The organism is Pseudodesulfovibrio sediminis, from assembly GCF_020886695.1.
In the GTDB taxonomy this organism is placed as follows: Bacteria; Desulfobacterota; Desulfovibrionia; order Desulfovibrionales; family Desulfovibrionaceae; genus Pseudodesulfovibrio; species Pseudodesulfovibrio sediminis.
The window spans coordinates 2,152,194-2,613,566 of the sequence record NZ_AP024485.1; the positions used below are offsets into that span (position 1 = coordinate 2,152,194).

423 protein-coding genes, 3 tRNA genes and 1 pseudogene (2 of these 427 running past the window's edge) are annotated in these 461,373 nt (G+C 55.1%); 218 read left to right on the forward strand and 209 right to left on the reverse strand.

All coding sequences use genetic code 11. The features are described 5' to 3' along the window. The 4 genes from hpt to SRBAKS_RS10365 all read right to left on the reverse strand — a co-directional run. Positions 1-109: the 5' end (the start) of a hypoxanthine phosphoribosyltransferase gene (gene hpt / locus SRBAKS_RS10350; RefSeq protein WP_229590801.1), read on the reverse strand. The gene continues 419 nt to the left of window position 1, outside the view; only the first 109 of its 528 coding nucleotides appear in the window; its start codon is at positions 107-109; its stop codon lies beyond the left edge, outside the window. A gap of 13 nt (positions 110-122) precedes the next feature. Continuing rightward, positions 123-581, reverse strand: a complete 459-nt coding sequence (locus tag SRBAKS_RS10355; RefSeq protein ID WP_229590802.1) for an N-acetyltransferase — start codon at positions 579-581, stop codon at positions 123-125. Positions 582-584: 3 nt separating this feature from the next. Next, the gene (locus SRBAKS_RS10360) at positions 585-1,115 is read right to left on the reverse strand and encodes a TlpA family protein disulfide reductase (protein WP_229590803.1); all 531 of its coding nucleotides are present in this window, start codon (positions 1,113-1,115) and stop codon (positions 585-587) included. A 354-nt stretch (positions 1,116-1,469) separates the two neighbouring features. After that, positions 1,470-3,878: a homocysteine S-methyltransferase family protein gene (locus tag SRBAKS_RS10365; protein ID WP_229590804.1), complete on the reverse strand. Its 2,409-nt coding sequence runs from the start codon at positions 3,876-3,878 to the stop codon at positions 1,470-1,472. 283 nt (positions 3,879-4,161) lie between these two features. Here SRBAKS_RS10365 and SRBAKS_RS10370 point away from each other — a divergent pair, with 283 nt between their 5' ends. The 8 genes from SRBAKS_RS10370 (at position 4,162) to SRBAKS_RS10405 (ending at position 12,286) form a co-directional block, all read left to right on the forward strand. Next, entirely contained in the window at positions 4,162-5,193 is a 1,032-nt protein-coding gene (locus SRBAKS_RS10370; RefSeq protein WP_229590805.1) for a sigma-70 family RNA polymerase sigma factor, read from the forward strand. Between the two features lie 29 nt (positions 5,194-5,222). Continuing rightward, complete coding sequence (locus SRBAKS_RS10375) at positions 5,223-6,998, forward strand: tetratricopeptide repeat protein (protein ID WP_229590806.1); 1,776 nt, start codon at positions 5,223-5,225, stop codon at positions 6,996-6,998. Next, on the forward strand, positions 6,995-7,873 hold the full coding sequence (locus tag SRBAKS_RS10380; protein WP_229590807.1) for a hypothetical protein: 879 nt from the start codon (positions 6,995-6,997) through the stop codon (positions 7,871-7,873). The genes SRBAKS_RS10375 and SRBAKS_RS10380 overlap by 4 nt, the downstream gene beginning before the upstream one ends. Beyond that, positions 7,873-8,178, forward strand: a complete 306-nt coding sequence (locus tag SRBAKS_RS10385) for a hypothetical protein (protein ID WP_229590808.1) — start codon at positions 7,873-7,875, stop codon at positions 8,176-8,178. The genes SRBAKS_RS10380 and SRBAKS_RS10385 overlap by 1 nt, the downstream gene beginning before the upstream one ends. Before the next feature lie 23 nt (positions 8,179-8,201). Next, positions 8,202-8,642 (forward strand): ribose 5-phosphate isomerase B, encoded by a 441-nt coding sequence (gene rpiB / locus SRBAKS_RS10390; protein ID WP_229590809.1) that lies wholly within the window; start codon positions 8,202-8,204, stop codon positions 8,640-8,642. A 26-nt stretch (positions 8,643-8,668) separates the two neighbouring features. Beyond that, positions 8,669-10,630, forward strand: a complete 1,962-nt coding sequence (gene tkt / locus SRBAKS_RS10395; RefSeq protein ID WP_229590810.1) for a transketolase — start codon at positions 8,669-8,671, stop codon at positions 10,628-10,630. Between the two features lie 9 nt (positions 10,631-10,639). Further along, on the forward strand, positions 10,640-11,623 hold the full coding sequence (gene glpX / locus SRBAKS_RS10400; protein ID WP_229590811.1) for a class II fructose-bisphosphatase: 984 nt from the start codon (positions 10,640-10,642) through the stop codon (positions 11,621-11,623). A 309-nt stretch (positions 11,624-11,932) separates the two neighbouring features. Further along, positions 11,933-12,286 (forward strand): PilZ domain-containing protein, encoded by a 354-nt coding sequence (locus tag SRBAKS_RS10405; RefSeq protein ID WP_229590812.1) that lies wholly within the window; start codon positions 11,933-11,935, stop codon positions 12,284-12,286. A 9-nt stretch (positions 12,287-12,295) separates the two neighbouring features. On the opposite strand, the gene SRBAKS_RS10410 is transcribed toward SRBAKS_RS10405, so the two are convergent. The 4 genes from SRBAKS_RS10410 to SRBAKS_RS10425 all read right to left on the reverse strand — a co-directional run bounded on the left by SRBAKS_RS10410 (position 12,296) and on the right by SRBAKS_RS10425 (position 15,737). Further along, positions 12,296-13,186: a DMT family transporter gene (locus tag SRBAKS_RS10410; RefSeq protein ID WP_229590814.1), complete on the reverse strand. Its 891-nt coding sequence runs from the start codon at positions 13,184-13,186 to the stop codon at positions 12,296-12,298. Between the two features lie 121 nt (positions 13,187-13,307). After that, positions 13,308-14,126 (reverse strand): TatD family hydrolase, encoded by an 819-nt coding sequence (locus SRBAKS_RS10415; protein ID WP_229590815.1) that lies wholly within the window; start codon positions 14,124-14,126, stop codon positions 13,308-13,310. 10 nt (positions 14,127-14,136) lie between these two features. After that, complete coding sequence (locus SRBAKS_RS10420) at positions 14,137-15,123, reverse strand: glycosyltransferase family protein (RefSeq protein ID WP_229590816.1); 987 nt, start codon at positions 15,121-15,123, stop codon at positions 14,137-14,139. 284 nt (positions 15,124-15,407) lie between these two features. Next, complete coding sequence (locus SRBAKS_RS10425; protein ID WP_229590818.1) at positions 15,408-15,737, reverse strand: hypothetical protein; 330 nt, start codon at positions 15,735-15,737, stop codon at positions 15,408-15,410. 109 nt (positions 15,738-15,846) lie between these two features. Between SRBAKS_RS10425 and SRBAKS_RS10430 the strand changes: the two genes are divergently transcribed. Together SRBAKS_RS10430 and SRBAKS_RS10435 are read left to right on the forward strand one after the other, a co-directional pair. Further along, positions 15,847-16,089: a hypothetical protein gene (locus SRBAKS_RS10430; protein WP_229590820.1), complete on the forward strand. Its 243-nt coding sequence runs from the start codon at positions 15,847-15,849 to the stop codon at positions 16,087-16,089. A 1-nt stretch (position 16,090) separates the two neighbouring features. Beyond that, a complete protein-coding gene (locus tag SRBAKS_RS10435) occupies positions 16,091-16,594 on the forward strand; it encodes an acyl-CoA thioesterase (RefSeq protein ID WP_229590821.1) in 504 nt (167 codons plus the stop codon). 35 nt (positions 16,595-16,629) lie between these two features. Here the strand turns inward: SRBAKS_RS10435 and SRBAKS_RS10440 are convergent, their stop codons facing one another. The 3 genes from SRBAKS_RS10440 to SRBAKS_RS10450 all read right to left on the reverse strand — a co-directional run bounded on the left by SRBAKS_RS10440 (position 16,630) and on the right by SRBAKS_RS10450 (position 18,918). Continuing rightward, positions 16,630-17,481, reverse strand: a complete 852-nt coding sequence (locus tag SRBAKS_RS10440) for a DMT family transporter (protein ID WP_229590822.1) — start codon at positions 17,479-17,481, stop codon at positions 16,630-16,632. Next, positions 17,478-18,206: a DNA/RNA nuclease SfsA gene (gene sfsA, locus SRBAKS_RS10445; protein ID WP_229590823.1), complete on the reverse strand. Its 729-nt coding sequence runs from the start codon at positions 18,204-18,206 to the stop codon at positions 17,478-17,480. The genes SRBAKS_RS10440 and sfsA overlap by 4 nt, the downstream gene beginning before the upstream one ends. Positions 18,207-18,324: 118 nt before the next feature. Continuing rightward, positions 18,325-18,918 carry a VOC family protein gene (locus tag SRBAKS_RS10450; RefSeq protein ID WP_229590824.1) on the reverse strand — a complete coding sequence of 198 codons (594 nt, stop codon included), beginning with the start codon at positions 18,916-18,918 and terminating at the stop codon, positions 18,325-18,327. 166 nt (positions 18,919-19,084) lie between these two features. Between SRBAKS_RS10450 and SRBAKS_RS10455 the strand changes: the two genes are divergently transcribed. The 6 genes from SRBAKS_RS10455 (at position 19,085) to galE (ending at position 25,165) form a co-directional block, all read left to right on the forward strand. Next, entirely contained in the window at positions 19,085-19,627 is a 543-nt protein-coding gene (locus SRBAKS_RS10455) for an epoxyqueuosine reductase QueH (RefSeq protein ID WP_229590825.1), read from the forward strand. Then, a complete protein-coding gene (locus tag SRBAKS_RS10460) occupies positions 19,627-19,983 on the forward strand; it encodes a hypothetical protein (RefSeq protein WP_229590826.1) in 357 nt (118 codons plus the stop codon). Before SRBAKS_RS10455 ends, SRBAKS_RS10460 begins: the two co-directional genes overlap by 1 nt. Positions 19,984-19,985: 2 nt before the next feature. Further along, positions 19,986-21,218, forward strand: coding sequence for a radical SAM family heme chaperone HemW (hemW, locus tag SRBAKS_RS10465; protein ID WP_229590827.1), 1,233 nt, complete (start codon positions 19,986-19,988; stop codon positions 21,216-21,218). Next, positions 21,219-22,367, forward strand: a complete 1,149-nt coding sequence (chrA, locus tag SRBAKS_RS10470) for a chromate efflux transporter (RefSeq protein WP_229590828.1) — start codon at positions 21,219-21,221, stop codon at positions 22,365-22,367. It abuts the gene before it with no gap. 125 nt (positions 22,368-22,492) lie between these two features. Beyond that, positions 22,493-24,127, forward strand: a complete 1,635-nt coding sequence (locus tag SRBAKS_RS10475; RefSeq protein WP_229590840.1) for a methyl-accepting chemotaxis protein — start codon at positions 22,493-22,495, stop codon at positions 24,125-24,127. A gap of 60 nt (positions 24,128-24,187) precedes the next feature. Continuing rightward, entirely contained in the window at positions 24,188-25,165 is a 978-nt protein-coding gene (gene galE / locus SRBAKS_RS10480) for a UDP-glucose 4-epimerase GalE (protein WP_229590841.1), read from the forward strand. 3 nt (positions 25,166-25,168) lie between these two features. On the opposite strand, the gene SRBAKS_RS10485 is transcribed toward galE, so the two are convergent. Continuing rightward, positions 25,169-25,912 carry an SIR2 family NAD-dependent protein deacylase gene (locus SRBAKS_RS10485; RefSeq protein ID WP_229590842.1) on the reverse strand — a complete coding sequence of 248 codons (744 nt, stop codon included), beginning with the start codon at positions 25,910-25,912 and terminating at the stop codon, positions 25,169-25,171. Between the two features lie 3 nt (positions 25,913-25,915). After that, complete coding sequence (locus SRBAKS_RS10490; protein WP_229590843.1) at positions 25,916-26,368, reverse strand: hypothetical protein; 453 nt, start codon at positions 26,366-26,368, stop codon at positions 25,916-25,918. Between the two features lie 291 nt (positions 26,369-26,659). Here SRBAKS_RS10490 and SRBAKS_RS10495 point away from each other — a divergent pair, with 291 nt between their 5' ends. The 5 genes and pseudogenes from SRBAKS_RS10495 (at position 26,660) to SRBAKS_RS10515 (ending at position 32,760) form a co-directional block, all read left to right on the forward strand. Next, positions 26,660-27,862, forward strand: coding sequence for an ammonium transporter (locus SRBAKS_RS10495; protein ID WP_283816562.1), 1,203 nt, complete (start codon positions 26,660-26,662; stop codon positions 27,860-27,862). A gap of 21 nt (positions 27,863-27,883) precedes the next feature. Continuing rightward, entirely contained in the window at positions 27,884-28,222 is a 339-nt protein-coding gene (locus tag SRBAKS_RS10500) for a P-II family nitrogen regulator (protein ID WP_229590845.1), read from the forward strand. 221 nt (positions 28,223-28,443) lie between these two features. Continuing rightward, positions 28,444-31,053 (forward strand): [protein-PII] uridylyltransferase, encoded by a 2,610-nt coding sequence (gene glnD, locus SRBAKS_RS10505; protein ID WP_229590846.1) that lies wholly within the window; start codon positions 28,444-28,446, stop codon positions 31,051-31,053. 109 nt (positions 31,054-31,162) lie between these two features. Further along, positions 31,163-31,726, forward strand: a pseudogene (locus SRBAKS_RS10510) (DsbA family oxidoreductase); the annotation flags it as partial. Positions 31,727-31,764: 38 nt separating this feature from the next. Beyond that, on the forward strand, positions 31,765-32,760 hold the full coding sequence (locus SRBAKS_RS10515; protein WP_229590847.1) for an asparaginase: 996 nt from the start codon (positions 31,765-31,767) through the stop codon (positions 32,758-32,760). Positions 32,761-32,970: 210 nt separating this feature from the next. On the opposite strand, the gene SRBAKS_RS10520 is transcribed toward SRBAKS_RS10515, so the two are convergent. Further along, positions 32,971-34,257, reverse strand: coding sequence for an HD domain-containing phosphohydrolase (locus SRBAKS_RS10520; protein ID WP_229590848.1), 1,287 nt, complete (start codon positions 34,255-34,257; stop codon positions 32,971-32,973). A gap of 354 nt (positions 34,258-34,611) precedes the next feature. On the opposite strand from SRBAKS_RS10520, the gene SRBAKS_RS10525 reads away from it, so the two are divergent. Further along, positions 34,612-35,196, forward strand: coding sequence for a phage connector family protein (locus SRBAKS_RS10525; RefSeq protein WP_229590849.1), 585 nt, complete (start codon positions 34,612-34,614; stop codon positions 35,194-35,196). A gap of 160 nt (positions 35,197-35,356) precedes the next feature. On the opposite strand, the gene SRBAKS_RS10530 is transcribed toward SRBAKS_RS10525, so the two are convergent. The 3 genes from SRBAKS_RS10530 to SRBAKS_RS10540 all read right to left on the reverse strand — a co-directional run bounded on the left by SRBAKS_RS10530 (position 35,357) and on the right by SRBAKS_RS10540 (position 38,955). Then, entirely contained in the window at positions 35,357-36,628 is a 1,272-nt protein-coding gene (locus tag SRBAKS_RS10530; RefSeq protein ID WP_229590850.1) for a transcription antitermination factor NusB, read from the reverse strand. 110 nt (positions 36,629-36,738) lie between these two features. Further along, entirely contained in the window at positions 36,739-36,900 is a 162-nt protein-coding gene (locus SRBAKS_RS10535; RefSeq protein WP_229590851.1) for a hypothetical protein, read from the reverse strand. Positions 36,901-37,056: 156 nt separating this feature from the next. Further along, on the reverse strand, positions 37,057-38,955 hold the full coding sequence (locus tag SRBAKS_RS10540) for a molybdopterin-dependent oxidoreductase (RefSeq protein ID WP_229590852.1): 1,899 nt from the start codon (positions 38,953-38,955) through the stop codon (positions 37,057-37,059). A 203-nt stretch (positions 38,956-39,158) separates the two neighbouring features. Between SRBAKS_RS10540 and hisS the strand changes: the two genes are divergently transcribed. The 8 genes from hisS (at position 39,159) to SRBAKS_RS10580 (ending at position 46,518) form a co-directional block, all read left to right on the forward strand. Further along, the gene (hisS, locus tag SRBAKS_RS10545; RefSeq protein ID WP_229590853.1) at positions 39,159-40,400 is read left to right on the forward strand and encodes a histidine--tRNA ligase; all 1,242 of its coding nucleotides are present in this window, start codon (positions 39,159-39,161) and stop codon (positions 40,398-40,400) included. A gap of 52 nt (positions 40,401-40,452) precedes the next feature. Then, positions 40,453-42,276, forward strand: a complete 1,824-nt coding sequence (aspS, locus tag SRBAKS_RS10550) for an aspartate--tRNA ligase (protein WP_229590854.1) — start codon at positions 40,453-40,455, stop codon at positions 42,274-42,276. Between the two features lie 196 nt (positions 42,277-42,472). Continuing rightward, on the forward strand, positions 42,473-42,970 hold the full coding sequence (gene def, locus SRBAKS_RS10555) for a peptide deformylase (RefSeq protein WP_229590855.1): 498 nt from the start codon (positions 42,473-42,475) through the stop codon (positions 42,968-42,970). 95 nt (positions 42,971-43,065) lie between these two features. After that, entirely contained in the window at positions 43,066-43,989 is a 924-nt protein-coding gene (gene fmt / locus SRBAKS_RS10560; RefSeq protein ID WP_229596955.1) for a methionyl-tRNA formyltransferase, read from the forward strand. Positions 43,990-43,999: 10 nt separating this feature from the next. Continuing rightward, on the forward strand, positions 44,000-44,821 hold the full coding sequence (locus SRBAKS_RS10565) for a DUF116 domain-containing protein (protein WP_229590856.1): 822 nt from the start codon (positions 44,000-44,002) through the stop codon (positions 44,819-44,821). A 23-nt stretch (positions 44,822-44,844) separates the two neighbouring features. Continuing rightward, positions 44,845-45,729, forward strand: coding sequence for a DMT family transporter (locus SRBAKS_RS10570; protein WP_229590857.1), 885 nt, complete (start codon positions 44,845-44,847; stop codon positions 45,727-45,729). A 57-nt stretch (positions 45,730-45,786) separates the two neighbouring features. Beyond that, a complete protein-coding gene (locus tag SRBAKS_RS10575; RefSeq protein WP_229590858.1) occupies positions 45,787-45,996 on the forward strand; it encodes a SlyX family protein in 210 nt (69 codons plus the stop codon). A 9-nt stretch (positions 45,997-46,005) separates the two neighbouring features. Continuing rightward, entirely contained in the window at positions 46,006-46,518 is a 513-nt protein-coding gene (locus SRBAKS_RS10580; protein ID WP_229590859.1) for a cupin domain-containing protein, read from the forward strand. 81 nt (positions 46,519-46,599) lie between these two features. Here SRBAKS_RS10580 and SRBAKS_RS10585 read toward each other — a convergent pair whose 3' ends face one another. From SRBAKS_RS10585 to mobB, 7 genes are all read right to left on the reverse strand, one after another. Next, positions 46,600-47,034: a tail fiber assembly protein gene (locus SRBAKS_RS10585; RefSeq protein ID WP_229590860.1), complete on the reverse strand. Its 435-nt coding sequence runs from the start codon at positions 47,032-47,034 to the stop codon at positions 46,600-46,602. An 8-nt stretch (positions 47,035-47,042) separates the two neighbouring features. Beyond that, positions 47,043-48,449 (reverse strand): SPRY domain-containing protein, encoded by a 1,407-nt coding sequence (locus SRBAKS_RS10590; RefSeq protein ID WP_229590861.1) that lies wholly within the window; start codon positions 48,447-48,449, stop codon positions 47,043-47,045. Beyond that, on the reverse strand, positions 48,446-49,414 hold the full coding sequence (locus SRBAKS_RS10595; protein ID WP_229590862.1) for a hypothetical protein: 969 nt from the start codon (positions 49,412-49,414) through the stop codon (positions 48,446-48,448). Before SRBAKS_RS10595 ends, SRBAKS_RS10590 begins: the two co-directional genes overlap by 4 nt. Positions 49,415-49,417: 3 nt before the next feature. After that, on the reverse strand, positions 49,418-49,882 hold the full coding sequence (locus SRBAKS_RS10600) for a hypothetical protein (protein ID WP_229590863.1): 465 nt from the start codon (positions 49,880-49,882) through the stop codon (positions 49,418-49,420). 28 nt (positions 49,883-49,910) lie between these two features. Next, positions 49,911-52,007 (reverse strand): phage tail protein, encoded by a 2,097-nt coding sequence (locus SRBAKS_RS10605; protein ID WP_229590864.1) that lies wholly within the window; start codon positions 52,005-52,007, stop codon positions 49,911-49,913. Positions 52,008-52,412: 405 nt separating this feature from the next. After that, positions 52,413-52,670: a hypothetical protein gene (locus SRBAKS_RS10610; protein WP_229590865.1), complete on the reverse strand. Its 258-nt coding sequence runs from the start codon at positions 52,668-52,670 to the stop codon at positions 52,413-52,415. Between the two features lie 79 nt (positions 52,671-52,749). Beyond that, positions 52,750-53,280 (reverse strand): molybdopterin-guanine dinucleotide biosynthesis protein B, encoded by a 531-nt coding sequence (gene mobB / locus SRBAKS_RS10615; RefSeq protein WP_229590866.1) that lies wholly within the window; start codon positions 53,278-53,280, stop codon positions 52,750-52,752. 172 nt (positions 53,281-53,452) lie between these two features. Between mobB and SRBAKS_RS10620 the strand changes: the two genes are divergently transcribed. From SRBAKS_RS10620 to pstA, 4 genes are all read left to right on the forward strand, one after another. Then, the gene (locus SRBAKS_RS10620; protein ID WP_229590867.1) at positions 53,453-54,658 is read left to right on the forward strand and encodes a molybdopterin molybdotransferase MoeA; all 1,206 of its coding nucleotides are present in this window, start codon (positions 53,453-53,455) and stop codon (positions 54,656-54,658) included. 214 nt (positions 54,659-54,872) lie between these two features. Then, complete coding sequence (locus tag SRBAKS_RS10625; RefSeq protein ID WP_229590868.1) at positions 54,873-55,682, forward strand: PstS family phosphate ABC transporter substrate-binding protein; 810 nt, start codon at positions 54,873-54,875, stop codon at positions 55,680-55,682. A gap of 87 nt (positions 55,683-55,769) precedes the next feature. After that, positions 55,770-56,696: a phosphate ABC transporter permease subunit PstC gene (pstC, locus tag SRBAKS_RS10630; protein WP_229596957.1), complete on the forward strand. Its 927-nt coding sequence runs from the start codon at positions 55,770-55,772 to the stop codon at positions 56,694-56,696. Positions 56,697-56,729: 33 nt separating this feature from the next. Further along, positions 56,730-57,641, forward strand: coding sequence for a phosphate ABC transporter permease PstA (gene pstA / locus SRBAKS_RS10635; RefSeq protein ID WP_430709128.1), 912 nt, complete (start codon positions 56,730-56,732; stop codon positions 57,639-57,641). 81 nt (positions 57,642-57,722) lie between these two features. On the opposite strand, the gene SRBAKS_RS10640 is transcribed toward pstA, so the two are convergent. Next, complete coding sequence (locus tag SRBAKS_RS10640) at positions 57,723-58,814, reverse strand: glycosyltransferase (protein ID WP_229590870.1); 1,092 nt, start codon at positions 58,812-58,814, stop codon at positions 57,723-57,725. Positions 58,815-58,817: 3 nt separating this feature from the next. Beyond that, positions 58,818-61,523 carry a bifunctional acetate--CoA ligase family protein/GNAT family N-acetyltransferase gene (locus SRBAKS_RS10645; protein ID WP_229590871.1) on the reverse strand — a complete coding sequence of 902 codons (2,706 nt, stop codon included), beginning with the start codon at positions 61,521-61,523 and terminating at the stop codon, positions 58,818-58,820. Between the two features lie 236 nt (positions 61,524-61,759). On the opposite strand from SRBAKS_RS10645, the gene SRBAKS_RS10650 reads away from it, so the two are divergent. Further along, positions 61,760-62,221, forward strand: a complete 462-nt coding sequence (locus SRBAKS_RS10650) for a FlxA-like family protein (RefSeq protein ID WP_229590872.1) — start codon at positions 61,760-61,762, stop codon at positions 62,219-62,221. 120 nt (positions 62,222-62,341) lie between these two features. On the opposite strand, the gene SRBAKS_RS10655 is transcribed toward SRBAKS_RS10650, so the two are convergent. After that, positions 62,342-63,562, reverse strand: a complete 1,221-nt coding sequence (locus tag SRBAKS_RS10655) for an RHS repeat domain-containing protein (protein ID WP_229590873.1) — start codon at positions 63,560-63,562, stop codon at positions 62,342-62,344. Positions 63,563-64,071: 509 nt separating this feature from the next. Between SRBAKS_RS10655 and SRBAKS_RS10660 the strand changes: the two genes are divergently transcribed. Both SRBAKS_RS10660 and SRBAKS_RS10665 read left to right on the forward strand, forming a co-directional pair. After that, positions 64,072-64,488 carry a hypothetical protein gene (locus SRBAKS_RS10660; RefSeq protein WP_229590874.1) on the forward strand — a complete coding sequence of 139 codons (417 nt, stop codon included), beginning with the start codon at positions 64,072-64,074 and terminating at the stop codon, positions 64,486-64,488. After that, positions 64,475-64,687 carry a hypothetical protein gene (locus SRBAKS_RS10665; protein WP_229590875.1) on the forward strand — a complete coding sequence of 71 codons (213 nt, stop codon included), beginning with the start codon at positions 64,475-64,477 and terminating at the stop codon, positions 64,685-64,687. Before SRBAKS_RS10660 ends, SRBAKS_RS10665 begins: the two co-directional genes overlap by 14 nt. A gap of 5 nt (positions 64,688-64,692) precedes the next feature. Here the strand turns inward: SRBAKS_RS10665 and SRBAKS_RS10670 are convergent, their stop codons facing one another. After that, positions 64,693-65,613, reverse strand: coding sequence for a tetratricopeptide repeat protein (locus SRBAKS_RS10670; RefSeq protein WP_229590876.1), 921 nt, complete (start codon positions 65,611-65,613; stop codon positions 64,693-64,695). Positions 65,614-65,662: 49 nt separating this feature from the next. Between SRBAKS_RS10670 and SRBAKS_RS10675 the strand changes: the two genes are divergently transcribed. Both SRBAKS_RS10675 and SRBAKS_RS10680 read left to right on the forward strand, forming a co-directional pair. Beyond that, positions 65,663-66,949, forward strand: coding sequence for a terminase large subunit domain-containing protein (locus SRBAKS_RS10675; protein ID WP_229590877.1), 1,287 nt, complete (start codon positions 65,663-65,665; stop codon positions 66,947-66,949). Further along, entirely contained in the window at positions 66,936-67,298 is a 363-nt protein-coding gene (locus SRBAKS_RS10680) for a hypothetical protein (RefSeq protein ID WP_229590878.1), read from the forward strand. Before SRBAKS_RS10675 ends, SRBAKS_RS10680 begins: the two co-directional genes overlap by 14 nt. Positions 67,299-67,391: 93 nt before the next feature. Here SRBAKS_RS10680 and SRBAKS_RS10685 read toward each other — a convergent pair whose 3' ends face one another. After that, positions 67,392-69,512: a hypothetical protein gene (locus SRBAKS_RS10685; RefSeq protein ID WP_229590879.1), complete on the reverse strand. Its 2,121-nt coding sequence runs from the start codon at positions 69,510-69,512 to the stop codon at positions 67,392-67,394. A 275-nt stretch (positions 69,513-69,787) separates the two neighbouring features. On the opposite strand from SRBAKS_RS10685, the gene SRBAKS_RS10690 reads away from it, so the two are divergent. The 8 genes from SRBAKS_RS10690 (at position 69,788) to SRBAKS_RS10725 (ending at position 76,200) form a co-directional block, all read left to right on the forward strand. After that, a complete protein-coding gene (locus SRBAKS_RS10690; RefSeq protein ID WP_229590880.1) occupies positions 69,788-70,462 on the forward strand; it encodes a CBS and ACT domain-containing protein in 675 nt (224 codons plus the stop codon). Positions 70,463-70,762: 300 nt separating this feature from the next. Further along, a complete protein-coding gene (locus SRBAKS_RS10695; protein WP_229590881.1) occupies positions 70,763-71,149 on the forward strand; it encodes a hypothetical protein in 387 nt (128 codons plus the stop codon). A gap of 277 nt (positions 71,150-71,426) precedes the next feature. Continuing rightward, entirely contained in the window at positions 71,427-72,266 is an 840-nt protein-coding gene (locus tag SRBAKS_RS10700; protein WP_229590882.1) for a sugar phosphate isomerase/epimerase family protein, read from the forward strand. Further along, complete coding sequence (locus tag SRBAKS_RS10705) at positions 72,247-72,669, forward strand: PaaI family thioesterase (RefSeq protein ID WP_229590883.1); 423 nt, start codon at positions 72,247-72,249, stop codon at positions 72,667-72,669. The genes SRBAKS_RS10700 and SRBAKS_RS10705 overlap by 20 nt, the downstream gene beginning before the upstream one ends. A 38-nt stretch (positions 72,670-72,707) precedes the next feature. Next, a complete protein-coding gene (locus SRBAKS_RS10710; protein WP_229590884.1) occupies positions 72,708-73,145 on the forward strand; it encodes a thioredoxin family protein in 438 nt (145 codons plus the stop codon). 43 nt (positions 73,146-73,188) lie between these two features. Then, on the forward strand, positions 73,189-74,244 hold the full coding sequence (locus SRBAKS_RS10715) for a hypothetical protein (protein WP_229590885.1): 1,056 nt from the start codon (positions 73,189-73,191) through the stop codon (positions 74,242-74,244). Between the two features lie 72 nt (positions 74,245-74,316). Then, a complete protein-coding gene (locus tag SRBAKS_RS10720) occupies positions 74,317-74,889 on the forward strand; it encodes a flavin reductase family protein (RefSeq protein WP_229590886.1) in 573 nt (190 codons plus the stop codon). Positions 74,890-74,898: 9 nt separating this feature from the next. Beyond that, entirely contained in the window at positions 74,899-76,200 is a 1,302-nt protein-coding gene (locus SRBAKS_RS10725) for an SH3 domain-containing protein (RefSeq protein ID WP_229590887.1), read from the forward strand. A 13-nt stretch (positions 76,201-76,213) separates the two neighbouring features. Here the strand turns inward: SRBAKS_RS10725 and SRBAKS_RS10730 are convergent, their stop codons facing one another. After that, a complete protein-coding gene (locus SRBAKS_RS10730) occupies positions 76,214-76,441 on the reverse strand; it encodes a helix-turn-helix domain-containing protein (protein WP_229590888.1) in 228 nt (75 codons plus the stop codon). Next, the gene (locus SRBAKS_RS10735; RefSeq protein WP_229590889.1) at positions 76,441-76,851 is read right to left on the reverse strand and encodes a DUF5675 family protein; all 411 of its coding nucleotides are present in this window, start codon (positions 76,849-76,851) and stop codon (positions 76,441-76,443) included. The genes SRBAKS_RS10730 and SRBAKS_RS10735 overlap by 1 nt, the downstream gene beginning before the upstream one ends. Before the next feature lie 151 nt (positions 76,852-77,002). Here SRBAKS_RS10735 and SRBAKS_RS10740 point away from each other — a divergent pair, with 151 nt between their 5' ends. Genes SRBAKS_RS10740 through SRBAKS_RS10750 form a run of 3 tightly spaced genes read left to right on the forward strand, consistent with a single transcriptional unit; the run spans position 77,003 to position 79,176 of the window. Then, on the forward strand, positions 77,003-77,749 hold the full coding sequence (locus tag SRBAKS_RS10740) for a S24 family peptidase (RefSeq protein ID WP_229590890.1): 747 nt from the start codon (positions 77,003-77,005) through the stop codon (positions 77,747-77,749). A gap of 22 nt (positions 77,750-77,771) precedes the next feature. After that, positions 77,772-78,761 carry a HEAT repeat domain-containing protein gene (locus SRBAKS_RS10745; RefSeq protein WP_229590891.1) on the forward strand — a complete coding sequence of 330 codons (990 nt, stop codon included), beginning with the start codon at positions 77,772-77,774 and terminating at the stop codon, positions 78,759-78,761. Positions 78,762-78,774: 13 nt separating this feature from the next. Continuing rightward, on the forward strand, positions 78,775-79,176 hold the full coding sequence (locus SRBAKS_RS10750) for a hypothetical protein (RefSeq protein ID WP_229590892.1): 402 nt from the start codon (positions 78,775-78,777) through the stop codon (positions 79,174-79,176). Between the two features lie 599 nt (positions 79,177-79,775). On the opposite strand, the gene SRBAKS_RS10755 is transcribed toward SRBAKS_RS10750, so the two are convergent. Next, positions 79,776-80,579, reverse strand: a complete 804-nt coding sequence (locus SRBAKS_RS10755; protein ID WP_229590893.1) for a 2-amino-3,7-dideoxy-D-threo-hept-6-ulosonate synthase — start codon at positions 80,577-80,579, stop codon at positions 79,776-79,778. Positions 80,580-80,835: 256 nt separating this feature from the next. Between SRBAKS_RS10755 and SRBAKS_RS10760 the strand changes: the two genes are divergently transcribed. Both SRBAKS_RS10760 and SRBAKS_RS10765 read left to right on the forward strand, forming a co-directional pair. After that, positions 80,836-82,080: an EAL and HDOD domain-containing protein gene (locus SRBAKS_RS10760; RefSeq protein ID WP_229590894.1), complete on the forward strand. Its 1,245-nt coding sequence runs from the start codon at positions 80,836-80,838 to the stop codon at positions 82,078-82,080. 10 nt (positions 82,081-82,090) lie between these two features. Further along, on the forward strand, positions 82,091-83,296 hold the full coding sequence (locus tag SRBAKS_RS10765) for an amidohydrolase family protein (RefSeq protein WP_229590895.1): 1,206 nt from the start codon (positions 82,091-82,093) through the stop codon (positions 83,294-83,296). 90 nt (positions 83,297-83,386) lie between these two features. Here SRBAKS_RS10765 and SRBAKS_RS10770 read toward each other — a convergent pair whose 3' ends face one another. Then, a complete protein-coding gene (locus tag SRBAKS_RS10770) occupies positions 83,387-84,241 on the reverse strand; it encodes a radical SAM protein (RefSeq protein WP_229590896.1) in 855 nt (284 codons plus the stop codon). A 216-nt stretch (positions 84,242-84,457) separates the two neighbouring features. Here SRBAKS_RS10770 and SRBAKS_RS10775 point away from each other — a divergent pair, with 216 nt between their 5' ends. Both SRBAKS_RS10775 and SRBAKS_RS10780 read left to right on the forward strand, forming a co-directional pair. Continuing rightward, entirely contained in the window at positions 84,458-86,896 is a 2,439-nt protein-coding gene (locus SRBAKS_RS10775) for a PAS domain-containing hybrid sensor histidine kinase/response regulator (protein ID WP_229590897.1), read from the forward strand. Next, complete coding sequence (locus tag SRBAKS_RS10780; protein ID WP_229590898.1) at positions 86,893-87,264, forward strand: response regulator; 372 nt, start codon at positions 86,893-86,895, stop codon at positions 87,262-87,264. The genes SRBAKS_RS10775 and SRBAKS_RS10780 overlap by 4 nt, the downstream gene beginning before the upstream one ends. Positions 87,265-87,321: 57 nt before the next feature. Here SRBAKS_RS10780 and SRBAKS_RS10785 read toward each other — a convergent pair whose 3' ends face one another. Then, positions 87,322-87,981 carry a CBS domain-containing protein gene (locus SRBAKS_RS10785; RefSeq protein ID WP_229590899.1) on the reverse strand — a complete coding sequence of 220 codons (660 nt, stop codon included), beginning with the start codon at positions 87,979-87,981 and terminating at the stop codon, positions 87,322-87,324. Between the two features lie 95 nt (positions 87,982-88,076). Next, positions 88,077-90,950, reverse strand: a complete 2,874-nt coding sequence (locus tag SRBAKS_RS10790) for an ATP-binding protein (protein WP_229590900.1) — start codon at positions 90,948-90,950, stop codon at positions 88,077-88,079. A 268-nt stretch (positions 90,951-91,218) separates the two neighbouring features. Between SRBAKS_RS10790 and SRBAKS_RS10795 the strand changes: the two genes are divergently transcribed. The 5 genes from SRBAKS_RS10795 to SRBAKS_RS10815 all read left to right on the forward strand — a co-directional run bounded on the left by SRBAKS_RS10795 (position 91,219) and on the right by SRBAKS_RS10815 (position 97,413). Continuing rightward, complete coding sequence (locus tag SRBAKS_RS10795) at positions 91,219-91,920, forward strand: MotA/TolQ/ExbB proton channel family protein (RefSeq protein ID WP_229590901.1); 702 nt, start codon at positions 91,219-91,221, stop codon at positions 91,918-91,920. Between the two features lie 9 nt (positions 91,921-91,929). Then, positions 91,930-92,346: a protein TolR gene (tolR, locus tag SRBAKS_RS10800; RefSeq protein ID WP_229590902.1), complete on the forward strand. Its 417-nt coding sequence runs from the start codon at positions 91,930-91,932 to the stop codon at positions 92,344-92,346. A 6-nt stretch (positions 92,347-92,352) separates the two neighbouring features. Continuing rightward, positions 92,353-93,801 carry a dienelactone hydrolase family protein gene (locus SRBAKS_RS10805; protein ID WP_229590903.1) on the forward strand — a complete coding sequence of 483 codons (1,449 nt, stop codon included), beginning with the start codon at positions 92,353-92,355 and terminating at the stop codon, positions 93,799-93,801. A gap of 152 nt (positions 93,802-93,953) precedes the next feature. Beyond that, complete coding sequence (locus tag SRBAKS_RS10810) at positions 93,954-96,746, forward strand: PAS domain-containing sensor histidine kinase (protein WP_229590904.1); 2,793 nt, start codon at positions 93,954-93,956, stop codon at positions 96,744-96,746. Continuing rightward, on the forward strand, positions 96,739-97,413 hold the full coding sequence (locus SRBAKS_RS10815) for a response regulator (RefSeq protein ID WP_229590905.1): 675 nt from the start codon (positions 96,739-96,741) through the stop codon (positions 97,411-97,413). Before SRBAKS_RS10810 ends, SRBAKS_RS10815 begins: the two co-directional genes overlap by 8 nt. A gap of 92 nt (positions 97,414-97,505) precedes the next feature. On the opposite strand, the gene SRBAKS_RS10820 is transcribed toward SRBAKS_RS10815, so the two are convergent. The 3 genes from SRBAKS_RS10820 to SRBAKS_RS10830 all read right to left on the reverse strand — a co-directional run bounded on the left by SRBAKS_RS10820 (position 97,506) and on the right by SRBAKS_RS10830 (position 98,623). After that, positions 97,506-97,871, reverse strand: a complete 366-nt coding sequence (locus tag SRBAKS_RS10820) for an Hsp20/alpha crystallin family protein (RefSeq protein WP_229590906.1) — start codon at positions 97,869-97,871, stop codon at positions 97,506-97,508. A gap of 13 nt (positions 97,872-97,884) precedes the next feature. After that, complete coding sequence (locus SRBAKS_RS10825) at positions 97,885-98,298, reverse strand: Hsp20/alpha crystallin family protein (protein ID WP_229590907.1); 414 nt, start codon at positions 98,296-98,298, stop codon at positions 97,885-97,887. Between the two features lie 136 nt (positions 98,299-98,434). Continuing rightward, a complete protein-coding gene (locus SRBAKS_RS10830; protein WP_229590908.1) occupies positions 98,435-98,623 on the reverse strand; it encodes a Trm112 family protein in 189 nt (62 codons plus the stop codon). Positions 98,624-98,763: 140 nt separating this feature from the next. Between SRBAKS_RS10830 and SRBAKS_RS10835 the strand changes: the two genes are divergently transcribed. Further along, positions 98,764-99,624, forward strand: a complete 861-nt coding sequence (locus SRBAKS_RS10835) for a PHP domain-containing protein (protein ID WP_229590909.1) — start codon at positions 98,764-98,766, stop codon at positions 99,622-99,624. Between the two features lie 89 nt (positions 99,625-99,713). Beyond that, positions 99,714-101,090, forward strand: a complete 1,377-nt coding sequence (locus SRBAKS_RS10840; RefSeq protein ID WP_229590910.1) for a peptidase U32 family protein — start codon at positions 99,714-99,716, stop codon at positions 101,088-101,090. 312 nt (positions 101,091-101,402) lie between these two features. Here SRBAKS_RS10840 and SRBAKS_RS10845 read toward each other — a convergent pair whose 3' ends face one another. The 16 genes from SRBAKS_RS10845 to SRBAKS_RS10920 all read right to left on the reverse strand — a co-directional run bounded on the left by SRBAKS_RS10845 (position 101,403) and on the right by SRBAKS_RS10920 (position 118,148). After that, positions 101,403-104,633 (reverse strand): efflux RND transporter permease subunit, encoded by a 3,231-nt coding sequence (locus tag SRBAKS_RS10845; protein ID WP_229590911.1) that lies wholly within the window; start codon positions 104,631-104,633, stop codon positions 101,403-101,405. Beyond that, positions 104,630-105,763: an efflux RND transporter periplasmic adaptor subunit gene (locus tag SRBAKS_RS10850; protein WP_229590912.1), complete on the reverse strand. Its 1,134-nt coding sequence runs from the start codon at positions 105,761-105,763 to the stop codon at positions 104,630-104,632. The genes SRBAKS_RS10845 and SRBAKS_RS10850 overlap by 4 nt, the downstream gene beginning before the upstream one ends. A gap of 380 nt (positions 105,764-106,143) precedes the next feature. Next, positions 106,144-106,797, reverse strand: coding sequence for a hypothetical protein (locus tag SRBAKS_RS10855; RefSeq protein WP_229590913.1), 654 nt, complete (start codon positions 106,795-106,797; stop codon positions 106,144-106,146). Between the two features lie 3 nt (positions 106,798-106,800). Further along, complete coding sequence (locus SRBAKS_RS10860; RefSeq protein WP_229590914.1) at positions 106,801-107,124, reverse strand: hypothetical protein; 324 nt, start codon at positions 107,122-107,124, stop codon at positions 106,801-106,803. Continuing rightward, on the reverse strand, positions 107,114-108,073 hold the full coding sequence (locus SRBAKS_RS10865; RefSeq protein WP_229590915.1) for a metallophosphoesterase family protein: 960 nt from the start codon (positions 108,071-108,073) through the stop codon (positions 107,114-107,116). The genes SRBAKS_RS10860 and SRBAKS_RS10865 overlap by 11 nt, the downstream gene beginning before the upstream one ends. Then, positions 108,063-109,406, reverse strand: a complete 1,344-nt coding sequence (locus SRBAKS_RS10870; protein ID WP_283816462.1) for an AAA family ATPase — start codon at positions 109,404-109,406, stop codon at positions 108,063-108,065. The genes SRBAKS_RS10865 and SRBAKS_RS10870 overlap by 11 nt, the downstream gene beginning before the upstream one ends. Before the next feature lie 3 nt (positions 109,407-109,409). Beyond that, positions 109,410-110,315 (reverse strand): C-GCAxxG-C-C family (seleno)protein, encoded by a 906-nt coding sequence (locus tag SRBAKS_RS10875; RefSeq protein WP_229590917.1) that lies wholly within the window; start codon positions 110,313-110,315, stop codon positions 109,410-109,412. Then, a complete protein-coding gene (locus SRBAKS_RS10880) occupies positions 110,316-111,077 on the reverse strand; it encodes a tRNA1(Val) (adenine(37)-N6)-methyltransferase (protein ID WP_229590918.1) in 762 nt (253 codons plus the stop codon). Next, positions 111,077-112,618 (reverse strand): murein biosynthesis integral membrane protein MurJ, encoded by a 1,542-nt coding sequence (gene murJ, locus SRBAKS_RS10885; protein WP_283816463.1) that lies wholly within the window; start codon positions 112,616-112,618, stop codon positions 111,077-111,079. The genes SRBAKS_RS10880 and murJ overlap by 1 nt, the downstream gene beginning before the upstream one ends. Before the next feature lie 204 nt (positions 112,619-112,822). Beyond that, positions 112,823-113,641, reverse strand: a complete 819-nt coding sequence (gene mutM, locus SRBAKS_RS10890; RefSeq protein ID WP_229590919.1) for a bifunctional DNA-formamidopyrimidine glycosylase/DNA-(apurinic or apyrimidinic site) lyase — start codon at positions 113,639-113,641, stop codon at positions 112,823-112,825. A gap of 336 nt (positions 113,642-113,977) precedes the next feature. Beyond that, positions 113,978-114,298, reverse strand: coding sequence for an ArsR/SmtB family transcription factor (locus SRBAKS_RS10895; RefSeq protein WP_229590920.1), 321 nt, complete (start codon positions 114,296-114,298; stop codon positions 113,978-113,980). An 83-nt stretch (positions 114,299-114,381) separates the two neighbouring features. Then, on the reverse strand, positions 114,382-115,095 hold the full coding sequence (locus tag SRBAKS_RS10900; RefSeq protein WP_229590921.1) for a DUF6125 family protein: 714 nt from the start codon (positions 115,093-115,095) through the stop codon (positions 114,382-114,384). Between the two features lie 18 nt (positions 115,096-115,113). Next, positions 115,114-115,647, reverse strand: a complete 534-nt coding sequence (locus SRBAKS_RS10905) for an acyloxyacyl hydrolase (RefSeq protein ID WP_229590922.1) — start codon at positions 115,645-115,647, stop codon at positions 115,114-115,116. A 64-nt stretch (positions 115,648-115,711) separates the two neighbouring features. After that, the gene (locus tag SRBAKS_RS10910; protein ID WP_229590923.1) at positions 115,712-116,191 is read right to left on the reverse strand and encodes a hypothetical protein; all 480 of its coding nucleotides are present in this window, start codon (positions 116,189-116,191) and stop codon (positions 115,712-115,714) included. After that, positions 116,192-117,421 (reverse strand): ChaN family lipoprotein, encoded by a 1,230-nt coding sequence (locus tag SRBAKS_RS10915; protein ID WP_229590924.1) that lies wholly within the window; start codon positions 117,419-117,421, stop codon positions 116,192-116,194. A gap of 16 nt (positions 117,422-117,437) precedes the next feature. Further along, complete coding sequence (locus SRBAKS_RS10920; protein WP_229590925.1) at positions 117,438-118,148, reverse strand: DUF429 domain-containing protein; 711 nt, start codon at positions 118,146-118,148, stop codon at positions 117,438-117,440. A gap of 459 nt (positions 118,149-118,607) precedes the next feature. Between SRBAKS_RS10920 and SRBAKS_RS10925 the strand changes: the two genes are divergently transcribed. Next, positions 118,608-119,438: a phage capsid protein gene (locus SRBAKS_RS10925; RefSeq protein WP_229590926.1), complete on the forward strand. Its 831-nt coding sequence runs from the start codon at positions 118,608-118,610 to the stop codon at positions 119,436-119,438. A 28-nt stretch (positions 119,439-119,466) separates the two neighbouring features. After that, positions 119,467-119,715 (forward strand): hypothetical protein, encoded by a 249-nt coding sequence (locus SRBAKS_RS10930; protein ID WP_229590927.1) that lies wholly within the window; start codon positions 119,467-119,469, stop codon positions 119,713-119,715. A 59-nt stretch (positions 119,716-119,774) separates the two neighbouring features. Here SRBAKS_RS10930 and SRBAKS_RS10935 read toward each other — a convergent pair whose 3' ends face one another. Beyond that, positions 119,775-120,611: an MBL fold metallo-hydrolase gene (locus SRBAKS_RS10935; RefSeq protein ID WP_229590928.1), complete on the reverse strand. Its 837-nt coding sequence runs from the start codon at positions 120,609-120,611 to the stop codon at positions 119,775-119,777. On the opposite strand from SRBAKS_RS10935, the gene SRBAKS_RS10940 reads away from it, so the two are divergent. Further along, positions 120,610-121,170 (forward strand): thermonuclease family protein, encoded by a 561-nt coding sequence (locus SRBAKS_RS10940; protein WP_229590929.1) that lies wholly within the window; start codon positions 120,610-120,612, stop codon positions 121,168-121,170. The genes SRBAKS_RS10935 and SRBAKS_RS10940 overlap by 2 nt on opposite strands. 158 nt (positions 121,171-121,328) lie before the next feature. Here SRBAKS_RS10940 and SRBAKS_RS10945 read toward each other — a convergent pair whose 3' ends face one another. Continuing rightward, positions 121,329-122,090, reverse strand: a complete 762-nt coding sequence (locus SRBAKS_RS10945) for a TrmH family RNA methyltransferase (RefSeq protein ID WP_229590930.1) — start codon at positions 122,088-122,090, stop codon at positions 121,329-121,331. Positions 122,091-122,294: 204 nt separating this feature from the next. Between SRBAKS_RS10945 and SRBAKS_RS10950 the strand changes: the two genes are divergently transcribed. Continuing rightward, positions 122,295-123,944: a LysM peptidoglycan-binding domain-containing protein gene (locus SRBAKS_RS10950; protein WP_229590931.1), complete on the forward strand. Its 1,650-nt coding sequence runs from the start codon at positions 122,295-122,297 to the stop codon at positions 123,942-123,944. Positions 123,945-124,860: 916 nt separating this feature from the next. On the opposite strand, the gene SRBAKS_RS10955 is transcribed toward SRBAKS_RS10950, so the two are convergent. Together SRBAKS_RS10955 and SRBAKS_RS10960 are read right to left on the reverse strand one after the other, a co-directional pair. Next, positions 124,861-125,724, reverse strand: a complete 864-nt coding sequence (locus SRBAKS_RS10955) for an HD-GYP domain-containing protein (RefSeq protein WP_229590932.1) — start codon at positions 125,722-125,724, stop codon at positions 124,861-124,863. Between the two features lie 253 nt (positions 125,725-125,977). Then, positions 125,978-129,226, reverse strand: a complete 3,249-nt coding sequence (locus SRBAKS_RS10960; protein WP_229590933.1) for a response regulator — start codon at positions 129,224-129,226, stop codon at positions 125,978-125,980. Positions 129,227-129,367: 141 nt separating this feature from the next. Here SRBAKS_RS10960 and SRBAKS_RS10965 point away from each other — a divergent pair, with 141 nt between their 5' ends. After that, positions 129,368-130,135, forward strand: a complete 768-nt coding sequence (locus tag SRBAKS_RS10965; protein ID WP_229590934.1) for a substrate-binding periplasmic protein — start codon at positions 129,368-129,370, stop codon at positions 130,133-130,135. A 12-nt stretch (positions 130,136-130,147) separates the two neighbouring features. Here SRBAKS_RS10965 and SRBAKS_RS10970 read toward each other — a convergent pair whose 3' ends face one another. The 3 genes from SRBAKS_RS10970 to SRBAKS_RS10980 all read right to left on the reverse strand — a co-directional run bounded on the left by SRBAKS_RS10970 (position 130,148) and on the right by SRBAKS_RS10980 (position 134,817). After that, on the reverse strand, positions 130,148-133,681 hold the full coding sequence (locus SRBAKS_RS10970; RefSeq protein WP_229590935.1) for a PAS domain S-box protein: 3,534 nt from the start codon (positions 133,679-133,681) through the stop codon (positions 130,148-130,150). A gap of 72 nt (positions 133,682-133,753) precedes the next feature. After that, a complete protein-coding gene (locus SRBAKS_RS10975) occupies positions 133,754-134,413 on the reverse strand; it encodes a VOC family protein (protein WP_229590936.1) in 660 nt (219 codons plus the stop codon). A 17-nt stretch (positions 134,414-134,430) separates the two neighbouring features. Continuing rightward, positions 134,431-134,817: a hypothetical protein gene (locus SRBAKS_RS10980; protein ID WP_229590937.1), complete on the reverse strand. Its 387-nt coding sequence runs from the start codon at positions 134,815-134,817 to the stop codon at positions 134,431-134,433. A gap of 187 nt (positions 134,818-135,004) precedes the next feature. On the opposite strand from SRBAKS_RS10980, the gene hcp reads away from it, so the two are divergent. From hcp to murI, 5 genes are all read left to right on the forward strand, one after another. Beyond that, positions 135,005-136,612, forward strand: a complete 1,608-nt coding sequence (gene hcp / locus SRBAKS_RS10985) for a hydroxylamine reductase (protein WP_229590938.1) — start codon at positions 135,005-135,007, stop codon at positions 136,610-136,612. 232 nt (positions 136,613-136,844) lie between these two features. Then, positions 136,845-138,083 (forward strand): HD domain-containing phosphohydrolase, encoded by a 1,239-nt coding sequence (locus SRBAKS_RS10990; RefSeq protein ID WP_229590939.1) that lies wholly within the window; start codon positions 136,845-136,847, stop codon positions 138,081-138,083. Between the two features lie 9 nt (positions 138,084-138,092). After that, complete coding sequence (locus tag SRBAKS_RS10995) at positions 138,093-139,004, forward strand: hypothetical protein (RefSeq protein WP_229590940.1); 912 nt, start codon at positions 138,093-138,095, stop codon at positions 139,002-139,004. Positions 139,005-139,059: 55 nt separating this feature from the next. Continuing rightward, complete coding sequence (locus SRBAKS_RS11000) at positions 139,060-140,310, forward strand: EAL and HDOD domain-containing protein (RefSeq protein WP_229590941.1); 1,251 nt, start codon at positions 139,060-139,062, stop codon at positions 140,308-140,310. A gap of 146 nt (positions 140,311-140,456) precedes the next feature. Beyond that, positions 140,457-141,296: a glutamate racemase gene (gene murI / locus SRBAKS_RS11005; protein WP_229590942.1), complete on the forward strand. Its 840-nt coding sequence runs from the start codon at positions 140,457-140,459 to the stop codon at positions 141,294-141,296. 18 nt (positions 141,297-141,314) lie between these two features. Here the strand turns inward: murI and SRBAKS_RS11010 are convergent, their stop codons facing one another. Further along, on the reverse strand, positions 141,315-142,250 hold the full coding sequence (locus SRBAKS_RS11010) for a universal stress protein (protein ID WP_229590943.1): 936 nt from the start codon (positions 142,248-142,250) through the stop codon (positions 141,315-141,317). A gap of 11 nt (positions 142,251-142,261) precedes the next feature. Next, positions 142,262-143,686, reverse strand: coding sequence for an SLC13 family permease (locus SRBAKS_RS11015; RefSeq protein ID WP_229590944.1), 1,425 nt, complete (start codon positions 143,684-143,686; stop codon positions 142,262-142,264). Positions 143,687-143,841: 155 nt separating this feature from the next. Here SRBAKS_RS11015 and ilvN point away from each other — a divergent pair, with 155 nt between their 5' ends. From ilvN to SRBAKS_RS11040, 5 genes are all read left to right on the forward strand, one after another. Next, positions 143,842-144,321 carry an acetolactate synthase small subunit gene (gene ilvN, locus SRBAKS_RS11020; RefSeq protein ID WP_229590945.1) on the forward strand — a complete coding sequence of 160 codons (480 nt, stop codon included), beginning with the start codon at positions 143,842-143,844 and terminating at the stop codon, positions 144,319-144,321. 3 nt (positions 144,322-144,324) lie between these two features. Beyond that, a complete protein-coding gene (locus tag SRBAKS_RS11025) occupies positions 144,325-145,269 on the forward strand; it encodes a phosphate acyltransferase (protein WP_229590946.1) in 945 nt (314 codons plus the stop codon). Continuing rightward, positions 145,266-146,342: a butyrate kinase gene (gene buk, locus SRBAKS_RS11030; protein WP_229590947.1), complete on the forward strand. Its 1,077-nt coding sequence runs from the start codon at positions 145,266-145,268 to the stop codon at positions 146,340-146,342. Before SRBAKS_RS11025 ends, buk begins: the two co-directional genes overlap by 4 nt. Before the next feature lie 123 nt (positions 146,343-146,465). Then, positions 146,466-147,344, forward strand: a complete 879-nt coding sequence (locus tag SRBAKS_RS11035) for a CheR family methyltransferase (protein ID WP_229590948.1) — start codon at positions 146,466-146,468, stop codon at positions 147,342-147,344. 31 nt (positions 147,345-147,375) lie between these two features. Next, on the forward strand, positions 147,376-148,596 hold the full coding sequence (locus SRBAKS_RS11040) for an HDOD domain-containing protein (RefSeq protein ID WP_229590949.1): 1,221 nt from the start codon (positions 147,376-147,378) through the stop codon (positions 148,594-148,596). 248 nt (positions 148,597-148,844) lie between these two features. Here SRBAKS_RS11040 and SRBAKS_RS11045 read toward each other — a convergent pair whose 3' ends face one another. From SRBAKS_RS11045 to SRBAKS_RS11080, 8 genes are all read right to left on the reverse strand, one after another. Continuing rightward, the gene (locus tag SRBAKS_RS11045; RefSeq protein WP_229590950.1) at positions 148,845-149,183 is read right to left on the reverse strand and encodes a P-II family nitrogen regulator; all 339 of its coding nucleotides are present in this window, start codon (positions 149,181-149,183) and stop codon (positions 148,845-148,847) included. A gap of 15 nt (positions 149,184-149,198) precedes the next feature. Then, positions 149,199-150,419, reverse strand: a complete 1,221-nt coding sequence (locus SRBAKS_RS11050) for an ammonium transporter (protein ID WP_283816464.1) — start codon at positions 150,417-150,419, stop codon at positions 149,199-149,201. A gap of 394 nt (positions 150,420-150,813) precedes the next feature. After that, the gene (locus SRBAKS_RS11055; RefSeq protein ID WP_229590951.1) at positions 150,814-151,020 is read right to left on the reverse strand and encodes a hypothetical protein; all 207 of its coding nucleotides are present in this window, start codon (positions 151,018-151,020) and stop codon (positions 150,814-150,816) included. Positions 151,021-151,103: 83 nt separating this feature from the next. Then, on the reverse strand, positions 151,104-151,739 hold the full coding sequence (locus SRBAKS_RS11060) for a TPM domain-containing protein (protein WP_229590952.1): 636 nt from the start codon (positions 151,737-151,739) through the stop codon (positions 151,104-151,106). Between the two features lie 11 nt (positions 151,740-151,750). Further along, positions 151,751-152,542, reverse strand: a complete 792-nt coding sequence (locus SRBAKS_RS11065) for a TPM domain-containing protein (protein ID WP_229590953.1) — start codon at positions 152,540-152,542, stop codon at positions 151,751-151,753. Between the two features lie 12 nt (positions 152,543-152,554). Further along, positions 152,555-153,154, reverse strand: coding sequence for a LemA family protein (locus tag SRBAKS_RS11070; RefSeq protein ID WP_229590954.1), 600 nt, complete (start codon positions 153,152-153,154; stop codon positions 152,555-152,557). A gap of 93 nt (positions 153,155-153,247) precedes the next feature. Continuing rightward, complete coding sequence (locus SRBAKS_RS11075; protein ID WP_229590955.1) at positions 153,248-153,691, reverse strand: hypothetical protein; 444 nt, start codon at positions 153,689-153,691, stop codon at positions 153,248-153,250. A 93-nt stretch (positions 153,692-153,784) separates the two neighbouring features. After that, a complete protein-coding gene (locus SRBAKS_RS11080; RefSeq protein ID WP_229590956.1) occupies positions 153,785-154,396 on the reverse strand; it encodes a YigZ family protein in 612 nt (203 codons plus the stop codon). A 128-nt stretch (positions 154,397-154,524) separates the two neighbouring features. Between SRBAKS_RS11080 and SRBAKS_RS11085 the strand changes: the two genes are divergently transcribed. Next, positions 154,525-155,667, forward strand: coding sequence for a hypothetical protein (locus SRBAKS_RS11085; RefSeq protein WP_229590957.1), 1,143 nt, complete (start codon positions 154,525-154,527; stop codon positions 155,665-155,667). Positions 155,668-155,676: 9 nt separating this feature from the next. Here SRBAKS_RS11085 and SRBAKS_RS11090 read toward each other — a convergent pair whose 3' ends face one another. Then, complete coding sequence (locus tag SRBAKS_RS11090) at positions 155,677-156,120, reverse strand: cereblon family protein (protein WP_229590958.1); 444 nt, start codon at positions 156,118-156,120, stop codon at positions 155,677-155,679. A gap of 87 nt (positions 156,121-156,207) precedes the next feature. On the opposite strand from SRBAKS_RS11090, the gene SRBAKS_RS11095 reads away from it, so the two are divergent. After that, positions 156,208-156,498, forward strand: coding sequence for a hypothetical protein (locus SRBAKS_RS11095; RefSeq protein ID WP_229590959.1), 291 nt, complete (start codon positions 156,208-156,210; stop codon positions 156,496-156,498). 85 nt (positions 156,499-156,583) lie between these two features. Here SRBAKS_RS11095 and SRBAKS_RS11100 read toward each other — a convergent pair whose 3' ends face one another. After that, on the reverse strand, positions 156,584-157,192 hold the full coding sequence (locus SRBAKS_RS11100) for a LysE/ArgO family amino acid transporter (RefSeq protein ID WP_229590960.1): 609 nt from the start codon (positions 157,190-157,192) through the stop codon (positions 156,584-156,586). 152 nt (positions 157,193-157,344) lie between these two features. Between SRBAKS_RS11100 and SRBAKS_RS11105 the strand changes: the two genes are divergently transcribed. Further along, a complete protein-coding gene (locus SRBAKS_RS11105; RefSeq protein ID WP_229590961.1) occupies positions 157,345-158,238 on the forward strand; it encodes a LysR family transcriptional regulator ArgP in 894 nt (297 codons plus the stop codon). A gap of 67 nt (positions 158,239-158,305) precedes the next feature. Continuing rightward, a complete protein-coding gene (locus SRBAKS_RS11110; protein WP_229590962.1) occupies positions 158,306-158,947 on the forward strand; it encodes a DUF2959 domain-containing protein in 642 nt (213 codons plus the stop codon). An 81-nt stretch (positions 158,948-159,028) separates the two neighbouring features. Here SRBAKS_RS11110 and SRBAKS_RS11115 read toward each other — a convergent pair whose 3' ends face one another. Then, positions 159,029-160,396 (reverse strand): aminotransferase-like domain-containing protein, encoded by a 1,368-nt coding sequence (locus tag SRBAKS_RS11115; protein WP_229590963.1) that lies wholly within the window; start codon positions 160,394-160,396, stop codon positions 159,029-159,031. Positions 160,397-160,480: 84 nt separating this feature from the next. On the opposite strand from SRBAKS_RS11115, the gene SRBAKS_RS11120 reads away from it, so the two are divergent. Continuing rightward, on the forward strand, positions 160,481-161,083 hold the full coding sequence (locus tag SRBAKS_RS11120; protein ID WP_229590964.1) for a LysE family translocator: 603 nt from the start codon (positions 160,481-160,483) through the stop codon (positions 161,081-161,083). On the opposite strand, the gene SRBAKS_RS11125 is transcribed toward SRBAKS_RS11120, so the two are convergent. The 5 genes from SRBAKS_RS11125 to SRBAKS_RS11145 form a co-directional block, all read right to left on the reverse strand. Further along, positions 161,080-162,474, reverse strand: coding sequence for a class II fumarate hydratase (locus tag SRBAKS_RS11125; protein ID WP_229590965.1), 1,395 nt, complete (start codon positions 162,472-162,474; stop codon positions 161,080-161,082). The two genes, SRBAKS_RS11120 and SRBAKS_RS11125, sit on opposite strands and share 4 nt — an antisense overlap. 289 nt (positions 162,475-162,763) lie before the next feature. Next, positions 162,764-163,375 carry an FmdE family protein gene (locus SRBAKS_RS11130; RefSeq protein ID WP_229590966.1) on the reverse strand — a complete coding sequence of 204 codons (612 nt, stop codon included), beginning with the start codon at positions 163,373-163,375 and terminating at the stop codon, positions 162,764-162,766. A 23-nt stretch (positions 163,376-163,398) separates the two neighbouring features. Further along, positions 163,399-164,154, reverse strand: a complete 756-nt coding sequence (locus tag SRBAKS_RS11135) for an ABC transporter ATP-binding protein (RefSeq protein ID WP_229590967.1) — start codon at positions 164,152-164,154, stop codon at positions 163,399-163,401. After that, positions 164,151-165,221: a FecCD family ABC transporter permease gene (locus tag SRBAKS_RS11140; protein WP_229590968.1), complete on the reverse strand. Its 1,071-nt coding sequence runs from the start codon at positions 165,219-165,221 to the stop codon at positions 164,151-164,153. The genes SRBAKS_RS11135 and SRBAKS_RS11140 overlap by 4 nt, the downstream gene beginning before the upstream one ends. A gap of 1 nt (position 165,222) precedes the next feature. After that, complete coding sequence (locus SRBAKS_RS11145; protein WP_229590969.1) at positions 165,223-166,332, reverse strand: iron ABC transporter substrate-binding protein; 1,110 nt, start codon at positions 166,330-166,332, stop codon at positions 165,223-165,225. Positions 166,333-166,731: 399 nt separating this feature from the next. On the opposite strand from SRBAKS_RS11145, the gene SRBAKS_RS11150 reads away from it, so the two are divergent. Genes SRBAKS_RS11150 through SRBAKS_RS11170 form a run of 5 tightly spaced genes read left to right on the forward strand, consistent with a single transcriptional unit; the run spans position 166,732 to position 172,216 of the window. Further along, the gene (locus SRBAKS_RS11150) at positions 166,732-167,787 is read left to right on the forward strand and encodes an ABC transporter substrate-binding protein (RefSeq protein WP_229590970.1); all 1,056 of its coding nucleotides are present in this window, start codon (positions 166,732-166,734) and stop codon (positions 167,785-167,787) included. Then, on the forward strand, positions 167,784-168,851 hold the full coding sequence (locus SRBAKS_RS11155; RefSeq protein ID WP_229590971.1) for a FecCD family ABC transporter permease: 1,068 nt from the start codon (positions 167,784-167,786) through the stop codon (positions 168,849-168,851). Before SRBAKS_RS11150 ends, SRBAKS_RS11155 begins: the two co-directional genes overlap by 4 nt. Further along, positions 168,851-169,696 (forward strand): ABC transporter ATP-binding protein, encoded by an 846-nt coding sequence (locus SRBAKS_RS11160; RefSeq protein ID WP_229590972.1) that lies wholly within the window; start codon positions 168,851-168,853, stop codon positions 169,694-169,696. Before SRBAKS_RS11155 ends, SRBAKS_RS11160 begins: the two co-directional genes overlap by 1 nt. 52 nt (positions 169,697-169,748) lie before the next feature. Continuing rightward, positions 169,749-170,381: a class I SAM-dependent methyltransferase gene (locus tag SRBAKS_RS11165; RefSeq protein ID WP_229590973.1), complete on the forward strand. Its 633-nt coding sequence runs from the start codon at positions 169,749-169,751 to the stop codon at positions 170,379-170,381. Further along, on the forward strand, positions 170,381-172,216 hold the full coding sequence (locus tag SRBAKS_RS11170; RefSeq protein ID WP_229590974.1) for a radical SAM protein: 1,836 nt from the start codon (positions 170,381-170,383) through the stop codon (positions 172,214-172,216). The genes SRBAKS_RS11165 and SRBAKS_RS11170 overlap by 1 nt, the downstream gene beginning before the upstream one ends. Positions 172,217-172,345: 129 nt before the next feature. Here the strand turns inward: SRBAKS_RS11170 and SRBAKS_RS11175 are convergent, their stop codons facing one another. Then, on the reverse strand, positions 172,346-173,629 hold the full coding sequence (locus tag SRBAKS_RS11175; protein ID WP_229590975.1) for an ATP-binding protein: 1,284 nt from the start codon (positions 173,627-173,629) through the stop codon (positions 172,346-172,348). 472 nt (positions 173,630-174,101) lie between these two features. On the opposite strand from SRBAKS_RS11175, the gene SRBAKS_RS11180 reads away from it, so the two are divergent. Beyond that, the gene (locus SRBAKS_RS11180) at positions 174,102-175,160 is read left to right on the forward strand and encodes a GlxA family transcriptional regulator (protein ID WP_229590976.1); all 1,059 of its coding nucleotides are present in this window, start codon (positions 174,102-174,104) and stop codon (positions 175,158-175,160) included. Then, positions 175,123-175,725 (forward strand): DJ-1/PfpI family protein, encoded by a 603-nt coding sequence (locus tag SRBAKS_RS11185; protein WP_229590977.1) that lies wholly within the window; start codon positions 175,123-175,125, stop codon positions 175,723-175,725. The genes SRBAKS_RS11180 and SRBAKS_RS11185 overlap by 38 nt, the downstream gene beginning before the upstream one ends. A gap of 432 nt (positions 175,726-176,157) precedes the next feature. Here SRBAKS_RS11185 and SRBAKS_RS11190 read toward each other — a convergent pair whose 3' ends face one another. From SRBAKS_RS11190 to SRBAKS_RS11200, 3 genes are all read right to left on the reverse strand, one after another. Beyond that, on the reverse strand, positions 176,158-177,591 hold the full coding sequence (locus SRBAKS_RS11190) for an RtcB family protein (protein ID WP_229590978.1): 1,434 nt from the start codon (positions 177,589-177,591) through the stop codon (positions 176,158-176,160). A 3-nt stretch (positions 177,592-177,594) separates the two neighbouring features. Next, positions 177,595-178,629: an RNA 3'-terminal phosphate cyclase gene (gene rtcA, locus SRBAKS_RS11195; RefSeq protein ID WP_229590979.1), complete on the reverse strand. Its 1,035-nt coding sequence runs from the start codon at positions 178,627-178,629 to the stop codon at positions 177,595-177,597. 461 nt (positions 178,630-179,090) lie between these two features. Continuing rightward, on the reverse strand, positions 179,091-180,644 hold the full coding sequence (locus SRBAKS_RS11200; protein WP_229590980.1) for a TROVE domain-containing protein: 1,554 nt from the start codon (positions 180,642-180,644) through the stop codon (positions 179,091-179,093). 200 nt (positions 180,645-180,844) lie between these two features. Here SRBAKS_RS11200 and rtcR point away from each other — a divergent pair, with 200 nt between their 5' ends. Next, positions 180,845-182,452, forward strand: a complete 1,608-nt coding sequence (rtcR, locus tag SRBAKS_RS11205; RefSeq protein WP_229590981.1) for an RNA repair transcriptional activator RtcR — start codon at positions 180,845-180,847, stop codon at positions 182,450-182,452. Positions 182,453-183,012: 560 nt separating this feature from the next. Here the strand turns inward: rtcR and SRBAKS_RS11210 are convergent. Together SRBAKS_RS11210 and SRBAKS_RS11215 are read right to left on the reverse strand one after the other, a co-directional pair. Continuing rightward, positions 183,013-183,088, reverse strand: a tRNA-Glu gene (locus SRBAKS_RS11210). Positions 183,089-183,092: 4 nt separating this feature from the next. Beyond that, positions 183,093-183,168: transfer RNA gene (locus SRBAKS_RS11215), tRNA-Lys, on the reverse strand. A 197-nt stretch (positions 183,169-183,365) separates the two neighbouring features. On the opposite strand from SRBAKS_RS11215, the gene SRBAKS_RS11220 reads away from it, so the two are divergent. Continuing rightward, complete coding sequence (locus tag SRBAKS_RS11220; protein ID WP_229590982.1) at positions 183,366-184,631, forward strand: phenylacetate--CoA ligase family protein; 1,266 nt, start codon at positions 183,366-183,368, stop codon at positions 184,629-184,631. 83 nt (positions 184,632-184,714) lie between these two features. Here the strand turns inward: SRBAKS_RS11220 and SRBAKS_RS11225 are convergent, their stop codons facing one another. The 3 genes from SRBAKS_RS11225 to mobA are packed head-to-tail and all read right to left on the reverse strand — an operon-like array spanning position 184,715 to position 187,116. Next, complete coding sequence (locus tag SRBAKS_RS11225) at positions 184,715-185,350, reverse strand: cyclase family protein (RefSeq protein ID WP_229590983.1); 636 nt, start codon at positions 185,348-185,350, stop codon at positions 184,715-184,717. Positions 185,351-185,360: 10 nt separating this feature from the next. Beyond that, complete coding sequence (locus SRBAKS_RS11230; protein ID WP_229590984.1) at positions 185,361-186,392, reverse strand: tRNA dihydrouridine synthase; 1,032 nt, start codon at positions 186,390-186,392, stop codon at positions 185,361-185,363. Positions 186,393-186,414: 22 nt separating this feature from the next. Further along, the gene (gene mobA / locus SRBAKS_RS11235) at positions 186,415-187,116 is read right to left on the reverse strand and encodes a molybdenum cofactor guanylyltransferase (RefSeq protein ID WP_229590985.1); all 702 of its coding nucleotides are present in this window, start codon (positions 187,114-187,116) and stop codon (positions 186,415-186,417) included. On the opposite strand from mobA, the gene SRBAKS_RS11240 reads away from it, so the two are divergent. The 4 genes from SRBAKS_RS11240 to SRBAKS_RS11255 all read left to right on the forward strand — a co-directional run bounded on the left by SRBAKS_RS11240 (position 187,094) and on the right by SRBAKS_RS11255 (position 191,215). Next, positions 187,094-187,927, forward strand: a complete 834-nt coding sequence (locus SRBAKS_RS11240; protein WP_229590986.1) for an alpha/beta hydrolase — start codon at positions 187,094-187,096, stop codon at positions 187,925-187,927. The genes mobA and SRBAKS_RS11240 overlap by 23 nt on opposite strands. A 174-nt stretch (positions 187,928-188,101) precedes the next feature. After that, entirely contained in the window at positions 188,102-188,365 is a 264-nt protein-coding gene (locus tag SRBAKS_RS11245; protein ID WP_229590987.1) for a hypothetical protein, read from the forward strand. A gap of 643 nt (positions 188,366-189,008) precedes the next feature. Continuing rightward, positions 189,009-190,067 (forward strand): GGDEF domain-containing protein, encoded by a 1,059-nt coding sequence (locus tag SRBAKS_RS11250; RefSeq protein WP_229590988.1) that lies wholly within the window; start codon positions 189,009-189,011, stop codon positions 190,065-190,067. Between the two features lie 38 nt (positions 190,068-190,105). Next, positions 190,106-191,215 carry a hypothetical protein gene (locus SRBAKS_RS11255; protein WP_229590989.1) on the forward strand — a complete coding sequence of 370 codons (1,110 nt, stop codon included), beginning with the start codon at positions 190,106-190,108 and terminating at the stop codon, positions 191,213-191,215. Here the strand turns inward: SRBAKS_RS11255 and SRBAKS_RS11260 are convergent. The 16 genes from SRBAKS_RS11260 to SRBAKS_RS11335 all read right to left on the reverse strand — a co-directional run bounded on the left by SRBAKS_RS11260 (position 191,203) and on the right by SRBAKS_RS11335 (position 209,318). Then, positions 191,203-191,367: a hypothetical protein gene (locus SRBAKS_RS11260; protein ID WP_229590990.1), complete on the reverse strand. Its 165-nt coding sequence runs from the start codon at positions 191,365-191,367 to the stop codon at positions 191,203-191,205. The two genes, SRBAKS_RS11255 and SRBAKS_RS11260, sit on opposite strands and share 13 nt — an antisense overlap. 85 nt (positions 191,368-191,452) lie before the next feature. After that, positions 191,453-194,020 carry a methyl-accepting chemotaxis protein gene (locus SRBAKS_RS11265; protein ID WP_229590991.1) on the reverse strand — a complete coding sequence of 856 codons (2,568 nt, stop codon included), beginning with the start codon at positions 194,018-194,020 and terminating at the stop codon, positions 191,453-191,455. 187 nt (positions 194,021-194,207) lie between these two features. After that, on the reverse strand, positions 194,208-194,429 hold the full coding sequence (locus SRBAKS_RS11270) for a competence protein ComEC (protein WP_229590992.1): 222 nt from the start codon (positions 194,427-194,429) through the stop codon (positions 194,208-194,210). A 3-nt stretch (positions 194,430-194,432) separates the two neighbouring features. Then, positions 194,433-195,857 (reverse strand): DNA integrity scanning protein DisA nucleotide-binding domain protein, encoded by a 1,425-nt coding sequence (locus tag SRBAKS_RS11275; protein WP_229590993.1) that lies wholly within the window; start codon positions 195,855-195,857, stop codon positions 194,433-194,435. Between the two features lie 90 nt (positions 195,858-195,947). Beyond that, complete coding sequence (locus SRBAKS_RS11280) at positions 195,948-196,739, reverse strand: HAD hydrolase family protein (RefSeq protein WP_229590994.1); 792 nt, start codon at positions 196,737-196,739, stop codon at positions 195,948-195,950. A gap of 285 nt (positions 196,740-197,024) precedes the next feature. Next, the gene (locus tag SRBAKS_RS11285) at positions 197,025-200,237 is read right to left on the reverse strand and encodes an efflux RND transporter permease subunit (protein ID WP_229590995.1); all 3,213 of its coding nucleotides are present in this window, start codon (positions 200,235-200,237) and stop codon (positions 197,025-197,027) included. A gap of 218 nt (positions 200,238-200,455) precedes the next feature. Continuing rightward, complete coding sequence (locus tag SRBAKS_RS11290) at positions 200,456-201,583, reverse strand: efflux RND transporter periplasmic adaptor subunit (protein WP_229590996.1); 1,128 nt, start codon at positions 201,581-201,583, stop codon at positions 200,456-200,458. 32 nt (positions 201,584-201,615) lie between these two features. Continuing rightward, a complete protein-coding gene (locus tag SRBAKS_RS11295; protein WP_229590997.1) occupies positions 201,616-202,188 on the reverse strand; it encodes a TetR/AcrR family transcriptional regulator in 573 nt (190 codons plus the stop codon). Between the two features lie 149 nt (positions 202,189-202,337). Then, complete coding sequence (locus SRBAKS_RS11300; RefSeq protein WP_229590998.1) at positions 202,338-202,859, reverse strand: DUF2867 domain-containing protein; 522 nt, start codon at positions 202,857-202,859, stop codon at positions 202,338-202,340. A gap of 7 nt (positions 202,860-202,866) precedes the next feature. Further along, positions 202,867-203,475 carry a TetR/AcrR family transcriptional regulator gene (locus SRBAKS_RS11305; protein ID WP_229590999.1) on the reverse strand — a complete coding sequence of 203 codons (609 nt, stop codon included), beginning with the start codon at positions 203,473-203,475 and terminating at the stop codon, positions 202,867-202,869. Positions 203,476-203,684: 209 nt separating this feature from the next. Beyond that, on the reverse strand, positions 203,685-204,908 hold the full coding sequence (locus tag SRBAKS_RS11310; RefSeq protein ID WP_229591000.1) for an ABC transporter permease: 1,224 nt from the start codon (positions 204,906-204,908) through the stop codon (positions 203,685-203,687). Between the two features lie 39 nt (positions 204,909-204,947). Further along, entirely contained in the window at positions 204,948-205,613 is a 666-nt protein-coding gene (locus SRBAKS_RS11315) for a DUF3431 domain-containing protein (RefSeq protein WP_229591001.1), read from the reverse strand. Positions 205,614-205,616: 3 nt separating this feature from the next. Next, on the reverse strand, positions 205,617-206,375 hold the full coding sequence (larC, locus tag SRBAKS_RS11320; RefSeq protein ID WP_229591002.1) for a nickel pincer cofactor biosynthesis protein LarC: 759 nt from the start codon (positions 206,373-206,375) through the stop codon (positions 205,617-205,619). A gap of 10 nt (positions 206,376-206,385) precedes the next feature. Next, on the reverse strand, positions 206,386-207,135 hold the full coding sequence (larB, locus tag SRBAKS_RS11325; RefSeq protein ID WP_229591003.1) for a nickel pincer cofactor biosynthesis protein LarB: 750 nt from the start codon (positions 207,133-207,135) through the stop codon (positions 206,386-206,388). Continuing rightward, the gene (larE, locus tag SRBAKS_RS11330; RefSeq protein ID WP_229591004.1) at positions 207,132-207,887 is read right to left on the reverse strand and encodes an ATP-dependent sacrificial sulfur transferase LarE; all 756 of its coding nucleotides are present in this window, start codon (positions 207,885-207,887) and stop codon (positions 207,132-207,134) included. The genes larB and larE overlap by 4 nt, the downstream gene beginning before the upstream one ends. 36 nt (positions 207,888-207,923) lie before the next feature. After that, positions 207,924-209,318, reverse strand: coding sequence for an MATE family efflux transporter (locus SRBAKS_RS11335; RefSeq protein WP_229591005.1), 1,395 nt, complete (start codon positions 209,316-209,318; stop codon positions 207,924-207,926). Positions 209,319-209,575: 257 nt separating this feature from the next. Between SRBAKS_RS11335 and SRBAKS_RS11340 the strand changes: the two genes are divergently transcribed. The 3 genes from SRBAKS_RS11340 (at position 209,576) to SRBAKS_RS11350 (ending at position 211,138) form a co-directional block, all read left to right on the forward strand. Further along, positions 209,576-209,980, forward strand: coding sequence for a MarR family winged helix-turn-helix transcriptional regulator (locus tag SRBAKS_RS11340; RefSeq protein ID WP_229591006.1), 405 nt, complete (start codon positions 209,576-209,578; stop codon positions 209,978-209,980). Positions 209,981-210,471: 491 nt separating this feature from the next. Then, entirely contained in the window at positions 210,472-210,723 is a 252-nt protein-coding gene (locus tag SRBAKS_RS11345) for a helix-turn-helix domain-containing protein (RefSeq protein WP_229591007.1), read from the forward strand. A gap of 10 nt (positions 210,724-210,733) precedes the next feature. Further along, positions 210,734-211,138, forward strand: a complete 405-nt coding sequence (locus tag SRBAKS_RS11350; RefSeq protein WP_229591008.1) for a hypothetical protein — start codon at positions 210,734-210,736, stop codon at positions 211,136-211,138. Positions 211,139-211,330: 192 nt separating this feature from the next. Here the strand turns inward: SRBAKS_RS11350 and SRBAKS_RS11355 are convergent, their stop codons facing one another. The 3 genes from SRBAKS_RS11355 to SRBAKS_RS11365 form a co-directional block, all read right to left on the reverse strand. After that, positions 211,331-212,632 (reverse strand): ATP-dependent 6-phosphofructokinase, encoded by a 1,302-nt coding sequence (locus SRBAKS_RS11355; RefSeq protein ID WP_229591009.1) that lies wholly within the window; start codon positions 212,630-212,632, stop codon positions 211,331-211,333. 40 nt (positions 212,633-212,672) lie between these two features. Further along, positions 212,673-213,689: a D-glycero-beta-D-manno-heptose-7-phosphate kinase gene (gene rfaE1 / locus SRBAKS_RS11360; RefSeq protein ID WP_229591010.1), complete on the reverse strand. Its 1,017-nt coding sequence runs from the start codon at positions 213,687-213,689 to the stop codon at positions 212,673-212,675. Between the two features lie 158 nt (positions 213,690-213,847). Continuing rightward, positions 213,848-214,768: a ParB/RepB/Spo0J family partition protein gene (locus SRBAKS_RS11365; RefSeq protein ID WP_229591011.1), complete on the reverse strand. Its 921-nt coding sequence runs from the start codon at positions 214,766-214,768 to the stop codon at positions 213,848-213,850. Positions 214,769-214,862: 94 nt separating this feature from the next. Between SRBAKS_RS11365 and SRBAKS_RS11370 the strand changes: the two genes are divergently transcribed. Next, positions 214,863-215,294, forward strand: coding sequence for a hypothetical protein (locus tag SRBAKS_RS11370; protein WP_229591012.1), 432 nt, complete (start codon positions 214,863-214,865; stop codon positions 215,292-215,294). Positions 215,295-215,352: 58 nt separating this feature from the next. Here SRBAKS_RS11370 and SRBAKS_RS11375 read toward each other — a convergent pair whose 3' ends face one another. From SRBAKS_RS11375 to SRBAKS_RS11400, 6 genes are all read right to left on the reverse strand, one after another. Continuing rightward, on the reverse strand, positions 215,353-216,126 hold the full coding sequence (locus tag SRBAKS_RS11375; protein WP_229596963.1) for a ParA family protein: 774 nt from the start codon (positions 216,124-216,126) through the stop codon (positions 215,353-215,355). Positions 216,127-216,356: 230 nt separating this feature from the next. After that, positions 216,357-217,364, reverse strand: a complete 1,008-nt coding sequence (locus SRBAKS_RS11380) for an NAD-dependent epimerase (protein WP_229591013.1) — start codon at positions 217,362-217,364, stop codon at positions 216,357-216,359. A 424-nt stretch (positions 217,365-217,788) separates the two neighbouring features. After that, complete coding sequence (locus tag SRBAKS_RS11385; protein ID WP_229591014.1) at positions 217,789-218,505, reverse strand: hypothetical protein; 717 nt, start codon at positions 218,503-218,505, stop codon at positions 217,789-217,791. Then, the gene (gene coaBC, locus SRBAKS_RS11390; protein ID WP_229591015.1) at positions 218,481-219,707 is read right to left on the reverse strand and encodes a bifunctional phosphopantothenoylcysteine decarboxylase/phosphopantothenate--cysteine ligase CoaBC; all 1,227 of its coding nucleotides are present in this window, start codon (positions 219,705-219,707) and stop codon (positions 218,481-218,483) included. The genes SRBAKS_RS11385 and coaBC overlap by 25 nt, the downstream gene beginning before the upstream one ends. A 1-nt stretch (position 219,708) precedes the next feature. After that, complete coding sequence (locus tag SRBAKS_RS11395; protein ID WP_229591016.1) at positions 219,709-220,176, reverse strand: hypothetical protein; 468 nt, start codon at positions 220,174-220,176, stop codon at positions 219,709-219,711. A 23-nt stretch (positions 220,177-220,199) separates the two neighbouring features. Further along, on the reverse strand, positions 220,200-220,883 hold the full coding sequence (locus SRBAKS_RS11400; RefSeq protein WP_229591017.1) for a hypothetical protein: 684 nt from the start codon (positions 220,881-220,883) through the stop codon (positions 220,200-220,202). A gap of 157 nt (positions 220,884-221,040) precedes the next feature. Between SRBAKS_RS11400 and queA the strand changes: the two genes are divergently transcribed. Genes queA through SRBAKS_RS11425 form a run of 5 tightly spaced genes read left to right on the forward strand, consistent with a single transcriptional unit; the run spans position 221,041 to position 224,786 of the window. Next, a complete protein-coding gene (queA, locus tag SRBAKS_RS11405) occupies positions 221,041-222,123 on the forward strand; it encodes a tRNA preQ1(34) S-adenosylmethionine ribosyltransferase-isomerase QueA (RefSeq protein WP_229591018.1) in 1,083 nt (360 codons plus the stop codon). 44 nt (positions 222,124-222,167) lie between these two features. Beyond that, on the forward strand, positions 222,168-222,401 hold the full coding sequence (locus tag SRBAKS_RS11410; RefSeq protein WP_229591019.1) for a 4Fe-4S binding protein: 234 nt from the start codon (positions 222,168-222,170) through the stop codon (positions 222,399-222,401). 1 nt (position 222,402) lies between these two features. After that, positions 222,403-223,473: a 3-methyl-2-oxobutanoate dehydrogenase subunit VorB gene (locus SRBAKS_RS11415; RefSeq protein WP_229591020.1), complete on the forward strand. Its 1,071-nt coding sequence runs from the start codon at positions 222,403-222,405 to the stop codon at positions 223,471-223,473. Continuing rightward, positions 223,474-224,244, forward strand: coding sequence for a thiamine pyrophosphate-dependent enzyme (locus SRBAKS_RS11420; RefSeq protein WP_229591021.1), 771 nt, complete (start codon positions 223,474-223,476; stop codon positions 224,242-224,244). Beyond that, complete coding sequence (locus SRBAKS_RS11425) at positions 224,244-224,786, forward strand: 2-oxoacid:ferredoxin oxidoreductase subunit gamma family protein (protein WP_229591022.1); 543 nt, start codon at positions 224,244-224,246, stop codon at positions 224,784-224,786. Before SRBAKS_RS11420 ends, SRBAKS_RS11425 begins: the two co-directional genes overlap by 1 nt. Positions 224,787-225,051: 265 nt before the next feature. Here the strand turns inward: SRBAKS_RS11425 and SRBAKS_RS11430 are convergent, their stop codons facing one another. Next, positions 225,052-226,221, reverse strand: coding sequence for a homocysteine biosynthesis protein (locus SRBAKS_RS11430; protein ID WP_229591023.1), 1,170 nt, complete (start codon positions 226,219-226,221; stop codon positions 225,052-225,054). A gap of 493 nt (positions 226,222-226,714) precedes the next feature. Here SRBAKS_RS11430 and SRBAKS_RS11435 point away from each other — a divergent pair, with 493 nt between their 5' ends. From SRBAKS_RS11435 to SRBAKS_RS11480, 10 genes are all read left to right on the forward strand, one after another. Further along, on the forward strand, positions 226,715-228,013 hold the full coding sequence (locus SRBAKS_RS11435) for a DnaA ATPase domain-containing protein (protein WP_229591024.1): 1,299 nt from the start codon (positions 226,715-226,717) through the stop codon (positions 228,011-228,013). A gap of 147 nt (positions 228,014-228,160) precedes the next feature. Next, positions 228,161-229,330, forward strand: a complete 1,170-nt coding sequence (dnaN, locus tag SRBAKS_RS11440; RefSeq protein ID WP_229591025.1) for a DNA polymerase III subunit beta — start codon at positions 228,161-228,163, stop codon at positions 229,328-229,330. Further along, a complete protein-coding gene (gene gyrB, locus SRBAKS_RS11445; protein WP_229591026.1) occupies positions 229,331-231,730 on the forward strand; it encodes a DNA topoisomerase (ATP-hydrolyzing) subunit B in 2,400 nt (799 codons plus the stop codon). A gap of 15 nt (positions 231,731-231,745) precedes the next feature. Then, positions 231,746-234,190 carry a DNA gyrase subunit A gene (gene gyrA / locus SRBAKS_RS11450; protein ID WP_229591027.1) on the forward strand — a complete coding sequence of 815 codons (2,445 nt, stop codon included), beginning with the start codon at positions 231,746-231,748 and terminating at the stop codon, positions 234,188-234,190. Between the two features lie 285 nt (positions 234,191-234,475). Further along, the gene (locus SRBAKS_RS11455; RefSeq protein ID WP_229591028.1) at positions 234,476-235,300 is read left to right on the forward strand and encodes a tetratricopeptide repeat protein; all 825 of its coding nucleotides are present in this window, start codon (positions 234,476-234,478) and stop codon (positions 235,298-235,300) included. Positions 235,301-235,375: 75 nt separating this feature from the next. Further along, positions 235,376-236,491 carry a glycosyltransferase family 4 protein gene (locus tag SRBAKS_RS11460; protein ID WP_229591029.1) on the forward strand — a complete coding sequence of 372 codons (1,116 nt, stop codon included), beginning with the start codon at positions 235,376-235,378 and terminating at the stop codon, positions 236,489-236,491. Continuing rightward, complete coding sequence (locus SRBAKS_RS11465; protein ID WP_229591030.1) at positions 236,488-237,081, forward strand: histidine phosphatase family protein; 594 nt, start codon at positions 236,488-236,490, stop codon at positions 237,079-237,081. The genes SRBAKS_RS11460 and SRBAKS_RS11465 overlap by 4 nt, the downstream gene beginning before the upstream one ends. Then, positions 237,081-238,241 carry a glycosyltransferase family protein gene (locus tag SRBAKS_RS11470; RefSeq protein WP_229591031.1) on the forward strand — a complete coding sequence of 387 codons (1,161 nt, stop codon included), beginning with the start codon at positions 237,081-237,083 and terminating at the stop codon, positions 238,239-238,241. The genes SRBAKS_RS11465 and SRBAKS_RS11470 overlap by 1 nt, the downstream gene beginning before the upstream one ends. Before the next feature lie 49 nt (positions 238,242-238,290). Then, positions 238,291-239,055: an enoyl-ACP reductase FabI gene (locus SRBAKS_RS11475; protein ID WP_229591032.1), complete on the forward strand. Its 765-nt coding sequence runs from the start codon at positions 238,291-238,293 to the stop codon at positions 239,053-239,055. A gap of 8 nt (positions 239,056-239,063) precedes the next feature. Beyond that, a complete protein-coding gene (locus SRBAKS_RS11480; protein ID WP_229591033.1) occupies positions 239,064-240,332 on the forward strand; it encodes a GGDEF domain-containing response regulator in 1,269 nt (422 codons plus the stop codon). Positions 240,333-240,338: 6 nt separating this feature from the next. Here SRBAKS_RS11480 and SRBAKS_RS11485 read toward each other — a convergent pair whose 3' ends face one another. Beyond that, positions 240,339-240,503, reverse strand: a complete 165-nt coding sequence (locus tag SRBAKS_RS11485) for a hypothetical protein (RefSeq protein WP_229591034.1) — start codon at positions 240,501-240,503, stop codon at positions 240,339-240,341. 143 nt (positions 240,504-240,646) lie between these two features. Between SRBAKS_RS11485 and SRBAKS_RS11490 the strand changes: the two genes are divergently transcribed. Then, positions 240,647-241,528 (forward strand): LysR family transcriptional regulator, encoded by an 882-nt coding sequence (locus SRBAKS_RS11490; protein WP_229591035.1) that lies wholly within the window; start codon positions 240,647-240,649, stop codon positions 241,526-241,528. A gap of 9 nt (positions 241,529-241,537) precedes the next feature. Here the strand turns inward: SRBAKS_RS11490 and SRBAKS_RS11495 are convergent, their stop codons facing one another. Then, positions 241,538-242,419, reverse strand: coding sequence for a LysR family transcriptional regulator (locus tag SRBAKS_RS11495; RefSeq protein WP_229591036.1), 882 nt, complete (start codon positions 242,417-242,419; stop codon positions 241,538-241,540). Between the two features lie 175 nt (positions 242,420-242,594). Between SRBAKS_RS11495 and SRBAKS_RS11500 the strand changes: the two genes are divergently transcribed. The 10 genes from SRBAKS_RS11500 to SRBAKS_RS11545 all read left to right on the forward strand — a co-directional run bounded on the left by SRBAKS_RS11500 (position 242,595) and on the right by SRBAKS_RS11545 (position 250,012). After that, complete coding sequence (locus tag SRBAKS_RS11500; RefSeq protein ID WP_229591037.1) at positions 242,595-242,759, forward strand: hypothetical protein; 165 nt, start codon at positions 242,595-242,597, stop codon at positions 242,757-242,759. Between the two features lie 426 nt (positions 242,760-243,185). Beyond that, entirely contained in the window at positions 243,186-243,683 is a 498-nt protein-coding gene (locus SRBAKS_RS11505; protein ID WP_229591038.1) for a rubrerythrin family protein, read from the forward strand. Between the two features lie 295 nt (positions 243,684-243,978). Continuing rightward, entirely contained in the window at positions 243,979-244,191 is a 213-nt protein-coding gene (locus tag SRBAKS_RS11510; protein ID WP_229591039.1) for a hypothetical protein, read from the forward strand. Positions 244,192-244,258: 67 nt separating this feature from the next. Beyond that, positions 244,259-245,536: a phosphoribosylamine--glycine ligase gene (gene purD / locus SRBAKS_RS11515; RefSeq protein WP_229591040.1), complete on the forward strand. Its 1,278-nt coding sequence runs from the start codon at positions 244,259-244,261 to the stop codon at positions 245,534-245,536. Between the two features lie 162 nt (positions 245,537-245,698). Further along, positions 245,699-246,181 (forward strand): 5-(carboxyamino)imidazole ribonucleotide mutase, encoded by a 483-nt coding sequence (gene purE, locus SRBAKS_RS11520; RefSeq protein WP_229591041.1) that lies wholly within the window; start codon positions 245,699-245,701, stop codon positions 246,179-246,181. Between the two features lie 249 nt (positions 246,182-246,430). Further along, positions 246,431-246,946 carry a hypothetical protein gene (locus SRBAKS_RS11525; protein WP_229591042.1) on the forward strand — a complete coding sequence of 172 codons (516 nt, stop codon included), beginning with the start codon at positions 246,431-246,433 and terminating at the stop codon, positions 246,944-246,946. 1 nt (position 246,947) lies between these two features. Next, the gene (locus SRBAKS_RS11530; RefSeq protein ID WP_229591043.1) at positions 246,948-247,445 is read left to right on the forward strand and encodes a hypothetical protein; all 498 of its coding nucleotides are present in this window, start codon (positions 246,948-246,950) and stop codon (positions 247,443-247,445) included. A gap of 4 nt (positions 247,446-247,449) precedes the next feature. Then, entirely contained in the window at positions 247,450-248,196 is a 747-nt protein-coding gene (locus SRBAKS_RS11535; protein ID WP_229591044.1) for a hypothetical protein, read from the forward strand. A 179-nt stretch (positions 248,197-248,375) separates the two neighbouring features. Further along, complete coding sequence (gene ftsE, locus SRBAKS_RS11540) at positions 248,376-249,137, forward strand: cell division ATP-binding protein FtsE (protein WP_229596965.1); 762 nt, start codon at positions 248,376-248,378, stop codon at positions 249,135-249,137. After that, positions 249,134-250,012, forward strand: a complete 879-nt coding sequence (locus SRBAKS_RS11545) for a cell division protein FtsX (RefSeq protein ID WP_229591045.1) — start codon at positions 249,134-249,136, stop codon at positions 250,010-250,012. Before ftsE ends, SRBAKS_RS11545 begins: the two co-directional genes overlap by 4 nt. A 174-nt stretch (positions 250,013-250,186) precedes the next feature. On the opposite strand, the gene SRBAKS_RS11550 is transcribed toward SRBAKS_RS11545, so the two are convergent. The 5 genes from SRBAKS_RS11550 to SRBAKS_RS11570 form a co-directional block, all read right to left on the reverse strand. Beyond that, positions 250,187-250,951 carry an aminotransferase class IV gene (locus tag SRBAKS_RS11550; protein ID WP_229591046.1) on the reverse strand — a complete coding sequence of 255 codons (765 nt, stop codon included), beginning with the start codon at positions 250,949-250,951 and terminating at the stop codon, positions 250,187-250,189. Continuing rightward, complete coding sequence (locus SRBAKS_RS11555; protein WP_229591047.1) at positions 250,948-252,222, reverse strand: chorismate-binding protein; 1,275 nt, start codon at positions 252,220-252,222, stop codon at positions 250,948-250,950. The genes SRBAKS_RS11550 and SRBAKS_RS11555 overlap by 4 nt, the downstream gene beginning before the upstream one ends. Next, positions 252,188-252,727, reverse strand: a complete 540-nt coding sequence (locus SRBAKS_RS11560) for an aminodeoxychorismate/anthranilate synthase component II (RefSeq protein WP_229591048.1) — start codon at positions 252,725-252,727, stop codon at positions 252,188-252,190. Before SRBAKS_RS11560 ends, SRBAKS_RS11555 begins: the two co-directional genes overlap by 35 nt. Before the next feature lie 33 nt (positions 252,728-252,760). Then, positions 252,761-253,831, reverse strand: a complete 1,071-nt coding sequence (locus SRBAKS_RS11565; RefSeq protein WP_229591049.1) for a helix-turn-helix domain-containing protein — start codon at positions 253,829-253,831, stop codon at positions 252,761-252,763. Between the two features lie 434 nt (positions 253,832-254,265). Next, the gene (locus SRBAKS_RS11570; RefSeq protein ID WP_229591050.1) at positions 254,266-254,808 is read right to left on the reverse strand and encodes a hypothetical protein; all 543 of its coding nucleotides are present in this window, start codon (positions 254,806-254,808) and stop codon (positions 254,266-254,268) included. A 154-nt stretch (positions 254,809-254,962) separates the two neighbouring features. On the opposite strand from SRBAKS_RS11570, the gene SRBAKS_RS11575 reads away from it, so the two are divergent. Beyond that, positions 254,963-255,766, forward strand: coding sequence for a glycosyltransferase (locus SRBAKS_RS11575; protein WP_229591051.1), 804 nt, complete (start codon positions 254,963-254,965; stop codon positions 255,764-255,766). A gap of 75 nt (positions 255,767-255,841) precedes the next feature. On the opposite strand, the gene SRBAKS_RS11580 is transcribed toward SRBAKS_RS11575, so the two are convergent. Continuing rightward, positions 255,842-257,809 carry a methyl-accepting chemotaxis protein gene (locus tag SRBAKS_RS11580; RefSeq protein ID WP_229591052.1) on the reverse strand — a complete coding sequence of 656 codons (1,968 nt, stop codon included), beginning with the start codon at positions 257,807-257,809 and terminating at the stop codon, positions 255,842-255,844. Positions 257,810-258,065: 256 nt separating this feature from the next. Between SRBAKS_RS11580 and SRBAKS_RS11585 the strand changes: the two genes are divergently transcribed. Next, on the forward strand, positions 258,066-259,037 hold the full coding sequence (locus SRBAKS_RS11585; RefSeq protein WP_229591053.1) for a sensor histidine kinase: 972 nt from the start codon (positions 258,066-258,068) through the stop codon (positions 259,035-259,037). A 20-nt stretch (positions 259,038-259,057) separates the two neighbouring features. Here SRBAKS_RS11585 and SRBAKS_RS11590 read toward each other — a convergent pair whose 3' ends face one another. After that, the gene (locus SRBAKS_RS11590; protein ID WP_229591054.1) at positions 259,058-260,569 is read right to left on the reverse strand and encodes an ATP-binding protein; all 1,512 of its coding nucleotides are present in this window, start codon (positions 260,567-260,569) and stop codon (positions 259,058-259,060) included. A gap of 216 nt (positions 260,570-260,785) precedes the next feature. Further along, positions 260,786-260,944: a diguanylate cyclase domain-containing protein gene (locus SRBAKS_RS11595; RefSeq protein WP_430708939.1), complete on the reverse strand. Its 159-nt coding sequence runs from the start codon at positions 260,942-260,944 to the stop codon at positions 260,786-260,788. Positions 260,945-261,287: 343 nt separating this feature from the next. On the opposite strand from SRBAKS_RS11595, the gene SRBAKS_RS11600 reads away from it, so the two are divergent. Then, positions 261,288-262,823, forward strand: coding sequence for a YifB family Mg chelatase-like AAA ATPase (locus tag SRBAKS_RS11600; protein ID WP_229591056.1), 1,536 nt, complete (start codon positions 261,288-261,290; stop codon positions 262,821-262,823). Here the strand turns inward: SRBAKS_RS11600 and SRBAKS_RS11605 are convergent. From SRBAKS_RS11605 to SRBAKS_RS11635, 7 genes are all read right to left on the reverse strand, one after another. Further along, entirely contained in the window at positions 262,820-263,035 is a 216-nt protein-coding gene (locus SRBAKS_RS11605; RefSeq protein WP_229591057.1) for a helix-turn-helix domain-containing protein, read from the reverse strand. The two genes, SRBAKS_RS11600 and SRBAKS_RS11605, sit on opposite strands and share 4 nt — an antisense overlap. Positions 263,036-263,043: 8 nt before the next feature. Continuing rightward, entirely contained in the window at positions 263,044-263,583 is a 540-nt protein-coding gene (locus tag SRBAKS_RS11610; RefSeq protein ID WP_229591058.1) for a DUF2975 domain-containing protein, read from the reverse strand. Positions 263,584-263,812: 229 nt separating this feature from the next. Continuing rightward, a complete protein-coding gene (locus SRBAKS_RS11615; RefSeq protein ID WP_229591059.1) occupies positions 263,813-264,172 on the reverse strand; it encodes a hypothetical protein in 360 nt (119 codons plus the stop codon). Continuing rightward, positions 264,172-264,546, reverse strand: a complete 375-nt coding sequence (locus SRBAKS_RS11620) for a NifB/NifX family molybdenum-iron cluster-binding protein (RefSeq protein WP_229591060.1) — start codon at positions 264,544-264,546, stop codon at positions 264,172-264,174. The genes SRBAKS_RS11615 and SRBAKS_RS11620 overlap by 1 nt, the downstream gene beginning before the upstream one ends. A 20-nt stretch (positions 264,547-264,566) precedes the next feature. After that, the gene (locus SRBAKS_RS11625; RefSeq protein WP_229591061.1) at positions 264,567-265,442 is read right to left on the reverse strand and encodes an ATP-binding protein; all 876 of its coding nucleotides are present in this window, start codon (positions 265,440-265,442) and stop codon (positions 264,567-264,569) included. Further along, the gene (locus tag SRBAKS_RS11630) at positions 265,435-266,304 is read right to left on the reverse strand and encodes a 4Fe-4S binding protein (protein WP_229591062.1); all 870 of its coding nucleotides are present in this window, start codon (positions 266,302-266,304) and stop codon (positions 265,435-265,437) included. The genes SRBAKS_RS11625 and SRBAKS_RS11630 overlap by 8 nt, the downstream gene beginning before the upstream one ends. After that, positions 266,301-267,215 (reverse strand): NifB/NifX family molybdenum-iron cluster-binding protein, encoded by a 915-nt coding sequence (locus SRBAKS_RS11635; RefSeq protein ID WP_229591063.1) that lies wholly within the window; start codon positions 267,213-267,215, stop codon positions 266,301-266,303. The genes SRBAKS_RS11630 and SRBAKS_RS11635 overlap by 4 nt, the downstream gene beginning before the upstream one ends. 172 nt (positions 267,216-267,387) lie before the next feature. Here SRBAKS_RS11635 and SRBAKS_RS11640 point away from each other — a divergent pair, with 172 nt between their 5' ends. From SRBAKS_RS11640 to SRBAKS_RS11650, 3 genes are all read left to right on the forward strand, one after another. After that, positions 267,388-268,134, forward strand: a complete 747-nt coding sequence (locus tag SRBAKS_RS11640; protein ID WP_229591064.1) for a substrate-binding periplasmic protein — start codon at positions 267,388-267,390, stop codon at positions 268,132-268,134. 80 nt (positions 268,135-268,214) lie between these two features. Beyond that, entirely contained in the window at positions 268,215-268,655 is a 441-nt protein-coding gene (locus tag SRBAKS_RS11645; RefSeq protein ID WP_229591065.1) for a PACE efflux transporter, read from the forward strand. 12 nt (positions 268,656-268,667) lie between these two features. Continuing rightward, on the forward strand, positions 268,668-269,306 hold the full coding sequence (locus tag SRBAKS_RS11650) for a LysE family translocator (RefSeq protein WP_229591066.1): 639 nt from the start codon (positions 268,668-268,670) through the stop codon (positions 269,304-269,306). Between the two features lie 23 nt (positions 269,307-269,329). Here the strand turns inward: SRBAKS_RS11650 and SRBAKS_RS11655 are convergent, their stop codons facing one another. Together SRBAKS_RS11655 and SRBAKS_RS11660 are read right to left on the reverse strand one after the other, a co-directional pair. Further along, positions 269,330-269,680 (reverse strand): MarR family winged helix-turn-helix transcriptional regulator, encoded by a 351-nt coding sequence (locus tag SRBAKS_RS11655; RefSeq protein WP_229591067.1) that lies wholly within the window; start codon positions 269,678-269,680, stop codon positions 269,330-269,332. Between the two features lie 383 nt (positions 269,681-270,063). Further along, on the reverse strand, positions 270,064-270,234 hold the full coding sequence (locus SRBAKS_RS11660; RefSeq protein ID WP_229591068.1) for an HTH domain-containing protein: 171 nt from the start codon (positions 270,232-270,234) through the stop codon (positions 270,064-270,066). Positions 270,235-270,396: 162 nt separating this feature from the next. On the opposite strand from SRBAKS_RS11660, the gene SRBAKS_RS11665 reads away from it, so the two are divergent. Beyond that, positions 270,397-272,016 (forward strand): SpoIIE family protein phosphatase, encoded by a 1,620-nt coding sequence (locus SRBAKS_RS11665; protein ID WP_229591069.1) that lies wholly within the window; start codon positions 270,397-270,399, stop codon positions 272,014-272,016. A 2-nt stretch (positions 272,017-272,018) separates the two neighbouring features. Then, positions 272,019-273,434 (forward strand): MltF family protein, encoded by a 1,416-nt coding sequence (locus SRBAKS_RS11670; RefSeq protein ID WP_229591070.1) that lies wholly within the window; start codon positions 272,019-272,021, stop codon positions 273,432-273,434. A gap of 79 nt (positions 273,435-273,513) precedes the next feature. Here the strand turns inward: SRBAKS_RS11670 and SRBAKS_RS11675 are convergent, their stop codons facing one another. The 5 genes from SRBAKS_RS11675 to SRBAKS_RS11695 form a co-directional block, all read right to left on the reverse strand. Beyond that, a complete protein-coding gene (locus SRBAKS_RS11675) occupies positions 273,514-274,626 on the reverse strand; it encodes a DUF362 domain-containing protein (RefSeq protein ID WP_229591071.1) in 1,113 nt (370 codons plus the stop codon). Between the two features lie 187 nt (positions 274,627-274,813). Then, on the reverse strand, positions 274,814-275,854 hold the full coding sequence (locus SRBAKS_RS11680; protein ID WP_229591072.1) for an HD-GYP domain-containing protein: 1,041 nt from the start codon (positions 275,852-275,854) through the stop codon (positions 274,814-274,816). A gap of 68 nt (positions 275,855-275,922) precedes the next feature. Further along, the gene (locus tag SRBAKS_RS11685) at positions 275,923-276,591 is read right to left on the reverse strand and encodes an HAD family hydrolase (protein WP_229591073.1); all 669 of its coding nucleotides are present in this window, start codon (positions 276,589-276,591) and stop codon (positions 275,923-275,925) included. Between the two features lie 57 nt (positions 276,592-276,648). Beyond that, on the reverse strand, positions 276,649-277,494 hold the full coding sequence (locus tag SRBAKS_RS11690) for a deoxyribonuclease IV (RefSeq protein WP_229591074.1): 846 nt from the start codon (positions 277,492-277,494) through the stop codon (positions 276,649-276,651). A gap of 8 nt (positions 277,495-277,502) precedes the next feature. Further along, the gene (locus SRBAKS_RS11695; protein ID WP_229591075.1) at positions 277,503-277,784 is read right to left on the reverse strand and encodes a hypothetical protein; all 282 of its coding nucleotides are present in this window, start codon (positions 277,782-277,784) and stop codon (positions 277,503-277,505) included. Positions 277,785-278,157: 373 nt separating this feature from the next. On the opposite strand from SRBAKS_RS11695, the gene SRBAKS_RS11700 reads away from it, so the two are divergent. After that, on the forward strand, positions 278,158-279,273 hold the full coding sequence (locus SRBAKS_RS11700) for an ABC transporter substrate-binding protein (RefSeq protein WP_229591076.1): 1,116 nt from the start codon (positions 278,158-278,160) through the stop codon (positions 279,271-279,273). A 14-nt stretch (positions 279,274-279,287) separates the two neighbouring features. Here the strand turns inward: SRBAKS_RS11700 and rlmN are convergent, their stop codons facing one another. The 8 genes from rlmN to SRBAKS_RS11740 form a co-directional block, all read right to left on the reverse strand. After that, positions 279,288-280,322, reverse strand: a complete 1,035-nt coding sequence (rlmN, locus tag SRBAKS_RS11705) for a dual-specificity RNA methyltransferase RlmN (RefSeq protein ID WP_229591077.1) — start codon at positions 280,320-280,322, stop codon at positions 279,288-279,290. A gap of 47 nt (positions 280,323-280,369) precedes the next feature. Continuing rightward, entirely contained in the window at positions 280,370-281,422 is a 1,053-nt protein-coding gene (locus SRBAKS_RS11710) for a hypothetical protein (protein ID WP_229591078.1), read from the reverse strand. Next, the gene (locus tag SRBAKS_RS11715) at positions 281,422-282,909 is read right to left on the reverse strand and encodes an MBOAT family O-acyltransferase (protein WP_229591079.1); all 1,488 of its coding nucleotides are present in this window, start codon (positions 282,907-282,909) and stop codon (positions 281,422-281,424) included. The genes SRBAKS_RS11710 and SRBAKS_RS11715 overlap by 1 nt, the downstream gene beginning before the upstream one ends. 290 nt (positions 282,910-283,199) lie before the next feature. Beyond that, entirely contained in the window at positions 283,200-284,036 is an 837-nt protein-coding gene (locus SRBAKS_RS11720) for a hypothetical protein (RefSeq protein ID WP_229591080.1), read from the reverse strand. Continuing rightward, positions 284,036-284,263, reverse strand: a complete 228-nt coding sequence (locus SRBAKS_RS11725; protein WP_229591081.1) for a Bbp19 family protein — start codon at positions 284,261-284,263, stop codon at positions 284,036-284,038. Before SRBAKS_RS11725 ends, SRBAKS_RS11720 begins: the two co-directional genes overlap by 1 nt. Positions 284,264-284,266: 3 nt before the next feature. Continuing rightward, on the reverse strand, positions 284,267-286,042 hold the full coding sequence (locus SRBAKS_RS11730; RefSeq protein ID WP_229591082.1) for a portal protein: 1,776 nt from the start codon (positions 286,040-286,042) through the stop codon (positions 284,267-284,269). A gap of 1 nt (position 286,043) precedes the next feature. Next, positions 286,044-286,346: a hypothetical protein gene (locus SRBAKS_RS11735; protein ID WP_229591083.1), complete on the reverse strand. Its 303-nt coding sequence runs from the start codon at positions 286,344-286,346 to the stop codon at positions 286,044-286,046. Between the two features lie 398 nt (positions 286,347-286,744). Beyond that, positions 286,745-288,088 carry a glutamine synthetase family protein gene (locus SRBAKS_RS11740; protein ID WP_229591084.1) on the reverse strand — a complete coding sequence of 448 codons (1,344 nt, stop codon included), beginning with the start codon at positions 288,086-288,088 and terminating at the stop codon, positions 286,745-286,747. Between the two features lie 355 nt (positions 288,089-288,443). Between SRBAKS_RS11740 and SRBAKS_RS11745 the strand changes: the two genes are divergently transcribed. Continuing rightward, the gene (locus SRBAKS_RS11745; protein WP_229591085.1) at positions 288,444-290,459 is read left to right on the forward strand and encodes a methyl-accepting chemotaxis protein; all 2,016 of its coding nucleotides are present in this window, start codon (positions 288,444-288,446) and stop codon (positions 290,457-290,459) included. A 93-nt stretch (positions 290,460-290,552) separates the two neighbouring features. On the opposite strand, the gene SRBAKS_RS11750 is transcribed toward SRBAKS_RS11745, so the two are convergent. From SRBAKS_RS11750 to SRBAKS_RS11765, 4 genes are all read right to left on the reverse strand, one after another. Next, a complete protein-coding gene (locus SRBAKS_RS11750) occupies positions 290,553-291,299 on the reverse strand; it encodes a substrate-binding periplasmic protein (RefSeq protein WP_229591086.1) in 747 nt (248 codons plus the stop codon). A gap of 141 nt (positions 291,300-291,440) precedes the next feature. Further along, positions 291,441-291,863 carry a universal stress protein gene (locus tag SRBAKS_RS11755; protein WP_229591087.1) on the reverse strand — a complete coding sequence of 141 codons (423 nt, stop codon included), beginning with the start codon at positions 291,861-291,863 and terminating at the stop codon, positions 291,441-291,443. Positions 291,864-291,969: 106 nt separating this feature from the next. Then, a complete protein-coding gene (locus SRBAKS_RS11760) occupies positions 291,970-292,596 on the reverse strand; it encodes a glycosyltransferase (protein ID WP_229591088.1) in 627 nt (208 codons plus the stop codon). A 107-nt stretch (positions 292,597-292,703) separates the two neighbouring features. Then, positions 292,704-294,197 carry a sensor domain-containing diguanylate cyclase gene (locus tag SRBAKS_RS11765; RefSeq protein WP_229591089.1) on the reverse strand — a complete coding sequence of 498 codons (1,494 nt, stop codon included), beginning with the start codon at positions 294,195-294,197 and terminating at the stop codon, positions 292,704-292,706. 256 nt (positions 294,198-294,453) lie between these two features. Here SRBAKS_RS11765 and SRBAKS_RS11770 point away from each other — a divergent pair, with 256 nt between their 5' ends. Together SRBAKS_RS11770 and SRBAKS_RS11775 are read left to right on the forward strand one after the other, a co-directional pair. Further along, entirely contained in the window at positions 294,454-296,076 is a 1,623-nt protein-coding gene (locus SRBAKS_RS11770) for a glycosyltransferase family 4 protein (RefSeq protein ID WP_229591090.1), read from the forward strand. Positions 296,077-296,367: 291 nt separating this feature from the next. Further along, a tRNA-Phe gene (locus SRBAKS_RS11775) sits at positions 296,368-296,443 on the forward strand. A gap of 173 nt (positions 296,444-296,616) precedes the next feature. Here SRBAKS_RS11775 and SRBAKS_RS11780 read toward each other — a convergent pair. The 3 genes from SRBAKS_RS11780 to SRBAKS_RS11790 form a co-directional block, all read right to left on the reverse strand. After that, positions 296,617-296,832: a hypothetical protein gene (locus SRBAKS_RS11780; protein ID WP_229591091.1), complete on the reverse strand. Its 216-nt coding sequence runs from the start codon at positions 296,830-296,832 to the stop codon at positions 296,617-296,619. 59 nt (positions 296,833-296,891) lie between these two features. Further along, on the reverse strand, positions 296,892-297,353 hold the full coding sequence (locus SRBAKS_RS11785) for a toll/interleukin-1 receptor domain-containing protein (protein WP_229591092.1): 462 nt from the start codon (positions 297,351-297,353) through the stop codon (positions 296,892-296,894). 179 nt (positions 297,354-297,532) lie between these two features. Continuing rightward, a complete protein-coding gene (locus SRBAKS_RS11790) occupies positions 297,533-299,260 on the reverse strand; it encodes a restriction endonuclease (protein ID WP_229591093.1) in 1,728 nt (575 codons plus the stop codon). A gap of 396 nt (positions 299,261-299,656) precedes the next feature. Between SRBAKS_RS11790 and SRBAKS_RS11795 the strand changes: the two genes are divergently transcribed. After that, positions 299,657-300,007 carry a DsrE family protein gene (locus SRBAKS_RS11795; RefSeq protein ID WP_229591094.1) on the forward strand — a complete coding sequence of 117 codons (351 nt, stop codon included), beginning with the start codon at positions 299,657-299,659 and terminating at the stop codon, positions 300,005-300,007. A 215-nt stretch (positions 300,008-300,222) separates the two neighbouring features. On the opposite strand, the gene SRBAKS_RS11800 is transcribed toward SRBAKS_RS11795, so the two are convergent. Further along, positions 300,223-300,561 (reverse strand): hypothetical protein, encoded by a 339-nt coding sequence (locus SRBAKS_RS11800; protein WP_229591095.1) that lies wholly within the window; start codon positions 300,559-300,561, stop codon positions 300,223-300,225. Between the two features lie 251 nt (positions 300,562-300,812). Here SRBAKS_RS11800 and SRBAKS_RS11805 point away from each other — a divergent pair, with 251 nt between their 5' ends. The 10 genes from SRBAKS_RS11805 to SRBAKS_RS11850 all read left to right on the forward strand — a co-directional run bounded on the left by SRBAKS_RS11805 (position 300,813) and on the right by SRBAKS_RS11850 (position 311,948). Beyond that, complete coding sequence (locus tag SRBAKS_RS11805) at positions 300,813-302,132, forward strand: UDP-N-acetylglucosamine 1-carboxyvinyltransferase (protein ID WP_229591096.1); 1,320 nt, start codon at positions 300,813-300,815, stop codon at positions 302,130-302,132. Continuing rightward, positions 302,132-303,115, forward strand: a complete 984-nt coding sequence (murB, locus tag SRBAKS_RS11810; protein WP_229596967.1) for a UDP-N-acetylmuramate dehydrogenase — start codon at positions 302,132-302,134, stop codon at positions 303,113-303,115. Before SRBAKS_RS11805 ends, murB begins: the two co-directional genes overlap by 1 nt. Beyond that, a complete protein-coding gene (locus SRBAKS_RS11815) occupies positions 303,108-304,415 on the forward strand; it encodes a lipopolysaccharide biosynthesis protein (RefSeq protein WP_229591097.1) in 1,308 nt (435 codons plus the stop codon). The genes murB and SRBAKS_RS11815 overlap by 8 nt, the downstream gene beginning before the upstream one ends. Position 304,416: 1 nt before the next feature. Continuing rightward, the gene (locus tag SRBAKS_RS11820) at positions 304,417-305,271 is read left to right on the forward strand and encodes an ATP-grasp fold amidoligase family protein (RefSeq protein WP_229591098.1); all 855 of its coding nucleotides are present in this window, start codon (positions 304,417-304,419) and stop codon (positions 305,269-305,271) included. Beyond that, positions 305,256-306,272 carry a glycosyltransferase family 2 protein gene (locus tag SRBAKS_RS11825; RefSeq protein WP_229591099.1) on the forward strand — a complete coding sequence of 339 codons (1,017 nt, stop codon included), beginning with the start codon at positions 305,256-305,258 and terminating at the stop codon, positions 306,270-306,272. The genes SRBAKS_RS11820 and SRBAKS_RS11825 overlap by 16 nt, the downstream gene beginning before the upstream one ends. 1 nt (position 306,273) lies before the next feature. Further along, the gene (locus SRBAKS_RS11830) at positions 306,274-307,113 is read left to right on the forward strand and encodes a glycoside hydrolase family 16 protein (protein WP_229591100.1); all 840 of its coding nucleotides are present in this window, start codon (positions 306,274-306,276) and stop codon (positions 307,111-307,113) included. Positions 307,114-307,134: 21 nt separating this feature from the next. Then, positions 307,135-308,721 carry a VPLPA-CTERM-specific exosortase XrtD gene (gene xrtD / locus SRBAKS_RS11835; RefSeq protein ID WP_229591101.1) on the forward strand — a complete coding sequence of 529 codons (1,587 nt, stop codon included), beginning with the start codon at positions 307,135-307,137 and terminating at the stop codon, positions 308,719-308,721. Between the two features lie 65 nt (positions 308,722-308,786). Continuing rightward, positions 308,787-310,001, forward strand: coding sequence for an O-antigen ligase family protein (locus SRBAKS_RS11840; RefSeq protein WP_229591102.1), 1,215 nt, complete (start codon positions 308,787-308,789; stop codon positions 309,999-310,001). Between the two features lie 6 nt (positions 310,002-310,007). After that, a complete protein-coding gene (locus tag SRBAKS_RS11845) occupies positions 310,008-311,018 on the forward strand; it encodes an acyltransferase family protein (protein ID WP_229591103.1) in 1,011 nt (336 codons plus the stop codon). Between the two features lie 204 nt (positions 311,019-311,222). Beyond that, entirely contained in the window at positions 311,223-311,948 is a 726-nt protein-coding gene (locus SRBAKS_RS11850) for a WecB/TagA/CpsF family glycosyltransferase (protein ID WP_229591104.1), read from the forward strand. Between the two features lie 144 nt (positions 311,949-312,092). Here SRBAKS_RS11850 and SRBAKS_RS11855 read toward each other — a convergent pair whose 3' ends face one another. The 3 genes from SRBAKS_RS11855 to SRBAKS_RS11865 form a co-directional block, all read right to left on the reverse strand. Further along, positions 312,093-313,442 (reverse strand): UDP-glucose dehydrogenase family protein, encoded by a 1,350-nt coding sequence (locus SRBAKS_RS11855; RefSeq protein WP_229591105.1) that lies wholly within the window; start codon positions 313,440-313,442, stop codon positions 312,093-312,095. Between the two features lie 342 nt (positions 313,443-313,784). Then, positions 313,785-314,576: an undecaprenyl-diphosphate phosphatase gene (locus SRBAKS_RS11860; RefSeq protein ID WP_229591106.1), complete on the reverse strand. Its 792-nt coding sequence runs from the start codon at positions 314,574-314,576 to the stop codon at positions 313,785-313,787. Positions 314,577-314,583: 7 nt separating this feature from the next. Then, complete coding sequence (locus tag SRBAKS_RS11865) at positions 314,584-314,937, reverse strand: VanZ family protein (protein WP_229591107.1); 354 nt, start codon at positions 314,935-314,937, stop codon at positions 314,584-314,586. An 837-nt stretch (positions 314,938-315,774) separates the two neighbouring features. Here SRBAKS_RS11865 and SRBAKS_RS11870 point away from each other — a divergent pair. Next, positions 315,775-317,205, forward strand: a complete 1,431-nt coding sequence (locus SRBAKS_RS11870; RefSeq protein ID WP_229591108.1) for a UTP--glucose-1-phosphate uridylyltransferase — start codon at positions 315,775-315,777, stop codon at positions 317,203-317,205. A gap of 134 nt (positions 317,206-317,339) precedes the next feature. Here SRBAKS_RS11870 and SRBAKS_RS11875 read toward each other — a convergent pair whose 3' ends face one another. After that, the gene (locus SRBAKS_RS11875; protein ID WP_283816466.1) at positions 317,340-318,791 is read right to left on the reverse strand and encodes a sigma-54-dependent transcriptional regulator; all 1,452 of its coding nucleotides are present in this window, start codon (positions 318,789-318,791) and stop codon (positions 317,340-317,342) included. A gap of 376 nt (positions 318,792-319,167) precedes the next feature. Between SRBAKS_RS11875 and SRBAKS_RS11880 the strand changes: the two genes are divergently transcribed. The 8 genes from SRBAKS_RS11880 (at position 319,168) to SRBAKS_RS11915 (ending at position 329,344) form a co-directional block, all read left to right on the forward strand. Continuing rightward, positions 319,168-319,629: a PilZ domain-containing protein gene (locus SRBAKS_RS11880; RefSeq protein WP_229591110.1), complete on the forward strand. Its 462-nt coding sequence runs from the start codon at positions 319,168-319,170 to the stop codon at positions 319,627-319,629. 105 nt (positions 319,630-319,734) lie between these two features. Continuing rightward, the gene (locus SRBAKS_RS11885; RefSeq protein WP_229591111.1) at positions 319,735-320,307 is read left to right on the forward strand and encodes a polysaccharide biosynthesis/export family protein; all 573 of its coding nucleotides are present in this window, start codon (positions 319,735-319,737) and stop codon (positions 320,305-320,307) included. A gap of 51 nt (positions 320,308-320,358) precedes the next feature. Further along, a complete protein-coding gene (locus SRBAKS_RS11890; RefSeq protein ID WP_229591112.1) occupies positions 320,359-321,528 on the forward strand; it encodes a porin family protein in 1,170 nt (389 codons plus the stop codon). An 18-nt stretch (positions 321,529-321,546) separates the two neighbouring features. After that, on the forward strand, positions 321,547-323,307 hold the full coding sequence (locus SRBAKS_RS11895; RefSeq protein WP_283816467.1) for a Wzz/FepE/Etk N-terminal domain-containing protein: 1,761 nt from the start codon (positions 321,547-321,549) through the stop codon (positions 323,305-323,307). Between the two features lie 24 nt (positions 323,308-323,331). Continuing rightward, entirely contained in the window at positions 323,332-324,129 is a 798-nt protein-coding gene (locus SRBAKS_RS11900; protein ID WP_229591114.1) for a P-loop NTPase family protein, read from the forward strand. A 132-nt stretch (positions 324,130-324,261) separates the two neighbouring features. Further along, positions 324,262-325,380, forward strand: a complete 1,119-nt coding sequence (locus SRBAKS_RS11905) for an ExeA family protein (RefSeq protein ID WP_229591115.1) — start codon at positions 324,262-324,264, stop codon at positions 325,378-325,380. Between the two features lie 157 nt (positions 325,381-325,537). Further along, entirely contained in the window at positions 325,538-326,947 is a 1,410-nt protein-coding gene (locus tag SRBAKS_RS11910; RefSeq protein WP_229591116.1) for a sugar transferase, read from the forward strand. A 123-nt stretch (positions 326,948-327,070) separates the two neighbouring features. Next, positions 327,071-329,344: a tetratricopeptide repeat protein gene (locus tag SRBAKS_RS11915; protein WP_229591117.1), complete on the forward strand. Its 2,274-nt coding sequence runs from the start codon at positions 327,071-327,073 to the stop codon at positions 329,342-329,344. Between the two features lie 90 nt (positions 329,345-329,434). Here the strand turns inward: SRBAKS_RS11915 and SRBAKS_RS11920 are convergent, their stop codons facing one another. The 4 genes from SRBAKS_RS11920 to SRBAKS_RS11935 all read right to left on the reverse strand — a co-directional run bounded on the left by SRBAKS_RS11920 (position 329,435) and on the right by SRBAKS_RS11935 (position 333,303). Then, on the reverse strand, positions 329,435-329,914 hold the full coding sequence (locus tag SRBAKS_RS11920; RefSeq protein ID WP_229591118.1) for a hypothetical protein: 480 nt from the start codon (positions 329,912-329,914) through the stop codon (positions 329,435-329,437). Between the two features lie 449 nt (positions 329,915-330,363). Beyond that, positions 330,364-331,110: a LutC/YkgG family protein gene (locus SRBAKS_RS11925; RefSeq protein WP_229591119.1), complete on the reverse strand. Its 747-nt coding sequence runs from the start codon at positions 331,108-331,110 to the stop codon at positions 330,364-330,366. After that, entirely contained in the window at positions 331,103-332,554 is a 1,452-nt protein-coding gene (locus tag SRBAKS_RS11930) for a LutB/LldF family L-lactate oxidation iron-sulfur protein (protein WP_229591120.1), read from the reverse strand. Before SRBAKS_RS11930 ends, SRBAKS_RS11925 begins: the two co-directional genes overlap by 8 nt. Positions 332,555-332,556: 2 nt before the next feature. Continuing rightward, complete coding sequence (locus tag SRBAKS_RS11935) at positions 332,557-333,303, reverse strand: (Fe-S)-binding protein (protein WP_229591121.1); 747 nt, start codon at positions 333,301-333,303, stop codon at positions 332,557-332,559. A gap of 158 nt (positions 333,304-333,461) precedes the next feature. Between SRBAKS_RS11935 and SRBAKS_RS11940 the strand changes: the two genes are divergently transcribed. Together SRBAKS_RS11940 and SRBAKS_RS11945 are read left to right on the forward strand one after the other, a co-directional pair. Continuing rightward, on the forward strand, positions 333,462-334,427 hold the full coding sequence (locus SRBAKS_RS11940) for an ABC transporter substrate-binding protein (protein ID WP_229591122.1): 966 nt from the start codon (positions 333,462-333,464) through the stop codon (positions 334,425-334,427). Positions 334,428-334,588: 161 nt separating this feature from the next. Beyond that, positions 334,589-335,173 carry a hypothetical protein gene (locus SRBAKS_RS11945; protein WP_229591123.1) on the forward strand — a complete coding sequence of 195 codons (585 nt, stop codon included), beginning with the start codon at positions 334,589-334,591 and terminating at the stop codon, positions 335,171-335,173. Positions 335,174-335,211: 38 nt separating this feature from the next. Here SRBAKS_RS11945 and SRBAKS_RS11950 read toward each other — a convergent pair whose 3' ends face one another. After that, entirely contained in the window at positions 335,212-336,210 is a 999-nt protein-coding gene (locus SRBAKS_RS11950) for an ABC transporter substrate-binding protein (RefSeq protein WP_229591124.1), read from the reverse strand. A 218-nt stretch (positions 336,211-336,428) separates the two neighbouring features. Next, the gene (locus SRBAKS_RS11955; RefSeq protein ID WP_229591125.1) at positions 336,429-337,610 is read right to left on the reverse strand and encodes a cystathionine gamma-synthase family protein; all 1,182 of its coding nucleotides are present in this window, start codon (positions 337,608-337,610) and stop codon (positions 336,429-336,431) included. Positions 337,611-337,872: 262 nt separating this feature from the next. On the opposite strand from SRBAKS_RS11955, the gene SRBAKS_RS11960 reads away from it, so the two are divergent. After that, the gene (locus tag SRBAKS_RS11960) at positions 337,873-339,888 is read left to right on the forward strand and encodes a methyl-accepting chemotaxis protein (RefSeq protein ID WP_229591126.1); all 2,016 of its coding nucleotides are present in this window, start codon (positions 337,873-337,875) and stop codon (positions 339,886-339,888) included. A 143-nt stretch (positions 339,889-340,031) separates the two neighbouring features. Here the strand turns inward: SRBAKS_RS11960 and SRBAKS_RS11965 are convergent, their stop codons facing one another. After that, positions 340,032-340,241: a hypothetical protein gene (locus SRBAKS_RS11965; RefSeq protein WP_229591127.1), complete on the reverse strand. Its 210-nt coding sequence runs from the start codon at positions 340,239-340,241 to the stop codon at positions 340,032-340,034. Positions 340,242-340,658: 417 nt separating this feature from the next. Between SRBAKS_RS11965 and SRBAKS_RS11970 the strand changes: the two genes are divergently transcribed. The 9 genes from SRBAKS_RS11970 to SRBAKS_RS12010 all read left to right on the forward strand — a co-directional run bounded on the left by SRBAKS_RS11970 (position 340,659) and on the right by SRBAKS_RS12010 (position 350,117). Next, the gene (locus SRBAKS_RS11970) at positions 340,659-341,444 is read left to right on the forward strand and encodes a hypothetical protein (RefSeq protein ID WP_229591128.1); all 786 of its coding nucleotides are present in this window, start codon (positions 340,659-340,661) and stop codon (positions 341,442-341,444) included. A 217-nt stretch (positions 341,445-341,661) separates the two neighbouring features. Further along, complete coding sequence (locus SRBAKS_RS11975; RefSeq protein WP_229591129.1) at positions 341,662-342,654, forward strand: BMP family lipoprotein; 993 nt, start codon at positions 341,662-341,664, stop codon at positions 342,652-342,654. Position 342,655: 1 nt separating this feature from the next. Continuing rightward, positions 342,656-344,254: an ABC transporter ATP-binding protein gene (locus SRBAKS_RS11980; RefSeq protein ID WP_229591130.1), complete on the forward strand. Its 1,599-nt coding sequence runs from the start codon at positions 342,656-342,658 to the stop codon at positions 344,252-344,254. Further along, a complete protein-coding gene (locus SRBAKS_RS11985; protein ID WP_229591131.1) occupies positions 344,255-345,355 on the forward strand; it encodes an ABC transporter permease in 1,101 nt (366 codons plus the stop codon). Then, the gene (locus SRBAKS_RS11990) at positions 345,352-346,326 is read left to right on the forward strand and encodes an ABC transporter permease (RefSeq protein ID WP_229591132.1); all 975 of its coding nucleotides are present in this window, start codon (positions 345,352-345,354) and stop codon (positions 346,324-346,326) included. Before SRBAKS_RS11985 ends, SRBAKS_RS11990 begins: the two co-directional genes overlap by 4 nt. After that, positions 346,327-346,731 carry a cytidine deaminase gene (locus SRBAKS_RS11995; RefSeq protein WP_229591133.1) on the forward strand — a complete coding sequence of 135 codons (405 nt, stop codon included), beginning with the start codon at positions 346,327-346,329 and terminating at the stop codon, positions 346,729-346,731. It abuts the gene before it with no gap. A 2-nt stretch (positions 346,732-346,733) separates the two neighbouring features. After that, positions 346,734-347,552: a deoxyribose-phosphate aldolase gene (gene deoC / locus SRBAKS_RS12000; protein ID WP_229591134.1), complete on the forward strand. Its 819-nt coding sequence runs from the start codon at positions 346,734-346,736 to the stop codon at positions 347,550-347,552. 9 nt (positions 347,553-347,561) lie between these two features. Further along, the gene (deoA, locus tag SRBAKS_RS12005) at positions 347,562-348,896 is read left to right on the forward strand and encodes a thymidine phosphorylase (RefSeq protein WP_229591135.1); all 1,335 of its coding nucleotides are present in this window, start codon (positions 347,562-347,564) and stop codon (positions 348,894-348,896) included. Beyond that, on the forward strand, positions 348,897-350,117 hold the full coding sequence (locus SRBAKS_RS12010) for a phosphopentomutase (protein WP_229591136.1): 1,221 nt from the start codon (positions 348,897-348,899) through the stop codon (positions 350,115-350,117). 1 nt (position 350,118) lies between these two features. On the opposite strand, the gene SRBAKS_RS12015 is transcribed toward SRBAKS_RS12010, so the two are convergent. Beyond that, positions 350,119-350,748, reverse strand: coding sequence for a chloramphenicol acetyltransferase (locus tag SRBAKS_RS12015; protein ID WP_229591137.1), 630 nt, complete (start codon positions 350,746-350,748; stop codon positions 350,119-350,121). A gap of 512 nt (positions 350,749-351,260) precedes the next feature. Here SRBAKS_RS12015 and SRBAKS_RS12020 point away from each other — a divergent pair. Further along, positions 351,261-352,985, forward strand: a complete 1,725-nt coding sequence (locus SRBAKS_RS12020; protein ID WP_229591138.1) for a calcium-binding protein — start codon at positions 351,261-351,263, stop codon at positions 352,983-352,985. Between the two features lie 120 nt (positions 352,986-353,105). Here SRBAKS_RS12020 and SRBAKS_RS12025 read toward each other — a convergent pair whose 3' ends face one another. Together SRBAKS_RS12025 and SRBAKS_RS12030 are read right to left on the reverse strand one after the other, a co-directional pair. Continuing rightward, positions 353,106-354,131, reverse strand: a complete 1,026-nt coding sequence (locus SRBAKS_RS12025; RefSeq protein ID WP_229591139.1) for an SPFH domain-containing protein — start codon at positions 354,129-354,131, stop codon at positions 353,106-353,108. Between the two features lies 1 nt (position 354,132). Next, a complete protein-coding gene (locus SRBAKS_RS12030; RefSeq protein WP_229591140.1) occupies positions 354,133-354,597 on the reverse strand; it encodes an NfeD family protein in 465 nt (154 codons plus the stop codon). Between the two features lie 182 nt (positions 354,598-354,779). On the opposite strand from SRBAKS_RS12030, the gene SRBAKS_RS12035 reads away from it, so the two are divergent. The 4 genes from SRBAKS_RS12035 to SRBAKS_RS12050 all read left to right on the forward strand — a co-directional run bounded on the left by SRBAKS_RS12035 (position 354,780) and on the right by SRBAKS_RS12050 (position 357,046). Further along, the gene (locus SRBAKS_RS12035; protein ID WP_229591141.1) at positions 354,780-355,232 is read left to right on the forward strand and encodes a hypothetical protein; all 453 of its coding nucleotides are present in this window, start codon (positions 354,780-354,782) and stop codon (positions 355,230-355,232) included. A gap of 102 nt (positions 355,233-355,334) precedes the next feature. Continuing rightward, positions 355,335-355,640 (forward strand): ArsR/SmtB family transcription factor, encoded by a 306-nt coding sequence (locus SRBAKS_RS12040; RefSeq protein ID WP_229591142.1) that lies wholly within the window; start codon positions 355,335-355,337, stop codon positions 355,638-355,640. A 57-nt stretch (positions 355,641-355,697) separates the two neighbouring features. Next, positions 355,698-356,795: a permease gene (locus SRBAKS_RS12045; RefSeq protein ID WP_229591143.1), complete on the forward strand. Its 1,098-nt coding sequence runs from the start codon at positions 355,698-355,700 to the stop codon at positions 356,793-356,795. A 20-nt stretch (positions 356,796-356,815) separates the two neighbouring features. Further along, entirely contained in the window at positions 356,816-357,046 is a 231-nt protein-coding gene (locus SRBAKS_RS12050) for a thioredoxin family protein (protein ID WP_229591144.1), read from the forward strand. A 79-nt stretch (positions 357,047-357,125) separates the two neighbouring features. Here SRBAKS_RS12050 and SRBAKS_RS12055 read toward each other — a convergent pair whose 3' ends face one another. Continuing rightward, positions 357,126-359,069 (reverse strand): cache domain-containing protein, encoded by a 1,944-nt coding sequence (locus SRBAKS_RS12055; RefSeq protein ID WP_229591145.1) that lies wholly within the window; start codon positions 359,067-359,069, stop codon positions 357,126-357,128. Positions 359,070-359,072: 3 nt separating this feature from the next. After that, positions 359,073-360,239 (reverse strand): TMAO reductase system periplasmic protein TorT, encoded by a 1,167-nt coding sequence (gene torT, locus SRBAKS_RS12060; RefSeq protein ID WP_229591146.1) that lies wholly within the window; start codon positions 360,237-360,239, stop codon positions 359,073-359,075. Between the two features lie 261 nt (positions 360,240-360,500). On the opposite strand from torT, the gene SRBAKS_RS12065 reads away from it, so the two are divergent. From SRBAKS_RS12065 to SRBAKS_RS12080, 4 genes are all read left to right on the forward strand, one after another. Then, entirely contained in the window at positions 360,501-361,073 is a 573-nt protein-coding gene (locus tag SRBAKS_RS12065) for a DUF4390 domain-containing protein (RefSeq protein WP_229591147.1), read from the forward strand. A gap of 9 nt (positions 361,074-361,082) precedes the next feature. Continuing rightward, entirely contained in the window at positions 361,083-363,272 is a 2,190-nt protein-coding gene (locus SRBAKS_RS12070; RefSeq protein ID WP_229591148.1) for a sensor histidine kinase, read from the forward strand. An 89-nt stretch (positions 363,273-363,361) separates the two neighbouring features. Continuing rightward, a complete protein-coding gene (locus tag SRBAKS_RS12075) occupies positions 363,362-364,372 on the forward strand; it encodes an ABC transporter substrate-binding protein (RefSeq protein ID WP_229591149.1) in 1,011 nt (336 codons plus the stop codon). A 143-nt stretch (positions 364,373-364,515) separates the two neighbouring features. Beyond that, a complete protein-coding gene (locus SRBAKS_RS12080) occupies positions 364,516-365,415 on the forward strand; it encodes a TIGR01777 family oxidoreductase (RefSeq protein WP_229591150.1) in 900 nt (299 codons plus the stop codon). Positions 365,416-366,006: 591 nt separating this feature from the next. Here the strand turns inward: SRBAKS_RS12080 and SRBAKS_RS12085 are convergent. Next, positions 366,007-366,639: a peroxiredoxin gene (locus tag SRBAKS_RS12085; RefSeq protein ID WP_229591151.1), complete on the reverse strand. Its 633-nt coding sequence runs from the start codon at positions 366,637-366,639 to the stop codon at positions 366,007-366,009. A gap of 193 nt (positions 366,640-366,832) precedes the next feature. Here SRBAKS_RS12085 and SRBAKS_RS12090 point away from each other — a divergent pair, with 193 nt between their 5' ends. Further along, positions 366,833-369,739, forward strand: a complete 2,907-nt coding sequence (locus tag SRBAKS_RS12090) for an insulinase family protein (protein ID WP_229591152.1) — start codon at positions 366,833-366,835, stop codon at positions 369,737-369,739. Positions 369,740-369,884: 145 nt separating this feature from the next. On the opposite strand, the gene SRBAKS_RS12095 is transcribed toward SRBAKS_RS12090, so the two are convergent. From SRBAKS_RS12095 to SRBAKS_RS12110, 4 genes are all read right to left on the reverse strand, one after another. Then, positions 369,885-370,604: a class I SAM-dependent methyltransferase gene (locus SRBAKS_RS12095; RefSeq protein ID WP_229591153.1), complete on the reverse strand. Its 720-nt coding sequence runs from the start codon at positions 370,602-370,604 to the stop codon at positions 369,885-369,887. A gap of 167 nt (positions 370,605-370,771) precedes the next feature. Next, positions 370,772-372,175 carry a sigma-54-dependent transcriptional regulator gene (locus SRBAKS_RS12100; RefSeq protein WP_229591154.1) on the reverse strand — a complete coding sequence of 468 codons (1,404 nt, stop codon included), beginning with the start codon at positions 372,173-372,175 and terminating at the stop codon, positions 370,772-370,774. Positions 372,176-372,265: 90 nt separating this feature from the next. After that, a complete protein-coding gene (locus SRBAKS_RS12105; protein WP_229591155.1) occupies positions 372,266-373,414 on the reverse strand; it encodes an NAD(P)/FAD-dependent oxidoreductase in 1,149 nt (382 codons plus the stop codon). 217 nt (positions 373,415-373,631) lie between these two features. Continuing rightward, complete coding sequence (locus SRBAKS_RS12110; RefSeq protein ID WP_229591156.1) at positions 373,632-374,114, reverse strand: hypothetical protein; 483 nt, start codon at positions 374,112-374,114, stop codon at positions 373,632-373,634. Positions 374,115-374,308: 194 nt separating this feature from the next. On the opposite strand from SRBAKS_RS12110, the gene SRBAKS_RS12115 reads away from it, so the two are divergent. Continuing rightward, entirely contained in the window at positions 374,309-376,087 is a 1,779-nt protein-coding gene (locus SRBAKS_RS12115) for a 6-hydroxymethylpterin diphosphokinase MptE-like protein (protein ID WP_229591157.1), read from the forward strand. A gap of 11 nt (positions 376,088-376,098) precedes the next feature. Here SRBAKS_RS12115 and SRBAKS_RS12120 read toward each other — a convergent pair whose 3' ends face one another. After that, positions 376,099-377,757 carry an NAD+ synthase gene (locus tag SRBAKS_RS12120; protein ID WP_229591158.1) on the reverse strand — a complete coding sequence of 553 codons (1,659 nt, stop codon included), beginning with the start codon at positions 377,755-377,757 and terminating at the stop codon, positions 376,099-376,101. Between the two features lie 178 nt (positions 377,758-377,935). Here SRBAKS_RS12120 and SRBAKS_RS17865 point away from each other — a divergent pair, with 178 nt between their 5' ends. Beyond that, entirely contained in the window at positions 377,936-379,486 is a 1,551-nt protein-coding gene (locus SRBAKS_RS17865) for a Gfo/Idh/MocA family oxidoreductase (protein ID WP_283816470.1), read from the forward strand. An 18-nt stretch (positions 379,487-379,504) separates the two neighbouring features. Next, on the forward strand, positions 379,505-380,584 hold the full coding sequence (locus SRBAKS_RS12135) for a hypothetical protein (protein ID WP_229591159.1): 1,080 nt from the start codon (positions 379,505-379,507) through the stop codon (positions 380,582-380,584). 3 nt (positions 380,585-380,587) lie between these two features. On the opposite strand, the gene wecB (SRBAKS_RS12140) is transcribed toward SRBAKS_RS12135, so the two are convergent. The 6 genes from wecB (SRBAKS_RS12140) to SRBAKS_RS12165 form a co-directional block, all read right to left on the reverse strand. Beyond that, on the reverse strand, positions 380,588-381,706 hold the full coding sequence (wecB, locus tag SRBAKS_RS12140) for a non-hydrolyzing UDP-N-acetylglucosamine 2-epimerase (protein ID WP_229591160.1): 1,119 nt from the start codon (positions 381,704-381,706) through the stop codon (positions 380,588-380,590). A 2-nt stretch (positions 381,707-381,708) separates the two neighbouring features. After that, positions 381,709-382,794, reverse strand: a complete 1,086-nt coding sequence (locus tag SRBAKS_RS12145) for a radical SAM protein (RefSeq protein WP_229591161.1) — start codon at positions 382,792-382,794, stop codon at positions 381,709-381,711. Beyond that, on the reverse strand, positions 382,791-383,744 hold the full coding sequence (locus SRBAKS_RS12150; RefSeq protein ID WP_229591162.1) for a glycosyltransferase family 2 protein: 954 nt from the start codon (positions 383,742-383,744) through the stop codon (positions 382,791-382,793). Before SRBAKS_RS12150 ends, SRBAKS_RS12145 begins: the two co-directional genes overlap by 4 nt. Beyond that, positions 383,741-384,886, reverse strand: coding sequence for an FkbM family methyltransferase (locus tag SRBAKS_RS12155; RefSeq protein WP_229591163.1), 1,146 nt, complete (start codon positions 384,884-384,886; stop codon positions 383,741-383,743). The genes SRBAKS_RS12150 and SRBAKS_RS12155 overlap by 4 nt, the downstream gene beginning before the upstream one ends. Positions 384,887-384,953: 67 nt before the next feature. Next, positions 384,954-386,243 (reverse strand): glycosyltransferase family 9 protein, encoded by a 1,290-nt coding sequence (locus SRBAKS_RS12160; protein ID WP_229591164.1) that lies wholly within the window; start codon positions 386,241-386,243, stop codon positions 384,954-384,956. Next, positions 386,243-387,058 carry a radical SAM family protein gene (locus SRBAKS_RS12165; RefSeq protein ID WP_283816471.1) on the reverse strand — a complete coding sequence of 272 codons (816 nt, stop codon included), beginning with the start codon at positions 387,056-387,058 and terminating at the stop codon, positions 386,243-386,245. Before SRBAKS_RS12165 ends, SRBAKS_RS12160 begins: the two co-directional genes overlap by 1 nt. Positions 387,059-387,361: 303 nt before the next feature. On the opposite strand from SRBAKS_RS12165, the gene SRBAKS_RS12170 reads away from it, so the two are divergent. The 10 genes from SRBAKS_RS12170 to SRBAKS_RS12215 all read left to right on the forward strand — a co-directional run bounded on the left by SRBAKS_RS12170 (position 387,362) and on the right by SRBAKS_RS12215 (position 397,924). After that, positions 387,362-388,258 (forward strand): NAD-dependent epimerase/dehydratase family protein, encoded by an 897-nt coding sequence (locus SRBAKS_RS12170; RefSeq protein WP_229591166.1) that lies wholly within the window; start codon positions 387,362-387,364, stop codon positions 388,256-388,258. Beyond that, a complete protein-coding gene (locus SRBAKS_RS12175) occupies positions 388,218-388,838 on the forward strand; it encodes a pseudaminic acid biosynthesis-associated methylase (RefSeq protein WP_229591167.1) in 621 nt (206 codons plus the stop codon). The genes SRBAKS_RS12170 and SRBAKS_RS12175 overlap by 41 nt, the downstream gene beginning before the upstream one ends. A gap of 15 nt (positions 388,839-388,853) precedes the next feature. Further along, a complete protein-coding gene (locus tag SRBAKS_RS12180) occupies positions 388,854-389,882 on the forward strand; it encodes a radical SAM/SPASM domain-containing protein (protein WP_229591168.1) in 1,029 nt (342 codons plus the stop codon). 12 nt (positions 389,883-389,894) lie between these two features. Beyond that, positions 389,895-391,142, forward strand: a complete 1,248-nt coding sequence (locus SRBAKS_RS12185; protein ID WP_229591169.1) for a radical SAM protein — start codon at positions 389,895-389,897, stop codon at positions 391,140-391,142. Continuing rightward, positions 391,139-392,164 (forward strand): class I SAM-dependent methyltransferase, encoded by a 1,026-nt coding sequence (locus SRBAKS_RS12190; RefSeq protein ID WP_229591170.1) that lies wholly within the window; start codon positions 391,139-391,141, stop codon positions 392,162-392,164. The genes SRBAKS_RS12185 and SRBAKS_RS12190 overlap by 4 nt, the downstream gene beginning before the upstream one ends. Positions 392,165-392,172: 8 nt before the next feature. Further along, positions 392,173-393,396, forward strand: a complete 1,224-nt coding sequence (locus tag SRBAKS_RS12195) for a hypothetical protein (RefSeq protein WP_229591171.1) — start codon at positions 392,173-392,175, stop codon at positions 393,394-393,396. Further along, entirely contained in the window at positions 393,393-394,643 is a 1,251-nt protein-coding gene (locus SRBAKS_RS12200) for a hypothetical protein (protein WP_229591172.1), read from the forward strand. The genes SRBAKS_RS12195 and SRBAKS_RS12200 overlap by 4 nt, the downstream gene beginning before the upstream one ends. 1 nt (position 394,644) lies before the next feature. Further along, positions 394,645-395,247, forward strand: a complete 603-nt coding sequence (locus SRBAKS_RS12205; RefSeq protein ID WP_229591173.1) for a hypothetical protein — start codon at positions 394,645-394,647, stop codon at positions 395,245-395,247. Beyond that, positions 395,235-397,076, forward strand: a complete 1,842-nt coding sequence (asnB, locus tag SRBAKS_RS12210) for an asparagine synthase (glutamine-hydrolyzing) (protein WP_229591174.1) — start codon at positions 395,235-395,237, stop codon at positions 397,074-397,076. The genes SRBAKS_RS12205 and asnB overlap by 13 nt, the downstream gene beginning before the upstream one ends. A 158-nt stretch (positions 397,077-397,234) precedes the next feature. Next, on the forward strand, positions 397,235-397,924 hold the full coding sequence (locus tag SRBAKS_RS12215) for a cytidylyltransferase domain-containing protein (RefSeq protein WP_229591175.1): 690 nt from the start codon (positions 397,235-397,237) through the stop codon (positions 397,922-397,924). An 8-nt stretch (positions 397,925-397,932) separates the two neighbouring features. Here the strand turns inward: SRBAKS_RS12215 and SRBAKS_RS12220 are convergent, their stop codons facing one another. Genes SRBAKS_RS12220 through SRBAKS_RS12235 form a run of 4 tightly spaced genes read right to left on the reverse strand, consistent with a single transcriptional unit; the run spans position 397,933 to position 401,587 of the window. Then, positions 397,933-398,787, reverse strand: coding sequence for a phosphotransferase enzyme family protein (locus SRBAKS_RS12220; protein WP_229591176.1), 855 nt, complete (start codon positions 398,785-398,787; stop codon positions 397,933-397,935). Continuing rightward, positions 398,784-399,827, reverse strand: coding sequence for an N-acetylneuraminate synthase family protein (locus SRBAKS_RS12225; protein WP_229591177.1), 1,044 nt, complete (start codon positions 399,825-399,827; stop codon positions 398,784-398,786). Before SRBAKS_RS12225 ends, SRBAKS_RS12220 begins: the two co-directional genes overlap by 4 nt. Further along, positions 399,824-400,873: a radical SAM/SPASM domain-containing protein gene (locus tag SRBAKS_RS12230; RefSeq protein ID WP_229591178.1), complete on the reverse strand. Its 1,050-nt coding sequence runs from the start codon at positions 400,871-400,873 to the stop codon at positions 399,824-399,826. The genes SRBAKS_RS12225 and SRBAKS_RS12230 overlap by 4 nt, the downstream gene beginning before the upstream one ends. 27 nt (positions 400,874-400,900) lie before the next feature. Beyond that, positions 400,901-401,587, reverse strand: coding sequence for an acylneuraminate cytidylyltransferase family protein (locus SRBAKS_RS12235; protein WP_229591179.1), 687 nt, complete (start codon positions 401,585-401,587; stop codon positions 400,901-400,903). 338 nt (positions 401,588-401,925) lie between these two features. On the opposite strand from SRBAKS_RS12235, the gene SRBAKS_RS12240 reads away from it, so the two are divergent. The 7 genes from SRBAKS_RS12240 to SRBAKS_RS12270 all read left to right on the forward strand — a co-directional run bounded on the left by SRBAKS_RS12240 (position 401,926) and on the right by SRBAKS_RS12270 (position 408,943). Beyond that, positions 401,926-402,552: a PIG-L deacetylase family protein gene (locus SRBAKS_RS12240; RefSeq protein ID WP_229591180.1), complete on the forward strand. Its 627-nt coding sequence runs from the start codon at positions 401,926-401,928 to the stop codon at positions 402,550-402,552. 20 nt (positions 402,553-402,572) lie between these two features. Beyond that, positions 402,573-403,634 (forward strand): N-acetylneuraminate synthase family protein, encoded by a 1,062-nt coding sequence (locus tag SRBAKS_RS12245; protein ID WP_229591181.1) that lies wholly within the window; start codon positions 402,573-402,575, stop codon positions 403,632-403,634. 8 nt (positions 403,635-403,642) lie between these two features. Continuing rightward, positions 403,643-404,731 (forward strand): PseG/SpsG family protein, encoded by a 1,089-nt coding sequence (locus SRBAKS_RS12250; protein ID WP_229591182.1) that lies wholly within the window; start codon positions 403,643-403,645, stop codon positions 404,729-404,731. Positions 404,732-404,797: 66 nt separating this feature from the next. After that, positions 404,798-405,631 carry a thiamine pyrophosphate-dependent dehydrogenase E1 component subunit alpha gene (locus SRBAKS_RS12255; protein ID WP_283816563.1) on the forward strand — a complete coding sequence of 278 codons (834 nt, stop codon included), beginning with the start codon at positions 404,798-404,800 and terminating at the stop codon, positions 405,629-405,631. Beyond that, positions 405,628-406,638, forward strand: coding sequence for an alpha-ketoacid dehydrogenase subunit beta (locus tag SRBAKS_RS12260; RefSeq protein ID WP_229591183.1), 1,011 nt, complete (start codon positions 405,628-405,630; stop codon positions 406,636-406,638). Before SRBAKS_RS12255 ends, SRBAKS_RS12260 begins: the two co-directional genes overlap by 4 nt. A 25-nt stretch (positions 406,639-406,663) precedes the next feature. Beyond that, positions 406,664-408,124, forward strand: coding sequence for a biotin/lipoyl-containing protein (locus SRBAKS_RS12265; RefSeq protein WP_229591184.1), 1,461 nt, complete (start codon positions 406,664-406,666; stop codon positions 408,122-408,124). Positions 408,125-408,136: 12 nt separating this feature from the next. After that, positions 408,137-408,943 carry a hypothetical protein gene (locus SRBAKS_RS12270; protein WP_229591185.1) on the forward strand — a complete coding sequence of 269 codons (807 nt, stop codon included), beginning with the start codon at positions 408,137-408,139 and terminating at the stop codon, positions 408,941-408,943. Here the strand turns inward: SRBAKS_RS12270 and SRBAKS_RS12275 are convergent. The 5 genes from SRBAKS_RS12275 to SRBAKS_RS12295 are packed head-to-tail and all read right to left on the reverse strand — an operon-like array spanning position 408,935 to position 413,878. Beyond that, entirely contained in the window at positions 408,935-409,918 is a 984-nt protein-coding gene (locus SRBAKS_RS12275; protein WP_229591186.1) for a hypothetical protein, read from the reverse strand. The genes SRBAKS_RS12270 and SRBAKS_RS12275 overlap by 9 nt on opposite strands. Then, on the reverse strand, positions 409,911-410,849 hold the full coding sequence (locus SRBAKS_RS12280; protein WP_229591187.1) for a glycosyltransferase family protein: 939 nt from the start codon (positions 410,847-410,849) through the stop codon (positions 409,911-409,913). Before SRBAKS_RS12280 ends, SRBAKS_RS12275 begins: the two co-directional genes overlap by 8 nt. 11 nt (positions 410,850-410,860) lie before the next feature. After that, the gene (locus SRBAKS_RS12285; protein WP_229591188.1) at positions 410,861-411,547 is read right to left on the reverse strand and encodes an acylneuraminate cytidylyltransferase family protein; all 687 of its coding nucleotides are present in this window, start codon (positions 411,545-411,547) and stop codon (positions 410,861-410,863) included. After that, complete coding sequence (gene wecB / locus SRBAKS_RS12290; protein ID WP_229591189.1) at positions 411,540-412,652, reverse strand: non-hydrolyzing UDP-N-acetylglucosamine 2-epimerase; 1,113 nt, start codon at positions 412,650-412,652, stop codon at positions 411,540-411,542. The genes SRBAKS_RS12285 and wecB (SRBAKS_RS12290) overlap by 8 nt, the downstream gene beginning before the upstream one ends. Further along, entirely contained in the window at positions 412,649-413,878 is a 1,230-nt protein-coding gene (locus SRBAKS_RS12295) for a glycosyltransferase family 4 protein (protein WP_229591190.1), read from the reverse strand. Before SRBAKS_RS12295 ends, wecB (SRBAKS_RS12290) begins: the two co-directional genes overlap by 4 nt. A gap of 305 nt (positions 413,879-414,183) precedes the next feature. On the opposite strand from SRBAKS_RS12295, the gene SRBAKS_RS12300 reads away from it, so the two are divergent. The 6 genes from SRBAKS_RS12300 (at position 414,184) to SRBAKS_RS12325 (ending at position 421,292) form a co-directional block, all read left to right on the forward strand. Next, entirely contained in the window at positions 414,184-415,209 is a 1,026-nt protein-coding gene (locus SRBAKS_RS12300; protein WP_229591191.1) for an elongator complex protein 3, read from the forward strand. A 111-nt stretch (positions 415,210-415,320) separates the two neighbouring features. Further along, complete coding sequence (locus SRBAKS_RS12305) at positions 415,321-416,451, forward strand: amidohydrolase family protein (RefSeq protein WP_229591192.1); 1,131 nt, start codon at positions 415,321-415,323, stop codon at positions 416,449-416,451. 22 nt (positions 416,452-416,473) lie between these two features. Further along, positions 416,474-417,403, forward strand: a complete 930-nt coding sequence (locus SRBAKS_RS12310) for an aspartate carbamoyltransferase catalytic subunit (RefSeq protein WP_229591193.1) — start codon at positions 416,474-416,476, stop codon at positions 417,401-417,403. Between the two features lie 246 nt (positions 417,404-417,649). Continuing rightward, a complete protein-coding gene (locus SRBAKS_RS12315) occupies positions 417,650-418,933 on the forward strand; it encodes a dihydroorotase (protein ID WP_229591194.1) in 1,284 nt (427 codons plus the stop codon). Positions 418,934-418,990: 57 nt separating this feature from the next. After that, positions 418,991-420,325: an HD domain-containing protein gene (locus SRBAKS_RS12320; RefSeq protein ID WP_229591195.1), complete on the forward strand. Its 1,335-nt coding sequence runs from the start codon at positions 418,991-418,993 to the stop codon at positions 420,323-420,325. A 193-nt stretch (positions 420,326-420,518) separates the two neighbouring features. Then, on the forward strand, positions 420,519-421,292 hold the full coding sequence (locus SRBAKS_RS12325) for a substrate-binding periplasmic protein (protein WP_229591196.1): 774 nt from the start codon (positions 420,519-420,521) through the stop codon (positions 421,290-421,292). A gap of 145 nt (positions 421,293-421,437) precedes the next feature. Here SRBAKS_RS12325 and SRBAKS_RS12330 read toward each other — a convergent pair whose 3' ends face one another. The 4 genes from SRBAKS_RS12330 to SRBAKS_RS12345 form a co-directional block, all read right to left on the reverse strand. After that, a complete protein-coding gene (locus SRBAKS_RS12330) occupies positions 421,438-422,292 on the reverse strand; it encodes a hypothetical protein (RefSeq protein ID WP_229591197.1) in 855 nt (284 codons plus the stop codon). Positions 422,293-422,461: 169 nt separating this feature from the next. After that, positions 422,462-423,319: a bifunctional methylenetetrahydrofolate dehydrogenase/methenyltetrahydrofolate cyclohydrolase FolD gene (gene folD / locus SRBAKS_RS12335; RefSeq protein WP_229591198.1), complete on the reverse strand. Its 858-nt coding sequence runs from the start codon at positions 423,317-423,319 to the stop codon at positions 422,462-422,464. A gap of 358 nt (positions 423,320-423,677) precedes the next feature. Beyond that, entirely contained in the window at positions 423,678-426,188 is a 2,511-nt protein-coding gene (locus SRBAKS_RS12340; RefSeq protein WP_229591199.1) for a multiheme c-type cytochrome, read from the reverse strand. Between the two features lie 3 nt (positions 426,189-426,191). Then, entirely contained in the window at positions 426,192-427,235 is a 1,044-nt protein-coding gene (locus tag SRBAKS_RS12345) for a hypothetical protein (RefSeq protein WP_229591200.1), read from the reverse strand. 206 nt (positions 427,236-427,441) lie between these two features. Here SRBAKS_RS12345 and SRBAKS_RS12350 point away from each other — a divergent pair, with 206 nt between their 5' ends. Further along, positions 427,442-429,592 carry a methyl-accepting chemotaxis protein gene (locus SRBAKS_RS12350; RefSeq protein ID WP_229591201.1) on the forward strand — a complete coding sequence of 717 codons (2,151 nt, stop codon included), beginning with the start codon at positions 427,442-427,444 and terminating at the stop codon, positions 429,590-429,592. A gap of 99 nt (positions 429,593-429,691) precedes the next feature. Further along, a complete protein-coding gene (locus SRBAKS_RS12355) occupies positions 429,692-430,462 on the forward strand; it encodes a type III pantothenate kinase (RefSeq protein WP_229591202.1) in 771 nt (256 codons plus the stop codon). Positions 430,463-430,540: 78 nt separating this feature from the next. Here SRBAKS_RS12355 and SRBAKS_RS12360 read toward each other — a convergent pair whose 3' ends face one another. Then, positions 430,541-432,487 (reverse strand): methyl-accepting chemotaxis protein, encoded by a 1,947-nt coding sequence (locus tag SRBAKS_RS12360; RefSeq protein ID WP_229591203.1) that lies wholly within the window; start codon positions 432,485-432,487, stop codon positions 430,541-430,543. 328 nt (positions 432,488-432,815) lie between these two features. On the opposite strand from SRBAKS_RS12360, the gene eno reads away from it, so the two are divergent. Both eno and SRBAKS_RS12370 read left to right on the forward strand, forming a co-directional pair. Further along, a complete protein-coding gene (gene eno / locus SRBAKS_RS12365; protein WP_229591204.1) occupies positions 432,816-434,105 on the forward strand; it encodes a phosphopyruvate hydratase in 1,290 nt (429 codons plus the stop codon). A gap of 67 nt (positions 434,106-434,172) precedes the next feature. Then, entirely contained in the window at positions 434,173-434,583 is a 411-nt protein-coding gene (locus tag SRBAKS_RS12370; RefSeq protein ID WP_229591205.1) for a hypothetical protein, read from the forward strand. A gap of 85 nt (positions 434,584-434,668) precedes the next feature. Here SRBAKS_RS12370 and rocD read toward each other — a convergent pair whose 3' ends face one another. Then, positions 434,669-435,868 carry an ornithine--oxo-acid transaminase gene (rocD, locus tag SRBAKS_RS12375; protein ID WP_229591206.1) on the reverse strand — a complete coding sequence of 400 codons (1,200 nt, stop codon included), beginning with the start codon at positions 435,866-435,868 and terminating at the stop codon, positions 434,669-434,671. 326 nt (positions 435,869-436,194) lie between these two features. Here rocD and SRBAKS_RS12380 point away from each other — a divergent pair, with 326 nt between their 5' ends. Then, positions 436,195-439,221: a PAS domain-containing hybrid sensor histidine kinase/response regulator gene (locus SRBAKS_RS12380; RefSeq protein ID WP_229591207.1), complete on the forward strand. Its 3,027-nt coding sequence runs from the start codon at positions 436,195-436,197 to the stop codon at positions 439,219-439,221. Between the two features lie 7 nt (positions 439,222-439,228). Here SRBAKS_RS12380 and selD read toward each other — a convergent pair whose 3' ends face one another. Beyond that, a complete protein-coding gene (gene selD / locus SRBAKS_RS12385; RefSeq protein WP_229591208.1) occupies positions 439,229-440,278 on the reverse strand; it encodes a selenide, water dikinase SelD in 1,050 nt (349 codons plus the stop codon). 223 nt (positions 440,279-440,501) lie between these two features. Here selD and SRBAKS_RS12390 point away from each other — a divergent pair, with 223 nt between their 5' ends. Then, a complete protein-coding gene (locus SRBAKS_RS12390) occupies positions 440,502-441,230 on the forward strand; it encodes a TerC family protein (RefSeq protein ID WP_229591209.1) in 729 nt (242 codons plus the stop codon). Positions 441,231-441,286: 56 nt separating this feature from the next. Here SRBAKS_RS12390 and SRBAKS_RS12395 read toward each other — a convergent pair whose 3' ends face one another. Together SRBAKS_RS12395 and SRBAKS_RS12400 are read right to left on the reverse strand one after the other, a co-directional pair. Beyond that, entirely contained in the window at positions 441,287-441,895 is a 609-nt protein-coding gene (locus SRBAKS_RS12395; protein ID WP_229591210.1) for a class I SAM-dependent methyltransferase, read from the reverse strand. Next, a complete protein-coding gene (locus SRBAKS_RS12400) occupies positions 441,888-442,685 on the reverse strand; it encodes a substrate-binding periplasmic protein (RefSeq protein WP_229591211.1) in 798 nt (265 codons plus the stop codon). The genes SRBAKS_RS12395 and SRBAKS_RS12400 overlap by 8 nt, the downstream gene beginning before the upstream one ends. Positions 442,686-442,788: 103 nt before the next feature. Between SRBAKS_RS12400 and SRBAKS_RS12405 the strand changes: the two genes are divergently transcribed. After that, complete coding sequence (locus SRBAKS_RS12405) at positions 442,789-443,445, forward strand: Crp/Fnr family transcriptional regulator (RefSeq protein ID WP_229591212.1); 657 nt, start codon at positions 442,789-442,791, stop codon at positions 443,443-443,445. Between the two features lie 3 nt (positions 443,446-443,448). On the opposite strand, the gene SRBAKS_RS12410 is transcribed toward SRBAKS_RS12405, so the two are convergent. Continuing rightward, a complete protein-coding gene (locus SRBAKS_RS12410) occupies positions 443,449-443,847 on the reverse strand; it encodes a hypothetical protein (protein ID WP_229591213.1) in 399 nt (132 codons plus the stop codon). Between the two features lie 139 nt (positions 443,848-443,986). On the opposite strand from SRBAKS_RS12410, the gene cooS reads away from it, so the two are divergent. Together cooS and SRBAKS_RS12420 are read left to right on the forward strand one after the other, a co-directional pair. Beyond that, positions 443,987-445,864, forward strand: a complete 1,878-nt coding sequence (cooS, locus tag SRBAKS_RS12415) for an anaerobic carbon-monoxide dehydrogenase catalytic subunit (RefSeq protein ID WP_229591214.1) — start codon at positions 443,987-443,989, stop codon at positions 445,862-445,864. A 252-nt stretch (positions 445,865-446,116) separates the two neighbouring features. After that, complete coding sequence (locus SRBAKS_RS12420; RefSeq protein ID WP_229591215.1) at positions 446,117-446,893, forward strand: ATP-binding protein; 777 nt, start codon at positions 446,117-446,119, stop codon at positions 446,891-446,893. Between the two features lie 126 nt (positions 446,894-447,019). Here SRBAKS_RS12420 and SRBAKS_RS12425 read toward each other — a convergent pair whose 3' ends face one another. The 5 genes from SRBAKS_RS12425 to SRBAKS_RS12445 form a co-directional block, all read right to left on the reverse strand. Further along, positions 447,020-447,505, reverse strand: a complete 486-nt coding sequence (locus SRBAKS_RS12425) for an LA_2272 family surface repeat-containing protein (protein ID WP_229591216.1) — start codon at positions 447,503-447,505, stop codon at positions 447,020-447,022. Between the two features lie 162 nt (positions 447,506-447,667). Then, on the reverse strand, positions 447,668-448,330 hold the full coding sequence (locus SRBAKS_RS12430) for an HAD family hydrolase (protein WP_229591217.1): 663 nt from the start codon (positions 448,328-448,330) through the stop codon (positions 447,668-447,670). 9 nt (positions 448,331-448,339) lie between these two features. Next, positions 448,340-449,431: an ABC transporter ATP-binding protein gene (locus SRBAKS_RS12435; RefSeq protein ID WP_229591218.1), complete on the reverse strand. Its 1,092-nt coding sequence runs from the start codon at positions 449,429-449,431 to the stop codon at positions 448,340-448,342. A 1-nt stretch (position 449,432) separates the two neighbouring features. Beyond that, on the reverse strand, positions 449,433-451,535 hold the full coding sequence (locus tag SRBAKS_RS12440; RefSeq protein WP_229591219.1) for an ABC transporter permease: 2,103 nt from the start codon (positions 451,533-451,535) through the stop codon (positions 449,433-449,435). Positions 451,536-451,538: 3 nt separating this feature from the next. Further along, complete coding sequence (locus tag SRBAKS_RS12445) at positions 451,539-452,561, reverse strand: ABC transporter substrate-binding protein (RefSeq protein WP_229591220.1); 1,023 nt, start codon at positions 452,559-452,561, stop codon at positions 451,539-451,541. Positions 452,562-452,999: 438 nt separating this feature from the next. Between SRBAKS_RS12445 and SRBAKS_RS12450 the strand changes: the two genes are divergently transcribed. Together SRBAKS_RS12450 and SRBAKS_RS12455 are read left to right on the forward strand one after the other, a co-directional pair. After that, positions 453,000-454,607: a SulP family inorganic anion transporter gene (locus tag SRBAKS_RS12450; RefSeq protein WP_229591221.1), complete on the forward strand. Its 1,608-nt coding sequence runs from the start codon at positions 453,000-453,002 to the stop codon at positions 454,605-454,607. Positions 454,608-455,001: 394 nt separating this feature from the next. After that, on the forward strand, positions 455,002-455,499 hold the full coding sequence (locus tag SRBAKS_RS12455) for a GlcG/HbpS family heme-binding protein (RefSeq protein ID WP_229591222.1): 498 nt from the start codon (positions 455,002-455,004) through the stop codon (positions 455,497-455,499). A gap of 114 nt (positions 455,500-455,613) precedes the next feature. Here SRBAKS_RS12455 and SRBAKS_RS12460 read toward each other — a convergent pair whose 3' ends face one another. Continuing rightward, positions 455,614-456,693, reverse strand: coding sequence for a mechanosensitive ion channel domain-containing protein (locus SRBAKS_RS12460; RefSeq protein WP_229591223.1), 1,080 nt, complete (start codon positions 456,691-456,693; stop codon positions 455,614-455,616). Between the two features lie 56 nt (positions 456,694-456,749). On the opposite strand from SRBAKS_RS12460, the gene SRBAKS_RS12465 reads away from it, so the two are divergent. The 3 genes from SRBAKS_RS12465 (at position 456,750) to SRBAKS_RS12475 (ending at position 458,785) form a co-directional block, all read left to right on the forward strand. Then, positions 456,750-457,442, forward strand: coding sequence for a Crp/Fnr family transcriptional regulator (locus SRBAKS_RS12465; protein ID WP_229591224.1), 693 nt, complete (start codon positions 456,750-456,752; stop codon positions 457,440-457,442). 215 nt (positions 457,443-457,657) lie between these two features. Beyond that, positions 457,658-457,978, forward strand: coding sequence for a DUF190 domain-containing protein (locus SRBAKS_RS12470; RefSeq protein WP_229591225.1), 321 nt, complete (start codon positions 457,658-457,660; stop codon positions 457,976-457,978). A gap of 93 nt (positions 457,979-458,071) precedes the next feature. Beyond that, the gene (locus tag SRBAKS_RS12475; RefSeq protein WP_229591226.1) at positions 458,072-458,785 is read left to right on the forward strand and encodes a DUF554 domain-containing protein; all 714 of its coding nucleotides are present in this window, start codon (positions 458,072-458,074) and stop codon (positions 458,783-458,785) included. A 449-nt stretch (positions 458,786-459,234) separates the two neighbouring features. On the opposite strand, the gene SRBAKS_RS12480 is transcribed toward SRBAKS_RS12475, so the two are convergent. Both SRBAKS_RS12480 and SRBAKS_RS12485 read right to left on the reverse strand, forming a co-directional pair. Next, entirely contained in the window at positions 459,235-460,416 is a 1,182-nt protein-coding gene (locus SRBAKS_RS12480) for an iron-containing alcohol dehydrogenase (protein ID WP_229591227.1), read from the reverse strand. A gap of 453 nt (positions 460,417-460,869) precedes the next feature. Next, positions 460,870-461,373, reverse strand: partial view of a sigma-54-dependent Fis family transcriptional regulator gene (locus SRBAKS_RS12485; protein ID WP_229591228.1) — the end only. It continues 1,458 nt past the right edge of the window; only the last 504 of its 1,962 coding nucleotides appear in the window; its start codon lies off the right edge, out of view — the gene reads right to left on this strand; the stop codon is at positions 460,870-460,872.

Below are 461,373 nucleotides of genomic sequence, written 5' to 3' on the forward strand. Positions count from 1 at the left end.
AGACCAGCTGGGTGCCGCCATCATAGCTGGCAGCTATCTCACGCCCCAGGCTCTGGTTGCGCTCGGCAATCTGCTCTGCGGTAATGAACGGTTTTAATTTATGTGCCATTTTATGTATTCGGTTAAAGATTCATGATCATGGCCACTTCATTGCAATGGTCCGGGAACCGGGCGCAATTGAGGCAGTCCAGAAATATTTTCTGGTTCAATTTTTCCATATCTTCTTCGACAAATCCGAGGTGCGCAAAAAAATCCGGCGCTTCCGTCAAGGTATATACCTTGTATATACCGAGTGTCACGGCTTCGGACAGGCAGGTTTCCACCAGCTTGCGCCCCAGTTTCCTGCCGCGCTGGGACGGGACCACGACCAGCGAACGAATCTCCGCCAGGTTGTCCCAGATAATGTTCAAAGCACAGCACCCCACCACGTCGTCATTGTCGTCCACGGCAACCACGAAATCCCGCAGATGGGAATAGAGCTGGCTGAACGAACGGGGGAGTACAAGGGCCTCATGTTCCTCGGTATGCATGAGCAGACCGTGGATCTTCTTTACATCATCAATACGCGCTTTACGAATCATCGGTTACTCGTTCACCATTTTGTCAACGACCACGGTGAGCATGGAGTGGGGATACACGCCCGCCTCCTGAAAAACCAGCTCTCCGTCCTTGTTGAAAATGAGCAGGGTAGGGATCGCCTCGATGCCGAACTCGGCAGCAAGGGCTTCATCACTCCAGTATGTCGGCAGTTTCAACGCCCCCTTCTTCTCGAAGAACGTCTCCACCACGTCTTTGGACTTATCCAGAGACACGGCCAGTATGTTGGCCTTGTCACCATGCGTTGCATAGAGCTGTTCAAGCTCGGGCAATTGTTGTTTGCAGGAGGGGCACCATGTGGTCCACACCACGATAAACGTGGGTTTATCACCATTATCAGCCAGAAAGGTCTTCAACTCGGACAGCTTCATGCTGCCGATCTCACTTTCCGGGGCAACGGCCACAGTCATTGCCTCAGGGGCCTCCGCGGATTCGGCCTGGGCACCGGGCTCTTCAGAGCAGGCAACCAGCCCCACCATCAGAAGCAGAACAACGGCTATGCGCTGTAATATATTCATATTTCACCTCATTTTGGTGTAAAAAAGAAGCATAGCAGAGAAGTCCACCAAATAAAAGCGGATAAAGCCTTCCCAACCCTCGATTCCACAGCACTTTCCTGCCAGTCTCACCCCTATCTTCAGAGCCTGAAACCGGCAATGGCCAACGGGATCGTCACATCAGTTCTGTTGGGCTGATAGTTGAACAAATCAAGAGAGGCAAGCACTATGAACAAAGCTGCACATCCCCCTGCCGGGCCATCCCATTCACATCAGCCCAAAAAAGACGCCCCCTGTTTGAAGCAGGGTGCGCCTTCATTAGCTTGATCGCTTCATGCATGGCCTCCGAAAACAGAAGCCACTGATGTCGAGGTTTTATCGGGTCAACTGTTGCGCCAGCTTGACTGCGGCCACGGCATCCGTGGACCAGCCGTCAGCGCCGATGGCGTTGCAGAACTTTTCGGTGACTACGGCCCCGCCAATGATGACCTTGGCCTTCAGGCCGCGTTCATTGACCAGCCTCACCGTGTCTTCCATGCGCACCATGGTGGTGGTCATGAGGGCGGACAGGCCGATCAGGGCTGCCTTGGATTCTTCAGCCGCGTCAACAATCTTTTCGGCCGGCACGTCCTTGCCGAGATCGACCACGTCAAATCCGTAGTTCTTGAGCATCAGACAGACAATATTCTTGCCGATATCATGAATATCGCCTTCGACCGTGGCCATGATGACGACCGGTTTGTCCTCGGCAGCTCCGCCCTCTTCAAGGAGCGGCTTGAGTCGGGCAAAGGCGGTCTGCATGGTCTCGGCGCTCTGCAGGAGCTGCGGAAGGAAGTACTCCTTCTTCTCATACTTTTCGCCCACCACGAGGATACCCGGAATGAGCAGCGAGTTGACGATCTCCATGGCCGACATGCCGCCTTCAAGCTCAGCTTCGACCAGAGAGACGATACCGTCCTTGTTTCCCTTGATGACAGCGACCTGAACCACGGGCAGGTCCTCTGCCACATCGCCTTTGGTCGAGCCCTTTGACTGGGTCGGCTCGGCCTGGGTCCAGTCGGTGAATCTATCAATGTACCGCTCTGCCTGTTTGTCCCGATTGAGCAGGACCTCAGTCGTATGCAGGCTCTCCTGAATGCGCGACGAGTTGGGGTTGGAAATGAACGAACACAGCCCTGCGCTCATGGACAGCGCCAGGAAGGTGGAGTTCAGCAACTCGCGGGCAGGCAGGCCGAAAGAGATATTGGACAACCCGATGGTGGTGGGCAACTGCCACTTTTCACGGCAGTGGCGCATCACTTCCAGGGAATGCAGTGCGGCCTCGGGCTTGGAGGACACGGTCAGGGCCAGGGCATCCACCATGATCAGTCGGCGCGGGATGCCGAACGCATCGGCCTGCGCCAGCAGGTCGGCGATGACATTGAGCCGTTCCTTGGCCGTGACAGGCAGCTTGTTGCCCACGATGGGCAACAGAATGAACGGAGCGCCAAAGAGTTTGCACAGGGGACCGAGTGTTTCCATCTTGCCGGGTTCACCGGAAATGGAGTTGACCAGCGGCGACCCCGGATAGGCCCAGAGCGCGGCCTCAACAGCCTTCATGTCATTTGAATCAATGGACAAGGGAGTTGTAAACCGGCCGACCAGAGAGGTCACCAGTTCGGGCAGCAGCGCAACCTCGTCCACCATGGGCGCTCCCACGTTGACGTCCAGCACGGGCGCTCCCAGCTCGATCTGCTCCGTGGCGAATCGCTGGGCTTCGGTGAACACGCCTTCCTGCAACTCGGCGATGAGCTGCTTCTTACCCGTGGGATTGATGCGCTCGCCGATGATCACGCCGGGGTGATCGAAACCGATGGGCACGGAAACCGCTCTGGAAGTCAGGACCATCTGGGCGTTGTCGGTCTTCTGAGGCCGCACCCAGCTGGCGTTGCCCACCTTGGCGCGCAGCGCACGGATATGATCCGGCGTGGTGCCGCAGCAGCCGCCGATGAACTTGGCGCCCAGAGCCACAAATCCGCTGGCCTGCTCGGCAAAGGCGTCGGGCGACAGACGAAAGGCGGTATTACCCTCATCGTCCAGCTCGGGCAGACCGGCGTTGGCCTCGGCAAAAGTCGGGGTCTCCAGACGGGGAGCCCATGCCTTGAGCGTGTTGTGCATCTGCTCGGGACCGGCAGAGCAGTTGGTGCCGATAAGCTCGACGCCCATGTTCTGCATGGTGTCCACAAAGGTCTGCGGCGAGGTGCCGGTCAGGGACGCCTCACCCTCGAAGGTCATGGACATGGCCACGGGCAGGTCACACACCATGCGGGCCGCGATAACCACGGCCTTGGCCTCGGCCAGATCGAAATGCGTCTCTCCAAGGATGAGGTCAGCGCCGCCGTCCACGCAGCCCTGGATCTGCTCCTTGAAAATATCCACCAACTCACGGAAAGTCAGGTCGCCAAGCGGCTCGACAAAATGCCCGGTAGGTCCGATGGATGCGGCCACGAACGCGGAATCTCCGGCAACCTTGCGGGCGATTCGGGTCATGGCCTTGTTCAATTCATAGGGGTCGGCGTCCAGCCCCAGCTTGGGCCTGGAACCGCCAAAGGTGTTGGTGGTCAGGATGTTGGCTCCGGCATCGAGATAGTCCTGATGCACAGCCTGGATGACCTCGGGAGCCCTGAGCCCCCACAGCTCGGGCGAAAGGCCTGCGGGCAGTCCGCGACCTTGCAGCAAGGTGCCGTAACCACCATCAAAATAATAGATTTTGTCGTCGTCAAGCAGTGATCTGAAGTCGGGCATTATATCCTCCATATGCCTCCCGAACACGGAAAACAGCGGGTCTTCCGGGTCGAGCTGACGTATTCTTATATCAAGATATCTCAATATAGACGTGAATACACCAAATATCAAGCGCTTTTTACTAGCCTTGAAGCTGTATTCCTGTATGGTTAGGCTCGATTTTGCACAAAGTGGTCAAAAGTGAAAAACGTTGCTTCACTCGAATAAAAACTATAGTGTCCTTTTTTTGCTCTCTATATTAAGTAATGAACAGGGCGCACGTTGCGCCACCCATATATATCGAATGACAACAGAGAATACGACGACTGTGGTTGAGCCCGAGATTGTTGATCCCGATGAGATCGACGTTGAAATCCCGGAGCCGACCGCCGTCCCCATAAATGCCCCGGCAAAGACCGAAGGGCTGGAGAAAAGGCTCCCGGCAATGAACTTTGCACCGTCCTCGAAGGAAGTGCGTGTTCGTGATCCGTTGCAGCTGTATCTCAAGGAAATCGCACGGTTTCCCATGCTGGAGCCGGAAGAGGAATATGCGCTGGCCAAGCGCGTGCAGGACGAGAACGATCAGGATGCCGCTTTCAAGTTGGTCTCATCCCACCTGCGTCTGGTGGTCAAGATCGCCATGGATTTCCAGCGACGCTGGATGCAGAACGGGCTGGACCTGATTCAGGAAGGCAATGTCGGCCTGCTCAAGGCCGTGACCAAATTCGACCCGGAAAAAGGCATCAAGTTTTCCTATTATGCCGCCTTCTGGATCAAGGCCTATATCCTGAAGTACATCATGGATAACTGGCGCATGGTCAAGATCGGCACCACGCAGACCCAGCGCAAGCTCTTTTACAATCTGAACAAGGAAAGGCAACGCCTCCAGACCATGGGATTTGATCCGACCACAGAAGTACTGAGTGAACGGCTCGGGGTCTCTGAATCGGAAATCGACGAAATGGATCAGCGCCTGTCCAAGAACGACATGTCGTTGAACGCACCCCTTGGCGACGACTCCGATGCCACCAAGATGGACTTTCTGCCATCGCTGGGACCGGGAGTGGAAGAATCCATCGCCAATGACCAGATCGTGGGGCTGCTGCTGGAGAACATCAAAGCCATCCGCCCGTTGCTGAACGAAAAGGAGATGGCCATCCTTGATCAGAGGCTGCTGTCCGAAGACCCCGTCACCCTGCGGGAGATTGGCGAGACCTTCGGCGTGACCAGAGAACGTGTCCGCCAGATCGAAGCCAGATTGTTGAGCAAGATCAAGGAACACATGACTGAGAGAATTCAGGATTTTTCAAAAGACTGGGTGTTGGAACACGATTAACCGACTTTTTGCCCCATTGGGATGAACTGATGACACAATTGAACCGGTTTGAATTACGCACGGCCCTATTTGCCCTGACACTGACAGTCTCACTGCTGGCCGTGGCTGGTTGCGTAGGCAAACAGACGACCTCCACCATGGACACAGGACAGCCGCAGGTGGTTGTCAGACCCATGTCTCCATCGGCACAGGCCAACTACGACTACCTTGTCTACATGGACAAGCTCCAGCAACTGCGGCAGGACGCCCAGAAAAGAGGCGTCAGGGCCATGTCCAGAGAGGAAGCGGCCAAGACACATGCCGAAGCCGTGGCCGCTCTGGATCGTATCCTGGCCATTGATCCCTCCCCGCAACTCTATGTGGAAAAGGCCGGACTGTTCTGGAACCATCCTGAAGGCACGGCCCTGTCCCGCAAGGCCCTCAACGAAGGACTGGCCCGCTATCCCGACAACCGGATGCTGACCGTCTATCTGGCCAACGCCTATATCGCGGACGAAAGACTGGACGACGCCATCAAGGTGATGGACGGCTTCATCTCCCGCCACCCGGATGACATCGACGTGCTGGAGCAGCTCGGTCAGATTCTCATGGAAGCGGGCAAGGACGCCGAAGCTCTGGACGCGCTCAACAAGATACCGGAGGCCAAACGCGGTCCGGAGACTCTCTACACCATGGGGCGGGTCCAGGGAAACCTGGGCATGCGCAAGGCAGCCATCGCCAACCTGAAGAAAACCCTTAAGCTGGACCCCGGTTTTACCGAAGCGCTGGTCGAGCTGGCCTACCAGTATGAGATGTCCAAGGATTACGTGGCGGCTGAAAAGATCTACTCTTCCATCCTTGAAGAGAACGAAGCCTTCTACGAAGCCAGGTCAAGACTCATCAGCCTCAACCTCAAGCTGAACAATCCCGACCGCGCTCTTGAGCTCGCCATGGATGGCCCGCCCACCAAGGAGTTCGTCATCGACGCCGCCCTCATGTTCATCGACAACGGGTTTTATGCCCAGGGGTCGACAACCCTTGACAGGTTGGCCACGGACACTGACATCCCGGCAGAATACTTTTTCTACAAGGCGGTCATCGCCGATCAGGGTGAAAACGACCAGCAAAAAGCCTTGAGCTACCTCAATCAGGTCGATCCGCATGACAGGCTGTACCCTCACGCTTTGCGATTCCAGGCGCAGATTCTTGCCAGCATGGGCAGGGTCGATGACGCCCTCAGCATCGCCGTGACCGGCAAGGAGCGGTACCCCAACGCTTCCATCTTCTACATACTGGAAGCCTCTCTGCTGAGACTCGAAAAGAACTATACCGGCGCCGAGGAAGCCCTGAAACAAGGGCTGCTGCACCGCAGGAATGACCCGGAACTGACCTATGAGCTGGCCATGATCTATGAAGCCCTGAACCGCAGGGCCGAGGGACTGGAACTCATGGAGCAGGTCGTTCGCGCCCACCCGGACAATGCCAATGCCCTCAACTATGTCGGCTACACCCTGGCAGAAGAAGGCCGGGAACTCGACCGCGCCCTTGTGCTGGTCACCAAGGCCTCCAACCTCGACCCGGAGAACGGCTACATTCTCGACTCCGTGGCCTGGGTGCATTTCAAGCGAGGGGAATTTGAAAAGGCGTGGAAATACATCCAGTACGCCGTGGACGTGGTCCAGAAAGATCCCACGATCTGGGAACACTATGGCGACATCGCCACCAGAACCGGCAATACCAAGGCGGCACGCAAGGGGTACAAGCTCTCCCTGAAGCACAAAACCTCCAATGCCGATACCGTGAAGGAAAAGCTGAAGAACTTATGATGTCACGGCCCTGGCTGACCTCCACCTTGGCGGCAACCGCGGCCGCCCTGCTCCTGCTCGTCCTCGCGGCCTGTGCGCCCAGAGTGTCTCCCGGCACGGCCATGGACACGCCGGACGCAGCCTGGAAATCGTTCAGGCGTCACTACTGTTCACCGTCCAAGGACCCGGCCATGAAGGTCAAGGCGTCCCTGTACTACTCCCGCATCAAGCCGAGGAAGCGTACCAACCGGACCCTGGTGACCCTGTGGGGAGACTTTGACGGTCCCATGCGACTGGATGTCTCCGCTTCCGTGGGCACGCTGCTGGCGCATATCCGCGAAGACGCCTCCGGTCTGCTCGCCTTCTACCCGCAGGAAGACAAGGCGTACGCTCACACCGACCCGGTACTCGGGGCCACCCGCCTGGGCATGCCCTTCCCCTTTTCGCTCAACGAACTGGCCCGGGTCTCCACGGGCGACTTTTCCGGTCTGGCACCCCGGACCTACACCACGGCCAAGCGCGTGGGCGAGACGTACGTCTACGAGGTCAAAGGCAAGTTGGTGACCCGCATCATACTTGATACGCTGGGACGGCCCATCCTCATGCATGGTCCCACCACCATCACGCAGAACGGAGCGCACAGCTGGCAACTGGAAATTAACCGCTTTGAAGACGCGGCCGCCAACGTCACCCCGCTGCCGGGCAAGCTGACCCTGGCCCTTGATAATGGAGAGAAAGGCATCTTGCACATCAAGTCCAGGGAGCTTATGGTGGCATCCTGGCCTGCCGCGTCAACAAATCTGACGTTGCCCGATTCGGTCGAACCCATTCGGCTTGATAAGGGAATATATACCGGTGAGACCGGGGAACTCCCCGTCATATATGAGGATAAATAATGAGTGACACCACCCAGAATGAAACGGTCATGGAAATTTTTCTGCTCGGCCTCAAAACATGGCTGGCCGAAATCAAATGGCTGGTCCGTTCCCTGTTCGGGAAATTCGAAGTCAGCAGGCTTGAAAAAGAACTTAAACGGGAATATGGCATCCTCGGACATATCGCTGAAGCGCCGAGAGGCAAGAAAGCGGAAAAGGAACTCTGTCTGAAGCAGATCGAGTTTCTAAAAGAGGAAATAGCCACGCTCAAGAGCGAACTGGCAGGCGACAGAGAAAAGCGCATGAACGACCTGCGCACCAAGTAATCGGTTGAATCGGGGGATTAGCTGTGAACAAGACCATCGTCATCGGCTCCGACCACGGGGGCTTCAATCTCAAGGCTGTATACATCAAGGCGCTTGAAGAGTGGGGATATACCGTAGAGGACCAGGGGCCGGACTGCCTGGACTCCTGCGACTATCCGCTTTTTGCGGCCAAGGTATGCAACAGCATCAAGCAGGACGACGCCAAGCTCGGTGTCCTCATCTGCGGAACAGGCCAGGGTATGACCATGACCGCCAATCGCATGGGCGTGCGCGCGGCATTGTGTACCAACGAATTTCTGGCTCGCATGGCCCGCGAGCACAACGACGCGCGCATCCTCTGCATGGGCGAACGCGTCACGGGACAGGGGTTGGCCCTGGAAATCCTGAAAGCATTTCTCGAAACCGAGTTCGGGGGCGATCGACATCAGCGGCGTATCGACCTCATTGACACTGTTTCCAAATAGCAACTTTTAAGAAGGGTACTCATACAATGACTCAGATGGACAAGACCATTGCTGTCGTTAAAGGTCTCATCATGGACGGCATTGCCAAAGCCAATTCCGGACATCCTGGCGGCGCAATGTCTTCTGCCGACTTTGCCACCATCCTGTTTTCCGAATTCCTGAACACCAACCCGGATGACACCAAGTGGTTCAATCGCGACCGCTTCGTGCTGGCCGCCGGGCACGAATCCATGCTGCTGTACAGCCTGCTTCACCTGCAGGGCCTGCTCTCCATGGATGATCTCAAACAGTTCCGCCAGCTCGGCTCTCGCACCCCGGGCCACCCGGAAGTGAACGAGACCCCGGGCGTCGAAGCCACCTCCGGTCCTCTGGGCCAGGGCTTTGCCGTCTCCGTGGGCTTTGCCGCAGCAGAAGCGTTCCTGCGCGAGAAGCTCGGCGCCGATGTCATGGACCATTACACCTACGCCCTGTCCTGCGACGGTGACATTCAGGAGCCTGTTGCCCTGGGCGCTGCCTCTCTGGCCGGCCTGTGGGGGCTTGGCAACCTCATCGTCTACTATGACTCCAACAAGATTCAGCTTGCCGGGCCCACCTGCAAAGCCGACTGCACCGACCACCGCAAAGTCTTTGAAGGCTTCTGCTGGCAGGTTCTGGAAGTGGACGGCCACAATCACGATGAAATCCGCGCCGCCATCAAGAACGCCCAGCTGGAGAAATCCAAACCCACGCTGATCATCGGCCACACCACCATGGCCAAGGGATGCGCGTCCCTGGAAGGCAGCCACAAGACCCACGGCTCCCCTCTGTCCGCAGAGGAAATCGCCGCCACCAAAGAAAAACTCGGCATGCCCGTGGAAGACTTCTATGTCCCCGAGGACGTGGTCGAGTCCTTCCGCTCCCGCCAGGACGGCCTGCGTCAGAACGCCGCCGATTGGCAGGCCATGCTCGAAACCAAGCTCAAGGATGCCGACTTTGCCGAGATGTGGGGACACGTCACCAAGCCGCGCACCGAGCTGACCATTGACTGGCCCGAATTCACCCCCGGTGAAAAAATGGCCACCCGCAAGGCATGGGGAACCTGCCTGAACTCGGTCATGGACTCCCTGCCCACCCTTGTCGGCGGCTCGGCAGACCTCGACCCCTCAAACCAGACCCAACACTTCCGCGATACCTACGGCGACTTCGGTGTGGACGGCTACGGCTCCCGCAACCTCGCCTTCGGTGTCCGCGAGTTCCCCATGGCGGCCATCATGAACGGCATGCAGCTGCACGGCGGCCTGATGCCGTTTGGCGCGACCTTCCTGACCTTTGCCGACTACTGCCGCAACGCCATCCGCATGTCCGCACTGCAAAAACTGCCGGTGCTGTATGTCTTCACCCACGACTCCTTCTGGGTCGGCGAAGACGGTCCCACCCATCAGCCCATCGAGCACGTCAGCTCCCTGCGCCTGATCCCGGACCTCATTGACCTGCGTCCGGCCGACGCCATGGAAACGGCAACCTGCCTGGACATCGCGCTCAAGCAGAAGGATATGCCGTCCACCCTGTTCCTGACCCGTCAGGGACTGCCCATCCTCGATCCCGCAGAATACCCCAACGTGACCGACGGTCCACGCAAGGGCGGCTACGTGATCAAGGACTGCGACGGTACCCCTGATCTCATCCTGATCGGTTCCGGTTCCGAGGTCTCCCTCTGTCTGGAAACAGCCAAGCTGTTCAAACGCAACGTGCGTGTGGTTTCCATGCCGTCCACGAAACTGTTTGACGATCAGCCTGAATCATATAAAAATGAAGTACTGCCCCCGGAAGTTACCAACCGCGCCGCCGCCGAAGCCGGTCGCACGCAGTTGTGGCACAAATATGTCGGCCTGACCGGCGTTGTGCTTGGTGTGGATCACTTCGGAGCCTCCGCTCCGGGCCAGATCCTGTCTGACAAGTACGGATTCACGCCTGAAAACTTTGCCCGGATGATCCGAGAGAAATACTAGGAGTAAATTATGGAAGCACCACAAAAAAACCTCGCTCTGGACCTGGTCCGCGTCACTGAGGCCGCTGCACTGTCCTGCGCCCGCTGGCTCGGAAAAGGCGACAAGATATCCGCTGACCAGGCCGCTGTAGACGCCATGCGCCTCTGCTTCAACACCCTGGAAATCGAAGGCCGCATCATGATCGGCGAAGGCGAAAAAGACGACGCTCCCATGCTTTACGCTGGTGAGAAGCTCGGTCTTGGCACCGGTCCCAAAGTCGATATCGCCGTGGACCCTCTGGAGGGCACCAACCTGCTTGCCAATGGTCGCCCCAACGCCATCGCCGTTGTCGGCGTGGCCCCGGCCGGCGCCATGTTCGATCCGGGCCCGAGCTATTACATGCAGAAACTCGTGGTTCCGTCCCAGGCCAAGGATGTGGTGGACATCGAAGCGCCCACCGGTCACAACCTGAAACTCATCGCCCGCGCCCTGGACAAGGACGTGGACGATCTGGTTGTCTTTGTGCTGGACAAACCCCGTCACAAAAAATTGATCTCCGAGATCCGCGAAGCGGGCGCACGCATCCAGCTGCACACCGACGGTGACATCACCGGCTCGCTCATGGCCATCGACCCCCGCTGCGAGGTGGATGTCATGATGGGCACCGGCGGCACCCCCGAGGGCGTGCTCTCGGCCATCGCCATCCGCATCATGGGCGGCGAAATGTTCGCCAAGCTTGATCCGCAGAAGCAGAAAGAAAAGAACTCCCTGTCCGAATTCGGCATGGATATCCGTCGCGTGCTGACCGTCAGCGATCTGGTCAAGAGCGACGACCTCTTCTTTGCGGCCACCGGTATCTCCGGCGGCACCTTCCTCAAAGGCGTCAAGTACCATGGACACGGCGCAGAGACGTCCTCCCTCGTCATGCGCGGCAAGACCGGGACCATCCGCTACGTGGAAGCCATCCACAACTGGGATACCCTCATGCAGTTCTCTGCCGTGGAATACGACTAGACCCTCATTGCTCTCAAACGAGGCCGGGACGCATATGCGTCCCGGCCTTTTTTTTCGCGGATTGACCAGAGCCCCGGCATGAACCAACAGAGCTGCCCCCGTCTGACGCAGAGGGCGTCCGGGATATATCAACTCCGAAAAGAAAACTGTTTGCCCAGCGAAGTCCTGTCAGGGCAGGCTGAAGCGGCTGCCGATAGCCGGGACTCAAGGCTGTTCTTACAAAATGAAGCGTATGCGTAATTCTCTGTGCGCACCTCTTTTAGCCCCACCTCAATTGTGCTACACTGACCCCATAAGGAGGTATGAGTCATGACCAATGAAAAACGACACCGTACACGCGTAAACGCCGGGTTCGAGGCCTACGTCTCCATGGGCGACGTCATCATTCCCGTTGCCACCAAAAATCTGAGCCTCAAGGGCGCGTTGCTGACCGGCTGTGAAGACTGCATTGAGGGGACCAAGTGCGAACTGCATCTCCCGCTTTCGCCCGGTATCCGTATCGTGGTGGATGGTGAAATAGTACGCCACGGCAATGGCGATGCGGCCATGCGTTTTACGGAAATGGATGAGATGAGTTTCACCTCACTTCACAGGCTGGTGACCCTCAACGCCCAAGACCCGGATGCCGTTGATGAAGAAATGCTGGAAATATTCCAGAAGTAACTTCGCCACCTACTCCGTCGTAGAGAGCCTGCTCAACTCTTTCACTCCACTGCGACCAAGCGCCAGGGTGCCGAAAATGATAAGCGAGCCACCCAGGGCAGTCCAGATATCAGGTATCTCACCCAAAAACAGCATGCCCCACGTCGCCGCAAACACAATCTCCAGACAGGAAACCCCGGATATTCTGGCCGCCGACTCAATGGCATACCCCTTGGTCATATAATACTGTCCCACGTTCATGAAGATGGCCACGCCGATGAGCATGGGCAGCTCGATCATGCTCGGCCTGACCCACCCCTGCGCAAACAGCGGTCCCAGAAAAACAATGACCAGCGGTGGATAGAGCATGACCACGGCCGGGTGCTCGGTTTTGGCCAGCGAGCGCACCGAGATGATGGCCCCGGCAATAAGGAAGATCCCTACAAAGCCCACGATCAGGGCCACAGGGTCCAACCCGGGCCCGGCGCTCAATCCAAACAATGCAGAGGGCTTGCAGACCAGGGCCACACCGGCAACCGTCGTAACAATAGAGATGGCACCGCCCAACGATATTTTTTCACCCATGATAAACCAGGCAAAGACCGCCACCACCACGGGATGCGAAAAGAGCAGAACCAGCGCGTCCGCCAGCGGCAGATGGACAATGGCATAGAACTCCGCAAACAGTCCGGCGAATCCGAGCAGCCCACGCAAAAGCAGCATAACCTTGCGCTGCCCGAACATGCCCGCTCCGGCTCGACGCAGAATAATCCAGCAGAGGCCGACTCCCACCACACCACGCACCCAGAGGATTTCCATGGTCGGTATGGAAGAGCCTGCCATCTTGATCAACAATGACCCAATGGAAAAGAGAAAGGTGCCGAGCAGCATGAAGCGCATGCCTGGGGTCAGAAAATTCATGCTCGGAGGGTATGCGTTTCCACCATCATGTCAAGCGGTAACGGCAGGACAGGCGCCACATGCAATCCAGACTCTGCACACTTGCCTGCCTCCTTGATCGAAGGCAATACGGCATGAAATCCTAGAGGCTGAAAAAGCGTCGGGCATTATCGCCGGTTATCTGCCAGATATCTTCCAAAGACCGCCCCTTGATTTCAGCTATCCGTTTGGCGGTAAACCCGACCAGCGCCGGGTGGTTGCGCTTGCCGCGCCATGGTTCGGGCGCAAGATAGGGACAGTCTGTCTCGATCATGAGCAGCTCAAGGGGGATACGCGCCACGGCAGCCTGCACCTCTTCGGATTTCTTGCGGAACGTGACCGGTCCGGGAATGGAGATGTGCCACCCGGAAGAAACGATCGTCTCGGCCAGCTCCATATCGGCACCAAAGCAGTGCCAGAGGAGCGGATGATCCTTGAAGCCCTGTTCCAGCAGGATGGCCACGGTGTCGTCATTGGCATCACGGGAGTGAATGATGATAGGCTTGTCCAGTTCGCGGGCCAGCTCCAGCTGTCTGATGAACGCCGCCTTTTGAACATCGTGCGGCACACGATCCCAGTAGTAGTCCAGACCGATCTCGCCCACTCCCTTGAGACGCGGATCGGCCAGAAAATGCGCACGCATGCGGGAGAGCGTCTCATCAGTGAGTTGCTCCGCATTATTGGGATGCACGCCCAAAAGAAACGACACCTGCGGATGGGCATCAAACAACCCTTTCCGCTGCTCATAGGCATCGGGTCCAAGAAAGACATTCACGATCTGGCTGAGGCCGGAATCGGCTGCACGCCTGAGAAGGATTTCCCGATCCTCATCAAAATCTTCAAGATCAAGGTGAGCGTGGGAGTCCACTCCCACCTGCGCAAGCTCCAGGGATTCGGGTTCGGCTCGTTTGGTTTTTCCCATCAGAATCGGCTCACAACTGGTCCCAGAGGTTCAGGATGGCACGCTTCTGCTCGGCCAGGGAGTAGGCGTTCGCGGTCTCCTGACCAGCCTCAAAAGCGGCCAGCAGGTACAGGTCCTCATTCTTGATTAAAGAGACCGCCTCTTCCAGACAGAGGGCCGCATCCAGGGCATCTCCGTCCGCACACCAGAATCCGTTTCCGGCCCAGTTGACCTCGCGGAGGTGCACCCACGGCGTATAGCGCGGCTCTTCCTGAATCTGGCGCATGTAATCCCAACCGCCGAATCCGGTGAAGCCCACGGGAAGACACCCACAGGCCAGGGCTTCCAACGGCGGCAGCGGGCATCCCTCGGGAAAGCCAGTGGCCAGAAAAATATGACAGGCCCTGAGCGCGTCAGCCACGCCATGGGCGTCCAGCCCTTCCAGCGGCACCCAGGTGACCGCACCCAATCCGGCGCGGTGCTCGAAAATAGCCATGATCTGCTCGGCCATGGCCTTGTTCTTGCGGGGCATGTAGGCGACCTTGATGGTCCCGTTGTCCCGTTTTTGGGGCGGATAAAAAATGGTCCGATCAATGCCGGGCCTCAGGATTGGCGCATCCTTGAACGTGGACTCCTTGATAAACCGGGAGACAGGGTCGGACACCGCCAGGAATTCCACCGGCAGATGATGCCAGTCCACGCCCTCGGGCAGAGATGAGAAAAGATATGCCCAGTTCTGCACATAGCTGAAACACAATGCGCCCGCTTCCATGCCCGGGACCAACGCGTTGACCCACCCCTCCGGGACCAGCCAGAGATCGGAGGAAGTCATTTGCAGGGCGTTCCATTCGACGATCGGCGCGGCATCGGCCAATCCCTCAGGCCGCCATCCTCCGGCTTCACGGGGGACAAGAAAGGCCTCATGCCCATTTTGGTGCAGGATATCGGCAAGTTGCCGCAGGACGGTGATGCCCCCGGTCGGCTTCTTGACCGGAGGGAGAAATATGTATGTCTTCATGGTGTTCCCTTTGGAAACCATAAACCAGCGTTTTTAGCAAGGCACTGATATATTTGAGGGGGAACATTTCTTGGACGGATCAGGGATAATGTCATTGAGACCTAGGGGGCAGCTCAATCCGGAGAGGTGCGGGGCGGGTGACTGATGGGGAAGCCCGCCCCGCACAGAGAGGAGTTCCATACATTGAATGAAGCAAACCTACCCCTTCACGGAGGACGGTTCGCTTCATTCGTGTTGAAAACCAGCAACAATATCGTCACGATCCATCATGACGACACGTTTTTTTACAGGGCGAAAATCTTGATCAGGAGGGCGATGCCAAGCCATATCCCGGACACGGTTATTCCTATCCAGGCGAACCGGGCCATGTTGGCCGACAGCCACCGCTTTTGCACGATCAACCCTATGAACGTCACGTGCAGAGGAATTGGCAAGGCCAATAACAGCCCGTAAACATGATGTTTATCAGTATGCAGGCTCTCCGGAAAATACTTGGGGGCAAGCCCGCCGTCATAGTATTTCAGCAGGACAACACCCACCAGACACAGGCCGATGATGGTCACGGTGTTACAGATGTTCTGTATGATACCTTTGGTTGCGGGGGAAATGCTCATGGGTTCTCTATAGACGCAAATCCCTCAGCCATGCAATACAGGGGTTGACGACTGTTCCACGCTTTGTCATCATTTTGAATGACAAAATGAATACATCGGGGGGTGTCTCATGAGCAGGAAAGTACGCAGTGTTCGCGTGCCCAAGGAACTGGAGACTCTGGATCTGTCGGGGATGATCAGGGAGTGTGAAAAACATTTACGCGATCTCGAATCCGCCACGCTGCTCAAGCAGCAGGGCAGTACCGAGGCCGCAGATGCACTGGTTAAAACGCGCCAGGCCGACCTGGGGCGCAAGATCGGCAAGCTGGTCTGGGAAGCGCGCGTTCAGTTCGGGAAGCACAAGGGAGACTGAAATGGAACCGAAATCATCGCGTGAGTCGGACGTGATCATGACTCACCTCGTGTTGCCGCAGGACGCCAACCCCGCAGGTAATCTGCACGGCGGCGTGATCCTCAAGCATATTGACACAGCCGGTGGCGTGGTGGCCAAGAAACACTCTCGAACCAACGTGGTCACGGTCTCCATTGACCGCATGGCCTTCAAGCAACCCGCGTACATGGGCGAACTGCTGACCTTCAAGGCAAGCCTCAACCATGTGGGCCGGTCCAGCATGGAGATCGGCGTGCGCGTGGAAGCCGAAAACCTCAAGACGGGCGAGGTGCGCCACACCAACTCGGCCTACCTGACCTATGTGGCCCTGGACGAAAACGCCAGGCCCACGCAGGTACCGCCGCTCAAGCTGGAGACCGCAACCGACAGGCGGCGCTTTCAGGAAGCCGAACTACGCAGGGAGCTGCGCAAGAAAGAGCGGGAACTGGAAGAGGGGAAAACCGTCTGTCTGGGAAAAAACACCTGATACTGTTTATGCAAAGGTCACCGATGGCGGCCTTGCTATTTTTCTGCCTTGAGCGATCCTATGTAGATACCGACCAGAGCCAGTCCCACACCGGCCAGTTCGATGACGTTGATCGGTTTGTCGAACAAGAGAATATCCCAGAGAAAGGACAGCGGCGGCTGCAACAGCAGGAGCAGCCCGACCAGCGCCCCCTTCACGGCCTGAATGGACCGGGTGATGAGATACCACCCTGTGGCGTGACACAACAGGGCCAGCGTGATCAGGGCCATGATCGGCTGTACGCCGGTCACCACGAAGGACTCGTCACCAGCAACCCCCATCCCGCCCAGCAGCACACCGGAAAGCAACGCGGCCACGGCGGCCATGGCCAATGGGTCAGCCCCTGTTTTGGCCAGGGAATACTTGAGGCTGAGCAGATAGAGCGCGTAGAAGCAGGCGGTCAGCAAACCGTAGGCCACTCCCAGCCGATAATCGGCGGTAAAGGCGTCCCAGCCCACTCCCACCATGAGATAGAGACCGACCAGCACCAGCACGATGGCCAGTCCCATGCGCACGGTCATCCGTTCCTTGAAGAACAGGGCGGACACAATGGCCAGAGGGATAACCTGAAAATTGGCCAGCATGGTGGACAATCCCGGACCGACATAGGCTATGGAGCGATGCCAGAACACGATGTCTCCGGCAAAAAAAATGGCTGCCAACACGCCCCACTTCCAGACATGAGGGGTGAGTTGTTGCATCTTCCCCTGTCTGGCAAGGATGAAGAGCAACCCCAGCCCACCGCCGAACAGGCGATAAAATCCGGCCACTTCAGGGGCCGCTCCACTGAGAACGACCATGACCGAAGAGAGGCTGATGGCCACGACACCGATAAGCAGGCCGGTCACGGTGCAACCACTCCCAAGCGATCTCCCAACCGGATACCGGTTGCATCCACCTCGGCCACATAGGGCCACGCTTCCACTCCGGCATTGAGCGCTTCATAAAAAAGCGCACCATAGACTGCGTCCACAAAATCAGCCGGGCCGAAACACTGCCCGTCACCGCGCTGGATCAGGAAAAACAGGGCCACGCGCACCCCGGTGGCGGCCAGACTCATGAGCTCGCGCAGATGTTTCTGTCCCCGCTCGGTAACCGCATCCGGGAAGCAAGCCACGTCATCTTCAACCAGCGTGACGTTCTTGCACTCCACCCAGAGATCGCCCTTGTCGCCGGACAGGAACGCATCCAGACGACTCTGGCCCACCTTGGCCTCTTTCTTGAAATGGGTATACCCGGCCACCTCGGGCATGGCCCCGGCTTCCCAGGCCGCGTACAGCATGCGGTTGGGCGTCAATGTATTCACGCCGACCATGTTTCCGGCCAGCTCAAGGCCTTCAAGCGTATATTTGAGTTTGCGATTAGGATTGGCGGCCGGAGAAAGGAGCGCTCTGCTGCCGGGCCGCAACAGACCGAGCATGGAGCCGGTGTTGTTGGTGTGCGCCTTGAGGATGGTGCCCGCATCAGGGCCGTTGAGGGCCTCGGCCTCCACCGTGAACCGCTTGATGCGACGGATGAAAGACGCCTCCCGGCAGGGGGCGTGAAAAGGAAGAAACGCGGTTGGTCTGGGCATGAACATCTCCTTGGACCCATCTTCAACTAGGCGATTTACCTTCTCATTGCCAGTGAAAACAGCCCGTATTGCCATTTATGTCCTGGCTGCCCCGTGATCCATGCCGGTAATGGAAAGCTCACCCTTTCTTTTTTTCCAGCGCTTCCACCACCTGCCGCCCTTCACCATCATAACTGACCCACTCCGCTTCCGGGGTGGGGGTGATCACGGACGGCCAGACACCGGCCTGCGGTTCGGCCCCTTTCCGGGCCTCGACGCTGGGGTCGCTGTCGGCCATGATCGGTGTCCTGCGCAGGTCCACACCCTCTACATTCGCGCTGAATTCAATGGGGAGATTGTTGGGGTCAAAGGCATAGATCGAATGGATGAAGCCATGATCCACCACCTCGGAACACCAGAAGTCAGCGGCTTCGAGCTTGTCCTTGATCTCCCAGAGGTCGGCCTGGGAGGACACTCCGAACGAGATATGATCGAACCCGATCTTGCCCTTGACCGGAAAGCCGTGATCCCGCTCATCCAGCGGCTCAACATCCGGCCACTCGAAAAAGGCGATCATGTCATGCTCGGAGATTTCCAGAAAATAGTGGCGGTAGCCCGGATGGCCGAGCCCGACCACCAGCCGCATGCCCAGCAGGTCACGCCAGAACCGGATGGTGGCGTCCATATCCCCCGTAACCATGGCCAGATGATTGATACCCGTATATGTCGCCAATTTCGCCTCCTGTGTCTGTGCTTTCAAGTTCTTTTCAAGAGAGGTGGATTGACGAATCGTGTCAAGGGGAAATCGAATATCCGTGGCCACGTGGATGCCACACGTTCAGCTGGTCGCACACACCGCCCCTTTACAAACATCGGCAATACGATCAAACTGGCAGCCTATGAAAAGAGTCCTGCTCCATATCTGTTGCGGTCCCTGTTCCATCACCACCTTGAAGCACCTGCTTGACGAGGGGTATGCGGTCACCGGGCTGTTCTTCAATCCGAATATTCATCCGCTCATGGAATACGTGAAGCGGCGTGATGGCTGTATCGAAGTGGCCGAACAACTCGGCATCCGCGTTATCGTGAAGGACAATGAATACAAGCCGCAGGAATGGTTTCGGGCCGTGGCCCACCGCGAAAACAACCGCTGCTTCCATTGCTATGCCATGCGCATGGAGCGCACCGCCCAGATCGCCAGAAAAGGAGGCTTTGACTTCTTCACGACCACGCTGCTCTATTCGAAATACCAGAAGCATGACGAGATCGCGGCTCTGGGTCGCGACCTGGAGTCGGCCAAAACAAAATTTCTGTACCACGACTTCCGGGAAGGATGGCAGGAGGGCATAGAGACCTCCAAGGAGTGGGGCATCTATCGCCAGCAATACTGCGGCTGCCTCTACAGTGAGAACGAACGGTACAAGAAGGAGCTGGATACCTGATGCGGCCCCTGCTCGGTTTCCTGTTCAAACGCGAAGTGGTGCTCGTGGCCTTTCTGCTCATCAAGGGCGTGGCCGCCATGCTGAACGGGCTTCAGAACAACACAACAGAGGCATGGGGCATGGGCATCCTCATGCTCCTGACCTATTCCGTCATTGTCTGGTTCGCGTACAAACGACAGCGCATCTCCATCTGGGCCATCTCCATTCTCATGATCTATGACGCCGCCGGAGCGGTCATCGGCGGCTGGCAGCATTTTAACACGGCCCCGGCCGTTGGCGTCATCGGACTGATAGTGGGTCTGTATATCACTTTCGGCGCGATGGTCATCTTCTCCGGCCGTCATCAGAGCGTGTAGTTATGGGCAGAATCTACGGTGAAAATATTCCGGTCAAACCCGCCTTTCCCGATGCGGTGCCCAAGACCAAAAGAGCGGCCAACCCAGATGAAAAAGGGCTGCTGCTCTATATTCACGTTCCCTTCTGCCACTCGCGCTGTCACTACTGCTCCTTCCACTCTCAATCCTTCAACCAAGTCACTTTCACATGGTATTTCAAGCTCCTGCTTCAGGAAATAGCACTCTGGGGCGGTCGGCTGAAAAAACCGAAACTGCGGACCATCTACTTTGGCGGCGGCACCCCGAGCCTTCTCCCACTCAGTCACCTGAATCAGATCATGAAGGCGCTCGATACGCATTTCACCTTCACGCAGGGCATGGAAACCACCATCGAGGCCAACCCGGATTCGGCTCAGGACGTCAGTTATTTCAGAGGGCTGCTCTCCATGGGGTTCAACCGGTTGTCCCTGGGCATGCAGTCCCTCAACGACCTCGACCTCCAGATCATGGGACGCCCGCACTCAGTGGGCATGACGCACGCATCCTATGATGCGGCACGACGCGCAGGATTCGGCAACATCGGGCTGGACCTCATCTGGGGACTGCCCAACCAGCGCCTCAAGACGTGGATCGACCAGCTCAAGAATGTCGCCGAGATGCGACCTGAACACATCTCCGCCTACAACCTGACCCTGGAACCGGGAACGGTCATGGCCCGCAACTGCACTCCTGACGGCGAATTTCCCCTGCCCTCTGAAAAGGAACAGGGGCGCATGTTCATCTACGGCGCGGAATATCTCGAATCCATGGGCTACATGCACTACGAGGTCTCCAACTTCGCCCGCATGGGGTTCATGTCCACGCACAACTCCGGGTACTGGGACGGCTCCGACTACCTCGGCCTCGGCCCGTCAGCCGTGTCCACCCTCGGTCGTCGTCGCTTCACCACTCCCCGGTACATGGACGAATACGACGCCTATGTCCGAGGCGCTTTGGTAGGCAACGATTTCGAAGACCTGACCGACGAGGATCTGCTCACCGAGAGGATCATGCTTTCCCTGCGCACGAGCCGGGGCCTCGACCTCAAGGACTTCCGCAAGCTGGCGGGATACGACCTGGTCAAACGCCATGAAAAACTCATAGCGGCCCTGCACCGCGAGAATCTGGTCCGCATCAGTCAGGGACGGCTCCGCCTGACGAAAAACGGCATGCTGGTGTCCAACGTCATCATTCAGCGACTCGCTTACGAGGACTAAATGCGCCCCGCACTGCTCCTGATATTCATCCGGTTCCTCAAGCTCGGGCTGACCGCCTTTGGCGGCCCGGCCATGGTCCCCTATATCCGCGCCATGGCAGTGGATCGCGAAAAATGGCTGGATGGCCAAAACTTCAGGCTCGGCATGTCCGTGACCCAGATCATCCCCGGCGCCACGGCCATGCAGGTGGCCGCCTACGTGGGATTGCGGGCGCGCGGCGGTCCCGGCGCACTGGCCGCCTATGTCGGCTTCAGCATGCCCGCATTCCTGCTCATGGTGGGCTTGACCGTCCTCTATTTTTCTGCCCAGGAACTGGCCCCGGTCATGGCCGCCTTCCGAGGGTTGCAGCTCGTCATCGTGGCACTCATTTCCCATGCGGCCTTCAACTTTGCCCAGCGCTATCTAGACTCCCTGCCCGCCCGATTGCTGGCCTGCCTGGCCGGAGTCTGGCTCGGCCTTCGCGGGAACCCCATCCTCGCGCTGGTGGTGGTCTGCACCCTGGCCGTCTTCGTGTTCCGCGAAGAGCAGGGCGACGGCCCCCGCACCACAGCCCCCATCGACACCCGCCCCATCCGCTTTGCCGGGCTGCTGCTGGCCTGTCTGATCGCATTCGTGGCCGTACTCCATTTCATTGATCCCACTCTGTCCAGCCTCGGCCTGCTCATGATCAAGATCGACTGCTTCGCCTTTGGCGGCGGGTATGTATCCGTCCCGCTCATGTTCCACGAGGTCGTGGAGGTGCATGGCTGGATGAGCGAAGCCCGCCTCATGGACGGCATCGCCCTCGGTCAGGTCACGCCCGGCCCCATCGTCATGACCGGCGCGTTCGTGGGCTACGCCCTGGCCGGATTCATGGGCGCACTGGTGGCGGCAGTCACCGTGTTCTCGCCTTCCCTCATCATCCTGTGCGCAGCCACCCCTTTTGCCGATCGGTTGACACACTCCCCCATCGCCCGCCGCGTGCTCAAGGGCAGCCTCGTCTCGCTGGTAGGGCTCATGGCAGCCATTGCCGTCCGTTTTGCCATAAGCGTGGAATGGGGCATGCTGGAAATCCTCATCGCCCTGGCCGCGTTCATAGCCCTGCGAAAGAAAGTCGACATCATCTGGGTGGTGCTGGCAGGCGCGGTTGTCAGCGCGGTTGTTCTGTAGATATTTGCCACCCTGTATTGACAGACTGGCCTCGTCATCGTAGAGATTCTAAACTATCTCTAGTGTTTTGATCGTGCCGGAAGCCGGACGATAGCACGCGCATATTTCAGCAAGGGTGGAGAAGCATGTTTGATCCCAGGACGGTTCCCTTTCGCTTCAAACTCGTCATTGGCGTTGTCAGCATGGTGACCCTCACGGCCATCGCACTGGCAGCAGGCATTATCTTTCAACTGAATATCGAACTCACGGCATTACAGCTGGACCCGGCTGTCATGGCGGGAATCAAACAGCACACCCTCCTGGTCGTCCTTCTCGTCATGGCTGTAGGTATTACTGTCTCAGCCATCGGCAGCCTCGTGCTGGTCAAAGTCATGATCAGGCCCCTGCGTGAGCTGTCGGATTTCACCCACGCGGTCGCCAACGGGAACTACGATATCACCATCGACTATCCTGCCAAGGACACCATTTCCGAGGCAATCGATTCTGTGCGGGCCATGACGGGAGAACTCAAGGCCAAACTCGGCATGGCCCAGGGGCTGCTGACCAGCCTGACGCAGCCCTGCGTCGTGGTGAACACCGACGAGATCATCACCTTCCTCAACCAACCCGAACTCGATTTGCTCCAGATTGACGAACCGCCGGAGACCTTTATCGGCATGCACATGGCCGAATTCGTCTACGGCGACAAATCCAGGCCGACCATGCTTGGCAAATGCATGCGCGAGAACACGGTCATAACAGCCCAGCCCACCGAGGGCACCGGCCGCAAAGGCCGCCCATACCATCTGCTCGTGGACATCTCTCCCATCAAGGATCTGGACGGACAGATCGTCGGCGCCTTCACCATCCTGACCGAGACCACGCAGATCAAGGAGAGCGAGGCCGAAGCACGGGAACAGCACACGCTGATCCTCGAAGCCGCCAGGGAAGCCGAAGGCATCGCCAATGAAATGGATTCGGCAGCGACCCTGCTTGCGAATCAGGTAAACGAAGCGAGCAAGGGGTCTGACAACCAGCGCGACCGTGCATCGGAGACCGCCACGGCCATGGAACAGATGAACGCCACGGTCATGGAAGTGGCGCGCAACGCCTCTGACGCCTCGGCCAATGCCAACACCATGCGCACGCAGGCCGAAGAAGGCGACGAACTCGTCCGCAAGGTCGTGGACGCCATCAATACCGTTGGACAGCAATCAGAAGGGCTCAAGGAGTCTATGGCCGGTCTGGGGCGCAAGACACAGGATATCGGCGCCATCATGCAGGTCATTGACGACATCGCGGACCAGACCAACCTGCTGGCTCTGAACGCGGCCATCGAGGCTGCCCGTGCCGGTGAGGCAGGACGGGGTTTTGCCGTTGTTGCAGACGAAGTCCGCAAGCTGGCCGAAAAGACCATGGAAGCGACCAAGGAGGTCGATCAGGCCATTGCGTCCATCCGCTCCGACACCCAGAAAAATGTCACCGCCACCGAAGAAGCGGTGGTCGCCGTGCACAACTCCACCAAACTGGCCTCACAGGCCGGTGAAGCCATCAAGAACATCAGCGAAAGCGTGAACATGGCCGCAGATCAGGTCCGCTCCATTGCCACGGCAGCGGAGCAGCAATCCTCAACCAGCGAACAGGTCACCAGAGCCACCGAGGAGATCAACGCCATCTCCAGCGAAACCGCCCACGCCATGAACGAATCAAGGCAGGCGATCAGCTCGCTTTCCAATCTGGCTGGTTCGCTCAAGGAGCTCATCGAGAAAATGCAGGGATAAATCGCTCTGCCGACTCCCTGAGTACTTCTCATCTACCGTCACCTGGAGTATGTTGCTTCCATGCAAAAGACACTCATCACCGGCGGCGCCGGATACATCGGTTCCCATGCGGCCAAGGCCTTGAGCCAGCTTGGCCGCGAAGTCGTGGTTCTGGACTCCCTGGTGGCAGGCCACCGTGACTTTCTCAAATGGGGTGAGTTCGAAAACGGCGATCTGGCTGATCCCGCCTTTCTCAAAAGCGTTTTTTCCAAGCATGATATCGGCGAGGTGCTGCACTTTGCCGCCTTCATCGCCGTGGGCGAATCCGTTGAAAAGCCGGAACTCTACTACGGCAACAATGTTCGCAACACTCTGAACCTGCTGGACGCCATGATGGCTGCCGATGTCAAACGGCTTGTCTTCTCGTCCACAGCCGCCGTGTACGGCGAGCCTGTCACCGACGTCATCGCCGAAGATCACCCCCTCTCCCCGTTGTCGCCCTACGCATGGTCCAAGCGGATGATCGAGCAGATTCTGGCCGATTTCGACCACGCATACGGCCTCAAGCACGTCTGCCTGCGCTACTTCAACGCCGCAGGGGCAGACCTAGACGGCGAGATTGGCGAACGCCACCAGCCAGAGACACACCTCATTCCGCTCATCCTGCACGCCGCTCTCGGCCTGCGCGACAATATCACCATCTTCGGTACGGACTACCCCACCCCGGACGGCACCTGCCTACGCGACTACATTCATGTCACCGACTTGGCGGATGCGCATGTCAAAGCCCTTGAATACCTGATAAAGGGCGGTGATTCACGGGCTTTCAACCTGGGGAACGGCAACGGCTTTTCCGTGCGCGAAATCATCGACGTGGCCCGAGAAGTGTCCGGCAGGGAGATCCCTGTAACCGAATCCACACGCCGCCCCGGAGACTCCCCGGCGCTGGTCAGCTCTGCCGCGGCAGCCCGCGATATTCTTGGATGGAAACCCCAATTCGGCGACGTCCGCGATATCGTCCGCACGGCCTGGAATTGGCATCAGAAAGATCTGGCTTAGCGATCAGCCCAGCACACAGCGCACGAGCTTCGAGACCATGGCCCCGGCCTTGCCTTCAAGGAAATAATCACTGGTTGTGTAGGTGTACCCGGTGTCCGACAGATTGATCTCGATAATCACCCCGCCCCGGTTCTTCACGATATACGGGATGCGCCCGGCAGGCACGACCTGTCCCCCGGTGCCGATGACCAGACAGACATCCGACTGCTTAGCGAGATCCGTTGCCGCATAATGGACGTCAGACGCAACGCCCTCGCCAAAAAAGACGAAGTCCGGTTTGAGCAGGCCCCCGCAAGACGGACAGCGCGGAGGGAGCGTGTCCAGCGATATGGCGTCGGCGTCAAAGTACGTCCGGCACTGCATGCACTGCATACGCCTGGTGCTGCCGTGGTATTCATGGACCACTTGGCTCCCGGCCGCCTGGTGCAGCGAATCGATATTCTGTGTGACGATGCCGGCCAGCTTGTCCGCCTGCTCCAGCTCAGCCAGAGCCAGATGCGCCGCGTTGGGCTTGGCCCTGCCAAACGAATCGTAAAATATTTTCTTGAGCAGCGGCCAGACTTCTTCTGGATGACGCTTGAAGTATCCTTTCTCGAATTTCTCGGGATCATAGATACTCCAGATACCGCCCGGCCCCCTGAAGGGCGGAATGCCTGACTCCACGGAAATGCCCGCACCGGTAAAGGCCATGGCACACCGAGCCTCCCTCAGAGCGTGGGCTGCATTTTCAAGAGCGTGATTGGACATGGATCAATGCCCGGTCACAAAGAGATACCGGTGCCCGTTTTCATCTATATTGACACCGAAAATAGCTGACCAGCGAGCCATGCAAGGGTCTTCAAAATCCTTTGGAGCACCAAGAAATGCCTGCTCTATCTGGATTTCTGTTTCAACATGTTTTCCCTTGAGAAACACCAGACTCCATGTTGAATCGGTACTCACCTTGTGCTTGTACTCCATCCCCAGACGGGTTTTGAAGGCGTGCTCAGTCTCAGGCAGAACCAGACACACCGAGTCCCAGTCATAATACCCGATCAACCCGTCAAGCGAGAAGGTTTCCTCCGCTGACGGACGGCGGCTCTCGATAGCCCCTTCAAATCGATCCCCGACATAGTTGTCGGTATAATCAAAGAGATAGAGTGCGATAAACGCTACGGCCATAACCAAAAAAGCGGCCAGCGCGGATTTTGTCTTGCTATGCATGGCTCATTCTCCGGCTTCAATCCACATGTTCTGCTTTCTATATAGGTATTGGAACCACAAGGTCAAACAATGCCTGCCAACCTCCAAGCACCCATTTGGTAGGCGAATGGGAAAACGCGGATAAGTGCCTACATTTTTATACCATCCTTTTACAAATTTGTTATTCTTTTCATTTTTTTGCCAGAATTGTAATCTTGAAAACCTACAAAAATGATGAAAACAAGGAAATACAGAGGGTTTTCTATTGGCCCCACTTTTGCATATTGAGCGATCGGAGGTATAACAATGGAAATAAGTTTGGTAGACAACGCATTTATCTTGATTTGTGCGGCTCTGGTCATGTTCATGACACCCGGGCTTGCACTGTTTTACGGTGGTCTGGTCCGCTCGAAAAACGTCCTCGCCACCATCATGCAGTCGTTCATCATGCTCGGGCTCGTGTCCGTGCTGTGGGCGGTTGTAGGCTATTCTCTCTCTTTCGGCTCCGATATCGGCGGCGTCATCGGCGGCCTGGATTTCGCCTTTCTGGAAGGCGTCGGCATGGACGCCACCAATTCCCCGGCAAGTAATCTGCCCCACCTGACATTCATGATCTTTCAGTGCATGTTCGCGGTCATTACGCCCGCGCTCATCTCAGGCGCCTTTGCCGAGCGCATGAAGTTCGCAGGATTCATGGTTTTTTCCGCGCTCTGGCTTATCCTCGTGTACGCCCCCATGTGCCATTGGGTCTGGGGCGGCGGCTGGATGGGCGAAATGGGCGCTCTCGACTTCGCCGGCGGCGCGGTCGTTCACATGAGCTCCGGCGCTGCCGCGCTATGCTGTGCCATCCTCATCGGCAAGCGCAAGGGACACGGTTCCACGGCGTTCATCCCCCACAACCTGCCCATGACCATTCTCGGCGCAGGCATCCTCTGGTTCGGCTGGTTCGGCTTCAATGCCGGCTCTGCCCTGGCCGCTGACGGTCTGGCCGCCAACGCCTTCGTGACCACGCACATGGCCACGGCCGCGGCTGCATTGTCCTGGATCATCGCTGAATGGGTGCATGGCGGAAAAGCCACCACCCTGGGTGCGGCATCCGGTGCCGTTGCGGGCCTGGTCGCCATCACCCCGGCAGCCGGTTTCGTCACCCCCATGTGGGCCATCGTGCTCGGCCTGGGCGCTGGCGTGCTCTGCTACGGCGGCATCATGATCAAGAACAAGCTGGGCTATGACGACGCACTCGATGTCGTCGGTATCCACGGCCTGGGCGGCACCTACGGCGCGCTGATGACCGGCGTGCTGGCGACTGTCGGCGAGGAAGGCCTCATCGCAGGCAACGCTCACCAGTTGTGGGTCCAGTTCGTCTCCGTGGTCGCCACCTGGGCATTCTGTTTTGCCATGACCTTCATCATCTTCAAGGTTGTTGACGCCACCATCGGCCTCAAGGCCAGCGGAGAGGATCAGGACAAGGGCATGGATATCGCCGAACACAGCGAAACCGGGTACCAGTGGTAGGCCACTCAAGGAGATACGCATATGAAAAAAATTGAAATCATAACCCGCACCTTCAAGCTCGACGAAGTCAAAACCGCTCTGGCCGGTATCGGCGTCAAGGGCATGACTGTCAGCGAAGTCAAAGGCTTCGGCCGACAGGGCGGTCACAAGGAAGTGTATCGCGGTGCTGAATATCAGGTGGACTTTGTCCCCAAAATCAAGATTGATGTCGTGGTGGAAGAAGACTTTGCCGCAGACGTGGTCGAAGCGGCCCGCACGGCAGCCATGACCGGACAGGTCGGCGACGGCAAGATATTCGTCTCCACTGTCGACGAAGTCATTCGCATTCGTACCGGGGAGACCGGCGAAGAGGCCATTTAACGGCTTCGCTCCGCCTGACGGGCGAGACACCTTAGAAATAATCCGGCCCGGACTTCTGTCCGGGCCGGTTATACCGGGCCTGCGAGGTTTGAGAGTCCCTGTACCGCCCGGTACACACCAGTTGCCCCCATGACTGGTACAACGGCCGGGAGAGTGGAAAGGCTTCCGGCCGTTTCTTCATCCATCTTGATCAATACACACGGACCGACTAAAGTGACGCCATGCAGCCAGACAGCCATCTCCCGAAATCCGCCAAGAGCCTGAAACAAGCCAAGCTGGGGCTGTGGGAACGCGCCAAGGCCGGGTCGGTAGGCGGGTTCGCCTGGGAATACACCCACCTGGTCGATCACTACTTCGAAGACCGTATTCGGGAAGCCGGACCCCAAAAATTCGCGTTCACTTTGGTGGCCGTGGGAGGCTACGGACGCGGACGGCTCTGTCCCGGCTCTGACGTGGACATCCTCGTGCTCTTCAAACGGCGCATCCCGTCCGGGGCTGACGCCTTCATCAAGACCCTGCTCTTCCCGCTCTGGGACCTTGGTCTGGACATCGGCCACGGTGTGCGCACGGTCGCGGACTGCGTCTCCCTCGCAAAGAAGGATTTTCAGGTCCTGGCTTCGCTCCTCGATGCCCGCCCGCTTGCCGGTGACGCCGAGGTCTTTGACGCGTTTCGCGCCGCGTATGACAAGAAAGTCCTCAAAAAAACCGGCGACATCTTTGCCACCAGTCTGCGCGAACACAACGAGACCCGGCTGGTCCAATATGGCGACGCCACCGGCATGCTCGAACCGGAGATCAAGAACGGACTGGGCGGACTGCGCGACGGACAACAGGTCTTCTGGCTGACCCGCGTACTTGAAGCGAGCGGCCGCACAGGAATTTTTCTGCCCGAAGAGCTGTCCAGACTCCGTGACGACCTGGCGTTTCTCAATCGGGTCCGCACCGCCCTGCATCTGGCGGCAGGCCGCAAGAACGACCGCCTCTTTTTCGATCTGCAACCGCCCACGGCACGGCTCATGGGGTTCGCTTCCAAGGACGCGACCCCGGAAGCCATGGGTCGGGGCGTCGAGTTTTTCCTCTCCCGCCTGCATCAGGCCATGACCCGCATCAAGACTATGCGCGAGGCGCTCTTTCAGGAACGGTTTGCCTTACGGCGGCACGCTCCGGTACCGGAGATGTCCATCCGCAACATCAACGCCGGGCCTGAAGGCATCTTTTTCCAAAGCCAATCCGCGGTTACGCCGGGCAACGCCCTGGGCGCGTTTCTGGAGTCAGCCCGCAGCGGCCTCCCCCTGACCTGGGGCGCGCGCCGCATCATCCGGCAGAACCCGGGCAGGTTCGCAAGCAGACTCATCGACCATCCCGAGACCCTGTCCATGCTGGTCGAAATATTCATGGCCCCTCACAGCGAGGTGGCCTGCGAAGGGTTGCTTGAGACCCGCCTGCTCCCGGCGATTTTCCCTGAATTCGGCGATGTGGAGCATCTCATTCAGTTCAATGACTACCACGTGCATCCCGTTGGTCGGCACACCCTGACCACTATTGCCCTGCTCGCCGGATTTCTGGCCGGAAACAACTCCTGGACTGGCAGAATCGGCTCCAACATCGGCCACAGGGACCGGATCATACTCATCCTCGCCGGATTCTTCCACGACCTCGGCAAGGGAGAACAACACCATTCAAGAGCCGGGGCGGACATCACCCGCGAGGTGCTGGAGCGCTATGGCCGGGAGACCACCCTCATAGAGGAAGTCGCTTTTCTGGTGGAGCACCATCTGCTCATCCCCAAGATCGCCACCCGCCGCGACCTCTCCGATGAACGGGCGGCATCCGAAGTGGCCGCCACCGTAGGCAAGATGGACCGTCTGGACACGCTCTACCTGCTCTCGGTAGCCGACTCCATGGCCACCGGTCCGCGCGCCTGGAACAGCTGGACCCAGTCCCTGTTCGGCGAACTCTATTTCAAGGTCAGGAATCAGCTTGAGCACGGCCCGCTCTCCGAACCGGAAAACGCCAAGCGCATGCTGGATGTGAAGGCCGGAGTGCTGGCAGCGGCCTCGGATCTGGACGCGGACTTCGTCAAGGCCGCGACCGAGGCCATGCCGCCCCGCACTTTTCTCGCCCTTGAACCACAGACCATTGCCGAACAGATCAAGCTGGTAGAACAGCTCTGGAAAGACGTGGCCCAAGACCGTATGCGCAAGCCTTCCTCCATCGGCGGCAAAGGGGTGAACATCATCAACGCCGCCCCAGGCAAGGCCAAAGGCACCTACGAGCTGACCATCGTCGCCCTGGACCAGCCCAGATTGTTCGTCAACGTGGCCGGGGCCATCTCCCTGCACGGACTGAATATTCTGGCCGCCGAGATCTTCACGTGGAAGGACGGCACCGCCATTGACGTCTTCACGGTCACCGAGCCGCCGGAGAATCTCTATGCCGATGAAGTATGGGCGCGCATCAGCCGATCCATCAGCTATGCCATGGTGGACAAGCTCGATCTGGCCGCCCGGCTGGAGGAACGCCGCAATTCCCCGCTCACCAAGGGACGCTCGGGACCGAAGCTGAACCCCATCGTGACCATAGACAACACCATCAGCGACTACCACACCGTCATCGAGGTTGCGGCCACGGACCGCACCGGGTTCCTCTTTGATCTGGCCAGCACGCTGGCAGACCACGCGCTCGCCATCCACATGGCCAAGATCACCACCATCAAGGGCCGCGCCGCCGACATTTTCCATGTGCGCGAGCTGGATGGACAGCGCGTGCAGGATGAAGAACGCATAACGTCCCTACGCAAAGCCCTGCTCACAGCGGCCACGGCCACATAATCCCTTTACTTTCAAGACGCCGTCCTTACACTGGTGAAAACCGCAACAAGGAACTCCCATGGCGCTCAAACTCACCATATTTTCCGATTTTATCTGACCGTTCTGTTTTGTCGGCAAGGGAATTGTCGACCACTTCACAGAGGAATTCGACATCGAAGCGACGTGGGTCCCTCATGAAATCCACCCTGAGACCCCACCTGAAGGACGGGACATGGCCGACCTTTTCGACCGAAGAGACATCGATCAGGTGACCCAGACCTGCAACGAGCGGGGCAAACCGTACGGCATCAAGTTCGGCGAGATACGCCGACTGAGCAATTCGCATCGTGCCCTGGAAGCCGCTGAATTTGCCCGGGTGAAAGGACGATATGACGCCCTGCACTCAGCGTTGTTCACGGCCTATTTTACCCATGGCCGCGACATCGGGAACATGCCGGTGCTCAGAGAACTCGCCGCCGAGAACGGGCTTGACCCGGATGCGATGGAGACCGCCATCGTGGAGGGCCGGTTCAGCGAACAGGTGGCCCTCGGCTCCGAGCAGGCCGGACAGGTCGGGGTGACAGCTATCCCCACTTTCCTTATAGAGGGGGCTGCACCAATTACCGGTGCGGTCAATGAATCCCTGTTCCGCGAAGCCCTGCAAGCTGCGGCTGCACGGCAGGCAGAGAGCTGAACAGCAAACAACCACAACGAACTACAAGAATAGATTATATGCCTGAAAACAATGAAATAGTTGTATTTTTCACTGGCGGCACCATTGGGATGGCTCCGACTGAAGGGGTGACCGGCGTTGCCCCTGGCGGCAACTTTGAAAAGCTGCTCAACCAGTTCAAACCGCAGGACTGTGCCGTGGGCCTGCGGCCCGTGCTCTGGTCCGACAAACCCAGCCCCCACATGACCCCGGAGGACATGTTCAGGCTGGCCCGTAATGTGGAGACGGTGCTCGAAGAGCCCTCTGTTCTCGGCGCCATCATTCTGCACGGCACGGACACGTTGGCCGAAACCGCGTATATGTGTGATCTGGTCATCGAGTCGGACAAGCCGGTGATCCTGACCGGCTCCATGCGCTACTACTCGGAGTCGGGGTATGACGGCATCCGCAACCTGACTAACGCGGTCCGCGCCTGCCTGCTGCCTCTGCCGACCTCGCTGGGAGCCTGCATCATGATGACCGACCGCATCTTCGCGGCTCGCGAAGCGGTCAAGGTGAACTCCCTGAACGTCGACGCCTTCGAATCCCGCGAAGCTGGCATCATCGGGTATGTGGCCGGTGACTCCGTCATCCTGGCCAGACCCCGTTCCACCCCCACGCCCCGACACAAGATCAGCCCGAAGACGCTCGTCACCGACGTCACCTTGCTGGCCGCATACACGGGGATGGATCGCTCCCTCATCGACCATGCAAAGGCTACCGGGACACGCGGCATTGTCATCGAAGGATTCGGCGCCGGCAACATCCCGCCCGAGGCAGTCTCCGGTCTTGAGGCGTGCATGGACGCAGGCATTCCGGTTGTCCTATCCACCCGCTGCATCGAAGGAGGCGTCTGGCCCATCTACGGATACCCCGGAGGAGGGGCCGACCTCAAAAACAAGGGCGTGATAATGTGCGGACGACTGGGCGGTCCAAAGGCCCGCATCCGCCTCATGTGCGCCCTGGGCATGACCACCGACATGGAAGAGATTCGCGCCTTGTTCGACGAAATTTGAACCGGACACACGTGCCCGACAGCACAAGTTGCACCACGCAGAACCGCCGCCTTCCTCATACCGGAAGGCGGCGGTTCTGCGTGGTGCCGGAGACACGGCTCCCCCTTGGCTGACACACCTCAATCGGACCACGATATTGCAGCCATAGGATTCAACAGAGAACCGTTTCACCCACATTATATCGGAAAGCTATCGATAATTGGCCTACCGCTAACCCTCGAACATATTAAGATTTACCATCGACGATGACCACTGGTCCGGTTGCTCGGCAAAAAGCTTGAAGGCTGCGGCGGCGCGGTTCTGCGCCAGGCGGCGCACCGCGTTGATCTGTATGTGATTGTCAATGGCAAGGTCCACGATATCCGCGTCCAGAAAACCGTTATCGGCCATGGACCGGAGCACCTTGCACGTCTTTTCCGTGGACATGCCCTTGCGATAGGGACGGTCTTCCGTGATGGCTGTATGCACGTCCGCCACCTGCATGATCCGACTCCCCAACGAAAGCTCGTCCGCGCTCAGGCCATGCGGATACCCTTTGCCGTTGAGCCGTTCATGATGCTGGCAGGCCCAGTCCGTCACGTCTGACAATCCGGGCACGGAGCGCAGCAGGATTTCTCCGACAGTCGCATGTGCCTTGATGGCCTCATATTCACTGACATCCAAACCGGAGGGCTTGTCCAACAACCAAGAAGAGACCGCCAGCTTGCCGATGTCGTGCAGGTTCCCGGCCAGACGCATCTTCTTCTGCTCTTCTTCATCCATGCCCGCCAGTATGGCCAACTGGACGGCGGTCTCGGCCACGCCCTGTGAATGAGTGGCCGTGTGACTGCTTCGGAAATCAATAATATGGGCGAAAAACACGGAAAAACCGAGGAGCTGATCCTTGGGAATCAGCCGGTCCTGCGTCCAGTCTTTGAACAGGGATCGAAGGTCGCTATCCTTGTCCTCCACCAGCTTCCAGAAATCCGCGTCTTCTGAAAAAGAAGCGAAGGCTTCTGTCACCTCTGAGGTGTAATAATCCTCGGAATAGTCGGCGACCATATTGCGGATGGTCTGTCGATCATGGCCCGATTCCCCTCGCCACCGGAGGATATCCACCCGATCAGCAAGGTTGACCACATTGCACAGAATCGCCTCTTTTCGGTCTTCTGCGCCCGCAAGATGCTTCCATTGCGTATGGTGATGCTTCACGAAATATGCGGCCCGCTCCAGCAACGGATGGCCGCCCAGCAACCGACTGCCCACCGTAGCATGGGCGGTGAGATGCACATCAAAATCAAGACCATCGATAGACATGTCACGGGTGAAAGCGCCGATGTCGTGCATCAGCCCTGCCATGAACAGATCCGTGACATCGGCTCTATCAAACCCCATATGCCTGCCCATGGCGGCAGCGACAATACCAACCCGCCTATGGTGACCGTTGATTGCAGGCGAAACATAGTCGAGAGCGGCTGAAATAGCGTAGACCAGATTGAGCAAATAAACATCTTTCATATATAATTCCAGGTAGATAAAACATCTGAAGTCGCTGCATCCTGCAAATGATAGCGCGTGAAATCACAAAGTACAGGGCAACAGGCCAGGCATTTCTCCAGTCAAAGCCGTACTCACTCTATTTTTTTTCATATCAAGTCAATCCTTTGATATCACGGATTGTCGAATCTGTGAAAACGACACAGACAGACCCTGTCAAGCTGTTTCCAGCTACCTCTGACCTGATTTTACCTGCATTTCTCTGCATATTCACGGTTTCACCCAAAACCCGTGTTATGCTTTTCACGCTCGTGGCCATGGCTCCGGGTGACACGGGATGCACCCATCAACTTTTGACAACACGAGGTAACTGAAATGGCAACAAGCGTTATCGAAATCTGTAACAACGCCCTGCTTGATCTGGGTGAGGATGCGATCATGTCATTGGGCGACGAGACCAAAGCTGCCGGGCTGTGCAACCACCGCTGGCCGGCCATCCGCGATGCCGTGCTCCGTGCGCATCCCTGGAACTGTGCCATGGCTCAGGCCGAACTGGCCGCCGCATCCGCTGCCCCGCTCTGGAAATGGGAGTACAAATACATCCTGCCCACCGATTTCCTGCGGATCATCCAGATAGTCAGCACGGGCGGCGACACGATCGAGGACTGGGAAATCCAGAGCGGCACCATCTTCTGCAACGAGGAAGCCCCCATCTTTATTTCCTATGTCCGGTGCGAAAAAGACTCCAAGAAATATGATGCCCTGCTCACCGAAGCGTTCTCGGCCAGACTGGCCGCAGCTCTGGCGTATCCGCTCTCCGGCTCAACCGCGCTGGCGCAATCCTACTGGAAGACATATCAGGAGAAACTGACCGAAGCTCGCGGCGTGGATGCACGCGAAGGCGTCCCGGAATCCGTCACCCCCACCAATTGGCTCGGCGCAAAAATGGGCGTGTTGTAGATACGGCCATGTCCCAACACTGCATCCGCTCTCCTTTCCAAAACGCTCTGCACCGCCACGAGGAGAGGGCTATGGAGGGTTCTGAACCGCGGTAAAACGGGAAAAACAAAAGGCGCACTTTGTTACACAAAGTGCGCCTTGGTTAATATCGCCAGCAGTATTATGTGGTCAGCAGTGCAGCGTAGAAGAACTCTCCCAGGGGCGAGTCCTCCGGGGTGGTCCATTCCGTCTTGAGCGCGACCTTGGGGTTGTGCTCGATAAACTGCTCGATGAGCTTTTCGTTTTCCTCGGGATTGAGCGTGCAGGTAATGACGGCAATCCGCCCTCCGGGTTGCAGCGAATCAAGAGCATTCTGCAGGATTTCCATTTGAAGCTTTGTCAGGTCAACCAGATCGGATGGCTTGCGCTTCCACTTGGTATCCGGACGACGGGAGAGCACGCCAAGGCCGGAGCAGGGCAGATCCAGCAGGATACTGCCGGGTTGACGCGGCGGACTGTCTGTGGCCGCATTGGCAACAAACGTCTCCACCTCGGACAATTCGCGGGTGAGCGCTGCCAGCCGCCCCTTGTGAGGATCTGAGGCAAAGACGTCCAGCCCTTTTTCGAGCAGGATACGGGTCTTGCCGCCACGCCCGGCGCAGGCATCCCAAACCGGTGTGGGCCAGGATTCAGGAGAAAGGGCTTCGATGGCCTGACGGGCCGCAAAGGATTGGCGCGCCATGGGCTGGTCCGGCTCGTCCTCGAAAGCTGTACCCGCGGGCAGGGCAAAGCTGTACCCTTCGATATCAAGTATCTCCGGCCAGCCTGCGATTTCAGGATAGATTTCATCCGCTTCGGGGTGGCCAAAGAGATTGAATCCCAGTGCCGGAGGGTGCAGTTGCGCTTCAAGATAGTGGATGGCGGCTTCTTCGCCATACTCCCTCCACCACATGTCCACCAGCCATTGTGGACAGGAATACCAACGCTTGAAAAATTCAGGCAGGGAAGCGTCCTTGCGATAATAATCGGGGTCGTGGGCGGCCTCGCCCAGCTCGGACACCCGTCTGAGCACGGCGTTGAACAACCCCGCCAGACGCGCCCCCGGTTTGGACTTGGAAAATTCAACGGCCCAGTCCACGGACGCATACGCCGGAACCTTGTCCAGAAACAAGATCTCGTAGGCGGCCACTCCCATGGCCAGACGCATTTTCGGATTGAGTTTGCCCGGGTCCTTGAGAAACCGGGACAGAACATACTCGATACGTCCCTTGAGCCGCATGTAGCCATAGGTCAGCTCCGTGGCCAACCCCGCATCGCGGGGGTCGATCTGACCGGAGGAGAGCGCCACGTCAAGTGCAGCCTGGATATCCTGCTTGTCCATTAGGCAGCGGAAAAGTGCTTCGAGGGCCACCCGTCTCGCCGGAGGCAGGGGCTTAATGTAAGGTGCTTTCATGGGTATATCAGTTACGCCTACCGAAACGGCATTGCAAGCGACAACTTGCGAACAGAAAACACCCCCTGTGACAATTCAGTGAAATTCACAGGGGGTGCGGATTTTCCAGGCTAGTCAAGCATCTTCTTGGCAGCGTCACCGGCATCGTCAGCAGCCTTGTCCAACTGCTTGCCGGCTTTCTCCATGGGACCTTCTTCACTGCATCCGCTGAATGCCGGAACCATGAAGGCAAGAATACACGCCACAACAACAATCTTCTTCCAAACTTTCATATTAATCTCCTCTTAGTGTTTTCAGTATCTTCCCCATACCACAGCTTGTGAGAGTGGGACAGGTATGTTTTTTTTCGGGCAGCCCGACCGGAGGCGGAGTTCCTCTACGGCGAGGATGAGATCTGTCCGAGAAATGTCCAGATGCCAAATCAAAGACTATCTGTTCTCCAGTCGACAACTCTGGCTGTAATACGCCGTGCCGTTGCCCATATCGGTTGTCATCGGCTTGATGATCACATTGGCACAATGGCCGAACTTCATCCACCCCCCACGACGCATGACCACGGCCCGGTTGTGCAGCTCCTTGACGGTCTCCATCTGGACCTGCATGGCCCCCTGCTCCGTGACCAGATAGACGTCCTCAGCCGGGTTCAGAGCAGCCCAGGCCGGGTTCTGCTTGGAAACATAGATCACGGGCACGCCCCGTTGGTCTTCTTCGCGTATCTGTGAATGCAGGAACTTGCCACTCACCAATGTGAGCAGTTGCAGGGGGTAATCGGAGTCACGGGCAGGCTCCGGGTGCAGTGTTTCCGGGAATCGGTACAGCCCGTCAGGATGCCCGAATTCCATATTCCTGAAGGCGATAAACGGATGCTTCACCTTGACGAACCCGTTATCCATCAGCTCGTCATAGGAAATATCGGCTTTTTTCAAGCCCTCTCGGATACAGGTCTCACTGTCGGGAAAGAGCAATGGCTCACGTAGCCGAGCGGCCAGATCAGCGATGATTTCAAGATCGGACCGACATTCTCCACGCGGCTCCACGGCCTTGGCGCAATGGTTCACGCAGTTATGAACAAAGGAACCGAGGACGTCCTCGCGCTCGAACATGAACGCTGGAGGCAGGATCACGTCCGCCTGCATGGCCGTGTCATTCATGAACCCTTCCACCACGACCACAAAGGGCTTGCGGAAGGCGTCGACCACGGACAGGCAGTCCGGCACCTGATTGACCACATTGTGACCATCCACCCAGATGAAATCAATGGGCGGGTCTGCTTTTTTTATTTCTGCCCCCATGTTCTGGATCAACAACTCGCGGCGGCTGCCGGAAGAGGCTCCGCCCTTGACCAGATGTGCCCAGGTGCCGAGGTTGCGACCTGATGAGATGTTGAAATACGCCCCGCCGCCACGGACACCGATATTGCCTGAGATCATGGCCAGGGCATTGATGAAGCGGACGTTCTCGCCGCCGAACAGATGACGCTGCAATCCCCAGCCGATGAGCGTGGCCACGTTGCCTGTGTCCGCGTACCAGTCATAGAGCATCTCCACGTCATCAGAAGACACCTCGCAGGCCATGCAGAGTTCCGCAAAATTCAGGCCGTCGACAAGACCGCGCAGGGTCGGCCAGTTGGCAGTGCGGTTGAGCACCCAGGGGTTGAGATCTCCGGCTTCCAGATAGAGCTTGAGCACGGCAGCGGCCAGAAAACGGTCCGTGCCTGGACGAATGACGATGTTGACGTCGGAAAATTCGGCTGTCTCGTCCCCGCCGGGGGAAATGGTCAGCACCTCGGTGCCGTTTTTGCGGGCCTTGGCAATGAGCGCATGCTGGTGGATGGAGCAGCGGGTCACGTCCCGGCCCCAGTTGATGATCCGGCTGGCGTTCAGGAGGTCCTCGGGATCATTGTGATTCAACACCCCGAAATCGCGCTGGCTGGCGACGATACCGGTATCATCGCACACGCTGCCGTAACTGGTGCTGGACCCCAGCCGCTCGAACAGAACGGAACTCGCCGTGCCCACGATGCCTCGATATCCATGCCCGTGAATATGCAGGATGGACTCCGGGACTGCGCGCGCCGCGTCGAGCTTCTCCGCGATCACCCCCATGGCCTCATCCCAGCTCGCCTGCCGGAACGCGCCATTTTCCTTGACCAACGGCGTGACAAGCCGCTCCTCAGCGTCTATACGCTCAAAATAACGGGTGCCTTTCTTGCAGATAAAACCCTTGGTAAACGGATGCCTGGGGTTGCCCTTGATGGACTTCTTTTCTCCGTCCACAATGAGCGAACAGGCATCGCCACAATCCATGGTGCAGGCGGTAATGGTCATGATTCTCGTCCTCCGGCCCTGAGAGTGGAGGAGTTTGCCAAGCAGGTCAAATGCTAAAGTGGAGAAAATACCCCTTTACCCATCTCGGCAGATAACGCGAAAAACAAGGGCATCAGCCACTCTTTTTTTGACAATCACACGCGTATGGTCTAACCAGATTCGGTTCCAGCCATCTGATAATTAGTAAGGATTATATATACACCATGGCCAAAGTACAAAAAATCAAAGGATTCGTGGACCTCTTTCCGGAAGAGGCCAGCAAATTCACGTTCATGGAAACCAGTGCCCGTGAAGTGTTCTCTCGCTACGGATTCGGCGAGCTGCGCACGCCCGTCCTCGAAAAGACCGAGCTCTTCCAGAAGTCCATCGGTGAAGACACCGACGTGGTGGGCAAGGAAATGTTCACCTTCCCGGACCGCAAGAATCGCCTGCTGACCATGCGTCCTGAGGCCACCGCCGGCGTTGTCCGTGCGTTCATCGACTCCAAGACCCACCAGCCGGGCAAGATTTCCAAATTTTTCACGTTCGGCCCCATGTTCCGCTACGAACGCCCGCAAAAAGGACGCCAGCGTCAATTCTATCAGCTCGACGCCGAGATTTTCGGCGCTCCCGAAGCGCAGGCCGACGCCGAACTGATCCTGATGCTCATGACTTTCCTGAACGGGATCGGGCTGAACAAGTTGACCGTTGAGCTGAACTCCCTCGGCTGCCACGAATGCCGCCCCACGTACAAGCAGGCTCTGGTGGACTACTACAAGGCCAAGGACAAGGACAGTTTCTGCGAAGACTGCCAGCGCCGCATGGAGACCAACCCGCTGCGCGTGCTCGATTGCAAGGTCCCGACCTGCAAAGAGCTGGTGGCAGACGCCCCGAACATCACGGATCACCTGTGCGAGGAGTGCGAGACCCATTTCATGGACGTCAAGACCATCCTCGACGGTGCGGGTATCGAGTATGTGCTCAACCCCCGACTGGTGCGCGGCCTGGATTACTATGTACGCACCTGTTTCGAAGTGGCCTCCTTCGACATCGGCTCCCAGACCGCGGTGGCGGGTGGCGGCCGGTATGACGGCCTGGTCAAGAACCTCGGCGGCCCCGACTGCTCGGCCACGGGTTTTGCCTGTGGTATGGAGCGGCTGGCCATGCTGCTCGACCAGTTGGAAGCCGAGCAACCGGATTTCTATCTTGCCGTGGTGGACAACGACGCAGCCAATGCGGCCATGCTCTTTGCCCAGGAACTGCGCGACAAGGGCTTGAAGGGCGAAGTCAGTTTTTCCGGCGGGTCCATGAAGTCCCGCATGCGCGCAGCCAACAAGACCGGCGCAAAGGTCTGCCTGATCATGGGCGGCGACGAGCTGGCAAACAAGACTATCACCGTCAAGGACATGGTGGGCGATCGCGAACAGGAAACACTGGATCGCGCCCTGTACCTGGCGAGTTTGTAACGAATATCACGGCCGGTCTGTACCAGCCGACATCATTTGAGACGGAGAGAGAATGTCTGAACAAGAAAGAGATTACGACGAGTTTCGCGTCATTGAAGACCTTGGTGGCTGGAGACGGACCCACCATAACAACGAGCTGACCGCAGCCAACATGGATGAGGAAGTCTGCCTCATGGGCTGGGTTCAGTTCAGACGCGACCACGGCGGGCTGATTTTCCTGGACCTGCGTGACCGCGAAGGCCTGACCCAGGTTGTGTTCAACCCTGAAGACAACACCGAGGTGCACGAACGCGCCCACGCCATCCGTCCCGAATACGTCATTGCCATCAAGGGCAAGGTCCGCCCCCGTCCCGAGGGCATGGCCAACCCGAACATGGTCACCGGCGAAGTGGAGATCGAGGTCACCGAGTACAAGCTGCTCAACACCTCCGAGACTCCGCCGTTCTCCATCGAGGATCGCGTCGAGGTCGGTGAGAACCTGCGCCTCAAGTACCGCTTCCTGGACCTGCGCCGCCCCTCCCTTGCCCGGAATTTCATCATCCGCAACAAGGCTGCCCAGTCGGTCCGCCGCTATCTGGACGGCCTCGGTTTCCTTGAAATCGAAACGCCCATGCTGACCAAGTCCACGCCCGAAGGCGCCCGTGACTTCCTGGTCCCCAGCCGCGTCAATCTGGGCGAGTTCTACGCCCTGCCGCAGTCCCCGCAGCTGTTCAAGCAGATGCTCATGGTCTCCGGCATGGACCGCTACTTCCAGATCGTCAAATGTTTCCGCGACGAAGACCTGCGCGCCGACCGCCAGCCCGAGTTCACACAGATCGATATCGAGATGAGCTTCCCGGACGAGGCCCTCATTCAGGACATGGCCGAAGGCATGATCAAGAAGCTCTTCAAGGAGACTATTGATGTGGACCTGCCTGCCGAGTTCCCGCGCATGACCTTCAACGACGCCATGCGCGACTACGGCGTGGACAAGCCCGACCTCCGCTTCGAGCTCAAGCACATCGACATCACCGATGTGTTCAAGGAATCCGGGTTCAAGGTCTTTGCCTCTTCGGAGCTGGTCAAGGTCATGGTTGTCCCCGGCGGCGCCAAGCTGTCCCGCAAGGAAATCGACCAGTACACCAAATACGTTGAAATTTACGGTTCCAAGGGCCTTGCCTGGATCAAGGTCAAGGAAGACGGCGAATGGCAGTCGCCCATCGTCAAGTTCTTCTCCGAAGAAGAGATCGCCACTCTGCGCGAGCGTTCCGGCTGCCAGCCCGGCGACATCCTCTTCTTCCAGGCCGGTCCCGCCGATATCGCCAACGCCGCGCTGGGCAACCTGCGCTGCGAGATCGCCAAGGACACCGGACTCATCGACGACTCCGTGTTCAAGCCGGTCTGGATCACCGACTTCCCCCTGCTCGAGTACGACGCCGAGGAGAAACGCTACGTTGCCCGTCACCATCCCTTTACTTCGGCCCGGCCGGAGCAGATGGAAGTGCTCAAGAACGATCCGGGCAGCGCCATTGCCCGCGCCTATGACCTGGTCATGAACGGCTACGAGGTTGGCGGCGGTTCCATCCGCATCCACACCCCGGAACAGCAGGAGAGCATGTTTGCCGCACTCGGCATCGGAGAAGAGGAAGCCCGCGAAAAGTTCGGTTTCCTTATGGACGCCCTCAAGTTCGGCGCACCGCCCCACGGCGGCATCGCCTTTGGTCTGGATCGACTGATCATGATCCTTACCGGCTCCAAGTCCATCCGCGACGTCATCGCCTTCCCCAAGACGCAGAAGGCGACCTGCCTGATGACTGAGGCACCGTCCGAAGTTCCCAACAAACAACTTCGGGAACTCGGCGTGCGGCTACGGGAAAAGAAAAAAACCGAAGAATAATCAAGCCGCGAGGGGAAAACGAAAGTTTTCCCCTCGCTTTTTGAAAAAGAAATCTTAATACTAGAACGTATCCACCTATCCGTCGCCTATGGGTCTCATGCATGATTCACCCTCAGCACGGCGCGATATAAAGTTTTGGAAGATTCTCAAGCGCCCCTTTTTTCAGCAAAGGGCTTGAGCCGCCGGAGGCAAAAAAATGAAATTGGAAATATGCACATGGCCCGATGACGTGCTGGCTGCCAAGGCCGAGCCCATCACCGAGGTCACTCCTGAGCTCAAAGAGCTCATCGAAGATATGATCGAAACCATGTACGAGTCCGATGGTGTTGGCCTGGCCGCACCGCAGGTGGGTAAGCCCATTCGTTTGATCTGTGTGGACCAGACCGGTCCCAAAATCAGAGGCGACCTGCGCATACTGATCAATCCGGAGATCACCGCATGCGACGGCGCAGTCGACTCCGAAGAAGGATGTTTGAGCTGCCCGGAACTGAACCTGAAGGTCAAACGCAAAGAGCGTGTCTCGGTCAAGGCACTGGACCAAAACGGTAAGGAAGTCTGCATCGACGCAGATGGATTCCTGGCCATTGTCCTGCAACATGAGATCGACCATCTTGAGGGTGTCACTCTGGCTGACCGCGCTGGTCGGCTGAAGCAGACCCTGTATCGAAAAAAAGCCCTGAAGTGGAAAGCGTAGCGGGAAGGAACAACGTGGAAGATAGCAATCAAAAGCAGCTCAGCTCCCCGGAATCCTGGGGCGCAGTGGATTTGAAGTCCCTGCGCACCGTATTCATGGGCACCCCGGATTTCGCGGCCGAAGCCCTCAGCATACTGCTTCAATTCGATGCAGCCGAAGTGGTGGGCGTGTACACACAGCCCGACCGCCCGTGCGGCCGTGGTCGTCAGTGCAAGCCTTCCGCGGTCAAAGAGGTGGCCCTGAAAAACGACATCCCCGTTTTTCAGCCAGTGAATTTCAAGGAGCAGGCCGACATTGACGAACTGGCCGCGCTCAAGCCTGACGTGCTCGTGGTGGCCGCCTACGGATTGATCCTGCCCCAGGCCGTGCTCGACATCCCCACCATCCACCCGCTCAACATCCACGCCTCGCTCCTGCCCCAGTGGCGCGGAGCAGCCCCTATCCAACGGGCCATCGAGAACGGCGATGTGGTCACCGGCATCTCCATCATGAAAATGGAGGCAGGGCTGGACACCGGACCCGTCATGGTCCAGCGGGCGCTCCGCATCGGTCACAACGACCACGCGGGCACCATCCACGACGAGCTGGCCAAGCTCGGCGGTATCTGCATCTGCGAGGCCATGGCCCGCCTGCAGACCGGAGCCTATGATTTCAAGGAACAGGATCACGACATCGCCACCTACGCCAAAAAACTGGAAAAGAAGGAAGGCGAAATCGACTGGAACCGACCCGCCAAGGCCATCCACAACCAGATTCGCGCCATGTACCCGTGGCCCGGTGCCTTCTTTGACTGGACCAACCCGGACGGCAAGACCATCCGCCTGAACGTCACACCCGGCGAAGTGTCCGAAGAGGCCGCACCCAAGGTCGACCCCGGCACCATTCTCGGCGAAATGGACGGCAAGCTCGGCATTGTCACCGCAGACACGATCTACCTGACCCCCGAAGTGAAGCCGCAGGGCAAGAAAGCCATGGACGCCACCGCTTTTTCCTGCGGATACATGAGGGAATGCAAATAAAGGGCACAGCGTGAAACAGCCGCACGCCATAAGCAAGGCGCGCAAGCGCCTCTTCATCGGACTCATTTCCGGATCTTGTCTGGTGGTCTGCCTCTTTCTAATGGCCCTGTGGCTGGTCCCGTTCATCGGGCTGGACGCCATTCACCCCTATGCCAAATGGGCGCTGGGCGGCGTGGTGCTCCTCGGCATCGGGTTTGTCTGCGTTGGCTATTGGGGCCTGTTCCTCAACATCATCACCAAAAAGCAGATCCTCGGCTCCAAACGATTCCGCGGACTGACCATAAAGCTCTTCCTGCCGCTCATGGTCCTGCTGGGCAGGCTCATCGGCTTTGAAAAGCAACACATCATGCTCTCGTTCATCTCCGTGAACAACGAGCTGGTGCTGGCCGAAGCAGGCCGCTACGCCCCCAAGGACATACTGCTGCTCATGCCGCACTGCCTCCAAAATTCCCGGTGCGACAAACGCCTGACCTATGACATCAACAACTGCGACCGGTGCGGCAAGTGTCCTATCGCCGGGCTGCTCGAACTGCACGACACCTATGGCGTAAATCTGGCCGTGGCCACGGGCGGCACTGTTGCCCGACGCATCGTGGTCCAGCTCAGGCCGAAGCTGATCATTGCCGTTGCCTGCTACCGCGACCTTTCCAGCGGCATTCAGGATACCTACCCCCTGCCGGTCTACGGCGTGCTCAACGAACGGCCTCACGGTCCCTGTCTCGACACCACGGTGGCCCTCGATCAGGTGGAGGAAATGCTCCACAGATTCATTGACCCGAACACGGCCAAGTCCGGCAAGACCATCTCCACCGGCCAGGCAGCCCAAAGCTGATTCGGGCAAGGCTCTCCACCCCCATGCACAAATCGCTCTCCTACACCTATTTCCTGCTCATCCTCAGCATGATCCTCTGGGGCGGCACCTGGATCGCCGGACGCATTCTGGCTCAAGCCATCAACCCCATGACCGCGGCTTTCCTCCGTTTCACCCTTGCTTCCGCCACCCTCGCCTTCATATCCTGGCGCAAGGACGGGGGCATGCCCCGGCTGCAAAAACGCGATATCCTGCCCGTGGCCTTTCTCGGGGCCACCGGCGTGTTCATGTACAGCTATTTCTTCTTCACCGGGCTGCAAACCACCTCGGCCGGTCGCGCCGCCCTTATCGTGGCCTGTATTCCGGTCTGCATCTCGGTGCTTTCCGCACTGTTTTACAAGGAGAAATTCGGCCCGGTACGCATAATGGGTGCGGTGACCTCCCTGATTGGCGTGTCGGTGGTCATTGCGGACGGCAGCCCGCTGACGCTCATCTCCGAAGGCATGAGCCGAGGCGACCTGATGATTCTCGGCTGCGTTGCCAGTTGGACCGCCTACACCCTTGGCGGACGCTCGGTCATGAAGACCCTGCCTCCGCTGACCGCCGTGACATGGTCCTGCATCTTCGGCGCGGTCATGCTCCTGCCTGCGGCCCTGGCCGACGGCTTCATGACCGACATGCTGCGTGTCGACCTGCTGGATTGGGCCTGCATCATCTACCTCGGCATCCTGGCCACCGGGTTCGCATACCTCTGGTATTATCAGGCCATCGCCATTATCGGCGCATCCCGCGCAGGCATCTTCATCAATACGGTGCCGGTTTTCGCCGTGCTCATGGGCTTCCTCTTTCTGGGTGAACCCATCCACCTCTCCCTGGCTGTGGGCGGTCTCATGGTCATCACCGGCGTTTACCTGACCAACAAACAATAGTACGATTCATACGCCCGCACCGTTGACGCGGACGATTCTCTCCCAAAGGAGGAAGCCATGGAAGAACGTTTGGAACGATTGGAAAGCCTTGTCGCCCTTCAGGACAGGACAATGGAAAAGTTGAACGACCAGTTGATCGAACAGCAGCAACAGATTTCGGACCTCGAACAACTCGTGATCCGTCTGGCCGGAAAAATCCGCGAACTGGACGCGGACATGGAGCAGTCCGGTGCCGTGGATGTTCCCCCACCCCATTACAACGGATAAGGAAGACACATGACCACCCCCTCTGCTCAGGAGATCATCGAGCATCTCGGCCTCATTCCCCACCCGGAAGAAGGTGGCTGGTTCAGGGAAACCCACCGCTCCAGCGAACAGTTTGCCAAGGCCATACTGCCTGGACGGTATACCGGCGACCGCTGTCACTCCACGGCCATCTACTATCTGCTCACCCCGGAGACTTACTCCCACATGCACCTGTTGCAGACAGACGAGATATTTCATTTCTATGCAGGCGATCCGTGTGAGATGCTCCAGCTTCACCCGGACGGCTCCGGTGCAGTGCTGACCTTCGGCAGCGACCTGCTGGCCGGTAACACCCCGCAGATCGTCGTGCCGTGCGGCTCCTGGCAGGGCATGGCCCTCAAACCAGGAGGCTCCTTTGCCCTCATGGGCTGCACTGTGGCACCGGGATTCGAATTCGCGGACTATGCCCACGGCACCAGAGACGCCCTCGTCAATCAATACCCTGATTTCGCCGATCGCATCACCACGCTGACTGCCGGATAGCACAACGGGCGTCCTCCGCAGAGAACGCCCGTAAATGGAAGGCATGGACACGCCGCGCCCGCCCATGCCTGTGAACGATAGTCAGGCAACAGGGCTGTCCGGCCACTGGATGGCGTCCGGGAATGCCGCCTGTTGCGGGATATTTCTGAGTTCCCCACGATAGTCGGCCCACGCCAGCCGCGCTGTCTCATCAAGCGGAGAATCTGCCATCTGTGTCCAATCGGATTCGGCCAGCAATCGGTCGCGTTCAGCCCGCACCTGCGTGGCGTCGTGTTCCGCCCTGGCATCTTCATCCACCACAGCAGACACAACCTCCTCGCGGTAGATCAAATCATCACCCTTGACCCACGCCGTGGTGTACTCGGTAAAGGCATCACGCTTCAAGGGCACCGCCTCATTGTACCCAGCCTCATCCAACTCCTCGGGGGTCAGCTCCGCGAAAGAGCGGAGAAAACCGTTGATCTCCACGGTTGTCGGCGGCATACGTTTGATGCTTCCATCTTTGTATCTGTACATCATATCTCCTAGTTTGGTTGTGCGTTGGAGGTATTGGCCGGATACAGCAATGTCCCGGTCCAGTCATATACTGTGTTACTAACGTTGCTAATGGCACTGACAAGCTTAAAACCATTGCTCAAGAATTTGACGACGGCACTATCAGTCCCATCATTGGTATAGGTGATGCCGTTGATAGTCAGTGTATCCAAGGCGCATCTAGTGCAGATGCACATACCATTAGCACTGCCGTTGCCCTTGTACGAACCGGAGAGGTCATATACCCCATCCTCAATGTTAGAGGGAGCTAAAGCGACGAATCCATCAGGCGCTGGATATTCAAGGTCGGCCTCAGAGAAATGACCGGTTATCCTGGTCCCACTTGTATACACGCTGGCAACATGGATAAAATCCTTGAGCGTTGGGACGGTATACACAGGGTCAGTTCCAGTTGCAGGGGCAGGAGAGCCTGTGCCTAACCACGTCTCATTTTGACGTACCCACGCTTTCCCTGTGTCTGTGTCGTATGCAATACCGATTGTATGTCCGGCACTAAGAGTAGTAGCTGAACACAAAACCACCGCGCTGCTACCATTGGCAATTAACTGCAACTGGTTTGAAGTGAGCATAAAGGCATAGGAACCTGTTCCACCAGCCACCGGACCGGGCCATAAGAAATGATCTTCAAACCCAAACCGCACACCAACTGACTGGGAGAGAGTATCAACATGAAACTCCATATACCATTTGCCGGTACTGAGCAGGGTACTCCGTGAGGCTCCCCACCCGCCCGGACCTTGGATAGATACATTACCATCATGATACACAGGCGAAGTCGTAGCAGTCAGCACATTATAAGTCGTTCCGTTGTTCGTCGGCGTGTCCACGGATTGATCAGCAGACACGAAAGTCCAGTCATTACCATTGCCAGAGGTGTCTGCCCCTAAGTCTACTGCGTTGCCAAATTCAAGCCGCGTGTGCAACGTCAGGCCGGAAATACCTCTTGGTACCCACAGGCCTGGAACCGCCGTCGAAGCCCGCCAGAAGCTCGTGTAATCCAGCGCACTCTCAACAATGGCCAGCCGCGAATAATACCCTTTGTCGCTCCCGCAATACTCGGTCAGGACATTGCTCACGAACTCAGCGTAAGTGGTACCGACTGCCCCACCAAAAGACGAGAGCTGGACGTCCTGCGCCCACACAGTCACAGCAGTGCCCACCTTGCGGATGGTCATCAGGTAGTGGTTGGTGACGTCCACAAGCGCATGTTCGGTGTCAACGATCGGATCAGTGGGCTTAAATCCAAAGGCAATGGTGCAGTCCGTGGCCACGGCTCCGGTGGAGGAAAAGCCTGACTCGAGCAGGGCCGAGTAAGGCAACGGAACCGGATACAGCCCCCTGTCAACATTTTTCAACATACCAGCAGGCTGCATCATGCCGACACTCCGTTGACAATGGTCAGGAAATGATTGGTCCCGTCGCTGACGATCTCACCTTGCGCCAGCCCGATGACAGTATCGTACTCACCGTCTATGGAGCCATAGCTGGCCGAGGGATTGAGCGCGTTGTCGCCTGAAGCGACAAAACGGATCACACCGGCAGCCACAGGCACACCAAGGTCAACCGCCCCGCCGGACGTGTCAATGGTCTGGAGTGCGCCAGTGGCCGGGGAAGGCGTAGCCGTGGTCATGGCGGTGGCCGTGGCCGTAAAGCCCACCTCCAGTTCCTTGGAGACATCCGCGCGGAGCAGCGTGTCTTCGCCATCTATAATGTTCAGGATATCATCGATCAGCTCGCACCCGGCAACAGCCTTCCCGACAGCACCGAATCCAAGATTGGTCAACGCACTGACCGGTGTTATCGCGCCGGTTCCGCCCTGGGAAACGGAAACCGGCAGTATGAGGGCGTCCATTGCGGCCACATCCCTGTTCACGAGGTTGTCTCCGTCCCCATTCCAGGCCAGGAATCGGTCAGAACTCGGTTCCGGCAGCGCCACGCCCGAGACAGCGGACGACACCCGAAAGGAGATGGTCCGGTCCAGACGCTCTGACAAGGCCTGACAGATCATGGTCAGCTTATCCAGAGCGGCCTCGTGGGTGGCGGCGGGAAAGGCGTCATTCTCCACATAATCAACCTCCTGCACCATGTTCGGTGAGCGTCGGATAACCAAAATCTGCCCGCCTTCGGGGGGCACGGTCAAGGTGCAGGTGCCGCCGTTCTGTTCCCCGGCACCGGAGAGCTGGTAGTCCGTTCCCGGCACCTGCGTGTATTCAATCCCTTCGGCATCCGTGAGCACGACTTCGATATCGTCGTCACACAGGAACATGAAGGGGATGGCAAAGGTTCCGGTGGCCCCGTTGCCGCCATAGATGGTCTTTGTCTCAGTGGATGAAATGGTCACTGTCTAGCTCCTTGCGCCATAGATTTTCGACCCAAGGGACAGGATGGATCGTTCCGGTGCCCCCCCGGAATTGATACGCAGGGCGTTGGCGCGCTGCTGGCCCTGTTCCAAAAGGGTCTCCGCTTCAAGATCACCGTCAAAGAGCGCATCCTCTTCAGCCTGCCTGTCCTTGATGCGACGGGCATCCCGGATGAGTTTCTTGGACCCGGACATGGTCAGGTTCGCGCCTCCCCACGAGGTATTCTCCTTGCCTCGCTCCTGCTCGCGCGCCTCACGGATCTCCTGCGCCTTTCCGGCCGCATCCTGCTGACTGTCCCAGGCATCGCTCCGGGCCTGCACTTCCACAAGCCCGGCCTGCGCGGACGCCTTGGCCTTATCCGTTGTCATTCCTCCAGACATTTCCTGCAGATCCTGTACAAAACCGAGACCTTGCTGAAACATCTGTGCTGTCTGTTGATTCATTCCCATACTCTTTCTCCCTATTTTCAGCGTTATGTTAGTTGTTGACGATAAGGTGCGGCACGATCATCAAAACGGTCATGGGGAGCGGCTGATCCTGAACAATGGTCAGCACGCCGTCCCGATTCCATCCCTTGGGAAAATTGACGATCTTGTCTCCGCAGAAAATACCGGGGGCCTGCCCCATGGGCATGGCCGAAGTCCTGAAATAGACCGGCTCAAGATGACTCTCGTCCGGGCCTATCTTGCCGCCCAGAGTGTTGTGGAACCGGGCCGCGACCTTGGTGATCCGTTTGATTTTCGTCTGCGCCGTGCCGCGCTGGCTTCCGGCCTCGATACGCATGGGTTGCAGGGTGGAGACATACGGCAGCCCCACCTGTACCTTTGACGCCGGACGATCCAGAAGCAAACTGCCGTCCTGTCCCACGACCTTGTCGGACAACACGGCTCCGTCAGCCAGGACCGAAACGGTTTTCCCGACCAGATGGTCCAGCCCCAGCACGGAGACTGTCGGCTCTCCGTCGTAGGTCAACCCGCTGTCCACAAAGAATCCGTCCTCGATGCTCCCATCGAAGTGGCCTTCCAAAAACTCGATATAGCGTTTCTCCCGACCATCCACCGTGCGGCGGACAACGGCCCATAACTCATCGCGTTTGTCGGTGTCGTTATAGATCGAGGTCACACTCTCCACGCTGCCGTCAGTGATGATCCTCGCCCAGGCAGCCACCTCCTGATCCGGCACATAGGTCAAGGCCACAAGGGCACCGTCCGCACGCACGGCGTAGAGAATGGAATCCGGCTCCTGCACATAGGCGAGTCCGGTCAGTCCTCCTTCGGAGATATGTTCGGAGAGGATTGTCAGATCCTTGGAGACATAGGCGTCGGCTTCAAAGCGATATGACATTTCCCGTATCTTCTTGCCTGCCCGCTGAATATACAGCGTGGCGAACCCAACCGCTTCCGGGCGGGTGGAGGACGCGCCGCAGGAGCCTTCATGATTGGCCTTGACGGTCGCCGGAGATATCGGGTCGCTGGAGGAACCGGACACGGTCCACTCTCCCCCGGCCGTGCCGATCCACAACCGACTGCGCGACACGATGAATTCAATGCCGTTGGCCTGTCTGCCAGCCAGGGTGACCTCTATGCCGTCATCATCCAGAGGCAGCTCTCCAGCCGGAGCCTCGGTACGGTCGCCCGGCTCGAAACACTCCCAGAACGCAGCATTGAGCTCCCCTTCCGCATCCCAGATGGATTCGATCTGCGTGCTCGTGGGCTCATCGGCAAAATACACCGCCACGTCCGCTGTGGCGGCGATGAAATTCCGGGTGCCCTTGTACCGATAGTAGCGGGTCGTTCCGTCGGCATGCTGCCCTTTGAGACCGTCCAGCTTCTCGAAACCACCACCCATGAGCAGCAGAAACCGATCTCCTGCTTTTCCGTCTCTGACAGCATCGCCGTTCTTGTCTTCGATTTCCATATCCCGCCAGCCATCAAGCGGGACTTCGCGCGTCTTGAGCCGGAAATCCGTGGTTTCGCCTGTCCGGGACATCCAGATGGTGCCGGGCTTGTCCGGTGTACTGGCCAGCACGAGCCGCTGTTCGTAAAACCCTACGCAGGAAGGATAATTACCCGTGTCCCAACTCTCCGGCCGCCCGGTGAAGTCCATCTCTTCGATGATCCATTCATCATGATCGACCCGCGCCAGTGTACGCGGAGGATGATCCGGATGAACCAGTATGAGTTCTCCGGCAGACTGGGCGTAACGCAGTTGATCGAATTCATTCACGGTGTACGGGATCTCACGCCTGTACTCGCTCTCACCGGACAGAACAACGCCGTGATCGGAAAAGACTCGCATGCGTCCCTGCCCGGACTCGTCTTCGCCAAACTCCAGCACATAGGTCTGGGACGAGTTGAATTCGAATGGAATAAGCAAAACCCGCTTATCGGAATTCATGGCCTCGGTCACGAACCGGAAACCGGACCGCCGGGAAGTGCCGCCATGGGGATGCACCTGGAAGTTCTCCAGGGTCCGACAGCCGTTGAAGTACTTTGAAATGTCAGTCCGGCCTTCAAGCCGGGGACTGATCTCCCCGGCTGTGAAACTGGTGACCGCTGGTGTTGCAATGCTCATCGCTTTCTGGCTCCTTTTTTCGGGGGCGTGCCCCGGACATGCGACACAGCATACCCCCGGTTCTGCGCCGTGGAGGGCACAGGCTACTGAACGGATTCAGGAAGTATGCAGAAACAGCTTGACGGGGTACAAAAAGAGAGGCGGCCGCAACACGGCGCGCAACAAAGAAATTTATTCAATTAATATAAGCATATCCGCTGTATCATTTCCCGAAACTGCTTCTCGGGAAAGCGCACCTGGAGGCTGGAGGAGGGCCATGGGACAACAAATGACATACAAATGCCACCCGCTGGAAACAGCCGATTCAGGCAGTGCCGTATCATTCGATCAGAAGACGCAAAAAAGCCCTTATTTCGATATGTTATGCGAAACAAGGGCTTTTGATTTGTCAGCAGGCTACCGGGCTTAATTGGCCACGGCAGACATGGGTGGAGCGTCTTCCTTTTCACTGTTCAGGCGGACGACCTGGGTCGTGAAGGACGTTTCCCCCGGGATACAGGTAGGACATCCTTCGGACAGGATGACACACCGCTCATCCAACGTGGATGGGTCGATGTTGGCCAGTTTCAACAATTTCGTTGTCATCCCATACCGCCAGAGAACCGGCTGGCCACACCGGTGACATTCGACATACAGCATTTCAGGATCAAATTTTCTCGTCATATCTAGAGAATAATCCTCAAGAGAATGCTTGGCAAGGCGCTATCCGGTTATAACTGTTATTATCTCCGCTTCAACGGGGTTACTCCCACATGCGATTCTGGACCCATCCGAGACTGGATCGTGCGATCCATGCCGCCACATCTCTGGCGTCATCCAGGTCAAAACGGGGGACATCCGCCTCCACTCCCCAGTCCGAAACCATGGCCAGAAGCTTCTTCTCTGCCTGGTTCTGGTTGGTACACAGAGGCCGATCATGCACTTCCCGCCGATGCACTTCGATTTTGGGCTGATCGGAATTGAAATAGCCCTCAGCCAGAACAATCTGCTTGTCACGAAACAGGGAATCCACCAGTTCAGGCAATGTCTGTTCCTGATTCACGGTCCTGATCATGGCCACGCGATTGGGTGAAGAGATGACCACGGTTTCGGCTCCGGCCTGCTTCAGCCGCCAGGAATCCTTGCCCTCATGATCCATCTCAAAGGCGTGCGCGTCATGCTTGATCGCGCCCACAGAGACTCCGAGCTTCAACAGTTCGGGAATGAGTTTCTCCATGAATGTGGTCTTGCCCGATTTTTTCTTGCCAATAATACAAATGATGTGTGGTGCCATTCATTCCTCATATACTCATTGGATTTCACCTGACCTACAGGTGGTCAGCAACCATACGACAAGCACGGTATAATTGTCACCACTCCTTCATTATAAATATAGGTGCCAATTCTTTACAATGATTCGACCGGGTGCCACTATGGCACATTGAGGACTACCACCAAGGATGAACATGACCACACCACAGACGCGCACACAGGCGATCCAGGAAATACTGAAACACCTCACACCGCTCACCGGCACAGCCACCCCGCCCGAAGAAGCCGAGGGCCGGGTTGCCGCAGAAAATGTGACAGCGGCGTGCAATGTGCCGGAACACGCGTGTTCTGTCCGGGATGGGTATGCCCTCAAGGTCTCGGACATTGAAAAGGCGCGTTCCATGAAGCCGGTTCGCCTCAAGGTCAATCAATGCATCCGGGCCGAATCCCGGGACCCTGAGCCCATACAAGCCGGAGAAGCCGCCCGCGTGCTCACCGGCGGGCCGGTGCCTCCCGGCGCAGATGCCGTGCTGGCAGAAGAGGATATCGAACAGGACGGAGACACCATTCTTGTCACCACCCCTGTCCGGTCGGGGTGGTTTGTCCGGGCCGCCGGAGGCGAGATCGCACACGGCACGACCATCACCCCAAAGGGAACGGTAATTTCTCCCCAGGCCGCAGCGGTCATGACCCGCACGCGCCTGACGACCATCATGACCCACCCGCGCCCCGCGGTCAGCATACTGGCCCTGGGGTCCGAGCTCGCAGTACCGGGCACCACGGATCCGGACCGCTTTCCGGCTGACAACCTTGTGCTCTCAAGAGGGTTGCTGGAACACAGCGGGGCCGCTGTCATCCGCACCGACGTGCTCCCGGATAAAGAGTCCACGCTCATCGAAACCCTGTCGGCCGATGACCTCCCGGACGTGGTCATCACCTCCGGCGGCACAGGCAGAAGCGAACGGGATTTCGCCCGCATGGGTGCGGGGGAGAGCGGCTTCACCATTCTGGTTGACCGGGTGAACATGCGTCCGGGCCGAAACATGTTCGTGGCCCAGCGCGACCAGACCCTGCTCTTTGGCCTGCCAGGCCCACCGGCAGCCGTGTTCACCTGCTTTCACGCCATCATCCTGCCTGTCATTCGCCACTTGCGCGGGCTGCCCGCAGCGCCCCCGGTCATGGCCAGATTCACCAAGCCTCTCAATGCCAAACCCGGCTCGGAATGGCTGGTCCAGTGCGAGCTGGCCCTTGCAGGCTCACAGCTCACGGCCACCCCGTTGGCCGGAAAAGATGTCCCGCCCATGCTCGGAATGGCCAAAGCGCTGGGCATGGCCCTCTTGCACGGCGGTGACACCATTGATGCCGGCGATGAAGTGGAGATACTGACCACGGCGTACTAGCCCTCACTCCAACAGCCCGATTCCTCTCTGTTTTCCCGGTAAGGGAACGCACTCTTCCGCCATGGCCTTTTTTTCATAACAGGTGACACCAGTTCAAACTGTCACCCAGCTTTCTATTGTCCGTCACGAAACCGTAACATGCCGGGCATATCACTAGCACTCAAGTCAACGAGGACTGCATTTCAATTTCGCATAATTCAAGGAAGGTAACACAATGAAAAAAAGTCTGATCGCTCTCGTCGCCCTGGCAATTCTGAGTATTTCTGTCGTGGCCAACGCCGCTGACATCCGCGTCAAAGGTTCCACCACTGTTGATCCGGCCATGAAAAAACTGGTCGCAGCATACCAGGCCGCTCACCCCGGCGTGAATTTCTCCATCTCCGCCACCGGTTCCGGTGACGGCGCCAAGGCTGTTATCAACAAGACCGCCGACATCGGCATGATGTCCCGTGACATGAAGCCCGCTGAAATCAAAAAGTGCAAGGCCAACGGCATCGAGCCCGTCCAGTTCATCATCGCTCTGGACTGCCTGGTTCCCATCGTTAACCCCTCCAACCCTGTTTCCGCAATCACCACCGCACAGCTGAAAGACATGTACCAGGACAAGATCCGCAACTGGTCTGAAGTCGGCGGCGAAAAGGGCATGATCGCCCTGTTCTCCCGTGAGACCAACTCCGGCACCTACGAAGTGTGGCACAAGAAAGTCATGAAGAAGGAAGATGAGTTCGACCTCGTTTCCCGCATGCCTTCCAACGCTGCCATGGCTGCCAAAATCTCCGGCAACAAGAAGGGCATCGGCTATGTCGGTCTCGGTTTCCTGAACCCCAAGATCAAGGCACTGACCGTGAACGGCGTGGTCGCTTCCGTTGCCACCGGCAAGGACGGTTCCTACCCTCTGTCCCGCGGCCTGAACCTGTACACAGGTGGTCAGCCCACTGGCGAAACCAAGACCTTCATCGACTTCGTCATGTCCCCCGCCGGTCAGAAGATCATCGCTGAAGTCGGCTTCGTTCCTGTAAAGTAAGTGAATTGAACCGACACACCGAACAAGTCATCAACTCCCGTCGGGGTGCCATCACCCCGACGGGATAATGCGTGTAAAGAGGCGAACATAATGCTCTCACGTTCCAATAAGGAAAAGGTCATCAAATCAGGGTTCCTGATTGCGGCCAGCGCTTCCATCATCGCTCTTGGCCTGATCATGTACTTCCTGGTGAGCGAAGCCCTGCCCACATTCACCGGATTCGACGCCATGGGCGAACATATCCAGGGTCTGGGCATCTTCGAATTCATCTTCGGCCAACAGTGGAAGCCTGTTTCCGAACTGCCTCAGTGGGGCATACTCCCCCTGATCATGGGGTCGGTCTGGGTCACACTCCTTTCCTCGCTTCTGGCCATTCCGCTGGGCATCATGACCGCAGTATACCTGGCTGAAATCGCCCCCAACAAGGTGCGCGAGATCATCAAGCCCATGGTCGAGCTGCTCGCGTCCCTGCCCTCCGTGGTCATCGGCTTCTTCGGCCTGGCCGTGGTTGCCCCCATTCTCCTGGAATGTTTTGATATCCGCTTTGGCGTCAACATGCTCAACGCATCCATCATGCTCGCCTTCATGGCCGTTCCGACCATCACGTCCATTGCGGAAGACGCCATTCATTCGGTTCCCTCGGAGCTGCGCGAAGGCTCCCTGGCGCTGGGCGCCACCCGATTCGAAACAATCTGGCGCGTGGTCATCCCCGCCTCCCTGTCAGGGCTGTCCACCGCGGTTATCCTCGGCATGTCCCGCTCCATCGGCGAAACCATGGTCGTACTCATGGTGGCTGGCGGTGCGGCCCGCATCCCGACCTCCCTGTTCGATCCGGTCCGCCCCATGCCCGCATCCATCGCCGCAGAAATGGGCGAGACCAGCTTTGGCCTCGAAATGCACTACTTCTCCCTGTTCGCCATTGCCATGGTCCTGTTCCTCATCACGTTTCTTTTCAACCTTCTGGCCGACCACATAGCCCACAAATACAAGCAAGTCGGCTCTGCAAGTCTCTAAGGAAAGGATATGTCTGAAATGGTAAGCAATGAAATGGTCTTCAGCGGCTCCAATATACCTGACTCCCCGGCAACGCGCTTTCGCCGCAAACTGACACAGGAGCTGTGGTTCACCCTGTTCAGAATCGCTGTGGCCATCAACGCCCTCGCGCTCATTATCATCGTGGGGTACATGGTCTATTACGGACTCCCGGCCATATCCTGGGATTTCCTTACCGGGCAGCCCACTGAGGGCGGCCTGGCCGGCGGCATTTTCCCGTGCATCGTCGGCACGTTCTATCTCTCCATCGGGTCCATGGCCCTGGCTCTGCCGCTGGGCGTATCCGCCGCCATCTACCTGCATGAATATGCGCAACCCGGTCTGTTCATGCGCATTGTCCGCCTGTGCATCAACAACCTGGCCGGTGTACCTTCCGTGGTCTTCGGCCTGTTCGGCATGGCCTTTTTCGTGGCCGCACGCGATCTGGGCGGACTCGGCATGGGCGTCTCCATCGCCGCCGGTTGCATGACGCTGGCCGTGCTCATCCTGCCGGTCATCATCGGCACCAGCGAAGAAGCCCTGCGCAGTGTCCCGGACACCTACCGCGAGGCCTCCCTCGGCCTGGGCGCCACCAAATGGCAGACCATCTTCAAGGTTGTCCTGCCCTCGGCCATGCCCGGTATCCTGACCGGCTGTATCCTGTCCATCTCCCGCGCGGCAGGCGAAACCGCGGCCATCATGTTCACCGCAGCGGCCAGCTACAACCCGACCCTGCCTTCTTCCATCTTCGATGAAGTCATGGCCCTGCCCTACCAGATATACTCGCTGTCCGTTTCCTCCACCGACCCGGAAGCAACGCTTCCGCTCCAGTACGGCACCTCGCTTGTTCTAGTCGCCCTTGTCCTGGGCATGAACCTGGTTGCGATCCTGCTCCGCTCCCACCTCCGCAAGAAACTCAGCAAATAGACAACACCACACACTTCCCAAACAGACAGGCCCTGCACCGAGTATCGGTGCAGGGCCTGTCTGTTTGGCTCAGAGGGCGAACTACTCGCCGATCAAAGACTTGTAGACGGACATATACCCCTCGACCATCCGTTCGGAATCGAACCGCTTGCGGCCCGAGTCAAAGGCATCCACTCCCATCTGACGGATCATCGCGGGATCGGAGAGCAACAGCTCCGCTGCGTCTATGAACACCTTGTTCCTGCCGGATGGCACCAGCAATCCCGTGTACTGGTCGGTCACCTGCTCCGGGATGCCGCCCACACTGTAGGCGACCACGGGCAGGGAGCAGGACATGGCCTCCAGCACGACCAGTGAATGATTGTCCGCTCTGGTGGGATAGAGCAAGACGTCCGCGGCGTTCATGAGCAGGGAGAGCCGGGCCCGATCCACATAGGGCCACAGTATGAGGTCTCCCTGCTGCTCTTCCCTGTCCCCTCCCACGGCAAAACAGACCAGCCGGGGCATACGGGCCTTGAGTGCGGTCCAGATATCTTTCCAGGCGTCTCCTGATTTGTAGGCAGCGTTCATCCCTCCATGGGCCGCGAACACGGCCACACGGGCTGCGTTATGCAACCCGAGTTTCCGCCTGGCCACGCGCTTTGAGACAGGCTGTTCCGGCCATGGGATACCATTGGGGACAACGGTAACCGACCGGTACAAATGTGTTTTTGCCAACCGGGCCATCCAGCGTGACGGCGCCACCAGGGCTGGCTCAAGACGCTGCACCTGATGCAACTTCTGCTTTTTCAGGCTCTCGGCTTCAGGAAAATTGCGGGAACAGGGATCAGCGCATTTTTCGTCCAGATCAGCACAGTCCAGCGGGTAGGGACAGCCTCCGGTAAAGAGTTCGCAATCATGCATGGTGATGACAACTCTGGCGCGTGCCGAAATGGATGTCAGCAAATCGGGCCAGTTACCCGTAGAGTGCAGGTGTCCGATGGCATTACCCGGCAGATATCGTCCGAAATCATTGGGGAGGATGGCTGTCCCATCCTGCTTTTCGGCCAACTCGAAACTGTGATTGGTCTCCACATTACGACGGCGCAACCCGTCGACGACAAGTTGGGCCACCCGCGTGGCGCCACCGCTCGTCTCCAACCCCGTATGATGATAAATGGGTGGGAAAACCATGGATCAGCCTTCCACCTTCTCCATATCAAGCACCATCTCCACCAGATCCTCGTCATAGGGATCAGGCTTGATCACGAAACCGAATTTCTTGGAAAGCCCCTGCATGGCCTTGTTCTCGGCCATAGTCTGTCCGGTCAAGCGGGACGTGCCGCGCAGCTTGGTATATTGGATACCCTTGTGAAAGAGCATGGACCCCAGCCCTTCGCCCTTCTGGTCGGAGCGGACCACGATGGCGAATTCGGCTTCGGTATTATCCGGCTTGGTGTTGGTGCGCATGACTCCGAGAGTCTCCGGCTCGCCCCTTTCATCCAGTGCGGTGGCGATGAAGGCCATCTCACGGTCATAATCGATCTGGGTGAACCCGGCGATATCCTTGTGGTCAAAATCACGCTGCACCACGCCGAAGAACCGCAGGCGCAGATCTTCGTCCGACAGATTTGCCAGGAAGACCCGATGGGTCTCTTCGTCTTCGGGACGAATGGGACGCAAGGTGACATTGCGTCCGGTCTTGAGCGTGACACACTCTTCCAGCTCCCTCGGATAGGGCCTGATGGCCAGCCGGGCCTCGCCATGTCCGTCAAAGGGGGCAATGTCGATCTTACCGCTCAGGGCCAGCACGCCTTCGGCGTCGGCATAAAGCGGGTTGATGTCGATATAGGTGATCTGCGGGACATCAACGATCAACTGGGAAAGCTGAATGAGGGTCAGACAGATGTCATCAATGTCAACAGGCGGTTGCGAAGGCGTTCCCTTGAGCAGCGTCGAGATGCGAGTGCGTTCCACCAGCTCCTTGGCCAGACTCATGGAGAGCGGCGGCAGGGTAAGGGCCTGATCCTGAATGACTTCACGGGCCATGCCGCCATGTCCGAAGTGGATCACCGGACCAAAGACCGAGTCCACGGTCGCGCTCACGGAAAGTTCATGTGCGCCGGGTCTGCGACCCATTTTCTGGACCGTGAACCCCTCGATATAGGCGTCGGGCCGCTCACGAGTGCAGCGGGCCAGTATTGACGCCCCGCCTTCCCAGACGCGCTCCGGCGTTTCCAGATCAAGCAGCACGCCGCCCACGTCAAAGGGTTGGGGAATCTGGGGACTCCTGAGCTTCAGCGCCACGGGGTAGCCGATCTCGTCAGCGGCTATGACGGCTTCCTTGGCCGACACCGCGATGCGGGTCTCGACAACGGGGATGCCGTATGCCGCCAGAATGGCCTTGGCCTCCGGTTCGGTCAGGGACGTGCGCTCTTCCTGCAACGCCTTGTCCACGATGGCGCGTGCGCCCGAGGTATCCGGGAAAAAGTCGGAAGGCAGGGAATCCGGGGTCTCGATGAGCATGTCCTGATTTCGCAGATACTCGGCCATGTACAGAAAGGCCCGCACCGCATGGGTGGGCGAATCATATGTAGGAATGCCCGCATCACGAAAGACCTCGCGGGAGTGCTCTGCCGCGCCGATACCGAGCCAGGCGGTCAGCACCATGCGCTTGACCCGTTTGAGGGAATCACGCAGGGCCTCGGCCACCTCCACGTCAGGCTGTGCCGTCCACGGCACATGCATGACCAGGATGCCGTTTGAAGTCTTGTCCTTGATCAAAAGTTTGAGGACTTCCGAGTACTGTTTGCCATCCGCGTTGAACGGGATATCCACGGGATTGGCCCGAGACCAGTTCTCTTCGCCGAGTACGCCGTCAATGGCCTTGATGGTGTCCTCGGACAGGGGAGCCAGCTTGCCGCCGCCAGAGAGCAGTCTGTCCGCCGCCAGAATACCGGCGGAGGTGCCGTTGGTCAGGATGGCGAGATTCTTGCCATAGACCTGCCTCGGCGTACCCAGTGTCTGGGCCGCGTCAAAAAGGCCGTCGATGTTCTCCACCCGGAGCATGCCCGCACGCCGGAAGGCCACGTCATAGACCGCGTCCATGAGGTGATGGTCGCCGGTTTCACGCAGTTTCAGGTCGCCCAGCACCGTATCCAGGGCCTGCCCGGGCCGGATGACCAGCACGGGTTTGTTGCGCGAGGCGGCTCGGGCCGCGGACATGAACTCGCGGGCGTCCTTGATGGACTCCACATAGAGCATGATCGACCGTGTCAGCGGGTCCGAGCCGAGATAGTCCAGAATATCGGAAAAAGAGACATCAATACGACTGCCAAGGGCGATCATGTGGGAAAAGCCCACGCCCTTGGCTATGGCCCAGTCAAGGACCGTGGCGAACAGGGAGTCTGACTGCGAAATGAAAGCGACCTTGCCCGGCTCCACCGCCGCGTGGGCCAGGGAAGCGTTGAGATTCAACGAAGGGACCATGAACCCCAATGATTTCGGGCCGATAATACGAATATCCGGTGGTTTGGCAATGCCGAGAATAGTGGCTTTGATGTCATCCCGTTCCTCTTTGCTCATGGAAGCGAAGCCCGCGCCCATGAGCACGGCGCCGCGTGTGCCGCGCTCCTTGAGCGAGTGAATGATCTCCGGCACTTCGTCCAGAGGAGAACAGACCACTGCCAGATCCGGGGTCTTTGGCAGATGCTTGACCGACGGATGGGTAAGCACGCCGGAAATGGCCTCGGCTTCGTTTGAGACGGGCATGACCGGTCCGAGAAAACCGCTTGCCATAATGTTGCGCATGACAATATTGCCCGCGTTCTTGGGGTCATTGGTGGCGCCGATGACCGCCACGGACCTGGGCTTGAAGAGATATTGAAGATTGGTGACGCTCATGAGGCTCCTTGGGCGTAGCATGGGGTACGGGGTCGTGAGGAGACGGTAACGTTTTTTACACAGGTCAGGCAATAGAATGATTCTATCATCTCAAGCTTTACGCCGAATTTTCATCACGCGAAACTCCAATCGAAAAAAAAATGATAAAAAACGTTTATGACCCTAAAGTTTTCTTTCCAAATACCGATAGACCCCTGTGAGGGGTAATTTTATCCTGTAAAAAGGAGCGTTTTGTCATGGCAATAGAATCATTGGCACAACAAACATCGGTATTTGTGGATTCCTTGGGAATCAAACCCACCGCTACGGAAAAAAAAGCGGATGACGCAAGTCAGGAAGCCAAGACTCCTGAACAGGGGGATACCATCACCATCTCCGAAGAAGCCCGCGCTCTGGCGGCCATGGAAAAGCCCGACGAATCCAGCAGCAACTCTTCTGAAGAAGGCAACACCATGGATTCCACCATCCAGATGCTCAAGAAGCAGATCGAAGAGCTGGAGGAGGATATCAAGGAGCTGGAGGATGGCGACCTGCCTGAAAAGGAGAAGTTGACCCAACTCCAGGACAAGCAGGTCCAGCTCATGCAGCTCAAGGACCAGCTCCTCAAGGCCCAGCAGGAACAACTCGGAATTGAAGGCATGGCCGATGGCGGCGGCACCCGCGCCAACGGAGCCGGCAACAGCGCGGCGTCCTTCTAGCCCACCGAAATATATACACGCAAAAGACGCGTCAGGCTGAACCTGACGCGTCTCTTTTTGCCGTTCTCTCACTGTGAACGCATGCCGCAAAAACCATGCCTCCTGATCTCAGAGGGTACGTCAGTCCGCACCACAAAGACTTCGTAACAGGCAAGACCGGGCCGCCAGGTTGACGGGATCATCCAGACAACACCCAAGCCGATCTGCACGCCCGCTGCGCTCTCCACATGATGCAGGACCGATCCATCGACCCGTGTCCGGATCATAGTCGTGATGCCCGAACCGGACAAACCCGGTATCAGGGTCATACAATCCACCGGCAAAACCGAGCGGCATGCGCAGGCCCGGATTGGAATCCCACAGGATGTCACCAAACGGCCCGTATTGCGTCATTTTGACCATGTCGCCATTTTCAGCGACAACCGCTTTCAGTGAACCGACCTGATCATAACCGAGTTGAAACAAGGCTGAACCGATGGTCACGGCCTGCGGCAGCCGCGCCTCTCCTTCATACAGGAAAACGTATTCTGTTTCGCCGTCAAAAAAACGGCCCAGACGATCCCGATCAAGCCAGTCGTATGCTTCCAAAGGCGAACCATTCACCAGCTTCTGCGCGCGCAGATTGTCTTCGTCATGCTGGTAGGCAATCACATGCCCAGACGGCATATGCACGGCCTGAAGGCACAACTCTGGCCCATAGTGATACTCGGTTCTGGTGTTTCCTTCGATCCTGGCTGATCGAAAGCCCCGGTCATCATGCGCATACTGCACCTGCTCCACGGACAACAGACGGTCGTCATCCGTGTAGGAGAACACGCGCATGAACGGAGTCCGTCCCATACGATAATCGGCTTTGCGGCGACCTCTTCCATCGTACTCGAAATCCTCGCACCACCCCGTGTCGGCAATGACCGACGTCAGACGCCCCGCATGATCATACACAAAACGCCATTGCTCACGCCGGCCATCAAGCCGTTCGGTGCGGGACTCCACGCGCCTATCCGCCGCTTTTTTCAGCTCGATGAAGTAGGGCGCGTCACCGGCGGCCAGCTCTGCCTTGCTCTTGTCGCCCCATGTCGCGGGTTTGCCCTGTTCACCCAGGGAATGATTCCACGAAAAGCCGAACCCTTCATGCCAGGGACGCCACTCCACCGGTTTGCGAACCGCCCACCAGTTGGCATTTGCCCGCTCAGTCTTCCATTTCTTTGACAATGCGCCGACACGGCGCACAGGCTCAAACGTACCGTCCGCATAGTGAATCCACTCCCGCTCATAGCAGTCGCAATCAGGGTTGTAGGTGAATGCGCAATACCGATCGTGCATATGATCGTCATACAACATGAAATATATCCTTGGTTGCCGGTGTTCAGGAGAGGGGCGGACCACTCCGCCCCAAACCTGGGATGCATGTTCCGGGGCCGTTCCCCGAAATCACCACCACCATACCCCCGGTTTTGACCGACTCAGCCAATCGGAGCCCACAGGCTACTCAAAGGATAATAAAAGCATACGATCAGCGCTTGACACCTTTTCCGGTTCCCCGACACGCCCCGCCATTTTTGCCACCAAAAGGACGGTCAAATTTCAACATAAGCATACTTCAACAATCCGGAAAAACTGGAAATAAACAGGAACAACAACAGACTACAAACCATCCTTCCCGCATATGCTCCTCAAGCGTCCCATGGTCCGGGGCCACCCCCCGATTCCTGTCAAGGACTCATCCCATACCTCTCAACTCCTCTCGGTATCCCCTGCCCTCCATTTGCGCGTCGCGACCAAAACAGGGTGTATGGTGTGCCGAACCTGGGTGCGCTCTGTGTGACCCTCAAATATTTGGAGAAATGGACATGGCGATACCTCTCATCAGCGCACTGGTCGGCTTGATTTCCACGGTGGTGGACGGCGTAACAGGCCACGTGAAGCAGAAACAGGAATTGAAAAAGGCGGTCATGGAAAACCGCATGCGGCTGGCCAAGAGCGACCAGCAGTTCAACCACGAATGGGAAATGAAACAGTTGGAGAATGCGGGCTGGAAGGATGATGTGCTGTTCTTTGCCTGGATCGGGTTCTTCATCTGGTCCGGCGTGGACCCGACCCGCGCCGCTGAAGTTATCCGGTCATGGGAGGCGCTGCCTGACTGGTTTTTACAGGTGACCTTCTGGATCGTGGCCGCGGTGCTCGGCGTCAAGAAGATCGGCGATTACCTGCCCGGCGCAGTGCGCGGTCTCAAGGATGCGTTGGGAGGCGGAAATGACCGCGCTTGAACGAATGGATTTGCAGGACCTGCTGGTCCGCATCGATGAACGGGTCAAAGCGATTCAGGAGGATATTCGGGAAATCAACGAAGTGCGGCGCTGCTCCGGCAATCTGGTGAAGATCCAGACATTGGAAAAAGTGGTCTGGGGCTGCATGGCGGGTGTGGCTGCCATGGCGGTACGACTGATTGTCGAGGCCATGCGATGACCCGGTTATTTATAGACCCAGGCCCGAAAGATGGTGAGCTGCTCGTCGTAGATGGCGATCATGCGTGCATCCCCGTAGGCACGGGCAAGCCGCAGTGCCTGCTCTACGGCCGTGATCGCGTTGGCCTTGTCTCCAGAGGCCAGCAGGACGTCTCCCAGGCTGGAATAGTACCGCGCAACACCGGGGCTGAGCACGATGGCGCGCCTGTAGTCGGCGGCCGCCAGATCATACTCCTTGAGCTTGCGTGCCACCTGCGCCCGCCCCTCGATGATACGGACATTGTGAGAGGCAAGGACAAAGGCCTCGGTCAGATCATGAAGCGCCCCCTCCAGATTGCCGGTGTCCTCCAGCGCTTTTCCTCGAAAATAATGGGCGTCGACATGGGCCGGATTCAAGGCCAGGGCGCTGGTAAAGTCGGCGACGGCCTCGGTCTTCCTATTCAACTCCGAGTAGCAGATCCCCCTCCGGGCATAGGCTTCGGCAATATTGGGGTCGATTTCAATGACCTTGGTGTAGTCCTTGATAGCCTGCTCGAACTCCGAGTTCTGCAGCATCAGCCCACCCCGGATGAAATGGGCTTCCTTGAAGTCCGGCCTGGCTTTGATGACCGTATCCACATCGGCCAACCCCTCGGCGCCCCGTCCCTTCTGCACCAGCAGCGTTGCCCGATAATAATGCGCGTTGACCAATGTCGGATCCAGCTCAAGCGCATGATTGAGCAGCTCAAGCGCGGCGTCCGGCTCCAGAAATTCCCCACCATGCATGAGCAGCATGGCCTGATCATAGATCTCGGCCGCTTCTGCATGACGCGCATGGTCGCTCTGTTCTTCCTTGGAAAACGATCTGACGTGGGGACTGGTCTGCCCCAGGCAACCTGAGCACATCAGTGCCGCGGACAGAAACAGTATTAAGGGGAAACAACGCATTGGACAGAGATACTCCGGGCGATCACGCCCGTCAACATAAGGGAAATCAATGACAAATGAACTCTATACACCTCGAAAACACCAAGCGGAAATAGAAGGGAGTCTGGCCCGATTTTCGGTGCTTGTCTGCCACCGACGGTTCGGCAAGACCGTGCTCTCGGTTAACCGACTCATCAAGGCCGCTCGTTCAACCAAGCGTTCTGATTGGCGCGGGGCCTATATCGCACCCCTCTACCGGCAGGCAAAAACCGTGGTCTGGGATGAACTAAAACGGTACTGCGGTCAGGGCAGCGACGAGTGTACCGTGAAATTCAACGAGACCGAACTGCGGGCCGACTTCGAGAACGGGGCACGCATCCGTCTGTTCGGGGCCAACAACCCGGACTCCCTGCGCGGCATGTATCTGGATGGCGTGGTCTTTGACGAGGTGGCGCAGATGCCGCACCGCGTCTGGACGGAAGTCATCCGGCCCGCCCTGTCGGACCGCAACGGATGGGCCATGTTCATCGGCACTCCGCGCGGCAAGAACGCCCTGTACGAGATATGGGAGAAAGCCAAGGCGGACCCGGACTGGTTCACGGCCCTGTACCGGGCTTCGGAAACCGGTATCATCCACCCGGACGAGTTGGCCGCCAGTGGCCGGGAGATGTCTCCCGAAGAATATGAACAGGAGTTCGAGTGTTCGTTCACTGCGGCCATCAGGGGCGCGTATTTCGGCCAGCTCCTGGCAGACGCGGACCGGGACGGACGGGTAACGACCATACGGCACGACCCGACCATGCCGGTGCATACGGCCTGGGACCTCGGCATGTCGGACTCCACCTCCATCTGGTTCGCCCAAGCCAAGCCAGGCGGCACCTACGCCATCATCGACTACTACGAAGCCAGCGGAGAAGGGCTGGATCATTATGCCCGCGTTCTTGATCAGAAGGGGTATAAATACGGCACGCACATCGCGCCTCACGACATCCGGGTGCGGGAGCTCGGCACCGGCAAATCACGGCTGGAAGTGGCCCGTTCGCTGGGCATCCGCTTTGACATCGCGCCGAACATCCCCATACAGGACGGCATCAATGCCGTGCGCACCATCCTGTCCCAGTGCTGGTTCGACCAGAAACGATGCGCACCGGGGATCGAAGCGTTGCGGCACTATCGCCGCTCCTTCAACGACCGTACAGCCAACTTCTCGACACGGCCGATCCACGACTGGACCAGCCACGCGGCTGACGGATTCCGCTACTTTGCCGTGGGATTCCGGCAGCCGGATACCGGCAGACGCCCGAGCAAGACCAGCAATGATTACAATCCTTTCGGGAGGAAACATGGCCGTCCATGAGCTTGCCGTTCGCCCTGAAACCTACGCGCATTTCAGTGCCCGAGACCGCTACCGATGGCTGGAGTTGCGCGTTGGCGACACGGTCTATGGCCATGCGGCCATTGCCGAACGAGGAACGGTGCTTGAGCTCCACCTCACCCTGCATTGCTGGGGGGGCACGACCCTTCGAAGAATTCGGGAGGATCTGAAATGGCTCAAGGATGAAGCCCGGCGGCTTGGCAAGACCAGCATCATGGGCATCCGCGCCAACGGGGAGGAGGAGTTTGACCCCAGACTCTTCAAGTTCGCCCGTCTGTGCGGGTTCACGGAAACCTGTATCTTCCAGACAGCGACCATGCCGATCGCATAAGACAGCCCCGCACCACGGTCATGGGAAAATATACAAGGCCAGGCGCACACTCATCAGAAAAGAGTGTGCGCCTTGTCAATACATCAAAGTGAGTTACGCATTACCGATTACGATGTTGCCACCGGCCCGTTCCGGGGCCTGGAAGCTCATGTTCACGCTGGTGGACGAATCGAAGATATACGTGGGGTCATCAATGGAAATCAGGTGAACCTCACTCTCATCCACGAAGTTGGTGACCGAGTTGTCCTGCGTGATCGAATTGAAATTGGAGATCTGGTCTATATTCGACGACTGGTCGAACGTGTTTTGCGATGAGACCGTGTTTTCAAAGGACAGGTTGGTGTTCTCAACTATGTTTGTCTGATTGGTATCAACGAAGTTCTGCACCGAGTTGTCCTGATCAATGAAGTGGAACGAACTGGATTGATCGATGATCCGCGACTGGTCGAAGTTGTTCTCCAGGTTGTTGTTGTAGACAACGGACATCTCGTTGCTGTCGTTGATGTTCGTCTCGTTGTTATTCACGAAGTTCTCGACCGAATTATCCACCTGAGCAGTGGAATACGAGGTGTTGCTTTCCACGGTACTGGAGTTGTCGTTTTGACTGATGCGGGTCTCGTTGTAGGCCAGCTCGGACGTATACTCGTTGGCGATGGTCGTGTGGGTGTTATCCACCTGCTCGTGCACGGAGTTGTCAACGGTATCGTAGTTGGCCTCGCTCACATGCTGCGTGGATGTGGAGTGATCCTCGGTCCTGTGTACGGAGTTGTCGTTTTGCAACGTCATGTCCTGCTGCGTGACGTTATTGACCGTGGTGGACCGCTCTTCGGTGTTGTCTACCGAACTGTTTTCATTGGTGGTCTGTCGCGCGTCAATATTACGCACATCCACGTTTTCGGTGGAATTGGACACCTGCGTATTCTGCGGATTGTTGAATTCCCGCGAGTTGTCCTGTTGCGTGACCACCTGGGTCTCGGAATTGGTGACGTTTTCCTGATTGGTCACCTGATTGACGGTCTGCGCATTTTCCGTGGTCTGCTGTGTGCTCAAGTCCAGATTGCGCGTGATGGAATTATCCAGACTGTTCTGGGCAATATAGTCGTCGCTGCGATGAATGGTGGAATTCATGGATTGGTCAAGGGACCGGTCCACGGACTCGTTGTTCGTGATCAGATGGGAATTCTGGATATCCTGGGCCTGATCCACGTTCATGGTGTAGCTGGTGCTGAAATCGAGTTCCGCGCCCTTGCCGCTGCTGCCTTCGAATTCGCTCTTGGGCGACTCAAAGGGTTCCGCATAGCCGTCTGCCGTGGGAATCCACGGAGCCATATTCACTTTGGCCGGGGAATAGGGAGCGGAATGTCTGGTATGATTGATGACATCATTGGGCCAGCCCTGCGTATGCCCGAGGGCCATGCCGCGAGGACGGGTCTGCCTGAATGCCTGAATTGATCCGGCTGGCGAGATGGGTACAAACCCGGTCAAAGAGGGCATGGAGAAGCCCACCTTGGGCGTCATGGGCACCGACCCGGCCGGAGAAATGGGCTGCACTCCCAGCGCAGGGGCTATGGGCACCTTGCCGGTTGTATCGGCCGGGACATGCATGGAGGGCGGCGTGATGTATCCTCCACCGCCACCACCCGAGCTGCCGCCCGTGGAGGCGGAAACAGGCGGCTTGCCGCTTTCCGTGGATATGGGAACATTGGCCCCACCGGATGTGCCGCCGGAACCGGTGTTGTTGCTGATGGGATTGCCGCTGCCGGTCTGCCCGGAGCTGCCGCCACCCGTGGTCTGCCCCACTCCGGGATTGCCGCCGGTGTTGTTGACGGGACCGGCACCACCACCGGGCGTACCGCCGATGGGAGCCTGTGTTCCGCTGCCGCCAGCCGAACTGCCGCCTCCGCCTCCGCCACCTATGTGAGCAGCACTGGAGCCGCCACCCAGAGAGCCGCCTCCGAACGAACTTCCGGTACTGCTCGTCCCGGCTCCGCCCAAGCCTCCGGCACCACCGGCACCACCCGACCCGCCAAGGGCCGAATAGGGTATCCGGGCCATGGACGTGTCAATGTCCACACGCGCAGGCGTGGTATCAATGGGCACATGGCCCGCTTCCCCAGTGATGAGATGTCCGGCCGGTCCGGCCTGAAAAGAGCCTGCAGGACCAGCTGTCACCTGACCGGCTGGTCCGGCCACGATGAAGTCGGTTAAGCTCATGGGTGTCTCCCCGCCAAAAGCCGACCCTCCCTGGTCCGCATGATCCCGCAAAACGGGCACTCTGGCATATATAATATATACGCCCTCACGAAATGACGTCAACCCTCATATTCGTTCACTCACCCGAACGAACAAAAAGGGGCAATCAATTGCTCGGACTCCGCATGAAATTCACTCTTCGGGGGTAGCCAAAGCCTCACTGAGTCGCTATGGTTTATCCTGCTATCTCGTATACAACTGGCCGAGCCGGGCTGGACAAAGAGGAGGAATACCCCATGTTGATAGAAAACTGGATGACCAAAGACGTCATCACCATCACACCCGACCGTTCCATGATGAAGGCCTCCAAGGTCATGAAGGACAAAAATATCAGCCGTATCCCTGTCGTGGACGATAACGGCAAGCTGATTGGCATCGTTTCTGACCGCGATATCAAGGACGCCTCGCCGTCCAAAGCCACGACGCTGGATATGCACGAACTGTATTACCTGCTCTCGGAGATCAAAATTCAGGACATCATGACCAAGAAGGTCAAGTCCATCAAGGAAACCGAAACCGTTGAAAAAGCAGCCGTACTCATGCTCGAAGGGAACTTCGGCGGACTGCCCGTCCTTGATGAAGAGGAAAAAGTTGTCGGCATAATCACCGACACCGACATCTTCAAGGTGCTGGTGGAAATCTCCGGCGTCTACGAGGGCGGCACACAGGTTTGTCTGAGCATCAAGACCGCCTCGGGCAGCCTCTCGCCTGTCATTGAATTTCTCAAGAATCACAACGCTCGCGTCATGTCCATCATGACCCAGAACGTGCCTGCGGAAGCACCGATAAAGGACATCTATATCCGTCTCCGCGACATGGAAAAGCCGGAATTCAAACGTCTCCAGGAAGCCATGGCCAAGGAATTCGACGTCAAATACTGGACCATTGATTCAGTCCATACCGTGCTGTAACGGCACCGCGCATCACGACATACATCAGGACCAAAGCCTTGGCTTTGGTCCTTTTTCTTGGCTTGGCCAGAGAGAAAGCCAGCCACGAACTGACACTTATCGACAAGCAAATGAATTTATAACATACTGAAATACAGCTTCTTCCAAGTGCCGATACAGCAATATCACGTCTGTCATGACAAGACATGCTTCCTTGCCGCAGGACGCTGACCGCCCGCGAGTAAAAACATCAAGACATATAAAGCTATTCCTGAAACCTGCCGAAGAGAGTGATGAGAGAACACGAGATAAGGAGTAGGCATGGGAAGTGTTGTTGCACTGGAAGAATTCAGACAGACCATTGAAAAAAAGGCACTGGTTCCGCCAGTTCAAAAACGACCTGAGATCCGTGGCGGAGAAATCTGGGGTCGGAACTACACGGACATCGAAGCCATCGTTTTCGGCCTGCTCAAGATCCGGGACATAGTGGCCTACCATGTTGGACAACAGGACCAGGCATTTGACCAGTTGTGCATGGACGGCCTTGAAGCGGCCTACCTGATCAACGAACGCGGCCCGGCCCGACTCAAGGAGAGCCTCAAGCCTATCAAGGAATGGATTCTGGACGAAATGACTGAAGACAACAAGCGGGACATGTCCTGGGCGCTGGTCATCACAGACCTTATCGAAAAATCGCCGACAAAATAACCGTCGATAGCTGACGATTATGTATTCTCTTCATTAAATCGGATAGATATACTCCAAATGATAAGTTGACGGTCATGCTCACAGGCATGACCTTTTTTTCGCAATACCCCCTCGCATTTCCGCTCTGCCGTGACGCCACAGACTGAGCTGCTCTTGACTCCGAACGCCTGTGCGATGACAGAAACGCCTTCAGCGCCAACACCGTTTACCCGTTCGTTTACACCCTTCCCCGATTAATACGTGGCTCCCGGGTTCAACTCCCTTTATAGTTCCTGACATGGATGCTCCATCGCCTGACCATGTAGGTCCCCGTATTCTGCTTTCGGCAGGCTGTCTTTTCCACCTCCCCCTGAAGCTCATTGCGCGCATCGGGCGGGACGCAGGATTCTTTGGTATGGAGCTGATCATGAACTCGCCCACGCTCACCCCTGAATCCGAGCTGGAAAAAGTCAATGAAGTCCTGCCTATACGCAGTATTCATGCCCCATTCCGCGACTGGGCCGCCTGGGGCGGACACCTGAACTCATGGAAGGCCACCACCGCGCTGGCCAACTCCCTGCCCCATGCTGACCACATCACCATGCACCCCCCGGGCACCAGGCTGGCCAACATGATCCAGAACCGCTGGTTCGAAAAAGCCTGCGACCTTCCCCTGCTGCTCGACGCCAAGGGGCGCATCCGGTTTTCCCTGGAAAACATGCCCTGGGCCGAGGGCTCTCCCTTTGGCAGAGACCCGCTGGACAAACTCATCGGCCAGTGCAGGGACAAAAACGTGGGACTGACCTTTGATGTCTGCCACATGGGTGTCTCCGGCAGGAATGTTCTCGAGTCGTTAGACAGAGTGCCATACGAATTGTTATACAATGTGCATTACTCAGATGCTGTCGGGTATACAGAACACCTGACTCCCGGCAAGGGATCCCTTCCACTGAAACAGTTTCTCAAACGGCTTGGCAAACGCGGCTATGACCGGTACATAACCCTGGAACTTGAACCGGCCGCCTTTCCCGACGATCTGGATGAGACCATCACGACGCTGGTGAATATCCGGGAATCCATGGAAGCGCAGCTTGTGGCCGAACAGGGAGGATCAACGCATGCCGCAGACATATCTTGAAGCGGTTCGCAAGCCGAACCAGTCCGTCAATCCGCTGCTCGCCTTTCTGGGCATGATTGTGAACGAAGTCGACAAAGACCGGGCCATGCTGACCCTGCCCACCAGGCCGGAGCTCATTCAGGGTGTTGGCGTGGTCGGCGGCGGCATACTGGCCACGCTCATTGACGAGACCATGGCGCACGCCATTCTGGGCGGCAACAAGTCCGGCGAACGCACCACCACGATAGACATGAACATCAGCTACCTGCGGGCCGTGAAGGCTGGCGAACAACTCTCCTGCGAAGCCCGTGTCGCCAAAAGAGGGAGCCGGGTCATCTTTGTCGAGGCCATCGCCCGAACCGGCGACCGGGAAGTCGCCCGAGGGACGGGGACGTTTCTTGCCATCTCCCCTTGCTCCCGATAATCGAGTTATTATCCTATACAATCACGGAGGATATTCACATGACCAATGATTCCCGACTCATCGTCTGCCCTGATTGCCGAGCCATCAATCGCGTCCAGCAAGGCCGCGAATCCGAAGCCGTGTGCGGCAAGTGCAAGGCCACGGTCTTTCCCCCCAGCCCCGTAGAACTGGTCGGAACCACTTTTGATCGACACATAGCCAAGAACAAACTGCCCGTTCTGGTCGACTTCTATTCCCCGACCTGCGGCCCGTGCCTGATGATGGGACCACAATTCGACGAAGCCGCAAAGACCCTGCATCCCCAGGCCCGACTGGCCAAGATCGACACCTCTGCGGAGCAGGCCATCGCCTCCCGGTTCAATGTCATGGCCGTTCCCACCCTGATCCTTTTCAGCAATGGCCGGGAGATCGCCCGACAGCCCGGAGCCATGAGCAGCGGCGACATTGTCAACTGGGTACGCAGCAAGATCACCTAACCATTATCACTGACGTTCAGTCCTCTTCTGGAGAAAAAAGATCATGCTTACATTGGACGTTCCGTTTCTCCCGGATGGAGAATACCCCGATTTTCTGTCACGCCATGCCGACCGGATACACTCAGTCCACTTTCCCCTTTTCAATCCGAACCTAGCTGACTCCCGCCACCGCACCACGAGCCATTCCATCAACGAGGTCATCAACGGCCTGAACACGCTGGACGGCGTGGATAAATACGTGCTCATGAACGCACGGTTTCATACCCCCACCAAATACTTTGACTCCGACAGTCTCTCCAAGACAGCCACCATCCTGGAGCACCTGCTCAACAAGACCGATCTCTCCGGGCTCATTTTCGCCGACCCCTATTTCCTGCAATCGCTATCCGACAACCACCCGCAAACGACAAAAAAGCTCGAAGCCATCCCCAGCATCAACGCGGCCCTCGGTTCGACTGAGGCTGTCTACGCCATGCTGTCCATGATCGAAAAGACCACTTTCAAGCCCCCGTCCAAGCTGGTACTGGATCGCACCCTGAACCGGAACCTTGCCCGGCTCGAAAGCGTGAGCAAGGCCCTCCGCAAAACCCACCCCGAGATACACCTCAACCTCATCGCCAATGAGGGATGTCTGTTGTGCTGTCCATACAAACCCGCCCATGACGCCCACATTTCCCTTGGCGTCGAGGGACTGTGCCGGGAGCGCACCTTTGCCATGAACCGCGACTTAGGGTGCGTTCGCCGCATGTTCGATGAACCCGGCGCCATACTCTCCTCGCCGTTCATCAGGCCGGAAGACATGAGCAGGTACGAAGGACTGGTGGACGGCATCAAGATATGCGGTCGCACCAAGGGCACCACGTTCCTTTCACAGACGATCACCGCCTATTTCAACGGCTCCTACACGGGCAACCTGCTGGACCTCATGGATGCCATGGGCGACCTCGGCGACAGGATACACATCCCGAACCAGGCATTGCCCGACACCTTTTTCGATCAGGTCGCCCACTGCGACAAACTCTGCGCGGCCTGCGGGCTGTGCGCCTCCATCATGGATGTGGCCGCCACGCGCATAGCTCCGGGCCTGCCGCGTCTGTAAATGTAAATTGGCCATTCCCATTCATGCTGGATTTGGGTAGATTGGATCGATCAACCAATCGAGGAGACTCCCATGAAAAAATCACTTGGGGCCATAACGCTGGCCCAACCCACCCCTGTCTGGGCCGTGGGCGCATATGACGAAGACGGCAAACCCAACGCCATGATCGCTGCCTGGGGCGGCATTGCCAGCTCAGACCCCGCATCCATGGTCGTTTCCCTGCGCCCATCTCGGCACACGTATGCCGGAATCCTCAAACACAAGGCGTTCACCATCTCCGTGTGTCCGGCCAACCTGGCTGCTGAGTCCGACTATCTGGGCATGGTCTCGGGGAAAAATGTGGACAAGTTCACGGAAGCCGGCCTCACCCCGGTGAGAAGCAACTGCGTCGACGCACCGTATATCGACGAATGCCCGCTCGTCATCGAGTGCGAGTTGTCCGAAATCGTGGAACTGGGCGTCCACAACATGGTCATCGGTGCAATCATCGACGTAAAATGCGATGACGACAAACTCGTCAATGGCAAGCATCCGGACATAACCAAAGTCGCCCCCATGATCTTCGCCCCCGGCTCCCGCGCCTACCACACCATAGGCGAGCATGTGGGACAGGCCTTCAATATCGGTAAAAAATTCATGAAATAGCCTGAAAGAATGTCACGTTACGCTGTCATATTTATCCTTGTCCTGATCCTGGCCGGATGTTCGGCCAGGACACAGGACGGCCCGGTTCTCGACCTGACCACGCTGGCGCAGGATACGAGCCTCTATCACGGGTTGCCCCCGGAGATCCCCCTGCTCGACGACAAGGCGCAAACGACAGCGTATGCCTATTTCCTCAGCCAACATTTCGGCCCATGGCACAGAAAAACGGCCAAACACACAGCCGAAGAAGTGTTCTGGGGACTGACATCCTACAAGGACACCCCTCTTTTCGGCGAGAACACCCTGCAACGCGATCCATCCTGGCTTGAAGCCATGGCGACCAACTCACGGGTTGACGCTTACCCCTCCATGGGGCGACGGGCCATTGTCGTGGCCAACACCAGCCTGCGCACCCTGCCCACCAACCAGCCCGCCTTTTTAGATTTCAAACGAGCTGGCGAGGGTTTTCCCTTCGACTACATGCAGAACTCGCTCGTCCTGGCAGGGACACCACTGTTTGCCACCCACTCCAGCGCAGATGGAGAGTGGACGCTGGTTGAATCCCGGCACGCCTTCGGCTGGGTGGAAACCCGCGACATCGGATGGGTGGACGACACGACGGCCAGAGCGTTCGAGACCGGCACCTACGGGGCTGTTGTTGCGGACAATGTTCCCATCACCGACCAGGATGGCCGGTTCTGCTTCATGGGCCAAGTCGGCATGCTGCTGCCTTTCAAGGGCAAGGAAATCCTGATCCCGACACGGGATGCAACAGGCAATGCCCTCCTTGCAAGCGGAAAGCTCCCCGAAACAGCCATCAATCCGGCACCCATCCCGACCACGCCTGCCAACTTCAGCCGCGTCGCCAACACAATGCTGGGCCGCCCCTATGGATGGGGAGGCCTGTACGGACACCGCGACTGCTCGGCAACCACCATGGACCTCATGGCCGCCTTCGGTATTTACCTGCCCCGCAACTCAAGCCAGCAGATAAAAAGAGGAACATTCGTGAACCTGACCGGCCTGTCCCGCGAGACAAAAAAACAGCGCACCCTTGAGCAGGGCACGCCGTTTTTGACCCTGGTGCGCAAGCCGGGCCATATCATGCTGTATATTGGCAGCTATAAAGGACAGCCCCTTGTCATGCACTCGGCATGGGGCCTCAAGACCAAGGTGGACGGCGTCTATGGACGCAAAATCATGGGGTCCACCATCATCACGACCCTGGAGCCGGGCATAGAGCTGAAGACGCTGGCCCGGCCCGGTGGAGACTACCTGGAAAGTGTCCAGGCCATCTCCACCCTGCCATAAGCACGACCTTCACTCATTTATTGAAGACATAGTTGCTGATATACCTATCCCGCTGCTCGCGTATCCAACGATGCAGATCCTCGGGAAGGGCGAGCCATGACCCCTTGTCTCTCTTTTTCCAGGCCGGCAGCCCATTATCCCTGACAAGCTCATTGATCTTGCGAGGGTTCTCCCCCACGGCCTCGCAAATGGCCTGCGCTCCCTTCAGACAAATATCGAAGGTTGATTCTCCCCGTTCCATTACCCCTCCTGACAGTGTTCATTAATGACAAATCCAAACCCTTCCGCGTCGCCACACCGGCTCAGGAACGCATGGAATGCATTCCGGGACTGCAAAACGCCCCGCTCCTTTCCCAGTGTACCGAAACGGGTTCCCAGCAACACGCATCCGTGCGTGTCGCTCACAACGTTTCCCTGATGAAACAAGATATGTGATCGATTCGGGACATCGGTCACCTCGAACGTGGTCCCGAACGTGGGCGACTCCACACGCCTGCAGACATATTCACCCGCTGGAATACAGGAAACGTCCCGCTTGTTTCCCTTGTCCGGCGGCTCCAACGTGACGCACAGCACCCGCCCGTCCAGTCGCAACACGCCGAACGTGCCGTCCTGCCCCTTTTCCAACCGTATCACTTCTACTCGCTTCATTGACTCTCTCCGTCTTCTTGTGAAACCGTGTGCGCAAGAGATATAGCCAAATGTCTACTTTATTGTCAAGATGCTTTGTCAATCAGCTTTAGACATTTGCCAATTTTTATGTATAATCGCCGTTAACCTTCAGCCATGAAAAGAGGCACTCATGGGATTTACAGACGACGTACGTCAGGCACTCACTGACCGCATCGGGCCAGGAAAACGGTACCCGAACAACAAACGAATGGCGGATGAACTTGACGTAGACCCTTCACAACTCAATCGATTTCTGAAGAAGGAGCGTGGCCTGAACACGGATTCTCTCGGACACATCCTCGACCGCATAGGCGCGAGCATCGTGTTTGCCGACGATCCTGCGGACGCATCCAGAGAAGTCTGCTTTCAGCTCCCCACAAAGTCCGAAGCCGAACCCAATGCACCAGAGCCCCAACCCGATGATTACCTCGCGGTCCCGTTGACGGCCTCGTCCGTGGCTGCCGGCCCCGGCCTTGTGCCCGAAGACAGGGTCGAGGGATGGGTTCTGGTCTGGCGACATCAGGAATCGATCCGCTTCCGCTCCAACATCGTGGCCGTGGAGGTGGGCAAGAACGAACTCTCAATGGCGCCGACGCTCCATCCCGGAGACATCCTTCTTGTAGATAGAAACGATCGTGATCCCAGCCCTGTAGGAAAAATCATGCTTGTCTCCGAACCGGGTGAAGGCGGTGAAACCCTGGTCAGGCGGGTCAACACAAGACGACTTGAAGATGATGTCGAACTCATCTTCTACTCGGACAACAGCCGCGATTATCCCCCAACCACATACAGGCTCAACCGCGATTATGGCGGAGATATTTCTCGCGCCATCGGTGGCAATGTTGTCTGGGCCTGGAATGACATGTCCCGAAAGTAGACTTTTTACAAAAGTAGTTATCATGAAATTAGATAGTAAACTAAAATTGTCTATGGACAAACTCCTTCCCATCCTGCTTACCCTGTGTGTGCTGATCGGCCCTTGCCCTGCGCTGGCCGGGACAACCACTACCACTGAAACGGCATCCATCGCCCACCTGCTCGGAAGCAAGGAGCGAACCGACCGCGACAAAGGGGGCGAACTGCTCAAGGCAGTGGGACAATCGGCCATGCCCGATCTCCTTCAGGCCCTGAAGTCGCCGGAGAATCAACAGCGACGCGGCGCCGTCTTTGGCCTCGCGCTCCTGCCCATTCCCGCGCTGACCACAGACGGCCTCATCTCTGCCCTGTCGGATAAAGACCCGGTCATTCGCCGCGTTGCCGCACTCGCACTGGCAAAGATCAGTCGGTACTCGGCAAAACCCGTGGCCCGACTTCTCGCTGATCCCAACAACGATGTCAGAGTGAGCGCCGCCTTGAGCCTCAGCAAAATGGGGGCAGACGCCGTGCTGCCGCTGGCGGACATGCTCTCAAATACTGATCCTGTCGTTGTTGCCAAAGCCGCATGGCTGCTCGGTATACTCAATGAACAGGCCCTTCCGGCGACCCCGGCCTTGGTCCGCGCTCTGGAAATAGACGACATGCGCGTTGTCCATGTCCTGGCGGAAACCATCGACCAGATCGGCCCTGATCCGGCCATGCTGCACGACCTGCTGCTGCTCCTGGGGAGCGAGCGCATGACCTGTCCCGGATCACCCATCGGCGCTGCAGCCGCCCCCACCGTGGCCAAACTCCTTGCCCGCCCCGGTACACTGACAGCTCAGGTCGCCCTGTACACCCTGGCCCGCATGGGAAAACTGGCCATGCCGGCCTTGACTCAAATCGCGAAAACAGGCACCCCGAGCCAACAAACTGCAGCCGCACTCCTCCTCTCCGGCCTGGACCCCAAGTCGGCAAAGAAACTTCCCGACACAGTGCGCCGCTCCCTGACCGGAGCCTTTGCAACAGAATAACAACGGAGGCATCATGCCCAAACTTATCTATGCCCTTATCTGCTCCGACCTGATCATCGACAAGGATTCGAGCAGCACCTCTTTCATCCGCACCATCGAGCACGCAGTCGTGCCCGATCTGCCCGCCACCCTGCCTCCTGTCTTTTTCGCCAGCCTGTGGGACCTTGAAGACAACGCCGAAGCGCCGTTTTCCGTTTCCCTAGCCATGACCACACCCACAGGAGAAACCCTGACCATTGGCGCACAGGAGATCAAACCCGCCGGCACCGTGCTCCACAAGATGAACTTTCAGGTTCCCGGCCTGCGCGTGGAAGACGAGGGCAAGCATATTCTGTCCGTCTCGCTCAAGGATGGCGACTCATGGGAAACCAAAGCAGAGCTCCCGCTTTTTGTCTTTAAAAACGTGACTCAATAACAATATTTACTGCAACTCGACTGCATTTAAATGCAAAAGGCCATGGAATACGCGTTCATATCGCGGCATTCCATGGCCTTTTGCATTGAATATACATATACATGCAAAGCATACCATTCATTTGGCATTGTATTCACTCAATATTACACAACGAGCCAATACAGAGCCCAACCTTTAAAAATAATTTACATTTTTTTCAAAGTAAAACAGGCTATTAGATACAAAAAAAGCCAATTTTAACTGGACGTTTTACACCGGTTCTCATACTCTCAAATCGCCCACTCTATATTTATAGAGCTTACGTTTATACGCGCCGTCGGCGGTGCTTCATGATCAAGAGGAATATACATGCGCCAGATAATACTCATACTCTCTGACAGGGAGAAGCGAATACCCTCAAGCAGCGAGTTGCGGTCGCTGGGGTTTCTCGTTTCTACTGCCGTTGCCGACCCTGGTCGAAACCCATCGCGGAGAACGGAAAGAAAAGCCACCGAGTCTCCCCCTGAACAATCGGAGAGAAAGCAGACAAAAGGGCTGGGGCCTGAAACGCCCCCGGTGCAAAAACACCGAGGGCTGCTTTGTGATCAGGATCGTGCCTGCTAGAGGATGTCCTCGTAACCGACAAGCGCGTCATCAACGGACGCATCTTCATGAACGATTCGATTGAGCACTTCCACCAATCGGGTGGAATCCGGGTGCTGAAACACGTTGCGTCCCACGGACAGTCCCGCACCGCCGGCGTCAATGGATGTCCGCACGATTTCGAGAAATTCACGAGTGGAGTCCATCTTGGCTCCACCGGCAATGACCACAGGCACACAGGCACATTCCACCACATGGGCAAAGCTCTCTGCACTGCCAGGATAGTTGACCTTGACCACATCCGCGCCAAGCTCGGCTCCAACGCGCGCGCAGTGGGCCACGATGTCGGGATCGTACTCATCAGCCACTTTCGGACCTCGCGCATAGACCATGGCCAAGAGGGGAATTCCCCAATCAGCGGCACTGGCAGCCACCTGTCCCAGGTCTGTGAGCATCTGTCCTTCTGTCTCATCCCCAAGGTTTACATGCACGCTGACTCCGTCAGCACCCAGGCGAATCGCTTCTTCGACCGTGGTCACCAACCGTTTCAGATTGGGAAAAGGCGAAAGGCAGGTGCCTGCCGACAGATGAACGATACATCCGAAGTCGCGTCCCTGCATGCGGTGGCCCAATTTGACCTGTCCCTTGTGAACCAGACCGGCGTTTGCCCCGCCGGCGACAAGATTGGTGACGGTATCGCGCATCTTTTCCAGACCGGCAATGGGCCCTACGGTCACACCGTGGTCCATGGGCACGATTATGGTCCGTCCGGTATTACGATTGAATATTCTTTCCAAACGAATGGCTTTACCTATATGCATCCTGTACCTCGCTCCTGGCGGTTTTCTTCTTTTAAGGCTAGATCGCGTTCTCATAATACAGTCGGACAAAAGATGAAAGTGGAAACAGAATTCAATACAGCGCGATAATGGTTCCTAATTATCTGGTGTTTGTTCCAAAGAACAGTAATTGTCATTGACTACTGTTGACGAAGTCTCATTTTCAAGATTAATATTATTCATTATCACAAAAGCCACGTTTCAGCCTTTGTGTTATCATATATAAAAGGGGCAGTTGATGAGCGAGAGCACATACGAATCCGTATTCATGGCCAGACAGCCGATTCTAGATACCCAAAACGAAACATGGGGCTACATGACGCTCTTCAGGGACAGTGAAAACGCTGATCACGCCATCCTCAACAACACCTCCGAAGCGACCATGAGCCTGGTCGCGAACCTCCCTCTCTGCGGCGGGGTTGGCGGCAATCAGGCCCGTCTTCTGGTCCACTTCACCCCCGAGTCAATCATCCGGGGCGTACCGCATGCCATCCCCTGGGACAACACAGTCATCATTCTAGAAGAAATACAGACCACCGAGGAGGCCCTTATCGTCGCTCTCGGCGACCTCCTGATCGACGGCTTTGAGCTGGCCATCAACAACTTCGAGGGCAAGCCCGGATGCGAGCGACTGGCTGAGCTGGCCGACACCTTCATTGTGGATATACAGGGCAAGGATGAAGCCGACATTGAGGCCATCGTCACCAAGGGAAAGAAATTCGGCAACGCAAAAATGATCGCCAAATGCGTGGAAACCAGTGAAGAGCTGGCAAAGGCCCAAAAGGCCGGTTTCACCCTGTTCCACGGTTTCTTCTTCAAGAAACCCAAAAACGAAACAGGGCGAAAAATCAACTCGTCCAAAATAACCCGACTCAAGCTTTTCGAGATCATCGAAAAGGAAGAGCCTGATTTTGACGCACTGGCATTGGCCATCGAGGCTGACGTGGCCATCAGCTATCGCCTGCTCAACTTTCTCAATTCAGCAAATTTCAGCTTTGCCACCAAAGTGACGTCCATAAAGCAAGCCGTTGTCCTGACAGGGTGGAAACCGCTGCGCAACTGGCTCCGGCTCATCATCCTCACGGACCTCACCCCGTCGGACAAGACGCAGGAACTGACCTATCTCTCGGCCCATCGGGCCAAACTCTTCGAAACCGCAGCCCTTGGCAGCGGATACGAAGAGGAGTCAGACAAGCTCTTCATGGTCGGCCTGTTCTCTCTGCTGGACGCCATGCTCGACACGGACATGGAAGAAATCCTCAATCACCTGCCCGTGGACAACGACATCAAAGCGGCCCTGTGCGGAAAGAAAAACCGGTACACCCCGTGGCTGGACCTGGCGAAAGCCCTGGAAGAGTCCGACTGGGACGAAGTCAGCGTCTGCTCCCAGACTCTCAACATCCTCCCAGGCACGGTGGCTGTCAGCTATCAGCACGCCTTCACCTGGGCTGACACCTTCTTCACCACAAGTCCGGGAGAATAGCCCGAGCTCCATGCCCCTGTCACGCCGTGACTTTCTCGCATCCATGGTCGGACTCGGCACACTGCTTTGCCCTTGCACCGGCACAACCGGCCCTTTGCCCAAAGGGACATTCGCTCTTACGGGCACGGTCATCACCGGCACCGGACAGCATCCCCTGAAAAACGGCACAGTGCTCGTGAACAAGGGAATCATCGAAGCCGTGCTCCCCGAAGCGCACATCACGGATCGGCCAGTGATCGCCCTGCCTGACGCGGCCATTCTGCCCGGCATAATCAACGCCCACTGCCACCGCATCCACACCCGGGAAGAAAGAAGGGACCGCTGGCTCGCAAAGGGAGTCACCAGCATCGGCGACGTGGGATCAACTCTGGACGACATGCGCCTGCTGGCACAGTCGCCAACAGGGACAACAGCAACCGCGGCATTCTGCGGCCCCATGATAGCTCCATCCGGCGGCTACCCCACCCCCATACACAAGCCGGTATACGCCCTGGTCGCAGACACCCCAAAACAAGGCAGGGAAACGGTCAGGCAGTTGGAGGGTCAGGGCGCGACCATGATCAAGATTTCCTTTGAGCCGGGCATCATGCCCAGACCATGGCCCATGTTCGACGCGGACACGGCAGAGGCTATCTGTACCGAGGCACGCCGACTCGGGCTGATCATACGCTGCCATGTGGAAGATTTCGCAGGGCTGAAACCGGCGCTGGACGCGGGAGTCAACACCGTGGAACATGTGCCGTATCGCTGGCACGAGAAGGGTGTCATCCGCCAGATCTTCAACGACAACGGGGAACTCATCCCTTCCTATATCGCCATGCTGGAGCGCATGGTCCGCGAGAACATCATTCTCACACCGACGTTGGACGTGCTCAACAGAACCCCCTGGAAAGGACCGGCGCTGTTCGAGCCGGTCAGAACGTTCAACGCCATGGGAGGCCGCATGGCCCTGGGTAACGACTTCCCGTATCGCCGCACGGATGCGGGCATGCCGCTTGAAGAAATGCGCCTCCTGGCCTGTGCGGGGTTGTCTTCGTCTCAAATCATACAGGCAGCCACGCGGACCTCGGCAGCGGCCTGCAATCTTTCGACCAGAGGCACCCTCGCCCCAGGCATGGCCGCCGACATCCTGGTCACTGCCGCGAACCCAGACACGACCATGACCACCCTCGAGGCACCACGGCACATCATCAAGGATGGCATTTTCATCAACTGATTCAAGGGGGATACACCAAGGCTCACCGCCTGGCCGTGCACACAATGCACGCCGAGCCGTTGCAGACGGCACCCGCGAGGAACGACTGGACTACAGGCGACGGGCGGCTTCGGAGCGCAACGCCGTCTCACCGACCAGGGCCTGATCAATAAGGGCCAGCGCCTTTTCCCTGCCGGACGGCAGGCGGACCTTGAGGGGCAGATAATTTGAAGCATGATTGGCCAGAAAGAGTCCCCGCGACAGCGTCAATCCGGCCACCAGCTCACGTATTTCCGTCAAAATGGTGAAGGCGTCGGGCAGGACGAACTCCCCGCGTTCAAAGCGATCGTGCAGCGGCGTGCCCGGCACCAGCATGAGACTGAGTGCGCCGATCTGATCAGGGTCCATCGCACTCAGCGCCCGGGCGGTCTCCCGTGCATGGACCAGAGATCGCTCCACACCACCAAGACCGTTGATCACAGTGACGTTGAGTTTCAGACCAGCGGCCTTCACTCGCCGCCCCTGCGCCACAATGAACGCACTGTCGCCATTCTTGTTCATGGCCTTGAGAATCTCGTCATCGCCGGACTCCAGTCCCATATAGACAATCCCCAAGCCCAGTTCCCGGAGGTGCCTCAACTCTGCATCGGACTTCCTGTCCAGACTCTTTGCATTGGCATAGGTGCCCACACGGGTCACCCAGGGCAGCCGCTCGCGGATGACGGTCAGAATATCCACCAACTGCGACTGCGGCAGAATCATGGCGTCGCCGTCACACAAAAAAACCCGGCGCTGTCTTCGGCAGTTGCGCGCAGCGAACTCGATATCGGCCAGCCACGTCTCGCGCGCCTTGATGTCGAACCGCTTCTCCAGATACGCACCGCAAAACCCGCATTTGCCATGCGAACACCCCAGGGTCACCTGCAACAGAATAGACCCGGCTTCGCTGGGCGGACGTATAATCATACCCTGATGATCCATAATTCCCTGTACTCCTTCCACCGCACGATACGGAAACCCGACAAAATGGCAAGCAGGACGAGTGGAATCCAACAGTCAATACAGGTTATCATTGACCTGTTTACGCCTTTTTCCTACAGTCTCCATCATCAAGAAACTCTCTTTGGCCGACCTCGAATTCGCACCTTGTCTTGATCGGTGCAGCGTAAAGACAAAACAAGCATGACGATACAAAAAAAACCGGCACGCCCCACATCCTATGTGGCCTTGGATGAGACATCCCAGGCCCTTCTGGACTCTTCGGTGGAATCCGCGCTTGTCATGGATGTTTCCGGGTATGTCCTCGCTGCCAATGCAGCTGCGGCCAAGCTCTTCGATCTCAAATCCGGCGAAAATCTGCACCAATCCAATTTTTTCGCTCTCCTGCCGGAGGAAGCGGCCAACTCCCGCAGGGCCAAGATAGACGAAGCCATTCGCGATGTCCGCTCCGTGCGCTTCGAGGAGGAGGCCAATGGACGTTCACTCGTCCACTCCATCGTTCCGGTCGCCAACCCGTGGGGCGAAGTCGCCCGACTGGCAGTTCACACGCTTGACCTGACCAAACTGCGACGCACGGATGAGGACCTCCGCCGTGAACAGCAACGCCAGATTTTCTTTATGGAGTCCCTGCCCGGTATAGTCTATCACCTGTACCCGGATCAGACCATCCGCTACGCCAACCGCTACTTCAGGCGCTATTTCGGCAGTCCCAAGGACAAAATCTGTAGCGAGGCGCTCAATTGTACAAAGGAATCCGGTGGCTGCCCGCCCATGGTGGCCATGAACTCCGACAAGGCCGTGGAGTGGGACTGGACCGATGCCAAGGGACGCACCTTTCACCTCCAATGCTCCCCCATGACCGACTCGGCGGGCGAACGCATGATCATGGTCCTCGGCATCGATATCACAGCCAGACAGCGGGCCGAAGACGCCTTGAAAAAGGCGCGCGACAAGCTGGAAGAACGCGTGCGGCAACGCACGGAAGCCCTGGAACGGGCCAACGCCGAGTTGACACAAAAATCCACCCGTCTTGTCACCGCCATGAAAAAGGCGGACGCGGCGGCGCGGGCAAAGTCATCATTTCTGGCCAACATGAGCCATGAAATCCGCACCCCGCTCAATGCTGTGCTCGGCATGTCCGAACTCGCATTGACCGTGAACGACAAGGACAGAAAAGACGAATATCTGAAACGCGTCATGGAAGCCGGCAATTCACTGCTGTCCATCATCAATGACATCCTCGATTTCTCCAAGATCGAAGCGCAAAAGATGTCCCTGGAAGCCATCGACTTCGACATTCGTAAAATCATCGAGGCCACGCTGGACATGCATATGCTCTCGGCCAGCGACAAAGGGCTTCGGGTTTCGGCACAGGTGGACAAGGCCGTGCCCGCGGCACTGGTCGGCGATCCTTCCCGACTGCGCCAGGTCATCATCAACCTGCTCTCCAATGCCATAAAATTCACGGAAAACGGCAGCGTGACCATCACCGTCTCCCTTAAAGACGCAGCCGAGACCATTACTCCGGGGGATCCCGTCACACTCGTCGTCAAGGTCATCGACACGGGGGTGGGCATCCCGGCAAACAAACAGCGGGCCATATTCAAATCATTTCTGCAAGCCGATGATTCCGTTACCCGCAAATACGGCGGGACAGGGCTCGGCCTGGCTATCTGCAAGCTCCTTGTAGAGCTCATGAACGGCGAAATATCCATTGAAAGCCAAGAGCATAAGGGAAGCACGTTCTCCTTTTCAGTCAAACTCACAGTCGGCGACCCCAAGGTACTCAGGGAAATCAGCCCCGCTCCCGACTGTGTTGAAAAGCCGGACATCACGCCACTCCGCATCCTGCTGGCCGATGACAACCCCCTCAACAAGGAACTGGCCATGACGCTGCTCATTGAGCAGAATCATTCGGTCCTTGCCGTGGAGAACGGGTTTCAGGCGCTCGAAGCTGTCAAGGCAGAGGAATTCGATATCGTGCTCATGGACATTCAGATGCCCATCATGGACGGCGTCTCTGCCACCAGGGCCATCCGCGACCCCAACTCCGGCGCCCTTGATCCGACCATCCCCATCATCGCCCTGACAGCACACGCCCTGAAGGGCGACAGGGAGCGTTTCCTGGCGGTGGGCATGAATGACTACATCTCAAAGCCCATTACCATCGCTGATTTTTATGCCACCATCGCCCGTGCGGCAAACAAGGCCGAAAAAACAACCTGCACCGCCGAGGAGCAGAAGAAGTCCGGCAATTCAGGCACTCCCTTTGACCGCCAGACAGCACTGGACATGCTCGGCGGTCGCACGTACCTGCTCTCTCGCATGGATGATATTTTCATCCGGGACGTGCCCAATGAAATGCAGGAGTTGTTCGCGTTCTTCGAACAGGGTGAGATGGACGAGGCCAAAAGAATGGCCCATTCGATCAAAGGGTCTGCCCGAACAGTCGGCGCCCAGCGTCTAGGAGCCATCGCAGAGCAACTGGAGTATCTGTGCAAACAGAAAGACACGGATTCTGCCAAACAGGAACTCAAAATCCTTGAGTCCGAAGTCGAATTTGCGCTAGAGTATATCTCGAAAGAGGGCAGCAGTAGCCTCGCCAACGAGAAGGAGAAATGATGAAAACCATTCTGGTCGTAGACGATGCTCCCATGATTCGGGAGTTGCTCAAATCGGTACTTGAAGCCGAAGGCTTCAAGGTGCTTGAAGCCGCAGATGGTGAAGAAGCTATCCGCATCTGTCAGAACGCCACGATCGACCTGTCAATCATTGATATTTTTCTGCCCAAGAAAGGTGGCCTTCAGGTCATGGGTGAACTGATAAAAGCCGATAGCTCGCATAAGTTCATCGCCATCTCCGGCGGTGAGGCGTTCAACCCCGAATCAATTGTTGAACTGGCCAAGGTCTATGATGTCGTGGACACCTTCACCAAACCCATCGACACCAGAAAGCTGTTGCAATCCGTCAACAACGCCTTGAAGGACTAAGAACACAAAAAAGGCCGCCCAAACTGATCCGGGCGGCCTTTTTTGTGTTCTTTTTCGTCACATCAAATCCACTGTGACGCCTTCGGCCACATAAAACAGCAGAAGATATTTTTTCTGCAGGATGTCCACGACCTCATCCACCGACATGTCCCCCATGTCTTCTATGGACACATAGGCATTCGAGAACCCGGAGTTCACGGCATCATGCGCCGTGAACACACTGGAAAAAAACACACCCAGTTCGCGCAGATCACACAACAGCTCGGCCAACAGATTGGCCCGGCCATCCATCCGCACGGCAAACTGCGCCCCTCCCCGGAGAGAACCGGAGGCGGTACACAGATAGCGCAAAACATCCTGCTGGGTGATGATCCCCATGAGCTGACCGGAATCCACGACCGGCAGCCCGCCGATCTTGTGTTTGACCTGGAGTTCGGCCACTTCGGTCATGGCCGCATCAGACGGCACCGAGATAGGGTCCATGGTCATGATGTCTTCAGCCGTCAGCGTATACAATCCGCCGCCCTGCTCTGAAATGGGATCACCGGGAATGAACTTGGAAGGCATGGCGTCACGGATATCACGATCAGACACGATCCCGACAAGCAAACCTGCGCTGTCGATAACGGGAAACTGACGAATGTTCTTCTCGCGCAGGATTTCTGCGGCATCAAGTACCGACGAATTCACACCAAGAGAAATGACGTTGATTGTCATCCAATCTCTGACCAGCATCCTCTACCCCCCGCCTAGATTTCACTGTGAAAAAGGTCAGTAACGATACGCATTCACAAAACCAAACGCAATGGAATTCATAACTTCTCGACTTCCTTCTTCACCAGGGTAACCAGAGCGGCAAATTGCGGCCTCATCTCTTCAATTCCTTCAATAACCTGCTCCAACTTTCCAAGATAGCAGAGCTTCTCAAGACTCCGTGACTGCGCCATGATGTCCATGGCCAACACATGACTGGCAATGTTGGTGATCGAGTGCAGTGCCACCCCCACTTTTTTGAGGGCCTGCTCCTTGATTCCAGCATCCAGCTTCTCCAGCTTTTCCTCTGCTTCAATAACGAAAAGTTCTAGGATATCCTTGAGTAATTCCATGTTGCCTTCGAACCTGTCGGTCAATGAATCCATATCCAGGCTGACGGGCACAGGAACGCTTTCCACCCGTTTGCGCAGAGGGGATTTTCCCAGCAGGTGCGGCGGAACGCCTACGGATTCCCGACCAGCCATGCAGCGGACAATGGCATCGGACAGGGCGTGCATATCCACCGGCTTGCTGACGTAATCATCCATGCCCGCATCAATCATGCGCTCCCTGTCGCCCTTCATGGCATAGGCCGTAAGGGCAATGATGGGAATCGTCCGGTCGTAGCGTTTGCCGTTGGACTCGCGGATGGCCCGAGTGGCTTCGATGCCGCTCATCTCCGGCATCTGGACATCCATGAGTATCAGATCGATTTCCTTGCCTTTGGACTCAAGGGCCGAGAGCACTTCAAGCCCGTTCTCCACCGAGGTTACGGTGTGGCCGAACATGGTCAGAAAATGGTTGAGATACTTACGATTAAGCGGGTTATCCTCGGCAAGCAGAAGGTTCAGGTGCAACCCCTTGGCCAGCTTCGGCCTGGCCTCTTCCTCAACCAAGGTCTGATTTGCGACCACGCCGAACCAGGCGGTAAAGAAGAAGGTGCTGCCACGCCCGACCTCGCTTTCCACCCCGATCTCGCCGCCCATCATGTTGACGAGCTTTCGGGAAATGGCCAGCCCAAGGCCGGTGCCCTGATGCTTCTTGCGCAGGGAGCTGTCCGCCTGCGTAAAGTTGTCGAAAATCGTTTCCAGTTTGTCCTGGGCAATACCCACACCTGTGTCGCGGACCTTGAAGAGCAGACAAGTACGCCCGGCTTCCTGCTTGGAGACGCTCACGGTCAGTTCAACCAGCCCGCGCTCCGTGAACTTGATGGAGTTGCCGATCAGATTCCATAACACCTGCCCCAACCGGTCTGCATCGCCATTGACTCTGGCCGGTACGTCATCATCGACGGAATATTGAAAGACAATGTTGTTCAGCTCGGCCTGCGGGCCGAAAGAGCGGACCGACGTGGACAATACGGGACGGAAGGAAAAATCGATGGGCTTCAGCTCCATCTTGCCCGCCTCGATCTTGGACAGATCGAGTATGTCGTTGACGATATGCAGCAGGGACCCGGCCGCATCTCGGATCATGTTCATATGCTCGCGCTGTTCATCTGTCAGTCCCGTGGTGACCATCATTTCCGCCATGCCGAGGATACCGCTGATAGGCGTCCTGATCTCGTGACTCATGTTGGCCAGGAACATGGATTTGGCCAGACTTGCTTCCAGTGCCGCGGCAGAGGCTTCCTCGGCGCTCTGATTGGCGGCAATGAGTTTTTCACCCATGAGCCCATGATGGATGGCGGACCCGAACAGGTTGGCTGCCATGGTCAGCGATTCTATTTCGGCAGGCAGCCAGTCCCGCTCCATTCGATGCTCCGACAGCCCCATGAATCCCCACAGGGTGTTCCCGGCAAAAACCGGAACGATAATGATCGACTTGGCCCCACCGGTCTCGAAAAACAACTGCTCTCTCTGGTGAAAATCCTTCACATGTCCAGCCACCACCCGCCTTCTGAGCAACGCCTTGCGCCAGGAGCTATACTCCTCAAAAGACTGGTTCTTGAAAACAGGATTGTCGATGATGGGCTCCACGCCATCCACGACCCATTCATGTCGGATGGACAGGGTTTCGGAGTCACTGTCGCCGTGGGCCTTGCTGAACACGAAGACGCGGGTCACATCGGCGGCCTTGCCCAATGCTTCCATGGTCTTGTCTATGCCGCCTTCCCAGTCCACCTCGCGCAGGAATCGATCGGCGAACCCGGCCAGCACCTGCAGGACCGCGTCTCGACGAAAAAGGATATCTTCAAATTCCTTGTGCAGGGAAATGTCCCTGACCATACCGAAGGCCCCGGTTATTGTTCCATCGCCCCCGGTCTCAACATGACGGACGACATGCAAATGATGCGTCGTGCCCTTGTCATCCAGAATCCGGTACTCAAAATCCAGGGACCATCCCTCGTCAAAGGTGGCGGCGTTGGCCCTGTCATAGACTTCCAGATCTTCCGGGTGCACAAACTTCCTGCCGCTGGTAAACGATTTGGTCAATTTGCGCCCGCCGGATTCGACGATACGGCGTATGCCATCTGACCAGTGGATGTTACCCTGATTATCCATTCGCCAACTGCCGATCTTATCGACTTTCTCCATCCAGTCGAGCAACCCCTGCTTTCGGATGAATCGGGATTCCAGAGTGCTGTATTGTTCCAGATGAAACAGGCTCCGCCCCAGCCGCTCCTCGGCAGCGGAATCCAGCTTGAAGCAATCATACGCGCCCAGTTCTATGGCCTTATTTTCCGACAGGCTTTCTTCATACAAAACAATGACATTGGTATCATATTCACGACGAACACGAATAATGGCCCGCTCCCAGGAGGAATCACTGCCGTCAGGAATCAACAGGACAAGGTCAGCCCCCTCCTTTTCCAGAGGATGCACCCCCCTGGACACAGTCGACAAACGCGACAGGGTGTACTCTCTCCCCTTGAGCAGAGATAGGAGGACCGTGTTGTCCACCGTCTTTCCAGCCAGGACCAATAACTTCACTTCTTCCTCCATGAACAGATGAGCGGGCAGTATTTTGAGCCTTCCTCTGACATACGTATAACCGCAGACAGGACAAGTCCATTAGAGACTTTTCATGGCTTGTTCCACCGTATGATCCTCCTTGACATCTTCAGAAAAACCAACTCCAACCGTCTGAAAAGACAGTTCTTCCAATTATGGCCCACTCTTGCTTTCTCTTCTGTCGAAGTTTACATATATGGCAAGGCCCAAAACGGATCAACCCGACAACCACGACAAAGGTGCCACCATGAATGTTATACCTGAGAGCGACATGATTTCCTTGCTGATGGGCGCGACCCTGGCTGTGAAATGCGTGATGCTGTTTCTCGCCCTCATGTCCCTGTGGAGCTGGACCATCATTTTTTTCAAATTCTTCACCATCGGCACGGCCCGCAAACGGGTTATTGAAGGCTATGACGCATTCATGGCCTCCGACGATCTGTCCAGCGGGCTCAAGGCAGTGGGTGACGAAACGTCACCCCTTACCCGCATTTCCACTTTGGCCGTGAAGGAGTTCCGGCTGCTGGAGAGAGCGGATATCAACCGTGACAGGAAACGTCTGCTGGTCAAGGATACGCTCAGGCGCGTACTCAAGCAGGGCGTGACCAAGGAGATGCGAACCCTGACCCGCAATCTGCCTTTCCTCGCTACGTGTGCCAACGCGGCGCCGTTCATCGGCCTGTTTGGTACGGTCTGGGGCATCATGCACTCCTTTCACTCCATCGGTCTGGCCCAGTCCGCTGCCCTGGCAACGGTCGCTCCCGGTATTTCCGAAGCATTGATTGCCACGGCAATCGGCCTGCTGGTCGCTATCCCGGCAACTATTTTCTACAACTATTTCCTGGGCAAACTCAATGAAGTCGAGTCCGGTATGGTGGACTTCGCCGGAGCCTTTCTGAACCGGGCAGAGCGTGAAATCACCTGGTCCAACAAGTCTGAACAGCGCTAGGAGCGACCTATGGCCATCAAGACCGGCGGCGGCTTTCTCAACGAGATCAACGTGACGCCTTTCGTGGACGTGATGCTGGTGCTTCTGATCATCTTCATGGTCACGGCACCGCTCATGACACAAGGCGTGGAAGTAGACCTGCCCACAACCAAGACAGTGAAGAATCTGCCCAAGGATTCCGACCACCTGGTGTTGTCCGTGAAACAGGACGGCACACTGTTTCTGGATGAGTATCAGGTGGGCATGGACGAGTTGGAAGATCACTTGAAGCGTTTGGTGGCATCCCAGAAAAAGCAGCTTTTCCTGCGTGCGGACAAGGAAGTACCGTATGGCACCGTGGTCCAGGTCATGGGCGAGATCAAATCCGCCGGTATAGACCGCCTTGGTATCGTTGCTGAACAGAAACGCGAAGAGAAAAAGAAGTAATCGGTCATGAAGCATGCCCTGAGTTGGTTTCTCTCCATCCTTTTCCACACCGTCCTTATGGTGGTGTTGCTCCACACTGTGGACCTCGCCCCAATGGACCTGGAAGAAATCATGAAGGTGGAGCTGACCCAGGAGCAGACGCCGGAACCCATCGCCCAGCTCCCCGTGGTTGAAAAAAGGCCTGAAAGCCAACCGGAACCACCGGATGAACCGGAAGCCCCCATGGTGCAAGCGCCCCTCCCCATGGACAAGACCGTGGTTCTAGCTGATCCGCCCCCGACGCCGGAACCTGTAGTCGAACCGGAAGCCGCGCCCGAACCGGAACCGGACGTGGTGGAAATAAGTCCGGTCAAGACCCTGCCCACAGAGGAACCGGTAAAAGACGACGCCCCCAAAACAATTCAGGTTCGCAAGGACTTCACGGTATCCCGCGGTCATGAGGCCCGCTTTGGACGCGCCCTGATGGGAGACTATTTTTCCTATTCCACCCGAGAATTTTCCGGCCAGTTCAAGACGCATGACGACCGCGTCATCTCCATTATCGACGCCCGCAACACCAAGTACGGACGGTTCCTGATCTATGACTCGAAAAACAAGACCCTGCGCCGTCTCAAGCAGGCTTTCGGGAAGTATGTCTATACCATCGGTCCTTCCCTGTTCGCGGATGAGCCCGTGGTGGGGTCGGTGACTTTCATGGCAAAGGATGATCACATCGAACGGTTCATCCTGACCACGAATGACGACCGCATCGCCCACTACCCGCGCAAGGTCCATGTGCGCGAAGAAGAGGTGACCTTTGCCGGGAAGACCTCGGAAATCTCAGGAAACCTCTCACTGCCTCCCTATGGAGACGGGCACCCCGGGGTGGTGATCATCCACGGTCCGGAATGCATTGACCCCGCATTGATACAGGGATTCACCCGCGCCTTGTCCATGAACAATCTGGGGGCCATGACCTTTATTCCCCGGGGCTGCATGGAAGACGAGCCAAACCCGGCCGGAATGGCTGAGCTGACCACCGATACCGTGGCCGCCGTGGCTTACCTACGCACACACGCACGGATGCAGAATGGGGCCGTGGGGTTGTGGGGAAACGGTGCGGGTGTCGCCCCAGCCATTGCTGCGGCCAATCAGGCGCATCCCCCATTCCTGGTCTGCCTGCTTTCGGACAACACCCCCATGAAGAGTGTGCCCAAACGCACGACACTGGCACAACTCGATATGCCTGTCCTGTGGCTGATCACCGGGCGGGAGACCGCAAAGTGGCACTCGCTGGTGCGCACCCTTGAGTCCCTGCGTGACAGAAGCAAAAAGCCCTTCTCCATTGTCATAGCGCCACTCAAGGCAAGCCAGGAAGTTCTGAACGCCGAAAGCACGCTTTCCGCCTGGGTTGAGCAGGTGGCCGAGGACCACGCCCGCCTTGCCGTATCCTGGATACAAAACCATGTGAAATAAACCCTTACATTCTTCCAATTTATAAGAGACTCTTCCTTCCATTTAATCAGTAAAAAAGCTATGGTTTGTCATACTGATCATTATGAAAACCGTGTTTACAAACCAGGCTTACAGTGAAGAAAACAGCATCCTCCGGCCCAGGCTTTCCGGACATGACATCAGCTCCACACCTGTTCGAACAGATCATCAACGCTTCTGGCGTGGCCATGGCTGTGCGTCTGCCGGATCTCTGCCCGATACTCACCAACCAGGCATTTCTGGACTATTACGGATACGGCAAGAATGAGATCGGTATTCTGCCGCCGGAGGCCGTTCTGCCGGATACCACACTCGCCCTCTACGAGACGGATATCCTCCCCACGCTCCAATCAGGTAAAAGCTGGGATGGGGAATTCGCCATCCGCACCAAATTGGGTGAACACCTGACGGTCTGGGGCCGCTTCGACCCCGTTTTCGACGGCTCGGGACAATTGAGCCACATAGTCTCCGTCATGCACGACGCAGTGAACTCCGAAGACCTGAATGCCTGCAACGCAAGCCTGAAATTCATCTCGGACGCCACCAGCGACATCTTTTTCCGACTGCGTCTTCCTGACGGAAAGTTCGACTACCTGAGCTCTTCGGTAGAACGATTTTTCGGGTACACGCTCAAGGAGCACAAGCTGGAACCTCTACTCTTCAAGAGGATTGTCCACCCTGACTGGCGCGAGTATTTCGATGAAATGTGGGAAGAACTGAACAACGGCATCATCAGGCCGGACTACGAACTGCAGTATGTTCACAAATCCGGTGATGTTCGATGGGTCAATCAGCGGCTTGTGTTGCATCGGGACGCGATGGGCACCCCTGTCGCCGTCGAGGGCATTGCCACTGATATCACGGCCCGCAAAATAGCCGAACAGGCCCTCCGCGCCAATGAAGAGAAGTTCCGTTTTCTCACAGAGAATATCACCGACGTCATCTGGACACTGGATTTGGACCTCAATTTCACCTACACCACGCCTTCGGTGAAGGAGGTCTGGGGCTATGACTCGGAAGAAGTAACCAAGATACACCTGTTTGATTTCATCGTTCCCGAATCCATTCCGATCTTTGAAGATGCGGTCAAAAAACGCGCCCAGGTTGAAAGCGAAGGTAATTTTGATTTCGTCAACCGCATGGAACTGGAACATTTTCGTGGAGACGGAAGCCGATTCTGGATGGAAACCGTGGTCAAAAGAATCTTTGATCGTGACGGCAAGCCATGCGGCTATCAGGGGCTTTCCCGCGACATAACTAAAAGCAAGCAGGCACAGGCCGAGCTGGCCAAACGAGAAACCCGCTACAGGACCCTGTTCGAGGATTCGCCAATCTCTCTCTGGGAAGAAGACCTTTCCGATCTCAAACAATATTTCGAGGAACTGAAAGCACAGGGGATCACCGACTTCAGGGAATATTTCTACAACCACCCGGAGTCCCTGAACACATGCGCCTCATTGATCAAAGTCGTCGATGTCAACAAGGCCACGCTGGATCTCCTTGCGGCCCGGTCCAAGGAGCAACTCTTCGGCAACCTGGATAAAATCCTGACCGAAAGCTCCATGGCCGCCTTTACCGAAGAAATAATCATGCTGGCATCGGGAGGATACGAGTATTGCGGCGAGATCACCAACCGCACCTTGAACGGCGAAACCATCTGGGTCATGGTCCACTTCTTTGTTCCGGACGAATACAAGAAATGCCTTTCCCGCGTCATTGTCTCCCTGCTGGACGTCACCCCGAGAAAACGGGCAGAGCAGGCGTTGATGGATTCAGAAGAACGGTATCGCGTTCTTGCGGAAAATTCTCAAGAAGGTGTGGCTGTCACCCAGCACGGACTGACAAAATACATCAACGAATCCATGTCCAGCATTCTGGGCTATACCACCGACGAATTGAAGCAGATTCACCCCATAGAACTCGCCCATCCTGAAGACAAGGCCATGGCCCTGGGCCAAATGGGAACGTATGTAACGGGCAAACGCAAGGATGCCTTCGCCTCATTCAGGGTTATTACGAAAAACAAAGAAATCAAATGGCTGACATTGAATGTCAAACCAATCTCATGGGGCGGCAAGGATGCCCAGATCGAAATATTGACCGATGTCACACGGCACAAGAAGCTTGAAGCCGAGTTGCTGGCCGCTCACGCACAGATGGAAGACCGCATCAACAAGCGAACAGCGGAACTATCCAAAGCCAACGCCCAGCTCAAGGCGGAAGCCGATGAACGCAGCAAGGCTCAGGAGCGCATCACTTCGCTCACCAAGCAGCTCATTCTCGTTCAGGAAGATGAACGGCAACGCATCTCTCGCGACCTGCACGACAACGTGGCCCAGGACCTCTCTTCCATCATGCTCAAGATGGAGACCCTCTTTGACGACGTTGACAACGTGGACCCCAGGCTGGAGGAGCGCGGCGAATCCATGGCCCAGGTCCTGCGCAAAGCCATCGCTTCAGTCCGGGACATCGCCTACGGACTCAGACCGCCTGCGCTGGACCAGCTCGGACTGGTCAAAGCGCTCGACAACCTCTGCCAGGACTCAGGGAGCAAATATGGTTTCTCCGTTGACTTTTTCTCCATAGGAATCGAGACTGTAACTCTGGATTTTGATACGGAAATCAATATCTATCGCATGGTTCAGGAAGCGGTACGCAATATTGGCAAGCATGCTGAAGCCAATAAAATAACGGTACGATTGGTGAAGAGTCATCCCGATATCCTCATTCGCATCGAGGACAACGGAAAAGGCTTTATACCCAAAGAGCGAATGACTGAAGCTGATGCGGAAAAACGAATGGGCATGCGGAGCATGGAAGAGCGGGCCCGCCTTATCGGCGGAACCATGGAAATCCAGTCCAGGATAGGGACCGGCACCAGAATCCTCTTCAAAGTACCCATTGAAAACGCAAGGAGACATGATTGATATGGACATCATGATCGTCGACGACCACCCCCTGTTCAGAGAAGGGCTCAAGACCATCATCAGCCGCGACAAAAAATATGCTGTCTGTGCTGAGTCGGGCAATGGCAAGGAAGGCCTCAAACTCGCCAAGAAATACGAACCGGACATCATGCTGGTCGATATATCCATGGCTGAAATGAGCGGCATCCAGATGATTCGTGAACTCAGGGTGCCCCTGCCCGACACTCGCTTCGTCATCATCTCCATGCACGCCGAGGCCGACTATATCGTGGAGGCCTTCAGAGCCGGAGCCACAGGGTACATGATCAAGGAATCCGCCGCCGCCCAGCTTATCCAGGGACTGGATACCGTGGCGTCGGGCGAAATATTTCTGGACAATGCCCTGTCCCATGAAGTGATCATGAAGCTCATGGAAGCGGACAACAAATCCCAGACGGATCAGAACGACCCGTATTCAACGCTGACGCCCCGAGAACAAGAGGTCATGCGCATGCTCGCCGAAGGACTATCCGTAAAAGCAGTGGCCAACGAGCTGTATATTTCCCCAAAGACAGTGGAGAACCACCGCACCAACCTCATGAAAAAGCTCGACCTGAAAAACACTGTTGAACTGATTCGGTACTCGGCCCGCCTCGGACTGATCGATCTGGAGACCTGGGCGATCTAGACGCGACCATTCACCGCAAAAAAGCCCCTGAGACCCTCGAATACGAGAGTCACCAGGGGCCCTTTATTGGGAATGGCTCAAAAAAATTGCCGCTATCCGGCCGTGATGGAAATCCGCTTGGGCTGTTCCTTCTCCACCTTGGGCAGGTGCAGTTCCAGCACGCCTCCGTCAAGATTGGCCTTGATGCGTTCACGGTCCACCATGTCCGTGATGGAAATGGTACGAACATATTCACAGTCGCCAAACTGCATTTCCACAAAATGTTCGTTCTCACCCAGATTCAGACTGGTCCTGCCGGTGATGGTCAGTTCGTCCTCTTCCAGGTCGATAATCAAATCCTCACGCCTGACGCCGGGCAGGTCCATGTAGACATAGAACCCGTTCTCACGTTCCAGAATATCCGTGGCCGGACGGTAACGAGTCACGCCAGCCTCATCTCTTTTTGCAATGTTACTCATTTTCGCCCCTCCTTTATCCCACTTCGATACTGATATTTCTCGGCTTGACATCTTCGGACTTCGGTAACGTCACCGTCAGAATGCCGTTAACCATGGAGGCAGAGACCTTGTCTCTTTGCACGGGGATACCAATGTTGACAACCCTGTGGAAAACACCGCACTGACGTTCCTGCCTGAAGAATTTTTCATCGGTTGTTTTTCGTTCACCCCTGAGCACCAGCGTCTTGTCGGTCAACGTCAGATCCACATCCTCGATGGAAACCCCAGGCACTTCTGCGCGAACATAAATATTTTCTTCATCATTGCTCAAATTGAGCGGAGGGTATGCCATGCGCCGACTCTCACCTGCCGGAGACCGCAAAAAGTCTTCAAAGACCCGATCAAAGCGTGAAGGGAAATTGTAGAGTGTGTTGAAATCAATTACCATGATATAAAACCTCCTTTTTCTCTCGTTGCAAAAAAGGTAGACACGTTTTTTTATCCGTCAAGAGGGGTGTGGAAAAAAAATGCTCCGTCCCAATTTTCAGGGGCGAAGCATGTGCGGATTCATGGCTGATCGGTCGTTATTTGGAGCCGGTCCATTCCTTTTCGGGCACGGCCTGGTCCACCAGCATGATCGGGATGTCATCCTTCACCGGGTAGACAACCTTGCAGCTGTCGCAGGCCAATCCGTCTCCGGCGGGTTTCAGGGCGACATCACCCTTGCATTTTGGACAGACCAAAATATCCAGCAGTTCAGTATTCATTGTCATTGCAGCCTCCTTGTGCTCACCAACTCTATCCATCCCATTTGAAACTGGCAACCGGCTTTGTTTACTTTACCTCGCACAATATGCGAAGTATTTCATGAAAACAGCATACATCCTCGAATAGCACACACCAAAGAGCACCAATGAGCATTGATCTCCATACGCATACCACTGCTTCAGACGGCACCCTCTCCCCCAGAGAGCTGGTCAAACTGGCAAAGGAGTCCGGCCTGAGCGCAATCGCCATCACGGACCACGACACGCTTCAGGGGATCCCCGAAGCCCTTGAAGCAGGCGAGGAGTACGGCGTCGAAGTCATACCGGGGGCCGAGCTGAGCCTGGAATCCCCAGAGGGAGCGGGCTGGCTGCATGTCGTGGCCCTGTGGGTCCCGCCCAACCCGGTCGAACTCCAGACCGCCTTTGACTGGATCATCGAAGGGCGCGCCATCCGCAACCATGAAATCGTGGCCAAGCTTCGCTCGCTGGGCATCACCATCACCTACGAAGATGTCGCTGCCCGCGCCCGCGGAACCGTGGGGCGTCCCCACTTTGCCCAGGAACTCATCAGGCTGGGAGTAGTCTCCTCCATGAACGAGGCCTTCAAGGTCTGGCTCGGCGACGCTGGCCGTGCGTTTGTACCCAAGCGCAACTTCACGTCTGAACAGGCCTTTTCCATCCTCAACACGCTTGGTGTCACATCCATCCTGGCGCACCCCTTTGCGCTCGGCCTCAATCTTCAGGAAACCGAGGCGTTGACCGCCGACCTCATGCAGCTCGGTCTGGACGGCATCGAGGTCTACTACTCCGAACACTCGGACGCCGAGACCAAAGCCTATGAAGAAATGGCCGATCGTCTTGGACTGCTCGCCAGCGGCGGGTCCGACTTTCATGGTTCCGTCAAACCCAGCATCAGGCTCGGCAAAGGCAAGGGCGGGCTGCATGTCCCTGCCGAGCTGCTCCTCAAGATGAAAGAAGCAAGGAAAGCCAATGGGTTACCAATTTAATCATCCCGCAACCCTGTCGCTCTCCCTGCACCAAAACACGGTCAGCGAGAAGGGTGACGAAACACCCCTCTTTGTTGTAGCCTGCTTCCATGCCTGATATTCATTCGTACATACCTGAATTGCTGGCCCCTGCCGGGGATATGGAAAAGCTTGAAACCGCTATTCTGTATGGTGCCGACGCCGTGTATCTCGGCGGAGAAGGGTTGAACCTTCGAGCCGGCGCCGGTGGTTTTGACAAGACAAGCCTGACGAAAGGCATTGCTTTGGCAAGGGCGGCCGGCGTGCAGGTCTACTACACCCTGAATGTCTATCCGCGTGAATCACACATGGCACAGGTGCGGGAACAGATCGAAACCCTGGGAGAACTCAAGCCGGATGCGGTCATCGCTGCCGACCCCGGCGTGATCCGTCTCATGCGTCGAGAGCTGCCGGAGATCCCGGTCCATGTCTCCACGCAGGCCAACACCTCCAACTCCGAGTCCGTCCGTTTCTGGCGCGAAAACGGTGCCCGCCGCGTAAACGTGGCCCGTGAACTGCGTGCGGCCGAGCTGAACGAGATGCTGTCCGTAACCCGCAAACAGATGCCCAACATGGAGCTTGAAGTGTTCGTACACGGCGCCATGTGCATGGCCATCTCAGGCCGCTGCTACATGTCCGCGCTGCTCAATGACCGCCCCGGCAATCTCGGCGAATGTTCCCATCCCTGCCGCTATGAGTACAAGCCGTCATCCGTGACCTTTGAAGAACGCACCCGGCCGGGTCAGGAGATGTGGGAAATACGTGAATACGGCAATGAAACCGATGCCGAGTTCACCTTTGAGAGCGACGATGAATTTGCCTTTGAAGCCCCCCAGCCAGAGACCGACGCCCCTGCGGACGAGGCACTCTCCGAGGCCCTCGACACGGACGGCTGGACCAAATTTTTTGCCGCGGAAGATCTCTGCCTGCTCCACTACCTGGAGTGGTTCTCGCGCATGAAGGTCGCGTCCGTGAAGCTCGAAGGACGGACCAAAAGCTCCGCCTATCTCGCGCAGGTGGTCGACGCCCATCGCACAGCCCTCAACGACATCGCCACAGGAAAATTTCAGGCCGAAAAATATCTGCCCGAGCTGGTCAATGCCGCCACCCGGCCACTGACCACCGGCTTTTTCGATCCCGACAAACGAGGCATCATTGCCGCGCCACCCGAACCGGGAGAGAAAAAACCCGTGCTCGCACGGATTCTCGAACCGGCAGGCGACAGCAAATGGCTCATCCAGACCAAGGCACGCTGGACAACCTCCGAAAACATGCAGTTGCTCATTCCCGGCATGATCCGCCCAACCATCACACCGCAGGACTATGGCGTGGAAAACGACCAGGGCCTCAAACTCGATGTCTCCCACCCAGGCCAAAAAGGTGTGCTCATCTGCGACCACCCGGAAATCAAACCCGGCATGTTCATCAGGACGCCCGGTATCGGGTGATGCCGCTGGCAGCTGGGGGGAAGGGAGAGAAGGCCTTTTGAAAAAGACCTTCTCTCCCTTCCCCCCAGACCCCCATCCCTCTTTTTCCAAAACATTTTATCGCGCTTTGCGAAGTTGGTGGAAGTGATAAGGACCCTCGCTGTTTCTTATATTCCACATCGCCTCAAGATGCGCCCGTGTATACACACCAGCCCACACAGCACCTTCAATCACTTTTTCCGCCCACTCCGAGCGCAGCGAGCGACAAAAAGTTTTGGAAAGTCCAGAGAACCTTTTAAAGAGGTTCTCTGGCAGGCATCGCCTGAAGCGGCCCTACTTGTCTCCGTAGAGGGCGTAATAGCCGCTTGGGACGACAACCAGGGTGAACAGGGTTGAGGCCACGAGGCCGAAGATGAGCGCCCAGGCAAGTCCGGAGAAGATCGGGTCCAACGTGATAGGCCAGGCCCCGAGCGCCGTGGTCAGTGCAGTGAGCACGATGGGCCGCATACGAACCGCGCCGGACAACACGATGGCTTGCTTGAGCGACTTGCCGCCGCGCACTTCCGACTGGATGAACTCGATAAGCACCAGTGAGTTGCGAATAACGATACCGCCGAGAGCGATCATGCCGATCATGGAGGTGGCGGTGAAGAACACGGGATCGCCGAACCCGCCGATTTCACCGCCTGCAATGACATTGAGCAGCCAGAATCCGGGCAGGATACCAAGCAACGTCAGCGGAATGGCGGACATGATGAGCAACGGCATGACAAACGAACCGGTCTCCGCCACCAGCAGGATGAAGATGCCGAGCAACGCGGCCGCGTTTGCCAGACCGAGATCGCGGAACACATCCAGTGTGATTTTCCATTCGCCTTCCCCCGCCCACTCTGCGGTAGTGCCCGGAGGCATGGGGTTGTCCTTGAGCTTGGATTGCAGATCGAGCACAGCCTCGCCCGGCGGGATACCCGCTGTTTCGGCAAAAACATAGGCTACACGTTTGAGATTCTTGTGATAAACAGGCTGCTCCGCCGACACTTCACGGAAGTATCCCAATTCGGCCAGCGGCACCATGCTCCCTATCCCGCTCTTCATGCGCAACTCACCCAGCGTATCAAGACCGGTGCGCAGATGTATGGGCAGGACCATGCGCACGGGCAACGACTGGCGTTCATGCTCCATATGCACGCTGGCAGGCGTGGCACCGGACAACGCCAAACGCAGGGTCTCCACCACATCCGCGGCGGTCACGCCATGCAGAGCGGCCTTTTCCTTGTCCAGAACAAAATCCACCATCATGCGATCGGTCTCGGAGGAATCATCGATATCAACCAACCCCTGATGCCCCTCCATCAGACCGGAAACATGCTTGGCCCCTTCGATGAGCCCGGCGTAGGGCATCCCCGGCCTGCCATAGATCTCGGTGGTCAGGGTGGAAATCACGGGCGGACCGGGCGGCGTCTCGATAACCTTGATATGCGCACCATGCCGTTTGGCAATGGCGTCCAGCTCACTGCGCAACCTCAGGCCGATGCCGTGGGACTGCATCGAGCGCTCCGACTTATCCAGCAGATTCACACGGATATCAGCCATATTGGACTGCTCGCGCCAGTAGTAATGGCGCACCATCCCATTGAAATCCATGGGAGAAGGCTGACCGGCAAAGGTCACGAAATTGGTCACCTCAGGCACGGTCCGCAGGAAAGACTCGAAATCGCGCACGGCCCTGTCAGTACGTTCCAGCGTGCTGCCTTCCGGCAAATCCAGAAGAATCTGAAATTCATTCTTGTTGTCAAAAGGCAACATCTTGAGAGGCACGAGTCGCATGAGCACCAAGCCCGCGCAAAGAGCCAGTCCTCCGACAATCCCCAAAAGCAGAAACCGACGATTCCGGGGTGTCCCCAGAAACGGCGTGATGATTTTTTCATAGACGGCAAACAGACGGGTGTTGCCTGACGGCTTGCTCTCTTCCTTTGCGGCCATGGACGGGGCACGGTTCCTGAGCAGCAGATACGCCATCCACGGCACCACGGTCAGTGCGGCAACAGTGGAAAAGGTCACGGTCAGCGGCACGTTGGCGGCCATGGGAGCCATGTATGGTCCCATCATGCCGGAGATGAAAAAGAGCGGGGTAAAGGAAATGATAATGGCCAGTGTGGACATGATGACCGGCGGCAACACCTCGTTCACGGCATCAAGGGTGGCACCTAGCGGACCTTTGATCCCCATGCGGATGTGACGTTGGATATTGTCCACGTTGGTGATGGGATCATCCACCACCAGCCCGAGGGACAGGATGAGCGCAAACAGGGTCACCCGGTTGATGGTGTACCCAAAGAGATAGTTCACGAAAAGGGCCAGGGCAAAACTCATGGGCACGGCCAGAGCCACCACCAATGCCTCACGCCAGCCGAGCGCAAAGGCAAGCAGAGCCACGACAGTAATGATGGCAAAGAGCAGGGAAGAGAGCAGCTCGTTGACTTTACCCTGTGCTGTTTCACCGTAGTTGCGGGTCACGGTGACGGTCACGCCCTGGGGTAGAATGTTCCGCTCAAGTTCGTGAATTCTGGCGACGACCGCGTCGGCCACGGCCACGGCATTGACCCCTTTCTTCTTGGCAATGGCGAGCGTTACGGCAGGCCGGGAAACGGATTCGGTCGGTTGATCGACCCGGGCCAGATACACGTCGGAAAAACCGATGCGCGAATAACTGGTCGGCTCCTGCGGCCCGTCTATGATGTCGGCCACGTCACGCAGATAAACCGGCTTGTCGTCGAACACGCCCACCACCAGCGAGGCGGCGTCATCAGCGGACAACAGGAACGACTGGCTGACCACCTGGGTCTCGGTGTCACGCCGCACGAAATTGCCTGCGGACAGGGACCGGTCAGCACCTTTGAGGGCACGATAGACTTCCAGAGGCGACACGTTGAATCCGGCCAAACGGTTTGGGTGAATCTCCACGCGCACTTCTCGACTGCGCCCGGAATGCAGGGAAATACGGGACACGTCCTCAACCTCGGCCAGACGGTGGAAAAGCTCCTCCCCCATGCGCCTGAGATCAAAATCGGAATACCGGGACTCAAAGCCGAAATCCGCATGCAGGGTCAGGTTCACGATGGGGACATCGTCGATCTCCACCGGCTTGACCACCCACCCGGACACGATATTCGGAGCCAGATCGGAATTTTTCAGGATGGTGTTGTGCAACTTGATGAGCGAATCCTCGCGGTCTTCACCCACGAAAAACCGGACCGTCACCGAGGTCATGTCCTTTTTGGAAACGGAATAGACATACTCCACGCCGTCGATCTGCCAGAGCAGCCGCTCCAGAGGGGTGGTCACCAGCTTCTCCACCTCTTCGGCGGTAGCGCCCGGCACCTGAACCAGCACATCGGCCATGGGAACCACAATCTGCGGCTCTTCTTCACGCGGGGTAACCATGATGGCCGCGACCCCGAGCACGATGGCGGCCATGGCCAGAATAACGGACATCTGCGAGGTCAGAAAAAAATGGACGAAAGACGACAGAAAGCCTTTGACCTGGGGCGTTTCCTCGCTCATTGCTGGCCTCCCTCAACCGGCCCTGCAAGCCCCACGACTTCGCCGCCGGACAGACCGGACAGCACTTCCACACGGTCGCCGTACACCTTGCCTGTCCGCACATGCACAGGCTGCCACTCCTGCTCCGTCTGCACCATGACGGTCTCAAGCTGCCCCACGCGCATGACGGCGGCCTCGAGCACCAGAACACTCTCCACCTCACCCAGCGGCACCATAAGCCGCCCGAACATGCCGGGATACAGGCCCGGGACTTCGGGCAGACGAACCTTGACCATAAAGGAACGGGTCACGGGATCGGCCAACGGCTCGATCTCCTCCACCGTGCCGGAGAGAGGGTCGTTGCCCAGTGCGGTGACCTGAACAATCATGGAGTCACCGAGTTTGACCTTACCGATGAGAGATTCACGGACCATGGCCTCCAGATGCAGAGAGCCTCCGGTATGCAGGGTGAGCAACTCCTTGCCCGGAAACGCCAGATCTCCGGGGTCGACCAGTCGCTTGGCCACCTCGCCCGAATCCTGCGCCATGATGGTGGTGTATCCAAGCCCGATTTCGGCTTCCTGAACCACTTCCCCTGCCTCGCGAGTGCGGGCCTGAGCAGCGGCCACGCCCTGTTTGGCCTGGCTGAGATGCGCCTTGGCCTGCAGAAATGCGGACTCGGCTTTTTCGACTTCTTCTGCGGTGACCACTTTCTGATCGTGCAGTGTGCTCATGCGTTGGTAGGTGGTGTCGGCCTTGGCGTAGGCGGCCTGGGCGGCAGCAAGCACGCTTTCGGCCTGGCTGACCATGCTCGCCGCCGAGGATTTGGCCTGACGCGAGCGTTCAAGCCGAGACTTGGATGCCCGGCTGTCGAGCACCACGAGATCATCACCGGCCGCGACCTTGTCTCCGGGCCTGACCAGCACCTTGAGCACCCGACCCGTGACCATCGCTTCCACGCGAACATCGGTCTTGGCCTGCACCGTACCCACGGCGTCATAGAGACGCGGCAGGATGGCCCGCTCTGCCACAACAGTGGACGAGGGCGTAAAGGTGGAGTGCTTTGTACCTGTTGATACGGGGTCTGACCCACAGGCTGACAGAGAGAGAACCCACACCAGAAGCAGTATCATCAATGCTTTTTTCATCATGACTGCAGGTGTATCATAAAACCGATCTCGTCCGCCACATACAACACGGGCTGTAACCCTATCGGCAACCAAACCCGACTGTATCGGACAGCCGTACCATGCCGTACCCCCTGTACACTGGACGCAAAAAAAGTGCGCTGGCCGGTTTGCCCGGCAATCCCTCTGCTGCTTTCCCCTCAGCGTGAAGGCTTCATGCGCACACTAATCTTGTGTTGGTCGCGACTCGTTTCGCTGATATATGGTAAACTGGTGTTTAACGGACATCACCCTCCGTTGCAGTCACTCCGTATATGTTATGGGACTACCCCTTAACAGCGATCCTTGGTAGTCAATATATAAGCACTCAAATCGGTTTGTCCAGATGTGACAGGCGCGAAAAATCACTTTACCTGACGAATAATCGCCCCGGCCTTGCGATCGGGAACCAGCTCGAAAACACGGTCAGCGGAACCGGCAAAGAGATCAAGGGGATGGTGACTGATAACCAGAAGCTGAAGCTCCAGACGACTGGCAATCTCGTTGATGAGGCTCATGAATTTCGGAATAAGCGCGGGGCGCAACCAGCAATCCTGTTCATCCAGCACGAGGAACGGGCGGTGCTTCTCTTTCGGAAGCTGGGAAAGCGCGATGAGCCGCAGGCCCACGGACAGGATGTTGCAAACCGAGCCGCCCTGGCCGGTCATGATATCCTCGATCTCCTCTTCCCTGCCCTGATTGCGGATCTGGAAATGGACCTGAAGCCGGTTGTTCTTGACCTCGCGCAGGGTGGTGACAACCCGGTCCTGACCGAGGATTTCCCGAATGGCGTGGGTCAGATTGGCTTCCACCTCGTCGAGAATTTTGCCGAACAGGGCCGTGGACAGCTCCTCCAGGGTGTCACGCGCCTTGGGCGCGAGCACCAGAAAATCCTGAACTCCGGAGAGCTTATCGCGCACGCGGCCATGCTCGCCGTGCAGGGTCTCTGCCAGAGCCAAAAGGCGATCCATGCTGCGCTCCAGATCGCGCAATGCGTCCATGTCCTGCTGAGAAGGCATGGGCTACTCGTTCTCCGAGGGGTTTTCCACCTTGGCAAGGTCCACTTGTATCTGTTGGATATGTTCGCGGTACTCAGCCACAACCTTTTCATTTTGCAATCGTTTTTCTTCAAGGAGCGCTTGCAGTTCCTTGATGTCGCTGGTGCCGTACTGCGCCAACGCCTGTTCTTTCAGGGTCTCAAGCTGGGAGGACAGATTGGTCACGTCCTGCTCGGTGCGCACCTTGCGATCACGCAGGAGCTCATATTGGCCACGAAGCGCGTTAAGTTCCTGTTCTACCTTGGTATCTCTGGTTGTCCCAGTTTGATTGTGGTTGCTATTCACCATGTATGACCTCCTCATAGAGTCCCCAGATGAGTTGTCCCTCCGGGGTTTCCGTGCTCAGATTTTCTTCCAGAAATTGTTTCAACCCGGTGCCTTCATGGGTTCGCTGCCACGCCAGCCTTTCCAACCCCTTGATAAAATTGGACTCGCCCTCGGTCTCCTGCTCCTCGGTGGGCAGCTCCTGATCAGGGAATACCCTGTCAAAGGTTTCAAACGGCACCACCCACTTTTCCAGCTCCTCACACCCAGGCGTCCAGATGGCGACGGCCGGTTCCCGCTCCATGGAGCGGTGGGTGAAGGTCAGCCGGGTGATGTTGCCCGGATTCGCCCAGGTGGTCTGCCCCTTTGTGATGGTGGCTTGCGGACGATGGATGTGCCCGTTGATGAGCCAGTCGATGCCGGGCAGCTCCTTGATGGCATACGCCCGATCAATGAACTCCGGGAACTGGATATTATGATGGGTGAGCCAGAGGACCGTGTCGGGATCATCCGACTGACGGACATATTTCTTGGGCAGCGGCGTGCCGTCCGGGCTGGCGCAGACAAGCGCCGGCCCTGTTTCGGTCTCAAGGATGAACTGCGGCCCACTCTCCTTCATGACATTGACCACGCCAGCGGCATCCAGCACGGCAAGGGAGACGTCTTCCGTGAACCTCGACTGGTATTTATCATGGTTGCCCACCAGCACCCAGACCTTGGAATCGCCTGTCCGCGCACCAAAAATTCGGATCAGCTCCACAAGCATCTTGTTGGAGTTGTCGCGCGGCCAGTGAAACAAGTCGCCGAGAAAGACCACAACCATCCCCAGTTCATCGGCATGGGCCAGTGCCGCCTCTATCTTGCTCATGATCTGATCAAGATAGCCATCCAACCGCTGCCCCGGCGGATGGTCTGCCAGATGGGGATCTCCGAGCATAAGCAGCCCGTTGCCGTGTACGTGTTCAACTGTCATGACGGCACCCTTGATCAATAAAGGATTCGGTTGTCAGGTCGCCGCCACAGGTGGGGCAGCATCCCAGTTCAGTGACCCGTGCGTCCATGGCCTCTACAACACTCTGCAACTGTATCTCCAGATCGTCCAACGCCTTTTGCCGCCCGATACGACGGTTCTCCAGCTCCTCCAGCTCAGCCACCAGCGCAAGCAACCCGTCGCCCGGCTCAATGGACGGGGGCGGCTCCATGGCCTGAAGCGCGTCATCGTATCTGGCAAGCCGATTCCGGCGATAGGAAAGAGTGATCATCGCATCTATACATCCGGCGAGTGGCTCCGTCTGATCCGGTTCAGGAAAATCCTTGAGCGTGTGCAGAGTCGCCTTTTTTGCAACGGCACGCTCAAGCGCGGCACCGCCCGAACAAAGCTGTTCGGCCACCTGGGCCAGTGAACGGGTGTCCTCAACCTCGGGAGGCGGGGAGAGCGGCGCCAAAGACGCCACAACGGCATCAGTGAATCGCGCCTTACGGTCAACTGAACGGAGTGTGGAAATATGTCCATTCAACTTCTCGACATCCTGAGGAACAGGCGGCGCATTCAAGTCATTGAGGAGCGTTACCGTCATCCGTTTACTCTGTATCGCCGCTGTCAGGGTCTGCTGGGCTTCGAGTATGGATTCAAGCCCTGGAATCGCCTGTTCGAGCCGGGTGGATTCCAATTCCAAAGTCTGGGCGTTTTCCAGTTGAAGACCGACATCCGGGAGTGCGGCGAGCTGGTCGATCTCCCCTTCGATCCGCCTGACGTCATCCAGCAGCTCCCGTTCCCGACGCTTGGCGTCCTGCGTCTGCCGCTTGAGCAGGTTCTGCATGGCCAGCAGATGGGCGCTTTCCGTGGATGCGGCAAAAAATGCGGCCGCATTGGAGGGCGGTTGGTTGAGGAGAAAAACCGGCTCCCGCTGATTGCCCACATGGATGTCCACCTCATTCCCGGTCTCCAGCTCCACCATGTCGAGCTTGAGGACCTCGCGGATATCTTCCGGGGGCCTGCGACCGAACTTCCAATACGCCTGCGGCTCCGCGTCACCGGGTCGCCACAGCTCGTATCCGGAAGATCGTTTTTTGCGTATCCAGGCAACCGTGGAGCCGTCATCCAGCTCGACCGTGACCCGCGCCTCCTTGGCCCCATGGCGAATGTAATGCTTGGGAGTGGGGTTGGTCGCCAGACAACGCAGGGCCTCCACAACAGCGGATTTTCCCGTGTTGTTCGGCCCGGTGAGGATGGTCACGCCAGCTCCGAGTTCAAACTCGGTATGTTCGTGAGCCATAAAGTTATCGATTACGATTTTATTAATCATTATCTAGGGATATCTTGGCTTATCTTTACAGAATCGGAAGCACTCATTCACGCCCTTGTCACGCATGTTCTCATTGTTTTTCTGCCAGATGACAGCCAGCCTTTCCGGGAATCCATGGTGGTCGCAGGGGAACTCCTCGCACTGAAAACAAAAGTCCGCGTCCTTGTCCCGAATACATTCCGTAACCTGACAAGCCTGAAAAAGGCACCCTTTTTCCCGACACCCGGAGCACGACCCATGCGCGAAAAAATCGAGCAATTCGGCAAAAGGCGCATACTGCTTGAAGACCGGATTCATACCTTCAAACCGCTTGGCGTATTCGCCGAAATTGTCACCCAGTTCAGCCTGCAAGGCCGCGCTCAACGTCTGCACCGGACCACCCGCATAGGCCCCGCACTTCCCGCACAGCAGGCCGCAAGGGGCCATCTGGGATGTAATCAGGTCGTCGTATTCGGGAAGATAACCATGCTCACGGAGAATAGCGAGTACGGTCTCCACCGCAAAAAGCGAGTATCCCAGACAATCATTCCGCTTGTTCTCTTCCTTGAATTTCGTCTGCCCCTCAGCTGTGCTGAAATCGCACTCAGTAAGATCAAAACAGTTGGTTTTCTTATATGTATCTTTGAAGGCTTCGATAAAATCCTGAATCATGGCATAGGTGTGATCAATCTCGCCACCGGGCTCACTGCGCCCGGCAAACATTCCGATACCCATGATGGCTCCGCTCACTGCGCCACATTGTCCGCAGGTGCGCGCCACGCCGCTGCAAAATCCAGTGGCCATACGGATGGCGTCCTCAGACTGTCTGCCCCCGGCCTCGGCAATGACCTGAACAACGGATTCCGCACACAAATAGTTGTCACCATTGAATAAGGCATCCAGGCGAGTTTGCAGATATTCTCTCTCCATCTATTCTTCCTCTCCAGTGTTGCATGCCAAAAACGGACAAAATTCCAGAGCCTGCTCAGTAAGCCGCGTACTCTTCCCCTTACCACTGTGCATGATGAGCGGCGGCTCAACCTTGAGCCCGGCGCCGCCCGCCTTCATAGTCTCCATAAGCACCATCTTGGCCGTCTCATCCGCCCGGCCATGGACCAGACACATGCGTTTCGGCATCAAGCCAACCTCGGCCAGATCAGCCATCAATTCCGGCAACCGTTCCGGCAGGTGGACAAAGAAAAATTTTCCGCGCGTCTTGAGCGCCACGGCTGCACATCGGGCAAAAGTGGCAAAGTCGGCCTGCGCTTCAAACCGGGCTGTTTCCCGCCCTTCTCCCTGGCTTGATTTGCCCTTGCCAAGCGCTCGATACGGTGGGTTGGCCAGCACAAAATCCACCACCTGCTCCGGTCGCCAATCAGCGACATCGCCTTGGACAATCGTCAACTTATCGATAAAGTGCAAATTGACTCGATTTTCCTCGGCAGACCATACTGCATCTGGGTTAAGCTCCACACCGGTGATATGCAAATCAGGCTGACGAAGGAGAAGACCAAGGGCGATCGGACCACACCCACACCCCAGATCGACCCCGACCTGCCGCCTCCCCACATGCGCAAAGGAGGCCAGAAGCAGGGAGTCCAGAGAAAAGCGGTAGCCCCCTTCCGGCTGCACCAGTCCGCGAGGAAAAAAATCGCGCCGTTTGAGAATCGCCTCAGTATCAATGCCGCCCATCACCGTGTCCTTTTTTTACGCTGAATCCGGGACTTGATCATACCCCAGAAGAGTCGGGCCTCGACCATCTGCAGTGCGAACGCCATGAGCACGTACACGACCACCCAGACCGGAATGAGCACCAGCCACCACGGGTGCAGGGAGGCGGTCGCGTAGGCCCCCCACCCGATGAGGATGGAGAGCAATCCTGTCTTGAAGGTGGACCCCGGAGGCAGCAGCCGTGCGCCGCGTTTTCGGGTAAGCAGCACATAGAGCAGGACAAAATTCAGAAACGACGAGAGGCTGACAGCCAGCGCAAGGCCGATATGGGACAGGAACTGCATGAGCCACACGCCAAGCCCTATATTGGCCATCAGACAGACCACCGCGATCTTCACGGGTGTCTTGGTGTCTTCCAGGGCATAGAAGCCTGCGACCAGAGGGCGGGACAGCGCAATGAACGGCAACCCGATGGAGTAGGCGATCAGCGCCTGCGCCGTTGCCACCACAGCTTCGGGCGTAAAGGCTCCCCGTTGAAACAGGATCCCGATAATCGGTTCGGCCAGGCCGACAAGTCCGGCAGCGGCAGGCAGGGCGATAAAGAGAGTCAGGCCTAGCGCTGAAGTCAGGGCTGAATCGAACTCCTCAAGCTCACCTCTTGCAGCCAGCTTGGCCAGGCTCGGCAGGGCGGCAGTGGATATGGCCACCCCGAACACGCCGAGGGGAAACTGCACCAGCCGGTCGGCGTAATAGAGATAGGAAACCGACCCCACCGGCAGATAGGAGGCGAGCAGGGTGCTGAGCACGATATTGAGCTGATACACCGCGGCCCCGAATACCGTGGGCAGCATGAGCAGCCCCATGCGGGCCACACCCTTGTTTTTCCAGGCCCACGGGCCACGCCAGGAGAACCCGCTCCTCACCAGAAAAGGCTGTTGCAGCAACCATTGGGCCGCGCCGCCTATCAGCACGCCATATGCCATTGAATACGCGACATTATACCCCATGTAATAGCCGAACAGCGCAGAGCCGATCAGTGCCACGTTCAAGGCCACCGGAGCCAGGGCCGGAGCCAGAAAATGATCCCGGCTGTTGAGTATGCCCATACACAGGGCCACGCCGCAGATGAAAATGACGTAAGGGAAGCAAATACGAACAAGATCTACGGTAGCCCGAAACTGCTCGCTGTTATCCAGGAACCCAGGGGCGATAACAATGGTCAGGGGACGCGCCAGAATCTCCACGAGCACCGTGATGAAAACAAGGATCATGGCCAGCCAGATCATGGCTGACCGGGCCATGGCCTGCGCAGCCTCTTCGCCCTCTTCTTCCCTGACCCTGGAATAAACCGGCACAAAGGCCATGGTCAGCGACCCTTCGCCAAAAAGTCTGCGGAGCAGATTCGGGATGCGAAAGGCCACAAAAAAAGCGTCGGCAAAAAGCCCCGCTCCGAGGGCGAAAGCCACGATAATATCCCGCACAAACCCCAATCCGCGTGAGATCAACGTTGCGCCCGCCATGATGGCGGCGTTCTTCGCTATGGTTCTTCCGTGTACGTTCACTTTGTGCCTTTGCAGTCTCTATTCGTGTCAAATTCGATGCGGTATTTCGACGTCACACAGTCTAAACTTTTTCTAGAAAAATTCGCATTCAACTGAATGCACTCTCTATTTCGAGCATGAATTGTCCATCCTGCCACATATCAGACTTCACAGGTCTGCAATGACACAATCCGGGTTCAACAACTCGTTTCGGTGTCCAATAACTTATCGCTTGCGCTGACATTGGGGACAAAACGTCGATGTGCGCCCGGCCACTGTGGTCGACTTGAGCACTGTGCCGCACTGAACGCATTGCTGCCCTTTTTTGCCATACACATTGAAGCTGTTCTGAAACGCCCCGGCATCGCCGCTGGCATTCACATAATCTGAAATGGAGCTGCCGTTCTCCTTGATAGCGAGCTTGAGGACGGCCTGCAACTCGGTGAACAGAGTCTCGGCCCTGGCCCGTCCGATGCGGCTCCCCTTGGTTTCGGGATGAATGCCCGCCCGAAACAGGGATTCATCGGCATAGATGTTCCCCACCCCGGCCACCACGGTCTGGTTGAGGAGCAATCCCTTGATGGCCGATTTTCGATGCAGGACACGCTCGGCCATGAGTGCGGCCTCGGTTTCAAGCGGCTCCGGCCCGACCTTGCGCAGAAATTCCCAGTTCCCAAGCTCTCCGGGCGTAAACGAGCGTACATAGCCGAACTTGCGCATATCCGAAAAAACGAGCTGACTCCCATCGTCCAGATTGAAAGCGATACGATCATGCTTGTTCATCGGCCGCGTCTGTCCATGCACCACCCGGCCCGTCATCTTGAGATGAAAAACAAGGGTGGAGCGGTCATCCATTTCAACCAGTAGCACCTTGGCTCGACGGTAGGCGCGTACAATGGTTCGCCCGACAACCCTGGGCACCAACGACTCGGCTGGATCGCTGAGCCTGGTCAGGCCCGGGACCTCGGCGCTGAGGATGGTGCGTCCTTTCAGGGTGTGGTCAAGACCGCGTGCAATGACTTCGACTTCAGGCAGTTCCGGCATGCCAAGGTACGTACCTGAATTTGGCTGTACTGAAAAGAACTCCCGGCCACAGCAGCGACCGGGAGCTCTCAAGGGAGGAGGGAGGTAATCGGTATTATTTACGACAAGAGCGGCTCTTGTTCGGTTCCAACAGATAGAGCGTCTTCCACTGCACAAAAGCAAGTACAGCACACCAGAAAGACAATATCATGATAAAATCCATGGTCATTACAACTCCTTTATATTGCTTGCTCAGCCAACTCTGAGCAAAGACGCCTGCCTTGAACGGCGCTGCCCGTTCCAGATTTATTGACAATTTGACAAGAATCGAATTGTCTTCGCAAAAAAAGGGACGGACTACGTCGAAACGCCCATGGGCTTGAGCAGTTCACGTATCTCTTCCACCACCGAAGTATTGATGCGAGCTACCAGAAACTTGCCCTGACGCTCCGTTTCAATAAGTCCGGCGTTGGTCAATTCCTTCAGATGATGCGATACCGTGGGCGCTCCGATCTTCATGCGCTTGATGATATCGCAGACAAAGCAGTCGCCGCATCCGTCCTTGTAGCGCTGCTCGTCCGCAGAGCTGGCGATTTCCAAGAACAGCGCAAGCCTGTTCGGGTTGGAAAGGGCCTTCATTATGGCGGCCATGCGTTTGGTATTCACTGGGATGTTCATTGATTCTCTCGTTGACAATTTGATAACTGTCGAAATGTCTTCTGTCAACGGACAAAAATCCACCCCGCTGCCTGCCGCACGGACTATTCGGATTCAGCCAGGCTAAAACGCCAGGCGCACACCCATTTTTCAGGGTGCCTGTCCGGGGGGCAGGCCACACATTCACAGGAAAAACGCGGGTCGATCTCATATGAAAAGCCTGTGTACTCGACCACTCCACCCGATTTGCAGGGATAATCGGCAAGCCCCTTCCGCTTGCGGGCGGTCTGCACCCGACAGTCGGTCATGCGGAACACCACACTATTGGCGGTCTCCTCGGCAAACTCCCATGTATTGAGCTTCCCGTACATGCGCGTGGCCAGCGCGGCCTTCAGGGCCTCGATACCGCCATTGTCAGGCAGACCGAGAATATCCTTGGCCCGGCGAGCCTCAAGCGGCGCGAAACGGGTCCAGCAGGTGTCGTTGATCTTCTTTGCCGTGACCATGCCCGCCTGTCCTTCCACGGCCTGAAACCAGACGCCGTCCGCGGCCAGCCACGAGGTCCGCAGAGCCTGGGTGACGTTCCCGATCAGCACAGGGTCTACATCGGCCAACAAACCATCAGCGTCCTTTCCCAGCGCCCTGCCGAGCTTGCCCTGTATGACCTGCACCAGACGATCGCCAGCCTCTTTCTCCGCATCAAGGGCCGCTTCCAGCCCCAGCTCGGCAACGCTCTCTGCCAACCACAACCCGTAATGCGCCGTCAGTTGGCGGATAACCTCCGCCAACTCGGCGATCTCCTTACCCTTTTGCGTCATGTATGATTCCTTGAACCGTTAGAAGCGATAGCCCAACCGGAGACCGATGTTATCCATCCCCTCGTTGGGTTCAGCAAGATAGGCGTTGGACATATGTTCGTACTGAAGGGAGACATTGACATGCTCGGTTATGTTGTACCCGAGCGCTGCCCCCAACCGGAAGAGGATGCGGGAGCCCAGCGACTTCCGATCATCGTCATTGGTGTCGAGCTTGCCATTATGCACGGACGCTCCCAGGTTGCCGTCCACGAAAAAATTCTCGGGCAGATCATATTCCCATGTCAACCCTCCATAGAGGTGAGACGTGTCGCCATCGGTGTTGATCGTGGCGCCCAGGTGAGGCCTCGGCGCCCAGAGCGCTTCAAGAAATGACGGCGAGTTGAAGAGCACCTCAACGTTGACGTCCGGACCATCCTCACGATCAAAACTCCACAGATCAACATCGTGGGCGTACAACCCACCGCGTATTTCCGAGACACCACCCTCGGCCATGGCCGGGGTCAAGGCAAACAATGTAATAACCAGAGTCAAAAAAAGCGCTGAAACTTTCATGGTATTCACCTTCTTTGAATAGATAAACTGCTCAACCTGATACTACTGCCGGTTTGACATCAAATCATCTGCAAAAAACGTCCACCATATCATCGACCCCATCCGGTGCGACGCTGATCCAATAGACAAGATCGCCCTTGGACCAGATGAGGTGCTCCTGGCCCATACCGGTAAATCGGTACACGGACAGTCCGTTCGCCTCTATGCGCCTGGGATGCTTGAAAGGCGATTGGGGATTTTCAAACATCTTGTGGACCATGAGCCCGGTCTGGCGGCGCGCCTCGGCTTCCGATCGCACACGCGAAATCCAGACCTCGGCAGGCTGCTTGGAGATTCCAGGCCGCGCATACCGACCGATAACACTGGCCTCGGCGGGCAGGGCCTTGCCATGCAGCGTATCCACTTCGGCCTGCGCCTCGGCACCGACCACAAGCTGCATACGGACCATTCTCCCGGCCTTCTCAGGTATCAACCCTGACAGATCGTCACTGTAAGCCAGAGCAGGGAGGAAAAGTATTACTAAAAGTAGTACAGAACGTCTCATCTATTGTTCCTTTGTTTCTGGATCAGCCACAGGAACCGGGGGCTTCACTGCAGCGGTCTTTGCCTTGGGAACACCCAGTTTGCCTACATTGGCCACAAATGTCCGGGTACCGCGCCTGACCGTAAAGACCAGCTCCTCACCGACTTCATGCACCTTGGTTCCGGCCACATGGAGACTGTACAGATGGTCGAGCGGCATACCGGAAGCCTCCACAAGCACATCCCCGGGACGGAGTCCGGCCTTGGCAGCCCGCGAACCACGCTTGACGCCCTCCACCAGAATGCCGCCCTCGCCCAATCCGGTCAGGGTCGCCCCCATTTTTGATTCATAGGTGTCGGGAGAATAGAAAAAGACATCCCCTGCACTGGCATCGAACTCGCCGCCGCGCCACGGCATGATGGAAAGCACCCGCGCTCCGGGGTCAAACTGTCTGAGACGCATGGCAATGCCCCATTCCTGTTCAACATGACCGGCCCCGGCGATAATCAGCACGGGCCAGTCAAACTCTCTTCTCAACCGCACAGCCTCTTCAGCCATCTTGGAATCCCAGAGAGACTGAACCAGATAAAACCGCTCCCGCTGGACCGGATCATCCATATCCTTTGTCTCATGCAGGGCAAACACGGCATCCAGCGTCTCCCGCTGCTCCGAGGATGGGGGTACGATGGTGGCAGGAAGCAGGGCAGCCTCCTCCTCAGTCAGGGACTCCCGCCCCTCTCTGGATATCTTGCGCGTTACGGCAGAAGGCATATTCAATCCGGCAATGGGGACACTGTTTCGACGGGCTATGACAAAAAGATCCTTGAACATAGAAAAGCTGTATCCCCACCGCTCTGGCCACTCCAGCTCCTCGGACAGGGCTTCCGGCTCCACCAGCCCCTTGGCAAAATCATTGAGCACCGGCTGCATATCCACGGCGACCATCTCAAGACCAAGCGCCACTCCCTTGCCATCACTGGAAAGACCGGACAACAGCTGTTGCTGAATCTTGTGGTCCCAGACATTCCGGTGCCCTTCGCCAATCAGAACATAGTCATAGCTCGCGGCCATATCCACGACGTCCTGCGCCGCCAGGCGATTCCCATACTGTGAGACGAAATCGCCCCGCTGAGGCAGGAACGTCACATCCAGGGGCGGATGCATAACCACTTCAGGTGCCTTTTTCACACACGCTCCAACGGTCAGTAGTGCCATCAGGAGGAAAAAAATCAATCCGCGATTGTGACCCATTATGCATTCCTTCGGGTTACGACGTAATATCATAGTACCAGATCGCCATGGGCAACCCGTTTTCATCTCTTTCAGGCGGATCGGGTATGGACGCCAACCTGCCTCGACTTTTCCACGCCATGACACACAGGATACAGGCATCCAGAATATCATCACCGGCCACCTGCGTCATGACATGACGCTCCCGCACCGAGGCAACAAGGGCGCGCAGCCCCGGCACATGCAATTCCAACAACTCGAACCGTTCGATCACCCCAAGCACGTCCCGCTTAGCGTACCGCATGTCCGTGCCTGCGACCAGAGAAAAGGCCAGTTCCGGGTGCGATTCACGAAAAACGGCCCTGGCTTCGGGCACAGCCGTCAGGAACATATCAACCTCTTGCATCTTATTTATAAGACACAATGATTGTTCACTTAACGACTTACCGGTAGCTAATCGGTTGATTTCCCGTGCTTCCGCTTTTGACCCGGCGTAGACAGCGCCTCGGACCGGTGCGTTGAAAAGGGAGCTCTTCCGCGCTCCAAGCCGCTTCCGGGTCTCGATATCCGCCTTTCTGTCGCCACTTCGAGCCAGCCCGATAGGCATATCCAGAAGGAGTACCCCGGCATCCAAATGCGCCTTCCAGAGGTCGCGTATAGTCGGATACACGGTACAGCCCCATTGCCCTTCGGCGGTCCAGACAGCGACCCAGCCGCCCTTGCATCCGTCAATGCCCACATGTTTCATTTCACAGACATACGCCCCCCATCAACTCCCCGCAACACATTGCACAAGCTCCCCGTTTTCACCCCCCCAAAGACATCTCTCGTCCTGTTAACGAGCGCACTGTCATTCAAAACAGGCAGGAGGAGGGCCATGGGATGAAAATGGAAATCAACGCGACATGCATGGTCTGGCCTGATCTCTCTATCATACTGATATTCTGCTACTTCGTCATACAAGTCTGCGGCCTCAAAAATCGGTCAAGCGCAAAGTTCATGTTTCTCGGCTCCCCTGAGGTACCTGCGCCCTCCGGTTGACCGTTTCAAGAAAAAGCCGTGGTAGGCTTCTCCCGGCCCGGAGGTTTTGGAAACGGCCCGTGAGGATGAAAATGGAATGGTCCTTTTCCCCCTTGTGGACACCCGTTGAACAGCCGCATTTCGGACACCCGATCTGTTTCATACTTCAACGGACAAAGGAGAAAGCATGTCCACAACTGTCAGCAATGGTTTTGTAACCCAATATGTTGAGATGGTGCACCAGGCGTATCAGGCCCATGGCTCCAAAATGCGTCAGACCGTCCGGCTCCAGACCGAAGTCGAAGGCTCCAAGTGCGTCTTCCAGAAGGTCGGCAAGGGCGCGGCAGGCAAAAAGACCCGTCACGGTAATGTGCCGCTCATGAACCTCAACCACTCGAATGTCTCCTGTACTCTCTCTGACTGGTACGCCGCCGAGTACATCGACAAACTCGACGAACTCAAGGACAAGAGCGACGAAAAACAGGTGGCCGCCGATGCTGGAGCCTGGGCGCTCGGACGCAAGATCGACGAACTCATCATCACCAAGCTCGACGGAGCCACCAACGTGGTCGCCGAAGCCGCCACCGGCCTGACCAAGGACAAGATCCTCCAGGCATTCGGTACCCTCAACGCCAACGACGTACCTGATGACGGCAATCGCTTTGCCGTGGTCGGCCCCCACCAATGGAATGAGCTGCTCAACATCCAGGAGTTCAAATCCAGCGACTACGCAGGCGACCAGTATGCCTGGCTCAAAGGCACCGAATCCCGCACCTGGTTGGGCATCACCTGGATGTTCCACACCGGACTGCCTGTCGAGGACGGCATCCGCAAGTGTTTTGTTTACCACCGCAACGCCGCGGGTCTGGCCGAAGGCCAGAAAATCCAGGCGTTCGTCGACTGGGTGCCGGAAAAGGCCGCCCACTTGGTGGACCACATGCTCAGCGCAGGGGCCTGCCTCATCGACGGCGACGGCATTGTTGAAATCCAGTGCGACGACGATGCAGTCATCCTCTAATCGGACATTGAAATAAGGAGAAAAGACAATGGCATATACCAGTGAAGACATGCGGCTCATGGGTGGCGTACCCGGCCAGCAGCTGTTCCTCTACCGCTCCGAAGACGCCATCAGCACTGTGACCGCAGGCGGTTACTTTGACGAGGCTGTCGACGACTACACGCTGGACACCGGCGACATCATCATCGCCTGCACCGGCATCAACAGGGCAGAGGCCGTCGACATGGTGGTCGCCACCAACACCGACGGCAGCGTGAGCGTGGTCAGCAGCACGTAGCGCCGCCCTTTATAATAAGGAATATGTGGCAGGGGTCTCCGAAGGAGACCCCTTTGTCGTCAAAATTCCAATGTCAGCCCTGATCCTGCTTCCAAAACCGGACATTTCCGGGCCAGGGCGATCTTGGCAGCCAGATCCGTACAATGACAGGCGTACAGCTTCTCGAGATTGAGCGCGGCCAGATAATCCGTGGTCGGATCGAGGCGTTCAGGTTTGGCCTCCTGCAGGTGGAAACCGCCGAGCACAGTGTTGACCTCATCAATGCCCGTAACCTTTTTGGCTTTCTCAATGGTGTTGCAGATGCCCACATGCGCGCACCCGGCAATGACCACAAGCCCCTTGTCCGAGACATAGGCCAGCCCCGTATCATCAGGGATGTTATCCGGAACCGGTCCTCCCGGCTCCATGCGTTCACCGATGGAGGCCACAGGCTCAAAGTCCACTACACGCTCAACCTCACCCAGAAAGACCAGTTTCTCTGTCAGCCAATAAGGCTCTGAGCTGATGGTCATGGCGAACTGACTGGCCAGCTTGTCCTCGGCAAGGAGCATACCGGTCTGCAAGGCATCCTTGCGATTTCTGGAGGCAAACACCTTGGGGTGCGCCAGCATCTTGGGCCAGGAGTGCGGCATTTTGTGCGTAGCGGCCTCATAATAATAACGAATGAGTACGTCCAGCCCCCAGGTATGATCAAAGTGACCATGGGAAAGCGCGACCCAATTCAGATGGAGCAGGTCAATTCCCTTGCGTTGGGCGTTCTTCAGAAAAGCATCCGAGTACCCCGCGTCAAAGAGAATATCCTTACCCTCGTCCTGAATGAACATGGACAAGGCCGGTTCGGCCAGAAACATCGTGCCGGTGCGAGATGAGTTATCAACCAGAAAAGTAAGTTCCATGGAGCCTCCTGAGTTGCCACTGGAATGGGTAGACAAAATACCCTATGCTCTTGCCATGACACTCCGCAAGATCCTATTCCTTTTTACCCTCGTGGCGATACTGGCTTTCCTGCCAATGCAGGTCAAGGCCCAGAACGTCAATTTCATCAAGATCATAGATGGCGACTCCCTGCTCGTCGAAGCCGGGGGCCGATCTCTCGAAGTCCGGCTCATCGGGGTGGACGCACCGGAATTCCGACAGGAATACGGACGCGAAGCCAAGGAGTTCTCCCTGCGATTCTGCTTTGGACAGAAGCTGCGCCTTGAATTCGACAAGGACCTGCTCGATCGATACGGTCGCGTGCTTGCCTACGTCTACAAGGGTGACGAAATGCTCAACCAGGCAATCATCAAGGCCGGCCTCGCCATTGCGGTCAATGTCAAGCCCAACTCCAGGTATTACTCTCGGTTCAAGGCGACCGAAAAACAGGCCAGAAAGAACAAACACGGTTTCTGGCTCAAAGGGGGCCTCGACATGACCCCGGCCCAGTGGCGCAGGAAGAACAAAAAGAGGAAATGACCTCTCGCGTCACACAAGGATCTCCTGGAAGCGGCTCCATGTGCCATCAGTAAGAAAAAAGGCGCACCCTGCTTGAAACAGGATGCGCCGATCAGGCTGTTTTTCTGTACTCAATCACCAACCGGTCGGCAGATGCCCCCTGTCCAAACAGGGCTTCCCTACCCAAGCGCCTTGGCGAATTCGGCCATGATGATGGCTCCGGCCTGAGCCACGTTGAGCGAGTCAAACTCCCGCAAAAACGGAATATGCAGGGATTCATGGCAGAGCTTTGCCACGCCGGGACGGATCCCTTTTTCTTCATTGCCGAGAATAAGCACGGCGGGTGCTTGCAGTTTGGCTTTGTAGATATCCTGTGAATCCGAGCTCATGCGAGCGGCATACAGAGTATAATCGTAATTGATGGCGTCTTTCATGGCCGTGGCGAGGTTACCGGCCTTGGCCACGGGCAGCTTGGTGAGCGCACCGGCCGAGGAGCGGACAGCGCCGGCACCGAGGTAGGCTCCGTGATGCTGACAGACAATGAGTCCTGCCCCGCCAAGCGCATACACGGTCCGGGCGAGCACGCCCACATTGCCGGTATCCTGAACCTGATCGAGTGCCACAATAAGGGGCACCGGAGCCTCGGCCGCGTCCTCAAGCAATTGGGTCAGCGGCGTGTACTCAAGGGCAGCGCAACGGGCGGCAATGCCTTGATGGTTTCCACGATACATATAGTCGAGATCCTGAGGCGTCACGGATTTATGCGGCACTTTCTGTACCCGACACAATTCGATTATTTCTTCCATGGCCGCATCACGGCGTCCCTTGCGGAAGGCGACAAAGTCGACTTTCTGTGGGCTTTCCAACAACAGTTCTTTGACCGGCTTGTTCCCAACTACGTAAATTTTCCCGTCTTTTTTATTCCGGTCATTGTTTTGCATCTGTTCTTTTCCTGTTAGACGTTGGCACAAGTTGCACATGTTTGCGTTTGCCGAGGCGACTATGTAGGGCTTTTACTCTGCTATTGCAATCCAAGGCAAGGTGGGATAGCAGATAATCACACGCCCCTACTTGAGTCCAGATTTTTTCTAGACTTCCCGTCTTCAAAATAATCTGATAATGGAGTGTGGAATTTGGAGGGAAATTTGAAAGTATTCAAATATGTATATTTATTCGCTTTGACCATTTTGGTTGCGAGTTTCGCGGTCGGTTGTACAACCACGTCAAAAAACACGCCGGTTGCATCAGCCCCGCCTGTAGTGGTGGAGGAAGAAGTCCCGATTGTGGCTGAGAGTCAGGTCCCGGAGGATGGCGAAGCGCTTGATCCCGAGATCGAGGCCACCCCGGAGGTGACCCCGGAAGAGGATCTGACTCAGGCGGAACAAGCGGTTTTGAATGCGCGCTTTGGTCTGCTTTTCGACCTGCCGCCGCATGAAACCAAGGATGTCGAACTCTTCTTTACCTACTACAACCACAAAGCTCGCAAAACAATGGTGCGTTGGTTGGAACGGTCACAACCTTTTCTCCCCTATGTACGCCGCGTGTTCACGCAGTACGGCCTGCCGCAGGACCTGGTCCTGCTGCCTTTTGTCGAGTCCGGCTACAATGTCCAGGCCTACTCCTGGGCCGGCGCCGGTGGCATGTGGCAGTTCATGAAAGGCACGGGACGGCTCTACGGCCTCAAATCAGACTGGTGGATCGACGAACGGCGCGACCCCTTCAAGTCCACAGACGCAGCCGCCCGCCATCTGCGTGATCTGTACGAGCAGTTCGGCGACTGGTATCTCGCCCTGGCCGCGTACAATGCCGGCTCAGGCAAGATTTCCCGCGCGTTGAAATCCGCCAAGTGCGATGATTTCTTTGAACTGACCGAGCGCAACCGCAAACTTTCCCGACGCATTCGTCTCAAGACAGAGACCAAGCACTACGTCCCCAAATTCATCGCCATCTCCAAGATTTTCCAGAACCTTGATACGCTGGGCTTTGAACCGGTGTCCTGGGATATGGAAGAGGAAGTGATTCCGGTCAAGGTGCCGGGTGGTACGGACCTCCTTGCCCTGGCCCGTGCCGGTGGCTTGAGCTGGAGCGAATTCCACAAGTACAACCCGGCGTTCCGTCGTCAGGTCAGCCCGCCGCACATGGAAGCGGCAGCCTATCTGCCAGTGGAAAAAGCCGACAAAATGATCGCCTATCTGGCCAATCCCGGCTCCAGGCCGTATGCCGGATACACTCGCTACCGGATTCGCTCTGGCGACTCCTGGTGGCGTATCTCACGGCGTTACAACGTGCCAACCTCCGTACTGAAAAAAGTAAACAACACACGATCCAATACGCTGCGCCCCGGTCATTACGTGATGATCCCCGGCAATTCTTCCGGCCGTTCCGTGGCAGCCGGGTCCTCGACCCGCTCCTCTTCCACTGCCAAGACCCGCGCCATTGCCGTTCAACGCGGTAATTACAAGGTCCGGTCCGGTGACACGCTGTGGTCCATCTCCCAGCGGTTCGGCACCACCGTCAATACGCTGAAACGAGCCAACGGACTGCATTCCAACCGCCTCAAACTCGGCCAGAAGCTCTACATTCCCAACAGCTCCAGCAAGGCCACCAAGGCGGCTGCCAAAAAGGCCGGACAGGTCAAGGCCCAGCTCGTACACTACAAGGTGCGGCGCGGTGACAATCTAATCTCCATCTCCCGCAAGTTCGGCGTCAAGGTCTCCGACCTGCAACGCTGGAACTCCCTCAACTCCCGAGGAACCATCTACGCAGGCCAGAAACTCAAGGTCTACGTCCAGTAATAGTACTGACAACACAAATTAAAACCACCCTGTAAGCCAAGCTTACAGGGTGATTTTTTGTTGCCTCCGGCGGCTGGGGAGAAGGGAGAGAAAACCTTTTGAAAAAGGCTTTCTCTCCCTTCTCCCCAGACCCCTCATCCCTCTCTTTCCAAAACTTTATGGTACCGCTTCGCGGGAGCAGGCCCAAGGCATGCCATCAATTTCCATGAAGGAGACTGAAGAGCACAAACTCAGTAAGAATTTGGAGAAGAGAACCAGATAAAGCCAAGGATAGAGGCATGGGAGAGTGATACAGGTGCAAAGCGCAAGGCTGGAAGAGAACCACAGCGTATCCCAATACGCGAGGACGCTCTTCAGCCGCAGCGACGAAATAGATACGCCGCTATCCCAAACTGAACTCTATGAAAACGAATACCTCCCCCCTCTTTATTCTTCAGGGTGGAAGCGAGGCTTGGGAGAGTGGTGCAGATACAAAGCGCAAGGCTGAAAGAGAACCGCAGCGTATCCCAATACGCGAGGACGCTCTTCAGCCGCAGCGACGAAGTAGATACGCCGCTATCCCAAACTGAACTCTATGAAAACGAATACCTCCCCCCTCTTTATTCTTCAGGGTGGAAGCGAGGCTTGGGAGAGTGGTGCAGATACAAAGCGCAAGGCTGAAAGAGAACCGCAGCGTATCCCAATACGCGAGGACGCTCTTCAGCCGCAGCGACGAAGTAGATACGCCGCTATCCCAAACTGAACTCTATGAAAACGAATACCTCCCCCCTCTTTATTCTTCAGGGTGGAAGCGAGGCTTGGGAGAGTGGTGCAGATACAAGGCGCAAGGCTGAAAGAGAACCGCAGCGTATCCCAATACGCGAGGACGCTCTTCAGCCGCAGCAACGCAGTATATGCGCCGCTATCGCAAGTCTCGCTAGAGCATGTCTGCGCCGCTGAGCACCGCTACAAATCGCTTGAAAACGTTCATGTCGACATTGTCGCGCATATCGTCGCGGATAAGAGAAAGCGCCTCATAAGGCTCCATGGCTTCAGCATAGGGACGCTGGGAAGTCAAAGCGTCATAGATATCGGCCAGGGAAACGATACGAACCGGACTGGGAAGGCTGTCGTTCCTGAGTCCGGACGGATAGCCGGAGCCATCAATCTTTTCGTGGTGGAAGAGAATGCAGTTGACGGTATTCTGGGTCATGGGCAGGTGTGCGCACATGGAAACACCGTGAACAGGGTGTTCCTTGATTATCTCCCGTTCGGCCTGCGTCAGCGGTCCCCGCTTATTCAGAATCCGTTTGGGAATTTTGGCTTTGCCGACATCGTGCAGCAGAGCGCCCAGCCCGTACTCGAATATTTCCTGATCCCCCATGTCGTAGGTATGGAACACCGCCACGGAATACACGAAGACATGCATGCAGTGGGTATAGGTCTTATAGTCATGGGAGATGAACGGCCCCAGGGCGGACAGGCTGTTATCCACTGACAGAAAATTTATGGAATTCTTGACGATATCAGTGATGCGATCAAAATGACGAGCGCGCATTCCGCTGGGGAGCTTCTTGTCGAACACATCCTGCATGACCATGGTGGAGGCCTCGTAAAACGCCTTGGTGCGGCTTTCCAGAGGCATGGACTCATCCATGAGAATCTTGCCGAGGTTCTGCTCAACGTATCGCTGGTACTGCTGTTTTTCAGAACCCTGGATATAAATATCCTTGATGCCGTTCTTTTCGAGGAAGTGGAGATGCTGGGAGGTGAACTTCTGGCCCGAAGCGGTATAGAGCACGAAGTCCCCTCTGTGCCAGAGGTAGACTGAAAAGTCTCCCAAAGCCTCCGGAAAAAGCATTATCGGAGGAACGGAGAAATAGGATACCGGCCGAGCGGCACTAATGTTTGTACCCATCGACGCAATACATATAATAATCAAATGAGGAATGCTAGCAAAAATCTTGAATTACTCTAGAAAAGCTAACAATGGAGGGGTATTCCAGATTTTCGAATATGGTATAATAGGTAAAATCAACGGATTACATATCAGGCTATCCCGGAAAAAGACGCGCCAGGGCTTCTTCGATTTTCTCCATCTCAACCGGCTTGGCTATGTAGTCGGTCATTCCGCTGCCCAAAAAGGCATCCCTGTCACCGACCATGGCATGGGCGGTCATGGCAATGATGGGGATATAGGGGTTCAGGGTTGATTCAGGATCAGAGGCCCGGATGATTTCCGTGGCTTCAACCCCGTTCATGCCGGGCATCTGAATATCCATGAACACCGCATCAAAGACATGATTCTGCAACAGCTCGATCGCTTCCTGTCCGTTGCAGGCGGTTTTGGTTACATGCCCCAGTTTGCCGAGCATGCTTACCGCCATATGCCGGTTAATCCGGTTGTCTTCCACCACCAGCAGCTTGAGCCCACTCTGAGCCGATTTGGTGGTAGCCGCATGATTTTCGATTGCCCGGTGAACGCCTCCCACAAGCAACACCATGGACAAAAACACGGTGGTGCCTTTTCCCATCTCGCTTTCAATGGTCAGCGAGCCGCCAAGGAGTTCGGTCAGCCGCTTGACGATACCAAGCCCAAGCCCTGTACCCTGATGCCGCCGAATGGAAGAGCCATCCACCTGGGTAAAAGGCTCAAACACATGGTCGACCATATCGTCAGGTATCCCGATCCCTGTGTCTTCAATGGCAAACAGAATACGCATCCTTCCCTGCTCCATGTCCAGATTCAGCGGATGAATATGGACACAGACACGCCCTGTGTCGGTAAACTTGAGTCCATTTCCCACCAGATTGAACAGAATCTGCTTGATCCGGCTTTTACCGCCAATGAGAATGGAAGGCACTTCCGGGCTGACAGAGCAGAGCAGTTCGACGCCCTTATCCGAGGCAGGGCTCTTGAAGGCGTCAAGGATATCGTGAACAAGGGCTGCCGGACTGAAGGGTTCTTTTATGATTTCAATCCGGCCCGCCTCGATCTTGGAAAAATCAAGGATATCGTTGATGATGGAAAGCAGCGTCTGGCCGGAAGCAAGGGCGGTCTCGACATAGTCGATCTGCTCTTCCGTGAGATCGGTCCGCCGGATCAGTTGCAACATGCCCAGCACACCGTTCAGGGGGGTCCTGACCTCGTGGCTCATGTTGGCAAGAAATTCGTTCTTCGACTGGTTGGCGGTCTCTGCCAGCTCCTTGGCCTTTCTCAGATGCAGCTCAAACTCCTTGCGTTCGATGGCCAGGGCGATCTGCTCAGACAGGGCGACCAGCATGGTGACGTCACGCCCGCTGAACGCCAGGAAATCTGAATAGGATTGAACCGCCATGATGCCAACCACATCGCCTCGTATCTTCAGGGGGACACCTATCCAGATGATTGAACTTGAGCCAACCGGACACGTGACTTTTACGCCCTTCATGCGCATGAAGTCCGACTGGGTCATGAATCGTATGCCTTGATCGGTAAAATCCTTCTCATGCACATTCTTGTCGCCAACGACGAGCGGCTGACCGGACCGTATGACTTCCACGGATTTACTGGCCGTGTCTGCATCGTAGATATTGATCACTTTGCCCTTGAAATCATCCCTCTCGTCCTCGAAATACGTGAACTCCAGATTGACCCGGTCCTTATCGAGCAGACCGATAAAGAAATTTCGGGTCTTGATGTGATCATTGAGGATGGCGTGAATACGTCCGTACAGCTCATCAAGATCAGAGGTGAAGCTGATGGCGTTTGAAATTTCGTACAGCAGGTTTATCACGGACTGATTGTGTCGCCGCTGGGTGATATCGGAGATCGTCCAGATTATCCCCTGGCCGAGGTCATCGGGGTTCATGGCCTTGGCAAAGACCCTGACCCTGACCGTGGAGCCGTCCGGTCGTTTGATCAGGAATTCGGTCTGATGTTCGCCTTTGGTTGAGAGGGCGAACAAGCTTCTGCGTCGCATGCTCTGATACTTCTGGAGAGACGGGAAAAGCATGGAACCATCCGCGCCCACGAGTTCTTCCTGCGTATACCCCAGGATCGCGGCTCCACGTTTGTTGATGCGCTGAATGACATTGTCGACGATAAGCCCTGTGCCCACACGGGTGTTGCGTTCGATGACCTGGATTTTATCCAGGGATTGCTTGAGATCGTTTTCAGACCGTATCCTTTCCGTGATATCGAGCATGGAAACAATGGACTGCGTGCTATCAGGCAGCACATCCAACTGAAAATGAACGTGCCGCTTCTGTCCCGCCTTTGTAATGAAACGAAACTCGCACGCGACACGACTTTTGTCCTTGCTGAGCCGGCGTTTCTGATAATATTCAAGGACCCGCGGCAAATCCTCTTCCGCCACAAACTCCGTCCAGGAGATGATGCCTTCGATATATTTGAGGTTGGCACCATACAGATTGGCAAATTGCCTGTTGGCCTTGGAAATAATGGAATTTTCTTCAATGATTATGGTGGCCGCTCCAGTGGACTCGAACACCCTGCTGTACCGTCTTTCGCTCTTGATAAGCGCCTTCTTCGTCTCCAGACTGTCGGTTATATCTGTGACCACACCCACAATGCCTGCGGTTTTCCCCTCCAGGTCGTTGTAGAGGCTCTTCTTGATCAGGACATTGCGCTTCTTTCCCCCCAGATGGGTAACCGTTGAATATTCCTGCACCCCCCCCTGCTTCAGGAGCTTCTGGTCCATGCGCTCATACAGGACACTCTCCTCCTCGGGCAGGCATTCTTTGGCCCGCTTACCGATAAACGCTTCTTTGGGGATGTTGATGAATTTTTCAAAGGCCTTGTTGCAGCCGAGGTATCGACCCTGAACATCCTTGTAAAAGACCTGATTGGGAGCGGAGTCGATAATGGTCTGGATAAGGTCCAACTGTGTCTTGAGAAACGTCTTTGCCTGGGCACACTTCTCCTTCTCCTGTTTCGCGATCCTCCGGGCTACCCTCTCAAGGGACTCATCCAGTCCAGAGAGCACCTCCTGATCCTTCACAAGGAAATCCCAGGCTCCATGACTCATGGCCCAGACCACGTCCTTGATCGCGCTGTTTCCGGCAGTGATGACAATCGGTACGTCCCCAATCCGGGCGACCAGTTCCGGCAACAGGGCAGAGCCGTCCGTACCGGATATCTGAAGATCCAACAGGACGATATCAGGATGTTTCGAAAGGAAAGAATCCATGCCTGAAGGGCCGTCTCCCGCATTGAGCACAGTATGCCCGCACCCGGTCAGGTGGATGGTCATCAACTCATTTACAGCCGGGTCATCGTCGATGATGAGTACACGCGACACAGTTCAATCCTTCTGAATACATTTCCTACAGACAAAAGAATGCATACATTATCACGGCATTCAATCTCTGTCCACGATGCCTTGTGTGAAAGCAATGAACGCGCTAGGGTTCCCTAAGACCCAATCCAATCAGGAGATACAATGAAAACGACGATAGCTGCCGCTCTCTTTATTTTGATACTGCTCACATCCCAAGCGCAGGCACAGGAGCCACTGGTTTTTGCTGCCGACCGGGACTACGCCCCCTACTCGATGATCATTGACGGCCGTCAGGCAGGTATTGATATGGAGGTCCTCATGGAAGCGGCCCACCGTGCACAGTTGCAGATCAAATTCCAATTCACATCCTGGGAAGAGTTGCTGGACATGGTGAAAGAAGGTGAAATTGATGGTGCCGTGTCCCTCTTTGCAAGCACGGAACGGGAAAAGACCGCTATCTACATGGACGCCATACCGCTACACTACAGCAGTTACGCCCTGTTCACCAAGGTGGGGCAGACCTTCACCTTCAAGACCTACAGCGACCTCAAGGGCAAGATCATCGGCAAGGTTGCCGGGATCGACCTCGGCGATGAATTCAGTGCCGCACGGACAGCCGGGACCATGGATGTCAAGGAATACCCGGATATCGCCAGCGTGATCGAAGGAGTGCTGTCCGGGGAGCTGGACGCCTTTGCAGGCAACCTCGACGTCACATTCTGGCGCTTGAAAGAAATGGGAATGACCAGCTCCATCGTCTCCCTGCCGAAACAAATCCTATCCGACAAACCGGCCTATGCGGTCCTTTCGCGTACAGGTGCCGTTGAAGACAAAAGCCTGGTCATCCAGAAACTGGAACGGGCCATGCAGGAAATGCGCAGGGATGGCACCTACAACAAGATAGCCAGACGGTACCTGTTCCGTTTTTAACCCCGGAAACGATCACCGCTCTTCCATGAGCGTAAACAACGTCTTGAGTGCTTCTTCGAGACGGGTCTGCGGTTCTGTGGAATCTTTGCCGTCCCGGCAGGAGGCTTCAACTGCGGCGGCACAACTGGCTGCCTGACCGGCTCCAATGGAGGCGCATACGGATTTGATCGTATGCGCCACCTGCTGGGCGGCCGCATCATCGCCCTCTTCAAAAGCCAGGACTATTTCATCGGCCAGCGAGGTCAGCTCCATACGCGCCGCCATCACGAAAGCGTTGAACGTATCCTGATCAACATCGAGATATTCCATCGCGTTCTCAGGCTCCCACGGCAACTCGGGGTTCACCTGTATCGCCTCTTCAGGCGTGGGGTCCGACGAGGACTCGGTTCCCTCCACAAAGGATGCGGGGGCGGGATTGGCGTCTGATCCTATGAGGTGATTGATGCTGAGCGCCAGCTCGTGGAAATCCACAGGTTTGGAGATATAATCATCCATGCCTGCGCCCAGGCTTTTCTCACGGAACTCCTTGAGCGCGTGCGCCGTAACGCCGATAATGGGTATGTTCGGGTCCGGGATGCCGCCACCTGGAATGGCCGAACGGATCGCCTTGGTGGTGGAGATGCCATCCAGCACAGGCATTTCAATATCCATGAGGATGAGATCAAACGGTTCCCGTTTGAGCAGCTCCAACACTTCCAGTCCGGTGCCTGCCACCGAATACGAATAGCCCAGATCATCGAGCTTGAGCGTGGTGACCATGACGTTCACGTCGTTGTCTTCGGCCACGAGTATATGCACCGGTCTTGTGGGAGCATCGGGCAACTTCCTTCGTTCAGCCACGGGAATCGGGCAGGAGACCCCTGGCTCGAACCAGATGTTGAAGGAGAAGGTGGACCCCACTCCCACAGCGGATTCCACCATGATCTCGCCACCCATGAGGGAGATGAGTTCCTTGCAGATGGCCAGGCCGAGGCCGGTTCCGCCGAACGCCCGCGTGGTCTGGGAAAAACTCTGGAAGACCGTATCCAAAAACTCACGGGGAATACCTATACCGGTATCCTCGACCTCGAAGGTCACCCCGATCGTCCGATTCGGATCACTGGGGCCGGTCTCAGGAGGGGCCGGGAGAACCCGGATTTCAATGGTTCCGCGATGGGTGAACTTAATGGCATTGCCCACCAGATTGACCAGTATCTGTCGCAGGGAGAGCGGATCACCGTTGACACAGGCGGGCAGCGATTCATCAATGGAGAGGCGCATCTCCAGTCCCTTCTCCCGGGCCTGCATCTTGAGTCCCTTGATAGTGGCCTGAACATGGAAAGGAAGATTGAAATCAGTGTGGTCCAATTCCAATTTCTGTGCCTCGATCTTGGACAGGTCGAGGATGTCATTGATGATGGAGAGCAGGTGCTGGGCCGAATCCTTGACCGTGCCGAGATAATCGCGCTGATCATCAGTGAGGTCGGTCTGCAGGGTGATGTCCGTCATGCCCACAATGGCATTCATGGGGGTCCTGATCTCATGGCTCATGGCAGCCAGGAATTCCGACTTGGCCCGGCTTGCCGCTTCGGCGTCTTCACGAGTGCGCACCAGGTCTTCCTGCACTCGCCGACTCTCCGTAATGTCATCCCACGCCCAGATGGCACCCTTGGTCAGGTTGGTGGGATCGACGGTCTTGACGTACAGGCGGCACCAGATGGTGGAGCCGTCCTTATGCTTGAAGGCCTGTTCCGTGTTGAACTCGCCATTGACCAACAGCGCTTTTTGCGTGGTGGAAATAAATGCCTTCTGCTCTTCCTCATTACCGATAAGAATGGTCAGATCGTCCCCGATAAGTTCGCCGGGGGTATACCCGAAAATAGCCGCCCCACGAAGGTTGATGGTCGACAGGTGCTTGTTTCTCGTCATGGCGATACCCATGAGCGTATTTTCGAGGATGGCCTCAAGCTTGGTCAGGGTCTGCCGCATGCGATTTTCCGACTCCTTGCGAACGGAGATATCACGGACGTTGGCCAAAATGGCGTCCTGTCCCTTGTACGTGATGCGGTTGAGATAGACCTCAACAATAAATTCGAACCCGTCGCCCGGGCGTTTGGCCCGCCATTCGAAGCAATGCGGAGTCCCGTTGAGGACATCGCGCCACACTGCGGACAGCCTGTATATGGAGTTATCCCGGCTTGACAGATCTTCGGCGATGGAGAGTTGTCCCAGATTCTGATCCGATTCCAGACCATACATCTTGAGCATGCGTTTGTTCCCTTCCATTATCCGACCATGCACGGTGTGAATGAAAATGGCGTCGTGCGAGGAGTCGAACACGGCCCGCAACGCCTGTTCCGAATCTTTCATCTTGCTGGTTCGATCACGGACCCGTTGCTCAAGGAATTTATGGGCACCGCGCAGACTCTTCTCTGCCATGCGCCTGCGTGAAATATTAAAGACAAGCAGCAGGATAATCACAGTCTGAAAGACTGCCAGGCCGACCCCCAGCCAGATGAACGGTCCGTGTTCCGTGTAAAAGGAACCGGGACGGTTGATAATGATACTCTCATCAGGCAGGTCCACCAGGCTGATGGAGTACTGCTTCAAGAGAGTGTAATCAAACATGGGCGTGGTCGCGCCTTCCTGCAAAACCGGAATGTCACGGGGACGGCGTCCGGCCAGAACATGGAGCGCGAGTTGAGCCATGGACTGTCCTTGACTGTAACCATTGGTGAGCAGGCCGCCGACTATGCCTTGCCCGAGATCAAAATCCACCAAGGCGTATACCGGAACCTTGGCGCGAAGCGTGACAGCGTTGGCTGCTTCGGCAATATCATAAAATCTGCCCTGTTGATCACGATTATATATTCCATAAATTATCAGTGCGTTCCTCGGCAGGGATCCGACGTCCTTCAACAACTCCGCCAGTGGCTTGTTCTCCGAATACCGGATATTGACAACCGGCTCAAAATCCTGAAGCTGCCTCTTGATCGTCTCGGCAACCGCCCGTCCGGTGGAAGTCCAGTCATTGATGATGAAGACCGTTTTCGTCTCCGGGTGAAACCGGAGCGCCCAGGCCAGGGTTCCCTTGGCGTTCTCATTTTCAGCCACCCCGGTAAACAGGGGATGCCCCTCAATGAGTTCTGGCTGAAAGTTGTTTATACCGCAGAAGACCACAGGCACCTTCGGAAACAAATCCTCATGATATCGACGCATGAATTCCAGGGCGTTGTTGTCAGTGACCATGATCAATTCTAGTTCGGTGGAACGGTATTTATGCTCGAAAACGGCCTTGAGCTGCTGCATATAGTGTTCGTTGAAATCCACCCGTTTCGTGTCCATATTTTCCACGTGCAGGACAATGCCGGTCTCGCGAGGCCTGAGCACGTCGTTCAGGCCTCGGAATATTTCTTCATTCCAGGGAAAATTCTGATGATAGGAGTTGAGCAGCAGAATTTGCTTCTTCTCGGCCGACTGTGCAGCAGAAGGCACCGCATATCCTGCCAGCACGAGAGCGGCGAGCAGCAGAATCAAAATCTTTCGTAAGCACATAAAACGTTTCATTGTGATGCCTGGTTCGGTGAGAATTACCTTTATGTATCAAATGGACAGAAAATAATAAAGCAGTGCGTCAACTTACCGGCGTCTGCTTGTAAGCTCTCTCACACCAAAGGGTGTCGTAATACGCGCGGTCATATACGGGACCTCGTTGGCCCCCACTCCGTGGACCTCGACCAGCTCTGCGGCGCCCATGGAATCCAGAACAGAGACAAGCCATTCCGGGTACGGATGGTACAGCGCCATTCCCGCCAGTCGGCATCCGAGATCAGCCATACGCCCGGCTGGATGTTCTTCAGCCTCCCATTCAATGGCATAGGGAATCAGCCCTCCGGCCAAAAGACGCCCGTCGCACGGCAGGCTGAACTGCCAACGCAGGTTTCCACGACTGAGGGTCTCTGCCCGGCCCATGGAAAGGGCGGCGCGTTGCATGAGCGCATCAATGTCATCCGTATTGACCACCCAGGCCAGAAAGCCCGATTCACGATCCAGCCGTGCGCGAACCGAAGGATCATCCAATCCGTACCAGCGGGGCGTTTCGGGAGCCGCTCCGTCAGGATTGATGGCCATGACTTCCAGAAACAACGCTTCACCCAGACGCATCAGATGGTTGTGCGTTCCCATTTTCGGGTGCACACCCCCTGGAGGCAGATCCACCCCCAGAGTCTGTTTGGCGTAAGCCAGTCCCCGGTCAATATCCGTAGCCGCTATGACAAGGTGATCAATTCGTGTGTACATGACGTCCCTGAAAAGCGTTATTTGAGCAGGCCGATTGATCCGGCGTATTCCAACCCGGCGGTGTTCTCACTGTCCCCGTACGTGTTCAGCAAATACATGGCCATGCCTCGCCACGGTGTTTCCTTATGTATGGAGGCATTCATCTCGACATAGTCCAGATACTCGAAACGAAGATGACGCATGGACTTGCTGGACGGCACGTCCACCAGCTCCAGTGCGTCCAGCGCATGGATGGATCCGAGCAGATAGGTGGTCGCCAGATTTCGCTGCAACTCTGTCCCGCCTTTCATGCAATTGTAGAAGGCCACGGTATCCTCCAGACAGGCGGGGCGGGTGTTCTCCTGAGCCAGGGCTGGCACGACCAGGATCACGAAAACAAAAGCGATTGCCAAAAGTATTCTCATATCAGACTCCCTGTTTGACGTTTGTCCGTTTCTATCACTCTTGACCTTTTCTGCAAACACCGACGCTCTTTTTTTAAAATAATACTCTTTTCCCTGTTTTTTGACTCAAGTCATACAAGTAAAGTGACGTTTGTCATAAACCTCAACTCAACGAATCAAAAAATTACCAAAACAGAAGGAGCCAACCATGTTTTGTTATCAATGTGAACAGACTGCCAAAGGCGGTTGCACCAAAATCGGCGTTTGCGGTAAAACCGACAGCACTGCTGCTCTGCAGGACCTTCTTCTCTACCTGACCAAAGGGCTGTCCCAGGTTGCCATCGCTGCACGCGAAGCCGGTATTGAAGACCCGAAAGTCAATCTTTTTACTGTCAAAGCAGTCTTCTCAACCCTGACCAACGTCAACTTTGACGACGCTCGCTTCGTCGACCTGATCACCCAATGTGTGGCCATGCGCGACGAGCTCAAGGCCAAGATTCCGAGCATGAGATTTGATGGCCCTGCCACCTTGCTGCCTGCCGGAGATATCGCCGGTATGGTCTTCCAGGGCAAAGAACACGGCGTTGACAACGACCCGGAACCCAACGAAGACCTCAAATCGCTCAAGCAGACCCTGACCTATGGCCTCAAGGGTGTGGCCGCCTATGCGGATCACGCCGCCATTCTGGGCAAGGAAGACAATGAACTCTACGCAAAAATCCAGCTTCTCCTGGCCGCCACCCTGTCCACGGACCTGACCCTTGAGCAGTGTGTTGAAGCAGGCCTCGAATGCGGTCGCATCAACATCCGCGCCATGGAGCTCCTGGACGACGCCAACACCTCCACCTACGGCCACCCGGAACCCACTGAAGTCAAACTCGGCGCCACCGCAGGCAAGGCCATTCTGGTTTCCGGTCACGACCTCAAGGACCTTGAGACCCTGCTCAAGCAGACCGAAGGCAAAGGCATCAACATTTACACCCATGGCGAGATGCTGCCCTGCCACGGCTACCCCGAACTGAAAAAACATCCCCACCTGGCTGGTCACTACGGCACTGCCTGGCAGAACCAGAAAAAGGAATTCGCCGAGTTCCCGGGCGCCATCCTGATGACCACCAACTGCATTCAGGACCCCAAAAACTATATTGACGCCATCTTCACCACCGGCCTGGTCGGCTGGCCCGGTGCAGTCCATGTGGGCAATGACGACTTCACGCCTGTCATTGAAAAGGCCCTGTCCATGGATGGCTTTGCCGCCGGCACAGACAAAGGATCTGTCCTGACCGGCTTTGCCCGCAATGCCGTCATGTCTGTGGCAGGCACCGTCATTGATGCCGTCAAGGCCGGAAACATCAAGCACTTCTTCCTGGTCGGCGGTTGCGACGGCGCCAAGCCCGGCCGCAACTACTACACCGAGTTTGTGGAAAAAGCCCCGGAAGACACTGTCATCCTGACCCTGGCCTGCGGCAAATTCCGTTTCTTTGACAAGCAGCTCGGCGACATCGGCGGCATCCCCCGCCTGCTCGACATCGGTCAGTGCAACGATGCGTACTCCGCCGTCCAGATCGCGCTGGCCCTGGCAGACGCATTTGACTGCGAAGTAAATGACCTGCCCCTGTCCCTGATCCTTTCCTGGTACGAACAGAAAGCGGTTGCCATCCTGCTCTCCCTGCTTGCACTCGGCATAAAGAACATCAAACTCGGACCGTCCCTCCCGGCGTTCATTACCCCCAACGTATTGAACTTCCTGGTGGACACCTACAACATCGCGCCCATCTCGACGCCTGACGAAGACCTCAAGGAAATCCTCGGCTAGTCAGCGCAGACAACAACGCATGCCCCCCCGCCCGGTCAGGTTGACTCCTGACCGGGCGGTCTTGTTGTGCCACCTTCCATCACTCCTTCCCGACAAAAGTACGGACGTATACAGATTGCGCGCCTGTATCCCGAATATGGTTGACCGATTTTAATTGCCGATCCTGCTGAGGAATCTTGATTTTTCAGAGGGATTAAGCAATATGATAGGAAGAACAATACGAGGAGTACGTATGGCAGACGATCGATTTTCCAGCCGAGATGAAGCGGTTCTAACTATTCTCAAGACCAGTGAAGAGGTCAACCAGCTCAAAGATGTTGACTCCATTCTGGACAAGATTCTCTTTGAATCAAGAAAATTTTCCGGAGCGGACGCCGGCTCCATCTTTCTGGTCGAAAATGACCGCCTTGTCTTCAGCTATGTCCAGAATGACACTTTGTTCAAAAAAGAAACCGCCAACGCGGCCCTGTATCAGAATTTTGGCATCCCCATCAGCGAGCAATCCATTGTTGGCTATGTTGCCAAGACCAGACAGAGCCTGGCCATTGACGACGCCTATGAATTGGACGCAACCCTCCCCTTTTCATTCAACAAGTCATTTGATGAAAAATCAGGCTACCGAACCACCAGTATGCTGACCATCCCGCTCATCGCACAGGAGAGTCGCCTGGTGGGCGTCATGCAGCTCCTCAACGCCAAGAATGAAATGGGCAAGGTGGGACCGTTCTCCACAGACGATCGTACTTACATTCCACTGTTCTGCAACAACGCCTCGGTCGCCATTGAACGCGGTCTCATGAACCGCGAGCTCATCCTCCGCATGATGCAGATGGCCGAGTTGCGAGACCCCTCTGAAACCGGCGCACATGTCCAGCGCGTGGGCGCGTATTGCGCAGAAATTTACGGAACATGGGCTGCCCGCCGAAAACACAGCGCCAAGGATATCAAACGGGCACGAGATGATCTGCGCCTTGCAGCCATGCTCCACGATGTGGGTAAAGTCGGTATCTCAGACAACATATTGAAAAAACCGGGCAAGCTGAATGACGAAGAATATGACACCATGAAGTGGCATACCATCTTCGGTGCCCGCCTGTTCAAAAACAGGACCTCGGAACTCGATCAGATGTCCATGGAGATCGCCCTGTGTCACCACGAAAAATGGGAAGGACGGGGATACCCCTCGATTCCCGACACGGATGTTTGGGCCGGGGACGACATTCTCATGGGGAATTTCCCCAGGAACGGCAAGGAGATACCACTCTCTGCCCGTATCTGTGCCGTGGCGGATGTTTTTGACGCGCTCTCCTCACCCCGCTCCTACAAGGACCCCTTCCCGGATGAAAAATGCCTGGGGATCCTCGAAAGCGATGCCGGGACCCATTTTGATCCTGAAGTTGTTGAAATATTCATTGAAATATTCGACGTCATCAAAGCCATCCGTGACAAGTGGACGGAGACGGCGAAATAGCGAGGCAGAATGGTAGAATCAAGTGTTAAGTTATATGATTTTGTAGATCCTGCTGACGGCGAATGTGTTCGACGAGAATGCGAAGATGGACTCCTCGAGTTTTTCCCTGATTATGACGTACGCCCGTTCCAACGGGCGTTTGCCGACGTACAAAAACTCTTCTTCGGCCAATATCCGGGCTTCAGGGCCAGCAACACCAAATATCATGACTTTGAACACACCTGTGGTGTGGTTCTGGCGACCTTCAGACTCATCTACGGCGCCATGGCCGAGGGCGTGGTCTTTACGGAAAATGAATGCCGCATGGGGTTGCTCTCCGCCTTGTTCCACGACGTCGGGCTGATCCAGAACAGCGAGGATACCCAGGGAACAGGCGCCAAGCATACCGTGGGGCACGAGGAGCGGTCGATCCAGTTCATGCGATGCGAAATGGACGGGCAGCTTACCGCGCAGGACATGGACGACATCGCGGACTGCATCCGCTGCACCATTCTGGCCATGGCCCCCTCCAAAATAGCCTTCCGCACCGAGAACATGCGTCTTATGGGCTTTTTTCTGGGCAGCGCTGATTTGTTGGCCCAGATCGCGGACCGCTATTACCTTGAAAAGCTGCTGCACCTCTTTGAGGAATTCAAGGAAGCCAAGCTGCCTGGCTATGACAACGCGTTTGACCTGCTGACAAAGACACGGTCCTTTTATCAGGATGTGGCCAGACAGCGACTGGATGACGGGTTCCAGAAAGTGGACCGCTACATGCGCCCGTATTTCCACAGACGATGGAACGTGAACGAGGATCTCTATCTCGAAGCCATTGAACGGAATCTCGATTATCTTGATAAGATATTATCCGGGCGCAAGGACGATCTGGACGGATTTTTGGCAAACCTGCGACGCGGAGGCCTTTCCACAAAGATCCTGTAGCCAGCCTAACAAATAATAATTCCCACTTTTGTCAGAAGTCGGCATAGATGAATATATGGCAAAAAAGACATCGTCCTGTGAAACCATATTTGTTGCCCGACAACCTGTATTCCACCCAGACGAAAACGTATGGGGATATGAGCTGTTGTTCCGCTCAAGCGATGATAATTTCGCCCTGATCAACGATGAATCCCAAGCCACATCTTCTGTTATCGCGGATGGCCTTGCCATGGCCATGACGGGAATGGACCTGGACACAAAAATCCTGATCAACTTTCCGGAGCAGATGCTCATTGACAACGCCGGCTTTGCCCTGCCCAGAGAAAACTGTGTCGTGGAAATCCTGGAAAACGTGACGCCGAACAAAAAGACCCTGCGCGCCACACAAAAACTCAAGGATGCAGGCTACACCATCGCCGTTGACGATTACTTCGGTCAATCGCAACTCAAGCCGTTCATCGAACTCGCCGACATAGTCAAGGTGGACATTCTCGAACTGGCCACTGATTTCGAAAAAATTGAAAAAACCATCCAAGGGCTGCCCCAAGGCGTCAAGCTCCTGGCTGAAAAAGTGGAAGATCAAGGCACGTTCGAAGCCCTCGCCGAAATGGGGTTCGATCTGTTCCAGGGATTCTTTTTCAGCCGCCCGGAGATCATCCCCGGAAAGAAACTGACCTCCAACGAGTTGACGAAACTGCAACTGCTCGGCGAACTTTCCAATGTGGACTTCGAACCCGTCCGGTTGTCGGAGATACTGCAGTCCGACCCGCATCTCTCGTTTCGCCTGCTTCGGTACATCAACTCGGTGGGGTTCGGTCTGCAACAGTCGGTAACATCGCTGAAGCGGGCCATAGACATGCTGGGTATGGTTCAGGCCAAACAGTGGCTCAGGAGCACGATTCTCGCGGACCTCAATCCTTCTCCAAAGGCAGGCGAGCTGGCCTATCTCTCCGTCCACCGGGCCAAATTCCTGGAATCCGTCTGTACCATTACACGACTGGAAGGGTGCGATTCGGACATCTTGTTCATCGCCGGGTTGTTTTCTCTGCTCGACACCATGCTCGGACTTTCCATGGAAGACATCCTCAACATGCTGCCTCTTGACGACCGCATAGTAAACGGTTTGCAGGGACATGGAGAAATCAGCCAACTGCTGCAACTGGCCACCAGTTATGAACGAGGAAAATGGGACGAAACCGCCGATCAACTCTCACGGTTGGGCGTGGACTCCTTTGAAGCGGAACTCATCTATGTCCGCGCACGCAGTTGGACCCAGGAAATACTCGGCTTTTCCAAGCCGTGTTAACCTCCACCATTTTCACAACCCCTTTCCCGCACCGTGTTCGTTTCGCTCTCCCGAGTCATGAGTATTTTAGTTTAGACTTTTTCAAGAAATTGTGTTGGTTTTGCCGTGCAAGGAAACGCACCGTTTTCTCAAAAGGATGCTAACCAATGATGATAAAAGAGCAATTACCTATCGGCATGTTCGACTCAGGGGTCGGCGGCCTGACCGTGCTCAAGGCGCTTCGCCAGCACATGCCGTGCGAAGATGTCATCTATCTGGGAGATACCGCCCGGTTGCCCTATGGGACCAAATCAGCGCAGACCGTTTCCCGATATGGCGTGCAATGCGGTGCCGAACTGGTGAAACGGTCCGTCAAACTGTTGGTCGTGGCCTGCAACACCGCCTCTGCCGTGGCCCTCTCTGCCCTGCGCAAGGGAAATCCCGATGTGCCCGTTCTCGGTGTGATCGAACCGGGCGCCAAAGCTGCCTGCAAGGCCACACGAAATAACGCCATTGCCGTCATTGCCACAGAGTCGACCATTGCCGGAGGTGCCTATCAGCGCGCCATCCACGCCATTAATCCTTCGGCGCGGATCATCGGCCACCCCTGCCCCTTGTTCGTGGCTCTGGCCGAAGAGGGGTGGACGGATGGCGATATCCCGGAAAGCATCGCGGCCCGGTATCTCGATCCGATTTTCGATCCGGCCTCAGGCACTCAAACTCCTGTCATACCGGACACTCTGGTCCTCGGCTGTACCCATTTTCCCCTGCTCGCTTCCGCCATCAAACGGGTTGTGCCTTCGTCCACCACCATCGTCGATTCCGCCGCGACAACCGCTGACGAAGTCTATGCAACACTGGCCGCAACCAACCTGAACAAAGCCGCTGAAGAGTGCGGCCGGACACGGTATCTGACCACGGACGATGCCGCACGATTCGCCCGTACAGGCACCCGGTTTCTGGGAACGCCCATCAGCGAAGAGGAAGTTGAACTGGTGGATTTGTAGCCAGAAACGCCGACTGTCCTACTTGACAATCATCACTGAATTACGTGCTTTTTCAACGACTTCGTGGACCACGCTGAAGCCTTTGGCGAACCAGGGTTTTTCCGATTCCGCCATGACGATAAGCGAGTAATCATACCCGACCGTGATGATGGATTCCACGGGGTCACCCGTTTCAACAAAGGACTCCACCGGCGTGATGCCGTCCGCCTTGAACTGCGCCACGGCAAAATCAGCGGCCTGTTGAGCGCTCTGTACCTGGGAAGCGTCTTCGGCCACGGACAGAATGGAGACATCACATCCGCAGGCGTGGGCGTAGTGGATTGCCTTGTGCAGCATGGTGGTGGAGCGCTCGGAACCATCCACACACACCAGATGGCCACGCCCAGGTTCGAGATGTCGTGCCACCAGCACGGATTGCTTTGAGTGAGCAGCGATCTTCAGGGCCAGAGGCTTTGGCGAGATGAGTTTCTTCAGCCCCCCCATGGGTTCCGGAGACGCACCGACAATAATCATATGGGCCTCACACCGGTCCGCCTCGTCGATGACCACCGAAGTCACATCCGTTGCCGTGCGCAGACGCAGAGAGATGGATCCGCCGCAGGGATTTTCATATTCGCGGATATATTCCCCGACCGGATCACCGGATATTTGCAGATGCTTCCAATCCCGATTGGTTTCCGGCGTTATTTCACCAAGCTCCACAAGTATATCGCGCGCTTTTTTAAGGTGCATCATGCCGGGCAGCTCAAGGCCCCAGTCAAGGACATTCTCGCGGGCAACACGCACGTCCATGCCACCGGAGGTCAGCCCCCGATCTTCGGGACGAACGTACAACAGACCGATATCGGCACAGTTCTTATGACTGAGACGGGCGGCATAGCGAAGACCGGCGTAGGCCTCGGGTCCACCGCCGATGCAAATGAGTATGCGTAATCTTTCGTCGTCCTGTTTCATGGGGCGACTCCTTAAAAGCCCACAAGGGGCCAGTAGAATTTTGATGCAAGCAACAAAATGATAAACGACATCAGGGCCATACGCCAGCCGACTTTCATGAAGTCGGTTGAACGCAAGTAGCCGGAAGAATACACGATGGTCGAGGCCGGAGTGCCGATAACCGTGAAATAGGCGAACGCACTGGAAATGGCAGTGACCATCCCCACGGCCAGCGGGTTGGTTTCCGTGCCCACGGCAATGGAAAGCACAATGGGACCGAGTACGGCCACGGCCGCACCGTTGCTCATGGTATTGGTGATGAATGTGGTCAGTATCATGACGCCTGCAAGGAGACCGGTCCCCTGATCAATGCCAAAGGGCGACATGGTGTCCATGAACAAACCGGCCACCCATGCGGCAGCGCCGGTATCGCGCATCTGCACTCCCAGAGAGATGGCGGCAGCGTAGAGCAGCACCACACCCCAGTTCACGCCGGAGTTGATGTCCTGCCATCGCACCAGACCGGTCACCATGAACAGGACCGCGCCGAGGATGGCGATGGTGCCCATGCCCACATTGGAAGAAAACCCGACCCACCCTATGAGGATAACGACAAACAGCGTGATGGCCACATAGTGCTGGCCGGTCAGCGCGCCTTCGTTACCCACCTGTTCCTTGAGCTTCCGGACTGCCGGACCGAGATCCTTGATATCCGTCTTGAAAGTCCACCGCAGGATGACATGCATCAGCGGCAACTGGATGAGGAAAATGGGGTATGCATAGATCATCCAATCAAGATAACTGACCGTATAGTCATAGGTTGCCGGATCATCCGCGGCGTAGAAAAAGTCGCGCAGATAGTCGATCATGATGGCATTCCTCGCCCCACCTGAAGGCGTACCTATACCAGCCATGGCGCAGGCATACGAGATGGAAAACAGGAAGAGGACGGCCAACGCGCGCCGCTGGTCAGAATCGTCCGTGGCCAACTGCAACAGGGAGAGTGCCACAGGCAGCATCATGGCCGCCACCGTATGCTCACCGATGAACGAAGCAAGGATGCCGGAGAAAATCGAAATACCGAACGCAATACTGTATGTGTTCGATCCTGTAACCTTGATAATGAGCAACGCCAGTCGCTTGTCCAGCTTCTGCTTGACCAGGGCCACGGCCAGCATGAGCGACCCCATGATAAAGAGCACCGAATCCTTCATAAGGGACTTGGCCACCAGTGAGGAATCCAGACCGAGCAGGAAGACCTGGCCCAGAACAATAAGCAGGGCCACGGCCGGGAGGGGAATCGGTTCCGTGATAAAGAGAATGGTGGCACCGACAGTCATGACCAGCACGCGCCATCCCTCGGGCGTCACCCCCTGGGGGGCCGGAGAGAGGAGCATGGCGGCCTGAATGATCAAGGTGATGAAAAACCACCGTTTTTCACGAAGATAGCTTATCATGATGGGCGCACTATACCCTTTCTAGCCAAGAGTTACTAGATGAAAGGCCATTCATTCGTTTCAGGTGAACACGACTTTTCAAGGCAGATTGGATGGGGTATGCTGCTTGAGCAACGAACATTCGTTGAATTCAGCACGAACCCAAGGAGTCTCCCTTGAAACGCACCCTATCCGCTCTCTGTAAAAACGAACCCGGCGTCCTGGCCAAGATGGCGCTGGAATGCGAAAAATACGACGCCAATATCCTGTCGTTGGCTGCCGGAGAGACTGAAAATCCCAAGGTCTCGCGTATTGTCCTCTGTGTGGACGGCAATGACGAAGCCATCGACGAGGTGGAACGGTATCTCGACTCCCTGGATGTGGTCATCCAGATTGACGATCTCTCCCGCAAAGATTTCGTGGATCGTGAACTGGTGATGATCAAAGTGGGCATGGACCGCGAACAGACCGGCCAACTCATGCAGATTTTCGAAGTATTTCGAGCGAATGTCGTAGGCATGGGACAGAAAACCATCACCGTGGAATTGTCAGGGGACCAGGAGCGCGTGGACGGACTCATCAAGATGCTCATCCCTTACGGCATCAAGTCCATGTGTCGGTCCGGCATGATCGCTCTCAAGCGCGGAGATGAATAGGCTGTGGCGGATCATGCACCCATAACCAGCCTGAAAGGCCTTGTCCGGGCCGCTCTGGAGATCAATGTGGGCGGCTCCATGCCCAAGGTCGCCATTGCCCGCTCTGCCGAAGGGTTCGTGCTTCGTGCAGGGGTGGAAGCCTTTGAACGCGGCGTGGCCGAACCCATTCTCATTGGCGATATCGAGGAGACCCGACGGATCGCCGAGGCTCGGGGGTTGGATATCTCCCCTTTCCGCACTATCCACATCGCCGAAGATGAACAGGCGGTGTACGAGGCGGTGCGCCTTTTCCGGGAGGGAGAGGCCCAACTCATCATGAAAGGGCTGGTCCCTACGGTCACGCTGCTCAAGGCAGTGCTGAACAAGGAGACCGGCGTCCCGCACCCCTCACGCATCCTTTCCCATGTCTCAGCTTTCGAATCCCCGCTGGACGGACGACTGATGCTCATGACCGACCCCGGGGTGAACATCAACCCCAGCCTGCAACGCAAGGTGGATATACTCAAAAACGCGCTAATCGTGGCCCGGATGCTCGGCATGCGCGCGCCCAGAGCCGCGGTGCTGGCCGCCACCGAAAAGATCAACTATCCGGCCATGCCCGCCACCCTGGACGGCGACATCCTGACCAAGATGGCCCGACAGGGCGAATTCGGCGATGCCCTGGTCCTTGGACCGCTCTCGCTGGATCTGGCCGTGTCCAGGGAGGCCGCGGCCACCAAGCATTTCGATCATCCCGTGGCAGGCAATGCAGACATCCTGCTGACCCCCAATATCGAGGCGGGCAACATTCTCTACAAATCACTGACCACACTGTCCCGCTGCACCATGGCAGCAGTTGTCGTCGGCAGCAGGGTGCCTGTCGTCGTTCCTTCTCGCGGGGACTCCGATGCGAGTAAGTTTCACTCCATTGCCCTTGCGTCTGTTCTGGCCCACAGGAGCGATTCATGATTTTCGTCATCAACCCCGGTTCCACATCCACCAAGCTGACCGTGATGGAAAAAGGCAAACTGCATGCGGCAGAGGAAATCCAACATGCCAAGAGTGAAGTCGCCCAATTCGAGCGCGTGGCAGACCAATTCGATTTTCGCATGCAGGCCATTGGTGCCTTCATTGAAAAAGCAAGCATTGACGCGGGTCGGTTAACTGCCGTGGCAGGACGTGGCGGTCTGCTCCACCCGCTTGAGGGCGGTGTTTACGAAGTGTCCGACGATATGATCGCGGATCTGCAACAGGCCAGATATGGCGAGCATCCCTGCAACTTGGGAGCCATACTGGCCCGAAAACTGGGGTTGACCTGGAACATCCCCGCCTATGTGGTCGACCCGGCGGTCACGGATGAAATGATGGAGAAGGCGCGGTTGACCGGCCTGCCGGAGATAGAACGACGCAGCCTGTTCCACGCCTTGAATCAGCGCGGAGTCGCTCATATCATTGCCGACAAGCTGGATATCGCCTACGAATCCTCGAATTTCATCGTCTGTCATCTGGGGGGCGGCATTTCCATCGGCGCACACCGCAAGGGGCGCGTGGTCGACGTGGTCAACGGCCTGGACGGTGAAGGGCCGTTCACACCGGAACGGTCCGGCGGACTGCCCATCCTGTCTGTCCTGAACAGGCTGGCACGGCATGAAGGGAGTCTTGACGACATCCGCGAAGGCGTGCTCCGGCAGGGAGGCCTGTTCGCCCACATGGGGACCAATGATCCCCGCCAGATTGTGGCACGCATGGAAGCGGGCGATGCACAGGCCCGGCTGGTCTTCGAGGCCATGGCGTACAATATCGCCAAGAACATTTCCGCGCTGGCTCCCGCACTGGTCGAGGAAGACGGGTTGTCCATCGACGCGATCATCCTGACAGGAGGGCTGGCACGGAGTGTACCGCTCGTCACGGCGGTGTCCCACGACGTGGCCCACCTCGGAAGGGTGGAGGTCGTCCCGGGAGAGGTGGAAATGGCTTCACTGGCAGCCGGAGTGGAGCGTGTGCTGAGCGGAGAGGCCTCTGCACGCCAATACTATGCGTGACTGGACATAAAGCTAATTTTATTATTTATTGTTATTAACCGCAAAATAGCTAACAATATATGTCAGCAGGTGCATCTTCTAGCCTGCAGAAAGCGACTCGGAATTCTAGAAGGATTGAATTGAATGGGATCTCTTTTTTCCAAATCCACTTCTTTACGAAAAAGCATCAGAATCACGGACGACGAGTTCGTGAAGCTGCGTGACTTCATATATGAAAAGAGCGGTATATTCGTTGACGTCAAACGGAAATATCTCTTTGAAAACAGGTTTTCCAGACGACTGGGCGAGTTGGGACTGACCGGATTCTCCGACTATATCAAGTACCTCAACTACGATGTCAAAAAGGATGAGGAACTCAAACACCTCTTCGAGCTGGTGACCACCAATGAAACCAGCCTCTGCCGCGACATGCGGCAACTCACGGCATTCAAGGACCATGTGCTCAAGGAAAAAATCGAGGAACAGCGCAAGGCCGGCAAGCTGGAACTGAACATCTGGTCGGCTGGCTGCTCATCGGGCGAGGAACCCTATACCCTGGCCATCCTGCTGCTTGAGTCCCTCCGCCTCGAAATCGCCAAATGGCGCATCAACATCACCGCGGTCGATCTGTCGGCAGACATGATCCGCCGGGCAACCAAGGGGGTGTACGGCGAGTACGCATTCAAGACCACCCCCGACGAAATCAAAGACAAATATTTCACCGAAGTGCCCGGTGGCTGGAAGATCAAGCCCGCCGTGCAGAAGCTGGTCCGCTTCAAGCAGATGAACCTGAACGACTCGGGAAGTCTGAAGACCGTCCCACGCTCGCATATCGTCTTTTGTCGGAACGTCATCATCTACTTTGACGACGCCATGAAAAAGAAGGTCATTGGCGCATATTACGACAACCTGCTGCCCGGAGGATACCTCATGGTCGGTCATTCGGAGTCTTTGCATAAAATTTCCCAGAGCTTCAAGCCGGTCTACCATCCGGGGGCCATCGCATACAGAAAGGAAGAATAGTGGGTGGCTCCCACTATTGGAGGAAGATGCCATGGGCATGGTACATTTTGACGATTTGAAGGCAGGGATGATCCTGGCCTCAGACCTGAAAGCCTCGGACGGAAGGCTGCTCTTTACTGCGGGCACCGAGTTGCAGGACCGACATCTGACACTCCTTGAACGCGTTGGTATCAAGCAGGCCGATGTGGAAGCCGAGCAGTTGGAGCTGGATGAAAAGACCCTGCAGGAAATCGAAGATTATGTCCGGGACTTCTACCTCTATGTCAACCCGGATTTCGAGCCAGCCATCAAGATGTTCAGGATATCCTTGGAACTGACGGCAAAACGGGTGGCTGGCGGCTGGGAGCTTCCCGACATCAACCAGCGCCGTGCAACCAATGTCGAACATATGGAGGACCTCTTCTCCACGGGCATGGGCACCCCCGAGACCATCGTCAAACATGAAACCGAACTGACCAGTTTCCCGGATATCTTTTTCCGCATCAAGGAAGTGCTGGAGGATGACAGCGCCTCCGCCGACACCATCGCCCAGGTGGTCAGCACCGACATGAGCCTGTCCGCAAAGCTCCTCAAGCTCGTGAACTCGCCCCTGTACGGCTTCACGCAAACCATTGATTCCATCAGCCGCTCCGTTGCGCTGGTGGGCGCAAAGGAACTTTCCACGCTGGCACTCGGCATCTCTGCCATCAATTATTTCAAGGACATTCCGTCCGAACTGGTCGACATGAAGACCTTCTGGCGTCACTCCATCACCTGCGGCATCTTTGCCAAGATACTCGCCGGCACACAGACCGGGCTATCTCCCGAACGTTTTTTCATCGCCGGGCTGCTGCACGATGTGGGACGGCTGATCATGTTCAAAAAGCTGCCCTACGCCTCCACCGAGGCCATGCTCTTTGCCCGCGAGAATTCCATACCGCTGGTTGAAGCCGAACACTCCATCATGGGATTCAACCACACGGATATCAGCGCCCCGCTGCTCCAATCCTGGAAATTCCCGGAAGGGCTGTCCTGCATGATCAATTACCACCACATGCCCATGGAATATCCCAACCCGCTGGAACCCGCGATCATCCATATCGCCGACAACCTGACCAATGCCGTGGATATCGCCATGGGCGGCATGTACGTCGTGCCCGGTGTGGACGAAGAGGCCTGGAGTCTGCTCGGCATCAAGGCCGACACGACCCTTGGCGAGGCTGTTGAAGAATACCACAAGCAGGTCGACGTCATCATGGAAGCGTTCTTCTAGCCCCATGGCGAAGGCCATTCAATGGCCACAGCTCACGACTTTCCCTCATCGCTCCGAAGCAAAAAAAAAACGCACCATGTATCACCACGGTGCGTCTTTCTTTGTCCTCAACCCAAAACGACCCTTTCCGCACAGTAGTGTGAAATGTTTGGGATAAGCGCTGACTAGGAGAGCTGGGGGGAAAAAGTGATTGCCTTTGGAAAACCGTTTCCTCTCCCTTCCCCCCAGCACGCAGGAGGCAGCCCCGACTATACGGCGTCCGAGCCGGATTCTCCTGTTCGTATTCTGACCACGTCATCAATGGGCGAGATGAAGATCTTGCCATCACCGACCTCTCCGGTCCGTGCAGCGTTCGAGATGGCCTGCACCACATCGGCAACAAGTTCGTCATCAATGACGATATCGATTTTGATTTTGGGAACGAAATCAACCTGATATTCCGCACCGCGATAGACTTCCTTGTGTCCACCCTGCCGGCCGAACCCTTTGACCTCGGCCACGGTCATTCCCTTGATACCCAGAGACGTGAGTCCCTCCTTGATATCATCCAGCTTGTAGTTGCGTGTGATAACTTCAATTTTTTTCATATATTCTCCAATTGATTAAGCCTGATACGCACTCTCGGAGTGTTCCGAAGTGTCCATGCCGATTTCCTCGGCATTGTCTTCCATGCGCAAGGGGGAAACCGCGTTGACTCCCTTGATGATAATCCAGGAAATCACCAGTGTATAGACTCCAATGATACCGATACCGATAAACTGCGTGACCAGGAAGCCGGGATTGCCGAAGAAGAGACCGTCGGCTCCGCCGGGGTTGATGGCCGTAGACGCGAACAGCCCGAGCGCGATGGTGCCGACCAGACCGCCGACTCCATGGATGCCGACCACATCGAGTGAGTCGTCATACCCAAAACGGTTTTTTGCCATGACCGCGAGATAGCAGATAAGCCCGCCCAGCAGACCGATGGCCACAGCTGAGTTGGGACCGACGAATCCGGCGGCAGGGGTGATTGTGGCCAGACCGGCGATGGCACCTGAAGCCGCCCCCAGGGTGGTGGGCTTGCCTGCGTGGTACCATTCGACCACGGTCCATGTGAGCATCCCGGTCATGCCGGCGATATGGGTTGCTACGAATGCGGTGGCCGCGATTTCATCGGCTGCCAAGGCGCTGCCGCCGTTAAACCCGAACCAGCCGAACCAGAGCAGGCCGGTCCCGATGAGTGTCATGGGGAGGTTGTGAGGAATGAATTGGCGTTTGCGAAACCCCTTGCGAGGGCCGATAGCGATACAGGCCACCAAGGCGGCCACACCGCAGGTCAGGTGGACAACCAGCCCGCCTGCAAAATCGAGCACGCCCATGTCGCCCAGGAACCCGCCGCCCCAGACCCAGTGGCAGACAGGGTTGTAGACGAAAACGGCCCACAGGACGCTGAAGGCGCAAAACGGAGCGAACCGCACACGCTCTGCAAACGCGCCGGTGATCAACGCCGGGGTGATGACCGCGAACATGCACTGATAGATCATGAACACGATATGCGGGATGGTGGTGGCATATGTGTCGCTTGGCGCGGCTGTGACGCCACTGAGGGCGAAATGCGACATATCTCCGATGACGCCGGCCACGTCAGGACCGAAGCTCATGGAATAGCCTATGTAAATCCACTCGAGGCTGACGAGCGAAATCATGATAATGGACTGCATGATGGTACCGAGCACGTTCTTGCTACGTACCATGCCCCCGTAAAACAGGGCCAGCCCCGGTGTCATGAGCAGTACCAGGGCCGCACAAACAAGAATGAAGGCGGTGTCGCCGCTCTGAATCATTCGAACCCTCCTATGGTTATGAACGGTCAATCACAAGCTTGCACGCAAAGACAACCGCCCCGTGCGGTTCATCCTTGTAATGTCTTCAAGTTCCCGGCCCAAAGGCAAATCACAATTTTGGTATAAATTGACCAGATAAAGTGCGGTATTAAAGCAATAACGGTGCCAAGAGGTAAACCCACGTATTACTTGATGAGAGAGGGCGGTGTTCTGTGTTTGAAACACACATTGCACAATATTGTCTTAATATCAGCGAGCAAGCATAACAATATTGTTACAGATCACAAACACCGCAAAAAAAGCAGCACCCGGACCATGTGAACAGCAAAGGGTTCACGAAATGCGTACTCCATCCCGGTTCAAAACCACACATGAACCAGCATGCGGGGTAATATCAAATGCAGTGGAGCGTGACAGCCGGGTGGTCATCTACCTGATCCCCCTGAGCGCCATGGCACGCCTTACCCGCGTAAGAGAAAGCGGCATGGGCCTGGGCGATCATATCGGCATTGGGGGAGGATCGAACGAAAATGACCCTGACCAGGGTGAGCCCTGCCAGAAGTAGCACGAGCAGTACGCTGACAATGATTGTGGGTACCATGGGGGATCTCCTTGAGCATAGGAGACCACACCCACGTTACGGAAGTATGGAGAAAGGGTTACCCTTGCGTGAAATCAGGGATGTTATTCCCCGTTGATAATCAGGTTGGGCAACTCATCGGTGTCATCATGCTTGATCGGAAAATGCTCAACCACCAGCTCGGCGCACCGGGTTACCCCCTGGCAGATGGCATCAGCCGGTTTTCCCGCCTTGATGCCTGCCGTGACCATGGCAACGACCTCTTCCCACACCTTGGGGTCGACCTTGTCGTTGATGCCCTTGTCGGCCAGCACCTGTACGCTGCGCTCATAAACCGAGATATAGATAAGGATACCGGTCAAGTCCCGGGTGTGATGCAGGCCGTGTTGATAAAAGGCCGTGAACGCGGCCTCTTCCACCTCTTCGCGCATCTCATGCTTGGAGATGAACGGCCGTTTCAGCACCGGGATCGCCTCAAACAGATAGGAGAAGAGGAAGTAACAGCCAAGGAACAGGGGGATGAACACCCACATGTCCTCACGTTCCAGCAGCATGCTGCCGCCAATGGCAGTGACCAGGCCGAAGAGCATACCGCCCACCATGCTGGCGCGGGGGTATTCGTAACTCGAGGATGCGATCATGGGCACGATCTCGCCGGAGGTCCGGCTTTCCGCCTCCTGAACACATGCGACGATGGCGTCCTGTTCTTCCTGAGTGAGAAAAGTCTGTGCAGTTTTCATTCTATCCTTCCTTACCAGCCGCCGCTTGCGCCGCCACCACCGAATCCACCACCGCCGAATCCGCCAAAACCACCGCCGCCGAACCCACTGCCCCCTCCACCGCCACGGCCACCGCCGAGCATGGACAGGAAAAACAAGGTTGAGGCCGTTGATCCGACAGATGAACGACGGGTGCCGTCCTCTATCGTGCCGCCGGATGTCAATGGACGCCGCTTTCTGCCGAATTTCTCGGTAAGGAAGATGACGCTGAACATGATCATGATGATTACGGGGAGGAACGATGTCCCTCTGCTGCGCTTCTTCTTTTGCAGGGCCTGAAATTCGCCTCTGACCGCTGCGGTTATGGCGGTTACGCCGTCCACAAACCCTCTGTCAAAATGCCCCGCCTTGAACTGGGGAGTAATGACGTCGTCAATGATCTGGCCGGACAACACGTCGGTGAGCACGCCTTCAAGGCCATAGCCGACTTCGATGCGGATTTTACGGTCCTCCTTGCTGACCAGAAGGAGCACGCCATTATCCGAGCCTTTCATGCCCGGCTTCCAGGCCTCGGCCACGCGCATGGAGAACTCCTCCAGCGAGTCACCTTCAAGGGAAGGAATCGTCAGGATGGCCACCTGGGTGGAGTCGGTCTTTTCAAGCTCGATGAGCGCGATGTCCAACTCGTTTTCCGTGGTGGAAGCCATCATGTTGGCCATGTCGTTGACCCGCCCCGTATAGGGCGGTACGTCCAGAGCCATGGCAGCGGTAGCCATGGCCAGAACGAGTATGAAGCCGAGTACGGCTATACGGTGAATTCGCATGGTATTCCCGGATTAGGATTCTTTGCCGAAGTTGACCTTGGGCGCGGCCTTGGCACCAGGATCAGCCTGGAAGAACTCCTTGCGTTCCAGATGGAGCAACATGGAGTTCGTCAGGGAATTCGGGAAGCTTCTGATGGCAAAATTGAATTTCTTGACCGCGTCATTGTACCGCTGGCGAGCAACGGTAATACGATTCTCCGTGCCCTCAAGCTGGTGCTGCAGGCCCAGAAAGTTCTGGTTGGCCTTGAGGTCGGGGTACCGCTCCACTACTACCATCAGACGGGACAGGGCAGAGGAAAGCTGCCCCTGAGCGGCCTGAAAATTGGCCAGCGCCTGCTTGTCTCCCAGCATATCCGGGGTCAGGACTGTCTGCGTTGCCTTGGCACGGGCCTCGACAACAGCGGCAAGGGTGGATTTTTCATGCGCTGCTGCTCCCTGGACGGTTGCCACCAGATTGGGGATGAGATCGGAACGGCGCTGCAGTACGGCTTCGAGATTGGCCCATGCGCCGAACACTTCCTCTTCCTGCTGCTGCATGGAGTTGTAGCCGCAACCGGCAAGGGACATGGCCATAAAGACCGTCATGACGATCAAAACAAGACGTTTGAGCATGGTATTAGTTCCATAAGGTTGGAGTTGATTTCGTTACCCAATAATGGGGCCTACCGCGAAAGAGTCAAGGCAGACCACGGTTATTCGATGAAACTATTTCTTTTTTCTGATTTTTTTCAGTCGCTTGCCCGAGGCCAGGAGCTTGCGCAATTTGACCGCAGCCTTGACCGGGTCATCGGCGTGGAGCAGAAAGCGCTCCTTGGAAGTCTGGAAATGCCAGCCTGCGGGACGGCTCAGGAGCTTGGCTCCCCGTGATTCGAGGTACTCTTCGGCTTCAATGGCGGCGGCCACATCCTGCATCTCGGCCAGGACCTCTTCCCGCTTTTGCATGTCACGTAAATATTGAGCAATCTCGTATGCGGACCGCAAAAAATCTTCTGGCTGAAGGGTGGTTTCTTTCTTACGACCGGAAAGATATCGTTGGAGTTCGTTGAGGTCGGCTTTTAACTCCTTGACCTCAAAAAGGGCAGCTTCTTTTGAATTTCCAATTTTATCATCGAGTTGTTTATAAATAGCGCGCAAACGTAATGTGGACATGGACCCTGCTTTCGACCTTGTAGTTACCCCGAAATTGCTTATTTAAAGACCAAACTAGCTCATTTTGGTGGGGAAGTGCAACCGGTGCAAGTGTCATTTTTTACACAATATAGCCTGCCCGTCCGTCAACTCGGTGACCCGTTCGTCAAATTCGGCCAGATGTTCAGCTGGCAACTCCAACGTAAATCCCGCCACATCGCTAAAGGATTCCTCTCTGACTTCAGCTTCAAACTCCGGCAACAACCGCTTGAACAGGGTGATCGCCGGATACGGCATGGTCACGTCCAGCATGATGGTCTCCACCATTTCCTTGACGGGGAGGGACTCCAGACCGAGCTTGACCATGCCGGAGTAGGCTCGAACCAACCCACCCGTGCCGAGTTTGGTGCCCCCATAGTACCGGGTGACCACCACGGCGATCTCACCGACACCACCGTGCAGCAGCATGTTCAGCATGGGTTTCCCGGCTGTTCCGCCCGGTTCGCCGTCATCGGACAACCCCACCTTGGCCGTGTCGCCGGGGGGACCGGCTGCATACGCCCAACAGTTGTGCGTGGCATCAGGAAATTCCTCCTTGATACGGGCGACAAACTCTCGGGCCGAATCGAGGTCCGGCGCATGGTCCATGGAGGTGATGAAGCGGCTTTTCTTGATGGAGTCTTCCACACGATGAAAGCAACTGGGGATGGGATATCTGTCCGACATGTGCCGAATGTATCCCGGTTACTCGAACAGGGTCAAGAGAACGAACGCCCTGCCTGCAATTGACAGGCAACGCCAACTATGATGCATTATTGTAGAATTGGTAAAGGTAACCAGAGGACCACATCGAAGTGTTGTCAGTTTCGGACACAGGGCGCATTGCGGCGCTGCTCATCGCACTCTTGGTGCTGCCTGTTGTCACGTCTGCCGAAGAACCGGGCGGCGAACCGGTTCCCGTTGATATACTTGACCTTGAAGCCCCTGAACCCGGTACCCTCGACCAGACACAGCAGGACTTTTCCGAAATGGTGGTGTCTACCGCCACCTGGATGGACGCCTTCTTTGATGACGATCTGTACAGGACCACTTCCAACAAGACCTATCTCCGGCTCAAGGTTTCCCCCAATGTGGACTCGGACGGGTTCCGGCTGAACAATTCCGTGGACCTGCGCCTTCAGCTGCCCAACACCGAGCGGTGGCTCTTCACCCTTGGCGGCGACCCGGACGAAGGCGGAGAAAGCGAGGGCAGCTCGCTTGAGGAGGCTGAACAGGAAAACGCCGGAGATGACACGAAAAACGTGTATATGGGGGTTTCCACTTTTTTCAAGCGGACCCGGACCAGAAACGTAAACACCGGGGCCGGCGTCAAGTGGAAATTCGACGGAAGTGCTGTCTATGGTTCATTCAACTGGGTGGAATTATGGGAGTTCGACAAATGGGACCTACGCGCCGCCCAGCGGTTTCGGCTCTACTCGGATGAAGGGCTTGAGTACAAATCAACATTAAGCGCAGACTGGCCCATGCTCCATAAATGGCTATACCGAACCAGTGCGTCAGGCCTGTTCAAACTGAACAACCCCACCCAATACTATGATCTGAAATTATCCCTGTACCACTTTCTCACAACCCGTCAGGCCCTGCACTTCTCGGTACGCAACGGCTACCGCTCCTCCCCACACCGTTCAATGTATCTAAACAGAATCATTACAGAAGTTGAATATCGCAAACAGTGGAAGGAGTGGTTCTACACAAGCCTGATCCCTTTCGTACAATTCAACGACTCAAATGACTGGGAAAAGAATCCGGGGCTCCGCCTCGACTTCAGCCTACGCTTCGGCCATGTACCCAAAACGGAATTCCAATCCGCCTTTGATCGCAAACAACGGGCCAATACAATCCGATATCGAGAAGAAAGAGACAAGGCCCTCAGGGAGAGTCGGGAAAAATTCCAACAAAATCTCCAGAAAGCAAGAAAAGCCACTCCTGACGAATAGGCACTGCGCTTACGAGGAGCGATCCTCATCCTCTTCCATGAGCATATTCAACAGCAGCCCGTAAAACCCATCATCCTTCCCGGTAAACTTCCAGCCGAGCTGACTGCCGCAGGTGCTACAGACCACGACCTGCCAGGCATAGCCGGGAAACCAGGTGAACTCCTCGGTTCTGACGCCGTGGACCGAGAGATGTCTAGCCGACGCGAAGCACCCCAGCTCGAACAGGTGGCCCATGGGATTGAAATACACGTGACGGTGAGACCCGTTCACGGTCATGGCCAGGTCTTTGCGGGTAATCTTGTTGCGGCACTGACGACAGACAAGTGCGCGCCCTCCATCCCCGGCCTCAAGTTCGGGCGTGGATTTCGACTCGGATGCGTCCTTCAACACCACCCCCATGTCCGGGGGTGCATCACGAAGCAGGTGTGTGGGTTGCCAGTTACCATTGATCATGATCGGCCTCCGTTCTCCATCATACTCCACCGCAGCAATAAAATGAAGAGGGTTGACCGGTTTCATCACGGATCGTACAGCTTGACCATGACCGAAATACACGACCCCGGATATCTCCGACTCTGCGACACCTGTTGCGATAACTCCGGCACCCTCAAGGAAATGATCAAGACCGGTGGGTGTACCTGCGATATCTGCGGATGGGCCTGCAAATGTTGCGGCGACAGCAGCAAGCAGTTCGTGAACAGGATCCTGGTCCGCACCATCCCGGAAGAGGGCTGGGCATATCTGCAATGGAAGAACCGGCAGAACCTCATGCCCCTCAATTGGGAGCGTCTTTTCATGCACGGAAGAGCTGGCGAGAACGGGCAAGATTGATTTGGTTTTTATGCTATATTATCAACATAATAGGTATATAGATAGCATGCTATTTATAACGCATAATTAGAAACATAGCCAACTATCAACCAAGCGTCGAGCGCAGGAGCGAAAAGGCGATCCCCCACATGGTCAGACAGACCAGTGAATCGAGAATCCGCCAGGTGATATCACGGGTGAACAGCGGGGCGAGCAACTGCCCGCCGAGGCTCAGACACAGGAACCAGCAGCAGGATGCCGTGGCCGCTCCCATGCCGAAGACATATCGCTCCGAGGTGGGATATTGACCGCTGATGGAACCCATGAGCACGATGGTGTCGAGATAGACATGGGGGTTGAGCAGGGTCACGGCCAACGTCAGCATGAGGGTATGTTTCAACCCTTTGGTCGATTCACTCTGCGCATCAAGAGAACCGCCCTGCACCGCAGACCTCAGGGCCGCAAAACCATACCAGCCAAGAAAACACGCCCCACCCCAGGCGGCCACCTGCCCCAGCGTGGGATTGGACGCGATCACCGTCCCCACGCCGGTGACGCCCAGGGAAATAAGAACGACATCACACAGGATACACAGGGCCGCCACAGCCAGATGATGGTTGCGGCGCACTCCCTGTGTCAGCACAAAGGCGTTCTGGGCTCCAATGGCGACGATCAGACCGCCTCCCATGCCAAAACCCTGAATAAATGATGTCATATGTACGCCTCCGTCCCTCTCGTTCCAACTGATCATGGTTCTATTTCACTGCGTGAGCGGTGTTCTTTCTGTTGGTGAGGATATAGCGCCAAGCGGGAATCGGTGTAAAACTAATTGTTTTCATGTTGAATTAGTAATGCTAATACTCAGCCATGATGGACTACAAACTGGTGGAAGCATTTGCCGCAGTGGTCAGTGAGGGCGGGTTTGAAAAGGCCGCTCAATCCTTACATTTGACGCAAGGGGCTGTCTCCCAGCGGGTGAAACTGCTTGAGGAGCAGACCGGGTGCGTGCTGCTGGTGCGCTCTTCTCCCCCGGCTCCGACGGCTGCCGGACGCGAAATGCTCAAACATTTCAGAAAAGTAAAACAGCTTGAGGAAGATCTAGGCCCCGGTCTGGGACAGGAGCGCGAAGGGTTCACGACCCTGCCCGTGGGAATCAATGCCGACTCCCTGGCAACATGGTTCTTCCCGGCCCTCAACGGATATCTGGATACTGAACCGGTGTTGCTTGACCTCCGGGTCGATGATCAGGCGGCAACCCTTGAACTGCTCCGTGACGGCGACGTGCTCGGCTGTATCAGCGACAGGGCACAACCTCTCCAGGGGTGCCGCGTGGAATATCTCGGTGATATGGACTATCGCCTGTACTGCACTCCGTCATACAAAACGAAATGGTTCAAGAATATCATAACAATAGAAGGTATGGAGCAAGCGCCCATTCTGATCTTCAACCGCAAGGACCGCATGCATGGGATCTTGCTGGAGCAGAAACTGGGGCAGAAACCACACCATCAGGCCGCCTTCTACCTTCCCTCAAGCGAACAGTTCGCCCCGGCCATTGCCTCGGGACGGGTGAGCGGCATGTTACCGGACCAGCAGGCAGAAGCATATGTGGAACGCGGCGAACTCGTCGATCTTCTACCCGGTCACGTCTTCACGGTTCGTCTGCACTGGCAGTGCTGGAATCTGGAATCAAACCGATTGGCCGAATTCACCGAAGCGCTGGTGACCGGTGCCAGCCAGGAACTTGTTCAGCGTCCATGACGTTTGCCAGCCAGTGCTGATTGATGTATCTCCAAACAAATTCCGCTATCTTTTCAAGGAGTCATATATGAAACGTGCCGCGCTTGCCCTGACCCTGTTCACCCTGTTTTTCAGCTACGGCTGTCAAAAGGCGTACTATTCCACCATGGAATCCATGGGCTATGACAAACGCGAAATACTGACGGATCGGGTAGGTGACGCGCGTGAATCCCAGGAAGACGCCAAGCAGCAGTTCGCCTCCGCTCTGGAGCAGTTCAAGGCTGCCGTGGCCTTTGATGGCGGCAATCTGGAAGCGACATACGAAAAGCTCAACGATCAATACGAAGACTGCGAGGACCGGGCCGAAGACGTGGGCAAGCGTATCGACAAGGTGGAAGATGTGGCTGACGCCCTGTTCACCGAGTGGGGCGAGGAAATCAAACAGTACACCAGCGATAGCCTGCGCACCTCCAGCCGAAACAAACTCAACGCCACCAAACGCAAATATTCCGGGCTGATCAAGGCCATGCGCAAAGCCGAGTCCAAGATGACCCCGGTATTGAACGCCTTCAAGGATCAGGTCCTCTATCTCAAGCACAACCTCAATGCCAAGGCCATCGCGTCCCTCGAAGGCGAGCTTTCCTCCATCCGCACGGATGTTGATACGCTCATCAAGGAGATGGACAAGTCCATTGCAGAGGCTGACGAATTCATCAAGACACTGGAATAACACCAATTCCATAGAATAATAAAAGGTGCGTACTCAACAGTACGCGCCTTTTTTCGTCACTATATAACGACACCGGCCCTGTCAGACTGGCGGATTTCCCAACAGGATATCCCGGAGTATAACCAAACCGCGTTCCAAATCATCCAGATCATCCGTCCCTGTCAGTGAGACACGGGCGGCAGCCGGAGCGATCGTTCCCACAGCAAACTTCTCCGCCCCAAAGACATTGACCCCCTTTGCTGCGGCAGCCTGCTCCAGCGCCTGTCCTGTCCACCCCTCCGGGAGATCGAGCCAAATGAAGAAGCCGGTTGGCTTGCCTCTGAAACGGAACCCTTCCAACACGTCACAGGCGAGCATATAGCGACGAGCCGCAGCCCGCCGTTTGTTTTCCACCACCTGATCTGCCGTGCCGTCATTGATCCACATGGCGGCCAGTTCCGCGTTCAGGGGCGGGGCCATCCAGATGGTATTGAGGACAGCCTGGGCAATGGGTTTGAGAAACTGCTTCGGCGTGACGATGAAGGAAATACGCAACCCTGCGGCCAGTGATTTGGACATGCCAGCCACATACACACTCCGATGCCGCGCCCGATTACCCACCGGCGTATACTCCCCAGGATCAGTCAGATCATAGGCATCGTCTTCGATGATGATGAGGTCATGCCGGTCCGCAATATGGGCAATCTCGGTTCGCCGTCCTTCGCTCAGGGTGGCGGTGGTGGGATTATGCACTCCGGGCATGAGATAGATCGCCTTGATTTCATCGCGGCGGCAGGCCGTGTCCAGGCTCTCCGGGATCATGCCGTGTTCATCCATTTCTATGGACACCAACCGCATGCCGAGCATATTGGTCAATGTTTTCATGCCGGGATAGGTCAACGCCTCCGTGGCGATACGATCTCCGGCCTGAAGCAACCCGCTCAGACAGCAGGTCAGGGCGTGCTGTGCGCCTGCGCAGACAATGACATCCTCGGGCTCGGCGTCCACGCCGTATCGACTGGCCCAGTCCGCACCCGCCCGACGGTGTTCAGGCAGCCCGAGCGGGTCTGTATATCGCATGAAATATGTGGGATTTTTCCGGCGGGCAATACGCTTGAACCCTTCGGAAATATCCGGGTCCATGTGATGAAGCGGCGCCACGAGCCCCAGCTCCAGCATGCCGGGACAGGACGGTTCGAAAGAGACCAGAGACGTGGATGTAGCCGCATCAGACGCCACAAACGTCCCGCGCCCCACAGTGCCGGTGACCAAACCCCGCTTCTCGGCTTCACGATAGCCGCGCGTGACCGTGGAGACATTGATGCCCAATTCGTCGGCAAGATCCCGGTGCGTGGGCAGCTTTGCCCCCGGGACCAGAACTCCGGCCACAATATCACGTTGTATGGTATCGGCCAGCCGACTATACAGCGGCCCCTCTGCCTCAACCAGGAAAGGTGAATATATTGTCATGCAGACAATATATTCATTGACGCCACACAATGTCAATCGTAGGTGTCTCACATGAAAAATCACTAAAAATTTCGGAGCTGAACCATGAATATGGAAACCTACACCGCCTTTTTGCTGTTCGCCATTGTCATGACCGCAACGCCCGGTGCGGGCAATCTGACCATGATGGGCATCGGGCAGAACACGGGATTCAAGTCCTCGCTACCCTTTCTGGCCGGAGCCGTGATCGGTGCGCTGGGCCTGAACACCATGGTCAGCCTCGGCCTTGGCGGGCTGTTCATGGCGTCGCCCCGACTTGCATGGGTCATGAAGATCGGCGGCATGGGGTATATCTGTTATCTCGGCTGGAAGCTGCTCTCCATGCGCCTGACAACCGGAGCGGCTGTAAAACGCTTCACCTTCATGGAAGGCGTCATCCTGCATCCGCTCAACCCGAAAAGCTGGGCCATGTCCGTGGTAGGATTCAGCCAGATCGCCAATAATTCCAGGCCATTCATACAACAATTAATCATATTTGTTCTGACCTTCATGGCCTGTCAGATCACCTTCCATTCCAGCTGGGGGCTGGCCGGGGTCGCCATCATGCGCACGCTCAAATCCAACTCCGTGCTCATGGGCGTCAACACCGTGCTGGTGGCCGTCATGATCGGCGCGACCGCCTACGCCCTCTTCCTGAGCCCCACCTAGTCGTGGGGTCGGGTCATCTTCTCCGGCACCATGATCTGATCAAATTCCTTTTCGGTTACGAGACCGAGTTCCAGGGCGGACTCCTTGAGAGTCTGGCCTGTTTCATGAGCGTGGTGCGCGATGCTCGCCGCGCTCTCGTACCCGATAGCCGGAGCCAGGGCGGTCACCAGCATGAGGGATCGGTTGAGGTGGTCGCTGATCCGCTCCCGGTTGGGTTCCAGGCCATCCACCAGATTGATGCGGAAAGAGTCCATGGCATCCACCAGAAGACCGATGGAATGCAGGAGATTGCGGATCATGAGCGGTTTGTACGCATTCATCTCCAGTGCGCCGGACGTGCCGCCCAGGCTGACCGCCTGGTCGTTGACGATGACCTGCAGGGAAACCATGGTCAGGGCCTCCACCTGCGTGGGGTTGACCTTGCCGGGCATGATGGATGAACCCGGTTCGTTGGCGGGCAGGATGAGTTCGCCAATACCTGCACGCGGCCCGCAGGCCAGCAACCGGATATCGGACGCGATCTTGTTCAGGGACACGGCCAGCGTCTTGAGCAGACCGGAAAAATGGACCAGCGCGTCATGACTGCCCTGGGCGGCGAAGATGTTGCGCACCGGGACAAAAGGCAGACCGGTCAACTCGGCGATGTTCGCTATGGCGTCCTCGCCAAATCCGGGGGAGGTGTTTATGCCGGTGCCCACAGCCGTCCCGCCCAGGGGCAGGGCATAGACTTCTCCCAGCCCCGCATCCAGTCGATACAGCGACTCCTCAAGCATGGCGGCATACCCGGAGAACTCCTGCCCAAGCGTCAACGGCGTGGCGTCCTGCATGTGCGTGCGACCGATCTTGACAATATCCATCCACGCCTTTGCCTTGGTGGAAAGATGGTCTTTCAGCATGCGTAGAGAGGGCAGAAGCCTTCTGAAAGTTTCAATTACGACAGACATATGCATGACTGACGGAAAGTTATCGTTAGTTGACTGACTCTTGTTGACATGGTCATTGGGATGCACCGGCTTCTTGGAGCCGAGCGACTCTCCGGCAAGCTGGGAACACCGGTTGGCAATGACCTCGTTGACGTTCATGTTGAACTGGGTGCCGGACCCTGAAATCCAGACCGGCAGGGGAAACATGTCGCGGTGCCGACCATCGATGATTTCATCACAGACGCGGACAATGAGCTCCATGATCTCGGTCGGGAGTGTGCCTGCCGCATGGTTGGCCTGGGCGCATCCTTTCTTGAGAATGGCATAGGGGGTGATCATCTCCCGGGGCATGCGCTCATGCCCGATGGTAAACAGATTCAATGCCCGCTGGGTCTGGGCACCCCACAGCATATCGGACGGCACCCTTACAACGCCGAGGCTGTCTGATTCATTTCTGAACTCCGTCATCTCCCGCTCCTTTCTTTATCACCGACAGTAGCCCATGTTCGGGTTTGCCTCAACCGGAATGAAAAGCCTGAAGAAGGTAGCGACTATGCCTGCAAGCCTTGTAAACCAAGCGTTATGACAAAAAGTAATTCAAGAAGTAATACAGCTATCCCCTGCTGGCAGCCGGTACGATCCTGAATCTGAACAAACCAGGAGACCTATCCGGGTGGAAATCCAGTACGACGAGGACCGCATCGGTCTGCGGTCCTCGTCTGAACGGAAGGGATGGACGAAAAGAGGTGAAACGAAATTAGATTTTTTGTTCCATGGTGGCAAAACAGGGGATACACACGGTCTTCCCTCCAAAGCGCCGGGTGCGCGATTCCATGACTGACTCGCCACAGCAATCACAAGTCAGGCTTTCCAGTATCTTCGCTCCCCTGGGCGGATCGGTCGTAAGCGGGGTGACATGAAACATCTCTTCAAGTCCAATCGTCATGAAACGATCCTGCAGCAAGGCCCGCAACTCCTTGACCCTGGACTTGTCCTCTTGCGTGGCAGAGCCATCTGACTGTTTCCCCATGAGGGCGGCGAGCTCTTCGTCCATGCCTGCCCGGACTGCCGGATTAAGCAGAGCCCGGAATCCTTTGCCGGATTTTCTGTCGTAAAAGGAAAAGGCTATCTTCCCGTAATCGCGGTGCAGGAAATTCCCTTTGCCATACGTACACCCTGTAAGAAATTGAATGGCGTCGACGCCGCACATGTCGGTCTCGGATACAGCCACCATTTCAATGGCCTCAGGCGACCCCAGTTCATTGATGGCCAGCTCCGACGCACGGATGCCGATGGCCAGCCCCGGGCAGCTGTGGCCATGGAACGCAATGGTATCTTCGATGGTCTCAGCGGAAAACGTACAGGTCATTGCTCTCTCCTTTCTCTGTATACTCATTGGGCGGGGACTATCATCGGATAGCCCTGCACGGTATGAATGTGTACCGGCAAACCATACACCTCTTCGACAATATCCGTTGTCACTTCACAGGTAGGGCCGGTTGAATGGATGTGTCCGTTCTTGAGAAACAGGACCTTGTCCGCATAGCGCAAGGCGGTGTTCAGGTCGTGCATGGTCATGACTGCGGCAATTACGTGCTCGTCAACAACGCGCCTGAGCATGGTCATGATATCGACCTGACTCTTGAGGTCCAGCGAGCTGGTCGGCTCGTCCAGCAGCATGAGCCGTGGCTCCTGAACCATGGCGCGGGCAATGGAGACCTTTTGCAACTCGCCGCCACTCAGTTGATCGATATACCGCAACGACAGTGCCTCCAGATGGAGCCGTTTTATGGCTGAATCAACAATCTTGAGATCCTCGTCGCCGACCTTCCACCGGATATGCGGCTTGCGTCCCATGAGTATGGCGTCAAAAACAGTCATGCGGGCGGTGCCGTTCTTTTGCGCCACATAGCCGATACCCAGCGCGATTTCGTTGGGCTTCATCCTGAGTACGTCACGGCCCTCGACCATGACAATGCCCGCCGAGGGGCGATGAATGGCGTTGATACATTTGAGCAACGTTGTCTTGCCCACCCCGTTAGGGCCAAGAATCGCTAACAGTTCTCCGCCCTTGAGGTTGAAATCAACCCCGGAGAGCACAGGCTGACCACCATAGGTGAAATCAATGTCGGCAACGGAAAGGATCATCTTCGCTGTCCCCTTATGATGAGGTAAATGAAAATCGGCGCGCCCATGAAGGCCGTGAGCACGGAAACCGGCAAAACATGAGGAGCCAAAACCAGACGGGCCGCCGTGTCCGATACGATCAGCAGCAAGCCGCCGCCCAGGATCGAGGCGGGCAACAGGAACCGGTGGTCAGAGCCGATAACCCGGCGGGCCATGTGCGGCACCACCAGACCGACAAAGCCGATGATACCCAGAAAGGCGATGATCACGGCTGTTACCAGCGTGGCCAGCAGCATACCGACCATGCGCACACGCTCCACGCGAACGCCCAGCCCTCTGGCTGTTTCGTCCCCCGCGTCAATGGCGTTGTAGTTCCAACTGTTGCCAAGGAAAAAGACCGATGCGCCGACCGTGACCGCAGTAATAACGCCCAGTTCGGACCATGACGCGCGGGCCGTGTCGCCAAAGCTCCAAAAGACGATGGCGGCAAGCTGCACGTCATCGGCAAAGTATTGCAGAAACATGGTTCCGGCCGTGAAAAGCGCACCCAGGGCCACACCGGTGAGCACCATGACTTCAGGAGTCGCCCCGCGCAGCCGGGACACCCCGATAATTACGCCCGCCGCAGCCAGACTGAAGGAAAAGGCCACAACCGTGGTGATGAACGGCGAGGTAATGTTGATCGTGTCCGCGTTGGCGGAGGTCATGATCCCACCACCCAGAATCATGACGGAAAAAGCCGCGCCAAAGGCCGCCGCATGGGAGATGCCCAACGTGAACGGAGACCCCAGAGGGTTGCGCAGAATCGATTGCATGGCGGTGCCTGCCACGGCCAGCCCCGCGCCGCCGACAATGGCCGTCAACGCCTGGGGCAGCCGAATGTTCCAGATGATGACGTCATGCCGTCTGGACACCGCCCCTCCAAGCAGACTTTTGGCGACCTCATCAAGAGGAATGCCCGCAGCTCCAAGGGAAACAGCCACCACCAGAGACGTAACAAGCAGCCCGGCCAAAAGAACGACAAGCCCGACCTTCCAGCTTATATACCGCTTGTACTCAACAGGGATTGTACCGTCAGAAAAATGCACGCTAATTCACCGGTACCGGCTTGTATGCCATGCCGCGAAAGATGCCGTTCATGTCTGAATACACCGGCTTGCCCACCAGAAACGTATATATCTCGTCAGCCTTGGCAGCCGGGTCCACATCGGTAAAGCGTTCGGGATAGAGCTGCTTGCCGATGAAGAAGGCGTTGGCAAGAATGGAGCCGTAGTTCTGCGTATACCAGTTGTAGGGAAGCAACCCGTAGACCCTGCCTTCCCTGACCGCGGTCAACGTGCGGTATGCCGGGTCTGTGCGCAGCTCGAAAAGCCCCCCGGCCTTATCTCCCAATTGCAGGGTAGACAGATCGAGGAACAGGTAATCGGGGTTCCACTCAACGATCTTTTCCTTTGATACGTCGGAATGGCTGAGTTCCTTTTTCGTGATTCCCTTGGTGTAGGCGAGATTGTGCGCATTGACGAAAGAGAACGGCGGGTAACCGGGTTCCGTTGACTGATACCCGTGTGGCCCCTTGAAGGCGACGCCCCCCACGAAAACCGAAGGACGTTGCTGTTCCGGTATGTCTGCCGTGCGCTGAACAAGATCGTCGATCTGTTTTTCCATGAAGGCGATGACCGCTTCGGCGCGCTGCTGTTTGCCGATCACCTCGCCCATGGTCCGCAGGGATTGATACAGCTGGGGCCGCAGCGCACCCAGATTGCCGTAGTTGAGCACCACAACGGGGATGCCGGTCTTGTCCTGCAGCTCCACAGGGTCGTAGCCCATGCTCGAAGCGTATGTCTTGAAGATGACCTGGGGCTGTGGCTCCAGCGTCAAAATGAGTTCCGGATTATCATGTCCCCGAAATTCGCCGAAGATGGGCAGCGATTTGAACTGCGGATTGGCCAACGCATACGGGCGTGCATCAAACGTCTTTTTCCGGCTCTCGATGTCGTCGACCGCCACTGCCGTGGACTGGGCCTGAAGATATGTCAGCAGCCGAAGACAACCCGAGCCTGAACAAATGGAACGCTCAACACGCTCGGGCACATTCACCGTTCGCTTTGAAGCATCAACGATGGCTCGGGTTCCGGCAAAGGCCGGTAAAGCCAAAAGCATGGCCAGGATCAAAAGACACGACTGAATTGAACGAGACATACGACTTTACTCCACGGGATAAGTACGGGGTTGCGAGTGCCACCAAGTTTATATTTGTAATACTGAACGAGTATGAAAAAACAAATCATGAGTCAAGGTTCACATAAATTTATGGTTTGTAATTAAGCCCCCGAAAAAGGAATGCCGGACGGGAAGTCAGCCATTGAGCCGAGTGCCAGAGGAGCGTGTCCCTCATTCGCGAAAACGGCCCTCTACAAACAGAGGCCGGATTCATTCGGTCAACCCGCTGAACAGGCGCATCTTCCCCTTGTGATCATTCGTGTCACGGATACATGAAAAGGCGTGACGCAATTGGCAGGGTAGAAAATGTAGATTAAGTGGTCAGTATCAATGAATGCCCCATATACCAATTTAAGTACAAAACTAAATGATCACATCATGAGCAAAAAGACACAACAAATATCAAAATGGAAAAGAAGCATTGCAGTCATTGTGTGCGTATTGTCCATCACTATTACAGGACATGCATTCGCCAAAGACATGAAAGACATGACTGGTCGCGTTGTTGCAGTCCCGGACAGGGTGCAGACCGTGTACGCGGTCTCACCGCCCGAGACCATGCTTGTCTATGCCCTTGACCCAACGCTGCTTGCCGGATTGAACTTCCCGCTACGGGGCTGTGAAAAATACATTGATACGCATACGCTGAACCTTCCCGTAATCGGGGGGTATTTCGGACAGGGGAAAACACCCAACAAGGAAAAACTTGTCAAACTGAACCCGGATCTGGTGATCGGAAGAAAATCCAATCCCATGAGCGAGAAATTCGAACAGTTTCTCGCCAAGTTCAACATCCCCATCGCCACAATCATTATTGATCGGCTGGACCAATACCCCGAGGCCTTTGAACTCACCGGAGCCATCCTCAACCGGGAGGCTCGGGCAAGGAAACTGGCCGACTATACCCGGGCGACCTTCTCACAGGTCAGCGAAAAGACGGTTTCGATACCAACAGCCAAACGGGTGAGGGTCTATTACGCCGAAGGCAATGACGGCCTGTATACGGAGTCCAACGGCTCGATTCATGCCGAACTCATTCCCCTTGCCGGGGGAGTCAATGTTCACGATCAGGGGACAGTGACCCGGTACGGCAGGGACAAGGTGACCATGGAGACGATCATCGCCTATCAGCCTGAGGTCATCTTTGTCGAACAGCCTGTCTTTTATGACAAAATATATTCCTCGCCCGGCTGGAAGAGTATTCCGGCGGTCAAGAACAAGCGGGTCTATCTCATACCGAAAAAACCATTCAACTGGTTTGATCGTCCCCCGTCGTTCATGCGCATACTGGGGTTAAAATGGGTTGCACAGACGCTCTATCCCGATCTGTTCGGTTTGGACATGCAACAGGAATGTCGCGATTTCTTCCACCTGTTCCTGCAAAAGGACATTTCTCCCGAAGACGCGGCCCAACTCATGAGCAGTGCACAATGAGCACGGTCAGCACTCTTGTCCGGACACAGGCGTCTCTTGTCGCGGACAGGGGCGGCTCGTCCGTGCTGCTGCTGGGCCTGACCACACTCCTGATCGTGAGCCTGGTCGTCTCGTTGACCCTGGGCAATTACCCCTTGTCCCTCCAGGACATAGCAAGCGTCCTGCAACACTCGTTGTTCTCGACCGGGGAGATGCAGCCGGACAGATACCAGTTGGTAAAGAACATCCTGTTTGACATTCGCGCCCCGCGCCTCATCGCCGCGGCCCTCATCGGGGCTGCGCTGTCCACATCCGGGGCGGCCTTTCAGTCGATGTTCGTCAATCCGCTGGTCGCACCCGGCATCCTCGGCGTCCTGCCCGGGGCCTCCTTTGGGGCGGCCCTCGGCATGCTGGTCTGCGACTCCTGGATCGAAGTGCAATTCCTGAGTTTTGCCGGGGGCATGCTGGCTGTGGGCTTCGCCGTCTTTCTGGCCAAGATATACAAAGGCGACCGGCTGATGATGCTCATCCTCGGCGGTATCATCAGCGGGGCCTTCTTCACCTCGCTGCTGTCGGTGGTCAAATACACGGCAGATCCGACAGATCAACTCCCTGCCATTGTATACTGGCTCATGGGCGGCCTTTCCATGGTTGATACGGAGACCGTCGCCTATACCTCCATCCCCATCCTCATCGGTATCACCTGCATTCTGGGGATGTCCCGCTATCTGAACGCGCTCAGCATGGGCGACGAAGAAGCCAAGTCCCTTGGTATCAATGTAAAAGTAGTTCGCACCTGCCTGATCATCTTTGCCACGGTGATCAGTGCGCTGACCGTTGCCATCGGCGGATTGATCGGCTGGGTCGGGCTTGTCATCCCGCACATAGGGCGCATGCTCGTTGGCCCCAACAACGCCATCCTGCTCCCCACAACAGCCCTTATCGGAGCAACCTATCTCGTGTTTGTGGACGATGTTTCCCGGCTTCTGCTGGACGTGGAAATCCCGCTGGGCATCATCACCTCTCTGGTGGGAATCCCGTTCTTTTCCATAATCATGAAAAACGCAAAACAGGGGTGGAAGTGATGTCCTTGCTCCGTGCGAACGCGCTCTCTTTTTCGTATGCGGATACGCCCATACTCAACGATATTTCCTTCTCCGTTGCCACCGGGGAACTGGTCTCGGTGCTCGGCCCCAACGGATGCGGCAAGACAACGCTGCTGAAAGTACTGCTCGGCATACTGCTGCCGGAGAAGGGTCAGGTTCTCCTCAATGAAGTCGACATTCACTCCATCGGCAGGAAAGCTCTCGCCAAGAAGATCGCCTATGTTCCTCAGGTGCACACGGCCTCTTTTGCCTACCCGGTCATGGACGTGGTCATGATGGGACGCATGCCGCACAAGGGATTCTTCAGCCTCTTTTCCAACAAGGATGCAGCGCTGGCTCTCAGGGCCATGGAAAAGACCGGCATCCTGCATCTGAAAGACAAATCATACACCCAGATCAGCGGTGGCGAGCGACAACTGACACTCATAGCCCGAGCACTGGCGCAGGGGGCACGGACATTCATTCTGGATGAACCCCTCAACGGCCTGGACTATGGCAACCAACTCAAGTTGTTGGAACAACTGCACGAGCTGTGCGGCGAAGGGTACACCTTCATCAAGTCCACTCATTTCCCGGACCACGCACTGTGGGTTTCAGACCATGTGGTCATGCTCAAGAACGGCGTCGTGCATACCGACGGACATCCCCGGGATGTCATTACACAGGAAAGCCTGTTCGCGCTCTATGGCGCCCAGGTCAAAGTCCTGCCGTATGCGGAAAATTTCAGGATTTGTATTCCAGGGAAGATATACTCCCGACTATGCCCCACCCTGCCCAAGGTGGCCGACCTTCGGAAGCACCCATCCCGCTCCTTCATGTACTGACGTAATCCGGCCACCTTGGGCAATCTATAGTTACCATTAAAGGAGAACGAAAATGACTATAGCGGAAGATAACAAGCCTTTTTTCAAATACACCAAAGACCATCGCTTTGCCCCGATGTATCCGCTTCTGGCAAAGGAGATTGTTGATAAATACGGCATCACCGAAGGCGTCTGTCTCGATATAGGCGCAGGCAGCGGCGCCCTGTCCATTGAGCTGTCAAAGATCACTTCCCTCTCGCTGATCGCACTGGATATAGAACCGGAAGCAATCGAAATGGCTGAAGAAAACTGTGTAATACACAATGTCCCCCATAAACGGATTCGATTCGTATTTGGTGCCGTTGAAAAGATGCCGCTGCCTGACGCCAGCGTCGATCTGATCCTCAGCCGCGGCTCCATACCCTTCTGGACGGATCATGTGTCTGCCTTTGAAGATATATTTCGGGTACTCGCCCCACAGGGAAAAGCCATGATCGGCTGCGGATTCAGCCGCTACCAGAGCCTGAAAGAGGTCGAAAAGATGCGTCCGGTCTGGACGCCGGAGGTACTGAAAAAACGGACCCGTTGGAAAAAAGGCAGTTTCCTGGCGGATACCCTGCGTGAAGCCGGCATCAATGAATACACGATCACGGATGACAGCTTCGGAACATGGATCGAACTCTATAAATCCCCGGAGACACGGTAATGTCCGATACTCAACAGGTCCGGTCCTGTCATATCTGCGAAAACGCCTGCCCGGTCGCTCCGGGCAGCGTGGGACTGTGCGGACGCTACGGGAACAGGGACGGCGTCATCACGGAGCTGTATCCAAACACTTACATCATGGCCTGCCCCATCCGTATCGAAACCATGCCCATGCTCCATTTTCATCCCGGGGCACGGTTCCTTCAGGTGAGCACCGTGGGCTGCAATTTCGACTGCCCCGGCTGCATCTCTGCGGTGATCGTTCGTGAAATGCACCCGCAAAGCAAAGCGCTACAGGAGTATTCGCCCGAGCAGATCGTTGAAAAGGCGATTCTGAGCGGATGCAGGGGAATCACCTTTCTGATGAACGACCCGCTGGCCGCTTTTGAGACCTTTTTGGCTGTCGCCACATTGGCCAAGGCGCGGGGGCTGCACGTGGGCTGCTCCTCAAACGGATATTTCTCCAAAGAGTCCATACAGCGGATTCTGCCTGTGCTGGATTTCATCAACATCGGGGTAAAAGGCCTCTCCGATGAAGCCTACCATGTCTGCTCCGGCCTCAAGGGGTTCGCGCCCGTGCTGCGCAACATCAAACTGCTGCACGAGGGTGGGGTACACATCGAAATCGCCTGCATCCACAGGAAAGGGCATGAAGACGAACTGCTGAGGCTGTGTTCCATCATCAAGGACATATCTCCCGTGATCCCCTTGCAGATGATGCGTTTCATCCCGCTGGAAGGCGCAGACCCGGAACAGGAACCGCTGATCAGGGAAAGCGAAACCCTCAGCAAGCAGATGCGGACCATTCTGGACAATGTGTATGTGTTCAACTCTCCGGGCACCGAGGAATTGAATACCGTATGCCCACACTGCGGCGACACGACCATTGTCAGGGACTTTTACGGCCCCATGGGCGCACGGATGAAAGGCAGCGCGGTCAGGGAGGCTGAACAGCCGCTCTGCCTTGCCTGCGACAGCCCTGTCCAGATTCAGGGGCGGGTCTTTGATATCGATTTTCGGGAAAAGGACTTCCAGGGAGGCTATCCCTTTACCCGCGCCCTGGAAATCGTCGAATCCATCCTGATCGCCATCGGCGTTTCTAGCAAGGCGGAAGTCGTGCATGTCTGGGAGTACCTGCTGTGCAACAACAAGATGCAGGACCTGCACCACGACATACAACGGGTGGAAAGCTATATCCACATGATCCGTTTCTTCGGCTCACTGGTGCACCGCGAGGAGTCCGCCGATGTGCTGGCCAATTATCTGGAAGACAAGGTGTCGCTGGTCCGATCAACTTGTCGACAGGACGGCAAACGCCCCAGGGTCTATTACGCCATGGGCAAACCACAGTTCTGCATCAAGGGAGAGCGGTTCGAAAACCACCTGGTGGAGCTGTGCAACGGAGTGAGCGTCAACCGGGAGATTGAAATCTGCGGTCGGCCCGGCATGAGCATCGCACTGGACACCCTGCAACAGTTGAACCCCGAAATCATCTTCATCTCGGCGTTCATATCCAACTCTCCCATAGACTTCTACAACGAGTGTGTGGACAAAGGGCTGGGCATTGATGCGGTACACAACAAGCGCATCCATACCGCTCCTATCCCCAGCAGTGACTTTGGCGGCCCCAAATGGATCCTCGGTCTCATGAACATCGCCAACGAAATGCACAGAGGGGTTTGTGCATTCGATATCCCTGGCGAGGCTTCCAAGTTCTACGAGCGCTTTTATGGCACATCGTTCAACGCACAGGACGTGAACCGATCCTTTGGCAAGCCTGACACCTCCTGGACGTGGGAAGCAGAGGGCGGACAGCCCTCTCCCACTCTGGCGTGATCCACCTCCTAAAAGGCAAAGCAATGCGCGCAAGGAAGACGCTTCCTTGCGCGCATTGCTGTAATCACCAGAGAATATCCCTCTCAGGAATCAGAGCGGTCTTCCTGTCACACCAACAGGACGGGCAAGTTATCCCGCCCCTTTCCTTATGACATTCATGAACCGTGACCGGAACACATCCGACATCAACCCCTTTTTCACGGGGGAAAGCTTGAGAAAGCCTCCCAGAACCGCTCGGAAAAAATTCTCGGCAGTGGAGTTGGGATTGTCGAACAGCAGATTCTGAAGCGTGCCACGCTCCAGTGATTGCAGAATCACCCGCTCAAAGCTGTCTTCCGGGTGAAAGACCTTCTGTGCCCGCTTGCGCAGCTCCAGCGAGTCAAACGAGCACTTGAGCGCGCACACACCGCACCCAAGACACAGTTCCCTGTCGATCTCGGCCCACCTGTGCGGCTTGCCGTCAGCGGTCTTCTCACTATGAATGGTGATGGCGTCGATGGGGCAGGCCCGGGCGCAGGAGCCGCACCCGTTGCAGGTGTCGGTGTTGACCTCGGCAATATACGAGGACGAGACAAGCAGGCCGGGATAGCCGGAGTACTTGATGCCATGCATCAGGTTACAACAGCAACCGCAGCAATGGCAGACGAACCCCGCACCCTGTTTGACGTTGTCCGTGGACAGGGTGAACCCCAGATCCCTGGAGCGATCAAAGATGTCGATCATCTCGTCCCGGGACACTTCACGGGCAAAGCCGTTTCGAATCAGAAAGGCCGCGGCCGACCCCATGGAGGTGCAGGTCTCCAGCGGCACATCGCACTGTCTGGTGCCCAGATGATGCTGCTCATGACGGCACGCGCACAGGCCCACGGCAAACGTGGAGGCCTCCTTGATCATGACAGAAGCGCGCTCATAGTCCAGAATCTCCACATGGTCCCGGTCACCGACGGTCTCCTCATGGGGCAGAGCGCGCATGACAGAGATTATCTGATCATCGCCAAAGTTGGCATCCCAGAAATCCGTGTTGCCGAACATGTAAGACTGAAAGAGCTCAGCCCATTTCTTCGGCTCCAGATCGCCCTTGGTACGCATCATGGTAAACTCGAAAAACCCTATGACAAAGGGAGAGATCATGTAGAGATAGTGATCGCCTTCCCAAATGTCGCACACAAGTCCCTTGTTGCACAGGGAATCCAGCATCGCAGAAAGCTGCGGCTCGGCCATGCCCACCATGGGGCCGATGCGTTCGGCCGTAGAAGGCCGGTACGGCATCCGCACGATGAACTCCGCTTCCGCAGGCGTATACAGCGCCGTCAGCATACGCCGCATATTCCCCGACCACGGCATACGGACCGGGGTCCCGTCCACTTTGTCGCCCAGCTGGCGGTAAATATCTTTTGCAACAATATGTCCCATGCGGCGAACATACCGCGGGGCCAACCGAAGTGCAAATCGAAATGGACGTATTGCAAAATGCCACGGGCATGTATTGTGCACCATAAGGCATACTTGAGACACAGAGTCCTTTTGGTAGCGTATGGCTACACTGAAACACGCAGATTCCACAAACCCGCTCCCAGATCAAAGAGCTCCTCGATCAGCACCAAACGCCAATCGAGTAGCAAACCCGGGGAAACATGCCCTTTGCCATGACTTCCCTGCGCTAAAAATCAAAAGGCGCTGTCCTGTTTCCCGGCTTCATTGCACGCGCCAACGAAACGCACTCAAAAAAGAAGAAGGCCATGTACGGCCACAAAGGCAAGATGTTCCCATTGAGAGCCGAAGGGTACTGAAGAGGGAATAGAGCCGATCAAGTAAGATTTTCCAGACCGGATCGCCTTTGTTGTAGTATCTTGTAGTTTGCTCTTGCTACGTTGGCAGAAAATGCGTGTTTTTTGTCATTGCCGCCAAAAAGTATCCCCTCTATCCTGTCTCCATGAAGAAGCGCATGGAGTTCTATTTCTATCAGGGTATGGTGGCACTTGATGTCACCGGTCCTCTCGACGTCTTTAACGCTGCCGATGAGATACTCTCGCGCAATGGAAAAGAACAGGAGGGGTATGAGCTGACTTTTTCTGCCAACACTCCCGGCCCTATCCCCACTTCTTCCGGCTTGTGTTTTCACGCGGACGTCTGTCCCGGATTGGAAAAGGCCGACACCCTCTTGGTACCAGGTGGCATGATCGCAGAAACGGCTTCCACAGACTCAGACAATATTAAGGCCATACAAATGGCAGCCCGAAAAGCGAAACGGATCGTTTCGGTTTGCAGCGGGGCTTTTCTCTTGGCTTCCGCAGGCATCCTCGATGATCGAAGGGCTACCACCCATTGGATGGTAGCTGACCGGCTGGCCGCACTCTATCCCAATGTCCACATGGAGCCAGATTCAATATATGTACAGGACGGCACCATCTCTACCAGCGCGGGAGTGACTGCAGGGATTGATCTGGCGCTTGCGCTAGTAGAAGAGGACTACGGCCCTTCATTGGCTATTGAAGTGGCGAGACTGCTGCTGCTTTACCGTAGGCGGCCAGGAAATCAGAGCCAGTTCAGTACCACGCTTGCCATGCAGACCAAAGTGGGAGAACGTTTCAAGCCCCTTGTCGATTGGATCGAAACCCATCTTGATCAAAAACTCACAGTGGACCTGTTGGCTGAGAAGGCACACATGAGTTCACGTACTTTTGCACGCATTTTTCCGTCGGAAACAGGCATGAGCCCAGGCCGGTTTATTGAGCAGTTGCGAATCGATCGCGCGCGCGAATTGCTCGAATCCGGTGCCGAAGGGCTTGAACAAGTAGCGCGCGAATCCGGCTTTGGCCGAGAGGAGCGGTTGCGCCGCGCCTTCCAAAGAAGGCTCGGCATCAGTCCGACTCAATATCGAGCCCATTTTATACAAGGAGAACACCATGACCACAGGTCTTACCTACGGGATACTCATTTATGAACAGGTCGCGGAACTCGACTTCGTCGGCCCGCTCCAGGTTTTTGGCATATCAAACCACCTGCTGAACAGTGGGAGAGTCGTGACTATCGGCCAGGCCAACAATCCCCTGCGTGGGACTGGGGGACTGCAGATGATACCTGACTACAGCTTTGATGTTGCGCCGAAACTTGATGTCCTGCTTCTGCCCGGTACAGCCGAGATCAGCGAATACGCCCTTGGCAACGACACGATCATCGACTGGGTGCGAGGACAGTATGACAAAGTTGATTGGATGACGAGCGTTTGTACGGGAGGCCTTATCCTACAAAAGGCGGGCCTGCTCAAGGGACGCAAGGCAACAACCCACTGGATGCTGATGGATTCACTGGCCAAAGACCCTGAAGTGACGGCATTGTCGGATCTTCGCTATGTCCGCGATGGCAACATCGTGACCGCTCAAGGCGTTTCCGCGGGCATTGACATGGCCCTGTGGCTGGTGGGTGAAATTCACTCTCCTGACCACGCCCGAATGGTCAGAAAGATTCTTCAATACGATCCGGCTCCGCCCTACACGGCGGAAGTCTGATTGGGCAGCCCTCTTCAACTATACCAACGCCGACAAACGGCCTTACGCTGAAGCTCATTTCTCGAACCAGAAACAGGCCCCTCAAACCAAACAGGCGATCCACAAACAGACTTCTCTCCATGCTTAGCACATCTCGCTAACTGTAGTACGCCCCCCCATAGACAAAACTGAGGAGAGCACAAACTATTTGCAGGGATGAAGCTCATGCTTTTGAATTTGAAAAGAGGGTGGCGACAATAGATGCTTTTGGGGTTGCTTGGTTTGCGACAAGCGCAAGAATGTGCCACCCGGCTGGGGAAGGAAGTTGAATGGACATTAATTTTGATACAGTTGATTGGGCTTTTGCCCAATGTACAGCCGTCTTCCTTTATGCCCTTTGGTATGACTATCGCCATAAAGGCAGCAAGGGAGGCTGAGCCTCCCCCGCATAGATTATTTCCTTTTCCTTTGTTGACGTTCTTTTCTGCGCCGACTGGAGACTTTGCCAGAAGGTGCCATTTTGACCAGTCGGGGTTCAAAGCGGGCGACCTGTTCCACCAAGTCTTCCTGGGCAGCCATGACCGCTTCAATGTCCTTGTAAGCCATGGGCACCTCATCCAAGCCTCCGGAAACAAGGTGCACCTTTTTCTTTTTCAGAAACTCATTAGCTTCTGCCCAGGTAAACCGTCGCTCGGCTTCTACCCGGCTCATGGCTCTGCCTGCCCCATGTGAAGCAGAATTGAGCCCCTCTTCGTTCCCTTTGCCTCGGACCACAAAGCCGCTTGTGGCCATAGACCCCGGGATGACACCCAAGACGCCATTTGTGGCAGGGGTCGCGCCTTTGCGGTGCACGACCACTTCGCGCCCCTTGTGGGCTTCCTTCCAGGCGAAGTTGTGGTGGTTCTCCACTCCGGCCAGCACTTCGCAGCCAAGATGATCCACCACGTGCTTGTGAATCAGTTCATGATTGGCAGCGGAATATCGACCCATGAGCTCCATAGCCTGCCAGTATTCGCGTCCTTCAGGGCTGTCCATGTCGAGCCAGGCCAAGTGGGACAGTTCCTCTGGAAGTTCAGGGTGAAGCTGTCTGGCAAGTGCGCTATAGTGTTTTGCGACTTTTTCTCCAGTTCCCCTACTGCCGCTGTGGCTCAGCATAGCAACGTACTTGCCGCGACCGATTCCCAAATCCTCCGAAAGGACCTCCAGCACGCCGAATTCAACGAAATGGTTTCCGCCACCGCTGGTGCCTAATTGTTTCGCGGCTTTGTTGTGGTGTTTACGCAGAATAGGAATTTCTTCCCAAGCAGGATCGTCCATCACCTCATGCTGACGTCCGGGTTTGAAGGTACAGCCGGTACCAAAGCGGGTTTCCTTTTCCAACGCTTCGATGAGGTCCTCCTGATAAGCGACGATGTCAGGGACGAGCAGGTCCAGCACAGAAAGCTTCATGCGGCAGGCTATATCCACACCAACAGCATACGGAATGACAGCATTGTCGGTCGCCAGCACTCCGCCGATGGGCAGGCCATACCCAACGTGAGCATCAGGCATGAGTGCTCCGGCCACGGAGATGGGCAGTTTGCAGGCCTGTGCCATTTGGTCGATGGCGGCAGGCTCGAAGTTGTCACCCCATTGTTGCCAGGGGGCTGCCTCATCACGTCCGGAAAACCGGGCACGGGCCTCAGTGACCCTAACGATGGTGCGAGCCAGGTTGCCCCATACTTCATCCTCGGTGAGGAGCTTCGGTGCGTCGACGACGGCCAGTATGGCCTGCTCGACATCTTCGACTGTCTGTCCAGATTTCATGGCTTGCTTTACTCCACCCAGGGCGGCATCCACGCCGATGCCGGCAGGGACACCCAATTCTTTCAATCGTGCTGCTTTCATTTTTTACTCCTTACCGAGGTCGATGCGCCAGACGCCTTCGCTCTCTTGCTTTATTTCGATGGGCAGGTCGATGAACTGCCTGATAACTTCAATATTGGTTAATGTGTGCATAGACGGTTTGGTGGTCCGGAAGCTGCCGCCACCTGCCAATACCATGGGCAGAAGCAGTTGATCCGCCAGTTGTCGTTCTACCACCGCCCCGCTGTCCAAGAACATTTTGACATCTTTCACAGCTTTTGCCGCTACCTGTTCGGCGGTGACGCCCTTGCGGCCAAAAGCGGTAAAGCAGGCGGGCAGGGCGTTCTCTGAGTGCACCTCCACAAAGAGGTAGTTGCCGGGGCCAGGTGAGGGCAGGTCGAACTCCACAGAACAGTCATTTTCAGCCAGCCCCAAGCCTTCCTTGACGATTTCGAGCTCTCGCTTACAGATGTCCTTGGAAATCCGTGCCACACAGGACCGGGCCAAAATACGCTTGCAATCTGCGGATTCCAGAAACTCCACTCGACGCAGTTGCTCCACAGGAGTCACGTTCACGGTAAAACGCCCCCCGCCGACAGGGTAAAAACCGTATTGCTTGAGATGCACCTTTAATGAAGGCCCCATGGCCTCCACTGCAGGCAGGTAACACCGCTCAAGAAAATCAAAAGGCGGTGAGGCCATATTGTGAGTCCCGCCTTCCACGGTGATGGTGGAGGTGTTTTCCGCCAACAAAAGGGCCGGGAGCACGGTCTGGAGCACCAATCCGGCGCTGCCGGCAGTGCCTACGGCGAAATCGTAGTGACCGCCTTGAATCGGGCCGGGGGAGAACCGTATTTCTGTTGAACCTACGACATGTCCCTGGACTTCGGCTCCACAGACTTCGGCTGCGGCTTTCAATGCTGTGAGGTGTTGACGCATGAGTCCCGGTTTTGCGCGGCCGTTACGTATGTTGATGACGTGAACGGGCTTGCCTGTGACCATGGAAAGCGTCAGGGACGAGCGTAAAACTTGACCGCCCCCTTCACCAAAGCTTCCGTCTATTTTCAAAGAATCAATCATTCAAATCTCCTGCATGCAGAATCTTTACGCATGGAACAGAGCGGCGGCAAGAGGGGGGAGAAAAGGCCCGGGATAGAGGCATAGCCGACCTATCTGTCGGGTGTAGGATGTATTTTCTCCGGCATCCGCCGCATGTTCAATTTCCACTTTTTATCCTTTGGACGGCAAGGGATGTCCGATGTTCCACTCCCGGACTCGGGAGATCGGCCGGAATTGAACCGGCAGTCCAGATGCAGTCGAGCAGACATTCACCGTTTGAATTTCAAGTCGGGTGGCAAAAGGTGTTCGAAGGACCCACTCCTGCCGTGGAGGCTTCCCGGTTGCCGACCGGGCACCGGAATCGAACCGGCTAGACATGTACTCGAACAGGCATCCACCCGAAAAACTCATTCAGCAGGAACGACAAGGGGTGATACGAGGGGATAACATGTACTCGTATCAGCATTCGTTCCAATCATTTTTTACAATTCAACTCCCTCGATGACTCCGACCCAATGCTCCTCATTCAGGAGCCCACGGGCATAAATGTCGATGAGGTTGAACACCGTATCTGAGAATCCGCCGACGTTCATGATGTCATCGCGCTCCGTGGCCTGCGTGGTGTTGTACGGAGCAATGTCCATACAGACCAGTCGGGCCTGTGGGTTGCGTCTCTTGAACAATGACCATTGGCGCATCAATTCAGTGCCATGGGCGCTGTCAGCGTCAACCCATGATTCGTTGTCCGACACCAGGATGACCATGTCGCCTTTAGCCCTACGACTGTTAAGACTCTCAAGCGGTGCGCTGATGTTGGTTCCGCCCCCCCAGACAGCTCCGAACTTGCCCGCATTGGTCAACACGCTGTCACGCGCATTAATCTGCAAGGGGACCACGTCATAATCGAATGCCAGGATTTCAGCCTCTGGATTCTTACGGAGCACGGCAGCCGCAACAAGTCCGGCCACGTCAACACAAGTAACCGCCGAGGTGGCCCCTGCCCGGTACCCAGTCACAGGCATGCCCATTGAACCAGAAACGTCGGGGCAGACATAGACTTTACCGCCCAAAGCCGGGACCGCTTCCAGAGAGTACTCCAGAGCATCCTGTAGAGCCTCTCGGATTTCACCCGGAAGCTCATCTCCGCAGGCCACGCAGGCCGACAAAACCTGATACGGGAAAACACGTGCTTTGCGTAACTCGTCCTGGTCGGCCAGTCGTTTGGCTACCATTGCAACCATTTCCGGATTCTCGAATACGCCATGCCGGGCAAAGGTGTTCAGGTTCATACGGGTCATGGTCCAACCAGCATTGCGGGCAATTTCAGTCCACTCTTCTTTGCCAATATCCAACGAAGCCAGCATCTGAAAAGACACTGCAGGCGGTCTTCCCTGTCCTGTTTCTTTATAATCCTCATAGTCTCTAACAAGGGCGGGCAGTTTGTCGCGATCCACATCGCGGCCTATAAGCCAGCCGTAAAATGCATCCCTGACCTCGTCTTCAGGTTTCGGATGCACCATCTTGATGATGTCCGCCAATGAGGGCGAATTGCCCACCGAAGCCCGCAACAGCGTGTCCTCCGAGTGGTCTGCCAGCCAGTTTCTTACCAGTCGTTTCGGGCGGGAGCCCAGAGACTTCCTTCCGACTACGCCAGAACGCATGATCTGAACGAAATTACGCAGCATCCTGCCGTTATCAATGACACGCTCGAAGACCACAGGCAGCAATCCAGGTGCGGTCACAGACAGCCATGCGCACAACAAGGCGGGCATATCCTTCATGAACCCCTTTTCCCGGCTGTAGATCGCTGCCTTTGCAACGAACTCCGGCTCAACCTCTTTCACCAGTTCAAGCACGGAGTCGAGCTCGTCCCGGGCAGAAGCGTAAAACGTGCCGCCAAGAGTGCCGGTAGCCACATACTGGGCCAGGGTGTGCTTGGGGTCAAAGGTATAAGCAGCGGCACCAGCGTTGTTGGTGCCGGTGGTCGGGGGAACAAACTTTCCAGCAATAGTCTTGAACAGTTCAGTATTTGCCATATCTTTTTCTCCTTGCGCATTTTCGTTTCGCGATTTGCATGGCTAAAGCACCAGCCGTGCCAGACTTGGAATAAAATCTAAAGAATGTATCCATGCCTTCGAATTTGTTTAGGAAATTTTTTCAACTGACATTTGCTAAACCGTTAAAAGGCAGATATAAAACGGGCAATTGCTATACAAATGTATAAGGATTTATAATAATGAAGAGTAAGAGGACGGTAGCATTCAGTTTGCTCGGAACCACCCTGGATGCGGGCAAAGGAGCCGGACGCTGGAGTCACTGGCGGCCAACAGTCTCAATATGCCAGCATGAAGATCTGCTCATTGACCGGCTAATACTGCTGCACGGTCGTAGCCACAGCAAGTTAGCCAAGTGCATAAGTGATGATATTCGGCTGGTCTCGCCTGAAACAGAAGTGGTCCCGCAGATTCTGGACTTTACAGATCCGTGGGACTTCGAAGAAGTCTTCTCGACCCTGTTGGACTTCAGCGAGCAGTTTCCCTTCAATCAAGAAGAGGAGGACTACCTCGTCAACATCACAACAGGCACACATGTCGCCCAGATATGCCTTTTCCTGCTTACCGAAGCGCGCCAAATGCCTGGACGTCTGCTTCAGACGGGGCCACCCAAGGGCAAGAAAGGAGGTGTGGGCAGCTACTACATAGTCGATTTGGACCTGTCCAAGTACGACTCCATTGCAATGCGCTTTGAAAAGCGCTCCAAGGACGATATTTCATTCCTCAAAGCGGGCATCGAGACGCGCAATGCGGAATTCAACTCTTTCATTGAACGTTTGGAAAAAGTGGCTAGCCGCTCTGCCGAACCGATTATGCTCACAGGACCGACAGGCGCGGGGAAGTCAACACTGGCAAAACGCATATACGAGTTGAAAAGAAACAGGCGCGTCATCTCTGGCAATTTTGTCGAGGTCAACTGTGCCACCATACGTGGCGACGCGGCCATGTCTGCCCTGTTTGGCCATAAAAAAGGGGCATTCACCGGAGCCGTCACCGACCGAAAGGGCCTGCTCCGTGCTGCAGACGGGGGGCTTCTGTTTCTTGACGAGGTGGGAGAACTTGGCCTGGATGAACAGGCCATGCTCTTGAGAGCCATCGAAGAAAAGACATTCCTCCCAGTTGGCGCAGACAGGGAAGAACAAAGTGCATTCCAGCTTATTTGCGGTACCAACAGGGACCTGCAATACGAAGTGTCTAAGGGAAATTTTAGAGAGGACCTGCTGTCCAGGATCAACTTGTGGACATTCAGAATGCCCGGACTCAAGGATCGACCGGAAGACATCGAGCCAAACGTTCAATACGAGCTGGACAGGTACGCCCGTGATACCGGTAAGCGAATCACCTTCAACAAGGAGGCCCGTGAGCGGTTTCTTTCTTTCGCAATGTCTCCTGAGGCTGCATGGAAGGCCAATTTTCGCGACCTCGGCGGTGCGTTGACCCGCATGTCCACCCTATCAAAGGGAGGGAGGATCACCGTTGATGTCTTGATGGAGGAAGTCGAACGCCTGAGGCAGCTCTGGGGGCAGGATTCACGGCTTAATCGAAGCGACACAGCACATATAGTTGAAGAGGTCCTTGGAAGCGAGAGAACCAGCCAGCTTGATCTGTTCGACAAGGCTCAACTTGGCGAGGTTTTACGTGTTTGCAAGGAAAGCAAAAGTCTTTCACAGGCAGGCCGCACTCTTTTCGCTGTTTCCAGGTCAAAAAAGAAAAGCGCCAACGATGCTGATCGGCTCACCAAATACCTGAAGAAATACGGCCTTTCTTGGGCGGATAGCCAAATTGGCTAAAACAGGTCGGGGAGGGGCTGTGGCTATTTCCACCCAAGATAATTCAAAAATCTTTGGTATTCTGTCTTTGCCCTATTATCAAACATCCTGATGTATTTGATAGGCTCATCAGCGTCTCTAAACTTCAGAGTGACCATGAAATCTGATTTGCGTCGCCTCCAGTTCCTTGCTTTTAGAGAGGAGAAGCATTTCCCCATTCACCACCAGTAAAATCTTGTTCTCGGTTCGCGATAAGGTAATCATTGCAAAGAACACGAGGCTTAAAATAGAAGTCAGGAGCTATCTTGCCCAAAATTAAGGCCCCTTTAAGGAGCATCCAGAAATGGCTTAGGCACGATAACCCTCAACAACTGAGCGCTACTTGAGAAAATTCGGGTTGGATCTCGACAACCTGCTTGAGGTTGCAGAGGCATCCACTAGGAGCAAGATTGTGAATATTGGTGAAAGGCAATAAATGAACAATCCCCCCAGAAGTACGAGTTCTGGGGGGATTATATCCACCTAGTATATCCAGGCTAACTATATCAAAGGTCACTGAAGCGTAACCAGTTGAAATTTCATGGCGTCCCCAAGGGGGTTTGAACCCCTGTTGCCGGCGTGAGAGGCCGGAGTCCTAGGCCACTAGACGATGGGGACAGGATGGTGGGTCGTACTGGGCTCGAACCAGTGACTCTCTGCTTAAAAGGCAGATACTCTACCAACTGAGTTAACGACCCGTGTTCCAAGGATGGTATCTCTATCTATTTGACCTTTGGGTGTCAAGCATAAATTCGGAATTAGTTTTTTGGGCTATTGGGTCAATAACCACTTGAGATACCAGAAGAATTAATTTTTTTCTTGCAAAATTATTCTGCTATGTTATAGTCCCGCTCCCTAATAAAAATGCGAAAAAAGCAGTTTAAGGAGAATACATATGACAAGAAAAGACCGTACTGAGGGAATTTACTCCCGCCGCGAGGTTCTCGACGAGTCAGAACGCAGGCAATATTATCAGCTTCAACTCAAAGAGCTGCTCGCCTACGCCTACCGTTATTCCGAGGACGTCAAGAAGCGGTTCGACCGCGCACAGTTCAATGTGGACAAGTTCCGCATGCTGAACGATCTGAAGCATATCCCCATCATCAAGAAAAAGGAACTCATATTCCTGCAGTCCATGGGCCCCCGTCTCGGCGGCCTGCTGACCAAGGATCTTGGCGAATTGCAGCGCGTGTTCCTCTCTCCCGGCCCGATTTTCGACCCCGAAGATCGCAGCGAGGATTACTGGGGATGGACCGAAGGCTTCTATGCCGCTGGTTTCCGTTCCGGCGATCTGTCGCAGATCACCTTCAACTATCACCTGGCCCCGGCCGGTCTGATGTTCGAAGAACCCCTGCGCAACCTGGCCTGTGCCGTTGTGCCTGCCGGACCCGGCAACACCAACTCCCAGATCGAGATCATGCAGAAGCTGCGTGTCACCGGCTATGTCGGTACGCCGAGCTACCTCATGCACCTGGCCCAGAAAGCCGAGGAAATGGGTCTCTCGCTGCGCAAGGACCTCTTCCTTGAGGTCGCCTTCGTTACCGGCGAAAAATTCTCCGAGAAGATGCGCTCCACCCTGGAGAAGAAGTTCGACTGCATCATGCGTCAGGGCTACGGCACCGCAGACGTCGGTTGCATCGGCTACGAATGCTTCCACAAAAACGGCCTGCACCTTTCCAACCGCGCCTATGTCGAAATCTGCCACCCTGACACCGGCATCACGCTCAAGGACGGCGAGGTCGGCGAAATCGTTGTTACCGCCTTCAACCGCACCTACCCGCTCATTCGTCTGGCAACCGGCGATCTGGGCTATCTGGACCGCTCACCCTGCGCCTGCGGCCGTACCAGCCCCCGTCTGGGCGGCATCGTCGGTCGTGTGGACACCACAGCCCGTATCAAGGGCATGTTTGTCTACCCCCATCAGGTCGAGCAGGTCATGGCCCGCTTCGAAGAGGTCAAGCGCTGGCAGATCGAAGTCACCAACCCCGGTGGCATCGACGAAATGATCCTGTCCATCGAGGCCGGTCAGTTCCATCAGGAAGATGAACTGCTCCACCTCTTCCGCGAGAAGATCAAACTGCGTCCGATCCTCAAGGTGCTGGCACCCGGAACCCTGCCCCCGCAGATCCGCCCCATCGAAGACAAGCGCACCTGGGACTAACCTCTCAGCAAGCCCGCAATACAACAACACCCGCACCGGTCTGACCGATGCGGGTGTTTCTTGTTGGCAACAACAGACACTTTTTACAATGTCAGGCCCACTGCGCGGACAGGAGACCCTTCACCGTCCATTATCCTGAGCGGCAGACAGCTGAAGATAAACCCTTCAGCAGGCAGTTCTGCCAGATTGGTGAGGTTCTCGACGATGACCATGCCATGGTTGAACAACGCGTTGTGCGCAGGCAGATCACGAGAATCCACCGGATCCGGCGACGGCGTGTCCAGCCCGATGCCCTTGAGGCCGAGACCTCCCAGAAAGCGGCAGGCAGTGGGGGAAAGGACGGGAAAGTCACCATAATAGCGGTCAGTTTTCCAGTATTCGTCCCATCCGGTACGGATCAGGACGAAATCGAGCACGTCGATATCAGCAAGCGCGGTAAAATCCGACTGATCCATGGTCTTTTTGCCGAGGCCCGAAAGGTCCACAACCGCACCCCAGCCCGTAAAATTGTCCGGTCCGAGCCAATCCAGTCCCGGCGCATCCACCATGAGATGCCCGGACGTATCCACATGCGTGCCCGCATGGGTACTCATGGTCAGGACAGTCTGGGCGAAGCCGTGTTTCTTCACGAAATGCGTCCGCCGCACATTGGGTTCGTCGTCACCGGGGAAGACCGGCATACCGGTGTGGATCACATGGCTCAGGTCAATGGCGTGCATGAAAACCTCGCTAAATGCTGTACATATTCATGTTGGGACGCCTGGTGAGCGGCATGCCCGGCTTGATATGCTCATCTGCCACGGCACGGATATCGGCCATGGATTTGGCCCCGAGAAATCGGGTCTGCAGACTGTGACCGTATTTGAAATTGGCCGCAAAATAAATGGTGAAGAGCCGATACCGCTTCAAGGCGCGAATGGGGTCATAGTAATGATCAAGCAGATCGGCCAGCCGCAGGGCGTAGTCACGAAAGGCGCTTGCAGACGGCTCGAAGCCGGCGGTCCACTCGGCAAACAGCCAGGGCCGGGCCATGGCCATGCGGCCAATGGACACGCCGTCACACCCGGTCTTGTCGAGCATGGACAGACACTCTTCAGGGAGGACCACATCGCCATTGCCGAAGACCGGAATGGACACGGCTTCCTTGATAACGCGGATATGGTCGATGGCCGGTGGTCGGGTCCGCTTGTCCGGTGCCACACGGGGATGAAAGACAAGGCAGTCCACACCAGCGGCCTCGAATTGCTGCGCCAGCGCCACGGCAGGCCCGACATCCGGGGTCCAGCCCGTACGGAACTTGACGAACAGCGGGATGGATACCTCTTTGCGCACCGCCTCGACAGCGGCCAGCGCCGCGACCGGATCCTTGAGCAGGGCTGCCCCGGAGTTGCGCTTCACAACCCCGGATGCCGAACACCCCATGTTGATATCTATGCCGAAGAATCCCTCGTCCTCCACACGCCGAGCCGCCGGTATCAGTTCCTCAGGGGTGGCGCCCACTATCTGGCAGACCAGCCGCGGCAACTCTTCATCGCGCCAACGAAAGACCGGAGAAACGGTTCTGTTCTCCGTGGGCACGGCCTTGGCACTGCACATCTCCGTGAACATGAGACCGCATCCGCCATATTCATCGAGCAACCGGCGATAGGCGATATGCCCCAGCCCGGCCATGGGCGCGAGCCACAGCCGGTTTGCCACGGGCTTGCCGCCAATGGAAAGAGGACGGTTCAGGCGTTCGTCCAAAGAGGGACGTTCAGACATGTGCGAGGCAGTCATGGTATGCTTACAGGCCGAGGTCCCGGGCCAGTGTCTCGGCCTGCACCAGATCGTCAGGCCCGTTGACATTGAAAAACGAAACATGATGCGGATCACCTGCGGCCAAACGATCGAGCGGAACCGTCTTGACCTGCACCTGATCAAAAAAGCGGATGATCTTGTAGTCCTCGCGCTTGAGCTGGTCCTCGATAAACGGGAGACACCGCTTGGAGTACACCGCGCTAAGCGGCTCCATGTACCCGTCTTCCTTGATGGGGATGATTACGTCCATGTCCGGGGTCGCTTCCGCAAGCAGCAGCGCTATCAGCCCACCCTGCACGAACGGGGCATCGCACGCCGAAATGAATCCGTGGGAGGCGGTCATGGCGTCCAACCCCGCATGGATGCCTGTCAGGGAACTGCGGGCTGCAAAGCGATCCTCGGCAACCACATGCCCGTAACCGGCAAAGTCCGCCCTGTCCCGGGCCGAGATGACGATTTCAGAAAACAACGGTACATACACGGCCAGCAGCCTGTCCAGCACGGTCCGACCGCCAATTTCCATGAACGCCTTTTTCACGTACCCCATACGGGAGCCGAGCCCTCCGGCCAAGATGATACCTGCGATGTCCATGACCGCACGGTAGATCAAGCCGTGACAAATTGAAAGGGTCCACAAACGGGATGCAAGCGTGTATGCTCCCTCCATGTGGACGACGCTCAAACTCATCGGCCTCCTGGCGCTCTGTTATGGCGCCATCATTGTCTGGATGTATTTTTCCCAGCGGGGGATGATCTATTTGCCCCGGCAGGCGCTGGTGGCCACGCCGGACGAAATTGGACTGCCCTTTGAAGACGTTCGTCTGACCAACCGGCTGGGCACGGAAATACACGGCTGGTGGCTCCCCGTAGAGCATCCCCGCTTCACCCTGCTTTTTTCCCATGGTAACGGCGGCAACATCTCCCATAGGCTGGAGTCGCTCCGCATTTTTCACGACCTCGGGCTCAACGTGCTCATCTATGACTATTCGGGGTATGGCCAGAGCCATGGTGAACCGGGTGAGACCGCCACACAGGCTGATGCGCGGGCCGCCTGGGACTGGCTCGTCGAGAACCGGAAAGTCTCCCCCGACTCCATCATCCTGTTCGGACGAAGTCTGGGAGGGGCAGTCGCGACAGCACTGACCGCAGAGCTGGCAGAGACCCACGCGACGCTCCCGGCGGGCTTGATCCTTGAATCCACGTTCACCTCGGTGCCGGACATGGGCGCTTCTCTCTATCCGTGGCTTCCCGTGCGATACCTGGCCCGGTATCAGTATGACAGCGAGACCGCGCTGAGCGCACTCGACGTCCCCGCCCTATTCCTGCACAGCCGTGACGATGACGTGGTGCCATACACGTTGGGGCACAGGCTCTTTACAAGGTACAAGGGCCGAAAATCCTTTGCCGAACTGCAGGGCGACCACAATACCGGGTTTCTTGAAACAGGGCAGTCCTATGCCGGGGCACTGGACAGCTTCCTGGCGACCTTGGCCCAATAAGCGGATGTCCACGACACACACCCGACGATCAAAACCCTGCCCATTTCCCCGAAAGTAGGAAAAAGATGCCGGACCATTCACCGTGTCGAAAATTCAACACCCTGAATTAACATCCTATTTTAATTAGCGCATGGCTTTTGCTGTATGTCCTCCAGCCAGCAAGGAGGAACACATATGACTGCTATTGAACAGACACAGATGGTGCAGACCAATACGGTCTCCCGCAAACGCATACAGGAACTGAAGGCGCGTGCCGCAGAAGGACTGGACGATGCCATGGACGCAGTGGCCAGAAACCTTGGCCGCGAAGAGGCCCGTGAAGCGGAAAACAGCCTTTCCGGCCTGAGTGCCCAATTGGCCACCCAGGAAGGTGCCATACACCTGTTGGACGCCGCCAAGGTCGCCGACCTTATCAGCGACCCTTTTGAAGACGATTAATCACTGCCGAAACCGTGAATTTTCATTGGTCGGACATGCCTGAGACAGGCATGTCCGACTTTGTGCTTGCCTTTTGTATGGGCAGGTAATAGATTGGCATAATTACATCTTCTCTTTTTCCTGTGTCCCTGCGCGGTGACGTGACGCCCTCTGAAAAGTATCTTCAGTTTTATCTTCAATAGAGACTGTATGTTGCATGCCCCCGGCCCTTTTTCGGGCCGGAAACGCTTGCGCGCACTTTCTGCAAAGGGTATAAATGAATCAAAGGCTGGGTACCCGAAAACGGGGTTGGATTGAACTAATAACGGAGGGTGGGAGGAAATAGAAACCGATTTCTTCGAAAATACATATGGCGAATTGAGTCGCCACACTCCAAGAAAGAGCAACGTGCGCCACAAATAAACGCATCAGGCCGTCATAAAGTGTATAATTTGAAATGTCAGGCCCTGATACAAAGCCGGAGAATCCGGCCCGGCGCACATTTCTTGTGCGTATCTCTCCTCCCATTCTTCACGATATTTTCATTTACCTTGACACTATTTAAGCAAACAGTGTTAACAATCCCCCACGGGGATTCTCTTTGCGTACGCAATGACTTGGAGAAAAGACACGCAATTTACAACTTGTTCGGATGGACTATATCATGACGGAAAACGGCGCATGCATTGATGTTGAACAGATAACGAATATAATAAAAACCAATGGTGTCCAGAACGACGCCGATTGGATGGCCATCATACTTTTCGTCCGCAACCTACTGACAAAACTAACAGTATATACGGAAGAGAAAAAGGCCGAAATCCAACGCGAAATATGCACGCAGCTCGCTCAGAAGGATTTTTCCGACACGCACCTTGAAACCATTATCGCGATGCTCGACATGTATATCATGCAGAACATCGGCTCGCTGGAGCTGGAAGAAGCCCTTGCCCAGGAAAAACGGTCCGCCGCCCTGCTGCTCAACGAGATGAACGATATCGTCGCCTCAATGCAGGGATCCCACGAACGCCACCAGAGCAAGCTCGACAGTTTCAAGGATGAGACCGTCAGCGTCATCGAAGAGTGCAACAAAAAATCACTGATCATCTCCAAGGTCCGCGAAATGTTTCAGGGACTCATTGTCGAGTTCCAGGAAGAAGCCCGCGCGCTCAATGAAAAAGCGCAGCAGTTCGAACAGACCGCCAACTTCGACCCGCTGCTGACCGACCTGCACAACCGCCGCGCTCTGGAGATATTCCTCCAGGCCGCAGCCATGGAGTACGAAAATACCGGCGAACCGTTGTCCATGATGATGATCGACGTGGACCACTTCAAGACGGTCAATGACACCTGTGGTCATCAGGCGGGCGACGATGTCCTGCGCGCCCTGGCGCACATCATCACGGCTCATGCCATCCAGTACAGCGGCTTTGCCGCCCGATACGGCGGCGAGGAGCTCGTCATCATCATGAAAGGCCTTACCCAGGAGATGGCGAGCATCAAGGCCGAAGCCATCCGAGCCGATGTGGAAAACTATGATTTCCGCATTCGCACCGACGGACAGCTTGCCGAGCACTCCCTGCGATTCACCGTGTCCATCGGTGTCGCCGAGATGCACAAGGGATGGAACGCGGGTTCACTGGTCGGCGCGGCCGACAAGGCCATGTACCAGGCCAAGAACACCGGACGCAATCAGGTCCGCAGAGCCCCTGAAATCAGCTGAGACCACAACAGATTTAAGACAGTTATCGAAAACTGACGATGGAATATCCGCAATATAAAAAGCTGGTTAAATGGTGCCGATTATCCATTCTCTGTTTAGGAATCGGGCTGATACTCCCTGCGGTCTGCCATGCCGCGAAACAGGAATTGGTGATCCTGCACAGTGAAGCGTTGCCCACGCAATGGACGCACAATATCGAATCCGGCCTGTCTAACACCCTGGGCAATGAGACCTCCATCCGACAGGAATTTCTGGGTGGCGACACGCTGGATGAAGACCACTTCGAAGAGGTCTTTGAGCAGTTGGCCCAAAAGCCCCCCTCCTCTCCTCTGGCCGTGGTTGCCAACGGTGAAACCGCTTTTGCCTTTGCCCGCAAATTCGGCGAAGACCTTTTCCCCGGCGTGCCTGTCATCTTCTGCTCCATGGACTGGCCCGACCCCACTGTCCTCAACCAGTGCGGCCCCTGCACCGGTGTGCCGCTTAAACAGGACATCGCCGCCAACCTCGAACTCATCTTCACGCTCAAGCCCGACACCAGACTCGTTGTGGTCATCAGTGATGACCAGAGACGGACATTGCGGGCAACCACGGATTCAGCCATGAAACCCTACATGGACAGGGCACAGATCCTGTTCCCCGGATATGAACCGGGTGACAATGCGGGCCTGAGCCTCGCCATCATGGGCGACGTCCTTGCCAGTGTGCCGGAAGCCGGCGTGGTGCTGTTTCTCGGATACACCGAAGACGGGCAGGGGAATATGGTGGAAAATCAACAGATCGTATCACTGATTGAAAGACGATCCGTATCACCTGTCTTCCTGATAACGGATACGTTGCTGGGTTCGGGCGCAGTGGGCGGCGTCGTGGTGTCAGGCACGGCTGTCGGTCGCAAGGTCGCCGATATCATCCTGGATATCCGATCAGGCCAGGCAGTGAATGAGATGCTGCCGGAACCTGTCCCAACAGAGGTTGTCCTCGACGGGACAGCCCTGGCCCGGTTTGGCATGACAGCCATCCCCGGTGCGTGTGTTGTCAACGCGCCAGAACAGGCGCCTGACGAACAGGGGCTTTCGGCGTCATGGATTGCCCTTGCAGCCCTGGCCTTTCTGGGGTGTCTTCTTCTCGCGGGTCGTCGCTACATGAAATAGATGCTGGAAGCATCGGCCATGATCAGCATCAGGACCGAGATTCCGGCCACCAGAACCATGTTCCATGTGGACTGCTGCACGTTGCGTCTGATTTCAGCTATCTTTGCTGCGTAATGATTGTCCGAATACCGTTTTCTTCCTATCCAGATCATGACACGCACCCCCTTTCTAGCATTCAAAGGTACGCGCCCTTAATGGGGCATTCTCACGCCAACTCCATGACAGTCGAGAAAAGGATCAGGCCTCTTCTGTGTCGCCATGCCGCACATCCACGGCCAGTACTCCCACGACACGAGCGGTCTTGTCCTTTATGGGTGCTGCAACAGTCAGACAATAGTCCTGAATGACGTCTGAATGATAAATATTCGAGATGAATGTCTCCCCGGTACGCATGGGTTCGGTGAACCAGTCGCTTTGAGACCAGTCCGCCCCTTTGCCGCAATTCGCAGACAGGCAGGCACCATGCGCCAGGGCGGAATCGCTGACCTGCACACCTCGAACATCCATGGCCCGGGCCATTTCAAGACTCGGGTTGAGCTGGACGGTCCTGTCCAGCACCTTCTTGATCTTGCTCGGATTCATGGTCACCAGATCCGGGGCCTTGGCCAGAGACGCGACCTTGTCCTGCATGGTGCCGTCACCCAGCAGCATGAACAACCCATACAGCTTGGAGAGGGTCTGAATCTGCTCGGTCAGCTCGCCGATGGCCACACCTGTCTCGGCAACGGCTTCAGCGGTCTGCGTGGACACCTCGTCCACTTCACTCACGGCGACATTGATTTCCTCGCCAGCCAGAGACTGCTGGGTGGAGGCAGCCGCGATGGACTGAACCTGCTGTGAGGTCGAATCAAAGAACTCCATGATCTCGTTCAGGGCATCCCCGGACTCGCCCGCCAGACTGTTGGCGGTTTCCACCCGCTCGGCAGCCAAATCCATTCTCTTGATATTCTCGCGCACATCCGACTGGATGGCGGCAATGGCCCCGCCGACCTCACGCGTGGCGTCCATGGTCTTCTCAGCCAGCTTGCGGACCTCGTCTGCCACCACGGCGAATCCCCGCCCGGCTTCTCCTGCCCGAGCCGCCTCAATGGCCGCATTAAGAGCCAGCAGGTTGGTCTGATCGGCAATGTCCGAGATGACATTCATGATCTTTCCGATGGAATCCGCCTTGGTACCGAGACTGGCCACCTGCTCCTTGAGCCGTTCGGTAATGGTGTGGACGTCGCCGATGGAATGCACGGTCCGGCGGACCACTTCCGACCCTTCGAGAGCGCGCTGGTGGGCGGCTTCCGTGTCTGCGGAAGCGACCTCGGCATTGCGGGCCACCTCACGAATGGAACAGGCCAACTGCTCCATGGAAGCGGCCGTACGCTCGACTCGACCGCTGAGACTGTCGGCGCCGTCCCTGATACGTCCGGACTCGCTGTTCACGATGGCGGAGGCTTCCTTCATACCCGAGACCACGACTTCCAGCATGCCTGCGGCCTGGAGCATGCCCTCCCGCTGGGCCCTGGCCGCATCTGTGCGGGCCTTGCGTTCACTCTCGGCCTTGGCAAGCGCACTTTCGGCCTCTGCCGCCTGTGTCCTGGCCATCTCCGAGGCTGCTTCCGCCTCCTGCATCTTTTCCGCCAGCGTGCGGACCATCTGCTCAATGGCCCCGGTGACCTGTTGCAGTTCACCGGAGAACGCGCCTTCAGGCGTGGCCTCCAGATCGCCCTCGGCCACCCGGCCCGCATAGCCGCGCAACCGGTTGAGCGGGCTGAGCAGGGCAAAACGAATAAATATGAATGTCACAAGTACAATAAGCGCGCATGAGGCCGCACCAGCCACATAAGCCGCGTTCTCAAGCTGACGTACCGGCTCCATGGCCTCGGACGCGTCCACCTTGGCCACAAGGGCCCAGACGGTATCCCCCACAGAAACTGGTGCATACGCCGCCAGGACGTCTTTTCCGCGATAATCCGATGTCTCCATGCTGCCGCTCTTCCCGGACAGGGCCAGGCGGACGGATTCGGACTGCATGTCACCCTGCCCCGGATCGGCAAAGGAGCTGATCACGGAGTGGTGAACCGGGTCTGAAAAAAGATCGGACCGCATGCGTGCATCCGCGCCCACCAGATAGGCCTCTCCAGTCTCCCCCATACCGGCACGGGTACTCATGACGGCGTCCACGGACTCAATGGGGATACGGAGCATGGCGACTCCCTCAATCTCTTTGCCATACCGCCTGATCGGTGCGGCGATAAACGCGCAGGGAACGCCTTCCAGTGGTGAGTAGGGGTGAAAATCGACAATGACGGTCTCTCCGTTGAGAGCCCGCTTCCAGATACTGGCGAGCAGACTGTGCTTGAGCGAACCGCCGACAATGTCCTCACCCAGTTCGTTCCCTTTTGCTGCGGTAAAGACGATCCGGCCGGTATCATCCAGAACCAGGACGTCCGCATACCCCCGAACCTTGACCCAGGGGCTGAAATCACTGGCCACCCGATTCATGGCATGCGCGTAATCCTCATTGTTCACATCCATGCGCTGACCAGGCTTGGCTTCATAAAAAACGATATCTCGCAACCGAACCAATGCGCTGTAGACATACTTGGCCTCGGAAAACATGCGAATATCCTTCTTCCATGTTTCCGTCAGCTCCTCCATGTCATGGAGCTTGGCCTCCCTGAGCATGGCGAGCTTGCCGTAGGCCTGAACTTCAAGACTCCTGGATGCGGTATGCAGACTGTAGCTGGCCATGCCCGCAAGGGGCACGATCCCGATCAACAGACAGAATATGAGTATTTTGATGCTGAGTTTCATGGGTGTTCTCCTCCACCGTGACCCGGTGTAAACCGCACGAATTTACGGCTGACGGAGAAGAACCCTACTGTCGCAGGGGATTTAAACGACCCGATTTGTTACAGGAAGGTCACACCTGTGTGAAGATACGCAGTTCTTTGTGTGACAATAAAAGTAGTAACTATTACGGGGTCTTGTTTTTAATTTTTCACAAAAAAACCGAGAGGACCGCAAACAACCACAACAAACCGCAGAGAACGGCGGTGGCGGGTATCATCCACCACTTGAGCTGTATGGCCTTGCCTTGGATCTTGAAGGCGCCACAACAGCGGAACAGGGACATGATCATCTGGGCAAGCAGGCCGGAAACCGCCAGGGCGGGCATGGCGATACACCAGAAAACAGGGTCGGCAATCCAGTTGGCAGTCATGGCCTAGGACATGACCCACTCTTGCAGAAGCGGGGGCCTTTTGAAACCGCCGATCTGGCTAAAATGGCACAGGGCGGTCAATTCGACGCCATTCTTAATGATGGACACGGGCCTGTCTGCGGAAACGACCACCACCACAATGTCTTCGTGCTCGGCCGTAAAGCGCAGGGCCGAGTTGAACCGGGCACCGCGCGCCCGGTTTTCGCCGGGAACACTCCGTCCGTCCATGAGGCAGCCGAACCCGTGCAGCTTGAGATCATGGCAGATATGCAATGCGCCATCCAGCTTGGCCAGCGAGCAGGCGAGCTTGAGCTGGCTGGAGTCCTGCAAGTCCAGCGGTTCCTCAAAATGCTGACCGGACATGACAAAGGAGTCCTCGCTGGTATCCACCACCAGAGTACACCCATGCTTGCGGTCACGCACCCGGTTCACCATGAGGGAAACGATCTGCAGCAGGGTGTGCTGCGTTTCCATACTCATGTCGGTTTCCAGAAGCTGTTCTTCAAGCTGGACCAGATTGGCCTTGAGGTTGGATGAATGAAACCGTCCGTCCGAAAAGGTGCATACGAGTTCGTTTTTGATCCACAGAAATCCATGGGTACCGGAGAACTGGGCCGCCAGATACGCCCCCGGCATGGGGCCGATGGCGATGCCGAGCATGGTGGAACCATCCGACACGAGCACGCGCCCGGAATCCTCCACGGCCTGCAGCAGCTTGCGCACATGCTTGGTGTCCGCCAGCCGTGGCTGCTCATGGATAGGGAACCGGCAGACAAAGCGCACCTGATCAAGCTGGCTCGGCTCTACCACCACGATACGTCCACGCGGCCACGCGCCCTCCTCCTTGGTACCGGACACCCCGATAATGGCGTCCAGGAAGGGATAGACACGGATCTGCGTGTCCAGCCAGCCATATCTGGACCGCTCGTCCACGATATAGTCCCTGATGGCGTGATTGGCGCAATGCTGGAGCATGAACCCGGCTGTGTCCAGGCTCATGACGTTGCGTGTCTCGAAATTCTGGGAGATAAGCCCGGCGGCATATTCAAGCCAACTCTTGGTCGGTCCCAGCGAGCACATGTTGGGATGCTGTTCCGTAAACCACATCTGGTACTGCATGGACCTCGAACGGGTGCCCAGCGTAATCAGCCCCGACAAATCAAGCGCTGCTTCGTCCTCATCGATGAGCGGCATGGCGGAACCGGTCACTTCCTGACCACGCCATTTGGAGGAGTATAGATAATAGTCGCGCAATTTGGGCTCATGCCCATCCAGCAATCCCTGCGGGTCACATATTCGCGGAGGTGAATCCTGTGTTTCGGCGTACACGACCGCAGCGCGACTTTGCTGGGAAAAATGCGACAACCCGACACGAAGCCCATCCAAAATATGAAATATGCAAATGCTCTCAAACGATGCTTCAGACATTCCCCGCTCCAGAATGTTGCAGTCAGCCCTGTTCCGGGCACTCTCCCGAACCTAGGCCAAAAGTCTTAACAATGTCCAGAGGGAGGGTGGTTACTTGCGGGCGGAAATGAGCACGTCAGCCAGTTCCCGAATGACTCCATGACCGCCGGAGGCAGTGGTTACAAAGTCGGCCAACGCCAGAATAGCTGAGTGGGCGTCATGGGGAGCGACCGTGAATCCTGCCAGGTTCATGGCCTCTAAATCATTGGTATCATTGCCCACATAAAGGACATCGCCAATGGCAATATCCCGCCGAGCGGCCAGCTCCTGCAGCGCAGCCCCCTTGTCGCTCACACCATGGAAGGCCTCAAGGCCAATTTTTTCAGCACGGGCACGGACCACGGGGTTGGTCTCTGTGGAGAGAATGACCTGCTCCACCCCAAGGGTGCGGATCAGGCCCACGCCCAGCCCGTCACTGCGATTGGCCCGCACGGCCTCATGTCCATCCTGATCCACGGTCACCGTATTGTCGGTCATGACCCCGTCAAAGTCGTAGACGATGAGCTTGACCCGCTCTGCGCCGGGGATGCCTCGCTCCCTGAGCGCGATGACCTCGCCGTCCAGCCCCAGATACAGCGGCTCGTGGCCTATGAGCTTTTCGGCTCGCCCACCACCATGGGAGAGGATTTTATCAACAATTTTAAGCACATTCGACACCTCGAAGGTCAAGATGACACAGCCTCCCGCCACGGTATCGCGGCCCTCCATCAGGCGCAGGCTCTGGCCGAACGCCCCCAGGAGCAGGCCATCGTTGACATGGGTAAAACCCAAGGCGTTTTCATAAAAAAGGGCGGATGTTTTGACATCGCGAACCAACAGGGTCACGGACGGGTAGACGGCCATGGCAATTCCTCTTCTGTTCAGGGTTTGAAGGGCAGACTACCCTGACAGGCACAACGGTGCAACCGATTGCATGCGCGCAATGCCGATTACGGCAAAGGCGTCACAAGCCCTCTACGGTCATCTATCGCTCCATGCAACACAGGCCGGGCACAACCCCAGACCTCTGGATCACCCCTTAAGGGGAATGATAATTAAGTGCGTTATTTCAAGGCAGTTCAGATTTTCTAAATTTTCTCTAAAAAAAGTCTAGTGCACAGACAGCCGTAATTCTAACGAGTTCAGATATTACACGCCCCCATCCTGCTCAAGCACACCGAGCTTTTCCTGTCGCCTGCGCTCTTTGCGTTCCTTGCGCCGCATGAGCAGGTCCCACTCAAGGGGCATGACGATCAGCGTCAGGGTCGTGGCCACACACAGACCAGTGACAAAGGTGGTGGCCATGGTCCCCCAGACCAAAGAGTAGTAGGGGATGCCGAGCGCCATGGGCAACAGCCCCAGCGTGGTGGTCAGTGTGGTCATGAGAATGGGTCTGAGGCGAATACGCACACCTTCACGGATAGCCTCTGCCCGGCTGTAGCCCTGGGCATACAGTCGATTGATGAAGTCGAGCAGCACCAATGAATCGTTGACCACGACACCGGCTACGCCCACGGTCGCGATAAAACTGTTTACCGTGAACAGGGAGCGGGTGAAAAACGTCCCGAAAACCACGCCGATAAGGGCAAACGCCACGGCAGACAGAATGACCGCCGGCTGCAAATAGGACTGAAACTGGCAGGCCAGAATCGTATACATGATCATGAGTGCGATGAGAAAGGCATACATGAGCGAGGTGAATGACCGGCCCGTTGACTCGAATTCACCAGCAAAGCTGATGGTCGCCCCCGGATACTTGCTCTGGATGGACGCGTAATAGGCCTTCACGTCATGGGCGACACTGGTGGCACTAACCGGTCCACCGGCATGGATATTGGCCGTCAGGGCGATGGCTCGCTGGCCCTGAAACCGGTTCAACTGCCCGGGCTCCCGATAACTTTCCACCTTTACCAGATCACCCACGCGCACCGGCCCCTGGGCGTTCTCCAGAATAGGTATGTCCAACGCATCTTCCGGCTGCATCAGAAACCGCTTGTCGATCTTCATGCGCAGGTCGATATCTTCATCCGCAGCCCGGAATTTACCCACGAACCGCCCGTCCAGAATACCACCGGCCAGAGAGACGACCTGAGCAGGGGTCAGCCCGAACTCCGACACCAGATTCGGCATCGGACTGAAACGGAATATCCGGTTATCCGACCCGGTGTCCGTATTGAAATCAACAAGATAGGGAGCGATCTCCTTGTTGTTCTTGATCCAGTTGAACACATCGTCCGACAATCCCTTGACCGCTTCATGGTCCGGCCCGAGCACGCGAATATTCACATCCTTGCCAGCAGGGGGGCCGCCTTTCTCCGCCCAGAGATGCATGCTCCATCCACCCGCGGTATACGGTTCGAGCTTCTTGCGCACGATATCCAGCAGCAGCAACGGGTCGTTATCCGGGTTATCGATATACTCCTGCTCACCCTGAGCGGGCAGCTCCACCGTGACCAATGCGCGGTTGGAACCGAAGACGGACTCATAGTCCTCATTGATATCCATGCCACCCAACCCGGAACACGATTTTGTCGTCCCCGGACCAAACCCTTTGATAACCTCTGAAATCTGCTTTGCCTTTTCAGAAGCCGTGTACACGTCCGTACCCACAGGTCCCTGCAAAGAGACATAGTAGAGGTGATATTCATCAGGGAAAAACTTGATTCGAATCAAGGGCATGATGCCGGCCACAGACACCCCGAGCATGACAATGGCCATGATAAAAGCCAAGAACACGAGTGACACCGATTTCCACTTGTGCCGCAGGGTAACCTGAAGGATGGCATCCGTGAATCGCTTCAGCCACTCCATGAACCGGGGATCTTTGGTATGCAAATGCTCTGTGGCCTGTGCCCTGAGTTTTTTGGCACCCGGCCAATCCATAAAGTGGGACGGGAGAATGAACAGGCACTCGATCAGCGAGGCGGCGATGGCGAACGATACCGCCTTGGGTACCAAGGCGAAGAATTCACCCGTTGATCCGGTCATGATGAGCATGGGCAGAAATGCGGCAACCGTAGTGGATGTAGCTGCAAGAACTGGCAAAAAGACTTCGCTTGTACCGACCACAACCGCCTCTTTCAGCTCCTTGCCGTCCTGTACATGCCGATAGATGTTTTCCAGCACGACAATGGCGTCATCAACGATGATACCGGACACCAGAACAAAGGAAAACAGAGTGATTTCATTGATGGAGTTGTTGGTCAACCACATGATGATCATGGTCACGAGGAACGAGAAGGGCACACCCACGGTGGTCAGCATGGCGTTACGGAAGCCCATGACCAGCCAGATGCAGCCGCAGACCATCACGATACCCACCAGCAGGTTGGAACCAAGCGTACTGATGTTCTCGTTGATGTTTATCCGCTGATCCTGGGTCAGGACCGCTTCAACCCCCTCTTTCTTCAATATGGGGTCGAAGTCGGCAACCACTCGCTCCACGGCAGCCCCGATATCAAGCGCGTTGCCGTCAGGGGTCTTGATGACCTTGATGGACACCGAGTCCTTGCCGTTCACGCTGGAAATAACAAAGGGATCTCGATACGCCATGCCCGCATGGCTGAGCACATCGCCCACCGTAACGAACGAACCATCCAGATCACGCCGGACAACCGTGGCGGCGATGGCGTCACGGGAACGGAACTTCTCGTCGACGACAATGACATACTCACCGGATTCACTGATGAAATCTCCAGCCGGAACCGAGACATTGGCCCCTTCGAGTGCCTTGGCTACCTCATCAAAGGTCACGCCCAGCCGCATCATCTTGCCCGGATCAAGGGAGACATGAAATTCCCGTGTAAATTCGCCGTTGATATCGACTTCTTTTACCCCGGGGATACGCTGCAACGGCAGCTTCATTTCTTCGGCCATGAGGGTCAGGGCGCGGTTGGAGCGGGCCCCCACAAGATTGACCGAAATGACCGGCAGCCACTCCGAAACCCTGATAACCTCGAAACTCGGTGGGTCCATATCGTCAGGCAGGTCCTGTTGTATGGACAGGACCTTAAACCGCAACTCGTCATAGAGTTTGTCGTAGTCGGTATCATCCAGGAATTTCACCAGTATGGAGGCACGCTGACGGAACGAACGTGACCGGATGAATTCCACGTTCTCGAGATCTTCCAGTGAATCCTCGATCTTGCGGGTGACCAGGGTCTCCACCTCGTCAGCGCTGGCACCAGGCAGAAAACCCGAGATGATGACCTTGCCCATGCGTACGTCAGGATACCGTTCAACCGGCAGGTCAAAGGTGCAGAACACACCCACAACCATGAGTATGACAAAGAGCAGGTTGACGAAAACCTTCTGCCCCAGGGTCATCCGAATGAGACTCTGAACCGGTGTATCCTTATGCATTATTCGTCTCCATTCAGTCCCACAATATCCTGTTTTATCGTACAATCACAAACAGTTGTGCAGCTCGGAAGCCCAGGTCACCGGTGCTTGAGCACATCATGCCTGACAACTCGAAGGGTGGTCATACTGGTACACACTTCGCTATCAAAGCAGATTTTTCGCCAGCTCCATTGCGGTATCCCTCGGACACACATGGCATTTACCAGCTCTAAAGGATATCACGGATGCGCGAGAAAAATGTCTCCGGGTCGAACATCCGGGCTGGAAACACGACGCATGTCGTCATCAGCCGTGCCGAGCAGGACCACACGCACCCGTTCATTGTCCGGCGTCATCAGGAAATATTCCTCATACGCCTTGATGAGTGCTGTTTTCGGGACAACGACCGCACCGCCCGGATCCGGGAGATCAATGACAAGTTCGGTGCGCAGTCCGCCACGAAACTCGATATCTCCTTCGGTAATTTCGAGATCAACGTTGATTTTGCGCGTCTTGGAATCAAACCCGGGCGACACGCGCAACACATGCGCCTGAATGGTTTTACCCAGATCGGTGAGACTGAGCTCGACCGTTTCCCCCATATCCATGAGGGCGCGGTACTCCGAACTGGTCAGGGCAAACGGCACCAGCAGGACCTTGTAGAGGCCGAGCTCGGCCACGGCTTCCCCCTTGGTTATCCATTCTCCCGGCTCAACGTACCGCGTGACCACCTTCCAGCCAGCAGGACCCTTGAGCGAGAAACGCTTCGACCGCTCGATGAGCACCAGTTCTTCGACCTGCTTTGAGCGGAGCTGCTGGAGGGCGGATTGATGTTCCCGTATATTGGAATCCAGTGTGGACTGGGGCGCATTATTGCTCTTAACCAGAGCCTGATATCGCTCCATTTCCTTCTTGTTGTATTCCAGATCAGACTTCAACCGTTCCTGATCCGTCCGGTTGGAACGGATATCCAGATTGATGAAGGTCGTATCAAGCTGGGCGAACACCCCGGACGCATCCAGTGTATCACCCACATCGGCCACGACTTTTTGCACCCGCCCCGACTCCTCGGTCACCAGTGTCATGGAATTCCTGGCACGAGTGAAACCGGTCAGGGAAGCACGCCGTGCAGCCGATTGAGCGACAAAGGTCTCACCGGGTTGAGCTGGTGGCTCCGGTGGAAGCTCTGCCGAAGGAGCAGGGGGAATAATCGATTCAACATCATCGCCCGAAACAGACTCAACGCGTACCTGCGCCTCTTCCACCAAAACGCTGCCTGGCAGCGGCTCCTCAGAAACCTGGTCACTGCCGCACCCGACAAGGAACAGCAGCACCACAACAAAAAACACTCTCAGACCATATTTCATCCTAATCACCGCCTTTACAACCATCGAAAACATCACGAACTACCAGGGCGCATCCAAAACGCGATCATGGCGTCCAATAACGTGTCGAAATTCAAACCTCCACTGAGCATATTCGCCTGTCCGGTAGCTATGAGATGCGCCATACCGTGTACGCCGGACCACAGGGAAAACACCGCTGTATCAAGATCGGCACTACCGAAATGGCCTTTGGCAATGCACTCTTCCACTGTTGAACGAAATATCGTGTACGTAATGCGCGAACTGACAGCCCACTCGCCATCCAGGTCAACCTGCGTACAGTCCGTGCTGAACATGAGCTGATAATAATCCGGTTCCTGATGCGAAAATTCAATGTAGCGCTTACCGCCAATACGCAATCGTTCCACAGGGTCAGGGTACGCTTTCATCCCACGCTCCTGACGCGCGACATACCGGGCGAAGCCTTCTTCACGGAGCACAGAGAGAATCTCTCGCTTGTTTTTGAAATACCTGTAAATCGCTGCGGGGCTGTATTGAATTTTCCCCGCGATCCTTCGCAAAGAAACATTCTCGAACCCTTCTTTTACAAAGAGTTGTTTGGCTGCATCCAGAATTCGCTGACGCATCAGCTCCTTATCCTGCTCACATCTATTTTTTGTACGCATGAATCCGCACTAGCAACACATTTTGGCTTTGTAAACAGTGTTTAGCACTTGTTGCGACACTCATTTGCTTCGTTTGTATCTATCAGCATGCCAACGCACAGTATATGTCTCTATTGTGCATTTTTTGTGAATAATACTGATTTCATTACACAATATACAACAATATGATGAAATGGTTTGATCAAAGTAAAATAGACCGGCCCAGCCCAATTTTTATATTTCACCAATGTTACCAAAGAATATCGACGCAACACACTTTCTCCTTCAATTGGTTCGACGACGACCCCGATTGTTGCATCCAGGTGGCGATCCTTTCCGGTTGCTATCCAATAGGTCTCCCCATCCGAGTCATCAACAGTGAAAAATGTTGCACTTTCGCCAGGGTGGATAGGAATTCTCTCCGGTGAAAACTGTACTTTTTCAGAAATTCCCTGCCTGCCTTGGCCCAAGAGTCTAAGCAGCCAGGTCCGAATTCGATACAGCATCTGCATCCAGCCGGGCTGATACGACAACACCCCGGCAACAAACTCGCGCAAGGAAATGGAGCCGACATCGGATTTGACCTCAACATAGTCGACACCATCATTGAAACCAGCCATTTTTTCCATCCAACCAAGATTCTCGGTATTCATACGAACCTCACACTAAAACGCCGTGCAAAACCACATCCAGCAGGGGGCTCACCTGGGCAACCATGGCTTCAACATCAAACTCCTCGCTGGAAAGCCCGCCGATAAGCGTATTGAGATACAACGCCCAACAGACATGGCCCAGCTCATACGGATTCACGTCCTGCCGAACCTCGCCCCGTTCCTTTGCCGCCTCGATGAGTGCCGCCACCAGACCGATCATGGCCTCGATCTGCACCCCGAACTTTTCACGCCACTGCCCTTTGGCGAACAATGCTTCCTTTACGACTGACCGCAGAAATATGGTGTGTTCCCCATAATAGGAATAGATCGCGCGGAGCAGATGGAGGAACTGTTGCCTGAGGTTCCCGTTTTCCGGAACCGACTCCAACGCCTTGATCGCCACGCCCCCGATCTCGTCGTAGAACGTGGAGAACAACAACGACTTCTTGTCATTGAAATGCAACCCGATGGTCCCCAACCCTACGCCAGCCTCTTCGGCCAGGGCGCGCATGGTGGTTTTCTTGTACCCGCACCGCGTGATCAGAGACCGCGCCGCCTCCTGAATCTGTCGCCGGGTCTCCTGCTTCTGTCTGTCTCTTTTGCCTATCTTCTCCACACGGTATCTCCTCAATGAACACGTTCACTGAACATGTTCATTAAGTAGATACCAGCCTCCATGTCAAGTGGATCGATCAACGGGAGTGCTCCTATTCACAAAACAATCAGGCAGTCTTACGCCAAGCAAAGGCAAAGACATAGCATGCTATAAACTACACATATAGCCCGCTATTGAAATAGCAACAAACTGAAATTGATGGAAATATATTATGACCGGAGAACATCGAGAATCTCGATGTTTGCGGCTTGCCAGGCAGGGTATGCCCCTGCCGCCACGCCAAGCACACAGGAACCGAACAGGGTGAAGACCAGACTTGAGGGGTCGATAATCAACGGCAATCCCGCCGCAGCGCACCCTATGGCGACAAGAATAACCGTGACCAACACGCCCAGTCCGCCACCAACCGCAGCCATGAGACCAGACTCGAACAGGAATTGACGGACAATGTCCCGTCGACGGCCACCCACGGCACGGCGCACCCCGATCTCGACTCGTCGAGCACGGACAACCAGAATCATTATTGAGAGAATACCCAGCCCTCCGACACCGAACGAAATGGACGAGGTTATGGCCCCCAGCGTGGTCATGAGGTCCAGGGCCTGCCGCTGGAGCTTGATGGCATCCTTTGGCGACAGGGCGCTGAAATCATCATCCTGGCCTGCGTCGATGCGATGTCGGTAGCGCATGATGCTTTCTACCGACTCCTCGATCTGTGAAAGGTCGCCTCCCTCACTCAGTTGAAGGAATACACCGCTGATCCAATCCTGATTACTGGCCCTGCGCATATAGGTAGTCACAGGCAAAAAGACGATCTCATCCTGATTGGCCCCGGACAGATCAACGCCTTTCTCTTCCATGACGCCAAGGATACGAAAACTGGCCCGGAACACATAGACTTTCTGACCGATGGCCTGCTCGGCAGTCCCGAACAAAGCTTCGGCTATGGTTTTACCCAGGACACAGACCATGGCCCGGTCATCCACTTCCTGCCAATTGAAGAAGCGTCCCCTTGCCGGATGAAAACTCCTGATCTCCTGATAATTCGGCCAGGTGGCGATAATCTGCGCCGTGACCGTATTTCCTTGGCCGCGCACCGGAAGGGCGGTTGAAACAAACGGCGCCCCTGCCAGGACAGACGGAGCACCGTCAATCAAGGCCTGCGCGTCTCCAAGGGTGAAGTTTCTGGTTACGCCTGACAATCTGACATTGCCACCTCGGGTAAAACGCACCTGTCCGGCCATGACGGCGTAGAGATTGGGGCCGAGCTTCTCGGTCTCCATTTCAGCCTGTCTGACCATAATTTTCGAGACATGCTGGACACCGGTAAATGCCAATGCACCGAGAAAGACCCCCAGCATTGCCAGAACCGCACGCAGCTTGTGCGCTGACAGGGAAGAAAGGGCTATGCGAAGGTTAAGGGGCAATAACATTGGGTCAAACTCGTTCTCCGCTGATCGCGGTCGATTCAGTTACAGGTACGACTCTCTGTTCCAGGCCGTATTGCCATTGAAAATATGCTGCCATAACCGCTCAAAGGCATGCCCGGTGTTCATTTCATCGTCCGGGTCGGCCAGAATCAACCGCAGGCAGTACTCATAAAACGCGCGTGGGCGCGTTCTGATGCGTTCGCCGGTCACACAGAAATTGCCAGTGGGAGCGCGGGACACAATCTGTTCCGGCATGGGTTGGCCAAAGAGTTTTTCAAACAGCGCACCGACCGGTATGTCGCCCCCCCAGCCTGACCACCGCCCCTTGTTCTCGGGCTTGCGCAGATCATGGGGATTGCCCAACCGATCACATTTAAGCTTGAACCAGGCCAGACCCTTGAACGGGACCATTCTCTCCACAACGTCACGGAGCATGTTTTGCAAGATGTCGACAGACGCCCGACCCTGATCATCGATGTGATCAAAAGGGTCTCCCTGCAAAAACACATTCATATCCGCCAGGCGGTCATAATTGTCGATTATATGGGTAAAATAGGTGTGCGCTTCTCGCCCGATATTTTCTAATTGCACTGCGTTGGAAAGGGGTGTGTCGCATTTGTCATACACAAGGTAATCATACCCCAGGGCATCGGCCCAGGAGACGTCCTCACGGTATTTGGCTATGATCACAGCGACACGCTTTTCCATATCTCAACCCTGTTCGGGCGTCGTGATAGCAGGCTCCTGCACTACGAAAGCGCGGACATACGTGGGTTGTTCATCCGAGGACCTGCCACCAGAGCCATAGCCAACGGATTTGACCGACCCCAAGGGCAGTACTCCGTAGTCATCCACAATGGTCTTCAAGATAGCGAGTCCGGTCGGGGTGGCCCGCTCCATGGCGCAGTCTGAACCAAAGGTGGTCATACCCCGGGCAAGTTCGGCGCAAGCCGGTGCCGGTACAGGCAATCTTCCGTGGGCGCAGTCGACGAAACCAGATCCCAGATCCACCGGTGAACTGAGCACTTTTTCAACACCCAACGCTTCCAGCAGAACCATGCTTCCACAAATATCAACAATGGTATCCACAGCCCCGATTTCATGGAAATGCACGCCTTCGAGATCAACGCCGTGCACTTTGGCTTCTGCTTCACCCAACAACCGGAGTGCCGTTGCGGAGCGTTCCTTGGCTCGCCCGGCAATGGAGCTTCCTTCGATGATCTTGATCAGGTCGGTATAATGCCTGAGAGGTTGATCTTCAGTCTGCACGACATCAACATGCCAGGTCCCTATTCCCGAGACCTGCTTTTTCGACCATTGCAACTCAAACCCTTTCAAACCCAACGAGTTCAATTCATTGGTCAAATATGCAAAAGCATCATTGCCATGCCATTCTTCCATTGCATGACTCATGGAAGCCAGCAACATATCGCCACTCACACCGGTCGAACAATCAAGAAACAAGGTCATTTGCATTATCCTATTTTGAGTTTAATACGGCCATTTTATTTATTTTATGAGCCAGATATCCTGCCCCGAACCCGTTGTCGATATTCACGACCCCGATCCCTGGAGCGCAGGAGTTCATCATGGTGAGCAGGGCGGCCAACCCCTGGAAATTGGCACCATATCCAACGCTGGTGGGCAACGCGATGACCGGGGGGACGGCTATCCCGCCCACCACAGACGGCAGTGCCCCTTCCATACCGGCAACCGCAATGATCGCCGACGCGGAATTTAATTCATCCATTACTGAAAAAAGTCGATGAATGCCAGCGACTCCGCAATCATAATGGCGCTCCACATGGCTGCCCAGGAATTCGGCGGTACCAGCGGCCTCTTCGGCAACAGGCTGATCTGAAGTCCCAGCCGAAACCACAACGATTTTGCCTAGGGCAGGAACAGCAGGGCTGCCAATGGTGAGCAACAAGGACTTCGGGTCATAGGTGACATCCAGCACCTGAGCCACTGCCTCGGCATGCTCAGGGGCGGCACGTGTACCCAGCACTCGCCCGTTGTGGGCATGCATGCTTTGAAAAATGGTTGCCACCTGATCCGGGGTCTTGCCCGCACAGTAGACAACTTCCGGCCCGCCTGTCCTGGCTTCCCGGTTGTGATCGATCTTGGCGCACCCAATATCAACAAACGTCTGCTTTCGCAGCACGCTTTTCATTTCATCACGGGTAATGTTACCCGCCTCAAAATCATCCAACAGGATATCAAGATTCATGGGGACCACTCCTTGAATTCACATGATCGCAAGCCGATCCTCTTGATCAACGCCACGAATTTATCACGATTTTTTATCATTATTTCAGCATACTGAGGCATGAACTCAACGCTTGCCATCAGGTTATCATGGGAGGCGCGAAGCGTGTCCACGCCACGCTCATGAAAGAACGTTTCCATGACCTCAACACGATTGAGACCGGTTTCAGTCAGCTCCATACCCAGGGGTAGACGGGTGGCCAGACAACTCTCTGACGGAGTGTTCCAATTCGGCAACCCGGCATCACAAGCCAGCCTTCTGACCTCGACTTTTGTCAGTCCGACAGCAAGAAGGGGAGAAAACACGGAAAATTCCTTTACGGCACGGAGACCTGGGCGCTTGGGATCATCATCCGCATTGGTCCCGTCAATGAGCAGGGCCTTGGAATCAAAACCACCCCGCATGACGGAGAAGAGGGTCCGTTTGCAATGGTAACAGCGGTCGGCTTCATTCGCGCAGACAGCCCTGTCCTGCAGGACATCCACAGGCAGCACGCCATGCCTGATCCCGATATGTTCAGCCACGGCCACAGCCCGTTGCAGATCCCGTTCGGGCGTCAACGCACTGCGCACTGTGACCGCAATGCACGTATCACCCAGGGCTTTGCGCACGGCATACGCCACCAGACCGCTGTCAACACCGCCAGACATCGCTATTACCGCCTGCGAATGACCGTCGAATTTCTCTTTAATGCAAGAGATCAATGTATCCATGAACAAAGCCTAGCCCAGCAAAGAGCCCGGTTCAACTCATTTCATCGACGGTGAAAATTCGATGACTTCAATCCTGCGCCAGGGACCTTTCCTGAAACGCCACATGAAAGAAACCGCCAGAACACTCACATAGAGCATCAGACACATCCAGGGGCCCTGAACGCCCTTCACCCCCACGATATTCAGGATGAGAAGGGGAATAACCATACAGAAGAGCGCAGCGGAACCCATGATGAGCATGGTAAAACGGGTATCACCAGCTCCTTTTAATCCACCGACATAAATAATCGCCACAGCGTCAATCAACGTGAAGATGGCTGCATATCGCATTAAAAGTATGCCCATGACGACCACATCATCGAATAGATGCCCGGTTTCTCCTCTTGCCCGAAATAAATTCAAAAGGAATTCAGGAAACACAACGAACAGAAGGGCCATTACCGTCATATAGGCGAGAGCTATATGCAGCACAGACTTTGTGGCATACGCCGCTCCATCAGGATTTTTATCACCCATGGCCTGTCCGACCATGATGCTGGTCGAGATATGCAGCCCAATTGTCGGCAAAAAGGCCAGTGTATAGATGGAAAAGACCGCATTGGTCGAAGCCAGTTCAATCGGACCAAGACGGCCCACCATGAATACAAAGAATGTTATCGCGAAGATATCAAGAAAGAACTGGACTCCACCTGGCAGGCCGAACCGAAGAAACCGTTTCATGAGTGATCCATCGAACCGCCATGCAGAGCGCACGCAATATTCCTCTTCATTGGCGGAAGTGAATATGAGCCATGCATAACAGATGACAGGCACGGTGAAACTGAACAATGTGGCTAATCCGGCCCCGACTATTCCCAACTCGGGGAAAGGTCCGATACCGTTGATCAGACAATAATCAAGCGGAATATTGATCAATGTTGAGGCGATGCTCACGATCATAATCGGCTTGGTGATACCCCGACCGGAAAAGAAACAGGACAGACAGATTCCCAATAGAAAGGGCGCGCTTCCTATGGTCAGAATCCGAAAATAGACTATTTCCAGTTCCTGAATGGCAGCGGGGTGCCCACCCAAGGCAAACAACGGCTCTGCAATGAACCAGAGGCTAGCAAGAAACAACCCAGAGGGGATACTGAACCAGATACCCTGCCACATGGACCGTCCCACCTTCTCAGGCTGCAATGCTCCCGTGTACTGTGCAACAAAGACCCCGAGATACTCCGCGACACCCATGAAAAATGAAAGGAATAGAAAGGCTGCAATACTTGCAGGCAAAGATGCCCCCAGCGTATCCATGGAATAGTTACCCAAAAAAATGCGATCAGTGAATGTCATCACCGTGTTTGAAAGCATACTGACAACCAGTGGTAGTCCTATATCCAACGCTTCTTTGTATCCGCCTTTTGCGCTCCATCGTTTTACTATGCTCATTATCTTTCACTTTTCTTACTATTAATTATCATTGGATACACTTCCGTCCATTGCTACAATGGATTCTCAATCGTTCACCCATGGCACCCTATACGCAGGTCAACAGATGGTAAAGCTTCAACCGCCTTGATACCTAACTCATAGCGTGCTACTCCGTTTCACATACCACACTGTAATACTAGGAAATTATGACTGCGCCTCACGATCAATTATTCTTCACTCGACTCGCCAGGATACATCGTCTTTATGCTAAAGCCTTGTCCAAACGTCTCGCTCCCCATGGTGTCAATCCAGGGTATCTCGAAATTCTTCACAGTCTTTGGACACGGGACAACGTTACGCAAAAACAACTCCATTCCACACTGGATATCGAGCAGGCAACTCTTTCCAACACCCTGACACGTATGGAACGCGACGAATTACTGGAACGCACCCGCAACTCCAAGGACCGCCGGGTAACCCAAATACTCCTCACGCATAAGGGGCATTCTTTGCAGAATGTGGTCAATTCCGCCATTGAAAACCTGCAGTCGATTGTCAACACGGGGTTGACTATTAATGATCGACGCTATTTCAATCGCATTCTTACGCAAATGACCGAACATATAGAAGACGATCTGGACGACACTACACTGCTTCTCATAGACGAAATTCAAGATTGATCACATATGAGCTGCTTTCTGCTATCTACAATGAACCACAAAATATATTTCTTCACAATATCCCCAATTATTCCCACCTGATTAATCCAATCTTATTCCCATCTTTCTTACCACCATCAATGGACCACGAATTTTGTCTACAGCAAGTCCATTCCGGGTATACACAGATTTTATAATAGTCATAATCATACGATTTATCGGTATTTTTACTCTTATGCCTCAAGCGGTGGTCACATTCTTTACCTGATACAGTTTTGAGAAACTGACCCAGCACATTTCGAGAAAAACGGCAAATTTTACATTTTTTTCCATTATTTTTTTTCTATAAAATCTGCTATACCGTTCCCTAACGGACAACAACTCCCTGTAATTCCATTCCATACTGAAATATCTAGACTTTTTCTAGATCAAGTTGGACAACGTTGTACTTTGTTGACAATCTTTGACAGCTTATGTCAATGAATGAACATCATAGGTCAGATTGTGACATTATGAATACATCAAATGCGCCAAAACCACCGACACTCTTCACTGTGCGGGAAGTTGCGGACTTTTTACGGGTCCACCAGCGCACAGCCTACAGGCTGATTACTGGTGGAAGTATCAAGGCTATCAAGATAGGAAGCCAGTGGCGTGTCCCAGAGGCAGCGCTGATGGAATTTATAGAGAGTGGATGGAAGGCATCGGTTTCCGAAGGCAAAAAGGAAACCAAGCCCGATCAGTTCAAACTCCCCTTTGATTAAGGAGAAAGGCATGTCGAAAAGAACGGTTGGCGGTCATGACGGTGACAACACGATCCTGAATGTGAATCTGCCCAATGATTTTGGTCAGGATATGGAGGTCGCTGGTCATCTCATCGGTGAAGAGATGTATTTTGACGACAGCACCGGCATGTTGACCATGGAAAAGCTGTATCGCGACGAGGACAACAAACTCGCTTACGGCATCATTTCCGCCATCGGGCATGCCCGTGAACGTCGTGCGTACCGTGTGGAAGAACGAGAGGATTCATGCATTGTCACCAACGGTAGCCTGAGCCTTGAATTTTCCTATGATGAGTTGTTCGAACTCCTGGCCGTAGCCATTGAATCCGAAAAGGAAAGCTCAAGCCGTCAGGTAAGTGAGCAGGTTCGCCGCAGGTTGGCAGCCAACGAATAGTTTTTTATATTTCAAGAATAAAAAGGGGACCTCATGGTCCCCTTTTTTTTGATTACATCATGTTTTTCAACAGGTTAATCCGACTTTCTTTCGACTCGCCGAGAACCCTACAAACGAGTTACGCAAACAACACAAAGTACAGTGATCGCTCACCAGTTCTCGTTGGATCGGAGCGAAAGCAGGACGACAGGGTTAATCCATATATTGCCGCTGCCCCGTGGCCTCCATGACCGAACTCCAATAATCAGAATGAATATTGATATTGCGCCTCTTCACGGTCACGAGATCAAGCGGGAGGTGCACCATACTTGATTTGAGTTGCGTGACAACCATCCCGGTCTTGCCAGCCATGGCTGCATGCACGGCATTCTGTCCCAGAAATCCGCAGTACACGCGATCGCCAGCATTGGCCGGCACAGAGCGGATTATATAACTGGGATCAATGAATTTTATGTTCATTTCCAAATTCTGAACCTTACAATGCTCCTTCAACCTGTTGACGATCAGACCGCAAATATCACCCAGTTTCGGGTTGCCTGACGAATCGCGCAACAGATCGCCACCGGTGAGATCCTGTCCGGCGCCTTCGGCACAGACGATGATGGCGTGATTGCGTGCCCGCAACCGCTTCTCAACAGCCTGGAGCAAACCGCCTTCGCCATCGATGGTAAATTTGTGTTCCGGCACCAGCACAAAATTGACTTCCTGAAGGGCCAAAGAAGCGTGCGCCGCGATAAATCCTGCTTCACGCCCCATGAGTTTGACAATACCGATACCGTTGTCCACGCCGGTTGCTTCCACATGCGCGCATTGAATGGCTTCCGTGGCTTTCTCCACCGCGGTGTCGAACCCAAAGGAGCGGGTGATGAAATTGATATCATTATCAATGGTTTTGGGGATGCCGATGACTGCGATCTTTCTCTTTCGCCTGGACACCTCGTCCACAATGGATTTGGCAGCACGCATGGAGCCATCGCCACCTATCACAAAAAGGATGTTGATATTCATCCGTTCCAACGAGTCCACGATTGCCTCGGAATCCTGTCTTCCACGCGACGAAGCGAGGATGGTACCTCCGAACTGGTGGATATGACTTACATTATCAGGATTTAGTTCCCTGACCTCATAGCCGTACTCCGGGATGAACCCGCGCAATCCATTGGTGATGCCCAGCACGGTCCGTATCCCGTAATGATAGTGGGCCTCCATGACAATGGAACGAATCACATCATTCAGTCCGGGGCAGAGCCCACCACAGGTGACGATGGCGCACTTGGTCTTGGATGGGTCAAAATACAGTTTTTCCCGAGGACCTGCTTTTTCGAATTTTTTCTTGAGGATATCCGTATCCAACTCAGTCAATTCTTCTGACGTGAGGATCAAGGGCATGGGAACGGACTCATCGACATAGCGCGGATTCCGCAACGGGGTCTGCACATTCGGCCTACCCAGAACAGGGATCGTGACATCGAAATCGAATTTTTTCTTCACCATGGCGTACGCTCCATAAGCACCGTGCTCGAAATCAAAAAAGTTACTTTCCCAACCAACGCGACACTTCCGGCTCTGGCAGCTCATCCACGGTTTCATGAAGATCATCCGGACTGGCTGTGGCTGCACCGACCTGTCCGACCACAACCCCGGCGGCATAGTTGGCCAGAGTACAGGCCGTAAGCAGATCCATGCCAGCGGCAAGCGCCAAAGCCGTTGTGGCGATCACTGTGTCACCGGCGCCAGTCACATCGAAAACTTTGCGTGCGAATGTCGGAATATGCTGAATTGAATCCGTTCCCTCAAAGAGGGCCATGCCGCCAGGTCCCATGGTAATTAATAGATTCTTGCACTGCAATCGGTCAAAGAGGGCGAACCCGGCCTTCATGACCGAGTCCTTGTCGGACACGGGGAATCCGGCCCCCTCGCTGGCTTCTTTGGTGTTCGGCGTCAACAGGTCCACGCCCTGATACCGGTCATAGTGTACTGTCTTCGGGTCCACCAACACCATGGGGCGAGGCTCACAGGTCGCAACCAGCGCCATGAACCGTTCCATGAATTCTTCTGAAATCAGGCCCTTGCCATAATCGGAAAGGATGATCACCCGATAATCGGGCACGTTCTTTTCAATCGTCTCTAAAAGGGCGGCCAGAGCGACCGCATCCAACGGATCAGCCTGCTCATGATCAACTCGCACAACCTGTTGATTGCTGGCGATAATGCGCGTTTTCTTTGTGGTCGGACGATCAACAGTCCGTACCAGGCTCGTAGTCAGATTCGCCTCCAGGCACATCCTGTCCACCTCGGTACCGTCCAGATCATCACCAATAGTGCTGATGAGAAGGGGGGCTCCTCCGATAGAAGCAATATTTCGCGCCACGTTTCCGGCACCACCGAGCAGGAAGGACTCGGATTCAACCTTGACCACTGGCACCGGAGCTTCGGGAGAAATCCGCTCAACACCGCCCATGAGGTAATGGTCAAGCATAAGGTCACCAATGATCATGACTTTATGCCCTTCAAGACCCGTAATTGCCGCATGTATCGATTCGATTGACATAGTGTAAACAACCAATGTTTTTCAGATTTTATATGTTCTTTTCACGACGTTATTCAGAGATTCAGCATCGTGTGCTTTCGACTACGACAATATCCATGATCACGACGCTATCTCAATAGATCATGATCACTACCAGGGGATCATATCGTCCTTTTCAGCTATGATGAAAAGTCAGTTCCACATTTTTCCGCAAAAGACTGCAATGCATCTCTATTTCCATAACTTACTGTAACTTTGCCTTTTTCCGGCGAACCAGATATTTTAACTTTAAGACCCAACATATCAGACAGGGAAGTCTGAAGGGCCGCAAGTTCTGGATCAAGCGGTTTGGGCGGTGTTTTACTCTCTTTGCCGCTTGGAGCAGCGTTGATTTCCTCAGCTCCCGGAAGCCTGCCATTTTGCTTGAAGAAGGTTGCCTGCGCCTCTGCCTGCCGCACGGTCAACCCGTTTTCCGCGATACGCTTATGGAGCTGCTCCTGCATAGCAGCGTCAGCAATAGCCATTATGGCACGGCCATGACCTGCTGAAATGGTACTTTGCTGAATATCGGCTTGGATTGTTTCGGGCAAATTGAGCAGACGGAGGGCATTGGCCACCGCAGACCGGCTTTTCCCGACCTGTCGAGCCAATTCATCCTGACTCAAACCGAATTCCTGCTGAAGTTGCTGATACCCAAGGGCTTCTTCAACCGCATTCAAATCTTCGCGTTGCAGATTTTCTATAAGCGCAATGGCCAGGCTCTCCTGGTCGGTCATTTCCCGAACCAGCGTCGGTATTTCGGTCAACCCCGCCTTTTTCGAAGCACGGAGCCGACGTTCACCAGCAACCAGTTCAAAAGAACTGCCGCCAAGAGGGCGGATCAGCACTGGCTGAAGCACGCCACGTGTCTTTATGGACGAAGCAAGGTCGTTCAACGCATCCTCGGAGAACTCTCTACGGGGCTGGTGCGGGTTTGGCGTAATGGCATCGAGTGGAATCATGCGAACTTTCGATGAATCGGACGTTACTTTCTCATCTTCACGCACACCGCCGAGCAGGGCATCCAGACCCCGGCCAAGGCCTCTATTGGCAGATGTCATACAAAATCTCCTCGTGCTAGTAATTACACCCTTGCCCATTTGGGGCTCAGGTGCCTATAACGCCCCGAAAGCAAGTATAACAATCGGAGCTCACATGTCAGATCATATCAACGAACTCTTTGACAAAGACGGCAATCTCATCGGTGCACTCTTATCCGCTGAAGCCTGGACTGCCGTAAAAAATCAGGTCTACACATCTCTCGGTCTCAGCGAACATGTCGTTGAAAAAGAGATGGCTGAACCTCTTTCAGACTGGGAAACCCTCAAAGAATATTGGGATTACCCGTACCCGGTTGACTATGATGTTGCCTGTGATCATTGCGGCAACACCACCAAAGACTGGTCAGCCGACGAACCACGCCTTTTCAGACTGACCAGCGCCAACCTGGCTGGTCTTGTATCATTCAAGTGCATGAAATGCCGCGCAAAGGTGGTCAAGAGACACTTTAATGATACGGTCAAATCAGAATGCACCCCTTATCAAGATAAAAAAGTCACTTCCAAGGAAGGGCGATACAGATCATAGAGTTTTCATGCTTCCGGTCATGAGTTTATCATGGTCGGAAGCGTGTCAAAGATCACGCTTATCCATTGCTCGTCGTGGATCGCTCCACTTCCTGAGCCAAAGCGAGATACGCTTCGGCACCCTTTGACTTGATATCGTAGTTGATCACCGGTTTTCCAAAGCTCGGAGCTTCGGACAGACGGACATTCCTTGGAATAATGGTTTCAAAAAGGTGTTGAGGAAACGCTTTTCTCACCTCATTCTTTACCTGCCATGACAATCTGTTTCGAGAATCATACATGGTCAGGACCACACCCAGTATAGCCAAATCAGGATTAAGCCGCTTGCGCACCAACTCGTAGGTCATCAAGAGTTGCGCGATGCCTTCCAATGCGTAATACTCGCACTGTAAGGGGACTAACATTTCATTTGCTGAGCACAATGCATTGACTGTCAACAGCCCCAGAGAGGGTGGGCAGTCAATAATGATGAAATCATATTCATTATCTACCTGCTCAAGTAATTCTCGTAAAAAATATTCTCGCCCGAATTTGTCCACCAGTTCGATTTCAGCACCCACCAGGTCCTGCGTACCAGGCAGAATATCCAGAAAGGGCACGCCTGTCTGAATGATCGCCTTGCGAATTTTGGTGGGTTCAAACAAGACCGAATAGATGTTTTCTCGCTGGTCTGCCGGATAATATCCCAGCCCGCTGGACGCATTTCCCTGCGGATCACAATCCACCAGCAACACCTTTTTCTCCATTACGGCCAGTGATGCCGCCAGATTGACTGAAGTCGTGGTCTTGCCGACCCCGCCTTTTTGATTCGCTACAACGATTCTTCTCGCCACAGGACCCTCGCTTTCAAGCTGGAATTGCATTTTCAGGCAGACAAATGTTTCACGTGAAACACTTGGCGACACAATCAGCATGTTTCACGTGAAACACATGACCGTCTTTGCGCTTTCTTCGTAGGACGAAAAACGATTGAAGGCAAGAAGACTTGTCCGAAAAAGGGGGAGTTTAACAAAAAAAAGGGCAGCCAAAGGCTGCCCAGAGAAGTACGAAAACAAATGAAAACCTACTTGTTGTAATACTCGCGATACCAATCGATAAAATTCTTGATACCGACTTCAATGGTGGTATTCGGCTTGAACCCAACGTCGCGGATCAGATCATCGACATCCGCTTCAGTGGCCGGAACATCACCGGGCTGCATGGGCATATAGTTATAGATGGCCTTTTTGCCGACAACTTCTTCGATGACTTCAATGTAACGAGACAGTTCCACGACAGAGTTGTTGCCGATGTTGTATACACGGTAGGGCACAGAACTGGTGCACGGGTCAGGGTTATTGCCATCCCAATCCGCATTGGGGGTCGCAGTATTCTTGACCACGCGGACAACACCTTCGACGATGTCATCAATGTAAGTGAAGTCACGGCGCATCTTTCCATTATTGAAAACATTGATGGGCTTCTCTTCAAGAATATTCTTGGTAAAGAGGAAGAGAGCCATGTCAGGACGTCCCCAGGGACCGTACACCGTGAAGAAGCGCAGACCGGTCGTTGGCAGATCGTAGAGGCTGGAGTAGGAGTGCGCCATCATCTCGTTTGATTTCTTTGTAGCCGCGTACAAACTCATGGGATGATCAACCCCTTCGTGAGGGTTGAGCGGCATCTTGGTGTTCTTACCGTAGACCGAGCTACTGGAAGCATACACGAGATGCTCTACCTTGTTATGCCTGCAACCTTCCAAAACATTCAAGAAACCAACAATATTGGAGTCAATATAGGACTTGGGATTCTCAATTGAATACCGAACGCCAGCCTGAGCAGCCAGATTGACCACATGCGTGAATTGTTCTTCAGCAAACAGATCGCTCATGGGCTGATCATCCTGAAGATTGATGTTCACGTGCGTGAACGCGGCGCTTTCCTTGAGAATGGCAAGACGTGATTTCTTCAGTTCCACGTCATAATAGTCATTCAAGTTGTCGAGACCAACAACAGTGTGGCCTTCCGCAAGAAGTCGCCGGGAAAGATTGAAACCGATAAATCCGGCAGCACCGGTAATGAGTATTTTCATAGAGTGATGTATTCCTTGTCCCCGGTTTCGACCGGGCTTGGTGTTCAGGCTTTGCAGTGTAAGGGGAACGTCAATCGTGTCAACCATTGTGCTTGAAAGAACAATGTATTTCCCTTCGTGTCAGTGCCAATACTCCACACTTGTCACAAAGGGCAAGCCCTACACAGTGCATTCCCGGCCAGATTGTTTGCCGATTGAATCCGCTCGAATTAAGCGAAATGGCCAAAAACCAAAAAAACCTATCGACAAACGCCGGGCAAACCTCCCAAACCCATTGGTACACAAGGGATTACTCGGGTTGCCGTCATATTTTGTTTAAGAAAGCGTTTTCCAAAAAAAAGGATGTACGCCCAGACAGAAGAAGAAAATGCGAAATACGGCGAAATTTGAGAGAAAATAGAGGTAAAGGGGAAAAAGGGCGAACTTAAAACCGGATTCCTGTCAAAATATCCACCGACATCTGCTGTTCATGCGGGAGCAAGGTCACGAGCTTAGCCAACGGAGGCAGTACATACACAGTGACGTGCTCCAGCATGTGTGTCGTCAACGAGGGGTCACTGTCCGGCAACATGACCTTGAGCGCCTCTTCACCAAAACAGGCGATGTGCGGCGTGCGCCACTGATCCCATCCCTCCCAGAAAAATTGCGCATTAGGCTGGAGCGTGCTGTTTGCCAATGCAGCAACAGGCCAGAAATTGATGGTTCCCTTTGGCCAGCGCAAATGGGCCTGTAAATTCTTCAGTACGGCACTGCGACGAGGATCGGGTTGTCCACCGAGATCAAGTCCAAGTTCCATGTAGGTGAAGACCACCTTTGCATCCATTTTGGCGATCTGAAAAAATTTTGACCATGGCTGGGGAAAGGTATTGGCTAAAGCAACAGAAGGGGGCGGAGTCTGCTGTGGCTGTTGTGCCTGCGGAGCCGGCTGCGATGAAACAGGGGGTCCAGAATGTATCGCACCTTGTGGACCCACAGTTTGTGTCGGCTGCTGTTGCGTCTGAACAGGTTGCGTGGGAACAACAGTCTCAGCCTGTTGTTCGGCGAAAGGCACTCCGCCCGGATTCAGGACGAACTGCAGTCCGGACTCAAGCCAGGGACGCAGGCTCTCTTTGACCTTTAACCGAGCAGAAGGTGATCCCATAATCTCCACGCCACTTCGGTTTTGGGAAGTTGCGGCCAGGTCTCAGCCCGGCCATGCCTGTCCAGCACGAACATCTGATTGGTGGGAACACCAAATCCGCTTCCGTCCTTGGAAATATCATTGGCCGCTATGAGATCGAGATTCTTGCTCTCAAGCTTGCGGCCGGCTTCACTCTTGATGTTACCGGTTTCAGCCGCAAATCCGATAAGCTTCTGACCGGTCTTTTTGGTTGCGCCCAGCGTCTTCAGGATATCCTGATTCAGCTCGAATTCGACCGTAATGCCGCCACCATCAGACGCTGTCTTCTTGAATTTGGTGTCACCGAAAGGCACCGGATGATAGTCGGCCACAGCGGCTGTGAGACAGGCCATATCCATATCTGGCCATAGATCAGTACACGCTTCGAACATCTGTGCAGCGGTCTGTACGGAGACGACGGTCACGCCTGATGGAAAGTCCACGTTGGTCGGGCCGGCCACCACAGTGACATCCGCGCCTCGCAGGTACGCGGCCATGGCCATGCAGGCCCCCATTGTGCCGGATGAAGGGTTGGACCAGAACCGGACAGCATCCCATGGTTCGCGGGTAGGCCCAAGCGTGATGAGCACTTTTTTTCCAGCGAGATCCTGCGGGCTGATCGTTTTCAAGGTGGCAGTAAAAATCTCTTCCATGGGAGCAAGACGGCCGGTGCCGGTATCCCCGCAAGCGACATTACCACTCTCGGGCGCGACACGAATGAATCCCAACTCGTCGAGCATGGCCCAGTTGCGCTGTGTGGCCGGGTTGGCCCACATACGAGGGTTCATGGCCGGTGCTATGATCTTGGGGCCGGAAAAGGCAAGAGCCTGACAGGAAAGCATATCATCGGCCAAGCCGAAAGCGAGCTTTGCCATGGTATTTGCCGATGCCGGTGCAATGACCATAACATCGGCTATCTGACCGGGTTCCAGATGATCAAAGGCAGTATCTCCTGCCGATGAATCACTGAACATAGCGGTATAGACCGGCGATGCGCCAAGCGCCTCGAATGAAAGAGGCTGAATGAATTTGGTACAGGACTCGGTCAGGGTCGCAGAAACCATGCAGTCCGCTTCCTGAAGCGACCGCACAAAATCTAGCATTTTGTAAGCAGCAATAGACCCGGTTACTCCGAGATGGACACGCTTGCCCATGAACCCGGCAAAAGCATAGTGGGCCTGCACGCTACTTTCTCTTCAGACTACTGCTGGCATCCTTGACTTCAACGGCAAAGATGGTGGTATCGGCAGAAGCGAAGCTGTCATCGATATGAATGACGCAGCTCTTGTTGAATTTCTCGAAATTGAGGACGTGAACCGTACTCGCCTTGTTGTTGGAAATAAGGGTCCAGTTGTCCTTGGCCATATTATTCAGAAAATATTGTACCAGTTCGAGAACCTCCACACGGCCACTGAATTTCATGATGGCGGCGCGGAATTTGGAGTTATCCAGTTTGTACGAATCCTTTTCAACGTAATCAATCTCCTTGGGGATCATGATGTCGTCAAAATCCAGATAGTAATCAGGCTCCTGATAATCCGTGGAAGCGGTTTGGGAAGATGAGCTGCTGGACGAACTGGAACCAGTGGTCGTGCAGGCGCCAAGCAGTCCGAGAAGAACGAGTACCATCAATAATTTGGAAAAGTTACGCATGGGGTCTCCTGAGATGAAACATATTAAGACGCGGTCTCTTTGAGCCGGTCAATTTTGTCTTGAAGATATTTTTCCATTTCACGTCTGTCTTTACGCAGGCGTACCAATTCTGATTCGAGAATCTGAAGTTTGGCTTTGAGATCAGATGTATCAAAAGAAAGCTTGAGTGCTATTTCCTCAATCTCAGCGTCCTTCTCTTCAAGTGCTTTGGTCTGCTCGGCAATGTGAGCGGGGAGCGCTTGAATAGGTGGGGCAGGGGGGACACTCTTCAGCCGTTTCTGACCACGAGCCAATAACACAAACGCCGATTTGAGTTTCTGAATATCAGCCTGCTGGTTATCAATGATGGATTTCTGATCCGCGATGATTTCCATGCAGGAAGCAACCTTGCCCATCACCTCGTTGAACGTGGAGGTCATATCTGCAACGCCATCACCTGGAGGTGTCATGGTTGAAGCCTTGTGCTCCACATCAATGGTTCTGGGAAACTCGGTCCGCAGTGCGTCGTCAATTTCGCTGGTGACCATACCGTCATTATACAACCGTGATATCCGTTCGAAAACAACCACGGATTCTTCAGGATATTTGGTCACGCGGCCCATCTTGCGCCCGCCAAGAAAATCCTTGAACAGTGCGGCATAGCGACGTGCTGTCGGAGCAGGTATTCGTGTGCGTGTGGCTATCTCAGCCACGGGAAGCCAATTCATGTCTATGAAATACCACGAATACGACCAATATCAAGCCCCAAGCAATGTCTTGCACTAAATAACATTATCTATTTGATATTATTGATAAAGAAAATGATTCCGTTGCCTATCGAGGTGTTGTACAAATCAAATCTCACATCAAAAGCGGATATATTATATGGAAATAGATCAGGATTACCTGCTGGAAAGCTATAATTTCGAACTCCCTGAAGAGAACATCGCTCAGGCCCCGGCTGACCGGCGCGACGGTTCTCGCCTGTTGGTGCTTAACCGTAAAGAAGAAAGTCTGACCCCGGTCAACTTTACCGATCTTCTGGAGTACCTGCCCAAAAACGCCTTGCTGGTGGCAAACAATTCCCGGGTTATCCCGGCACGCATATTCGGCTCCAAGGCGACTGGCGGCAAAGTGGAATTCCTCCTGCTGACACCACTTCCTCTCATAGAAAAAAAGGAAGAAAACGGCTGGCAGATCGCCAGGGTCGAAGGGCTGTTGCGGGCCTCGAAAACACCCAAACAGGGAACCGAAGTTACCTTTGCCGATACGTTCAAACTCATCCCTGAAGAAGCGGGACCGTTCGGCCGGTGGCAGGTCACCCTCAAATGGAAGGGCGATCTGACCAAACTATTCTCGGAACACGGTCACCTGCCGCTGCCACCCTATATAAAACGACCGGACTCCACTGCCGACCGAGAACGATACCAGACCACCTATTCAGACGAATCCAAGACCGGATCAGTGGCCGCTCCCACTGCGGGACTGCACTTCACGCCAGAACTCCGCCAAAAGCTGGCTAACAACGGGTTCGAGTGGGCAGAGGTCACGTTATATGTGGGGTACGGAACGTTCAGTCCGGTACGATGCACGGATATTCGGGATCACGCCATGCACTCGGAATACATCGAAGTCCCGGAAGCCACGGCCCATGCCATCAGGCAGGCCAAGAAAGAGGGCAGACCGGTCATTGCCGTTGGCACGACCAGCGCACGGACCCTGGAAGGCATGTTCCGCGAAATAGGTAACGTATCGGAGTTTAAGGGAGAAACAGATATTTTCATCACTCCGGGGTATACGTTCAACGTCATCGACGGCATTCTGACAAACTTCCATTTGCCAGAATCATCTCTGATCATTATGATCTCGGCTCTTGCTGGCAGAAAAACCATACTTTCCGCCTATGAATTTGCTCTAGAAAATGGTTTTCGCTTCTTCTCGTATGGAGATGCGATGCTCATAAAATAACTGCAGCTAACCTTTTAATATTACTAACTGAACGGGAGTAATATATGTCTCGAATTGAGGTCCAGGAAGACCGGTGCAAAGGGTGCTTGCTCTGTACCACAGTCTGCCCTGTTGACATCATCGTCCAGTCTGACCGTTTCAACGTCAGCGGCTATAAGGTCGCAGAGGTGCCCGAGGAAGACGCGGACAAATGTACCGGTTGTGCATCATGTGCACAGATCTGCCCTGATGTGGCGATCAAAGTCTACCGCACCCCGAAAACAAAAGGGGGCAAATAGTATGTCCAAGAACGAAGAACGTATTTTTGTCAAAGGCAATGAAGCCATTGCCCGTGGTGCTCTGGCCGCTAAGTGCAAATGTTTTTTCGGCTATCCCATCACTCCTCAGAATGATATCCCCGAATTCATGTCTTCAGCCATGATCAAGGCCGGGGGCGATTTTGTGCAGGCAGAATCCGAAGTGGCCGCAGCCAACATGCTGCTCGGTGCGGGTGCAGCCGGTATTCGCGCCATGACCTCGTCCTCCTCTCCTGGTATGTCCCTTAAGCAGGAAGCTATCTCATATATGGCTGGCTCAGAGGTTCCGGCGGTCATCGTCAATATCAACCGCGGTGGCCCTGGTCTTGGCGATATCGGACCGGCACAGGGTGACTACTATCAGTCAACCCGTGGTGGCGGACATGGTGATTATCGTCATTTCACCTTTGCTCCGAGTACTGTTCAAGAAGCATATGACGTAACCATCCGATCCTTTGATATAGCCTTTGAGCACCGTACTCCGGTCCTCATCCTCGGTGACGCCATTCTCGGTCAGATGAAGGAACCCATTGTTCCCTGGATCCCGGAAGATGTGGACGAGGAAGCTGGCCGCGATTGGGCTATTACCGGCAAGACCGCAGACCGTGAAAAACGCCTTATAAAGTCCCTCTTCCTGCAGGAAGGAGAACTCGCCGGACAGAATAAACACCTCCAGGCCAAATATGACGACTGGGCTGATCTGGCCGAATGCGAACAGTTTGAATGCGAAGACGCTGACCTCATCATCTGCGCCTACGGCTCCATTGGACGCATTGCTAAAACTGCTGTCCGCAAATTCCGCAAGCAAGGCAAGAAAGTCGGTCTGTTCAGACCTATTACTATCTATCCTTTCCCATCTGACGATCTGAAAGCATTGGCCGAACAGGGCAAACGTTTCCTCACGATCGAACATAACCTTGGTCAGATGGTTGACGATGTTCGCCTCGCCATCCGGACTGTGGCAGATTCCGACTTCTATGCCATCTATCCCGGCAACCTGCCCACCCCGGACGAGCTCGAGGAGCCGATCCTCAACAGCCTGGAGGGTAAATAAATGTCAGAAATGAATGAAAAGCTCGTATTCGACAAGCCCGATTCCGTCATTGATCGGCCCACCCATTACTGCCCCGGCTGCCATCACGGTATCGCCCACAGGCTGATCGGTGAGCTCATCGACGAAATGAATCTGGCAGAAAAAGTCCTCATGACCACCTCTATCGGGTGTTCGGTCTTCCTCTACAACTATCTCAATGTGGACGCTGTCGAAGCACCGCACGGCCGCGCTCCGGCAGTGGCGACAGGCGTCAAACGCGCCCGTCCCGATCACTTTGTGTTCACCTATCAGGGTGACGGCGACCTTGCCTCCATCGGCATGGCCGAGATCATGCACGCCGCCAACCGTGGCGAAAAGATGTCCGTGATCTTCGTCAACAACACCGTCTACGGCATGACCGGCGGACAGATGGCTCCGACCACACTCATCGGGCAGATGACCACCACCACACCAGGTGGCCGGTGTCAGACCCATGAAGGTGCGCCCATCCGCATGACAGAGATCATCGCCTCCCTGGGCGGCGTCGCCTATGCTGCCCGTGGTTCCCTGGACAGTGTCAAAAACATCCGCAAGGCCAAAAAGTACATCAAGAAAGCCTTTGAATTCCAGGTCAACGAAGTGGGCTTCGGATTTGTCGAGCTGCTCTCCGGCTGCCCGACAAACTGGAAGATGACCCCGTTGCAGGCCAACGAACGCATACAGAAAGACATGATCCCATACTTCCCGCTGGGCGTGTATAAAGACGTGTCCGAGGAAGGAGGTATCTGCTAATGCGATACATAGATTCCATCATCGCGGGCTTCGGTGGCCAGGGCGTCATGCTCATCGGCAACCTGCTCGCCTACGCAGGCATGAAAGACGGCCTCAACGTCACCTACATTCCGGTCTATGGCCCGGAAATGCGCGGCGGTACGGCCAACTGCACCGTGGTCCTGTCCGAGGAAGACATCGGGTCCCCGATCATCCATTCCCCGGCCTCCCTCATCGCCATGAACCGTCCCTCTCTGGACAAGTTCCAGGACAGGGTCATTGATGGCGGCGTCCATATCATCAACTCCTCGCTCATCGACATGGAGCTGGCCGATACGGATCGCCTCAAATGCTTCGGCGTACCCTGCAACGAGATCGCCGACGAACTCGGCAATACCCGCATGGCCAACATGGTCGCCATCGGCGCCTTTGTGCAGGCAACGGGAATCATTCCCCTGGATGCGGTCATCAGTTCGCTGGAGAACGTCATCTCCGCACGCTACCACAAGCTCATCCCGGCCAACACCAAAGCCATCGAAGCAGGCGCAAAACACGTCAGCTAGCAGAGTACGGTATATTGAAAAGTCCCTGATCCGCATACGCGGACCAGGGACTTTTTTTATGCCCTCAGTCCTACCATCTCTCTTCCCCAATCTGCATGGTGTCGCTGCTTTCGAGGATAAAAATAAAATGGTGGGTAACGGATTATTCTTGCTTTTCGATCACCGTTGTATTGAATGGTACATTTAGCTCATTGTACCCACACAATAAAAAAAACGACCTGCCGATTCAGCTCGACAGGTCGCAGTATTTCAGTACGTTCGGATGTTAGAAACTGGGGATGTCCTCGACTTTCTCGGTCAGCAGGAAATCTCCCTTTTCAATCCAATCCTTGAGCTTGTCGGCAACTTCAAGGGACATCTTGTAGCTGGTCACCGGCACGGTGGCAGTCTTCTTGCCATTGACCATGACTTCACCACTGCGCAGATCCTCGAAACTTACACGCGCCAACTCGCGGGGGATGCCATTGGGATAATCATAGCCATAATCTTTGACCGGCATGCTAATGTCTGCGTCAGACACGCCTGTGAACCAGGCCATCTCCTCGTTGAGCATGGGAATCGGAATACCCACACCCACAGCCAGAGAGATACCGTAGCCGATGATCGACTGGGCGCGGACATACCGCGCGGACATCTTTTTGAAATCACCTTTGAGCATCAAGGTGCCGGAACCGTTCTCCGGAATACCGCGCTCATTGCGCTGCGGCTTCTGCACATGCTGGGTGCCTTCGCCGATGACATACCCGATGCCGCCGCCGAGGAAGATACGCGTACCGATGCCGATGGTCTTGTAGTACGGATCATTGAAGGGCGGTGAAAGTTGCCCGGCCGTGGCATAGTTGCAATTGGAGCAGTTTGCCTTGAGCGGTCCCATGTACGTGTAAATGGAGCGGCTGGTCAGGTTCACGGCCGCATTATAGTTCTGATAGCAGTTGCGCGGATTGAGCATGATCGCGTTGGGCAGATCGGCCAGGGTCACGTCCTTGTCCAGCTCGCGGCGGGGATAACAATCGGTCCCATAGGCCTCGGCACGCAGATGCACGGCCTTGCCACGGAGCAAATCTTCCATGACATGCCCTCCACCGTACGCAAAGCGACCGGGATGAACCTTGTTAAGGGGATCGTCCTCAGAAGGCTCTGTGCACCCCAAATACGCGTCTACAGCGGCAATGCCTGAGTAGCAGGGGACATTATTCAGCCACATCTTCGATACTTTCATCACAGGAGGCTGCTGACCGATGTTGAACAGCAACCCCGATGAACACATGGGCGAGAACGTTCCGGTGGTGACAACGTCAACCTCCTGGGCCGCCTTGACCTTACCCTCTTTCTTCACAATGGCGATCATTTCTTCGGCATTGACCACAACGGCTTTGCCCGTGCGGATACGCTCATTGATCTCCTTAACCGTCTTATTCACTTCATACTGCGCCATAAAGGATGCCTCTCTTATTATTTGCCGCTTGGAATCCGACTGCCACTCACGACAGCTGCGAGCGATTCCCTGTGGACCTGGCAGCTCAGACTAAACAGAATTGTCCGAGAACCTTTGAAAACTCTCTGTAGCGCCTTCTGACGGCTTTGTGGAAGCCGTCACCACGGGGCGCCCTGTGCGTAACGTCAGCCTGTTGTAATCGAAAAACGTCCGAAGGAAAACAAGCTTGTTACCTGACCGTTTTCATACAGAACAACCATCGGCCGCATCAACGGCAGAATCCTGTTTCAAGGCATGTCGCTCATGCCCGTCAAATACGGTGCAGAGACAATATTTCATCGCCTGAAAAACGCCTCGCAAAGCTTGGCATTTCCTCTAATATAAGGTATAGATCGAAATGGTTTTCGAGATTTTGTTTAGACACTAATCTTGAGAATTTTTAATCAATAAATTCAAGTGCATGTAAACTGGCCTCAAAACCCAAGATGACATAGTGAAAGACTCGCTCCGACAACACTTCCTTCAGACATGCGCAGAAGATGAACTCAAGCGCTGGTTCGACCCGTTGCAATTCGATTATTCGGAAGAGAATAAACGGTTGACCGTGGGTTTTCCCCATGCCTTTTTTGCCAAATGGTTCGAAGCCGATATTCAGGATAAATTCGAAGCCCAGCTGAATCTGTTTCTCGGAAACGGCTATCTGGTCAGTTACAAGGATTCCGAAACAGCCGACCGTCCCAAGGGCGTGCAGGTTGCCGATGTCGTCAAACGTATTGATTTCCCTTTTGGTCAGGAATTTACCTTTGACACCTTTCTGATCAACAAGAAAAACTATTTTCCCATTGCCTCGGCCAAGGAAGTCGCCAAACAGAGTGGTTCGCTTTTCAACCCGTTCATCATTTGCGGCCCCGGGGGATCGGGCAAGACCCATCTCCTCAAATCCGTCGGTAACGAAATTTCCAAGAAACATGATTATTCGACCATTTTCATGGGTTCAATGGACGAGCTGAATTCGTTATACTCCATCCGGTTCAAGGGTGATCCTTTCAAGGCCCGGAATTATCTGTTCGAATACGACTTCCTGTTCATCGATGATTTTCACAAGATCCGTGAATATCCCCATTTTCAGCAGGAACTCGTGAATATCTTCAACCATTTTTACGACAACAAGAAGCAGATGGTGCTGGCCTGTCGTGAAAAGGTGACCAGTTATGATTTCATGGAGGAATCCCTCCAGTCCCGTCTTGGATGGGGGCTGATCGTCACCCTGAAGGAGCCGGACCTTGAGATCCGTGTGGGCTACATCCAGCGTCAGGCCCGGGCAAAACGCCTCAGCCTGACCAAGGAACAGATCCTAACCCTTGCCCAGCGGTTTTCCGATTTCCGCTACCTCCAGGGTATCCTGCTCAAACTCTTTGCCTTCAAGGAGCTGGTCAAGCAGGAACTCACCCAAAAGGACTTTGAACATATCCTGGCCAATACCGAGGAAAAAACCACGGATGACCTCACACCCAAGAAGATTCTCAATGTGGTCAGTGAACATTTCAATGTCCATGTCAAGGATCTGACCGGCACCAAACGGCACCAGCATATAGCCCAGGCGCGTCAGGTTGCCATGTACCTGTGCCGACAGATGCTCAACACATCCTACCCGGCTCTGGGACGTGCCTTTGGTGGTAAGGATCACTCTACAGTCTTGTATTCAGTTAAAAAAATCGAACAATTACAAGAGGATGATTTCGAATTGAAACAACTGTTGAAAACGTTGAAGAATAAATGTCGCATGGCGTGATCATAAGTGAAAAGACACTTTTTACGAGTACGAAGTTCTGTATTCACAACATTGAGTGTTCAAAAAAATAATAATAATTCCTTACCCTTAATTAGTTAAGGAACAAAGGAACTGATCTAATAAATCTCAATAAAGGAGATATTTTTTATGTTTCTGAAAGTGAACAGAGATGAAATCATTGAAGGGCTCCAGAAGTCTGCGAATATCATCCCGGCGAAAACGGGTGCCGCATTCCTTCGTACCATCTGGCTCCAGTGCGAAAATGGAAACCTCAATATCATGAGTACGGATTCCAATCTGGAGTTCATGGGATCATATCCGGCCACACTGGAAGGCGAAGGTCTTGCCGGTGTCCAGGGACGTGCTTTTTATGACCTGGTGAAGCAGCTGAGAAGCGATCAGGGGGAATTGATCATACATACCGATGAAGCCGATCAGAACGTTCTGGTGGAGCAGAAGGCGAGAAAATACAAATTTCCTGTGAATGATCCTGAATGGTTTCAGAAGTTCTCCAACTTTCCCGAAGACGGTACTGTTTTCTGGTCAGGCGATTTCCTCCATGAGATCATCGACAAGATCGCGTTCTGCATTTCCGATGAAGACTCCATGGAAGCCATCGCGTGCATCTATCTGGTACCGCGAGAGAAGATGGGCGTGAACACTGTTGAAGTCTGCGGCTTGAATGGTCACCAGTTCGCCATGTTCAATTTCGTGAACGATGATATCTTTGCCATGCTTCCTGAAGAGGGTGTGCTCATTCAGAAGAAGTACCTGACAGAGTTGAAGAAGTGGCTGACAGCCGATGAGATAGAGTTGGCCATCTCAGACAAGCGTCTCTTTTTCCGGACCGGTGACAAGCGCGAGACATTCACCTTGCCGCTGTCCTATTACCAGTATCCGAACTATCACAACTTTTTGGCGAAGCTGGGTGATGACGATGTTTCCACATTGGAAGTAAACCGTCATGATCTGGTGGACGCCCTGTCTCGTGTGGCCCTGTTCAACACTGATTCCAACAGGTGCGCCTATTTCTCGTTCAATGGTTCAGAGGTGACTGTTTCAGCTCAGGGCCAGGAGACCGGTACTGCCCGTGAATCCATTGACGCCACATTTAACGGCGATATGGAAAGGATTGCCTTTCCCACCAGGAATCTGATCGAGATCCTGAATCACTTCAACTCCGATATCGTGAAATTCACGTTGACCGGAACGGAAGCACCCTGCGGTCTGACAGGAGTGGATGACAAGGATTACAATGTCATTGTTATGCCTATGATGATCCAGGAAGAGACTTACTATACCGAGGAAAACGCATAAATGAGCGAACAAAATTACAACGCCGAGTCAATTACTGTACTCGAAGGGCTTGAGGCCGTCCGGAAACGTCCGGCCATGTATATCGGTTCTACCGACATACGCGGCCTGCATCATCTGGTTTATGAGGTTATCGACAACTCCATTGATGAAGCCATGGCCGGCTATTGTGACAAGATCAAGGTCACGCTGCACATGGATAACTCATGCACGGTCACGGATAATGGTCGTGGTATTCCGGTCGATATCCACCCCAAGGAAGGAGTCCCCGCAGTTCAGCTGGCCATGACCACGCTGCATGCCGGTGGTAAGTTTGACAACGATTCATACAAGGTTTCCGGTGGTCTGCATGGTGTCGGCGTATCCTGCGTCAACGCCTTGTCCGAGTTCATGGAGACCACGGTCAAACGCGATGGCACTACATACCGCATGAAATTTGAACGCGGCGCTGTTGTCCAATCCCTTGAGGAAGTCGGTCCGGCCGATTCCGTAGGAACCACCCAGCGTTTCCGTCCTGACGAGGAAATCTTCGAGGTCAACCAGTTCGATTATGATGTTCTGCGTAAACGTTTCAGAGAGTTGGCCTACCTCAACTCCGGTCTGGAAATCGAATTCAAGGATGAGCGTGCCCATGACAGCGAATCCGAAATATTCAAGTTTGACGGTGGTATTGTCCAGTATGTCAAGGATTTGAATGTCAATCAGAGCGCCATTGGTGAGATCGTGTACGGCGAAGGTGAATCCGAGAATATGGTTGTCGAGTTCGCGTTGCAATACACCTCTTCCTACAAGGAAAACACATACACATTCGCCAACAATATCCGCACTATTGAGGGTGGTACGCACCTGGCCGGTTACAAGACCGCGCTGACCCGTGCCATCAACAACTACATCCAGAACGCCGACCTGCCCAAGAAGCTGGTCAAGCGTCTCACCGGTGATGATGTTCGCGAAGGTCTGACATCAGTCATTTCCGTCAAGCTGCCTGATCCGCAGTTCGAGGGACAGACCAAGACCAAGCTGGGTAACTCCGAGGCAACCGGTCTTGTCTCAGGCGTCATTTACGAAAAGCTGAACATGTTTTTCGAAGAGAACCCCAAGGAAGCCCGCTTCATCATCGAGAAGGTTGTTGATGCATCCCGTGCTCGTGAGGCCGCCCGCAAGGCGCGTGATCTGGTTCGACGCAAGGGCGCGCTTTCAGACAACTCACTGCCGGGCAAGCTGGCCGATTGCCAGTCCAAGAACCCTGAGGATTCCGAAATATTCATTGTTGAGGGTGACTCTGCAGGTGGTTCGGCCAAACAGGGACGCGATCCAAAACACCAGGCCATCCTTCCCTTGCGAGGCAAGATTCTCAATGTCGAGAAAACGCGCATGCACAAGATGCTCGGCAACAAGGAAATCCGCGCCATGATCACGGCGCTGGGTATCGGTATCGGCCTTGAGGAGGATGAAAAGGACTTTGACAAGCTCCGCTATCACAAAGTCGTCATCATGACTGATGCTGATGTTGACGGTTCGCACATTCGGACATTGCTGCTGACATTCTTCTTCAGGCAGTACGAAGAGCTGATCAACCGCGGCAACCTCTACATCGCGCAGCCGCCTTTGTACCGCGCACACAAAGGAAAATTCGAGAAGTTTATCAAGGATGATATTGAGCTTGATAATTTCCTCATGGAAAAAGTCGGTACCGATGTGATCATCAAATCACAGTCCGGCGAAACCTTTGCCGAAGGAAATCTCATTGAACTCATGGATAAAGTCCGTTTCATTCGGTCCAAGTTCAATGAAGCCGAGACCGTCGGAATCGAACCTGGACTGTATCAGGCATTGCTCGATTACTCAGAGCGCATTTCCTTCACGCACTTTGAAGACAATGATCCCGAGGAATTCAAAAAGATTTTTGGAGACATGGGATACAAGGTCACCATTGATGTTGAGCATGATCACGAGTTGGACAAGGACCGCACCTACGTCATCTTTGAAAACGAAAACGGTCACCGCATGCGTCTGGCCATGGAGTTCTTTTACTCCAAGCTCTACAAACAGGGATATACGACCTACAGAGAGCTTATGGAAGCCTGTGGCGGGTTCGACTTCGCCCTGCAGCTCAAAGAAGCCGAGAAGCCTGTTTCCGGCCTTTTCACATTGTATGACGGTGTCATGGAAGAAGCCCAACGCGGCTGGCAGATTCAGCGCTATAAAGGTCTGGGTGAGATGAATCCGGATCAGCTCTGGGAAACCACTATGGATCCCACTAAGCGGACCATGCTTCAGGTCAATATCGAAGATGCGGCCGCGGCCAATGACATCTTTACCGACCTCATGGGCGACAACGTGGAACCCCGGCGCGAATTCATCGAAAAGAATGCACTTGCCGTGCAAGAACTGGATATCTAAATTAGAGGCAACTCAATGAGCGACACAATCACTATCGAAAGTGAACTCAAGAAAAGTTATCTTGAGTACTCCCTCTCAGTCATTATCGGGCGTGCGATCCCGGATGTGCGCGACGGGCTGAAACCGGTCCACAGGCGCATCCTGTTCGCCATGCATGACCTGGGCAACTACCACAACCGTGCCTACAAGAAATCCGCCCGTGTGGTCGGTGACGTCATCGGTAAATATCACCCGCATGGTGATTCTGCCGTGTATGACGCATTGGTCCGAATGGCGCAGGATTTCTCCATGCGCGACATGTTGGTGGATGGTCAGGGTAACTTCGGTTCCATCGACGGCGATGCCGCGGCGGCCATGAGGTATACCGAAGTCCGCATGGCCAGGTTGTGCTCCGAATTCCTTGGTGACATCGAAAAGAACACCGTTGATTTCCGGCCCAACTATGACAACACCATGCAGGAACCCTCGGTGCTGCCCACAAAGGTGCCCAACCTGCTCCTCAACGGAACAACGGGTATCGCGGTCGGTATGGCCACCAATATTCCGCCGCACAACCTGGGTGAGCTGATCGACGGTTCCATTTACCTGCTGGATAACAAGGACTGCACGGTCGAATCACTCATGCAGTGGATCAAGGGACCGGATTTCCCCACAGGGGGCACGGTCTTTGGCGGTCAGGGGCTTATCGATGCCTACACGACCGGTCGCGGGTCCATCAAGATTCGCGGTGTGGTCGAGGTCGAAGAAGCCAAAAAGGGCAGGAAAGAGTGCATCGTCATCAAGGAAATTCCCTTTGCACTGAACAAGTCCTCGCTGGTTGAAAAGATTGCGGCACTGGTTCACGAAAAGAAGATCGAAGGCATCTCCGACCTGCGTGACGAATCCGATCGAAACGGTATCCGTATCGCCATTGATCTGAAACGAGGCGCCATTGCCGACATCATCATCAACTCCCTGTACAAATTCACGCAGCTTGAAACGAGTTTCGGCATCAACATGATGGCAGTCGTGGGCAAACGTCCCATGCTGTTGAATCTCAAAGATGTGCTGCGGCACTTCCTGGATCATCGCCGCGAGGTGATTATCCGTCGCACCAAGTTCGATCTCGATAAGTGTGAACGCCGTGTCCATATTCTGGAAGGCTTGCGCATCGCGCTCGACAACATCGACGAAGTGGTCAAGCTCATCCGCGCATCCGCATCTCCCGATGCAGCGCGTACAGCCCTCATGGACCGTTTCGAACTCAGCGAGATTCAGGCCAAGGCCATTCTTGATATGCGTTTGCAGAAGCTCACCGGTTTGGAGCACGACAAGCTGCTCGAAGAATTGGCCGAGCTCATGAAGAAGATCGAATACTTCAAGTCCATCCTTGAAAATGACGAAGTCCTCAGGGGCGTCATTCGTGATGAACTCAGGGAGATCAAGGAAAATTACGCCACCCCGCGTAAATCCGAGCTGCTCAGCGTAGACCTGGATTCCATTGATATCGAAGACCTCATTCCTGATGAGGAAACAGTCATTACGCTGTCCAGGCGCGGGTATATCAAGCGCACTCCGCTTTCCAACTACACGGCCCAGCGTCGTGGCGGAAAGGGCATAGCCGGTGTGCAGACAGGCGACGGCGACTTCATCCATACCTTCATGCTGACCACCAACCATCAGCATCTGGTGCTGTTCACCAATCTGGGCAAGATGTTCAAGATCAAGGTGCATCAGGTGCCGGAAGGCAGCCGGTATGCCAAGGGCGGACATGTCAACAACCTGTTGCCCCTGGAAAAGGACGAACATATCGCCACCGCGCTGTCACTGCGCGAGTTCCAGGACGACCGGTTCTTCCTGTTCGTGACCAAGAAGGGCATGATCAAGCGTTCTTCCATCGGACTCTATGGCAACTGCCGGACCACCGGTATTCGCGCCGTGAACCTGAAGGACAACGATGAACTCATGGATGTGCGCGAGATCGATCCGAATGTGGATTGCATCCTCGCCAGCCGTGAAGGATCAGCCATTCGTTTCAATATCAACGATGCCCGACCCATGGGACGGACCACAGCAGGCGTCAAGGGCATGGCCCTCAGACCCAATGACGAAGTGGTTGCCTGTGTGGTCACCGGAGATGAAGAACGCGATCAGTTGCTGACCGTATCCGAAGGCGGATTCGGCAAACGGACCACCATTGACCAGTATCGTGTCCAGACACGCGGTGGTAAGGGTATTCTGAACATGCGTTTGACCAATAAGACCGGTAAGGTTATCAGCGCACGCATGGTCAACGAGAATGACGATGTCATCCTGCTGACCACACAGAACAAAGTCATCCGCATGTCCGTGTCCGAAGTCAGCCAGACCAGAGGCCGCGCCACGCAGGGTGTCCGACTGGTCCGCATGGACGCCGACAACAAAGTAGCAGGGTTTGATCTCGTCATGGACGATGACGAAACCCTCAATGAAACAGAATAAATAGAGATTGCCGCTGGCAGCCGGGGGTAGGGAAGAACACGCTGTTGAACAGAGTTTTTCCTTCCCCCGGACTCTCTTTTTCATCAATGTGGCAGCAGCATTGAAGCGCAGAATCAGGTGATTAGAGAGTTCGTGATGGCTAAGACTATCACGAGTTCTTTTTTGCATAGTAAGTGAGATACTGGCCGATTGAATTTTTCGAAACGGCCCTACAATTTTTTGGAGAGTCCGGGAGTCTTGTAAAAGGTCATCCGGTCCTGCTGAAGGTAACTGCCGGTAGGCATAATGAATAAAAAAATCAGCATATTCATCCTGATCGCATTTGTGGCAATGCTGGCGGCTTGTTCCATTGAATCGTCGCCGGGAGCCTATGATATCGAGCATGCACGCGATGCGTATTCCAAGGGCTTTTTCCTTGAAGCGGAAAAGGATTACGAGCGCTATCTGCAGGCTGAACCCCAAGGGGAGTTTCGCAAGGAAGCCTGGGAACGTCTGGGTGAAATATCCATCACCATCAAAGGTGATCTGGACCGCGCGGTCGTACTCCTTGAGGCCATGTATCTCGAATTAGGTGAAGATCAGGAATTTGCCTGGAAAACCATGTTTCAACTCGGTGGGGTGTATGCCGAGTTGGGGAATAGATCCAAGGCAATAGATTCCTATGAGAAATGCCTGATGTTGGCGGCGGAATCTCCTGAGCACACCTATCAGACACAGTTGCACATGGCTCGTCTGTATCGGTCCATCGGGAGCTATGATCTGGTGGCCGAAACCCTGGAAAACTGTGCTGAATCGGCACAGGATCTGAATTCCAAAAGTCATTGCCTCTATGAACTGGCGCAGAGTTACAGTTTCATAGGGAGTTGGCATCAGGCCAGGAAAACCTTGGAAGCATTGCTCGCCATTCCTGATATTTCCGAAGAAACGCGCGCGCTTTCCATCTTTCTCATGGCTGACATCTATGAGTATGATCGGGATTATCGCAAAACACGCGAACTGCTTGAGTCCATTCTGGACACATATCCGAATCGAAAAGTCGTGGAATCCCGGTTGGCCAGTCTCCCTGAGATATCGCCTGAACCACTGCCGCTGCTGCCCCCGAAACAGTAGATATGGCCCGGTTCACCATTATTTCGCTTTGGTGTACCCTGAGCACACCATGCGCCTGCAACCAGAGAGTAATCAGTGAAAATTGGTCTGTGCACGCCGTTTAAACCAGTGGATCATCCGTCCATATCCGGGGATGTGACCATAGCGCGTGATCTTGTCTCCAGTGTGCGAGATCTCGGTCATGAGGTGGTCCCGCTGCCGTACTTTCCGGCCAAGGAAATCTATCGCAACAAGGCGAAATGGTTGGAGGCACAGCACGCCATGGTGAAGATGGCCCGAGTGGCCGGTCAGACGGATTGCTGGCTGACCTATGGTTCCTATTACAAGGTCCCGGATATTTTCGGCCTCGCGCTCACCCACCGTTTGAAGCTGCCTTATTTCATTCTGCAGGCGAGCTATGCCGAGAATCGGGGCCGGAAGATCGCCACCTGGCCGGGGTTCCGGCTGAACAAGCGGGCCATGCTTCAGGCCGACCATATTTTTTGCAATCGGCGCAATGATATGCGCGGATGCGCCAAGCTTCTGCCGGAAGAGCGGTACACCTTCATTCCTCCCGGAGTGCCGGAAGGATTGCTCAAGCGCGATGAACAGGCCGGGAATGCGTTTCGAGAGGCATGGGGCGTCGGTGACTCGCTGGTAGTGGAAACAGTGGCGATCATGCGTGCCGGTGTCAAGGCAGTCGGAGTGCAATGGATGTTTCATACCTGTGCCGAATTAATTGAAAAAGGGCGGGACATCACTTTGATCGTGGCCGGTGACGGTCCTTTGCGGGGGCAGCTGGAAGCGGAAGGAAAAGCCCTGCTTGGGGATCGGGTACGGTTTGTCGGGCTGGTGCCACGGAACGAATTGGGCGGCTTTTTCAGCGCCGGTGATCTGTTCGCTTTTCCCGGACTGAAAGAATCCATCGGCATGCTGTATCTGGAAGCGCAGATGTGCGGATTGCCTGTGGTGGCAACGGATGACGAGGGCGCGCCCATGGTTGTCAGGCATGAGCAGGGCGGGCTGCTGACACGCGCGACAGAGCATGAATTTACAAGAGGAGTGGATCGTCTGATCACGGACGCGTCACTTCGACGGACGTTGGGGAGTCAGGCCATGCAGTATGTTCTCGACAACCACAGCAGCATAGAGAGTTACCGGGTAATGACCGGCATAATGGAATCCATCGTGAACAAGGGACAACCTTCATGACCACATATTTTTGTATGCGCCACGGGCTGACCGAATGGAACCGCGAGAGCAGAATTCAGGGTGCGACCGATATCTCGTTGTGTGACGAGGGACGGGATATGGCCCGGAAATGGGCCGGTACATTGGCTGGCGGGGGGCTGCAATGCATCCTGACCAGTACGCTGGACCGGGCAAGGGAAACCGGCGCCATACTCAATGAAGTGTTGGGCCTGCCCGTGTATGAGGATGCCCGACTGAGTGAACAGGAGTGGGGCGAGTGGACCGGACTGACCAAGACTGAACTCAAGAAGTTGCACAAGCTCGTGCGGAAACAGGAAAGTAAAGGATTCGACTTCAGGCCTCCCGGCGGGGAGAGCCGGAACGAGCTGCTCATGCGGGCGTGTGACGCGCTTTTGGAGTTCCCGGAGGACCATGATGAGGAATCAGTGCTGGTTGTCACGCACAACGGCGTTTTGCGCGCTCTGGCGTATGCCCTGACCGGTCTGGACTACCTGCCGCAGGACAGGAATCCGCTCGTGGAATACCGGTTGCACCGTTTCCTGTGCATGGATAACGAGCTTGCCGTGGGTGAGCTGAACATGGAGCTGTGATGCGTATCGTTTTCTATTGCCAGCATGTGCTCGGCGTCGGCCATATGTTTCGCTCTCTGGAGATCGTCAAAGGGTTGAAGGACCATGAGGTCATTCTGGTCACCGGTGGTGCGGAAGTGGATTTTGATCCGCCTGCCAACATGCAGCAGATTCAACTGCCCGGCCTGATGATGGATGCGAAATTCACCCGCTTCATTCCCCTTGAAGAAGGAGCGGAAGTGGATGAAGTCCTGGTCCGTCGGCTGCGTCAGTTCAAACAGATCATGGCTGAACAGCAGCCTGATATTTTCATGGTCGAGCTGTTCCCGTTCGGTCGCAAAAAATTTCGTTTCGAATTGCTCCCGATCCTGAAAAAGATTCGCAAGGGCGAATACGGCAAATGCAAATCCGTATGCAGCGTGCGGGATATCCTGGTGGAAAAGGACGACATGAAACGCCAGGTGGAACGCGTGCACGGCTATCTGAATCCCAATTTCGATCATGTCTTGGTTCATTCGGATCCCAAGCTGGTCAAGCTGGACGAGACCTTTCCCGGCGTTGAAGGCATTGTGCCGGAAGTGCATTATACCGGATATGTGGCCCGCAAATCCGATCCGGTAGAGACCCGGACCTTGTCGGATGAGCTGCAACTCGGTGACACGCCGCTCATCGTCACATCCGTGGGCGGTGGTCATATCGGTCAGGACCTGCGGCAGGGCGTCATGGATGCGTCCCCTGTGCTGCACAGGACCCATCCGCACCGGCTCGTGCTGTTCACCGGTCCCTATGCTCCGGAAGCAGAGCTTGAAGCCCTCCAGAAACAGGCAGAAGCCCATGATCATATCACGGTAAAGCGATTTACCAAGCGGTTCCTCGCGTATCTTAAACTGGCGAAACTCTCGGTTTCATTGGGCGGATACAACACGACCATGAATTTACTGGCCACCAACACCTTTGGCCTCATGTACCCTTTCCTCCAGAACCGGGAGCAGAACATGCGCGCCCGGCGCATTGAGGAAAAGGGCGGACTCAAAGTGATCACCTCGGATGATCTGCACGTCGAACGGCTGGCTTCGCTCATGGCGGACGGGCTGGATAGGGATGCCGCACCGCTGGGACTGGACCTGAACGGGGGTCCCAATTCCGCAGCCATCCTTGAGCGGGTTTTCGAGGATATGTAGTTTTTCATCGCCCACCAAGCTATGGTGTGGGCAAAACAAGGAGATATTCATGCTTCTCAAAGGCAAAAAAGCCCTCATATTCGGTGTGGTCAATGACCGCTCCATCGCCTATGGCATCGCCAAGCAATTCAAGGAACAGGGCGCACGCCTCGCATTTAGTTACGCTGCAGACCCCATCAAACGTCGTCTTGAGCCTATCTGTGAAGAGTTGGAAGGCGAGTTCATGTTCAAATGTGATGTGACCAATGACGAAGAGATCGAAAAGGGACGCAGCATCGTGGAAGAGCAGTGGGGAGACGTGGACATACTGGTTCATTCCATTGCCTATGCCAACCGAGAGGATCTGAAAGGCCGGTTCATCGATACCAGCCGCGAAGGCTACAAAGTGGCTCTCGAAGTCTCGTCCTATTCGTTGGTGTCCCTGTGCAAGGCGTATGAAACCATGCTCAAACCAGGGGCGTCCGTGCTGACCATGAGCTATTACGGCGCAGGAAAAGTCGTGGCCAACTACAACGCCATGGGTGTGGCCAAGGCCGCTCTTGAGGCCTGTGTGCGCTACCTGTCCGTGGATCTGGGCGATATCGGTGTGCGGATCAACGCCATCTCCGCCGGACCGGTCAAGACCATGGCCGCGTCAGGTATCTCCGGGTTCAGCACCATCCTCGGCCGCATAGAGGAAAAAGCGCCGCTGCACAGGAATATCACCATCGACGATGTGGGCAAATGTGCTCTGTATCTCGCTTCCGATCTCTCCTCCGGCACCACCGGCGATGTCATCTTCGTGGACTCCGGGTATAACATCATGGGTGTCTAGGGGGGCCTATGAGCAGACGTTCCAGAAAGAGGCTGACCATTCTCGTAGTCCAACAAACTCCAACAGACCGCAAGCGCCTGATGGAAGTACTGGCGGATGACAAGGCCGAAGTGCTCGGCGCTTCGGGTGGGGATGACGGACTGGATGCGCTCCATGAACGCCAGCCGGACATTCTGGTCACTGATATCGTTTTCAGGGATATGGATGGCATAGCGTTCATGGAAAAGGCGCGGGAAGCCGTGCAGGGTATCAAGATCATCGTTGTTTTCGGGGAGTTCAATCCGCAGGATCTGGTTCGGGCTGTGGAATCAGGAGTGGAAGCGTTCATCCGGTTGCCTCTGGACGAAACCAAGCTGCGTGAGGCCGTCATGCAGTGCGCGCGTGATATAGTCCTGGCCAGACGTATGGCCCAGGTGGATTATTCCCTGCACAATCTGCTCGATTTTTTCCCGGCCCCCGCCGTGTTGATAGATGGCGTCGACGTGACCTACATGAACCGGCCTTTGACTTCTTTCTTCGGATATCAGGCATACGACAAGCTGGGTGAACTGGACTCTGGCATTGAAGATTTCATTCTTAAAATCAATGGTATAGACTATAATGGACAGCCCGGTGAGTGGGTGGATCTGATCGTGAATGACCCTGTGGACCGGGACCATGTGCTGCACATGGAGAACCCGCGTAATCCCGAGGGACGGCCAACTGTGTTCACGGTGACGTTCAACCAGTTTCCCGGCTCGGACATGCGATTGTTCACATTCCATGATGTCTCCGGTTTGGAAGATGAAAAGGTGTATCTCGAAGGCGAGGCGTCCACTGATCCGTTGACCGGGACACTCAATCGCAGGAGTTTTCTGGTGCAGCTCTCGCAAACTGTTGCCGTGGGCAGGACTTTCGGCCTCATCATGTTTGATATCGACCACTTCAAATCAGTCAATGACACCTATGGACATGATGTGGGCGATTCCGTGCTGAAGGAGATAGCACAGGTGGTGCGCAATAATATTCGGGTGCAGGACATGCTGGCCCGCTGGGGCGGTGAAGAGTTCATGGTGCTTTCGCCGGGAGCAGGTCCGAAACTGATGGCACGGGTTGCCGAGCGACTGCGGGAGCGGATTGCCGGGTTCCAGTTTACCGGGGTTCCCCGGCAGGTGACATCCAGTTTTGGCATGGTTGTGTATGAACTGGGCGAGCAGGAGGAAGTACTCCTGAAACGGGCTGATCAGGCATTGTACAGGGCAAAGGAAACCGGCCGCAACAAAGTGGTCAAGGGGTAGCGTCAGCTAGTTGAGCTGGCTCATGCCGATGCTCATCAGCACGCCTATGGCAAGCCAGAGAGCGGTTTTGGTAACGCGCAGGGCCGGAGGAGCGTTCTGAATCAGTAGGGATTCGGGAATGCCGGTAAAGGAATCTTCAGGGGTGAACAGGTAGATCAGGCTCTTCATCATGGTCTCCTCCAAACAGATCGTTCATGAATACATCTTCAATGAAACCACTATGCAACAAGCCTGACCCAGTCCAATAACAATGCGTGAGGCGAGCCATAAGGAAACGTGATTGCTCCTTGGCGGCGCCGGAGGTATAAGCACCAATGGAACTTTACCAGCTCAGAACATTCGTGGCTGTGGCCGAAGAAGGGAATTTCACCCGTGCTGGCAAGCGTGTGCATGCCACACAGCCGGCTGTGAGTGCGCATATCAAGGCCCTGGAGGAAGAACTGGGCGTGCGTCTGTTCAATCGCATTCCGCGTGGCGTGGAGTTGACGCATGCCGGTGAAGATTTGGTGCAGGACGCCATCGAAGTGCTGTCCGCAGCCACTGCGCTCAAGGCCAGAGCCGTGACCCTCGGTGGCGAGGTTTCCGGGGAAATTAGACTCGGCCTGTGTACGGACCCGGATTATCTCAAGATCACCACACTGCTTTCAGCAATGGGAGAGCGGTTTCCCAAGCTCAACCTGAAGTTGGTGCAGCTGCCCTCAAGAGTCATTCTGAAGGAATTACGGGCCAGAAATCTGGATGGTGCGTTCATTTTTTCCGGCAACCCCTACAATGATCTGGAGACCGTGAAGCTCGCCGAACCGCAGTACTCCGTGGTGGGCGCTAGCAGATACAAGGAAGAGTTGGAGCGCGGCGAAGCCGGTGCGCTTTCGGCTCACACCTGGATCATGCCCACCAGTGACTGCGCTTTCAGGGATTTGCAACTGGAGCTGTTTAATCAGCACGGCATCGTGCCGGTGCAGACCATTGGTGCGGATTCCGAAGAGGTTATCAGGCCGCTGCTTGTCGAAGGCAAGGCGCTCGGCCTGGTGCGTGAGGATGAGGTGGCGCGCATGCTCGAGTCAGGGCAGGGCGCGGAATGTTCTCCTCTGGGACGCCACCCCATGGAGCTGAATTTCATCTATCGCACCGGGGAAGGCGGCTATCCCTCCGTTGCCGCGCTCATCGAGATCGTTCGGCGTACCTGGGATGTGTAGCCCTCTGTTTTAGTCAACACCCCAGACTTTTTTAACGTGCTCGATAACAGCCTGCATGACAGGGTCCTGGTCGCGCCGTTTCAGATAGACGAAACTCAATCCGATGGACAGATCGTCAAAGGCGATGGCGTGCACAGGGTTGCCGATGCGGTTGGCGGCCTGGACTTCGTTCTCACGGAGAAAGGACACGCCTTTACCGGCAGCAACCAGAACGCGGATGACCTCGTCTCCATCCACCTCAAGCTGATTGGTCAGTTTGAAGTTGTGTGACTGGAAAAAAATATTCACTAGCTTCTGTACGGGATTGTCGGAAGGGTCCATGATCCACGGCAGATCTGCCAGCGCCTCAAGGCCTCCCTCTATTCTGTCTTTCCAGATATCGGGTATGGCTACGAAAAATTGCGTGGTTTCCAGAGGGACCGATTGCACATCAGAGTTCCGTGGCTCCCCGAAGATGAATCCGCAATCCAGATACCCGTCACGGATAGCATCCTGCACCGACGTGGAAGCCCGCTGCTGAAGCTGCAGCGTGACCTTGGGGTGCTCTTCGCTCAGCGAATTGAGCAGTTGTACCACCCGCAGATAATCGGCGTCGGTGTTCAGCCCCAGCGAAATGTCGCCCACAAGCTCATCGCCCATGTTGCGGGCTTCAAGCTTGAACTCTCTGGCGGCCTGCAACACCTGGTTCGCCTTGATATGCAGCCGCTCACCAGCCTCAGTCAATCGCATGCCCTTGGGGGTTCGAATGAAAAGTTTGGTGTCCAGCTCCTCTTCCAATGCCTTGATGTGGGCGCTTACGGAAGGCTGGCTGGTGTGCAGCCGCAAGGATGCGCGGGTCAGGTGCTGTTCCTCGGCCACCACGATAAAGGTCTTTAATTGATAGAGTTCCATGCCTGTTATCAGCTCCTTTGATGAACATGATCACCATAGCCGATTAAGAGCAAAATTGCCATCAGAAATACTGAACAAGTGCATCACACAAAACAATTGGATTGATTCCACACCCTTCCGTAGATGTGCAGATATGGAATAACGCCCGGTTGGTGGCAAAGAAAGGAGAATAATTATGAGCATGGATAACGATACCCGTCTGATGATGATGAACATGCGCAACGGTGCGCAGACCTCCGCTTCTGCACGCGCCCGCAAGACTGCCCGCCGTCCCGTTCGTGTGATGAGCACTGCGGCCATGGCCAGCTTTGCGCTGACCCTCTTTACCAGAGGCGCATAAATTTCGGGGCCTTTGTAGCCCTCATTACCAAGCGGGTTTGAGCCGTTCTTGTCTGGATTTTGCATCCTTTCCATCCAGACAAGAGCGGCTCTTTTATTGTCATTGTGACAAGAGATGACGTTACTCAAATTCTGTGAACTGGCGGTAAGCGAGGGGTGCCAAAGAACACCTGTCGTAAATTGAATAAATAGACAGTATATGGGTATTAATTGTAACACGTTGAAATAATGTAATTAATATATCAATACTCAAAGAGTAAGCGGCAGGTTCCCTGTTGCCAATACTCGGAGCGATGCAGTACGTGTTCAAAGAGTGAAAATTTTGCTTGATTTCTTATGTGAGAACTATTACTACTTAGCTCGCATTTGATGTCACGAATCGGGTCCGGTTGGACCGAACCAAACATAATTTAAGGAGTGTTGAGAAATGAGTAAGACCACTGAGAATCTGAAAGCCGCGTTTGCTGGTGAGTCCCAGGCCAATCGTAAATACCTTGCCTTTGCCGAGAAAGCTGACAAAGAGGGCAAGCCCGGTGTTGCCAAGTTGTTCCGCGCTGCCGCCGCTGCCGAGACCATCCACGCTCACGCCCATCTTCGTCTGCTGAAAGGTGTCGGTTCCACCGAAGAGAACCTCAAGGAAGCCATTGAAGGCGAAACCTATGAGTTCAAATCCATGTATCCGGAAATGATGGAAGATGCCAAAGCTGAAGGGGAAAATGCCATTCTGCGCTACTTTGGCTTTGCTAATGAGGCTGAAAAGATTCACGCCGAACTGTATACTGCTGCTCTCGAAGCAGATAACGACACCTTTGCCGATGCCGATTTTTACATTTGTTCCGTTTGCGGTCACACCCAGGACGGTGAACCCACTGACAAATGTCCTATTTGCGGTGCCGCTGCCAAGGCGTACACCAAAGTAGATTAAGGCGAGACCACCAAAAAAAGGCCCTGGCTGCATGCAGTCAGGGCCTTTTTTTGTGGTCTACACGGCTTCCGAGAGCGGCACCCCTTCCGCCTACGCATCGGCACCACTACTCGAAAGCCTCCCGTCCTCGGCGAGAGGGGAGAGCACGTCGCCACGCTGTGAAGAAAAAAAAATGCCGTTTTCTGATAAGGCAAAGAATATAAGGGTGTCGAATGGGAAGCGTTTCGCTTTGGTAGTGAATACAACTTGCCAGCTGTATACGAACATGATCCGTGGAGTGACGAAAGGCGAAATTATGTCTGAATACATTCTGCATGAAGGCAATATTCCCGCACTCAAATCGCCTAATATATCGAATTATTGGTATAAAAATTCTCACACCCCGCGAAGCGGCAACAAAAAGTTTTGGGAAAGAGAGGGATGGGGAGAAGGGAGAGAAAGTCCTTTTTCAAAAGGGTTTTCTCTCCCTTCTCCCCAGCTGCCGGAGGCATTTTCATACAGCCAATAAACTTGAAAATTTCGGTGAATTTCCTTACACCGTGTACATCCCGAAAACATATTAGAGGGGGAACCTCATGAAAATTCTGGTTGTTGGTTCTGGTGGTCGTGAGCACGCATTGTGCTGGAAGCTTTCTCAGAACCCGAAAGTAACGCAAATCATGTGTGCGCCGGGTAACGGCGGCACAGCCCAGGTGGGCGAAAATATAGCGGTCAAGGACGATGATATTCCGGCTCTGGTCAAATTGGCCAAAGAGCGCGAAGTCGATCTGGTTGTGGTCGGCCCGGAGTTGCCGTTGGTGCTTGGTCTGGAGAACGCCCTGCGCCAGGAAGGCATTCCCTGTTTCGGCCCCAATGCGTTTGCGGCCAATCTGGAAGGGTCCAAGGCCTTTTCCAAGAACGTCATGGCGGACGCTGGTGTACCCACCGCACCGTTCCGCGTGTTTGACGAATTTGATGAAGCCGTGGCTTTTATCAAGGAAAAGGGCGCTCCCATAGTGGTCAAGGCCGATGGTCTGGCTGCGGGCAAGGGCGTTGTCGTGGCCACCTCCGAAGAAGAAGCCATTGAGGCCGTGGAAGAGATGATGGTCAAAAAGGCTTTTGGCTCTGCGGGTGACCGCGTGGTCATCGAAGAGGCGCTCAAGGGTGAGGAAGCCTCCTTCCTCGCATTTTGCGACGGCACCAACTTTGCCATGCTTCCTTCCAGTCAGGACCACAAGGCCGCCTATGAGGGCGATACCGGCCCCAACACCGGCGGCATGGGCGCCTATTCTCCGGCCCCGATCCTGCCCAAGGAAAAGTATGCCGAGACCGCCGAGTTGTGTATCAAGCCCATCCTGCGCCACCTGGCTGCCAAGGATGAGCCGTTCAAGGGCGTGCTGTATGCAGGCCTGATGTACACCGATAACGGGCCGAGCGTGCTTGAATACAACGTCCGTTTCGGCGACCCCGAATGCCAGCCGTTGCTAATGCGGTTGGAAACCGATCTGCTCGAAATCATGTTTGCCTGCATTGATGGCAAGCTCGACGAAATTGATGTGGTCTCCACTCCGCAGACCGCCTGTGGTGTGGTCATTGCGGCTGAAGGATACCCCGGCTCCTATTCCAAGGGCATGGAAGTCACCGGACTCGACGCAGCCGATGCCATGGAAGGGGTCAAGGTCTTTCAGGCCGGAACCAAAGTGGACGGCGACAAGATTGTCACTTCCGGTGGCCGCGTGCTCTGTGTCACCGCACTGGGCGATGATCTGGCCGCGGCACAGAAAAAGGCCTACGAGGCCGTGGACAAGGTTCATTTCGACAAGAGCTTCTACCGCAAGGATATTGCGGACAAAGGTCTGAAAAGAATAAAATAATTACCTTCGTTAACCAGGGGACCCTGCACCAAGGGTTTCCTGGTCCTTTCAAAGCCTGTTGTCGCGTCGCCTGACGGGTTGGAGGGAAATCTGTGTTGAGGTGGCGGCGATGGTGTGTGCGCTGAGAAGGCGCGTCACGTTGGTAACATATGAGGGAATGCTATGCCGAAAGTTGTGATTTTCATGGGGTCTCTCTCTGATGAAGAGAAGATGCGGCCCTGTTCGGATCTGTTGAATGATCTGGGAATTGACCATGTTTTTACCGTGTCCAGTGCGCACCGTACACCGGAACGGACAGCCCGACTCGTCAAGGAATATGAAGCGGACGGTTGTCAGGTGTTCATTTGTGCCGCCGGACTGGCCGCACATCTGGCCGGGGCCGTGGCGGCCAAGACGACAAAACCCGTACTGGGTGTGCCGCTGACTGCTTCCTCGCTGGGCGGCATGGACGCCATGCTCGCCACTGTCCAGATGCCTCCGGGCTTCCCGGTCGGCACGCTGGCACTCGATAAGGTCGGCGCCAAAAACGCTGCCTGGTTCGCAGCACAGATTCTCGCACTCCACGACGCCACTCTGGCCGAAAAAATCCAACAGGCCAGAGACGGCTTCAAGGAATCAGTAGAAAAAGCCGCGGCCAGCCTGTAAAGGCGGGGTCTGCGGCATCTGGGGGAAGGGAGAGAATAGTGCCTGGAAAAGGTGCCTTTTTCTTCCCCCAGTCATATTTATTCCCGTATTTTCAGTACGTTTATGACGCAAGTCGGCAGTGGGATTCCTGCGCTTCCCGGTCTTCCCGGTCTTGGGCGGTGTCAGGGCTGTGTTGTTTGCTGCGGCAGGCATTGTTGCGAGACTTGCCGCAGATAGGGCTTTCGCGTATTGAGTTGAAGATAGGACATCATGACGAAATCCAAGAGTAATACGGCTGTTCCGGTCTTTCGATCCGGCAAGGAATCCCGGCGATTCGTGCGGAATCTGATCTGGATTCTTGTGCTGTGTTCTTTGGCCATGACTGGTCAGGGGTTACGTTATTATTTTAATTATTCTCAGTTGATACAGATACGGAACGAAACCGAAAAGCTGTATAAATCCGTGCTGGGACCGGATATCGGCGGTTCACCGTTTGGTCGGTTGCAGTTCGAGCAGGGCAAATTGATGGCCGCTCGTCGGGTCGGACTCGATCCATTGAGCGTGCTGGCGGCCTTGAGCCGTCCCGAGGCCCAAAGCCTCAAGCTGGACGGACTCAGCCTGACCGGCATGTCAGGGATGGCTCGCGGTGTCATGGGGGCAGGGCAGGAGGCGTTTGATGCCTATTTCAGCTCACTTTCCGACGACGATCAGTATCTTTTCAGACTGAATCGGAGCGAGGAAGGGCCGGACGGTGTTGTTTTCAGTCTGATTGTGGAGCCGAGATAACATGGCCGGAAAACGACTTGCATATCCTTGGAGCTCCTGGCCTCCGACTACGCAGCAGCGGTTTTTCAAGCTGGTCCTGAGTGGTACGGCGACCGCGTTTTTTGCTGTTTTTGTCGGTGTGTATCTGTTCACAGGCACACTGGATCAACAGATCAAGGCAGAAAAGGCGCAGTACAGTCGCGTGGTGCCGATTGTTCAGGAAATCAATATGCTTCATGCCCGTCAGGGCGATCTGGCCCACCTTTCGGTCGAAGAGGCCACCCGTCGTATTCTGGATGACCATGCGCTGACGGAACACACGATATCGTTCCATGAGACCCGCATTTCCGAGACAATGTTGGGAGAAGAGATGACCATGACCGGCCTGACATTGGTCATGGTGACGGATTTTCTGAAGGCCATTCGTGATCGGGCGAGCCTGCAGACGCCTGAATTCGCATTGACCCGCAACCCTGACGATCCGCGTCTGGCAGACGTGCATCTGGTTCTGGTGCGGTAAAGCCATGGCATACACCAACCCTGTACACTCAACGCTTCCGGGGCGCATCCTGGCCCGCCTCCTGCTTATCAGCGTGGGCTTTGTACTCGGCCTTGCCCTGTTTACGCCGTGGCACAAGATCTGGGCTTCGGCGTTGACCAAGGTGGACGAAGGGCTGCCCACGGTCGGCCTGACCTGGGGAGAAATCGACCACGACGGCCCGCTCGGGTTCCGTGTGCATGATTTCAAGATCACCGTGGCGCAGACACCGGGGTATCTGCACTTCAAGCAGGCGTTCGTGTCCATCGGCATTTCGCCGTTGGCCAAGGTGCGCCTCGATACCGGCGGCCCCCAATGTATGCTGGAATTGTTTTCCAACGGCGTCTTTGAGTTTGAGGGCGATCTCAACCTGACCTACCTGCTCGGATACAGTGACTTCAAGGGCATACTGCACGCGGCAGGCAGCCTGTTCATGCCCCAGGGCGCCATTCTTCCGAAAGACGGTTGGGTGGATGTTCGCACGCCGCTGCTCATTCTTCCTGGTGAAAAACCGGTGGAGGACCTCGCTTTCACCGCCTCCATTACGAATGAAAAAATGGACATCCGCGACTTTTCCATCCGCCTTCCCATTACCTACAAGTCCGTGGGCAAAGGGGTCATTGATCCCTCTGATCTCTTCCGCACCACCTTTGACCTCAACGGCGAAATGACCATTGGGCGGGAAGTTTTTCCCTATGATGTCAAAGGCACGTTGGCTGACGCCATCTGGTAGCTTACGCCTTGAAATAATACAGGAAATCTCTTTTGTCGTTGTCAGCCATGCCTGGTTTTCCTGAAAATTGTCTGTAGCAGATGCGGTGATTGTCCGTTTTCCTATTCACAGGGTGGGAATGGGAAGCTCAGGCATCATCCTTGCCATATTCTTTCAGGGCAGGTACATTGTGCGCCATGATGGTCAACGTGGAGCGAGTCTCACATAATTTCGGCTCATATTGGGCACTCAAGGATGTCTCGTTCAGCCTGAAAAAGGGCCAGTTCCTGTTCCTGACCGGACATTCCGGGGCAGGCAAGACAACCCTGCTCAGACTGCTCTACGGCGCACTGCCGGTTTTGCGTGGCCGTGCTTCCGTGGCCGGATATCAACTCAATAAACTGAAGAAGCGGAACATCCCGCAACTGCGGCGCAAGGTTGGCGTGGTCTTTCAGGATTTCAAGATCCTGCCCAATCGGACAGTGTTCGATAACGTGGCCCTGGCCCTTGAAGTGCGGGGGATGCCGCGGACCCATCTGGAACGCCGCGTTCGGGCCATTATTCGGGCCATGGGGCTTGATTCCAAGAGCTATTCCCTGTGCGAACGGCTGTCCGGCGGCGAGCAGCAGCGTGTGGCCATTGCCCGGTCCATGGTGGCCAATCCCGAACTGATCCTGGCAGATGAGCCCACCGGCAACCTTGATGTTGATCTGACCATGCACCTCATGGAAATTTTCAAGCAGTTTCACACCTATGGCACGTCGGTCATCATGGCGACCCACTCCAGGGAAGTACTGGAGTGCGTGCCCAATGCACGGATCATTCACCTTGAGGACGGGCGCATTGTCTCTGATACCGACAACCGGGACACGCTTGATGGTGACCCGCTGATAACCGGATTGGATGGTGGCTCCGAGGATGATTCCAAAGAAACGTCCATATTCGACGAGGTGGGGCTGTGATCGGTCAGTTCTTCAGACTTTCCCTGCGCGGCGTGGCCGACCTGCGGCTGCACCCCTTTGCCCAACTGCTTACGCTGGTGGCCGTTGCCATGGTCACTCTGCTGACCGGCCTGATCCTTTTGGGGCTGCATAACGTCAACCTCGAACTGTTGAAGTCCCGAGGCGAAGTGGAATTTCAGGTGTATTGGAAAACCGGCCTGGAAGAATCCGTGGTGCTGGCTGACTGGGAAGCCATCAACAAGCTTGAGCACCTGACGAAATTCAAGACATTCACTCCCAAGAGCGCCCTGACCGAGCTTGCCTCCACACTGGGCGAAAAGGGCGACTTCTCCTGGCTGGCCGAAAACAACCCGTTGCCGTATTCCGGTCTGGCCACATTTGCCGTGCCGCCCGAAGCGCAGAGCGATGGATGGGCGGCCAGACTGTTGACCCGTATCAAATCCATGCCCGGCGTGGACAAGGTCAACTACACCCCGTTTCAGGCTGATCTGGCCCAGGGATGGATGACTCTTTCCCGCATGGTCATCTGGCCTGTGCTCGGCTTCCTCGCGCTCATTATCTCACTGGTCGTGCACAACACCATCAAGCTCTCACTGCTCACCCGGATGGACGAGGTGGAAATCCTTTCACTGGTCGGGGCACGCCCCAGCTATATCCGCTGGCCGTTGCTCACCGGCGGTTTCATTCAGGGCGTACTCGGTTCGGGCGCTGGTATAGGTCTTGTCATACTGGTGCATTCGTTCATTGCCGAGGCCTTTAATTTCGCACCGTTCTACATCGAAATCCACTTCATGCCCATTCAGCAACTCCTCATACTCGGCGGAGCCGTGACATTCGTGTCAGTGATCTCCAGTTGGGTGGCGGTCAAAGCCTAGCGCACGCTACACGGCGTCTGGGAGGCCTCTGGCAGTCCTTGCGCCTCCTTTGGCGACTCTCACCCGCAAGCAAGGCCGAGAGCCTGAAAAACCCCAGCCAACTATTTCTCCACTCCACATTGCGCAGCGGCGAGATAACGTTGAGGAAAAGAAAGGGGGTGGGCGCTGGGGCATCTACCCCTTCAAGACAGCGTCCATGACTGTGATGCAGGTGTCGTCGTCCGGGACAAAGGCGGTCTCGCCTATGGCGACCACCGGGCGCATGCCGATGACGGAATTCAGGATATAGGCATGACGGAACGAGGCGAGCTCTTCCTTGGACAGCCGTGCGGGCAGGATATCGAGCACGGTGTGGGCCACGGCCAGGGCGGTTGATGGCAGACAGTAGGGGGAATCCACGGTGACAAACTGGCCTTCCTTCTGGAAGACGAGGGCACCGGTCGTGGATTCGAGCAGGTTGTCGTCGAAATCGAACAGGGCGGTATCGTCGAAGCCGCGGGCCTTGGCCTGTTGCATGGCCAGATGGAAGAACATGTAGTTGGTTGTCTTCTGGGCGTTGAGCACGGACACATGGCGGTCATTGCAGACGCAGAGACGGTAGGCCTTGTACGGCTTGGGTTCATGGGGGACGGCCATGATGACCGGCGTGGCGCCTTTATTTTCGATGGGGTAGAAAATATTGATCCGCGCGGTCTGGCCGAGCAGGCCGTTACGGTTGAGCACCTGCTCGATGACTTCTTCGAAATTCACGCTTTCGTAGGGCACTTCGAAGGCCCGAAGCGAATGGAGCAGACGGTCCAGATGCAGGTTGAGATGACAGACCTTCAGGCCGTTGTAATAGATGGTCTCAAAGAATCCAGCGCCGTACCGAAAGGCCGGAGCGGTCGGGTCGAGGTGCACGCCCTCACGGGTGTAGCTGTTGTCGTGATAATGGATCATTGTTCCCCCAGTCCGAGAAATTTGTCAGCTTTTGCTAATGTTTCCTGATACTCGCTTGCGGGTTTGGAGTCCACAACGATGCCGCTTCCCGCATAGACGTTGAGGGTGTGGGTTTCCGTGTCGTGGGTGGCCGTGCGAATGGCGATGGATGAGTCCATGTTCCGCGTGTCCCGGATGACCACGATGGAACCGCAGTACACGCCACGGTCATGCGGCTCCAACTCCTCTATGATGCGCATGGAGCTCTGCTTTGGGCAGCCGGTGACGGACCCGCCGGGAAAGGCGTCGAACAGCAGGTCCAGACAATCCCTGTCCTCCCGCAGCTCGCCATGTACATCCGCATACATCTGGAGGAGATTATCCACCTGAAAAATGGATTTGTGATGCTCCACGCGCACGCTGTCATAGGTGCAGTTGGCTGAAATATCATTGCGGATAAGGTCCACGATCATGGATAACTCCGCAGATTCCTTGTGTGACTTGGTCAGGTGCGCGTTCAGCTCGGGCGAATAGTCAGCAAAGGCGAGGGTGCCCTTGATGGGTTGGGACAGCACGTGACCGTCCTCTACCCGTAGAAATCGCTCCGGCGAGGTGGAGAGCACCCGCAGCGGGCCGCTGGTCAGCCATGCGTAGAAAGGGGCGGGGTGGTCATGGCGCAGTGCCAGGAAAAGGGCCAGGGGATCGAGATCAGGGCAGTGCCAGGAAAAGCGCGTGGACAGATTGAGCTGATAGGTGTGACCCGACAGAATGCGTTCCAGTGTCTCGCGCACGCCCGCCTCGTAGCCCGCCTGATCCAGTGACAGGCGGGGCGGTGTGTCCGGGAGGCCGGTCACAGGGCCGGGAGCCGCGTGGTCGAGCGGGCCGGTGAGCAGAGCGGTCATCCGGTTCAGCAGGTCGGTGTCGCTGGCGGTGATGGTTGCCTGACCGTCTGCGTATTCTGCAATGGCCGCGTATTTTTTCAGATGTCCCAAGGGAAAATCGGTGGCCTTGTCCGAGGCCACGCCGCGCAACAGCATGCCGTAGGTATAGCTGATGTAGCCGAGGGCCGGGTCGGGCGTGTTGAAACAGAAGTCCTTGATCTGGGCCGGGGTGGTCGTGGCCGAAATGATCAACTCGGCAATGGGGTGCACGCCGACCAGGGATTCAGTCAGGCTGGGGTAGCCTTCTGCGGACAGCAGCAGGTCGCCATCCAGCTGTCGGGCCAGCAACGCGGCAAACCGGTCGAAGCGGTCCCGCTCAAGAGAGGCTGAGAAAGTCGAGCGCGTATTCAATGAACCAGCCTCCATAGGGTGTGAGAAAGGATTCCGGGTGAAACTGGTAGCCCAGTATTCTGTCGTCCCGGTTGCCCAGACACATGGGAATCGAATCCCGGTTCTCTGCCAGTACTGTAAGACCGCTGCCCACGGTTTGCACGCGCAGGGAGTGGTACCGGGCCACAACCCGCTCGATCCCGTTCAGTCTGATCGTATCTGTCTTTCCATGCACACAGCCTGTCAGTCTGCCGGTAGTGCCTCCGGCGTGTTCATTGATGATTTGCATGCCCAGACAGATGCCGAGCACGGGCTTTCCGGCGGAGAATACCCGTTCATAGCCGGGATATTCAGCCGGTTCTCCCGGCCCTGGCGAGATGACGATCAGATCAGGCGTGGTCAGGTCCACATCCGGCAGGGCGGCATATGGGGCGATGGCAACCGTCGCCCCGTCTATCGCTGCCACCAACAGGTGTTCCAGGTTTCGCGTGAAACTGTCGTTGTTGTCGATGATCAAAACATCCATATCTGTGCCATCAAGGTGTGCGGACGGCGTGCCCTACACCTTGTCTTTCACTTGCCTGAAGAACTCCTGAAGGAACTGTGGGGTTGTTTCCGTACCGTTGACGTCCAGGCGTATGAGCTGCACGACCAGGTTTCCTCTGGGAGTGGTGGTGGAGGTGAAGTACAGGGCGTGCGTGTCGCCGCCCGCCGCGATCATGGAGAAAATCCAGGTGTCATTCTCGTGCATCCACCCTGTGTGCGGGTCACCGGATTGCTCGGCTTCACGTACCAGGATTGCCACGAATCCGGCCAGGGGCAGGCGGCCCGGTACACCGAGAAATTCGCCCTGTTCGTTATGGATGACGATGGGCGTGTTCAGGAAGGCCTCGGACGGCTGCTTTGCGTTGGGGCTGCCGGAGGGATCGTCCTTTTCCAGGGCATAGGATTTGACCTCGCCTTCGGGACCGCGAACATTCACGATCTTGCGTGCTCGGACCTTGGCTTCCGCAGGCTGGGGCGCTGGTTCCGGTTCCGGTGCAGGCTCCGGCATCGGTTCCGGCTCCACCACGGGTTCCGGCGTCGGTTCCGGCATTGATGCAGGTTCCGGGGCAAGGCTGGGTGCGGACTGCTGTTGTTCAAGCAACCGGGCATACAAATCCTGATTGTTGGACTCCATCTCGACCAGCGTGTTCAGGATGGATTCCACTTTCTGCAGCCGTCTTTCCGCCTTGACCTGCGCGGTTGCCAGTCCGGCCATGCCCTGCATCATCTGCCCGGCCGTGGCAAAGAACTTCTTCATGTATTCCTGAGAGACGCCTTCCATGGGGGCGGACTCGGCCGCAGGTTGTCCGGTTCCGGCTGACACGCTGGTACGGCGGGATCTGACCTGCGGGATTTCCTTAAAGTTTTCCTTTAAGACCTTGTGGGTTTCGTTGACCGACATGCCCTTGGCAAAGCTGTCGCGGATTTTGAGACAGACATCGCCCGCTTCTTTTTTGAACCGGATGGGCTTGCCGCGCGTGAGTACGGGGATGAACCCGGGAAACTTGCGTCGATAGCTCTTTATGGTTGTTTCAGAGACGCCGCACAGGCTCGCCAGGTCTTTATGTGTATAGATATCTGTCATGATAACTGCTCATTCTCGGGTTGATGGAGGAAGTGTTCCGGGTGCTCAGGCTCAGCCGCCTTGGTCTGGTTCTCAATCGGTTGTCCCAGATGCATGAAACCGTGTGCGGCTGCATGCAGGGAGTGTATGAAAGGGGAGATTTTCTACCAAGTCTGACAATCACTTTCCGGGGATTGGAGCCCAATGCGAGTCGGATCACTGTTCCTCCTTGTGTCACAATCGTCACCTATCGTCACCCTTGTAAATCAATGAGATTTAGGCAACGAAACTTACCGATCTTTTATCTAGAAAACATCTAGAGGTCAAGCAGAGGGTGCATGAATGTGCACGAGTCCCGGCATATTGTCCATGGATAATCACACGCAAACAGCCAGGCGGTTGCCTGGCTGTCATAAAGCGAATATGAGCGGTCGAAACCGCGAGATTGCGGTGGGCTAATTGATGTTGATGGAGGCCACATCGTCCTTTTTGACTTCCACAAGCTTGACTTTCAGATCACGGGTCGTGGTGTAAAAGGAATAGGTGTCGCCGCTGTCGTTGCCGATATACAGATAGGAGTTCAGGAAGGCGAGTTCCTTGCCCTGCTTGGAGAGGATCAGGAAGTTCTCCTTGCCCTTGAACATGATGGTCTTCCAGCGAGCCACATCCTGAAAGCGGGTCAGGCTGATCACGGTGGAGGAGCGGCCATTGAGGTTGCCCGAGATGTAGATGTAGTATTTCCCGATCTTGTTGAACTTGGTCAGTTCGAGGATGGTGCCGTCCTTGAGCTGTACAGAACCGGCAGGACCGGCAGGCACGATATCACTGATGGGATTGGTGGAGCCGTTGTCCGGTGCCGGTACGGCAGCTTCTTCGGCCGGTGCAGTGGGTTCTGCCACGGCAGCGGTCTCAGCCATGGGTTCTTCGACCTCTTTTCCTCCACAAGCGGCCAGAGTCAGGATGAGGGTCAGGGTCAATACTATGTAGATGGTCCGCATGGGTCCTCCAGATGTTTGCAATGTTCCCCGTCGGTTTATCAGGGAATGGACGGAGAATCCAGAGTTCCATTCGATCTGGAATCAGAACGGATGGGGCTGAGACAGAGTGAAGAGAACCGCGTGCTTTTCTTTGGTTTTATGCGCAGAGTGGACCTTGAAGCACGATGGTGGTACCTCAAAAGTATTCAGCCGCCCCTCTTCCGCCAACCACTATCCCGCAGGTGAAAACAGCGTGAACTACCATCATTTCATCATCACCCGGTTCAATATCAATATTTATGACATCGATTTTCCCAAACGGCTGGAGGATACGTGGCTCTCGGTTCGTTTCGAGTTGTTTCAGAAATACTGTTTTCCTACGGTTAAGGCACAGAAGAATCAGGACTTTACCTGGCTGGTTCTGTTTGATGCGCAGACTCCGGCCCGGTACAAGACGCTCATCAGCGTTTATGCAAAGTACCATAATTTCGAGCCTGTTTACTGCGGTGCCTTTGCTACCATCATGGACACGGTGAAGGAGCGGATGAAGCAGATTGCCCCTGACGCGGAGTGGTTCGTTTCCACCAGGCTGGACAATGACGATGCCCTCTCCACCGGGTTCATCCATTGTGTGCAGGGCGTGGTTGATTCCTTGAACGAGACGGACCTTGCGCCGTCGGACACGCTCTACATCAATTTTCCCAACGGGTTGCAACTCAAGGAGGGGTATTTTTACGATTTCAAGGACGCAACCAACGCCTTTGTTTCTCTGGTCGAACGGGCTGACGATCCGCATACGGTCTTTTGGGTAGATCATCCCTGTATCCACGACGTGGCCCCGGTGATTCAGGCGGAGACCAGCCCCTTGTGGCTTCAGGTGGTGCATGACCTGAATGTCTATAACTATGTGCGCGGGGAGCGGGTGGACCCGGTCGGTGTTGCCAGACATTTTCCCTGCGATTTCGATATGGATGAATAATCGTCGATATCCATGCGCGAAAAAAAAACGGGACACCCATTCGGGTGTCCCGTTTTGGTTGTGGAGGGGGAGTGATCAGAAGCGGTCGTCTTCAGGATCGGCCGGGGCTGGGGACATATCCAGCTCCGCCAGTGGCAGACATGCGGTATCCTCATCAACTCTGAAGTAGCTGATGTTCTGCTGCAGGCCCTGTGATTTGGTGGACAGAACGGTTGCAGTGGAAGCCACCTGTTCGGCATCTGTGGCGTTTCGCTGCACCACCTCGTCCGACTCCTGCAACGCCTGACTCACCTGGTTGATCCCGGCGCTCTGCTCGTTGGCGGCTGCCGAAATCTCCTGAATCATTTCCGCAGTCTTTTTGATGTCGGGAACCATCTGCTTGAGCAGCTCGCCGGCCTCTTCGGCAACGGAAACGCTGGAGGAGGAGAGTTCGGAGATGCCTGCCGCTGCTGACCCGCTTCGCTCTGCCAGCTTGCGAACCTCGGCGGCGACCACCGCAAACCCCTTGCCTGCTTCGCCTGCGCGTGCGGCTTCAATGGCTGCGTTCAGGGCAAGCAGGTTGGTCTGACGGGCGATATCTTCGATGATGGAGATTTCCTCTGCGATTTTTTTCATGGCCGAGACGGTGCGCTCCACGGCCTGTCCGCCGGTTTCAGCATTGTTGGCCGCCTTGCTGGCGATCTGCTCGGTTTCAAGAGCAATGGAGGCAGAGCTTTTGATGGACCCGGACATCTCTTCCATGCTGGCGGAGACCTCTTCCAGGCCGGCAGCCTGTCTGGAAGCACCCTGCGAGAGGTTGTCGCTGGCAGAGGCCAGTCGCTGACACTCGGCGACCACATCGCTGGCCACCATCTGGGTCTCGCTGATGGTGTATGTCAGTTTGCTGCCCATGGTCTGCATGGCAGAGAGGATTTCTCCCATTTCATCCTTGCGGTCCTCGCAGGAGATGGTGCGCAAATCGCCGGACGCGATCTGGTTGGCTATGTTGGCGCAATCCCTGATTGGTTCCATGACGGATTTTTGCAGGACCAAGAGGATGATGAGGATGGGGGCCGCGATGACGATGAACATGATTCCGGCCAGCACCCACATGACGGCGTTGATCTGATCCCGTTGCGAGGAAATATCCATGGACAGAACAATGGTGCCGATGACTTTGCCACGGTAATCCTTGACCGGGAACGAACCGATGGCGGTTTTGTCGATGATTGAAATAGTGGTGTCCTTCATGCCCCGGGCCAGAATATCTTCCGAAGTGAGTTCCTGTATCGCAGTATTCTTCTGACCGTATACAAGCACGTATTTATTGGCGCGGACTGGATTTTTCGTCTTGTCTTGCAGTTTTGTGGTGATGGGCAGGAGGTCTGCGTCCATGTAGAGCAGTGTTTTGAGTTGGCCTGAGGTTTCCATGGATTTGAGGATGCCCGCAAAGCCGATGAGGACTTCCACGCTGCCCAGATGTTTACCGGCAGCGTTGGTCACCGGGGCCAAGCCTCGGATGGTGAAGCCGCCGCGTCCCGGCTCAATGCCCTTGATGGCCTGCCGGGTCTTGTTCACATCAATGACCGTATTGCGAAAGCTGGAGAGATCGTCGGAGATATCCACCCATTTGCCGCTTTTCTTTGCCTGCTTATCGCGCCAGACACGGACCAGACTGCGAGCAGTGGGCAGGTGAAAATGCGCTTTGAACGGTGCCCCCATGGTATCCTTGTACCCTTTGAGCACAGGGGCCAGGGCGACGCGGATCTGCTCCCGTGCCATTTGGGCCTTGGCGTCATTGGGGTCATACATGTTGCCCTGGTGCGCTACTTCGAAAGCATCCACGACCGCCGGCATATGGCTGAACAGAGCCGCCTGTTCAAGAGCGTTGCCGGACATTTTTGCGATGGATTGTCTGGCGTCCTCAACCTTTCCTTTGAGAGTCAGAGAAACAAAGGATTCTTCTAGTTGGCCGAACTGTGAGTTCAGAACCAGATAACCACCGATGATCATGAATATGGCCACGATAACCAGTGGTGCGAGAATTTTAAATCTAATACCCATAATAATCCTTATGGAAAATAAGTGTGTTATTGAAACGTTTTTCTATATTTGCCCCGTGTGTTCTTCGAAACAATTATAAAGTACACAGTAAAGGAGCCTTTTGCAAAAAGAAGGCAGGAGGCGTCTTCAGACAAAGAATAATATTGTATTATATGGTTCTTTATGTAATAATAATAAAGTTATTCTGTGTCAGAATGGCGGTTGAGTTTTGTTGATTATAATGGTTTTCAGTTTTCAGTATGATAAGAATGTTCTTGTGAAAATACATAGATACCATTTTGAACTATTTACCTATATTAGCCTGTCTGTTTTAGGCGTCATCCTGCTTATTTCATTGGATGCCTATGAAGGGTTTTACGATTTTAGCAGGGACCATGAAGAACTTGAGCTAGATGAAATAGTTCTCTTCATTCCTGTAGGATTGCTCTGTTTTGCCCTCTTTTCCCTGCTTCGTGTGCGAGAACTTCGTCAGAAGAATGCTCGATTGCGTACAATGCATGTGGAGATTGATCAGGCGAACAGGAAATTGCAGGAACTGACCGAATCCAGAGAGCAGTTCATGCTCATTGCCTGTCATGAATTGAAAAGTCCCCTGAGTGGGGTCGTCAATGCCTTGCATCTCATTGATCTGGCACAGAATAGCGAGGAGAGAGAGGAGGGGCTCGAGTATGCCAAAGAGGCGGCCAGAAGTTTGACTGTCCTTATCGACGATGTCCTGAAGTTCGCTCAAATATCTCATAGCGGGGAAAGCCGGGATGAACCCTTCAGCCTTGTGGAAATCATGCAGACTATCAAACAGATAGTGAAGGCCGAGGTTTCTGCCAAAGGGTTGGAATACAGTATTGAGATAGACCCGAAGACGCCTGCAACCGTGATCGGTTCGGCATACAGCATCCGTCTCGTCATATTGAACCTTATGGGCAATGCAATCAAATATACGGACGCCGGGAGTGTCGCCATTCGCAGTACGTACCATAAAACGCCTCAAGAGGAGTTGATAATCTCTGTGACCGACACGGGAGTGGGAATCTCTGCAAGCGATCAAATAACGATATTTGAGCCGTACAAGCGGGCCGGCAACGCTCCTGATGGACTCAAGGGAGGTCTTGGCCTTGGCCTGGCCATTGTCCATCAGCTGGTGGAACAGCTGGGCGGTTCCATCGCTGTCTCCAGTGTTGAGGGGCAGGGGAGCGAGTTCACTGTCAGAATTCCTGTCCATTCAATTTGATTGCGAGTTGAGGGTGGAAATTATCCTCGTGACTGTACCCGTTTTTGTTCCTTGAGAATGTAAGCAAAAAGTTCTCTGGACATATCGCCATAGACCCGGATCGCATCCGTATCCAGGGGGACATCTACATACTGCATGATAATTCTGTCGTCTCCATCGTGAATATGGGGCATGATGCCCGCAAAGAAAAAGCCTGTTTTTTCGAGTTGCTCCACAAGATAGGGGGAGGAAGAATCTCCCAATGGAAGGAATGCGTATACCGCGTCTCTGCGGTCCCGCCTGCATTGCTGCAATCCTTCTATTGCCTCATTCACGGTGGCCTCGCCAATAGTGTGAATGATGATGAAAGCGACATTCAGTTCATCGGGTAATGGGAATACGCTGATTGATGATTCTCCCGAAGGCAACTCTGTTCTTGGCGCTCCGAACTCTCTTGGAATTTCCAACCATTGGTATATGTTACCAATCATCTCCTGATGGCGAGGGGGCGTAAAAATGGTCCTGGGAGAATGGTCAATGGCATAATAATGATTCACCACTGACCCTTTTTCCTGCTTTGAGGTTGCCAATTCTTTGGCTTGCATGCCGGAAGCCGCTATGCCCAACATCAGGCAACATGGCCGTGAACCCATCTCCTGCATCCCCTTCTGAGAAAAGGTGTGCGTGGTCACTGAGCAGTCGAAAACCCCCTTGTCTCCTTCGGCTTCAGCTGTCTTAAAAAGACGCCGTGCCATTTTTAAGGAGAGCATGGAAGAGCGGTAGGCCGGGTCCAAAAAGGCGAGACCCAGCTCAGGAACTTTGACGGCAGGATCGTGAAATTTAAATGCTCCATGCCCAATCATGTTGCCACTGACAGGGTCAAATGAAACCACGGGCCGGAGTTCCCCGCTCGCAAATTTTTCTTCTAGTGCTTTCAAGTCATAGATGAATGCTTCCTGTGTAAAGCCATAACACCGCCATGCAAGTCTACAGATTTCCGGCAGGTCCTCTTTAGTGGCTAACCGGACCACAGGGTCTTTAACCGTGACCCTTTTTGCTCCGCGTTTGACGGTTTTCACGTCCAGCAGATCGGCGGGCAGGCTTCCATAGGAAATCCGCTTCGTCATCCGAACCTCTTTGCCCTTTCTGCCGTGGACAAAGAGTTCAACGGAGTCCATGGCCTGATGCATCAACAGTGTACCCAGCCCGGGCTTGTTCATGTTCTCCAGGCAGTCCGGGGTATACCGTTCTGCGGTTGAGTGGTCGAAGGGGATGCCCCGTTCCCTGATGGAAACGACCAGGGAGTCGTCCTCCACATAAAACTCCAGGTGCACCCGCTCCTCTTCATTCACCGGGCCGGAGAAATGGTCCACGGCATTGCAGAAGGCCTCGTCCACAGCGAGTTTGATGCCGAACGTTGCCTTTTCGTCATAGGATAAAATGGTGGCCACCTGGCTGGCGCACTCCACAGCCGTGCGGGCCATGAGTCTGTGTACGGGAAGGGACAGTGAGGCGAGGAAAAAGCGTGTGGAGACTTCGGTCATTTGATCCATGGTTCACCTGGTTGATGTTGTGTCCACCTACATTGGGCTGGGGGAGGACAGTATCCGGCAGCGGCATGTATCCGTTGGCAGGGGGGGGCTGCCGATACAGGCTAGTTTGCCGGGGATTGTGCCTGTTGTGCACAATTGAATGCGACAAGGAGCCATACCTACTACAGCTCGTTGAGGTTGGATTCAATGATTCTTTTTTGGGGGTTGCAGGTCATGTTATCCGTTTTCGACCCTGTTGCGGCCGTTGTCCTTGGCCCTATATAAAGCCTCGTCAGCTCGTTTCAGCAGATCCTTCATGGAGTCCTCGGGACGTAATTCGGTCGCCCCACGCTGACGGTGAAATGCAGGGAGTCGGTTCCAACCTGAAGAGCGCATTGGCTCAGGTTGTTCCGTAACCGTTCTGCCGCAGCATGAACACCCTCCTGTTGTTCGCACCGGTCAGCGGGTCCTTGGTCGCCAATTCCCGGAGTTCATCCTCCATTCGGATTTTGTCTGAAACGTCCCGGCCCACAGAATAGAACCGTTTGGCTTCTATGTCCGGGTAGGTCTTCTATATATTGGCAGCTTGATTGAATCTTTGAAAACGCCTATCAACAATACTCATGCATGGTCGCTTGGAAGAAACTGCATACGGTACTGCGAGGCATCATCTCGTCAGACACAGTAACGCACTGACGCGTGCTGATCATATCCTATATCCTGCAAGAGTATACTTCTCATGATAGCCAAAGTCTCCTGTGCCGCCCTCATGGGCATCGACGCTTTCAAAGTTGAACTGGAAGTGGACTTCTCCCGCTCGGGAATGCCCTGTTTTACCATGGTCGGTCTGGCGGAAGGAGCGGTCAAGGAGTCCAAGGAGCGGGTCTTTTCCGCCCTCAAGAATTGCGGATTCAAGGTACCGCCCGCGCGCATTACGGTGAACCTCGCTCCCGCGGATGTTCGCAAGGCCGGCAGCGCCTATGATCTGCCGCTGGCCATCGGCATTCTCTGTGGCATGGAAGTCATCGACAAGGAGGCCGCCCAGGGGTGGTTTCTGGCTGGCGAGTTGTCCCTGACCGGTGAACTCAAGCCGGTGCCGGGCGTTTTGCCTTTGGCGCTGGCTGCCCGTGCGGAACAGGGCAAGGGCATCATCGTGCCTGTGGACAACGGCAGGGAAGGGGCGGTGGTCAAGGATATCCCGGTCATCGGGGCCACGGATCTCGGCCAGGTGGTGCGCATGCTGCTCGGGGAAGAGGCGGTGGAACCCACTGCCGTGGATATCGACACCCTGTGGAACGAACGGCAGTCCCACATCATGGATTTCGGCGAAGTCAAAGGGCAGGAACACGCCAAGCGCGCTATTGAGATCGCTGCGGCTGGTGGGCATAATCTGCTCTTTATCGGTCCGCCCGGATCAGGCAAGACCATGCTCGCCAAGCGCATCCCGACCGTGCTCCCGCCGCTGCGATTCGAGGAAGCCCTGGAGGTCACCAAGATCTATTCCGTGGCCGGGCTGTTGCAGAAGGAGCGCGCCCTGATGGTCACGCGTCCGTTTCGAACACCGCATCACACCATTTCCGATGTTGGGCTTGTTGGCGGCGGTCGGTATCCGCAACCGGGAGAAACCTCCTTGGCCCATCGCGGGGTACTGTTTCTGGATGAAATGCCGGAATTCAAGAAGAACGTGCTCGAAGTGCTGCGTCAGCCCCTTGAGGATGGCGAGGTCTCCATTTCCCGTTCGCTCATGACACTCAAGTACCCGGCGGACGTCATGCTGGTGGCGGCCATGAACCCCTGTCCCTGCGGGTACCTGTCGGATGAGACGCACTCCTGTTCCTGCACGCCTTTGGCCGTGCAACGCTATCGGGGAAAAATTTCGGGTCCGCTGCTGGACCGCATTGATCTGCATGTGGACGTGCCTGCCGTGCCCTACGAAGACCTCAAGAAGACACGCAGTGAAGTTGATTCCGCCACCATGCGCGAGCGTATACTGACAGCCAGAGACATCCAGGCCGAGCGATACAAGGGGCGCCATTTCTCGCTGAATGCCGAACTGGATGGCAGCGCATTGGAGCAGTTCTGCTCCCTCAGCGATGCCGAGCACGATTTTCTGAAACAGGCGGTGGAGACATTGGGGCTGTCTGCCCGGGCCTACACCCGGATACTTCGGATAGCCCGCACCGTTGCCGATCTGAGTGCCAGCAAGAGCATTGGTGCGGACCATCTGGCCGAAGCCATTAATTACAGGAGCATGGACCGGGAGGGAGCTGTTTAGCTTTCCTCTGCATGGTCGTATTCCAAGATGTCGCCTGGCTGGCAGTCCAGATAGCGGCAAATCTCGTTGAGGGTGGAGAAACGGATGGCCTTGGCCTTGCCGGTCTTGAGGATGGAGAGATTTTGCTGGGTGATGCCCACAGCCTCGGCCAACTCCTTGGAACTGACCTTGCGCCTGGCAAGCATGACGTCGAGATTGATACGTATCGCCATGAATACTCCTAGACTGTAAGCTGTTGTTCTTCTTGCATCTTCCGTCCCTCATCCATGATCCGCGAGATGACGATGACCATCAGGCCCACCACGATCAGCGAAATGTTGGTATCATCGGCGCCGATGGCGATAATCCGTTGGCCGACCGGATTTGTCCAGCTCAGGATGACGGTTTGCAACGCCTGTTCCGGCAGGGATACTGCCTGTTGAACGATGAGACTGATGCCGACAGCACGGTAGCAGGCAACGTTCTGTGTGCTGAAGAATTCACCTTTGCCATAGAGGGTGAACAACCGGGACAGGGAGTGGAGCATGTACATGACCACACTGCCGGTCAGCATGGCAGCGCCAAAACAGGCGAGTCGCTGCCAAAGCACGGTCTCACGTATCTGCGTCTCCCCCATGATTGATTTGATCAGATCGAATCCCAGGGAGCTGGCGGTGCCTGACGGGTCGACCCACAGCCAGAGTATGAATATCGGATATACATAGAAGATGATGTGGAGCAGCAAAGCGAATCGCCTGCTCGGCTTTGTGATGTTGTTCATTGGATACTCCTTGTTGTTTTACAGAAAGTAATTATCGTTAAACAATAAGAAAACATCGTTTGTCAACATTTTTTTGCTTGCTTCGACATCGTGGAAAGTTGAGGGTGAAGGGCTGCTGGCGTCATTTGCGGCTGCCTGTCCAGCTGAAAAGAATACGATGTTGTTATGCCTAAAAAAAGGGACGCAGGCCATTGGCCTGCGTCCCGATTTGTCTGCATGTGTGGAAGAATTACATTCTGCCAAGGGCTTCGGCCAGCTTCTCGGCGTCAGCCTTGCCGGGGTTGACCGGCAGGGGCATGAGCACTCCAAGGCCTTCGCTCTTCTCGTGGAATTCTTCTCCATCCATGTCCGTGACCACAGCGGTGTGGGTCATGGCAGATATCTTGACGATCTCCAGCACCAGGGCGAGGGGGGCAAACCCATTGAGCCCCTCGTCAACCACCACAAGGCTCGGAGGAGTGGCCTTGATACTGTCGATGATGGCTTCGCCCGTGGTGCGTATTTCAACATCCTGGCCGGTTGTTGCGGCCAGAGAATTCGTGAATTCCGCCAGGGCGTCCGCTCGGGTTGAGGCAACCAGGATGGACACTATTGTCCTCCGCCGCAGGTCTGATCAACAGTGAAAACGGGCAGGCTGTTCAGCAGGAATGCCTGGATGGCCTGGTTCACAGTGGGGGCGCCGGAGCCGTGGTAGACCTCGATGCCGACCTGGTTGAAGCCCATGAGCGGACGCATGCCCATGCCGCCCGAGATGAGCGCTTTGACCTTGTTGTCAGCCAGATAGTTGACGGGAGCCATGCAACCACCTTGTTCGTGGGGGCAGCTGGGTACAGTCTGTACGTCTTTGACCTGACCATCTACCACGTCCACCAGGGTGTACATGGCGCAATGGCCGAAATGAGCGTCGATGTTGGCTTCCATGCCGCCGGGTTCTGCCGTGGGAACGGCGATACGGGTGTTCATAACAATCTCCTTGAAAGTGTTTATTTGGTGTCGAGCATGGCCGTTATATCCGACCAGGCTTTTTTGAGTTGTTGGGAGAGCGGACCGTTTTCGAATTCGGTCAGCACCTCTCTGACGAGCATGGCATCCACGACCATTCGGGAGTGGGGGAAACGGCAGATTACGGAGTGGCCGTTGGCTTTGCACCATGCCTCGATTTCGTCGGACATTTCGGGGTTGATGTCCCATTTGTTGATGAGCACGGCCACTGTGCTGCGGAATCCCTGACAGAGTTCAGCCACGCGTTTGAGGTCGTGCAGACCGGATGGCGTGGGTTCAGTGACAACCACGGCCAGGTCCGTTCCTGCCATGGAGCTGATAACCGGGCACCCGATGCCGGGCGAACCGTCACAGACCACCAGGTCCAGTCCCTGCTCTTCGGCTATGGCGCGTGCTTTCTGCTTGAGCAGCGTAACCAGCCGACCCGAGTTCTCTTCGCCCGGAAAGAGCTGGGCGTGCACCAGTGTGCCGAACCGGGTGTCGGATACATACCACTGCCCGCAGTGCTTGTCCGGGAAGTCGATGGCCTGGGCAGGGCAGAGTGTCACACAAACCTTGCACCCCTCGCAGAGGATGGGGTTGACGCTGTATACATCGTCCTTTTCCACGATGGCGTTGAACCGACACACGTCCTGGCATTGTCCGCAGGCCGTGCACCGTTCCGGGGCGATGGTCGCCTCGTTGCCGGAAATGAACGCCTCTTCGGCCCGGTGTTTGGGGGCGAGCAACAAGTGCAGATCCGGGGCGTCCACATCGAGATCGCAAAGAATGGCTTTTTTTGCGAGATGCGCAAACGCCCCGGATATGGAGGTTTTGCCTGCGCCGCCCTTTCCGCTGATAATGACTATCTCATGCATGCTGCACCTCGGTTTTAGAGCGGGCTGCGGCCTTCATGGATGAGTGTAGCTGCGTAAAGGGTTCGCGCATGGACTCCAGTGATTTGGTAATGATTTCTCCCTTGGAATACGCCTCGGCCACTGCCCGTGAATAGGGGATCTCCGCCCAGATGGGGATATCATTGTCCCGACAGAAATTCTGGACAGAGTCATCGCCCATGCCGGCCCGGTTGATGACCGCGCCCATGGGGATGTTCAGAGGGCCGAACGCTTCCCATGCCAGTTTGAAGTCATGGAAGCCGAAGGGAGTAGGCTCGGTGACGAGCACGATGCAGTCGGCATCCATGACCGCATTGATGGCAGGACAACTGACGCCCGGTGGCGCGTCGATGAGGATGTCCCCCTGCTCCTGAAGAGCGGGGAATTCCTGACGGATGAGACGCATGAGCGGCGGGCTCATGGCTTCCCCTATGCGCAGACGGCCCATGATGAAGCGGCTGTCGTCGACACTTCCCCTGCAAATTTCGCCCAGCTCTCGCTGACCCGGTGTGAGTGCCCCGGCAGGGCAGACTTCCAGGCAGCCGCCGCACCCGTGGCACATCTCAGGAAAGACGAGCAGGGTGTCGGCCATAATGGAGATGGCCTTGAACTGGCAGATGTCGACGCAGGCGCGGCAGAGGGTGCATTTCTCCTCGTCCGCCACAGGCACTTCTATGTAGGCCTTGTCTTCGCTTGTGATGGCAGGATTGAGGAAGAGGTGCAGGTTCGGTTCCTCCACATCCAGGTCAACACAGGTGACCGGAGCGTTCCACAGGGCGGCGAGGGAGGAGGTGATGGTTGTCTTCCCGGTGCCGCCCTTGCCACTGGCAACAGCGTAGATCACTTGTTGCCCCCGGACTGGGCGTTGGGGGTATCAGCCATGGTCACGCCGCCGCTCTTGTATTTTTCCACGGCCTCGCGCACGGTCATGTTGTCCACGTCCTGACCCACGCTGATGCCTGCCGCCTTGAGCGCGGAGAATGCCTTGGGGCCGACAAAGCCGGACAGCAATACCGTTGCACCGGCATTGGCCACGTTTTCGGCAGCCTGTATGCCTGCGCCCTGAGACAAGGACTGTGAGCCGCCGTTATCCACATATTCAACCACTTCCATGGTTTCGGTGTCGACGATGGCAAATCCTCCGGCACGGCCAAAGCGGGGATCAACGCGATCGTCCATGGTCGGCCCTTCACTGGTAACAGCTACTTTATTCACAATATTCTCCTTGAATTGTTGCGTATTCGTTCCACCCTGAAATCTTTGCTGGCGAGGTTGCCCTTGAGCCTGGCCCGTTCCTTGGCCCATGCCCTGGCCACGTCCCTGACGGCCTATGCCGCATCCCTGTCCGCGTCCTTGTCCTCGTCCCTGGCCCATGCCTCTGCCCTGGCCGCCTATGCAGCGACCTGAGTTCTGTCCATTTCTTCCTGGCATGTCTGCATCTCCTTGCTGTTTTGAGACGTCGTCTGCCAATTCGTAATGTCCACCTTCAATGCGGATGGCCAGGCCTTGCACCAGCGCCGTGGCAACGGTCTTTCTGGCTTCACCGACAATCCGACCAAAGGTGGCTCGGGATACGCCCATTCTTTCGGCGCCCTCGGCTTGGGAAAGTCCCTCGCCATCGGCCAGCCGCAGGGCCTCGAATCCCTCGCATGTCAAAGCGGCGTCCTTCAATTCCCGCAGGGGAACCCCCTGTGGTTTGTAAAATGTCACCTCGGGTTCCTGTTGGACCACACACCGTTTTTTTCGCCTACCCATATTCCCTCGTGTATCTGTTCATCTCTTCATGTGAAGATACGCTCATAAGTGGAGCTGTCAAGCATAATGAGCATATGCTCAAAAAAAGATTGTACGGATACCATGGCGCCCTCGTTTCTGCCAGTGTCAGAATATAATGGACTTGAAGGTTGTCTTTTGTAATTCCACACAAATGAAAATTATATTTTTCATAGTCGTGCAATTCTGCATGTTCTGCGCCTCCTGTGGGGCTTTTGCCGCCGATATCCGGGAAGTCATCTCTGTGGGGCCGAACTGGGAGACATTTACCAACAGGGATGGCAGCGGCCTGTACCATGAGATTCTCAGGGAGGTCTTCAAGCTGCATGGCGTGACTGTCCGTCATGAGTATGTCCCCTCTGATCGCGGTGACGAACTCGTTCGTGAGGGCGTGGCCGACATGATGATCTGTGACGACCGCGCTGCCGAGTCGCTCGTATTGGCCCGCTATCCCATGTACGTCAGTGATTACTTCGTCTTTTTCAAAAAATCGCGAATAGGCCGGTGGAAGGGCCCGGAGTCCTTGAAAAACAAGGAAATCGTTTGTCAGAAAGGATACTACCACGACTGGGATTTCCCTGTGCCGGTGCGGCTTCGGTCCATGCCTTCAGGGGCCAACGCGCTGAACATGATCATCATGGACAGGTCTGATTTCTATGTGGATGATCTGACCTTCATCGAAATCTCGATCAAAGAGGCCGGCAAAATCTATGATCCCGAGAAATATGATATTCGCAAGGCTGGAAACCGCTCCTATCATCCCTTGTTCATGACCTCTGAGAGAGGGCTTGCCGTGATGCAAATGTTCAATGACGGCATTCTTCAACTGCATCAAGAGGACCAGTTGCGGCCTATCTATGAGAAATGGGGATATCAGTATCCTGATTTCGACAACTTCTAGGGTTCTTCCATTTCATATAGGGCTGGGTGCCCGTATCGCGTTGTGGACAAGCGGTTTAAGCGGGTGTAAAGACTGAGCCCATGCGCACCCTTGCAGACAGGCTTCGCCACACCATACTTTTCGAATTGATCGGACTGCTCACCTGCACGCCGATCGCGTCGTATATTCTGGATCGGGACATAATCAAGGTGGGCACAATGACCATCATTGTTTCCCTGACCGCCATGGTGTTCAATTACCTGTTCAACCTTGGTTTTGATCACCTGCTGGTGAAGCTTGGCCGTCCCGTCAACGTGCGGCCTCCATGGTTGCGAACCATCCACGCGGTCTCTTTCGAAGGGAGCCTGATTCTTTTCACCACACCCTTTGTTGCCTGGTGGCTCGACATGGGGCTGTGGGCCGCGTTTATGACGGATATCGGTTTTGCGCTGTTCTATCTGGTTTATACCTACTTGTTCAATTGGGCCTATGACATACTCTTTCCCATGCCTGTTCAATTGGCTCTTCAAGAAATCGACTAAGGGACGCTCGCCATGTTCGGTACCCATGATATTGCCTTGTTCATTCTGTCAGGTCTGCTTCTGAACATCACTCCGGGGCAGGATGTCTTCTATATAGTAAGCAAGGGGGCGTCACTGGGGTGGAAGAATGGCGCTGTCGCGGCCCTGGGTGTCGGCACAGGGTGTTTTGTCCATGTCTTTTCCGCAGCCCTGGGCCTGTCCGCAATCCTGGCCACGTCAGCCACGGCCTTTACCGTGGTCAAATATGCCGGAGCGGCCTATCTGGTCTGGGTGGGAGTGCAGATGTGGCGGGCGGACAAGAGCGGAGCAGGGCAGCCGAGCGAGGATTATTTCCGGGTTTCAAGGCGGAAGCTTTTCTCGCAGGGGTTCCTGACCAATGCCCTCAATCCCAAGGTGGCGCTTTTCTTTCTCGCCTTCCTGCCGCAGTTCGTGTCTCACGATGCCCAGTCAAAGCCGTTGGCCTTTCTGTTCCTGGGGATCGTTTTCACCGTCAATGGAACGATGGTGAACCTGGCCTATGCCTGGTCTGCTGCGCGTGTCTCGACCATGCTCGGTGGCGGGGGCAGATATGGTGCGTGGCTGAAGCGGGCGGCAGGCACCCTCTTTATCGGTCTGGGTATCAGGCTGGCCATGGCTGACTCCACTTCCTAGCTCACTTCAGTGCGAGCGGACACCTACTCCGCGTTCAAGCGCCCCAAAAGGCCACGGAGCATGCCTGTACTGATGCGCAGGTTTGCCGGGGGCAGGTCTTTACTCACTTCAGACAGCCACTGCCTTTGGGCTTGTGCCAGCGTTTCAAGGGTTTGTACGCCCTTTGTCGATATTCTGATCAGTTTGGCAGTGGCGTGTTCCGGGTTGGTCGTGAACTTCACATATCCTGCTTTCTCCAGATGATTCACTGTTCGCTGCACACTCTGGCGGGCAAGGTCCAGCTCTCTGGCCATGGATGACACGGTGCGCGGTGTGTCAGAGAGCGTGCGCAGCGCCTGCCAACGGGCGAGAGTCAGCCCGGCAGTTTGGGCCACTGTTTCTCCTGCACGCGCGAGCGCCTGCTGAACGAGGACAACTACAGCAAAGAGTCTGGCCGTTTCTGCTTCCGCCTCCGCATGAGGGGAAGATGAAAATGAGGGGGTGTTCCATCTATTCATGACAGTATACTGTCAAATTGTCAGCATATTGTCAAAATTGGGGTGATGCATCCCAGTGGACAGGGGAAATTGCTCACCATGAGTCGCGATGAATCGTCAGCCTGACAGTATGCTGTCAAATAAATGAAGGGAGCTCAAGAGCGGTGTTGTCACGGCGTATGCAAAGGGGCGGAAAAGGGTGAAGGCCCGGACTCGGGGGCAGGAGTCAGGGCCTTCGAAGAGGGGCCTTTGGAGGTTCAGGAAGGTATGTATGACAAAATTTATGCTGGTTCGTAATAGCACCGTTTGGGTGATATGACCGAGCCGTCTTCGCGCAGTTCCTTGATGGCTTTGGAAACGTCTTTGCTGTCTATATCAAGAGCCTTTGCAATATCACCGGGACGAACAGGTTTTTGCGCCTCCTGCATGGCCTTGAGAACTTTTTCTTTCATTATTCCTCCGAAGTGTTCAGTTGATAATTAGAATCATTCCTAATAGTGAACTTCTTGTCAACCAAAAATATGGTGGTGTTTGCAAAAAAACCTCGGTTTTTCCTGAGGACACTGAGCATTGAACTATGGCGAAGATCGTTTTCATACTGTACCAAGGGAGTTATGAGTGATGCCAAACGCAAAACCAGACAGGAGCTTGAGCAGCAGTTGGCTCAGGTGCAGTCCCGTCTCGCTTTTCTTGAAGCCAACATGAACATGGAGTGTGTGACTGAGGTCGAACAGCTTCGGGAGGCCAAGGAGAAGATGGGACTGGCCTCCATGATCGTGGAGAAATCACCGGCCGTGCTTTTTCGCCGCCGTGCCGATGATACCTTCAAGCTGGTGTATGTTTCCGAAAATCTGAGCCAGTGGGGCTATTCCGCCGAAGATTTTCTGTCCGGCAAACATTCTTTCGAAGATATCGTGGTCGCCGCTGACAACAGTCGTCTGCACGACGAGATTATGCGGTATGCCGAGCTGGATGTAGAGGAATACACGCAGGAGTATCAGATCAGAACCGCGGACGGCCAGTTGCGTTGGGTGTCGGACGAAACCTCGGTGGTTCGGGATGAACAGGGCAGACGCATCTTCAATCAGGGAGTGATGCTGGATATTACCCGCCGAAAGGAGGCGGAAGAAGCGCTCTCCGCCAACGAGTTCAAATTTCGTCGGACCATAGAAGGTGCGGGAGAGGGGTATCTGCTGCTGGATGGAGAGCTGGTCATCAAGGAAGTGAACGAAGCTTATTGCCGCATGCTTGGGTATGAGGCTGAAGAATTGCTCGGCAGGCGTCCCTTTGATTTTGCCACGCTGGAATATCAGCGGTATCTCGAATCCCGAAAAGAACAGTTCTTCAAACATGAACGCCGCCGTTTCGAAGGCTCCATGATCCACAAGGACGGCCATATCGTGCCTGTTCTGGTCAATGCCAACACCTTGCTGGGCAGGGATGGTGAATTTCTCGGTAATGTGGCCTTTGTGGCTGATTTGACCGAACAGAAGAAAGCCGTGACATTGGCCGGTGAGGTACAGAAGAGCCTGTTGCCGAGCCGGGCGCCGGTGATCAAGGGGCTGGATGTGGCTGGTTCCTCCATGGCCAGTGACGTTGCGGGGGGCGATTATTTTGATTACCTGACGGACATGGAGACGGGCGGTCAGGCCTTGAACGTGGCCGTGGGCGATATCTCCGGTCATGGTGTGGATGCGGCGCTGCTCATGACCACGGCTCGTGGGTTTCTGCGCATGCGGGCAGCCCAGCCCGGCAGCCCGGTACAGATTGTCTCCGAGATGAATTATCACCTGGCCGAGGACCTGGACGGTTCAGGGCGTTTCATGACCCTGTTCTACCTGCGACTCGACCCGGAAAAGCAGACCGCACGCTGGGTGCGTGCCGGGCATGATCCAGCCGTGATCTATTGCCCGACTCTTGATTTCTTTACCGAGCTGGGAGCGGACCCGGGGCTGCCGTTGGGAGTGGTCAGGGAAACGCAGTACAGCGAGCAGGAGAACGAACTGCACCCGGGTCAGATCATCGCCATAGGGACCGATGGCATATGGGAAGCCAGAAACCTGACAGGTGAGATGTTCGGCAAGAAACGCTATCAGGAGGTCCTGCGCGCCAACGGTGGAAGGACGGCACAGGAGATCCTTGATGCGGTCTTTGACGCTGTGCGGGAATTTTCCGGTGGAGCAAGGCCTGTCGATGACATTACACTGGTGATCATCAAATACGAAGTGGAGTAACCGTGCGCAGAGTCTCTGTTTTCTTTATGGCTGTGAGCGTTGTCATGCTCATGATATCCTCTCTTCATGCTGCTCCCAATGCTCATGAACGCATCACGAAGGCTTTCAAGGGAGACCTGCCGGAGATGCTGGATGCCCATCGCCCGCTCAGGGTGCTTGTTTCCTACAATCGGACCAATTTCTTCATGTTCAAGGGCGAGGCTCGGGGCATGGAAGTGGATTCCATGCGGGATTTCGAAAAGTTCCTCAAAAAGAAATACCCCAAGCGGATGATCCGTCTGGCCTTTGTGCCGGTTCCTTTTGACGATCTGCTCCCCGCCCTGCTGGATGGGCGTGGGGACATTGTGGCGGCCGGGATGACGGTTACTGAAAAACGGCGCAGAAAGGTTGCGTTTTCACGACCGTATCGCAAGGAGATCATGGAAGTTGTGGTGGGAGGCAAGGCGTCTCCCCCGATCAAAGATCTTGCCGATCTTGCAGGCAAGCGGATTCACGTCATGGCCGGGTCCAGTTATGAAGAGCATTTGAAGAGGCTCAACACGCAGTTTGAAGCACAGGGCTTGAAGCCCGTGGACGTGGTGGCAGCCGACCCCAACCTGGTCACCGAAGATCTGCTTGAGATGGTCGGCAGCGGTCTTGTTTCATACGTTGTGGCCGATAATCAGCTGGTTGAAATATGGCAGCAAGTCTACACGGACCTGACCCCATATTTTGCCGCGTCCATTCACACGGGCGGTACGTTGGCCTGGGCCGTGCGTCCTGGAAACATCGAGCTGCTGCGCGTGCTGAACGACTTCAGGGGCACGGTCAAAGAGGGCAGCAAACTCGGCAATCTGTTCTTCAAGCGGTATTATGTGAACACGGATTGGGTTAAGAATCCCTTGAATCCATTGGAGAACAGCAAGCTCCAAAGCATGGCGGATCTTTTTCAAAAATACGCCAAGAAGTATGATTTCGATTGGCTCAAGATTGCGGCACAGGCATATCAGGAATCCCATTTTGACCAGAATCGGAAGAGCCGGGCCGGTGCTGTGGGGGTCATGCAGATCAAGCCTTCCACGGCTGCGGATCCAAATGTGAATGTCAAGGATGTCTACATACTTGAGAACAACATCCACGCCGGGGTCAAATACCTGCGGTTCTTGCGGGATCGTTATTTTCAGGACGTGGATGCGGATGCCAGGGTCGATTTTGCCCTGGCGGCCTATAATGCCGGTCCCGCGCGCATTGCCGGGCTGCGTACCAAGGCAAAGGAAATGGGGCTGAACCCCAACCGATGGTTTGGCAACGTGGAGTGGGCCGCACAAAATGTCATCGGTTCCGAGACGCCCACCTATGTGGCGCACGTCCAGATGTATTATGCGACCTACAAAGGCACGGCCGAAGTGCTGACCAAGCGCATAGAGGCCATGGAATAGCCTCTTCATATCCACGAAAAAGGGCGGGAGCTGTTTGTAAGCTCCCGCCCTTTTTTTAGGCGTAAATCGCCACCGTATACTACAGATTGATCAATTCGTATTCCCGTGAACCGATTCCCAGTTCCTCGGCATAGCTCAAGCCGAAGTCGGCTGGCACATGCTGGTGGATGGCCGTGAATTTGTTCTGCCCGGGGGTGACGCCAAAAGGCAACTGGCTCGGGTAGAGCGGCTGGGCATCACTGACCAGATCCATGGAGGCCTGATCCACGGCCACGGGATCGAAGCTCAGAAGCACGCCGATATCCGGGCAGATGGGCGCATCCGTGAAGCCGACACAGTCGCAGTCCGGCCCCACGTCGACCACGAAGTTGACATGCAGGCACGGGGTGCGCTTGGTTTGCAGCACTCCTTTGGCGTATTCCATCATCCGTTCCAGAAAATCCTGGATACCGACTTTCCAGTCCACCTCGAGACCGCCGTGACGGCAGGCCACGAAGCAGCCTCCGCAGCCCACACATTTCTCGGCGTTGAGCGCGATTTTTTCACTCTCTTCATCAATGTACAGTGCGCCGACCTTGCAGGAACGGAGACAAGCTTCACAGGCTGTACACGCCTCTGGGTTGGTGATGGGGCCGGTGGAGAAATGCTGCTGCATTTTGCCTTTCTTGGAAGCAGACCCCATGCCGATGTTCTTGAGCGCACCGCCATATCCGGCCAGCTCATGGCCTTTGAAGTGGTTGAGAGAGACAAAAAAGTCTGCCTCGGCAATGGCACCGGCAATATAGACTTCGTCGAGATGGCGGCCTTTCACGGGCACGGTCTCTTCAAATTCGCCCCGGAGGCCATCCGCGATGATGACCGGGGCATTGAGAATAAGTGGGTCCCAGCCGTGGCGTGCCGCACACAATGCGTGCGAAACAGCTTCGCCGCGTTGTCCGACATAGAGCGTGGAGGCGTCTGTCAGAAACGGTTTTCCCCCGGCCTCACTGATGAAATCAAGGATGGGCTTGATCCACAGCGGGCGGAGAAACCCAGTGGTTCCCTGTTCGCCGAAGTGGAGCTTGATGGCCGCGAGGTCGCCCTCGTTGATGTATCGTTCAACCTTTGCTGCCTTGAGCAGGCTGCGCATGCGCGCATGCAGTGGGGCTTTGGCCGAAGCACGCAGATTCCAGAAAAATACTTTTGATGCCATTGTGATATCCTTGTTTGCTGTTTGAGGAGCCATTTATAGCATCTATGGATGGGGGCTTGAAGTGAAAAAGAAGCGTATATATCGCAACAGGTCATGGGCGGAAAGGGAGACGTGTAGCGGCAGGGGAGGAGGAAAGAAGCGCCCGGGCTGAAGAAGAGAGGGGACGGATTTCTACGGGAACGAGACGCTAGATCAATCGATATACCTTGATCTTGTGATCATCGGGGTTCACCACTTCGGTAATGGTCAGGTCGCTTGCGGCCAGGCAGATTTCCTGCACCGGCAACTGCCGCATGGCTGCGTCATACACCACCTTGACCGTGGGCCGCAGCGGATCGGTGGTGTCATTATCAACCACCACGCCGTGATTTCCGTTTGATAACTGCACAAAGCTGCCGACCGGGTAGACGCCAAGACTTTTTATGAATTCTTCCACAATGTTGGGGGAAAATTCGGTCACTCGCCATTTATACATCATACCCAGCACCTTGCTCGGCGGCAGCGGGTCCTTGTACACCCGCTTACTGGTCAGGGCGTCATAGACATCCACGACGGCAAGCAGGCGGGAGATGTCACTGATCTCATCGCCTTTGAGTCCCCGCGGATACCCGGAACCGTCATGCCTCTCGTGATGTTCCAGGGCGGCACGGAGAACTGCATCAGGAATCTCCTGCTGGGCCTTGAGAATCTCGAATCCGCGCAGGGGGTGGGTGCGCATGACATTCATCTCTTTTTTATTCAACTTGCCGGGCTTGTTGAGAATGGTGTCTGGAATCACGGCCTTGCCCACATCGTGAAACATGCCTGCCATGCCAATCTCTTGGAGTTTCTTGCGGGAGTAGCCGAGCTTTTTGCCCAGAATCACGGCCAGGATGGAAACATTGATGCAGTGGGTGTAGGTGTAATGGTCAAAAGATTTGAGCTTGCTTATGGCTGCGGCAGCCGATTCGTTGCGGAAAACCGAGTCGATGAATCCGCTGACCAGAGGGGTGGCGTCCTTGAAGTGAAAGGGCTGTCCCTGTCTGACGGCATCCATGAACTCATGCGCATATCCCAGCGCTTCTCCATACATGCGGTCAGCCCGGACCAGTTCGTCTTTTATGGAAGACATGGGGGGACCATGCGAAATGGATGGGTCCTGAGCCTGATCAACCAGCGTCAGGTTCGGATCTTTCTCCATGGCTTTGCGTGCCTCTTCGGCAGACATGAAATTATCGGGAACAGTCATATTCGTACATTCCACAATATTAAGCTTTCTAAAGCCAATACGCTTTCACGAAGACTATAACAACCCCTTTATATCAAACCGGCTGACTCCAGTTGCGCCATGAGTTCGCCGACATCGGCCGCGATGAAGTCGGGGGAGAGGTGGGCGAATCCTTCTGCCTTCACCCTGCCGCTGGTTACTGCCGCGGACAGGCTCCCGGCCCGTTTTGCCGTCTCGATGTCCATGGGATGATCACCCACCATGAGAGAGCGTTCAGGGGCGGCTCCGATAACTTCGAGCGCCTGGAAAAGATGGGCCGGGTTCGGTTTGAGCAGAGGGGCGTCTTCACGGGGAATGAACACGCGGGTGCATGCCTCGATGTCGGGAAAGACCATTTTGACGGCCGGGGAGATGTTGCGGGTGATGACTCCGGGGGCCACGCCACAGGCCAGCAGTTTTTGCAGGGCCGGGCGGGTGAATTCGAAGAGGGTGCCTTCACGGGCCGCGTCCAGTTCCATGGCCGTGATGACCAGTCTGCCGCGAGAGTGGAACTCCATACCCTCGTCCATGTCGATCTTTTTGGCCTCGGCCACCAGCTCTTCAAGCCACTCAAGAGCAGGTGTGGTGTTGGGCTCGGGGCGTTGTGGCAGAAAGACTTCGCCAAGGGCCGCGATCTTGACCTTCATCAGCTCAAAATCAAGCGGGACGTCGGCCAGCGTGCCATCAAAATCGAATATGACTGCGTCGAGTCTGGTCATGGTGTGCCTCCGGCTGAAGGGGAAAAGAGGGTGGTTCTTGTGTCGCTGGGGGGAACGTTACTGTGCCAGGTCTCGCAATATCTTGAGATTGCGCATGTCGTCCTTCAAGTCCTTTTCCTTTGGTGTTTCCAAAGTCTTGGGGATATCCGCAAAGCGCGGGTCCTGCATGAGATTTCTGAACCCGTCCAGACCGATGCCGCCCTGCCCGATGTGTTCATGGCGGTCCTTGTGGGAGTTCAGCGCATGTTTGGTGTCGTTCAGGTGGAAGAACTTGAGTCGTTCCAGGCCGATTGTGGCGTCAAAGGCATCAAACGTGGCCGCATAGGCCTCGGGGGTGCGTATGTCGTACCCTGCGGCAAAGGTGTGACACGTGTCGTAGCAGACACCGAGGCGGTCCTGATGCCTGGACAGGGCGATGATGGCTGCCAGCTCTTCGAAGGTGGAACCGAGGTTGGTGCCCTGTCCGGCAGTGGTTTCCAGGAGCACGAGCTCGTGTGTGGTGCCCGAGTCCTCGATGGCCTTGTCCAGGTTGGCGGCGTACCGTTCGATGCCCGCATCGACTCCCTGGCCCAGGTGGGAGCCGGGGTGCGTGACCAGATACGGAATCTTGAGCGCGCTGATTCGGCGCAGTTCCTCGGCAAAGCCCATGATGGAACGCCGGGATTGCTCGTCTTTGTCGCTAGCGAGATTGATGAGATAGGAGTCGTGGGCCGCTATGGGATATGCGCCCCATTGACGCCACGCTTCACCGAACAACGCGATATCGTAGTCGGTGAGCGGTGGAACCTTCCACTGGCGCTGATTGCGGGTGAAAAGCTGGAGCGCGGTGCCCTTGACTTTGCCGATGTGCACGAAGGCCATGTGCAGGCCCCCGGCAATCGACATGTGTGCTCCGAGAAACATTGCGGCTTCTAGGAAATCCAGCCGCTGAGGGCGTCAACAATCTTCTGGGCCTGGGCCTGGGAAGAGATGTTGAACTTGGACTTGGGGCGGTAGGTGCCGTCCACTTTCTGGTAGCGGCGGATGGTGAATTTTTCAGGGCCGTATTCACCCTTGGCGCGGTTGAGTTCCTGATAACGGAAAACAATGGTGGTCCATGCGCCCTTGGACAGGATAACCTTGTCCAGCTCCTTGACAATGAGCTGGTTGTCTTCCGAATAATTGATGGTAATTTCGTCTACGTTGGATGCCATTATGCACTCCTGATATATATGATGTCTGCCGGATTATGGCAGCAGGGGATTACCCATACATATGATGTAGGGTGTTGGCAACCCCCGGATTACAAGGGTTTCAGCGGTATTGTACGTGTTGTGAAGACCCGGGGAGAGTATGATGGGTTGATCGGCTTGGTGCCCGGGACAGGGGTGAAAAGGGAGTATGCGATCTGTTTTTCGATTGCAGAGCGGGCTGGGCAAAGGAGGAATAAAGGTCATGATTTCGGATAGTCAGCTGACGGCTGTATTTGCCCTGAAAGGAATAATACATGGTATATGGATCAGGTTTCGGTTTGAGGCCGAACGTGTTAGGATATCGGGCAAAACCTATGATCACAAGTCGGAAACCATGGTAAAGAACCTGCGCCTCATATTGATCGGGTGTCTGTGTGTTTTGACCTTAACAGGGCAACCCGTTGCTGCAAAAGAAAAACCTCTGGTCGTCTTCGCCTGTCCCGGCACCCGGGATGATGCCTTTTTCGCGTTGATGTGTGACTTCATGCAGGCTGCGGCTGATGATCTGGGTTTTGAGCTTTTTATCTACTATGGCGATCGCCATACCAGAATCAACCATGAAAACGTGAAAATGATCTTCAACCGGAAGCGGTTGCCGGAGTTCGTTATCGGTTCGAATTCCTGTGATTCAGGCAAGCTCATGCTTGATAAGGCGGAGGCAGCCGGAATCAAGGTCATGATAATCAATCAGGGGTTTATCGGTGCCGAGCAGAAGGCCGTCGGTCAACCTGGAGAAAAGTATACGCAATGGCTTTTTGAATTCCTCCCTGACGATGTCCAGTCAGGATATATACTGGCCAGGACGCTCATTGAAAAAGCGCTCCAAAACAAACTGGTCGATAGCCATGGGGGGGTGCAGGTCCTTGCGATCTCGGGCTTTGAAGGGGCCACAGTTTCCTCTTTGCGTCTACAGGGCCTCAGGCAGGCGCTGCGTGAATATCCCAATGTGCGGCTGCACCTGATTCGGTATGCCGACTGGGAGCGGGATATTTCCAGGCGTGTCGTCAAGGAGCATCTGGCTGAATTTCCCGAAGTGACCGTGGTCTGGACAGAGAGCGACTATATGGCCATGGGCATAGTCGAAGGCGTTCGTGAAATGGGCATGATACCCGGCAAGGATGTTGTGATCGGCGGTGTTGATTGGGCCAGCCTTGCTGCGGGTATGATCGAAAATGGTGATTATACTGTTTCAGTGGGCGGGCACTTCTTGGATGGAGCGTGGGCGCTGGTCATGCTCCATGATGCTCTCCACGGCGTAAGTGTGCCCCGTTTGAGCCAGTCCCATTTTTCTTTCATAACGGCAGACAATGTTGCTCCGTTCCGTCGGTATATACTGAACGGGAACTGGGAACTCATTGACTTCAGAAAGTTTTCCAAACATCTCAATCCAGAGATCACAGAGTATGATTTCAGCCTGAACGCCATTTTGGAGCAGCTGCAAGCGCGATAGGGAACGGGCAGGGATCAGCCGATGGTTTCTGCCTTGAGTTGACCGCAGGCCGCTTTGATATCCGATCCCATGGAGCGTCTGATGAACGCGGTCAGGCCGTGGTCCCAGAGCCTCTTTTCGAATGCCTCGACCCTGTCCCGATCCGGAGCGCCGTATGGCATGCCCTCGGTGGCGTTATAGGCGATGAGGTTGATTTTGCCCTTTTTGCGGTCGATGAGCCGGGCCAGTTGATCCGCATGTTCCAGAGAATCGTTCACATCCTTCAAGAGCAGGTATTCGAACGTGATTCGTTCACGCTGTCGCATGGGGTACACCTTGATGGCGGCCATGAGATCGTCGAGATGGACCTTGGCGGCCTTGGGCATGATTTTGGCGCGCAACTCCTGCGTGGGGGCGTGCAGGGAGATGGCGGGCAGCGCGATTTCCAGGTCCCCCAGGATCTTGAGCTTGTCGGGGAAACCGACCGTGGAGACCATGGACCGTCGCCATGAAAGCGAGAGACCGCGTTCACACGGCAGGTCGGTGAGCACCTTGATGAGCGTATTAAGGTTGAGCAGTGGCTCGCCCATGCCCATGAAGACGAGGTTCTTGAGTGGATTCATACCCTGATCTTCCAGATATTGCCGTCCCACCAGGATCTGCCCCATGATCTCGCCATAGGTCAGGTTGCGTTCAAAACCGAGTTTGCCGGTGTTGCAGAACGTGCAGGCCATGGCGCAGCCAACCTGCGTTGACAGGCACTGCGAGTATCGGTCGTTCATGGGAATGAGAACGGTCTCGATGAGCTTGCCGTCCGTGAGCCGGAGCAGAAACTTGATGGTCCCGTCCTTGCTCGTGGCCACCTGGGCGATTTCAGGCCAGATGATGTTCGCCTTTGCGGCCACCTTTTCGCGCAGTGGCTTGGACAGGTTGGTCATGGATTCGATATCGCGGACGCGTTTTTGCCACAGCCATTGCCATATCTGCTCCGTCCGGAAACGGGGCTCTTTCAGATCTTCGGCAACAAAGGCTTCCAGATCATTCTTGGTCAGTTCGATGAGATTGTGCATGCGTGTCCCTTGTGTCCGGCATGGGGCCGCGTGTCAAGGCGGGAAGCTCAGGGAGTGGGCTTGCCCGAGGCGATGAAGGCTTCGATGAAATCGTGATTGATCACGTTGCGGATAGCCGTGTTGCTTCGAGCCAGATCGCGCAGCAGTATGGCGTCGGCTCTGGACGAGGTGTGCAAGGCGTCTTCGAAATCGGCTGTATCCAAGCCGAGGCGTGCGGGATCATGGTAGTCGATGGCCCCGAATTGTTTGGCATATTCTGTTGTTTTTGCGATGTATCCGAATTTTGGATTGGCGCTCAGGATATCATGCATCGCGGGTGAGAGCGGAGGGAAGATCACAATGACAGTGTGTCCGGCAGCCTGAAGGGAGTCCACGCCGTGAATAAAGGCGTCCACGGCTTTTTGTCTCAGTGTCGTTGAGTAGCTCAACCCCTGCTTGCCGATTCTGGCCTTCATGTCAGCAAGCATTGCTTCATAGGAGATGGACTTTTCCTTGTCGTGATATGAGCCGTCCGGGAAAAATCCGATGTCGTTCTGCCTTGCGCGGAAGCCGATACGGTTCTCCTTGTCTGACATCACTGTGCGCAGGTTGATCTTCCCGTTGAGCATGTACCAGAACGGTTTGTAAAACATATTCAGGCTGCGTTCGGTGCCGGTGGAGTGGGTGAACACATGTCCCCCCGTGACTTTTCTGAGTGGTTTGCGGAACCACCAGAAATCAGCCAGCACGATCACTGTGCGGGGCTTGGGGTCCTTGCTCAATTGATCGAAGAAATTCAGCGTGTTTCTGACACTGGCCACGATGCGTCCGCAGTTGACCATGGGCTTTGAAAAAAAGGCCTGTCTGTACTGAAGGGCGCGGGAGGAGCCGACCACGATGACATCAGCTGGTCGCTCTTTCAGCAGCGCGTATTTGTATGAGGCGTGATCGTTGTTGAAAAGGGGACCGTAGATCGTGCCGGGGTCATCCTGCTGTTCTCGGGCGATATCCGTGTAGGCACGGGTTTCGCCTGCGAGCATGACCAGGCCGATATTGAGCCCGGCGAACCCGCCGTACACGAAGACGACAAGGATGAACGTGATTATGAAGCGCTTTGCCATTAGAAGTCGAAATACAGGTAGCGGACCTGTCCGTTTACAAACATGAAGATCGCGCCGGTGACCAGTGCTGCCGCGGTAAAGGCGCCGGTTGCGTAGCCGAACAGGGTGCCCTCTTTCAGGCTGGTCGGGATGCAGTGTACAAAGGGCCACTCGACCGCTCGGCCGTGTAGGATAGCCGGGGAGAAACGCTGCATGATCTGTATGGTGTTGGGCATGAGCCAGGTCACCAGCATCAGCAGGCCGAGGTATATTTCAACATTGTTATTGGGCAGATTGTGCAGCCGATCCGCGCTCAGGCCGACCATGGACTGCATGATCACGGAGGCCGTATGAAATGAGTCGGCCCGGAAAAGCACCCAGGCAAAGACCACGAACAGGAACGTGAACAGGGTTGCGGCCATGGTCGTGGCCCGGTTTTTGGGAAGGGAGACCGTGGACGCGAACAGCCGGTGAACGATCATGGCAGCCCCGTGCATGGCGCCCCAGGCCACAAAGGTCCAGCCCGCACCGTGCCAGATGCCGCACAGGAAAAAGACGATGAACAGATTGATCAGCGTTCGTGTCCTTCCCTTTCGATTCCCACCCAGAGGAATGTACAGATAGGTGCGCAGGAAATAGCCCAGCGAGACATGCCACCGCTGCCAGAATTCGGTGATATTGCGTGATTTATACGGAGAGTAAAAGTTCACAGGTACACGGATACCGAACAGGCAGCCGAGGCCGATGGCCATATCGGAGTATCCGGAAAAGTCGTAATAGAGCTGGAATGAGTAGCCCAGTGCCGCTCGCCATGCCTGGCCGGGGTCGGGGATGCCGCCGTTGGCAACCTGCGCGAAAATGGGATCGGCAATTTTGGCGACATTGTCGGCGAGGCCGGTTTTCTTGAGCAATCCCAATGAAAAGAAAAAGAGGAATAGCATGATCTTGTTCCAGTCCAGGCGAATACCGTCCGGGTCGCGGAGCTGCGGCATGGTGTCATGGTGGAAGAGGATGGGACCTGCCACCAGGTGGGGGAAGTAGGTGATGGTCGCCCCGTACTCGGTCACCGTGTACTCGGTGATGCGTCTGGTATGGATGTCGGACAGGAAGGCGATTGCCGTGAAGGTATAAAACGAGATGCCGATGGGAATTTCACCGGGAGTGCCCGTGTAGTCGAACCCGAAAACAAGGCTGAGGTTCTCCATGATGAAGTGCGTGTATTTATAGAATCCGAGGAACGAGAGAGCCACTGTCACGCCTAGGATAAACCAGGCCTTGCGCGTGGCCTCGGTGCGTGATCGGTTGATCATGTGGGCGATCACGCAATTGGACGTGAGGCTGAATATGAGGACCGGCAGATATTCTATGCGCCAGTATCCGTAGAAGAACAGGGACAGCCCGATGATGGTGACCAGTTGGGTGGCAGGAGAAAGACGTCGGGCGCAGTAGAAGAGCAGGCACGCGGCAGGCAAAAAGAGAAAGAGAAACTCCGGTGAATTAAAAAGCATGGTCGCGCCGCGTATATGGTTGATTATGTAGAATGGGTCCCTGCCCCGCCTTTTGCACGGAATGCGCAAGCCGTGTCAAGAGTGGTGTGCACATCCCCGTTGCATAAATGGTGTGTGTGGTCGGTTTGCGGCATTGCTTATGAGTGAGGAATATGGCTGGATATGGGGTTGCAAGCGACAGACTCCTCAGAGAGAGCAGAGTAAATTTGGGTGCAGGATCATTCACTTTTTTGGGCCGGAAAGGGTGTCTTTCCGGCCCGTTGTGCAGGCGGCTTGTGCGCCTTGTTGCACTAGATGCGGTTGCCTGAAACGTACTCGCCGGGATAGAGGAGTTCAAAGCCTTGATCGACCTTTTTCACAAAGGCGGCATCGCGTCTGGAGGGGTCGTGATAGCGGGGGTCCCGCATCATTTCGCGCAGTTGTTCGATAGTCATATCTTCGCCCCAGCCGGCAGCTCCGCTGCGCATGCCGCTTTCAAGCACAAGGGGAGCGATTTTGGCAAAGGCGTTGATGACCGTAGCGTGATCACCGGCCCGGGTCGTGTCCAGGGCGGCCAGCAGTTCGTCGCCGCCGATGGCCTGTGCCGCACGCATGGCCTTGTCGAGCATGGACGGGGTGTCGCCGCGGTGGACCGAGCGCAGGGACTCCAGTTCGGTGTCGCGCAGGCTGGCGGCGTCTGCCTCAAGCAGGTGATGGGCATCCAGTACCCGGGACAGGAACCACTGGTAGAGGCCACCCACCTGCGCGGGGGTCAGCCCCAGCTCATGGGCCTTTTCCCTGAGTTCCGAGACCAGATCCTCACGGATTTCGAAGCCGTCAGGCAGTTCCACGTGCGGCAACTGGTAGCCGTTGCTGTCTTCAGGACGTCCAAGAGCTGCATAAAAGGCCGCGACCTCTTCAGGTGCGTCTTCATCGGAGGGCAGGCGTACGTAGCCGTCCGGGTTTTTGCCGAGCATGCGCTGGGCGTGGACCAGAGCCTTCACGGCCTCGTCCTTGGTGGCGTATTTTTGCAGGGCGGGGTGGTCGCGCAAGGGGATTTCAATCTCGTTGCCGTGGTCATCCGTCTGTTTGACAGTCCATTCCTCGGGCAGGTTTTTCTGCCAGTGTTCAGTGGTCTTTCGGGTCATCAATCATTCTCCTTAACGATGAAGTTCTGTTCGTCGAGCATGTGTTTCATGTGCAGGACCATGGACCTGCGGCCTTCGTTGAATTGGATGCGTCCGTTGTCCGTGGAAAAGGTCGAACGCGTGAAGCAGCCTCGTTTTTCCAGATCATCCATGACGGTCTGTCCATCCATGGAGTCGAACAGCCGTTTATAGGCCCGGTGCAGTTCCAGAGGGTGTATGACCGCCATGGGTTATCTCGCCTCCGGCACGGGCCGGGATTGTGTGGACGGCACATCGGTCGGGATGACGTCTGTGCCCGGGGTTTCTTTCTGGATTCCCTCTTCGGCAGGGGCTGCGTCTGCCGTTGTGCCGGGATTGCCGCTGATAAGTCGCCACAGTTCCGTAAGCACGTTGGGCCGATCGGTGTATGCCTCGCTCAGGGTTTTGGCGATGGCGGCCATATCGGCCACGGTGGATGCGATCTGCTTGGAACCGGCTGTCTGCGTTTTGGTTTCGCGGACGGTCTTCACCTCGTCTTCGGCCTTCAGATAGTCCGATGGGGTGTTGAACAGTTCGGCCACATGTCGGGCCACCCGGTCAGTGTCGAAGTTGTCCATGATGCCAAAGGCGTCCCCGCTTCCCACCAAAGGGGCGAGGTATTCCATGGTCTGCGACAGGCTCTGGGCCTCGTATTGCTTCTGGGCATGCGTGATGGGCGAGGTGTACCGGACTTCCAGATCCTCGGGAGCCAGCCCTTTGGGGAAGGGAGGCAGTCCGCCGCTGCGCAGCATGATGCGGAAGACCCGTTTTATGACCGGACTGAGGAACTCTGTCTGGATGCGGCCCAGTATGGGGCCGAGCACGCGCATTTTTTCAGCCTGGCGGATAACCGCTTCCGTGGCCGTGACAGCCGGGCCTTCTGGCGAGAGCTGATCTCCCAGGAAGATGCGACGGATGGAGGTCCGACGCTGATTCATCATCTCTTCGGTGGCATTGAGGTCCACGCGCACGGGCAGGGCTTCGATGCGGTCCGTGGACCCGGCCCGGTAGTAGGACAGCCCGCCCGGCCCGGATCGAACCGGTCCGAGGAAGCCGTCGTCCGGCACCATGAGGGGCGGGTCGGACATCTTCTCCGCGGCCATGAGCGCGGTGCGAGCCATGGCATTGAGCACGCGGGTGTCAGACAACGCGGTCTGGCCCGGCCCCCGGCCATAGGTCTCGCCTGCGGCCTTGGCCCAGCGCGGTACCATGTACGGCATTTCCAGATAGCCGGATTCTTCCACGATATGCTCGCAGGCCGTTTCCAGGTACACGCTCGCATACGGGAAGTTGACCACCCCCAGACCACATGGGTCGCGGTCCGTGCGCGGGTACACCGCGTGGAGTATCTCCACCGGCTCGTCTGGCCTGTCCTCTGCTTTGCGCTTGGTTTCGTCCGAGCACAGCGCACCCCATTCCTGCACGGCGTGTCGGGCGGTGATCGCATATTTGCGATAGACCGTGTTCACCTGTCCGCGGGGAGATTCTGCGACATAGACTTCACCCAGCGGGCGGGCCGAGAAGCGCACAACGGTCTCGGTGTCCGCCTCCACATACATGACAGCCGTGCCGAGCAGGGCGATGTCCAGATAGAGTTCGTGGACATGGGTCTGGAACCCGGTGTCTTCCGCGTTGAACAGGGCCATCATGCGTTCTCTGGCCTGTTGCAGGAATGTGCGCACCGCGGCGGCGTCCCCCTGATCGCGGTCCTTGACCGTGATGTCGAACCACGGCAGTGACGGGTTGGTCAGCAGCCCGCCCAATGAGGAGGCCAGCAGCTCCAGCGCGTGGGTGGGCGTGGAGTCGAAGATCCGCGCATCGCCGCTCTGTCCACGCAGGGGCGGTGAGCCGCTCACAGAGGTGAAGGAATTCTTGCGCGGCAGCATGTATTCCGTCAGTTCCTGCCAGGAGCCGACCCAGGGTTGCCGTGCCGCTTCCAGCCCCTTGAATCGGGTGAGCAGGGAGCGGGCAAGTGTTGCTGTATCCATGCTATTCCCCCAGCTTGGCTTTCAAGGTTGTTTCCCTGGTTTGCGGTGGATCGGTCAGCGATGCGGCCCCGCCGGACAGAGTGGTCCGGTTTCCGAGCTTTTCCTCTTCCCTTTCCTTTCTTTCGATAGTCCGGGATTCAACCACCTTGTCTCGCTCTCTTTTGCGCTCCTTGGCCTCCTTTTGTTTTTGTTGTTTTTCAGCCTCCCGTTGCTGTGCGCTCGTGTCGGGCTTTTTTGATGCTTTCGCCACGCTCAAAATCGAACCGGCAATGCTGGAAATGAATAACGCTTCAGCTCCACCCATAATAGAAACCTCCTGTGAATGTGTTTGGCAGGAAGTATACCCCGGCTTTTTGGAAAACTCGGAAAAGGAGCCCATAGGTACCTCACGGGAGTCCACAGGCATAAGATTTGCGCTTGACAGGGGGCTGGAAACACGCTCTCGGAGGGGTGTTTTCTACGGCTTGTGTGAGCCGGTAGGAAGCCTTTGAAGAGAAGGGATGGGACATATCTTTAGGCAGGTAGATCGGAGAGGAGGTCGTCGTTGAGGAGCGTTGCAAGGCGTATGCTCACGGACACTTCGAGCAAACCAAAAAAAGAACCCCATCCGTTCTCGGACAGGGTTCTTGCAAGGTCGTATTGTGTTCTCAGGCTTGAGAGAGTGGTGCAGCTATGCCGCTTTGTCTCGCAGTATTCGCCCCTCTACAGTACGGGCAGGTACTTATCCAGTTCGAATTCGGTGACCTGCGTTCTGTACTCGTCCCATTCGGCCAGCTTGTTTTCCACAAGGGCTGAATGGAGGTGGTCGCCGAGGACCTCCTTCATGAAGGTGGACTTGTCCAGGTTGACGGTGGCTTCGTACAGAGAGCCGGGCAATGCCTTGATCTTGTTCCGCTTGAGCTGGCGTTCGTTCATGGAGAAGATGTCGTCTTCAACCGGATCGGCCAGCACATAGTTTTCTTCCATGCCCTTGAGTCCTGCGGCCAATTGCACGGCAAAGCAGAGATAGGGGTTGGCAGCCGGGTCGGGACAACGGAGCTCCATGCGGGTCGCGTTTTCCTTGCCGGGCTTGTACATGGGCACACGAACCAGGGCCGAGCGGTTGCGGCGCGCCCAGGCGATATAGACCGGGGCTTCGTATCCGGGGACCAGCCGCTTGTAGGAGTTGACCCACTGGTTGGTCACGGCTACGAATTCCGGCGCGTGTTTGAGGATACCGGCGATGTAGGACTTGCCCTCGGCGGACAGATGGTACTCGTCGTTGGCATCATAGAACACATTGCGGCCGTTCTTGAAAAGGGACTGGTGAACGTGCATGCCGGAGCCGTTTTCACCGAAGATCGGTTTGGGCATGAAGGTGGCATAGCAGCCGTGTTTGCGGGCGGTCTCCTTGACCACCACGCGGTAGGTCATGGAGGTGTCGGCCATGCGCATGCCTTCCTGGTAGCGCAGGTCGATCTCGTGCTGGGAAGGCGCCACTTCGTGATGAGAATACTCCACCTGAATCCCCATGGCGTCCAGGGCGAAGATGATGTCGCGGCGGATGTTGTTGCCCAGATCAAGCGGCGGTGCGTCGAAGTATCCGCCGGAATCCAGAACGATGGTGTCCTGATCGTCAGCGAACAGAAAGAATTCGAGTTCCGGGCCGACATAAAATGTGTAGCCCTTTTCAGCAGCCTGCCCCATGACCTTCTTCAGGACAAAGCGGGAGTCGGCTTCAAAGGGGGTTCCGTCCGGGCTGACCACGTCGCAGAACATGCGGGCCACTGGTTTGTCGCTGGGGCGCCAGGAGCAGATCTGGAAGGTTGTCGGGTCAGGCATGGCCACCATGTCAGATTCATCGATGCGGCAGAAACCGAGAATGGAGGAACCGTCAAAGCCCATGCCTTCTTCAAAGGACGCCTCAAGCTCATTGGGTGTGATCTGAAAGCTCTTCAGCGTGCCGAGAATGTCCAGAAACCAGTATTGAATGAAACTGACATCATAATCCTTGACCGCCTTCATTACATCGTCTGCGTTTTTGCAATTGAAAACCGGGATGTTCATAAACCCCTCCATTATGGTGGTTGATCTCGTGGAAGAAGCATGCGCGCTTTTTCTCACGGTTGTTTTTTAACAGTGATAAAGTGATGTCGGACCATATCAGCCCGGTGGCGAATGAGACAACCAAAAATATATGGGGGTCTTAATTTGGTTTTATTATAAAACATGTGTTTGGCATGGTCCGATTTGTTTAGCAAATAAAATCAGGCATATACTCTTTTTTCAGAGGCGTTCTTATTGGTCTTTACTGTGAAGATTATAATTGCACTATGACTCTTTCTATAAGAATGTGTCATCCTACGATTATGCCTATTTGAGCTGTTTGATTGGGCAGTCAATGTATAGGGAGGGGTGGCTGATGAGCTGGAAAGATTGTAAACTTTGTTTGAAATTTGCCATAGGGTTTGGCTCAGTTCTTATCCTGCTCGTGGGGTTGGGGATTTGGGCTACAGTTGGTATTGAGAGTATTGTCGGTAATGCCGAGGAGGTTATTGCCGGAAACAAGCTGCGCGGGAACTTTACCCAAAAAGTTGTCGACCACCTGAAATGGGCGGAAAAGGTCAATGAGTTGTTGACCAATACGGATATTCATACCTTGAACGTCCAGACAGATCCCACCAAATGCGCTTTTGGTAAATGGTACTACAGTGACGCCAGAAAAGAGGCGGAAAAACTGGTGCCGGCGATCATACCCCTGCTTGCAAAGATCGAGTCCTATCATAACAAGTTGCATACATCTGCCATAGACATCAGTGATAAATATGCTCCTGCAGACGTGGAATTGGGCAGTTTTTTACGGGACAAAAAGCTTGATCACTTGAATTGGATGGGGAAGATCAAGGACGCGCTTATTGATCCCAACGTCTATGAGACCGGCGTACAGACCGATCCGCATAAGTGCGGGCTCGGCAAATGGCTCTATTCCGACGAAGTTTCCCACCGCATGCAGGTAGACCCTGAATTTGCCGCGGCCATCAAGGCCATCTATGAACCGCATGCATCCCTCCATGATTCCGCTACCGAGATTGATACGCTGCTGCAAAAAGGTGATCGTGATGAAGCACGCAAGTGGTTCCGTGATGTTACGGCTGATCTGGCCATAGAAACGTTGGCAGCCATTGATGGCGTGCTCATTCTCAATGACAACCGCCAAATGGGTTTTGACGAGGCCATGAGCATCTACTCACAGGTGACCATGCCCGCCCTCAATGAAGTGCAGTCCATTCTCAACGAGAGCATGGACGTCATCAGTGAGAACATCATGACCGATCAACAAATGCTTGATGCCGCGGACGAAACCTTGACCGGCATGATGATTTTCAGTGTCATATCCGTCTTTGTGGGAATCCTGCTCGCATGGCTCATTGCTCGCGGTATCATCGGTCCTCTCAGAAAGGGCATGGATTTCGCGGAAATTGTGTCTTCCGGTGACCTGACCGCTACGGTTGATCTGAACCAGAACGATGAGGTCGGGCAGCTTGCCCGCTCCCTTACGGAGATGGCGGACAAACTCAAAATTGTTGTCAGCGATGTCAACAGTTCCACGGACAGTGTTTCCTCGGGCAGTGAAGAGCTGTCCGCATCGGCCCAGTCCCTGTCTCAATCCGTTGTTGAGCAGGCCGCATCCATTGAGCAGATATCCGCCTCGGTGGAAGAAATGAGTGCCGGGGTTCGGTCCAATGCGGAAAGTGCGAAGCAAACCGAGGTCATCGCCACCAAGGCCGCCAAGCGGGCCAAGCAGAGTGGGGAGGCCGTGACCGAGGCAATGGACGCGTTACGGGCCATTGCCGAGCGCATCACCATTATTCAGGACATTGCCCGTCAGACCAATCTGCTGGCGTTGAATGCCGCCATCGAAGCGGCGCGTGCCGGTGAACATGGCAAGGGCTTTGCCGTGGTTGCTGCCGAAGTGCGCAAGCTGGCCGAACGGAGCGGACAGGCTGCCGAAGAAATCAGCGGGCTGTCAGAGTCTTCGTTGGGAGTGGCTGACAGAGCCGGACAGATGCTTGTGGAATTGGTCCCCGATATCGGTAAGACCGCGGAGCTCATTCAGGAGATAGCCTCCAGCAGTATTGAGCAGGACAAGGGTGTCTCCGGGATCAGCTCATCGGTCGATCAACTTGATGTCGTAGTGCAGACCAATGCGTCCGCTTCCGAGGAAATGGCGTCCACGGCCGAGGAGCTTTCCGCTCAGGCCCAGAATCTGGCCGAGGCCATGACCTTTTTCAAGGTCGGGCAGAATGGGAATAGCTCCACTCGGGTGGTCTCCAACAGGCCGTCCAGTAAGCCGTTGTCCTCAGGCACCCAAAGCCAGGCGCTGCCTTCAGGTATAGATATGGAAATGGATGATGACGGCAGCTTTGAACGATTCTGATACACACGACAGCAGTGAATAACTTAAAGACGCTCTCGATCGAGGGCGTCTTTTTTTATGAGGCATGTTCGGTCGAATCGTTGTAGGAGCGGCTTATTGCGTGTGGTTCGGGGCAGAGGGCGAGTCGGCCTTGACCGGAACCCAGTGCTTGAGATTGTATTTGATAAGCAGATAGTTCAACTGGCCGGACACGCGCATGGTGGCAAGGCCCTTGTCGATGGCCGTGACCAGGAGTTTGGAGCGGAGCGGGTTGGCCGGGGATATGGCGAAATAGAGTTGTTCGGGGTCATCCACGCAGCCGGCAAAGAAGACCTGATCAAGCAGTTGGTTGGTTTGAATGTAATAATCCACCACGGCCTGATTGCCGGGCAGGGCCTGGATGCGATCTTCTTTGAGCATGGACACCAGTCGGGGAAAGGCGTCGTTTCCATGCAGGGAGTAAAAAAGGTGTGGTTTGCGTCTGACTTTTTCCAGAAACCAGTCGCGATAGCCATAGCCCTGAACCAGGCCGGTTTTGACCGTATCCAGTGAATCAGGGCCGGTGAACTTCCAGTCCGGGCGGTTGGTATAGAAGCACATGGCGTTTTTGCCCAATGTCTGTGTGGAAAAGATGAAGTCCGGTGTTTCTTCCTTGCTCTTGCTTATGGTGATGTCTGCATGCCCGTTGCGCATATCGTCCAGAGCGCGCTGCCAGGGCAGCTCTTTGTATTCAACGGTCCATCCTTTGGGTTCGAAAATGGCCCGGAGGACGTCTACGGCATACCCTTCGTCCCTGGTGCCGTTTTCGCCGTAGTACGGCATCCATTGATCAGAGACCACAACCAGAGTGCTCTGCGCCATGGCTGAAAAGCTCATGAGCGAGCAAAGGATCAGGATTGAAAATAGCGCAGCAATCGTTCCATACATGATATAAATCCTTGAAGGTATCTATATCTGTTCATTAGTAGCAAAAGCAAGTAAAAACCAATTCAATCTTGCGAGTTACTTCACAACAAGAACCGGTATATCAGTGGTATGGAGAACCTTGTGTGTGGCCGACCCAAGGATGAGTCCTTCGAAATCGGACTTGCCCCTGGAGCCCATGACAATGATATCGCATTTTTCCACTTCAGCCACGTTGCAGATGACCTCGGCGACCTTGCCGCCCACAATCAGCTCTGTGACCTGGGCGTTGGTTGCCGAGAGCTTGGCGCGATAGTGAGCCATTATGTTCTCGGCTTCCTTGTTCAGGTATTCCAGCAGTTCAATGGCGTTGGGTTCTCCGAGGCCGGTGGGTACTGTCTTGCGGACATGGAGCAGCACAACGGATATGTTGGCGTCGCCTGCGAGTTCCATGGCCATTTCCGTGGCAGTGTCCGAGTGGCGTGAGCCATCCACAGGAAGGAGAATGCGGGTGATCTTCATGATGCCCCTCCTCATTTTATTTGTTCACATGTTTTTTTCGGTAGAGACCTCAACATGAGTATACATGAATATGAGGAGTGATGGCAATGGCCCGGAAGAGAGAGGGCTAAATGAGCTCCATGTAGGACAGCAGATCGTTGATGGAGGCGTCTCGGGATTGATCGGCCGGGGTGTCCTTTTCAGGGATCAGATTTTCAATGATCGTGGTTCTGGCCGTGTCTCGAATAACGCCGAATGCGCGGAAGAATGCTTCGTCTTCACTGTTGCGAAAGATGATTCCGGTGCAGGCGCCGAGGCCGCCGCCCATCATGTATTTGGTGTAGGCGTAGATAATGCGCCGTTTCCAGCCGGCTTTTTCGGTAAAGGGAAATCCCAACCCGGTGACCAGAGAGTATATTCGCTTCTGGTGATCCACCCAGGCCATGCGTGCGGCCATGGAGCCGAAGGTCATGGGTTTGCTCGAAATGGAGAGGACCACATCGGGCTTGATGCGGTACAAAATCTGTTTGATCTGGGACATGGAGGTCAGATCGGCCAGGGGAGAAAACTTTCCACGGGTCAATGGGTAGGTGGCGGACTCTGTACCGAGTTCCTTCAATCCGGTCAGTACCTCTTCGTCCGCAGGCGGCGCCAGGGTGTGGACCTCGTGGCCCAGTTCAACCATGCGCTCAAGCAGCAGCCCTTGATCAGCGAGCAGGGAGTGCGCGCTCCCGTGAATGACAGCAATTTTCATATGGATCATCTAGCAGAAGGGCGTTCATTTGGGAATGGGGGTGTGGAGGGCGGCAAAAAAAATCCCCCTGTCAGCAGGCCGACAGGGGAATTGGGGAGTGCATGGATCTATTGCATGGCTTTCTGCACGGCGGATTTCTGACCCGAAACAACGACCATGTTCCGGCCGTTGTTCTTGGCCTGATAGAGCGCCTTGTCCGCCTTGAAGATGAGATCATCGTCCGCGGAGAGTGCGCCGCCTTCGACCGAGGCCACGCCGATGGAGGCGGTGACCGAGAAATCCTGATTGTCAAAGTGGAACTTGCAGTCAGCGATGTTTTTTCGAACACGTTCGGCGAGTTTCCAGGCCGCTTCCTCGGAGGTGTGAGGGAGCAGCACCACGAATTCTTCGCCGCCGTATCGGGCTGCGAGGTCGGTGGTACGGAATGTCTTTGTCAGAATTTCGCCGACCTTCTGAAGCACCATGTCACCGGCTATGTGGCCGTATGTGTCGTTCACGGACTTGAAGTGGTCGAGGTCCACCATGAGCAGGGAGAGGTCATGATTGTAGCGACGGCGACGCTTGATTTCGTATACAAGGCGTTCATCAAAGGAGTGGCGGTTGTAAATACGGGTCAGCCCGTCGCGGTCGGCGCGGAGCTTGACCTCCTTGAACGTCATGGCGTTGCGCAGGGCGAGGCCGAGGTGGTTCACGGCGGACCGGAATGTTTCCACCTGATCTTTGCCCAGTCGATACCCTGATTCGCACAACAGGGCGAGACAACCAAAGGTCTCGTTTCCGGCTGTGAGCGGCATGGTCACGAGCTTGCCGTCCTTGGGCGAGAGCGAATACTCGGGACGACGCACGGAATCGGTGTGCAGGATCTGGAATCCGTTCACCGGGCCGCTGCCCATGGCTCCGGCAGAGGCCATGATGTTTTCCACCCAGGCGGATTCGATTTCAGGTGACATTGATCCGTTGAGAAATATTTCAACATCTGCCACGTCGGATTCATGGTGTTTCCAGAACGCGGCATGCAGCATCTTGATGGGCAGGACGAGATTGAGGGTTTCCTTGGCATTGGCCAGGATAGTGGCAGGCTCAAGAGACTCTGTGGCTGAGGCCAGGATCTTGTTCAGGAACATAAGCTGATCGGTCTTGCGTGCCAACAGCTCGCGTTCAAGCATGATCTCTTCCGTCATCCGATAGATGTCGGAGTACATGCTGGTGACTTCCTTGGCCCGGAACATCACATCCTGAATCTTGGGCTTGGTCAGCGGCGTGCGGACCACGGTGAGGAATCCTTCTGCCAACACCTGATCCATGGACAGGGCGGAATCCTGCTTGTCCTGAATCAGAATGCGTTGGGTGGAATCCTGGTTGCGGTATTCGGCCTTGTGGTTTTCAGGAAAGTTACTCCACACGGACAAGGGAATCCAGGCCGCGGAAGGCTTCTCGTTCTGCTGTATTTCCCTGGCCAGAGGCAGGGAGCCCGCAGGGAAATTCTTGATGTGAAAACCGGGCCCCACGCCCTCTTCGATCTGCTCCTTGAGCTTCTCGTCGAGGCCGAGTCCCCACATGAGTTCGGGGCGTCGTCCCCGCTTCATAATCTGTTTCGCCATGGTTCCATGTCTCCCCTTGTCAAATCATTGACGGATTATGCCTCCGCACACGGTATTCAGCAAAATCGGGGCCAAATCCGTTTTTGACGAGAACAGAGAGAGACTGGAGGCGTGGTGAACAATCATAGCCTTTCGAAATTGTGGAGAAAAAAAGAATGCGCATTCAGCCTGGCCGAGAACGGACAGGGAAAAAACTGCCTGGCGTTTTTTAGCCAACCCATTGACAAAAGGCATGAGAAACGGTTCTGACCTAAGGATGAAGAAAACAAAGCGCATCTGGGGGACGTTGGACCCGTTTTTTGAAGCCGGTCCAATCATGGGACGCAAAGTGGCCAACACCACATTCCTGCATGCGCTGCTTGCAGCCGACCCCATGGACGAATATCATTTTTTCCTTTCAGGTCAGCGGGAAATGCGTGATTTGAAACGGCATATCACCAAGCATGCACCCGATTTGATGCAGGCCGGGCGGGTCAAATTTCTGTTTCGTCGGGATGTGCCCCAGTCCTTGGCGACCGAAGCGTATTATTGTTTTCATCAGTCAGACTGCATCACCAGCCAGCCTTATATTGCCCGACTGCGCAATGCCTATAGCGAGCGGATATTCCCGGTCACCGGGGTCATCCACTCGCTGAGCTACACCAAGTACGGCAATGCTTTTCTGCGTCATCTGTGGCCGGGGACCACGCCCCGTGACGCCATTGCCTGTACCTCCAGCGCGGGCATGGAGAGTGTGGCAAAGTATTTCAACTGGCTGCGTCAGGGGTTCGGCCTGGACGCCACCACCCATCCTTCACCGGCGCTGACACGCATCCCTCTGGCCGTGAACCCGGAAGTGTTCGTGCCGGGGGAGGGCGCAGAGGGCGGGCCAGTCCGTTTGCTTGTGTTCGGCCGCATCTCTCATCATTCAAAGATGGACGTGGTGCCGCTCATCCGAGCCTTGCACCGGTTGATACAGGACGGCATGGACCCGTCGTCGGTAGAGCTTGTTCTGGCGGGTTGGGCATCGAAAGAGAGTGTGGTGCTGGAGACGTTGACCAACCTGGCCGCCAACGCGGGCATTACGTTGGAAGTGCATGTCTCTCCGAGCGAGGCCGAGAAGGTCCGGCTCTTCCAGTCCGCGGATGTGTTTGTATCCATCGCCGACAACCCGCAGGAGACGTTCGGCATCACCATGGTGGAAGCCGGGGCGTTCGGTTTGCCCGTGGTGGCATCGGACTATGATGGCTACCGCGATATAGTGGTCCACGGAACCACGGGGTTGCTGATCCCGACTATCGGCCCGGCCCGGACGCCGGACGTGGATGTAATGGCCCCTGTACTTTTCGACAACGAGTATCATCTCCAGCTGGCTCAGCGTACCGCTGTGGACGTGCCCGGACTGGCCAGGAACCTGAAGCTGCTCATCGAATCTCCGACCCTGCGACGGACCATGGGCGAGGCCGCCAGAAAGCGCGTTGAGCAGACCTTTTCGTGGACCGTGGTCATGGGGCAGTATGTGGCACTCTGGGACAGGCTGTGGGCTGAACCCGTGAAGCCTCACACGCTGCGAGACACCCCCCACCCCGTGGCGCCGCCGTTCGGGCAACTGTTCGGCCACTACACCAGCCAGACGCTCAACGACGCCCTTGTGCTCAAGGCCGGTCGCACCGGCGAAGCGTTCTATCGGGGCAGGGATTTCCCCAACCTCTATGCCGGGCTGCACTCGATCATTGACCTGGAACTCATCAAAAAGCTGGTATTCCTTGGTCGTAAGCCGATTACGCTGGCCTCTTTATTGTCCCGCATTGCCGACATGGCACCGCAGATGACCACCACTCAGATGGAAACCCATGTCCTGTGGGCATTGAAACATGACATCCTGGAACGTGTGGAGTGAGACGCGCCCAAAATCGGTTCACCACCTGGGGACCAGTGACGAGGGGCTTTTGCGTTTCAAGGGCAGGGAGTCCGCCGGCAACCTGTCTTCAGATCGCTGCTTCCTCTGCGACTGCGTTGGCAAGCACCGCCGGACACGGCAAATCCGGCCACTTTGTCCGCCGTTTATGCCGCCAAACCCAGGGGAATTGCCTCCTTCCATGATGAGAAAGAATAAAAAAACTCTCCATATGAGCAAAAAACAACTTGCCAAGCATCTCCCATTTCGGTAAATCCCACTTCTCGACAGCGTGCTCGGGTAGCTCAGTCGGTAGAGCAGGGGACTGAAAATCCCCGTGTCGGCAGTTCAATTCTGTCCCCGAGCACCACGCGAAATCAAGCCCTTACGAAGAATACTTCGTGAGGGCTTTTTCGTTGTTAGGTGTTTTGTCCTCACTCTGTCCCCACTTGGTTCCTTTTTTTATCTCCAATTTCGATTCATTGCCGTTGTCGCTGGCAAGTGGAAATACTCTAGGAGAGCAACTAAATCACAAGCAGCCATTCAATTGCTAAATAGTTCTAACAATCGTTCAGGCACTCCATAACTAGCAGAGAATAGAGCGTCTGGACGGTTTTCCCACTTTTTAATAAACGGCTTAACCCACTCTCCATTATTCATTTCCTGCACCTCAACGTCGAGAAATTCGCCGTCAGTTGAAAAAACTTCGACTCCAAAAATTTCAATACCAAAGTAATCGATTCGACTAAGAGCTTTCATAAAGTCGCTATGCGAAAAATGCTCTATGCACTCAATGTCGAATCCACTGTTTTTATTGACTAAGTCGTAAAAACGAGTTGTCGCATGAATGAATCATCATCTTCTTTACCTAGTAGGTTTAAATCTTTTGCGAGAGCCTGTATCCCGTCGATATAATTATATGTCCCAGAAAGGTTAATATACTTTTTATCTATCAAAAAGAGCGGTAAATCACATTGTTTCAACAGCAAAGGGACTACTTTTATCCTATGACCAGATATTTCTCGATTCAGTGCAATATTGAGTTCTCTCTTTACCCATTCAGATTTAACAGATGCACGAGAAAGAGAGACAGCTAAGTAGTCTGCTTCATGTATTCCCTCAGAAATCTTATCAATCAAAGAGTCACCGATTTTTATTTCTGCCTCATCTATCCATACTTTCGCACCGTACCTCATCAAATCGTTACCAATTTTACGGACGAGCGATTTGTCCTCTGAGGAATGACTCAAAAAAACGGACACTGTGTGGTTCTTATTCATTTCAACCTCTCTATTTTGTTATCTGGAATTAGCAATACCGAAGAAATGTGAACCTTTCCTCCCGCTTCAATGACAAGTAAACCACTAAAATAGAGGGGTTTTATTACGTCAGAGGTAGGGTTTTTTTATGCTGAACAGCATAATCACTCCTCTTCGACAGATCATTACTATGCAAAGCACTATTCTCGCACTTGTTCCGCAAGAATCTTCTTAGCCTCTCGTATGTCAATCTTCGCTCTATGGCCTTGTTTTTCCAGCAAGTGTAACAGGTTTGCCCCACTCAACAGCGATAGCGGTTTGCCCTTTGCAAACTCATAGGCATCCGGCCCATAGTCGGCAGTCGTGACAAGAATTCCTTTTGTTGCGCCTTCATTCATGGTGGTGCCGTAAAGATCACGGACAGCGGAAACGCCCACGGTATTGGTATAGCGTTTGGCCTGTATGACGATCTTCCCCCCACGTATCGGGTCAGGGTCAAAGGCGATAGCATCAACACCGCCGTCCTTACTGGCCTGAGTAACCTTTACTTCGCCGCCTGTTGTAGCAAACTCTTTCTCAAATATTTCACGGATAAGGTTTTCAAAGTCCTGCCAATCCATTGCCGCAAGGTTATCTTCTTCGCCTATCCCATCGGCAACATCATAAGCAGGCACAAAACGGCGGTCAGTCTTATCAATGCTAATAATGGGAGCAACGGGAGACAATGAGATAAGCTTACTACTACCCACGCCCTTGAGCTTTTTAAAACAGGCTTTCGGGTCGACCCTGCCCAAATCAATCTCCCAAAACTCATCTTTACCAGCCTGCAATGACATAATACAGGAATTAACATCCTGTCCGGTTGCCTTATCCACGGCATCCACCCAGCCATTGAAAACAACAACCTCCAAACCGCCCACGGTATCGGCCTCGTAAAGCTCATGCACAGTACGCAGAGCTATTTGATAAAGCGCATTGTCATACAGCTTATTCAATGCAGCTTTTGAAATTTGGGTACTGGTAAAATCGTCACGGGTTGCAATGTATTTGACGGCCTTGGTTGTCGGCATGGCTTCGAGGTTTGGCAACGAATAATCGACAATGAGCATTTTTTGCTCGGCATTATATTCCAAATCCCATTCCTGCGGAAAGGATTCAGGGTATTCAGAATTTGCCAAAACCATTTCACAGTAATCAGAAATAGCAGCAGACTCACCTTCACTATATTTCTTTTGTTGGGCTTTCACCGCGTTATTGTTTGCTTCCTGCTTATCCTTGAACGCCTGACGGTCCTTTTCCCACTTGGTATACGCTTTTTTAAACTTTGTTTTCTTGCCGTTGTTTTCTTTCTCTGCTTCCTGACTTAGCTTCTCCCACGCTGCGTAGTCACCTTCAAACCGATTATCAGCCATGCTGATTTTCTTTTTTTTGGCCCCCGGTATAATCTTATCTAAAAACCATATATCAGCTTTATATTCTTCTCTCTTTGGAGGTTCAGGAACCTTTCTCAACTCTGGCTTTATGGGTGCTGCCACAGCATAAGAACCATTAGAAATCAAAGTATTCCAATCAATCGCATCATCAACAAGCAAAGTATGCGCCAAAATACCTTCTACCTTTGCAATTGCTCCCTCGGCGTCCTTTGTTTTATCAAGAGCAAGGGTTTTCTTTTCTTCCTTGCTCTCCATGGCGGCCTCTCTTTCAGCTTTCCGCTTGGCAGCAGCCTCCTTTTTCGCCCACATTTCATCCCAAGTCGCTAATTGGGCATCTGCTTTCTGCTCAACAACGGCACGATCTCTTCCTTTAATCTTACGATATTTATTTAACGGCTGGTGCCTAACTTCGATTGACCACATGGTAGAATTGCCCCCTTGCCCTTGCATAGCCGCCTTCATCAAAAGCCCTAAAACAGACCGTCTTCTAGCCATACGAAACTCACGGGTTAATAAATTCAATTACAATAACGTTTAAAGAAGTCTCATTATCAAACGAAACCTCATTACCATCATCGTTCACATATCGTCCATCTTCATTTTTGAAAACGACAACAAAGCCGGGGCCGCAATCGGCGGCCCTCGACTTTTCGAGTATATGTAAACGCGCTTTTAACTAATTCACTGTAAAGGCTTTTTCGTTTGTGGAGGATTTTGCGGGTGTATGCTCGGAATCCGTTTTGATCTTGGACGAGGGCGGTGATGGTTCGGAAAAGAAAATTCATGAACGCTTGCGCAGGTATTCATTTGTTGACGAGGCTGTGATACGACCAACACTGTTTATGGATAGTGTTTTGTGTTTTTTGATCAATACCAATCAAGGAAGAAGTCATGGCCAATTTTTTGTTTGTGCTCAGCAAGGATGACAATGAAGCTGCAACGCGGTGCTTTCAGTTTGCCAAGATTGCACATGGAAAGGGGCATCATGTTGATCTGTTTTTCATTGACGGTGGTGTCGAGTGGGCCGTTTCTGGCCGGGATTTAAGCACGAAGACGACCACTGGAGATTGTCCGCAGGATTATCTGCCGTATCTGGTGGAAAATGAAGTGAAGGGCGGCGTGTGCACGCCGTGCGCCAATAATCGCTCCTTGGATGAGGCTGATTTTCACTCCAATATGCAATTGGATGGCGGGCCGCATCTGATCGATATGGCAGCGGAGGCAAAAGTCTTCAATTTTTAAGTAAGCGGATTCCCGCCGGATACGTCAAATTACAGGTCGATGCTGTGCGCATTGGCCTTTTTTTGTTGCTATTTCTTCAAATACGCCGAGATGAAGACGAGGGCATTTCCCGTGGATTGTGCGCGCCGGTACATGCCCAGGCGGCCTCGCCCTCTCCGCGCAGGCCGTGTCTCTGAGGTTTCAGCCCTGACAAACCACTCCATCGAGACTGCCTTCTACGGCAGAACTGCTGCCAATTCTGTTTCAGATAGCAGGCCGTTCGGACGGCTTGTTTCGTTGCGGCGTGTCGTCCGGGTTTTCCAGATTTTCAGAAAAACACAGCGGAGGCGAAGTCTTCCGAAAGAGGTGGTGTCGAATCCGGGAGAGAGGGCCTTCTCATCGGCCTGGATACGGTGGGGACGGTTTTCTATCCGGTGTTCAGGCAGGAAGGGGAATCCGGATTCTGGAGCGTTTTGGCGTGTCTGGAAAACATGGACACTTGTTTTGATAACAAAGTGGTGGTGTTCCTTAGTATCTGAAATTATTGTGATTAATTTGTTTGAGCGTTTTGGCATGTTTCTTCCAAGAAGGCATTTTGTACAGAATCCTGAAGGTGCTGGGACATATCATTTCCTAGCATGCGAGGGCTCCCGAAGAGTCATACGGAGAGCCTGAGTGAATTTCGACAGAGAAGGCCCGGTCGAGGTGATGCTGATATCACCGCGCAGGATGGCCTTTTGTAAGAATAATCGTGGTTTCGTTTATCTGATTGAAATTTGAAATATCATTCTTTCTTTACCCGGCAACACCGCTTGGAGTTCTCTGGATGCAAAATATAAGCAGGCTTCTTGAGTCTGGAAATTCTATCACGGCCCATGTCCAAGGCGGACAGCGTCCTCATGGAGTCGTTACGTTATCGGGAGCCAAGAATGCGGCAACCCGTATGTTGGCAGCGACTACGCTAACGGATGAGCCCGTTGTACTGACCAATTTCCCCACTGCACTCGTCGATGTAAGACATAAAGTGCGCTTTATGCGTAATGCCGGTGCTGTGGTCGAGATAAATGACGCTTCGGCCACCCTGACGGCCCAGTCCGACGGGTATGGCGAAGCGACGTTTGCCATGGCAAACGGTCTCTTCCCAATCCGTACCACCTATCTTCTGGTTGCAGGACAGATTCGCACGTCCGGCAGAGCGCGCATTCCATATCCGGGAGGCTGCAAAATAGGTAGCCGTGGGTATGATCTGCACCTTATGGTCTGGCGTGCTCTTGGTTGCGAGGTCAATGAAAAGCCCGAATATATAGAAGTGATCGGGAATGGCTTTACAGGGGATCGCATCAACTTTCCGATTTCGACCGTGGGGGGCACGGAAAACGCGTTGATGTGCGCCTCCATTGCCGAAGGCACCACGGAAATAGTCAATGCCTACATTACGCCGGAAATTGAGGATTTGATCGAACTGCTGCGCCGTATGGGCGCAGAGATCGAGATTTTCGGCAATAGTCTGATCAAGGTCCACGGGCAGAAAATATTGAGCGGCGCTCGAATGGCTGTCATGTCGGACCGTATCGAGGCGTTAACATGGATCGTCTATGCCATCATGTCCGGCGGTGAAATCCGCATCGACAATGTGCCGTTCGAATCCATGGAAGTCCCCTTGATCCACATAGAGGAAGCGGGTGTCGATTTGATGAAAAGCAGAACATCAATCTATGTCCACCCGGACTGCCTGTTAGCCGGCTCTGTGCAGCCTTTTGAACTGGCGTGTGGAACACATCCCGGAGTCATTTCCGACATGCAACCGTTCTTCGCTCTCCTTGGCCTTGTCGCCAATGGGACATCACGCATTTTTGATTATCGGTATCCTGAGCGCATCGGTTGCGTGAGGGAGCTCGCCAAAATGTGCGGGGAAGGCAGAATCCTCGGGGACGTTGGCAGGATAACGACCCATGGCGCGGCTCGCTTGAAGGGCACGCGCGTCAAGTCGACGGATCTCAGAGGCAGTATGGCCCTTGTTATGGCGGGGCTGTGTGCCGAAGGCGATACTGTTGTCGAGGATGTCCATATGGCTTTGCGCGGATACAACGGTCTCGTCGAAAAGCTCATGGGGCTTGGCGTGCTGATCGAAGTGAGAGAATCATGATGAACAGCTACGCTCTTGTTTCCGACCTCAAAAAGAGGCTGCCGTCATATTGCGTCCAGGAAGATGTGCCCTTGTCACGGTTGAGTACATGGAAAATAGGCGGAACCGCTGATGTCCTTGTTTCTCCTGAGACGATAGACGATGTGTCGTCGGTTAAACGATACGCCTTTGAACACGGTGTCCCGATCGTCGTGATCGGCGGCGGCTCCAATATCCTTTTTGATGACGCCGGTTTTCGCGGTGTCGTGTTGCGTATTGGGCAAGGACTCTCTGATTTCACCATAAGTGAGCGCGGATTCGTTCACGCTGGCGCGGGTGTATGGACGCCTTCTTTTGTCTATCGTGTGGCGCGTGCGGGCTTTTCAGGTTGCACCCACGCCATAGGCATTCCTGGTACGCTGGGAGGGCTTGTGGTCATGAATGGCGGGACAAGCCGAAAGGGCATCGGCGATCACCTTGTTGAAGTGACGGTCGTCAGAGATAACGGCGAAATCGTACGACTGACGCAGGCTGAGTGCGCTTTTGAATACCGGTCTTCGGCTCTGCAAAAAGCAGATGGAGTCGTTGTTGCCGCTTCGTTTCAATATGAAAAGGCGGACAAGGCCGAACTCCGACAGGAGATGCTGAAAACGCTTCGAGGTCGCAACAGGAAATTTCCGCGCAAGCAGCCGAATTGCGGTTCTGTCTTCCTCAGCAACCCAAAGCTGTATCAAATGATAGGTCCTCCCGGAAAAGTGATCGAGGAGGCGGGGCTGAAAGGAGAACACTGCGGCGCCGCTCAGATTTCAAGAATGCATGCCAATTTTATCATCAATACGGGTGGAGCCACTTCGGCTGATACGTTGCGTTTGATTGCTCAAGTCCGTGCAGCTGTGTTTTCAAACACAGGGCATCTGCTGGAATGTGAAGTCAGACATCTTCTCCCTTCCGGACGTATGCAACCCGCCCACAAAAGCGCGGAACAATTTTTTCCATATGCGTGAACTCGCATTTCAATTCCTTACGGTCCTTACAAGCCGTGGTCTTCAAAGATGCTTGAACGCCGCGACCATCTTCATTCTTGCCCGGATGATATCGGTCGAAGAGTACGGCGCGTACGGCCTGTTTATTACGACGATCATGCTTGCCTGCGCACTTGGTTCCTGTGGCTTGAGACAGGCCATCGCCTACTTCGTCGGGCGCGGTCAGGTGCCGGAAGGGGAGGTCGTGGCTGGTGGGATCGCCCTGGTGGCACCGTTGACCCTTGTCTCGGCTGTCGGCGCTGCCATATGGCTCACGGTTTCAAACGCCGGGGGAACGACTGCATGGGAGATACCGATTGTCTGCGCGGTACTGGGGCTGATGCTTATGCAGGTGGCGCAAGGAAGGAACCTGGGCCTCGGAGAGATCTCGTTTTTCAATCTCTATGAGACAGCCCCCTTTGCGCTCATGCTCTTCGGCATAGCGCTTGTGTGGGGGCTTGGAAAACAACGTCTGGATATCGTCGTTGAAGTTGTCGGGTTTGCCTATTTATTTGTCGGCGTCGTTGCGATTGTACGTACGCTGCGCGAGAAGCGAGGCAGGTTGATATTTACGCAAAAAGCCTCCTTTGGTCTCATGCGACAGGGGTTGCCTTATGCTCTGGCTATCTCTTTGGCGTTAGGTAACAACTCGGCCAGTCTGTATCTCTTAAGTTTCAAGGGGCTGGCACAGGAAGCGGGTTATTTTTTCATGTCATGGCAGATGTATAATTCTCTTCTCAGCATTATAAATGCCATTGGTATTGTCTTTTTTTCTCACGGGGCCCGGTCCAAGGATCCCAGGCAGGCCCTCTCCGAAGTCGCTCGACTGACCAGTCTGCTGCTTTGGCTTGTTTTGTTGACAGGTCTTGTCGGCGCTCTGTTAACACCCTGGATGGTTCCGCTGATCCTTGGATCGCAATATGAGCCGGTGGTCGTGTATATTGCGATCCTGCTCTGTTTCATGCCGATCGCGAGCCTGACACGCATTCTCTATCCGACCCTGGGCGGGATCGGGCTTCCTTATCTGAGCATGTTTCTGCTCATCCCGGCCTTGATCGTCAACGTTACATTAAGCTGGTTCCTGATCGACGTTATCGGGATAATGGGGAGTTTCGTCGCCCTGATTGTAAGTCAGACAGTCATGGTCAGCGGCTATCTGATTGTCATCAAAATCAAATTCGGCCTTTCCCCATGGCTCTTTATTATTCCCCAGCGCAAGGACCTGGACAAGGTCGTGTCCAAGACATTGAGAACGTTGAAGTTTGCCAGAGGGGAGGGGTGAGATGTCTGTAAAGGGGATCGTAACCGAAATCTACTATCGGATGCTGGACTGGCTCCCGGACGCCCTTGCGCTGCAAATCACCGGCCTGCGAAAGCTCGGTTACTGGATGGACATTGCCCGTCCGGTAAAGCTGAATGAAAAGATAAACTGGCGTAAACTTTACCAAAAAGATCCAAGATTCGACACGCTTTCGGACAAGGAGGATGTCAAATCATATATCCGGGAAAAGGTCGGTGAAGAGCATGTTGTCCCCACATTGTGGTGCGGGGCCGATTTTGACGCAATCCCTTGGGATTCGTTGCCCTATCCTCTTGTCATCAAGAGTACGCACTCAACAGGTGACGTGTTCTTTATCCAGACCCGTGAGGACGTGGACAGAGAGCGCATCCGCACTCATTTTGCCATGTTCTGGGATAACAAAAAGTTAAAAAGATTCAGCCGCTCGACACATGAGAGCAAGAATAAGCGCTATATAATTGAACCGTTTATCGGGGGTGGAGAGGCCCCTGCCGATTACAAGTTCCTGTGCTTCGATGGAAGGGTTCATTTTGTACACCTTGATGAAGGAAGGTTCTCTGACAAGAGACGGAGTTTCTATGATCGGTTTTGGAACTACCTGCCCATACAGAAATCGTGGCCTGTCGCTGATCCGGTTGAAAAGCCGCAACAGTTTGAATTGATGGTCGAGATTGCGGATTGTTTGAGCCAGGATTTCGATTTTGTCCGTGTTGATCTCTATGTCGTCGACGAGACGGTTTATTGTGGTGAATTAACCTTCACTCCCGGGGCGGGTTTTGTCCCTTTTGTTCCTAGAGAGTGGGACACAAAAATGGGGTATCTTTGGAGAATAAAATGAATATGACGCACAACAGACCAAAAATATCAGTCGTCACCGGGTATTACAAACGTGCCGGCGTTGTTGAACGAACCCTTCAGTCGCTACTTGATCAGACTTTCGAGGACTTTGAAATCATTGTGTTTGATGACGCATCTCCGGATGGGACAGCCGAAGCCATCCGGGAGTTTGTGGAAAAGGCAAATGATCCCCGGCTTATCCCTGTTTATCACAAAAACAATATGGGTTTTGTCAATGGTCTAATTGATGCCGTTTCCCGCGCCAGAGGTGAATATATAGCCATTCAGGGGTCCGGCGATGTCTCCTGGCCAACAAGGTTGGAACAGCAAAGCCATGTGCTGGATCACCGGCCGGGAACCGGCGTTGTCGGATGCCATTACCAGAACGTTATTGAAGCAAAGGGCATCCATCGTTTGAGGACGCCGAATGCTGATCATACGACGCTTGAGGAGCTTATCCAGACGAACGTCTTTTCGCACGGCGAAGTCATGTTCAGAAAGGTCTTTTATGACGCGGTTGGTGGGTATCGACCGCAGTTCGAGTTCTGCCAGGACTATGATTTATGGCTTCGTATGATCAAGGTTTGTCGATTCGAGACGGTTAAGGATCTTCTGTATACACGCTACGTCGATTTTGACGGGGTCTCCTATAAGCCGGAGAAATTTCTTGCCCAAACGCAGTTCAGTGTTCTGGCAAAGAAACTTGCTCTCTCATCCAAACGTCAGCAGGCGGAAATTCTGGAAAGAACGTCCCGCCTGACACTTTTTGAGCAAGTGCCTCTAACCAATGCGGCGCTGCAAAAGAAGGTGGTCCATGCCACCCTGAGGGCGGTTGTGTGGGGCAATTACATGCTGGCCAGAGATTTGGTGATGAACCTTGTCGTTTGCCGCAGGATGAAGGCGTTTTTGACCGGCACCATCTTCTTCGTCGAAAAGGCGCCGATTCTGCACCGTGTCCTGATGATGGCGACAGGGAGTTCATCAAAAAAGCAGGAGGTATAGTATGCCGAATATGTATCGCTTTGGTTTACTGATGACCATGGTTGTTCTTGTGGTGACTTCATTCGCCCCTGCGGCCATGGGGGCGTGGGAACTGGTTTTGGATGAACAATTTCAAGACCCGGCCACCTTTGGTGATCGTTGGATTTTTGAAGAAGGTTTCAGGCGTAACAAAGAGCTGCAATATTATATCCCCGGGCTGGGCAAGAACGCCGTTGTCGGGCCCGAAGGCATCACCATTACCGCGAAAAAGCAATACGTGTTGAATTCCCGATATTCGGAAGGGAACAAGTACTGGCAGAAAGCGTGGGCGTCCGGCGAATATACATCCGCATCACTCAAATCAAAAGAGTACTCGATTCGGAACTCCAAAGTCGAAGTTGTTGTCCGCACACCCGAAGGACAGGGGCTTTGGCCGGCGATCTGGCTCGCGGGTGAACGGAAGGACATGTATGGAGAAATCGATTTGATGGAGATAGTGGGACAGAAGCCGAATCTTGTTTATTCGTCCATCCATATGGGGCTGAAAGTCACAGGTCGTACAATCAAACAGGTCAAGAACGTCTTTCCCAACGTTGCGGGTAACGAAACAACCTGTGTGGTTGAACTGAAGCCAGACACCATCACGTTATATGTGAACGATACTGAAGTGTTGTGGGAGGACCGCAATGCGTATGACTCTACTGGGAGGGTTCAGCCTCTTCAGCAGTCTTTTCGGTTGATCCTCAATCTTGCACTGGGCGGCATGGCCAAGGAGCTTGACGAGGGCGTCCTCCCTGCCTCGTACACGATCAAAAGTGTCCGAATATGGAACTGGGTACCGGATTCATCCACCCTGAAATGAGGCATGGAATAGGGGGTGAAGATGACAATCTCGACAGATATGAATCAGGACGATCGCCGACAGTTGTTGACGAGGGCCTTGCCCATTGTCTTGGGAGGATTGTCGTTGGCGGCCCTCTTTTTTACCACATGGGGAACGATTGAAAAACTGACCGCCAAATGGATTCATAGCGAAGAATACAGCCACGGATTCATTATCCTTATCGTGGCCCTCTATTTAGGCTGGCACAGGCTGGTATCGAAAAAGCCGGAAATCAAACCGTCGTGGCATGGTTTGTGGGTTTTGGGTGTGGCTTTTTCCTTTATAGTCATAGGCCGCATCTCTGCTTTTGATGCCCCGGGGTTTTATGGTTTGCTCGTTGCGCTTGTGGGGTTATGCTTGGTGTTTTGCGGTACGCAGACAACGCGCGTGTTGGGCCCGGCCTTTGTATATCTCCTGTTCGCGATCCCGCTTCCCCTCCTACTCTATTTCAGCTTTTCGCATAAGCTGCAGCTGATCTCCTCAACGCTTGGGGTGTTGCCACTCCAGCTTGCGGGTATTCCTGTCTATCAGGAAGGAAACATCATTGATCTCGGTGTGATGACGTTGCAGGTCGTCGATGCATGCAGTGGCCTTCGCTATATTTTCCCGCTTGCGAGTTTTGGCTATCTGGTCGCCTATCTGATGGATGACGCACTGTGGAAGAGAGTGTTGATTCTCATATCCACCGTACCGATCGCAGTCATGATGAACGCGTTTCGCCTGTCAGTGATCGGATTCACCGTTCCCCTTTGGGGCAAGGCCGCTGCCGAGGGCATAGTGCATGATTTTGAGGGGTGGTCGGTCTTTCTCGTCTGTTTGGCCTTTTTGGCGGGTGAATACTGGCTTCTTTCCCGTATCGGTAAACCTGGCCGTTTGCGAAAAGAGTTGTTGTTTCTTCCAAAGGGCACTCTCTTCTCCAAGAAGTCATCGCAGGTATGGCCTGGGACAACCGCATTGGTTGTCTGCCTTGCACTGGCGCTGACCGTCGGACGCGGCATGGTTGATGCCCGTTCGGAAGCCACTCCACCACATGTGCCGTTCATCTCGTTTCCCAAGGAGTTCAAGTCCTGGAAAGGGCGAGTGAGACATTTGGACAGCAAGACATTGGGGAAGTTGAAATTAACAGACTATTTGATGGTCGATTACACCCGGGATGGCGAACCCTCTCCGGTCAATTGTTACATGGCCTACTACGCGAGCCAGCGCATGGGATCGACTCTCCATGCTCCGACCAATTGTATTGCAGGATCTGGGTGGAGAATAGACAACAGAGAAGAAAAATTCGTTGTGCTTGATAATGGGGAGCAGGTGGCCGTTTCCCGGATGCTGATAAGCAGCAGGGGGGGCAAGCAGATTGTATACTATTGGTTTGTGCAGCAGGGACGCAGGCTGACGAACGAATATACTGTCAGAATATACCTCCTGGTGGATGCACTCTTCAAGCACAGGACGGATGGAACACTGATCAGGCTGATAACGCCTGTTGCAAACTCGGAAACGGAAGAAGAAGGGGATGCACGGATTGAGGCCTTTTTGCGAGATGTCGAACCGCTTATACAGACGCACTCCACGATTTTTACAGAGTGAATGGTCTTTTTGTGCAGTCACTCCATTGTCACCCAGAGGCTCAGGCCAAAAAGGGAAATATGTTTATGGTGTTATCAAAAGAGCGTTCTTTTGGGCTGAGTTTTCTGCTTTGGCTCTTCGTAGGGCTTGAAGTTTCAATGCCGGTAATTGCAGGGCGAAGACCGTATCTACCTTTTTTCGTGTTCTGTTGTCTTGCAATCATACTCACAAATAGAAAACATCTTTTGAATAATGTCAGTGTCTTGAGATGTATGCCGGTTGCCGCGTTCTTCATGTATATGGTCTGGATGATGTTGAGTGTCGCATGGTCACATGTTCCACTTGAGACGGTAATACAGTCAACGTGTTTCATGTTGAGTTTTCTCTGCGTGGTTTCCTTTGCGGACGTGCCAGCAGTGATTGTTGCCGACAAGATCGTGAAAGTCATTTGCGGCGTATGCGTGCTGAGTCTGTTGTTATTGGTTATCGCCCCCCATGTGGCCGCTCAATCGACAGTCATCTGGCGATTGAACGGAATCATGATCCACTGCCAGAGACTGAGTCTTTTGGCCGGGATAGGACTTATCCTTAAAGCCGCTCTATGGAAGCACGCCGAGGTCCAACCGACTCAATATCCGCTTCGTTCCAGTTTTTCCGTCCTGCTCCTGTTTGGCACGTTGCTGGCGACACGTTCACGGTCGGTTATGACTTATGTGTTTATCTGTGTTGTTGGTGTTTACTTCTGGAAGAGCCGCGCGCGAGGGAGAATTCTCATGGTTGTGGGGGGCGCGCTGCTCGCGGCGGTCCTCATCTTTTGTATGGACGATGTGCGCACTGTCTATTCACGCCAGGAGTCGAATGATGCAACTTTGACCGGCCGTGTTACCGTTTGGGAAAAAAGTATTGAGATGATTGCGCTCAAGCCTTGGCTTGGCAGTGGATACACATCCTTTTCAAGTGATCTGACCGCTGATTTTTTCACAGAATTTATTGCTCCGCATGCGCATAACACGTGGATCAACGTCAGTTTTGAACTGGGGTTGATAGGCGCTTCCATGCTGACGGCCTTTCTGCTTTTTGGCTTGCTCCATCTTTGGCGTGTGTATCGCCGTGAAGGACAGGTGGGATTTGCAGGAGGGCTGTTGGTGTTTTCGATACTGTGCGGACTCACTGGTGTCGTTTTCGGCGGGAGAGCTTCTCCACCGACGTGTATGACGTTGTTACTCGTGCTTCAGGAGCTGCACTCATATAAAATGAAAAGTAGAAACGAGTCGTTTACTGTGGCAAATGTGAGAGGTTGATTTGGCGTGATAAAGAAAGAAATTCATAAGCCTCGCATGCATGATATTGATAGTGCAAAAGGACTTGCTATTGTTTTGGTTGTTTTTGGACACCTATTTAGCAATTCACATTATACTGATAATATTCAAAATTGGTATATGCATGTGCATTCTGCGATATACCATTTTCATATGCCTTTTTTTATGTATTTAAGTGGTTTTGTGACGTTTTTCTCCGGTCATAATACAATGGACCATCGATATGGTCGGTATATCAAAGCTCAGTCCATAAAACTGTTACTGCCATTTTTACTGATCGGAGTTTTTATTGTCGTAGGAAAGTATGTCGTTAATTATTATTTCTATATAGATCGTGTCCCGGATACATTGGGTGAAGGATTGCTTTCGCTGGTATGGAATACTGGTGATAGCCCTGCTCGTTTTATTTGGTATGTATTCGTTTTATTTGTTTTTCGCGCAGCCACGCCCCTCTTGGATACTTTGTTGAAGGGAAGAGTCTCTTTGATCCTTGCCCTCTCTTTGGTGTTATTCTGGGTAACGCTCCCTCCTGTTCTCTTTCTTCCAAGAATGGGAACGCATTATTTCTTTTTCATCCTGGGCGGAGTGGCTGCAATCCATTGGGAAAGAATAGGACGCCTATTTGATCGATATTGTTTTCTTTTCATGGCTCTGTTCGCAGCCATCTGTATCTGCGAATCCCTTCCGTTCTCTTTTAAGGAGTGGGCCTTTGTCGCTGGGCTTGCTTCGGTTCCGGCGCTGCATTGTTTGATGCGTTTCCCTGTGTTTTCGCACTCACGAGTTTTGAACGCTTTGGGCAACAGCACGTACACGATTTATCTTTTCAATACGATTTTCATCGGACTGACCAAACTGGTTTTATCGCAGTTTCTTCCCCTGGAAGGAGGGGGAGCTTTTGCGGTTTACACCATCGTTCTGTTGGCTGCCGGTGTTTGCGGGCCTCTTTTTCTACGACAATTCGTCTTTCAACGGGTTCGTATATTGAGACTTTTTTCTTAGCGCACACGGGCGGCTCATGATTCATCGCAGTTGGCACGTCGTGTGATCAGAGCAGATGAGGGGGCCTTTTTGGGGAACAGAGGGAGAAAGTGACTCTATGCAGCACAGCGTGTGAGCGCAGATATCAACTGATGGACTCAGGTAGGAACATATTCAGGTTGTGCCCACATAGGTAAAACCACCAGGTAAAAAGGGGTGAAAGATATGTCTCTTTGCAACTCTTTGAAAGTGATTGGCAGTACTGCGGAAAAGGAGGCGTTTCTTGTTTCGCTGTGTGCTGTAGGCAAACCAACTGTCGTTTCTTTCCTCAATGCGCATGCCCTTAATCTGGCCCAGAAAAACATACGGTTTACCGCTCACCTCCGAGAGGCGGATTACCTCTTGCGGGATGGCATCGGCATAACGGTTCTTATGCGTGTCTTGGGGAAAGATCCCGGTCTGAACATGAACGGGACCGACTTGATTCCCGAAATAATTGAGCGATTCAAAGGCAGGAAAATTGCGTTGTGCGGAACGCTTGATCCTTGGCTGGCCAAAGCGGCCGAGCATATCAAAAACGAGATGGGCCAACGCATCATTGTCTGCCTTGATGGATTTCAGGACCACCACGTTTATATTGAAGAACTCCAGCAGAAAAAGCCGGACCTCATCATATTGGCAATGGGTATGCCACGGCAGGAGGAGCTTGCGGACAAATTGGCGCGCACGTTGGATTTCCCCGTCGTCGTCATCAATGGTGGCGCAATTCTGGATTTCATGGCCGAACGGTTCCCCCGCGCACCCGCTTTCTGGCGTCGGATAAAACTGGAATGGGCTTTCCGTTTTTTTCAGGAGCCTTTTCGTCTATTTGGTCGCTATATTCTCGGCGGTTTTTCTTTCTCTCTGCTTATGGTTAAATTGAAGGTCAGGGAAAGAAAGGGGGCGTCATAAGGGGTATGGTTGCCCAGGCCAACGCCTGTTGGCGGCACTTCAGAAGGGGGTACCCGTTGTTCTCTGGGTACCCCCTTCTTTTTGAAACCAGTCAGGCTGTCTCTCGCTTTGGAGAGTCCGGTGGATGTCTGACAGCCTGGAAGTCTACCGCACGTCTTCATTGATCGGCCTTCTGCCGATACTGAAGTACGCGAATCCCGCTTTGCCCATCTCTACGGGGTTGTATAGATTCCGGCCGTCGAAAATGACGGGCGCTGTGAGCTTGGCTTTGATGGTGTCCAGATCCGGGTTGCGAAATTGATTCCAGTCAGTGATGACAGCCAATGCATCTGCGCCGTCCAGCACGGACTCCTGATCCTCGACAATAGTCAGCCTGTCTACCTGGGCAAGTAGATCACATGCCCGTTCGTTGGCTTCCGGGTCAAATGCGCGCACGTTCATGCCCTTCTCCGTAAGATCTTTGATGATCTCTATGGCCGGAGCCTCACGAATATCGTCAGTGTTGGCTTTGAAGGCAATCCCCCACAGTGCAAGCGTCTTGTCTTTTACGCCTCCCTGCGGTGCATAATAATCGCTGATTTTAGCGGACAGGATATGCTTTTGTGCATTGTTGACCTTGTCCACGGATTTGATGAGGGCCGCCTCATAGTCGTTCTCTGCCGCAGTGCCGATGAGCGCCTTGACGTCCTTGGGGAAGCATGAGCCACCATATCCGGCACCGGGGTAGATGAAGTGATACCCGATACGGCTGTCCGACCCTATGCCCATTCGGACATCAGACACATCTGCACCGACACGTTCGCAGATATTTGCAATCTCGTTGATGAATGAAATTTTGGTCGCGAGCATGCAGTTGGCGGCATACTTGGTCATTTCTGCGGATCGGGTATCCATGACGATGATTTTTTCACGACTGCGTGCAAAAGGTGCATACAGCGTTCGCAAAATCAAGGCCGTGTTCTCGTTTTCGGTCCCCACGATGACGCGGTCGGGCTTCATGAAGTCGTTGATCGCGTCTCCTTCCTTGAGAAACTCGGGATTGGAAACCACATCGAACGGAATGTCTTCACCGCGTTTTCTCAATGCTTCTGAAATGAGTGAACGAACGCGATCTGCCGTGCCTACGGGAACAGTGGATTTATTGACAATTATTTTGTGAGAGGTCATGTGCCGGCCAATCTGACTGGCCACGGCCTCAACATGGGAAAGATCGCAGACACCATCGGTTCCGCAGGGGGTTCCGACTGCGATGAAGACGATTTCGGCGTGTTCCAGCCCTTCATTGAGATCCGTGGTGAAATGGAGGCGACCCTGCCTAGCGTTTCTTGTGACGATTCCTTCAAGGCCCGGCTCAAAGATGTGGATTTTACCATTTTTCAGGGCCTCCACGACAGTCGGGTTTGCATCTACACAAAAAACAGTGTTGCCCATTTCGGAAAAACAGGCGGCGGATACAAGGCCAACGTAGCCAGTGCCGACAATGCAGATATTCATTATGAACTCCGGAATATATTTGGTTTAAGTTGAAGGCAGAATGCAATTTGAAAGCCAGTGACAACGTATTCACGGGAATACAGCAAATGGCAGGCCACGCTTCCTATACGTAACATATTCATGCGGTTAGAGGGTCGAGGCGTGTGTTCACGGTCTGTTTCATAAAGCGCTCCTGAAAAAATGGACGAGCCGGATCGGTTGCGATGCAGGCGTCAAGGCTGCAGTGGCGCAGCATGCAAAGCGCCTGATATTCTCTATGCCTGCCAGATCAAAGGAAGGCGTCGCCTGGTTTCCAGAAAAAACAGATACAAGGCCAAACAGGTTCTTTCGGCTGAAGGGTTGTTATAAAAAGAGCAGCACCAGGGGGGCCAGGGCCAGCCGGTAGTAAGCAAATGGCTTGAGAGTCAGTTTGCCTAAAAGCAGGATAAATCCTTTGATGGCAAGGCAGGCAGTGAGGAAAGACACCACGAAGCCGATGGCGAGAAAGACGACATCTCCCTGGTTGAATTGCTGGTAGCTTTTGATCAGGTCATACCCGGTCGCAGCGATCATGATCGGCACCGCTGCTATGAAGGAATATTCGGCAGCGACTGTGCGCTTTGTGCCCAGGATCATGCCTCCCATGATTGTGGCGGCTGACCGGGAGAACCCTGGCCAGAGCGCGAGACATTGGAAGAGGCCAATTCCCAAGGCAAGCTGGGGTGTGAGTTCATCCAAAGAGGTGATGGCTTCTTTTTTCGGATTTCTTTCTACGAAAAGAATCATGATAGCGCCGACAATAAGGGCGAACGCGACAGTCGATGGTGTGAAAAGGTGTTGCGTTATCAGACCATGGGTCAAGAGCCCGAGGATAGAGGCGGGCAGAGAAGTCAGGACAAGAAGCCATATTCCGTATAGGCCGGAAAACCGCTTTTGCGTATCCGGCTTCAGCAGACCGAGAAAGCGGTTCCAATAGAGCACGACCACCGAAAGAATGGCGCCCAACTGGATCACTATTTCAAAAGTTTCAGCCTTGGGTCCCGTGTACCCCAACAGGTGTCCGGTAATGATCAAATGCCCCGTACTGGATATGGGGAGGAACTCCGTGAGGCCTTCTACTATGCCAAGAATAACGGCTATGTACCATGCTGTCATTGGACTATCACTCCTTTGAATCGCGAAAATGAAAGGCACCCCATGTGCCAATGGCCGTTCCGATGATTACGCCGGCGGTGTTTGCCGCCAAATCTCCAAGCGAGCTGTCCCTGTTCGGGACGACGGCCTGTACCAGTTCAAGCAGCCCGCCGAGCAGCAGCAGGAAGGCCGCCAGCAAGATCTTGGATCGAGTGGTTTTGAGGCAGGACGCCTGCAGAAAGGCAAGCCAGGCGTATGCGGAAAAATGGTGCAGTTTATCGAGGTGCCCAATGTGTGGAATCGGGGATCCCGGAAGAACCGATAAAACGACAACCAGACAAAGTGAGATAAACCATATTGGTTTGAGTAGTCGAAGCATCATTATCAGGACCGCTCACTGAGTGCGTCGTGGAGTGGTATCATCTTTTTTCGCCTTATTTTTTGAGAGAATGAAGACGACTTCATCCTCTGGGTTGGATCACAGAGAGGGGCATGCCTCCCGTACGCCTGCCGGCTTTCAAGAATCCTGCACACACGTCTTCCTGATGACGCCGAACCGTGAGCATCCGCCTGATAGGGGGGTGGAATCAATATGCAGCGCCATGCGTCAATGTTTCCCCTCGTTTTGGTTTCAAATAGCGGCGTCATGGTGTGTGTGGGTGTGGTTGTCCTACAAAAGCGGAATAACGGTGTTGGTCAGGATTCTTCGCACAATGGCGGATTGAAAAAGTCGCTTTTCCAGACGGTTATGTGTTTTGGCATATTCTTAGCAGTTTGCGTTGCAATTGCTGGTTCCCGTTGTGACAAACTCAGAATCGGGGGTAAGCAAATATTGCTCCAATCATGAAGCACCTCCATCCAATGTACAATATGAAGATGGGATGAAAGAAGTGAGCGTAAAAGACAGCATTGTTGATCGGATAGAGAATATAGCGTTGCATCTTGATTGGTGCTGATTTGTTTTGAGTCTTCGATTGCTGTCTATACAATTCTCAGGAGTGAAATCAAAAATGAAAAAAAATATATTAAAGTCTCAACAACATCATAAGAAAAGTTTTGTAGAGGCAGGATAGCGTGTTCTGTCTGATGCATGCGGTGATGTTACCTGTTTGTTAAAAAGGGTGCCGCGCCGGGCTGTGTGTTTGTAAATGATACAGGCGATAGTCGTGACGTATGTATAGGCATCATTGATACATCCTTAAATTAGGAGAGTTAAGAAATGGCTTCCTTGAGCAGAGAAGAAAACGATTTGTTCCATACCTGTTTCAAGCAGTTTGAACAGAAAATGGTTGATGACAGTGCTCCAGCCATAGTCATCAACGCCTTCAAGAAGCACCTGGCGCAATTTATCGAAGGGAATCAGGCATGTCTGGCGGAAGACGATATTGCTCCGGTTTTTTCGCACGAACTTCCGTCGTTGCACACGATGGATAGATACAAGGATGACGGTATTGCCGCTCTGCCCAACACGGCCATCATCAAGCTGAATGGCGGTTTGGGAACAAGCATGGGGCTTGATGGACCGAAATCGTTCTTGCCCATCAAAGAGGGCCGGACATTTCTGGATTTGATCTTGAGTCAGGTGGAGTTGATGCGCACCGAGTTTGGTGCGCAGCTGCCGCTGCTTTTCATGAACAGTTATTGGACGGAAGAGCAGACGAACGAAAGACTGAAAAATGTGATCAACGGCGATCCCAATATCCCGCTGTCCTTTCAACAGCATCGCTACCCTCGTATACGTGTTGATAATATGTCGCCACTGCAAATGGAGGGAGCCCCTGAATATGACTGGAACCCTCCCGGGCATGGTGACATCTATACGTCCTTGTTGACCTCCGGCCTTATGCGCCGCCTGCTGCTGCTTGGGTATCGCTATGTGTTTGTCTCAAATTCAGACAACCTGGGCGCCATTTTTAATCCGGCCTTACTCGGGTATATGGTGCGCAAGAAGATTCCTTTCCTTATGGAGGTGTGCGAACGCACCAGCCAGGATCGAAAGGGTGGACATCTTGTAAAACGACTTGATGGAACCCTCGGTCTGCGTGAGGTTTCCCAATGCGCACCCAAGGATATGGACGCATTTCAGGATATCAATAAATATTCCTTCTTTAACACGAATTCCATTTGGCTGGATCTGAAGGCTGTGGAAGAGGCTTTCCTGAAACACAGGGAGTTTTCGCTTCAGCTCATAGTCAACCCGAAACGGGCGATTCCAGGTGATCTGACCTCTCCGGAGATCGTTCAGTTGGAGACGGCCATGGGGTCGGCCATTTCTCTCTTCCCCGGAGCAGGCGCTGTCGTCGTTCCAAGAAGTCGTTTTTCACCAGTAAAGACAATCAGCGACTTGATGCTGACAATGTCAGACTGCTTTCATGTCACGGATCAGGATTCCATTGTCTGCAAGGCTGATTGGCAACGGTTGCCCAATATCAGGCTGGACCCGGAGGTGTACACGACAATTGGTGACTTCTTTTCACGATTCCCTGATGGCGTGCCGTCGCTGGCGAATTGTCGAGAGCTGTCAATTCTGGGTGATGTGTGTCTCCACAGAGACGTGGAGCTTTCGGGCACAGTTAAAATTGTCAACAAGTCAAAGCAACAGGTCACAATACCTCCCGGACGGGCCCTGAGCGGAGAGCTCGCCCTATAATGCGGAAGTAAAATGGGGAGGGGATTAATCCTCCCCTCCCCTTGGTAAGCGGTGTCGTTATGCGTTGTTTGTTTCTTCAAATTAGCCGGGAAAAGACAACGGGCTGGTGGCTGAAAAGTGTAGTCGATGGAATACTATTTCAGCGTGGTTTTCTCGACTGTGATATGCCGGTAGTCAATATCATGTTTTTGTAGCAACTCGTAGAGTCGTGCCCGAGAAAGCCCTGCGGCTTTACACGCTTTTTTGATATCGCCGTCCGTCTTTCGCATCAGATTCAACAGGTACTCGGCCTCCATCTGCGATACCACTACATTGCGCACCTCTTTGAGTGTCGGGGGGCTTTCTGCCTTTGTCTCCATTTCGGGCAGAACAGTAACTTTTTTTGGAGCAGGAGACGAATCACTGTTTTCAACAGTGGTTTTGACAATGCACATGCGCAGTTCGCGGGGGAGTGAATATGGATTAAGTATTTTACCTTCATACGAGTTGGTAACCGAATACGTTATCGTATTGATGAGTTCACGAACATTACCAGGCCAGTCGTATTTTTTGAGGTTCTCTATGTAATCTTCGGACAGTCGTTTGACTGGGACCCCTTGTTCTTTGCAAATTTGTTTGGTGCAGTGAGACGCTATGGGCTCCAAATCTTCAAGCCTTTCCCTGAGTGGTGGAAGGGTGATGAGGCAGGACTTCAGCCTGAAATACAAATCCGACCTGAATGTTCCTTCCTCTACCATTGCATGCAGATCTTTGTTGGTGGCGGCGACAAGGCGGAAGTCGCTTTTGACTTCCTTCTTTGAACTGAGCGGTCTGAATGAGCGCTCCTGTAAAACCCTGAGTATGGATTTTTGTGTGGTCGGATCGAGATCCGCGATTTCGTCAAGGAAGATCGTGCCGCCATCAGCCTGTTTAAACAGCCCTTCCTGATTTTCTTTGGCATCGGTAAAGGTTCCCTTTTTATGACCAAACAAAATGCTTTGAGCGAGCGTGTGCGGGAGGTTTGTGCAATCGACGACAGTAAAGCTTTCATTTTTGCGGTCGCTATTGTCGTGAATGGCGCGGGCAAAGAGCTCTTTGCCTGTCCCGGTTTCTCCAAGGATCAGGGCATTGCATTTCGTGCGGGCCACGATTCCAACCCATCGAAGGGCCTTGAGCAGCAGCGGACTATCTCCAATGATTGATCCCCTGTTGAATGGCGTTTCAGCAGAAAACTTCTCTCGGGCGTCTCTCTGCTGAAGGCAGCGGGTCAGGCATTGTTCGAAATCCACCTGGCTGAAGGGTTTGACAAGGTAATCCCATGCCCCCAGACGGATGGCCTGTTCAGCGGCATCGCCATCCCTGTTTTCCGAAATGACGATGACGTCAGGGGTGTTGGGCGAAGAGAGGAGCTTGGGAATATGCGACAGGTCGTCATTGTGCTCCATGTGTACATCCAACAGTACGACATCATATGAATCGCTCTGTAGTTCTGTAAAACCTTCTTCAAGAGTTTCCACATAAATGCATTGCATTTCAAGACGCTGCATAATCTCCTTGAAAAGGAGACAAAAGTCTTCCGAGTGGTCTATAAGTAGAATTTTTATCATTTTCTTTCTTATTTTGCGGTCAAGTATAGAACTGTTAACCGGCTATCTCGTTGATACCAATTGGTTTAGTGCCTTTTACATCTGGTTTTACGACACGCATTCCATGTATCATACCAGAGCAGTAGGCAAAATGCATTTTCCGTAATTACGCGGTGTATGCATGAAGAGAAATAAAAAGGAAATCATGTGCAAAAAAAGTGATCTTTACACATTGCCTGCATTTCCATCCTGCACTTTGTGAAGACTGTGGCGTCTGGTTTTTTCGGACAGCTCTCGTAGAATAACCTGCCTCTCCCCATTTTAATCCGAAATGGTTGAACTATTGAACATTGGCATGATTATTCCATGTAATCGTTGAACAAATTGTGAGTGAATTGTGAATGATGAGATTGGATACTGTGTACCCAAGGCCCTGGCACTTCGGGTGAACGCGATTGCCAGAGAGGCTGGTACTTCTCCTGAGGCCCTGCTCAAGGGAATTGTGGAGCGGTTTGTCCGTCAGCATGACAGTGAAAAGGAGCGGAGAGCCTGTAGCCGTATTGATATCAGTATTCCAGCTGTGATTTGTGTTGAAAAAAAGGATATTAACTCTTCAATATATCAGCTGGTTACAATCAAGGACATCTCGTCTGACGGTGTTAGGCTCATATGCCCTGGCAAGAAGGTGCGCGGACAGTACGTGAGTGTCGGGGAATGTTCCCTGAGGTTTAAACTTGTGTTCACATTTTCTGAAGAAATGGAGCCGATGAAATTGAAGTGCAGTGCAACCCGTGTGGAATTGGTCAAAGGGGATGTTCATATACTGGCTCAGATTATTCAGGCGTATACGAAGAGCTAGGACGCATCCCGGGGTTGTCGCTGTGAGTGGTGTATTTTGAATGGAATGCATGAACAGTGTTCTGTCCCATTGGACTTGAGCAGTTAAAAATTAAGGATGATTCCAGTGAATATAAAGCGTGCCTTGCTGACTGTTGGGATGATTTTCGTTCTCTGTTTTTCATATGTGTCCATGGCAAACGCCGTCTCAATGGATACGTTTACTCTGGGGGCAGGCGATGTCCTTGAAATATCTGTCTGGGACGATGAGCGATTGACCCGGCCCACCGTTGTCGTGCGGCCTGATGGGAAGATCTCATTTCCGCTCGTTGGAGAACTGCAGGCTGCTGGAAAAACGGTAGAAGAGTTGCGCAAAGACTTTGCCAGCCGCATGGAAAAATACATACCGGATGCGTCGGTTACGATCATGCTGCAACAGCTTGGAAGCGCTCAGGTCTACATTGTTGGTAAAGTGAATCGTCCTGGAGTCTACCTTATGAGTGGGCGGGTAACCGTGCTGCAGGCGTTGGCCCTGGCTGGCGGAATAACTCCGTTTGCAGAGAGCGACGAAATTCTGGTGGTTCGCGTAGACAATGGGAAGCAAACATACCTTCCCTTTGATTATGTCAAAGCAGTTGCCGGTGATGGGTTGGACCAAAACATCACGCTTGAACCCGGTGACACCCTTTTGATCCCTTGATGAAGGTTCACCTCCTAGCTTTGTTATATTCCCCTATAGGCAGCTAAATTCATGCAGATATCAACTTTGCGTTTGCTTTCTGTTTTCAGCGCGTTGGTTTTTCTCTTTGTGACAGGTGCATCCGCATTTGCCGGGAAAGGAGAAATCACCCCCTCAATCATGGTGCAATCTGCATACGATGATAATGTTCAGTACAAAGGAAAATCGGACTGGGAGTTCAGGAGTACGCCGGCCGTTAAGCTTGAATACGGACAGGAAAACTGGACGTTGAGCGGAGGCGGCAGCGCGGACTTTTTCAAATATGCCGAACTCACGGATTCCGACCGGGAGAACTACAAATTATGGCTCGGTGGCGAACGTTATCTCACTGAGAGGTTCCTGCTGAACTTTGAGAGTTCTTTCAGCTATGACCACACGTTTGTCGATGAATATACTGAATCCGGCAGTGTGACGGAACAGGCCCTGCGACGCAAATACATGGTCATGCCGGGCGCGATGTGGAACGCCACGGAAAAAGATCAGCTCTCACTGGGGCTCCCTCTTTCCACCATTCGATACGCGGGCAAGGACAACCCTGACAGTACGACCAGAGGGGGTGTTGTTGGATGGACACACGCTTTGAACAACGAACTGGTGAGCCTCATTTGGCAGGGTTCCTATACGAATTATCACTATAGTCGTTTGGACGGGGATACAAACGAAGACGTGTATATGGTCATGGGCGGCTTAAGCTATAAACCTTCTGAACTTATCGATTTAAAAGGACTTGTTGGACTCGGATATGCTGATTCGAAGGTCTCCTTCGATACCCTTCCCGATATGACCAACGAGGAAACATTCTTCAGCTTTGATCTTTCCGGGACGTACTCCCGAGAGCGGTGGAAGTTTACGCTTGGTGCAGACCGGAAAGTCTCACCTTCAATCTATGGAGAGTCGTCTCTGCGGACTCGCGGGCGGGTTTCGGGTGACTATGCCTTTACAGAGCGATTCTCATTGTATTGCGAGACGGCATATTACGAAACCGAAACGAACGGCCTGATCTCCAGTGACAGGGACCGAACCTATTATGTCAGGCCGTGGCTCAAGTATCGCTTGTCAGAGGACATGACAATACGACTGGAATACAAGTTCACCAATACAAAAGATTTGAGAACGCAAAAAGAGCAACAACAGAATCGGATGGCACTACGTTTTGAGTACGCCTTCCCGACCGATTTTTAGAGAGTTGCAAGGAATACAATGGAAACAGCTACAAATGAGATTGCAATATATATCAGTGTATTTAAACGGAGGCGGTGGTTGTTCGCCATACCTGCTGCGGCCGCGCTTCTCGTTGCTTCGCTTGTTATAATCATTCTTCCGTCCATTTACACGGCGTCAGCAACCATCCTTGTCGAAGGCCAGGAGGTTCCGCAAGAGCTCGTGCAGTCAACTGTTACCGGGTATATTGAGGAGCGTTTGCAGTCTGTCAGCCAAAGAGCGTTCAGTCGCAAGAACTTGCTGGGGGTTATCGAGCGTTTTGGCCTGTATAAAGAGGACAGGGACATCCTGACCTCGGAAGAGATTCTTGAAAAGATGCGTGAAAACATCATAGTCGAGAATATTCAGGCTGATGTCGTCAGTGACACCGGGCGTTCGACAACAGCCACCATAGCCTTTTCCATAGCCTTTGACGGTAAATATCCCAGACAGGTCCTGCAGACCACCAACGCTCTCGTCTCACTCTTCTTGGAAGAGAATTTGCGGACGAGAGAGGAAAAGGCCCACACAACCTATGATTTTCTGACGAGACAGTTGAATCAGCTTCGTGAAGAAGTGTCTGCAACTGAATCAAAGGTCGCCCAGTTCAAGGAAAAGCATTACCGCTCCCTGCCGGAAATGATGGCCCTTAACCTGCAGTCTCTGGATAGGGTGCAAAAGGATATTGATGCTCGTCAGGAAATGGTCAAAACCCTGGTGGATCGGAAGGTCTATCTGGAAGGCCAGTTGGCGACTGTCGATCAGACGGCGTATTCGTACACCGCTGAAGGGCAACGGATCATGACGCCTGAAGAAGAACTGAAGTCACTGCGCAGTCAATACCTCTCAGCCAAAGCCATCCATTCGGAAAAGCACCCTGATGTCGTCAAGCTCACCGGCCAGATAGCGTTGCTGGAAGCGGAGTTGACGGCCAGAAACACGGCACGGGATATAAACGCCGAGCTTGAGTCCTGGCGTCGGAAACTCACAAGCCTGGAGCGTCAATACACCGGACAGCATCCCGATGTCATCAAAGCCAGAAGTCGCGTCGCCAGCCTTGAGAAAGCCCAGGCGCAAGCGGAAGCAGACAATCATCAGGGTATGTTGAAGCTGGATGTGGATTTGGATCAGGAAAATCCCGCTTATATCAATCTCAAGACGCAGATTGAGGCGACAACGCTTGAGATTCGCAATGAGCGACAAATGCTCGTTGAGTTGCGCAGGAAGTATGATGAGTATGTGGGCTATATTGAGCACAGTCCGCAAGTTGAACAGACCTATCTGCAACTGCAGCGTGACTATCAGAATTCAAGCCAGAAATATCAGGAGACGATGCAGAAGGTTCTGGCCGCACGGCAGGCTCAGGAACTTGAAAAAGAGCATGTCAGCGAAAAGTTCTCTTTGGTCGAACCGCCTGTACTGCCCGAAAAGCCCTACAAACCTCGAAGAGCAGTGTTGTTCGTTGTCGCAATGGTGCTTTCAATCGGGGTGGGCATAGGTTGCATATTGATGGCGGAGCTTCTGGACAGCTCTGTTCATGACGATGGGACCCTGTCCGGGATGATACCTGCGCCTGTTCTCGGGGTCATCCCCTATGTCCAGACTGCCAAGGAGATCAGGAGACAACGGAGGCGCAAGGTGTTCCTGGTGGTTGCCTCCGTGGGGGGCGTTGTAATGGTAACGCTCCTGTTCCATGTTTTTGTTCTTCCGATTGATATTCTTTTCTTCAAAATAATCAACAAGGTGCAGAGAATTGTCTAACGCTCTGTGCAGTAAGGATATTCAATGAGCAAGATAGCGAAAGCATTGAAAAAGGCCCAGGTGGAAAGGCCGGAAGATGTCCATATTGGAACCCGAAATCGTTCCCGCTCTTCCATGGGAAAGGCCTGGGAAGGGCAGAGCTACAAGAATATGCCGGTTCAGGAGGCCCCTGACGGGCACTTGGAGAAGAATCGTTTGCTGACAGATGGCAGCGCCCAGCATATCCGGGACGCCTTTAACGTGCTGCGGGCAAAGCTCTTTCAGAATACGCGCAACAAGGGGCTGAATTCCATCATGGTGACAAGCCCAAGGCGTGGCGAAGGCAAAACGATTGTTGCCATCAATCTGGCCATGAGCATTGCTCGGGACGCGCGACATACAGCCTTGCTGGTCGATACCAACCTGCGATGGCCCGGGGTCGCAAAAACGCTTGGCGTCTGCCGGGGCGGTGAAGCGGGCCTTGAAGACTATCTGGTCGGTAAGGTCGAACCGTCCGAGCTCATGGTCAATCCGGGGATTGAAAACCTCGTGGTGCTGCCCTCTTGTCAGGCGACATCCGAGTCTGCCGATTTGATCAGCTCTTTTAAAATGCAGCAGATGGTTCGGGAATTCAAAAGACAGTCTTCTGATCGGTATGTCGTTTTTGACTGTCCACACCTTCTGGATATGCCGGACTCCCTGGTCTTCTCAACATATGTAGACGGCGTAATTCTGGTTGTTGAAGAAGGAAAGACGTCTCAAGCCGATATCAGAGCTTCTGTTGAGATGCTGGGAGAGGCCCACATTATTGGTGTCATCCTCAACAAACACATAACCCAGTAGGCTGTCATGTTTTGTGATTTCTACAAATTAAAAGAAAATCCCTTCAACATAATCCCGAACCCCGGGATTCTGTATGAGAGTGAAAAGCATGCACTTGCTCTGATATATCTACGATATGGTTTTTCGGAGAACATGGGGCTGGTGCTTTTTACCGGGGATATCGGAACAGGGAAAACGACCCTGCTGAAGTATCTTCTTACGGAACTGACCGACGAGACCGAGGTCGCTGTCGTTTTCAATACGAACGTGGGTGCCGAAGAGCTTCTGCGATTGATCATGATTGAGTTTGAAGTTGAAGGTGTCGGCACGGACAAGTCCAGGAATCTGGATATGCTCAATCAGTATTTGATTGGCGTGTACCAACAGGGCCGCCGGTGTCTGCTGGTTATCGATGAGGGGCAGAACCTCTCGGCAGATGCCTTGGAAGAAGTCCGGCTACTTTCGAATTTGCAGACGGACACACAGCCATTGCTTCAGATTGTTCTGGCTGGCCAGCCGGAGTTGCGGGAGACCATTCAGAGCCCCGGGTTTGAGCAGTTGGCGCAGCGTGTTGCCATCAAATATCATCTGACGCCCCTCTCCCGTGAAGAGCTTGGTGAATACATTCAGTACAGGTTGAAGATGGCGGGTTCCAGTGATGGAAAGCTGTTTTCCGACGCCGCTCTGGATCTTCTCTATGAAGCTGCCGGCGGGGTTCCGCGTTCGACCAATATCCTGTGCAATGCCGCCCTTGTCTATGGGTACGCGGATTCTCTGGAGCAGATATCCAAGAGCGTCATGCAGCAGGTCATTGATGACAACCTCATCATGCAACCAGGCCTTGAGCCCGGAGAGTTTGCGGTTGAGGCTGGACATTCCCCTGTCGCTGAAGGCGAAAGCCTGGGCAAGGTTGACGAGTCTGTCCTGAATCGAGTGCGCGCGTTGGAGGGGCAGGTTGCCAACCTCACGGCCATGGTGAGCTGGCAGGCCGGACAGATTGATGGCTCCCTCGCCAAGGGGCATGAAAATATAATCAAGTCATTGACTGATCTCCTTGATAAGGAGCGCGTTCGATCAGAGGAATATTACGGGCGTTTCTTAGCCTTGTCTTACGAGCAGAAGCGTTTGAAATCACGAATTGAGAGTCGTTCCAGTCCGTGCATGGGAAAAAATGATCTGGAAGAGAACGCTCTGGAAGAGAAGGGTGAAGTGATTCGAAAGAAGAACTTGTTGAAGGCTTTTTCCAATCTGTTTTTTGCCTTCTGTATGTAGCGCCCTTCCCGAACGGAGAAAATAGAACTGGTGGACTCGATGATGTGCAGGTTGATCGGAGTACATGGGTATTCTTTTGGGGTGATTCGTTTGTCTCATTGCGGTCGTCTTTTTCTTCAAAAGAGTAATGATGAAGATACCAGACGGGAGCTGATATATGTATAAAGAACAAGTATATGTCACAACGAGTGTCGCCTTGTTGCTGGACGGTCTCGTTATTATCATAGGTGGCTATGGCGCGTTCTACATCCGGTATGTGGTGGGCGGCTCTTCGTTGGTCATGGAGGGAAGCCTGTTCATCTCCATTGTCCTGTTTCTGATGCTTATTAACTGCTATGTGTTTGGACAACTCGGCTTTTATGCTTCGGATTTCAATCCTCCGCCCTGGTGTGCCTTGAGAAAGATTGTCTTTGCCGTTGCCGTTGATTTTTCCCTGCTGACCCTGGGCTTGTTTTTTCTCAAGTCCGAGAGCATATCTCGAATATTCCTGGGGTCATACGCCATTCTGGTCTTTATCGGACTGGTGTTCATCCGCGCTCTTCTCTTTTTCTTCTTTCGTCGGCGAAGCGATGCCTATGGTTTGAGAAGGGTTTTGCTCATAGGCAGCGCGGACAGGGTTCAGGCGCTGTACGACGCCTTCCAGCGGCAAAAGAGCTGGGGGCATTCTCTTGTCGGCTCGCTCTCCGTTGGCTCCATCTGTGAGATTCAGGGGGTTCCGTACCTGGGAGTGGCCGATGACCTTGCGGCCATCACCACAGAAAAGGACATAGACGAAGTCGTTTTTACTGTGGCGGGAGGAGTCCCGTTTGATTTCCCCCGCTATTTGGATATCTGCAAAAGCATGGGGTTAACCTGCAGTATCGTGCCCGCCATGTTCACTCCTCAAGATGGTAAATGGGGGGTCAAGGTTAGCAGTATTGATGATATCCCGGTCCTGAGTCTCTACGGCTTGTCTATCGATGCTCAAGGCTTGTTTTACAAGCGCCTGCTTGATCTCATCGGTGGAGCTGTCGGCTTCATCATCTTCGCTTTACTGTATATCCCCATTGCAATCGCCATCCGGGCCGAGTCTTCAGGGCCGATTCTCTTTTCCCAGGTCAGGGTTGGTCAGAACAACAGGAAGTTCAGGCTGTATAAATTCAGATCTATGTACTGCGACGCTGAAGAGCGAAAGAAGGAGCTGATGGCCCAGAACGAGATGAACGGGCATATGTTCAAGATGCAGAATGATCCCCGGGTGACGCGCGTCGGAGCCTTTCTTCGGAAAACGTCTCTGGATGAATTTCCGCAGTTCATCAACGTGGTTCGAGGCGAGATGAGTCTGGTGGGGACGCGGCCGCCGACGCCGGACGAAGTTGCACATTACACCGAGTCTGAGCGGCGAAGAATCTCCATGAAACCGGGAGTTACCGGGTTGTGGCAGGTCTCTGGTCGTAATCAGATAAACGAATTTTCAGACGTAGTGCGTCTTGATCTTGATTATATTGATGAATGGCGTTTTATGCGCGATCTTAAAATCTTATTCAAAACTGTCTGGGTAATCTTTCGTAGAGAAGGAGCATCTTGATACATGTCTGCACTTGGAGTCAGTTCGATGATGAAAAAAATATGCTTATGTGTGCTGTGTGCCCTGGTTCTTGTCGGTTGTTCTTCCTCTAAAGAAAGGGGGGCTGAATATACTGAGCGTGCGATGCAGTATTATGAGCAGGGCAAAATAGCAGAAGCCAAGGTTGAGGCGAAGAATGCGATCAAGCTCGCCCCGAAAAATGCAAAGGCATTTCTTGTGTTGGCCAATTGCGCCGCTACGGAGCAGGATTGGGGTGCCGCTTTCGGCGCTTATGAGCAGGCCGCTCAGCTTGATCCGGATTTGTTGGACGCCCAGCTTGGCCTGGGTAGAATGTTCCTGCTGTCGCAGCAGTACGATAAGGTCAATGAAATCGTTGAGCTTGTCTTGGCCAAGGACGAGGAAAACATTGATGCACACCTCTTGAAGGCGGGGAGCCTGCTTCAGTCTGAAAAATATGAAGGGGCCCAGTCTCTGCTCAAAACCATCCTGGCCGAGCATCCCGAGAACACCGACGCCGTCATGGGCCTCGTATCGGTGTATCAAAGAAAGGGGGCGACTCAGGCGGCAGTCGACATTCTGGACAAGGCATTACGGGCAATGCCCGACAGCGTTGCGTTGCAGTATAAGGCCGCATCCCTGGCAGGGGATATGGAGGAGTATGCCAAGGCTGAAGAGCATTACATGAAACTCCTTGATCTAGCCGAAAAAAAAGATCCTGTGCGGTTGATGATCGCGCGGTTGTATGAACGTTCGGGAGAAAAGGTCAAAGCCGAGTCGATGCTCAGAGAGTTGGCGAGTTCCAACCCGGAGAATGTCGAATTCAGATTAGGGCTTGTGGGATTCCTCGTTCGAAACAAGGACTACGACAAGGCTTTGGCCGTCGTTGAAGAGGCATCAGAGGAATCAACCGATGACATACGGATACTGATGGCCCGTGCGGATATTCTCATTGCCAAGAAGAAGTATGATGAAGCGGTATCCGTTCTGCAGGATGTGGTGGAGGAGTATCCGGATCTGCCGATGTCGGCAAAGGCGTTTGTAAAACTCGCCGCTTTGTACCTCATGGAAGAGAATTTTGAGTCGGCCCTTGCTTCGCTTGAAGAAGCCCTTGTACGCGACTCATCCCCGGAGGTCCTGTTCCTCAGGGCGCAAGCCCGGTTGGGGCTGAATGATACCGAGGGTGCGATCGCTGACTTGAGAATTGTCAGAAAGGAGCTGCCGGAGAACTATGCCGCGCGGCAGTTGCTCGCCAGAGCCTATCTGGCTCAGGACAAGGGCCTGATGGCTGTAGAGGAGCTTCATGATATCCTTGAAAGCAATGGGGACTACTCTCCTTCCCGGAGTCTTCTCGTCAAGTATTATGCTCGATACGGGCAGTGGGACCTCGCAGAAGAGGAACTGCACAGGCTCCTGGAGCAAACACCTGACGATCCTTCTTTGCTGCTGGCACTCGGAGATGCCAAAAAGATGCAGGGAGCGTCTGCCGAGGCAAAGACCTATTATGAATCCGTACTCAAATTGCCTGAAGGACACGGCCCGGCATTGTTGCGACTGGGGTTGGTGGCAGAGGCAGAAAAGGAATACGCCAAAGCTATTGCGTACTATGAAAAGACGTTGAAACTCCACCCCAAGTCTGCGGCGGCGATAGAGCGGAAGCTGTTCGCACTCTTTGCCTGGGGCAGGATGGAGGAAGTGCGGGCGTTCCAGCAGCAGCTTCTGGACACCATGCCGGAGAGTGCTGCCCTGCACGACATGTTCGGACGGTTGGCGCTGTCTGGAAAAAACAGTGACCTTGCTGAGCAGGAATTCAGAAAGTCCAGTGAACTGGCTCCTGATTGGTCAGTGCCGTATCAGCGTCTGATCGGTATGCACTGGGCAGACAATGAAATAGACAAGGTCATCAGGGAGTGCCGTCTGGCGTTAAAGAAGAATCCGGATCTCTTTGTTGAGGAGTTCCTGCTTGGGCTGATATATCAGACGAAAGGGGACGTTATCCGCGCTACAAAGGCATACGAGTCTGTCCTGAAGAAGAAGCCCGACTTCCTGCCTGCGGCCAATAATCTTGCCTACCTCTACGCACAGACTGCGCAGGATGATGCCACCTTGGACAAGGCCCTGGACCTGGCAATGGTCGCTGCGGAAAAGGGGAACCCGGAAGCCATGGACACGCTTGGTTGGGTTTACCATCTGCAAGGTAACCGGGAACAGTCCATCGAAACCTTGAGCAAGGCCTATGAAAAGGTGCCCGACAATAAGGTGGTGGCCTACCACTTGGCCGTGGTGCTGGCAAAATGGTCGTACACGACCGAAGCGCGTAAAATCGTGAACAAGGCGTTGGCCGGCGGAGAGGTGTTTCCCGAGCGGAAAGACTTTGAAGAGTTGCTCAAGACGCTTTAGGGCAGCGTCCTTTTTCAGGATTCTGGCTTTGACATAATAAGAGCCGTTGCACTGTGCGTGCAACGGCTCTTATTTGTTGGGTGATCGTTTTTACTGCTGTTTGCTGCGCAGCCCAACCAGTCCGATCAAACCGGATATGAGGAGCAGGGCTGCTCCGGGAAGCGGTACGGGGCTGGTTTTTACTTCGGATATCGAGAAAGTGCCGTCCAGGACAATTTTATCCCAGGTTTTGCCGATAGCACCCGAAATGTCGCAGAAGTGCGTGGCGACATTTCCCAGATAGGCTGTGCCGGGGAGTGTATTCCAGGAATCATAGGTCATGTCATCCAGAACAACAGCGGCATCAAAAGCAATGGAAGCAGTAGGGTTTGGTACCATGAAATAGTCATACAGATTGCCGTCATGGATGAGGGTGAAGTCTGTAAATTCAGCAGATACACCTTCTTCCTGCATGGTAAATCCACTGGGGTCGGTTGCTGCTGGCAGGTTATCAAAGGAGAAAGTAGCCGCGTGACCACTTCCTGCTATGAGGACCAAAGCCAAAGAAAAGAAGAGGGCCATTTTTTTCATTTTTGAACTCCACGGGTTACAGGTTTCAATACTCCACAAAGGTCGTTTGCATTTGCTGTGCCATGGTAAAAAAGCTAGTTAAATCAGATGATAAGCACATTTTATCAAATGAGGAGAGCAGAATTCTTGTTTTTGCAGATACAGGCTGTAATGCGGGTCAGGGGCGCATCGTGGGCGACAAAAAAATCATATTCACCACCATTTCAAGTGGTTATAATATTTTATTGTCTGTCTTTTGCGCTCTTGAAACATCGCCAAAACGTATGTGCTGCAGGAGTATGCGGGGGGATTCATGTCTGATTTTTTCAGACTGCCAGGCGTTGGTGAAAGGTCAAATGACCCTTGTTACTTCATGCTTGCGAGTATCATTCAAGGGGCCTTAAGGCGATCCATAAAAAAAGGCTGATGCAGGACGCATCAGCCTTTGTTCATTCTGGTAGTCGGCCATCCTATTCAGTGATCACGATAAGGTGCATTTCGCGGGGGCCGTGCGCGCCGTGGACCATGTGGGCTTCGATGTCTGCGGTTTTTGACGGACCGGATATGAAATTGAAGGAGACCGGAAGCGATGCGCGGTTTTCCAGTTGGGCATACAGCTCGGGGAGGTCGGCCACCAGTTGGTCGAGCGTCAGGACGGCCACGTGAACCGAGGGGACGAGCGAGGTGGCTCTGCCCCGGCCCGGTCCTGCCATCACGGCGATGGCGCCGCAGTCGGCGGCACACCAGTCCGCGCCGGTGATGCCCATGTAGGCGGCCTCGGCCTGGTGGCGCAGGCGCAGTTTCTCTGTCAGTTCGTCCTTGTCGGGATCAATAGCGGATATATCGACGGCGATACCGTCCTGCTTGCAGTGTCCTTCCAGGTTCAGTCCATGCAGGAGCGGATTGTCGTGCATGGTGATCCGCTTTTCGCCGCCCCACTCCGTGTCCGTGGTCCGGGCTATCTCGGCGATGGTTTTGCCTGCCCCGTCAGTGGATGAAGCCGTGTGGATCCGGAGATTCAATATCGCGGCAAATTCCTTGAGCGTTGCCAGCAGATCCAGTCGTTCCTTACGGGTGCGGTTGGTCCGGGCGAGCAATGCATCCAGTTCGCCGGGCTCGCGGGAGTCGAAGAGCGGTTCCCTGACCGCCCTGGTCGAGCTGTTCCGGCCCAGAGCGTCCCGCAGTCGAGTGAAGAAGGTCTGTTCCGCATTATTCATTGGAGTCTCCTTTCAGTCGCGGAGCGTGCACGGTTTTCCATCGTTCGCCGAAGGTCTGTCGGGCAATGGGCGGGAAATCGCGGTCAGCTGTCCATTTGCCCAGGGGCCCGATGCCTTTTTTGAGCATCCCGTCACTCACGAAGGGAGCCTGGGCCAGCCGTCCCGTCTTGACCAGGAGATTGTAGGCCGTGCGGCTGGACATGGCCGCGTACCATCCTTTGAAGGCCAGAGCTTCGCCCTTGTCCACGGGGGCAACGTCCCATTGCTCGTCTCCGTAGGCGAGCATGTGGCGCAGCTCGGAGAGCATGCGCGGCAGGTCGTTGTTGACCGGACAGATGTCCTTGCACGCGCCGCACAGGCTTTCACCCCGGCAGAGGTCGGCGTGTTTGTTGACGCCGTTGAACAGCGGCATGACCACGGCGCCGATGGGACCGGGATAGGGCGCGTTGTACGCGTGCCCGCCGATACGCCCGTAGACCGGGCAGATGTTCAGGCAGCTGCCGCAGCGGATGCAGGACAGCACTTCGCGAAACCGGGGGTCGGCCAGCATCTTCATGCGTCCGTTGTCGATGATGACCAGATGAAATTCTTCGGGACCGTCTGGTTCTCCGGGCTGGCGCGGCCCGCCCAGAAAGCTGACGTAGGTGGAGATTTTCTGTGCCGCCGCACCGCGTGTGAGCAGGCGCAGGAGCATGTCGTGCTCGGCCAGGGTGGCGATGACGCGCTCCATGCCCATGAGGGCCACATGGACCTTGGGCATGGTGGTGGACATGCGGATGTTGCCTTCGTTGGATACCAGCGAGATGTGGCCGGTCTCGGCGCAGGCCAGGTTGCAGCCCGAGATGCCCATGTCCGCGGACAGGAGCTTTTCCCGCAGGGCCTTGCGGGCCGCCTTGGTCAGGGTCGGCGGGTCTTCGGAGTAGGGGATGCCCAGTTCTTTTTCGAACAGACGACCGATCTGCTGTTTGTCCATATGGATGCAGGGCGCGATGATATGAGAGGGTGCGTCGTGGGCAAGCTGGATGATGAATTCGCCGAGGTCGGTTTCCACCACCTCGATGTCGTGGGCTTCCAGCAGGTGGTCCACGCCGATTTCAGCGGAGGTCATGGACTTGCCTTTGACCACGCGCTTCACTTCGTTCTTTTGCGCAACCTTAAGGCAGTAGTTGCGGGCGTCCTCGGCAGTCTTCGCAAAGTAGACATGGCCGCCGTTGGCCCGGATTTTTTCTGTCAGGGTGGTGAGCACCTTGTCGAGGTTGTCCAGGGTGCGCATGCGCGCTTTCTTGGCCTTGTCGCGGAGTTCCTGAGAGATTTCTGTCTTCCAGAGGTGGCGGGTGCCTTTGCCGATACGGTCCTGGATCATGCGGATGGCGCTGTGCAGCCGTTCGTCGCCAAGCGCTTCGTTGGCCAGTTCCCGATAGGATTTGTCGCTCTGTTCGTGCATGGTTATTTTCCGGTGTTTGCCAGGATTTCGGCGATGTGCAGGGCGCGGACCGGGGAGTCGATCCGGCTCAGGCGTCCTTCGATATTCATGAGACAGCTGACGTCGCACCCGGCAACGGCATCGGCCCCGGTGGCGAGGATGGTCTGGATCTTGTCGTCGACCATGGCCGTGGAGATTTCAGGATACTTGACGCTGAAGGTGCCGCCGAAGCCGCAACACCTGTCGGACTCGTCCATCTCAATAAGGGAAAGACCGGGGATATTCTCCAGCAGCAGGCGGGGTTGCGAGCGGATGCCGAGTCCTCGCGAGAGGTGGCAGGAGTCGTGGTAGGTGACAGAGCCGTCAAAGCGGCTGTTCAGCTGACTGCCGGGGTCGGTGACGCCAAGGACATCAACCAGATATTCGGTGAATTCATAGGTGTTGGCCGCGACTTTTCTGGCTCGGGCGAGCATGGCCGGCTCGTCGCGGAACAGGTCGAGATAGTGGTGACGGACCATGTGGACGCAGGAGCCGGATGGGCAGACGATGGCATTGTGGTTTTCAAAAATGTCAATGAAGCGTCTGGCGGCCTTGGTCGCCTCCCGGCGGTAGCCGCTGTTAAAGGCCGGCTGACCGCAGCAGGTCTGATTTTCCGGGTAGACCATGGAGACGCCGAGGGTGTCGAGGACGTGAACCATGGCGTCGCCGATTTCGGGCTTCAGGCTGTCCACAAGGCATTGAATGAAGAGCGTGGCGGTATGTTTTGTCATATTTTTTACATCGTAAGGGAGTCATGCGTGAAAATAAGGTGCCGATGGTGCCTTCTCTTGTCTCAACTTGCAAGGAGTTTCATGTTGAGCTAGAAAAGCCAACGCCTTGGCGTATGTTGCACTCTTGTCAATTTTTACTTTTTTCCCTGAGAGGTCTCATGAAACGTTGTCTCCTCTGCTTCGCCATGGTGTGTATCATGTGCGTGGCCTCCGTCGCCCATGCGGGCAAGGCCGTTATCGCGGTCAGCCAGTTTGTTGAACATCCGGCCCTTGACGCCGTGCTTGAAGGATTCAAGGACGAGCTCAAAGAAGGCGGCGTGGACGTTGAGTACAAAATCTACAACGCCCATGGAAACATGAGCGTCGTGTATCAGATCGCCACGCAGATCGTCGGCGACAAGCCAGACATGATCGTGGCCATTGCCACCCCGACCGCCCAGGCCTGTGTCAAACAATACGACAAGGTGCCCGCACTTGCCGGAACACCCATGCTGTTCACCGCCATCACCGATCCCCTGGCCGCAGGACTGGTCTCCAACTACGAGAAGCCGGGCGGCGACATTACCGGAGTGTCCAACCAGATGCCCATGGGCGAACATCTGGACATGATCAGAAAGTTTTTCCCGCAGCTGAAAAAACTCGGCGTCATCTACAACGGCGGCGAAGTGAACTCCATTTCCAGCCTGAAGCGGTTGCGTCCGGCAGCAGCCGAGCGCGGTGTGGAGCTGGTGGAGACGACCGTGACCAACTCGGCGGATGTGCAGCAGGCCGCTGTCAGCCTGGTCGGCAACGTGGACGCCATCTTCATCCCCACAGACAACACCGTTGTTTCGGCCATGGACGTGGTGGTCAAGGTCTGCCGTCGCAGTCAGACCCCGCTGTTCGTTGCGGATACGGACTCCGTGTCACGAGGCGCGATCGCAGCCCTCGGTTTTGATTATTACCTCCACGGCCGCCAGACCGGCGCCATGGCGATCCGTATCCTCAATGGTGAAAAGCCTGCGGATATGCCTGTTGAATTCCAGAAGAAGCTGGCTTTCCACGTCTTCCCCACCGCAGCCGAAAAAATGGGTGTCACCATTCCCGAGGCGCTGATCAAGGAAGCGGACATCATTCACAAATAACCGATTTGTTACGCTCACCAGCAGGGTGCCGTCCTTTTTTGAGGGGCGGCACCTTTTTTTGTGCACAGCGCTCCCCGGCGAGAGATATGGTGAGTAGCTCCGGGGGCTGCTTTATGGTATTTTTGCCTTCCTTTTTCATGAACAAACAGCAGAGAGTGACCATGAGTACATTGACTGAAATGCTTGAAAGAATCAGCGATCTTGAAAAGGAACTGGTGCAGGAGCTGGCTCAGAAGCATGAGAATCTGCTCTATACCATCGAGAAAAAGAAGATACGATTCAGTGCGGAGGTACAGCTCCAGCACGAGTTGCTGGTCACCAAATTTTCCGACTATGTGTACGACTCCGGCCTGTTCATCATTCTAACGATCCCGATCATCTGGCTGGCTCTTGTTCCGGCCTTGTTCCTCGACCTGGTTGTCGTGCTTTTTCAGGTCATTTGTTTTCCTGTGTATGGCATCCCGCGCGTGAAGCGCAGCCAGTACATTGTCATTGACCGCCACGGGTTGAGTTATCTCAACTGGCTGGAGAAGCTGAACTGCATGTATTGCGGCTACTTCAATGGGCTGATGAGCTTTGTCCGGGAGGTGGCGGCTCGCACGGAACAGTACTGGTGTCCGGTTCGGCATGCGAGGCCGCTGAAGTCCGTGCACAGCAGATACAAGACGTTTTTTGATTATGGCGATGCGGAAGGGTACCGTGACGGGCTGGAGGAAGTCAGGAAAAAATTTGATGACGTGCAGTAGGGAAGAGGCGCTCCCGGTCGGTGCAGGAAGTGGCCGGATCAGCGATAAATGGTTTGCATTTCGATGTGACGGGGGAGCGTCAGACCAAAGCGCTGAAGTTGTTTCTTGTTGAAGTAAAACGTCCCTTTTTGCTTAGCCAGTAGTGACAATTCAGGGAAGTCCTTTCCTTCAAGAATACCGTTGACCAGCAGAGCGGCGATGCGTCCGTGCTCCATTCCGTGGAGGGTGAAGGCTCCGACTGCGCCGGTATCGCCCACCGCATAATCCTGGAGGGTGAAGATCGGCACCGGGCTGTTCGTTGAAGTCCAGTAAGCCACGGTATCATTGGGGATGTTTTCGCCTGCGTCGTTCTTTAAGGCATGGAATGTGGGCATTATGAAGATGTCGTCCGGTCCCGCCTCCAGCACAGTGCGTTGCCACTCGGACCAACTTGCAATGATCGTGTACCGGATCGTGCTGTTGTCAAATATAATGCTTTTTCTGTCTGCAAAGGTGACCTTGACGATCGCTTTGGAAGTATGGCTGTCGTCCATGATCACGTGAATGTTCTTGGCTTCAGGGGCGATCAGCCTGAGATGACGCACCCAGGGAAACAGGGGGACGCGCTCAATGATGCCAATGACATTTTTCGGCATGACTTCGAAATAGTTGCGCGGATTGTTGTTGATGCCGAAGTACACGATGGGCGTGCCGATTTCACTGATCGTCGGGCCGAGCAGGCGCAGGGCGTTGTCGTCACCGAGCATGACCACATCAGGCTGGAACTGGTGAAAAGTGCCCATCGCTTTTTGCACCTGATCCGGGAATTGCGACGCGGGAAGCCGTTTGGTGTCAAGATAGACATGCTTCAGCCTGTGGGTGTCCGCGAATACACTCATCATTCCATCATTGCATTGCTCGGCCCAGGGTAGATCTTCATGATAGCTGTGTACGATGAGAATCCTTGCCTGTTCAGCGTATGCGGATACGCTGGCAAGCACCCCGATCACAAGAGTGACTGCAACCAGAAACCGATTTATCGGCCCTGCATTCAACAAGAAAAAACTCTCGTTGCCAGAGTGAACGGCAGGGAGGGGTGTGTCCTCAGGAAGTACATGCGATCTCATCTTTTTCTTGGGTTGCGAGAGCTTTCTGTATAGCTGAGCAGCATTTTCCTGACAAGGACAATCATTAATTTTGGCGAAATCGGATATTCTGAAAGTCATTCGCTTTCCTTTTCACTCAAAGCAGGGCAGCCGAGCATCGGGCGTGCCCGCTATCGCAGGGCCTGGTCCAGATCCGCCTTCAAATCCTCCACGTCTTCGATGCCCGTGGAAAAGCGGATAAGGCTCTCGGGGATGCCCATGGCCTGCCGTTCTTCCGGCGTGCATTCCACATGGCTCGTGGTGGCGGGGGTACCGGCGATGCTCTCCACCGCTCCCAGATTGGCGGCGCGACGGGCCAGCTTGAGTCGAGACAGAACATGGCAGGCGTCTTCATAGGTATTGCCCCTGGCCACAAAGCTGAGCACGCCGCCGAAGCCGCGCATCTGTTTGCGGGCGATGTCGTGTCCGGGGTGCGATGTGAGGCCGGGGTAATTGACCTGCACCACGCCGGGATGGCCTTCTAGAAAGCGCGCTATCTCCATGGCGTTGGCGTTTTGTCTTTCGATACGCAGGCTCAGTGTCTTCATGCCCCTGAGCAGCAGATAGGCGGCCATGGGGTCCAGCACGTTGCCGACGATTTCCCGGTAGCTGTTTATGGTGGAAATCAATTCTTTGCTGCCCACGGCCACGCCGCCCAGCGCGTCCGCATGGCCGCCCAGAAATTTCGTGGCGCTGTGCAGAACCAGGTCCGCACCCAGCAGCAGCGGGTTCTGGTTTATGGGTGTGGCAAAGGTGTTGTCCACCATGACCACGGCGCCAACGGCCTTGCCGGCACTGGCAAGCCGTTCCAGATCGAGAATCTTGATGGTCGGATTGGTGGGGGTCTCCAGATAGAGCACGTCGCATCCTTTGGCGACCTCGGCTTCGACCGCTTCGAAGTCCACGGTGTCACACAGGCAGACCTCAACCTTTTGCCTCGGCAGGAACTCGGAGAAGAGGCGGTTGGTGCCGCCATAGGTGTCCTTGACCGAGACCACCCGGTCTCCGGGGGCCAACAGGGCGAAAAGCGCATTGGATATGATGCCCATGCCGGATGAGGCGCTGGTTGCGGCCTCGCCCTGTTCAAGGACGCGCACCTTTTCTTCGAACACATCCACGGTCGGGTTGGTGTTGCGGGTGTAAATATGTCCGGGGCGTTTGCCCTGGGATACCTCCAACCACTCGTTCATGTCGTCATAACCGAAGGACACGCTGTGAACCACGGGCACTTGGGTCGCGTTGTCGGCAAACAATGCTTCTTCTCCGGCCCGGACAGTCTGGGTCCCCATGGCATATGTGTTGGTTTTATCCATCTGTTCTCCTGCAGGATATAGCGTGATAGCTGGTTTGCAGTATCAAAGATGCAAACCATTCACAATAGTGAAAGAAAGGGACAAGAGCACGCATGTGCTCATTTATTTTGGCTTTTTTGTGGGAGAGATGGGTGAGGCTGGGCCTTTGCTAGAAAACACTCTAGCGCAAAAGAAGCAAGTTTTAAAAAAAGTATAATGGACACAAAAATGGAAGTGATCTAATACTTATATTGTGTGAGAAATAGTAACATGGGAGTGTGTTATGGGTATTAAATTGAAGTTGCTGCTCCTGGTTGGGTTACCTGTAGCTGCAATGGTTATTATTTTTGGAGTTGGCCTGACGAGTTTCTACGTCATTGATTCGGATATGACAGAGGTGAATGCTCTCCATCTGGATCGAGCCACCATGATTGATGCCGACCGGGATGCCTATCAGGCTCAGGTGGGCGTCATGGAAGTTTTCGAGGCTCATTCGCGAGAAGAGCTGAAAACGGCCAAAGAGACCAGTGACGAAAATCTGAAGCAGGCGTGGGACAGGATTGTTGGCCCTTCGAGCAATTTTTCTGAGGATATGATGGGGACGCTCGAGGAATTCAAGAAAGGCTACCTCAAATGGAAGGAAAGCAATACTTCCGTCATATCCCTCTCGAACGAGACTCTGGGCGCCAACATTCTCCGTGGTCAGGCTGAAGCAGCAGCGCTTGCCTCCTTTGATTCCATGCGTGATATCATCAACAATCTCGGCGAGATCATTGATAAGCGATTGCAGGACCCCAACCTGGGACAGGCTGAACGCATGCGGATGGAGAGAGCCCTTTCAAAGGTTCTCAATGCAGACCGTGACGCGTATCAGGCGTATGTTGCGCAACTTTTGATCACAAATGCGACTGATGTAGAGGTCGTGAACTCCTTGGCAGAGTCCTTCACCGAGAACGTTGGACAAACCAAAGACCGAGTCATTGGAGGAGCAGAGCTCGTAGGGTATGCGGCCGAAGGACTGAGCAAGGACTTTTCCATTCAATTCTCTGCATGGGAAGAGCAGAGCAAGAAAGTTGTCGACCTGACGCGAGCCAATTTCGACAAAAATCTGGAAAGAGTCTCGCAATTGGAGAAAAGCAAAAGTGCTTTTGGTGCGATGCGTGACAAGATCGACAAACTTGGTGTTATGGAAATGGCCAGAGTGGAAGCCAACCTTGTCCGTTTGGATGAGGTGATAAGCACAACTATTTGGATATATATCCTTGTGACAGTTGCTTTTGTCATAATATCCATCTTGATTACGTTGGTTGTTGCCTCCCGTATTGCAAATGCGATGAAGGAAAGCGCTGATGTGGCGACTGCCTTGTCCGAGGGAGACTTTTCGGTCAGGTTGAATATCGATCGCAATGATGAAATCGGTCAGTTGGGCACTGCCATATCGGCCATGATCGCCAAGTTGAGCGAGGTCGTCTATAAGGTTCAGGAGGCTTCGGGCAATGTCGCGTCAAGCAGTGAGGAGCTGGCGAGTTCTTCTGAGAGTCTGAGTCAGGGAGCCACGGAGCAGGCCTCGGCAGTGGAGGAGGTCTCCTCTGCCATGGAAGAGATATCTGCAAGTATCAGCCAGAACACGGACGGCTCCAGCAGGACTGAAGGCATTGCCCGCAAGACCGCAGGGGAAAGCAAGGAGGGTGGCGAGGCAGTTCGTCAAACCGTCAACTCCATGAGCCAGATTGCCGAAAAAATATCCATCATTGAGGAAATCGCACGACAGACCAACCTGCTGGCGTTGAATGCCGCCATTGAGGCAGCACGCGCCGGAGAGCACGGCAAGGGATTTGCGGTCGTGGCTGCGGAAGTACGCAAGCTTGCCGAGAAGTCCGGGCTGGCAGCCAATGAAATCAGTGAGCTTTCCAGTGAATCGGTGGATGTTGCCACCAAGGCGGGCAAGCTGCTTGATTCCATTGTCCCGAATATCGAACAAACCGCTGAACTGGTTCAGGAAATAACCGCAGCAAGCAATGAACAAAACTCGGGTGCAGTAGAGATCAATCGGGCATTGCAACAGTTGGACAGCGTGGTCCAGGCCAATGCTGGCTCGTCCGAAGAAATTGCTTCTACCGCAGAACAGATGTCGGCGCAGGCAGTAGAACTTGAGAAAGCCATGTCGTTCTTCCGCCTGGGGAATTCAAGTGCTTCGGCCAGTCAAATGATCGTGAAGGAAGCGCCTCGGGCCATTGAAGGGACGTCCCAGGGCAGTGGTATCCCCATTGAAATGGATGACAGCTTTGAGCGATTCTAACCGAAAGAGTGCATGATTCCGGCAGGTGAATGCACGCGGAGTGCTTTCACGGTCGGGACAGTTGATTCAATAAAAAAGTCCGCCTCGAATGAGGTGGACTTTTTGTGTTTTGTCCGTCTCTGTCGAGACGTTGGACTGTGCGGTTATTCTGCGTTTTCGGCTTTGGGCTTGCTGATGATCTTGTGGACCCAGCGGGTCTCGGACACCTGATCCGAGACTATGTAGCCACATTCCCTCAAGTATTGCATTTTTGCGCCGCCATCGCCATATGAATAGATTCTTTGCCCTACGGTATGCTGCTTGAGGAAGTTCAATCCGGCCTTTTTGTAGTTGCCTGCGAACAGTTTGAACATGGAACCTCCTTTAACGTTAGAAGAGCCTCCTCTACCACCTACACGTCCGCCGGTCCATCCCAAAAATCGTGGGAAAATTGGGGGATTGTCCCGTTTTATCTCCCTTTGATCTTTGGGTGTTCTAGACCGTGGAGGTGTGGTTTTTGCGGGTATTGGCCGAAGAATACAGGAGTATTGCCGTTGAGTCGTCGGCAGGATGAGGCAAGGGTGACAGCGCTGCACAGACGGGGCGATACGCATTCTGCATATTTTGGCATTTTGGTCTTTTTTTGGCAGTATGATTGATGTATAGAGCTGTGGTTTTATATGGGTGACCCGTCAATTGAAACAATCCGTGATTTATGTATACAGTGTTTTCAATTGGTGTTGGTTTGTGCGGGAGCATTGTTAATGGGGATTATCTTGAGGAGGAGTCTCATGCGTCAATTGTTGTTTTTTCTTTGTTGTGTCCTGTTCATGCCGACAGCGGCTCTGGCTGCGTCTGATGTCGTCGCAACCTATACCTATTCCGATGGTTCAATGGTGACGCTCGTCACCCGGGATGCAGAGCATGTGCGGATGGACACTTCGGAAACGACCTACATGCTGCTTTCCGGCGGCAAGGCGTATTCTGTCAGTTGCGAAAACGGCCAGTGTTCAGCCATGGACATGGGGGCCATGATGGGCATGGTGAGCGGCTCCAGCATGTTCGGCGGCGGCGAAGATGATTATGATGTCCGCTATCAGGACACAGGCAGGACGGAAACCGTGGCCGGATACAAGGGGTCTGTCTACACCGCTATTGTTTTCGAGAACGGGAAGGAGATCTCCCGCGACGAGATCGTGCTCGGCTCGCATAGCAATGTCCGCAAACTCACCGAAGGGTGGATCGCATTTGCCGAAGCCCTGACCCAGACCCTGGGCCAATCGTTCAAGGACTCGCTGGATGAGGCCAAGAAGATGGGCTATGGCGGCATCCTGCGGTACGGCGATGACATGCGGCTGACCAAGCTGTCGGTCAAGAATCTGCACTCTTCCTATTACAAACTGCCTGCCACCACGCAGCAGTCCAATTCCCAGCCCGCCATGCAACAGCAGTCCACGGAGCAGGGTGACTCCATGGTCGAGCAGGATGCCAAGGAACTGGGGCAGGAAGCGCGTCAGGATACCAAGAACGAACTCAAGGACGCCATTGGCAGCGCCATCGGCAGTCTGTTCGATTAATACCTATACACACCACCATCAATGGGCCTGCGAACTTCCTTCACAGGCCCTTTTTCGTTGGCAACCCCGTGTATAATTGACTACACTCTGTCAGTGAGTCGCGTCATGAGGTTTCGAATACGGCGCGGAAGGATGGAGCCCGACACGAACCGATTTGGGCACAATTGTTGTCAACTGTGTGAAAATATGGCTTTTTCACGTAAACCGTGGAGGATGAATGTCCCGCAAATTTACCCTGATACTCGTCGTTGCCTTGGTTCTGGCACTCTGTGCCGGCAACGCCCTGGCATTCAAGCCCGCCGTTATTTACGACATGGGCGGCAAGTTCGATAAATCTTTCAACCAGTCAGCCCATATGGGCGCAGAGATGTTTACCAAGGACACCGGTGTCGCCTACCGGGACTTCGAGCCCACCAACGAATCCCAGTACGAGCAGGCCATGCGTCGCTTCGCAACCCGCGGCAGCGACCTGATCGTGGTCATCGGCTTCTCCTATGCGTCCGCTCTGGAGAAAATCGCTCCCGAATTTCCTGACACCAGGTTCGTCATCGTCGACATGGTGGTCGATCAGCCCAACGTCCAGTCTGTCGTGTTCAAGGAGCATGAAGGTTCCTTCCTGGTCGGCATGCTGGCAGCCATGAAGTCCGAAACCGGCAAGGTCGGTTTTGTCGGCGGCATGGATGTCCCGCTCATTCGCAAGTTCGCCCTTGGCTACAAAGAGGGTGCCCAATACGTGAACCCCAAGGTGGAGATTTTCCAGAACATGACCGGAACCACTCCGGCCGCCTGGGGCGACCCCATCAAGGCCGGTGAGCTGGCCCGCTCCCAGTTTGATCGCGGTGCGGACGTCATCTTCACCGCAGCAGGCGGCTCCGGCATGGGCGTGCTCCAGGCCGCTGCCGATCTGAAGCGCTTCTCCATCGGCGTTGACTCCAACCAGAACTACATCCACCCCGGTAGCGTGTTGACCTCCATGGTCAAGCGCGTTGATCTGGCCGTGGCCGAAGCCATGAAGTCCGCCATGGACGGCACCTGGAAGGCCGGCGTCAAAGAGCTTGGGCTGGCCGAAGGCGGCGTGGATTATGCGCTGGACAAATACAACAAGGATCTCATTACGGACGAGATGAAAGCCAGGGTGGAAGCAGCCAAGGCCGACATCATCTCCGGCAAGATCAAGGTTACCAACTACTTCGACATCATGGACAAGTAGCATGGCCGACCATGCCACACATGACGGCAAGGCGGCGGGAGGCTCTCCTCCCGCCGTCGAGTTGATCGACCTCAATAAATTTTTTGGTCCTGTCCACGCCAACCGGGACGTGTGCATGGCTGTTGCGCCCGGCACCATCCACGGAATCGTGGGAGAAAACGGTGCGGGCAAGTCCACCATGATGGGCATGCTCTATGGCTTTTATCAGGCCAGCTCGGGGCGTATCAGGATCCATGGCCGCGAAGTGAAGATCACCAGCCCGTCCCACGCCATCAGGCAGGGCATCGGCATGGTGCATCAGCATTTCATGCTGGTGGAGCCCTTTACCGTGCTCGAAAACGTCATTCTCGGCGCGGAAGAGGGGAAGCTCATCAAGACCTCTCTGGCCCATGCACGAACCGAGTTGGAGCGGCTGGCCCGGGAGTATGGTCTGGAGGTCGACCTCGATGCACGCGTCGGCGACCTGTCCGTGGGATTGCAGCAGCGGGTGGAAATCCTCAAGGCGCTCTATCGCGGTGCCGAAATCCTGATTCTGGACGAGCCGACCGGTGTACTCACGCCCCAGGAAGCGGACCAGCTGTTCCGCATGCTCGATACCCTGCGTTCTCAGGGCCGCACGGTCATTCTCATCACCCACAAGCTGCGCGAGATCATGGCGATCACCGACACGGTGTCCATCATGCGGCGCGGCACCATGGTGGCCCATCGCCGGACCGCGGAAACGAGCAAGGAAGAGTTGGCCGAACTCATGGTTGGGCGCAAGGTCCTGCTTCAGGTGGACAAGGGTGAGGCCGCGCCGGGAGAGCGTATTCTGGACGTGAACGGCGTGAGCTACAGCGACCAGACCGGCGCTCTCCGGCTCAATGATATTTCCTTTTCCCTGCGGCGGGGCGAAATCCTCGGCATCGCGGGCGTGTCCGGCAACGGGCAGTCCGAGTTGCTGGAAGTTCTGTCCGGCGTGTCCCGGGTCTCCGGCGGCACCATCAGTTATCTCGGTTCGGTCATTGCCGGTCCCGGCAAACATACCAATCCGCTCGGCATGCATGAGCTGGGAGTGGGACATGTGGCCGAGGACCGTCATCACACCGGGATGGTCATGGATTTCACCGCGGCCGAGAATATCATTCTTGGCTACCATAACGGCCCGGACATCAACGGGCCGGTGCTCATGGACCTGAAGAAAGTGGACGCGCTTTGTGCCGAGTACATGGACAAATTCGATGTGCGGCCACGCAACCCCAGGCAGGCGGCCACCGGTTTTTCCGGGGGCAACCAGCAGAAGATCGTCCTGGCCCGCGAGATTGAACGGGACCCGGAGCTACTGCTGGTGGGCCAGCCCACGCGCGGGGTGGATATCGGGGCCATCGAGTTCATTCACAAGCGGATCATCGAGCTGCGCGATCAGGGCAAGGGCGTGCTCCTGGTGTCGGTGGAGCTGGATGAAATCCTGTCGCTGGCCGACCGTATTTTGGTCCTGTTCGAAGGGTGCATCGTGGGCGAACTGACTGCCGAGGAAGCTGACGAGTGTACGCTCGGGCTGATGATGGCGGGTATTGATCCCGCGTCGGAAGCCGCACAGCCCAAAGGGGAGGTGGCCTAGATGGCAGAGAAGAAACTTCCCGGCTGGGTCAATGCCGGGCTCATCCCGGTCCTGAACCTGCTGACCGCATTTCTTGTTTCCGGTCTGGTCATTCTGGCCATGGGCGAGAATCCGGTGGATGCTTTCAGGTATCTGGTATTTGGTGCCTTCGGCTATGCCGAGGCCATCGGCTACACATTGTTCTACGCCACCAATTTCATCTTTACCGGACTGGCCGTGGCCGTGGCCTTCCATTGCTATCTGTTCAATATCGGCGGTGAAGGGCAGGCCTATGTCGGCGGTCTGGGGATCGGTCTGGTCTGCCTGTATCTGGGCGACCTGCCGTTCTGGATGATCCTGCCGCTCACGGTCCTTGGCGGCGCCCTGTTCGGCGCGGCGTGGGCTGCCATTCCGGCCTATCTCCAGGCTAAGCGCGGCTCGCATATCGTCATTACCACCATCATGTTCAACTTCATTGGCTCGTCGGTCATGACCTTCCTGCTGGTGGAATGGCTCAAGCGGCCCGGTTCGCAACTGCCGGAGACATCCCATTTTCCGGATCAGGCCTTCATGCCCAAGCTGTATGAGCTGGCCGGGAAGTTCGGCATCGAGATGGCCCGGTCACCGCTGAACCTGTCACTGATCATCGCTTTGCTCTGCTGCCTCGGTGTCTGGATATTCATCTGGCGCACCCGGTGGGGCTATGAGATGCGGGCAGTGGGCAAGAACCCGGATGCGGCCGTGTACGGCGGCATATCTCCGGCCAAGTCCATCATGATCGCCATGCTGGTTTCCGGCGCGCTTGCCGGATTGGTCGGGCTGAACGAGCTTATGGGTGTCCAGCATCGCGTGGTCATCAATTTCACCAACGGGTATGGATTCGTGGGCATCGCCATCGCCTTGATGGGCCGCAATCATCCGGTGGGCATCCTGCTTGCCTCGTTGCTCATGGGCGCGCTCTTTCAAGGGGGTGCGGAGGTGGCCTTTGAGATGCCCAACATCACCCGCGACATGATCTGGACCATACAGGGGTTCGTGATCCTGTTCACCGGCGCACTGGAGCATATGTACAGAGGCCGCTTGGAGAGCCTCTTCATCAGGGCGGAAAGGGAGGCAGCATGACCGATATTTTCACCTATTTCCTCCTGGTGGCCGACGCCACCGTGCGCATGGCCACGCCGCTCATTCTGGCCGCATTGGCCGGGTTGTGTTCGGAACGGGCCGCGGTCATCGACATCGGTCTGGAAGGCAAGATGCTCGGCGGCGCGTTCGTGGCCGGTGCCGTGTCCTATCTGACCGGTTCGGTCTGGCTGGGTCTTGTCTGCGCCGTTGTCGCCTGCCTGCTGTTGGCGCTCCTGCACGGGTTTGCCTGCATCACCCACCGGGGCAATCAGGTGGTCTCGGGCATGGCCATCAATATAGTGGTCGCCGGACTGGCCCCGACCCTGGGGCACGCCATCTTCCATATCAACGGCGACACCCCTTCTCTGCCGATGGCTTCCCGGTTCATGTCCATTACGCTACCCGGAGCGGAGATGCTCCATGGCGTGCCGGTGATCGGTCCCATCTATTACGAGCTTATCAGTGGACACAATCTGTTGACCTACGTGGCCTTTGCCATGATTCCGCTTGTCTCCTGGATGCTCTACAAGACCCGTTTCGGTCTTCGGCTCCGGGCTGTGGGCGAGAACCCCGAGGCCGTGGATACCGCCGGTATTTCGGTGGAATGGCTGCGGTATCGGGCCGTGCTCATTGCGGGCGCATTGTGCGGTCTTGCCGGGGCGTCGCTGTCCACGGCACTGGGCGCGAGCTTTATCCGCGACATGACCGCCGGAAAGGGATATCTGGCCCTGGCAGCCATGATCTTCGGCAAATGGAAGCCCGGCCTGACCGTTACCGCCTGTCTGTTGTTCGCCTTCTGCGATGCGCTCCAGGCGCGGTTGCAGGGTGTGGAGCTTCCCTTGGTCGGCGAGGTCCCGGTGCAGTTCATCATCATGCTGCCCTATGTCATGACCGTGATCCTGCTGGCCGGTTTCGTGGGCAAGGTCGTGGCCCCCAAGGCCGATGGCATCCCGTATGTAAAGGAACGATAAATGATTGATATACAGGAACTCATACGCTTGGCCACCGAGGCGCGAAACACGGCCCATGTGCCGTACTCCAATCATCCGGTGGGCGCGGCCATCGTCACGGACAGCGGCAACATCTTTACCGGGTGCAATGTGGAAAACGCGGCGTATCCCCTTGGCAGTTGTGCGGAACAGTCGGCCATCTCCGCCATGGTGCGCGGGGGCGAAAAGACCATCTCCGTCATTGTGGTGGTCGGCCCTACCCTTGAGCCGTGTACTCCGTGCGGCGGATGCCGTCAGCGCATTCGCGAGTTCAGCACCCCGCAGACGATCATCCACGCCTGTAATGAGCAGGAAGTGCTTTTGACCATGACCATGGACGAACTGCTGCCCCAGTCGTTCGGCCCTGAAAACCTGAAAAAAATATAGATATGAATGAACAATTGAAACAACTGGTGGCCGAGGCTGAAAAGGTTTGTGCCAATGAGGAATATGCCCTGCGGACCCTTGCTTCCATGGACCTGACCAGTCTGGGAGAGGACGACACTGACGAGCGCATTAAAGCGCTGTGCGTCCGTGCGGTCTGCCCGGCAGGGCATGTGGCCGCGGTCTGTGTGTATGACCGGTTCGTGCCTCTCTGCCTCGCGGAGCTGGAAGGGACCGGCGTGCAGGTGGCCACGGTCTGCAATTTTCCCCACGGCGGGCCGGACGCGGCAAAGGCTGTGGCCGAAGCCGGAGAGCAGGTCAAGGCCGGTGCCAACGAGGTGGATGTGGTCCTGCCATACAAGCGGTACAAATCGGGAGACAAGGACACGGCCATTGCGCTGGTGCAGCAGGTTCGCGTGGTCTGCGGCGAGGAGGTCAAGCTCAAGGTCATCCTTGAGACGAGCCAGCTCCAGTCACTGCGTGTTACCGAAGCGGCCAGCCGGGACGCCATCCTGGCCGGGGCTGATTTTATCAAGACGTCCACCGGCAAGGTGCCGGGCGGCGCGACTCTGGACGTGGCAGCCGTCATGCTCTCGGTCATCAGTGAGATGCAGCCCAAGACCAACAGGGTCCTTGGGTTCAAGCCGTCCGGCGGTCTCAAGACCGTGTCGGATGCCGCAGGATTTCTGTATCTCGCGGACAGGATCATGGGCCAAGGATGGGCCACGCCCCGGACCATGCGTTTCGGAGCGAGCGGACTGCTCAATGACGTGCTGGCCGAGCTGCGGCTTACCGGTGAGACAGCGGAACAATCCGAGTATTAGGAGCCAGTCATGATCTGTTTCATACCCCAGGAAGTCATTCGAAAAAAACGGGACGGGCATGCGCTCTCACAGGATGAAATCGAGGCCATGGTTCGGGGCATCACGGACGAATCCGTGTCCGAAGGGCAGGTGGCCGCCTTTGCCATGGCCGTATATTTTCAGGGCATGACCATGGAGGAACGTATCCATCTCACCTGTGCCATGAAGGAGTCCGGCACTGTGCTCGACTGGCCTTCGCTGGGCATCGAATCGGGCGTGGTGGACAAGCACTCGACCGGCGGTGTCGGCGATAAGGTCAGCCTCATTCTCGGCCCGTTGGCCGCGGCCTGCGGTGTGAAGAACCCCATGATCTCCGGGCGCGGTCTGGGGCACACGGGCGGCACGCTGGACAAATTTGATTCCATCCCCGGCTACAATGCGCGGCCCGATCTCGAAACTTTTGCCCGTGTGGTTCGGGACGTCGGGTGCGCCATCATCGGACAGACCGGGGATTTGGCACCGGCGGATCGGCGGTTGTACGGGGTGCGTGACGTCACGGCCACCGTGGAGTCCGTCGACCTGATCACCGCGTCCATTCTGTCCAAGAAACTGGCAGCCGGATTGAACGGGCTGGTCATGGACGTGAAGTTCGGGTGCGGCGCGTTCATGAGCAGATATGAGGATGCACAGGAGCTGGCGCAGTCTGTTGCCACGGTAGCCACGGGCGCCGGGGTGCCCACGGTGGCGCTGCTCACGGATATGAACGAGGTTCTCGGGCACAGCGTGGGGAACTCCCTTGAAGTGCTGGAGGCCGTTGATTTTCTGAATGGAACCTATCGTGACCCGCGCCTTATGCAGGCGACCCTGGCGTTGACCGGCGAGATGCTTCTGTTGGCCGGTGTGGCGGATGACATGGCACAGGCCATGGTGCAGATGAATGCGGCATTGGAGTCCGGTGCGGCCGCCGAGATCTTTGGAAAGATGGTCACGGCATTGGGCGGACCGGCAGACTTCATGGAGCGGGCGCACGCCCATCTCGACGTGGCCCCGGTGGAGCTGGCTGTTCATGCCGAAACCTCCGGGTTTGTCACGTCCATGGACTGCCGCGCTGTGGGCATGGCGCTGGTGGGCATGCGGGGAGGGCGTTCCCGTGCGGATCAGGACATTGATTACGGGGTGGGCATGACCGGCTTCGTCAATATCGGCGACGCAGTCAGCCCGGACAGGCCGCTGTGTACGATTTATGCCCGGACACAGGAGCAGGCTGAAGAGACCGCCCTGTGCATCCGCAAGACAGTGTGCGTCGGCCCAGCCAGACCGGCTCCGGCCCCGGTTGTCTGTGAACGTATTGTCGGAGGTTTGTAAATGGCGCGCGCCTTCATTCTTGTGCTCGACTCGCTCGGCATAGGCTGGGCGCCGGACGCCGAAAAATTCGGTGACGCCGGTGCAGACACCCTCGGACATATTGCCGAGGTGTGCGCCAGAGGCGGGGCCGACATGGAAGGCGGGCGATCCGGTCCGCTTCACCTGCCGTGCATGAGCTCGCTGGGCATGGGGCTGGCCGCCCAGCTGGTCTCCGGCGTGGTGCCGCCCGGGCTGGAGTCTCCGGTTCTGCGCGGTCGTTTCGCCGCAGCCCGCGAGGTCAGCCACGGCAAGGACACCCCCAGCGGGCATTGGGAGATGGCGGGTGTGCCGGTCCGTTTCGATTGGGGCTACTTCCCGCCCGAATATCCCAGTTTTCCTGAAGAGCTTATCGCCGCGCTCGTGGAGCAGGGCAACCTGCCCGGTATCCTCGGCAATTGCGCCGCCTCAGGCACCGAGATCATAGCTGAACTCGGAGCAGAGCATATGGCGACCGGCAAGCCCATCTGTTATACCTCGGCAGATTCGGTTTTTCAGATCGCGGCGCACGAGGATTCCTTTGGCCTGGAACGGCTCCTTGAACTCTGCATACTCGCCCGAACGCTGCTGGAAGGCATGAACATAGGGCGCGTCATTGCCCGGCCTTTCATTGGTGAACCGGGTGCCTTCACCCGCACGGCCAACCGCCGCGACTACTCCCTGCCGCCGCCGGCACCCACTGTGCTGGACCGGCTCAAGGAAGCGGGCCGCGAAGTCGTGTCCGTCGGCAAGATCGCGGATATCTTCGCCCATCAGGGCATCACCAAAAAGGTCAAGGCCCCGGATTCGGACGGATTGTTCGATCTGCTGGAAGAAGAGGTCGAGAATGCCCCGGACGGCTCCCTGACCTTCGTGAACTTCGTGGAGTTCGACTCGGAGTGGGGCCATCGCCGTAATGTCGCGGGCTATGCGACCGCGCTGGAGAATCTCGACAAGCGTGTGTCCGGCCTGACCGGAACATTGCGTCCCGGGGACCTGGTCATCATCACTGCCGACCATGGCTGCGACCCGACATGGGAAGGCACGGACCATACCCGTGAGTGTGTGCCGGTGCTCCTGTTCGGTCCCGGGGTACTCCCCGGTTCGGCAGGCATGCGCACGACCTTTGCGGACGTTGGCCAGACCGTGGCAGAGCATCTCGGAATCGATCCGCTGCCCGAGGGTGAAGCCATCCCCCTGAGCTAGATCACTCGCCGAATTCGTCCAGCGCATCCTGTGTGAGCTGGTAGAACCTGCCGATGTGAATACCATCGGCCAGGGCATGGTGCACCTGTACGTTCACGGGCATGAGCCAGCGTTCGTCGTGCTCATGGAACTTGCCCCAGGCTACACGCGGGAAGCTGTCGTCCGGTCCCTTGATGGGGTGGTGCATGGATGTGAACACCACCCACGGCAGGCATGTGGTGAAGATGAGGTCGTCGCGCGCGGCAGACCCATCCTTCAGTCCGGTCTGTTTTTTCCCTACCTCAATGGCCGTCAGGCAATGTTCGTTGAAGACCGACCACTCTGGGGCGTAGTCAAAGTAACAGAACGCGAACCGATCTCCGTCAATGGGGACCGTGGGCGCGGGGTGGACCTGTTCGAACTCCACGACCTCGTCCCCTTGGATGCGCTGACGAAATTCAGGTATCGCGTTGCATGCCTTCATCACGGCATACAGAGCCGCATTGAAAACCGATACGCCTTCGGGTTTTGCCTGTGTAATCAGTCCTGTGACATCCACATCGGCCGTAACCGAAACATGAGGCTGGGGCAGGGTGCGGAAATAATCATACAGGGATTTGCGGGGCCAGGTGGCCAGATCGAGCGTTTTCATGGTGGAAATCTACGAAACAGGTCGGCCTCTGTAAAGGGGGTGGCCGCACAATCTCGACATCTCATTCGGGCCAGCGGCAGTGCTGTTGATGCCAGCGTTGTGTCAAAGTCGCAGTTGAGCCGTCAGAAAAACACGCTGACAGTTCGCGTGTCAGGCTGTGTGAAAAAATAATGGCAGTGTTGCCCTGTCTGCGCTTCAGTGAGTTTTGCTCAAGTAAATCAATGAGATGTTTCAAACAAAAGTGGAGAGTACGGGTGTGCGTTGGTTCGGAACGGAAGATGAGTTTTAAACAGAGTGCTGTTGATAAAAAATATAAAAATTAATATTTATAGAATATAAATGATATGTATATGCTTGTCGCCATGCGGTCAAAACTGGTGACAGGTGGACATTTACACAGGATAACTATTTGGTATAATTAATATATAGTTTATTGACTTAATTTGAAGCAACTTGTATATTCATACCATAAAGAGAAGAAATGTCGTATATATCCTGTGAGGAGGTTCTCCATGGCAACTTCAAATTCCCCTACCCTGAATGTCACGCTCCCTGGCGCAGGCCAGACGCAAGTCTATCAGATGGATGCCGGGCATTCGGTCCACTTTGGCTTTGATATTTCAGAGGCCGTGTTTACTGGTTCAGGCGACGATCTTGTCATCACAGTAGAGGGCGGAGGTTCCGTTATCCTGCAGGGATATCAGACCTTGGCCGAGCAGGGTGCGTTGCCGGTCTTTGAACTGGTCACTGGCGAAACCGTGGCTGGTGATATGTACTTGTTTGCGTTTTCCGAAGGCAACCAGACGGATGCTGCGGAGCTAGAAACCGCTGCGGACGGTGCTGCCGGAGGTTCCGGTGCAGGCGCATACAGCGATGACGCGGGCACTTTGGGTGACTCTGTCGATGCTCTTGGTGGACAGGGGGATGCCTTTGGCGGAGACGGGCCTACGCTTCCCGAATTCAATCCTGAGGCTTTGCTTATCGGTGACGCAATAGAGAATATTTATCCTGAGGAAGAAGCTGTTCAGATCGTCCTTAACCCGAGCTTCGAGTCCTATGGCAGGACGAGCGGCGGCTGGGATTATACCAACAATGTGGACCACTGGGAAAACACTGGCGGTCGGATGGAGGTGTGGGATGGAAACCGTATGCAGACTGATTCCTTTGATGGCGACAGGCATATGGAACTTGATTCCGAGACCCGCAGCCATGATACGCTGACTCAGTCCATCGCTGTGCAGTCAGGTGAAACCGCGACCATCAGCTTCGCGTTTGCCCCCAGGTTGCATGGTCGTACTGTTCAGCCTGAAGAAAATGAATTCGATATTACGCTTGGTGACGAGAGGGTCGCCATGCTTCGCTGGAACCCTGAAGCCGGTATGGAAGAACCTCTTGATGGTGGCGAGAGTGGCTATCCTGAAAATCAGGAAGGTCATGGCATGTATGAACTGATCGTCTTCGACGAAAACGGTGAACCTTTTGTTCAGCAACAGTTTGAGCATGAGCCGGGCGAGTGGACAACTCTTTCCTTTGATACCGTTGCGACAGAAGATCATGCTGCACTCTCTTTCGTGGAAAATATCGAACACAATACCAGCCATGGTGCCATGCTAGACAACGTGACTGTTATGCGTAACTTCCATCAGGTGTTGCAGGGAGATGAGGGGCCGGACAGCCTTATCGGTTCTGAAGGAGATGATGCCATTTTTGCCACCACCCGAGATATTATCGACGGCGTTGAAGACGGCTTTGGCGGCGGTGACCACTTCATCTACGGTGGCGGTGGTGACGATGCCATCTACCTTGGTGAGGGGTTTGCTCCTGTGGCAGGCGGTGCCGGTAACGATTTTATCGTCAGTGGTTCAGGGTCGCATAATATTGCCACAGGCACAGGGAACGATCATTTGGTTCTGGGGGAAGGTAACGACCGGATATTCATTGATCAATCCATCATGACTGACGGTGTAACCGTTACCGTGGAAGACTTCACTGCAGGCGGTTCTGGCGGTGATGTTATCAATATCGGTATCGGTGCCTCGTTGACCGATGTGGTTCAGGACGGTGACGATTTGCTTCTGACAATCGGTGCTGATAACGGCAGTGAGGTCGTGATTGAGTTACTGGGCGTGAGCCAACTGGATACCAGCTCCTTTGTCATCGATGGTTATACCACCACCGAGGTGCTGAGCGAGGCCATTCAGACACTTATTGATTCCGGCAGCAATACACCTACTTAATCATAATTGTGAATTAACAATCCCCCCCCGGTCCATGATGGACCGGGGGGGGGATTTGCATATAAAAGCGGCTCATCCTGAAAGATGGAGCCGCTTTTTTCATGTCTGTGTCGAGTATCTTTATTCCACGACAAAACCGCCGACCGATTTGGGTGGCTGCTCAGAGGAGGACGGCCCTTTTTTGGCTGTAGCCCGTCTGGGTTTGGCTGTGGGATTGCATTTTGTTTGAGAGAAAATCTCCGTGGCCGTGGCGACCATGGCCCCCATGTTGGCCATGTCGGCCGGGATGATCATGGTGTTGTTCTCCTTGGCCAGGTTGCCGAACTCTCCGATATACTGCTCGGCCACCTTGAGGTTCATGGCCTCGGAGCCGCCGGGCATGTTGATGACTTCGGCGACTTTCTTGAGTCCCTGTGCCGTGGCCTCGGCCACTAGCATGATTTCCTGGGCGCGGCCCTGTGCCTCGTTGATCCGTTTCTGCTTTTCACCTTCGGACACCTGTACCGCTTCCTGGCGCAGGCCTTCGGAACGGTTGATGCGGGATTGGCGGTCGCCTTCGGAGATGGCGATTTCGGCGCGCTTCTCGCGTTCTGCTTTCATCTGCTGTTCCATGGCGACCATGACAGTGCCGGGAGGGGTGATGTCCTTGATCTCGTAGCGCATGACCTTGACGCCCCATTCCTGGGCGGCCTCGTCCACGGCCATGACCACGGAGGCGTTGATGGTCTCGCGTTCCTCGAAGGTTTTGTCCAGATCGATCTTGCCGATGGCGGAGCGCAACGAGGTCTGGGCCAGTTGGGAGGCGGCGATATAGTAGTTTTCAATGCCGTAGCAGGACATCTTGGCGTCGATGACGCGGATGTAGAGCACGCCGTCAATGGTCACGGACACGTTGTCGCGGGTGATGCAGGACTGGGCCGGGATATCCATGACCTCTTCCTTCAGGCTCCGCTTGTACGCAATCTTATCGATAAAGGGGATGAGGATATGCAACCCGGCGCTCAGTGTTTTTGAATACTTACCGAGCCGTTCGACCACGAACTGACTTTTTTGCGGAACGACCACCGCGGTCTTGATGATCAGGACAACCAGTATCAGTACAAATACCAGCGCCGTAATCAGTGATGTTGTGGTTGTAGGGTCCATGTTACTGCTCCTTTTTTACGGTGAAGGTGTTTGCATCGTTTTCAGTGCGGTTGACGATGCGAATCATGGTTCCAGTCTCTATGGTTTCGTCACAGAGGGCGTTCCAGAATGATCCTTGAAATTTGATTCGTCCCACATGGGGCGGCTTGATCGCTTCGACCACTTCGGCCATCTGGCCGATGGCCGAATCGTTCTCTTCCGAGTCGTCGTCTGCATCAGATCCGGCAAAGGTCTTTGCCATGGTCTTGCGGAATACCAGTATCATCACCAACGAAGAGACGCCGAAGACTATGAGTTGTATCGGGATGGTTGAGCCGAAAAAGGCTGTGGCCCCTGCGATGAGCGCACCCACGCCAAAGAAAACTATAATGAATCCCGGCACGATGAGTTCGGCAACGATGAAAATCACGCCGACACTCAACCAGATGAGCCAGAGCACGTTTTCCATTGAACTGAAATATTCCATAAGCCCTCCTGCTTGAGGATTCCTGATACTCTTTGAGGAGAGTTTTGTCGACTCTCTTTGACGGCCATTCTGCAAGCTTGAGCATAATATGCTGTCATGGATTCCACCTTGCGAAACCCAGTTCACTGGTATACCTTACTTTCGATTCTGGCTCACTACTACATCAAGAGTTGTTGAAATATATGAAGTTTCGCTTTTTACTTACAGGTTTGCTGTTTTTTTTGATCGCGTTGCCCTCTGTGGCGGAGGAGCCGGACTACCTCGCTCTTCTGGCTCGGGAATCCGAGATCAAGGCCATTGCCACGGTCGCGCAGGTTTACCGCATGGGGCAGAAGTCCGATGGCACATTCACCCAGGTGACCTTCAAGCGTGTCTATGCGCTCACGCCGTTTACGCCCAAGTCTTTTGTAGGGGGCTGCAAGATTCTCGACAGCAATTGGCAAAAGCGTATTGAGGGTCGGGTCTACTTCCGTCCCAAGCGTGGCCAGAAGGTGTTTGTCACCATCTCCACCAATGGCGGCGCCATCACCAGCCTGACACTGATGAACCCCGAGTTGAACCACATCGTCCGCGAGGAGCCGAACAGGCTTTCGTACAGCAAGGGGCACGCGACTATCCTGCCCGACGATTCCTAGACTGCACGGTTTTTCTCTCTATCTTTTCGAAAAATATGATCCCTGCTCTTGACAGCGAAGTTCATTTGGCTATATTGCCAAATGAACGACGGAGAAATGAATATGCAAACAGATATCGTCATCAAAAATCAGTTCGAGGAGCGTGCCAAGGTGCTCAAGGCCATGGCGCATCCGTCGCGGCTGCTCATGATAGATGCATTGTCGCAGGGCGAAAAGTGCGTCTGTGATCTGCGCGACTTGGTGGGGCACGATATGTCCACGGTATCAAAGCATCTGACCGTGATGAAGAAAGTGGGCATCGTGGAGGACGAGCGGCGGGGAAAAAAGATATTTTATCGTCTTAAGGTCCCCTGTATCCTGAACTTTTTCCATTGCGTCGAGTCGGTCGTCCAGGCCAATAACGAGTAGAATTTTTTTTTGCATAAACATTTGGCAAAAGCGCCAAATGAAAAAGAGAGTAGCATCATGCCAAATACACCCAATAACGCATCCTGCGATTGTCAGTCCGGCACGTGTGAGAACAAGGGCGAGAAAAAAAACGATCAGGGTAGTCTGCTGCGCTATATCATCTTTGGCGGGCTGGCGCTGGTGGCCTGGTTTGTTCTGTATGAGCAGTTAATGCCTTTTGCAGACTGGGTCTCCTACTCCGTGTTGGGTTTGTCTCCCGAAAGTCATCTCGGGTCAGCCGTACAGTTCTTCCTCTATGATTCTCCCAAGGTGCTCATGCTGCTGGTGCTGGTGGTCTATGGCGTTGGCATTCTGCGTTCATTCGTCACCGTGAACTGGACGCGTAGTTTCCTGGCTGGCCGCCGGGAATCCGCAGGCAACGTGATGGCCGCGCTACTGGGCGTGGTCACGCCATTTTGCTCCTGTTCCGCGGTGCCGTTGTTCATCGGCTTCATGACCGCGGGCATCCCTCTGGGTGTGACCTTTTCCTTTCTCATTGCCGCGCCCATGGTCAACGAGATCGCCCTGGTGCTGCTGTATGGGTTGCTCGGCTGGAAGGTTGCCGCTCTCTATTTCGTCACCGGCATTTCCATTGCCATCGTCGCAGGCTGGGTGCTCGGACGACTCGGGCTGGAAGACCATGTGGAAGACTGGGTCAAGGAGATCCGTGCCGGAGAGGCAGCCAAGGAAGCCGCCATGAGCTGGCCTGAGCGGTTCGATTACGCGCTTGATTCGGTCAAGGATATCGTGGGGCGCGTGTGGAAGTTCGTGCTGCTCGGCATCGCGGTGGGCGCGGCCATTCACGGCTATGTGCCCGAAGGGCAGTTGGCCGGCATCATGGGGCGTGAGGCGTGGTGGTCCGTGCCTCTGTCAGTGGTCATGGGCATTCCCATGTATACCAATGCCGCTGGAATCATCCCCGTGGTCGAGGCGTTGCTGGGCAAGGGCGCCGCTCTCGGTACCGTGCTGGCCTTCATGATGTCCGTTATCGCGCTTTCCTTTCCGGAGATGGTCATCCTGCGCAAGGTGCTCAAGCCCCGGCTCATCGCCGTGTTCATTGCCGTGGTCGGCTCGGGCATTCTGGTGGTCGGCTATATTTTTAACGCAATCATCTAATCTCATCCAAGGAGTTACCAATGAAGATTCTCGTAATGGGCCCCGGTTGCCCCAAGTGTGAACAGACCGAAAAAACCGTTCGTGACGCCTGTGCCGAAGCCGGAGTGGCTGCGGACATAGAAAAGGTCAAGGATTTTCAGGAAATGGCCAAGTATGGCATCTTTGCCACCCCCGCGGTGGTCATTGACGGCGAAGTCAAGGTTGCGGGCAAGGCGCCCAGCAAGAAGGATGTGCTTGGCTGGTTGAGCTAGCAGCCGTTGAGCGGCCGGGGAGAGAGGATCGGGTCACCCTTTCTTTTTCCTCGGCCTGTCGGGTTCGGGCAGGGAGAAGTCAGGGCTTGTCAGGGATGAGGAAGGTGAAACAGCTGCCCTCGTTCATGGTTGAGGTCACGAGCAGCTTGCTGCCGTAGTGGCTCACTATCTGATGGCAGATGGACAGTCCCAGCCCAGTGCCGAACACGGTGCTGGAATGTTCGTCAAGGTCATGGACCTGATAGAAAATGTCGAAGATTTTCGAGATGTCCTCTTTCGGGATGCCTCTTCCCGTATCGCATACGGAAAATTCCACGCCTGTGCGCGTCACTGTGGCCGAGAGCGTGATCTGTCCCTCGTTCGTGTTTTTGAAGGCATTGCTCAGGAGGTTGATCAGAACCTGGTGTATCCGATCCGGGTCCACGGTGATGATGGCCTCGGGCTGGGGCACGTCCAAGATCATCGAGACATCCGGCTTGTTGGTGTCATAGGCCGCAATGGCCTGGGCGGCACGGCCTATGATGGTCTCCAGAGTGAGGGACTCATCCCTCCATTCCATGCGACCGGCTTCGATCTTGCTCATATCAAGGAGATCGTTGACCAGCCTGCCGAGTCGGTCCGCTTCGATTTGGACGATGCCGAGATTCTGTTGGAATTGTATGGCGTGGGGTTCAAGCTCCGCCTTGCCGACAAGCTGCGGGAAGAAGAGAGTGGTGAATTTGCGCTCCATCAGTTTGATGAAGCCGATGATGGAGGTCAGCGGCGTGCGTAATTCATGAGAGGCCATGGCCAGGAACATGGATTTTGTCTTGTCTATGGCGATGAGTTCTTTCTCTGTCTTGCGCCGGACAGCGATTTCTGTTTTCAGGCTGTCGCTGTATTCGGTGAGCTTCTCCATGAAGGAGTTGAAGTACCCGGCCAGCAGGCCGAGTTCATCTCTGGAGTGGGCGTCCATGCGGACGCTGAAGTCGCCGTTGGCCGCTTTGGCGAAGCTGTCCTGCAGGCCTTTTATGGGCCGTGTTATCAGCGCGCCGATGACCATGGAGACAGGAATCATGATGAGCAGGGTCAGGGCCAGTGCGATCATGAGCACAAAGCCGATGTCATCCAGGGGGCCCTGAAAGTCCTCATAGTAGCTTGATGAGGCGACTACCCACCTGAGTTCCGGTATCTCCTTGAAATAGACTATCTTCTTCCGTTCACATTCATCCCCGGGATTCTGCCAGTCGTATTCGAAGAATCCATTGCGCTCCTCGATGATTCGTTTGGCCACGGCACTGAATTTTGGGTGGTTGTATTCGGTGAAATGTTTGTTTTCCAGATAGGGATGGAGCAGCATTGTGCCGTCAAAGTCGAGTACAAAGGGATACCCGGTTTCTCCTGAGCCAAGCTCAAAGAAGTGCTCCCTGAACGTTTCGACATTGACCACCTGGCTGAATTCGTCCCGAAAACTGGAAGAGGTGATAATCCAGTCCCACGGTTCGAAATAGGTCATGTAGATGGCCTTGGATCTGGACGTGGCTTCTAGAGGTTCCTTCCACTCATATTCGAAATACCCCTCTTTGAGTCTGATCTGATCCCGCACGAATTGGAGGCCGGACATGTCCAGTCCAACGAGGCTTCGCTTGTGGTTGATGAGCATGATGCCCTTGCTGTTCAGGCAATATACGCGACCAGTCTTGCCAATGGACTGGCTGAGGAGGATCTCCTGCGCCCGTTGCTTGGCCTCTCCCATGGAGATCTGGCCTCGCTGGGCCTGACTGTAGAGATACCGTGTTTCCGCAAGGGCCTGTTCGGCCACGGCGCGGACGTAATGTTTGATGGAGACATCCGCAGCGGTGCGGACCATGGTCTGGATGGTGGAGGTGGTTTTGCTCAGTTCGGCCTGGATGCTTTCGCGGACAATGGTGCGGACCTGTGAATAGACAACGGCTCCTGTCACCAGAAACAGAATGGTGAAGGCCACGGAATAAGCGATGAACAGCTTGTTGCGGATACGTATGTTGTTGAAGGACAGACGCATGGCTTAGTGTGCCGGGTCAAGGTTGAAAATCGGAACATATCCTCTGGGACCGAAGAGTCCTTCATAGGGATAGCTGGCGATGTTGTCGGGCGTGATCATGGGGCTGAACGGGCCGGAACGGAACGGAAAGTCCTTGCCCGGGATTTCTCCCCTGAGTACGCGGACACACATGTCCACGGCCATGCGGCCTTGAAAGATGGTTAAGTCGGACGGAGAGGCTGCCACGTCCCCTCTGCTGAGACTGTCATAGAGTGTGGGCGTGATATACGTGGAAACGACCTGTGTTGTTCCCTGTCTGCCCAGTCTCGCCAGCGCTGCCGGAGCTTCTGCCGCTGCCACGGCATTTCCGACGATATAGTCCACGGGGCCGGTTTTTTCTTGGCTCCACTCGATCAGTTTGCGTTGGGTGTCATGGCCGGTATCGCCCCACACCACATCCCTGATTTCCACGGGGCCGGGAAAGTGGCGCATGGCTTCCTTGAATCCAATCAGACTCTCGGGAGCCCAGCCAGAGCCGGCCGGGCCTGGAAAAAAAGCGATGGAGACCGATTGCAGTCCGGCCGTCTCAGCCTGTTCGGCAACGAATTCGCCGGCAAAATAGCCCATCTCATAAAAGGAAACCATGGCTTTGGCTGTGACGGCCGGAGCGAGGACGTCATTGACGACCTCTATGACAGGGATGGACCGGGCAACGGTTCTGGCGATGCTCTGGTTGTTGTCGGTGTAGCTGATCGCGCTGAGAATGATGGCATCCACACCATCGCGCTCCAGTTGGCGCATCTGGCTGATCTGGGTCTGCAGGTTGTCGTAGCCGCCCGCTTCGACCAGCCGTATGCCGACGCCGAGCCTGCGGGCTTCGTCGATGATGCCGAAATTTAGGGCTACCCAGTACGCATCTTTCATATGAGGAAGGCACACCCCCAGCGTGATGGGCGTGTCTGGCGGGGGTGGGGGAACCCATTCTTCCAGTTTGGGGCTGTTGAGACTGGCTGAAGCATGACCCGCCTGCTTTTGTCTTGTGTCATATCGGCCGTAATAACTTTTGACCTGGAGAGGCCACCACGCTGTTTCCTGAGCTTCGGCAGGGGTGGGGATCAGGCTCAGGAAAAGGAACAGGACTACGGCCAGGCTCCATCGGAGTGAATATGCATCGTAAGAAATGGATTTCATATCAATATGCCGTCAGCAGTAAATGGTCCATGCTTCCTCGCAGGTACACTGTGCTTCAGGATGAAGAGAGGGTGCTCTTTGACCTGCCTGAAAGAAGGAAAGGATATGTATAGCAAAAGAGTTGTGGAAGACCTAGTAATATAATACCGCAAGATATACCAATGGTACGGCCCACCCGGGTGCGGGAGAAACCTCCTGGCTGGAAAAAGCCCGGTGCGGGCTCTTGTTCTTTGCAACCGGTACTGATACATTTGGAAGATAATGAGTACCAATGTTCGAGGGCGGTTGCTGCCGCTCTTCCTGACGATATTCGTCGTTCTTTTTTGGGTGGGGCCGGTTTTGGCCCAGACGTTGACCCTGACAGCCCCTTCTCTGGCCAATGTGCGTGGCAGGCTGACGGCTCGTTTCGGTGTTTCCGTTGCCGAACTGCCTGTTCTCAAGGGGGAGTTGATGGACGGGGATGTGCTTGTGCTCAAATGCCGCGTGGGCTTATACAAGGACAGCGCCTATTGGCTGGACGATGAAATTTCCATGGCCTACTTCTGGAGTTCGGTAAAATACGACACCGCCACCAACGAGTTTGTGATGAAACTGGCCTCTGAAGAGGCGCTTTTGCGCGGCTCTGATCTTGGTCAGTTGCTGGCCAGGGGGTGGAGCAAGCTCGAAATACAGCTCGGGTCATGGGCGTTGCTCGACCGGGGGCAGAAATACAGTCTCAAGATCGACACCAGTCTGAAAGAGCAGGGCGCCCACGAGGGACTCATGCGCTATGTTTTCTTTTGGGACTGGGAATCCGGTTCAGACAATTCCTTTCAGCTGGACTTCACGTACTAGAGGTCTGTTGTGACGCCTGATCCCATACGCATCAGCCCGACCACGCACCGGGACAAGCGACGGCGTAAAAGAGAATACATCTTTGCCCTGATTTTTCTGGTGCTTATTCTCGGTCTGACTTGGGCCGAGCTCAAATATCTGAGTGGTGATTACTATCTCATCCTGAACCTGCTCATCCTCAACGTGGTGCTGTTGCTGGCCATGTTGTTTTATGTGGCCCGGAACGCGGTTCGACTCATCCTGGATCGCCGCCGCAAGGTGCTTGGTTCCAAGCTCAGAACCCGTCTTGTTCTGGCCTTTATCTCCCTTTCGCTCATACCCACCGCCCTCATCTATCTGGTCTCCGTGAAGTTCGTGCAGACCTCGGTGGACTATTGGTTCAAGGGGCAGGTGGAGGAATCCATGGAGCAGGCGCTCGAACTCGGGCGTGCGTTCTACGGCTCGGCGCAGGATCGTCTGGAACGGCGCGGCTCCGTCATGATCGATGAGATCGTCAAGCAGAATTATGCCTGGGGCGGCAAGTCCATGGACAACTATCTGAGCAGAAAATTTGACGAATACGACCTCAGTCTGGTGGGAGTCATCAATCCGGAGGGCAATGAGCAGAACGCCCATGCCACGGCGCAATGGAGTCAGGCATGGCCCGAGATCAAGGAAAAGATCGACTGGCAGTCCCTCAAGGCGGACCCGCGTTCGTGGACCACGATCATACCCAAGCCGGGCAGTGATCTTGTCCTTGGCGTCACCCCTGTGGATCAGGGGGAGTCAGGGTATCTGGTCATCGGTGAAACCGTGGGGCAGGGGTTGCTGCATCGGCTCGATCAGATCGTGCGCGGTCTGGATGAATACAAGAAGCTCAAGACGCGCAAATACCCGTGGAAAATGAATCTCTATCTGACGCTCGGGGTCATGGCCCTGCTCATTATTCTGGGTGCCATCTGGTTTGGATTCCGGCTTGCCAAGGAGCTGTCTGCCCCGGTGCAGGCCTTGGCGGCAGGAACGGAGCGTATCGGACGCGGTGATCTTTCCGTGCGCCTGGAGGACCGGTCCGATGACGAACTCGGTTTTTTGGTGCAGTCCTTCAACCGTATGGCCGAAGATCTGGAACAATCCCAGGAGTCCGTGCAGCAGGCCAATGAACGGCTGGCCCAACAGAATCAGGAGTTGGAGCGGCGCGGACAATATATCGAGGCCGTGCTCAACAATATCACCTCCGGCGTTATTTCCATGGACGCAGAAGGGCGTATCGGGACAGTCAATACTGCGGCCGAAAAGATTCTCGGCATCCCGGGTGCGCTGCTGATCGGCAAGATTTCCCATCACCTGCTTTCCGGCGATTTTGCCAAGATGATGGAGGACGCCCTGAGCCAGCTTTCGGCCAAGGCGGGAGGCTGGCAGCATCAACTGGATCTTCCTGTTCGCGGCAAGACGATCAAGGTGCTGGTCAACGTGGTCTCCCTGACCAATGTGGGTGGCCGGGAGGCTGGCCATGTGGCCGTGTTCGAGGATATTACGGAGCTGGAGAAAATCCAGCGGCTGGCGGCCTGGCGTGAGGTCGCCCGGCGCATCGCGCATGAGATCAAGAATCCGCTTACCCCGATCAAGCTTTCGGCCCAGCGACTTCAGCGCAAGTATGGCCCCGGCATCGGCGAGTCCACTTTTGACGAGTGCACCGGTCTCATCGTCAATCAGGTGGAACGGCTGCAGAACATGGTCGCCGAGTTTTCCGCGTATGCCAAGCTGCCGGAAGTGCAGCCGCAGCCGGATTATCTGGCTCCACTGCTGGAAGAAGTCACGGGCATGTTCAAGAATACCCACCTCAACATCGACTGGAATCTCACTTTTGACACGCCCATTGCCGAGCTGCAATTTGATCGCGAGTCCATTCGCAAGGTGCTCATCAATCTGTTGACCAATGCAGCCGAGGCCCTCAAGGGCGGCAAGGACGGGCGCGTGGATATCAATGCCTCCCACGACATAAAGGCGGGCAAGGTCATCATCACGGTGGCTGACAACGGTCCGGGACTGCCCAAGGACTCCTCCCGCCTCTTTGAACCGTACTACACCGAAAAGAGGGGGGGTACCGGTCTTGGGCTGACCATTGTCCGCTCCATCATCTCCGACCATGGGGGGACGGTCAGCGCCCGGTCCGGTGCGGACGGCGGTACCGTATTTGTCATAGAACTCCCGGACACTTGATTTTTTTACGCACTATAATTGCAGCGACACTCTTGCTGTGATAATTTCAAACCATGTCTGTACTGTTCTCTTCTTCAAGGGGAGTGATTGTGTCGTTTCGTCACATAAGCGTCCTTGCCGCACTTCTTTTCCTCCTGGCGTGGAGCTGGGAGGGGGAGGCGCATGCCCGACGCCCCCTGGTCATGATTATCAACAGTTACAGCCTGAATTACTCATGGGTGAGATCGCATAATGAAGGGCTCACCTATGTGCTTGGGGCAGACGTTGATCTTTCCATCCATTATCTCGACACCAAGCGGCTTGCGCCCGAGGAATATCAGGGCAATGTCGATCGTGCCTGGGCGGCTGTGCAAGAGGACAGACCGGATGTGGTGGTCCTGACCGATGACAATGCGATCCGTTTGCTGGGCAGGCGGGTCATGGATGCCGGCATCCCGGTGGTCTTTCTGGGTGTCAGCGAGAATCCGCGTGTATATCTTGATGACATGAAGCTGGCGACCGGTGTGCTGGAACGGCCATTATTCAAGCGCTCGATCCTTTATTTCAAGGATATCCTGGGGCCAACCCTGCAAAGAGCCCTGATCCTTTTCGATACCAGCAACACGTCGCAAACAATCATGAACAGCATCTTCAAAGGGAAGCGATCCCATATGCTGGCGAACACCGCGGTGGAAGTTCTGCTGTTGGAAACCTTTGAAGAATGGCAGCAGGCTATTTTGACTGTCGAAAATACCGGCAACAACATCGTGTTTGCGGGGTTGTATCACAACCTGAAGGACGCGAACGGACAGCATGTGCCAAGTGAGACCGTTATCCGTTGGACTTCTGCGCATTCACCTGTCCCTGTTTTCGGATTCTGGGACTTCTCAGTGGGCAAGGGCAAGGCCGTGGGCGGTCTGGTGAACTCAGGCAGAACGCAGGGTGAGGATGCGGCCAGGTTGGTCCAGCAAATCCTGACCGGCACAGAACCAAAGGAACTGTACCCCATCACAGCGGAAAATGGGATTTTTCTGTTCAGTTTTCATGAGCTGGACCGTTGGGGCCTTGTTCTTCCCTATGATTTCCATCCGATGACCGATCCTGTGTATTTTGTGGAGTAGGGGGCGGTGAAGTTTTCGGCCTAAGAGAAAAAAAGGATAATTTTAGTCACTTAACAGTGTTCGTGGCTGGTATAACCGCTCAAGGCATGGTAGTTTGTATGCACGCTTGGGCAATTGCTTCAGGCTGAAAGGGAAGGATAGTCATGCGTGCAATTATTGCCGGGGGAACCGGCTTCATAGGCCAACAGCTTGTCAGGGAACTCAAGGAGCATGGTTGGGAGATCGTGGTCTTGTCGCGCAACCCCGGTAAGGTTGCGGACGCGTTTGGTGCCGGCGTCATCGGCATGCCCTGGAACAACGGCTGGAGCAGTCTGCTCGGGCCGGAAACCACGGTGGTCAATCTGGCAGGCGAGAACATCGCGGGCGGTCGCTGGTCCGCCGCAAAAAAGCGGCGCATACTCGACAGCCGGGTGCGGGCGGGACAGCAGATTCTGCGGACCATCAGGCAGAGCGGCAAGACGCCCTACGCACTCATCCAGGCTTCGGCCGTGGGCTATTATGGTCCGTGCGGTTCTTCTCCCATTGATGAATACGCGAACAACGGGACCGGATTCCTGGCCGAAGTGACCCGTGCATGGGAAGCGTCGACAGCCGAGCTGGAATCCATGGGCGTGCGGAGGTGCATACTTCGCACAGGCATGGTGCTCGGGCATGGTGGAGCACTCAAGAAGATGCTGCTCCCGTTCAAGCTGTACATGGGCGGTTCTCCGGGCACCGGCTTTCAGGGGATGTCCTGGATTCATATGGCCGATCAGGTTGGGGCCATCCGTTTTCTCATGGAGAATCCCGAAACCAGCGGTCCGTACAATCTGACTGCCCCCGGTCCGGTCAGCGCAGAGAAATTCGCCCATACGCTCGGCACCATTCTGGAGCGTCCTTACAAGGCCCCGGTGCCGCCCTTTGCCCTCCGTCTTCTGTTCGGTGAAATGGCAGATGAGATTCTGCTTTCCGGCCAGTTCGCGTTGCCTGAACGCCTGATCAAGGCGGGGTACGTGTTCCGGTTCCCGGAGCTGGCAGACGCGCTTCTGGATATTCTCAAATAGCGCTTCTTGACCGAACTAGAGCCTTGCCGTTTTCAAATGGCATCCTGACGGGTGTTGCTGTCGTTATTTCGTCCCGGAGAGTATGGGCCGAGACACATGGCAATTCTGACTCATCCCGTATGTATGCACTGCTGACCGGAATACGCACATGACACGTGGGTGTGCGACACTGTTTGTCGTGCTCACTGGCTGCGCGTGCCGTCTGAGGTCGCTGTACTCTCTCCACAAATGCAACAGGCCCTGACCGGGCAATTCAGTCAGGGCCTGCTCACAGGGGGTTACGAGAATGTGAGATCGTAACGTGATGGCAATTGGCTATCTCATCTTTAGGAGGAGGTGATATTGAAAGCCGTTATCAAGATAATAGGGAGGAACGCTGGCGGGGTCAAGCTCTTTTTGAAAACAATTATCAATATAAAAATGATAGTATACACTAGTGGAGCGTGCCGTTATTTTCAGGCGTATCGGAGCAGGCGTCATCACCCCTGCACGGGCTTTGTCTGGGGGTATTAAACAAGACACCCTCCATGGACGATCCATGGAGGGTGCTGCATGCAACAGGAGTTACGAGAGTGTGAAGATCGTAATCCGTTAGTCGTTCAAAGCTTCGTACACATTGCCGACCAGCTTTTCACTGGGGGTCAGGGTTTTTTCACCCGGTGTCCACTTGGCGGGGCAGGCTTCTTCGGGGTGATCCTTGAGGTAGGAGTTGGCTTCCACCTTGCGGACCAGCTCGTCGGCGTTGCGTCCCACATTGTAGAAGTTGACCTCGGAAGAGACCAGCAAGCCGTCGGGGTTGATGACAAAGGTGCCGCGCAGGGCCAGACCTGTGGCGTCATCCCAGACATCAAAATAGCGGGAGACTTCGCCGGTGGAGTCGGAAGCCATCTTGAATTTGACATCGGCCAGCAGACGTTCGTCGTTTTTCCAGGCCAGGTGCGTGAATTTGGTGTCCGTGGACACGGAGATGACTTCAGCGCCCAGCTCGATCAGTTCCGCATGTTTGGTTGCCAGGTCAGCCAGCTCGGTGGGGCAGACAAAGGTGAAATCAGCCGGATAGAAAAACAGGATGACGGATTTACCCTGCTTGCGCAGTTCGCCGAGGTCCACTTCGCAGAATCCGCCCTCGGTGGGGTCAAAAGACTCCATGGTGAACTCGGGCACAACCTGGCCCACTTTGGCAAATGATGTCAGTAGTTCAGTATTATCGTATTCGTTACTCATGGTTTTATCCTTTATGTATACTTGGTTGCAATCGATCTAGTAATGATTACCTTTCTCAGCAAACTAGGCGCGGACTCGGTCTACGTCAAGTCTTTTCTGTAAATTTCCGTACTTTGCCCTTGGGGCGAGGTCGTGTATGATTCCCCTTCGCCTTTGAGGCGTGTTTATGACTTTTACCGCGAGGATAGATATAATGAGCCACGGCTTTACCAAAGTGAATGTGATTGAAATTCCCGAAATGGCCACAAGTGCCATTGTCTACCGGCACGACAAGACCGGGGCGCGGGTGCTGTCCATGGTCAATGACGACGAGAACAAGGTGTTCGGCATCTCGTTCCGTACCCCGCCCGAGGATTCCACGGGCGTGGCCCATATTCTGGAACATTCCGTGCTTTGCGGGTCCGAAAAATATCCCATTAAGGAGCCGTTCGTCGAACTCCTCAAAGGGTCGCTTCAGACCTTTCTCAACGCCCTGACCTTCCCGGACAAGACCTGCTATCCTGTGGCCTCGGCAAACGTGCAGGACTTCTACAATCTGGTGGACGTGTATCTGGACGCGGTGTTCTACCCCCGCCTGACCGAGAATACCCTCAAACAGGAAGGGTGGCACCTGGAGCTGGAATCCAGGGACAAGCCGCTGACCTACAAGGGCGTGGTCTTCAACGAGATGAAAGGGGCGTACTCGTCGCCTGATTCCCTGCTCTACGAACACTCCCAGCAGTCACTGTTCCCGGATGTGACCTACGGCATCGACTCCGGTGGTGATCCGGCGGTCATTCCTGATCTGACCTTTGAGCAGTTCATGGCCTTTCACCGGGACCATTACCACCCGTCTAATGGCTATGCCTTTTTCTACGGGGACGACGACCCGGACAAGCGTCTGGAAATTCTGGACGAAGTGTTCTCCAAATTCGAGCCCATTGACGTGACCCCGACCCGCATCCCCTTGCAGGAGCGATTCACCGAAGCCCGCTCCGTGCGTGCCGGTTACCCGGCCTCCGATCGGTTGGCCAAGGGCATGTTCACGGTCAACTGGCTGCTGGCCGAGACTGCGGACGCCAACCTGAATCTCGCGCTGCATGTGCTGGAGCATATCCTCATCGGTCTGCCTTCCTCGCCGCTCAAGAAAGCGCTCATGGATTCGGGCCTCGGCGACGACCTTGCCGGTGTGGGCCTCGAGGCTGACATGCGGCAGATGTTCTTTTCCGTGGGCCTCAAGGGCATTCATCCGTCCAATGCCATCAAGGCGGAGCACGTCATTTTCCAGACCATCAAGGATCTGGTGGACAACGGTATCGACGCCCGCGACATCGAGGCGGCCATCAACTCCGTGGAGTTCTCTCTGCGCGAGAACAACACCGGCTCCTATCCGCGCGGCCTGTCCCTTATGTTCCAGGCGCTCTCCACCTGGCTTTACGACGACGAGACCGAGGGCGATCCGTTGCTGCTGCTGCCCTTTGAAGCGCCGCTCAACAATATCAAGGCATGGGTCGCCAACGGCGACAGAATTTTCGAAGAACTGCTGGCCCGGTTGCTCCTGCACAATCCCCATCGCACCACTGTGCTGCTGGAGCCGGATCACAAGCTGGCCAAGAAGAACGCCAAAGCCGAAGCGGAGCGTTTGCAGCAGGTCAAGGACGCCATGTCTGAAGCCGAGCTTGATCAGGTCATTGCCGATGCCGAAGAATTGAATCGGCTTCAGGCCGAACCGGATTCGATCGAGGCACTGGCCACGGTGCCTCGGCTCTCCCAGTCAGATCTGCCAACTGAAAATCGGATCATCCCCACTGAAAAGCATGAGGTCGCCGGTCGAGAGCTGTTGCTGCACGACCTGCCCACCAACGGCATCGGATATTTCGATTTCGGGTTTGATCTCGCCGGTGTACCTGACGAGCTGTTGCCCTATGCCGGAATTTTCGGGCGGGCACTGCTCGAATCCGGCACGGCCAAGCGGGATTACGTGGATCTGTCCCAGCGCATCGCACGGACCTCAGGCGGCATCTGGACACAGCCGTTTGCTTCGCCTGTGCGCGATTCGGCAAACGCGGCATCCCGTCTGTTCGTGCGGACCAAGGCCACGGTGGACAATATCCCCGCCACCCTGGAAATCCTGGCCGAGGTGCTGACCGAGGCCAAGCTGGACAACAAGGAGCGGTTGACCCGTATCGTGTCCGAAGCGCGTGCCCGGGCAGAGCAGCGGCTGGTGCCGTCCGGTCACATGATCGTGGCCACCCGCCTGCGCGCTCGGACCCATCAGGCCCACGCCATGGAAGAAGCCATGTCCGGTCTGACCAACCTCAATTTCCTGCGCAGTCTGGAGCAGCGCATCGAGGACGACTTCCGTTCCGTTGCCAAGGATCTGGAGAAGCTGCGCTCGCTTCTGCTCGGCAGGAACACCGTGATCATAAACGCCACCATGGATCAGGCGTCGTATACCGGCATTGAGTCCGAGGTGGCCGCGCTTGTTACTGCGCTCCCGGATGTGAATGCCCCCGCCGCCACCCGCGTCATGCCCGATCTGCCCGGCCGTGAAGGCCTCGCCATTCCGGCTCAGGTCAACTATGTGGGCAAGGGCTGCAATGTGGCCGAGCACGGCTTCACATTCAGCGGTGCGGCACAGGTGGTGAACAAGCTCATCCGTACCGGCTATCTCTGGGAAAAGGTTCGCGTACAGGGCGGTGCCTACGGCGCGTTCTGCATCATGGACCGTCTGGCCGGGGCGTTGGCCTTTGTTTCCTATCGCGACCCCAATGTGGCTGACACGATCACCGCTTTTGACGGCGTTGCCGACTATCTGGAGAACGTGCAGTTGTCCAACGACGAACTGGAAAAATCCGTCATCGGCGCCATCGGTGAAATTGACGCCTACCAGTTGCCGGATGCCAAGGGATTCACCGCCCTTGTTCGCCATCTGACCAACCAGGATGACGCGTATCTTCAGACCATCCGTGATCAGGTGTTGGCGGTGACGGAAAAGGATTTCCGCGACTTTGCCGAAGCGGTCCGCATCAACGCCGAACAGGGCGATATCTGCGTGCTCGGCGACTCGCTGGCCATGGAAAATGCCGGGCTGGATCTGGATTTGAGACAGGTGCTGTAGCCCGGTGGAAGCATCCGGTCGCCACTGCTGTGGCTGATATTGATTGAATAAGAAAAAGTGGAATGACGGCGTACCATGTGCATGCATGGTGCGCCGTTTTCTATCGTCGTCCTACCGACGTTCGGACTGTATGGAATACGGCTGGTTAGCCCAGGCCCGGCTCGGTTTTCCAGGCAAAGAGGGGGTTCATGGGCTTCATGTTGATGAAGTCCACACGTACGGCCACGAATGCCCCCACTGACGGGGGGAATATTTTGGAGTTGAGCATGCTGGCAATGCCGGTGGATTTCCAGGTCTTCATGGGGCCGGGCAGGACAGAGCGGGCCATGGTGGGGTGAAAGCCCGTGGCACGTTTGATGAGGTCTTTCATTTCGCACCAGGTGAACCAGTTCCCCTTGCTCAACGTGGACTCGGCCTTGCGTATGTCCATGGTGTAGTAGAGTGAGTGCTTGTTCAGGAAGCCTATGAGCAACCCTTTTTCGGCCACCCTCGCGGCCTCGACAAGCATGGCTTCGGGATCTTTCGAGAATTCCAGCACACTCCAGATACAGGCGTAGTCGAATTCGTTGTCCGAATACCCCATGTTTTCGCCGTTGCCGATGTGCAGGTCCGCGCGATTGCCGAACCGTTTGCGGGCCGCCATGATCATTTTTGAGGAACTGTCGATGCCCGTGACATCCAGTCCCATCTGATACATCTGCTCCAGAAACAGTCCGGTTCCACAGCCGATCTCAAGCATCTTGCGTTTGCGGCGCGGCCATCCGGCCAGCACGTTCTGCAACAGGCGAATCTCCTGATCAAGCGCAAAGCGTCCTTCAGGGGTATCAAACCATGCTTCATATCGTTCCGGTTCCCAGGGCATCATCACTATCCTTGGCGTTGCATATCCTCTGCTTCATAAATAATGACCTTCTTAATGCAGGCTGTAAAGTCCTACACAAACTTTACCAGGCCACGAAGTTAACGGGCTGAAATAGCGTGCAGAACAGCGGGAGGGCGACTGCACCGTGGTGGGAGCAGGGACAGGCCGCCCTAATCCGTCTGGATGTTATACGTCTTGAGTTTGCGGTAGAGGGAGCTACGTTCCAGACCGATGGCCTTGGCAAGCTGCGAGATATTGCCTTCGAATTCCTTGAGCTTGGCTTCGAGGAACCGGGCTTCGAAATCGGCGCGGGCCTGCTTGAGATCGTCCGGGCCGCCTGCGATGAGATCATCCATGGAGGTCTCGGGCGTGTGTGGAGCAACGACCGCGGGTTGTTCCTCGATGGCTTTCTTGAATTCGGGCGGCAGCCGGTCGGCGGACACAGCCTCGCCGGCGTACATGATGAACATGCGCTCAACGAAATTTTTCAGCTCGCGCACATTGCCGGGCCAGGGGTAGGCGGTGAGCGCCCTGATGGCGTCCTGTCCAAAGGAGATGGGCTTGAAGCCGTGCTGTTTGACCAGCGAGTTCATGAAATCGGTGATGAGCAGGAGGATGTCGTCAGTCCGGGTTCTGAGTGGAGGCAGTTCCAGCGGAAAGACCTTGAGTCTATAATAGAGGTCTTCGCGGAAATTGCCCGCCTTGATCTCTTCGGTCAGGTCCTTGTTGGTGGCCGCGATCACGCGCACGTCCACGGTGATGGTCTTGCGTCCGCCCACATGTTCAAAGGCCTGTTCCTGCAAAATACGGAGAATCTTGGCCTGCGTCTTCAGGCTCATGTCGCCGATCTCGTCGAGGAAGAGGATGCCGCCGTCTGCCAGTTCGAATTTGCCTTCCTGCGCTTTTTCCGCACCGGTGAACGCGCCCTTTTCATGGCCGAAGAGTTCGGATTCGATGAGCTCCTCGGGAATGGCTGCGCAGTTCACGGCCACCAGCGGCTTGTCTGCCCGGCCGGAGAGGTGATGAATGGAGCGGGCCACGATCTCCTTGCCCGTGCCGTTCTCGCCGGTGATGAGCACCCACGCGTCGGTGGGCGCCACGCGGGCAATGACATCCTTGAGTTCCTGAATGGCTGCGGACTGCCCGGTCAGGCTGACAGGCTGCTCCGAGGTGATGCGTGTCTTGAGGGCCTGGTTCTCCTGACGCAGGCGGGAGAACTCCAGAGCGTTGCGCGAGGAGACCACGACCTTTTCCAGCGAGAGCGGTTTTTCGATGAAGTCAAAGGCGCCTTTCTTGAGCGCCTGGACCGCGGTTTCAATGGTGCCGTGTCCGGAAATCATGATGACAGGTAGCCCTTCGTAATCGCGCGTCACGTTTTCGAGGACTTCGAGACCGTCCATGCCGGGCAGCCAGATGTCGAGGAAAATCATGTCCGGGATGTCCGTACCGATCAGCTCAAGCCCCTGCTCGCCGGACTCGGCTTCGGCCACGTCAAGCCCTTCGTCTTCAAGAATCCCGCGCAGGGAAAAGCGGATACTTTCTTCGTCATCTATGATCAGGATTTTTCCGCTCATGATTGCTCCGGGGTGAATGCGATAATAGGATGTTTCACTGGCTTATATAGACGGTCGCGGCCAAGGATTCAAGGCAACCGCCGAAAGAACTCAAAAATCCCAGTGTTTTTTTCTGAGCCACGCGTAGGAACGGATGCCGTGCACCATTTCGGTCAGAGGACGGCCTGCCGCTTTGACAAAAAGTTGTAACCCAGTGGGACCGATGGCTTTCATGCTCTTGAACAATATCCAGCGCAGCCGGTCGGACGCCTTGAGTTCAGGGAGGATGAAATGATTGAGCCGTGCCGTGTAATATTGGCTGGCGTCCGTGTCGGTTTCAAGTCCCTGGGCCACGGCTTCGCCCGCATACATGCCTGAGCACAACGCAAAGAATATGCCTTCACCGAACAGCGGCTCCACCAGCCCGCCCGCGTCGCCTGCCAACAGCGTGACGCCATGGACCGGCGTTTCCAGATAGTTGCCGTAGGGCAGGGGGTGACCATGCAGCTCCGGGAAGGGGCGCATATTGATCCCAAGAAAATCTATAAATTTTTTAAATACCTGTGAAATATTGAAATTGTCCTGTCTCAATCCGCAGATGCCGATCACGACCTTGTCCTGATTGGGGAAGACCCAGCCATACCCCGCGTCAATGAACCCGACGTACAGTTCCGGGTTCCTGATCGGTCTGAAGAGCATGGTTCTGGGAATCGATATTTCAATGGTGGGGGCCATGAACTGTTTCATGCGCGTTCGATCAACATCCGGGAATGAGGCCCGGACTGTGGAGTTGGCCCCGTCCGCACCGATGACATATTTCCCCTGGAGAGTGTGCCCGTTGTCGAGGGTGACCACGCCTTTGATCGGATCGCAGCCCGTGATCTTGTGCCCATGAATCGTCTCGGCTCCGGCGTTGCGGGCGCATTCCATGAGGTGCGTATCAAATCGGGTGCGGTCCACAAAGTGAAAGGGAACGGGCAGCTTTCCGTTGACCAGTGTTTTGGTCAGGGTGCGGATGGAATAGCCGTCGGCTGAACAGGTGAGCGCGCCGGCCCGGGTCAGCGACTCCGGGGTTTCACCGAAATGCGAGGCAAGGAGCTTGACCGATTTCCATGTGAGCAGCCCGCCGCAGAGTTTCCTGCGCGGGAACTCGGCCCGGTCGAGCATGAGCACGCTGTGCCCGCGCCGAGCGAGGGCAAGGCCTGCCGCACTGCCTGCCAGGCTGGATCCGCATATGATAACGTCATGTTTTTTTGTCATATAATATCACCGTTTCGGCGAGGAATGTACACTGTGAAGCCGGTCTCGTGCAAGCCCAAGCCGTCTTGCATCAGGATGGGCGGTTTCTGTTGAGCCGGGGTGGTCTCTGTGGCGGAATTGTTCAGGAGCGGAGCCGTGGTGACAGTTGCAGGCGGATATGTATCGGGTGCGAGGGCATTGTCTTTCAGCTCGGCAAATGGTGCGAGCCTGTGACCGATCACATCGTGTTGACCAACCCCTTCATTTTCTTTCCCTGTTTCCGCATTTCGAGATAGGCCCGCACGTCTTTGTCGAGCTTGGTCAGGATACCGGAGACCAGTCGTTTTCGTTTGGAACGACGCAGGGGAGTGGTGAACGTGAATCCGTCGTCCATAGTCACATGGACTTCAAAGAGAATCTCTGTGTCAGGGGTGATCTTGCGGTAGGAATCCTGGGTGGTGGCCTGTATTTTGACCTCTTCGAGCAGCTTGTTTCGTGTCTTGATGTAGCTGAGCAAGCGGTCCACTTCCCTGTCCGTATACTCCTTGCGGGTGAAGTTGCCGGAGAACTTGAGCTTTTTACTGGCCGTGTTGGAGAACATGGATTCTCCCTTCTTGATGATGTCCAGACTGAAAAAGACCCAGATCACGACTCCGGCCAGGAGGATCAGGAAAAAGTTTTTGGTCCATTCTGTTGATTTGGAGTGGCGTTTGCTTCTCATGGCATTTCAGGAAAAAGTGTTTGGGTGCGTTCAGTGTGTGGCTGACCATACTATGAATTCGTTGAATGGCAAAGTCCGGTCTTTGTTCGTCAATCGGTCTGGTCGCCTTGACAAAAAGACGCTCCAAAGCCAATTTGCTACAGTCAGGGTATCGGCTTCAGATAATTCGCTTTCAGGGAAGAGAAACGGACTACATGGAAAACAGTAAAATCGCAGCGTTGGTGGAACTCGGCATCCTCTGCCGGGGTGAGCCTGTGGAGGTTCATGGAGACGGCGCTCTCGACACGGGACCGCACACAATATCGGCACACAATCAGCTGTGTCGATTTGAGAACCCCGGTTTTCAATTCCCTTTTGCCGACAGCGATTCCCCTACCTACACGTTTTTTCCGCCGGAAACGACGATGCATCAGGCAGTGGAGGCCACCCGGCTGGTGGTCCTGCTCGGTGCAGCGGACAGCCCGGAAATGCGTGCCTGCCTGAAGAATCAGCAGCTCATCGTGGTGGTCTTCGAGCCGGACGACAGGGCGTTGGTCAATTTTCTGGAATCGGTCAAACTGGCCGGACTGAACCGCCAGAATTTCTTCTGTTTCACGGGCAATCCGTATTCATTCAATCCCGCTTTGCAGGACCTGCTTCCCCCGGACATGTTCCGGCAGGGCACGCCGGTTTTCCTTGTCACCGAGCGGATATCCCGACTCTATGGCGACTGGGCTGCCGAGGTCATCGAGTATCTTGAGGTCCTGCATTATCGACACGCCATCTACGGCATCTCCGGGCAGTCCTTTGCCCGGTCGCGCCCGGTGCGCAATATCAGCCGCGGGCTGCTTCATGATCAACAGGTACATGCCTTTGAAAATATCGGCGATTACCTTCGCTTTCCACCCATTGCACACCTGACGGATCGCTTCATAGGGCATACGGCCATTCTGGTGGCCGCCGGTCCTGACCTGTCTTCCAAGTTCGAGTTCATCCGTCGCAACAGGGATCGGGCCGTGATTATCTGCGTGAACAACGCGGTCAAACCGCTGGTGGAAGCGGGTATTCACCCCCATTTCGTAATTATCAACGATACCTCCATTGCCTCGGGGGCCGTGTTTCGGCACATTCCGGTCCTGCCGGAGACCATCCTCGTGGGGCACGCCCTGTCCGACCTGGGCGGGGATCACTTCGGGCAGAAATATCTGTTCGGCAGCTTTTTGCCGGAGTTGTTTGGCGCCAGGGAGATGATCAAGCTGCACGGGTCGGTTATTTCAACGGCCTTCGGACTGGCCGTCCACCTCGGGTGCGCCCGGGCCGTGCTGGTGGGAGCGCAGCTCGCCTCGGAAAATCCGTGGGGACTGGGGTACGCCAAGGGGACGGTCAAAGAAGAGCATGGCGTGTCGGAAAAGCCGCTCATCAACAGGCACCCGCAGCTGTACCCGGTGACCGCGCCATCCGGGAAGCAGCTCTATACCACCATCAATTTTCGTGACGCCGCCCTGTGGCTGGCCGAGGTCGTCCGTTTGTCAGGCATGACCTGTATCAACACGTCCGCAGACAGCATCCTGTACGGGCAGGAGATCGTCCATGACCCGATGCCGGTCTTGCCCGAGGCTGATGTGGCCACGCCGATGGAGGCGTTGTTCGAGGCTGATCCGCCCACGGTGGAGCGACAGCCCGTGCTGCGCTACCTCAACCATGAGGAGCAGAAATGGGTCAGCATCCGTGATGCGGCCAGAGTTGTTTTGGGAGAGGAGGGCGACATGCTCATTGCCAAGGGCATGGCCGTGCTTGAACAGCTGGACCAGAACGGCGTGACCAGTCTGGTGGAGCGGTTTGATGATTTCAGAAATACATTATTTCACGAGAAGGTGTTCGAAGGGAGTGCGTCAGACCGCCAGGAAGGATTGCGCTATTATTTCAAGCACATCTTCAGAATGAGTCAGGAATTCTTGACCCTCATTGACAAGGCCAGACACGCCTGCCTTTAGCTATTCCCTGATTACAGTTCCCGTTTGCAGGCCAGCGGCATGCGCCACCCCGTACCGAACGAGCGCGGCGTTAGCTTGATGCCGGGCGCGGCCTGCCGCCGTTTGAATTCGGCGAACCGGACCAGTCCGAGCACCTTGTCCACCGTGGGTTCCTCAAAACCGGCGGCAATGATTTCGTTGCGTGATTTGTGCTGTTCCACATGGAGTTCGAGGATGGCGTCGAGGATGTCGTATTCGGGCAGGGAGTCCTGATCCTTTTGATCCGGTCTCAGCTCTGCGGACGGTGGTTTCTCAATGATTTCCACCGGGATGTGCGGGGCAATATGCTCGTTGTACCAGCGGCACAGGGCGAACACGCCGGTCTTGTCCACGTCGGAGATGACGGCGAAACCGCCGGACATGTCTCCGTAAATGGTGCAGTATCCCACGGCCAGTTCACTCTTGTTGCCTGTGGTCAGCAGCAGGGCACCGAGTTTGTTGGACATGGCCATGACCAGATTGCCCCGGATACGGGACTGAATGTTTTCCTCCGTGGTGTCCACTGGTAGTCCGGCAAACGGTTCGGCCAGCGTTTTCTCGAACTGGGCCATTATCGGTTCAATAGGCAGGGTCACGGCCTTGATGCCGAGATTCCTGGTCAGGGCCAAGGAGTCATCAATGGACCCCTGACTGGAGTAGGGCGAGGGCATGAGCACGCAGGTGACGTTTTCCGCGCCCAGCGCTTCGGCGGCCACCACGGCGGTGATGGCCGAGTCAATGCCGCCTGACAGGCCGACAATGGCCTTTTTGAATCCGCTCTTGAGCACATAGTCACGGGTACCCAGCACCAATGCGTGCCAGGTTTCGGATTCCCGGCAAAAATCATCGTCTGCCAGTGTGCCCTCGGTCATGGCGTCCAGATCCACGACCATGACCTCTTCCTTGAATCCGGCAGCGCGGGAGCACAGTGTGCCGTGTGCATCAAAGGCGCTGGAACGACCGTCAAAAACGAGGTCGTCGTTGCCGCCTGTCTGGTTGGCGTAGAGGAAGGGGGTGGCATATTTCTTTGCCATGGCACCGAGCATGTCCTCCCGGAGCAACTGCTTGCCCAGGAAGAGCGGCGAGGCCGAAAGATTGAGGATGGCGTCAGGGGCGTGGGCTGTCGCAGCCTCCAGCGGGTCGCGGTCATAGGTCCGCTTGTCCCAGTAATCTTTGTCATTCCAAGCGTCTTCGCAGATGGTCACGGCCAGGATCTTCCCCGCGTATTCCAGGATGTTGGCCTTGGGATCGCCTTCTGGTGCCGGTTCGAAATAGCGCGCCTCGTCAAAGACGTCATAGGTGGGCAGCAGGGTCTTTTTGAATGAGCGGCGGACCTGGCCGCCTTCCAGCCATAACGCGCAGTTGTAGATGGGCTTGCCATGGCCCGAGTCATTGCGTTCCACCGCGCCCAGAAGCAACGGCGGACCGTCCTTCAAGGCTGCGGCCAGTTGCTTGGCCTGGTCTTCCACCTGCCCGATGAATTCGTCATAGAGCAGTAGATCACGTGGAGGATAGCCGGTCAGGGCCATCTCCGAGGTCATGCACAGGTCCGCACCAAGTGCGGCTGCCTCGTGCGCAGCAGCCTGAATTCGGGCTGCATTCCCTTTCAGGTCCCCTACCACGGAATTGAGCTGGAGTATGCCGATTTTCATGGAGCTGGAAGTTACGCCAAAACCTTGGGAGGGGCAAGAACAGTCCGCTTTTGATGGGAAAAAATTATTCATGTGTTGAACGATTAAGTCTTGATGGCCTTTATTTTGCAATGTATTTCTGAGCAGTCAATTTTGTTACACGGCTGTCTGTAGAACCCTTTTACAAACGATACGCGTCATGACCACAGCACTTCCTCGCCTGGCCCTCATCGGTACCGGTTACTGGGGCAAGAACCTTGTCAGAAATTTTCACTCCCTTGGCTGCCTCAAAATGTTGTGCGACCGCAGCACTGAGTCGCTGGCCGTTTTTCAGGGACAATATCCCGGACTGGAAATATGTACCGCGCTCAATGAGGTGCTTAAACGTGATGACATCGACGCCGTGGCCATAGCCACCCCGGCAGAGCATCACGCCATTCAGGTCAAGGAAGCTTTGTTGGCGGGTAAGCATGTGTTCGTCGAAAAACCCATGGCACTGGACGAAGACGATGCGCGTGAGCTTATTGATATTGCAAAGGAGCGCGGTCTGACCCTCATGGTCGGCCATTTGCTGCAATATCATCCTATCTTCAAGGCACTGCTCAAGTATGCCCGGGAAGGGAATCTTGGGCGTATCAATTACGTTTATTCCAACAGGCTCAATCTGGGCAAGATTCGCCGTGAAGAGAATATTCTCTGGTCTTTTGCCCCTCATGATATTTCCATGATCCTCAGTCTGGCCGGAGAGGAACCAGAGAGCGTGTCCGCTGAGGGCGGCTGTTTTTTACACAACTCCATCGCCGACGTCACCACCAGTCACCTGAACTTCCCATCAGGTATGCAGGCGCATATCTTCGTGTCCTGGCTCCATCCCTTCAAGGAGCAGAAGCTCGTGGTGGTGGGTGACAAGAAGATGGCCGTGTTTGACGATACCCTGCCGTGGGAAGACAAGCTGCTCATTTATCCTCACGACATGCGGTGGGAGGACGGCGTTCCCGTGCCGGTCAAGGCAGAGCCGGAACGTCTTGAAATTACTCAGGATGAGCCGCTCAAGCTGGAGTGCCTCCACTTTCTCGAATGCGTCCGTGACAACGTGACTCCGCTCACTGACGGTGAAGAGGGCGTGCGCGTCTTGTCCGTGCTCAATCGCTGCCAGAAGGCCTTGGATCGGAAAGAGTTCAGGGATATCAAAATTGAGTACTCAGCTCATGAGTCGGCCGTGGTGGACCCGGCTGCTGCAATCGGCAAAGGCACCAAGATCTGGCATTTCTCCCACGTCATGAAGAATGCCGTGGTGGGCGAAAATTGCAACATCGGGCAGAATGTAGTGGTTTCTCCTGGCGTACGTGTGGGCAACGGCTGCAAGATTCAGAATAATGTTTCGCTCTACACGGGTGTAGAATTGGAGGACTTTGTCTTTTGCGGGCCGTCCATGGTCTTTACCAATGTTTTCAATCCTCGCGCCGAGATCCGGCGCATGGACGAGACCCGGTCCACGCTGGTGAAAAAAGGGGCCACCCTTGGTGCCAATTCCACCATCGTCTGCGGCAACACCATCGGCTCATACGCCTTTGTGGGAGCCGGGGCCGTGGTCACCAAATCAATCCCCGATCATGCGTTGGTTATGGGCAATCCCGCTCGGCAGGATGGCTGGATGTGTTCTTGCGGCATCAAGCTCAAGGATGATCTGACATGTTCCGTCTGTGGCAAGGCGTATGTCGAGACCGACACCGGCTTGCAGGCCAAATAACCGAACCCGGAGAATCTCGTGGCACCTTACGGCAAACGCATCGCCTTTCACGTTCCTTTTCGGTTGGGGTACGCCATCTCCGGCGGAGGTATCCGTCCGGGCAAGATGATCGCTGCCTTTGAAGAGTTGGGCTATGCGGTGGATGTCGTCTCCGGTGACAAGGCCAATCGCATGAAGGGTATTGACGAAATCCGGCAGCGTCTGGAGCGTGGTGAAGAATACGCCTTTTGCTACGCCGAGAGTTCGGTCCTGCCGACCATGTTGACCGAGAAGGGCAATAAGCCGTTCTATCCATTTGTGGACTTTGACTTTTTCCGCATGCTTAAGAAACGGGGCATCAAAGTAGGGTTGTTCTACAGGGATATATACTGGAAGTTCAGATACTTCATGCAGGATAAACCGGTCTATGAGCGGTGGTGGCGCAAATTTTTCTATCACTTGGACTTCCATTACTACACCGAGTTGCTGGATGTCTTCTTCTTGCCGAGTATGAAGCTGGCGTATCTGCTGCCGGAGAATTTGAAATCAAGGGCATTTGATTTGCCGGCGGCCCATGACATGAAAGAGGACGTGGTACGCCCGGCACCAAAGCTGCGTGAGGACCTCCGGTTCATCTATGTGGGCGGAGTGTCCAACCCTGTTTACAATATTTCTCCGCTCATCCGTATGGGTGAGGAATTCGCCGTGACCGTCTGTACTCGCGAGGGAGAGTGGGCCCAATGGAAGGGGTTTTACGGCACTCTGCCGAAGAACGTGACCGTTTGCCATCTTCACGGCGATGCTCTCAAGGCTGCATTCAAAGAGCACAATGTATACGCCATTGTCCGTACCAATCATGAGTATTTGAATTTCGCCATGCCCAACAAGCTGTACGAGGCCGTGGGGCAGAACATGCCACTTCTTGCCACCGGGGCGACCAGTGTGGGAAATTTTGTGGCTGCCAATGATATAGGTTGGGTGCTGGACGGAGACTTTTCCGACTTTGATCCTGACAGGATGATTACCGAGTTTGATGCCAAGGTCGAGCATATGCAGCGGATCAAGGCTGAGCATCATTGGGTCATGCGGGCCCGCAAGGTGGAGTCGTTATTGTCTTAGGTGTTATTTGTTCAGGCTACGGATAAGTGTCTCCAGAATAACGTGCGATGTATCACCCTTCCCGTAGAGTGTGTGGCCCCAGTCATATTGCTTGTTGAGCATGCTCTTGACGCTGGTGGCAATGCTCTCGGCTTCGACTCCCGCAAGATCATTAAATCCGTGTTCCACGAGTTCCACCCATTCGGTTTCCCGTCGTAGAGTCACGCAGGGTGTTTGCAGAAAGTACGCTTCTTTTTGCAAACCGCCGCTGTCCGTCATGACCAGAGATGCTCGTTTCAGGAGTCCGATCATATCCAGAAAGCCCACTGGGTGGAGCAGGAGAATATTCTCGTCTTCAAGGGGCAGTCCGAATTCCTGCATTTTTTTGCGTGTGCCGGGATGCACAGGGAAGACCACGGGCAGACTTTTAGCGACCTTACGAATACCATCAAGCATGCCTGACAATCTCCCCCTGTCCGAGGTGTTCTCGGCCCTGTGAAGGGTGACGAGTGCAAACTGTCCGTTTTCTCCGGCAAGGGTGTCAAGCTGTTGCTTTAACGCGGGATTCGGTTCACTGGTCTGGGCATAGTGTTTCAGCGTTTCGAGCTGGATGTCTCCGCATTGAACGACCTTGATTGAGTCGCTGTCCGCAATTCCTTCATGTGCGAGATTGGTAATGGCGGTGGTTGTGGGACAGAAAAGATATGAAGCCATATGATCGGTAAGAACCCGGTTGGTCTCTTCAGGCATGGCTGTGTTGAATGAGCGTAATCCTGCTTCTACATGGGCCACGGGAATGGAGAGGTGCGAGGCCGCCAATGCCCCGGCAAGGGTGGTGTCCGTGTCGCCGAACACGAGCACGACATCCGGTTTCTCCTGAAGCAGAAACGGGCTGAGTCCGGCCAGCATCTCGGAGAATCGCAGGGTCCGGTCGGATGCGCTTGCGGCCAGTTTGAGCTTTGGACGGGGGATATTCAGTTCCGAAAAGAACACGTCCGACATGTCGATGTCGTAATGTTGACCCGTATGCACGATGGATTCCGTGATGGAGTTGCCTTCGCGATTCAGGGCAGCGACCCCCCTGGACAGGGCCGAGGCCTTGACGAATTGAGGGCGCGCGCCGAGTATGGTGACGATTTTCATTATTAATTCCCGATAGCCACGCCGAATTCGGCCATGAGCTTGTCTGCCACAGCCTTGCTGCGGATGTGGTAGCCGATGTCGCGGATATTGCGGCCTTTGACGCGGCAGGTGTTGCAGCAATCGGGTTGACCCGACGTGTTCACCAGTTTGCGGAATCGGGTGATCTTGTCCCCGTACCACATATCGTCAAAATCCTGTTCCAGCAGATTGCCGATGGGACCGCCCGTACGACCACAGCAGAAGAGTACATCGCCATTCAGATTGATGATGCAGTTTTTCCATGGCGAATGGCAGGTGGAATCCATGCAGGCGTCTTCAACCTGTGCGGTGTTTGTGGAGAAGAGGTCGGGAATGGTCACCTCAAGCCCGTGTCTGCGGCCCGCTTCAACGGCCTTGATCATGTTTTCATCACTGAGTTCCTGATGGAAAAACAGGGACTCGCGGGCGATGTCCTCCCGGTTGAAGGCGTTCACATAGAGCACCAGCAGCTTGTCCACACCGATTGATGCCGCGCGTTCGACCAGGGCGGGCAGTTCGCGGATATTCCGTTCCATGGCCACGAAGTTGATCTGGAATGTGGGGTTGGCCTGTCCCATTCGGGCGCGTTCCTCAGCAAACTTTTCCAGATTGCCGAGCACCTGCTCCAGATCGCCGCCCCGGATGGAGTCATAGGTCGCCTGGGTGGCTGCCTCAAGGCTGATCTTGACGATGGAGGCATTGTTTTCAAGCAAGGCCCTGCGTTTGCTTTCGGTAAGGGGCGATCCGTTGGTGATGACTTCGATCTCGCAAAAATTCTCTCCTGCCAGATCACAGAGCTCTTCAAACCGGTTGTAGAGCAGCGGCTCCCCGCCAAAGAGCTGGAAGGTCTTGACCGACGGCAGGACATGCCTGATCTTTTCCACGACCCGCCAGTCCAGATCGCCGGTGAAATCTTCCTGATAGCACATCCAGCAGCGATAGTTGCAGCGCAGGGTGGTGGTCAGGGTGATCAGCTTGGGGTAGGTGATCACGTTCTCGTATTCGTTGGCCGGAACATACCGGTCGTTGAGCTGGTCATTGAGTTTGGTCAGTCGTTCGTTCGTGTTCATGCGAGCTCCTTGGCATCGATGATTTCGCCGCTGAGGTAGACCCCTTCCTCCACCCACAGGGAGTGGTAGGGCCGCCAGCTGTCTGCCTGATCCGCCGTGATCCGGTGACGGATGTTGACCGTGCAGGGCAGGGGATATCGGGCGCGCACCTGTTGTGCGAGAGCATGGATGCCGGATTTTTCCAGATCGGTGACAGGTTCCGTGAAATCGAAATAGGCGGTCTGGCGTGCAAGCGCGGGGCGGGAGCGGATATCCCAGTTGTTGGCCAGTTGTTCGTCACGCATGACCTTGAAATTGCAGGCTTCATGCACCCGGTAATAGTACAGTCGTTCCTCAACGAAATGGATTTTTTCCGGTCCGGCCAGCTCGGCCATGGGCAGGTACAGGGAAAGATCGCCTGCTGCCCGGAAATAGGTGCCGTTACGGTCGCGGAACGTGTCGTCTTCAAGCTGGTTGAAGAGGTACGCCTTGAAGGAGCGGAGTTGGGAGAATCCCCATGCCTGAGCGCGGGCCGGAGCTGTCCTGATGAACGGTTTGCCCACGGAATGTTCCTGCCCCTGAATATCTTCATCCGTGTAGACGAGATCATAGCCGCTGCAATGGGCGTCCCACAGCTTTTCAAGGCAGGTAGGGCGAATCCAGTCGTCGCCGTCCAGCACGGCCACCACGTCATCGGGGTGCAGGTCTAGACTGCGCAGCCCGGCAAGGGTGTTGCCCATGAGCCAGCCGCGTTCTTCGCCCGTGCGTACCGTGATGCGGTCGTCGCTGGCCGCGTATCCGGCAGCCACCTGCGCCGTGTCGTCACCGGAGCAGTCGTTGGCGACCAGGGCGGTCCAGTCGGTAAAGGTCTGGGCTTGCAGTGATTCCAGACATTCACCGATGTATTCCTCGCAATTGAAGCAGGGAATGACCACGAAAAATCGGGAGGGGTGGAGTGCGCTCTGCTTCATTTCAGCAGCTCCTCTGGTGTGGCGTAGAGCACGGTTTCATTGAGAAAATTATGGTAGTGGCCCAAGCGGTATACGTACCTGTCGAGGCGATCGTTCAGCATGAGTGGCAGACGGTAGAAGTCATCCTTTCGATGGTAGATGCACACGGCCAGTTGGGGGCGGCAACGGTCGATAGTGCGTCGCGCTCCGTTCAGGACCCGCTCTTCAGCCCCCTCCACGTCCAGGCAGATGTAGTCCACCTGTTCGATGCCGAACTCGTCAGTGAATTCATCAATGGATACCGTGTCGATGCTTCCGGTGACTAATCCGGGTGAAGCGTCCGGGTTGAGCGTGGTGTGCTGTCCCTCTCCGGTCAGGGTAACCGAGGTTGCCTCGTTCCAGAGTCCCTTTTGGTGGATGTGGACGCGGCCTGATCCGGTGACGGTTGTGAGGGCCGTTTCGGAAAAGCGTTTCGTTCCCTGAGGTTCAAATCCGTGTACAGTCGTGAGTTTGGGAAATCCGTCAAGGAATTTGACGCAATCCGTGCCGTCAAAGGCTCCGGCGTGGAGAACTGTTCCGATGGCTTCAATGTTGACGAAATCCATGTATTGTTCCGTCAAATGACCGAAGACTGTCTGTCTGATGGCGGGGTAGTCCCGTATTTCCGGGGAAATTTTTTCTGTGGAAACCAGTGGGGAATTTTCCAGACGGCACTCAGTCATGAAGCGGAATATCTCCCTGTCTTTCGCGGTGGCGAGCATTGCGTTGACCGCTTCCAGTTCCGGGACGATTCGGTCCATGTCTTCACGGGAGTATATGTACTTGTGCCACAGGGAGGGCGCGGCCACCTTCCAGTTGTTCACCCCCAGTCTGGAGAGGTCGCGACTGATATCGCGCCACCAGGCCGAGGCAATGAGAATGAGGTCATAGGATCCCGAAAGCTGTTCTAGGTCGGCCAGTCTGAAAATGCGAAGCCCACCGGCTTCCCCCGTATTGAAGGTGTCCAGTAGGCAGGGGACAGTCACATCAGGCCTATGGATGTGGAGTTGTTTCACCACGGTCATGGCTGCTCCTCCGCTGCCGTAAACAATGACGCGGCCCTGGGCGGGGAGTCCGTCCAGAGCGGTGAAATGCGTGGTGCTATCTGTCGTCTGTTCGTTCATCAATCGATCGTTCCTCGTCAGTATTTCGACTCTTTTTGCATCCTGGGGAGTCATAGCAAAATGTATGCTACAGTCCCGGGACGCTCCGACCCAGTTCAGTGAGGACTCGGCCCACATCAAGTTCTGTCATGCAGCGATAGTTTAGCTCACAGCCGTAGTTACCCGGACCCAGCCTGCCTGGTCCATCGTCCTTTCCCTGACAGGGCTGGCAGTCGAGATCAAGGTTCAGACTCCGCACGTTAGTCCGTTTGTGCTCATTTTTTTCCATGGATGATGGCCCGAAAAGCATCAACGTGGGTACTCCGGCGGCAGCGGCCATGTGTGCCGGTCCGCAGTCGTTGGCGATCACGCCACGCGCGGATTTCAGCAGGCAGGCAGCCTCGTTGAGGGAGAGGGTCGTGAGATACTCGGCATTGCCAGCCGTGATGGGTGTCAGGAAGTCGAGGGTCGCATACGCGTCCAGATCCTCCTGTCGGCAGAGGACCACGGGATTGTCCAGCCGCCGGATGAGTGCGTCCATGTGCGGCCACCGCTTGGAGTCCCAGCCAACCTTGCTGCCGGGGCAGATCACGATCCGATCCCGCCATGATTGCGGCAATTCGGTGGGGGCTCCGCCGATGAAGGTGTCGCCGAGATCAACGTCCACCCCCAGAATATTCGTGAAAAATTGTGCGGCGAACCCCGGTTCATGACCCGGCGTGCCCACCCTGTACGGGCCGTGGAAGAAATCGGTCTTTTCGCGGTTGTTGTGGTCCTCGATATTGAGGCAGATATCCGCAGACATGTGTGCCAGTTCGGTCTGGTTAACGACGTGTAGGCCATCCCTGCCGTGTCCCAGAAACAGGGAGTCGAGCGGGGCGTTCAGATCGGACGTGGGGCAGAACCATGTCTCCCAACCGTGCCTGAGCGCGGCTGACACGAGGCAGGTGTTGAGCACGATGTTGCCGATCCCGCCGGTGGCCTTGATCACGAGTGACTGTATGGGCGTCCTGGGAAGCGGCGGGATCGTCTGGGGCGTCGCGTCGTCCGTCCATACCCTGACGACTTCGGTATGCCCCAGCAATCTGAGCGCGGTCAGGATGAACGGAGCTATCTGCGGCGACTCCGAGACTACGTGCAGTGGAGTGTGTTCAGGTGGGAGCAACAGGGTGGCGATTTTGTCCAGATCGTTCCGGCAGGGGGCGATGTTGCCGCCTGCGTAGGTGCGGACAGCTCTGTTTGATCCGGCAAAATATTCCTGGTCATCCTCATGGCAGATCACCATGGCATAGAGTGCGTTGGACGCCAACAAGGCTGCCTTTTTATGTTTGCCCAGTCCTTTTTCCGGGAAGAGAAGCGTACCTGTCCGTGCCTGCATCAGAAGATCGCCATCTGGGTTTCGCCGAGGATGTCACAGGGCGCACAGTTGCCGAAATCCGGGCAGACCGAAACCGCCTCCGGGGTTTTGAGTGGGCCTTCAAGCATGTTTTCCAAGGGGTGGTCGTTACGCATCATGCGAGACACGCATTGGTACCGGGTTCCGTCCGGGCCGATAAGGTAGATAGTCTTGGCGCAGACCGCAGTGTGGAGCGCGGGTTGGCATGAACCGTCAAAAGTCCGTTGGTCGGCATCTTTGTCCAAATGGAGCCCCTGGCTTGAGAAAAAGGCAAGATCGTCATCGAGCGTTGCCCGTGTCTCCTCGGCATCGATGGCGTGGATGTCCGCTGTAAACAACGGATTGGCATACATCTTTTGTACGTTGGCAAGGAATCGCTTCCGGTCGGCGCGTTTTTGCGGATGCCAGCTGATATAGAAATGCACGGGCCGCTTTATGGCGCTTAGGGCGTCCTGTAAATCCAGGCAGAAATTTGAATAGATACGGATTTTTAACTCTGCTGTAACTCCGTTGACCAGATCAGGTAACCCTTTGTAAAGAAAGGGTTCTCCACCAGTAAGGACGATGTGTCGGTGTTCCCTGTTGATGGCTTTGCTCCACATTTCTGGAGGGGCTGTCCGGTAGACGTGTGGTCGCTGGCCCATCTGCTCATTTACGCAATATCCGCATCGCAAGTTGCAGGCCAAGGTGGGGTATATGCGTAGATGCCCGTCGAATTGAGCCGAAGAGGCATACTCCTGGAAGGGCTTGTGTGAGAATCTTTCGATGTGATGGGCAACAGTATCAATGAAGTTCATATTTCATTCGGTTGGCTAGTGGTTTTGTTCTTTCCTAGTAGAATAGTGTAGCAAAAAGTGATCCGAAAAGACATGGGGCCTCTGTATTAAAGAGGGCTTGTTCATGAAGTCGTACTCTAAACCTTTTGGGCGAAAGAGACGATGAATACTTTAATGACAGGTGATTTGTCGTTCGGCATGGCTCCTGCATTCAAGTTGTTGGAGAGTCATTTTTTGGTCAGTGGAGAAAGAAGATGTGTAGTCAACTGATGGGAAATCATTTACAAACCGATTGAACGTTGAAGATAAACGCAAGAGGTTCTGATGGGTATCAAGGTGTTGGTCACAGGAGCCAGAGGGTACATTGGGAGTGCGCTTACTCGCAGGTTGGACAGCCTTGGAGTGAAATGGGTGCCTTTCCAGGGTAATGTGTGTGATCCTAAAGTCTTTGAGAGCTTTGAGGATTGCTCTTCTGTTGTGCATTTGGCTGGCAAGCTCAGGGTTGAAAGTAATCTTGAGGCACAAACGGGACTGATGGATACCAATATTATCGGTACGTACAATGCAGCTCGTTTTGCCGCTCAAGGTAATCGTTCGTTTTTTTATGCATCCTCGTGCCATTACGATCCGACAGAGCCGGTTCCCAGCGATGAAAGTGTTCAGATTACACATTCTTCACCCTACAGTTTTTCTAAATTTTCAGGTGAGACTTTGATCGAAGGATGGCGCAGGTATTTCGATCTTACTGGTGCCGTGTTCAGGATTTTCAATGTATATGGTCCCGGTCAGAATAAAGGATTTGTCATACCCGACTTGCTCGCTCAGGTTGCCTCTGGTGAAGTCAGTGTAATGAATCTCGACGATGAAAGGGATTTCGTCTTTATTGATGATGTAGCGAGACTGATGGCCACGGCAGTTATGACCCCACACGATGATCTGGTTACAGTCAATGTCGGAAGTGGGCAAACACAGAGCATCGGACAGGTTTTGGATCAGATGTTTGCCCTGACTGGCAGAACCTTGCCGGTGAAGGATCGCGGTCTGCGGTCTGCGATCCCCCATAGCCAGGCCGACATCTCATTTGCCAAAGATTTCTACCAATGGACGCCACGCGTTTCGTTTGATGCGGGACTTGCGTCCATCGTCAAGCACACATTTCAACAGCACCCAAAGGAACAAAATGAGCACACGAGCGGATTTGGAAAACTTTTGGAAAGGTGAGTTCGGCAACGAATATGTGGATCGTCATGAGGCCGAGCGGCTGGTTCCCGCCAAGAATTTCCAGTTCCAGACTATGCTGGAAAAAGTGGAGGGGTTGCAGAGCGTCATAGAACTGGGCACAAACCGGGGATACAATCTGCAGGCCATTCACGAAATGGTACCTGATGTGGAGTTGCATGGCGTTGAAATCAATGATGTTGCTGTGGAAATCGTCCGTCAGCAACCGGGAGTCAACTCCGTGTTTCACGGTTCACTTTTTGATGCGCCCGAAGACCGGACGTATGACCTTTCATTCACGACCTGTGTGCTCATTCATATAGGCCCAGACATGATCCAGGAAGCGTACCACAAGCTGTACCGTCTTTCTCATCGCTATATCCTTATGTGCGAGTATCACAATCCCACCCCGGTCATGGTTACTTATCGAGGACATGAAAACCGGCTTTTCAAACGTGACTTTGCGGGTGAAATACTCGATTTGTATCCTGACCTCTCTTTGGTTGATTACGGGTTTTTCTATTCGAGAGATCCTCGATATGGCCTGACTGACACCAACTATTTTCTTTTGGAAAAGAAGTAATTACAGGACGATGCCATGCAGTTAGTGTCTTTGGAAGAGGCCTTTTCTGGCTTGAACAAAGAGGAAAAGACCAAAAAATATAGAGAATTGTGGCATAAGGCGGCCCGGTTTGAGATACTGACGGATTATCCTCTGCATCTTGATCTGGAACTGTCTGGTGTGTGTAATCTCAGTTGCAAGGATTGTTTTCAGGAGGCCTTGGATAAGAAAAATCTTGGCCTTATGGATCCTGCGCTCTTCAAGCGGATCATTGATGAGGGCGTCCCCCGCGGACTGTGTGCCATCAAGCTGCAGATTCGGGGTGAGTCTTTTCTGCATCCTGATATCTTCGAGCTCATCAGCTATGCCAAACAGGCGGGAGTCCTTGATGTTCAAGTGACGACCAACGCGACATTGATCCGTGATGAAACTATCGATCAGATTTTGGTGAGTGGATTGGATGGGATTATTTTTTCCGTGGATGTGCGTCATCAAGAGGCGTGCGACAAGGCGTCGGCCACCCCGGAGTATGACCATGTGTCCACAGTGGTGAACACGCTCCTGGCTCGGAGGGCGGCGCAGGGTACCCCTTGGGTGCGGCTCAAGTCGAGCATTGACGACCCGTCGCCAGAAGCACAACTGGCTCTCAAGGCTCAATTGGTGGAAGCGTTCCCTCTGGCTGACATACATATCGTCGGCACTATTTTCGATTTTCACAAGGACCGCGACTCCTACCCGGACCTGCAGCAGAATTATACCCTTAATCCATGCTCGTACCTCATGCAGCGGATGGCTGTTTTCTGGAACGGTCAGACCACAGTGTGCTGTATGGATTATCATGGTGATTTTGGTTTGCCGTGGGTTTCGGAAGCCTCGGTACAATCCATCTGGAACTCGCCGCAAATGGAGCATCTGCGTCAGGCTCACACCTCTGGGCAGCGTCCCAAGTTGCCCATTTGTAAACATTGTCATTTGAATGTCTCTTCTGCCACGGATCAGGTTTATCTGGATGACACCCGACGTAACCGGCTGGACCGCGATCTGGGTGTTGTATGCGAGGGATAACAAGGAGTTCCTATGAATTGTAGAATGACCAGAGGCATATACATGCGGGCAAACGGTGAACTCAACTGTTTTTGCTCGACTGGCGAACAGGTCACCCTTGGGAAGCTGGGGGATGCCGATGACGGATCGGACTTCATCAAAGATATCTACATGGGAAAGCGGTTCGAGAGAATCCGCACAAGCATGGAGCGGGATATTCTGCCTTTCCCCCGTCAATGCATGAAGTGCAACTACCTTCAGCCCAAGGACAATTATGATCCTGCTGCCACAAGTAAGACCATCGAGTGGATGCATATCGAGACCTCGGCGTTGTGCAATCTGCGCTGCCCATTCTGTGTTCACGGTGTAACAGGTGACAGGAAGCCACATCGGCCTAAGCCGTATTTCCTGCCACGTGAGAACTGGGTCAAAATGCTCGACGACATCAAGAACGCCGGGCTCGCAGTTCAGTGGATGTATTTCAGTGGCCGAGGTGAGCCGACCCTGCACCCCGAAGTGTGGGAGATGGTGCAGGATGCCAAGACACGGTTCGACACCAATTTCCTGATGAACACCAATGGAAACACTCCGTTCAACCCTCTTATAGTGAAAAGTGGACTGGACAAAATAAAAATTGCAATCGATAGCCTGGATCAGGATACCTATGCCAAGTACCGTATCGGCGGTAAAGTGAAGACCATGCTGGATCTGACCAGAGGCATTGCCGAATATAAGGCAAAGCTGAATGTTCAGTCGCCGACCATTATCTGGCAGAAAGTGCTGTTTGATTTCAACAGTTCTCCCGAGGAGATCTACGAATACCAAAAGAAGGCCCAAGAGTGCGGTGTCGACCGTATCCGTCTCTTTTTTACCTGGACAAAGGGATTTTCTACCCATACCCCGGATGACTATGATCTCTTTTTCCCGGATATCGAAATACACAATCCCTATCAAAAGGGCTTGATCTCAGCCGATCAGATGGATCTGGACAGGCAGAACTCTGTGAGCAGTAAATCTGTTCCCGGCCTCATCAAAGTTCTCAGCGATTTTATGCATTGGGTCGAGCTTGGTACTGAAGATCGCATTGATTATGATCGGTTTGCCGTTCTGAATCTGCATAGCAAGGAATTGTTGTCCTTACGTCAAGATGAAGTTGAAGGCCCCAAGCATCTGGCTGTGTATCGTAAGAGCATACGTGACCTTGCCAATCTCTATCAGGATTTGGGTCAGCCTGGGCAGGCCTGTCAGTACAACGGTATTGCAGACAGGATAGACTCATGAGGCAGGAGATGAAGTTGGAGGATATCCGTCCGGATGGTCCTATGTTTACCCTGCTTTCGGAGCGAAGGAAAATGATCGAGCTGGGGAGTACCCTGTTTGCGACTCAGCCAGAATTGTTTTCAGAGAACCTGAGCTGTCCCCTGTGCGGTTCCACTGACAGGGAAGAGTTCGGAGCCAAAGGCTATACCCGGTTTATGCGGTGCCGCCAGTGTGAAATGCTTTACCTGGAGCATGAGCCCAAGGACAGCCTGCGTTTTAGTAATATCACTGCATCTCCGGCCGCGGATGCCGCCGTGGAAACTGTGCAGGTCGCTACATTTGAAGCACGAAAGAAAAAAAAGTTCGAACCTATCCTGAATAGGTTGTTGCAGGACGCACACTCAGATCAGCCATTGCGTATTCTCGATATCGGGTGTGGTTCGGGGTATTTTCTGGAATTGGTTCGGGAGCGTACTTCGTGGCAGGCTGTTGGCCTTGAAATGAATAGCAAGGCAATCGAGATAGGCCGTGCCCATGGGCTGGATATAGTCAAGGGATCCCTCGAAGCCTATAAACCGGAAGAGCCATTTGATATCGTTGTGTGCGTGGGGGTATTGGCCCATATCTCCAATCCGAAAAAATTGGCTATGGATTTAGGCCGAATGGTCAGAAAAAATGGCTTCCTACTTGTGCGTACGCCCAATTATCAGGGATTCGAGTATACCATGCTCGGCATGTCCCATTCTCATTTCGATCCCATGGAATGTATACATTCTTTCAACCCGGTCAGCATTGCCGAGCTGTTCCGTGCTGGTGGATTTGAGACAGTGGAAGTGACCACACCAGGTCTGCTCGACGTGGATGTGGTGCGTCAGCATCTGCGAATATTTCCTGAGACCTTCACGGCTGGGCCTTTTGAATCCCAATTGCTCTATGACGATTCTTCGGACATGGACGCAACGCGACGGGTCTTTTCTCGTTTTCTGGCCGGAAACTTCATGAGCGGTCTTATGCAGGCCGTTGCCCGAAAAGTGACAGGCTGAGGCAACCCATGGGTGATCTCATGTCACATGTGGAGAGGATGGCAGAGCGTGCTGCTCTCGATCTCGCCGGGTGGGTTCGTGTAAATGGATTCGCCGGATATGACCCTTATGATCTGCCTGGATATCTCTTTGACCGACGTTGTGCGGGTGATCCCGTGTCTTCTAATGACGAGACGCGGCTTCGCGAACAGGACCGGGTCGATCCCGGAGGGCTGCGCGCGGAGTTGGGGCTGGCTCCTGCCGTCAATGCCAAGGCCCTTGGGTTGCTGTTGGGTGCCTTTTCCATTTTGCATGACGGCGGCCTCGGTGACTGGACGGATGAGATGGCCCTGTGCGTTAACTGGTTGGATGAAAATGCCATTCCCGGTTTTGCCGGAACCGGATGGGGATATCCCTTCAATTGGGAATCCTATCAGGTCATCCCGGCAGGTACTCCCACGAGTGTGAACTCCTGCCATGTGGGGGACGGTTTTCGGCAGCGGTATTTGGCCACTGGTGATACTGTCTGGCTCGGTCGCTGTCAGTCTGTTGCTGAATTCTTGTTCTCTGACTTGAACGAGGATCATGTCTCCGGCAGGGGGCGCTGCTACAGCTACACTCCCATCGATTTCTTTCACGTACACAACGCGAATCTCGGTACGGCAGAGTTTCTTGTCTGGACCGGATTGACCTGTGGTCGCGAGGAGTTTGTGCTCGCAGGACAGGATGCGTTGGCCTTTACCCTGTCAGATCTGGATGATCGGGGGACGCTGACCTACTGGGCGCGGGGATTCGAGCCCAATGAGGGGTTGGTGGGGTTCATGGATCATTATCATACGGCAGCCGAGCTGCGTTCGTTGTTGCGTCTGACACGCATGCTCCCTGAACAGTCCGAAGTCCGGGCGGCATTTGATCGCTATTTCCATTACTATCTGACCGAATTTTTTGATGACCACTCCCGCCCCGTGTTGCGGCCCGGATTCTCCTGGCTTCCTTTTGATATTCATGCAGGGGCCGAGGCTGCGTACATTCTCGGAGAGTCTGTACACGAGCACCCCGCTGCAAAGGACAGGCTTGTCGAATTCCTGCCGTGGTTTCTCTCCACCTGCCGTAACCCTGACGGGAGTTATCTATTTCGTATTGAGGAATGTGAGGGGAAGGAATGTGCGCGTACCTTTCCCTTCCTGCGATGGGGGCAAGCTTGGACCCTACGGGGGCTGTGTGCTGTTTTGACTGGTTTACGAGGTATATGATGAAGCCAAAGGTATTGATTATATTTGAGAGTTATTCAACCGCGATTCATATGGCTCCGGTTTATCAGGCGCTGATGGAGAGAGGGCGTGTCGAACCGGTCGTTTTTGCGACGTTTGCAGAATCAATTCCGGTAACGGTTTTTGAAGAATACGGTGTGCAGTTTTTGAATGTGAAAGATGTGATTGACGACGATGACCGTGAAGTGCTGAACGGGTTAAGGACAGACTATGCCGAAATTTTTAATGCGGCCGTTGAGCAACATGGACTGGATACGTGCCGGTATAAAGGAGTACCCATGCTTCCCTTCATCAGGGATGAGGCCTTGCGCCTCAACCATATGAAGGTGTTTTGCCATAGAGTCTTTAAAAAATTGGTAAAAATGGTGGATCCGGCTCTGCTTTTTGTTGGATATTGTTCGGGCGGTAAACTGAAACAGTATGTCACGTTGGCCAACCGGATGGGTATTCCGACACTGAATCTACAATATGGTTCAGGGTTGATAGCCAAAGGCACGAGTCGTCGGGAATTGTTCGCTCAGAATTATTGTGTTTGGGGTGAGGCTTTTAAGGACTTATACGTAGATAAAGCCGACAAGCGCAAGAATACCGTAGTTGTCGGTGATCCCGCTTTTGATAAATATGGTGACATTGATTCAAGCTCGGTTCGGGAAGCCTTGAACATATCTTCTGACAAACGGGTCATTTTGGTGGGGCTCGCATATCTTGAAGAATGCAAAAAGGCGGCGAGTCAATTGGTAAAAGCTCAGGTGCACCCCGGTGACGTTTACATATTCAAGCTTCATCCAGGGCAAGCAAATATGAAGGACGAATATCAGAAGGTGGTCGATAGCATCGGCATGGATTCTCGAGTTGTTGCTATGGAATTGTCCCCTTATGAATTGTTGAAGATTTCAGATCACTATATTTGTTTGGAACAGGAAACTCTCTGGGTTTCGTGCTTCCAATTCGATGTAATTCCGACAGTCATAGAGAGTTTTACACGTCTTCCCATTGAGAAGCACCCAATGCCGTGGTTGTTTGACTGTTGTGCCAGCCTGGAGTCTCTGGCCTCCATCGATCAGTTGGATGATGTTGTTGCACAAGTTGACAGGGAGTTGTTTGAGCAGGCCAAGCACCGTCTTTGGGATAAAGCTGATTACAAGGCCGCTCCACGTGTCGCGTCTGTTGTGGAGAAGCTGGCATTTGGTCAGACCATGTCGCAAATACAAGTTGAAATGGAGGCGTAGGATGGATTTACAGAGCTACCCCATGCTTTCGGACAGGGTTCTTGGTTTAGATGAGCTGAAGAACAATTCGGCCCTAACGCGGAAGAGCTTGATTGTAATAACCTCTCCTGAACAGCTCGACACTGTGAGCCGACTTACTGATCTGCGGCTGGCAGGCTGCCGGGAGGACGTGGCCCGGCAGTGTGCCGAGCGAGGCATGGAGTGCGTACAGCCTGCTGATTTCGGATATGCATTCATACAGATTTCCGAGACGCTGAACACCATAAATTATCGCCTGTATAAAGGGCGGTTCAATCTCTATGACTATCAGTGGCCGCTCATAGAAAGTCTGGAGGATTTTCTGGCAACGGATGAGCGGCTCGCATTTTTTGATGGTGAACCCCTGTATACTGGGAGTGACTATAATCTCTCACATTTTGCGGGCAATCTCATTATGTATCCGATCGACGTTTTGAATGGATTGCTGGAGTTCTGTGCGCCGGACCTGATTTTGTGCGTGGACCCGGATGGCTCCAGTATGGAACATTATATCTTACACCATCTGGCGGCCGAAGTCGGGCTGGAATACATCAGAGTGGGGGAGAGCCCGCCGTGTGTGGCATAGCCGGAGTCCTTCGCCTGGACAACACCGCTCCTGACCCTGCCGGGGTCAACGCCATGCTCGACGTCATGAGCCATCGGGGGCCGGATGATCGTGATGTGCGTTCGTTCGGATCGCTGGTACTCGGCCATCTGCGGCTATCCATCATTGCACCGTCACCAGAGGGACGGCAACCCATGGCTGATGTCAATGGACGGGCCTGGATCGCCTACAACGGTGAACTGTACAACTATCTTGAATTACGGAGAGAGCAGCGGGACAAAGGAGCGCGGTTTGCCACTGAAACCGACACGGAAGTTTTTTTGTCGACCCTGTTGGATTTCGGCCCGGATGTCATGAACCGTTTTAACGGCATGTGGGCGGCGGCGGTTTGGGAACCGGCTCAGCGGCGGCTTCTGTTGTGCCGGGACAGGATGGGCATCAAGCCTTTGTATTGGTATAGGGACGCTGATCATTTCGTGTTCGCGTCCGAGGTCAAGGGTGTTCTGGCCTGGATGCTGTCAGTAGGCAAACAACCCGAACTGGCCGAAGATTCGGTACAGACGTATATATCCACCGGGCTGGTGGACGGGTTGGAAGAGACTTTTTTTAAAGGCGTGCACCGCTTCCCGGCAGCCCATTATCTGGAGATCATCGACGGTAACATAGGCCCGTTTCAATGTTGGTGGAATCTGGAGGAACGCGCTGCCGAACTCCGTGAGGAACGTGGCGATTGCTCCGGTGAATCTGCGGTTGAGGAGCTGAGATTTCTGCTGGACGACGCCCTGAAGCTGCATTCCCGATCCGATGTTCCCGTGGGCGTGTGTCTGTCCGGGGGGCTGGATTCCAGCGCGGTTGCAGCCCATGCTTCTTCTCATATTCCCGGTCTGCACACCTTTACCTCTGCGTTTCCCGAGGGCGAGGAATGGAACGAGACCGAGCATGCCGAGGCGGTCAACACTCATTTCGGCCTTAGTGGTCATACCCGGATGGTCGATGGTGCGTGTCTGATTGATACCCTGCCGGACATACTCTGGTATCTGGATGAGCCTTCGCTGGCCCTGGGGGTTTTCCCGCAGTGGCATGTCATGCAATTGGCTGCCGAGCGAGTCACTGTAGTGCTGGACGGGCAGGGGGGAGATGAACTGTTCGGCGGTTATGATCCCTATATAGCCATATACCTTTATTCACTGCTTCAAGCGGGCGACCTCCTGAAATACCGGGAAATCTTGCGCGGGTTCCATGGCAATTATGGACAGGGTCGCGCCATGATGCTGGGTCGTGAAGTCAAGGATATCTACCGGGCCGGAAACCGTGCTGGAGCACCGGAGGGGGCCACTGAATTATTGAATGCCCGGCTGCATCTGGAGCTGACCAAAACTCGGCTGCCAGCCCTGTTGCGCTATGAGGACAGGTTGTCCATGGCATTCAGCATGGAGTCCCGGGTGCCGTTGCTTGACTACCGGCTAACGGAGTTTGCGCTTTCACTCCCGGAGTCTCTGAAAATCGGTCCCGGATGGAGCAAGTACATGCTCCGCCTCGGGCTTGATTCGACCCTGCCGGACTCCATTGTCTGGCGAAAGGACAAGAAAGGGTTTCCCACACCGCTTATGGAGTGGATGCAGGGGGCTATGGGGCCGGAAATTATCAACACCATCAAAACGAGTGGGTTGGTGGTTGAATTCGCCGGTCAGATCACCTCGGATCAGGAGCGTGGCTGGCTGGCTGGCAACGGGAGTCAGTGGCATCTGTGGCGACGTATCTGCCTTGCAACCTGGGAGCAGAGCTATCTGTCGCGTCTTGCAAGTGAAATGCGATCACCGTCCCCTATACGCAGGAGATACGAATCATGATGTGCAGTTACCCGCGCATCCAGCCGGGGAAAAGAAGCGTATGGAGGATGGTCGACACATCTGGACCGAGAGTGAACACGGGAACAGAGGCCTGCCACATCTTTCAGCTCATCAAGCAACGTGGTACAATGATTCTAGCCGCCAAAACGGAGTAACTCATGCGCATGTTGGGAATTATTCAATGTCGAATTTCATCCACAAGGTTGCCCGGCAAGGCGCTTATGGACTTGGGTGGGCGGACCATTCTCGAACGGGTGGTAGCACGTTCTCTCATGGCCAAGGAGCTTGATCAGGTGGTGCTGGCCACCTCCATCGAGCCTGAGGACGATGGTGTTGTCGAAGTTGGTGAGGCCATGAACATTCCTGTTGTGCGGGGCGAGCTGGATGATGTCCTGGCTCGGTACATGACAGTGCTCAAGGCGTATCCAGCCGACGGCGTGGTTCGCATTACTGCGGACAATCCATTCACCGATCCGGTCTCTGTGGACAGGGTCTGTCGTGTTTTCATGGATGAGGGGTTGGACTATGCCTACGCCGCCTGTATTCCGTATGGAGCCGGTGCGGATGCCTTCAAATCGTCCATGTTGGAACAGGTCTGGCGTGACTCTACGCTGCCAAGGCATCGAGAGCATATCAACACCTGGTTTCTGGATAATCATCTGGCCTGCAGTATTGGTTCCGTACCTGCACACCCAGGAGAGTCACGGCCTGACGTCTCCGTCACCTTGGACACAGCCGAAGATTTGGCGCGTTTGAGGCAGTTGGTCCTGCTACTGGATAATGCTGACACCGCTTCGCTTGAGGCCGTGATCAGGGCGTATGACTCTTTGCCTGCGGTTGTACGGTAAGGTCGGTTTTACTTCAGCCACGAAACCGTGGTGCGGGCAAATTCTCTATATTTTTCATAATCAGCGACGAAGGCGTCATTACCCGCTTCCTTTTCCTTGAGGATGAAGGCGAGTTTTCTGATGAAATCTCCGGCAAGCAGAAGGAGACCGAGTTCTTTCTCGCTCTCATCGAGTGGTCGGATGGCTGCATACGCTTCCATAAATGTATCGAAGCCCTCCGGTATCCCTGCTGAGAGCCGGAATGCTGCGAACATGGCATCTGCAATGATCGGATTGTGGGAGAAACTTTCGAAATCAATGAGCAAAACTTTTCCGTTGACGGGGAAAATGAAGTTGTCCTGGTGCAGGTCATTGTGAACCAGAGCTGTGGGTACATGGTTTTGAGCCTTGTCTGCCTCTGCGACTATGGGAAGGAATTCTTCAAGATCAGTGCCTGCCAGGAGGCGATGAATGTCTGGTGCAGGCACGAACAGAGGCGGTCGAGTTAACGGTGCTTTGACCGTTATCATGGCTTCATGGATACATGCCACAGCTTGGGCGGCACTGGATAGCTTCACCTGGCGACTGTCGTGAATGAAATCGAAGAGGGCAAAAAAACCATCAGTGTGCTCCAGAATGAGTTTGCCTGACCTGGTTGGATGGTGTGCTGGTATTCTGCCTGTCGGTGCACAAGCAGAGAGAATGGATTCCAGAACGGATGCACGATCTGACTCAAGACGCCAAAAACGTTTGAGGAGCAGGCTCCTGTGTTCATGTTGAACGCTGAACAAGGACCTGCCTTTGTCAAAGGGGGTTACCCGAATGTCTTTCGGCAGGCTGAAAGCGTGCAGAACCTCACTTGGGATGACAACCTTCCTCGTCACGAGATATCTTCCCAGCGTATGAACGCGCCCTCAGAGACAGGATTGCTCAGGGTGTGCCCTTCCAGTTCGTCCCAGTGCTCCACACCAATGCCGAGTCGGGGTTTGCCGAAAGTGATGTTGGTCAGGTTAATTATGTCGCCTTGTACGAGGTTTCGTTTGGCGACCAGGGCTACCCGATGAGGGCTTTGGGGACGGAGTCCCGGTTTCATCGGTTTTTGTGGCTGACCCATGGCCTCGTATACCATGTGCATGGTGCGCAGGACTTCGGGCAGATCCTCTATGGTTACGGACCAGATGTGTTCACACGCCTCCATGAATCGGTCTCGCGAGATGGGTTTTTCGATCACCTGCGCCCCTGCGGCAACGGCGGCATGGACCATTTCATAGCCGTCAAAATGATCTGACAGTCCAACTGGTGTTTGGAAGAGCTCCATGTATCGGCTCATGACCCGAAGATTGTGCTGCCATGGCTCCCCCGGGTGTCCGTCAGGCTGGTGGTTAACGATAAGCCGTTCGCAACCGGCATCACGAGCTATCTTGACCGCCATCTCCACTTCATGCTGCCACGCTCCCCCGGTATCCAGAACAAGCGCAAGTCCGCTCCGCGCCGCATAGCGGATGAGCGGGTAGTGTACGATGTCTGGTGAGGCAATCTTGATTGATTCAGCGCCGATCCTGACAAGAAAATCCACCCGTTCTTCGTCGTGGGCCGTTGCCATGAAAGGGACACCTAATTGGTCTGCGAGCTTTTTTATTTCATGGTGTTGGTCAAGAGTGAACTGGTAACGGCGCATGTGATCAAGCAAGGGGACTTCATACCGTTTTCCCCGGATGCTGAAAGTCTTTATTGCCGAGTTGTCGCGCACTTCGGTTTCATAGAACAGTTCGGATTTGATGCAGTCGGCTCCTGCCTCAACTGCTTTGCGAGTCAGGTCTAGTGCCACATCAAGGTTCCCCTCATGGCAGGTCCCCAGCTCAGCGATGAAAAAGGGAGGATGACCTTCTCCGATGAGTTTCTCTCCAATTTTCACGGTATTCATTTTTTTTCACCTTCGCTGTTCGGCTGTTCATTTTCGAGATATTTGATGATGGGAATTTCACGGCCGTCTACATTCAAGGTATCACCTGTGTACTGGCCACCGTCCGGGCACAGGGTGCATCCCAGATGGTCCAGGCGTCGTTTTTCTCGCATGTCTTTGCGAAAGACCTGAAATTTTGTGGAAGTCCAGATTGCTTTCAGGGAGGTCTTCTGCACATTGCCCATGGCGTGATGCAGGTGGTAGTCGCCGTGGCAGGGGATGACCACGCCGTCCCAGGTGATGAAAACCCGCTGAAAAGGGGACTGGCACACATACTCCGGGTCGTGTTTGATGAGCTCGGGATTTTCCCGATGCTGTTCCGCAATGACCGCAATCCTGTCTACATAGGGTTCCCAGTAGTCGAAGTATTCGGGAGTGTTCGCAATCACACCGGAAATGGTCTGCACGCGCACAAGCGGCTTGGCAGTGTTTCGGGACTTCTTCAGGCGGTATAAGGTGCGGACTATGTTGGTTATGTACTCAAAGGTGATGGGTTTGCGGATGCGTTCATACTCTTCGTTCAGTCCATCGATTGAAAACGATATCCAGTCCAAACCTGCGTCCATGAACGCCTTGAGGGACTCCTCGTTCAGCAGTCCGCCATTTGTGAGGAAGGCAACATCTCGGATGCCTTTTTCTTTTGCATAGCGCACCATCTCCACCAGCCGTGGATTCATGGTTGGCTCGCCTCGCCAACTGAGTTTGACGGAAAAGACATTGTGCTCCGCACATTCGTCAATGATCTTGGTGAAAAGATCGAAATCCATGAGACCGCGCATGGTCCCGTCGTCCATTTGGGAGCGGGTGCACATAGGGCATTGCAACTGGCAACTGAGTGATGTCTCGATGTCCACGGTCTGTGGGAAGTCAGGGACAATGTTCAGGCGAGGGAACCAGTGCCATTTGATACGATCCCAAAGTAGGAGCAGGAAGTGCCCACGCCGGAAGAAGTACCGGAGATTGTCGAACCGTTTGTTCACCACGAAATAGTTCAGATTGATTTTCATCGTACAGAGGCTTCACTGGGTTTGAGATTATGGGGTTTCAAGGCCATCCAACGCTTCGGCGATGATAAGGTCTTCGGGTTCATCAATGTCCACCGATCTGAGTCGAGGCATGAGATACCCCTTTTGCGGAGAGCCGTGAAACGTTTTTGCCTTGAGAAAAGCTGGAACCGAAAAAGCGTATGTGCTTCCGTTGTCGATGACGAATTTCGGCAGATCCTGCCGTTTTTTCAGCGCCCATTCGGGGAAGGCAAACTGGAGCAGACCGTTCACTTCGATTTTTGCCATGTTCGGTGGGAAGGGATATTCGGAAACCGCCACCGAGAAATCACACTGCCCTGTTGTAATCAGATCGACCGTTCCCTTGATATCTTTAGCCTTTCTCAATGGCGCAGCAGGAAAAAGGCAGCAGAGTATATCCCATGTTCGACCGGCTGATTTTTCGGTGTGCAGGAAGTCCATACAGACTTCTGCCAGCCCGACGGTGTCTCCTGCCAGAGCGGGAGGTCTTTTTACGGTCTCCGCGCCGAATTTCGTTGCGATGGAGGCAATTTCATCATCGTCAGTTGAAACGACAACGCGATCGAAAAGACCTGTTTTTTCAGCTTCTTGAATGGTGTAAGAAATGACGGGCATTCCCTTGTATGGAGCGATGTTTTTGCGCGGAAAACGTTTGGATCCGCCGCGGGCAGGAATGAGTGCCATGATTTTCTTCATGCAGGGTCCCAGGAGCTGAAGTGTTTGTTGATCCATTAATATATTACGATTAATTTAAAAACAACGGTATGACAAGAAGAGACACTCTGCGGGGCGTGTTTCAGACGGTCTGTTCCGGTTTTGAGTCAGGCGCACAATTTGCATGGTATGGATCTTGAGGCAAAAGTCGCTCTCAGTTGCAAAGGCGATGTGAGACGTTGTCAGATCAGTTGGTTGGCTGGACAAGATTGATCATGCTCTTTATGTTAAAACACTTGGAGTGATTGATTCTCATGGTGAGTTTGGAGTGGTGGTGTCGGGAATTTGTTAAGTAAACGAATAAATTTGATGAGGGGTCTGTGAACGTACTGGCAATCGGGGCGCATTATGATGATGTGGAATTGGGCTGCAGTGGTACTCTGCTGAAGCATGTGGCTGATGGGGACACGGTTACGTTGATTGTGGCCTCCAAGTCCGCGTACAAGGACCCCAAGGGGAATCTTGTGCGCTCTGCCGAAGTGGCTGAAGCAGAGGGAGAGGCCGCAGCCAAGATCATGGGAGTGGACTGCATCCGCTTGGACTACGAAGCCTTGTATGTTCCAGACGATGAAGAGTTGACTCGAATTATCCGTCAAAAGATCGAAGAGTTATCCATTGATATTGTCTACAGCCATTGGGTGCATGATGTGCATCGTGACCACCGCAATTTGGCTCGGGTGACTCTGATGGCGTCGAGACCTGTGCCCAGAGTCCTCATGTATCGCAGTAATTATTACGACACATACGAACCTTTTAGGGGAACGTTCTACTCTGATATTAGTGTGTTCATGGATACAAAGGTTGAGGTTATCAGTGCACACGAGTCTGAGTTGGAGCGGGTGCGATATACATGGATCGACTTCATGAAACGACAAAATGCCAATGATGGTCAAAAAATTGGCGTCAAATACGCTGAAAAATTCGAAGTCGTAAAGTACTTGGTTTAGATCAAGCGAGGAGAAATACGATGTCTTTCAATAAAAAATTTCTGATCGGCGACCGGGAAGTTGGGGTTGGTTGTCCTGCCTATCTTATTGCCGAGATCGGGCGCAATCACAATGCTGATATGAACCTGGCAAAACAAATGGTTGATGGTGCGCTGGGGGCTGGTGCCGATGCCGTCAAATTTCAATCTTTCAAGGCTGAAAGCCTTCTCATAAAAGAACTGCCCAAGGCTTCGCATATTCAAGAGACGTCGTCCGACACCAAATCTGCCTACGAAAGCACAGAAGAAGTCGAGTTGCTTCCGGAAAATCATTCACTGCTCCAAAAGTATGTGCAGCAAAAAGGTGGAACATTCTTCTCCACGCCAGAAGATCATTCCATGGTCTCACTGCTGGACGAACTCAAGGTCCCAGTATTTAAAATCGCATCCCTTGATATCGCGTATCTCGATCTTATCGAGGCTATCGCTGCAACAGGCAAACCGATTATCATGTCCACAGGGATGTCCTATCTCGGAGAAATTGAGCAGGCTTTGGGTGTTTTGGAAAAAATGAGCATAAAAGATGTTGTGGTGCTGCATTGCACATCCAATTATCCGCCTCGCGATGAAGATGTGAACCTGCGGGCTATGCAAACTATTGCCCGCGCCTTTGATGTGCCCGTGGGCTATTCGGATCACACTCCATCAGTTGGCATCAGTATTGCCGCCGCCGCCCTTGGGGCGTGTGTCATTGAGCGCCACTTCACTTTGGATAAGAATTTACCCGGCCCGGATCAGCGCCTTTCGCTGACCCCCGAGGAATTTGGCCTTATGGCCCGCGAAATTCGGAGCGTGGAAAAGGCGCTCGGTTCCACCATGAAGAAGCCGGTAGAATCCGAATTGGAAATGCGCCGACTGCACCGGCGTCGCCTTGTTGCTGCGAAGGATTTGAAAGCGGGACAGACACTTGCTCGAGAGGATGTTGCTTGCAAGTGCAGTGAGTTCGGTTTGGACCCTGTACACATTCCGGCCCTTGTCGGACGAAATGTGCTCCGAGATCTCCTCAAGGATGCTCCTCTGCTTCAAGAGGACTTCCAGTCATAGAGGGCTCCATGAAGAAATTGGCCATTCGGGTTGACGGTAACCGCCATATTGGACTGGGACACGTGTTTCGCTGTCTTCACTTGGCTGAGTACTTACAGGGATGTGGCTGGGAATCGACTTTTCTTGTTCTGCAAAGCAGTCTGGAATCTGGCATACATCGTTTTTTTGAAGATCAATCATTTGATTTTGTACCTGTTTCACGCCCGGATGATATATGGGAACAAGATCATGAAGTCTTGCGTCGTGCCTTGGGCCAGGGTGATTTCGATGCGGTGGTGCTGGATCTCATACAGCCGGACAAGGAAGATGACGACCTGAACAGCAACACAGAGTTTTGTCCCATGGACGTTCAGGCTTGTTTGGCCCTTATACGCAGTATGGGGATACGGAGCCTTGCCATCTCAGATAGGTTTGAACCGGTTGATCTTGTTGCCGATGTGGTTGTCAATACTTGTCCCGCTCAGCGTGCAGAATGGTATGAAGGGAGCGAATCCCGGTTTTGTGTGGGGCCACGCTATTATTTCCTGCCCACCAGTTTCCAGGGGTTACGTCATACCGCCAAGGTCTTTCGGGAAGATCGACCCCACATCGTTGTTTTTTGCGGAGGCAATGACCATCGAGGGTTTACTCCGGTCGTCCTTGATGCCCTGGCAACGCTTTCAGAGGCGATGACGGTGGAGGTCATTTTGGGGGCGGCAACGCAAAACGGAGAAGAGAAATGCCTTTGCTACGAGAAGCAGGGCATTGCCTGTCAATATGGGGTTGAAGATATGGCACCAGTCCTCTTCAACGCGGATTTCGTCATTTCGGCTTCCGGTAACACACTTTTCGATCTGGCTGCGCTGGGTATACCGGCCGCTGCTGTTTCAACACGTCCCAGACAGTTGGTGACAGCAGAATATTTTACCGATCAAGGGTGCTGTTTGAACCTGGGGATGGAGCACGATGAAATAGCCACTAATATCAGGCTATTGTTGCCTGATGTCATATCCTCTCGTGCACGACTTGAGGCCATGAGCTGTGCAGGGAAGAAAGCGGTTGACGGGAATGGCATGGAACGGGTTGCAAGTGTGTTGGATTCTTTTGTGTCCCTTTAGGAGTTTTTTCAATGGGATGTGAGCATGACAGACGCTGATTTATATAGGGCATTATCGCGAATCCGCATGACGGAGGCCGCCATTTTGGAGATGGCTTCTGCAGGAGTATTGCGGGGAACATGTCACGTTTGTATTGGCCAGGAGATCAATGGTGTGGCTGTGATGGGTGCCATGGATTCGAAACTGGATCATGTGGTCAGCAACCATCGTTGTCACGGTCATTATTTGGCTTTTGGCGGAGATGTGAAAAGTCTGTTGGCAGAAGTACAGGGGCTCAAGGCAGGGGTCAGCTCAGGTCGTGGCGGAAGCCAGCATTTGAAGCAGGGCAATTTTTTTTCAAATGGGATTCAAGGTGGTGGAGCGCCTATAGCCTGCGGTTTGGCCATGGGAGAAAAACGGCGCGGAACGCAGGGAATAGTGGCCTGCTGTATAGGCGATGGCACTCTCGGACAAGGGGTCCTGTATGAGTCTTTGAACATGGCCTCCCTGTGGTCTTTGCCCGTGTTGTTTCTGGTGGAAGCAAACGGGTATGCTCAATCGACTCCTACAGCCGCTGGTGTTGCCGGTTCCATCAAGGATCGGGCGGGTGCTTTTGGCATTCAGGTCATGGAGACATCTTCAACCGATGCGCAGGAGTTGTGCCGGTTTGGAGAAAAAGCCGTCAGGACTGTTCGCGAGTCGGCAGCGCCTGTGTGGGCTGTCATACATTCCCGCCGGTTATGCGCACACAGCAAAGGTGATGACACTCGTCCTGCAGAGGAAGTTGAGCGTTTATGTCAGTCTGATCCTCTCGAGTTGCACGCACAAAAGTTGTCTCAGAGCGAACGTGAACGCATAGACACAGCCGTGACCAAAACGATAACCGAAGCACTCGCTTCCTTGGAAAAGGGGATGCGATGACCACTGTTCTTCAGTCGCTGAATCAGGCTTTTCACAGGGTGATGGAGATCCATCCCGATGTGCTGGCCATTGGGGAAGACATTGTTGATCCGTATGGTGGTGCCTTCAAGGTGACCCGTGGATTGAGTACGGCTTTTGGTGACAGAGTCATCTCCAGTCCCATTAGCGAGGCTGGCATCACAGGGTTAGGCATAGGATTGACCTTGCAGGGATTTCGACCTGTGGTTGAAATCATGTTTGGTGATTTCATCACGCTTTGTGCTGACCAGCTTGTGAATCAGGCTTCAAAAATAGCAACTATGTATAGCGAACCGGTCAGTGTGCCTCTGATAGTCAGGACACCCATGGGGGGGCGCAGGGGGTATGGCCCAACCCACAGCCAGACCTTAGAACGGATGTTTCTTGGTGTGTCTGGCTTGGATGTCATTGCACTGTCGCCCTTGGTTGATTGTGGCAGCCTCTTTGAGCAGGTTGTCCTGACCACGGATGTACCGACTCTTTTCGTTGAGAATAAATCCCTCTATGCGATGCCTATTCTCAATGCTGAGTCCGTCAGCAAACGGTATGGCATGACTCTCAAAAGCTCCAATCAGGCGATTCCGACGATGACAGTTTCATTCGGGGGAGAACCTGATGTGACCGTTGTAACCTACGGTGGTATGGTGCCGGTCGTCCTTGAGGCGGTGAAGCAGGTCTATGAGAAAGAGGATTTGCTCTGTGAAGTTATCGTGCCCCATTGTATTTCATCGATCCCTGATGTCGAGTTGTGCGAGAGTGTAAGCATTTCCCGACGGCTGGTCGTCGCCGAAGAGAGTGGGATCGGGTATGGATGGGGGAGCGAAGTGATCGCCAATATTTCAAGGATTGCATTGGATGCTCCTCCTCAACGAGTAGGGGCATCGGAATCCTCCATCCCTGTAAATAAAGCGTTGGAAGCCGAAGTGCTGCCTCAGGTAGAGAACGTGGTTCAAGCCATAATAAACTCCGTCGATGAAGATCTGCAATAGCTGTAAAGAACCAAGGACAAGATACATGGCTCATAAAGTACTGATACCCCGACTCAATCCCAACGAGGATGAAGTGCTTGTCGTAGAAACTCTTGTGGACGGTGATCGTGTCGAAGTTGGTGATGAACTCTTTGTGGTGGAATCAACCAAAGCTGCCATGTCTGTTGAGAGCGACTTTGCTGGTTTCGTGCGTGGTCTGGCTATTGAAACGGGTGAGTACGCGCACGTTGGCAGCATTGCCTTATTCATAACAGCAACGCCCGATGAGTCTTATTTAGACGAAGATTCGCCCACGCAGACCCCGTCAGATGAACCAAAGAAGTCGACGGCAAAGAGCCGTTTGCTCGCCAAGAAGCGGTCTCGATCGACACGAGGAAAAAAACAGAAGGTCGGAGCAGTGACGGATGTTGCTCTTGCTGCTGATCTGGACTGGGTCCGTTCGGCCAAGGGAGAACTCGGTGAACTTGCTCTTGCTGAAGAGTATAGGGATTACACTGAGGACACTCGTTGGGATAATGCGGGATGTTGCAGCATAGGAGAAGGTGTCACTTTCGGTGCCGGGAGTATGGTTCGCGCCAAACGGCTGGTCATTAAGGATGGAGTGTCCATTGGCCCCAATACCTTCATTGAAGGGGATGACATTTTTCTGGGAGAATTCGTCAAGGTAGGCAAAAATACAAGCATGGTGAGTGTGGATATTATCTTGGGTGCTGGGGCCTATGTCGGACATGAGGTTGAAGTGGACCTCAGTGGTGGGCGTTCAGGTGAATCCAGATTCTGGGGCGGGCCAGCTTCACTGATTTCCCCTCGATGTTATGTGAATACGGCTCGGGAGGTCGTTCTTGAAACAGAGTCTGCCCTGAGTCCGGGAGTGAGCGTTTTCACTCATCGTTTCTGGCAGTCTGTGCTGGATGGGTATGACGCCCTGTTCGCAGGGGTTCGCCTGTGTGAGAAATCCTGGGTCGGTTCGGGATGCCAGGTGCTGCCTGGAGTCGTGGTCGGTCATGGAGCTGTTGTCATGTCCGGTTCAACCGTTGTGGATCAGATTCCCCCTGCCACGCTGTGCGGTGGTGTGCCGGCAACCGTCATCCGCAAGTCGGTGAAAAGAGACCTTTCTCAAGAGGACAAGGTTCAGGTGCTGGAGTCCATTTTAGATGAATTCTCCACGGTCTTGAAATTCAAGGGATGTGAGGTCGGCATGTTGATCACTGGCAAAGGGATAGCAGTAACAACGCCGGACACTGTTGAACGACAGATTGTTATTTGTACTGATTCTTCTTTAGAGGGGATATTGCCCGGGAGCATTGTGCTGAGTTTAAACGGTTTTCTGCCTGAAATGACCGAGGTCTATATTTTTGATCTCGTGGGCGGTGTGGTCCGAGGGGATGAAGACAGGCTGGTTCATGAAGTGCGTAACTTCTTGCGTCGGAAAGGTATCCGTTTTCAGCCGTATGCATGGGATGCAGATTACCGACGCGGCCTGTAGAGGGGAATCCTTATGTCAGCTATCACTTTAGCCCTGCAGGGCATAGTGGCCCCGGAACTCAGAGACTATGGAGTCCGTATTCCGTATGCGGCCAAAACGTTTGGTCACCTTGTCGACGGACTGGAAATTGGTATGCATGCCCATATGGCCCCCAATATTGCCCAGAGGATTCTCCGTCCTGATGTGAAGAAAACCTTGCGAGAATTTTCGCGCAACTCGTTGCATTTTGCTGCTCATCCAGATCATCCCGTGGACAGTGAAGTCCTTTCTTCGATTATCGGACTGAGCTCAAGTCTGTATGAAGAAGGGCTTATCCATACCGTGAGCTTCCATCTGGACATGCAGCCTTTTCTGGATACCATTCGGCAATCTCTCCCTTTAGAGCTGAGAGTGCTTTTTGAGAATCTAGACGGGAGGAGTACAGCCTTCAACACGCTTGAGGCGATGGTCCAAGCCGTGCGAGATTTTCCTGGTTGGGGCGTATTGCTGGATGTGGCTCATGTTCTTGAAATGCAGGAGCATACTGGTCAGTCCGTGCAGGATTTTTTCTCTGCTCTGGGTGACTCCATTCGTCAAATTCATTTTTCTATGCCGGGACATCTTTACGAGAAAGATGATCTCTGGCCCGGTTTTGAAGCCATGCACAGTTTTGCTTTCCTGGGTGGTGAGGCTGCGTTTGGGGCCTATCAATCTGTGGATCTTCTGTCCATTGAACACATCACGCTGGAGGGGGTGATCCCCCCGAATCATGAGGACTATGTCGCTCGGGAAATCGAGTACCTCAAGAGTCTCCGGCCTTCCTCCAAGTCCTTATCCTGAAGTCGAAAACACCCTGACCTTAGGGTCTTGAAGGTCCAATATGGCCAGAAGGCCACTGCGGCTTGTTGTTGGTGAGAGGCTCTGCACATTGATTGTTTTGTGCGCTGAGTTCAATTGTATTGTTGAGTTCGGATCGCCAGTGGCATCGCAGGAGTAGAGCCGGTTTTGCATGGCGATAACAATACAACCATTTATGGTGCCAGCACCCCGGCACTCATGGGAAAAAACCGTGCGTTTCCAAGGCCTGAAGTCTGTTGACTCAAGGCGTTCGATAATAGGGAAAAAATGGTCAGTCAGGAACAGGTTGCCCTTCCACACAACGAACTGGCGAGGCCAGAGGAGCACACTGCTTGGATGGATGACGGCTCGTGCGTGCGGTGCATTGAGGTCAATGGAACAGATCGTTCGCCTGGTAGTGCTGTCGTTTTGGAGGATGAGGTAGAGGCGATTTTGGTGACGGGCAAAATTGATGAGGTGTCGAGCCTCTTTTCTATCGGGTAACTGCTGTTCAAGATCGAGTGACACATGCTCTTTGAATGTGGTGTCTATGGCAATTATCTTGCGACCTGCGTCTCCGGCAATCCAGAGGATATCTTCGTCAGGCCAGAGGTGGGCAGAACGAAGCCAATCCCCATTCATTTCGTGGAGGAGCTCCTCTTTTTCAAAAAAGTGAAGGACTGGGTCGTTCAATTCTGTGACAGCGAGGATGTCGCTGCCGGAAATCCACGCTAGGTTCACAGGTGTTTTGAGTATTCCCTGCCCGTAAATTCCTGCAGGTTCCCAGCCAACGCTATTGACCGGTAAAGTGGCAAGGTAGTCCTCGCCCACAGAGTGAATCCTCTGTACCATCATTTTCCATATGTCACTATGGACAAACCCGGCTCTTGCCGTGTGATCAGGTAATGACTGAGCCAGTGCCTGATATGTATCAAGGCAATAATTACTGTCACTGTCGGGCGAGGTGAGATTATTCATTGACCCTTCGTTCATCGAGTATGTCCATCCTGAGTATATCTATTGAGTTCTGGACAAGGAGCGCCTCCTCTTCATGGAGAACGACACCTCTCGAATTTGTCCTGTCTTGATGCAGCAAGGCTTCCAATCGTCCTATTTTTATATGCTCTGTTTTTTTGAAGACTTGAGGAAAAGCCTGTCGGCCCCAGATCTTTTTTCCGTTGTGATCCAGCGTAAGGCATTTGGCGTTGTCACGACTCCAGAGTCCACACTCGGGTTCATAATGATTTTCTGCATGATACTGTCCGCCATGGATTTCCTTTTTGATTATGCAGTGCAGGGTTGAATGGGGTTCAAGATTGAACGGAAGCGTTGTCTTGAGTACGCCATTGGTGATCGGTGCATCGAGCCTTTCAAATCCATGGGATGTTGTCGCCAACAGGGTGGCAACGCCGTGTTGATTCTGTTCAAGTACGGTCTGGCAGACACGGTTCTTTTTCCGGTCAAGAGCCTCCTCGGGAAGCGGCTTCACATTTTCGATTATATGAAATTTCCTGAACTGGCAGGGATGGTCGCTTGGCTCTACACACGATGTAATGAGTGTGTCTGGTGCATCTTTCAGCAATGAAATCCCTTCTTCGATCGAAGACGGTGAAATGTGAGGGGCGAAACCGGAGAGAAGTACAAAAATATCGTCCTCTGCACCCAGCTGTTGCGCTGCGGCTTTGATTGTTGAGCCTTTCCCCACACAGCCGATAACCGAGAGGAAGGGGAGGCCCAAGTCCGTCAGAATTTTCTGGCTCTTGACTGAAGTCGCCAGAAAATTGACCGTGTGCTCATGTGGGATATGGCTCAAAAGTGTGTGGAGGTGGGGGAGTGCGATGTTGCAATACTCCCGGCTCCATGAGCAGCTCTCGTTGTAGCTATCTGTTATTAGGATTTGTATCGGCATGGCGCTGTCAATCAAGCTGCTTTTTCGAAGTTGTTGAGTCCGCGGCAAATGATCCTTTCTGCAAGCTCCATGTCGTGTTGTGTGTCGATATCAACCCATTCGATGGGATGTTGTAAAATATGGAAATACGGACTGTTGTGGACTTTGGGCTTCTGGCCGAAGAAGTATCCGTAACTCCTGTACCAACGACCAGAGGGTGTTTTTATCTGATTTTGGGGCACGATCGGCGTCAACTGCCCGTTGAAATCACGGCTTACGTAGTCAGAATATCCAGCCACGGTTTCCCGGGCGGTGAAGACAGGACTCATCCCCTCCTTGCCTTTGCTCACCAGTTCGGCAACGAGCCTGGGATTCCTGAACGGGTGGGTCGGATAGAGAGTGGCGTAAAAGTCTGGATAGTAGTTGTCCTCTCCAAGCTTGAGTAAAAGATGGTTTACTGCGCTCGTCGTAGATTCCTTGTCGCCTGCCAGTTCTTGCGGGCGCAGGAACGGAATTTCAGCACCGTACGCAACGGCAACTTCGGCGATTTCTGGATCTTCGGTTGAGACTATGATCCGGTCAAAACAGCCGGCCTCTTGTGCTGTAAGGATGGCGTGGGCTACCAGTGGGATGCCGCCCAGAAGGCGGATGTTCTTCCTGGGCAGCCCCTTGGAGTTTCCCCGTGCAGGAATGATGGCGAGAGCCTTGAAGTTATCCATTGTCTACTCTGTTGTTTGCAAATCGTTCGTTGAGATCAGTGACGATTCGTTGTGCTGTTTTGCCATCCCAGAACGTGGGAATTCTTGGTGTGGTAACACCTGACCCAAGAGCATCGTCTGCGGCGGAGGTGATGCTGTCCGGCTCCACAAGTCGGTTGGTTCCTTCAGTACAGGTGATTGGTCGTTCCGTGTTCGGGCGGATTGTCAGGCAGGGGATTCCGAGTATAGTGGTCTCTTCCTGCAAGCCGCCGGAGTCGGTGATCACCAGGGCTGCCCTGTGCATGAGTGATGTGAAATCGAGATATCCCTGAGGGGGAATGATGTGGATAGAGCCATGTTGCTCAAGAGTGGGAAGCATTCCCATATTGTCGAGCTGCTGGCGGGTCCGCGGATGCAGCGGAAGAACGAGAGGCATTCGAACCGAAAGCTCCATGAGGGCATTGATGATGGCCTTGAGTCTTGTCGGGTCATCAACATTGCCGGGACGGTGGAGGGTGACCACACAATATGTGTCGGCTTCAATGTCGAATTGTTCCCAGGCCCTCCGGCTTTGGATGGCTGGCATCATTGTGTTCAGGGAGTCGATCATGCAGTTCCCGACAAACGAAATGCGATTGGGCTCAACACCTTCTTGCAGAAGGTTTTCGGATGCATCTTCTGATGGCGTCCAGCAGATGGATGAGATGGCATCCGTGAGCACTCTGTTGATTTCTTCTGGCATCGTCTTGTCCCGACTGCGCAGTCCTGCTTCGAGATGGGCAACGGGGATATGCATTTTTACGGAGGTCAATGCACACGCCAGAGTCGAGTTGACGTCACCAGGAACCACAACCACATCCGGGGTCTGCTCAAGCAGGTACTTCTCATAAGCCACCATAACGGCAGCGGTCTGCGTAGCGTGGCTGCCGGAACCCGTTTGGAGGTTTACACTTGGCTCAGGAAGCTTGAGCTCATCGAAAAAGAGCTGGGACATGCTATAATCGTAATGTTGGCCAGTGTGCACGAGTTTTACGGTATAGTCGTTTTCACTGGACAGAGCATGCCAGAGAGGGGCTACTTTCATGAAGTTGGGCCTTGTGGCCGCGATTAAATGGATTGTCTTCATACCAGCTCTCTTTCCAACGCAGCGTATGTTTCAACCAAACGGGTGGCATCATGTTTCCAGGCATAGGGACCGGTTGCTGCGGCGAATCCATTTTCCGCTTTGTGCATCGCTTCTTCCTCATGGGAATGGATGTGAGCGAGCTGTGCCGCGAAGTCCGCTGCATTGTTGGCTTTGAATAGATAGCCTGAATTGGTTTCTTCAAGAATGCGTTTGAGCGGTCGGCAGTCACTCGCGAGAATGGGCCTTTTGCATATCATGTATTGAAAGAGCTTGTGTGGAACGGTGGTGTGCGTGTGCTCAAAGTCATTGTGTGGTACGAGACAAACCCGACTGGCGTGGATGTAGCTGTTTACCGTGTCAAACGGTTGCCAGTTAATGATTTCAACACTGTTACCGAGGCCCAGTGAATCAGCATAGTTTCGGATTCTGGCAGCGCTTTCGTCATTGGTCCCGACAAAGGTCAGGTGGAAGTTCGGAATCAGTTTCGCGGCATGAGCAGCACCATCCAGGGCTGTATCCCAGCCTCTATGCGGTCCAATTCCGCCAATGTATGAAACCATCCATTTATCTTTATATTTATCCAGGATGTTCTGGTCTGCCCTTTCGACCGGGAAGTCGAAAGTCGTTGTGTCTTCGGTATTGGAAACAGTCACAATTCTTGCCTGATCAAGGCCATACTTCAACAATCGTTCAGCCCCTTCAGGGACCACTACCACCACGCGTTTACATTTTTCGACAGCCGCTTTCTCATGCCATCTCCAGAGAGTGTAGTTGAACAGAATTGATGCTTTGAAGCGCATATATGGTGACAGATGAGATCGCCATGCCCGTTTGGCAGCCGGCATGTTTTCGTGAAAGTCTGCGACAACAGGGAGGCCACGGGGTATGGCGCAGTCCAGAACAAGGGGGAGATACGGAAAGTCATGGACATGTACGATGTCCGGTTTACATGTGTCGAGATAGTTTTCCACTACTGGCTTGACCCACGCCTCCCTCAGAGTGAAATTTGCCTTGCGACGTGCAAACCATGAGGGAGGGCCGCTGACATCTTCTCTCATGACATCAATTCCCGGCTCGAAAGTTTCGAATTTTTTCGAATGAGCACTCGTGGTCTTGGTGCAGATAGTGATTTTGTGCCCAGCCTCCACCAACGCATGTGCCTCTTTGGATATGCGGATATCAGGAGGAAACCCGTTGTTACATAAGTGGATCATGGCAATATGCATAATTGGCGTCCCGATTTGCGGCGTTTTACTCGTTGTGTGAACAATTTTCCCACTACTGAGTGAGGTTGTCAAAAGTCGGACAGAGCTGAGAATCTGTATCTATCTGTTTTTATGAGACTGTCTTGATTCTGGCCTTAGATGCTCATATCAGTATGTTTCTATGAAAAAAATATGCCAAAAGAATCTGTTTTGATGCTCTCTACTGTTTTTTCGGATGTTTTTCAAAAATGTTTACCGGGTGAATAAAAAAATGCCTACCGTCAGAGATGTGGCCTTCGCTGAAAACTCTTGTTAAGTGTTAGTGTATGGCCGATATCTCCTTCACCCATCCTGAACCGCCTCCGGCATCATCGCGTGTCTGGCCTGTTTTCCTGCCCTTTGCCGGGTGCCCCTACAGGTGCCTTTTCTGTGCTCAGGACAAGCAGACAGGGCAGGGGACAGCCGAGCTTGCATCCATTTTTCGTGATCTGGAGCTGGATCTGGAGCAGGCCCGTGTCGCAGGGCGCGGCCCGTATGAACTCGCTTTTTACGGCGGCACGTTCACGGCCCTGCCCGTTCCATGGCCCGAACGTTTTCTCGGGCTGGCTGTGCGTTTTCGGGAACAGGGGCTGGTGACGCGCGTGCGCTGCTCAACCCGGCCCGACTGTGTGGACGCGGCTTTGCTGTCGCGACTCAAGGCGCAGGGGCTTGATATGGTGGAGCTTGGTGTTCAGTCCTTTGACGATGCGATCCTGCGCGCCTCCGGTCGGGGGTATGATGGAGTGACCGCTCGTCGCGGTTGTATGGCTGTGCAGGAATCCGGCATGGGGCTGGGCATCCAGCTTCTTCCCGGTCTGCCCGGAGACCGTCCCGGTGTTTTTCAGGAGGACGCCCGGCTGGCCGCCGCCCTCAAGCCCGAGGTCGCACGGCTGTATCCCTGTCTGGTGATCCGGGGCACGCCCTTGGCCGCAATGTGGGAACAGGGCGACTACGCCCCATGGACGCTTGATCGTACCCGAGAGGAACTGGCTCTGGGCCTTTTGTCGCTGTGGGACACGGGCGTTCGTGTCATTCGGCTCGGCCTGCCTCCCGAAGGTACCCTTGCCGAGCATATCCTTGCAGGGCCGTGGCATCCGGCTCTGGGGCAGTCGGTGCGGGGGCTGGCACTCCTTGAAATAGTCCGAACGCAGGTGGAAAATGCAGGTTTCACCCCCACGGCCATGGATGTACCGCGCCGCTATCAGGGGGAACTGTTCGGCCATGCCAATGAGCTGGCCGAGAAGTATGCGGCCCTCGGTCTGGGGGCAGGCGCTGTCCGGTATGTGGACAGCACCGTATTCACTGTGCGTTGAGTCGGATTTCCCTTTACCCTGGATTAAAAAGAGACTATCTCTTATGTTCAGCCCGTGCGCGGGCACTTCACCGAACTATATGACCTCAAGTCGAGGAGCTAACTACACAGAATGGTAGAGCTTATTCGTGCGGCCAAAGCCGCGACCATGATCCCAGGAACGCCCGTCATCAACGACGCCGCTATTATTGTAGATCAGGGAATTATCCAGAAAGTCGGTACCTATGCCGACCTGGGCCCCACTTTTTCCGGTAAAGTCATGGACCTCGGTGACGTGTTCCTTGTCCCCGGTCTCATCAATGCCCATTCCCATCTCGAACTGGCCCACCTCAGAGGCAAATGCCCCAGTGGAAAGGGGTTCGTGACCTGGGTGGAAAACCTGCTCAAACAGCCCATCTTTGATCTTGACCCGGAAGCCCTTGAGTCAGCCTGTCAGGAACTCAAGCGAACCGGAACCTTCATGGTCGGGGACATCGCCACCCGTTTTGCCAAGGAGATGGCCGGAACGCTTGAAGCTTCCGGTCTTTTTTTCGTGGTGTTCTGCGAGGCCATTGGCGAGACTGTTCCCAAAAAGACGTTCATCCCGCAAGGGGAATTCGAGGCTGGCCTTATCTCCGTAGCCGGACACTCTCTGTATACAACACATAGAGATGTGCTTCGGGCGGCCAAGGCCGAAACCCGCCTCAAAGGGCTACCGTTTTCCCTGCATCTGGCAGAGCACGATGAAGAGGTCGCCATCATGGCCGACGCTCCGAGTGAGTTCCTCGACATGCTCCATGCGCGAGGTCGTCTGCTCGATTTCGAACCTCCGGGGAAGCGTCCCGTACAGCAGGCCGCAGCTCTTGAGCTTCTCGACGAGACCACCCTGGCGGTGCACTGCGTCAAGGTCACGGATGCAGACATCGAGACTGTGCGTCAGTCCGGGGCCACGGTCTGTCTCTGCCCGCGATCCAACGAATTTATCGGCGTGGGCCGTGCGCCATGGGAGAAGTGGCTGGCTTCGGGCACGCCGCTTTGTCTCGGCACAGACTCGTTGGCATCCAACACCGACCTCGACCTATGGAACGAGGCGGTGTATCTTACCCAGAATTTTGATGGTGAGCTGCGCTTTGATGACGTGCTCGCCATGATGACGCGCACGCCCGCAAAAATCATGGGCGTGGAGCATCTTTTAGGTACACTGGAACCCGGCAAGATCGCAGCATTTGCCGAGGTTCCTGATAAAATACACGATCTTTTCTAAGAATGTCGGAGGCAAACGCGACATGAAATGGCTACATAAAGACCTGCTGGATGTATCCCAGCTTTCCAAGTCCGAGGTCATGGCGATCTTTGAGACAGCAGGGCGTTTTCAGGAATTGCAGGAACGACCCGTCAAAAAGGTGCCTACCCTCAAAGGGCGGTCCGTCATCCTTTTCTTTGCCGAACCGAGCACACGCACCAAGACGAGTTTCGATGTGGCCGGAAAGCGGCTCTCTGCCGACACCTTTTCCCTGGCCAAAAGCTCGTCCAGTCTGACCAAGGGCGAGTCCCTCAAGGATACGGCCCTGACGCTCCAGGCCATGGCGCCGGACGCCATCGTCATCCGTCACTGGTGTTCGGGAGCGGCCCGGTTCCTGGCTGACCGTCTTGATTGCGCGGTCATCAACGCGGGTGACGGGCGGCATGCGCACCCCACCCAGGCGATCCTCGACTCTTTCACCCTGCATCAGGAGTGGGGCGACATCGCGGGCAAGACCATCCTTATTCTGGGCGACATCGCCCACAGCCGCGTGGCCCGGTCCAACGTGGTCATGCTCAACAAGCTGGGTGCCAAGGTCCGCCTTTGCGCGCCGCGTACCCTCATGCCTCCGGCAGTCAAGTCCTGGCCGGTGCAGGCTTACTCCGATCTGAACGAAGCCGTGAAAGGTGTGGACGCGGTCATGTGCCTGCGGCTCCAGCTCGAACGGCAGAAAGACGGCCTGCTGCCTGATCTGCGTGAATACGCCCGTACCTTCGGACTGGGGCAGAAGCATATTGACCTGGCCAATCCCGACGTGCGGATCATGCATCCCGGTCCCATGAACCGAGGCGTGGAGATCAGCTCGGATCTGGCTGACAGCGCCGGGTCCCTCGTGCTGGATCAGGTCTCCAGCGGCGTGGTCACACGCATGGCCCTGCTCTTCCTGTACATGACCCGCAAGGGCGAGGAATAGAAGGCAGGCGAGGAGGGAGCAAAGCCTCCTGCCCCCTATATGCTTCGCAGGAAAAGCGACAAAGGGGATTGAGACAATGCGGCGTTATTTGGCCGCAGTGACATAAGTAGCTGACCCAAGCCGCTTCAAGCGGCTTGCTACAAAAAGTTTTGGAGATTCTTAAGAACCTTTTTCAATAAGGTTCTTGAGTCCCGCCAAAGGCGGCCCCCGGCAGGGCAGCCAAAGGCACTTAAGGAGATATATACCATGGCTAAGATTGATTTGATTGTCAGACGCGCCACGCTCGACGGAAAGGAAGTGGACGTGTTTGTGTCCAAGGGCAAGATTGTTGAGGTCAAGAAATCCGTGAAGTCGCTCGATGCGGATGACGCCAAGGTCGAAGAGGCTTTTGGGTTGACCTTGATGCCCTCCATGACCGACGTGCATGTACACCTGCGCGAGCCGGGCTATGAATATAAGGAAGATGTGGAATCCGGTTTGCGGGCCGCTGCCTGGGGCGGGTTTTCCAATATCATGTGCATGGCCAACACCAAGCCGATCAATGACAACGCGTCTGTCACCGAGATGATGCTCGACAAGGCTCGCACATATTGGCCCAAGGGCCCCCGCCTGATTCCCATCGGTGCGCTGACCAAAGGATTGTCCGGCAAGGAACTGGCTCCCATGGCCGAGCTGGCCGAGTCGGGCTGCGGCGCGTTTTCCAACGATGGCGTGCCTGTCAAATCCACCAAAATTTTCCGTCGTGCCATTGAATATGCCTCTGACTGGAACCGCGTGGTCATCGATCATTGCGAAGACCCGTACATGGGCGTGGCTGCCGGTGTGAACGAGGGCGAGGTGTCCAGCCGCCTGGGCTTGCCAGCCCAACCTGATATAGCCGAAGCATTGCAGGTGGGCCGTGATGTGCTCCTGGCCGAATATCTGGACCTGCCCATCCATCTGGCGCATATTTCCTGTAAGAAATCCGTTGATCTCATCCGGTTTGCCAAGGAGCGCGGGGTCAAGATCTCGGCGGAAACCACGCCGCATTATCTGACCATGACCGAGGATTATCTGGAGGCCGAGGGCACTGAATACGACACCAACGCCAAGGTCAACCCGCCGTTGCGTACTGAAGCGGACCGCCAGAGCATAATCGAAGCGCTTAATGATGGCACCATCGACTGTCTGGCCACGGATCATGCGCCCCATGCGACCTTTGAGAAGGAAACCGAATTTGACGTGGCGCCCTGTGGCATCACGGGGCTGGACACGGCCCTGAGCGTGACCTGGCAGCTGGTCAAGGACGGGGTGCTTGACAAGGACGCCTTCACCCGTGCCTGGACCACGGCGCCGTGCGGGATTTTCAATCTGCCGGTGAATACGTTTGCACCAGGTGATCCTGCCGATTTCTTTCTTTTTGATGAGGGCGAGGAGTGGACAGTGTCCAATGAAACCTTATATTCCAAGGGTAAGAACACCCCCTTGCTTGGTTCCACGCTGAAAGGACGGGTAAAAACCCATTTCATTGCGGGCAAAAAGATAGTATAAACAGAACTTGACCTTACGGGTTCGTTAAAAAGATACCAAGAACACTACGAGGAGTTTATGAGTCAGCCTTTCAAAGATGCTGTCGGCTTTTGTAAAACGATCATGCGCAACGGATACGATGCGTATGTGATCAATGTTCGTCTTCAGGCCCTGACCCTGGACGAAACAGGCAGCGAAAAAGAACTCGATATCTGCACCGAAGCTGCCTTTGACGAGCTTCAGAAATATTTCCCCAATATTGAAGAGTCTGAGGACATGAGCATACTCGGCTCCCTGACCGAGGGAGGCGTGCAGTATTTCTTCTACCCGGCATCCACCGAAGAGGCGGCCTACACGGATGAAGCCGTGGCCATGATGACTCCCCGTCTGCTCAAGAAACTCGAGCAGCGTGGCGATATCCCGTTGTCTTCGGTCTGCCCGTTCATTCCCAAGGCCAAGGACCTGTACGCGGACTTTGCGGACTTTGCCGAGGGCCAGATTCGTTTCAAGGGCGTGCCGGATCAGGCACTCAAGAAAGATTATTCGCTGGCCTACCGCGCCCTGCGCTTTGCCGCCAACTTCGACAAGGAAATCGAAGCCAACTCCTGGGCCGCCATTGTGCGCAATGTCCGTCGGGTGCTCGACTATGTCCCCATGGCCGATTTCCTGGACGAGTGGCGCAAGGTCGAAGCCGAGGCCATGCACAAGTTTTTCCGCCTGTTGTTCGACGCCATGCTCCTGCACGGGTTGATCCCCGAGATCGCGGCTCTGTCCCGCGTCACTCAGATCAAGAACCCGGAAGAAGGGACCGAGGAAACCGTGCTTGAGCACACCTTGGACGTCATGAAGGCGTACCCGGAAGAGCTGCCGTATGACTGGTTCGGCACCGTGGCCTGCCTGCTGCATGATGTGGGCAAGCTTTATACGGCAGAATACTATGACGAGAAGTGGAATTTCCTTCAGCATCACCGCGTTGGTGCCAAGGTGGCCCGCAAGATCCTCAAGCGACTTCGTTTCGAGGAGCAGGACATCGACCTGATCTGCGATCTGGTGCAGAACCATATGCGCCCGCAGTTCATGCTCACGGACAAGGGCATCCGCCGTCTGCGTTCCCTGGACGAGTACCCGCGCATCATGGAAATGGTCAAAGCGGACATCAAGGCCCGTGGCGGCTCCTGGCGTGAGTTCAACCACAACCTCAAGATGGCTGAACGCGCTGATATCCCGGAAGAGGAGATCGAACCCTTCCTTGACGGCAACCGCATCATGGAATTGTCCAAGCTCAAGCCCGGCCCGGCCATTGGCAAAATCCGCGAACGGCTGCTCGCAGCCCAGGTCCGCGACGATGTCCAGACCGTTGAGGACGCCGAGGCATTTGTGCTCGCCTATGTGGAAGAGCACCGTCTGTACTAGTCATATCCACAAGAAAAGGCCCTGGCTGCACAAACAGCCAGGGCCTTTTTTTGAGTAACCGGTGTAGGCTGCCGGACTGCGGCGCAGCAAAAGAAGCGGTTCTTGACCAGCTTGGCAAATCCTGGCTAAACGAAGATAACGAAAAAGAGGTGTGTGGTTGAATTTTTTGCGCGCATTCAGGAAGGTTGTTTATATGGATAAGGGGACACGTATTCGTTGGCCGTTTCGTTTAGCCATTATTCTGGTTGTTCTGGTGTCGTGGGTTTCTGCTGGTGCCCCGGCGGCCCATGCGGAAGGATCGGAACTACAGGTTATCACCGAAATTGCTCCCCCCTCGGCCTTTTATGACGAACGCGGCAACCTGGCCGGATTGGCGGTAGAAGTCGTCCGGGCCATCCAGCGGGAGCTCGGCACGCACACCGAGATTCAGGTCATGCCCTGGGCGCGTGGGTATCAGGAGTTGAACAAGACCCCGGATATTGCCTTGTTTTCAACTACCCGGACACCGGCTCGTGAACGCCTCTTCAAATGGGTCGGGCCGTTGTTTACCACCCACTGGGTGCTGTACGCCCGAAAAGATAGCGGCCTGCACATCACAAGCCTTGAAGATGCCAAATCCATTGAACGCATTGGAGTCTACCGCGATGATGCCCGGGCACAGTTTCTGACTGCAAAGGGGTTTCACAATCTGGATATCGCAGACAGGCAGGAGCGCAGCGTGGTGAAACTGCTGGGTGGGCGCATCGACGCTGTCCTGTATTCGGACCTGGGCCTGAAAGCGTATCTCGCCAAATCCGGTACGGACCCTGATTTGGTCGAGGCTGTCTATGAGCTTGGTGCCAGAGATCTCTACATTGCCTTTTCAATGGACACGGCCCCTGAGACGGTTCGCGCATGGGAGCAGGCTTTTGCGCGGCTGGAAGAGCGGGGCGACCTTCAGCGCATCCGCGAAAAGTGGCTGCCCTGACAGTACATACAGGCTGCATTTTCACACTCCATATCCACTTGAATACGTTCGTTAGCACAACGTTGAAGCGTGCTTGCTGAAAAAGGATGATCTGAAGAGGGCGTGGGCCGCCCTTGATGGGCACCCGCAATGCTGACGTCGTGTCTTACACTGTCATGCTGGCGAGCTGCGGCTCGGCGAATTGAGGCGTGGCCCCGTAGGCGGCCATGGCTGCTTCGGTGGTCGCCTTGGTGGGGTTGAACTCGGCTTCGAGCTTGGAAGTCAGGTCCTGAAGTTCGGCCACCTTGTCGAGTTCGGTCTTGAGGTCTTCAAGCAGCTGCTCCGTGAGGTCGATGGAATCGGCTTCATCGGCAGATGCGTCCTGAACCTGGGCAAAGAAGCGGGTCGTGATGTCCTGACTTGCGGACATGCCATCGGATTGCGCTCCGGCGTCGAAGAACAGTTCACTCTTGCCGTTGTCGAAATAGCTGTTGAGTTCCTGATTGATACCGGAGTTGAACTCGGCCATGACCGCGTCACCGGCCGAGATGCCGAAGTTGCGGTCAATGAACTTGAGCGTGTTCAGCAGTCCCTCTCCAAGGGTGCCTTCCTTGACCCCGGACGAGGTGGACTGGAGGATCATGCCCGCGGCGGCGGCAGCGGTATCATCGCCGAACCTGTCACGTATCCAGTCCATGGTGGAGGCCAGCGACGCATTCAGCCCAGAGGTATCCTTGGGCTGGCCGTCTTCCCCGAGCTCTTCGCCCATGCGGCGTATGATTTCATTGGCAAAAGTCTGTCCCAGAGTCTGGGACGAGGCGTCGTCGATTATTTTTTTAACCTGACCGGGTGCACTGGCAAGTGCAGTGGCTGCTGGAGTGAGACCATCCTTGGCCGGGTTGATGGTGGCCATCTGCCCCAGGCGCAGCCCCGGCTTGCCATCAAGCAATGCGGCGGCATCTCCAAGGTTTTGTCCCTGGTTCTGCTTGGTCTGCAACTGCTGCATGTAAGCATGGTTCATATGTGCGCCCTGGATGATCATGAATATATTATCGGACGCTGGTTGCGTTTCTTTATAGGAAAAGTGTAAAAAAAGCGGGCCGGATTATCCGGCCCGCTTACATAAACGTATTTTTGTTCCCTACACCCTTTTCAACTGCGCAGATGTAGTCGCTTATCGCACGTCGAGTCTATGCCCCAACATGCATCTTGAAGGCTTCGAGTGTGTTGACCATCAGCTGGGCGATGGTCATGGGACCGACACCGCCGGGAACCGGGGTGATGGCGTGGACTTTGTCCTTGAGTGCGTCGAAATCGCAGTCTCCGGCCAGCCCTTCATCGGTGCGGTTGATGCCGACATCCACCACAACCGCGCCTTCCTTGACCATGTCGGCGGTGACGAAGTTGGGTACGCCGATGGCGGCGAACACGAAATCCGCTTCCAGGCATTCGGCCTTGAGATCGGCGGTGCGGGAGTGACACAGGGTCACGGTGGCGTTGGCGCAGGGACCGCTTTGGGAGAGCATCATGGCCAGCGGCTTGCCCACGATATTGGAGCGACCGATGACCACGGCTTTCTTGCAGGCCGGGTCCAGGTCATACCGCTTGAGCAGGTTGATGACACCGGCCGGGGTGCACGGTTTGAAACCGGGGATGCCCAGGGACATTTTGCCCACGTTGACGGGGTGGAAGCCATCCACGTCCTTGTCCGGGTCGATGAGATCGAGAATTTTCTGGGAGTCGAGGCCTTCGGGCAGCGGAAGCTGCACCAGGATGCCGTCCACGGTCACGTCGTTGTTCAGTTTGTGGATCAAGCCTTCCAGTTCGAGCTGGCTGGCATTTTCCAGACGATGCGGGATGGATTTGATGCCACAATCCTCGCACGCGCGTTCCTTGTTGCGAACATAGACCTGACTGGCCGGGTCTTCACCCACCAGCACAACGGCCAGACCAGGCTTGCGGCCGTACTTGGCCTCCAGTCCGGTTGTTTCCTCTTTTATTTCGGCCCGAATAGTGGCCGCCGTTTCTTTTCCGTCGAGAAGAATCATTGTATCAGCCTCCGATGGCTTCAAATAGACATGGGATTTGAAACGACGAAGATGACCGCCCCCCGGTTTCCTCGTCGGCGTTGCTCGCTACCTAGAGAAAAAGGCCGTATAATGCAACCTTTCATAATCGACAGGATGTTATAAAATCACGCCTACTCGATAAGAAGTACCTCTCGTTGATCCTGCAATACCGTGCGAACGCGCCCTCAAAAGAGTCTGGGAAAGAGAGGGATGGGCCAGTTCCTTGCAGAACAGACCCATCCCCTTTTTACTCCTGTGAGGCTTGCGAGCAATGTGCAGCTACAAAAGGCGAGCGATATCGAACCTTCCAACGGAGTACCACTATCGCAAGTCGTGTTTAATTCTCCAATCCCATGTTGTCGTGGTGCATGGGGGTGTCCATTGGCTCTATGTGGCAGACTGTGCAGTTGCCCTGCGCGCCCATGGGCTGTGCTTCGTCCATGTACTGCAACGGCATGACGTTGTCGCGCATGGTTGCCGGATAGATGGCGTGCGGGCTGCCGTGGCATGCGCCGCAGTGCATGGCGTCCATGTCATCGCGGCGGGCGGCGAAGAGCGTGTCCGCTCCTTCCGTCCACGTGTTGAACGCGGAGTCTGTTTCCGGTGCGGTAAAGCCGACATGACAGGTCAGGCAGTCCGGTTGGTTGATCCACGGCTGGCGAGGGTTGATCGCCTCCTTGTTGGAGGCTGTGCGCGGGGTCAACTGGGCAAGCAGGCGTCCGGCGCCGGGAACCTCCGCCTCCTGCTCGGCCTTGAGCAGCGAGATGGCGAGGTCCTCGATCTCTCCATGGCAATCCGTACACACGAAGCCGAGGTCTTCATGCTGGCCGCGCAGGGTGGAGACCGGGTGGCACTGTAGGCACGACCGGTCGGCCTCGCGTCCGGCCAGGAAGATGGCGTGTACGCCGTGGATGGCAGCGGACAGGTTCGGCTTGTTATTGTTGCCTTCGACTCCCTGCAGGGGGTCGTCGTGGCAGGTGGTGCACTCGACCACGTCCTGTGACTGGGACAGAGTCGTGGAATTGATGCGGTCGTGGGCGGCCAGAATGTTTTCGGCAGTGACCGAGCTGATGCCCGATCCGGCCTTGTCCCATTCGCCGTCATGACAGTTGCGACAGCCCATCTGATCGGATGTGGGCGCGACCATGTTGGTGGTCGCCAGTACCGTGCCGTCCGTATCCGTGGCCGTGATGGTCACGATGGGCAGCGGGTTGTAAACGCCTTCCGCGTAGGGCGGGATGGCGACCCTGGCCTCGAATCGTTCGAATTCCGTGTTCAGCTCAAGCGTGCCAGTCAGGGCATCGGATTCCTGATCAGGCTCAATGGAATAGGTGAGCTCTACGTCCTCCAGCACCCGCTCGGGGCTGGGGTCACGCCTGACGAGCTGGGCGCGGATGGTGTTCTGGGGTGGCAGGAGCACCCACTTGTTGTTCTGGGCAAAGAAGCCCATGCCGCGCGAGCACCAGGCTGTGAGTACATACTCGGAAGTCTCGGTGTTGAACGGCTCGGGGGTGGCCTCGACCTGGTCGGGCCGTGTGGCCCGGACCACCGGGGTTTTGCCGTTCAGGTCCACGGCAATGTACTGGGCCAGCACGAGCCGTTCTTCTGCTGTACCCACAAAGGGCGGCATATATTTGTTGATCTTGCCCATGCCGGACAGGAAGGCGTCCATGCCGTCCACATCGTATTGGGCGGTCCGTTTGGTTATCTCGTTCATGGGGCCGTGGATGGAATGGCAGGCCGCACATTGGAGCTGGAACAGGAATTCGCCTGCCACTGTCCGGTTGGCGTCGGTGATGCCGCCAGCCAGTTCAGGGGGTGCCCATTTGGCTGAAGCGATGGCACCCTTCTGATTGATGACCGGCACATGGGCCTTGAGAATCTGGGTGGAGTAGACCGTGTCCCAGATGAGGTAGGGCTTGCGTCCGGCTTCGCGCACGAATTCAAAGGACCCGAAAAGGCCCTGCCCAATCAAGAGCACCACGAGTGCCATGGTAAAGGAGATGCGGCGCGGAGCCTTGATGGCGAGGAGCAGCCCTCCCAGCATCGTGGCGGTGCCAAATATCCAGAAGTATTGCATGAAATGCGCAACGCGGTTGGATTTGAAGGCGACCATCTCGTATTGGGCTGAGGGCAGAGACGCGACATACCACCAGCCGGAGAGCATGACGGCCAGCACGCCGAGGACGGTCCAGACCGAACAGGTGCGGACGGCCAGCATGCGGGTTTTCACGTCCTGGATACGGGTGGCGGTCACAAAGCCGAACAGCCCGGCACACGCTGCCGAGAAGAAGGTGCGGAAGACCAGTGAAGGCCAGAAGGTCGGGTTGAAGAAGCCGTCCCAGAAGTCCTTGGTCTGCACCCAGTCGCCTGGGGTGAGCATGAACCCGATGATGCCGTTGATCAGGAACAGGGAGAACCATCCGAAGATGAAATAGAGCCAGCCCACCCTGAGGTGGTCCCGGCGGTCCATGTTCTTCCAGGTATAATAATAGATAATGAGCGCGACGATTTCGCCAAGGAAGCAGACCCACTCTGCTGCCCACCCGAACACGAACTGATGGATGAGCGTGATGGTCGCCTGTGGCGCGATGAGCGCGATGCAGAACCAGATGGCCACGCCGGAAACGCCGCCAAAGGCCATGGTCAGGAGCAGGAAGAACCGTGAATGTTTCTTGGTCCATTCAAGGAGATGGATGTTGTTGGTCCGATACGCGGCCATTTCGGCCAGGACCAGAAAGAGTCCGCCGCCCACGGCAAAGTGGGCTACGTATACATGTACCGTGGCGATGAGCGCGATCCAGAAACCGCCGGCCAGCGAGGTGAGTTGCCAGATGGGATATTCCATGACCTACACCCCCCGTCCGCGAGCTTTGAGATAGAGTTTGACCATGTACGCGACGGCGATAAGTCCAGCCACAAGGAATCCGAGGAAGAGATAGAAGGAGCCGTACTGGTTGGTCACGGGCATGGAGGAGAAGTCGAAATAGGGCTGAATGGACAGCGTGCGTAGCCAGTGGCGCGAGCAGACCATGAGGAAGACCGTGAGGCTTGCCCAGACCGCGGCCTGCCGGGGTTGTTTTTTGAATCCTGCCATGAGCAGGGGCACCATGGCGGCCAGGGAGGCCACCAGAGTCAGGGTGGCCGGGAGGTTCTTGCCCATGAAGGCGAGGATTATGTCGCTTGGCAATGTCATGAGGAACCACACGCCCACGGCCAGGTTGGTCAGGGTGGCGTGGGTGAACCAGCGCATGCCGAGGTCGATGAATTCCGTGTTGTCACGCACCTGACCGAGCAGGGCGATGAACAGGCCGCCCAGGGCGATTGCTCCGACAATGAAGTGCAGGAATCGGGGATAGAGCGTCGGGTCGCCCCAATTGAGGAACCCGTCACTGCTTTCGAAATATTGTGTCCAGGCTTCGGGTCTGAGCATGAGGGTCATGTTGTTGGTGAACATGAATCCCACATACAGCAGGCCGAGCAGGGAAGAGGCGTAGAGCAGAGTGCGCAGGCCCGGGTTCATGGCGTCGTATTTGAACTTGAAATAGTAGAATCCGTAGTAGGAGTATAGCAAGACAGCCACCACCGCGAACCACCAGCCGCCCATGAGCACGGAACTGACATAGTCGAAATGACCGTAGTTGACCTGCAGGAAGAGGAGCGGAGCCACACCCATGTTGATGGTCAGGGCGAGCAGCGGGGGCAGCTTCATGCCCACCTGTTTCATGACCTCATGTTTGCCGCGCAGTGATCGGGCCAGGCCGATGAAGGCCGAGCCGAACAGCGCATTCATGAACAGCAGGTGCGCTGTGAAAGTGACGATGAGCAGGATATCGAACCAGGCCCAGTGTACGGGCAGTGGTTCAACCACCGGGATCAGTGTTGCAGGGTCCATTTCTCCTCCTTGAATGGGTCGGAATATGTATACGTGATGACCGGTGCTGTGCGCAACAGACAATGACATTCTTCGCTTGCGACACTGTGTTTTCTTTGGAACGGGGGGGGATAAAATTAAAATTTTTTTGCCTTCTCTTGAAGTAGCATGTTTGTTATTTGGAAAAAGTACCCTTGTCCAATTGAACATATTTATAAGGGGGAGAAATGAAACTGGGACCAAAGATGACAGCACTCGGTGCTGTTCTGGTCGGACTGACTGTTTCGTGTATTTTAGGAATCATGTTGTGGCAGAGCGCTGTCGTGGGGGAAAGGCTCACGTTGTATTTCGACAAACAGTCACAGCATGAAATCGAACTGGCGGTCGTTGATGCCAGAAATCTTTTGGTCACACAGCACGCGGCGCTCTCCAATGAGCTTGAGAATGACATGCGTGTGCTGCTTGATATCGTGGAGCGCAATGGCGGTCTGGCCTTGTCCGATGAACAGGCTGAGTGGACCGCGGTCAATCAGATTTCCAAAGCCGGGTCGCCTGTCCGCCTGTCCAAGATGACTCTGGGCGGACAGTGGCTCGGTCAGAATGCGGCCGCAGACAAATCCACTATTCTGGTGGATGAAATCATGCGGTTGACCGGAGCCACCTGTACGGTCTTTCAGACCATGAACGAATCCGGCGACCTGCTTCGAGTGGCTACGAATATCCTCAAGACAGACGGCAACCGGGCTGTGGGAACCTATATCCCCAGTTCCAGTATCGTCGCACAGACTATCAGATCCGGCGAGACCTTTCACGGTACCGCCTATGTGGTCAACGCTTGGTACCTGACACAGTATCGGCCCATTAAGGATGCCAACGGCAAGGTGCTTGGCTGTCTGTATGTGGGCATCCTGCAGGAAGGCGTTGAGCAGTTGCGCGACGGCCTGAAATCCGTCGTGGTCGGCGAAACCGGCTTTCTTTCCATTCTCGGCAGTTCGGGCAATGGCGCCGGGGTTGTCAGGCTGCACAAGGACGCGGGCCTTGAAGGTACCAATCTGATGGGTGTCACGGCAGATGATGGAGAAAATATTTACAAGACGCTTATACAGGCGGCCAATGACGCAGACGGAAAGCCCGTGACAAAGAAGGTCGTGCTGGATGGCACGGAAACCATTCTCGCTGCAGTCGGCTTCAAGCCGTGGGGCTGGGTTATTGTCGGTAACGGGTATGTGCAGGAGTTCATGGCAGGCAAGCATGTCGCTGATGCCGCGTTGTCCGCCATCAGTTGGTGGACGGTGGGTATCGGCTCGATCATGCTGGTGCTCAGTATCCTGACATTCTACTGGTTCGCGCTGAAAGTGAGCCGGTCCATTGGCAATGCGGTGTCTGTCATGGTTGACGTCAACAGCGGTAATCTGAACGTGCGCGAACTGCCTGTGGAAACCGGTCGTTTCCGCGATGAAATGGATGTTCTGGGTGAAGCCGTGAACTCCATGGGTGATCGGCTGCGTGAGGTCGTCTCCAGCGTGCAGCAGTCCACCAATAGCGTGACCAAGGGCAGTGCCGAGTTGGCGCAGACGTCCATGGCCCTGTCCGAGGGGGCGTCCAATCAGGCCAGCGCCGTGGAGGAAGTCTCCGCTTCAATGGAAACCATGACCGCCAACATCCAGTTGAATACGGACAATGCCGGACAGACCGAATCCATCGCGCGTGAGGCGGCCGACGACGCCAAGCAGGGCGGCGAGTCCGTGGACAAGACCGTGGTCGCCATGCGGCAGATTGCGGACAAGATCGCCATTGTCGAGGAGATCGCCCGCCAGACCAATCTGCTGGCGCTGAACGCGGCCATCGAGGCAGCGCGCGCCGGAGAGCATGGCAAGGGTTTTGCCGTGGTCGCCTCCGAGGTGCGCAAGCTGGCCGAACGCAGCGGTATCGCGGCTGCCGAGATCAAGGATCTGTCGGCGCACAGTGTCAGTGTCGCCGAGCAGGCCGGAAAGATGTTGGAAAAGATGGTGCCGGATATCACCCGGACAGCCGAGCTGGTGCAGGAGATCGCTGCCGGAAGCTCCGAACAGAGTTCCGGGGCCGAACAGATCAAGACCGCCGTTCGGGAGCTGGACAACGTCGTGCAGCAGAACGCCTCTGAGTCAGAGCATGTGGCGGGCGCCTCGGAAGAGCTGGCTGCCCATGCAACCCAGTTGCAGGAGACCATAGGCTTCTTCCGTTTGAGTGAAGGCGGCGTCGCGCCCAAGGCTTCTCTGGTCACCACCGTCAAACCGGCTCCGCCCAAGCCGCTGCCTCAGGCTGCCCCCGCTCCCGCTGGGAGCGGCGTGGCTCTGGAGATGGATTCGGATGACGATTCGGATTACGAACGTTTCTAAGGAATGACTCTCCCCCGAGGCCCGCGCCACCTTCTCGTGGTGCGGGCCTTGTCTTTTGCTCCAAAAAAGAGGAAATATCCTCCTGAAAGGAGAACATGCATGGGTACCATACTGCTTTTTGATGCGGGTAATACCAATACCAAGATCTGTCTGGCCGATGAAGAAGGGCTGGGCGAATCCTACACGCTGCCTACCCGACCGGCCAATACCGGTGACGACTGGGGCCTCAAGATTGAGTCCATCCTCATGCGCGAGGACGTGTCACCCTCTGACATTGAGGCGTGTGTCATTTCAAGCGTCGTCCCGCCGCTGGACCCGTTGATCTCGCACATGGCTTCACGTTTTTTTGACTGCCAAACGCTGTTTGCGGCACGCGATCTGCCCATAGACCTGATCAACGAATATACCCGGCCGGAAAAGGTGGGTGCGGACGTACTTGTAGGGTGCTATTCGGCCCGCATGACCTATGAGGAGAAAAACCTCATCGTCATTGATTTCGGTACGGCCACCACCCTGGCCTGCGTGGCGGAAAACGCGTTCAAGGGCGGGCTTATCTGTCCCGGCGTGCTCTCCTCTGCCGGAGCGCTTGCCAGCGGTACCGCCAAACTCCCCAAAGTGGACCTTGCGGTTGCCAGTGATGCCCTTGTATGGGGAAAAACCACTGAGGAGTGCTTGAGTCAAGGCTTCCTGTTCGGGTTCGCGTCAATGATTGACGGTCTTGTCACCAAGCTCTCTGCCCAGCTCAAAGATCCTTTTGTGGTGGCGACAGGCGGCTTGGCCCGCGACATCGCCCAACTCTCAGGGGCCATTGACGAGCTACGTCCTGACCTGGTCATGGAAGGGCTGTGGATGGCATACTACAACCGCTGAGCCCTTTGTCGATTTTCAGTATAAAAGCCCCCGCACTCATGCACGAGTGCGGGGGCCTTGTTGCATTTTCTACGCTCGCTAGAACCGTTCGAAGTCGTCTTCCCGTTGTCCGCTGTTGGATGCCGGTGGCAGCGACATGGGTTTGCGGTCGGTCATCAGCATTTTCTGCGGCATGGATGCCAATGCGACGCCATTGTCCGTGCAGATCGGATCATTGCCGGTTTTGAAGAAGGCGATGGCTGCTTCGAGGTTGCAGCTTTGAGCCGACAGCTCTTCACTGGTGGCCGCCATTTCTTCGGATGCGGAGGCATTCTGCTGGATGATGGCATCGAGCTGGGCAATGGCCGTGTTGATCTGGGTGGCGCCGGCTTGCTGTTCGCTGCTGGCCGCAGAGATTTCCTGCACCAGCGTCGCGGTCTTCTGGATATTGGGCACCAGATTGTTGAGCATCTGTCCGGCATTTTCGGCCACGTTCACGGTTGTGGTGGAAAGCTCGGATATTTCGCTTGCCGCCATCCCACTGTGCTCAGCCAGCTTGCGCACTTCGGCTGCGACTACGGCAAAGCCCTTGCCGTGCTCTCCGGCGCGCGCCGCCTCGATGGCCGCGTTCAGCGCCAGCAGGTTGGTCTGGCGGGCGATGTCTTCTATTATAGAGATCTTTTCCGCGATGTTCTTCATGGCCGTAACCGCTTCGCTCACCGCTGTGCCGCTCTTGTCTGCATCTTCGGCAGCCTGGGTGGCGATCGTTTCGGTCGTGGTCGCGTTTTCGGTGTTCTGCTGGATATTGCTGGTCATCTGTTCCATGGAGGAGGATATCTCCTGAATGGACGAAGCCTGTTCGGTGGCACCGCTGGACAACGTCTGCGCAGAGGCCGACAGTTCAGAGCTGCCGCTGGCCACATTGGTGGCACCTTCCCGGACATCGGTGACAATATTCTTGAGCTGGTTGCTCATGCGCTTCATGCTGTCATACACGCCCAGTGCCTTGTCCTCATAGTGCATATTAAGGTTACCCTGCGAGATGGTCTCCGCGATATGAGCAATTTCAGCCGGGTCCTTGCCCAGCTGTTTGCCCGTGGTGCGGATGATCAGTGCGGATGTGCTCAGGCCGAGGATGGTGGCGATGGCACCCAGGATGATGAGCATCATGGTTGTCCGCGAGTTGGACGCCTGAAGTTCCGGACCAAGGATACTCTGATCAGCGATCACGGAGGTTTTGATGTTCTCCATGGCCTTGGCGACCGCCGGTCCCAGCGTGTAGAGCTGATTGGATATGATGTCATCGCTCTTGTTGGTGATGTCCACCAGGTCGTTGAACGCCATGGCATATGTCTTTTTGATTTCAAGGGTTTCAGTCAGGAGTTTGCGGCGCTCAGGATCAATGAGATTGGCGTCCAGTGTTTTCATTTCCTTGGTGAAAGTCATCAACTCCTTGTTGACCGTGTCCACGAACTCCTGAGTATTGTTATCAAAATATTTGACAACATTCAGACGGGCGAGAAGTAGGTCATGCAGCGCCAGACCGCTTCGATACGCAGCCTCCATATCGTCGTCATCCTGCGCAGAGCGTAGAATCTGAGACAATTTGGTCTCCATAAGAGGGCCTTGCACATTCAGGATATGGATGACGATTCTGTCTCGATCGGCACGATACCCCTTTAACTGGTCAAAATATTTCCCGTATTTTTGTACAGAATTGTCCGCGTCATCAATGTGTCTGGCCCGTTCAGGATTCTTGATTTCCTCCTGTGCCTGCGCCATTGATTTGGTGACTTCTTGGAAATAGGCATCATATTCTTTTGATGCCTGCTCGCTGCCGGAAAGAATGAACTCCTTGACATTCATTCGGACCATGAGCATGTCGGATTGCAGTTTTCCGCTCAGTATGGTGTCTCTTGCAAGACTGCGGTACTGCTTGAATCCATCGCTTGAGGTATGCAATGCCCATAAGGACATGACTACCAGTATTAGTAAAAGAGTGACCACTCCGCCAAACCCAGCCGTCAGTTTGTTTGAAAGCTTCATTTCTCCGTTCGCCTTGTTTTAAACATTGCCGCCTCGGGGCAACACGTATGAATAAGACCACACATTTGCAAGCGTTTTTTTTGACAATAAAGACCCAAATTTGCTGTGTTTATGATAAGCCGTTGTAAGATATAAATTTTAATTATTTGTACAATAGCACACTAGTTGATTGACTCATCAATTCGGGGAAAAGAATGGCTATATGAAAATAATAACTGCATAAATGACACACAGAATATATACAATTGAGAATCGTGTGGAATTCGTCTAGGATTCGGGCGATCAACGAGTTTATTCTATTTTATCAATCATAGAAGGAGATGCGATCATGAGTATCATCACTGGCGTATGGGCCCGCGAAATCCTCGATTCCCGCGGCAACCCTACCATTGAGTGCGAAGTTATTCTGGAGTCCGGTGACATCGGCCGTGCAGCCGTCCCGTCCGGAGCGTCCACCGGGTCTCGCGAGGCTCTGGAGCTGCGTGACAAGGAAGACCGCTACATGGGTAAAGGCGTCATGCAGGCCGTTGAAAACGTGCGTGGTGAAATTGCCGGCGCTCTCATCGGCATGGACGCCGTGCGTCAGGTCACCATCGACAACGCGCTCATCGATCTCGACGGAACCGAGAACAAGGACCGTCTTGGTGCCAACGCCCTGCTTGGCGTGTCCATGGCCTGCGCCCGCGCAGGGGCCCGTTTCATGGGGCTGCCTCTGTATCAGTATCTTGGCGGTACCAATGCCAAGCTGCTGCCCGTCCCGCTCATGAACATTATCAACGGCGGCGAACACGCTCCCAACAACCTGGACATCCAGGAGTTCATGATCATGCCCGTGGGTGCGGAAACCTTTGCCGAAGCGCTCCGCATGGGTGCCGAGGTCTTCCACAACCTGAAATCCATCCTGCACAAGGACGGTCACGTCACCTCCGTGGGCGACGAGGGCGGCTTTGCTCCCAACCTCAAATCCCACGCTGAAGCCTTTCAGTATATCACCCGTGCCTGCGAAGCAGCCGGATACGAACCGGGCAAGGACATCGGTTTCGCCATTGATGCGGCCGCGTCTGAATTCTACAAGGACGGCAAATACGTCTTGGCCGGCGAGAACAAGACCCTCACTTCCGCAGAGCTGGTCGACTTCTACGACGACCTGGCCACCCAGTTCCCGCTTATCTCCATCGAAGACGGTTTTGCCGAATCCGATTGGGATGGTTTTGCGCTGCAGACCGAAAAAATGGGTGATCGTATCCAGCTTGTCGGCGACGACCTGTTCGTCACCAACCCCGACATCCTTGCCGAGGGTATCGACAAGGGCATCTGCAACTCGATTCTTATCAAACTGAACCAGATCGGTACCGTCACCGAGACCCTGGACACCATTGAGCTGGCCAAATGCGCCGGATACACCAACGTCGTGTCCCATCGCTCCGGCGAGACCGGCGACCATTTCATCGCAGACCTTTCGGTGGCTGTGAACGCGGGTCAGATCAAGACCGGCTCCCTTTGCCGTTCGGACCGTCTGGAGAAATACAACCAGTTGCTGCGGATTGAAGAAGACCTCGACGATGATGGCGTGTACTACGGCCCCATCCTCGGCGGTAGTTTTTTTGAAGAAGACTAGGTAAAGAAAGACATGCAGGTCGCTCCATTTCGGGGCGACCTGCTTTTTTACACCCTCAGGAGGACCCATGAAAAGAACGCTGTTTTCTTTGTTGACGTGTGCCTTTTTGCTCATTGCCGCCAGCGCGTTTGCCGGAGACATCCCCGACATGAAGGGGACATGGTACTGCGAGGGCACCCTGGTTGCCGGAGTGGAAAGAGGTATCTACAGCAACCCGGAGGCAAAAAACTCTCTGGTGATCGAAAAACAGGAGGGCAGGGTCTTCCTCGGCTACAAGGAATGGACGCTGAAAGGCAAACAGTATTCCGAAAAACTCTGCGGTGGCATCGCTGTTGACGGTGAAATATATATCGCCGAGCATGACGATGGGGTGATGCACGGAGACCTCAGCGAAGACGGCACAAAGCTGACCGTCTTCTATGTGGAGAGCGGTCCTGACGCCAAGGTCATCGAGCTGATCTACATCAGGAAACAGTAGCGCCCACACTGAATCTAATACGAAGAGGCCGTCTCGTTTGAGGCGGCCTCTTTCTTTTTAAGACGGTCGACGGTTTCTGCCGCCGTTACCGGCTCAGGATGGGGGTGATTTTTTCGAGCGCCCAATCGATCTCTTCTTTGGTGATCACGAGTGGGGGCGCGAACCGGATGATGGTCTGGTGCGTTTCCTTGCAGAGCAGTCCGGCGTCCTTGAGCTGTTCGCAATACTGTCGTGCGCCGCCGGCAGTGTCGTGAAATTCGAGACCGATGAGCAGGCCCCGACCGCGCACTTCCTTGATTTTCGGATTGTCGATCTGCTTGAGGCCTTCCAAAAAATAGGTCCCCATTTCCCTGGCATTTTCGATGAGTCCGTCCTCGACGAGCACCTTGAGGGCGGCGCGGGCAATGGCGCAGGCCAGCGGGTTGCCGCCAAAGGTGGAGCCGTGTTCGCCGGGCTTGAGCACGCCGAGCACTTCGGTGTTGGAGAGCACGGCTGAGACAGGGTAGAACCCACCGGACAGCGCCTTGCCTATGAGGGTGAGGTCCGCCTCGACCCCTTCGTGCTCTTCGGCCAGCATTGCGCCGGTGCGTCCCAGGCCGGTTTGTATTTCGTCAAAGATGAGCACGATGCCTTTTTCGGTGCAGATACGCCGGACTTCCCGGAGATAGCCCTCGGGCGGGATGATGACCCCGGCTTCGCCCTGGATCGGCTCGACCATGAAGGCCACGGTGTTGTCGGTGATGGCGTCTTCAAGCGCGGCGGTGTCACCGAAATCCACGATCTTGAATCCAGGGGTGAACGGGCCGAACCCCGTGGTGGAGACCGGATCGGTGGAGAAGGAAATGATGGAGATGGTCCTGCCGTGGAAGTTGTTGCGGCAGACGATGATTTCGGCCTTGTTCTCCGGGACACCCTTGACCTGGTAGCCCCACTTGCGCACGGCCTTGATGGCGGTCTCCACGGCCTCGGCCCCGGAGTTCATGGGTAGCACCTTGTGCGAATTGGTCAGATCGCACAGCTCCTTGTAGAGCGGGCCGAGCTGATCGTTGCGAAACGCCCGCGAGGTCAGGGTGAGCCGTTTGGCCTGTTCGACCATGGCGGCCATGATTTTCTTGTTGCAGTGCCCCTGATTGATGGCGGAGTATGCGGAGAGGCAGTCGAGATATTTCTTGCCGTCCACGTCCCAGACCCAAATGCCTTCGCCCCGTTCTATGACAACATCGAGGGGCTTGTAATTATGTGCGCCGAATTCGTCTTCGAGCAAAATATACTGATCGGACTTCATGTTATCTCCTTGTTACCTGGTGAGTTCGAATTGTTGAGGGGCGGGCTTCGTCTGCAAAGTCCTTTGCAAGATGTTTGTTGCTTTTGGCCATGGGGGGCTACGCTGTGCCGTGTCTGGTTTCTTTCCACACTACCTGCCATTGGGGAGGGCTTCAAGCGAAGGCTGAAAATAATTGGTGTTTATGATAAGAGAACGTATAACTCCTGGCGAGGAGACCTTTGGAATATGAGCAGCCGGATACAAAGCCTATGAAGAACGACGAACCAAATTCCCGGGCCCTTCGTACGGAGGAACTTTCTCCTGCACGGGATGAAGAAGAAATAGTTATGAATTCCGAATGCTTTCAAGGTCTCTACACGGCTATCGGCGATGGCCTTGTCTATACGGATACCGTGGGAAGGATTCTGAAGGTCAACCCTGCCTTTTGCTCCATAGTCGGTTTCTCCGAAAGCGAAATGCGAGGACGGACCATACTCGACTTCACATCGCAGTCTGACCGGGAAGAGGAGAAGCAGCGTATTCTGGCCTGCATGAACAGCGACTGCCGATCCGGCGAGTACGAGAAACGGCTTATTCACCGGGAGGGCCGCCAGATCCCGCTCAAGGTCCAGTTCTGGGTGGACCGGGACGAGAAGGGTGTTGCCCTGGGCATGTGGAGCGTTGTCAGGAACATGACCAGCCAGCGGGCTGCCGAAGAACAGGCGACCCGCTCCAGATTGCAGTATCTGTTCATGACCGACAATGCCGAGGACGTTATCTGGGCTGTCGATCAGACAATGATGTATACGTACATCAGCCCTTCGGTCGAGCGTCTTCGTGGTTTCACTCCCGATGAAGTTATTGGCTCGTCTTTCAAGGAATCGATGACCGATGCGTCCTTCCGCGTCGTCAGTGACGCCCTTGCCCGGGGGTTTGCCGCACGAGCGCGCGGGGCGGCAGAGATTGTTGATCGTTTTGAAATCGAACTCAGGTGCAAGGATGGCGGCACCATCTGGGTGGAGAGCGTGGCAAAAGCCATGCTGGACGAGTCCGGCGTATGGATAGGCATTGTCGGGTCCACCCGTGATATCTCCGACCGCAAGCGGATGGAGGAGAAGCTCAAGGAGAGCCAGCAGTTCATGCGCGCTCTGCTCGATGCTCCGGTCGAGGCGGTGGGGCTGTTCAGCACGGAGGGAACGACGCTTGTCGCCAATATGAAGATGGCGCAGTTTCTGGGGACGTCGATGGAAGCCATGTCAGGACAGTCTGTCTATCCGTTTTTTCAGCCACAGTTACAGGAGATCATCCAGAAGGCATTTGATGACGCCGTGGAGTCCGGGGAGTCTATCGAGGTCGAGAGTGTGCATTCCGGCAGGATTGTTGCCGCCACTGTATATCCCTTGGTCGAGGAGGGAGTCGTGTCTTCCCTGGCAGTGTTTGCCAAGGATGTCACTGATGTCCGCTTTGCCGAAGAGACCCGAAAGAAGACGCAGGAAAAATACAAGCTCATCGTCGAGACCGCCAATGAGGGGATTCTCGGAATGGATGCCGATCAGCGCATCACCTATGCCAACGCCATTTTTGCGGATTTTATCGGGTGCGATGTCATGGAGATCATCGGACAGCCTCTTACCCAATATATCGCGATAGATGAGCACACGAAGAACGAGAATCGTCTGGCCCTGCGCAAGCTGGGCGAGCGCGCGCGGTATGATTGCAAGTTTCGGCGCAAGGATGGCGTTGAGGTCTGGGGGCTGGTCTCGGCCACCCCTCTGGCGGCCGAGGATGGGAGCGTTCTGGGGGCATTCGCCATGGTCGCCGACATCACGGATGTGAAACAGGCGCATCAACGGCTGATTACCATTCTTGACGGCATTGATGCGGATATCTTCGTGTCTGATCTGGAAACCAATGAAATTCTGTTCATGAACGCCCATCTGGATGCCCGCTTCGGCCCATACCAGGATGGATTGACCTGTCATGCACTTTTTTACAACCAGAATGTCCGGTGTCAGGACTGTCCCAAGCCCAGACTGTTGGACAAGGACGGCCTCCCTTCGGAAACCGTAGTCTCGGAAAAGTACAACCCCAAGCTGAATATATGGTCGCTCAACCATGATCGGACGATCGAGTGGTTGCAGGGGCAACGCGTGCACATGCATATGGGGGCTGACATCACGGAGCTCAAGACCATAGCCGAAGAACTTCAGGTCGCCATTGGCAAGACCAAGGCCGCCAGTCTGGCCAAGAATGAGTTCCTGGCCAACATGAGCCACGAGATACGAACGCCGCTTAACGGGCTGCTTGGCATGCTTCAGTTGCTGCAGCTCTCTCCGCTTGATGATGACCAGTCCAAGTCGTTGAATACAGCACTTGGTTCCGGGCGGAATCTGCTCCAGATTTTGAATGACATATTGGATATTTCCAAGGTGGAGTCCGGCAAGCTGGAGCTGGAAGAACAATATTTCGAATTGGGAGACGTACTGGATTCCGTTGTCTCCATTTTCAAGCCCACTGCAGAAAAGAGAGGGGTAAACGTGAGCTGGGCCATTGATGAATCCCTGCCTCGCCAGTTCATGGCGGACAAGGGACGGCTCAGACAGATACTGTTCAACCTGGTGGGCAATGCGACCAAATTCACCGAAGAAGGGGCCATTTGCGTTGAAGCCTACCCCATTCAGTCTACCCTGGACCATGAGGCCCCTCATATCTTTTTCAGGGTTAAGGATACGGGCATCGGCATTCCCGAGGAAAAGATTGATAACGTGTTTGATCCGTTTACCCAGGCGGATGGGTCCATCACGCGCAAGTATCAGGGAACCGGTCTCGGCCTCGGGATAGTGCACAGGCTGGTCCTGCTTATGGGGGGCACTATCTCCGTCAGTTCCGAGGTGGGCAAAGGGACTGTCATAGCGTTCACCATCAAGGCCAAGCTGGATTTGCGGAACCAGAAAATGCATGTCCGGGAGCTCGTTCCAAAGGAACGCAAGGCGGCATATTCCATTCTTGTTGCCGAGGACGAACGGGTCAACCAGCTCGTTGTCCAACGGCTGTTGGAAAAGAACGGACATTCGGTTCGTTGTGTGTTTAGCGGAGAAGAGGCCGTGGAAGTGCTCCAAACGGAAACGTTTGATCTTTTCCTTACCGACATTCAGATGCCCGGTCTTGATGGTGTCGAGACCACCCGGATCATTCGTCAGGATCTCGGATTGACGTTTCCCATTGTGGCGCTTACGGCCCACGCCATGAAAGGCGATCAGGAGCGGTACATCGGTGCGGGAATGGACGGATATGTGGCCAAGCCGTTTGAACTCAATGAATTGCGGGCCGAGATCGAGCGGGTCATGACCCGGGTCGTTCCCAAGTCGAAATAATACGCATTTACACGATGGAAAGGCGGGGGGTGCCCGGCTCATGCGCGTGGGCGGTGCCTATGTGCGCGGCCATGTCTCCGGCTGTTTCGAGCCTGTCCATGACCTGGACAAGCTGCGCTTTCGGGACGGCCAGTATCAGGCCGCCCGAGGTCTGGGCGTCGAACATGAGATCAAAGTGGATGGGGTCCAGCCCTGGCGCTTCGTTGACTCTGGGGCGATAGTAGTTGCGGTTGCAGATGGACCCGGCAGGGAGCATGCCCATGGAGGCCAGATCCAATGCGCCTTCAAGCAGGGGAACGCTCTGCATGCGCAGCTCCATGACCACGTCGCTGGCATGGGCCAGCTCCAGCATATGTCCCCCCAGCCCGAAACCCGTGATGTCCGTCGCCCCTTTGAGGCCGAACTCGCGTATGATGTCGCCGCCCGTCTTGTTCAGGCGTCCGCAGACAGCGGCGAGCAGAGTCTCCATGGCTTCATGGCCGGGCATCTCTCCCTTGACCGCCGTGGCCAGCACTCCGGTGCCGATGGGTTTGGTCAGGACCAGCTCGTCGCCGGGCTGTACGCCTCTGTTGGAGGCAAAGCGGTCCGGGTCCACGATGCCGGATACGGACAGGCCGAATTTCAATTCATCATCTTCCACACTATGCCCGCCGGCCGGGATGGCGCCCGCCTCGGCCACGGTGTCGCCAGCGCCCCGCAGGATTTCGGACAAGACCTCCATGGGCAGGCTCTTGGCCGGGAAGCAGACGATGTTCATGGCCGTCCACGGCTCGCCGCCCATGGCATAGACATCGGACAGGGCGTTGGCCGCGCCGATACGTCCGAACTTATAGGGATCATTGACGATAGGAGTGAAGAAATCCAGAGTCTGCACCAGCGCCTTGCCCGCAGGAAAAGACACAATGGCAGCGTCCTCGTTGTCGCCGGGGCCTCCGGTCAACACGCGGCTGTCATTGTGGGCTGTAAGCCCGGAAAGTGCTTTCTCCAGATCCTCTGGAGCGATCTTAGCGGCTCAACCGGCCGCTTTGACCATGCTGACAAGCTTGTACTTCTGCATGTAGTCTCCTTGGTTATATCTCCTACCAGAGAGTCGATGAATTGCAAAGATGCTCTTTGGCTTTGTTGTACCAGAGTCGGTTGGTATGATTGCCTTTGGTGTTGATGCTGGCTCTTTCCAAGCGAAAGAAAATGAAGGTTCGCCGTCTTTCTTCCCCTTCCATTCAGGGGAGTCATCCCCTATAGTCCCTGCACCGTCAAAGAATCCCTTGTGAGGAGCCGTTATGTTGGAAGGATTGTGGACACTGGAAAATCTTATTGCCCTCATCACGTTGGCAGGGCTGGAAATCGTCCTTGGCATTGACAATATCGTCTTTGTCGTGGTGGTCACCAACAAGCTGCCCGAGGCGTCCCGGGCCACAGCCCGCAGGTTCGGCATCGGGCTGGCCATGCTCACGCGCATCGGGCTCCTGCTGGCCATATCCGCCATCATGGGGCTGACCGCGCCGCTCTTCACGCTCTTCGATCATGTGGTTTCAGGGCGGGATCTGGTTCTGCTTATCGGAGGACTCTTTCTGCTGGCCAAAGCCACCCACGAGATTCATGACAAACTGGAAGGACCGGGACGTGATGAAAGCGCGGTGCGCGCCGGATATTCATATTTCGGGGCCATTGTCCAGATCATGCTGCTGGATCTCGTGTTTTCCCTGGATTCCGTCATCACTGCCGTGGGCATGGCAAAACACATTGAGGTCATGATCGCCGCCATTGTCATCGCGGTGATGGTCATGCTGCTCTTTGCCGGTCCGGTCAGCGAGTTCGTGTCCGCCCATCCTACGGTGCAGATGCTCGCCTTCTCCTTCCTGCTTCTGGTCGGGATATTCCTCATGGTCGAGGGCATGCACAAGCATATCGACCGGGGCTATATCTATTTTGCCATGGCCTTTTCGCTTTTTGTGGAGTTCCTGAATCTGCGTATGAAAAAGCGCAGGGAGCGGGCCGCCAACAGCTAAGGTGGCAGGGAGTCGCCTGAGTATGAGGGCACAGCCGGTGGAGAAGAGGGCTGTCGCTATCGGGCCAGATAGACGCCTGCCCACCCGGACATGAATGTCTCGGTGCACTGCGCGTCCAACCCCGCCTGTTTGAGAAACGTGTCTGTGCCGCCACCGGCCATGTACCGGGAAAAATGCGCGTGATGCTCTTTCCCGGCGATGCGTTCGATGGTGGCGATACATCGTCCGGCCCATGCGCCGCTGCCGTGTTTCGGTAACCTGTAATCCGTCACCAGAATCATGCCGTCGGGCCTGACAATGCGCCGTGCTTCGGTCAGGATCGCATGGGCTGTGGGCTGCGGTTTTTCATGCAGGGCAAAGCTGATGGTTGCCGCATCAAACTGTCGGTCCGGCAGGGGAAGGGTCGAGGCGTTCGCCTGTATGAAGTGCACGGACGGCCGTTTTTTTCGGGCCACTCTCAGCATGGCCGCTGAACTGTCCACGCCGATGACCGTCATGCCCGCCTGATCGAGTTGACCGGCCATGGCTCCGGTCCCGCAACAGAGCTCCGCTATGGTAGTACACCTGTGCTCTGTGAGCAGGGCGTGCATGTGTCCGTGCATTGGGCGCATGGCCGGGGTGATGAGAAAATCATAGAGGCGTGCATACCGGCTGTATTCATCCATTGCGCGACTTGTTGGCATCCAGGATTATTTTGATGTCTGCATCAGACATCCCGTTGGCTTTCAGTATGTCTTCCAGTTCACCGGAGACGGTCATTTCCCGCATGCGTCTGTCATAGACATCGCGCAGTTTGCGGCCTTTTTCATTGTCAGTGAAGATGGGGTGAACCTCCATGCTCCTGATCTTGGTGATCATGAACGCACTGGTCGGAAGTTTGGACTCATAGAGCGCGTCCTTGAGCAACTGTTCGTCATCGATGATGTACGTCACATGACCGCGATCAAGCATGTGGAAGGCGGAACTCAGGTCATACGACAACTGCGGTTTGACCTGTACGGGCAGGACCGACTGAATGTCGAAGCCATGAAGATACGCCACCCGTTGTCCATCCAGCTCCTTGATGTCCTTGAAACCTCTGGTTCGCAGATAGGCCACGGCCAGATCATAGGCGACCAGCATCTTGGCAGCCTGGGCAACACCTTTCTGTTTGTCCTTGATGTCCAGTGTGCAGTCAATGGTGCCTGCCCTGAGGTTTTTCAGCGCCCGTTTGTACGGCAGGTCCTTGTGCTGGAAGGCATATCCTGCTCCATCGAACACGGCTTTGAGGATGCTTGAGACCAGCCCGGTGCCGCCCTTTTTTACGGCCTGGCCGAGATAGGGCATGCCAAAGATGACCGCCTTGGGCGGTTGCCATTCAGGGTAGCCGGAGGCCATGGTTGGGGTCACCCAGGGGACGGTCAACAGGACGATCAGCGGCAGTAATATGAAGTGTGCAAGGCAGTGTTTTTTCACATTTCCAATATCGGGCAATTACCGAAAGATGGCAACAGGAAATCACCCATTGGACGGAATATAGACCTGCATGGTAGGATTCTTCTTCAACCCGGGAAGGATTATGAAATTTTCAGGAATAAACCTGCTGGATGAGTTGGAGCGCGTAGAGCTGGCGGAACTGCGCAGTGTGTTCAATGAACGGACATATGCCAAGGGGCAGGTTATTTACAGGGCCGATGAGCAGGACAACCTTGTTTTCATCATCGCCCGAGGGCGAGTACGGATATATCTCGCCTATGAGGACAAGGAATTCACCCTTGCCATTCTCGGCTCAGGCGACCTCTATGCCACCCACGCCGGATGTTATGTTCAGGCCTTCGAGGATGCCGCTCTGCTTGTTACCGATGTTCAGTCCGTCAAGCGCTGTATGTCCGAGGTCCCGCTTTTCACCCGCACCATGGTCCGAGTGCTCGGCCATATCCTGCAAAACGCCTTCTCCATCATTGGCGGCCTTGCTTTTAAAGATATATACAACCGCCTCATGGATTATATGGTCAGTGAGGCGCGGGAATCCGGCGTTCCTGAAGGCAAAGGTGTCGTGATCAGAATCGACCTGACCATTGAACAACTTTCCCAACTCATGGGAGCCACACGACAGACCGTGTCCACATTGCTGAACGACATGGAACGCGCCGGCCTGATGAAAAAGCGCGTCCGGGGTGAATACTTCATCCCGGACGTGGGCGCCCTGGAGCGAGCGGCCGGCGCTGATTTTTAATGATTATTTAAACCAGTCCTTTACCCGTTCAAACACAGGGGCACTGACAACAAGATTGTCATAGTTTGGGAGGTAGCTGCCTCTCCAAAACTGCGCGCGGTCATTAATCCGTGCGAGAACTTCTTTCGTCTTCTTCTCCGATATGTTGATAGCGCTCGCCATCTCGGGAACAGTGAAGCAGAAGGGCTCCTTCCCTTTCGTATACCCTTTACGAATGAAATCCAGAGCCGCTTTGAGATCAAAGTGTTTAACCATTGTTCCTCCTTTGCTTGTTTCACTCAAGGATAGCCTTACGCGCGATCCTGCTTCCTTCTCATATCGTAAATATTTATCGAGAGCATATGTCACTTGTAACAATGTGTCACCACGGAAATTGTAATCGGTCACATTATTTTTTCGCACTTTTCCTCCCCATTTGTCGGCTTCCCGACATACACTCAGGACCTGGTAGTGTTACTGATACGGTTCGAATAGAGGGTATCCATTATCTGCCGGGCGGGTTGCATTACATGACCCGGCGAACCTGGGATTAGGAGGGAAAATGGCAAAGGAACCAAGACCAATTGACGATCTGACCATTTGGGATGATGCCAAGGCCATGCTGAAAAAGGCGCGTGCTGAGGGAATCGAAACCGTCCATGAGCGGTTGGACAGGCAGACACCACATTGTAAAATGTGTGAGCTGGGCACATCCTGCCGTAACTGTACAATGGGGCCGTGCCGGATTACCGCCAAAAATCCGCTTGGTGTGTGCGGTGCAGATGCCGATGTCGTCGTGGCCCGAAATTTCGGCCGATTCGTGACTGGCGGCGCTGCCGGACACTCCGACCACGGCCGCGACCTCATTGAGGTGCTCGAAGCCATTGTCGAAGGCAAAACCAACGACTACAAAATCGTTGAGGAAGGCAAACTGATCGCCATTGCCGGCGAGGTTGGCATCGAAACTGACGACCGTGCTATCATTGATATTGCCCATGATGTCATGGAGTGTTTTTTCGCCGATTTCGGTTCCCGCAAAAAGGAAGTCTCCTTCCTGTCTCGCGTACCGCAAAAACGCAAGGACCTCTGGGCCAAACTCGGCATGACACCGCGTGGTGTTGACCGTGAAATCGCCGAAATGATGCATCGCACCCATATGGGATGTGACAACGACGCACCCAACACACTCATTCATGCGGCCCGGACTTCGCTGGCGGACGGTTGGGGCGGCTCCATGATCGGCACCGAACTGTCAGACGTCATATTCGGCGTGCCCACACCAAAGATGTCCACCGCCAATCTCGGTGTCATCAAGGAAGATCAGGTCAACATTCTGGTGCACGGGCACAACCCCGTTGTCTCCGAAATGATTCTGGCCGCAGCCCGCGAACCGGAACTGCTGGCCCGCGCCAAGGAGCTCGGCGCAACCGGCATCAATGTGGCCGGACTTTGCTGCACAGGCAACGAATTGCTCATGCGCCAGGGTATTCCCATGGCGGGTAATCATCTCATGACCGAGCTGGCCATCATCACGGGCGCAGTCGAGGCCATCGTGGTCGACTATCAGTGCATCATGCCGTCTCTTGTTCAGATTTCCGGCTGCTACCACACCAAATTCATCGACACTGCCAACAAAGCGCGCTTCACCGGCGGCATCCATGTTGATTTCCAGCCCAACACCGCCATGGTCCAGGCTCGTGAAATCGTGTCCATCGCTGTGGAAGGCTATGCCCAGCGTGATGCCGGGCGCGTTGATATTCCGTGCGAGCCTATCGACATCATGACCGGCTTTTCCAATGAAGCTGTAATCGAAGCTCTCGGCGGCTCACTCGATCCGTTAGTTCAGGCCATCGCAAGCGGAGACATTCGGGGCGCGGTCGGCATTGTCGGTTGTAACAACCCGAAGATTCAGCAGGATTCCATGAACGTGAAGCTTGCCGAAGAGTTGATCAAAAAGGATATCCTCGTCCTTGTCACCGGGTGTGTGACCACCGCGGCAGGCAAGGCCGGACTGCTCGTGCCGGACGCTATTGAAAAGGCTGGCCCGGGTCTCAAGAAAGTCTGTGGTTCACTGGGTATCCCGCCCGTTTTGCATTATGGTTCCTGTGTGGACAACGCTCGTATTCTGCAACTGTGTGCGGCCCTTGCCAATGCGTTGGATGTGGATATTTCCGATCTGCCTGTGGGTGCCTCCTCGCCTGAATGGTATTCGGAAAAAGCCGCTGCCATCGGACTCTATGCCGTGGCGTCAGGCATTTACACCCACCTCGGGCATCCGCCGAATATCCTCGGTTCCGAGACCGTCACCAATCTTGCTGTCTCGGGACTCGAGGATCTGGTCGGTGCAACCTTCTTTATCGAAGGCGATATGGTCAAGGCCGCAGAGATGTTCGACACCCGCATCAAAACCAAACGCAAAGCCCTGGGCCTCCCTGAATAGGAATGCCTTCGGCGACCAGAGGGGAACCTTTCGAGAAAGGGTTCCCCTCTGGACTCTCTCTTCAAAGCATTTTGTCGCACCGTCTGGTTGGGGGGATCCCAGGTTTGGAGGACGGCAAATATACGCCTCTAGAGACGATTTTTTGGACAACAGTTTTTACAAAGATTCAGTATAATTAACATTGAACCGCCCTCCACCGCTTCCGCGTAACGACGACAAGAAATTTTGGAAATGAGAGGGATGGGGGCAATCATGAAAATAGCGTTCGCAGGTAAGGGTGGAGTCGGGAAAACGTCCTTGTGCGCGTGGGTAGCCGATTATCTGGCTCGGCAGGGGAAGAATGTATGGTTGGTGGATGCGGACACCGCGCTTTCGTTGGGTCAGGCTTCCGGGTTGGTACTGGATCAGTTGCCGAGCCCCCTTATTCAGCGTGAAGATCTGGTGCGTGAACACATCCATGCCGGTGGTTTCCTGAATCTCAACCCGGATGTCGGCAATCTGCCGGATGAGTTGGGTGTGGATGTGCCGTTGAGCGGTCCGCCCATTGCCGGAGTCGATCCAGGGCGTAAACGGCTCCTTGTCATGGGAGCTGTGACCAATGCCGGCGGCGGGTGCGCCTGTGATGCAAACGCGCTGCTCAAGGCCTTGCTGGGACATATTGTCATGGACCGTGACGAATGGGTGCTTGTGGACCTTGAGGCTGGTGTTGAACATTTGGGGCGCGGAACCGTGGCTCATGTGGATGGGCTGATCGTGGTTTCCGAACCATCCATGCGTAGTTTGCAGACTGGTGCTGAAGTAGGTCGTATGGCTGGAGATCTGGGGTTGAAAAACCAGGCCTTGGTGCTTAACCGGCATGAGGGCGGGCCCCCGCCAAAACTGGACGGATTGCCGCAGTGGAGCGTGACCATACCGCCTCTGCGTGGGGTGATAGAACGGCAGATGACCGATGCCTCTGTGCTGGGCCTGCCGGAGACGGATCTGGTGGATGGAATTGTGCAGGCGCTGCTTGATCATCTGGGGCAGTGATCTGACTACGGTCTGGCGAGCCGGGACATGGTAGTATGCCCATTAATATATTCATTGGAGTGAGCAAAACAAACAAGCCGTCGAAGCATGCTTCGACGGCTTGTGTTCGTTCAATGGCGGAGATGGTTAGAAACGCCAGTTGACGATGGGGAAGACCGGAGCCAGCCCGTTGGGCATTTCGTTGAACCACTGGTTTCTCTTGATGACGTTGATCAGACCGATCTGCAGACCGGGCTGGGCTGTGTCTGCATAGTTGATGAATCCGGTTTGCAGGCCGGTCATGGTGCTGGATGCGTTGACGAATCCTGCCTGCCAGCCGGTGAAGGAGTGGTGGTTGTAGTTGACCAGCCCCCACTGTACGCCGGTGTAATTGTCGGCGTAGTTGACGAACCCCCAGGAAAAACCGGCACTGTCGCCGCTGGAGCCGTTGATGATACCCAGAGCCAGAGCGGATTGCGGGTTCTCACCCCAGATGCTCAGGGCCACTCCGTCGATGCGGGTGGATCTGGAATGAAGGGCAACATCGGGAACAAGGCTGAGCTGAAAGGGCTCGGCAGCAAATGCGGGCAAGGCCATAAGACAGATAATGGCTGTCAGAATAATTTTTTTCATGCAATCCTCCTTTGTCATGTGCGTACAGGAATAAGTGAACGTTTGATTCGTGAAAGAACACTGTTGGCGGCCAGAGCGGGCCGATGGAACATACCCTTAGAGCACGAAAACAACGATTTCAAGTGCGTGCAAACACTCGCACATAAGTGAAAAGGGAGACGGTCAGGTCGTGAGCAGTTCGGTCAGTCTTCGAGTGGTCAGCTGGTGGATGGATGTGACAAGCAGGTCGGCTTTAACGAGCGTCTGCCCCGGTGAGTTGGGGTTGTCGAACCCCACGCACCGCATGCCCGCCCGCTTTGCTGCGATGACGCCGTTGGTGGAGTCCTCTATGACCACGCAGCGGTCAGGGGACACGCCGAGTCTGTCTGCGGCCAGCAGGAAGATGGCCGGGTCCGGTTTTGCGCGTGACACGTCGTCGCCGCCCACATAGGTGCTGAAGGTCTCCCTGAGTCCGATGGACGTGAGCGTGGCCTCGATGACGTCGTTGTTGTTGGAGGAAGCCAGGGCAAAGGGGATGGCTTCGGCTTGCAGACCGTCGAGCAGCGCCGTTATGCCGGGAATGGGTTTCAGCCCGGTCGTCGCGGCCAGATATGCCTTGTACCGCTCCATTTTTGCGTCGGAGAGTTCCTTTGGCGTGCCTTCAAGGTCATGCATGGCCTTCATGTCCCGCCATTGGCTGATGCTGGAGGTGCCGATATAGCGCTGGTAGACGTCGGGCGTGATGGAAAACCCGAGTGAGCGCGCAAACTCGATGAAGATTTTTTCATGAATGGGTTCGGAGTCGAATATGACCCCGTCCATGTCAAAGAGGACGGCGATGGACATGGCTGAAACCTAGGCCGCGGTTGTGTCGCCGTTTTCCGGGATGACGATGATTTCATCCGGCCGTACGAGGACGCCGACCTCCTCGCCGGATTCAAAGACACCCGCATAGGCCGGGGCACGGGTAAAGAGCGGCCCGCACTGGGTGTCGATGGTGTATTCGATGACCGGTCCCATGTAGGCGTTCTGCTTGATGGTGCCTGAAAGGGCGGCCTCGGTTGTCTCGGACTTGTGTACAACTTCAATCACCTCCGGTCGCAGGGACAGGCTCACCGGACCGTCCGAGTGGTCGGTCTGCTCGGTTGTCGGCAGTTCGATTGTGGCGTCGCCGTAAGTGATTATCTTGCTTGTCCCTTTGCTGGACAGGATTCCCTTGACCACATTTGATTCGCCGATGAAGTTGGCCACAAAGGACGTCTCGGGCTTGTGGTACAGGGCGCGGGGCGGCCCCTGCTGTTCGATGGCGCCGTCTTTCATGACAATGATCTCATCGGACACGGCCAGGGCTTCAGCCTGGTCATGGGTGACGTAGATGGAGGTGATGCCCGATGCCTGTTGCAGGCGGCGGATGTCGTCCCGCATGGAGCGACGAAGTTTGGAGTCGATGTTGGACAGGGGCTCGTCGAACAGGAGCACCTTGGGGCGCAGGACCATGGCCCGGGCCACGGCCACGCGCTGCTGCTGGCCGCCTGAAAGCTCGTTGGGATAGCGGCTCTGATAGCCGTCCATGTCCACCATCTGGAGGACTTCGCGTACCCGCTCCTTTGTCTCGTCAGCCGGGACCTTGAGCACGCCGAGGCCGTAGCCCACGTTCTGCTCCACGGTCATGTGCGGGAACAGGGCGTAGCTCTGGAAGACCATGCCCACGTCTCGGCGGGTGGCCGACAACGCGGTCACGTTTTCATCGCCGAACCAGATTTCGCCGGCCGTGGCGGGTTCCAGCCCGGAGACGAGGCGGAGCAGTGTGGTCTTGCCGCAGCCCGAAGGGCCGAGCAAGGTGGTCAGGGTGCCGGGCGCAAATTCGATATCTATATTGTCCACGGCCCGCACCTTGCCGAAGTGCTTGGACACGTGCTTCAGGGTCACTTGTATGGAATCATTCATGTCAGCCTCGGATTGTTTTCACTTCCCGCTCCGTCTTGGAGCGACCGGTGAAAGCCTGCACGAGCAGGGTGAAAAAGAGCATGATCAGGATAAGGACCGAACCATAGGCCACGGCCACACCGGTCTCGCCGCTCTCCACTCGGGAGAGGATATACGTGGTGGCCACATCGGTCCCGGCCGTGGCCAGAAAGATCACGGCGGACACCGTGGTCATGGCCCGAATGAAACTGTACGCCATGGAAGAGACGATGGTGGACTTGAGCAGGGGCAGCAGGACGGACTTGAGGGTCTTGAAGCTCCCGGCCCGTTGCAGCAGCGACGCTTCTTCCAGGTTGGTGGAGATCTGGCTGAGGGCCGACATGCCTCCTCTGATGCCCACGGGCATGGCGCGGATGGCCATGGTGATGATCAGGATGGCTGCCGTGCCGGTCAGCTCCAGGGGCGACGTGTTGAAGGCGAGGATGTAGGCCACGCCGGTAACCGTACCGGGAATGGCGAAGATGAGCACCGTCCCGAAGTCGATGATGCCGCGTCCCAGGAATTTCCGTCTGGTCAGGATGTAGGCGATGAGTATGCCCGCCATGGTGGTCAGCGGGGCCGCCAGCATGGAGTAGGACAGAGAGTTGAAGAAGGATGGCCACCCCCCGCTGGAGAAGCCGTTGAGCCACAGCTCCGTGTGGTGCTTCATGGTCAGGGAATAGTCCGCGCCCCACTGGGTGACGAAGCCGCCCAGGAAAATGGAAACATAGAGGAAGCCCACCAGTACCAGCCAGATGGAGATGAAGAGCGTCAGCCCGCGTTGCAGCCCTGCGGGAAGCGGAGTCAGGTTGCCTGCGGTCTCCACGCCCGTGACCGTGACATAGGATTTTTTGCCCACCCATTTCTTCTGGATGAGGAAGACCGACAGGGAGAGGATCAGCAGGATCAGGCCCAGTGCCGCGGCCTTGGTGAAATCAAGCTGCGCTCCGGCAATGGAGAAATAGATTTCCGTTGAGAGCACGTCATAGTCGCCGCCCAGCACCAGCGGGTTGCCGAAGTCCGCGGCCGACGAGATCATGCCGAGCAGGAAGGCATTGGCAATGGCTGGCCGGAGCAGGGGAAACGTGACGTTCCACAGGGTGGCCCAGCGATCGGCGCGCATGGTCAGGGAGGCTTCTTCCATGGCCGGGTTGATGCTGGAGAGCATGCCGGAGATGACCATGTAGGACACCGGGGTCAGGGAGAGAACCTGCGCTAGAAAGATGCCGGGGTAGCCATAGATGTAGCCCGATCGTTCGAAGATGTCGGGGATCAGCGAACCGTGTGGGCCAAAAAGCATCATCAGGCCGTCATTGATCATTCCGGCCCGCCCGAAGAGCAGGATCATGGCCATGCCGACCACAAAGGGCGGGGTGATGATGGGCAGGATGTAGAAGACCCGGATCAGGTACCGCAGCCGGGTAGTGGCCCGGACCGCGTACAGGGCGAATATCAACCCGAACAGCGTGGTGGCCGCGCCCACGGAAAAGGCAAGCTTGAGCGTGTTCCAGATAACGCGACCAATGCCGAACGAGGTGATGATTTCAAAGAACTGAAAGGGCGCGAGTTCACCGGAGCCATCAAAGATCAGCTTGTTGAAAATCTCCCACACCGGAAAGAAGATAAAGGTGATCACCATGAAGATGACAAAGATCACTGCACCCGCGATAAAGGTGTCGCCCCGCTGATAGCCCAGCTCCGAGACGCCGATTGCACCCAGTGCTGCCAAACACAGAATGACCACGCCAGCCCCCAGTCCAAGGGCGGTGTTGGTAGAGATGAAGGCATACAGGATGCCGGTGATGCCGAGACCGGCCAGGGTCGTGAAGACGATCCCCTTGCCCTTGCCGGGCAGTCTGATCCAGGCAAAGGGCATGATGAGCGCCAGATAGGCAGGAACGATCATGGTGAGGCTGGAGTAGTTCCAGGCCATGGCGTCGAGCAATTCCTCCATGGTGGAGTCGGTCAACCCGTAGTCAAGAGCGATCCAGGGGAGCAGCCAGTAGGCGAGAAAAGCGATGATCGTCCAGGAGAGGATGACCCAGGGGCCAACCTCTCCCGGAGCGGAGTAAGTGTGTTTGCGCATTAATTAACGGGCCAGCGGCTTGATTTCCCTGACCCAGCGGTCGATGAGGTGCGCGCGCATCTCTTCGGAACCGTATTTGACGAAGTCGTAGTCGATGAGCTTGACCTGATCCAGACGAATGGCCTCAGGTGGCACGTTGGCGTTCACGTTGGTGGGAACCTGGAACATCTTCACGCGCTGGGGCACTTCCTGGCCTTCTGCGGACAGCATGTAGTCCACGAAGAGCTTGGCATTGTCGAGGTTGCGGCAGTCCTTGATGATGGACAGGCCGCCGATTTCATAGCCGGTGCCTTCGGCGGGCACGATGAGTTCCAGGGGGAAGCCGTTGGCCTTCTGGAGGGCGTGGTCATGCAGGAAACCGATGCCGATCATGGTTTCGCCACGGGCGGCGGCCTTGCCCGGAGCAGAGCCGGACTTGGTGTACTGGTTCACGTTCTGGTGCAGCTTGGCAAGATACTCGAAAGCGGCATCTTCGCCCAGAAGCTGAACCATGGTGGCCAACACGGTGTAGGCGGTGCCCGAGGACTGCGGGGAGGCGACCTGGATCATGCCCTTGTACTCGGGCTTGGTCAGGTCGGCCCAGGAACGCGGCATGGGCAGGCCCTTTTCCTTGAGCACGTCGGTGTTGACCGAGTAACCGAGCACGCCCGCGTACACGCCTGCGGACTGATGCTTCTTGCTGGTGGCGGGGTTCTGGAATTCGGGGCCGATTTCCACGAGCATGGGAGATTCATAGGATTCCAGCAGGCCGTTCACGCCGGCCTGGGAGTGGGGGTCCAGGGTGCCTGCGTACCAGACGTCGCCCTTGGGGTTGTCCTTCTCGGCCAGGATCTTGGCATAGGTGGAGCCGGAGCCGGACCGGGTCATCTGCACCTTGACGTCATACTTTTCGGCAAAGGCGTCAGCGACCGCCTGGCAGGCAAACGGCTCGTTGGAGCAGTAGATGACCAGGCGTCCTTTGGCAAAGCTGGCACTGGCCAGCCCCAGAACGAACACAACCACGAGAAACATTGTCAGCCGTTTCATACCGTTCTCTCCTCAAATAAAAAGTCATACACGAGATTGATGCTTCGAGTCCCCATTCTCTCGGCCTGTTTCGGAACAAGACCGTCGCTTGAACGTAACAAAGGCAGGGGGATGGAGCAACCCTGTATTCGTAAATAAAAGGTCGTTGCATCCGGTTTGCGTCAGTGGTCAGTCAGCGTGTGTGTTGATATAAACTTGACGCAGCACCGTATATTGGTCATGAAGCGTCTCGCTTGAGAGTCCGCCATATTTATGCACGCCATTTCGACGTCCCGTTTCAGATCTTCGTTTTGTTCTTCATAAGTACCAGCAGCCATTCCAGCTAAGCCGTTACCCGGCTTCAATCATATGTGCCTGCAGCCGTCTTTTCGGTTGCTCGATTTATCGCCGTTGCCAAACATCGTGACAGCGAGTGTACCCGATACCCAAGGATTTTTTGTGGAGTCCAACCCCGTTCTTGTTTCCAATTCCAAAGGCAGCGTCCAAGCCGACATCTTTTCCGGTCTGACCGTTGCGCTGGCCCTTGTTCCCGAGGCCGTCGCCTTTTCATTCGTTGCCGGGGTGTCCCCCATGGTCGGCCTGTACGGCGCATTCATGATGTGCCTGATCACCGCCGTGCTCGGCGGCCGTCCCGGCATGATCTCCGGTGCGACCGGAGCCATGGCCGTGGTCATGGTCAACCTGGTGCTCGAAGGCAATGCCCTTGGTGGCGCAGGTTCTCACGCCGGACTGCAATACCTCTTTTTCACGCTGTTGCTGGTGGGTGTCTTTCAGGCGTTGGCCGGTATATTCCGGCTGGGCAAGTTCATCCGCATGGTGCCCCGGTCTGTCATGATGGGCTTTGTCAACGGACTGGCCATCGTCATTTTTCTGTCTCAACTGAAAATGTTCCAGGCGGCGGAAGGCGTGTGGCTCCAGGGGGAACCCCTGTGGATCATGGCCGGGCTGGTGGCCCTGACCATGTGCATCCTCCTTGCGGTGCCGAAAATTCACAAGAAATGGCCCGGTGCGCTCATTGCCATCATCTCCGTGTCCCTGCTGGTGCTGTTTGCCAGGATCGACACGGCCACCGTGCTTTCCTTTATCCAGTCCAAGGGCGGCACCGGCATTGTTTCGGGACTGCCGACCTTTGCCTTTCCCCGTGTGCCCCTGACCTGGGGCACGCTGGTGTTCATCACACCCTACGCGCTGATTCTGGCCGCTGTCGGCCTCATCGAATCGCTGATGACCCTGACGCTCATCGACGAGCTCACGGATACGCACGGCAGCGGGAATCGGGAATGCATGGCGCAGGGACTCGGCAACTTCGTCAACGGTCTGTTCGGCGGCATGGGCGGGTGTGCCATGATCGGCCAGAGCATCATCAACATCACCTCCGGCGGCAGGGGACGGCTGTCCGGCATCGTGGCCGCAGGCGCGCTGCTGTTTTTTATCCTGTTTACGTCCCGGTATATCGAGCAGGTGCCCATCGCGGCGCTGGTGGGGGTCATGTTCATCGTGGTCATCAAGACTTTTGCATGGTCCACGTTCAACATCATGAACAAGATCCCCAAGTGGGACGTCATCGTCATCGTGCTGGTGACCTTTTTGACAGTGAAATACGACCTGGCCATCGCGGTCGTTGCCGGAGTCATCATCTCGGCCCTGATCTTTGCCTGGAATAACGCCCTGCGTATTCGCGCCCGCAAGATGGTGGATGAACACGGCATCAAGCACTATCAGATTTACGGCCCGCTGTTCTTTGCCTCCACCGCGCTCTTCCTGGAGAAGTTCGACGCGCAGAACGATCCGCAGGAAGTCGTGATTGATTTTGAAGAGTCGCGCATCATGGATCAGTCCGCCATCGAGGCCATCAACAAGCTGGCGGAAACGTATGAACGGTCCGGCAAGAGCATCCATCTGTGGCACTTGAGCAAGGATTGTGTCCGGCTCATCAGGAAAGCAGAGAAGATTTGCGTGGTGAATATCCTTGAGGACCCGGATTATTTCGTCAGCATAGACGATTTTCGTCAATACCGGGAAAACCTGGAGTTCGAGGCGCTGTAACGCATCAGAACGGACCGCGTGTTGGTACCCAATTCAAGAGGGCCGGCGAATAGTCGTCGGCCCTTTTTTGTGGTCCGTCCGGCGGGATCGGTACAATGGGGGCTGCAAACGGCAGATTCAAATGAGTAGGGAAATTTTTGGGTGCAAAAATGTATGTTCCGTTCGTGCATAATTGTCATTTATAAATATATTTAAATAAGGAATTTTATTGTGTTGGAGCTATGTCAGGCGTAGGTTGTCCGTCGCTTGAAGTAGGATTTGCCACTTGAAGCATGAATCTGGATATGGTGTCCGGGTTTTGTTATATTCTGTGTCATTTGAGCAACCGGCTACCCATACAGGTCAAAAGGCTTTGCAAATCGTACACAAAACTTTCAAACCAAAGGAGTCGCATATGCGCAAATGTAAACTTTCCATTGTCTTGGCCCTTGCCCTCACACTTTTTTGTGCTCTTCCCGCCCTTGCAGAAGGTCCCGTGAAGACCCTGTCCGGTGACATCACACTGGCACAGGCCCAGAAGATCCTGGCCGCCGCAGTCAAGAAGGCCGAGGCCATCAAGGTTCCCATGAACATCGCCATTGTTGATGCCGGTGGCAACCTCAAGGCTTTCTACCGTCAGGAAGACGCTTTCATCGGCAGCATTGATATCTCCATCAAGAAGGCCATGACCGCCCGTTATTTCAACATGTCCACCCGTACCCTGGGTTCCGTTTCCCAGCCCGGCCAGCCCCTCTACGGCATCGAAGCCAGTAACGACGGTCTGATCCTGTTTGCCGGTGGTGTGCTGCTGGTCGACGCCAATAACGTCATCATCGGTGCCATCGGCGTCAGCGGCGGTAGCGTTGACGAAGACGAGTCCGTTGCCTTTGCCGGTGCCGCTGTCATCAAGTAGCTACGCTGCACTGCACGACTGGGGAGGAGTGGCCCGACACGATCATCCGTGTTGACCATGCCCTCGCGGTCGAAGAGAGCGCGCGTTGCAGAACACGCTGTCATATAAGCCGAATCAGGGGATATGTTCCGCTGGTTCGGCCTCTTTGCGTGGGGTGTTGGCCGGGGGGAATTGCGAGGGCGTGTTTGTCGTGAAGTCGACCCGCGACACGTGGGTGGGGATGCCCTTCAGTTTCAGGGTCTTGACCAGACTGATAGCCATGTCGCTCTTGAGGTTCCATGCGTCTGCCGGAGAGTCGGCCCAGGCCGCAATCCAGCAGACCACGCATTCCTTTTCCATGCGCATGATCCAGAACTGGGGTATCTCGTCCGAGGTGTAGTATTCGCTGTGTGTGGCTACATCAGTGGCGATATCACGGACCTCTTCCAGGTCGGCGTCATAGGAGATGCAGAATTCCAGATAGGCCCAGAGCCGGGAATCGTTGAGGTTCAGGTTCGTGAACTCCTTGGTCAGCATGCGGCTGTTGGGGATGACGTACCGCTTCCAGTCCCAGGTCTTGATCTTGGTGTGGGTGATGGAGATGTCTTCGACCGTGCCGTACTGCTGATCGATCATGAGGGTGTCTCCCACCCGGAGCTGGTTTGAAAAGCTGATCACGATACCTGAAATCATATTCTCGACCAACGGTTTGGCGGCAATACCGATAACCGCGGTGAGCACGGCCATCAGAATGGAGATCATGGTGGTCGGCAATTTGCCGATAAAGGGAACGATGAGGGCGACCAGCCAGATGGTGACGGCAAAAAACAGCAACGCGCGTTGAATGATGGTGAAGCGCGAATGCACACCCTTGACCATCTTCTGTTTTTGCCGTTTTTCCTCCTTGCCGCTCAGGACTTCCGTGGGCATGGACGATATGGTCTCCGCTTCGTTGACCAGATCTTCAATGCGGGTCACCCGCTGCCTCTTGAAAGAGGTCAGGCGGTAGTTGATCCAGAGATAAATCAGGATTGCCAGAAGCGTCACACCGCTCAGGTAGGTAAGGAGGGAAAAATCAAAAGGCATGTCATACCTCAAAAGCTGGGGTTGTTCATCCAAAATATGGCTGATCTTCAGGTTCTTACACGGAATGGTCTGGATAGACCAGTTTGTGGCGGAATGCGGAATGCGCGACCGGGTCTTCTGGTCAAACACGCCCTTTTCGGCTACCTTCCTGGTGAATGACTTCAGCCATGTAAAATCGGGCTTTTATGAAAGATACCGACCTCTCAGAAATACGCGCAACGTTGCAGGAAGATACCAATCTGAACCGTGCGACGCCCTCGGCCCTCACGGAGCTTGCCCGGCATGTCACCCGGCTCGATTTCGACAAGGGTGAGTATGTCTTTCAAATCGGCGACGATGCCAGCTATTATTATCTGCTGGAGAGCGGGCGGGTGGTCCTGTCGAGAGAATCGCCCACCGGAAAGGTCTTTACCTTTCGTATTGCCGTGCGCGGCACCCCGCTGAACGCGTTCGCCTGTTTTCGGACACGGGTCCGTATCTTTTCTGCCCGCGTGGCTGAAAAAGCCTCTGTCATCGCCATTCCCTGCCCGGTCTTCAAGCAGTGGGTCCTTGATAATCCGGCTGTTGCTTCCGGCATTATCAATACCATGGGCGATCTGCTCGACGGTGCCTACACACGGATCCTCGACCTGATCGACGAGAGCGTGGAGACGCGCATCCTGAATGCCTTGAGCATGTTATCTTCACGTATAGGTCTCGACCTGCCGCTGACCAACGAGGACGTGGCCGAACTCGTGGGCACCTCCCGCGAAACAGCGGCGCGTGTCATCTCCCGTCTGCAGGAGTGCGGGCTTATTGCCAAGTCACGCGGGACGTTGCAGATCCTTGATAAGACGCGGCTGGACGATTCGAGCACCAGTCCGTTTTTCATTGTGTAAGGAAATCCCCACTCAGTGACCGGGGTCATTGTTCCCGGTCCTCTTTCCCTATAAAAAATGCGTGGAGGGACCGCCCGGTCTCCTTTGATCCGTCCCGGTATGGGACGCCGCAGGTCAAGGCACCGGTCCGCATCTCGGTACGAGTGCGCACGCGGCTGGGCCGTGGGTACGGATGGCACAACAACGAAAGAGCAACAACTCGCTACAAGAGGTAGATGATGCAAGGATATTTTGTCACTTTTTTTACGCAACAGAACCGCACGTATGACGATATGCCGCTGGCCAGATGGATCATAGAAGAGGCGCAGAAGATGGGCGTCGGCGGTGCTACACTTTTTTCCGGTCAGGAAGGATTCGGGCATGACGGGCGCTTTCATTCAGATAACTATTTTGATCTCGAAGATCAGCCTCTGCAGGTTGGCATGGCCCTTACTTCCAAGGAATACGATATGCTGATGGCGCGTCTCAAGGAGAACGGCATCCGTATTTTCTACACCAAGTCGGAGATTGAATTCGGTTTCACTTCAGAGTGTTAATCCTCTTTTCAAGCGATACTCCCTTCCCTTCTTCTCCCGATTTTTTACTCAAGAGTGGTGCGTGGTTCGGCCCGCATCCCTAAAGGAATTGCTATGATAGGTCCTTATGTTAACGGAGCGGCCCTGGTGGTCGGCAGTGTTGCCGGTGCGCTTATCGGCCCCAGGCTCAATGCCAATGTTCGATTGAAAATGCCCATGGTGTTTGGTTGTGCAGCCATGGGGCTTGGCGTGGTCATGGTGATCAAGGTCAAGTTCCTCGCGCCGGTGGTACTCGCGTTGGTGCTGGGGTCTCTTATCGGTGAGCTGATTCAACTGGAGCGACTTATCCAGAAGGCGGCAGGGAGTGCACGTCGATTGGTCGAGAAGGTTGCGGCACCTGTCGACGGCATCAGCCAGGAAGAGTTTCTGGATAAATTCGTGGCGCTGCTGATGCTTTTCAGCATGAGCACCACAGGCATTTACGGTGCCATGACAGAGGGCATGACCGGTGACCCGACCCTGCTCATTGTCAAAGCCATTCTGGATTTGTTCACGGCACCCATCTTTGCCTCGACCATGGGCATCGCCGTCGCCGTACTGGTGGTGCCGCAATTCGTCATCCAGGCCGGGCTCTATCTCGGAGCGACACTGATTCTGCCCCTGACCACCCCGGACATGCTAGCGGATTTTTCCGCGTGCGGTGGACTCATCATGCTGGCCACCGGCTTTCGTATCTGCGGCATCAAGCAGTTCCCTGTGGCGAGTATGATCCCGGCCTTGCTGCTGGTCATGCCCCTGTCATGGGTGTGGGCCACCTTTTTGGGGTAACACCCGGACGACTATGGGGCTTCCCGGTGGGCTGCCTGCAAGGCATTGTCTTTGGCCTTTCTCAAGCCTGGGATCAGGCAGAACCAACGGTGTCGGGGATCATCGTGCTAGGTGCTTGAGCGTGGGAGATGTCGAAGGGCAGTGTAAAACAGCACATCAGTATCAGAGAGAAAAAGCGGATGGTTGTCATTTCTCAAAGCCCTCTATTGAGTGGCTAGAGCAGATATGACGCAGAGAATCAAATGCAGTGCAGGATTGGGCTGTCTGGCGGAGAGCCAGCCCGGTGTTCGGTGGCGACGACAAAGCAGATAGCGGTCACGACGATCCGTCGTAACCGCTGTCTGCGTAGAGAATGTCCATGCGCACAACGCGCAGAGGACTCCTTCCTATTTCGTGCCGTTCAGTGGCCCGGAAGGAACGACCTTCCGGGCCTTGGCAGGTGTATGCGGTTACAGTGCCTTCAGGTAGATTTCCGTGACTTCATCATCCGTGGCGCAGCGCGGGTTGGTGAACTTGCAAATGTCCAGCTGGGCATTGGCAGTCATGGTGGGAATATCGGATGCCTTGACGTCCTTGCCGTAGCGTTTGCCCAGCTCGGTCAGGGTCTCCGGGATGCCGACGTCGACCGACAACTGGCGGATGGCCTTCAGTGCCAGTTCGGCAGCGTCGCGCGGTGACAGGCCAGCCGTGTTTTCGCCCATGATTTCTGCCATTTCGGCAAACTGTTCGACCTTGGCGACCATGTTGAACTCTTCGATATGGGGCAGGAGCAGGGCGTTGCATTCGCCGTGCGGCAGGTTGTAGAGGCCGCCGAGCTGGTGGGCCATGGCGTGGACGTAGCCCAGGCTGGCGTTGTTGAATGCCATGCCCGCGAGATACTGGGCAAAGCACATGCCTTCACGGGCTTCCAGGTCCTGACCGTTTGCCACGGCCTTGCGCAAATACTTGAAGATCAGCTTGATGGATTCAATGGCGCAGGCATTGGTCATGGGGTTGGCGATGGTGGAGACAAACGCTTCCACGGAGTGGGTCAAGGCATCCATGCCGGTGGACGCGGTCAGCGCCGGAGGCATGCCGACCATGAGGACGGGGTCGTCAATGGCGATGCCTGGGGTGATGCGCCAGTCTGCAATGGCCATCTTCACATGGCGGGAGGTGTCGGTGATGACCGCGAAACGGGTCATCTCGGAGGCCGTTCCTGCCGTGGTGTTGACCGCAAGGTACGGCATCAGGGGCTTGCTGGCCTTGTCCACGCCTTCGTAGTCGTGAATTTTGCCCCCGTTGGAGACGATGAGGCCGATGCCCTTGCCGCAGTCGTGGGAAGAGCCGCCGCCCAGGGTGATGAGGCTGTCGCAGTTGTTCTTCGTGTACAGCTCAATGCCTTCCTCGACATTCTTGTCCGTGGGGTTGGGCACGGTTTCATCATAGATGACATAGTCCATGGATGCGGCATCAAGCAGATCCGTGACCTGTTTGCAGACGCCGACAGCCACTACGCCCTTGTCGGTGACGAGCAGGGGTTTGCTGCCGCCGAGCGCCTTGATCTTTTCAGGTATCTGCTTGGATGCGCCGATACCGATCAATGTCATGCTGGGAATAAAAAAGCCGTATACCTGTTCTTGAAGCGCCATTACTACCTCCTGAGTGTGCTGGAGCTGTTATTGAACCTGTCGACACCGCCTATCAGGTGCATGGAACGCCCATGCCATGCAGTGACGAATGTGCCCTCTGTGGATGGTGTTCAGCCCTGTGCCAGCCTTGTTCTTCAGAACCCGCAACTCGGATCTCTCGGGATACCCGTGCACGGAGCGTGTTCACAACATCCTGTTTAAGGTCACACCCTCCAAAGCAAGAGGTGGGCCAAGTGCTTTTCAGAACGGTAAAAGTATATTCAGTCGTTATTTCAATAAGATATAAGAATGGGGTGCTTTCGATGGGGTGCAGTCATTATGTCCGGAAACTGGACATGTTCACTGGACATGTCGACATGCTGGACACAAAAACACAGGGCAACATGCGCGTTTCAACAGGGAACCGCAGGTGGGGGGGGGCAGGCTGTTCCGGGGTGCAGGGCGGAGCGTTCCCTATGCTCCCCGGAATGTCTCCACCTCAATGCGATACTGCTTGAGTTTGGCATACATGGTGGTGCGCGAGATATTGAGGATGGTTGAGGCGCGCCGCAGATTGCCGTTGGTCTCACGCAATGTCTCCTGAATGATCGCCTTCTGAAATCCTTTGAGGGACACAGGTGAACTGGTGATGTCTGCGAGCGGTTGCTGATTTGTCTCTGTCGTCATGTTCTGAGGCAGGTCGGCGACGTCGATGGTGTCGCCTTGAGCCACATTCACCAGTCGCTCAATACAGTTCTCCAGCTCACGAATGTTGCCCGGCCACTGGTAGGCCTTCAGCGCTGCCATAGCGTCATCGGACAACTGCAAGGGCTTTTTGCGCAGGGTCGTGATGAATTTGTTCAGGAATACTTCGGTCAGGAGTTCGATATCGCCGTCGCGCTGGCGCAGGGGAGGGATGGCGATGGTCAGCACATTCAGCCGGTAATAGAGATCTTCCCGAAAGGCCTTGTTACGCAC

Coding starts and splice junctions, on each gene's coding strand:
- SRBAKS_RS10355 (WP_229590802.1), bottom strand. CDS start 581: ATGATTCGTAAAGCGCGTATTGATGATGTAAAGAAGATCCACGGTCTG.
- SRBAKS_RS10360 (WP_229590803.1), bottom strand. CDS start 1,115: ATGAATATATTACAGCGCATAGCCGTTGTTCTGCTTCTGATGGTGGGG.
- SRBAKS_RS10365 (WP_229590804.1), bottom strand. CDS start 3,878: ATGCCCGACTTCAGATCACTGCTTGACGACGACAAAATCTATTATTTT.
- SRBAKS_RS10370 (WP_229590805.1), top strand. CDS start 4,162: ATGACAACAGAGAATACGACGACTGTGGTTGAGCCCGAGATTGTTGAT.
- SRBAKS_RS10375 (WP_229590806.1), top strand. CDS start 5,223: ATGACACAATTGAACCGGTTTGAATTACGCACGGCCCTATTTGCCCTG.
- SRBAKS_RS10380 (WP_229590807.1), top strand. CDS start 6,995: ATGATGTCACGGCCCTGGCTGACCTCCACCTTGGCGGCAACCGCGGCC.
- SRBAKS_RS10385 (WP_229590808.1), top strand. CDS start 7,873: ATGAGTGACACCACCCAGAATGAAACGGTCATGGAAATTTTTCTGCTC.
- tkt (WP_229590810.1), top strand. CDS start 8,669: ATGACTCAGATGGACAAGACCATTGCTGTCGTTAAAGGTCTCATCATG.
- glpX (WP_229590811.1), top strand. CDS start 10,640: ATGGAAGCACCACAAAAAAACCTCGCTCTGGACCTGGTCCGCGTCACT.
- SRBAKS_RS10405 (WP_229590812.1), top strand. CDS start 11,933: ATGACCAATGAAAAACGACACCGTACACGCGTAAACGCCGGGTTCGAG.
- SRBAKS_RS10410 (WP_229590814.1), bottom strand. CDS start 13,186: ATGAATTTTCTGACCCCAGGCATGCGCTTCATGCTGCTCGGCACCTTT.
- SRBAKS_RS10415 (WP_229590815.1), bottom strand. CDS start 14,126: ATGGGAAAAACCAAACGAGCCGAACCCGAATCCCTGGAGCTTGCGCAG.
- SRBAKS_RS10420 (WP_229590816.1), bottom strand. CDS start 15,123: ATGAAGACATACATATTTCTCCCTCCGGTCAAGAAGCCGACCGGGGGC.
- SRBAKS_RS10425 (WP_229590818.1), bottom strand. CDS start 15,737: ATGAGCATTTCCCCCGCAACCAAAGGTATCATACAGAACATCTGTAAC.
- SRBAKS_RS10430 (WP_229590820.1), top strand. CDS start 15,847: ATGAGCAGGAAAGTACGCAGTGTTCGCGTGCCCAAGGAACTGGAGACT.
- SRBAKS_RS10435 (WP_229590821.1), top strand. CDS start 16,091: ATGGAACCGAAATCATCGCGTGAGTCGGACGTGATCATGACTCACCTC.
- sfsA (WP_229590823.1), bottom strand. CDS start 18,206: ATGCCCAGACCAACCGCGTTTCTTCCTTTTCACGCCCCCTGCCGGGAG.
- SRBAKS_RS10455 (WP_229590825.1), top strand. CDS start 19,085: ATGAAAAGAGTCCTGCTCCATATCTGTTGCGGTCCCTGTTCCATCACC.
- SRBAKS_RS10460 (WP_229590826.1), top strand. CDS start 19,627: ATGCGGCCCCTGCTCGGTTTCCTGTTCAAACGCGAAGTGGTGCTCGTG.
- hemW (WP_229590827.1), top strand. CDS start 19,986: ATGGGCAGAATCTACGGTGAAAATATTCCGGTCAAACCCGCCTTTCCC.
- chrA (WP_229590828.1), top strand. CDS start 21,219: ATGCGCCCCGCACTGCTCCTGATATTCATCCGGTTCCTCAAGCTCGGG.
- SRBAKS_RS10475 (WP_229590840.1), top strand. CDS start 22,493: ATGTTTGATCCCAGGACGGTTCCCTTTCGCTTCAAACTCGTCATTGGC.
- galE (WP_229590841.1), top strand. CDS start 24,188: ATGCAAAAGACACTCATCACCGGCGGCGCCGGATACATCGGTTCCCAT.
- SRBAKS_RS10485 (WP_229590842.1), bottom strand. CDS start 25,912: ATGTCCAATCACGCTCTTGAAAATGCAGCCCACGCTCTGAGGGAGGCT.
- SRBAKS_RS10490 (WP_229590843.1), bottom strand. CDS start 26,368: ATGCATAGCAAGACAAAATCCGCGCTGGCCGCTTTTTTGGTTATGGCC.
- SRBAKS_RS10500 (WP_229590845.1), top strand. CDS start 27,884: ATGAAAAAAATTGAAATCATAACCCGCACCTTCAAGCTCGACGAAGTC.
- glnD (WP_229590846.1), top strand. CDS start 28,444: ATGCAGCCAGACAGCCATCTCCCGAAATCCGCCAAGAGCCTGAAACAA.
- SRBAKS_RS10515 (WP_229590847.1), top strand. CDS start 31,765: ATGCCTGAAAACAATGAAATAGTTGTATTTTTCACTGGCGGCACCATT.
- SRBAKS_RS10520 (WP_229590848.1), bottom strand. CDS start 34,257: ATGAAAGATGTTTATTTGCTCAATCTGGTCTACGCTATTTCAGCCGCT.
- SRBAKS_RS10525 (WP_229590849.1), top strand. CDS start 34,612: ATGGCAACAAGCGTTATCGAAATCTGTAACAACGCCCTGCTTGATCTG.
- SRBAKS_RS10530 (WP_229590850.1), bottom strand. CDS start 36,628: ATGAAAGCACCTTACATTAAGCCCCTGCCTCCGGCGAGACGGGTGGCC.
- SRBAKS_RS10535 (WP_229590851.1), bottom strand. CDS start 36,900: ATGAAAGTTTGGAAGAAGATTGTTGTTGTGGCGTGTATTCTTGCCTTC.
- SRBAKS_RS10540 (WP_229590852.1), bottom strand. CDS start 38,955: ATGACCATTACCGCCTGCACCATGGATTGTGGCGATGCCTGTTCGCTC.
- hisS (WP_229590853.1), top strand. CDS start 39,159: ATGGCCAAAGTACAAAAAATCAAAGGATTCGTGGACCTCTTTCCGGAA.
- aspS (WP_229590854.1), top strand. CDS start 40,453: ATGTCTGAACAAGAAAGAGATTACGACGAGTTTCGCGTCATTGAAGAC.
- def (WP_229590855.1), top strand. CDS start 42,473: ATGAAATTGGAAATATGCACATGGCCCGATGACGTGCTGGCTGCCAAG.
- fmt (WP_229596955.1), top strand. CDS start 43,066: ATGGGCACCCCGGATTTCGCGGCCGAAGCCCTCAGCATACTGCTTCAA.
- SRBAKS_RS10570 (WP_229590857.1), top strand. CDS start 44,845: ATGCACAAATCGCTCTCCTACACCTATTTCCTGCTCATCCTCAGCATG.
- SRBAKS_RS10575 (WP_229590858.1), top strand. CDS start 45,787: ATGGAAGAACGTTTGGAACGATTGGAAAGCCTTGTCGCCCTTCAGGAC.
- SRBAKS_RS10580 (WP_229590859.1), top strand. CDS start 46,006: ATGACCACCCCCTCTGCTCAGGAGATCATCGAGCATCTCGGCCTCATT.
- SRBAKS_RS10585 (WP_229590860.1), bottom strand. CDS start 47,034: ATGTACAGATACAAAGATGGAAGCATCAAACGTATGCCGCCGACAACC.
- SRBAKS_RS10590 (WP_229590861.1), bottom strand. CDS start 48,449: ATGATGCAGCCTGCTGGTATGTTGAAAAATGTTGACAGGGGGCTGTAT.
- SRBAKS_RS10600 (WP_229590863.1), bottom strand. CDS start 49,882: ATGGGAATGAATCAACAGACAGCACAGATGTTTCAGCAAGGTCTCGGT.
- SRBAKS_RS10605 (WP_229590864.1), bottom strand. CDS start 52,007: ATGAGCATTGCAACACCAGCGGTCACCAGTTTCACAGCCGGGGAGATC.
- SRBAKS_RS10610 (WP_229590865.1), bottom strand. CDS start 52,670: ATGACGAGAAAATTTGATCCTGAAATGCTGTATGTCGAATGTCACCGG.
- mobB (WP_229590866.1), bottom strand. CDS start 53,280: ATGGCACCACACATCATTTGTATTATTGGCAAGAAAAAATCGGGCAAG.
- SRBAKS_RS10620 (WP_229590867.1), top strand. CDS start 53,453: ATGACCACACCACAGACGCGCACACAGGCGATCCAGGAAATACTGAAA.
- SRBAKS_RS10625 (WP_229590868.1), top strand. CDS start 54,873: ATGAAAAAAAGTCTGATCGCTCTCGTCGCCCTGGCAATTCTGAGTATT.
- pstA (WP_430709128.1), top strand. CDS start 56,730: ATGGTCTTCAGCGGCTCCAATATACCTGACTCCCCGGCAACGCGCTTT.
- SRBAKS_RS10640 (WP_229590870.1), bottom strand. CDS start 58,814: ATGGTTTTCCCACCCATTTATCATCATACGGGGTTGGAGACGAGCGGT.
- SRBAKS_RS10645 (WP_229590871.1), bottom strand. CDS start 61,523: ATGAGCGTCACCAATCTTCAATATCTCTTCAAGCCCAGGTCCGTGGCG.
- SRBAKS_RS10650 (WP_229590872.1), top strand. CDS start 61,760: ATGGCAATAGAATCATTGGCACAACAAACATCGGTATTTGTGGATTCC.
- SRBAKS_RS10655 (WP_229590873.1), bottom strand. CDS start 63,562: ATGTTGTATGACGATCATATGCACGATCGGTATTGCGCATTCACCTAC.
- SRBAKS_RS10660 (WP_229590874.1), top strand. CDS start 64,072: ATGGCGATACCTCTCATCAGCGCACTGGTCGGCTTGATTTCCACGGTG.
- SRBAKS_RS10665 (WP_229590875.1), top strand. CDS start 64,475: ATGACCGCGCTTGAACGAATGGATTTGCAGGACCTGCTGGTCCGCATC.
- SRBAKS_RS10670 (WP_229590876.1), bottom strand. CDS start 65,613: ATGCGTTGTTTCCCCTTAATACTGTTTCTGTCCGCGGCACTGATGTGC.
- SRBAKS_RS10675 (WP_229590877.1), top strand. CDS start 65,663: ATGACAAATGAACTCTATACACCTCGAAAACACCAAGCGGAAATAGAA.
- SRBAKS_RS10680 (WP_229590878.1), top strand. CDS start 66,936: ATGGCCGTCCATGAGCTTGCCGTTCGCCCTGAAACCTACGCGCATTTC.
- SRBAKS_RS10685 (WP_229590879.1), bottom strand. CDS start 69,512: ATGAGCTTAACCGACTTCATCGTGGCCGGACCAGCCGGTCAGGTGACA.
- SRBAKS_RS10690 (WP_229590880.1), top strand. CDS start 69,788: ATGTTGATAGAAAACTGGATGACCAAAGACGTCATCACCATCACACCC.
- SRBAKS_RS10695 (WP_229590881.1), top strand. CDS start 70,763: ATGGGAAGTGTTGTTGCACTGGAAGAATTCAGACAGACCATTGAAAAA.
- SRBAKS_RS10700 (WP_229590882.1), top strand. CDS start 71,427: ATGGATGCTCCATCGCCTGACCATGTAGGTCCCCGTATTCTGCTTTCG.
- SRBAKS_RS10705 (WP_229590883.1), top strand. CDS start 72,247: ATGCCGCAGACATATCTTGAAGCGGTTCGCAAGCCGAACCAGTCCGTC.
- SRBAKS_RS10710 (WP_229590884.1), top strand. CDS start 72,708: ATGACCAATGATTCCCGACTCATCGTCTGCCCTGATTGCCGAGCCATC.
- SRBAKS_RS10715 (WP_229590885.1), top strand. CDS start 73,189: ATGCTTACATTGGACGTTCCGTTTCTCCCGGATGGAGAATACCCCGAT.
- SRBAKS_RS10720 (WP_229590886.1), top strand. CDS start 74,317: ATGAAAAAATCACTTGGGGCCATAACGCTGGCCCAACCCACCCCTGTC.
- SRBAKS_RS10725 (WP_229590887.1), top strand. CDS start 74,899: ATGTCACGTTACGCTGTCATATTTATCCTTGTCCTGATCCTGGCCGGA.
- SRBAKS_RS10730 (WP_229590888.1), bottom strand. CDS start 76,441: ATGGAACGGGGAGAATCAACCTTCGATATTTGTCTGAAGGGAGCGCAG.
- SRBAKS_RS10735 (WP_229590889.1), bottom strand. CDS start 76,851: ATGAAGCGAGTAGAAGTGATACGGTTGGAAAAGGGGCAGGACGGCACG.
- SRBAKS_RS10740 (WP_229590890.1), top strand. CDS start 77,003: ATGGGATTTACAGACGACGTACGTCAGGCACTCACTGACCGCATCGGG.
- SRBAKS_RS10745 (WP_229590891.1), top strand. CDS start 77,772: ATGAAATTAGATAGTAAACTAAAATTGTCTATGGACAAACTCCTTCCC.
- SRBAKS_RS10750 (WP_229590892.1), top strand. CDS start 78,775: ATGCCCAAACTTATCTATGCCCTTATCTGCTCCGACCTGATCATCGAC.
- SRBAKS_RS10755 (WP_229590893.1), bottom strand. CDS start 80,579: ATGCATATAGGTAAAGCCATTCGTTTGGAAAGAATATTCAATCGTAAT.
- SRBAKS_RS10760 (WP_229590894.1), top strand. CDS start 80,836: ATGAGCGAGAGCACATACGAATCCGTATTCATGGCCAGACAGCCGATT.
- SRBAKS_RS10765 (WP_229590895.1), top strand. CDS start 82,091: ATGCCCCTGTCACGCCGTGACTTTCTCGCATCCATGGTCGGACTCGGC.
- SRBAKS_RS10770 (WP_229590896.1), bottom strand. CDS start 84,241: ATGATTATACGTCCGCCCAGCGAAGCCGGGTCTATTCTGTTGCAGGTG.
- SRBAKS_RS10775 (WP_229590897.1), top strand. CDS start 84,458: ATGACGATACAAAAAAAACCGGCACGCCCCACATCCTATGTGGCCTTG.
- SRBAKS_RS10780 (WP_229590898.1), top strand. CDS start 86,893: ATGATGAAAACCATTCTGGTCGTAGACGATGCTCCCATGATTCGGGAG.
- SRBAKS_RS10785 (WP_229590899.1), bottom strand. CDS start 87,981: ATGACAATCAACGTCATTTCTCTTGGTGTGAATTCGTCGGTACTTGAT.
- SRBAKS_RS10795 (WP_229590901.1), top strand. CDS start 91,219: ATGAATGTTATACCTGAGAGCGACATGATTTCCTTGCTGATGGGCGCG.
- tolR (WP_229590902.1), top strand. CDS start 91,930: ATGGCCATCAAGACCGGCGGCGGCTTTCTCAACGAGATCAACGTGACG.
- SRBAKS_RS10805 (WP_229590903.1), top strand. CDS start 92,353: ATGAAGCATGCCCTGAGTTGGTTTCTCTCCATCCTTTTCCACACCGTC.
- SRBAKS_RS10810 (WP_229590904.1), top strand. CDS start 93,954: ATGACATCAGCTCCACACCTGTTCGAACAGATCATCAACGCTTCTGGC.
- SRBAKS_RS10815 (WP_229590905.1), top strand. CDS start 96,739: ATGATTGATATGGACATCATGATCGTCGACGACCACCCCCTGTTCAGA.
- SRBAKS_RS10820 (WP_229590906.1), bottom strand. CDS start 97,871: ATGAGTAACATTGCAAAAAGAGATGAGGCTGGCGTGACTCGTTACCGT.
- SRBAKS_RS10825 (WP_229590907.1), bottom strand. CDS start 98,298: ATGGTAATTGATTTCAACACACTCTACAATTTCCCTTCACGCTTTGAT.
- SRBAKS_RS10830 (WP_229590908.1), bottom strand. CDS start 98,623: ATGACAATGAATACTGAACTGCTGGATATTTTGGTCTGTCCAAAATGC.
- SRBAKS_RS10835 (WP_229590909.1), top strand. CDS start 98,764: ATGAGCATTGATCTCCATACGCATACCACTGCTTCAGACGGCACCCTC.
- SRBAKS_RS10840 (WP_229590910.1), top strand. CDS start 99,714: ATGCCTGATATTCATTCGTACATACCTGAATTGCTGGCCCCTGCCGGG.
- SRBAKS_RS10845 (WP_229590911.1), bottom strand. CDS start 104,633: ATGAGCGAGGAAACGCCCCAGGTCAAAGGCTTTCTGTCGTCTTTCGTC.
- SRBAKS_RS10850 (WP_229590912.1), bottom strand. CDS start 105,763: ATGATGAAAAAAGCATTGATGATACTGCTTCTGGTGTGGGTTCTCTCT.
- SRBAKS_RS10855 (WP_229590913.1), bottom strand. CDS start 106,797: ATGCCTTCTCAGCAGGACATGGACGCATTGCGCGATCTGGAGCGCAGC.
- SRBAKS_RS10860 (WP_229590914.1), bottom strand. CDS start 107,124: ATGGTGAATAGCAACCACAATCAAACTGGGACAACCAGAGATACCAAG.
- SRBAKS_RS10865 (WP_229590915.1), bottom strand. CDS start 108,073: ATGACAGTTGAACACGTACACGGCAACGGGCTGCTTATGCTCGGAGAT.
- SRBAKS_RS10870 (WP_283816462.1), bottom strand. CDS start 109,406: ATGATTAATAAAATCGTAATCGATAACTTTATGGCTCACGAACATACC.
- SRBAKS_RS10875 (WP_229590917.1), bottom strand. CDS start 110,315: ATGGAGAGAGAATATCTGCAAACTCGCCTGGATGCCTTATTCAATGGT.
- SRBAKS_RS10880 (WP_229590918.1), bottom strand. CDS start 111,077: ATGGGCGGCATTGATACTGAGGCGATTCTCAAACGGCGCGATTTTTTT.
- mutM (WP_229590919.1), bottom strand. CDS start 113,641: ATGCCGGAACTGCCTGAAGTCGAAGTCATTGCACGCGGTCTTGACCAC.
- SRBAKS_RS10895 (WP_229590920.1), bottom strand. CDS start 114,298: ATGAACATCCCAGTGAATACCAAACGCATGGCCGCCATAATGAAGGCC.
- SRBAKS_RS10900 (WP_229590921.1), bottom strand. CDS start 115,095: ATGACGCAAAAGGGTAAGGAGATCGCCGAGTTGGCGGAGGTTATCCGC.
- SRBAKS_RS10905 (WP_229590922.1), bottom strand. CDS start 115,647: ATGAAAGTTTCAGCGCTTTTTTTGACTCTGGTTATTACATTGTTTGCC.
- SRBAKS_RS10910 (WP_229590923.1), bottom strand. CDS start 116,191: ATGAGACGTTCTGTACTACTTTTAGTAATACTTTTCCTCCCTGCTCTG.
- SRBAKS_RS10915 (WP_229590924.1), bottom strand. CDS start 117,421: ATGGGTCACAATCGCGGATTGATTTTTTTCCTCCTGATGGCACTACTG.
- SRBAKS_RS10920 (WP_229590925.1), bottom strand. CDS start 118,148: ATGAAACATGTGGGCATTGACGGATGCAAGGGCGGCTGGGTCGCTGTC.
- SRBAKS_RS10925 (WP_229590926.1), top strand. CDS start 118,608: ATGTCCACAACTGTCAGCAATGGTTTTGTAACCCAATATGTTGAGATG.
- SRBAKS_RS10930 (WP_229590927.1), top strand. CDS start 119,467: ATGGCATATACCAGTGAAGACATGCGGCTCATGGGTGGCGTACCCGGC.
- SRBAKS_RS10940 (WP_229590929.1), top strand. CDS start 120,610: ATGGAGCCTCCTGAGTTGCCACTGGAATGGGTAGACAAAATACCCTAT.
- SRBAKS_RS10935 (WP_229590928.1), bottom strand. CDS start 120,611: ATGGAACTTACTTTTCTGGTTGATAACTCATCTCGCACCGGCACGATG.
- SRBAKS_RS10945 (WP_229590930.1), bottom strand. CDS start 122,090: ATGCAAAACAATGACCGGAATAAAAAAGACGGGAAAATTTACGTAGTT.
- SRBAKS_RS10965 (WP_229590934.1), top strand. CDS start 129,368: ATGAAAACGACGATAGCTGCCGCTCTCTTTATTTTGATACTGCTCACA.
- SRBAKS_RS10970 (WP_229590935.1), bottom strand. CDS start 133,681: ATGAAACGTTTTATGTGCTTACGAAAGATTTTGATTCTGCTGCTCGCC.
- SRBAKS_RS10975 (WP_229590936.1), bottom strand. CDS start 134,413: ATGTACACACGAATTGATCACCTTGTCATAGCGGCTACGGATATTGAC.
- SRBAKS_RS10980 (WP_229590937.1), bottom strand. CDS start 134,817: ATGAGAATACTTTTGGCAATCGCTTTTGTTTTCGTGATCCTGGTCGTG.
- hcp (WP_229590938.1), top strand. CDS start 135,005: ATGTTTTGTTATCAATGTGAACAGACTGCCAAAGGCGGTTGCACCAAA.
- SRBAKS_RS10990 (WP_229590939.1), top strand. CDS start 136,845: ATGGCAGACGATCGATTTTCCAGCCGAGATGAAGCGGTTCTAACTATT.
- SRBAKS_RS10995 (WP_229590940.1), top strand. CDS start 138,093: ATGGTAGAATCAAGTGTTAAGTTATATGATTTTGTAGATCCTGCTGAC.
- SRBAKS_RS11000 (WP_229590941.1), top strand. CDS start 139,060: ATGGCAAAAAAGACATCGTCCTGTGAAACCATATTTGTTGCCCGACAA.
- murI (WP_229590942.1), top strand. CDS start 140,457: ATGATGATAAAAGAGCAATTACCTATCGGCATGTTCGACTCAGGGGTC.
- SRBAKS_RS11010 (WP_229590943.1), bottom strand. CDS start 142,250: ATGAAACAGGACGACGAAAGATTACGCATACTCATTTGCATCGGCGGT.
- SRBAKS_RS11015 (WP_229590944.1), bottom strand. CDS start 143,686: ATGATAAGCTATCTTCGTGAAAAACGGTGGTTTTTCATCACCTTGATC.
- buk (WP_229590947.1), top strand. CDS start 145,266: ATGATTTTCGTCATCAACCCCGGTTCCACATCCACCAAGCTGACCGTG.
- SRBAKS_RS11035 (WP_229590948.1), top strand. CDS start 146,466: ATGGGATCTCTTTTTTCCAAATCCACTTCTTTACGAAAAAGCATCAGA.
- SRBAKS_RS11040 (WP_229590949.1), top strand. CDS start 147,376: ATGGGCATGGTACATTTTGACGATTTGAAGGCAGGGATGATCCTGGCC.
- SRBAKS_RS11045 (WP_229590950.1), bottom strand. CDS start 149,183: ATGAAAAAAATTGAAGTTATCACACGCAACTACAAGCTGGATGATATC.
- SRBAKS_RS11050 (WP_283816464.1), bottom strand. CDS start 150,419: ATGATTCAGAGCGGCGACACCGCCTTCATTCTTGTTTGTGCGGCCCTG.
- SRBAKS_RS11055 (WP_229590951.1), bottom strand. CDS start 151,020: ATGGTACCCACAATCATTGTCAGCGTACTGCTCGTGCTACTTCTGGCA.
- SRBAKS_RS11060 (WP_229590952.1), bottom strand. CDS start 151,739: ATGAAAACTGCACAGACTTTTCTCACTCAGGAAGAACAGGACGCCATC.
- SRBAKS_RS11065 (WP_229590953.1), bottom strand. CDS start 152,542: ATGCGAATTCACCGTATAGCCGTACTCGGCTTCATACTCGTTCTGGCC.
- SRBAKS_RS11070 (WP_229590954.1), bottom strand. CDS start 153,154: ATGCTCAAACGTCTTGTTTTGATCGTCATGACGGTCTTTATGGCCATG.
- SRBAKS_RS11075 (WP_229590955.1), bottom strand. CDS start 153,691: ATGTCCACATTACGTTTGCGCGCTATTTATAAACAACTCGATGATAAA.
- SRBAKS_RS11080 (WP_229590956.1), bottom strand. CDS start 154,396: ATGTCGGACAGATATCCCATCCCCAGTTGCTTTCATCGTGTGGAAGAC.
- SRBAKS_RS11090 (WP_229590958.1), bottom strand. CDS start 156,120: ATGATCAATGGTAACTGGCAACCCACACACCTGCTTCGTGATGCACCC.
- SRBAKS_RS11095 (WP_229590959.1), top strand. CDS start 156,208: ATGACCGAAATACACGACCCCGGATATCTCCGACTCTGCGACACCTGT.
- SRBAKS_RS11100 (WP_229590960.1), bottom strand. CDS start 157,192: ATGACATCATTTATTCAGGGTTTTGGCATGGGAGGCGGTCTGATCGTC.
- SRBAKS_RS11105 (WP_229590961.1), top strand. CDS start 157,345: ATGATGGACTACAAACTGGTGGAAGCATTTGCCGCAGTGGTCAGTGAG.
- SRBAKS_RS11110 (WP_229590962.1), top strand. CDS start 158,306: ATGAAACGTGCCGCGCTTGCCCTGACCCTGTTCACCCTGTTTTTCAGC.
- SRBAKS_RS11115 (WP_229590963.1), bottom strand. CDS start 160,396: ATGACAATATATTCACCTTTCCTGGTTGAGGCAGAGGGGCCGCTGTAT.
- SRBAKS_RS11120 (WP_229590964.1), top strand. CDS start 160,481: ATGAATATGGAAACCTACACCGCCTTTTTGCTGTTCGCCATTGTCATG.
- SRBAKS_RS11125 (WP_229590965.1), bottom strand. CDS start 162,474: ATGACGGAGTTCAGAAATGAATCAGACAGCCTCGGCGTTGTAAGGGTG.
- SRBAKS_RS11130 (WP_229590966.1), bottom strand. CDS start 163,375: ATGACCTGTACGTTTTCCGCTGAGACCATCGAAGATACCATTGCGTTC.
- SRBAKS_RS11135 (WP_229590967.1), bottom strand. CDS start 164,154: ATGATCCTTTCCGTTGCCGACATTGATTTCACCTATGGTGGTCAGCCT.
- SRBAKS_RS11145 (WP_229590969.1), bottom strand. CDS start 166,332: ATGTCTCGTTCAATTCAGTCGTGTCTTTTGATCCTGGCCATGCTTTTG.
- SRBAKS_RS11150 (WP_229590970.1), top strand. CDS start 166,732: ATGAGCAAAAAGACACAACAAATATCAAAATGGAAAAGAAGCATTGCA.
- SRBAKS_RS11155 (WP_229590971.1), top strand. CDS start 167,784: ATGAGCACGGTCAGCACTCTTGTCCGGACACAGGCGTCTCTTGTCGCG.
- SRBAKS_RS11160 (WP_229590972.1), top strand. CDS start 168,851: ATGTCCTTGCTCCGTGCGAACGCGCTCTCTTTTTCGTATGCGGATACG.
- SRBAKS_RS11165 (WP_229590973.1), top strand. CDS start 169,749: ATGACTATAGCGGAAGATAACAAGCCTTTTTTCAAATACACCAAAGAC.
- SRBAKS_RS11170 (WP_229590974.1), top strand. CDS start 170,381: ATGTCCGATACTCAACAGGTCCGGTCCTGTCATATCTGCGAAAACGCC.
- SRBAKS_RS11175 (WP_229590975.1), bottom strand. CDS start 173,629: ATGGGACATATTGTTGCAAAAGATATTTACCGCCAGCTGGGCGACAAA.
- SRBAKS_RS11185 (WP_229590977.1), top strand. CDS start 175,123: ATGACCACAGGTCTTACCTACGGGATACTCATTTATGAACAGGTCGCG.
- SRBAKS_RS11190 (WP_229590978.1), bottom strand. CDS start 177,591: ATGAAAGCAGCACGATTGAAAGAATTGGGTGTCCCTGCCGGCATCGGC.
- rtcA (WP_229590979.1), bottom strand. CDS start 178,629: ATGATTGATTCTTTGAAAATAGACGGAAGCTTTGGTGAAGGGGGCGGT.
- SRBAKS_RS11200 (WP_229590980.1), bottom strand. CDS start 180,644: ATGGCAAATACTGAACTGTTCAAGACTATTGCTGGAAAGTTTGTTCCC.
- rtcR (WP_229590981.1), top strand. CDS start 180,845: ATGAAGAGTAAGAGGACGGTAGCATTCAGTTTGCTCGGAACCACCCTG.
- SRBAKS_RS11220 (WP_229590982.1), top strand. CDS start 183,366: ATGACAAGAAAAGACCGTACTGAGGGAATTTACTCCCGCCGCGAGGTT.
- SRBAKS_RS11225 (WP_229590983.1), bottom strand. CDS start 185,350: ATGCACGCCATTGACCTGAGCCATGTGATCCACACCGGTATGCCGGTC.
- SRBAKS_RS11230 (WP_229590984.1), bottom strand. CDS start 186,392: ATGTCTGAACGTCCCTCTTTGGACGAACGCCTGAACCGTCCTCTTTCC.
- SRBAKS_RS11240 (WP_229590986.1), top strand. CDS start 187,094: ATGTGGACGACGCTCAAACTCATCGGCCTCCTGGCGCTCTGTTATGGC.
- mobA (WP_229590985.1), bottom strand. CDS start 187,116: ATGAGTTTGAGCGTCGTCCACATGGAGGGAGCATACACGCTTGCATCC.
- SRBAKS_RS11245 (WP_229590987.1), top strand. CDS start 188,102: ATGACTGCTATTGAACAGACACAGATGGTGCAGACCAATACGGTCTCC.
- SRBAKS_RS11250 (WP_229590988.1), top strand. CDS start 189,009: ATGACGGAAAACGGCGCATGCATTGATGTTGAACAGATAACGAATATA.
- SRBAKS_RS11255 (WP_229590989.1), top strand. CDS start 190,106: ATGGAATATCCGCAATATAAAAAGCTGGTTAAATGGTGCCGATTATCC.
- SRBAKS_RS11260 (WP_229590990.1), bottom strand. CDS start 191,367: ATGATCTGGATAGGAAGAAAACGGTATTCGGACAATCATTACGCAGCA.
- SRBAKS_RS11265 (WP_229590991.1), bottom strand. CDS start 194,020: ATGAAACTCAGCATCAAAATACTCATATTCTGTCTGTTGATCGGGATC.
- SRBAKS_RS11270 (WP_229590992.1), bottom strand. CDS start 194,429: ATGACTGCCAACTGGATTGCCGACCCTGTTTTCTGGTGTATCGCCATG.
- SRBAKS_RS11275 (WP_229590993.1), bottom strand. CDS start 195,857: ATGTCTGAAGCATCGTTTGAGAGCATTTGCATATTTCATATTTTGGAT.
- SRBAKS_RS11280 (WP_229590994.1), bottom strand. CDS start 196,739: ATGGCCGTCTACCCGTCCGTGACCCTGTTGGTTCGCGATGTCAAAACA.
- SRBAKS_RS11285 (WP_229590995.1), bottom strand. CDS start 200,237: ATGCATAAGGATACACCGGTTCAGAGTCTCATTCGGATGACCCTGGGG.
- SRBAKS_RS11290 (WP_229590996.1), bottom strand. CDS start 201,583: ATGAAATATGGTCTGAGAGTGTTTTTTGTTGTGGTGCTGCTGTTCCTT.
- SRBAKS_RS11295 (WP_229590997.1), bottom strand. CDS start 202,188: ATGCGTCAGCGAATTCTGGATGCAGCCAAACAACTCTTTGTAAAAGAA.
- SRBAKS_RS11300 (WP_229590998.1), bottom strand. CDS start 202,859: ATGAATACCGAGAATCTTGGTTGGATGGAAAAAATGGCTGGTTTCAAT.
- SRBAKS_RS11310 (WP_229591000.1), bottom strand. CDS start 204,908: ATGTTATTGCCCCTTAACCTTCGCATAGCCCTTTCTTCCCTGTCAGCG.
- SRBAKS_RS11315 (WP_229591001.1), bottom strand. CDS start 205,613: ATGGAAAAGCGTGTCGCTGTGATCATAGCCAAATACCGTGAGGACGTC.
- larC (WP_229591002.1), bottom strand. CDS start 206,375: ATGACCTTGTTTCTTGATTGTTCGACCGGTGTGAGTGGCGATATGTTG.
- larB (WP_229591003.1), bottom strand. CDS start 207,135: ATGAATCTTGATATCCTGTTGGATGATTTTGAGGCGGGTAACATTACC.
- larE (WP_229591004.1), bottom strand. CDS start 207,887: ATGGATACATTGATCTCTTGCATTAAAGAGAAATTCGACGGTCATTCG.
- SRBAKS_RS11335 (WP_229591005.1), bottom strand. CDS start 209,318: ATGAGCATAGTAAAACGATGGAGCGCAAAAGGCGGATACAAAGAAGCG.
- SRBAKS_RS11345 (WP_229591007.1), top strand. CDS start 210,472: ATGAATACATCAAATGCGCCAAAACCACCGACACTCTTCACTGTGCGG.
- SRBAKS_RS11350 (WP_229591008.1), top strand. CDS start 210,734: ATGTCGAAAAGAACGGTTGGCGGTCATGACGGTGACAACACGATCCTG.
- SRBAKS_RS11355 (WP_229591009.1), bottom strand. CDS start 212,632: ATGGTGAAGAAAAAATTCGATTTCGATGTCACGATCCCTGTTCTGGGT.
- rfaE1 (WP_229591010.1), bottom strand. CDS start 213,689: ATGTCAATCGAATCGATACATGCGGCAATTACGGGTCTTGAAGGGCAT.
- SRBAKS_RS11365 (WP_229591011.1), bottom strand. CDS start 214,768: ATGACATCTGCCAATAGAGGCCTTGGCCGGGGTCTGGATGCCCTGCTC.
- SRBAKS_RS11370 (WP_229591012.1), top strand. CDS start 214,863: ATGTCAGATCATATCAACGAACTCTTTGACAAAGACGGCAATCTCATC.
- SRBAKS_RS11380 (WP_229591013.1), bottom strand. CDS start 217,364: ATGAAAATACTCATTACCGGTGCTGCCGGATTTATCGGTTTCAATCTT.
- SRBAKS_RS11385 (WP_229591014.1), bottom strand. CDS start 218,505: ATGGGATCACCTTCTGCTCGGTTAAAGGTCAAAGAGAGCCTGCGTCCC.
- SRBAKS_RS11395 (WP_229591016.1), bottom strand. CDS start 220,176: ATGCGTAACTTTTCCAAATTATTGATGGTACTCGTTCTTCTCGGACTG.
- SRBAKS_RS11400 (WP_229591017.1), bottom strand. CDS start 220,883: ATGAATTGGCTTCCCGTGGCTGAGATAGCCACACGCACACGAATACCT.
- queA (WP_229591018.1), top strand. CDS start 221,041: ATGGAAATAGATCAGGATTACCTGCTGGAAAGCTATAATTTCGAACTC.
- SRBAKS_RS11410 (WP_229591019.1), top strand. CDS start 222,168: ATGTCTCGAATTGAGGTCCAGGAAGACCGGTGCAAAGGGTGCTTGCTC.
- SRBAKS_RS11415 (WP_229591020.1), top strand. CDS start 222,403: ATGTCCAAGAACGAAGAACGTATTTTTGTCAAAGGCAATGAAGCCATT.
- SRBAKS_RS11420 (WP_229591021.1), top strand. CDS start 223,474: ATGTCAGAAATGAATGAAAAGCTCGTATTCGACAAGCCCGATTCCGTC.
- SRBAKS_RS11425 (WP_229591022.1), top strand. CDS start 224,244: ATGCGATACATAGATTCCATCATCGCGGGCTTCGGTGGCCAGGGCGTC.
- SRBAKS_RS11430 (WP_229591023.1), bottom strand. CDS start 226,221: ATGGCGCAGTATGAAGTGAATAAGACGGTTAAGGAGATCAATGAGCGT.
- dnaN (WP_229591025.1), top strand. CDS start 228,161: ATGTTTCTGAAAGTGAACAGAGATGAAATCATTGAAGGGCTCCAGAAG.
- gyrB (WP_229591026.1), top strand. CDS start 229,331: ATGAGCGAACAAAATTACAACGCCGAGTCAATTACTGTACTCGAAGGG.
- gyrA (WP_229591027.1), top strand. CDS start 231,746: ATGAGCGACACAATCACTATCGAAAGTGAACTCAAGAAAAGTTATCTT.
- SRBAKS_RS11455 (WP_229591028.1), top strand. CDS start 234,476: ATGAATAAAAAAATCAGCATATTCATCCTGATCGCATTTGTGGCAATG.
- SRBAKS_RS11465 (WP_229591030.1), top strand. CDS start 236,488: ATGACCACATATTTTTGTATGCGCCACGGGCTGACCGAATGGAACCGC.
- SRBAKS_RS11470 (WP_229591031.1), top strand. CDS start 237,081: ATGCGTATCGTTTTCTATTGCCAGCATGTGCTCGGCGTCGGCCATATG.
- SRBAKS_RS11475 (WP_229591032.1), top strand. CDS start 238,291: ATGCTTCTCAAAGGCAAAAAAGCCCTCATATTCGGTGTGGTCAATGAC.
- SRBAKS_RS11480 (WP_229591033.1), top strand. CDS start 239,064: ATGAGCAGACGTTCCAGAAAGAGGCTGACCATTCTCGTAGTCCAACAA.
- SRBAKS_RS11485 (WP_229591034.1), bottom strand. CDS start 240,503: ATGATGAAGAGCCTGATCTACCTGTTCACCCCTGAAGATTCCTTTACC.
- SRBAKS_RS11490 (WP_229591035.1), top strand. CDS start 240,647: ATGGAACTTTACCAGCTCAGAACATTCGTGGCTGTGGCCGAAGAAGGG.
- SRBAKS_RS11495 (WP_229591036.1), bottom strand. CDS start 242,419: ATGGAACTCTATCAATTAAAGACCTTTATCGTGGTGGCCGAGGAACAG.
- SRBAKS_RS11500 (WP_229591037.1), top strand. CDS start 242,595: ATGAGCATGGATAACGATACCCGTCTGATGATGATGAACATGCGCAAC.
- SRBAKS_RS11505 (WP_229591038.1), top strand. CDS start 243,186: ATGAGTAAGACCACTGAGAATCTGAAAGCCGCGTTTGCTGGTGAGTCC.
- SRBAKS_RS11510 (WP_229591039.1), top strand. CDS start 243,979: ATGTCTGAATACATTCTGCATGAAGGCAATATTCCCGCACTCAAATCG.
- purD (WP_229591040.1), top strand. CDS start 244,259: ATGAAAATTCTGGTTGTTGGTTCTGGTGGTCGTGAGCACGCATTGTGC.
- purE (WP_229591041.1), top strand. CDS start 245,699: ATGCCGAAAGTTGTGATTTTCATGGGGTCTCTCTCTGATGAAGAGAAG.
- SRBAKS_RS11525 (WP_229591042.1), top strand. CDS start 246,431: ATGACGAAATCCAAGAGTAATACGGCTGTTCCGGTCTTTCGATCCGGC.
- SRBAKS_RS11530 (WP_229591043.1), top strand. CDS start 246,948: ATGGCCGGAAAACGACTTGCATATCCTTGGAGCTCCTGGCCTCCGACT.
- SRBAKS_RS11535 (WP_229591044.1), top strand. CDS start 247,450: ATGGCATACACCAACCCTGTACACTCAACGCTTCCGGGGCGCATCCTG.
- ftsE (WP_229596965.1), top strand. CDS start 248,376: ATGGTCAACGTGGAGCGAGTCTCACATAATTTCGGCTCATATTGGGCA.
- SRBAKS_RS11550 (WP_229591046.1), bottom strand. CDS start 250,951: ATGATCCATTATCACGACAACAGCTACACCCGTGAGGGCGTGCACCTC.
- SRBAKS_RS11560 (WP_229591048.1), bottom strand. CDS start 252,727: ATGGATGTTTTGATCATCGACAACAACGACAGTTTCACGCGAAACCTG.
- SRBAKS_RS11565 (WP_229591049.1), bottom strand. CDS start 253,831: ATGACAGATATCTATACACATAAAGACCTGGCGAGCCTGTGCGGCGTC.
- SRBAKS_RS11570 (WP_229591050.1), bottom strand. CDS start 254,808: ATGCGGACCATCTACATAGTATTGACCCTGACCCTCATCCTGACTCTG.
- SRBAKS_RS11580 (WP_229591052.1), bottom strand. CDS start 257,809: ATGGGTATTAGATTTAAAATTCTCGCACCACTGGTTATCGTGGCCATA.
- SRBAKS_RS11590 (WP_229591054.1), bottom strand. CDS start 260,569: ATGGATCAAATGACCGAAGTCTCCACACGCTTTTTCCTCGCCTCACTG.
- SRBAKS_RS11595 (WP_430708939.1), bottom strand. CDS start 260,944: ATGCGCTCTTCAGGTTGGAACCGACTCCCTGCATTTCACCGTCAGCGT.
- SRBAKS_RS11600 (WP_229591056.1), top strand. CDS start 261,288: ATGATAGCCAAAGTCTCCTGTGCCGCCCTCATGGGCATCGACGCTTTC.
- SRBAKS_RS11605 (WP_229591057.1), bottom strand. CDS start 263,035: ATGGCGATACGTATCAATCTCGACGTCATGCTTGCCAGGCGCAAGGTC.
- SRBAKS_RS11610 (WP_229591058.1), bottom strand. CDS start 263,583: ATGAACAACATCACAAAGCCGAGCAGGCGATTCGCTTTGCTGCTCCAC.
- SRBAKS_RS11620 (WP_229591060.1), bottom strand. CDS start 264,546: ATGAACACCCGTATCGCCGTTCCCACGGCAGAACCCGGCGGCATGGAA.
- SRBAKS_RS11625 (WP_229591061.1), bottom strand. CDS start 265,442: ATGCATGAGATAGTCATTATCAGCGGAAAGGGCGGCGCAGGCAAAACC.
- SRBAKS_RS11635 (WP_229591063.1), bottom strand. CDS start 267,215: ATGGGTAGGCGAAAAAAACGGTGTGTGGTCCAACAGGAACCCGAGGTG.
- SRBAKS_RS11640 (WP_229591064.1), top strand. CDS start 267,388: ATGAAAATTATATTTTTCATAGTCGTGCAATTCTGCATGTTCTGCGCC.
- SRBAKS_RS11645 (WP_229591065.1), top strand. CDS start 268,215: ATGCGCACCCTTGCAGACAGGCTTCGCCACACCATACTTTTCGAATTG.
- SRBAKS_RS11650 (WP_229591066.1), top strand. CDS start 268,668: ATGTTCGGTACCCATGATATTGCCTTGTTCATTCTGTCAGGTCTGCTT.
- SRBAKS_RS11660 (WP_229591068.1), bottom strand. CDS start 270,234: ATGAAAGAAAAAGTTCTCAAGGCCATGCAGGAGGCGCAAAAACCTGTT.
- SRBAKS_RS11665 (WP_229591069.1), top strand. CDS start 270,397: ATGAGTGATGCCAAACGCAAAACCAGACAGGAGCTTGAGCAGCAGTTG.
- SRBAKS_RS11675 (WP_229591071.1), bottom strand. CDS start 274,626: ATGGCATCAAAAGTATTTTTCTGGAATCTGCGTGCTTCGGCCAAAGCC.
- SRBAKS_RS11680 (WP_229591072.1), bottom strand. CDS start 275,854: ATGACTGTTCCCGATAATTTCATGTCTGCCGAAGAGGCACGCAAAGCC.
- SRBAKS_RS11685 (WP_229591073.1), bottom strand. CDS start 276,591: ATGACCAGACTCGACGCAGTCATATTCGATTTTGATGGCACGCTGGCC.
- SRBAKS_RS11690 (WP_229591074.1), bottom strand. CDS start 277,494: ATGTTTCTCGGAGCACACATGTCGATTGCCGGGGGCCTGCACATGGCC.
- SRBAKS_RS11695 (WP_229591075.1), bottom strand. CDS start 277,784: ATGGCATCCAACGTAGACGAAATTACCATCAATTATTCGGAAGACAAC.
- SRBAKS_RS11700 (WP_229591076.1), top strand. CDS start 278,158: ATGGTAAAGAACCTGCGCCTCATATTGATCGGGTGTCTGTGTGTTTTG.
- rlmN (WP_229591077.1), bottom strand. CDS start 280,322: ATGCACAATCTCATCGAACTGACCAAGAATGATCTGGAAGCCTTTGTT.
- SRBAKS_RS11710 (WP_229591078.1), bottom strand. CDS start 281,422: ATGGCAAAGCGCTTCATAATCACGTTCATCCTTGTCGTCTTCGTGTAC.
- SRBAKS_RS11715 (WP_229591079.1), bottom strand. CDS start 282,909: ATGCTTTTTAATTCACCGGAGTTTCTCTTTCTCTTTTTGCCTGCCGCG.
- SRBAKS_RS11720 (WP_229591080.1), bottom strand. CDS start 284,036: ATGACCCGAAAGACCACTGAACACTGGCAGAAAAACCTGCCCGAGGAA.
- SRBAKS_RS11725 (WP_229591081.1), bottom strand. CDS start 284,263: ATGGCGGTCATACACCCTCTGGAACTGCACCGGGCCTATAAACGGCTG.
- SRBAKS_RS11730 (WP_229591082.1), bottom strand. CDS start 286,042: ATGGATACAGCAACACTTGCCCGCTCCCTGCTCACCCGATTCAAGGGG.
- SRBAKS_RS11735 (WP_229591083.1), bottom strand. CDS start 286,346: ATGGGTGGAGCTGAAGCGTTATTCATTTCCAGCATTGCCGGTTCGATT.
- SRBAKS_RS11740 (WP_229591084.1), bottom strand. CDS start 288,088: ATGAACATCCCGGTTTTCAATTGCAAAAACGCAGACGATGTAATGAAG.
- SRBAKS_RS11745 (WP_229591085.1), top strand. CDS start 288,444: ATGAGCTGGAAAGATTGTAAACTTTGTTTGAAATTTGCCATAGGGTTT.
- SRBAKS_RS11750 (WP_229591086.1), bottom strand. CDS start 291,299: ATGGCGCAGAGCACTCTGGTTGTGGTCTCTGATCAATGGATGCCGTAC.
- SRBAKS_RS11755 (WP_229591087.1), bottom strand. CDS start 291,863: ATGAAGATCACCCGCATTCTCCTTCCTGTGGATGGCTCACGCCACTCG.
- SRBAKS_RS11760 (WP_229591088.1), bottom strand. CDS start 292,596: ATGAAAATTGCTGTCATTCACGGGAGCGCGCACTCCCTGCTCGCTGAT.
- SRBAKS_RS11765 (WP_229591089.1), bottom strand. CDS start 294,197: ATGGCGAAACAGATTATGAAGCGGGGACGACGCCCCGAACTCATGTGG.
- SRBAKS_RS11770 (WP_229591090.1), top strand. CDS start 294,454: ATGAAGAAAACAAAGCGCATCTGGGGGACGTTGGACCCGTTTTTTGAA.
- SRBAKS_RS11780 (WP_229591091.1), bottom strand. CDS start 296,832: ATGAAAGCTCTTAGTCGAATCGATTACTTTGGTATTGAAATTTTTGGA.
- SRBAKS_RS11785 (WP_229591092.1), bottom strand. CDS start 297,353: ATGAATAAGAACCACACAGTGTCCGTTTTTTTGAGTCATTCCTCAGAG.
- SRBAKS_RS11790 (WP_229591093.1), bottom strand. CDS start 299,260: ATGGCTAGAAGACGGTCTGTTTTAGGGCTTTTGATGAAGGCGGCTATG.
- SRBAKS_RS11795 (WP_229591094.1), top strand. CDS start 299,657: ATGGCCAATTTTTTGTTTGTGCTCAGCAAGGATGACAATGAAGCTGCA.
- SRBAKS_RS11800 (WP_229591095.1), bottom strand. CDS start 300,561: ATGCCAAAACGCTCAAACAAATTAATCACAATAATTTCAGATACTAAG.
- SRBAKS_RS11805 (WP_229591096.1), top strand. CDS start 300,813: ATGCAAAATATAAGCAGGCTTCTTGAGTCTGGAAATTCTATCACGGCC.
- murB (WP_229596967.1), top strand. CDS start 302,132: ATGAACAGCTACGCTCTTGTTTCCGACCTCAAAAAGAGGCTGCCGTCA.
- SRBAKS_RS11815 (WP_229591097.1), top strand. CDS start 303,108: ATGCGTGAACTCGCATTTCAATTCCTTACGGTCCTTACAAGCCGTGGT.
- SRBAKS_RS11820 (WP_229591098.1), top strand. CDS start 304,417: ATGTCTGTAAAGGGGATCGTAACCGAAATCTACTATCGGATGCTGGAC.
- SRBAKS_RS11830 (WP_229591100.1), top strand. CDS start 306,274: ATGCCGAATATGTATCGCTTTGGTTTACTGATGACCATGGTTGTTCTT.
- xrtD (WP_229591101.1), top strand. CDS start 307,135: ATGACAATCTCGACAGATATGAATCAGGACGATCGCCGACAGTTGTTG.
- SRBAKS_RS11840 (WP_229591102.1), top strand. CDS start 308,787: ATGGTGTTATCAAAAGAGCGTTCTTTTGGGCTGAGTTTTCTGCTTTGG.
- SRBAKS_RS11850 (WP_229591104.1), top strand. CDS start 311,223: ATGTCTCTTTGCAACTCTTTGAAAGTGATTGGCAGTACTGCGGAAAAG.
- SRBAKS_RS11855 (WP_229591105.1), bottom strand. CDS start 313,442: ATGAATATCTGCATTGTCGGCACTGGCTACGTTGGCCTTGTATCCGCC.
- SRBAKS_RS11860 (WP_229591106.1), bottom strand. CDS start 314,576: ATGACAGCATGGTACATAGCCGTTATTCTTGGCATAGTAGAAGGCCTC.
- SRBAKS_RS11865 (WP_229591107.1), bottom strand. CDS start 314,937: ATGATGCTTCGACTACTCAAACCAATATGGTTTATCTCACTTTGTCTG.
- SRBAKS_RS11870 (WP_229591108.1), top strand. CDS start 315,775: ATGGCTTCCTTGAGCAGAGAAGAAAACGATTTGTTCCATACCTGTTTC.
- SRBAKS_RS11875 (WP_283816466.1), bottom strand. CDS start 318,791: ATGATAAAAATTCTACTTATAGACCACTCGGAAGACTTTTGTCTCCTT.
- SRBAKS_RS11890 (WP_229591112.1), top strand. CDS start 320,359: ATGCAGATATCAACTTTGCGTTTGCTTTCTGTTTTCAGCGCGTTGGTT.
- SRBAKS_RS11895 (WP_283816467.1), top strand. CDS start 321,547: ATGGAAACAGCTACAAATGAGATTGCAATATATATCAGTGTATTTAAA.
- SRBAKS_RS11900 (WP_229591114.1), top strand. CDS start 323,332: ATGAGCAAGATAGCGAAAGCATTGAAAAAGGCCCAGGTGGAAAGGCCG.
- SRBAKS_RS11905 (WP_229591115.1), top strand. CDS start 324,262: ATGGGGCTGGTGCTTTTTACCGGGGATATCGGAACAGGGAAAACGACC.
- SRBAKS_RS11910 (WP_229591116.1), top strand. CDS start 325,538: ATGTATAAAGAACAAGTATATGTCACAACGAGTGTCGCCTTGTTGCTG.
- SRBAKS_RS11915 (WP_229591117.1), top strand. CDS start 327,071: ATGCAGTATTATGAGCAGGGCAAAATAGCAGAAGCCAAGGTTGAGGCG.
- SRBAKS_RS11920 (WP_229591118.1), bottom strand. CDS start 329,914: ATGAAAAAAATGGCCCTCTTCTTTTCTTTGGCTTTGGTCCTCATAGCA.
- SRBAKS_RS11925 (WP_229591119.1), bottom strand. CDS start 331,110: ATGAATAATGCGGAACAGACCTTCTTCACTCGACTGCGGGACGCTCTG.
- SRBAKS_RS11930 (WP_229591120.1), bottom strand. CDS start 332,554: ATGCACGAACAGAGCGACAAATCCTATCGGGAACTGGCCAACGAAGCG.
- SRBAKS_RS11935 (WP_229591121.1), bottom strand. CDS start 333,303: ATGACAAAACATACCGCCACGCTCTTCATTCAATGCCTTGTGGACAGC.
- SRBAKS_RS11940 (WP_229591122.1), top strand. CDS start 333,462: ATGAAACGTTGTCTCCTCTGCTTCGCCATGGTGTGTATCATGTGCGTG.
- SRBAKS_RS11945 (WP_229591123.1), top strand. CDS start 334,589: ATGAGTACATTGACTGAAATGCTTGAAAGAATCAGCGATCTTGAAAAG.
- SRBAKS_RS11955 (WP_229591125.1), bottom strand. CDS start 337,610: ATGGATAAAACCAACACATATGCCATGGGGACCCAGACTGTCCGGGCC.
- SRBAKS_RS11960 (WP_229591126.1), top strand. CDS start 337,873: ATGGGTATTAAATTGAAGTTGCTGCTCCTGGTTGGGTTACCTGTAGCT.
- SRBAKS_RS11965 (WP_229591127.1), bottom strand. CDS start 340,241: ATGTTCAAACTGTTCGCAGGCAACTACAAAAAGGCCGGATTGAACTTC.
- SRBAKS_RS11970 (WP_229591128.1), top strand. CDS start 340,659: ATGCGTCAATTGTTGTTTTTTCTTTGTTGTGTCCTGTTCATGCCGACA.
- SRBAKS_RS11975 (WP_229591129.1), top strand. CDS start 341,662: ATGTCCCGCAAATTTACCCTGATACTCGTCGTTGCCTTGGTTCTGGCA.
- SRBAKS_RS11980 (WP_229591130.1), top strand. CDS start 342,656: ATGGCCGACCATGCCACACATGACGGCAAGGCGGCGGGAGGCTCTCCT.
- SRBAKS_RS11985 (WP_229591131.1), top strand. CDS start 344,255: ATGGCAGAGAAGAAACTTCCCGGCTGGGTCAATGCCGGGCTCATCCCG.
- SRBAKS_RS11990 (WP_229591132.1), top strand. CDS start 345,352: ATGACCGATATTTTCACCTATTTCCTCCTGGTGGCCGACGCCACCGTG.
- SRBAKS_RS11995 (WP_229591133.1), top strand. CDS start 346,327: ATGATTGATATACAGGAACTCATACGCTTGGCCACCGAGGCGCGAAAC.
- deoC (WP_229591134.1), top strand. CDS start 346,734: ATGAATGAACAATTGAAACAACTGGTGGCCGAGGCTGAAAAGGTTTGT.
- deoA (WP_229591135.1), top strand. CDS start 347,562: ATGATCTGTTTCATACCCCAGGAAGTCATTCGAAAAAAACGGGACGGG.
- SRBAKS_RS12010 (WP_229591136.1), top strand. CDS start 348,897: ATGGCGCGCGCCTTCATTCTTGTGCTCGACTCGCTCGGCATAGGCTGG.
- SRBAKS_RS12015 (WP_229591137.1), bottom strand. CDS start 350,748: ATGAAAACGCTCGATCTGGCCACCTGGCCCCGCAAATCCCTGTATGAT.
- SRBAKS_RS12020 (WP_229591138.1), top strand. CDS start 351,261: ATGGCAACTTCAAATTCCCCTACCCTGAATGTCACGCTCCCTGGCGCA.
- SRBAKS_RS12025 (WP_229591139.1), bottom strand. CDS start 354,131: ATGGACCCTACAACCACAACATCACTGATTACGGCGCTGGTATTTGTA.
- SRBAKS_RS12030 (WP_229591140.1), bottom strand. CDS start 354,597: ATGGAATATTTCAGTTCAATGGAAAACGTGCTCTGGCTCATCTGGTTG.
- SRBAKS_RS12035 (WP_229591141.1), top strand. CDS start 354,780: ATGAAGTTTCGCTTTTTACTTACAGGTTTGCTGTTTTTTTTGATCGCG.
- SRBAKS_RS12040 (WP_229591142.1), top strand. CDS start 355,335: ATGCAAACAGATATCGTCATCAAAAATCAGTTCGAGGAGCGTGCCAAG.
- SRBAKS_RS12045 (WP_229591143.1), top strand. CDS start 355,698: ATGCCAAATACACCCAATAACGCATCCTGCGATTGTCAGTCCGGCACG.
- SRBAKS_RS12050 (WP_229591144.1), top strand. CDS start 356,816: ATGAAGATTCTCGTAATGGGCCCCGGTTGCCCCAAGTGTGAACAGACC.
- SRBAKS_RS12055 (WP_229591145.1), bottom strand. CDS start 359,069: ATGCGTCTGTCCTTCAACAACATACGTATCCGCAACAAGCTGTTCATC.
- torT (WP_229591146.1), bottom strand. CDS start 360,239: ATGAAATCCATTTCTTACGATGCATATTCACTCCGATGGAGCCTGGCC.
- SRBAKS_RS12065 (WP_229591147.1), top strand. CDS start 360,501: ATGAGTACCAATGTTCGAGGGCGGTTGCTGCCGCTCTTCCTGACGATA.
- SRBAKS_RS12080 (WP_229591150.1), top strand. CDS start 364,516: ATGCGTGCAATTATTGCCGGGGGAACCGGCTTCATAGGCCAACAGCTT.
- SRBAKS_RS12085 (WP_229591151.1), bottom strand. CDS start 366,639: ATGAGTAACGAATACGATAATACTGAACTACTGACATCATTTGCCAAA.
- SRBAKS_RS12090 (WP_229591152.1), top strand. CDS start 366,833: ATGAGCCACGGCTTTACCAAAGTGAATGTGATTGAAATTCCCGAAATG.
- SRBAKS_RS12095 (WP_229591153.1), bottom strand. CDS start 370,604: ATGATGCCCTGGGAACCGGAACGATATGAAGCATGGTTTGATACCCCT.
- SRBAKS_RS12100 (WP_229591154.1), bottom strand. CDS start 372,175: ATGAGCGGAAAAATCCTGATCATAGATGACGAAGAAAGTATCCGCTTT.
- SRBAKS_RS12105 (WP_229591155.1), bottom strand. CDS start 373,414: ATGACAAAAAAACATGACGTTATCATATGCGGATCCAGCCTGGCAGGC.
- SRBAKS_RS12110 (WP_229591156.1), bottom strand. CDS start 374,114: ATGAGAAGCAAACGCCACTCCAAATCAACAGAATGGACCAAAAACTTT.
- SRBAKS_RS12115 (WP_229591157.1), top strand. CDS start 374,309: ATGGAAAACAGTAAAATCGCAGCGTTGGTGGAACTCGGCATCCTCTGC.
- SRBAKS_RS12120 (WP_229591158.1), bottom strand. CDS start 377,757: ATGAAAATCGGCATACTCCAGCTCAATTCCGTGGTAGGGGACCTGAAA.
- SRBAKS_RS17865 (WP_283816470.1), top strand. CDS start 377,936: ATGACCACAGCACTTCCTCGCCTGGCCCTCATCGGTACCGGTTACTGG.
- wecB (WP_229591160.1), bottom strand. CDS start 381,706: ATGAAAATCGTCACCATACTCGGCGCGCGCCCTCAATTCGTCAAGGCC.
- SRBAKS_RS12145 (WP_229591161.1), bottom strand. CDS start 382,794: ATGAACACGAACGAACGACTGACCAAACTCAATGACCAGCTCAACGAC.
- SRBAKS_RS12150 (WP_229591162.1), bottom strand. CDS start 383,744: ATGAAGCAGAGCGCACTCCACCCCTCCCGATTTTTCGTGGTCATTCCC.
- SRBAKS_RS12155 (WP_229591163.1), bottom strand. CDS start 384,886: ATGAACGAACAGACGACAGATAGCACCACGCATTTCACCGCTCTGGAC.
- SRBAKS_RS12160 (WP_229591164.1), bottom strand. CDS start 386,243: ATGCAGGCACGGACAGGTACGCTTCTCTTCCCGGAAAAAGGACTGGGC.
- SRBAKS_RS12165 (WP_283816471.1), bottom strand. CDS start 387,058: ATGAACTTCATTGATACTGTTGCCCATCACATCGAAAGATTCTCACAC.
- SRBAKS_RS12170 (WP_229591166.1), top strand. CDS start 387,362: ATGGGTATCAAGGTGTTGGTCACAGGAGCCAGAGGGTACATTGGGAGT.
- SRBAKS_RS12175 (WP_229591167.1), top strand. CDS start 388,218: ATGAGCACACGAGCGGATTTGGAAAACTTTTGGAAAGGTGAGTTCGGC.
- SRBAKS_RS12180 (WP_229591168.1), top strand. CDS start 388,854: ATGCAGTTAGTGTCTTTGGAAGAGGCCTTTTCTGGCTTGAACAAAGAG.
- SRBAKS_RS12185 (WP_229591169.1), top strand. CDS start 389,895: ATGAATTGTAGAATGACCAGAGGCATATACATGCGGGCAAACGGTGAA.
- SRBAKS_RS12190 (WP_229591170.1), top strand. CDS start 391,139: ATGAGGCAGGAGATGAAGTTGGAGGATATCCGTCCGGATGGTCCTATG.
- SRBAKS_RS12195 (WP_229591171.1), top strand. CDS start 392,173: ATGGGTGATCTCATGTCACATGTGGAGAGGATGGCAGAGCGTGCTGCT.
- SRBAKS_RS12200 (WP_229591172.1), top strand. CDS start 393,393: ATGATGAAGCCAAAGGTATTGATTATATTTGAGAGTTATTCAACCGCG.
- SRBAKS_RS12205 (WP_229591173.1), top strand. CDS start 394,645: ATGGATTTACAGAGCTACCCCATGCTTTCGGACAGGGTTCTTGGTTTA.
- SRBAKS_RS12215 (WP_229591175.1), top strand. CDS start 397,235: ATGCGCATGTTGGGAATTATTCAATGTCGAATTTCATCCACAAGGTTG.
- SRBAKS_RS12225 (WP_229591177.1), bottom strand. CDS start 399,827: ATGAATACCGTGAAAATTGGAGAGAAACTCATCGGAGAAGGTCATCCT.
- SRBAKS_RS12230 (WP_229591178.1), bottom strand. CDS start 400,873: ATGAAAATCAATCTGAACTATTTCGTGGTGAACAAACGGTTCGACAAT.
- SRBAKS_RS12235 (WP_229591179.1), bottom strand. CDS start 401,587: ATGAAGAAAATCATGGCACTCATTCCTGCCCGCGGCGGATCCAAACGT.
- SRBAKS_RS12245 (WP_229591181.1), top strand. CDS start 402,573: ATGTCTTTCAATAAAAAATTTCTGATCGGCGACCGGGAAGTTGGGGTT.
- SRBAKS_RS12250 (WP_229591182.1), top strand. CDS start 403,643: ATGAAGAAATTGGCCATTCGGGTTGACGGTAACCGCCATATTGGACTG.
- SRBAKS_RS12255 (WP_283816563.1), top strand. CDS start 404,798: ATGACGGAGGCCGCCATTTTGGAGATGGCTTCTGCAGGAGTATTGCGG.
- SRBAKS_RS12260 (WP_229591183.1), top strand. CDS start 405,628: ATGACCACTGTTCTTCAGTCGCTGAATCAGGCTTTTCACAGGGTGATG.
- SRBAKS_RS12265 (WP_229591184.1), top strand. CDS start 406,664: ATGGCTCATAAAGTACTGATACCCCGACTCAATCCCAACGAGGATGAA.
- SRBAKS_RS12270 (WP_229591185.1), top strand. CDS start 408,137: ATGTCAGCTATCACTTTAGCCCTGCAGGGCATAGTGGCCCCGGAACTC.
- SRBAKS_RS12275 (WP_229591186.1), bottom strand. CDS start 409,918: ATGAATAATCTCACCTCGCCCGACAGTGACAGTAATTATTGCCTTGAT.
- SRBAKS_RS12280 (WP_229591187.1), bottom strand. CDS start 410,849: ATGCCGATACAAATCCTAATAACAGATAGCTACAACGAGAGCTGCTCA.
- SRBAKS_RS12285 (WP_229591188.1), bottom strand. CDS start 411,547: ATGGATAACTTCAAGGCTCTCGCCATCATTCCTGCACGGGGAAACTCC.
- wecB (WP_229591189.1), bottom strand. CDS start 412,652: ATGAAGACAATCCATTTAATCGCGGCCACAAGGCCCAACTTCATGAAA.
- SRBAKS_RS12295 (WP_229591190.1), bottom strand. CDS start 413,878: ATGCATATTGCCATGATCCACTTATGTAACAACGGGTTTCCTCCTGAT.
- SRBAKS_RS12300 (WP_229591191.1), top strand. CDS start 414,184: ATGGCCGATATCTCCTTCACCCATCCTGAACCGCCTCCGGCATCATCG.
- SRBAKS_RS12305 (WP_229591192.1), top strand. CDS start 415,321: ATGGTAGAGCTTATTCGTGCGGCCAAAGCCGCGACCATGATCCCAGGA.
- SRBAKS_RS12310 (WP_229591193.1), top strand. CDS start 416,474: ATGAAATGGCTACATAAAGACCTGCTGGATGTATCCCAGCTTTCCAAG.
- SRBAKS_RS12315 (WP_229591194.1), top strand. CDS start 417,650: ATGGCTAAGATTGATTTGATTGTCAGACGCGCCACGCTCGACGGAAAG.
- SRBAKS_RS12320 (WP_229591195.1), top strand. CDS start 418,991: ATGAGTCAGCCTTTCAAAGATGCTGTCGGCTTTTGTAAAACGATCATG.
- SRBAKS_RS12325 (WP_229591196.1), top strand. CDS start 420,519: ATGGATAAGGGGACACGTATTCGTTGGCCGTTTCGTTTAGCCATTATT.
- SRBAKS_RS12330 (WP_229591197.1), bottom strand. CDS start 422,292: ATGAACCATGCTTACATGCAGCAGTTGCAGACCAAGCAGAACCAGGGA.
- folD (WP_229591198.1), bottom strand. CDS start 423,319: ATGATTCTTCTCGACGGAAAAGAAACGGCGGCCACTATTCGGGCCGAA.
- SRBAKS_RS12340 (WP_229591199.1), bottom strand. CDS start 426,188: ATGGAATATCCCATCTGGCAACTCACCTCGCTGGCCGGCGGTTTCTGG.
- SRBAKS_RS12345 (WP_229591200.1), bottom strand. CDS start 427,235: ATGGACCCTGCAACACTGATCCCGGTGGTTGAACCACTGCCCGTACAC.
- SRBAKS_RS12350 (WP_229591201.1), top strand. CDS start 427,442: ATGAAACTGGGACCAAAGATGACAGCACTCGGTGCTGTTCTGGTCGGA.
- SRBAKS_RS12355 (WP_229591202.1), top strand. CDS start 429,692: ATGGGTACCATACTGCTTTTTGATGCGGGTAATACCAATACCAAGATC.
- SRBAKS_RS12360 (WP_229591203.1), bottom strand. CDS start 432,487: ATGAAGCTTTCAAACAAACTGACGGCTGGGTTTGGCGGAGTGGTCACT.
- eno (WP_229591204.1), top strand. CDS start 432,816: ATGAGTATCATCACTGGCGTATGGGCCCGCGAAATCCTCGATTCCCGC.
- SRBAKS_RS12370 (WP_229591205.1), top strand. CDS start 434,173: ATGAAAAGAACGCTGTTTTCTTTGTTGACGTGTGCCTTTTTGCTCATT.
- rocD (WP_229591206.1), bottom strand. CDS start 435,868: ATGAAGTCCGATCAGTATATTTTGCTCGAAGACGAATTCGGCGCACAT.
- SRBAKS_RS12380 (WP_229591207.1), top strand. CDS start 436,195: ATGAATTCCGAATGCTTTCAAGGTCTCTACACGGCTATCGGCGATGGC.
- SRBAKS_RS12390 (WP_229591209.1), top strand. CDS start 440,502: ATGTTGGAAGGATTGTGGACACTGGAAAATCTTATTGCCCTCATCACG.
- SRBAKS_RS12395 (WP_229591210.1), bottom strand. CDS start 441,895: ATGGATGAATACAGCCGGTATGCACGCCTCTATGATTTTCTCATCACC.
- SRBAKS_RS12405 (WP_229591212.1), top strand. CDS start 442,789: ATGAAATTTTCAGGAATAAACCTGCTGGATGAGTTGGAGCGCGTAGAG.
- cooS (WP_229591214.1), top strand. CDS start 443,987: ATGGCAAAGGAACCAAGACCAATTGACGATCTGACCATTTGGGATGAT.
- SRBAKS_RS12420 (WP_229591215.1), top strand. CDS start 446,117: ATGAAAATAGCGTTCGCAGGTAAGGGTGGAGTCGGGAAAACGTCCTTG.
- SRBAKS_RS12425 (WP_229591216.1), bottom strand. CDS start 447,505: ATGAAAAAAATTATTCTGACAGCCATTATCTGTCTTATGGCCTTGCCC.
- SRBAKS_RS12430 (WP_229591217.1), bottom strand. CDS start 448,330: ATGTCCATCGCCGTCCTCTTTGACATGGACGGGGTCATATTCGACTCC.
- SRBAKS_RS12435 (WP_229591218.1), bottom strand. CDS start 449,431: ATGAATGATTCCATACAAGTGACCCTGAAGCACGTGTCCAAGCACTTC.
- SRBAKS_RS12440 (WP_229591219.1), bottom strand. CDS start 451,535: ATGCGCAAACACACTTACTCCGCTCCGGGAGAGGTTGGCCCCTGGGTC.
- SRBAKS_RS12445 (WP_229591220.1), bottom strand. CDS start 452,561: ATGAAACGGCTGACAATGTTTCTCGTGGTTGTGTTCGTTCTGGGGCTG.
- SRBAKS_RS12455 (WP_229591222.1), top strand. CDS start 455,002: ATGCGCAAATGTAAACTTTCCATTGTCTTGGCCCTTGCCCTCACACTT.
- SRBAKS_RS12465 (WP_229591224.1), top strand. CDS start 456,750: ATGAAAGATACCGACCTCTCAGAAATACGCGCAACGTTGCAGGAAGAT.
- SRBAKS_RS12470 (WP_229591225.1), top strand. CDS start 457,658: ATGATGCAAGGATATTTTGTCACTTTTTTTACGCAACAGAACCGCACG.
- SRBAKS_RS12475 (WP_229591226.1), top strand. CDS start 458,072: ATGATAGGTCCTTATGTTAACGGAGCGGCCCTGGTGGTCGGCAGTGTT.
- SRBAKS_RS12480 (WP_229591227.1), bottom strand. CDS start 460,416: ATGGCGCTTCAAGAACAGGTATACGGCTTTTTTATTCCCAGCATGACA.